The sequence below is a fragment of the Streptococcus infantis genome (genome assembly GCF_047464155.1).
Lineage (GTDB): Bacteria > Bacillota > Bacilli > Lactobacillales > Streptococcaceae > Streptococcus > Streptococcus infantis_U.
Map to the genome: position 1 here is coordinate 57,672 of NZ_JASHCL010000002.1, position 323,101 is coordinate 380,772.

The window sequence follows — 323,101 nt, forward strand, 5'->3', positions numbered from 1 at the left end:
GATATTTGTTGAATTCCTTTATAATCTGATCTTTGACACCGTGAAACAAAAGGAGTAGTGTGGCATTTTGTCCATCAATATAAGCATCGATAGCCTGCTTAATGGTACTTTCTTTTCCAGGATAATATTCTCTAAGAAGATCTAAAAGGCGATAAAACAATGCCTGTTTTGAAACATCCAGACTATTTTGAATCTTTTGAAAGGTGTCGCAACTATAATAAATCTTTGACAACAAAACAATGTCAGGCATTAATACTACAGCAGAGAAAATATTCGCTTCTCGCTCTAGTAGGTTCTCCTGATTATCAATAGATTCTGCAAAATAATTACCTTCATGCTCTAGGATAAAATGTCCTAGCTCATGACACAGCGTAAAATTTTGCTTTACAATTGGATTATCTTTTTCGTAAGAAAAACTAATACCTAATTCATCAATAATGGTTAATCCTTCAATCTTGTGATTTGAGAAGTGATGACTAATTACTTGAATCTGATATTCTTGAATACAATGTCGAAAGAAGTAATTGAAATTATAATTTAGTAATGAAATGTCGTTATCCTTCATGTACTGGTATAACAAATTTTTTGTAGACTTACTTATTCTTGTATACAATTCATCCAAAGAATGACACCTCCTTTATGTATGAATCACAAAACTAAACCAAATTGGTTGACTTGATTATATAAAAAAAGTAGACGATTGTCTACTGAAAATTCTAAAATATATCCTCACACTTAGCCAAAGCTATCTCTGATTTTCTAGCAAGAATATTTTCCTTAATTAAGGCTATTAATTCATTTGGAGATTTATTTGCTAGAGAATCATACATTATAAAAATCAAAAATTCATCTGATATCAAACCATCTGAAAAATCAAATTTATTATATTCATCATAATTCGTTTGAAATTCCTTACGTAGGAATTCTTCTGAAATTAAACCTTCTGGTATATCACTCCTGGCAAATTCATCAACTAACTTTAAAATATTATTTCTAACATTAATATTATAAACCTGGTCTAGGTCATATAATTTTTCAAACCAATACTTTAATCTTTGATATTGATTCTCATCTTGTATTTCAGATTCATCAAAAGATATTAAATGAACATTTACTACTATATCCCCCCTAGAGGCATATATATAACATTTTATATACTTTGCTAAAGAAACTTCATGAAAATACGCATTAAAAACACCTGTCGATTCATCCTTGCCATATCCATCATGTTTTCGCTTATTACAAGTATCGCAAGTTGTAACAAGATTATGGGGAGTTATAGCAAATTGAGGAAATTTAGACTTTGGTAGAACATGATCTAAATTTTTATCATTAAATCCCCACCGTTTATCACAAATAGGACATCTATCTGGAGCCAGAGAATATAGTCTATCCTTATAAGTACGACTACCCGTCATGCAGTATGTGAAAATACCCTTCATTTGCTCAATTGTTATTCCATATGCATCGTCCATCTCTTCCATAGTATACAATTGATTTCTATTGTCAAGATAATTTATCTCATAATGCTCTAGTTGTGCTTTCCACCCTGCCGGATCTACTTGTGTGAAAACATCCTTGATGTGCTTATCTTCTTTATTTGGAGCATCAGTGATTACAGTATCACATACATCAGAAACTTTAAAATCCGGTTCGTCAATCTTCTTCATTTGTTTTTAATTCCCTCGATAGCTGTAATATAATTCTTGCTTCACTACCCAAAACTGCTTCAAAACTATCTGAAATTTGTTCTTCGCCTATTTTATCTTGTAATACTTTGTAGAACCCTGTATTTCTTAAGTCAGTACCAAAAATAGTATCATTAATGAAGCTAATACTCTCTCCATAAGTTTTACTTGATAGTTTCACTATACTACCCATATGGCTTTCAAAATCATATTTTAACTTCCTAATATTTGTATTAGGTACTTCCTGAAGTACGATTGCAGAGTGAGTTGCTAATAAACAAACACCATTTCCTTCCTCAACAATTTCTTCTACTCCTCTAATATATGCTTTTAAAAGTGGTGGATGTAAGAATAACTCAGGCTCATCAATAATTACAAGTGTTTTTTCAAAGACCTTGATAATCAAATTCAATAGACTAAGTAAAACTATTTTTTGACCAGAACTTAGTTCATTAATTATATCTTCCGATAATTCTCTTTCTTCGACTAACGGAAGAATCCGCATAAACAAAGGATCAAATGAAAATTTGTCTATAATTTTTTTAGTTCTATTCTTATTTTTGGGAGTCGCCGCCTCCTTAAAAAGAGTTTTTATTTCTTCAGTAATATAATCTTCTAAATTAGTTGTCTGATTGAAATCAATACCAATAAATTTATAATTTTCTCTATCTTTTTTTATGATTCCTGTATCAAAAGGACTATATGAAATTAATACAATTGACTCGAATTGATTAATATTGGAAGTACTATTTTTAAATAAATCACTATTTTTCTCAATATAAAGATCAATCAAGTTTTTTATGAAATATGTTTTTCCTGCTCCATTATTTCCTACAATTGCATATAGAGTATCCGGAAAATACTCTATTGAATGTGGATCCTTTCTAAACTCTAAAACATTGTTTCCATTTTTATCAATAATACTAATTTGATATTCATCAACGTAGTTCCCACCCATACTTAATCTATGAAACTGATTTCTGATTTCGCTTAAAGTAACACTGCGTAAAAAAGAATTCTTCAATAAATAATAGTCTTCAACAGGATAATAAATCGAATCATTCTCAATTGCCTCATCTAGCCTATCTAAGTCGTAGGCAATATCACCCATTTTTTTGAAATACTCATCTTTTTCAGCTGAGGTTAGAAACTTATTTAAAAACTCGTAATACTCTTTATCTCCAAATGAAATCAGATTATATTTTTCCTCTTTATCAAGAATCGATTGTAGGTCAATTTCCTCATTATGCCTATAAGGAATAAATGATAATTTAAGACTACCAAAATCGTATATTTCACCTTCAATTTTTGCCGTCAATGCATATAATGTTCTATAGCCATAATCGTTCCAATGATCAAAAGCATAATAAATACCATCATCTAGAGAACTATAGTCTTTATCAGATAGCGGAAAATTCCTCTTCCATATCTTACGTCTAAAAGGATATTTTTTAAAAAAATTTATCATATCTTCAACCCCACAACCTGTCAAAAGTTCTCTTAAAGTAAACCACCCTTTTTAAAGGCTTTCTTCCGTTCTTCCATAAATTCAATCAACTCTTTTTTAAATATTTCTTTTTCTTCATTAGTTAAACCTTTTGAGTTCATACGGAAAAGTAACTCAACATTATCTAGTTCCTCATCATTCCCTGCAAGGTAGTCCATCGTAACTCCAAAGAAATTCGCAAATTTCTCTAAAGTTTTAGACGATGGCTTTCTTTTTCCACTTTCCCATTGCTGATAATTAGGTTGTTTGATCCCAAATTTTTCCGCAATTTCCTTTTGTGTTAATCCTTTTTTTAATCGGAGTTCTTTTAATCGTTCTGGAAATCCCATTGCTAATTCCTCAATAAATTTTAAAATATTTTTCAATAACCTCTTGACAATATACTCAGATGAGTATATAATATAAATATATTCGAGAGAGTATATTCCTTCTAAAAATAATAACCTTATTTTAGAAGGTTTTGATCATTGACAATTAAATAAAAAGTGCGTCTGACAACCAGAGGACTGATCATCAGAACAACACATAAACTTCGTACCTTTATTGTAAATGTTTTGATAAGAAAAGTCAAGTCCGTTTTATGGTTGAAGTGGAGATATAAAACATTTTTGTGGGCTTCCACGCATTTCGGACTTTCGCACTTTTCCGAATAGTAAAGTGAACTGGCTTCGCCAAAGGGCGTAAGAGAATCTTAAGGGTATGATGATGACTACCTAAAGAGATTGGCTGGGAAAGCGATGGTAATTGACGCAAAGCACCTTGCTAAACGTTGCCACCGTGGAAAGAGGGATCTTTCCAACCAAATAACTTTTCTTTACTGCTGTCTATCTAATTAGATAGACCTACTCTCAAGCTACTAAGTTCTTTCCTTTTTTCACTTAGTAGCTTTTTTACTATTATAATAAAGGGGAATGATATGACAAACTTTTTTCGCACTACAATGTAAGCGACTCTACGAAAACTATCTCTTTACTTATGAGATGTTTGATAGTTCAGAAAATCTACTAGCTAAACTATATAGCCAAGCTCTGGTAGATATCGATCAGTTAGTCTCTAAGGCAAAAGAAACAGGATTTGCTTATGGGGATATTGATCTCTATAGTCGCATGTATAAACGCAAAATTTTTAATCACTATTACTCAAGAGTGAAGCAACTAGCTTAACTCTTTTTATTTTACACTCAGAAAGGAAAATCTTATGATCTCAGAAACATTGAAAATGAAACCAGAATTTATTGGCCCTGCTTACTATGAACGTTTGGGAAATGCTCCTAAATTTATTTTTGGAAAAGAAGGCAAATACCAACGGCATATTTTAAACAGTGAAATACATGGTTCCTTCCATGTTATCACACCTGCTTCTACCACTGTCTTCCCAGAAGATGCTCTAGTAGAAGCGGTTAACCCAATCTTTTTCCCAGATACTGCTTTAAATGGCATCACTGTTGCACCTTATCTCAATGTCTTTGCGGAAAAATTGGTACTTAAAAAATAAGAAATAAAAAGGAGAAAATCACATGGCTAAAATTGGATTAAACTACGGAGAAAAACTACAAATTGCTGACAAGACTTATCGTGTCATTACAGACGGGCTAGATGTCCCAGCTGTCCTTGGAAAACTGACTTTTCGAGGTATTGAAGGTCCTGATATCATCTTTGAAGTGGATCGCTCACAACGGAATCCTGATGGATCATTTGTACAAGTCAATACGGGTGAGATCCGTGGGATTGTCGTAGGGATTCACTCTTCTGTCCAGCATGAAACTCTCTTTTTCACTATCGCAGATATGTCTGAGTCTGAAATTGAAGACCTGGGTATTAAATACCGAGAAGAAATTGAACTAGAAGATATTGTTATCACGCATACCCACGTCAATCGTAATGATATCTATAAGCTCTTTGCTTCTAAAATCAAGAAAAAAGCTGGAGGCGCACCGTCTAAAGAAAACAAACCGGTAGAAAATAAGAAAGAAAACTAGGAGGTGATGCAGGATGAAACTCTTTACCTATCGTGGAAAAAGAGTTCGAGTTTTTCATCGTAAACTAAAGGGAATCACATGGTTTATCTGGTGGTTTCCTTTTTTGTTGGCTATTAGTTACTACAGCTACATACATATAGAAGAATTAAAAGTCCATCCTTTACCCCAAGGATATTTTCTAGGAGCTGGGCTTCTCTTTTCTTTGCTTCTCTCTTGGTTTATTAATCGGGTTTGCTACAGGAAGATACTCTTTTTTCAGAAGCTCAATAGTCTTCGAATCCTTTCACGCTTTTTGCTTGAGAATAACCTCTATCTAGTTAAAAAGGTTAAGCGTGAAAACAAGATCATTGAAAAAATTACCTTGCCTCAAGTGTATATCAAGCAGTCTCGCTACAAGATTAAAGTGAGTCTCATCTTAGAAGGTAATAAATTTCAAGATCGCTTTTTAAACCTTGGGGCCACGCTTGAAGTCATGTTTAACGGGGATTTTCGTAATAAAACCTTTGATAACCGCTTTATCAAGTATGAAATTGCTATTAACCGGATTGATAGCAGAATCACCATTGATGAAGTAAAAGTCAAGGGATCAAAACTCCAGCTCATGAAAGATGTATCTTGGGATTATATCGAAGAGCCTCATCTTCTTATAGGTGGTGGAACTGGTGGAGGAAAAACCGTTGTTCTCATGACCATTATCTACGCTCTAGCTAAAATTGGCTTTGTTGATATCTGCGATCCAAAGAATTCAGATTTAGCTGGATTAAAGAAAATTCCAGTCTTTCATGGCCGTGTTTATACTAGTAAGGAAGATATCATCAACTGTTTTAAAGAGAATGTAGAGTTCATGGAAAAACGCTATGAGCGGATGTCCACTTCGCCAAGATTCCAAGCTGGAAAGAACTTTACTCACTATGACATGAAACCAAAATTCATCCTGGTAGACGAGTGGGCAGCCCTCATGGCAAAGATTGATCGTGACTATAGCCAACAGTCAGAACTCATGGAATACCTCTCCCAGTTAGTTCTAGAAGGTCGTCAAGCTGGAGTCTTTATCATCTTTGCTATGCAACGGCCCGATGGAGAATTTATCAAAACGGCTCTTCGGGATAACTTTATGAAGCGTCTCTCCGTCGGTCATTTAGAATCAACAGGATATGACATGATGTTTGGAGATGCCAATAAAACCAAAGAGTTCAAAAAGCTAGATGAAATTAATGGTGTCAAAGTCAAAGGACGGGGCTATATCGCAAACAACGGTGAGCTGGCTGGGGAATTTTTCTCTCCTTATGTACCGCTTGATCAAGGTTTTTCCTTCTATGATGCCTACTCTAACATTCCGATCATGGAGTTTGAAGGAGAAGAATTCTCAGTATTTGAAGAATATAAACCACCGGTTGAAACAATTGATCCTATAGAGGAAGAGGAGACTATAGAAAACGAACCAAACAAACGACCACTCAAGGAATTTGCAGACGAACAAAATCTTAAAATGCCAACCTTACGCAAGATTATCTATCTTTTAACAGAACAAGGGATCATCTTTGAACGGACTGTATCCGCTATTCTAGTGGATCCTTTTCAAGAAAAACTTCTTCTTGAAATCCTCGCTCAATTTGAAGAGGGAGGACGCAGGTCTTATCCAAAAGCAGTTGAAGCGACGATTGTTCATCATGGGCTAGGACAAGGGCAAGGGCAAGCCTGACCGCAGGTCAGGCGCAGACCGTAGCCCGAAGTTTCTAGGCCATGATGAAACTTCAACCCCCGTTTTCTAACAGGGGGGTTACATTTGGCAAAAATGCCATATCCACCCCTCTTCATTCCTTATGGGAGTTGAGTTTACAGATTTCAAGAAGTGTGTAACTTTCGTCAAAAAAGTGTGTCACTCTAAAAAAGGAGGTATACTCATGAATGGATAAAATCAGCCCATTCAATCTTAAAAAATTTCGTCAAGAAACTGGGATGAGTCAAAAACAATTTGCAGAAGCTATTGATCTTCCAACTAGAACCTACCGTTCATATGAATCCGGAGAACGAGGTTTAACTATCGAAAAGTTCCGAAATCTTAAAGAGAAATTGGGATTTCATAAAGATTATGAAGAAAATAGACTGCGTGCTAGAATTGACTATGTAAGAATTTCATTCCCATCCCTACGAGATCTAGAAAGCTTTTGCAAAAACTTTCTCTATTGCCATCTCACTGAATTCACAGAACAAGAAACACGGCTCATGAATTACACTCATCTCTGGCAACGAGGAAATATTTGGATCTTTGATTTCTTTGATAAAACCGAAACAAAGGATTTTCAAGCTTGCCTTCAATTATCTGGTCAAGGTTGCCGTGAGATGGAAGTTCTTTTAGAACATAAAGGAGTAACCTGGCAGACATTCTTTCAAAATCTTCTTTATACTTATGAGGATTGCCGGATTAAACGACTAGATATCGCTCTAGACGAACTCTACAAGGGGTTCGGTAGAGAGGATGAACAAATACATCTCCCTGAATTAATAGAACGCTTATACGCAAAAGAAATCATCCTAAAGTCACTTAAAAAATGGAATGTGACTGGTGGAGGTTCTTTTACAAATAACGAAGACATGGAAGCAAATCACGGGCTATCTATTTATTTTGGATCCCGTCAAAGTCAACTCTACTTCAACTTCTATGAAAAACGCTACGAACTTGCTCAACAGGAAAACATCTCCTTGGAAGAATCCTTGGAGATTTTTGGTATCTGGAATCGTTATGAAATTCGCTTTTCCGACCAAAAAGCACAAGGTACAATTGAGGAATATGTCAATGGTGTGGATCTTGGAGAAATTGCCCGTGGTGTCGTTAATAAAGAAATTCAAGTATATAATGGCACTAATCAATTCGGAGCTTATAAACCAGACGAAAAATGGCAAACACTTTTTGGAGGTGTTGAACCTTTAAAACTATCAACAAGTCCACAACCTTACAGTTTTGAGCGTACTATTCGCTGGCTAACCCATCAGGTATCGAACTCCTTAGCGCTCGTGAATGAAGCGGATAAAATCATGCAGACGGAATACATGAAAATGATTCAAAACAGCGGAGAAATCACAGACCGAGGGAATGCTATGCTAAATCTTATTAAAGCAAATAAACAATACGAAACATAGAAAGGAATTATCCATGGAATATAAAGTAGAATTAAGCTCACTTGAAGGCTTTAAAGCATGGTCTGGTGCCCTAAATACATTAAACACCGTTCGAGAGCGAGGAGGAATAGATGACTTAACCACTATATGTGAAGAAGTTTTCTGCGGAGACATCCCAACCGAAGTACAAATTAATGACTGGCTTTGGTTTGACTCTGACTTTATCTACCAAGCATTAGGTTACGAAGACCTATTGGAAAACTAATGTTAAAGAAAATATATAGAGAAGATTTTTTTCTATTACCTGATCAAGAATTTTGGACATTCTACATCCTTTTACGAAAAGGAAAAGAGTTTTACTATGAATGTGCTGCAAAATCTAGAGAAGAATCTCCTAACTCAAAAGGATTTTATACATACGACCATGCACTATTCACAATAGATGGTGAGTTAATCAATTTCAACTTAAACATGCGTCCTTCTCTCATAACCTATATTCAAAAAACAATTAAAGTCAATCAAGAAATATTTAGAAAGGAAATAATTATGGCTACAAAAACACAATTTAAAAAGAAAGTCTGTCAACTTTCCTATGAATTTGGGGAATTGCTCAAGAAAAAGGACCACAATCAGGCTTGGACAAAAGCTGGTGAGTTAAATGCTCTCCTCAAAAAAGAAGAAGTTAAAGAACTAAAACAAGATCTAGTAGAGCAGCTACAAAATGAATTGCGAGGATACTACTTCATCAACGGGGAGATTGAAAAAGCCAATAAACGGCTTTATGCAAAAGGTTCAAAATTTATTGAATTAGCTAATATTTAAAAGGAGTGTCTATGAATAAATCAAAGAACTACCTACTAAAAATTAGAGATTATCTCTCAAATTTTGAAAAGAAAGAGAAGAAAGGAAAACCACCAAAATTAAAAATTGTAAATAAAAAGACTGTAAACATAGCTATGATCGGAGGAATTTTTTTCCTCCTTTTTATTGGTCTAATGGGTTCTTTCCGAGCTATTACTCTTTCAAATCAAGTCACTTCTCTACAAGAAAGTATTAAAAACATAGACATCACTTCAAATCAAACTAAAATGGAGCCCGATCAATACAACTATCAACTTCAATACTATCTGAATGACTATGTTTATGCTTATTTTACTCTCTCCCAAGATACCGATAAGCAACAAGAGCAAGTTAAACGATTAGAAAACTTCTACAACTTTGTTCCTGATATCAAATCACAAGGTCAAATTCGAAATCCAAGTGAACTTGTCTCATCTCAATTACTGACTGTAGAGGATAATATTGCCAGATATAAGATTAAATACAAAGAAAAGATCAATAATGAGAATCCCAAAGAATACCAGATAGGTTTCAACATACCTTTTGGAAGAAAAAATGGAAAATTCTTTATATCCGGACTACCCTGGTTCTCTGCTTTAACATCTTATCAAGCTGGACAGTTTAACGAAGAAGAAAAACTAAAATTATCTGCGACAGATCAATTCTCTGACTCAGAACATAAGAAAGTAGAGAAATTTCTTACGATTTTCTTTACAAATTATACTAGCAATCAAGATAATTTAAATTTAATTGCACCAGATATCACTGTTGTGTCTAATACAAAATTTAAAACTATCGACTATATTTATCTTAAAAATGAAGGAGACTCCCTCATTGCTTATGTGCAAGCTACTTTTGAAGTTGGAGGAAGTATTCACTCAGAAAACTTTACTTTTACCCTCTCAGAAAAAGAACAGACGTACTATGTCACAAAATTAGAACACACCATTCCATTAAATTATGCAAACGATAAAGAATAGGAGAAACATATGAATACTGGAAATCTACGAACATTTCTTCAAGGTGATGCCGTTTGGATCTTAGGAGCTATTGCTGTTCTATTAGCCATTAAAGCCTGGCGCAATAGTTCTTGGATTCAACTCCTTTCCGTACTAGGATTTTATGCCGTCATCGTCTCACTTACCAAAGGACAAGATATCTTGAAAGCTTTTGGTTGGTTCCTTAGACTTTTCGGAATTGAAACAGGTCTTTAATCATGAATGAAGAAAAACTATATGACTACAGCAAGGGGCTCAACGCCCCTTATTGGATTCAAGAGATAAAAACGAAGCAAGGTACACGAATTTGGTATTTCGCAACACCAATGCAGTTATCTTTTTTTATTGTCTTCATCTTCATTTTTGTGATGATGTTGCTTTTTGGAGGATTTATTTTGATTCCAATCGCACAATTCACACACTCTATTTCACTACTACTCTATTGGTATATTCCTTATAAATTAGCTAAATTTTATACCGAATATGAACCTCACGGTAAGAAAATGCATGTCTTCATTGGAGACTATATCATTTATCTTTTTGATTTTAAATTAAACAAAAACGCAATCTACCACGAAGATCGAATAAACCCAATAGACGAAATAGTTTTTGAAAAAACAAATTTATAGAAAAGGAGGATTTATGAGTATTATCTTAACTTACCCAATTAAAGCAACCAACAAAAATTTAGCACTCAAAAAAGATCAATCAGTTGTTGCTTACTATCGCATTCCTAACACACCCATCACCATTACGGATGAATATAAAAAAGAGAAACACAAGATAACAGTTTCTCAAATCATGAAGAAACTAAAGAAAAATAAGCACTTTGAGATTTCACTAATCCCAAAAGATTACCTCTTAGAAGAGAAATTGCGAGACTTTTCTGAAGCTCTAGCGAATGATAGTCGGAAACTTGGAGAAGAACTTCTTCTCTATACCGTTGATAGACTAACTGATGAGATGGAAATTCCCTATCAGTACGATTGGGTTGTAGGAATCAAGTTACGTAAACAAAACAATGGTGCAACCCTAAAAGAACTAGCTCTTGAGGGCTTCACTGAATTCTCTGAGAAAATTGCTAATGGATTTGGATATGAATTCAAAACAGATCTGAATTGGTATGACGATTATAAAAGCGATGAAGAAACTGTCTTTCAAGCTTTATCTACTCTTCGTGCTAATCGTCTTACTGATGAAGAACTCTTTTATTATCAACGCATGCAATACCTTCGCTATATCCCGCACTATAAGAAAGAGGTTCTTGCTAACCGTTCTCAATTCAATATTACAGACACTCTAATCAAAGTTCTTAAAGGTGGATTCCTCAAACTCGAAAGTCCTTATGGTTCGTCCTTTGTTACTATCCTTCCAATTGGAAAATATCCTGTGCAATTCAATGGTTTTCATCTAGGGGAGTTTGTCCAACGATTGAACTTCCCTGTAGAACTTCGAATAAAGGCAGAATTCATTGATTCCAACAAAATAAAAGGGAAAATGGGCCGCTCTAACACTCGCTTTAGAAACATCATGGAAGAGGCAGAAAACACTGATACTGTTCAACAAGACGAAATTATTATGGGTTCCATCTCCCTAAAGGATCTCATGAAAAAAGTGGGAAATAAGGAAGAAATCATTGAATACGGAGCTTACCTTGTTGTATCAGCCTCAAGTGTAAATCAACTTCGTCAAAGAAGACAAGTTATTCTAAATTACTTCGATGATATGGGTGTTGAAATTAGCGAAGCTTCACAGGATGCGCCTTATCTCTTTCAAGCACTACTTTATGGAGAATCTCTCCAGAAAAAAACTCGGACATGGACACACATGGTCACATGTAGAGGTTTCTCTGAACTTATGCCCTTTACAAGTACTTCCTCAGGAAATCGTATTGGCTGGTATATTGGTCGTGTAGATAACTGGATTGGACGCTGGGATAATATCGAAAAGGCTATCGATTCTTCAAAGAATATCGTCCTCTATAATGCCACTGTCGGAAATAAAGAAGATATCGCTGGTAAGATCACTAAAAACCCACACATCATCATTACAGGGGCAACAGGACAAGGGAAATCTTTCCTGGCTCAGATTATCTTTTTGAGTGTTGCTCTACAAAATGTCAAAACACTCTATATCGATCCAAAACGTGAACTTAGAAATCATTACCATGAAGTAATTAATTCTCCTCATTTTTCCGAACTATACCCGGAACGTAAGAAACAGATAGAAAACTTCAATTTTGTGACTCTAGACAGCTCTCTCCCATCTAATCATGGAGTGTTAGATCCAATTATAGTTCTTGAGAAAGAACAATCCGTAGAAGTTTCTAAAAATATGCTCGAGTTTCTTTTACAAGCTGTTGATGATGTCTCAATGGATCAGAAGACAGCAATCACAGAAGCAATCAATGCAATCGTAGAACGTAGAGCAGCAGGTGAAAAAGTAGGATTCAAACATGTTTTAGAATCTCTAAGAAACTCCTCTTCTTCTGAAATTGCTTCGGTAGGAAGATACCTAACGTCAATAGTAACAAATTCTATTTTAGAATTAGCTTTTTCTGACGGAACAACCCAAGGCCTTGACTATGAGTCACGAGTGACTATTTTAGAAGTCAACAATCTCAAACTCCCTAAAGACGACTCCACAAAAATCTCCGACCACGAGCGTAACTCCATAGCTCTCATGTTTGCGCTTGGTGCTTTCTGTACTCATTTTGGAGAACGCAATGAAAATGAAGATACAATTGAGTTCTTCGATGAAGCTTGGATTCTAATGAAATCCGCAGAAGGAAAAGCTGTAATTAAAAACATGCGCCGTATTGGACGCTCTAAAAATAATACTTTAGCACTGATTACACAATCTGTTCATGATGCAGAAAACGATGATGATACAACTGGTTTCGGTACAATCTTTGCATTCTATGAAAAATCAGAGCGAGAGGATATTCTAAAACATGTAAATCTAGAAGTTACTGAAAACAATCTAGAGTGGATTGATAATATGATTTCTGGTCAATGTCTTTATTATGATGTCTACGGCAATCTTAATATGATTTCAATTCACAATCTATTTGAAGATATCGATATGCTTTTGAAACCAATGAAAGCCACTGTATCTTCAAGCCTCGAAAATAAATATGCTAGTTAGGAGGTAAATCTATGCAAGAGGCTTTTGACAAGCTCAAGGGAGTGGATATTTTCTCTCTTAAATCCTACATGGAACCAACAGGCTATGCTTCTTTTAATGGAGCTTGGGTTCTCATCAATGAACTTTTTGTCAATCTCTTCTTTTTCATCCTCAATGCTGTTGTTGGCTTTTTCTCTTTGTTCATCCGAATCCTTGAAAGTATTGATCTTTACAGCGCATATAAAACTTATGTTTTTAACGGCGCAAAAAGTCTATGGAATGGATTTACTGGTTCAACAAAAGGGAATGTTACTGACCAATCATTAGTTGCATTACTTCTTTTGGTACTCGGTTTTTATCTCTTCTACCAGTATTTCTTTTCTAAAGGCTCATTTGCTAAAACTCTTCTTCATGTTTGTCTAGTCATTCTACTAGGATTTGGTTACTTTGGTACAATTGCTAGAACTTCCGGCGGACTTTATCTTCTTGATACCATCAACAATGTCTCGAAAGATGTCAAACAAAAAATTGTAAGTATTAAGGTGGACTATGCAAAAGACAAATCTGTAAAAGTTGGTGAGTCTATGTCCGATAGCTATATAGCTGAAACTTCATATAAAGCCTATCTTTTTGTAAATACTGGCCAAGAGAACGGCAAATACAAAAACAGTCAAAATGGAAAAGAAGAAGATTTCGATGATAGCAAGGTCCTTGGAACTAGTGATAGTAAAGGACATTTCACTGCGGTAAAAACAAAAGAACGTTCTCAATATTTGGACGAACTAGGGAATGGTGCTAATGAGGATGGTGAAAAGAATCGTTGGGTTTCTGCAATGCCAGATTTTATCTTTATACGCACATTCTATGTCATCTTTAAGGTATTAGAAGCATTTGTCTTAGCACTACCAATCATTGTTATTCAATTATTAAATATAATCGCACAAATTATAGTGTTAACAATGATTCTCATATTCCCAATCGTTCTTCTTATTTCTTTTATTCCTCGAATGCAAGAATTAATTTTTGGGGTTCTTAAAGTTATGTTGGGAGGTTTAGCCTTTCCAATAATCTCTAGTTTATTAATCTTGTTAATTTTCTACATTGAAAAAATTGTAGAAAATATGATTATCACTAGTTTTGATACTATTTTGAAGAATCTGCCATCCTTAGTTCTACTCGGTCTAGTCTTTAAGTTATTAGTTTCGGTAGTTGCTAAAGGTGTCATCTACTTCCTGATCTGGAAGTACAAAGCTGAATTAATTCAATTTATCCTTGGTTCTAAAGCTAGATTAGTAACATCTGATATTGGTAATAAGATTGAGAGTGGCGTCATAAAAACAAAAGAAATTACATCTCAAATTCCAACTCAAAGCTTGAAGACAGCTCAACATCTTGGAAACTTTACTCTAGCAGGTGCTGGATTTGCTAGTGGTATGGTGATGAATAGCAAGAGCCACTTCCAAAATATCGGCTCCTATTTTACACAAAAAGACACAACTTCACCTATAGAGAATTCGCAGTCTAAACCAACTGAAAATCCAATTTCTCCAAACCCTTCTGAAATAACTGATCCTCAAATAGAAATCATTCATAAAAACACTCAAAAACCAGCGGTTCATTCCACTAACCAACAAACAGCTACTCCGACATCCAATGATGAATTTCAAACTCTGAAGGAAGAAAGAATTTCACCTTTCAAGCAGCATAGGATCAATAATATTGAACAACAATTAGAAAAATATAAAGATACTCAGTCAATGTATAAAGCACAAGGTTCAAATGCTTTCACTCGTGCTTATCGTAAAACAATGACACGAGATAACAAATTGAAAGCAAATATCGAACGACGAAATAGACTGACTCAACGACTAAATCAACTGAGAGGAGAATTAAATGAACATTAAAATACACTCAAGAACTGCCTTCCCAAAAATTCTTGAAGAAGCACTTTACCAAGCTTATAGAGAAGGAAAACGATCTGTCGATTTCCTTCTTTTATTTCCTGTTTTAGAGGAAGAGCAAGAACAAATTATTGACCAAGTTATATCTCATGCTGTCGTTTTGGATGCTAAATGGAGATTTGGAACTGTCTTATTTACTGCTTATATTAAACACTAAAATTAGAAAGGAGATTCTATGAAAAAACTAAAATGGTATCTATTGTCCTTCCTCATTCCATTAATAATTCCAGTCTTTGTAATTATAATCTTCATGGGAGTAATTGGAGGAAGTGCAAATAGTTCTTCCACAACATCAAAAGATTTCAAATATGCTGAACACTGGTCAGATGGAGATCCATATACACATAATCTCCTTGTTCATCGTTATGGTATCAAGGCTGAACAATTAGACGGCTTTTTAGATACATTAGGAATCTCCTTTGACCGAAACCGTATTAACGGGAGAAAACTTTTAGAATGGGAAGCTAAGTCTAACTTAGATGTTCGTGGAATTGTAGCAATCGCATTAAATGAAAGTTCACTAGGAACGGCTGGTGTAGCACGAAATCCTGGCGCTAATATGTTTGGCTTTGGTGCATTTGACTCCAATCCAGACAACGCGAAGAACTTTAATGATGATATAGCAGTTGTTAGTTTAACTAAGCAAACAATTATTGGAAACAAAAACGAAACCTTTAAAATACAGGACGATAAAGCTCTCAAGTATGCGAATGGAACTCTTAATAGTTCTATAGATGGTGGAGTATATTTTACAGACACTAGCGGTTCCGGAAAACGGAGAGCAGAAACCATGCAAAAACTCGACCAGTATATAGATGAACATGGAGGAACTCCAACAGCTCCGAAGGAAACAAATGATACTGGAACCAGAGTCAGCTCAAGTGAAATTCCATCAGGATATAGCATCACACAAACCATTGATACGACTAATTACATAGCTAGTAGCTATCCCTGGGGCCAGTGTACCTGGTTTGTTTATAATAGGGCAAAACAACTTGGAATTACATTCGATCCCTACATGGGGAACGGTAATCAATGGATGGAAAAATCTGGGTATTCAACCACTAAAACACCTACAGAACACTCTGCACTATCATTCTCATCAAGTCAAGCTGGAGCAGATCCAGTATACGGGCATGTAGCGTTTGTAGAGCAAGTTAAATCTGATGGTTCTATACTTATTTCCGAATCGAATTTTAAGGGACTCGGAATAGTCAGCTATCGAACATTCGATGCAGAATCAGCTAAACAATTTACATATGTCTTGGGACATTAGAAAGGAGAAAATATGTTAGTACAATTACCTGATGAACAAACTCAAGAAATTCAACAAATGATTGCAACTCTCTTGAAAAATGAAATCCATCACTTTAAAGAAGATATCGGGGCAGACAGTCCTTTTCTTAATAAAAAGCAAACTTGTAATTATCTGGGTGTATCTAATAATACTTTAGATATCTGGATTGCTATGGGACTCCCTTATATTAGAATTGGAAAATCAATTCGTTTTAACAAAGAAAGTATCAATCAGTGGATGACTCGATTAGAGATAAGCGCATAAGGAGGCAAAAATGGGCATTTCAAAAACAAAAAATGGATCCTATAGGCTTAGGGTATATATACCCGACGACGTCCAAGGAAAGCTGGGGATTGGAAAACGATTTGAAAAAAGATTCAAAACTCGCAGAGAAGCAAAGGAAGCAGAAATAAAGTTAGCGGTTGACATTGAAAATGCACGTTTAGGAAGGTCATCTACTTTATCTCAAAGAAAAGGAGACATCCTATTCAAAGATTTTTACAAAGATATTTGGCTTGAACCCTATAAAGCAGGGCAAGCCACTGCTACTATTAAACCACCTACAGCAGTAACTGTCTGTCAGACAGAAAATCTCTTCCGTTTGCAAATTCTTCCAGTCCTAGGTAATTATTCTATTGATCATCTCAATGAAAATAAACAACTAGTTTTGTCACTTCTTACTCCACTATCGAATTCTTATGCCAATTTTAAATCCATTAGAGGGTACGTCAATTCTGTCTTGGACTGGGCAGAAGAGCTTGAATATATTCAAGTCAATAAGGTAAAAAAGACAATCAGTAGAATTAAAGCTAATAAAAAATTAGCCCTCAAAGAAAGTAAAAAGTTTGAAGACCTAGCATTAAATGAGGAAGAACTTAAACAATGGCTACAAGCATTTGATGACGATCTAAAAAATGATCGAATGGAATTAAAAGATTATGCTTTGTTCTATACGACATTCTTTTTATCAGATAGAAAATCAGAAACCTACGCTCTCCAATGGAAACATATCAATTTTGAAAAAAATGAAATTCTCATTGAACAAGCATTAGACAAATTCGGGAATGTTAAATCAACCAAAGGAAATAAAAAAACTCTATTTAAAGCACCTAAAGAACTAATGAATATCCTGACCGATTGGAAAATAGAACAAAAAAAGCAACTAAAGCTGTTTGGAATCAGACAGAATGAAAAGCAATTCGTTTTCACATACAATAATAGAACAAACGGTATTAACGTTCCACTTCATATTGATTATCTTAATCATCGAATGAATTCTATTCGAAGAAGACATCCGGAACTTCCTCCAGCATCTCCTCACAAATTAAGACACACCGGAGCAACTCTGGCAAGACAGGCTGGAACATCATTAAATGCTATTTCAGAAGCACTTACTCATAGTGACATCCAAATAACGAAGACTTATGTCAATACTACTGAAACAGTAAATCAAACAGCAGGAGAAATAGCCTTTAGAAGTCTCAAAAAGTAATAGTGTGAACTTGGGGTGAATTTTGGGGTGAACTTTAGTTTTTTGAACAAAAAAAGACATCCAAGAAATAATTCTTGAATGTCTGTAAACGTTGATATAATCGTGTTGATTAACGTTTTGAGAACTGGCTAGCTTTACGAGCCTTTTTCAAGCCTGTTTTCTAGTATTTTTATATCTACTGGCAGATTACCCGACTTATCCCCATCAACATCTGACTCTAACTCAACCTCTGAAGAAATCCTAATATTGCGTACTTTGATATATTCGATATTATTGTTACCTACTAGATCCCCTTTTTAATAAATCTGGGATAGCCGATAATTTAGAAATGATGGATGAATCCTTTAAAATCAAGATATTTCCATATTCATCTGTATTTTCATCAAATAGTTTTTTGTCTGCATAGTAATTAGATAGAAGAACTAAGACCTGAGTAGCTTCACCTTCATAATTGCCATTTTCGCTTTCAAAAGGTAATAATTGCTTATTCATAGCTTGGCGAATCAGTTGCACCAGCCAAATTAATTGTCTTGACCGACAAATAAAGCGACTTCTTTCAAGGATTCGACCATAAGGAAACAGTTGGCAGATTCTATAAAAGCGTCGATGTGATTCGGCACGCTCATCAGACTCGCTACACAGAGCTGGTACATAATATCTGCTATAATTTTCTGGAAGATTTGGTCAAGCGGTCTTTTAGCCGTGTGACAGGCATACAGGAAAAACACTATTTATTTACTTTTTGCACGGGAGGCTTTAAGAATCTGATGGACATCTTTCTTGATAGTCACTCAGAGTCTCCAGAGTGTCTGGGCTGGGATATGGCAAAGATATACCGCTGCCTGAAACTGTTCTTTAACGCTGATAAACGCGACATATCAATTAAAATGTCGCACTAAAATGATTGAAAAATGATTGAAACTGTATTATAATGAATGTGTATATTTAGAAAAGAGGTACTAACTATGGAAAACCTAGTAGTTTCAGTCTTTAACACTGAAAGCGAAGCTTATCAGTCCTTTGCGGATTTGAAGGCTTTCCGCCAAACTCAGACGACCAAGGTTGCTCAAATCGCCTTGGTCAAAAATGAAAACGGTCACATCGTTGAAAAAGAACGCTATGACTTTGAAGATTCAACGACGGATGCAACCCTAGAAGGTGGCTTGCTCGGTGCAGTTATCGGGCTTTTGGGTGGTCCTATCGGCGTCTTGTTTGGTTATGGTATTGGCAGCCTCTATGGTTTGGCTGCTGGTGATACCGTTGATACGGCAGAAGCTGGCTTGATTGACGTTGTGTCTCAAAAATTGATCGACGGCGAAACAGCCGTTGTCGCCTTGGTGCAAGAAAACAACGAAGCAGTCATCGATGCTTACTTCACCAAGTACGACACCCAAATCGTGCGTTGGGATGTAGCAACCGTCGTAGCTGAAGTTGAAGCAGCCCTGCAAGTCCAAGAAGACCTCTACAACCAAGCGCGTGCGCAAATGAAGGCTGAACGTAAAGCAGATCGCAAGGCCAAACTTGAAGAGTTCAAGGCAAACATCAAATCAAAATTTGATAAATTGAAATCCTAACGTCTAAGCGTCTCATAAATTTAAATGTGACTGAGACACCATTTAAAATTTATGTGCGTCGGATTCTCACAGTTAAATAATTGCGTTGACAAATCCGTTACAGCCGTTCTTCCATTCTTTGAAAAGAGTGTTTAATAGACAAGAAATCTGGACTAGTATTGGTCTGGATTTTTTTGTGAATATAGAGGTCATAGCTTTTTGACTATGCTTTGTTATAATTAGAAAGATTTTAAGTTTTATCAAGATGAAATCAGTCAGACGCAGGCACCCTGAACTAGCACCAGCTTCCCCACACAACTAAGACATACTGGTGCGACACTCGCAAAACAAGCTGGGGTTTCTCTTGAAGCCTTCTCAGAAGCTCTTACTCATAGTGATAAAGAGATTACAAAAACTTACGTTAATATCAAAGATAAAGTCAATCAGACTGTAGGTGATATTGCTTTTCGTAGTTTAAAAAATTGATGGGGTGAATATGGGGTGAATTTTGGGGTGAACTTTGATTTTTTGAAACAAAAAAGACATCCAAGAAATAATTCTTGAATGTCTGTAAACGTTGATATAATCGTATTGATTAACGTTTTGAGAATTGTGATGCTTTACGAGCTTTCTTAAGACCTGGTTTCTTACGCTCAACTTTACGTGAGTCACGTGTAAGAAGTCCTGCGCGTTTCAATGAATCGCGGAAGTCTGGGTCTACTTGAAGAAGGGCACGAGCGATACCGTGACGGATAGCTCCTGCTTGACCAGCGTATCCACCACCTACAACGTTAACGAAAACGTCGTATGAACCTGCAGTTGAAGTAACTGCGAATGGTTGGTTGATTACAAGACGAAGGTCAGCGTGTGGGATGTACTCTTCAACATCTTTTTTATTAACAGTGATTTTACCAGTTCCTGGAACAAGGCGAACGCGTGCAACAGCGTTTTTACGACGTCCAGTACCTGCATATTGTGCTTGTGACATACTTTATTGTTCCTTTCCTTAGATAAGTCCTGAAATATCAAGAACTTCTGGTTGTTGTGCAGCGTGAGTGTGCTCAGCTCCAACGAATACTTTCAATTTCATACCTTGAGCGCGGCCAAGAGTATTGTGTGGAAGCATACCTTTAACTGATTTCTCGATCAAACGTACTGCATTTTTAGAACGAAGTTCACCAGCAGAGATTGATTTCAATCCACCTGGGTGGTTTGAGTGAGTGTAGTAAATCTTATCAGTTGCTTTTTTACCAGTCAATTTAACTTTTTCAGCATTGATAACGATTACGAAGTCACCTGTATCAGTGTGTGGTGTGAATGTTGGTTTGTTTTTTCCGCGAAGTACGCTAGCAACAACTGCTGAAAGGCGTCCAAGAGGTACATCAGTTGCGTCAACAACGTACCATTTGCGTTCTACTTGGCCTGGTTTAGCCATGAATGTAGTTTTGTTCATGATTTCTCCTATATGAATGTCGTTTTTGTTTACAGGGCGGATGTTCCGGTCCGCAAGTTATTTGAAAGGTTCCGGGGCCTTACAAATGGGGTAAACAATACCGCCTACTATTGTATCAAAAATCTCAGATAAAAGTCAAGCGGTTGGGAAAATATTTTTTATTTCTGCCAGATTCGTAGTCTTCTTTCCCCCTTCTCCTCAAGCATGGTCTGAAAAGCTTTAGAGACTATGTAAATGGCGAAAGTCAAGAATAGCGTAACGACTAGATAATTGATCAAAGGACCGTGGTCTCCAACCAATGGTGGTTTTGTCAAAAAGCCATAATCTCCACCCGTCATTAGATTAACCACAAAGATCAGCGCATTAAGCGAAGATGTGATGGTTAGGATTCGTTTGAAGTCCAATAAGCTAGCATCGTAGTCCTTCAAAAGATAAATCAAGGAATTTCCAAAGAGGGCTAGGTGTCCGAATATAAAGGACAGGATAGCGATGTGGGGGAAGGGATAGGGATCTGGCACTGGATAAACAAAGGCCGCCAAAGTCCCAAAGGTTCCCAGCACAGCAAAGTACTGTTTGACTCTAGAGACACCAGGAATCAAAAGCACTACAAACATTGCTAAACGGCAATGATAAAAGGGCAGACTTTCTGTTAGAGGCATCTGGTTGACCAAATACCAACCGTAGAGCAGGATTAACTGCAGAGCCTGTAAAATCTGGAAAAATCGTTGGCAAACTTTTTTATCACCATAACGATAGGCAAGAAATACAGTCAATGCCAATAAACTAAATAGACTTCCATACCAAAGAAGATCAAATCGGGGTGGCTCCGTCGGCTGCGTGCTAAATAAAGCATCCCAAACATTCATGTAACTTTCCTCATTTTCATATAAGCAGGCCTCTTACTCATCTCTATAGAGCCTAGCTTACATTTATTTCTTATAATTTTGTGTAAAAGAAACTGTCGATCTTAATATAAAGCAAAGCTTCTAATCGACATATTGTTCCCGCTCACCCTGATAGACCTGCCATAGAATTTCCATTTGTTCTTTGGTTATTCGTTTTTCAGATAGGGGTGGGAGATTCTTGATATCAAAAAATTCAAGTTCTGCAATTTCTTGATTTTCTTGAAATTGTCCATCCAATAACTGACAGTCAAAAACGAACTTGGCATACTGTTTGTTCTGAAGTTGAAAGCGGTTGGTATCAAAAACCGCCAATAAAGAACCTACTTCTGCCGAAAATACTGTTTCTTCCTGAACTTCTTTTCGGATATTTTCCTTGGGAGAATATCCTACCTCGCCAAAGCCACCAGGTAATGCCCAAGTATCCTCTCCTTGTCCTCTAACCAGGCAAATCTTCTGATTTTGAACAATCCATGCCCGCACATCCATCAAGGGAGTTGCATAGCTACCTGTTGGTTTTAAAATTGCAGTCAATTCCTCTTGATCGAGCTCCGTTTGATCCTGCAAGACACTCCATAAAATCTGACGTAAATCCTCATAACGTTCACGGTCATAAGGATCCTTTGAATAGGTCAACCCAGTATCAGTGATAGCTAACATTCTCTGAATAGCTTTAGCGAAATTAGTTGTGCTCATTTTCTAGGCTTTCTACTAGCTTGGCTAGATTCATAGAGTTCGAACCTTTAAGCAGAATTTGGTCATGTGCACCAAGACTTTCCTTGACCTGCTTAACCATGGCTTCAAACTGGTCTTCCTCAGCTGTTTTCTTGAAGTAATAGACATGACCAATTGGAAACATTTGACTGGCTAATTGAGCCAAGTCAGCAATGTCTTCACCGTAGAAAATTACAGTATCAAGGACATCTGGTGAAAGGCTCAAAATCATCTGATTGTGGAGTTGAACAGACTGGTCTCCAAGTTCTTTCATATCTGCCAGAACTGCGAGTTTCTTGCCACCTTCATTGGCTGGAATGGCAGAGAAAGTTTCTAAAATCAACTTCATAGCTGTTGGGTTAGCATTGTAGACATCTGACAAGATATCTGCTCCATTGGCAGCTTTTTTCCACTCGGTACGATTGCGGGTCAATTCAAGATTTTGGAAGGCTTGACCAATTTGCTCCTCAGTCACTCCTTCTTGCAAAGCAACATAAGAGGCAATCATGGCATTGGTCGCATTGTACTTACCTGTTACTGGCAAGTCGAGAGCCTGCTCCAAGAAATTAGCCTTGAAGGTTAAACTATCCTTACGCTCAATCAATTCTGTAATTTCGAGTTCTGCACCTGGACCAAAACGAACCACTTTTTGATCAGCAGGTAGATAATCTTCTACAATAGGATCAGCTGGTGCTAAAAGCAAGGCACCCTTTTCCATCCCATCAGCGATTTGCAATTTCCCTTTGGCAATTTCAGAACGGTCTTTAAAGAAGGCTAAATGAGCTTCTCCTATCAAGGTCACAATAGCTGTCTTTGGATGAGCCAGTTCAGATAAAAGATGGATATCTCCTAGGTGATCCTGCCCCATTTCTAAGACCAGCTTTTCAGTATTATCTGGCATATGGAGAACCGTATAAGGGAGGCCAATCTCGTTATTGTAATTTCCTTGCGTTTTGTAGGTTTTGTAGCTTGTAGAAAGCAAATGAGCCAACATATCCTTGGTCGTTGTCTTCCCATTTGAACCTGTAACAGCAAAGACATCTACTCCTGTCTTTTGAAGGTAATAAGCTGCAAGAGCTTGAAAGGCTGTCAAAACATCCTCTACTAAAATGTAAGGATGACCTGCTACTGCCTTCTCTGACAGGGTTACAGCAGCACCGTTTTCAAAAGCCGTCTCAATAAAGTCATGACCATCACGCGCCCCCTTGAGTGGCACAAATAGATCCCCAGCTCCAATCAAGCGACTATCAAACTCTGCCTTGACTAACGGGTTATCCGCATAGCTTGTCACATCATTTTTTGCATCAACAACACGCGCAACTTCGTGAATCGTAAGTTTCATATTTACTCCTTTAAAAAGGGGCAAGGAGTCCTTCCCCGCCCTTATGTCTGTCTTTACAATAGGTGCGCTTCACGCTTGTCAAAACTTTCTTTAGCAAGGTCAACCAACCTCTCAATTAGTTCTGGATAGCTAATCCCCATATTGTCCCAGAGCAAGGGATACATAGACCATTGGGTGAATCCTGGCATGGTGTTGAGCTCGTTTAGGAAAACTTCTCCCTTATCTGTGTAGAAGAAGTCACAACGTGATAGACCAAGTCCACCAATAGCACGGAAGGCAGCTTCTGCATTTTTACGCATGACTGCTACTACATCATCACTAATCTTAGCTGGGATATCCATAGTAATCTTGTTATCGATGTATTTGGCATCATAATCATAGAAGGCTACATCTTTGACAACTTCACCAGGAAGCGTGCTCTTGACATCGTAGTTTCCTAAGAGACCAACTTCGATTTCACGTGCATTAACTCCTTGTTCTACCAAGACACGGCTATCGTACTTGAAGGCAAGCTCGAGAGCTTGATGGAGTTCCTCTTTATTTTCAGACTTAGAAATACCGACACTAGAACCCATATTGGATGGTTTGGTAAAGACTGGGTAGGTTAATTTATCCTCAACTTCTGCAATCTTAGAAGTCAAGTCATCCCCTTCAACAATCGCTACGTAAGGGACTTGGGCAATCCCAGCAGATTCCAAGACACGCTTAGTTGTGATTTTATCCATGGCAAGGCTTGAAGATAGGATGTTACAACCGACATAAGGCATTTTCAAGACTTCTAAGAAACCTTGAACAGAACCATCTTCCCCCATAGGTCCATGAAGAACTGGAAAAACAACCGCTCCTTCTTCGTAGATAGCACTTGGAGCAATTTTCTTGTCCCAATCAATCGTTTCATTGGTCATGAGACGTTCATCTTGTCCAGGAGTTTGGGTAAATTCTTGTGTTTTGATGAAATCACCGGACTGGCTGATAAAGAAGGTTTTGACTGCGAAACGATCATAGTTGACCGCACGCATGACACTCTCAGCTGACAATACAGACACTTCACGTTCTGCACTGCGTCCACCATATAATAAAATAATTGTTTGTTTCATATGATTGTCCTATTTCTACTAGAATACTTGCTCTTTAGTATATCACATTTGTCTCTTTTTTTAAACTTGAATAGCAAAAAAGAGACTGGATTAAAAATAAATCCAGTCTCTTGATTTCTTGAAATCTTATCTGCTAACTAATTGCCTGCTCTATATACTTACAGACTAAAGTTCTGTACGATTTTCGATTGCTCTTAAGAGCGTTACTTCATCTGCATATTCGATATCCGCTCCGACTGCTAGGCCTCGTGCTAGGCGAGTAACCTTGATTCCTGCGGGTTTGAGAAGTCGTGAGATATACATGGAAGTCGCCTCACCATCAGCAGTCGCATTGGTCGCTACGATGACCTCAGAAACTTCGCTATCCATGAGACGTGTCATGAGACTCTTGAGATTGATGTCATCTGGGCTAATCCCATTCATAGGTGAAATTAAGCCGTGTAAGACATGGTAAAGTCCGTGGTATTCCTGAATATTTTCCATAGCAGCTACATCTCGACTATCCTCTAGGACGAGGATAGTTGTTTGGTCCCGGCTTGGATCTGTGCAGATAGAACAGGGATCTTCATCGGTTAAACGTCCACAGATAGAACAATAGGTCAACTCTCTTTTAGCTGAAAGGAGATTTTTAGCAAATTCGTTGACGTCATCATCCGGCATTCCAATAGTATAAAAGGCTAGACGGGTTGCTGTCTTAATCCCAATACCAGGAAGTTTAGAATAACTGTCAATCAACTTAGCAATAGGTGTTGGATAAAGCATGGCTTCCTTTCTAATTCATTGGATGGTGTTGGTTGTATAGATTGATAATGTCGCGAGCAATTGCTGGCCCAACATTTTTGGTTAAATTGGTATTATGAGGAAAGACTACTGCAACTGCAATTTGAGGATTTTCTGTTGGAGCATAGGCCACAGCATTGGTATTATTAGCTTCTTGACCACCAGCTACATAGCTTTCAGCTGTACCGGTCTTACCACTTATAGAAACAGTGGCGCCATCTAAAAACGCCCGTCCTGTCGTAAGGGGACTAGTTCCATGCGATACTTGGTAAAATCCTTGGTGCAAGATTGCCATATCTGATTCAGAAATATTGACCTTGTTGATTTCCTTGGTATCTATTGCTTGGATTAATTCTCCAAGACCACCCTTATCATTGTTGTCGTATATTCCCTCGACAATATGTGGAGCTAGACGAACGCCATTGTTAGCAATCGTTGCAACGTACTGGGCTAATTGCATCGGTGTGTAGTTATCAAACTGGCCAAAAGCATTAGTTAAATAATTAGCCAAGTCAAATTTTTGGGGGATAAATCCTGTTGATTCCTCGGGCAAGTCAATACCTGTAGAAGCACCCAAACCATACTCACTAAAAGTCGCGCGTAGTTTTCCCATGGCAGACTCAAGTTGGTTGGTTTTGACTGTCATATTTGGTTGATAGGTCTGACCCATCATTCCTAGCGCAGTTTGAACCATGTAGGCATTTGATGAATATTCTAGAGCCTCAACGGCTGTAACCGGGAAGGAACCGTAATAAGGGGTATACCAGGAATTGATAGGGGCAGAACCTTGGAAGACGATTGGTTGGTCTGTCAAGGTTTGGTTGCCTGACAAGACCCCATTTTCCCAACCAGAACTGATGGTTGCCGCCTTAACGACAGACCCTGGTACAAAAACATTGGTCACTGTTCCTAGTGAGTCTGGTGTCAAGTCTCCTGTTTCTAGATTGTGTTTAATTCCTGACATTGCCAATACAGCACCTGTCTTAGGATTAAGGGCTACCGCATAAACGCCTTCTGAGTATTTAGCACCACCATTTGCAAGTTCAGAATTAAAATAACTCTTCAAGAGGCTGTCTACGCTATCTTGGAAGGCCAAATCAATGGTTAATTTGATGTTTTTTCCCTTGCTACCTTCTTCTATATTCTCTACGCTCTCCATGTCTCCATGCTTGTCCAAATGGATTTCCTTGACGGTCCGTTTCCCTTGCAAGACTTCTTCGTATTGTTTTTCAAGATAGGAAGTCCCGACGCGATCATTGAGCGAATAACCTTTTTTCAAATAAGCGTCTACTTCTTCTGCTGGAAGACCTGATTTTTCACTAGAAACAGTTCCGACAATAGATGAAAGAGAAGTTTCTAAGACCTTTCGATCCCATGAGGTAGAGATAGAAATACCTGGCAATTCCTTTGAAGCAGAAGCAATTACAGCTACCTGTGTATCACTCAAAGGATCTGTTTGAATATTTCCTGTAGCAAAATTTCCAACTGAATTGAGCTGGCTAAAGAGATAGATGGCCTTCTTTTCATCCTCGGAATAGTCCATCTGATTAGCTGCAATACTATTAGCAGCGTTGTTATAGAGTTCAGATTCAGAAAGTTGATTGCCATCTGAATCATACCGTTTATCTTTTGGAAGAGCTTCAACTGTTTTCTTATAAGTTTCGGCATCCGCCAAGTAGTAGTCTGCCATTTGTCGATCCGTCAACTCTGGAGAAGTGACTGTGACATAAGTCAACAATTTTTTAGAAATATCCTTCAAATCAGCCGCAGTCATCTTGTTGCTTCGTGTAAAGGAAACAACTTGTTTAACGGTGTTTTGGACTAAAGGTTTTCCTGCTGCATCATAAATTTCTCCACGAGCGGAACCCATGGTTACTCGAGTTTGGCTAGCAGAAGCTAGTTTATTTTCATAAAAATCCTTATGAAGAACTTGCATATAAAGCAAACGGCCAATAATTGTTAAAAAAAGCAAAATGACGATTGCAAATAACAAATTAAGCCGTATCGGTATCGAGTGGCTATTGAATTTTCTCATACACATCAATCTCATTTCTAATCAAAATCACACTCTTCATTGTACCATAATTTAGGTAGAAAATTATGGAAAAAGAAAAGACTTTCCCTTTTTGGTCCAAAAATTATTTTCTATGATATAATGGAAGTGAGCGATATTTTATTTGTTAGATTTATCAAATAAGTTCTGGCAAATAGCTATCAAAGGAGTCCCATGAATAAGCAAGATATTTCTACAATCATTGAGCTTCACTTTGAAGAAATGACCGATTTAGAGCAAGAAATTGCTCGCTATTTTCTGCAGGCAGATACCATAAATGATGACTTATCCTCTCAGCAAGTTACTCAAAAACTTCATATTTCCCAGGCAGCGCTCACTCGTTTTGCCAAGAAATGTGGTTTTAAGGGCTATCGAGAGTTCATCTTCAAATACCAACAACAAAAAGACACTCTTTCTGCTCCTCAACAGGATATGAATCCTTTGACTCAGAGAGTCCTTAGAAGTTATGCAAACCTGCGAGAAATTTCTCAAGGATTGATTGACGATGAGCAACTGGAACGTGTGGCTCAGATGATTGACCAATCCGAACGCGTGTATTTTTTCGGAACTGGGAGTTCTGGTCTGGTCGCACGTGAGATGAAGCTACGTTTTATGAGATTGGGTATCGTCTGTGAAGCCTTAACAGATCCAGACGGTTTTGCCTGGACGACTAGCATTATTGATGAAAAATGTTTGGTCTTTGGTTTTTCTCTCTCAGGAACAACACCATCTATCATCGATAGCCTATTAGATGCCCAGGATATGGGAGCTAAGACAGTTCTATTTACTAGTGCACCGAATAAGGATACCCAAGCATTTACAGAAACAGTATTAGTCGCAAGTCAAAGCCAGGCCTCTTATATCCAACGAATCTCTGCTCAGCTTCCAATGCTGATTATCATTGATTTACTCTATGCTTATTTCCTAGAAATTGATCGCGAAAGTAAAGAAAAAATCTTTAATAGCTACTGGGAAAATAATCGATTGAATGGTTATCGCAGAAACACAAGAAATAGAAAACCCTGAAATTGGAGACCATTCAGGGTTTTCTGTTTAAAATATTTTTCCCCACAAAAAGGAGCCCACAATGGGACTCCTTTTTTAGTGGTTCAAGATACTTCCTTTGACGTTCTCTATTCTAGTCCTTCATATCTTTTTTGAAGAAGAATAGCATCATTCCTGAAACAAGAGTGAGGGCAGGCAAGAGAGCTGAACTTACTTCTTCTCCTGTTGCTGGTAACTGTTTGCTTGTAGAGTCTGCTACAGTACCCTTAGCCTCTGCTAAAGGCTTATCTTCTCCCATAGGTTGTGGAGCAGGAGTTTCTACATTTGCTGGTTCACTTGGTTGAGCTGCCTCCTTGTAGACTACCGCATAGACACCTAGGTGTGGAGCTACAAATTCAAGTGCTGAACCTTTCTGTTCAAACTTCACTTCCTGCAATTCTTGATTTGCATTCATAGCATAGACATTGGCTACATCAGACGCCACAGCAACTTGAACAAGGGCTGCACCTTTCAATTGAACAAGTTCTCCTTTCTCATTCTTCAATTGAATTTGATAAGCATCGAAACGGCGACCTTCCAAGACCTGGTTAGCAACCTTATCGACCTCTAGAACAGAACCACCATTGAGGTCCCCTTCTCGAGCAATCAGTTTCAAGTTTGTTGATGAATCTTTCAAGACCTTCAATGTGCTATCAGTTGATGGACTTTCTTCCTTGGTTCCAACTTCGACGATGCGGTCTTGGGCTTCCTCACGTTCAACCTTAAGAACCTTACGGTTGTCACCATCGACTTCTACATAAGTCGTTACTTGTCCGTCTTTTCCTTCAGAAACAACTTGTTCCTTACCTTTAGCTAAATCAGCATTCTCACGGCGAACAGTCTTGAAGGCGATTGGTTCTTTCTCTACTTTTAGATTTGGTAGATTAAAGTCCAAATTCATAACGCCTTCTGTCGGCATAGCAGTTCCTTCTTGAGTACCGACTTCAACGATGCGGTCTTGAGCTTCCTCACGTTCAACCTTAACAACTTTACGAACGCTGCCGTCAACTTCTACATAGGTCGTTACTTGTCCGTCTTTTCCTTCAGAAACGACTTTTTCCTTACCTTTAGGTAGAAGAGAATTTTCACGACGAATAGTGTTGAAGGCAATCGGCTCTGTCGTTACTTCAAGGCTTGGTTGAGTTACACTCAATTCTTTAACACCTTCAGCTGGAAGATTTGAATGTTTCACTTCCTCTTCTGGCTTACTTGGGTCCTCTGGTCTTGCGGGCTCTTCTGGTTTACTTGGCTCTTCTGGAGCTGGTTCCTCTTTTGGTGTCGCCTGAAGATTGTTGATAGATGTCAGAGCGTCTTTCAAGGCCTTATCTACTGCATCCTGAGTTTTGGCTTCTTCAATAGCAGCTAAGGCTTGTTCTGCTAGTTCAACTAATTTCTTCTTAGCTTCCTTGTCATCACCCAACTCAGCTGTTTTACTTTTAATGGCTTCGGACAAGCTTGCCATAGCTTTATCGTAGTCAATCTTAGACTCTTCTGGTTTGCTTGGCTCCTCTGGTCTTGCAGGCTCTTCTGGTTTACTTGGCTCTTCTGGAGCTGGTTCCTCTTTTGGTGTCGCCTGAAGATTGTTGATAGATGTCAAAGCTGCTTGCAAGGCCTTATCTACTGCATCCTGAGTTTTGGCTTCTTCAATAGCAGCTAAGGCTTGTTCTGCTAGTTCAACTAGTTTCTTCTTAGCTTCCTTGTCATCACCCAACTCAGCTGTTTTACTTTTAATGGCTTCGGACAAGCTTGCCATAGCTTTATCGTAGTCAAGCTTAGGCTCTACTGGTTTGCTTGGTACCTCTGGCTGTGTTGGTTCTTCTGGTTTTGCCGGCTCCTCTGGTTGTGTTGGTTCTTCTGGAGCTGGCTCCTCTTTTGGAGTTGCTTGAAGCTTATTGATGGATACCAAAGCGTCTTGCAAGGCCTTTTCAACAGCATCTTGGGTCTTCGCTTCTTGGATAGTTGCAAGAGCTTGTTCTCCTAGTTCAACGAGTTTTTCCTGAGCAGCCACATCATCGGCAAGTTCTGTTGCTTTTTTCTCGATAGCTTCAGTCAAATCTGCAATTGCCTTATGGTAGTCAACTTTAGACTCTTCTGGCTTACTTGGCTCCTCCGGCTGTTTTGGCTCTTCTGGAGCTGGTTCCTCTTTCGGAGTCGCTTGAAGCTCATTGATAGATGCCAAAGCAACTTGCAAGGCCTTATCTACTGCATCCTGAGTCTTGGCTTCTTGGATGGCTGCCAAGGCTTGCTCTGTTAGTGCGACTAGCTTCTTCTTAGCTTGCTTGTCATCACCGAGTTCAGCTGTTTTTCTTTCAATCGCTTCGGTCAGACTTGCCATAGCCTTGTCATAGTTTGGTTCTTCTGGCTGTTTTGGTTCTTCTGGAGCCGGCTCCTCTTTCGGAGTCGCCTGAAGACTGTTGATAGATGCCAAAGCTGCTTGCAAGGCCTTATCTACCGCATCCTGAGTCTTAGCTTCTTGGATGGCTGCCAAGGCTTGCTCTGTTAGTGCAACTAGCTTCTTCTTAGCTTCCTTGTCATCACCGAGCTCAGCTGTTTTTCTTTCAATCGCTTCGGTCAGACTTGCCATAGCCTTGTCATAGTTTGGTTCTTCTGGCTGATCTGGTGTTGGCGTATCATCTGTGCCATAATTTTCTTCCTTATCAAGGATTGTTTGTAAAGCTGCTGCTGTCTTCAGAACTTCTTGTGCATTGGCTTCACTTGCTGAAAGTTGCTCAGATAATTTATCCAAGTTTGACTTGAAGGCTTGACGCGCCTCTGGAGTGTTCTTCAAACTTGTTTGGTCAAATTTAGCCAATTCATCCTTCCAGCTCTTCATGGCTTGAATTAACTCTGCTTTGGTATAAAGAGCACTATCTTCACCATGAGTGATGAACTGGTCAACTTGGATACCAATATTTCTCGTAGTATCATTACGTTTTGGATCCAATTGCAAGGTCACAGCATGCCAACCTTCTTCGAGTCCAGTCAAACGAACGAGAGTCTGATTGCCTTGACGTGTAGCTGCTGTACCACTGAAGTACTTCTTGCCATTTACATCAGTGGCATTTCCTTGACCATCTTGATACTCAAGTTCTTTACCATCTAGAGTAACCTTGTAGATACCATGTCCAGGATCAACAAAACCTTTGATTTCAAGACCTGTTCCGTAGAAGTAGGCTGTTACACTAGCATTTTTCTTTTGCTCGTCATTCAATCGACCGAATGATGCCCAAGACTCAGTGTTTTGGTATTTACCTGATGAATTGGTTTCACGGTGCCAACCTGGGCTATAGTCAAGCTGAGTTGCTTGATCGTCATAGCTTGTCTGGTCTTTTTGGAGTAGTTCTGCCTTCATCACTTGAATCGTAGCTTCTGAAGCAAAACCAAGGAGGGCATTATCAGAAACGCTAGTCATTTTCACTTTGAAGTCAAAGATTGAATCAGCTTGCTCTGTAAAGTCAATCGTTGGAATCGTGATTGTTTTCTCAGTTTCACCATCTTGGAAAGTCAAGTCAGCTGTTGTGTCCTTGTACACTTTACCATGAACCCCTGTTCCTGGTTCTGTTACAACATGGACTGTTGCTGTTCCTTTGCTACCACCAACACGCTTAATGGTTACAGTAACCGGTTGACCTTTTTGAACTTCATAAGTTGTTTCTTTCATCTCAAACATACCTTTGCCGGCATTGTTAAGAGTGTAGATACCTTCAGTCGCAATAGGTTTACCAGTCTTGTTAACAAGTTTGATGGTATGTTCACCTGGAGCCAAATCACCTGTTTCATAAACCATCTGGCTACGTTTACGAGCTGCATTATTGGTTTGCACGTCTGCAACCTTCTGACCATCTACGTAAACTGACATTTCACCGTGGTTTGGATCCACTGTAGATACGACATAAGCCTTAGTTCCGTTGAAACGGTAGGTTACACTTGCATCTTTTTGGTTTGTCCACATAGATGTTCCGCGAATACCTTCAGATTCGTCATACCAAGTTGTATTTTCTTTATCAGCTGTTGTATTTGAATGGTAATCCAATCCTAGAGGGTAGCCGTCTGTTTTCTCAATACTGCTTGGTGTCTTATAAACAGAGAAGTTTGTCAAAATAGGTGTCGCTTGTGCACCAGTAATGGTCACGCGAATTTTTTGTGCTTCTACTGGTTGACCTTGGATAAGGCGACGATAACCAACAGTTGATCCTTCACCGTATGGTACCCAACGACCGTTGAGTTCAACTTCAACCTTGAACCCAGAGATTCGTTGACCTTTAGCAATATCTTCTTTGAGTTCGACTACGTCAAAGCGTCTCTTTTGACCGAGATCAACAGTGAATTCACCTGTCTTAGCATCATTTGCTAGTGCCCAGCTGGTATCATCCTTACCATCTGTTAGGTGGCTTGCTTGATACAAGTGATTCTTACGAGTAGAGCTTGCAGTAACTGTTGCACCCTTAGCGAAGTCAGTCGCATACATTTGATCCAAGGTTGCTCGGAATTCTTTTAAGCGGGCGACATCTGCATCTGCGAATCTACCTTCTTTATTTGGTGGAATATTGAGTAGAAGTGGCGTTCCACGACCAACAGACTTGAAGTAAATATCCATCAAATCTTTGATTGATTTTGGTTGTTGATTGTCATGGTAGAACCAACCTGAACGGATAGAAACGTCTGCTTCACCAACTGAGTACATATCTCCTTCTGGATCTCCATGATTGAGATAATCATTCTTCACATCGTCGGTGATTTTAGCTTTCTTGACTTTATGCCAAACTGGATCTCCAGCGATCCCACGTTCATTACCAATCCAACGTACGCTTGTCGGTTGAGCAGAGAAGATAGCGATATCCCCTTCAGCTTTCTTGATGTACTCGAACCACTTGTCAAAGGTATAGGTTACTTTTTGAGCTCCACTACCACGCGCACCGTCCATCCATACTTCGATGAATTTACCATTATTCCCGTATTTAGGATTGCCAAGGATTTCCTTGAGTTGGTTAAGGTAGTATTCGTTGTACTCTTTTTCAGTATTCACGTGATAGTTTGGATTATTTGCATCCCATGGTGATAGGTACACACCCATATTCATGTCATACTTAGTTGCTGATTTTGAGATTTCTTCAAGAAGGTCACCCTTACCATTTTTCCATGGACTAGCAGCTACGGTATGTTTTGTATATTGAGAAGGATAGATTACAAATCCATCATGGTGTTTAACAACCATAATTGTTCGTTTGAATCCAGCGTCCTTCAATGTCTTAATCCACTGGTCTGTATCAAGGTTAGTCGGGTTAAAGTTTTGAGGATTTTCTCTACCGTTCCCCCACTCAGAGTTAGTATAGGTATTCATACCATAGTGGATGAAGGCAGCCAATTCTTCTTTATGGTAGTCCAATTGAGCCTTGCTTGGAAGTGGACCGTAAGCAGCAATTTCTGTTTCTTCATCTTTTGGATCAACCACTGGAGTTACAGGAGTTGCTGGTTTTGGATCTTCAATCTTTTCGTATTCAAAAATAACGTCATTCACCCCTTTATGCTGTATAGTTGCTTCTTGACTTGCATTGACTGCACGATAACCTGCAATTTCTTTAGCTTGGAATCTATGAACAAAGGAAACATCGTACTCCTTGCCTTCGTTATTGTCCACATCTGCAGTTATTAACTCTTTATTAGAGTCTTTCAAGCGATAGTGAACCTCAAAGGAACCTTTGTTAACTTTATAGACTACTTTAATGACACGAGTTCCTGCGGGAGCCTTGCTCACAACACTATGATCCTCATCCCAAGCGTCTTTCAATTGTTTATTGACTGGAGAATCACCAATTGAAACAATCTCATATTTTTCTTTATTCTTCTTGTAGAAATCTGTTTTTTCAATTTCCGATTTGTAGTTATAATTGAATTGTGCTCCAACTTCTGCCCTGTCTACAAAAGTATCGTTTTCTTTGACTGGGTTATCATTTTGGTCCACATGTTCGATAACTACACGGCCGTAGTCAACGCCTTCAACTAGGGTAGCAAGACCGCTATTGTCAAAGGCATACTTGTTCCCACCAATGACAGCTGTGGTATTTCTGAGTAATTGTCCTTTTGAATCAAAGTAATAGCGATTATCGTTATCGCCTTGATACCAGCCTTCTTTGACTCCGTATTTTTCAATGATGCCTTTAGCCCAAGCTAGTTGTTCTGGAGACAAGACCAAACCTCCTCCGAAACGATCTTTTTCAGCAATGTTCATATTGTCAACAGTACCACGTTGGTGAATTCCGATGACTTTGCCATCACCGTTGATAATACCGCCACCAGAAAGGCCTGATACAGAAGTCAATCGATAGGTAACACCTACTGTTCCCTTATCATCATATTTTTCAGTACCTTTAACAACACCGTCAGCCTTATACAACTGTCCTGGAATAATCGGCTCCTTCAATTCTGGTGAGCTTGAATCTGTAGGATAACCAATGGTACTAACAGGTTCTCCAGCTTTGTATTCCCGATGCTCTGCCAGAGGAGTGAAGGTTGCGGCCTTATTTGGACTAGCGATCTGAAGTGGAACAGGTGCTACGACCAAGGCTAGGTCATTCTTGTAACCTTCACCAAACTTATCTTTATTCCAAAAATGGATATCCTTTTCCTTGAAAATAACCGTCTTTCCTGAGTTTGGCAAAGATCTTACCTTGGGACTATTTGAACCAACATTGTAGTAGAATTTAGCAGTATCACCACCACGGATAGATCCCGCATTGGTATCCGCATCCTTGACTAAGAAGTTGTGTGCTACTGTCAAGATAATATTTGGTGCAACAAAGATACCAGAGCCAGAATTGAGATAATCCTGCTTTCCACCATTTGCAAGTGGAGAGCTAAAAATGCTATAAACCATAGTCGCAGATGTAGCTGGTTGTCCTTCATAGTCAATATGTTTGAGATCCTGACCACCATTGATAATGGCTCTATTTTCTTTCTCTCCTCCAGTTGCACTTGCTTCTTCAGCTTTTAGAATACTCTTAGTTTCTACTTTCGGGCTATCCTTTTCTGATACAATAGTTGAAGTATCAATTTTTTTCACTGGCGTATCAGGATAAGCACGGTCAGGAATTTCTTCTGGAAGTAAATCTCCAGCCTCTTCAGTAGTTTTAGCCTCTTCTGTTACTTTTTCTATAGCAGGAGCTGCTTGTTTAGCAACTTCTTCATTAACAGGACTCACTACTTCTTTAGTTTCCTTAACTGCTTCCGCTTTTTCTTTATCAACATCGATTACTTCTTTTGCTTGACCTTCTACTTCCAGTTTTGGCTCTGTCACAACTTCGTTAGCGGCAACATTTCCAGATGCAAAAAAAGCCAGTCCAACTGCCACAGAGGCTACACCAACCGTTAGTTTACGAATACTAAATATACGACTTCTTTCAAAAAAATACTGTTTCATCAAATTCTCCTAATGAACAAAAGCAGTCAGCTACTGCAAGAGCCCAGTTTCTCTGGCGACAATCTTATTTCTCAGTACCTACTTTAAAACTCTTCTTCCTCCCACTCTTATCTTCTGTTTAAATTCATTTTAGAAATCGCTTACATTTTTTCTGAATAAAAAAATGACTTGATTTTACAAACGCTTTTTCGAGATTTCTCAGTATAATAAATATACTATATTATTCCAAGAAATGCAAGGGCTTCCAAAGTTTTATTAAAGTTTTACCTAACTTTTTTCCTGCCAAAAAAACCTAAATTGGCAAAGCCAATTTAGGACTGTTTGGTTCTGAAATGATAATATGCTCCGAGCATACCAGCAGTATTCTGATGGTGGGCAAATTCAAGTCGAGTCTTGTCTGCCAAACTTGGAACAAGCGAATCTTTCAAAGCCTTACGGATTTTTGGTTTCAAAATTGCTTCTTGCCCCATAATGCCACCACCAAGGATGACAACTTCTGGATTGGCAACATAACAAATATTTGCGAGACCCTTACCAAGGTAATCTACCATACGGTCAATCCCCTCCATGCAGAGTTTATTGCCTTCGGTAGCTTCTTTGAAAATTCTGCGACCGTTCCACTGTTCCATTTCATCTCCATGTGCGTCTGCTACATACTTAACAAGAGCTGTCGTAGACGCTAAATCCTGGAAAGCTCCATCTTGCATGTGCAGATAACCAACCTCACAGGCAGAATTACTAAAGCCATGGAAAACTTGTCCATCAATGATTAAGCAACCACCGATACCAGTCCCAATTGTCAAGCAAAGAGTAATACTTGCACCTTTTCCTGAACCAGAGACAGCTTCAGCAAGCCCTGCACAGTTGACATCATTTTCAATTTCACAAGGAATATTAAAGCTAGCTTCAATTTCCTTTTTAAATTGGGTTCCGGCATAATTTGGAATCTGTGGACCAGCATAGAAAATTTCACCCTTATCAGGATCAACCATTCCCGCTGAGGAAATGGCTACACCTGACACTTGTCCTTTTTCTAGATAGCTAGCTACGATATCTTTTGTTTTCTGTAAGATGTGTGGGCCACCCTTATGAGCCTCAGTCGCTACTTCGTTAGACTCTACAAGTTGTCCATCTTGGTCAATTAAACCGTATTTGATATTAGTTCCACCAATATCAATTGCAACGTAATTAGTCATAAAGCCTCCTATTGATTAGAGGAAACGCTCCTTAGTTTCACGAATCAATTGAGCAGCTGCTTCTACAACTGGACGATCTTCTTCGGTCACTGGTGTAAGTGGAGAACGAACTGATCCGATATTAAGCCCTTCATTGATTTTCAAGACTTCTTTGATAACACCGTACATGTTTCCATGTGCAGCAGTCAATTTACCAATGATAGCGTTGATTGCATATTGCAATTCACGCGCTGTTTCTAGGTCTTTATCTGCAATCAATTGGTTGAGTTTCAAGAAGAGTTCTGGCATAGCACCATAAGTACCACCAATACCAGCTTTAGCACCCATAAGACGACCACCGAGGAATTGTTCATCTGGACCATTAAAGACGATATGATCTTCGCCACCAAGACTAACAAAAGTTTGAATATCTTGAACTGGCATTGAAGAATTTTTAACACCAATCACACGTGGGTTCTTCAACATTTCTGTGTAAAGACTTGGAGTCAAAGCAACTCCTGCCAATTGAGGAATGTTATAGATAACATAGTCTGTATTTGGTGCTGCTGCACTGATGTCGTTCCAGTATTTTGCTACTGAGTACTCAGGCAAACGGAAGTAAATTGGAGGGATTGTTGCGATAGCATCTACTCCCAAGCTTTCTGCATGACGAGCAAGTTCGATACTGTCTTTCGTATTATTGCAAGCCACGTGAGCAATAATTGTCAATTTACCTTTAGCAACTGCCATGACTTCTTCCAAGATCAATTTACGGTCTTCTACACTTTGGTAGATACATTCACCTGAAGAACCGTTGACATAAAGTCCTTGAACACCTTTATCAATAAAGTATTGCACCAAAGCACGAGTACGTTCTGGGCTTACTTCGCCCGCATCATCATAACATGCGTAAAAGGCAGGAATGACGCCTTCATATTTTTTTAAATCTGACATAGATTTCTCCTAAGATTTCTTATTATCTGCTCTGGGCAGATGATTTTTTACTATTTTAGTATACACCTTGTAAAAAGCGCTTTCAATACATCCAAGCCACTTAGATTTTAATTTCTATTCATATCCCGTAGCTTTTCTTGTTTGAAAGTAGTTTCATATCGTTTTCAATCTGCTTGATATTTAGCAAACAATTTTTCCATTAATCCAGCTTGGCAAAAGGCAAGTAGACCAAAGCCAAAGAGTAGAAATGCTGAACCACCAAGCACTAGAGTAAAGCCTGATAGATAGAGAAGCATAATGATTAACAAAATAATCGCAAGCATCAAGAAGAACCAAACGAAGTTAAAACTTACCAAAAGTAAGCCCTTTTGGAGCACTTCTTTCCAAGTTAATTCATAGCGTGCAGCAATTGGATAGCTAGCCAACATAACTAGTGTTAAAAATATAAGAATTCCCAAACAAATAGCTTTAATGAGTTGAAAGGCAACACCAGTTTGACTCCAAAATAGTGATAAGTCAACCACGCTAATCAGAAAAATTCCTAGTTCCAACAAACCTAACTGGAGGCCTAATTTCAAATTTTGCTTAAAAGCTCTCATATACGTTTTAAAAACAGGAACTCGACGACTACCCTTAACTTCGAAGATTGTCTGATAGAGACTGATTTTTGCTACTCCGATTGTCACAATAGGCAAACAAGACACAACAAAGAGTAGGTTCACCGTCACAATATCTAAAACCTTCTCGCAAAAACGCATCAGAAAGTTATCCGTATCGAATGCCGCTTTTATCAATCCAGATCCTTTATGTGCCATTGTTTGCTCCTCCTAACTGACTAATCGATTAAAATTTTAAATAAATATTTGCGAACTGTATCTTCCATACCTGCATAACCGTTAGGCTGATGAGGTTCACCTGGGAAAAAGACTGCAAAATTGTGATAACCCAATAAAAGTGGGTATTGTTCATGACAATGAACAAAGCCGATATCGCTAGCTTCGTCAAAGGCTACAGCCTCGTCTTTTACACGAGAACCGTAACTAGAATATTCATGTCCTTCAACTAACAAATGCAAGTCTGCATAGTTTTTATGGTGCTCAAAGCGATCATTTTCTTCTTTGTTGAGAACATTTTCCTGTACAACTAAGAAGACCTTATCTCCATCAATATCGTATTTACCTAATTCAAAAGTATCTTTACGATGCTCATAGAGATAGTCAATAGCCTTGTCCAGATTTGGGTGAATTCCCTTGTAAAAGCTAATGTTTTTTAAATCATCAAAAATCATAGTAATTTCCTTTACCTGATTGTTACCTTCAGACATAAGATGTCTAGCCAGTAAGTTTATAAGTGTCTAACAAAACTTCGTGAAGCAACCAACTCTCCTCCATTTTGTAGACACTTATATTTCCTGTATTCTCTTAGTCTATCAATTATACTTCTGCATACTGATAAACAGATTGTACTATATTCAATTTTCGCAGAGTATTATCCTTTGACAGCTCCCATAGTAATCCCTTGAGTGAAGGATTTTTGGAAGACAAGGAAGACTGTTACGATTGGCACAGCTGCAAGAGCAGCCCCTGCCATAATTAAACCATAGTTAGTTGCCATCTCGGCCTGCATAGTCGCAACCCCGAGTGAGATAGTCAAGTTTTGACGTGAAGTCAACATTACCAATTGCATGAAGTAGTCATTCCATGTATTGATGAAGGTGAAGATTGCAAGAGCTGCAAATCCTGGTTTCACAATAGGGAAGGCTACGCTCCAGAAAGTACGAATCTCACCACATCCATCGATTTTAGCAGATTCGAGCAATTCTGTTGGAATATTTTCACTGAACTGTTTCATGAGGAAAACCCCAAATGGCCATCCGATCAAAGGCAAGATAACCGCCCAAAGAGTGTCATGGATTCCCATGAAGTTGACGATACGTACCAATGGTACAAGGACAACTTGTTTTGGAAGAGCCATGGCAGCGATAAAGATAGCGAAGAGAATGCGTTGTCCATAGAAACGTTTCTTAGCCAATACATAACCTGCTAGTGAAGAGGTTGCACAAACCAAGAACATTGTTACCAATGAAATGAAGACTGAGTTCCACATCCATTGCAAGGCTGGGTTTTGAACCATCAATTGTTGGAAGTTCTCCATTGTTGGAGCTTTAGGGAACCATTGTGGTGGAATCATAATGGTATCTGGTTGTGATTTGAATGCACCTGTCAAAATCCAGTAGAATGGAAAGATAAACAGTACAGTCAATAAAAGCAAGAAGATAGTTGAAATAACAGTGAAGGCTGTTAAAGGTTTCTTTTGTGTAGATTGCATAGCTGTCTCCTTTCTATTAATATTCTACGTCGTTTCCAAGTACTTTAAATTGAACAAAGCTGACGATAGCGATCATAACTGCCAAGAATACACCAATAGTATTGGCATAACCATACTCAGTCAATTGGAAGGCTTTCTCATATAGGTAGTACATAAGTGTACTTGTTGAGTAGTTTGGACCACCGGAAGTCAAAAGCTGAATCAAAGCGAAACACTGGAATGAGTTGATTGTTGTAATGATTGCGATATAAAGAGTTGTTGGAAGGAGGCTTGGCCATTTAATCTTCCAGAAAACTTGTAACTCAGTAGCTCCGTCGACACGCGCCGCTTCTACAAGTGAGTTATCAATATTACCCATTGCAGCGATGTAAAGGATGATTGGCTGACCAACTGAGGTTGTCAAAAGAATAATCATAATCGCCATCAAAGCCCAGTTTTTATCTCCTAACCAAGAAATGTTTTGGCTAATGATATGGCTTGACTTAAGCACGAAATTCAAAATACCTGATAGAGGATCATAAATCCATTTCCATACAACCGTTACGGCAACACTACCTGTTACAACAGGAAGGAAGAATACGAAACGATAGAAGGATCTAGCAACTGCATTTTGTTGGTAAGTTTGTGATGCCACAAATAGTGAGAAGAGTACAACGACTGGTACAGATCCGATAACTAAGATTACGGTATTAATCAAAGATTTTGTAAAGACAGGGTCTTTAAACATGCGGATGTAGTTGTCAAGTCCCACAAACTCAAAGCTAGTCATCGAGTAGTTAAAGAAACTAGTGATGAATCCCATGATCATTGGAGCTAGGACAAAGACGGTAAAGAAGATTAATACTGGTGCTAAGAAGGCATAAGAAACAATTGTTTCTCTCATGCGAATTTTATTGACTTTCACAGTCGGCACCTCACTTTCAAATAGTTTTTGTTTTTTTGATTGTTGTCTGACATTGATGTAAAATCAAAATGAAATTTTTTCCAAGAAAAGCCTATGTAAGAACTTCATTTTAATTTTGACCTGTCAGTTCCTTACATTTTTCAAACAAAACTCCCCCTTTTCGTACACAGATGTGCACAGGGAAAAGGGGGGATTTTACTTTTTATTTAGGGCTTATTATTTAGCTGCTTTTTTGATTGTTTCATTCGCTTTTTCAGTGAATGTTTTCAAAGCTGCAGCAGGTTCTTCGTCACCATTAGATACTGATTGAAGCATTGGGAACCATAGAGTTCTCATTTCAGCAAATCCGTCGATTGTGTTGTAGTATGGAGAGTAGTATTGAGTCCAACCACTGATAGTTTCCATACGTTTATCGTCGTAAAGTTTACCAAATGAAGTACGAACTGGGAAGGCACCTGTACGAACTACGTCTTTAGGACCCCACTCTTTATCATCAGCGATGAATTGGATGAATTTCTTAGCAGCAGCAACTTTCTTTTCATCTTTGTTGTTAAATACTGCAAATCCGTTTACAAGGTATTCAAGAGCTGGTTTGCCAGAATCAGATGGGAATGGAACTTCTACCACTTCAACTTTACTTGCTTCCAACAATTTAGCTTGGATACCGTTTTGAGCTGGTGCCCAAAGGATTGTGTATGATGTTTGACCGTTTGCAAAGTTTTGGATGTCTGCTCCACCGTCAAATTGTGAACCGTTGTTCAACAAACCATCTTTAATCCAGCTAGTTGCTTTTTCAAGACCTTTGACGAACTTAGGATCGTCAGTTGTGTATTTAGTAACTTCTTTGTCTGTTACAGAACCGCCGTAAAGGTTAGCGATGAAGGCACGTGTTCCTTGGTCTCCCCCTTGACCAGAACTGAACAATGAACCTGGAGTGTATCCTTTGTCTTTAAGTGCTTTCAAGACTTTTTCAAAATCATCAGTTGTCCAACCTTCTTTAACAAGGTTAGCTACACCAGCATCTTCCAACATTTTCTTGTTCATAGCCATGTAGAATGGTGCAGAACTGATTGGATACATGTATGCTTTATCACCAGCCTTACTTGCTTGAATGATGTTTTCATTGTTAACATCTTTAACAAATTCATCTGTAAAGAGGTCATTCAATTCAGCTAATTTACCATTTTTACCGTAATTAATGATACGACCTGGTGCATCGAAAAGTACATCTGGAGCAGTTCCAGCTTCAATAGCTGTCGTAATTTTTTCTGGACCAGATTTGAAGTCGATTGTTTCTAGTTTAACTTTGATATCTGGGTTTGCTTTTTCGAAAGCTTCGATGATAGATTTTTCATAAGTTCCTACACCGTCACCAGATTTTTCTTGAGTGAAGACTGGGAAAGCCCACCAAGTGATTTCAGTTTGTCCTGCATCACTTGCAGCGTCTTTTTTAGCGTCTGATTTGCCACAAGCAGCAAGAGATAGGACAGCAGCACCCGCAAGTACTGTACAAGCTAGTTTTCTAAATTTCATTAGTATTCTCCTAAATGATGATAAGCGTATCCGAAACGGATAATGAGTATTGACAACTTTGTATACGTTTACATTTTGTTTTACTAATCAACCACTCTCCTCGTGTTTTAATTGTCTTATTTGAGACCCGCAACAAATCGTTCCGTTATCTCTTTTGGTCTAGTAATAGCGCCACCAACTACAATGCCTCGCACTCCGTAACCTAGGATTTGCTTAGCCTGTTCTGGTGTGTGAATCTTACCTTCTGCGATGACGTCTACTCCTGCATCACAAAGTTTCTTAATCAATTCAAAGTCTGGACCATCCAATTTCGGGCTATAAGATGTGTAGCCTGACAAGGTTGTTCCAACAAAGTCAATTCCTGCTTCAACTGCTGTAAGCCCTTCTTCAAAGGTACTTGTGTCAGCCATCAAGAGTTGATTTGGGTATTTTTCTTTGATTTGACGGATGAATTCTTGAATTCCCAAGCCATCATGGCGTTCTCTCTTGGTACAATCAAGAGCAATCACCTCAATATCTAGAGCCGCTAGTTCATCAACTTCTTTCATAGTAGCAGTGATGAATGGTTCCTGTGGTGGATAATCACGTTTGATAATTCCGATAATCGGAAGATTTGTGACCTCTTTGATTTCCTTAATATCTCGAACACTATTTGCTCGGATACCGACTGCTCCACCCTGCTCAGCCGCTTTGACTAGCAAGGGCATTACACCTCCCGCTTCTGTATAAAGCGGTTCATGAGGAAGTGCCTGACAAGAAACGATGATTCCATCTTTAATCTGCTCAATCAAAGCTTCTTTACTGATCTGTGGCATCTACTTTCCTCCTTTTCTTTTTTCTTATGAGCCTATTATATATCATTTTAAAAGCGCTTTCAAGAACTTGTACTAGAATAGATTGAAGTTTCAAAACAATTTTATGAAACAGAATCTCCTGAAAGTAGTTTCAGGGAGAACTGCCCGAGTTAAATTCTCCTTTCATCCGCTTATTTCTACTAGAATCTTCGCTTTCTGCAAACAAAAGAGCCTGTAACGAATGAGCGTTACAGACCCTTCTAATATAAGTCTAAACCTTTTTTATAGAGACTTTTTAGATTCAATGTTGCCATTAATCTTCTTTTTTCTTAGCCATTCCAAACAAGCCGAGGAGCATTCCAACCATTCCTACAGATACTAGAGGAGTAGAAACCTCACTTCCTGTTGCAGGGAGGGTTGATTGCTGTGGTTGAGCTGCTGGAGCTTGATATGTCTTGTCTTGCTGTGCTACTAAAGTGACAAGCGGTTTTTCTTCACCCTTATATTCTGGAGCTTCATTGACTGCTGCTTCGACTGCATTTACTCCGCCTGTGAATTCTGGAAGTTCATGCTTAAGGGTTTGAACTGCATTTGCTCCACCTGCAAATTCTGGAAGCTCATTTTTGAGCGCTTCAACTGCGTTTACTCCGCCTGTGAATTCTGGAAGCTCATGAACTGCCGCTTCTACTGCATTGACACCACCTTCGAATTCTGGGATTTCCACCGTTGGCGCTGCTTCGTCACCTACTGTTGCACTAGGTTCAGTGTACTCAGGGAGCTCTGTTACAGCCGCTTCCTCACCATTCACGCCACCTTCGAATTCTGGGACTTCTACAGTTGGTGCTGTTTCCTCACCTGCTGTTCCAATAGCTTCTGTATACTCAGGTGCCTCTGTTACAGCTGCTTCTTCGCCATTTACGCCACCTGTGGATTCCGGAACTTCTACTGTTGGTGCTGGCTCGTCGCCCACTGTTCCAATAGCTTCTGTATACTCAGGTGCCTCTGTTACAGCTGCTTCTTCGCCATTTACGCCACCTTCGAATTCCGGAACTTCTACTGTTGGTGCTGGCTCGTCGCCCACTGTTCCAATAGCTTCTGTATACTCAGGTGCCTCTGTTACAGCTGCTTCTTCGCCATTTACGCCACCTTCGAATTCTGGAACTTCATGAACTGCCGGTTCCCCTTTTGAGGTCTCCACTGGATTATATTCTGGAACTTCATGTACTGCCACTTCGTCACCATTGACGCCTCCAGTGAACTCTGGAACTTCATGAATGGCAGGTTCTTTACCATTAATTCCACCAGGGATTCCTGCATCTTCAAGGCTAACTGGTAAATTATGCATACTTTCAATTGCACCACCAGCTAATTCTGTAACTTCTTGGCCAATATCTTCTTTTTTGACAACAAATAGTAGAGTTTTTGTATCGTACTGAGTTAAGAAGGTTGCTAGGTTTCCATTCGCTAATTTAAGAACAGGAGCTTGGTTTACCAAGACTTCTGAATCAAATTCTAGTGCAACAATATTGTTACCCATATCTACTGCACTTTTTACTTTTGCTTTAGTTGGTGCAACCATATCTTTGCTCAAGAAATCCCAGTTGAATTTCTTATAAGACAAAGTATATTCATTTTGATTGGCATCTGCATGTTCATAAAGTAAGCCAAATTCACCATTCCCAAGATCTTGCAATGAGTTATAGGCAAATTTACCACTTTGAATTGGATTATGTTTAAGCCAAGTTAATTCTCCGTTAGCTTCCACACGTGCCAAGTGTACCAAACCGTTGTAACGTCCTGGTCCACCTGCGTTACTGAGGACGATATATTCCTTACCATTTTGTACAGTATGAATAGCAGACATTTGAACGTATACGTCCTTAACATCCGCATAACGTTTTACATCTTTTTCCCAAGTTGCTCCACCGTCCTTACTTGTTGCAACCTGCAAATCTCCTGTTAATCCACGCATGAAGAGTTTGAGGTCTCCGTTGTTCAACTGAACAACAGTTGACTCAGTATTTTGAGCACCTGGATTATTCATTGTTGAAGAGTGAATTGTTTGGTTACCTACTGGACGGTTATCATTGACTGCTTCACCTGCTTGCCAAGTTTCACCATGGTCATCTGAGTAAATAACACGTGAAGACTGAGAACCACTCAAGTAAGATACGTTATTTGTAGTATAGACTGGGATAACGAGACGACCTTTGTGAGGTCCTGAGTGCAAGGCAATCCCTGTACCAGGTCCAGTACCTAAGAAGTGCATCCAGTCCTTGCGAATACCGTATGTAATATCTTTAGGTGCAGACCATGTTTTCCCATCATCATCACTATAAGACATCCAGAGATAGTTGGTATTTGAAACTCTAAAGATATTCTTGTCACTGTATTCGAAATAGACATTACCAATCAGTTCTTCACCCTTGTATAGATCACCCTTATCGCTATAAGCTGGTTTTTTAGGATCAACTACAACACGGTATTCTGTTTTTCTATTTTCAGGGTCAAAAACTTCACCATTTTCACGGATAGTATAACGTCCCGCATCACCTTGTTTGTACAAGACTTGATAAACCTTATCTCCAATTTGCTCATAGGCTTGTGGAGCTTTCCCAGGAAGAGAGAACACTGCTTTCCCTTCAAGGAACATATCATAAATTGAGAAAATTCTCTTGGTTTTCGGATCTTGGACTAAAGCCATGTCAATATTAACCGGAGATGGCCATTCTGGATTTTTAGCTTTTTCATTGTCACGAGGATTAGAGATGGTAATTCTATCTCCCCATGTCTTCCCATTGTCATCACTACGACGAACAACCATACCAATATCACCCCAGTCAGAGTGATGCAAGCGTCTTTCATCCGTTCCGGCAATCAAGGTACCTTTATCTGTCTTTAGAAGTGCAGGTATACGGTAACTTGCAATACCATCTTTATTTGGCTTGCGGTTCACACCACCTTCAAAAACGTCCAGTTTATCCGTAACTTTTGCTCCTTCAGGAAGTTTCTTCTCCAACTCTCCTCTTTCAAAAAGTTGGCTACGTTTTTTAACTTCTTCTGGAGAAAGGGCACGATCATAAACAGTTAGATTACGGACTTTAAGATTAGCGCCCCAGAAGTTTTTTCCTGTACGTTTTGTTGTACCAATTTGTACGTGGTTGACATCTGGCATGTCTTGGATGAAGCGACCAGACTGAGGACTTGTGCGCGACAAGACACCATTTACATAGACGCGAACCTGACCATTTGGTTGGTCAGCATTTGGTCTTTCAACTGTAAAGGTTACAGAGTTCCACTCACCTGGCTTAATTTTCAAAGGAGCAGTTTTATAATCACCATAGAATTGGTTTCCATTTGCATCACGACCTTCAACGATAGCTGTGTTATCAAGGATGGCCATGGTGAAGTACTCATTTACTTTGGTATCACTAGAAACTGAGAAGAGGTTGTAAAAACGTGGAGCAGATGCATCTGGCTTAAACTCCATATGAACGGTAGCATTCTGAAGTTTTTTCAGTTTATCAAGTTCATCATTCAAATCAACTCGTTGACCATTTGTTGAGTTGGTCTCTACATCTTCTTTTTCAACAACAGCATTAGCATTTTCTAATTCTCTTGCGTAGAAGTCACGTGGGACGCCACCAACTTCCTCATTCTCAGTTTCAGCTGCTGGAGTCTCTGCTGGAGTTTCAGTTTCTGTCGGTTTTTCAGAACCTGGGTTTGCTTTCAGCTCTTCACGGTTTACTTCAGTTCCTTTATCCGTCGCTTTTGCCAACTTATCAGCAAGTTCCTTATCAAGGTTAGCTAGATTTCCTGATTCTACTTCTTTTGGCAATTCTGGCAAAGCTTGTCCAGCTGTTTCACCACTGGTTGCTGGAGCTTCTTGAGCTAAAACTGGTGAAGCACCAAAAACAACTGCCCCAATGACTACTGATGCAGCTCCTACTGTAAATTTTCTAATCCCAAAACGTTGTTTCCGTTCAAAATCTCTCTGTGTCATATATTTCCTTCCATTTTCCACAAAAATAAAGCGCTTTCTTTTTTGCTTAAAAATTTTTGCCCCTAGGGCTTTGAGCAAGAAAGAAACTGTATTGTTGATGGGTTTTTCCCATTCTTTTCATCTGAATTTCTGTTGCATTTTTCTACTTTATATCTTAAAGCAAGCAACAATTTTACTCCTTTCAAATTGATACTACACTTATTATATAATAAATATTCCAAGTTTTAGCCTTAGTAATCTATAATAGAATTTACTTTCAGATATATTTCTATGTTTCAAACTTTTTGAAACTACTTTCTTTACTCCTCAACAAAGAAAGCCCTGTTTTAGCAGGGCTCTTTTTCATTTTTTTAATGACCTACATAAGTAAAGGGAATCTCACTACCACATAACCAGTTGTAAACCTGGTCATTGACATGGACATTCATAGCTTCGTGGGCATATTCTGGCATGAGACGATAGCTCTTTTCACAAGTCAAACGATTGTAAATGGCAAACTGGGTAATTGGATAGCAGACATCGTCATCAAGCCCCGTAATCATTCTCACCTCGCCTTTTATTCGATGGGCAAGGTTTTTCACATCAATATAACCAAGCGTCTCCATGATCTGTTCTTCTGTTTCATGGAATGGATCATGAAACTTAAAATAACGGAAGAGTTCATCATAGGCTTCACTGGTATTCCCAATTTCTAATACTCGTCTAAAGTCTGACAAGAATGGATAGATTGCAACTGTTCGCTTGATACGTGGATTGAGCCCTGCAGCCACTAAAGCCAGCGCTCCTCCTTGCGAAGCTCCATAACTAGCCAACTGCTCTTCATCTACTTGCGGGAGACTAGCTACAATCTCAATCAATTGATAAATATCAAGATAAACATCCTTATAGAAGAGTTGCTCTTTTCCTTCTACTGCACCACGGATGATTTGCCCCTTAACTGTATTTCCGAGAGGCGAACGCAAGCCATCTTGTGAGTAACCAGATTGCCCACGAACATCCATCGATACAACCCCATAACCAGCGACGGTAAAGGCTAGCATATCTGTCCAATCCCAACAACGTCCCATATAGCCATGGAAGTGGAAAATAACTGGTACTTTCTTATCTGATTTTGGTAAGACCACACGCGCATAGACAAGGCCATCACGTGTACCTTTAAAGGTTAACTCATAGCACTTAACATTTGGAATATGAAAATCACGTTCCTCTAGTTGGTAATCTGGCAAGACCAAAACCTTGTCAATCTCACCATCCCAAAAAGCATCAAAATCCTGTGGAACTTCATCTCTTCCTTTATATGTTTTCATTTCTTCTACTAATGCTGGATTTCTCATAAAACCCTCCTTTACTTTGTAACCGTTATCATAACTGTAGCACATATGGGAAAGCAATGCAAGAAAGAAAGGGAAACGGAAAGTGGATTTAATGTCTGACCCCTGCAAGAATCCCTCTGAAAGTAGTTTTAAAAAAATAAAAAAGAGCGATTTCGCTCTTTTCTTAGTATTTAGGAGAAGGTTGAATTTCCTTTTGAAATGTCTTTTGGTAATTTACTTCAATTGTCATGAGAGAGTCCTCGTTTCTTTTTGATGACTCTAGTATAGATACTCACCCTAAAAGCAAACTTAATATTATCTTAGAAAATGCTTAATCCAGATATTCTTTCTTTTCTAGATGTAAGGCAATCATGTGCCACTCTGGATCCTCTCGCCAGTTAGGGAGAGAACTGATATAGCTTGCTACCTTTCTAGCTTCCTCAAGGATTGGGAAGTCTTCGATGATATCAGCTACATGAAACTCTGGTAGACCCGACTGTTTGGTCCCAAAGATTTCTCCAGAGCCTCGCATTTTCAAATCTTCCTCCGCAAGGACAAAACCGTTGGTCGTTTCTGTCATGATACGCATGCGGTCTTTCCCAGAATCAGTTTTTGGATTGGCCACTAGAACTGCGTAGGACTGCTTGTCCCCACGACCGACACGACCTCTGAGCTGGTGAAGTTGACTAAGTCCGAAACGGTCAGCATCCATGATAATCATGACTGTCGCATTGGGAACATTGACCCCGACCTCGATAACCGTTGTAGAGACCAGGATATCTGTCTTTCTCTCTTTGAAATCCTGCATAATCTGGTCTTTTTCATCACTCTTCATCTTCCCATGCAAGAGCGCAACTTTTGCTTTCCCAGCAAAATGAGTTGTTAACTCCTCTGACAAAGCAATAGCGTTTTTCAGATCAAGAGCTTCAGACTCCTCAATCAATGGAGAGATAACATAGGCTTGAGAACCTTTCTGAATTTCTCCCTCGAGCCAAGTCAAAACCTGTGGCAGTTGCTCATGCTTAATCCAACGTGTCACAATCGGTTTACGTCCAGCTGGCATCTGGTCAATAATGGAAACATCCATATCTCCAAAGGCTGTGATGGCTAAGGTTCGTGGAATGGGAGTTGCCGTCATCATGAGGACATCTGGATTTTCTCCTTTTTCACGTAAAATACGTCTTTGCCCCACACCAAAACGGTGCTGCTCATCGATGATAATCAAGCCGAGTCGGGCATAGTCCACTCCGTCTTGTATAAGGGCATGGGTACCGATGATTACATCAACCTCGCCCTTAGCAATAGTTTCCAAAACCGTGCGCTTTTCAGCAGCTTTCAGCGAGCCTGTTAGAAGAGCTAGTTTCAACTCAGGAAAGAGACTCTCTAGACTTTCAAAATGTTGCTCTGCAAGGATCTCGGTCGGAACCATGAGGGCAGCCTGATACCCTGCCGTTACGGCTGCGTACATCGCTAGACCTGCAACCACTGTTTTCCCACTACCAACGTCCCCTTGTAAGAGTCGATTCATGTGATGGTCCGACTTCATATCTGTTAGGATCTCTTGCAGGCTCTTTTCTTGGGCTTGGGTCAGAGCAAAGGGCAACTTTTCTTTTACCGTCCTTAGTTTTTCTTGCGACCAATTCAAGACTAGACCACTTCCATGAACCTTATTTTCAGACTTGAGGGTCTGTAATTGCATTTGGAAATAAAAGAGTTCCTCAAACTTGATTCGACGGAGGGCCTGTTTGTATTCTGCCAAATCCTTAGGGAAGTGCATGGCACGCACAGCCTGACTTCGGGGCATGAGTTTATATTTGTCTAGCAAGGACTGAGGGAGATTTTCCTCTATCAAGAGATCCAGTCCTTGATCAAAGGCGGTCTTGATGACCTTAACAAGTCCTGCTTGACTGATACCTTGTGCGAGACGATAAACAGGTTGGAGGTCGTCCTCTACTTGGGCTAAGACCTTCATCCCTGTGAGACTAGCCTTGGCACGATCCCACTTGCCAAAGACAGCTAGAGTCGCTCCTAGCTCAATCTTGTCTGCCAGGTAGGGTTGGTTAAAGAAGTTAACGGCAAACACAACCTCTCCTTGCTTGAGGCTAAAGCGTAGGCGATTGCGCTTAAAACCATAATACTGAACACTAGCTGGCGTCACCACCTGACCAGATAGGACTGCCTTCTCACCGTCTTCTAGCTCTAGCACCTCCTTGGTCTTAAAATCTTCATAACGGAAAGGAAAGTAGAGCAAGAGGTCTTGCAGGTTTTCAATTCCTAGTTTGGTATATTTCTCTGCAGATTTTTGTCCCACGCCAGGCAAGACATGCAAGGGTTGATGTAAATTCATGCTCCTCTCCTTTCCTTCTGTTTCTTAATAATATTCTCTTGGAACTCGATCACTGAGGAGACAAACTACCTCATAATTAATCGTTCCTCGGTAGACTGCTACATCTGTTGCAGTAATCTCCTTGTCACCGTTTGAGCCAATCAAAGTTACCTTGGTCCCCAATGGATACAGCTTAGGCAAACGAACCGTGATTTGGTCCATGGATACACGCCCTACAATGGGACACAATTGGCCATCCACCAGAACTGAGAAATTCTGCATGTCTCGCGTCCAACCATCTGCATAACCGATTGGCAAAGTAGCAATGACTTGTTCACTGTCTGCCTGATAGGTCGCTCCATAGCCCATACAAGCCCCAGCTGGGACTGTTTTAACATGAACAATAGCAGTTTCTAAGGTCAAGGCTGGTTTTAGTTCATAAGGCAACTCCAAAACTTGTCCGCTTGGATTGAGACCATACATAGAATCTCCCATACGAACTGCATTAAAAATCGTTTCCGCATGCCATAGAGTAGTCGCAGAGTTACTCGCATGAACCAATTCTGGTACTTCTTGCAAGCCTGCGATTATTTCCTTGAAACATTCCAACTGTTGGTTAAAGTAGCTATCCGACTCTTCATCAGCAGTTGCAAAATGGGTAAAGATCCCTTCAACATTAGCCCCATGTTCCTTGAGCAAAGTTTGAGCCTGTTCTGCCTCGCTTGCACTTCTAAAACCAATTCTCCCCATACCTGAATCAATTTTAAGATGAACGGTTAAACCTGATAAGTCTGGCTCTGTAGCTATGAGTTTCTGGATCCATTCCAATCCTGCCACTGTTAAGGTAATGGCATACTCCTTAGCCAGTGAAAGAGATTCAACCTCAGATACTCCTAAAATAAGAATCTTCTTAGAAATTCCTGCCTGACGAAGTTCGAGGGCTTCATCGATATTAGAAACGCAAAAGCCGTTAACATCATCCTGGATAGCCGTCGCAACAGCTACTGCTCCGTGTCCGTAGGCATTGGCTTTTACAACTGCCCATTTGAGGGTATCTTTGAGAATGTGCGCTCCCATTTGTTGGATATTGTAGCGGATAGCACCCAGATCGATGAGGGCTTTGGTTGGTCTATGTGGACTAGTTTTCATGATTCTCCTCCAAAATAACACTAGCTGTCACAAACTGATCTGTATGGCTGATCGATAGCCAAACTTTTCCTGAAAACGGGGATTTGCTGAAGTAGGGAGCTCCTCTTTCATTGTTCAAGATTTCCAAGTCTTGAAAGCCCAACTTACCAATTCCCGTTCCCATAGCCTTTGAGAAAGCCTCTTTAGCTGACCAACGGCCAGCCAAATACTCGACCTGTCTGCGACCTTTGAGACTGGAAAAGCGCTCCATTTCCTTGTCTGTCAAAACACGTCGAGCAAAACCTTCTCTTTTTTCAACTGCATTTTGTATGGAAGCTAATTCTTCGATATCGATTCCGTGTCCAACTATCATTTTCATCAAAAGGAGTTGAGATACCCCCAACTCCATCCTTTTCACTTATTTTGTTAAGGTAGTATAGATTTCTTCTACCAGGGCTACTGTGTTTTCCCATCCTAGACACGGGTCTGTAATGGAACGTCCAAAGATTTCTGGCTGGTTTTGGCGACCATCTGCTAAGTAGGATTCAATCATGAAGCCTCGAGCTACCTTTTTAATCTTCTCATTCCAGTCACGGTTGAGAAGAGTTTGGCGAACAATTCGAACTTGCTCCATATACTGTTTCCCTGAATTATCATGGTTAGTATCAATCATGATAAAGGGATTTTCAAGACCCATAGACTCGTAACGTCCGATAGCATCTAAGAGAGTTTCATAGTAGAAGTTTGGTTCATTTTTCCCATATTCATTCACAGCTCCACGTAAGATAACGTGAGCCAAGGGATTCCCTGAAGTTTCAACTTCTTGGCCATGGAAGAGAAAGGTTTGTTTGTTTTGTGCTGCATAGATGGCATTAAACATAACTGATAGATTTCCAGAGGTTGGATTCTTCATTCCCACTGGTGCATCGATTCCTGAAGCAACAAAACGGTGTTCTTGGTCTTCTACTGAACGCGCACCCACTGCATGATAGCTCACCAAGTCATCAACTAAGACTAGATTGGATGGATACAGCATTTCATCCGCTGTGGTCAATCCAGTTTCTGTAATCACTCAATAATGAAGTTGACGAACCGCTTGCAAACCATTAATCAAACTTGGGGCTTTAGAAGTATCTGGCTGATGAACCAAGCCCTTGTACCCATCTCCATTAGTACGTGGCTTAGCTGTGTAAACACGCATGACCATGAAAATCTTATCGGCCACTTTTTTCTGCAAGTCTGCCAAACGACGAGCATACTCAAGTACTGCTTCTTCATTGTCAGACGAACAAGGCCCAATGACCAAAAGGATACGGTCATCCTTACCTGAAAGGATATCTGCCAATTCTTGGTCACGATTTTCCTTATGTTGCAAGGCTTCTGCAGATAGCTGTGTTTCCGCCTTAATCGCTTCAATATCGATTTCTTGACCTTTCTCGATAAATGCCATATTAGTCTCCTAGTCTTTGGTAGATTTCGCGAACAAGAGCTTCAGTATTTTCCCATCCTAGACATGGATCGGTGATAGATTTTCCAAAGACTTCTGGTTCATTTTGACGACCGTCTTCTAGATAAGACTCAACCATGAAACCACGGACATATTTTTTAATCTTTTCATTCCAGTCGCGGTTAATCAGAGTCTGACGAACGATACGAATCTGATCCATATACTGTTTACCTGAGTTATCATGGTTGGTATCAATAATAATGAATGGATTTTCAAGTCCCATCTTTTCATACAGAGCAATAGTATCCATCAAATTATCGTAGTAGTAGTTAGGAATGTTTTTCCCGTACTCGTTAAGAGCTCCACGGAGAATAGCATGCGATAAAGGATTTCCAGTAGTTTCGACTTCTTTCCCTAAGAAAAGGAAACTCTGCTTGTTTTGAGCCGCATAAATACCGTTGAACATAACATTGAGATTCCCAGAGGTTGGATTTTTAAAACCTGTTGCAAAATCTGCTCCACTAGCTACAAAACGGTGTTGTTGGTCTTCAACCGAACGGGCTCCAACTGCCATGTAAGAAATCAAATCATCTACCAAGGGAAGGTTCTCTGGGTACAACATCTCATCTGCTGTTGTCATTCCTGTTTCAGAAATAACACGGTAGTGCAAATGACGAACTGCCTTGATTCCATTGATGAGGCTAGGTGCTTCTTTGGCATTTGGTTGGTGAATCAAGCCCTTATATCCATCACCATTAGTACGTGGTTTAGCAGTATAGACGCGCATGACCATAAAGACGCGGTCTTTGACTTCTTCCTGAAGTTTTGACAAACGCTTAGCGTACTCTAGGACTGCTCCTTCATTGTCAGACGAGCAAGGACCAATCACTAACAAGATGCGTTGGTCTTCCCCACGAATAATTGCTTCAAGCTCTTGATCACGTTGGAGTTTATTGGCCAGCGCTTGTCCTTCTAATTTAGACAAACTACGAACTTCATCAATATTAATTTTAGGGCTTTTTGCTGTAAATACCATTATTCATCTCCTTATAAAGCAAACGGACGCCAAGCGAAAATTCACTTTTCACTAGGCATCCGCCTGAAAACTAGTCGTTCTTAACGTCGTTTACCGTGACAGTTTTTAAATTTCTTACCAGATCCACATGGGCACAAGTCATTACGTTTTACTTGGCTGAGGTCCAAATCAGCTGGAAGATTTTTCTGTTGAGCAGCAATATTTCGAGTTGCTGTCGTACTAATATGATGTTCGGTTTGTGGTCGTTCTTGTTCATGAATTTGTGCTTTCATCATCAAGCGAGTCACATCAAACTCAATCGAACCAATCATATCGTTAAACATACGGAAGCCTTCCGCTTGATATTCCACGACAGGGTTATTTTGGGCATAACCACGAAGACCAACAGCATTTCTCAACTGATCAAGGGCATCGATATGGTCTGTCCACTTATTATCTACAACACGTAGAATCAAGACTTTCTGGAATTCTTTCACTGCTTCTTCGTCACGAAGCTTGGCAACTTGACTATCGTAGACTTTCAATGCACGTTGGTATAGTTCATCTTTGATAGCTTGATCAGACAAACCTTCTAGGTCTGAAAGTGAAATCGAATCTTCTGGGAGCAAGTTGTACTTGGCAAAGTTCAAGATTGCTTCAAGTTTTTCATCTTGTTTAGAACGAGCATGCCCATCGACAATTCGTCCAATCGTACGGCGAATCATGGCGTGAATTTCAGGAGCCAAGTCACGTTCTGCAGTGATAACATCATAGCGTTGTGCGTAGATGATCTCACGTTGTTCACGCATAACGTCATCATATTGGAGGACTTGTTTACGAGTATCGTAGTTATTTCCTTCAACACGTTTTTGCGCTGCTTCGACCTGACGTGTCAACATACGAGATTCGATGGCTTCGTCAGACATATTCAGACGTTCAAAGACACCTTTCAAACGTTCTGAACCGAAACGCTTCATCAAATCATCTTCGAGTGACAAGTAGAACTGTGACTCACCTGGGTCACCTTGACGACCTGAACGTCCACGAAGCTGGTTATCGATACGACGGCTCTCATGACGCTCTGTACCGATAACACAAAGTCCACCAAGCTCACGAACACCTTCACCAAGCTTAATATCGGTACCACGACCGGCCATGTTTGTTGCGATAGTGATCGCACCACGTTGACCAGCATTCATGATGATTTGCGCTTCTCTGTAGTGGTTCTTAGCATTCAATACTTCGTGAGGTACGCCTGCTTCAACCAATTTTTTAGAAAGAAAATCACTGGTTTCAACGGCAACAGTACCTACCAAGACTGGTTGACCTTTTTGGTAACGAGCCTTAACATCTTCAACGACAGCCTTGAATTTTGCATCGAGGCTAGCGTAAAGAAGGTCTGAATGGTCGATACGTTGGATTGGACGGTTAGTAGGAATTGGAATAACACGAATGTTGTAGATTTCGCGGAATTCTTCTTCTTCTGTTTTACCAGTACCAGTCATACCTGCCAATTTTTTATACATACGGAAAAGGTTTTGGTAGGTAATCGATGCTGATGTCTTAGTTTCATCTTGGATTGGCACACCTTCTTTAGCTTCAATCGCTTGGTGCAAACCATCAGAGTAACGACGACCTTCCATGGTACGACCTGTAAATTGGTCGACAATCAAGATTTCTTGTTCTTCGCTGACCACATAGTCAATATCAAGAATCATGATGTAGTTGGCACGAAGGGCGTTGTCGATAAAGTGAGTCAAAGCCACATTTTCGATATCATAAAGGTTTTCTAGTTTAAAGTAGCTTTCAGCCTTGTCAATACCTGAGTCAGACAAACCGATTGTCTTAGACTGAATATCAATGATGTAGTCATCTTTATCCAAAGACTTCACAAAGTGGTCAGCCATGTGGTAGAGTTGACTTGTTTCAACTGCATTAGCTCCTGAAACGATCAATGGTGTACGAGCTTCGTCGATCAAGATAGAGTCAACCTCATCGACCAAGGCATAGTTAAGTGGGCGTTGAACCATGTTCTCCGCACGAACAACCATGTTGTCACGAAGATAGTCGAAACCAATTTCTGAGTTTGTTGAATACGTAATGTCACAGAGATAAGCTTCTTTTTTCTCCATTGGAGATTTCGCAGCTAAGTTGATCCCCACTGACAAACCAAGCCATGAGTACAACTCACCCATCTCAGTCGCGTCACGTTCTGTAAGGTATTCGTTGACGGTAACTACGTGTACACCTTTTCCTGAAAGGGCATTAAGGTATACCGGCATTGTCGCTGTCAAGGTTTTCCCTTCACCTGTACGCATTTCTGGAACGTCACCGTGGTGAAGAACGATACCACCCATAACCTGAACCTTGTATGGGAAAAGTCCAAGAACACGCTTAGCTCCCTCACGTACAACCGCAAAGGCTTCGTACAAGAGTTGATCAAGCGTTTCACCATTTTGATAACGTTGCTTAAATTCTTCTGTCTTAGCTTGCAACTGCTCATCTGTCAAAGCAGCCATTTCATCTTCGTATTTGAGGACTTTATCAGCCATCTTTTCTAAGCGGCGGAGTTCCCCTTTATCATTTTCGATGATTGTTTTTAATAAATTTGCCATTTTTTTCCTTACTTTAAATTCTGAATATTTTAGAATGTTCTTTTTATTGTAGCATATTTGCCCAGCTTTTTCAAGAAAGAATCCGTGTTTATACAAGCTAAAAAAGGCTCATTTAGAGCCTTTTTTTGTAAATGTTCAAACTATTGCTAATCATTGATTTTCTTTTAGAAATTTCAAGCCTATTCTTTAGTTGTAGAAGTGCTAAAATCAACCTTTGGAGCTGTCTTGGCTTCTTCGCTTTCTTTAAAGGTTTCTGCCTCTTTAAAGTTCATCATATTAGCAAAAAGAACTGTTGGGAAGCTTCTTAATTTTTGATTGTATTCCGTTGCCACTTTGTTGTAATCCTTGCGGGCTACAAAGATACGATTTTCACTTCCAGCCAGTTCTGTCATGAGTTGTTCCACATTTTGATTGCTCTTGAGTTCTGGATAATTTTCTGTTAGCGATATCAAACGTGAAATAGCTGAACTCAACTCTCCTTGAGCCTCTTGATTTTCTTTTGAAGTTACGGAGCCATTCCCAATTTTAGCACGAGCTTCCGCAATTTGGGTAAAGACTTCTGTCTCATGGTTCATCTGGCCTTTTACAGACTCTACCAAATTTCCAATCAAATCAGAACGACGTTGAAGAGCTGTCGCTACATCTGCTTGCGCTTGCTCGACCTTGGTTTGTTCGGAGACAAGTCCGTTATAAGTGCCTACTACTGAGCAACCGCCAAGTAAGATAATAGCCAGCAAAATGCCCAACACATAAATAATTCCTTTATTTTTCATATCTAAACCTACTTATTTCCTTAATTTATACACGAACATTACCAATCATCGGATGAGCCTCCGCCATCGAAGCCTCCGCCGTCCCAGCTACTAGAGGAGTCTGATCCTGAGTCGGACCAAGATGAACCTGAGTCGGAAGAGTCACTAAACCACCATCCTCCATCAGAGGAATCTCCTCCTCGGCCACCTCCACCTCCTCTAATAATGGCTATAAATACGATAATGAAATAAATGATTATCCCGACTCCGAACACATTGTCCATAGGGTCACTGTTCTTACGACGACTGGACGAGCTACTATTGCGACTCGATTTTTTCCCACTGATGCTATCAGAATAACGTTTGATTTCAGAGGATTCATCAGATGGAAATGTTCCACTTTCTCTATAAAACTGATTGTCTAAGCCTTTGGCAATCGCTAGAATTCCTTTACTATAGTCCCCAGTTTTAAAATCTGTACGACTAGCAGCCAATATCTGCTTGGTTTGATAGTCCGTTATTCTAATGGCGGTATTATTACTGGTTTCAATCCTTGATTTACGTTCTTGAACGGCTACTACAATAAGACTTCCAAAATTATCGCCTGAATAGCCAATCTTCCAGGCTCTAGCTGTCTCATTCGCCACCGTTTCAATGTTTTCTCCTTCCAGACTATCTACGATATAGACACCTATTTGAAGCTTTTCTGCCTTTTGACTATTGGCTTCATTCAAATCACGAATTTGAGTAACTACTTCCTCTGTCAAATAATGATTTGGGTCATAAATACCGTAGTCTGGTTTTTCAGGTGCAGTGAATGCTGATAGGAAGAAAAATGCCATCAGCAATCCAAGTAGACGCACCAAGAATGGATTCTTTAACAATCTATCTTTTTTCATAATAACCTCCTTATGCAAGGAAAATTGTTTAGAGCATTATAGCATTTTGAATCTTACAAAGAAAGTACGTTTCCATTACAAAACCGTGACAAGGACCAGGAAAACATGTTAATTTGATGACAAATTTAGTCTTACGTTCTTGGTATCCTCTACAAAAAAGAAGGCCTGAGAACCTTCTTCTTTTTATCATTTTATTTCCGTTTTCTTGCAATCAGATGGATTGGTGTTCCTTCAAAGACAAAGGCCTTGCGGATTTGATTTTCCAAGAAACGCAAGTAAGAGAAGTGCATTAATTCTTCTTCGTTTACAAAGATAACAAAGGTCGGTGGTTTGGTTGCCACTTGAGTCGCATAAAAAATCTTAAGGCGTTTCCCTTTGTCTGTCGGTGTTGGATTGATGGCAATAGCATCCATAATCACATCATTCAAGACTGCTGATGGGATACGGGTATTTTGGCTCTCGCTGATTTGCTTAATCATCTCTGGGAGTTTGTGAAGACGTTGCTTGGTCAAAGCCGAAACAAAGATAATCGGTGCGTAAGGCAGGTATTGGAACTGCTCACGGATATCCTCTTCCCAGTTTTTCATAGTATGATTATCTTTTTCAAGTGTATCCCACTTGTTAACTACGATGATCATCCCTTTACCAGCTTCGTGGGCAAATCCTGCGATACGCTTATCGTACTCACGGATGCCTTCTTCGGCATTGAGCACCATCAAAACTACATCTGAACGGTCAATAGCACGCATAGCACGCATAACTGAGTATTTCTCTGTATTTTCATAGACTTTACCAGACTTACGCATACCAGCTGTATCAATCATGGTAAACTCTTGACCGTCAGCATCTGTAAAATGCGTATCAATGGCATCACGAGTTGTACCAGCTACAGGACTGGCAATGACGCGATCTTCTCCCAAAATGGCATTAATCAAGCTAGATTTTCCGACATTTGGGCGACCAATCAAGCTGAATTTAATGACATCTGGATTTTCATCTTCGACTTCGTGTGGGAGATTTTCGACGATAGCATCCAATACATCCCCTGTACCAATCCCGTGTACAGATGAAATTGGCAGTGGTTCACCCAATCCAAGAGCATAGAAATCATAGATATCATTTCGCATTTCGGGATTGTCCACCTTGTTGACTGCAAGGATGACCGGTTTATGGGTTTTATAGAGTTTACGAGCTACGTATTCGTCTGCATCTGTGATTCCTTCTTTTCCAGAAACGACAAAGACGATGACATCAGCTTCTTCCATGGCAATCTCTGCCTGGTGCTTGATTTGTTCCATAAACGGAGCATCAACATCATCAATCCCTCCAGTATCAATCATACTGAAAGAACGGTTAAGCCATTCACCAGTAGCATAGATACGGTCCCGTGTCACTCCTTCGACATCTTCTACGATTGAGATGCGTTCCCCTGCAATACGGTTAAACAGAGTTGATTTCCCAACATTGGGACGTCCTACGATGGCAACAGTTGGTAAGGCCATGTTTTCTCACTTTCTATAATAAGTTCTTTTGTTCAAGATTTTCTCTAGTTGAGCTTGGTTCAGGCTGACCGAATTGCTCTGCAAGACGTTGACTCCAAGTGGTAGTCGCACGAGCTCCTGCATATTCGGTCTGCACACGGTCATAGGCTTCAATAGCCTCAGCTGTTTGTTCTTGGTATTCTTCCTCAAAAACAACATTCTCTAGTGGCAATCTTGGTTTTACATCATGTTTTTGGTTCGGCACACCAAGTGCAATCCCAAAAACTGGGTAGGTATAGTCAGGAAGTTTGAACAATTCTGCCAATTCAACAGATTTGTAACGCACCAAACCGATGATTACTCCACCATAGCCAAGGCTTTCTGCCGCAAGCAAGGTATTCTGTCCAGCCAAGGCTGCATCTACTGAAGTAATGAGGAGTCCTTCCACCCCTTGAGGTTGGAAAGTATCGGTATGGAGACGAGCCCCTTTTTCTGCACGGTTTAAATCTCCTACAAAGAGGAGGAAGGCGGCAGACTGACGAATCGCTTCCTGAGGAACCAGCTCAAAAAGAGCATCTTTCTTTTCTTGACTTCTGACTAGAATCACAGAATAAGATTGGAAATTTTTCCAAGAAGAAGCCATTTGGGCAGCTGTTAAAATCTCATTCAAGTCCTCTTGTGGAATCTCTTCTTCCTTAAATCTGCGCACTGATGAGTGGCTTTGCATTAATTTAATCGTTTCTGTCATCGACGATTTTCTCCTTCTAATCTTGTTTCCTCTGCTAAATAACGAATACGCTCCATGACACGTCTGGCTTCCCAAGTTTCATCGTTTCCGTTCTTGCCTTTTGCAAAATGTTTTTCCAAATCTTCAAAATTGAAGTTGGAAGTAAAAAAGGTTGGTAAATCTTCTTGCATACGATACTGAAGAATGACTTGCAAGACTTCATCACGGACCCAAGGCGTTGATTGCTCCGCACCAATATCATCCAAAATCAAGACTTCAGCTTGCTTGATTTCATCCACCAAATTCTTGACATTCCCATCTCCGATAGCATTTTTGACATCAATGACAAAACTAGGATAGTGAAGAAGGGTTGATGAAACTCCACGTTTTTCTGACAAATCATGGGCTAGGGCAGCTACCATAAAGCTCTTCCCAACACCAAAGTCTCCATAGAGATAGAGACCTTTACGGTTGTCTGGATAATCATTAACAAATTTAATCATTCTATTTAGAACAGTTAAACGCGCAACATCATCACGATAAACATCTAAAAAGCTGACATTTTTCAAACTAGATGGCAAATTGATTAAGTTTAGACGTTTCTTAATAGCCGCTTCCTTCTCAGCTGCGATTAGTTCCGGAGTTTCCTCATAAGATACATCTGCGTAACCATGATTCATAACCAAGATAGGCTTATAACCACGCGCAACATAGTCGGTATCTCCGCGAAGGAACTTATCACGTTCGGTGATGTATTGATTAAACTTAGAGATACTACGATTTAATTCCTCTTGACTGAGAGATTCCTTCTGGATAAAAGCCGCAATATCTGGATCTTTTACAATCTGCTGGACCAAGTCCTGGTATTGAAAACGACTAGGATGACCTTTAAGTACATCTCCTACACTTTCCATCTATTCCCCTCCATTATCTAATTTTGCTAACAATTCTAGAGTTTGGCGTTCCATTTCTTCCAACTCCTCAGCTGATGACGTATTTTTATATTCTGGATTACTCCATTTTGGGACATTACTTTTAGTTTGGCTTGTTTTCGCTGATTTTTGTTCTTGCCCCTTTTGATTCTTCTCTCTGATTCGAAGTACAGCTTCTTCAGCAGTTCTGATCTTGTTATAAGAGTAATCATTAGCCACTTTCATGGCATATTTTTCATTGAGGTTGGCAGAATCAACCTTGTTGAAGGTCAAGAGGATAACAACATTGATAACTTCATCAAGCAAGCCCAAGTCTGCCATCTGTTTTAACAAATCGCGTTCAGCTTGGATAATTCCTGCATTTCGTGTTTGTTTGATTCCCGCTAAAAACTGCAGGGCAGTTTTGCTTTTAGCTTCCCTGATAATAGTCGCTTCTTGGGGACTGAAGTCCGACGAAACAGATTTTTGCGCTGATTTTTCACGCATACGCTTAACAGAGATAACTTGAGAAACAGCTGTTGATTTGGCCAATTGATAAGTCTCAAACCAAGTCCATTTTTTCTCGTCAGCAATTTTAAATAGCTCCAAGACATCAGACTGTTCATCTTGGAAACGGAGATTATCTCTCGCCATGAGCTGACGAAAATGCTCCAAATCAAAATCATTTTTAAAATCAGCTTTTACTGGTGTCTCATCATGACTAGCCAATTCTTCTATCTCTGGAAAGGCCTGACTCAAAGGAACGGCCAAAGGCTCTCCATCTGCCTGCTCTTGGCGCAAATCAGAAACTGCTGGTTCACCGATTTTTTTCTCCAATAAGGTACGATAAACCGTATGACGCAAGAAATCTGAGCCAGAAAGCGTTGGATGAATAGCAAGTTCATAGACGTCACCCTTTTGATAGAGGGTAATCAGGTTGAAGGCTGATAAGATTTTAAAGGCTTTTAAAAGCCTGTCCATCCCAAAATTGAGATGGTTGAGAATAGCTGCAAACAGGTGTTCTTTTTGTCCATCATCCCAAAAAGCTAAGGTATAAAGGTAAAGACTCAGCGCATCCTGACCGATAATCGGGAGGTAGCACTGCACCAAAGTTGTGGGATCTTGCGACACCCGATTATTCTTTAGAAAAGAAAAACGATCATTAGGCTTCATTTATTTTTCCTTTTTCTTCTTTGAAGATTGCGTAATTTGTTTGAGAAGATTTTCGAGCTCACTCACGTCCTTAAAGCTACGATAGACACTAGCGAAACGAACATATGTGATTTCGTCGAGTTCAGCTAACTCTTCCATGACGAGCGAACCAATATCTTCGCTCTGAATTTCATTATCATTGCGACTGAGGAGTTTTTGTTCGATACGATTGACTACCATGCCAATCTCATCACTAGACACCGGACGTTTTTGAGCCGAACGAATAATCCCGTTAAAGATTTTATCTCTGGAGAACTGCTCCCGTGTACCATCCTTCTTGACCACAACCAGCGTTCTCTCTTCTACACGTTCATAGGTCGTAAAACGATGCTGACATTCTTCACACTCACGTCTTCTTCTAATCGTATTTCCTTCTTCAGCCTGACGGCTATCGATAACACTTGATTTAGTAGCGCCACATTTTGGACAACGCATGCCTTCCCCTCCTTGTCGTTTTCTTTTCATTATATCATTTTTTAAGCAATTCCCAAAATAATTCTCCTTTTAGCTTGACAAGTTTTTTGTTTAGTTGTATTATTTAAGTGATACAAAAAGAAATTGTAGAAAGGAGACTGTGATGTCCTGGACATTTGATAACAACAAACCCATTTATTTGCAGATAATGGATAAGATCAAACTGCAAATCGTTTCCCATAAACTAGAACCCAACCAACAACTGCCAACTGTCAGAGAACTGGCTAGCGAGGCTGGCGTCAATCCTAATACCATCCAACGTGCCCTATCAGATCTAGAAAGAGAAGGCTTCGTATACACCAAGCGGACTGCAGGTCGTTTTGTCACCGAGGACTTGGACCTAATCCTCCAATCCCGTAAGCAACTATCTGAAGAACAACTGCAGCAATTTGTAACAGGCATGGTAGAATTTGGCTATGAAAAAGAAGAACTACCAACTGTTTTGAGAGATTATATTGAAGGAGTTTAGACTATGACCTTGTTAACATTTGAAAATGTTTCAAAATTCTATGGAGCAAGCCCTGCTCTTCAAAATGTTTCCCTTGAAATCCCAGCCGGAAAGATTGTTGGACTCCTTGGCCCAAACGGTTCTGGAAAGACAACCTTGATTAAACTAATCAATGGCTTGTTACAACCTGATGGTGGGCGCATTCTTATCAACGATATGGAACCAAGCCCAGCAACTAAGGCTATCGTTTCTTATCTACCTGATACGACCTATCTCAACGAACAGATGAAAGTCAAAGAAGCTCTTACCTTTTTCAAGACCTTCTATAAAGATTTCAATCTCGAACGTGCTCAAGGTCTTCTTCGTGACCTTGGTATCGATGAGAATAGCCGTTTCAAGAAACTCTCAAAAGGGAATAAAGAAAAAGTTCAGTTAATCCTTGTCATGAGTCGTGATGCTCGTCTATACGTCCTTGACGAACCAATCGGTGGTGTCGATCCTGCAGCTCGTGACTACATCTTGAACACCATCATCAACAACTACTCTCCAACTTCGACTGTCTTGATTTCAACTCACTTGATTTCAGACATCGAACCAATCTTGGATGAGATTGTCTTCCTCAAGGATGGAAAAGTTGTCCGTCAAGGAAATGTGGATGATATTCGCTACGAATCAGGAGAGTCTATCGACCAGCTCTTCCGTCACGAATTCAAAGCCTAGTTAAAGGAGATTCTTATGTTTTGGAATTTAGTTCGTTATGAATTTAAAAATGTCAATAAATGGTTTTTAGCCCTCTATGCTGCTGTACTATCCCTATCTGTCATCATAGGAATTCAGGGCAGCACCCTCACTAGTACCTATTATCAAGACAAGGGTGTTGTCATGTTAGTATTTCTATCTCTGGTTTTTGGGGGTCTGCTTATTACTTTGAGTATCTCAACCTTGATTTTGATTATTCAACGATTTAAGGGAAGCGTTTACGATCGTCGTGGCTATTTAACTCTCACCCTGCCAGTATCTGAACACCAGATCCTCTCCGCTAAACTTCTTGGAGCCTTTGTTTGGTCTTTGGCAAGTACAGTGGTTTTCCTTTTTAGTCTTTACATCATCATGTCCATGATTCAACCAGACGTCTTAATATCCAACGTTGCCGATTTTATTCTCAAAAATTATCAAGATGATTTCTGGTTAGCCTTGATTTCCTATATCGTTAACACTCTTGCAAGTATCCTTTGTATCTACTTTTCTATCTCTATCGGTCAACTCTTTAATGAATACCGTACAGCTCTTGCGGTTGTCGCCTACATCGCTATCCAAATAGTCCTTGGTTTTATCACCCTAAATCTTCGCATCGATTTCGACTACAATTGGGTATTATCCTTTGAAATTTTCAAGGACTTAATCCTTAGCGTCGGCTTCTATCTCGGCACCTACTATATCTTAAAGAATAAAGTTAACCTTCAATAATCAATAACCCCCTAGCAAAAAAATTTGCTGGGGGTGTTTTATTCTTAATTAAACAGATAAAAGGCCAAGAAATACTTGACCTTTAACTCAATATTAAACCAGCTACGATGGGACTGATAAAGACATACAGCAGACCTGTGACACCGATTGCCAAACCAGCCATGGCACCAGCGACTGATCCGTAACGGAAGGCTGTCCCAGTTCCAACCGCATGACCTGTTCCTCCCAGGGCCAGTCCAACAGCTACTGGGTCGTCTATTTTTAGCCATTTCAAAAGTGTTGGTCCAATAACGCTAGTCAGAATGCCAGTTGCTACCACAACTACCAAAGTGATCGTCGCTATCCCTTGTAGCTTATCCGTAATTCCAACTGCCATGGCCGTCGTTACAGACTTTGGGAAAAGTGAAATCGCCAAGAAGAAATCCATACCGAAAAATTTTGCAACTAAAGCTGTAAAAATGGTATTCACAATGACTGCTAAAAAACTCCCAAGTAAAATACTTCTAACATGGTGTTTCATGAGGTGAAAACTCTTATAAAGAGGAATTCCTAAAGCTACTGTTGAGGGAACAATCAAGTTATTGAGGTAGACCCCACCTTGATAATAGGCAGCGTAAGAAATACCCGTAAATTTCAGAAATGCTATGATAAACAAGGTTGCTAGCAGTAAAGGAGTTGTCAGAGGATGAGGGTAGCGTCTAAAGATAATCATCCCTCCTAGATAAGCTAGGATTGACAAGGCTATCCCAAAAAGTGGATTGGATACAAATTCGCTCATTTGGCACCTCTTTCTTCGTAATCACCTTCATAACGCTTTTTGATAAACTGAACGACCAGCGCAATCAAGATAATATTGATGACTGCCGCAAAAAAGACAATCAAGACAATGGGCAATAAATAGGGAGCAATCACATCAAATTTCTCCATAATCCCAACTGCAGGAGGCAAAAATAGAATAGTCATATTAGCCAGGAGAAAATTCCCAACCATGTTGACATGACGTACCCGCAACCACTTGAACTGCAGGGCTAAAAATAAAATAATCAAACCAATGATGCTTCCAGGGATAGGCAAATGGAAAAGAACGGAAATTCCCTCACCAATCAGCGAAATGACAAAGAGAATCATTAACTGAACATATAACTTCATCGTATACTCCACAAATAGACTTTCTGCATACCAGTTTACTCTTTTTTCAGAAAATTTCAAGGAAATACACAAGAAACATCCTTCTTGCTATCTCATGGAAAAAGTTGTATACTAATTGCGTGCGCAAGCATCTTAGATGTATAAAGCTATTTACAACTATTATATAGGAAAGGAGATTGACGTGACTTACTTAGATAAATGGTTTGACTTCAACCGCCGACAAGTAGAATTAGAAGCTATTTTAGAGCAAACGATCGCTGAGCAAAGCGAACAAAATCTAACGCTCAAAGAATTCTACCTCTTGCACTTTTTAAATCAGGCTCAAGAAAAATCTTTGAGACAGATTGACTTGCCAGATAAACTTCATCTGAGCCCTAGCGCTGTATCACGGATGGTGGCACGCCTAGAAGCCAAAAACTGTGCTTTACTTAGTCGGAGATGTTGTGACCAGGACAAGCGAGCTAGTTTTATCTGCCTCACTAGTGAGGGCCAGACGACTCTTGCTTATCTACAAAAAGCAGTCGAAGAAAGTCTTGAAACAAAAGCAGACTGGTTGTTCTAAATTTTTCAAAAAAACTTGCGTGCGCAATCAATTTTCTTGACATTCCTTTTTCCAAGGAGTAAAATGAAGACATGATTTAGCAAAGGAGAATCCTATGATTGAAATCACTTATCTGGATGCCAGCAAGCAAGAGAGAACCATGACCTTTGAGTCATACGAAGAATTTGAACGTTCTCAACACGCCTGCCTGATTGGTGTCGCCGACTATTACCCTGTCCAAAAACTAACCTACAATGGTCATGTTCTGGACTACCATGGGACTTATGGGGATGTTTTCTTCTATCTCATGAAACAAGATTTAAGCCAATATAACTAAAAAGGAGAAATACTATGGCAAAAGCAATTACAGATGCAACATTTGAACAAGAAACAAAAGACGGATTGGTCTTGGTAGACTTCTGGGCAACTTGGTGTGGTCCATGTCGTATGCAAGGTCCAATCTTGGACAAATTATCTGAAGAACTTTCAGAAGATGTCTTGAAAATCGTTAAAATGGACGTTGATGAAAACCCAAATACAGCTCGTTCATTTGGTATCATGTCTATCCCTACTCTACTCTTCAAGAAAGATGGCCAAGTTGTCAAACAAGTTGCAGGTGTCCACACTGCAGAACAAATCAAAGCAATCGTTGCTGAATTGAGTTAATTATAAAATCCCCCACCTCTTATCGTGGGGGATTTTAATATATAAAAAAACCTACTCTTCAATGTGAAGAGTAGGTTTTTAGAGTTTCAATTATTCTTCAGTTCCAAGGAAGTTTTTAGCAACAAGGGCTGCAAGAACTCCACCAACGATTGGGGCAAGGATGAAAATCCAAACTTGTTGAAGGGCTGCGCCACCTACCAATACAGCAGGAGCCAAGCTACGAGCTGGGTTTACTGAAAGTCCAGTGATGTTCAATCCAACAAGAATCAAAGCAGTCAATGACAAACCGATCACCAAACCAGCGATTGCGCCATTTCCTTTGCTTGCTGAAGTCACAGTCATGATAACCAAAACAAACAAGAATGTTGCAATTGTTTCAAACAAGAAACCACCAAAGACAGTTACTCCGTTTGCCAAGGCATTTTCACCAAGACTTGCAGTTGACATACCTGAATTCGCTAAGAGGAAGAATACAGAAGCAGATGCAAGGAAAGCACCAACTACTTGACCAAGGATGTAGTTTACAAGCTCTGAAGATGACAAACGTTTGTTCACAAACATAGCGATAGAAACAGCTGGGTTCAAGTGAGCACCTGAAACAGTTCCGATTGAGAAGGCTGCGACTACGATTGCTAAACCAAAAGCAAGAGCAATTCCAAGGTGTCCAAGTCCTTCAACACCATTTCCAAAAACAACCGCTCCTGTTCCGATGAACACAAGCATAAAAGTACCGATTAATTCAGCAACAAATTTTTTCATGATAAGTCTCCTTTTTTCAAACTATGTATTAGTCTATCAGAAGAAGGAAAGGGTTTCAAGAAATGTGCTTGGAAATACAGGGGAAAGTTTTTCTTATAAACACTTTTAAAAGAGAGCGCAATTCATCTGATACAGTTTCCCCAAATTATGTACTTTTATTTTTTTATTATAAAAACTTATGGAGTCATTTGAAAATCTACACCTCTTAAATAGTCAAACAATATTAGACAGAATGATAGTGTTTTAACTCCATTCTTCAAATAGTCAAGAATTCCCTATCTAATCCACTCGCCATTGTAATTAACTCGATATCCATCAGGTGTGGTTGTACTGATTGCTAAGGCACCTGAACCATATGCATAGTACCATTTCCCTGAGACAGTAAACCAACCTGTTTGCATTGCTCCCGAAGAATTGAGGTAATACCATGATCCACCTGTTTTTACCCAGCCTGTTTGCATCCATCCTGAACTGTCAAAATAATACCATGTACTGTCGATTAGTTCCCAACCATTAGTTGTATAAGAACCATTGTTGTGTCTGTACCACCAACGGCCGGAGGATTGAACCCAACTTCCTTTCGAAGCCGCTTTTTGTTTTAACAATAAATACTGTTTATATGCTTCAGATACTTTCGTATATTCTTTCTTCGCAGCATCTTTTTTAGCTTTTGCATTTTTTAGTTTAACATTTGCATTTTCAAGTACTTTTTTAGATTCAGCAACCTTTTGTTTAGCTCTAATCAATTGTTTTTTAGCATCGTCGAGTTTTCTTGGAGCATTTTTGAGGTCAATGACATCTTGTTGCACCTTTGACAAATCCTTCTTAGCAGTCACTAATGACTGTTCCGCATTCTTACTAGCATGAGATTTATTATTTTTGATTGCTTTCAATCGATTTAGTTCAGTCTCTTGTTTCAAAAACTCAGTTTTAGCAGCATTCAGTAATTTTTGTTGTTTACTCAATTCTGCTTGTGCTGATTTCAAAACGTTTAACTTAGCTTCATTTTGTTTTGTCAAATCCACAAGACGTTTTTTAGATTTGTCTAGTTCTTTTTTATCTTTATCTAAAGTCGTTTTAGCAATGGTAAGGTTATTGTTTAGAGACGATAGTTTTTCATTTGCCACAGTCTCTTCATTTCTTTGTTTTCGATTAAAATTATCTAAAGCTTCTTTCGCTTTAGTATAGGCTGGATTTTTAGGATGTGTGATTTCATTCCAAACATAACGGAAGGTTATTTTCGGTAAGAATTTTACTCGTTTCCCATTAAAGTAAAATTCGCTATAATCTGGATTACTATCTTTATTTTCTGCTTCTGCTAAAAAATAACTACTATACCCTTTAGCTCCAGAAGGAAGTATTCCATAAACACTTTTATCTTCACTTATAAATGTTAACACTCCATAATTTCCATAGCTTGTTTTTTCGCTAGAGGATGCTCCTATAGCCATTCCTGTCCCAGAAGCTGCTAGCAATGGAATTCTATGACCATAGTTAAATGTATTTGCTTCTTTAGGATCTGACGAGCCATATGCTGAGGCATTGTTGTAGTCATTAAAGTAGCTTAAAACCTCTTTATAAGCAAGTTCTTTTTCACTTAACAGGCTCTTTTCTGGAACGGAACCAGCTGTAGCGTTTTCTGTTGCGTCCTTAAAACCAAAATCTTGATTTTTTAATTTTGTATCGTGTGATAGTTTATCATTTGCCACCATTTCATCGGCCCTAGCTTTTCCATATCTCAAAGCCTTGTCAGTCACAGGTGGCACTGGAATATCAATGCCGTTGATTCTACGTAACTCGATTAAGTAGTTACGAACATATTCAGAAACTTTCTTATAATCAACTACATGAGGGGTGTGGATATAATCCTTAGATTTTACTACAATTGTTTCAGTTCTTTCACCACTAAAATTAACATCTTCGTTCGCAGCAACATAAAGGGTCTTTCCATCTCTTCCTACAAAAGTTTTTTCCTCAAGTGGAGGAGTCTTGGAATCACTCTCGCTAACAGAATTTGATTGAATCTCGTGAGGGACCGTAACTGTTAAAAACTCATTCCCAGCTGATTTTAAATTCTTTTCAAGAGTAGAACGGTTCTTATTTCCTCTTTCTACAAGTGCTTTTCTTTCTTGTTGTGCTTTTGAGAACTCACTAGTTAAAGAACTCACTTTAGCCTGGTCAGCTTTCACCTTCGCATCCAATTTCCCAGCAGTTTGTTGGACCTCACGTAATGTATTCCAATCAAAAGAATTCTCTGCTACCCTTACTTTGTCTTGTGCCTTTTTTACGTCTACTGCTCTTTGATCAACCTGAGTTTTTGCCTTATTAACAACTGTTTGTTGGTTCTCGACACTTGTCTGAGCTTGTTTCTCACCTTGTTTTGCTCCAGCCAAATTTTCTTCGGCTTTCTTGACAGTTACTTGTTTTGCGGCAAGATCCTTTTCTGCATTTTTAATTTTCTCAGGTGTAGCTTGCTTAGCAAATTCTTGAGCTTGTTTCAAAGCGTCATCTGCTTTGTTCTTATTTGTTACAGCAGATGCATACTCTTGTTGCGTTTTATCAACAATCTTCTGAGCATTCTTTTCTTCTTCAATTGTTTGATTCAGTTTTACTTCTACATTTTTTACATCTGATTCTGAAACTTCAACATCCTTTTTGGTCTCTGATTGACTGACGGTAGTTTTAGTCGATTGTTTATTTGTAACCTCATCTGCTTGGACATGACCATTAAAAGCAGTTACTATTGCAGTTGCAACTCCCAAACCAATCAGCACTTGTTCCTTTTTCATAAAATTAACCTTTCTTTAAAAACGTTTACATTATTAATTTTAACATATTTACTTATATTTCAAAATAAAATGAGTAACTCTTCATCTGTACTCTCTACATCACTCCTTCTCAGGAGAATATTTAAGAGTAGAGACTTCAGCTATTTTTAGGGCAATCTTATTATATAGTATAAATAAAAGTATAGAGAATACCAATACTATTCCTGCTTCAATATTTTTTTAATCACCACCAAAAATAAATGTCATTCTAAAATCTAAACAATATTGCTATATTGTTGCACTTTTATGATTTTACTCCCCCAACTCCGCACTGTAGGTGATAATTTGATCAACTGTATCAGACAAGAACTGAATGGTATCACGGAGTGGTTTATCTGTTGAAATATCTGCTCCGATAATCATTGCTGACTCAAGTGGTGTCTTACTGCCACCTGACTTGAGGAGATTGAGCCAATCTTCAGCTCCAGTTTCTGAATTTTTCAGATGAAGGTAACCTGCAGTCGAGATTACAAGTCCAGCTGAGTAAGTATAGCTATACAAGCCCATGTAGTAGTGAGCTTGGCGCATCCAAGTCAAAGCCGCATCATCATCGATTTCAATAGCATCCCCCCAGAAGTCTGTCAAGACTCCCTTCATAATGCTGTTGAGTTTACTTGCTCCAAAGGTCTCTCCTTCTTCAATCAACGTATATACCTTACGTTGAAAAGCTGCTTCCAAGAGATGGGTAATAAAGTTATGGAAGTAGGTGTCTGTCAAGCGATGAGCCAGAGCGAAGCGTTTTTGACGTGGGTCATTAGACTGGTGCTCCAAGTAATTACTAAGAAGCAATTCATTGAAGGTTGACGGCGCTTCGACATAGTAAGTAGACATGTGAGCATTGAAGTAGCTTTGGTGATTATCCGAAAAGATGAATTGACCAGAATGCCCGATTTCATGAATCAAGGTATAAACATCGCTCAAACGACCTGTCCAGCTCATGAGAACATAAGGATGCACGCGATATGGATCCGCCGCATAGCCACCAGAATCCTTACCGCTATTGGCAGCAAAGTCCACCCAGCGTTCTTCTTGATAGCGAGCAACTTCCTGACAATATTCTTGTCCCAAAGGTTCTACCGACTTCATGACCAAATCATAGGCATCATCAATGGTCACTTCAGGATTAAGGGCGCTGTCCAAGTCCAATTTCCAGTCTGCAAAGGTCATCTTTTGAAGACCATTCACTTTGGCAACATGCTTGAGATATCGCTGAGCAACTGGCGCAAAGTCCTTCATGATGAGGTCAATCTGGCGGTCAAACATGGCACGGTCTACTTCTTGCTCAGCCAAAAGATAGTCGAATACTGAATCATAACCTTTCATATCTGCCAACAATTTCTCAGATTTAACCTGAGCAAGATAGGCTGCCGCAGCTGTATTTTGGTGCTTACGAAGTCCTTCTGAGAAAGAACGGAAGGATTTCTCACGAACCTCAGCATCCTCGTGGTTTTGGTAGAAATTTTCATAGGTCACAAAACTGTTTTTGTAGGTTTTTCCATGGGCTTCAAAATCAGCCATTTCAAAGTCCCCAGCTCGCATTTTAGTATAAATATCCTGTGGACTGTAAAAAACTTCGCCCAGATTGGTCAAGGCCTTCTCTACATCAGCCCCAAGATAGTGGGCTTTTTTAACTTTTGCCTGACGAATGGCTGCAGTCAAATGTGGCAAGTCACCCAAACGGTCCAAGACTTCTTCATCTGCTGCCACCAAGGCATCGTCAAAGAAGGTTAAGGCGACACTGGCATCTGTCTCGAAGTCCATCCCAGCTTGGGCGATATTGGCAAAATCCTCGTTACTGTAGTCCGTCGTCTGAGGCATAAAGGCGTAGTTGCCAATATGACTCATCTGAATGTAGATTTGTTCCAATTCTGCAAAAGCCTTTTCAAAATCTTCAAAAGTGTGAAGATTATCCTTGTAGTCACGGCTAAATTTATTGATGTCTTCACGCGCCTTTTCAATCGCACGCAAGAAGTCCTCACGGTCTTGATATAAGGCTGTCAAGTCCCAAAGTTCCTTTTCAGGAAATTCTGAACGGTGTTTTTGTTCCATCTTTTTCCTCTTATTTCTCTAATTCTAATAAAACACTAAGGGCTGATAAAGCATAAAGTGGTGCTGTTTCTGCTCGCAAAATACGAGGACCAAGTCCTGCCAGGACTGCTCCCTTTTCTTCAAAACTTTCAATTTCTGCAGGAGATAGACCACCTTCTGGTCCAAAGATAAAGAGCAGTTTAGATCCTTTTTCTAACCCCGCAACAGCTTGGATAAGCGCTGCTGATTCACCTTCTTTGGCTGACTCTTCATAGGCTACCACGATAGAGTCAAACTGGTCCAGCTGAGATAGAAAATCTGCTTTTTTTTCAAAAAGGGTGACACTTGGGACCAGATTGCGTTTGCTTTGCTCGGCTGCTCCAAGGGCAATTTTTTCTAACTTATCAACCTTTTTGCCCAATTTCTTGCCATCCCACTTGGCAACGGACCAGTCCGCGGGGAAGCCCCAAATCTGACTAGCACCCAGCTCCGTCACTTTTTGAGTGATGAACTCTAGCTTATCTCCCTTGGGAAAGCCAGAGGCAATGGTCACTTGGACTGGTAGTTCTACATTATCAGCTAATTCCTCAACCAGCTCCAATTGACGCGCCTCTACATTTACCACGCGCGCCAATCGCTTGATCCCATCATCAAAGACTAGAGTCACCTCATCATCTTCTTTCAATCGCATAACCTGAAACATGTGCTTGCTGGTTTCCTTATCCTCGATGGTGACAGGAGAGATTGCACTGCCTTTAACAAAATACTGCTGCATGCTAGCCTCCAATCACACCGGAGACATCCTTGGTCTTCTTGAAGACGCAGGCATTCCATTCCCCTTGGATCATGTGGGTTTCAAGGAAAAATCCAGCTGACTCAGCCGACTCACGCACCATGTCCCACTTGTCCTTGATAATGCCACTCATGATGAGATAGCCTTCGTCCTTGACCAAACGATAAGCATCATCTGTCAGATGGATAAGGATATCTGCTAGGATGTTGGCCACGATGACGTCCGCCTCAATTTCTACGCCCTTAAGCAAATCACCTGGGGCTACATGGATGTTCTCCATACCAGGATTGAGCTCAATATTTTCCTGAGCCACCCGAACCGCCACATCATCCAAGTCATAGGCAAAGATTTCCTTGACACCTAGGAGAGAGCTAGCAATAGAAAGAACGCCTGAACCAGTCCCTACATCTAGCACTGTTTCACCACCACGAAGGACTTGCTCCAAGGCAAAGAGACTCATCTTAGTTGTTGGGTGCGTTCCCGTTCCAAAGGCCATGCCAGGGTCCAGCTTGATAATTTTTTCTCCCGCTGTTGCCTCATAGTCTGTCCATGACGGTACGATGGTCAGGTCATGGGTGATGCGAGCTGGTTCATAGTATTTCTTCCAATTATCTGCCCAATCTTCCTCAGCCAAGGCAGTGGTGCCAATCTTGACTTCACCCAGATCCATAAAATCTGTCAAGTCTGCTAAGCGATCCTGCAAATCTGCCTCAACAACGGCTACATCAATCGTTTCAGGATAGTAGGCTGTCACCACGATTTCTTCTTGCTGCTCGACATCAGGGAAAATCTCACCAAAGCGATCCACATTTCCCACATAGTCCATACTGTCCTCAATCGCAACACCCTGGGCGCCTAACTCGATCAAGAGATTAGAGACCAACTCCTCTCCCTCACGCTTGACTGTAACCTTTAATTCTTGCCATGTTTCCATTTTGTATTTTCCTTATTCTTCTTAAATTCTTCAATCACATCTGTATAGTGTTCTTTCATTGCGCTATGAATCTGCTGTTTAAAAATACCAAACATAAGATAATAAACAAATAGAACAATTCCTGCAAGCAGTAGCAGTAATAAAAAATGTACTGAAAGGGGCAGTACGAGACCTTCACCACTCATTAAGGGTAAAACAAGCATTAATCCCCAAATAACAGCCATAGAGATCCCAGCTACTTTCGTACCACTTTCTCTCTGCTTCTTTAACTTTAAATATTCCATATAAATAAATGTAGCTTCTTCTCTAGAGTATTGTCCAGTTTCTAGATTACGCTTAACTTCCTTATTCAACGTGGTTGTTGCAATCGCAAAAATCATTTTTCTTCCTCCAAATAATCCCTCAATCTCCCCTGGAGCTGAGGTACAGCCTGTTTAGAATTCAAAAATTCCTCAATGCTCATCAGTTTGTATGTCTGTCCTTCATCTCCAAAGGTGATATTATCAAACTGATCCTGACTTAGCTGACCGACCATAAAGACAGACTGCCGACCTTCAAAGAGCATGCTGGGATAAACCTTACTCCAGAGCATACAATCCTCATTTAAATGAATTCCCAGTTCCTCATAAACTTCACGCGCTGCGCACTCGAAAGGACTTTCGTTCCCTTCACGGCCCCCACCTGGTAACTCCCACATATTGGGCCAAGGGATATTGTCCTTGTCATCACGCAAGATGGTCAGTAGCTTATCTCCACAAAAGAGGGCAATTTTGCAGCCTGTGAAATCTGAAATGTCTATATCCACTACAAGCTCCTAGTATCTCGGATAAGGATAAAATTCTCCTTCTTCCAAGCCAACTTTTCCTTCTTCAAAGACTTCTTGGTTCCATTCCATGACGAATTCTTCTGCTTCTGGGTCTTCCAAAAAGTCCATGAGGGCATCTAGTCCAACCTCTGCAGTATCTTTAAGGAATAGCGCAAAATAAGCTAAAAATTCACGAGAAAAACCTTTCTTCGGCAGGTAAGGGATGACCGTGAGATAGTCTTCTTCATTAACTGTTGACTTGGCAGGGTTGTAAAAAAGTACCGCTTCTTCAAAAAGGATATCATCTGACGAAACCTCTCCGTCTTCATCTAACATCTCCACCCCTGCAGCATTTTGTGCCTCTAATAGAAAACTCACTTCAACCGCATGATTACGCTTGTCCCAACTAATCTCATAATCAAAAGGAAAGTTCTTGTCCAACTCTTCTTGTAAAACATCTAAAAATCCATATGTTGCCATTTTGTCCTCTTTCTATACGACTCTTTAATCGCCCCGAATACTCGGAAATATGCTAAAATAGATACTACCATATTACCACATTAGTATCAGAAAATCCATGTTAGAAAGGACTGCTATGCCAGACAATCTCGCGCTTCGTATGCGCCCCAAAACCATCGACCAGGTCATTGGTCAGGAGCATCTAGTTGGACCAGGCAAGATTATCCGCCGTATGGTGGAAGCCAATCGCCTATCCTCTATGATCCTCTACGGACCTCCAGGCATCGGAAAAACCAGTATCGCTTCAGCCATCGCTGGAACAACCAAGTATGCCTTTCGGACCTTCAATGCCACAGTTGATAGTAAAAAACGCCTCCAAGAAATCGCTGAGGAAGCTAAATTCTCAGGTGGCCTTGTACTGCTACTAGACGAGATTCATCGTCTTGACAAGACGAAACAAGACTTCCTCCTTCCTCTCTTAGAAAGTGGTCTAGTCATCATGATCGGGGCGACAACTGAAAATCCTTTCTTTTCTGTCACTCCAGCCATCCGAAGTCGTGTTCAGATTTTTGAGTTGGAACCCTTGTCTAACCAAGATGTCAAAGAGGCCATTCAAATCGCCCTGACTGACCCTGAACGAGGCTTTGATTTCCCTGTCGAGTTAGATGATGATGCCCTTGATTTTATCGCAACATCTACCAACGGAGACCTCCGTTCTGCCTTTAACTCACTGGACTTGGCAGTTCTCTCCACTCCAGAAAATAATGACGGTATCCGTCATATCACGCTGAATATCATGGAAAATAGTCTCCAGAGAAGCTATATCACTATGGACAAGGATGGAGATGGACACTATGATGTTCTATCTGCCCTTCAAAAGTCCATCCGTGGCTCGGATGTGGATGCCAGTCTTCACTATGCTGCTCGCTTGATAGAGGCCGGTGACCTTCCTAGCCTAGCTCGTCGTTTGACTGTGATTGCTTATGAAGATATTGGCTTAGCCAATCCTGAAGCCCAGATTCATACTGTAACTGCTTTGGATGCAGCACAGAGGATTGGATTCCCCGAAGCCCGCATCCTCATTGCCAATGTTGTGATTGATTTGGCCCTTTCTCCAAAATCCAACTCAGCCTATGTGGCTATGGATAAGGCTCTGGCTGATCTTAAATCATCCGGTCACCTACCAATCCCACGTCACTTGCGTGATGGTCACTATAGTGGTAGCAAGGAACTAGGCAATGCCCAAAACTACCTCTATCCACACAACTACCCAGGTCACTGGGTCAAACAAGAGTACTTGCCAGAAAAAATCCGCAACCATAGCTACTTCTCACCAGAAGATAGTGGAAAATACGAACGGGCTCTGGCTCAACGCAAGGAAACCATTGATAAATTACGAAACTTATGAAATCCTTTTCAAAATTTTTAATTTTCCCTTGATTTTTTTTGAAAAAGTGGTATCATATAATCATAGAAACGCTGTGGTGTACGACTTTACATTTAAGTGTTGACCGACTATTTTTTGTATTATTAGGGAAACAAAAGTCTTCTAACAGCATGTAGGCCGTCTCACACGGAAACAGCTTCAGTTAGAGCGAGTTGCCCACCTGCTTAATTGCGCGGGTTCAATACAAACCGTGAAGTTTCGGCACCAATACAGCTTTTTATTTGCCTCCTTAGCTCAGTTGGTAGAGCAGTAGACTCTTAATCTATGGGTCACAGGTTCGAGCCCTGTAGGGGGCATCTAAATCAACAGGAAAAAGCCTTGATTTCAAGGCTTTTTTGATGTCAAATAACTTTTTGTAGCAAATCATTATAAAGGTTTTCCAACCTTATCAAACTTATCATTTATTCTCAATCAATTGCTAGCAATATTTGATAAGACTAACTGTTTTTTACAGTACAGAGCTAGTCTATAATTAACTAAACTATACTAATTTGTGCCCATATTACATGGCCAATCCGCATAGAGATTAAAATGGGCTATTATGAATTCATAAATTTTCGCAACAGAACAAGAGCAAGTCATTTAGAAATAAAAGAGAAGAGAATCTTTCACTCTCTTCTTAGTATATCTTATTAAATTCAGTCTTTCTCAATCTACCTGATTTTCCTTTGCAACGACAAATTCTTTAACCAGTCGATAGATAACAGCAAATACGGGGGTAAAGAATATCATCCCAAGTAAGCCAAAGAGATTGCCTCCAATACTAGCTGCTGCAAGTGTGAAGAGAGCTGGTAAGCCGATAGATTGACCTACAACTTTTGGATAAATAAGGTTTCCTTCAATCAGCTGTATAACTTGATATAGAAGAAGAGAAAGTAAGGCTTGAGTAGGACTCACTGTGAAGATAAAAATCGCTCCCACAACACAAGCAATCATAGGCCCTACATAAGGAATGAACGATAGCACTCCTGCAAATATACCTGTCATTACTCCATAGGGTATCCCAAACAGGCTGTAACCAACCGCTATCATAACTCCTATGATAACTGCTTCAATCAGCTGACTCATCAAAAATTGGTCATAAGTCTCTAGTGCTACTTGTCCAATGTAAGTCAACTTTATCACCACCTTCTCTGGAAGAAAAACTTTTAGAAGTCGACTCGTCATCGCTGCCAAATGTTCCTTACTGGATAAAAATAAAAAGGTGAAGACTATAATCAAAAAGGCATTCATCAAACTTGAAAAAATATTGCCGATATTACTAGTCAGACCTGATAAAAAACCTATCAAAGCTTGGCTAATAGAACTAGATTGTCCCTGTATGCCTGATACGATAGTTGACAACATGTCTTTGGTTACAAATTCCGAGCTGCCTAGCAATTTCCCAAGTTGAGTAAGGACTGTTGAAAGGACTGTTCCCAGCTGACTAATAGTCTGAGCTAGGGTTGGCAGCACCAAAACCAAAAGAGCAATCACGATTAAGATAAGAGCTAGGAAAACAAGTACCATGGCAATCGGACGACGCAACTCTGCCTTTACCTTCAATTTAACTAAGTACTGTTCAATTTTTTTCATGGGAACATTGAGCACAAAAGCAATAACAGCACCATAAATCAAGGTTGATGTTACATCAAAGAGAGAGATTGCTCCTGATATAAAGCTCGATGCATTCAGAATTACAAGAGCAACCAGCCCTATAAAAAGGATTAACGGGGTATATTTTTTAACTAAGTTCATAAATTCTCCTTAATAAACATGTTTAGATACGACTATACTATTTGGTTTTTCAAACTCTCGATCAAGGTAGGCTTGGTAAGTTCCTGGAGCGATAAATCCTTTTGGTGAGAGGATATCTGTTCCAGCTTGACCGACTATGGTATCAGCCAAGAGCACACAGTTTGTGGACAAGACAAAGTAGGATTTAAACTTAGATTTGATAAATTTATAAAGTTCCCCATCCGTCTCATGTCTGATTTTATAAGCGTAGGTGTAGTCTTCCTTACCATCTTCCGTTTTAATTTTATCTGCGCTTGGCTCCCATGGAATCGTCAGTTGTTTCAATTCAGCTAATTTTTCCTGAACCGCTTCTTCCATTTCCGGTGTCAAATCTATTCCGTAACCAAATAGCGTTTTTTGACTCTCCCGTTTACATAAGTCAATGTACTTATCACGGTCACAGAAATATAAGACACCATCTCCTACCATACCAAATAAGGTCTCAGATGACGGATCATAGTTGCCATAAGAAATAACACGGCCCTGATAGCAGATATCCACATGACCAATAGCTGAAAACAGGGAGGTCTCAGCTGTATGAACAAAAATTTCTAGCTCTGCTGTCTTACCAGACTTCACCATTCCAAGATAGATTTCCTCTTCCTTATCAGCATTTTCCTGCATGAATTTATTGATTTTTGCTAAAGTACTTGCAGGGATGAGAGCGGCTAGGGCAATAGGTAAGCTCATTCTGACACGACGTTTGAGATGGTTTTTCCCAATTTCCTTTTCAAATAAGAAACCGTCACGGATATTGGACACACCATAAAGGCAAAAATAAGCCCCTAAAACAAAGAGTTGAAAGACAGAATTTCCCGTAGAGGACAAAAGACTAGTCCCACCAAGAAAAACTAGTACGAGACCATCTAGTAAGAAACGAAAACGAGGTCGAATTTTGTTTTTGCGGTAGAGAACATAGGTGACAAGGTTGATACTAGCATGAAAAATCTGAGAAATTCCAATCACAAGAGCCAAAATATAAATTGGCACATCAGTAGCAAGATTCGAGCCTAGCAAATATCCCATCACTAACAATTTAACCAGTGCAACTCCCAAGGTGTCCGTTGACTGACTTTTTTTGAAAATACGTAATACTAAATCTAAGACCGTTGCTATCCAAGCTAAAAACAGAACCAGTCGAATAACCGTCACTGGCAACCAAGTTCCCGTGACCATCAAGATAAGACCTAGCAGAACAAACAAGAAACCCTGAACAAGTAATTTCTTACCTGTCAGACCTAAAGAAAGAATTTTTTCCATAAAAGACCTTTCAAAAATAATAATTAAGCCCTTTGATCAAATTGACTGGTAAATAGCCAACGGCACAAACAGTCTGTACCAGCAAGACATAGCGATTAGCGATGACTGTAGTAAGGTCACCATCTTGTCTTATGCACTTCTAAAATTTGTTTTATTGATTCGAAAACAGAGCTTATAAAAACTAGCTAAACTTGAGAGATAAGTACAATTGAGACGAAAAAATGTCTAACCAATACTACTTGTAAAGGTAAGAAAATATTATTTCTATTCTATTAATGATTTATATACTATCTATTGTGACACAAAACTCACTATAGTTCAACATTTTACTAATTAAAAATCATAAAAGAAGTTTCAAGTCCTCATAACGCTTTGAAAAGAACAAAAAAACGGAATGAAATAACATATAATTAGATTATTAAACAAAGTTTACTAGGCACAAACTAAGATATGTTTGATCAAGCAGAGAGGGGAGATGCTGTTTCTTTAAAACAAGTTTATCTCACTATTTTTTATGAACTGCCTTTCCAGACATCTCTAATCTGATGACACTCTTCAAAAATATTTTAAAAATTTAAAACAAAAGTCTTGCTTTTCATTTTATTTGTGATATACTTGTTCTCGTATTAGATACAAGTTATCCAAAGGAGTTTATATGGATACAAAATTTTCAGTAGCCTTACATATCCTAACCATGATTAGCGAGAGCAAGGATACCTTAAGTTCACAAGCTCTGGCTGAGAGCGTCGGAACCAACGCTAGTTATATTCGTAAGGTGATTGCCTTATTGAAAAACGCTGGCTTAATTACTTCCCATCAAGGAAAAACAGGCTATCAACTCAGTAAGTCCCCAAAGGAAGTGACCTTACTTGAGATTTATTTTTCCACACAAGAAGTCAACCACATCAGCTTATTTCCCGTTCACCAAAATAGCAATCCGGATTGCCCAGTAGGGAAACATATTCAAGCTGCCATTTCGCCACTATTTGCTAGCGCTGAAGCTCAACTTGATAAGGAACTAGCCCAGCAAACCTTAGAAGATGTCATTAACAATCTTTATAAAGATGCCAAACAAAAACGAAACTGATTTGCATGCAGATCAGTTTTAAAAAGACTATGCTTGTATCTCTATCGGATACAACAAAAAATAGAAAAGGGTAGACAATGAAAGTCGCACAACATACTACTTATAACAAAAACAATATCACACTAAACATCACAGAAATCGCAAAACCAAGCATCACAGACAAAGAAGTTTTGGTCAAAGTCACCGCAGCTGGTGTTAATCCTCTGGATAACATGATTTCCCGTGGTGAAGTAAAGGTGATCGTCCCTTACAAACTTCCACAAACTGCTGGAAATGAAGTGGTCGGTATCATTGAAGAGACAGGTAGACAAGTCAAAAATCTCAAAGTCGGAGACCGAGTTTTTGGGCGTTTACCACTTAATCATATTGGTGCCTTTGCAGAATACGTAGCTGTCGATAGTCAGGCTCTAGCCAAGGTTCCAGACTATCTGTCTGACGAGGAAGCCGCTGCTGTTCCTTTGACTGCCTTAACCATTATGCAAGCCTTAGAACTCATGGGGGCTCAAGCTGGCAAAACCATCTTTATCTCTGGTGGTACAGGCGGTGTCGGCGGTATGGCCATTCCGATTGCTAAGGCTAAAGGTTTGAAGGTCATTACCAATGGGGCTGGAGATAGCGCTGAGCGTGTATTGAACCTAGGAGCAGACCGCTTTATCGATTATAAAACAGAGGATTATACAAAAACTGTTAGCCAGGTTGATTATGTCCTCGATACCCTTGGTGGCGCTGAGACTGAAAAACAAATGTCTATCATGAAAAAAGGTGGTCAGCTTGTTTCCCTCCGTGCTATGCCAAATGGTGACTTTGCCAAACGCATGAACCTGCCAAAATGGAAACAGATGATTCTTGGCTTAGCTGGTCGCAAATTTGATAAGATGGCTGACAAATACGGCGTTCACTACCATTTTATCTTTGTGGAAAGCAATGGTGCTCAATTACAAGAGGTAGCTGACCTCTTTAGCAAATTAGAAATCAAGCCATCTATCGATACAGTCTATCCATTTGAAGAAGTGAATAGCGCCTTAGACAAGGTCGCTAATGGTCGCTCACGTGGAAAAACTGTCCTCAGCTTTAAGAAATAAAAAGGAAAAGACAATGTCATATCTTACAACTAAAAATCAATACATCACTGTTGAAGGGAACAAAATTGCCTATCGCGAACTCAGCAAAGGCAAATCAAAACTACCTCTTCTGATGCTGGTCCACTTGGCAGCAACCCTCGACAACTGGGATCCAAAACTTTTGGACTTGATTGCTGAAAAGCACCATGTGATTGTGGTCGACCTTCCTGGTGTGGGAGCCAGTCAAGGAAAAGTGGCCCCAACCATTTCTGGAATGGCTGAGCAGACGATTGCCTTTATTCAATCCCTTGGTTACGATAAAATCAATCTCCTAGGTCTTTCTATGGGAGGGATGATTGCCCAAGAAATGGTCCGAATCAAGCCTGATTTGGTCAATCGTCTCATTATAGCAGGAACAGGACCTCGAGGTGGAAAAGAGATTGATAAGGTCACAGGGAAAACATTTAACTATATGTTTAAAGCTGGACTCGAGCGCATCGATCCTAAACGCTATATCTTCTATAACCATGATGAACAAGGAAAAATCGAAGCTTTGAAAGTTCTCGGACGAATGGGAATGCGAACCAAGGAATTTGCGGACAAAGACATGAGTGTGCCTGGTTTCTTGACTCAACTCAAAGCCATTAAACGTTGGGGGAAAGATTCTCAAGACGACCTAAGATTTATCACCCAACCAACCTTAATCGTCAACGGGGACAAGGATATGCAGGTTCCAACAGAAAATTCTTATGATATGCATGAGAAAATAAAAGATAGTAAGCTGATCATCTATCCAAATGCTGGTCACGGTTCGATCTTCCAATATGCAGAGGAGTTTTCAAAAGAACTCATTGCTTTCTTGGAGGACTAATATGGTCAAAACGATTCTGATTACAGGTGCTACTGACGGTATCGGTAAACATTTGGCAAAGAAATTAGCCAGTGAAGGCCATCAGGTCATCCTCCATGGTCGCAATCCTCAAAAACTTGAGCTGGCGCTTCAAGAGGTTCGGGCCGTTTCCTTGAGAGGCAGAGTTTCGAGCTACTTGGCAGATTTTTCAAAATTAGACGATGTTTATCGATTTGTAGGGGAAATCAAGCGAGACTTTCAAAGGATCGATGTCTTGTTTAACAATGCAGGCCTGTATGCAGGAAAAGAACGAAAAGCGAGTGCTAAAAATGTCGAGTTGACTTTTATGTTATTCGTTCTCGTTCCCTATCTGTTAACAACTGAGCTAAGCCCCTTGTTAGAAAAATCGGCTGACAGCCGTGTCATTAATACTTCTTCCTATATGCATCATTTTGCCAAGGTCAAGGATTTGGACTTTGGATTTGAGAAAGAATACAATCCAGGATTGGCCTACAATAATTCAAAACTTTACACTATTTGGATGACACGCTATCTGGCAAGAGACTTCTTTTTAAGAGGTTCAAACATCACCATCAATGCCTATCATCCTGGTCTTATCTCGACTAACTTAGGGAATAATTCTAGTGATGAAAAGACAAAAAAGTCTCTCTTCGGACGCCTGATGAAGTCTCTCTCGAAAGATCTAGATCAGGGAATCGAAACAGGCTATTATCTCACCTTATCAGAGGAAGTCAGGGGCTTGACTGGCTACTATTTTGATGAAAAGAAAGTCAAGTCTGTATCTGAAAAAGGCTACACATTTGAAAAAGCACAAGATTTAATCAATTACTGCAATGATAAAATTGAGTTGTTTAAACAGAAATATGCTCTGCTTAATTAGAAAAAAATTCTCTTTCCATTTTGCTAGAAAGAGAACTACCAATTCAGGGATAAAGGAATTCGTGTCACGAGCGCCTGCAGTATTGAGCAAGACACTCTTTGGAGCAGCTAAAGCCTCTCCTGTCTTTTGGTCATAATAAACAGCCTGTCCATTGCATTCGCCGATAAAGACACGACGGCGTCATAGAAAAAACACCTTTACCTCTTTCTATTTCCTTTGTTATATTTTAAATTGGTTAGAAAGCAAGGGCGTTTCTACACCCTTACTTCTTACTAGTATTCTTATTTACGGTAAAAATGACTATCTTTGTCACTTGGTGATTGGCCGATGGACAAGACTTCTTGGCTACCATCTGTACCTGTCAATTCATTTTGGACTCCCGCTGGAGTGTAGATAAGGCGAGCACCTTCTCCACCATCAACAAGTTGGATTCCTGCTGAGTAATAACCATTTTTTTCCTCTACTTGACCCATCTCGTATTTAAAGGTTCCATTTGAACTTTGGATTGTTACAATTCCATCTGCTGTGACTGTTGCAGTTGTTCCTGCGTAATTTTCCCAAGTTCCTACAAATTTAGCGTAAGTCTCTAATGATTTTTGCTTATCTTCCGTTTGTTCTGCTTGAGTGGTTGCAGCTTCTGTCGCACTATTTGTTTCTGACTTCTGCTCCGCTTTTTGGCTTGCTTCAGTTTTACTTGCGGACTCTGTAGTCACCTTGCTTGTTGTTTCCTTTTGGTTTGTAGCTGAAGTGTTCTTGTCAGTCTTTCCACCACAGGCAACCAAGGTCAAGGCAGCCAATAAGGTCAGGATTGATAGGCTCGTATAGCGCATTGTTTTGTTTTTCATAAAAATCTCCTTTGAAATAGATACAGATAAAAGTAGCTCGTCAGATTTTGCATATATTTGACGGCTGTCTCGTAGTCTTCGGTGTATCATTTATTTGCTTTTAATTCAACAGCTATCTGATATCAAAAAAAGGCTAATCCAATCAGGAATTAGCCCTTCTATTCTTAATAGATAAACATGGCATCGCCAAAGCTAAAGAAACGGTATTTCTGATCGATAGCATGCTGGTAGGCTTCGAGGACCAATTCACGGCCTGCAAAAGCTGAGACAAGCATGACTAAGGTAGATTTCGGCAAATGGAAATTAGTAGAAAAAGCATCCACAACCTTCCAGTCATAGCCAGGCTTGATAAAGATATTGGTCCAGCCAGAGTCGGCCTGGATTTGACCATCAAACTTGCTTCCGATGGTTTCGAGCGTACGGATAGAGGTTGTCCCCACAGCAATCACGCGGCCACCATTTCCCTTGACCTGACGCAAGGTCGCAGCAGCTTCCTCAGACAATTGGTAAAACTCTGAGTGCATCTCGTGCTCATCTAGATTATCGACGGAAACAGGTCTAAAGGTTCCAAGACCAACGTGCAAGGTCAAGTAGACTAGGTGAACTCCTTTTTGCTGGATCTCTTCTAGTAGTTCTTTGGTAAAATGCAGACCAGCAGTCGGGGCAGCAGCTGAGCCACTCTCCTTAGCATAGACGGTCTGGTAACGTTCGCGATCATCCAACTTTTCATGGATATAAGGAGGCAAAGGCATTTCTCCAAGGCTTTCAAGCACTTCTAGGAAAATTCCCTCATACTCAAAGCGAACAATACGGCCACCATGGGTTAATTCCTCGGTCACGACTGCGCTTAGGCGACCATCCCCAAAGACAACTCGGGTACCAACCTTGAGACGTTTGGCTGGCTTCGCCAAGACTTCCCATTCGTCTCCTGCGGTATTTTTCAAGAGCAAGAGTTCAACGTGGCCCCCTGTTTCTTCTTTTTGACCATGAAGTCGCGCTGGTAGTACGCGGGTGTCATTCATAACCAGGGCATCACCTGGCTCTAGCATTTCAATAATTGAGTGAAAATGGCGATCTTGAAATTCCCCTGTTTTGCGATTGACCATCAAGAGTTTAGAGGCATCGCGCTTTTCCAGAGGCGTCTGTGCAATCAGTTCCTCTGGCAAGTGGAAATCAAAATCATTTGTATTTAATGTCGTCATTCTTCTTTTCTCTTCTCATTTATTCAAATTACTTATCAAAGCGAACTTCTTCAAGTAGGTACTCAATGAAGCGTTCACCCATCTTAGACAAGCTAGTTTTCTCATGCTGGATATAAACCAGTTCAATGGGATCATCAATATCAAGTGGAATCGAGACGATATTATCTCCATTAAGATTACTATTGAGGATACCCGTCGCGATGGTATAGCCGTCCAAACCAATCAAGAGATTGAACAAGGTCGCACGGTCACTAACCACGATGGATTTCTTGTGGTGTTCCTGTGACAAAATCTCTTCTGAGAAATAGAAGGAATTATGGGTTCCTTGGTCATAGCTCAAGTATGGGAAGTCTTCTAGATCTGATAACTGCACCTTGTCTCTCTTAGCAAGTGGGTTGGACTTGCTGACAAAGATATGGGGTTGGGCTGTAAAGAGATGGTGGGCAACTAGATGGTTATCATCCAACATCTTAGAAAGGACATCACGGTTATAGCTATTTAAAAAGAGGACTCCGACTTCACTACGGAAGTTCTTGACGTCGTCGATGATTTCCCAAGTTCTGGTTTCACGCAAAAAAAGCTCATACTTTTCCATATCGCTTTTCTTGAGCAAGGAAACAAAGGCGTTGACCACGAAGGCATAGTGCTGCGAAGACACACTAAAAAGCTCGCGATGAGCGATGGGATTTTTATAGCGTTCTTCTAGAAGTTGGGTTTGCTCGACAACCTGACGGGCATAGGACAAAAACTCCATCCCATCACGTGTGAGGGTAATTCCCTTGGGATTTCGGATAAAAATCTCAATTCCCATCTCATTTTCTAGGTCACGAACTGCATTTGATAGACTCGGTTGTGTAATAAAGAGTTGCTTGGCAGCCTCATTCATGGAACCAGTCTCTACAATTTTGATAATATAGTGTAATTGTTGAATTCTCATGCTTTTATTGTACCATACTTGACGCAATATAAAAAGAACCAGTAACTGCATCTCCTATTATCCTCTGTGAATCTTAAAAGAGGTCGGAACTATACCAACCTCTTTTAATCTTTATTATTATACAAGCTCTTTAATCGAAACTTAGCTTCCTCTTTCCCAAAAGATGGCTAACAAAATCATGGCACCGAGAACTGATGGGATAATGGCTGTACCGTTTAGGCTTGGCCCCCAAGCACCAAAGAGTAATTGTCCTAAAAAGGCACCAATCCAGCCGAGAAACATTTTCCCGAAGCATCCCATACGTTCTCCACGATTGGTGATGGCTCCTGCTAATAGTCCGATCAAAAGACCGACAAACATACTTCCAATCATAGTTTCTCCTTAAATTGCCCAATCTCCATTGCGGAAGAGTGGTACGCGTGTTCCATCCTCACGGATACCGTCAATATCCATTTGGTTAGAACCAATCATAAAGTCAACGTGAACGTCTGAACGGTTGAGCCCTGCAGCTTCAAGCTTTTCTTCGCTCATCTCTGCTCCACCAACAACGCTCGTTGCATAGGCTGCACCGATAGCTAAGTGGTTAGAAGCATTTTCATCGAAAAGAGTATTAAAGAAGGTAATACCTGACTGAGAAATTGGGCTTGGATCTGGTACCAAGGCACATTCACCCAAGGCACGCGCACCAGCATTCTTAAAGACGAGATCCTTCATTACTTGATCACCCTTTTCAGCTGTGATATCAACGATTTGACCATTTTCAAAGGTCACCTTGATGCCTTCGATGATATTTCCATTGTAGCTAAGAGGTTTTGTAGAAGTGACATAACCATCTGCACGACGGAAATCAGGGGCTGTAAAGACTTCTTCTGTTGGCATATTTGGCAAGAAACCTTCACCTTGAGCATTGATAGCTCCAGCTGATTCCCAAACGTGGTTCTTAGGCAAGCCAAGTGTCAAATCAGTTCCAGGGGCAGTGTAGTGAAGAGCTGAGAATTGCTCTTTGTTGAGCATTTCGGCCTTGCTCTTCAAGATTGCTGCATGTTCTTCCCAAGCCTTAACTGGATCTTCTTCGTAGATACGGCAAGTTTTGAAGATTTGGTCCCAAAGGAGGTCCACTGCTTCTTCGTCGCTTGCAGCATTTGGAAAGACTTTCTTAGCCCACTCTAGTCCAGCAGCAGCTGCTACAGTCCAGCTAACCTTGTTAGATTGAGTTGCGATACGCATTGGCTTCATAGCAATTCCCATAGCTTTAGCAGAAGCTGAAAGTTTTTCTGCATCTACTCCGTTCAAGGCACCTGGGTCAGAAGAACGGACACCGAGACGACTCGCTTTGTTTTCAAGAAGGTAGTTCATCTCAGCAATCTTGTATTCTGGTACATTGTCCAAACGCTCCATCGGCGCGTGAAGGAATTTCTCACGGTTTACAAAGTCATCTGCCCATTGAACGATAACTTCGTGTGCTCCAAGTGCATAAGCTTCTTTGACGATTAAGTGAGCCAACTCACGTTGCTCCACATCGATCGAGAGAGCCAAAGTGTGACCAGGTTGCACGTTCACTCCGTTTGCAACCAAGAGCTTAGCATATTTTTCTAGATTTTCTTTAAAATTTGGTAAAACCATGTTGTTTTCTCTTTTCTATATGTTTTAGTTTTTATGTAAAGCAGAGAGTAGCCCTGCTAGTGCAATAGCACCTGACAAGAGTGCAGTCGACAAAAGAATTGTCTGATCAGCAAGGTCTAATTGATACTCAAACACCTTCTCAGCCGGCTTGTCTTCCGCAAAAATTCTTAGTTTCATGAAATGTCCTCCATTACTAGTATATCACATATGATATAAATTTAAAAACAAGCCTAATTAAGCTTGCTTTTAATTAACTATCACAAAAGTCGTGTACATATCTTTCCACTTCTTTTTCCATAGATTGAATCTCACCAATATCCCATCTATTTTTTTTAGAAGTTATTTCTGCCATCATCTGTAATTTTAGACTCTGACGATCAAAAATTCCTTCCCACTGTTTATATTTTGCACTCGGAACTAAATTTCCAAACTTCGAATTTTGACTATCTGTAATGATACAGAGATTTCCAAAAGAGTGTAAGATTTGATCATCTATTCTCTCAACTCTCTCATCACTATTTGGATGTTGTGGAAACCAATGCTCTATGGAGCGACGATAAGCAAATTTAAAATCTTCAAATTTAACATCGTATGCTTTCTTCAATTCTTCACGATTTTTCCATAAAACATAGTCTACAAAGTTAAATGCATAAACAGGAATTGCACCATATTTCTTAATTCTTCTATCCTCAGTAAACAATCTTTCTTCTGCATACGTCACTGCCATTTTTTCAAGAAATTCTTTAAAATAATCACCAAATTTTTGATCATTTAGTTCTTCAATATGTCTGTAGAGAAATTGTAAAATTTCATATAACCAACGACTATCACGATTTGCAGTGAAAGTCACAGCAAACATCGATTGCAAAAGAATGATGTTTTTGTTAATTTCCGAATCTGAAAATGTATTTTTAGTAAAGCGTTCCTCAACTATGTAATGCTCTTTTGCTTTTCCATTTGGTTGGTATTCATAATAAGTCCCCTTCTGCAAAAACCATTCATCCTTATTTCTGCTTGAAGAATCCATATTTGAATTTCTAACGATGTAATTATCAAAAATATGTTTTATTTTAAGAAGAAATTCACTGAATTCAATAATCCAAGTCTTATTTTTATTTTTTATATCAAATAAAGTTAAAAGTTTCTTATCGTCTAACTGAACCTCACTGGTATCCTTACCTTCCCAAATTGCCAATACATGGAGTAGGAAGGTTGGAAAATCGATAACTTGGGTATAATCACCAAAATCTTTTTCTACTTCTATATTTTTTTCATTTATCTTTTTTCCTAATATATCTGATAACTTTCTTCTTTCATTTTGATAAAAATCAATATCATCATAAATATTATGAAATGAGTAATTTGAAAAGTGCCATCCAAAAATACGTTCGCGTTCTTGAAAATCATCTGCTCTCTTCCGTCTCATCTTAAATTGACTTGATACTGGTTTATCAAACTCTGCACAGGCATCCCAGATTTTCGCAAATTTTTGCGCCATTTCTTGATCTTCACCGAACTTAGCCATCATTTGTGCCTTAAGAATCTCATGGGCCTCCAGTTGCTCTCCTCGAGAGTTGAAACGTTCGAAATATAAATTCAAATCTAAATCATTGGGAAGAATACTACGAAAAATAATGACATTATCAAATAGATAATTAAAGAAATATTCAGATTCAAATTGCCGCTCCTCTAGTACTTTTTTCAATGCATCTTTAGCATATCCGTAGCCTCTAGTCAGCTCATTTTCATCGTCCTCTGAAATTTTTTTCTTGGCAAATAAATCTTGAATATTCTTATTTGATTTCTTCCTAGCTGGGAAGGTAAGATTGACAGCTTTCAATCTATCAAAACCAAACTCATGCTTCAAAGCTAAGGCAATCAAATTAAGGGCTGTTGTCCGTTGTTGCCCATCTATAATTTTGAAAATGTCATTCTCTTTATTAACGACTAATGTTCCAATATAGTAATTGTCTCTATTTTCATTGTCTCTATTTTCTTGAAAAGCATCTGCTACATCGTTCAATAACTGTTCAATTTCATCATAAGTCCAGGCAAAATTTCTCTGATAAAGAGGAATGGCATAGGTATCTTCATTTAACAAACGATTAACTGATAAGCTTATATGTGTTTCTACCATTTATCTTTTTCCTCTTCTATAATCTTGTCCACAGTATAATTTTCAAATAGCTCTCTATCTATCTTAATCATGAAATCATTCGGAGTGACAGCATGAGATAAAAGTTGAAATAGCTTTTGAGCCTCTTTTTGTCTAAACCTTCCACCAGCGGCGTATTTCCCTACCGTTGCATCATATATAGCTTTAGACTTAACTCGAGGGTAATAAGACCAAATAAACAAGGTCTCTATTATCTCCTTTGATAGCTCATCTTTTCCAAATCTCTCTGCAAAAAGAGAGCAAATATTTAGAAACAGATTGTAGCATTTGAGATAGCGTCCCTTTGAGCTATTGTAAATGTTCAACATGCCTTCTGGGTAAGCTACATTTTTTTCTCCCTCTTCAGGCTCATCAGAAAATCCTAACCTTTCATTTAAGAAATCTTTATGATCTTTAATAGTTTCATGAGCAGATTCAATATACTCAAAAAATTTACTTCCGTCAATGATTGGCATAGTAATTGACATAGGGAAGTTTTCAATATGACGATATAATTCTAGGTATGGAAAATTCTGATTCAAATCAACGCCTTTAAAGTCGTCAATATAATCCTCTGTAAATCGTAGATAAGAGCCATAACGCTTGTTTGTTAATCCTGTTTCTCCCCTAGACCACCGTCTCATACGGAAAAGATGTTTATCAAATAACTCTTTGAGGCTTAAATCCTTATCTTCTACAAATTGCTCCCACTTTTCAACAATCTTTTCATCTTCTGAATCTTGCTTGCGAAGATGATAGGCTTTGAGCAAATCATGAGGTTCTAAAGATTTACCACGATTATTCTGAGAATCAAATAGCTGAAAGGCCTCTGATAATCGTTCTTGGGGCATAGTAATCACAGAGACAGCACAATTCTCTAATAAAAAGTTGCAAATATCTTTTGCCTCATTTTCGCCAACTAATTGAGTTAAATTTTTCCACTCATTATAATTTTCACTCGCATGATAGCAAGATATCTCTCCAAATTCAGCACTCAACAGTTGATTAGCACCCATATAATTCTCTAAATCATCTAATAAATGAAGAAATAAAGAAATAGAAATTAGCCGTTGCTGTCCATCGACAATATCTAAGTGTTCTTCATTTTCATGTTCATTTTCATGCAGGATAACGGATCCTATCTGATATTCCTTTTTCCCCATAGCATCTCGTAGATCATAAAAAAGATTACGGATATGCTTTCTGTTCCATTTATAAGGTCTTTGATAAGAAGGAATCCGTAAATTCTCTTCTTTCAATAGTTCTCCAACTTTTTTAGAAGTAAATTGAATACTCATTTTATCCGCCTTTATAGTATTTTAAAAAAACTACAAATTCATATGAATCTGTAGTTAAGAGTGGCTAATTCTTTTGAATAACACTTGTATTAGGAATATTTTTTGAATACTGTTCTGCTGCTTCCTTTGTCCAAAATCCTTGTGCAATCATGTTGCCAAACTGATCAATAACAATCCATTCAGTCATATCTCCATCACCTTTCTACTTCTTTATTAATTATATATTAATCATTAGAGGTAGTATAGCATATAAAAATTGTAAAATCAATATTGTCTATGTAGAACATAATATTATTTTTCTCAATTTAAGACCAACTACAATAAATTTTCTATATTTGAGAATACCAGTATATAATTACAGGAGTAAAATAGTACGATTTTTAGCAAATTTCGTTCTGTCCTACTCCTGAAAAGATAGTGTAACATTCTTCCGAACTTAGAAAATGAACAATTAAATCAATCAGTTACTGCATCTTGTAATTATGACTTTTGTTCATTTTAGATTGATAACGTTTGAATAAAAATCATTTATCCATAGTTCTCCAACTTTTTTAGAAGTAAATTGAATACTCATTTTATCCTCATCTATATTTATCTATCATTTCTTGAACGGTCCGCTTCATATCCTCTACTAAAATCCGAGGAGACAAAACAGTAACTGCTTCCCCTTGTCCCAGCAACCAGCGTTTAAGACCCGGTGTATGCTGACTTTCAAACTTAAAATGAGTCCAGCTACCATTTTTCCCAACTATTTTTGCATTTGGAAATTGATCCATCACAATAGTAGGATCGTACAAGAACTCAATTTCAATACTGATTTTCTTCCCGATAAAAGCGTCTACTCTCTCGTTACGAATGTCTCCATCTCTAAATTTATCTCGATAAGAAATAGAGGGTTTCTCTATATCACTATGAGACCAGGACTGGATACGGTCTACTCTTAAAGTAATATAAGTCTCATATTTCAACTGGTATACAACCAGATAGAAATAATGACTATCATAATAAAGAGAGACTGGCAAAACAGTCTGCCTCTTAGAAGACTCAGAATACGGGTTTTGATAGATAATATCTAGAACCTGTTCATGCAAAATAGCTTCCGATAAATCCCAAATTTTCTCTACTCTATCTTGCTGATCCGTTAAGGGAGTATAGTTAAGTTTTTCACTGCCAATGATCTGCTCAATTTCTTTCTGGTCATCACGAGGAACTAAGGCAAGTAAATTTTTTAGTAAGCTATCAATTTCTGGTTTATTCAGTGCTCGATTTTCCAATAAAATCTTTGAAATAACGAGAATATCCCTTTTATTAAAAACTGACTTACTTGATAGGCTATACTTATTCGTTTTACGACTATAAAACAATTCTCCACTATAACTGGTGTTACTAGATAAAATATCACGGAGTAGCGAAAAATCTCTCTGTATCGTCTTTTCACTAACTTCAAATTCCTGAGCCAATTGCTTTTTTCCTAACTGAGCCCCAAACTGTAAACGTAAAAAAATCGTTAGCAGCCTCTCTTGATCATTCATTTGCAATTTCCTTCTACATATTATTCAAACAATATTATTTCCAGTACATTATTATCACTTCTATAGTCTAACTAGCACTTTATATTCAAAACGATTAAAGCAAAATAAACTAGCCCTTAGATGATTTCAACTGTACCACTATGCCAGATTCGAAGAACTCAACTACGGATTCTGGCATATTTTTTAAGTCTTCGGGTAAGCAGTCTGAATATACAATGAAGAGTTTGCTTCTTTTCTTATTCTCTTTGAATTGCTGCATCCAGTATTCCTGTACCCTTTGATCAGCCTCTCCTAAAAATTGAACTCCATCCAGAAAAATCAAATCATACTCTGTATACCCCATTTGCAGTTTCATCCATTGACTATGTTTAGAAAAAATCAAATTATCTCTCACTCGATAATATGCAAGTGATGCTATTGGAGTAACAGGTTTTATTTTAGTTAACGTATAATAAAACAAATGCCATCTATCAGTCTCTGAAATACCGCAAATGTAAATACATTGAGAATCTTCTTTTAAGTCTATTTGTGGGAATCCGGTCCAATCATTCCCATCATCTTTCAAGCCTTTTTCAAAATTATAAATTTCCTCTTCAATTGACACATTAGAATTTAAAATTTCTTGATTCATATTATACTCTCTTTTCTATTACTTTTAAGAGAATTATAACAAATCAAGTGGACATATTTTGTCCACTTGATCAAAATAAGCAATTTTTAAAACAATTCATCAAATAAACTCAACTGATTATCCTCTGGCATATTACCGAGAATGCCCATTTCATCCATCTTTTCAACCAAGGTTGATGATAGTCCACCACGCTTGCGAAGTTCTGTTTTAGAGAGGAACTCACCTTCTTGGCGTGCACGGACCAATTGCTTGGCAACGTTCTCTCCTAGGCCATCCATAGCGACAAATGGTGGGATGAGGGTATCTCCGTCGATGATGAATTCGGTCGCATCACTGCGATAGAGGTCCAACTTCCCAAATTTGAAGCCACGTTCCCACATTTCATTGACGATTTCAAGCGTTGTATAGAGGTCAATTTCTACGTTAGAAGCTTCATTGTTCTTGCGCTTTTCAGCAATTTCTTGCATCTTGCGTTTGATAGCATCCAAGCCTGCACCCATGATCTTGATATCAAAGGCCTTGGCACGGATGGAGAAGTAAGCACAGTAATAATAAATCGGATGGTGAACCTTGAAGTAGGCTACACGAAGGGCCATCATAACGTAGGCTGCCGCATGGGCTTTAGGGAACATGTACTTGATTTTCCCACAAGATTCGATGTACCATTCAGGTACATTATTCGCCTTCATGGCTTCGATATAACCGTTGCGCTCTTCTTCTGATATTTTAAGCCACATTCCCTTACGCACACGCTCCATGATGGTAAAAGCCATCTTTGGATCTAGGCCAGCGTGCATCAGGTAAACCATGATGTCATCCCGACATCCGATAACGGTTGACAGGTCCGCAATTCCTGCCTTGATCAAGTCTTGGGCATTCCCCAACCATACGTCGGTACCGTGAGACAAACCAGAAAGCTGAAGCAACTCTGCAAAGGTCGTCGGATGGGTTTCATCCACCATTCCCCGAACGAAGTTGGTCCCAAACTCTGGAATTCCAAGCATACCGGTCGAAGTCCCGATTTGTTCAGGTGTCACTCCCAGGATATCTGTACCCGAAAAGAGAGCCATGACACCAGGATCATCCATAGGAATATCATTTGGATCAATGCCTGATAGGTCCTGAAGTTTCCGAATCATGGTCGGATCATCATGACCAAGAACATCGAGCTTGAGGACGTTCTCATCAATATCGTGGAAGTTAAAGTGAGTAGTCTGCCATTCAGCAGTCACATCATCGGCAGGGTACTGCACTGGAGTAAAGTCATAGACATCCATATAGTTAGGAATAACAACGATTCCCCCTGGGTGCTGACCGGTCGTCCGTTTAACACCAGCAGCTCCTTGGGCTAGGCGCTCTACTTCGGCTTCACGGTAGAACTTGCCATAGTCACGCTCGTAACCCTTGACAAATCCATAGGCTGTCTTAGCAGCCACCGTACCTACCGTTCCTGCACGGAAAGCATATTCTTCCCCAAAGATATCACGTACATCCAAGTGGGCGCTCGGCTGATCCTCACCTGAGAAGTTCAAATCGATATCAGGTACCTTGTCCCCGTCAAAACCAAGGAAGGTCTCGAAAGGAATATCCTGTCCATTCTTGCTGAGCTTATGCCCACAGTTAGGACAGTCTTTATCTGGCATATCAAATCCTGAACCGTAAGAACCATCTGTGATAAACTCACTGTACTGACACTGACCACAGACATAGTGAGGAGAGAGCGGATTGACCTCGGTAATCCCAATCATGGTCGCGACGAAACTGGATCCAACAGACCCACGTGAACCAACCAAGTAGCCTCGTTCGTTTGAACGGTGCACTAGCATTTGCGAAGCCAGATAAATCACGGCGAAACCATTCCCAAGGATAGAAGTCAATTCCTTTTCAATCCGTAGATCAACGATATCAGGCAGTGGATTTCCATAGATTTCAAAGGCTTTTTTATAGGTTAACTCGGCAACTGTTTCTTCAGCTTTGTCAATGAAAGGCGTGTACAAATCACCCTTTACAACCTCAACAGGTTCAAAGATTTCTGCCAGGGCATTGGTATTTTCAATGACAATCTTACGAGCCAAATCTTCTCCTAGAAAGGCAAATTCGTCCAACATTTCATTGGTCGTTCTAAAATGTGCCTTGGGTAGCGGAGCTGGTTGGGCAGCTTCTCCATGACCAATAGTCCGGTTAATCATAGCTCCCTGACCTAGACTTCGGACGATGATTTCTCGATAAATTTCATCCTCAGGTTCGAGATAGTGGACATTTCCTGTCGCAAGAACTGGTTTTCCAAGGCGCTCTCCAACCTCTATCAAGCTCTTGATGATGGTGTGGAGTTCCTCCATATCCTTAACCTGCTCTTTGGCAATCAAAGGTGCATAGATAGCCGGAGGCATCACCTCGATAAAGTCATAGTATTTAGCTACTTCAACTGCCGCATCTACTCCTTGTGACACGACTGCATCAAAGACTTCTCCTTCCGTACAAGCCGATCCCAAGATTAAACCTTCTCGATGGGCATCCAGAACCGTACGTGGAATTCGTGGAACTCCTTCAAAATACTGGGTGTTTGAGAGAGAAACCAGCTTAAAGATATTTTTTAAGCCCACCTGATTTTTCACATAGATGGTCGCATGCTTGACTCGAGCTTTTTTATACGAATCTGGGCTGATTAAATCAAGGTTTAATCGTGCCAAATCTGTCACACCATGTTTTTCTGCCACTTCCTTGATAAAGATAAAGAGCAGACGGCCAGTTGCTTCTGCATCGTAGTTGGCCATGTGGTGGTGTTCTAAAGCAACACCAAAACGTTTAGTCAAAGGTCCTAGACCATGACGTTTGTATTCGGGATAGAGATTTCTAGCGAATTCTAACGTATCAATGACAGGTTGTGTGATTTTTGGCAGTCCATGACGCTCGTAGTTGGCGTTCATAAAGCCAACGTCAAAGGTTGCATTGTGGGCTACAAGAACGGTATCTTTACAGAATTCTTGGAATTCTTTCAGAACTTGAACCAAGGGTTTGGCATTTTTTACATGGTCATCCGTAATTCCTGTCAATTCAGTTGTAAAGGCTGATAAGGGGTGCCCAGGATTGATAAATTCATCAAATTCAGCAATGATATTCCCCTTATACATCTTGGAAGCTGCCACCTGAATCAAGTCATTATAGATAGCTGAAAGTCCTGTGGTTTCTACGTCAAAGACTACATAAGTAGCTTCAGAAAGATCCATCTCCACTTCGTTATAAACGATAGGAACACGGTCTTCAACGATATTGGCTTCCATCCCATAAATGAGCTGAATACCAGCTTTCTTTGCTGCCTTATAACCATGAGGGAAGGATTGAACATTACCGTGGTCTGTGATTGCTACTGCCTTGTGTCCCCATTTGGCTGCTTTCGCAACGAGTTCCTCAACTTCAGGTAGAGCATCCATAGTCGACATATTGGTATGTGCATGGAACTCAACCCGACGTTCTCCCTCTGGCATCAGATCCTTACGCTCATAGTGGACAACTTCCTGCACATCTTGCACATTCATGGTCAAGTCTCGCGTGAAATTATTGACCTCAACATTCCCACGAACACGGAGCCAAGAATTTTTCTTGATCATGTCAAACTTCAGAGCTTCTTCTTCGTTTTTGACCCATTTTTGCATGGAGAAGCTAGAAGTGTAGTCTGTCATCTTGAAGTTAATCAAGACACGACCCGTTCTAGTCACCTTTTGCTCAACATCAAAGACAACACCTTCAAAAACCAGACGGTTTTCCTCAGTATTGACCTCAATCATTGGAGTAATTTCTGCCTTGTCTAGTTTTGGCTTGGCAGCTGCCTTCTTAGCTTGAAAATCAAAGACAGGCTTGTCCTCTACTGGAGGTGGTGGCGCCATCTGTTCCAACTGTTCCATGGACCGAAGTGTTTCTTCATTAGCAGCCTGAACAATCATTTGATTTTCCAAATGGAAAGCTTCTTGCTCTTCCTTGGTCAAATCTTCATTTTTTTCTAAGAGACACGTTAACTTAGGAAAGCCAAAAAGTCCCAGCTGTTTACTGAGATTTGGTAGATGGTTTTTTCTAAAATGTTCTGTATCTGCTGCTTCAGAAGCCTCAATAATCAACTGATCATTTTCAACTCGTACCTGAAACCCCTGATATACGGAACGAAATCCTTGACTAGAACAAGGCCCATCTGAAAAAGCCTCCCGATAGTAGGCCTGTAAAAGCTCTCTTGAAAAATCTTGATCTTTCGTTTTAATCTCGAAAGTCGCTTGATTTCCTGTTTTTGAAAATTCTTCTTTCAATCCCTTCTTCAATGCTAAAAAGAGTTCAAAGGGCAGAATATTTTCAAAGACAAAACGAAACTCCCAAATATTACTTTGTTTGTGTACAATAACTTGTTCAATTTCAGCCTGGGAGAAGGCCTCATGATTTCTTATCTCAGCGGGGATACCCAACTGATTCATTAAAATTTCAAAAGTGGTTGACATCCATTTTCCTCACAATATACTCCTTCTATTTTACCATATTTGAGGCAATTTTAGCTATTTCTACCAAACAGAAAAAGAAGCCACAAAGTGACTTCTTTTAAAGTGACGGTGAATTATTCTTCACCTTTGTTTTTCTTAATGATTTCTTCTTGTACTGACTTAGGTACATCTTCGTAGTGGTCGAATACCATCATGAATGTACCACGTCCTTGAGATGCAGAACGAAGAACTGTTGCGTAACCAAACATTTCAGCAAGTGGAACGTAAGCACGAACGATTTGGCTGTTACCGTGTGCTTCCATACCATCTACACGTCCACGACGAGCAGTTACGTGACCCATAACATCACCAAGGTTTTCTTCTGGAACAGTGATTGTTACAAGCATCATTGGCTCAAGGATAGCTGGTTGTGCAGTCTTAGCAGCTTCTTTAAGTGCAAGAGATGCAGCGATCTTGAAGGCAGTTTCAGATGAGTCGACATCGTGGTATGAACCATCGTAAAGCTTAGCTTTAACGTCAACCATTGGGTAACCAGCAAGAACACCGTTAGCCATAGATTCTACCAAACCTTTTTCAACCGCTGGGATAAATTCACGAGGAACCACACCACCGACGATTGCGTTTTCGAATTCGAATCCTTTACCTTCTTCATTTGGAGTAAATTCAATCCATACATCACCGAATTGACCTTTACCACCAGACTGACGTTTGAAGAATCCACGTGCTTGAGTAGAAGCGCGGAATGTTTCACGGTAAGATACTTGAGGAGCACCTACGTTCGCTTCAACTTTGAACTCACGACGCATACGGTCAACAAGGACGTCAAGGTGAAGCTCACCCATACCAGAGATAACTGTTTCACCAGTTTCAACGTTAGTTTCAACGCGGAATGTTGGATCTTCTTCAGCCAATTTTTGAAGGGCGATACCCATCTTGTCTTGGTCTGCTTTAGATTTTGGCTCAACCATCAATTGGATAACTGGTTCTGGAACGTTGATTGACTCAAGAATGATTTTCGCTTTTTCATCTGTCAATGAGTCACCAGTTGTAGTGTCTTTCAAACCAACGGCAGCAGCGATATCACCTGAGTAAACAGTGTCGATTTCTTGACGGCTGTTAGCGTGCATTTGAAGGATACGTCCGATACGTTCACGTTTACCTTTAGATGTGTTCAATACGTATGAACCTGATTGAAGAACACCTGAGTAAACACGGAAGAATGTCAAACGACCTACGAATGGGTCAGTCATGATCTTGAAGGCAAGAGCTGAAAATGGCTCTTCATCAGATGCTGGACGAGTTTCTTCTTCTTCAGTATCTGGGTTGATACCTTTGATCGCTGGGATATCAAGTGGGCTTGGAAGGTAGTCGATAACCGCATCAAGCATCAATTGAACACCTTTGTTCTTGAAGGCTGAACCACACAATACTGGGAAGAATTCAACGTTGATAGTCGCTTTACGGATACCAGCTTTCAATTCTTCGTTAGTGATTTCTTCACCTTCAAGGTATTTCATCATCAATTCTTCGTCAGTTTCAGCAACTGCTTCAACCAATTTTTCACGGTATTCTTGAGCTTGGTCAAGGTATTCAGCTGGAATATCTTCTTCAAGGATATCTGTACCAAGGTCGTTAGTATAGATTTCAGCCTTCATCTTGATCAAGTCGATAATTCCACGGAAGTCATCTTCAGAACCGATTGGCAATTGAATTGGGTGTGCGTTCGCTTGAAGACGATCGTGAAGTGTGCTTACTGAGTAAAGGAAGTCAGCACCGATTTTGTCCATTTTGTTGGCAAATACGATACGTGGAACTCCGTACTCAGTTGCTTGACGCCAAACTGTTTCAGTTTGAGGCTCAACACCTGATTGTGAGTCAAGAACTGTAACCGCACCGTCCAATACACGAAGAGAACGTTGTACTTCGATTGTGAAGTCCACGTGTCCTGGTGTGTCGATGATGTTTACACGGTGGTTGTTCCATTGAGCTGTTGTCGCAGCAGATGTGATAGTGATACCACGTTCTTGCTCTTGCTCCATCCAGTCCATTTGTGACGCACCTTCGTGAGTTTCACCGATTTTGTGGATTTTACCAGTGTAGTAAAGGATACGCTCAGTTGTAGTTGTTTTACCAGCATCGACGTGAGCCATGATACCGATATTACGAGTTTTTTCAAGTGAAAATTCGCGTGCCATGAGGTTTGTTTCTCCTATTATTTTTTATTTCTATTCTATTATAACACGATTTAATAAAAACGGATAGGCAGGACCTACCCGTTCTCAGTGTTTATCTTGTTTAGTTGGTTTCAACTTGTGAGATGGGAAGTTGAATTGAACTCGGGCTAAAAGCTCAAGTTAACTGATTTGAACCCGAGCGAGGCCCGGTGCAAAAAAGATAAACTGATTTGTGTTCACGGAACACTGCATCAGTTTCCTATTTTTGCCTTGGGCCTTTACCGCTCTTGGTATCATTTTATTACCAACGGAAGTGTGCGAAGGCACGGTTAGCTTCAGCCATACGGTGAGTGTCTTCACGTTTCTTAACTGCTGCACCAGTGTTGTTAGCAGCATCCAAGATTTCTTTTGCAAGACGGTCTTGCATTGTGTGTTCACCACGAAGGCGAGCGATTGTTACCAACCAACGAAGTCCAAGTGTTGTACGACGTTCTGGACGAACTTCAACTGGGACTTGGTAGTTAGATCCACCAACACGACGTGCACGTACTTCAAGTACAGGCATGATGTTTTCCATAGCTGTTTCAAATACTTCAAGTGCATCGTTGCCAGTAGCTTCTTTGATTTGCTCAAAAGCACCGTAAACGATTGAAGCAGCTGTACCACGTTTACCGTCAAGCATAACGCGGTTGATAAGACGAGTAACTAGTTGTGAATTGTAAAGCGGATCTGGCAATACGTCACGTTTTGGAGCTCTATTTTTACGACTCATTTCTCTTTATCCCCTTTCCTTATGCTTTTTTCGGACGTTTAGTACCGTATTTAGAACGGCCTTGTTTACGATCGTTAACACCTGCAGTATCAAGTGCACCACGGACGATATGGTAACGTACCCCTGGAAGGTCTTTTACACGTCCACCGCGAAGAAGCACCACGCTGTGCTCTTGCAAGTTGTGTCCGATACCTGGGATGTAGGCAGTAACTTCGATAAGGTTGCTCAAACGTACACGAGCAAATTTACGAAGGGCAGAGTTAGGTTTTTTAGGTGTCATAGTTCCAACACGAGTTGCTACACCACGTTTTTGTGGTGAAGAAACGTTTGTTTGAACTTTTTTATGACTGTTGTAACCAACGTTCAAAGCTGGTGATTTAGATTTTTCTACTTTTGATTTACGCGGTTTGCGAACCAATTGGTTAATTGTAGGCATCTACATTCTCCTGTGTTTTTTTATTTTTGGTGATGATACACTTGGTGACAGCTATCATCTGTGTGTACTTTTGCAACATTTGTCAGCACGTCCCTGTACACTCTTGAGAGACCAAAAGTAAAAAGTACCGTCTAACATTGTACCACTTTTTTTCTATTTTTGTCAATATATTTCTTCTTATTTTTTGACTTCTTTACTCTAAAATCTCTTTGAAAACGGTCACCTACCAGATAGACTCTTCAACCGACCACATAGACAAAGCTTCTTGTAATTGTCAAAAAAATGGTGTTTAATAGACTTGTAAGTAAGAGATCTCTATTACAACTAGATAAAGGAGAAATTATGAAAGTCAAACTCGACATTGATCAGCAATATGCAGAAGAACAAATCATCATAGAAGCACCAACTTTGTCCCCTAGAGTTCAAAAAGTTCAAGACTTTGTTCAATCGCTAGATCAAAAAGAAACTCTTAAAGGAAAATTTCAAGATCAGGTTTTTCTTATCGAAATTCAAAAGATTCAACGGATTTACATTGAAAACCGTAAATTGATAGCTGAAACAGGTAATCGAACCTATGCACTCGACATTCGTCTCTACCAAGCAGTTGAAATCTTACCTGCTTCCTTTATCCAAATTTCCCAATCTGAAATTGTCAACATTGACGCTATCAGTCATCTTAAACTAACCTCTAACGGCTTGATTGAAATCTATCTCAAAAACGACAGTTTTACCTACTCATCTCGCCGTTACCTCAAAGCTATTAAGGAGAAATTAGAACTATGAAAAAACAAGTATTTCACGATGCTACAACTGGTATCCTCATCGGCCTCATCCTATCTATTATCTTTTCGTTTATCCACTCACCAAGTAACTACGCACCTCTCAGCCCCAACTCTTTGATTGGTCAATTCATGACCCAACATCAGGTGCATGGATCACTCGTCCTGCTATACTGTCTGCTTATCTGGGCAGCGATTGGAGTCCTCTTTAGTTTTGGCAGTCGTCTCTTTGCTCAAGACTGGAGTCTCCTTCGAGCTACTGTCACTCACTTCTTCCTTATGTTGCTAGGTTTTGTCCCTCTAGCAATCCTAGCCGGTTGGTTCCCGCTTCACTGGACTTTCATCCTTCAGCTCATCCCAGAGTTTGCAATCGTCTACCTCATCATCTGGATTGTTCTCTACAAGAGAGAATCTAAAAAGGTTGCACACATCAATCAACTATTGGCTCAAAAACACTAATATACAAGAAACCCACTCACAAAACGGAGTGGGTTTTTGCTTATAATTTTTGCTTCAGCTCTAACAAGAGATTCATGGCTTGCATAGGTGTCATATTGTACACATCTACATGCGCAAGTTCTGTCAGGACTGGATTTTCTTCTTTTTCATCAAAGAGTGACATTTGTTCATTGACAGTATTTTGTTTGGTAGGAATTGGGTTTTCCTGACCCTGGCTTTCTAATTGAGTTAAAATCGCATCTGCCCTTGCTAGCAAGTCTGCTGGCAAACCTGCAATCTTGGCAACGTGAATACCGTATGATTTGTCTGCTGGACCTGGTTCAATCTTATGAAGGAAAGTAACTTGACCATTCTGCTCAAGCGTAGCCACGTGAACATTCACTAGATGTTCAAGACTAGCTTCCAGACTGGTTAATTCATGGTAGTGAGTCGCAAAAAGAGTCTTGGCTCCAATATGCTCGTGTATGTACTCGATGATAGACTGGGCTAAAGCCATCCCGTCATAAGTTGCGGTTCCACGACCAAGCTCATCAAAGAGAATCAATGAATCCTTTGTCGCATGAGAAATGGCATTATTGGCTTCCATCATCTCTACCATAAAGGTAGATTGGCCTGAAACCAAGTCATCTGCCGCCCCGATACGGGTAAAAATTGCATCAAAGATTGGCAAGCGGGCACTTTCTGCCGGAACATAAGAGCCCATCTGTGCCATGACTGCTGTTATCGCCAACTGGCGCATATAGGTTGACTTCCCGCTCATATTAGGTCCTGTGATCAGTTGGATGCTGGTGTCTTCATCCATCTGGATACTATTGGGAATATAGGTCTGAGCTCCCATGACCTTTTCAACGACAGCGTGACGACCTTTTTGGATATCTATGCTAGACTCTTGCCCAAACTCTGGTCGAATCAGGTGTTGTTTTTCTGCAACTACTGCCAAGCCTTGCAAGACATCGACAGTAGCGATTCCTTGAGCCAGAGCCTGTAGGCGTTGGATATACTTACCAACCTCCTCACGAATACGCATAAAGATTTCGTACTCTAGGTTTGCTGATTTCTCACGCGCCTCTAGCATTTCACCTTCGATACGCGCTAACTCCTCTGTCCCAAATCGCTCAGAGTTTTTCAGCGTAGCCTTGCGGAAAAAGTGGGCTGGAACATTACCTAGCTGTGAATTGGTCACATGGAAATAGTAGCCGTCCTTTTTATTGTAATCAATCTTGAGAGTATGGATGCCAGAGTTTTCTCTTTCCTTAGCCTCAATCTCAGCAATCCAGCTGGTCCCTTCTCTCAGTACACGACGGTATTTATCCAAGGTCTCATCAAAGCCCGTTCGAATAATACCACCTTCGGTAATCACGTGAGGAGCCTCAGGAGCAATAGCTGCACTAATCAAACTTTCCAACTCAGGAATAGCATCCAGTTGTTCAATCAGATAAGCTAGAGCTGGTTGCTCCATTCCTTCTAAAATGGCGCGAATCCTTGGAACACTTCCCAAGGTAGTCGCTAGTTGCAAGAGGTCTTTAGGATTGCTTTTCCCAAAAGATACACGACTAGCCAGACGTTCGATATCGTAAACTCCCTTGAGGCTTTCCGTTAGATCGCTACGCTCAAAGAAATAGTCCAGAAAGACTTGCACAACTTCCTGACGTTCTAAGATACGGTCCTTATCAATCAAAGGGCGTTGAATCCAAGAACGCAAGAGTCGCATACCCATTGCAGTTTTAGTCTCATCTAGCAACCAGAAAAGGCTGCCTTGTTTCTTACCTGAGCGAGCATTTTCAACCAAATCCAGACTAGCCTTGGTCGCAAAATCCATCTGCAAAAAATCTTTGATTTCATAACGGATAACAGGTTTTAAGTGATTCAACTCTCTCATCTGCGTCCGATGAACATACTGGAGAAGTTTTCCACTGGCTGCTCCTTCAACAGGAGCCAATCCTGAATCTAATAGATGTAGGTCTTCATAAGTTTCCTGTTCGTAGGAAAGGACTAGATTCATTTGACGACTGAGAATCTGCTCCTCTACTTCAGGCAAGTCATAACCAATCACCACTTCTCTGGCCTTGAGGTTACGGATTTCACCACAGACTAGAGAGAAATCTGATAATCCCGTTACATAGAAATCACCTGTCACTAGGTCCATGTAGGCTAAACCATATTGAGCCCCATCACGATCAATGGCTACCAAAAAGTTGTTTTGACTATCTGGCTTACTACTATCAACAACCGTTCCTGGTGTTATAACCTGAACGACCTCACGTTTGACAACGCCGACAGCTTGTTTGGGATCTTCCATCTGTTCAGCGATGGCAACTTTGTAGCCACGTTCTACTAGAACATCGATATACTGCTGGGCAGAGTGGTAAGGAACACCAGCCATGGGAATAGGATTTTCAGCATTTTTATTACGACTGGTCAGTGAGATTTCTAGTATCTGGGCAGCATTAACTGCATCCTCATAAAACAACTCATAAAAATCACCCATACGAAAAAGCAAAAAAGCATCTGGATATTGCTTTTTGATATCCACATACTGTTGCATACCCGGTGATAATTTTTCAGTAGTCATTCATTCTCTCCTTGTAAAAACAGTCCTGAGAGAAGCTCTCAAGACCTTATCTATCTTCCATTAACTCTAGCAGGCGTTCTTCCATCACTTTAGCAGCATGTTGATCTTTACAGATGACTAACAAGGTATTTGCTCCTGCAACTGTTCCTAAAATCCATTCATCCTTGTTGTCATCAACAACATTGGCTAAAACCGCGGCTTCACCCAATTTAGTGTGCAAAACTAAGGTAAACTCAGCTCTTGCAACACCTTCTAAGTGATGTGAAAGAAATTCGACCAAATCAATCTTTTCTGTCTCATTTGCTAATACATAATAGACAACATCGTTTTTCTTAACTTTGGTTAAGCCAATTTCTCGCAAATCACGAGATAAAGTTGTCTGTGTCACAAAGACATTACAAGCTTCCAATCGATCCTGAATTTCTTTTTGAGTGCCTAATTTTTCTTCTGTAATCATTCGCTTAATAAGCTGATGACGTTCTCTTTTTCTCATATGTTCCTCTCGAGTGCATATTTATAACATTTTACATTTTTTTAGTAAGAACATTATATCAAAAAAACTGGATATTTCAAAAAAATTCTCTTCTTTCCAAAAAAATGTAGTAAATTGTGTTAAAATAGTAGAAAAGCCCTAAAGGAGCCTTAAATGAATACAAAAGAATTGATTGCTAGCGAGTTGGCTAGCGTCATTGATAGCCTGGACCAAGAGGCTATTTTAAATTTACTAGAAACACCTAAAAACTCAGATATGGGAGATATCGCCTTCCCTGCCTTCTCATTGGCAAAGGTTGAACGTAAAGCTCCTCAAATGATTGCTGCTGGCATCGCTGAAAAGATCAATAGCCAAGCTTTTGAAAAGGTTGTAGCAACAGGTCCTTACGTCAACTTCTTCCTTGATAAGGCTGCCATTTCTGGTCAAGTACTGCAAAACGTTATCACTGAAAAAGAGCACTACGCTGACCAAGAGATTGGCAATCAAGAAAATGTCGTTATTGACATGTCTAGCCCTAATATCGCTAAACCATTTTCAATCGGTCACCTTCGTTCAACAGTTATCGGAGACAGCTTGTCACATATCTTCCAAAAAATCGGCTATAAAACTGTCAAGGTCAACCATTTGGGAGACTGGGGTAAACAGTTTGGGATGTTGATTGTTGCCTACAAGAAATGGGGTAACGAGGACGCTGTCAAAGCTCATCCAATCGATGAACTCCTTAAGCTCTATGTCCGCATCAATGCTGAAGCTGAGAATGACCCAAGTTTGGATGAAGAAGCACGCGAATGGTTCCGCAAGCTTGAAAACGGCGATGAGGAAGCTCTCGCTCTTTGGCAATGGTTCCGCGATGAAAGCTTGGTAGAATTTAATCGTCTCTACAATGAGCTACAAGTTGAATTCGACAGCTATAACGGAGAAGCTTTCTACAATGATAAAATGGATGCAGTTGTAGACATCCTTTCTGAAAAAGGACTATTAGTCGAATCAGAAGGTGCCCAAGTTGTGATTCTTGAAAAATATGGAATTGAACACCCAGCTCTTATCAAGAAATCTGACGGCGCAACTCTATACATCACACGTGACTTGGCTGCGGCCCTCTACCGTAAAAACGAATACCAATTTGCCAAATCTATCTATGTCGTTGGTCAAGAACAATCTGCTCACTTCAAACAACTCAAGGCTGTCTTGCAAGAAATGGGTTACGATTGGAGCCAAGACATTGTCCATGTTCCGTTTGGGTTGGTAACAAAAGAAGGAAAGAAACTTTCTACTCGTAAAGGGAATGTTATCTTGCTAGAGCCAACTGTCGCAGAAGCCATCAGCCGTGCAAAAGCTCAGATCGAAGCCAAAAATCCTGAACTTGAAAATAAAGACCAAGTCGCTCATGCTGTTGGGGTTGGAGCTATTAAATTTTATGACCTTAAAACTGACCGTACAAATGGATACGACTTCGACCTTGAAGCTATGGTATCCTTCGAAGGGGAGACTGGCCCTTATGTTCAATATGCCTACGCTCGTATCCAATCAATCTTGCGTAAAGCTGATTTCAAACCTCAAGCAGGTGCCAACTATAGCTTGAACGATGCTGAAAGCTGGGAAATCATCAAGCTCATCCAAGACTTCCCACGTATCATTAAACGTGCAGCTGATAACTATGAACCTTCTATCATCGCTAAATTTGCAATCAGCTTATCTCAAGCCTTTAACAAATACTATGCCCACACTCGTATCTTAGATGACAGCCCAGAACGTGACAGCCGCCTAGCTCTCAGCTATGCAACAGCAGTTGTCCTTAAAGAAGCCCTTCGTCTGTTGGGTGTAGAGGCGCCAGAGAAGATGTGATTCAGTACAAGAGACTGGAACTAAAGTTCCGAGTCTCTTGACGGCAATCGCTATAGGGTTATTTACTTAAACGCTTCACTAATTAATAACAAGTAGCGAGGCGCTTTACAGTATCATCACTCAAAAAGTGAAAAACTTTGCTTTTATCTTACCACCTACTTCTTTATCACTTAGGGAGAATTTTTATGAGCCAGTATGCTTATATTCTAGTTGTTATCAGTCTTCTTTTTCTCTTTCTTGTCAACAAATATGAAAAAGAGAAACTTCAAAGACTGCTTCAGAACCAACTATTGAAAGATCAAGCTTTTCGTGCAACTATCAAAGAGAAAATCCAAACGATAGAAAACATCAATGATGTCATTGACTACATTAACAAAGGTTACCGTTTAGGAATTCCCATTTCAAAAGAAATCGTTGACGAAATTCGCAAATAAGAAAAACTCGAGATACCATTTCTCGAGTCTTTTTATTTATTTCTGACAGCTAAGATTTCTACCAGGATAACAATCCCTAAGGATACCATGGTTCCAAATGGTGCCGCATCTTCATCAAAAATTTTATCAGAAAACATCATCAGACTAATTGCCAAGAGCAACAAAGCACTGCATAGCATAATATCCTTGAAGCTTGGTTTGCGTTTTATATACTTTAAAAATGATCTCTGTAGTTTACTCATTTCGATTGTCCCCTTTGAAGTAAATCCTTTATCCATAGAATAAAACTCTTCCTCAGAAAATCTAGCCTCTTATAAAGCTTCTAATTCATACAAGTCTGCAATAATCCCTGCAACCTTTTTGATATCTCCTAGCATGCCGCGCATCTCAAAGTCAGCCAGGACTGGAAAACCAAAGCGTTGACTGTATTGTTTTGCAGTTAGACAGTATTGGTTGTTGAAGTTACGATTCCCAGATCCTACGACACCAAAACACTTGCTAGCATTGTCACCATAAGCAATAAAGTCACCTACTGGAGTGGTCAAGATTTCCACATCTCCATTGTCAACGCCATTGCCACCTTCTAGGTAAGTCGGTAGAAAAGCCACATATGGATTGGTCATCTCAAAGAAATCTTCTCCTTCCTTGACCAAGTCTTTAATATGAATTTTTTCCACATCAATATTCGCATACTGCTCCAACAAATAAGCTTTCAAACGTGTCACAAAACTCTCCGTGTTCCCGCTCAGACTGATATAAACTAAGGAAATTTTTTTCATCTTTTCCTCCCTCTTTCTCGAATCCAAAAAAATAACTACCAAGATTGTATCTTGATAGTTATCCTTTGTCAACTCTTAGGCGAGTTCTTCCTCTTGAGATTCTGTTAGTTCTTTTTGCTGACGCCATATTTTATAAAAGACGATTCCCAAAAAGATAACATTGATGACGATGAATATGATAGTGGTTACTTTTGACATGACTTCCATTCCTAAACGAAGGGTGTCATCTTTAATCAATTGCATAGCATCTTGTAGATTCATATTGTCATGGACTAGTCCAACAATGGCTAGCAAGGCATATCCAACATAAGTGTAGTTTGCCAACTGCAAGTTCTTACGAATTAAGAAAACAAAGGCTACTACAACTAAGATAACAGATAGAATAATTAGTATCGTGTTAAAAATAGAGTGAGATGACTCAGACACTTGGTGGGCATAGTTAACAGCATCTTCTATTTGTTGAGCACTAAGTGTCCCAACATTTTCTTGGCTAGCACGAAGGGCGTCCTTACTAGGTACTGGAGTGAGTATTCCAACTACTGCCAAAAATGAACTAATCGCTGATAACACCAATAAAACCCATAGATAGATTGGTTTCTTTTTCATAAAAGTAACCTCCTCATATTTTTTAAACTTATTATAGCATATTTTAAAATGGATAACAAAAGTTAGAGGGTGACCTCAATCTGCTTGCGGTAGGCCTTTGGAGACTTTCCACATAGTTTTCGAAAGACCTTGTAGAAATACCCTACATTACTATAACCAACCGTATAGCAAATATCCTCAATACTATCGTTTGTAGACAGCAAGAGTTGCTGAGCTGCTTTAATCCGTTGCTTATTTAGGAGTTCTGCAAAAGTTGAATTGGTTTCCTTCTTGATTAACTGACCTAAGTAAACAGGGTTGATAAAGAGCTCCTTACTGATATCCTTGAGAGACAGCTCTTTTTTATAGTCTCTACCAATGACTTCGAGTACACTGACGACATTTTCATTCATGCGGTATTGACCAAAGAAGGACGTCAAGGTTTCTTTTGTATAAGCCACTAAGTCCTCAAAGTTAGTAATAGCATGAATTCTCTTGACAATATCTGTCATATCATCTGCTTTCAAATGTTCAAAGAGATGGAAGACATCCATAACAAACTGAGTAAAGAGTTGCTTGGTGATGGATACCCTAGGTGTGTTTTCTAGCACAATCTTCTCGAGTAGGTTTAACTCATCGATAATCTGCTGAAGATTTCCCTGGATAATCACCCGATAGATGGGTTCATAATATGAGAAGAGACTTTCAGACTGATCGAGGTTTACAGTTCCATAGAAAAGTGCTTTTTCTACATTAAATTTCCATTTCTCAAAGTTGGCCTGATAAGGTGCCCCAAAAGGCAGAACGAGTAAACCGTCGAATTTCTGGTCCGCAATCACAATTTGCCAGTCCTGACCTAAAACGTAGTAAGGAATAACAAAATCCCCTTGTTTTTCTTTTGAAAGACCAATCCACCAGTTTTCTTTTTGAGAAAGATGCGCATTAAATGCTTCTTCATCTAATTTTTGACTTAACATTTCTGGTTCATGCACTTTCTCACGAAGTTGACCAAGGATTTTCTCAAGTAAATGCTCCAGTTCAACCTTATCAACTGGTTTGACAAGGTAGTCTACAACATTGAGGTTCATGGCTTTCTTGACATAATCAAATTCTTGATAGCCTGAGAGAAGGATATAATATGCATCTGGCAACAATTCCTTCATCTCCCCAATCATTTCAAGACCTGTCTTGTCAGGCATGTTGACATCAGAAATGACGACATCTACAGGATGCTCTCGAACATAGTCCAATGCCTCGTCGGCATGGTTGGCTGTTGCGACAACTTCCATATCCCATTTTTCAAAAGGAATCAAACGCTTAAGTCCTTCTGTAATCATGTACTCATCATCAACTAATAGTACTTTATACATGTTTATCCTTTCTCTTCGTCCTGAATGGTGATTCTATATTGAACACCCTTTTGTTCAGCAGATTCTACGCTAATGTTATAGCGGTCTCCAAAGTAGAGTACAAAGCGTTCGTGGATATTCACAATCCCAATCGACTGTCGTTTCCCACTATAATCTGCTGTATGTTCAAAGGTTCTTTGAGACAGTTTAGCTTGGATTTCTGCTAGTTTTTCAGCAGACATTCCACGGCCATTATCAGTTACCAAGATTTCGACATAGCCATCTTGTTTCAAAGCCTTGATACTGATAACATTATCTGTTCTTTTGTGATCAACTCCATGGGCAAAATAATTTTCCACTAAAGGTTGGAGGGTGAACTTTGGAATACGCATTTCTTCCAATTCAGGATCAATTTTAAATCCATAGGCAATGGATTTTGGATAGCGAACCATACAGAGATAACTGTACTTCCGACAAAACTCCACTTCTTGTTTGAGTGTCGTTTCTCGCTCGTCAGAGATATTATTGCGCAGGAGACTACTGAACTCATAGATGATATCTGCTAATTCATTTTGGTTCTCCATAACTGCATACATCCGCAAAAATTCCAAAGTATTATACATGAAATGCGGATTAATCTGAGCTTGTAGCGCTCGCATGTTGGCATCTTTTTGATTGAGTTCCAGCTGATAAATATCGTGAATGTTACTTTCCAGTCGATCCAACATATCATTTGTCGACTCAGCAATTAGAAGCAACTCCTGATCCTTTTTGTCGGTATTGATCCTCTTGGTCTGCTCTCCCTTAGTAATGGCTTGAATGGAATCCACCAAGTCCACAACCTGACTTTGATAGTCAGAAAAGGTCCTTCTTAAGGTCATATATAAAATGATGATAAAGAGGGCGCTCAAACCTAAAATAAGTGCCGAACTTGCTAAGGTCCCACTCCAAACATAATCATTTGGTACAGCTACTCGAACTTGATAACCATGGGCTGTTGTTCCTACTAACCAAGATTCATTAGTCCCTTTTGTCCCTATATAGAACATATCTGTTTCATATGGTGCAATGACAGTTACTGCTACAGGAATTGTTCCCCTAGTATTGTCAATCGCCTTATAGAGGAATTCTGGTTCTACGGAAATATAAATGACCCCTATAGCTTGGTCCGAGATGGGATCAGACACTGGAACAGCGAAACTATTAGCATCCGGTTTAAAGCTATCAGCTGGAATCTTCTGTCCACCTCGGTTTCCTCTTTTGGAAACAAATACATCTGTTGAATCCTGTAGAACAATCGAAACACCTGTCACAAAATCGTTTCGCACGTATATATCATCAATATTTTCATAAATGGAAACAGAAATATAAGGCGACGCCTTGCGTTCTAACTGCCAATAAAAATAATCCGGCGTGCTGAGACTAAAATATTTGTAAATCCCTTCGATGCGGGCTTGATTCTCGACCAATTCCTGAGCTAGGCGGGTTGATTCTCGATAATAGTATTCAACCTCATCAACTGTTCGAGCGAGAACACGCTGGCCAACACGATTGGCTTCCCTTTCACGCATATCCCAGTCTGCATAAGAAATCAAGAGAGCAAAGCAGGAAATGATGATAATCATTACCAGACTATAAATTCTTAGGAGTGAGTGGAGGCGAAACTGTTTGGTCTTATTTGGTTGCCAATTTTTCATGAATACTTTCATAAACAGGCTCCAATAAATCACTAATAAAGAAATGCCACATCCCAATACCTACAAAAGCGATGAGGGCCGGCATATAGAAACCAATAATGGCTAACAAGACGCTACCAAATAGAACCTTGGCCACTGCTGATAAACTCATAAAAATTCCGATAAAGGCAAGCTTTAGGGTGTTTTTATAGGATAATTCAAAGTAAACCTGCAACTTTAAAGATACCGTATAGGCCAAAAATACCAAGGCTACTAAAAAGATATTTAGAAAGGTTGCTGCCAAGTGGATGATGGTCTGGTTGGGCAATTGAATCATCAGATACAAACCGTAAATCAAGATTAAGTCAATTCCCATAAAGGTATAAAAGCTGAGATTGCTTTTGACAAAATTACTCTTAAACAAAGCCCAGGCTTCCTTAAAACGATAAGTACGATAAGAATAACTGTGTTCTGCATATAAACTCATGAGAGTTGCACTAGCGGGCGCTATACCAAAGACCACTCCTCCTGCTAGTGTCAATAACCAAAAATAAGCTGTCGCAATCATCCCCAAAAAGAAACGATGAAAGACTAGCTCAATGAAATTTCCCACGGTTTGCCTCCTATAAATTAATCTAGTTTTATTATAACATATTTCAAGCGCTCTCAAAAATAGGCGCAGTAAAAAATAAATACATTTATTGGTTTAATAATGATGTTTGTACTATAATAAAGATAGATAGAGATACCGATTAATAATCAAAGAACAAAGACTTTACCAGGGCAGATGGATATGTTTGAAAATTAGATAATTACTATTCAACTTATTTACTGGATTAACAACTAACGAAAGGAGTATGGACCATGACTATTTTTATTTTAAAAACTACTTTGTTTTGGGTTGCGCTTGTATTGAGTCTTTTCTCTGATAAATTGTTCAAACAACAATATGTAAAAATCGTAAAAATAATTTGCACTATAATCATGTTAGTCGTTTCATTATCATATCTGTTCTAAGTTATTTTAGGAGCTGGATTAACAATAATGAAAGGAGTATGGAACATGACTACTCAAACTTTAAGCACTGCGTTGATGTGTGTTGCGCTTGTATTGATTCTTTTCTCTGATAAATTGTTCAAGCAACATGAAAAAATCGGAAAAATAATTTGCACTATAATAGCATTAATTGCGGCATTGTCATTTCTGTTCTAAGTTATTTTAAGAATACAGGAATTTGTTTGTCCTGTATTCTTTTTTTCTGCCAAAATGTACATTGATCAAATAAATGACAAGTTGATAAAATTGATATGTAATTTCAAAACAAGATAAAAACGCTCTAGACAATATGACTAGAGCGTTTTTCTTATGTATTGATTCGTATTGAATGCTTACTTCACTTCTGTAAAAAGATTAAATAATTCCTATTTTAGCTGTTAGAAACGTTGGTACATCAATGTTTTTAGAATGCTACATAATAAAAGGTAGAGTGAATGGTAGAGTAGTAAAAATAGTTGTTATCCTAGTTGATTAAAAAATCTCTGATTTCCTCATCTTTTATAAAATAATATATAATTTTCCCCTCTCTTCTAGTATCCAAGATGTTTTGATTGGCTAGTTTACGAAGATGGTGGGAGGCAGATGCCATACTGAGATTTAGTAAACAGGCTATATCACAGACACAGAGTTCTTCAACAGCAAGAAGATAAAAGATGATATTTATCTGTTTATTATCGGTAAACTTTGATAAAATACGAAGTGATTTTTGGACTTTTTCCTTTTCAAGGTAGTTCGTTGCGGTTGTAACATTTTGTTGATTTATAATATTCACTTGGCATATACTATCTTTTTTCATAATTTTTTCTCCTAGCCGAACACAGTCCTTAGCATGTCAAAGCTGTTGTTTTCAATCAGGATATACATCCCCAATCCTAAATAAACAACGGCAATAAACCATCTGCTATATTTTTCCAAAGCTTCTCCAACAGAAGGGACTTGTGCCAATTTTTGGGCAGAAAAAACCAGGAGATAAATCATGACTAGAAAAGTAAGTAAAGCCACTATCAAATTCGCTAAATTTAAGGTAATAAAATATGGGACAAAAACACCAATATTGTCAGCACCACAACTTGCAAAAGTAATCATAGCGACTAGAAAAATCAGGTTTTTATCATCTTTGCGCAAACCATCTTTTGCAATAGCTTCTCCATCAGAATCTCCTAAAAGCAAAACTTTGAGTCCTAGGAAAATTGGAATCAAACCGAGCAAACCTAAAATCTCTTTACTAGGAATATAATTTAAGACAAATGCAAAAAGTAAACTTATCAATATTAGACTAAATTAGACTAACAGAGCCTAGAAATTGTCCTAAATAGATGTTAATGATGTCTTTTCTGCTTTTTCTTTTGGCAAAAAATAACATTAGGATAATAAGTAAGTCTACGGCTGTCCCAGAATACAGGATTATTGAAGTAACAACATTTTGAACCATAAAACACCTCATTCAAATATATTTTTGAATGTATTTTAACATTAAACTTTGTAGATGTCAACTTCAGCTCCATCAAAATATAGATAAAAAGGTAGTGTAGCAAACATTAAAAAGTCCTTCCATCGAAATGATAGCAGGGCTTAACTTCAATATCCAGATGATATATTTATCTAAAAAAGGTAGAGAAAAAGGTAGAGTTTGGACTGAAATATAGTGAAATGTATTGAAATTGAAAAAAGAAAAAACGCTTGAAATCAGCGTTTTTCTTATGTATTGATTCGTATTGAATGCTTACTTCACTTCTGTAAGGAATACTTAAAATCTATTTTAGTTGTGATAAACCCTATTAAATCAATGTTTATAAGCTATTGATTTGGATAAAACTGTCAGAGGTTGCCAAAAAGGTTGCCATGAATTTTATGAGGTTAGCTCTGCAATTTTATTTAGATAAATATCTACCGCTTGTGTTTGATTTTTAGGGGCAAGCTCGGCATATATGTCCATAGTAGTTTTGATAGACTTATGTCCCATACGAACCTGTAACTCTTTCCAGTTCATACCTGCATTTAACATCATAGAAGCGTGTGTGTGGCGGAATAAGTGAAAACCATAGTCAGGTAGACCAACTTCTTGTAATCGTCTTTTGAGTGTCGCACGTTCATTCCTATCGCACATATAATTTCCGTAAATAGTTGGGAAAATCAACTTACTTTTTGAAAGACCGTTCTTCTTGAAATAAAGATTCATTTCATCATAGAAGTTTTGAAGTTGCTCAATAATTTGGTACGGAACAGCTATTTTTCTATTGCCCGAATCAGATTTAGGAGTATTTTTACAAACAACCTTTCCTTTTAATCCTAACTTAGGTTTCGCATTTTTCCAAACAAGAGTTTTAGTGACTAATATTTCAGAACTTTCAAAATCAAGGTCATAGATAGTCAAAGCTAATAGCTCATTGATTCTCATTCCTGAAGCAAGTAGACTGTCGCAGATAACTTTAAATCGCCGATTAGCCCTAGTATTAGGTAAAGTATCGACGAAATTTAGCCAGATAGTTAAATCTTCATCATGAAGAACCATAATGCGTTTTTGATTGCTTTTTGGTTTTGGAGGAATCTTGATAGATTGAACAGGATTATATTTGAGTTCAAAATGTGTTATTCCAAAATCAAAAATCTCTCTTAATTTGTGAGCGATTGCTCCGAAATCTTTTGCGCTTCCTTTTTTAGCTCGTTTATTACCGGCATCGACAGATTCTTTAGATTTTTGGGCAAGCTCGTTAATCCAATTTTGTATATCGGAAGAAGTGATTTTATCTGGTTGATAGTGTCCGAATTTGGGTAATATATAGGTATCAAGATAATTTCTCACTCGATTGAGAGTATTATCTGAACTAACCCAAGTTTCGTAGTTTGAAAACCAAAGTTCAGCTAATTCTAATAATGTAGAGATACTAAAAGATTCTTGTCTTGTTGAACCGCTTTCTTCAAAATCAAGTTTAGCTTGTGTAATTTTGCGATCTAAGGACCTCAGGGTTTTCGCTGTTATTGTTGTTTTTACAGGTTTTCCTGTTTTTGTATCTAAACCTAGATAAATACTCTTTGCTGAATAACTAATCTCGCCATTGTCCTTTACTTTCTTGAGGACGGTTTTCCCTTTATGGATAATTTTTTCTATATTCATTGCTGCTCTCTTCAATCAATCGAAGAATTGAAAAAAGCTAAAATAGATAGTATCTCACTTTCTTTTTTGATACTCCTATTTTAGCATATTTCACTTCCAGTTGTGACTTAAAAACTCTAAAACGGTATCAATATGATAGTAAACGGTTCTAGTACCCTCAATAGGTGGTTCTAAACGTTTAAGACCTCTATTTTCCCATGACCTCAATGTATTTGGAGATATACTCAGTAAATCTAATAACTCTTTTTGAGTATAAATAATGCCAGTTCTATTTTTTTCACTATTTAAATGTTTTAGTAGGTCAATCACGGTAAGAAGCATGAGTTCGATTTGCTTTAAATCAAAATTATTGCTAGACATACTATTCTCTCTTTCTTTGGTAAATATAATTGAAATATGAGATAATAGCAGTAGGGGTAAGCTACTGCTTATCTCTTGCTAATCCGCAACATCACTTTTAGGCTTCTTGGCGGAATCTTTAGGAGTGATGTTGTTTTTTTGGTAAAAGATTTGAAAGGCATCTTCCAGAAAATCTTTAAAATTTAGTTTTGACAGTTCACCACTGAATTTGTTTAACCATATCCCAACATCTGGATTTGGGATATAGTTGAATTCGTATTCTTGAACTAACCTGATGATGAAGTGATTACGGGCTTGCGTACCCCAAATTTCCTCAATTTTCTTTAGAAGTGGATAAAATCCGCTACCTTTTAACAAATAAGAAATGGTTGCTAATAAATCATTATTTCGAGAGTTTAAGGATTCAAGCTCTGGGAAGATACCAAAACCTTTAAGTAAATCACTAGTGAATGGCAACAGTTGACCAGTCTCTGCATCATGGAAACAATATTTATCAATCATTTTGTTGACAATGAGCTTGCTCAAATCTTGAGAACTATCAATAGCAAGCAACAAGGTTAGAATTTGATTGCTATAAGTACCTTTGTAGGAAGCCTCCATGCGTACCCAAGAATTGCAATACTTAGTTAAGTGCATATAGCGACCTTGATTGTCTAATTGTTCCTGATACTTGTTATAGATACGCAAAAGAGCACTTACATTCTTTTTCCTGCTACCAATATACATAGTTTGAGCTTGACCATTCACTTCTTGAGCGCTAATCTTAGAAACATTTTTACGTCCTTTATGATTGGTGATAATATATTTTTTGATTTTTAACCCTTGGTAAAGGTCATTGACAGCCATTGGATAATTAAAGTAATCAACAGCAAGGTCAATACGAGAAAGGCGCAAATCATAATAGTCAGCGTACAGCAGTTGTGCTATATTGTGAACGTCTATTGCTTCACTATAATAGTCTTGATAGGAAGCTTTATAGTGAGACAAAGCCGATGCAGAAAATTTCAGGATAATTCCCATCGTGAAATTAGTCTGATGCCAAGCAATCGCAAAATAATAGGGGAGATTCTGAAAGGTAAAGCCATCAGTATAGCCTGCTGGTGAGGTTTTCAGTGGAACATAATCTCCAAATAGAAGTGGGAGGGATAGATTTTCTGCTACTGTTTCAGACAGCGATAAAGCAATTCGATGCCAATTATCAGGATATTCTCCTACAGTATCTTCTGTCGGTTGGATGACAAATGTAGCTTCATCGACACTGGTCATAATGACTGGGTTATGGTCGTTATCTTTTTGAAGATACTTTTCAATTTCATTTTTACAAATCATTTTATTTTCTTTCTATCCGCCTAAAGAGTGAAAGTTAACTGGGCGAAAAATATTGATTTAGTTAACTATTTATTGTAATGTACCGAAATTCCTACGCTTTTATTCTCTCACAGTTTCAGGGAGTAATCACCCTAAATAAAAAGTTATAGAATAACGTTGATATAACAGCATTTTAAGGGAATTGAGCATTTTACCCTAAAGTGGAATTTACAAAGCTTTAGAACAAGGCCAAATGGAACGGGGGTCTTTACATGTCCCCCGTATAACAGCCAGCTAAAGCTGGCGAGGCTGTAAGACCATCTGATTCTCTAGAGTGAATCAGGGTCAACAGCCTCAGCAACATTAGCAGACTTTCCTAATATATCAAGAACTCGTCCCTTCAGTAAATTTATATCAGGTACTTGTTTAACCTTAATTTTAATAACATTAGAACCATCATCAAAACGCTGAAGATAGCCAAATCTTTTGGGTAAATTTTTTTGTAGCTCTTGTCCTTCCTTTAGTTCAAAAAGTCCCTTCGTTACTGATGACCTCAGTGAACCCAATGCAATGACTAAAGAAAATTGATTCCGAGCAGACCCCTCCCCTAGTGCAGAAGCAAGCAGATCTTGTGAAACGGCTAATAATTTGACATTAAAGGCCCTCCCAGTATAAAGAATAACTCTAATTTTCTCCTGATATTCTTTCTTAGACTTTCCTGCTAATTCAAATAATGAAGTTAATTCTTCTACTACAAGATAGTAGGGAGTTTTTTCTCTTCCTCTATTCTTTTTTCTTAACTCAATCTCATTAAAAGCTACATCTATAGCTAAAATAGCTCTGTCACCTAAATACACATTGGGTAAATGTTCTGCAAATAAATAATCAGACTGCTTCATCTCAGAGATAATAAATTCACTTGCAGGATTTTGATTGTATAGATAATTGATGATAGCGAACACAGCCGTAGATTTTCCAACACCACTACTCCCCAGCAACAAAAGATGGATGAAATCTATATCTGGCGTTCCGCCCCCAGCTTTTAGAAATGGATTTTTAGAGCTCAATGATTTCATCAAGGTCAAATTCCTCCTGAATTTTAGGTTCTGTTGCTCTAGCATTCTGATTAAAGGTAGCGTCCTCAATAGTTTCTAATTTTAAGAAAATAAACCACCCTCCGTTTACTAACTCAACTTGACTGTAATCAATAGTATAAGAAACTTCGTGGTTTGCAATAATTCCTTTTGCTATATTCTCAATCTCACGCTGTTGTTCTGATGAAATATTGGAACCGAGTTGAATTATTAGATATTCACCACTATCAGAAAGTTTAACTTGCTCTTTAACCTTTAAATGTTCTAGCGTAGGTAACAGAGAATAAATATTCTGTTGGATACTACCTATCTTAGACCACTCTCTAGGAAGAGAATATTTATTGTTTAAGTAGTTAAAGAAAAGTTGGTTTAGGAATATTTTATCAAATTGATATATTCCCCAAATGACAAGAGCCATAATCCCTAACAATAGGATAAATAGTAGTGAAATGGAGTACAGAATAATCATTAATTTTCCTCCTTGCTTTCAGGATCCCTCATTCGATAATTAAAATCTACGTAAGAATCATGAATATCATAAGAAAATTCAAGTATTTCCTTGATATGTTTATAAACCTGATTAACTACAAAGTCTGCTATATCTATGGAAAAATCCTCGGTTACCCAGAATCTGATACGACCGCTGTAGAAATTACCCCTAGGAAGATTTATAGGGTGATTATCGAAAAGGATAGGTTTTTTACTTCTATCAAGGTATGATGATAAATTTAAATCAATCGTTTCATGTAAACTATTTAAAATAAACATAAATTAAACCTCCAATAAATGAGAGGGAGGAAGACCTCCCCTAATAATTTAAACAAGCTCAATAAAAGCAGACTTAGCTTTTACTGATAGCGCAGCACGATTTCCACTGTTATAAGCATTGATAGAAACACCCTCAAGAACAATTTCTACTTTTTCGTCAAATAAAGTTGTAAAATCAGATACATTAACCATATCAACCTTGATATTTGTTTGATTGAATCTGCCGTCTGGAGTTCGTACACCGATGGTTAATTGAGTTTGACCAGTGCTAAGACCAGAAGAAAAATCTTTTACTTCTGATGCACCGATTAAACGACCTTGCATTGTTGTTTGTGTAGCTTCCATAGGCTACCTCTTTTCTAACCGTTTTATTAAATACATCAAAAAATTCACGGCTTTTCAAATTTATTGAAGATATGTATTGTGTGATAGCTACCTCACATCTTAATTCTCCCATAAAAACTGACAAGATTTTACCTAAATTCACTTAAAATATACGTAATAATTTTTCTTGGTTTTTTTGAGATTTTTTTGTTTGTTCAAACCATTGTTTAAAGCTTGCTACATAGCACTTTCAGTGGAATATAATTTATTATCTATCGAGATTATTTGGTTCAAAAAAAAAATAAATTTTTGTAAGATTTTTATTGAAAGCGTTTTACCCTAAATTTTTATAAAACCCATTAATATCTTGACGTTTCAAACGTATTAATGCTAAACTGATACATAAACTTTTTTGTGTAAAGGATGTTTACTATGGAAGAAAAAAAAGAAGAACGCATGCTTGTTGCAGTTACAGTTAATTTGATGCACAATATGGAAGAATTTAAAGAGTTCAAAAAAGAACAAGGGATTAGTGGAGATTATGAAGCTAAAATTGCTTATTTAAGAGAAAATTTTCACATGAGCGACCAGACAGCAGAAAATTTGTTGTCTGGTAAGGTAGTTTCTAAAAATAATTATTTAGCTATTTTTCCTTCCTTTGACAAAGATAATATAAACGAAAAATCTACTGCATTAGAAAGATTTGCAGAGACTATTGTAGATGCAATAGGGAAGGAAGATGAAGATATTATTACAGAAGTATCTAATATAATTACTAATAAATTAGAAAAACTTGATTTAAAAAATAAGGCAAAAGCTGTATTATCAGATGATAAACGAGCGGAATCATTAAAAAACTCCATAATATCAAGCTTAAAAAGTGTAGAGTTCCCAAATAAGAAAACTAAAATTAATGACTACGCTCTAATTGTATGGATTGATCACTTTTATAAGAGTATCTCTGAACAAGATAATCTATTTGAAATTACTAGCAAATTAGATACTATCTCGAAAGCTATTGAATATCTTCCTCTTGTTGAAAAGATATTTGAATCTGAAGAAAACATCGAAATATTTTCTCAAGTAGCTAATCGTCTTGACACATTTAGGATTGCTGATGAGTACGAGGATTGGGATAATATAGAGAGCTTTATCAAAGACGTACGAGAGCGAAATGGATTTGATAACTACTTGAAATAGAATATAAAAAAGCCAAGTTCAAAAACACTTGGCTTAATTTATTTGTTTTAATATATCTCGGAGAGCTTTTATAGTAGGTTCTCTTTTTTCTGTTGGTAGGTTTCTAATATCTTCAATGAGTTGTGAAAATTCTCCGCTTTGATTTTGATTTTCAATATTAAAAAAAGTATTCATATCAACTTCAAGCGCTTGTATGATTTTTTCAATAGTCTCAAGCTTAACGTTTAACTGTTTATTCTCTAATCTATAGATATAGTTGAATCCCAGATCAGCCTTTTCTGCTAGATATTCTTGTGTCATTCCGCTTTTCAGTCTTAGAAGTCTGATTTGTTTTGCAACAAATTCTCTTAAATTTATTTTTTCAGTCATGATAGTACCTCATAACTATCATACAAGTTTATCTCATTGAATAAATCGTTATCAAAAGACTGAAATTTTTGCAATGATAATGTTTAAAAGACTGTAAAATGTGGTATAATATTATTCATAAAACAGTCTTTTAAGACATAAAGGAGTTTACATGCTAGAATCAAGCACAACAGGTCACGGAACCATCAAGAAATTGCGTACTGGTGCAGTTATTTCAACGCTTGCAATCTCGGCTCTAGGGGTATCTACTAGTGTATCTGCTAGTGAGACTGAGGTAGCCGTTAATGAGCCAGCAACTAGGGTAGTTGCTAAGGACGAGGTTGTTCCTAAAGTTCCTACTCAAGCTGATGTTGACAAGGCTAAGGCTGAATCGGATAAGGCTAGTCAGGATGTAGCTAAGCAAAAAGAAGTTGTTGCATCTACTGAAGCAAACATCGCCACTGCTGAAAAGACTATCGCTGACACTACTAAGAAAGTAGAAGAAGCTAAGTCTGTTACACCTGAAAAGGTAGCTGAGGCTAAGGCAGACGCTGACAAGAAAGCCAACGAGCTTGCTAATGCTGAGAAGACTGTAGCTGATGCTGATAAGTCTGTTTCGGCTACTGCTGAAAAGGTTGCTGACAAAACTAAGGTAGTATCTAATGCTGAAAAAACTGCCACTGCTACGGCTAATAAGGTAGCTAATGCTCAGAAGAAAGTAGATTCTCTTTCAACTACTACTGATACTCATGAACTTGAAAAGAATGAGTACACCCTTTCTACAAAAGTTGCTGTTGATGAGAGAGCAGTAGAAAAGGCTCAGAAGAAACTTGACGAAGGCAAAAAAGCTATCGCAGACAAAGAACAGGCTATGAAAGACACTCAGAAGAAAGTAGATTCTGCAGAATCTAAGCTCTCTCAAGCTACCACAGCCCTTGCCAATGCTAAAGCTAACCAAACTGCAAAAGAAGATGCAGTTAATAAAGCTAAATCAGCTCTTGACGTAGCCAAACAGGGTATTACTGAAACTACTACAACTTCTGAAACAATGTACGATGTTCCTAAAGCAACCTATGCTCCAGCTCTTTCACAGGGGTATATCGACGCAATCAAGGCTCTTGCCAACGGTACAGGTACTACAGATGCAGTAGATACTGCAGTATATGAAGTTCCTTACACTGACCCTAAATCTGGTGAATCTGCTGACTCATTGAGTGACTTTAATTCAACGGGTACTCGTTCTGAAAAAGGTAAAGCTATTGCTTATGGTGCAGAAGACACAGATGACACTGAAATTGTTGACTTCCAACACCTAACAAAAGACCAACAAGTTAAGTTGTCTATTTATGCAGCCTCAATTATCAATGAGTTGCGTTCTAAAGTAGGTACTAAACCTGTTACAGTAGGTGATACTTCTCTCCAATTGGCTGAAGCCTTTAACAACAACGCTAACGGTTACACTACAGGTACTGGTGGTGAGTACAATCCTTTGAATACTCAAGACCTTACATTGAATGACAAACTGAACATGGCTAAAGAGTCAACTAATGTAACTGGATCTGCCCTAGCAATCCGTACATCAAGTATTCCTCATTTCCTTGACTTGAATGAGAACCTTACAACTATGGCTCGCATTAAGCAAGTCTTGTACACTGGAATTGTAAACACCTTGATGGGTGGTGAGTCTAACACTGGTAGTTCAGACCGTTTCAGTGGCGCACTTTCTCTTCTTGGTTTGAAAGATGAAGATAAAACAAACCTTGGAGTAGGTTTAGGTGCTATGGTCAGCCAACTTAACAAGGGGTATGAAGCATCATTCACTTTGTCAACTCCTCAATCAACTACTGCAACTACTAAGAAGGTAGACGAAAAAGCAGTTAAAGATGCTGAAACAAACTACATCAACGCTAGCAAAGAGCTTGAAGACGCAAAAAATGAAGTATATCTTGCTAAGACTAAATACAATGACGCTGATTACGAACTATTTTCTGCTCGTAACCACCTATCTGACATCAGAATGAACAAGGTTGACATTCCAGCTCTTGAAAAGGCTCTTGCTGAAGCTAAAGATACGCTAGCACAGGACTCTAAAGCTTGGCAAACTGCTAAAGAGGTACTTGCTCTAGCTAAATCAAACGCTACTGACAAAGCTAAGGCTCTTGCTGAAGCTAAAACAGCTCTTGCTAACGCTAAAGCTGAACAATCAGATGCAGACAAGACTCTTGCCACTGCTAAGGGTGAATTGGAAGTCCTTACTAAGGCTCATGATGTAGCAGTCTTGGCTCGTAAGTCAGCTAGTCAAGACCTTGCTCGTAAACGTGAAGCATCTAAAGATGCTAGCGATACTTATGAAGTCCTTGCTCTTTCCCTTACTGAGCGTGATAAAGTTCTTAAGGCTTTGGAAACAGAGCTTACTGGTGTCAAATCTAAGCTTGGTGTACTCAGTGCTGAGTTGAAAACTGCTAAGGACGAGTTGGCTCGCCTAGAGGGTATCGCTGAAGCTAAGGCTCGTGGGTATGAGAACTTTAAGCAACTCAAAGCCGACCATGACGCATACCTTGCTGAACAACAACGCTTGCAAGCCTTAAAAGATAAAGAAGATGCAATCCGTAAAGCAGGCGGAGAGGTAAAACCTGTCCTTGACGCAACTGGTAAAGTTGTTGATGTTGTGGATGCTAAGGCTAAGGATAAAGCAGTAGTTGCGACAGTAGGAACTAAAGACGATAAAACATATCAAGCTCCTGCACAAGCTACAAATGCAAAAGCAGAACCTAAGAAACAACTTCCAAATACAGGAACTACGGGGTCGATGCTAGGATTATTAGGCTTGGGGTTACTAGCAGGTTTAGGATTAGGGTATACCAAAAAGAACTTAAGAAAGTAAAAATAAAAAATCTTCTTACTTATTGTAGGAAGATTTTTTTGGATTCCTAAAATTTATTGAAAAGACTGCGCTATTCCAACAATTTTTAGGAATGAAAAAAGTCCTAGAAAATTCTTAGGACTTTACATTCTTCGATTGTTGACTTTCTTTTTTATTTCAAAAAAGGTTGCCAAAAAGGTTGCCATAGAACTGATTTCAAATGATTTGTAATGAAATTCAATATTTTAAAAATCGCATGAAATCAATGTTTTTCAGTATGTACTGAAATGTACTGAAACCTTATTTAACTTCTGTAAACACAACGTGTTTGCGAAGTTTTGGTGAGTATTTTTTCAATTGAAGACGGTCTGGAGTGTTACGTTTGTTTTTAGAAGTAAGGTACAAGCGTTCACCAGATTCTTTGTGTTCAAGTGTAATATTTACGCGCATGGTATCTCCCTTCTATTATTCAGCTGATGCAGCTTTAGCGATCTTACGTCCTTTGTAGTATCCTTTAAGTGATACGCGGTGAGAACGTGAGTAATCTCCAGTAGTTTCGTCAAAGTTTACAGATGGAGCTGTTACTTTGTAGTGCGTACGACGTTTGTTTTTCTTCGCTTTTGATGTGCGACGTGCAGGTACTGCCATTTCGTTTTTCTCCTTTTAAGATATAATTCAGTTAGGTTTGATTTTCATCAACTTTAATAGTATATCAAAACTTTTTTGTAAAGTAAAGTTACTTGACAAAAAAAGTTGTATTTTTTTATCGTACACTGTTGAATTGTCTGAAAATTTAAAAATTTTCTTCTGTTATTCATATGAAAATTGTGCTATAATGGAACAAACTGAAATGGGAGGGACTTGAATGACAGAATTAGATAAACGTCACCGAAGCAGCATTTATGACAGTATGGTAAAATCACCAAACCGTGCTATGATGCGTGCGACTGGTATGACAGATAAAGACTTTGAAACACCGATTGTAGGGGTCATTTCAACCTGGGCAGAAAACACACCGTGTAATATTCACTTGCATGACTTTGGTAAGCTTGCAAAAGAAGGTGTCAAATCTGCTGGTGCTTGGCCGGTTCAATTTGGAACCATTACGGTAGCTGATGGGATTGCTATGGGAACGCCTGGTATGCGCTTCTCTTTGACATCTCGTGATATTATTGCGGACTCTATCGAGGCTGCTATGGGTGGTCACAACGTAGATGCCTTTGTAGCTATCGGTGGCTGTGATAAGAACATGCCTGGTTCTATGATTGCCATTGCCAATATGAATATCCCAGCTATTTTCGCCTACGGTGGTACTATCGCCCCTGGAAAACTAGATGGCAAAGACATCGACTTGGTTTCTGTATTTGAAGGAATCGGAAAATGGAACCACGGTGATATGACGGCTGAAGACGTCAAACGCCTCGAGTGTAACGCCTGCCCTGGCCCTGGTGGTTGCGGTGGTATGTATACTGCTAACACCATGGCTACTGCTATCGAAGTTTTGGGTATGAGCTTGCCTGGCTCTTCTTCTCACCCAGCTGAATCTGCTGATAAGAAAGAAGATATCGAAGCAGCTGGACGCGCCGTTGTCAAAATGCTTGAACTCGGTATCAAACCGTCTGATATCTTGACTCGTGAAGCCTTTGAAGATGCTATTACTGTTACTATGGCTCTCGGTGGTTCTACTAACGCCACTCTTCACTTGCTCGCCATTGCCCATGCGGCTAATGTTGACTTGTCACTTGAGGACTTCAATACCATCCAAGAGCGTGTGCCTCACTTGGCCGACCTGAAACCTTCTGGTCAGTATGTCTTCCAAGACCTCTACGAAGTCGGTGGTGTGCCTGCGGTTATGAAGTACTTGTTGGCAAATGGATTCCTTCACGGAGACCGTATCACATGTACTGGTAAGACTGTCGCTGAAAACTTAGCTAACTTTGCAGATCTTACTCCAGGTCAAAAAGTCATCATGCCACTTGAAAATCCTAAACGTGCGGACGGTCCGCTTATCATCTTGAACGGGAATCTTGCCCCTGACGGTGCAGTTGCCAAGGTGTCAGGTGTTAAGGTTCGTCGTCACGTTGGTCCAGCTAAGGTCTTTGACTCTGAAGAAGATGCTATCCAAGCTGTCTTGTCAGATGAAATCGTTGATGGCGACGTAGTCGTTGTTCGTTTCGTTGGACCTAAGGGTGGTCCTGGTATGCCTGAGATGCTCTCACTTTCATCAATGATTGTTGGTAAAGGCCAAGGAGACAAGGTTGCCCTCTTGACAGACGGACGCTTCTCTGGTGGTACTTATGGATTGGTTGTTGGACATATCGCTCCTGAAGCTCAGGATGGCGGACCAATTGCTTACCTTCGTACAGGAGATATCGTCACTGTCGATCAAGATACAAAAGAAATTTCCATGGCCGTTTCCGAAGAAGAGCTCGAGAAACGTAAGGCAGAAACAACCTTGCCACCACTCTATAGCCGTGGTGTCCTTGGTAAGTATGCCCATACCGTATCTTCTGCATCTCGTGGAGCCGTTACAGATTTCTGGAATATGGAACAATCTGGTAAAAAATAAGCAAATTAAAAGCAAGTCACTGTAGACTTGCTTTTTTTGTGTTTTTCAAAATAGGAACAACTATCGTGGAGGAAGTCCTAGAGCTATACGCCCATAACGACTAATACGTGTGATCTTCCAGGCAGGAGACCAGGTCACCTCAACCTTGACATCCTCAATCCCATCAATTTGTTTTAAACCTGCCACAATCTCAATCGGCAGACTTTCTGCACAGTCACAAGCAGTATCGGTGAAGGTCATGACAATCGTACAAAGTCCAGCCTCATCTAAATGAATCTCATAAATCAATCCAAGATTGTATACATCTAGTTCTACATCTGTATCATATACTTTTTCGAGTACTTCAATGATTTGGTCTTCCAAGGTTAGAGCGCGGTCATTAATCTTGATGTCTTCTCTCATTGCATTCCCTCCATTTTTTGACTGCTCTTATTTTCTCATAATTCTGACAATTTGGCAAGTTTTTCTCAATCCTGTTTAAAGCAAAAAAGTAGAGATTCTATCTCTACTTTTTATTGATTATTTTGATTTGACAGGTTTGTCTGCCAGAGCTTTAACGGCATTATTAATAGTTTCTGCATAAAGTTTAGCGCCTTCATCCTGCTTAGTGGTATCACTACCGAAGTGAACTCGGTCTGTCCCTTTCCAAATATCTGGATGATCTTTGGCTACTTGGTTCCAATCTGCAAGTGCAATATATGGATACTTTTGTGCCAATTCACGCGCATAGCTTGCATACTGTTCTACGTAAGGTTGCGTTTCCTGCGTTGTATCACCCTCGTATGGAGTTACAAGGACAAGCTGATGTCCCTTAGGTAGATTTGTTATCAGTAGATCCAAATCAGCCTTATAATCTTCAGGATTATTAACACCAGTCGCGATGACTACAATTTTAGGCAAGGCTTTATTCTGACTGTAATTCAGCATCAATGCATTTGCTTGTTTGGTATTTCGACTGACTTGACCATCAATCTGAGCATCTGGTAAGATTTCTTTCAGTCCATCTGAAGCACGCAAGGTGACAGAATCTCCGATGATGGATACACCGTCAGCTATATTGTAACGACTTGCTTCTGCTTGATCGGCCATAGTTTTTGTTCGAGTAATATTAGTTTGGGCTTGATTGAGACCAGTAACCATCAAATCCGTTTCAAAAGCACCTACTTGTGGAGCTATCAGTATCACGACCAAGGTAATCAAACTAAGAACTCCAACACTACCAGCAAAGATTGGCTTGATGTGAGGAATTTCTTCTGCCATTCGCAAGAGTTTGCTGGACTTCCCTGCAATCAAAGGTTCAATCACATAGAAAGAAAGGGTTGCGAAAAGATAAGTGAAGATAATCGTTAGAATCACTGCTAGTATATTTCCCACCAATTGAGAGAAAATAATATAAAACGGCCAGTGGAAAAGATAGACGGCATAGCTAGTGTCTGCTAAAAAACCGATAATCTTTGGTTCTTCGATTGTCGGAGTTTTCTCATGCAAAAGTCGTGCTGCAACAATCATCAGAAGTGTAGCTAAACTTGCTAACAAGAAGCCAAGTAAATAGGCAAAGAGATAAGTGAATTTCACAAAGAAAGTCAATAAGAGCAAGACTCCTAGACCAGACCCAAAGACTAGCAAAGTCTGCTTCAAATCCAAGCTTCTATTCAAACGTTTAAGAAGTGGCGTTGCATGACGAACCCCAATTACGGTAGCAAGCACACTACCTAAGAAGAACGGAAATACATGAGTCAAAGTTGAGAAGTAGAGTGTTGAGTAGGAACTAACGATAAAGCTACCAATAAACATAGAAAGGAAGCTAATCATAAAGGTTGCTGAGGAAAGCAGGAAAATCATTCCTCGTAGTTGTCCACTTGTTTTTGCTCGTTTGGACAAGAACCAGACTGCTAAGCCCCACAAGATATAGTAATGAACTTCAACAGCTAAGCTCCAGTTGTGAACAAAGAGGTGAGGGATAAACTGAGATTCATAACTTCCTCCTGTCAACATTTCATAGAAGTTAGTCATAAATCCAAGAACGCCGGCAATTTGACCACCGATTCCTGCCACATAATCCTGACGAACCAAGAACGTGAAAGGCATAACGACGAGGACCATCAAAACAACCGGCGGAAAAATTCGATAGAAGCGTCGTCTAAAAAATCCTAGGACATCAATCTTACCTTTTTGTCCAAATTCTTCTAATAATAGTGAAGTAATTAAAAAACCTGAAAATGTGAAGAAGACGTCAACCCCAAAGAAACCTCCTGGGAAAAGCGTCTGAAAGAAATGGTACAAGAGTACCAAAAGCAAACCTGTAATCCTAATTAAGGAAAACCATTTAATACGCATACGAGTTTATTCTCCATTCATTAGATTGGCAAAAAAGCCATCTAATTTTCAATCCATAATACCTTTATTCTATCAAAAAAAACAGAAAAATCCTAAGATAAAACTTAGGATTTTTAGCTGACATTAAGTTAAATTTAGAAATTACGTCCAGACTTGTTATAGCCATATTTTTCAACAAAATGCTCACGGAATTCCAAAAGATTATCATCCATGATAGCCTGACGAACCTGTTTCATGAGATTAAGCAAGAAATAGAGATTATGGTAACTTGTCAAGCGAATACCAAAGGTTTCATCTGCCTTAAGCAAGTGACGAAGATAGGCACGGGTGTAGTTCTTACATGTGTAGCAATCACACTCTGGATCAAGTGGTGTGAAGTCCTCAGCAAACTGGGCATTCTTGACAACCAAACGTCCTTGGCTAGTCATACAAGTACCATTACGAGCGATACGAGTCGGTAAGACACAGTCAAACATATCAACACCACGAATAACACCATCAATCAAGCTATCTGGCGCTCCTACTCCCATCAAGTAACGAGGTTTATTTTCAGGAAGCAGTTGGGTCGTAAAGTCCAAAACTGCATTCATCTCCTCATGGGTTTCTCCAACGGCTAGTCCACCAATAGAGTAGCCTGGGAAGTCCATGCTGACAAGGTCTTGAGCTGACTGACGACGAAGGTCTTCAAATCCTGCCCCTTGTACAATCCCAAATAAACCTTGGTCATGTGGACGACGGTGAGCTTTCAAGCCACGTTCAGCCCAACGACTGGTACGTTCGATTGATTTTTTTACATAATCATAGGGTTGATAAAATTGAGGGCACTCATCAAAGGACATCATGATGTCTGAACCTAAATTATTTTGGATAGAGATGGCCTTTTCTGGTGACAAGAACATCTTAGAACCATTGAGGTGATTCTTGAAGGTAACACCTTCTTCTGTAATATTACGGCTATCTGCTAGAGAATACACTTGGAAACCACCACTATCTGTTAAGATTGGTTGATCCCAGTTCATGAACTTATGCAGCCCCCCAGCACGGGCAATGAGTTCGTCACCTGGTCGAAGCCACAAGTGATAAGTGTTGGACAGGATTATTCCCGACCCCATCTCTTTCAATTCTTCAGGAGACTGAGTCTTAACTGTTGCTTGAGTCCCTACTGGCATAAACATGGGTGTCGGGAAGGTACCATGTGGTGTGATAATCTCACCCAAACGAGCTCCTGTATGTTTTTCTTTCTTAATCAATCGATATTTGATTGGTGAATCTGACATTTTTTACCTCCGAAGCTGGGAAAGACAGTCCCAGTTCTTACTTTGTGCCCAAGGGCATACTGTATGATTCTATCAAAAAAAACAGGAACTGTCACGAACTATGGTATAATGAAAGAATGAAGTACCCAAAAATTAATTTAAAAGAAGTTCGCCAGCAGGCTAGACAATTTCAAGCTGAACACCCACGTCTGCTGCTTGTCTTTTTATTGCCAAGTATTCTCTTGATTCTATCGAGCTTCATCAGACCTTTATCCCTTCTCGACGAGGGCATTCTTGAACAGTCCTTCTTGAGTTTTCTAGGGATCACAATCCAATCTGCTCTCTTTCCGATTGCCGTTGGATTTACAAGCTCCATTATCCTAGCTGGTGCTCTCTTTACTACCATTAATCTTTACAGAATTTCTGATATAGAGCTTTCCTTTAAAGATAGCCTGTCCTTGCTTGACAACCGCTTCTTTACCCAGACATTTCTAACTCTATTGCTCAAGCGTTTCTATCTCTTTTTATGGAGCATTCCTAATCTTTTTGGAGTTTACTTGCTTTTTTATAGCAGTGCAATGGCTCGTAAATTTGTGGAACTTCATCCCGAGTTTCCATCTGTCGACGTGACCAATCCAGATATCGAACACTTCCTGCTTACTTTCGCACTCTACTTCTTTGGTAGTGTCCTTGTAATGATTTTGGGAACCATTCTCTATCTTCCACAATACTATGCCTATTCCCAAGTTGAACTACTTTTATGTGACACCCTTGCAATCGGAATTGCCAAACCGAGCCGCGTGCTACATACCAGCCGCTTTCTCATGAAAGGCTATAAATTCCAACGCTTTGTCCTTGATTTACAGCTACTTCCTTGGTATATCCTTATCTGGATTAGCTTTGGAATCGCAAGTATCTCTATCTTCCCTTATATCTATAGTAGCCAAATCTTCTTCTATCAAAGGCTACTGGAAATCAAACGCAGAAAAGTTTAACAGCAGTTATTAAAAACCAGCACCTTCATAGAAAGTGCTGGTTGTTTTTATTTTAATAAGAGGATACTCAAAAGAGTTATGATCGCTGGACCACCTTGCTTTAGAATGATTTTTTTATCTGCTGTCAAAGCACCATAAGTCGCTGCTCCTATGACAAATAAAACAAAGATTGTTACGATTTCTAAGCTATGCGAGAAATAAATCCCATAGATAAGAAACACCCCAATCAAAGCATTATAAATACCTTGATTTTTAAACAGTGAGGTGACAGAAGGTCGAGTCAACTCTTCCTTTTCCATATTAAAGACTTGGCTGGTTGCATCTGATTGGGTTGCGATACTCTCCAAATAAAAAATATAAAAATGTTCCAAGGCAACAAGTGTTGCTAAAATAGTAGTAATGAGTGACATCGTTTTCTCCTTAAAATTCTATTTTTTCTAGACCTGATACTAGTTTTGTCAGTAAGGTTGTCAGTTCTTTCTGCTCACCAGGCGATAAGATGCTCTCCATCTGTTCCTTCACATTCAAATGATATTTAGGCGGATTGACCAAGAGTTGATTCTTGGCTTCTTGGGTTAATTCAACTAGGACTTCTCGCTGATTGATTGGATTACGCTTACGACTGACATAACCCTCTGACTCTAAAACCTTAAAATGGCGGGTCAAGGCTGCCTGGTCAATCTGTAACTTTTCTTGAACGGCAGTTTGGTTACAGGGTGACTTTTGCAATAAAAACTGCAGAATTTGATAGCGGGTCAAACTAATTCCCAATTGTTTCTCAAAAAGTTGAGTAATCGTCTGATCTACCAAATGGAGCTGGTACAGTAATTCATTGATTTCTGACATTTCTATTCCTTTGTTAAAATTTGATTTGTCAACTATTGACTTATCAAGTATAATACAAGCAGGTTAAAAAACGCAACTATTTTGCTCACTCCGAAAAAATAGCCTCTTGGTTTCAATCCCAAAAGGCTATGTTTTTTATATTCTAAATAAAATCTAGCACTAACCTACCAAATCTGCTCGAAGGATTTCTCCCTCTTTATCAATGACGACTTCAATGGCATGGCCTGCAAAAATTTCCTCGCTATCATCATAGTAGAGAGTCAATTCCCCGTCTTCGTTGATCGATAGTTCACTCAAGGAAAGTGAGTTGGTAAAATACTCTTCTGTTAACTCCACATCATTTTCATCTGAATCTATCCAGTCTTGAGCTGTTTCCCACAGTTCTTTGACAATATAGTCTTTAATCCGAGTATCTTGAACTTGGAAAGTTCCCATAAATTTCTTTAAATCATCAAAAGAACTTGGAGGGAGACTTTCATCTGCACTCGCAGCAAAGAAAGCATGAATCTTACCACCCTCGTAAGTGATAAATCCTTCAAACCAAGAATAAGCTCTGTTTAAGGTGAATTCGCCAATATCGTCTTGAATGATGACCGGTTTTTGATAGGTTTCAATCAAGGTCTCTAACCTAGAGTCTGAGGATTGGTCATCTAGGTATTCCAGCAAATGGTAGCAGTTGTTAGCAACTTCTGACATATAAGGCTCTAACTCCATGAAGGGACGTTTTTGACATTTGATACGGTGAACTTTGTAGGGCTCAAAGCTAAAACCCCAATGCTTTTCTTCAAATTCTTCCTTAGTCAGGAGCCATTCCAAACGTCCTTCAAGTTCAGAGAATTCCTGGGTTGCGACATTGACACTAGCTTTAAAATTTACTGACAGTACCTTGCATCCATCTTTTAAGGAGATTGCTCCACTTACATTTTGGAAGGTAAAAATCAAGAGCTCAACAATTTCTCCGCAAAATTCCTGTTCAAAATCATCTCTTGTTTTCTCAAATGGAGTTTTTAATCGGTTTGTCATCTTTATCATCCTTTCTCTCTGATTTTAATGCCCTAGTATTATTTTGTATCCGCTTACATTTTATCATGTTTTAGATTTTATTTCACTTATAAATACTATTTTTACAAAAAAGAAGTGGAAACTGAATCAGTTCCCAACTTCTCATTATTCTTAGTTCATAGATACGTGAACGTGGTCATAGTGGTTTTCTGTGACGCTACCACGATCTGGCATTGGATTCCAAGTGTAGGCTGGTCCGTATTTGCTATCGTACGGTGCGTAGAAACGTTGTTTCCAGATGATGTAGCTAATGCCACGGCTAGCCATATTTTGGATGGCGTAATCTGCAATTTGATCACCGAGTGCTGAACTTACTGGAACCATGAAGTCAATAGCAAGACCTTTTCCGTGGTCTCCGCTATCTCCTGGACGATAGCCACTAAATGATGTGATTCCGAACAAGTTTGCTACTTCTTCTTTAAAGGCAGCTGTTTGTGGTTGAAGACCTGCATTTTCTGATTTTGAAGCTGCAATACTTGCATAATCAGGTGCCGCTGGTGCTGCATAAGTTGTTGATGCTCCTTGGCTTGGTTCAGCTTGGTAAGTTTCTGGTGCTGACTGTGCTTCTGTTGTTGCTTCAGTAGTGGCTTGTGTTGTTGTTTCAGTAGTTGTAGTCGTTGTTTCTTCCACTACAGGCGCTGCTGTTACAGCTTCAGTTGTTGCTTCTGTTGTTGGCTCAGCTGTCGTTGTAGTTGTTTCCTCAGTGGCAGGTGCTTCTGTTACTGCCTCTGTTATTGCTTCTGAAGATACTGTTGTTTCTGCTACAGCTTCAGTTGTAGCTTCAGTAGTGACTTCGGTTGTTTCTGTTGTTTCTGTTACAACTTCTGTTTCTTCAACTGGTTGTGTCAAATCTTCGACTTGAACAGTTTGCTCATCTACCGTTACTTGATTCGTTGTTAAATCTGCTGTTGCACTTGCTACATCAGAACCTACTTCTTGAGGTGTATAAACCTCAACCTCTGTTACTTCTTCATTTTCGTTAACAATTGTAGTCAGTACAGTTTCTGGGAAAATCAAATCAATATTCGTGATTTTGTTCAAGTTTGCAAGGACATTTAAGTCAATTCCCAAAGCCTCTGCGATTGTGCTTAGGGTATCTCCATACTTAATGGTATAACTTGTTTTATTTTCGCTTTTAGCAACATCGTTTTGAATTTGCTCAACACTACGTGGTGACCATACAATTTCCTCTGCTTGAGTTGCCAAGGTAGGGGCAAGTGATAGAGCTACTGTTGATGCTAAAATAATTCGTTTCTTCATACTATTCAAACTCCTTTTCAAATGTAGTACCTTTCTATCATAACACAAAGGAAAAAGAAAAAAAGCCCTTTGGGGGCTATTTAACAGAACTGTACATTCGTTGTAACAAATCAAATTACTTGAAATAGTTTGTTAGTTTCTTGTCATCAAGCTGACACATTCTTCCTAAAAAACTCTAGAAAGAAAGCGAGCTAATATCTTCTAAATGCTCTATCTGTTGATTACAAGCTGCGGGAGAGGCAAGGAAATTGATACTCTGGATGCCACTGTTTTGAGCAAAATCGATATCCAAAGTTCTATCTCCTATATAATAGGTCTGTTCTGGATCCAAGTGGTATTTATCGATGAGGTAGGTAGCTGCTTCTGGACTTGGTTTACGAGCAAAACCGCTCTGGCTTGTCAAAATTTCTGTAAAATAAGAATCCAATCCTAGATCACGTAAAATGGTAAAGGCATTGTCTCCTTTATGAGTATAGACAAATTGCTGAATTCCTTGCTGATCTGCCCAAGCTAGAACCTCACGTGCACCTGGCATCAAGACGACTTGGGCATTTTTTTCAGCCAAGCTCTGAGCACGAACTTGATTGAGGAGCCCTACATCTAGTCCTCGCTCTTTTGCCACTTGCTCCAATAAATCCTGGACAGAATATTTCAAGATAAAAGCTCGAACTTTTTCCTTGTCAAAAGAAATGGAAAACTGTGCATAGGTCTCCTCAATCCCTGACAAAATAGCTTCATAGGAGTTCAATAAGGTCCCGTCTAAATCCCAAATAAAAGCCGTTTCTTGCATTTTTTATCCTTTCAATGTCATATAAGATTTGTAACGATAGCGTAGGAAAATCCAACGGAAACCATTATCCAAAAGCGTTCCTGCCCAGATACCAGGCAAACCCCATCCAAGAACAATTCCCATCAGGTATCCAGTCCCAATTCGGATGCACCACATTCCAATACTTGTCGCATAAAAGGGAAGTCGGGCATTTCCCAAACCTTGCCAGACAGCTGTATAAATGACCGTTCCCGTTGTCATAGGAGTCCCTAAAAGTGAAAAAAGAGTCACTAAAACACTGGCTTTGATAGCCACAGGATCGCTGGTGTAGAGATAGCTTAGTGGTGTCCCGAGAGCATAGATACTAAGTGTTAAAGGCAACATAAGAAAGAAAGACAACCAAAAAGTTTGTTTACTTAGTCTGTCCACCCTTGCCCAATCATTCTCCCCTACTGCTCGAGCCACCTGCATGACTGTTGCTGTCGCAACACCGAAGGCAGGTATATAGTTGAACTGAGTCAAAACTTCACCGATAGCATTTCCCGCGACTGCCTCCGTCCCAAAGGAAACAACCAAGGCAATTATGACTACATCACCAGCCCTCATCATGAGACGTTCTCCTGCTGCAGGTAGAGCCAAGGTCAGCAGGTCTTTATCCAGCCCAAAGGTCGGTCTCATATATGGAAGTTTTAATTGTGACCACAAAATTACAACCCCGACCAAACGAGACAAAATAGTCCCCCAAGCTACACCAGCTATCCCCATATCAAGGATAAAAATGGCGACACTTGAAAAAACAATATTTAAAGCATTGGATAAAAAACTAACATAAAGCGGAAGTCGAGGATTGTGGGTAGCGCGAATCAAGGCTCCTAGACTAGTCATCAAGCCCAGGAGAACGATTGTCCCACCAACTAAAGATAGGTATAAGCCACCACTTTCAGCCACAGCCTGTTCAGTACCCAAAAGACCAATCATCTCTTGACCTGCAAAGATGGATAAGCCACCTAAAATTAAACTCAATAGCAAGGTTATCTTGAGAGCTTCTGTCACATGGTAGGCTAGTCTAGACTGATCTTTCTGTCCCAAACTTTTTGATATAACGCTAGAAATTGCTGCTCCCAAGGCAATAAAAATAGCCTGATAAATGGTGATTATGTTTCCAGCTACAGACACACCCGAAATGGCTATCAAACCTAGATGGGCCACTAGATAACTATCCACCATCCCCATAAGCATCTGCAAGAAATTTTCACCCATGGCTGGCAGGGCTATGTTGAGAATATCTTTATATTTCTTAAACAATCCTTCCTCCTGATGAAAAGAAACTCAGTTAGTTGCCCAACCGAGTTTACTTCCTCTCTTTTAAAGTCCTAGATAAGATTCTACTGCAGCCTGCATATCTGCTGCTGCAACAATTGTCTTGTGACGAACCGGAGCTGTTTCGAGACCATCAACTGCTGGTGGCACTGCTACTCCTGAGATTTCATGTAATTGAGCCAAGGCCTCAAAGTCACTAAGACCTGATTGTCCAGTCACAGCTTCTACTGCAACGACTGGGAATTTGTATGGACTAGCTGTTGAAGCAATCACAGTCTTAGTCGCATCACCTGTCGCTGCTTGGTATTTTTTATAAACAGCTGAGGCAACCGCTGTATGAGGATCCTCAATATAAGAATCTGATTCGTAAACACGCTTGATTTCTGCAGCTGTTTCTGCTTCTGTCGCATATTCTGCTGCAAAGAGGTCCAAAATCTCTGCATCAAAGTCTGTCAATTCATACTGACCTTGAGTGTTCAAGGCATTCATAAGTTCAGCGGTCTTTTTAGCATCATTTCCCAAAAGGTGGAAAATCAAACGCTCCAAGTTTGAAGAGACCAAGATATCCATAGACGGGCTAGTAGTTACCTTAAACTCACGCTTCTTGTCGTAGACACGAGTTTTAAAGAAGTCTGTCAAAACATTGTTGTCATTTGAAGCGCAGATCAACTTACCAACTGGCAAACCGATTTGCTTAGCGTAAAAGGCAGCTAGGATATTTCCAAAGTTTCCTGTCGGTACAGTGAAGTTAACCTTGTCACCAGCTTTAATCTCACCAGTTTTTACCAACTGAGCGTAGGCATAAACATAATAAACAATCTGGGGCACCAAACGGCCGATATTCATAGAGTTAGCCGATGAAAATTGCAACTTGTTAGCTGCCAATTTTTCACGAAGAGCCACATCGTTGAACATATGCTTCACGTTGGTTTGTGCATCATCAAAGTTTCCATCAATGGCGATGACATGAGTATTATCACCAGTCTGAGTGGTCATTTGCAATTCTTGCACCTTGCTGACACCGTCTTTTGGATAAAAGACGATAATTTCAGTTCCAGGTACATCCGCAAATCCAGCCATGGCAGCTTTTCCAGTGTCTCCAGATGTTGCTGTCAAGATGACAATCTTGTTTTCCAAGCCATGTTTCTTAGCAGCTGTTGTCATAAAGTATGGCAAGATAGACAAGGCCATGTCTTTAAAGGCAATGGTTGATCCATGGAAGAGTTCCAAGTTGTATTGACCATCAAGTTTGACAAGAGGAGCAATAGCTGGAGTATCAAACTTGCTATCGTAGGCATTGTTGATACAGTAGTCCAACTCTTCTGCTGTAAAGTCATCCAAGAAGGCTGACAAGACAAGTTTGGCCACTTCTTGGTAAGAAGCATCTTTTAATGTGTCAAAATCCAAATCTACCTTTGGATAACTAACCGGAGTAAACAAACCTCCATCTGTTGCCAAACCTTGCAAAATCGCTTGGCTGGCTGTTACGGTATTTTTCGCATCACGCGTTGATTGATAAACTAATGTCATAAATCTCTATCCTTTATCTATAGTCTCATCCATTATAACATGATTTTTCAGAAAATTCTCCCTTTATAAGAAAATTATAGAGTCAATTCTTCTTTTAAAGGCTCTAAATAAGTCATTTCTCTCAGACCTCTACTCTCAAGTCCTTGCTCTGCTATAGCCAGCAAGTCTTTGGAGAACTGGACAACACCAGCTTTTTCCTCATCTGTGAGTTGTTTCTTAGAAAACTGTCGTCTCAAAGACTTGTAGTCACGGCCAAAGTTCTCAAAGAAAGGAGCGGTTTCGAGATAAGTTTCAAGCTTGTCTAGATTTACCAACAAACCTAGATGAAAGGCTGCTGAAGCAAAGGTGCGGTCTAGCGGTTGCGTACAAACACTACGGAATTCAATCGTCCCTCGAGTTGTTAAGTCTTGATATTGGTAACTACGGTGCGTCTCGAAATCCTTCTCTTGAGGAACCAGAAGAGTTTCTTTTCCATTTAGAGTATAGGCAGGAATTTCATCAGTAGCTAGGTAATCTCTAGCCCGAATTGGAGAAAAATAGTAGGTTTCCCCATCTCGTTCTGCTGTAAAAATCGCAGAGCGGTCTAGATAATCAAAGAAATCATCCTCATCTTTGAAGAGTTTTGTATTGACACCGACATTCTCTGGATAAATTCCATGCATGGATTCTTCCCAAAAGATATCTCGTGAAATCCGAGTATCCCAGTCTGCTCCCGAAAACTCAGAATTGGCAAATAAGTAAGCTTTTGCTGCTTCAATCTGAGTGAAAGCATTAATGACACGTAAGTAGTTAGCAGTCGATACATCCAACTGAACTTGACTCCCACAGATAAAGGCTCCATATTGTGGGAAGTCATGCAAATTAACTCTCTCTTGGCGACTTCCCATATGTAGGTAATCCATCAGCATCTGGTAGCGTGGATAAGCCACCGGTCGATTGTCATTCTGATCCCAGTTTGGATGAATCCCCCAACCCTGAATAGCATGATCCTTTTCGCTTAGCTTTTCCTGAATGACCTTCATATAAGCTTGAAATCGTCCTTCGACCTCTTGGATTTTCTGGGCTCTACCAAAGGCAAACTCCAAGGTCGTATAAGAAACCTCAAACAAAATCCGATCCTGACTCGCAGGTTCTACAAGTTGAATCGGATTTCCGTCCTCGTCCTCTTTCTCAACTTCCAAGCTGAGAGCATCCACCAAAAAGCGCAGTAAGTCCTTACTGACTTCAATATCTGTGGGTTTCCCTTTCGTGTGTACGATAGGAAACTCCAACTCAATCCCGATGTAGAGTTCTGGATTTTCTTTGATATTTTTTAAATAACGGCTTTTCAATATCTGAATAGAAGGGGACATACTTACCTCTCACTCTAAATTCTCTTACTAGAAACATCAATTGCTTTCTATATTATACCAAAAAACTCTATGAGAACTTGACCGAAAAACGACTTTCTACAAATTAGTGATTACTTTGAAGGTTTATACTAATTTTCCATGCAAGATTTTATGAAGTCTCGAAAAGTATTGATATATCAATATCTTCAAAAACAAACTTTCCCCTTACATTCTTAGGATTTATTATAAGTAGTTGATTTTTTGCTGAAAACGGTTTATACTTAAAGAGTCTTAAAGTTTTCTTAAACTACAAGTCAAACATTTTATAAGGAGGAATGACAATAATGAGTATCGGAATCATTATTGCGAGCCACGGTGAATTTGCCGCGGGTATTCATCAGTCAGGATCTATGATCTTTGGTGAACAAGAAAAGGTTCAAGTTGTAACCTTTATGCCAAACGAAGGTCCAGATGATTTATACGCCAAATTCAACAATGCTGTGGCTGCATTTGACGCAGAAGATGAGGTTCTAGTCTTGGCTGACCTTTGGAGTGGTTCTCCATTTAACCAAGCTAGTCGCGTAATGGGAGAAAATCCTGAGCGTAAATTTGCCATCATCACTGGACTTAACTTGCCGATGTTGATCCAAGCCTACACAGAGCGTCTTATGGACGCGAATGCTGGAGTGGATAAAGTCGCTGCGAACATCATTAAAGAAGCTAAAGATGGCATCAAGGCTCTTCCAGAAGAGCTAAACCCAGCTGCAGCAGTTGCAACTGTTGCAACTGCTGCAGCTGCTCCAGTTGCCCAAGCTGCTATTCCAGAAGGAACTGTTATCGGAGACGGTAAATTGAAAATCAATCTTGCTCGTCTTGACACACGTCTTCTTCACGGACAAGTCGCAACTGCTTGGACACCAGATTCAAAAGCAGACCGTATCATCGTTGCTTCAGATAACGTTGCAAACGACGATCTTCGTAAAGAGTTGATCAAACAAGCTGCTCCTAACGGAGTGAAAGCTAACGTTGTTCCAATCAAAAAATTGATTGAGGTTGCAAAAGATCCTCGTTTTGGTGAAACACACGCCCTTATCTTGTTTGAAACACCTCAAGATGCCCTTCGTGCTATCGAAGGCGGTGTGCCAATCAAGACTCTTAACGTTGGTTCAATGGCTCACTCAACTGGTAAAACAATGGTCAATAACGTATTGTCAATGGACAAAGACGACGTTGCTACATTTGAAAAAATGCGCGACCTTGGTGTTGAATTTGACGTACGTAAAGTACCAAACGACACGAAAAAAGATTTGTTTGACTTGATTAGCAAAGCTAACGTTCAATAATTAACATTAAATAGAAAAGGAATAAAACCATGTCAGATATTTCAATCATTTCTGCTATCTTGGTTGTAGTTGTTGCCTTCTTCGCAGGTCTTGAAGGTATCCTCGACCAATTCCAATTCCATCAACCAATCGTAGCATGTACCCTTATCGGTCTTGTAACTGGTAACCTCGAAGCAGGGGTTATGCTTGGTGGATCACTTCAAATGATCGCCCTTGGTTGGGCTAACATCGGAGCTGCCGTAGCTCCTGACGCGGCTCTTGCTTCTGTTGCTGCTGCAATTATCATGATCAAAGGTGGTAACTTTACTACTGAAGGTATCGCAGTCGCAACTGCAACTGCAATCCCTCTTGCCGTAGCTGGACTTTTCTTGACTATGATCGTTCGTACAATCTCAGTTGGTTTGGTTCACACTGCAGATGCTGCTGCTAAAGAAGGAAACATTGCAGCTGTTGAACGCGCTCACTACTTTGCCCTTGCTCTTCAAGGTCTACGTATTGCTATCCCAGCTGCACTCTTGCTTGCAATGCCAACTGAAGCAGTTCAAGGAGTATTGGAACTTATGCCAGAATGGCTTAAAGGTGGTATGGCTGTCGGTGGTGCCATGGTCGTTGCCGTTGGTTACGCTTTGGTTATCAACATGATGGCTACTCGTGAAGTATGGCCATTCTTCGCTATCGGTTTTGCTCTTGCAGCAATCTCTCAATTGACTTTGATTGCCCTTGGTGTCATCGGTGTTGCCCTTGCCTTCATCTACCTCAACCTTTCTAAACAAGGTGGAAACGGTGGCGGAGGAGCTGCAACTTCTAACGATCCAATCGGTGATATCCTAGAAGACTACTAGAAAGGGGAACAATCATGGCTGAAAAAATTCAATTATCAAAATCAGATCGCCAAAAAGTTTGGTGGCGTTCACAATTCCTTCAAGGTTCATGGAACTACGAACGTATGCAAAACTTGGGTTGGGCTTACTCTTTGATCCCAGCTATCAAGAAACTTTACACTAAAAAAGAAGACCAAGCCGCTGCTCTTGAGCGCCACCTTGAGTTCTTCAACACTCACCCATACGTAGCTGCTCCAATCATGGGGGTTACTCTTGCACTTGAAGAAGAACGCGCAAACGGTACTGACATCGATGATGCTGCTATCCAAGGTGTTAAGATTGGTATGATGGGACCTCTTGCTGGTATCGGTGACCCAGTCTTCTGGTTTACAGTACGTCCTATCCTTGGTGCCCTTGGTGCATCACTTGCAGCAACTGGTAATATCGTTGGACCACTTCTCTTCTTCTTTGGATGGAATGCAATCCGTATGTCTTTCCTTTGGTATACACAAGAGTTTGGTTACAAGGCTGGATCTGAAATCACCAAAGACATGTCAGGTGGTATCTTGAAAGACATCACTAAAGGAGCTTCTATCCTTGGTATGTTCATCCTTGCCGTTCTTGTACAACGTTGGGTATCAATCAACTTCACTATCAACCTTCCAGGTAAACAATTGTCAGAAGGTGCTTACATCGTCTTCCCAGAAGGTCCTGTTACAGGTGGAGAATTGAAGGGAATCCTCGGCCAAGCACTTAGCGGTTTGAGTTTGGATAGCGTTCAACCACAAACGCTTCAAGGTCAGTTGAACTCATTGATCCCAGGATTGATGGGACTTCTCCTTACTTTCCTTTGCATGTGGTTGCTTAAGAAAAAAGTATCTCCAATCACAATCATCCTTGCACTCTTTGCAGTTGGTATCGCAGCTCGTTACTTCGGTATCATGTAATCTCGGTGAGAATATACAAACAAAAAAGAATCAGGTTTATCACCTGATTCTTTTGGCTCTTTGTCAAATAGTGTTGATGAAGAACCTAATGAAAAAAGAATCCAACAAAAATTGGACTACCTGTCTCCGGTTGAATACCGAAGACGGTAGCCCTAGGGTGTTTTTATTAAATTCTCACTTTTTGGGGTCAGTCCCTAAGCCTGATAGTAGTTTCTTGTTCATACTATTCCCCTTTAGTCATTTACTACTTTGAGTCCTAAACTATTGGCAGCCTCTTCTGCCTTTGATCCCTTAGGTGTATGGATTTCTACATTCTTATTTGAATTTTCTGGGAAGTAAAATAAGTCTGTTATTTCAATTACACTTTCAGGTATTGTGATCGATTTGATTGATGGTGTGTCTGAAAATACCAATTGACCAATTGATTTTGTTCCTTCTGGAAATACAACAGACTCTAGAGAACTTGCTCCTAAAAATGCATGATCATCAACAGTTTCTAATGATGTTCCTAAATAAATGTACTTCAATGCTTTATCTTGACCAAAAGATGACTCTCCAACATATCTTACTGTATCTGGTAAGACGATTGCTTCACATTTTTCAACATTTGCCATACCACGCTGTGCAATCGCTATAACAGGTTTACCATTAATGGTTTTTGGTACACGAACAACCTTGTCGTCAGAAGTACAACTATAGATTGCGTATCCTTCTTGCCACTCTTCATATGTGAAGTACTTTTCATCTGTATCCGGGAAGTCTTTGAAGTTCTTCTCTGTTACTTCAGAGTTATTTGTTGTGGTATTTATTGTTTCTATTGTAGAAGTACTTGTTGTGGTATTTTGTTTTGACTCCTTAGGTCCGCATCCTACTAAACCTGATAAGAGTACTGCTGCACATAAGCCTGATAATAGTTTCTTGTTCATTATTTCTCCTCCTAATATTTTATGAATATATTAATACCTATATGTTATAAGATGTAGATATTCTTGCTAATATCAAATATTTCTATTTAATCTTCCTATAAATATACGCATGTTAATATATTAATATCTTTAAGTATTTATAACTATAGTTCCTTAATTTTCCCAGTAAAAAACGAAAGGCACCACAAGTTATTTATATGTTTTCTTTAAACGATTCATGTACTTCTGTCGCAACTTCTCGCCCGTCTTTAATTGCGGTTGCGATAGATTGAGGACCTAAATATGCATCACCTGTTATTATTTATTTCTATGTATTCTGATGTTGACCGAAAGTCAAATTTTTACCTTTCATCTAGAACACTAAAGTCTACTTTTGTTCAATTGCTGCAACGACAAGATCACATGGAATAATATGTTCACTACCTGCCACTTCATGCGTTAATCTTCTTCCACTTTCATCTGATTCACCAAGTTCCATTGTAATAACCTTTACACCAGTTACTTTCCCACTCTCATCACGCAATACTTCTTTAATATTCTCTAAGAAATGGAATGTAACACCTTCATTGTGTGCATCTTTGATTTGTAGTATAGCTTCTAGTATATTGTTCATATGGTCATCATCCTTTTGTTTTAGGTTTAGGCGCTTTTAATATAATGGATGTTGGCCTTTTTGTATACACTAAAATAGGGTTGGTGGAAAATTTCCATCAACCCTAAAAATTATAGAACCACACAAAACCCTGACCAGAGATGGTCAGGGTCTTGTATTTCAAAAATTATTCTGTAAATTCTATAGTTACTTTTACTTCAGAATCCATTGAAGAAAATATTGTTTTATAATAATTGATTGCAGATTCTTTAATTTCACTCTTAAATTTATCTAAATACTCTGCTTGTTTATCACTAGAAAGTTGGTTTGTGACCAATTTCCCAGTATCAACATCTTCTGTAGTCCCACTTAATAACTCTCCATGACTATCATATAAATCATAAGGATCATCTTTTGAAAGTTCAACACCAATTACTTCCAATTTTGGAACAATAACCTTATATTCTTTTTCGCTTATTTGTTCAACCTTTACACTACTTTTAATTCCAAATTTAGCGTTATAATTTAAAATTACTAATGCTGCTTTTTTAGAGAACGGCACATCAAACCCAAAAACTTGAGTTGTTTTTGTTTCAGAAATAATTTCATTAATTCCCGCATTCAAAAATACAACTTCATTCACTTTTTCAATACTTTCGATATTAATTGACGATTTGACTTCTGATTTATGTTCCTTAGGTAAGAAAAATAGCACTCCAATAGCTATAATAGCTATTAATACCAGATTCAATAGAACACTAAACTTATTAAATTTCTTCTTTAATATAGACAAGATAAAAAAACCTCACTTTAAATAATCTATCTAAATTTTACACATTCTAAAGAAAACAGTCAATATTTTTTCGTACTATCTTCTAAAATTAATTGTGCCTATTAAAGATGAAATTAGTTTGTTGCATTTGATTATATTTTTTGAACACCAAATCCATTTAAAATTGAGTGCTATTTTGAGCACTAAAAAAGGGCTCTTTGTCAAATAGTGTTGATGAAGAAATTTAGGAAGGGATTAAGCAACTAATTGTTGCTTAATTCCTTTTTGTTTTGGGCCAAACATTTTTGTTATTAAAATAATCCTATTTCTAAAATAGTAATAGTTTCTAAAGCCGTAGGCATTTCTTTTAAGCACTTTTATTTTATTGTTTATTCCTTCAATAGGGCCATTTGTTCTAGTTGGATACTCACAAGTATTTTGAATATATGGCAAGTAAGTCATAAGAGTCTTTAATACTCTTTTTAAACCAGGAGATAGGTCTAATTGCGTAGCTGCTTCAATCGTTTCCTTGAATTCTATATAATCTCTATCCTGTATACATTCACGAGGTGAATGTACAACCTCATAATCATTTTTTAGAGATGGATTGTTTTCTAAGATATAATCTACGATTCCTTTACTTGTTATGAAGCTTTCAAAAAGCTTATAACGATTATATTTATAGTTCTGAAGTTCATTAGGGTTCTTTAAAATTAACTTCCAATAATGTTTTAACTTTCGATATAATTTAGGATTTTTATAACGATGCTGATTCATGACACGTACCCGAGTTCGATTTAATTCTCTATTTAAGGCTTGTACGATGTGAAAAGGATCAATGATAATTTTAGCGTTAGGAAACATTTCTTTTATTAATTGAATGTACGGTAAGTACATGTCGATTGAGATAGTTTTTACCTTTAATCTTGTCTTAGTCTCAAAACGATGAAAATATTGTTTTAAACTGTAAGATTTTCTATCACGTACAACATCGACCAGCTTGTGTGTAGTGCTATCACAAATAATGAAGCTCATATTACTATCGGAAGCTTTGACGGATTTAAATTCATTAAAACACAAATGTTCAGGGAAATCATGTAATGGTTTAATCGTTAATAATCGTGCTGTATCATCTATGATACGTCTTACAGTATGAACTGAAACATTTGATTCTTTTGAGATATATATTTCAGATACTGTTTCACTTATTTTTGCCTTAATTTCATTTTTTAATCGTTTCGAAATATGACAATGTTTTTCTACAATGCGACTAGCATCTGCGGTAAATGAAGAACTACATTCTCTACAGAGAAATCTTTGCTTGCGTAGATTTAAGTAGGCCGGAAGGCCTGAAACAGAACAGAGAGTGATACGAGAAGTTTTCGTTCCGTTTTTAACGATATTGTTATTTTGGCTAACACACCCACAAACAGTACAAAATTCTGGTTTATGCGTATATGTAGCTGAATAAAATAAAGATTTTCCCTTTTTAAATATCTTCTCTTGAACTTTATCATCCCAAATAATGTTTTTATCTTTGATTTGTAGTGTAGCTTCTAGTATATTGTTCATATGGTCATCATCCTTTTATTTTAGGTTTAGGCGCTTTTAATATAATGGATGTTGGCCTTTTTGTATACACTAAAATAGGGTTGGTGGAAAATTTCCACCAACCCTAAAAATTATAGAAACATTCTTTTTATATCTCATTTATTCTGCCAAGGCACCCATTGGATCCCATGGTGCAAGGACGATTGGTTCTGCTTCGTAAGCAGCTCGTTCTTCTGCTGTTAGTAATTCCTTACGAACAACAATTTGGTAAGTGTATTCGTCCATCCAAGCATCTGAAGCAACAAAGTAACCATCGGTACCAACCTTGTCTCCCCATGAGTTTTCAACTTTCCACTTGACTGATTTACCGTTTTCGTCCAAATCAACACCTGTCAAGACCATAGCGTGGGTCATCAAGCTTTCGCTGTAGTCCAAACGACCTGCTTTGTCCTGAGTGAGTTGAATATCCATGCTTGATTCAAAATCATAAACATCTGTCGCAAGGATTCCGGCTTTACGGTTGCTGAGTTGGCCGACATCTGAACCAAACCAAACAGTTTCTCCTGTCTGCATTTGGGCAATGGCCAATTCTTTCAAACGTTCCATCGGTACGTTGATGTAACGAACCGCACGGCTACCAACGACATTTCCCAACATCTCAACTGTGTAAGATTTACCGTAAGGTTTGTCAGCAGTTGGAGCATTAATCACAGAAACGTAATCTTCTAGTGGAAGGTCAACGTATTTCTTGTAAAATTCTTGTGGGGTGATGGCTTTTTCGCTTTGGTAGTTGTTGTCCTTATCGCGATAAGCAAAGTCAAACTGACGTGGTGGAAGTCCTAGTGACATAGCAAGGAAGTTAAAAATCTCTTGCAAGAGGTCTTCTTTCTTAGCTTGAACAGTCGCTTGGTCTGCGCCTGAAGCCAAGAGGTCACGCAAGATTTGAGCATCTTGACGAAGCAATTTGTTAAGGATTGCATTGAGCTCACGGCTACTGCTAGATGAAACAGACTCTGGATAAACAGACTTAGGAACGACACCGTATTTTTCAAAGAGAGCTACAACCATATCCCATTGTCCACCATCTTGTTGTGGAGTTTGAAGTAGAAAGCTAACCTTGCGACTCGTCAATTCTTGGTCTGCAGTCGCAATCACTTGCTCCAAGAACCAGTTAGATTTTTCATACTTGTCCCAGAAAAATGTGTGGGCTTGTGACAATTCAAAGTTTTCAAGTTTGTATTGAGAGATGAGTTTGTGACGGAAAGTATTAAGGGCCGCAAACATCCAGCAACGACCAGATGCTTTCTGGTTAGTGACCTTGTCCTTTGTCAAATCAAGTGAGAAAACTGGTGTGTTGTCGACATGACTTTGACGACGCTCAAGGGCTGCAAAAATACCGTTATGGCTAGCAGCATTTTCGATAGCTTGGTACTTTACATTTGCTTCATAGTTGGCAAATAATTTATCTGTAAATGATTCTTGAATCGCGTTCATAAAATCCTCCTTTTTTCTTACTGTCTATTATAACTCTTTTCACAAAGGAAGCAACCAAAAACTGAAAAAGGCAAGGATATTTTCCTCGCATTTTCCTAATATTTCATGGTGTTGCTATCACTAGCGGATACTCTCAAGCAAAGCTTCTAGCTCATCCTTGGTTAAACGACGCCATTCTCCACGTTTCAAATCCTCATCCAAGGTCAAAGTTCCCATGGTCAGACGTTGCAAGTCCACCACTTCCTTGCCACAGTAGGCTACCATCCGTTTGACTTGGTGAAATTTTCCTTCTGCGATGGTCACTCGGACCAGACTTTGATTCTTTTCTGTATCCACAGACACAAGCTCCAGCTTGGCAGGTTGACAGGTAAAGTCCTTGAGCGGAATCCCTTGCGCAAATGTCTCAATGTCTTCATCCGTCATGATTCCCTTGACCTGTGCCAGATAAGTCTTATCCACATGGCGTTTAGGGGAAAGAAGAGCATGAGCCAGTTTGCCATCATTGGTCAAGAGTAAGAGGCCATGCGTATCAATATCCAAACGACCGACTGGGAAAACTTCCTTTGAACGAGCCAAGTCATCCAACAAATCCAAAACAGTCTTGTGTTTAGGATCTTCAGTTGCTGAAATAACCCCCTGGGGCTTGTTCATCATATAGTAAACAAACTCCTCGTAGTCTAACTTTTGTCCGTCAAAGTAAATCTCATCTGTATCTTCATTAATTTGCAGCTTGGCAGATTTTTCCTTTTTGCCATTGACCGTCACGCGCCCAGCCTTTAGAAAGTTTTTGACCTCCGTCCGGCTTCCTACCGCACATGCAACTAAAAATTTATCTAATCTCATAGGGCTATTATATCATAAAAAGAGAGCGGTTTTCGCTCTCTTTTTCTCGAATTATCTTTCTCCAATTTACTTTTTAATCATACTTTTTCTCCTATGAATTTTTTACAATCTCATCCTATAACTTTCGCACCTTCCGCAACCAAATCATATGGAAAATACGGAATACTTCCACTAGTTAGTCGTTAACCAAATTAGTTTTTTAATCACTTTATTCCTCCTATGGACATTATTGACCACACAGATGTAGAGAATGAACAAGAGAACAGAATAAATCAGCAATCCTAAAAACTTTGCATAGACCAGGTAAACTATCAAGGAGCCTATCAAACTGACACTACTAATACAACTAAATAAGAAAGCTAGACTTCCATTTTTCTTTGCTATTTCTAAAAACTCTACATACTCAATATCTGTAAATAATGCAGGATATAAGTCCAAGTCTTTGTTAGAATAGTCAACTACAAATTTCCCTATGAGCAAGGAAAGACAGGAACATAGAATGAAGCTAGAATATTTGATAGTAGGGATATCAAAAATGGTTAAACCATTCAGCAATCTAATAACGGGGAGAGACAGCAAAGTGAGTCCAAGAGTATAGTAATGGTGATTCTTAGATGTTCTTTCGAGAATTGAAAAGTAAAGTCTCTTTTCTTTTAAGTCATAATAGACTATTTTGTTTTGATACAATCCTAGATTAACTAGTTTCCTATTGTTTTTCATTCTTTTAGTCATTTTTCAACATCTCTTTCTCAACCACTGGACTTCCATTTACTCTATTCTCAGAAAATCTCTAGCCTTACTTCTTATACTAGAGAAATCTTTGACCTTTGTCAACATTTCTCTGGTGTTTACACTTGATTAGCAACCATTCTCACCTCAAGTTCGCAACAAAAAAAGCCGCCTGATTGGGCGACTTAATTTTTTTATAGGGAGATTATTATGAAAAAGTTTTAGGAGTATAAGTTAAGTTCTTCTTAACTTATGAGATAAGTATACAGCTCCTATCTTAAAGTTTCCTTAAGTATTTTTAAATATGAGATTTTTCCATTTTTCTCGCCAGTTTTTCTTAGATAAACGCTGTTGATAAAGCTTCATCCGGTCGTCATTTTCTAAAAAATGGGGAGTTGGAGAAACCTGAAAATTCAAAATATCCTCTAAACCATAAGGCGCAAAGAGCTCTAAAGTTGCATCAGCATGCAAGCGAAGTCCTATCGCCGTACAACGTTCGGGATATTTACTCATAGCGTCACAGGAATTCACATACGGTTCCGTATGGGGACTATGCTGGTGCATATAGACCTGATTTTTTAATTCCCATTGGTACTGAGGAAAGTCCTCTCTCAGCTTGTTTTCTATTGCCAGCGTTTCTTCGTAACTCACATCTGGGTCAAAGAAAATCACATCCACATCCGTCTCACGGTCAAAGGCTGGTTTATCGGACAAAAGATTCCAGATAAAATTTCGGACCGAACCAGCTGCCAACCAGGAATCCTTCAACTCCAAGTCACGGATGATGGTCAGAATAGCCATCATGTCATGATTTTCTCTAAAAGAATCTAAGATTTCAATCTTATTTTTCAATGTATTCATACCCTAAATGTTCATAGGCCTTAGCAGTCGCGACCCGTCCTGAACGAGTTCGCATGATAAAACCTTTCTGGATCAGGTAAGGTTCATACATATCCTCTACCGTCTCACGCTCTTCAGCAATATTTACCGAAAGTGTTCCTAAACCGACAGGACCGCCACCGTACATTTCAATCATGGTGCGGAGAATTTTCTGGTCTACATAGTCCAAACCTTCATGGTCTACATCCAGCATGGTCAAAGCCTTATCCGTAATCACATCATCAATCAAGCCATCGCCCATAATCTGTGCAAAGTCGCGCACGCGCTTGAGGAGACGATTGGCGATACGAGGAGTTCCACGGCTACGTAAAGCCAACTCCGAAGCTGCCTCATGGGTAATTTCCATTTCAAAGATATCTGCCGTCCGCTCGACAATCTCTGTCAAGTCGTCATGGGTATAGTATTCCATGTGACCAGTGATCCCAAAACGTGCACGAAGTGGATTTGAAAGCATCCCAGCTCGTGTCGTCGCACCAATCAAGGTAAAAGGTGGCAAGTCTAGATGGACACTACGGCTAGCTTCTCCCGCACCAATCATGATGTCAATGTAGAAGTCTTCCATGGCACTATATAGCACCTCTTCTACCGACATGGGCAAGCGATGAATCTCGTCGATAAAGAGCACATCTCCAGGCTCCAAGTCATTCAAAATCGCTACTAAATCACCAGCTTTTTCGATGACAGGACCAGACGTCTGCTTGAGATTGACTCCCAGTTCATTGGCAATGACAAAAGCCATGGTTGTCTTCCCGAGACCTGGAGGACCAAACAAAAGAACATGGTCCAGCGCCTCATCACGCATTTTTGCTGCTTCGATAAAGATTTGAAGCTGATCTTTGACCTTGTCTTGTCCGATATATTCACGTAAATATTGGGGACGGAGGGTACGTTCTACCAACTCCTCATCACCCATGATTTCATTATCTAAAATTCTACTCATGCTCCTATTATAGCAAAAATCCAGCCTACAAACAAAAAAGCCACCGAATTTGGTGACTTCTTTAGGGAGATTATTATGAAAAAGAAAAGTTTAGGATTTCTATTAAATAAAGTTAGGAGGTCTTTACTTAATAACTATATGATATAAGACAATACTTAAAATAAGCTTAAGATTTTAAATCCATTATTAACAATTTTCTTGAACAGCTGTTTGACCTGCAATACGTCCAAAAGTAAAGATATCCGTAAGCGAATTTCCTCCTAGACGGTTACCTGCATGAAGTCCTCCTGCGACTTCTCCGGCAGCATACAAACCAGGGATAATCTGACCTTTTTCATTTAAAACATGTGTTGAAGTATCAATCTTGAGTCCACCCATTGTATGGTGAACAGCAGGTTTTCTTGGTGTTGCGTAGAACGGTGCGACCTCACACTTGAGATCGAAACTACCCTTGTTAAATTCAGGGTCAAATCCTGCATCCACATAAGAATTGTACTTCTTGATTGTATCCGCTAAAACTTGTGGATCCATACCAATCTGAACTGCCAACTCTTCTATCGTATCTGCACGGTAGAGAGTGCCTGCTTTGACTTGGGCATCAATTTTTTCTTGGCTAGTATTGTAGGCTGTTGCCTTGATGCGGTCATCCGCAATCAAGTAGAACAAGCCTCCATTATCAATCGCTGCTTGAGACAGCTTGTCTCGACTACCGTACTCATCTACAAATCGCTTACCTTCAGTATTTACCATAATGAAGTTAGCTGGAGGAACTTGAAGTCCTGAGAAGAGAGCCCCTGTCACTGGATCGGATACTGGCATCATTTGACTAAAGCCCATACCCACTAGATCTGCACCTACACTTTGACCTAAGAGGATTCCATCTCCTGTTACAGCTGGTGTATTAGAGGTGGCAATATCATCCGCGATTTCGGTCCAGTAAGTATTGTATTTTTGTAACATCTTGGTATTAGCACCAAATCCTCCAGAAGCTAGAACAACGGCATCTGCATGAACGATGATGGTTTGACCATTTCGGCCTTCTGCTCTGACACCCTTGACAACCCCTTCTTCTACAAGCAATTCTTTGACTGGAGAGTCCGTCAAGATCTTGCCTCCATTTTCTAGAACATATTTTTGTAGAACCGAGATAAAGGCATAACCCATTGGTTGAACCGGCTTATGGCCGCGACGCCAAAGGGCCCCAACTGGCATTGTTACTTCACTACGAACAAATTCAACACCGATGTCTTCCAACCAGCGAACAGATTCTAGGGCACGTTCAGTCAATACAGAAACCAAATCATATTGGCCATGAATTTCATGTCCTTGTAAATCTTTTCGTTTTCCACCGATATAAGTTTGGATACGGTAAAGTAAGGTAGAATCAAACAAATAGCTTGGATCCTGCAAATACTTCTCAACCTCAACCTTTAAGGCTCTAAAGTCCTCTAAATATTCTGGGTCAATCGTTGATTCATCAGTCGCAATCAACTCTTGAAGCGTATGTGCCTCACCTGGATGAGCTGCGAAGGTCCCTTGCCATGCTGGATCTGGTGCATTCATTGGACCACCTGCACGAACGGTATTTCCTCCAATTGCTGGGAATTTCTCAACAACAATCGGCTTCTTACCAGCTTGCAAGACTGCAGCAGCTGCAGCTAAACCAGCTCCACCACCTCCGACGATGACAACGTCTGCCTGATAGGTTTTATCTTCTTTATCTAGGGCAGATGGTGCTTTTGAACGTTTGCGTAAAACATCTGGATTTGCACCAGCTTGTTTGACCGCACGCGCAACTCCGTCCAAGACACCATTTGAAGTCACAGAAGCTCCTGACACCGCATCAACATTTAAGGTTTGCCCCTCAATGATTTCTGCTGGAATACGGGTAAATACGACATCTGCAATCCCTGAAGATTCTCCAGAAGAATCAATTTCAATTTTTTCAATACGATCTTCAGAAACTGTGACGTCCATCGGTAATTTACCATTGTGACCTTCAGTTGTAACATGATAAGTTCCTGGTTCAAATCGGATTTCTTCAGGAATGTTTAGTTGATTTGCAACAGAGACAAAGCGAAGGAAACGATAGAAACAGCTATCTAAGAAATCAACAGTTCGCTCATTAATCAAATCTCCATTTGCATCAAATGCTCGATGAGCTCGACCAAGTAAAAATTCACTTCCTGGCATAACTGTTGCATTTACCCCAGGTGCATCAAGGATCTGACGAAGATGAAGTTGGGCACGTGAAGAGCCTTGAACATCATAGGAAGCTCCGACAATCATGGTTGGCTTCCCATCTAGTGGATGAATGTTAAAAGACAACCATTCGAGCAAACTATTTAAACTTGATGGGATTGTATGATTGTGTTCAGGTGTCGAGATGATGACACCATCAGCTTCCGAAATCGCTTTGTTAAACTTCTGAATAACAGGTGTATCTGTTTGATCATCGGTTTCATTGAACATCGGTACATCGGTAATTTCTAAAATCTCAATATCGGCTTTTGACGCAAAATGTCTTTGCATAAATTGCAACAAACTGCGGTTATAGGATTGTTTGGCATTGGTACCAACAATAGCTACTAATTTCATGGATTGTTCTCCTTTCTTGAAATACTTATGCTTTCAACCATTCTTCCCAGATGAAAGATTTCTTACGATTTGTATCTTCTGGTTTGACTAAAGCCTTTGTTAGTTCAACAAAATTTTGGAATTCTGCAAAATGTTCTTCCAACTCTGCGACTTTTTCAGGATTGTTCAAATTATAGTCATCGTCCAACACCTGTTCAGAATGACCTAGGAAAAATTCTGTCCCTGGCATGACTCTTGCCTTTAGTTCAGGCGCATCAAGAATCTGACGCAAGTGCGCTTGGGCTCTAGATGTTCCAAGCAATCCAAGAGAAGCTCCGACAATCATCGTTGGTTTGTTGATCAAAGCGCGACTAGTATAGGCAATCCATTCCAAGGCTGAAGCCAAAGGTGCTGGTATCGTATGGTCATATTCAGGTGTTGAGATAATCACACCATCTGCAGCAAGGATTTTTTCTGAAAAAGCTTGAACTTCGGCAGGCGCTAGCTTGTCCTCAGGTTCGTTAAATGCTGGCAAGTGTTTGATTTCCAACACCTCAATGTCGGCTTTATCTGAAAAATGCTTTTGCATAAATTTCAAAAGTTTCCGATTGGTTGAGCGGTCAGAGTTTGTTCCAACGATAGCAACTAATTTCATCTTGCTACCCCCTTTTTTGTTTTATTCACTTTCATTATACTACTTTAAATTATCTTCGACATTCATGACACTAAAACATTGTGTTATTCTATCAGTTTATCTTATCTTAGTATAACTTAGTGAAAAAATTAACAATATTTTCTTAGAAAGTATTGACCCTCATTTTTAACTATGTTATAGTCTTTGTGAAAAATGTATTAAGTTAAAGGAGGGTCTTCTTATGAAAGAGACATTCAATCGTTGGCAAGTTCTAGCTGCGTCAACTGCTATTCTTCTCTGTACAGGTGCTGTCTATTCCTTTTCAGTTTTTGCTGGACCTTTAAGCTCCTCAACAGGTTGGTCTATGTCCGAGATCATGCTCGCATTTGCTATTAACTCAGCTATCGGACCGATTCCGATGATTCTTGGAGGTTACCTGGTAGACAAGGGATATGTGAAATGGACAATTGCACTTGGTGCCCTTCTATTTGCTAGTGGCTTTTTCCTAACTGGTTATGCTAGTTCACCAGCCATGCTCTATCTTACCTATGGTTTGATGGCAGGTCTTGGTCAAGGATTTGCTTATTCAGGAGCCCTCTCAAATTCTCTTCGCCTCTTCCCAGATAAACGTGGTTTAGCTTCTGGGATTCTAACAGGAGGTATGGGATTTGCCGCAGTTATTTCGTCACCAGTTGCAAGTAGTCTCATTCAAAAACAAGATGCCTTCTTTGCTTTTCGAACCATTGGACTTGTCTATATTGTTGTGATTATCGCTGCCATTTTCTTCATCAAGGCAGCCCCAAGTGGCTACCAACCAGCAGGTTGGAAAGCTCCCGTACAAACTAAACAAGGACCTGCCAATAAAAACTGGAAAGAAATGCTACAAAGTCCAATATTTTACATCATTATCAGCATGTTCTTTGTCGGTGCCTTCTCTGGTTTGATGATTGCCTCTCAAGCATCCCCAATTGGTCAATCAATGTTTGGACTCTCTGCTGGTACAGCAGCTCTCTATGTCTCTCTCTATTCAATCGCAAACTCTAGCGGACGCTTTATCTGGGGATCACTTTCTGATAAAATTGGTCGTTCACAGACTTTATTGATTATCTATTCAGTCATCGTATTGGCACTTTTCTCCTTAACAATCGTCCCTGGACAATTTGGCTTTACTCTAGGAATCATCGGTCTTGGCATCTGCTTCGGCGGTGTTATGGGTGTCTTCCCATCTATTGTCATGGAGAACTACGGACCTGCTAATCAGGGAGTCAACTACGGTATCGTCTTCACAGGTTATTCTTTAGCTGCATTTTTTGCACCTAAAGTTGCGGTTCAAATGGCAGCAGCTAACAATGGAAATTACAGTGCCGCATTCTACGTTGCTATCGCTCTCGCAGTTGTTGGGCTTCTTCTCAATCTCCTTTACATGAAGAAGAAAGGTTAGAGAAAAAACTTCTCATCAAATACTCATTACTAATTTAAGGCAGGGTCGGGATTTTTTGCCCCGCCCTTTTTTTGGTATAATAAAACTAGAAATAGCTTATTGGGAGGTTTTATCATGGCTCAGCAGTCAAGACTTTTACGAGATAACCCATCTGATTTTCCCTATGATTTTGAAAAACAAATCTTATCTAAGCAATCTTCTAATACCATCTATCATTGGCATCCTGAACTCGAGATTGTCTATGTCAAAAAAGGAACTGCTACCTTCTATATCAACTCTGAGCGCTTTGAAAGTCATGAAGGTGATATTTTTCTAATTCAGCCAACTTCTCCTCACGCTATCTACCCTATTGAAAATCAAGAACAAATTTCTACAGTTTTTCGTATCCATCTCGATTTCCTAGGTAGAAGTCAAATTGACAGCTTTAGCCAACGCTATATTCAACCTATATACTCTGGGCATTTTTATCTCACTCCTCGGATTTCGTCAGATGATCATGCTTATGAACCGATTCGCGATTGTCTTTTATCTCTTTTTTCTATCCTTGAAGAGCAGAGTATTTATTATGATCTCCTTTTAAAGGCAAAACTCTATGAATTTCTCTATCTTCTCTTTAGGTACAGGTATGTCAATCGACACTATACGGATGATACCTATCAAAAATACCAGAAATTAAAAGAAATGATAGGTTATCTTGAGCAACACTATGCGGAGCCCATTCAAATTGACCAGCTTGCTGCTACGTTTGGATATAGCAAAAATCACTTTATGAATATTTTCAAACAACACACCGGGACAAGTTGTATGGAATATCTCATACGATTGCGCCTGGAAAAAGCTTGCGAAAAGCTCGTTCAGACCAATCAAAGTGTTCAAGAAATAGCAAGCCAGGTCGGCTTTACTAACCTCTCAAATTTTAATCGACAATTCAAACAACACTTCCAGCTAACTCCTAGACAGTATCGAAACCAACAACTTAAAAAAGAATCCTAACTACATGTCTCCTTAGTGACTCACTAGGGAGAATTTTTTTCAAACAAAAAAGCCACCGAATTTGGTGGCTTCATTAGGGAGATTATTATGAAAAAGAAAAGTTTAGGATTTCTATTAAATAAAGTTAGGAGGTCTTTACTTAATAACTATATGATACAAGAGAAGACTTAAATTTAGCTTAACCTATAAATTTTATTTTTTTGCTAGAGATTTTAACTACTACCAGCCAAAGCAGAAAAGTTAGGAGGCAGATACTCAACACTATTAAGTATGTTTCTTCCTTTGTTAAAAGGTTCTGCCAATTAAGCCGGATTCCTAATTTTTCTTGAAACTCTTCTAATAGGCTACTATTCCCCATAAATGTAGTTTCTAATTGCTCCTTCATTAAGACCTGTCTATAGAGAGAAGCAAGATAGGTAGCCGGTGTGCACTTCATGAGAACTTGAGCGAAGTTAGGAAGAATTCCCATTGGTACATAAGTTCCTACTAAAAATCCTGAAGCTGTACCTACAATGGTAGCCAATTTACCTAGACTATCTACTGACTGGAAATGGTAAACCAAGAGTGCATTTACCAATGTTGAAAGGAGACTACTTAGCAGCATGATTAAACTTATTTCAAATAGCTTACTCATAGCTGGAATTTCTTGAAAATAAAGGCTCATAACAATAAGCATAAAGGCTTGCATAACAAAGGAAATGATAAGGCTACTAATAAGATAAGACAGTTGCAAGCCCCAGCTCCCTAAGTCTGTCAAAAAGAGATCCTGATCCACTTGATTTTCACGGTCTTGTACCATCTGGGTCAAGGCTGTAAAACTGGTTGTAATCCCAGTCACAGCCAAGGTTCCACCCATCAACCAGTTATTTAAAAGGCTCTTATTATCAGGAAGTTGGGACCAGGCATCCATCAAATTTTTCTGCAAAAAAATGATATAGAGTAGAAAGGAAATCAAAGCTCCCAGTAATGAGAAAAAGACTCCTGAACGATTACGAAAATATAACAAAAAATCACGTTTTAATAAGGCTAACATTAGCGCACCTCTCTTCCTGTAAGAGCTATGAAGGCATCATCCATAGTTCCTGGACGAAATTCAAAGCCAGCAATCTTCTCACGAACTTGGGTCAAATAATCAATAGCTTCCAATTGGCTCTTAGGATAAAGACTATACTCAAACTCATTTTCCTTTTCCACAGGCATATTTTTAGGTAAGAATTTCTCCACCTGCTTATCTTTAAAACAAATTTTTAAAAGATTGGAAGCGTACTCACTTTTAATCTCAGTAGCAGAACCTTGGGCAATAACCTTTCCATGATCTATAATATAAAGTTGATCTGCCTCATCTGCTTCATCCAGATAATGAGTCGTTAAGATAATAGTCATCCCTTCATCTCTTTGTAGACGATACAATAAATCCCAAATGGATTTGCGGGTCTGAATATCTAGTCCAGTCGTAGGCTCATCTAGAAATAAAATATCGGGATTGGATAGGAGAGCCCGAGCAATATCAACTCGACGTTTCTGTCCTCCTGATAAAGTTCCATAAAGTTGTTTCTGAAAAGCAGTCAACCCTAGTTGATTGATTAAATCTTCCACACGACCACCTTTAATCCCCTTATACTGCTGGGCTCGAATGGTTAGGTTTTCTTTGACTGTCAACTTTTCATCCAATACACTTGCTTGAAAAACAACTCCAATCCTAGTATTGGGCGCATAGATGATTTGACCATTAGTTGCTCGTTTAAGTCCGATTAACATTGAAATCGTTGTCGATTTCCCAGCCCCGTTAGGTCCTAATATTGCATTAAAACTCCCTTTTTTAAACTCTAAATTTATATTTCTAACTGCTATATGGTCTCCATAGTTCTTAGTGAGACCTTTTGCTTGTAAAATCATATTTCTTTCCTCCTTTTCACACTCTCAGTTTAACAAAAAGGAAAAAGAAAAAATATACTTTGGAGCTATGTGGTCGAAATGGATGATTATGTGGTCAATTTTATTTTAAAATTTCTACAGGTGAACATAAAAAAAAGCCACCGAATTTGGTGGCTTCTTTAGGGAGATTATTATGAAAAAGAAAAGTTTAGGATTTCTATTAAATAAAGTTAGGAGGTCTTTACTTAATGATTACATGATACATGAGTAAACTTAAAGTTAACTTAAGATAAAAGAATTATTTTAATTTTTTTCGATCCACCCAAATCATTCCTGTACAATCATAAGTAGATAAGGTTTCAAACCCCAGAGAACGGTAAAACCCCAATGTTTTTTCAGTCTGTTCAGTCGCTAGTTGTACTTGGTAGGCACCCTTATAGTCAGCTAAGACTTCTTTCATCAAGTTACTACCAATTCCTTGACGCTGATAAGTAGGCAAGACAATCAAATCCTGGATAAAAACGGATGAAAAACCGTCTCCAACCAGACGCACTAAACCAACGATTTTCTCACCATCACGGGCAAGATAAGTCGCTAGCGAATGAGACAAGGCCTGGGCCAACATTTGGGGCTGATTGGTATAGTTTGTCCAACCAACTGCCTGATAGAGATGTAAAACGTCATCAATTGAAACAGATCTTTCTTTTGTAATCTTAATCATAACAAACCTTTCTAGCAATCTCTAAGAGATTTCAACTGATGGCCTTCTTCATCAAAATTCTCAGATTTTAACCACGCTTCCAAGCAAGCTTTGACTTGAGGCCAGTCCTTATCAATCATGGACAACCAATCCGTATCTCTGGTGCGACCTTTATAGATAACAGCTTGGCGGAAGGTTCCTTCATAGACAAATCCCAAACGTTCTGCTGCTTTTCTAGATGGAAGATTGAGGGCATCGCACTTCCACTCATAGCGGCGATAGTTAAGCTCTTCAAAGACATAACGGGCTAATAAAAACTGGGCTTCTGTCCCCATTCTTGTGTGCTTGAGAGCCGGAGAAAAGGTCACCGCACCAACTTCAATCACGCGATTAGCTTGGTCAATACGCATGAGAGAAAAAGTCCCCAGCGCCTTTCCAGTCGCTTTATCGATAATCGCATAATAGAAACGATCCTTACGCTCAAGCATCTGCTTCAAAGCTACGATTAATTCTTCGAGATTTTCTACTGGTGGTTGAAAGAGATAGGTCCACATTTCACGAGGGCTATCTGGACCATAGACAGCCAATAAATCCTCCGCATGCTTTTCGACTGATAGAGCTTCAATAATCGTATACTGTCCTTCTATTCGTACAAGTGACGGTAAAACTCCAGGTGTGTCGTCTACAGGTTCACCAATCATCTGACCATATTCATTTACAGGCATAGTTTTCTCCTTGTCTCACTCTTATAAGTTTAAAGATGTGAATAGTATATCACATCTCACAGGGAATCTACAAAAAATCCTCCAGAACTTAGCTCTGAAGGACTTTTAAATTTATTTCGTTACGATATTTACAAGCTTGTTAGGTACACTAATTACTTTCACGATTTCTTTGCCATCAATCTCTGCTTTGACTTTTTCGTCAGCTAGAGCAATTTCTTGCAATTCTTCGCGTGAAAGGTCCTTCGCAACCATGAGTTTAGCACGGACTTTTCCTTTGATTTGAACGACGATTTCGATTTCGTCTTCAACCAATTTGCTTTCGTCCCATGTTGGCCAAGCCACGTAAGAGATAGACTCACCTGTTGCTGCGACTGTTTGCCAGAGTTCTTCTGCCAAGTGAGGCGCAAATGGAGCGATCAATTGGATAAAGCCTTTGGCGTAGTCTACATAAAGTTTATCTTCCTTGTTAGCCGCATTGACAAAGACCATGAGCTGAGCAATGGCTGTGTTGAATTTCATAGACTCGATTTGCTCAGTGACAGCCTTAACAGTTTCGTTGTAAACCTTGTCTAGAGCGCCATTGTTTTCCGCAACGATCTCTTTACTTGTAATCAAACGGTAAACACGGTCGAGGAATTTACGGCTTCCTTCCAAACCTTCTTCTGACCAAGCGATAGAAGCATCTAGTGGTCCCATGAACATTTCATAGACACGAAGGGTATCGGCACCGTATTGTTCCACTACGTCGTCTGGATTGACAACGTTCTTGAGGGATTTAGACATCTTGGCTGGTGCTTGCTCCAATTCTTCCCCTGTTTCTACATGGAAGAAGGAACCGTCACGTTTTTCAACCTTGTCAGTTGCCACAAGAGCACCACGGTGGTCACGGTAGCTTGTTCCCAAGATCATTCCTTGGTTAAAGAGTTTTTGGAATGGCTCCTTAGTTGGAACAACACCGAGGTCATAGAGGAATTTGTGCCAGAAACGAGCATAAAGCAAGTGGAGCACGGCGTGTTCTGCACCACCCACGTAGATATCTACTGGTAGCCATTGTTTGAGGAGGTCCTCATCAGCCAATTTCTCTGTGTTGTGTGGGTCAATATAACGGAGGTAGTACCAGCTTGAACCTGCCCATTGTGGCATGGTATTGGTCTCACGACGACCTTTCACTCCATCCTCACGTGTCACTTCCAGCCAGTCTGTCAGGTTGGCCAATGGGCTTTCCCCAGTACCTGAAGGACGGATATCCTTGGTGACTGGCAAGACAAGTGGCAATTCATTTTCTGGAACAGCAGTTGAAGTTCCATCTTCCCAATGAATAATTGGAATTGGCTCACCCCAGTAACGTTGACGACTAAAGAGCCAGTCGCGGAGACGGTAGGTGACTTTTTCTTGACCATAGCCTTTTTCTTCCAGCCAAGCCACGATTTTAGCAATCGCTTCTTCTTTGTTGAGACCGTTCAAGAAGTCAGAGTTGACGTGAAGGCCATCTTCTGTGTAGGCAGCTTCTTCAACGTTTCCACCTTCCAAGACTTCTACGATTGGAAGGCCGAATTGTTTAGCAAATTCCCAGTCACGTTGGTCGTGGGCAGGTACAGCCATAACAGCACCTGTTCCGTAGCTAGCAAGGACATAGTCGGCAATCCAGATTGGAATTTCTTTGCCGTTTACAGGGTTGATTGCATAAGCACCAGTCCAAACCCCTGTTTTTTCCTTAGCAAGGTCAGTACGAGCCAAGTCAGACTTGAGGCTAGCTTGGTGTTTGTAGTCCGCTACAGCCTCAGCTTGTTCAGGACTTGTGATAGCGTCTACCAAGTCATGCTCAGGAGCTAAGACAGTGAAGGTAGCACCAAAAAGGGTGTCAGGACGAGTGGTAAAGACTGTGAATTCCTTGTCTGTTCCTTTTACTTTGAAAGTGACATTGGCACCAGTTGATTTCCCGATCCAGTTGCGTTGCATGTCCTTGATAGACTCTGGCCAGTCAAGTTCATCTAAGTCGTTGAGCAAACGTTCCGCATAGGCCGTGATTTTAAGCATCCATTGGCGCATCGGTTTGCGGACAACTGGATAGCCACCACGCTCAGATGTTCCATCTGGAAGAACTTCTTCGTTGGCGATAGCTGTTCCTAGTTCCTCAACCCAGTTTACTGGCACTTCAGCTTCATAAGCCAAACCTTTTTCGTAAAGCTTAGTGAAAATCCATTGCGTCCACTTGTAGTAGTTCGGGTCTGTTGTGTTGACTTCACGATCCCAGTCGTAAGAGAATCCAAGTGCATTGATTTGGCGTTTGAAGTTAGCAATGTTTTCCGCTGTGAATTCTGCTGGGTCATTACCAGTATCCATAGCGTATTGCTCAGCAGGCAAACCAAAAGCATCCCATCCCATTGGGTGAAGGACGTTATAACCTTGCGCACGTTTGAAACGACTGAGAATATCTGTCGCTGTATATCCTTCTGGGTGTCCTACGTGAAGACCCGCTCCAGATGGGTAAGGGAACATGTCCAATGCGTAAAACTTAGGTTTTGAGACATCTGTTCCTGTCTTAAAGGTGTGATTGTCAGCCCAGTATTTTTGCCACTTAGGCTCAATTTCCTTATGATTGTAAAAACTCATGCTATTTCTCCAATTTTATGATGTTACTATTATACCATTTTTGGGGGAATTTGAAAGTCGAGAAATGTTCTTTTGGGCTTGGATGGAAAGAAAGACTGAATCGCAAATCCAGCTTATTTAGCAGTATAAAAAATTAGCTAACACTTGAAATTAACTTATATCGATTATTTATCTCTTCCATCTTTTTCCCCCTAACGCCTTTGACTCATATTCATCGTTTTAGATTTCTTTAAGGTTTTTATTATATCCTATAGAACTCTGCAAATTATAAACATTAAGCAAGCTGTAGAGTAAAAACGTTCGTAAAAAAGGAGACTCTTATGAAAAAACTACTATTCTTTCTCTCTTGTGGATGGATATTTCTTACTTTATCAGGATGTTCTTCAACAACAGAAGCGGAAACTAGCTCTGAAAAAGATTCAGATAACACTTTGGTTATCTACTCGCCTAACCCTGAAGACCTTATCGAAGAAACAATCCCTGCCTTCGAAGAAAAATATGGTATTAAGGTTGACTTAGTACAAGCCAGCACTGGTGAATTGTTCAAAAAAGCTGAGGCTGAAAAAGAATCCCCTGTAGCCGATGTCATTTTCGGAGGCTCCTACGCCCTCTTCTCTTCTAACGAAAATCTTTTTGAACCTTATATTTCTCAAGAGAACGACCAGATAATCCCTGAATATCAAAATAAAACTGGATTCTACACGCCTTATACACTTGATGTCAGTGTCATCATTGCCAATTCAGCTCTTACAAAAGATATTAAAATTGAAGGCTACAATGATCTACTCAATCCTAAATTAAAAGGAAAAATCGCAACTGCTGATCCAAGTAATTCTTCTAGCGCCTTTGCTCAATTAACAAACATGCTCGTAGATCAGGGTGGCTATGAAAATGAGCAAGCTTGGACCTATGTGAAAAATCTATTTAGCTTAGTAGACGGTAAAATTGCTTCTAGTTCTTCAAATGTCTACAAATCAGTCGCTGACGGAGAAATGGCTGTCGGACTCACCTATGAAGATCCTGCATTGAAACTCTTAAACGATGGCGTTGATGTAAAAGTCATTTATCCAAAAGAAGGAACCGTCTTTTTGCCTGGTAACGCAGCTATTATCAAAAATGCCAAACACATGGAAAACGCTAAAAAATTTATCGATTTCCTTCTTTCTCAAGACATTCAGGATAAACTAGGAACTGAAACAACCATTAGACCCATTCGAAAAAATGCTAAAACCAATAAAAATATGAAATCAATGACCGAAATCAATATCGCCACTGAAGATTCTGAGTACGTCATCCAAAATAAATCAGCTATTCTTAAAAAGTACAATGATATTTTCACTAATATTCAATCGAAACAGTAAAAGAGGTTCGCTATGAGTGAGATCAAAATTATTAACGCAAAAAAAATCTACCATGACATTCCTGTCATTGAGAATTTAAATGTTACGATCCCAAAAGGAAGTCTTTTCACTATTCTTGGACCTTCAGGTTGTGGAAAAACGACTCTACTTCGAATGATTGCAGGCTTCAACAGTATTGAAGGCGGAGAATTTTACTTCGATGATACTAAAATCAATAACATAGAACCCAGCAAACGCAACATCGGTATGGTTTTCCAAAACTACGCTATTTTCCCACATTTGACTGTTCGAGATAATGTTGCTTTTGGTCTTAAACAAAAAAAGGTTCCAAAAGATGAATTAGTTCAACAAACTAATAAATATCTGGAACTAATGCAAATTGATCAATACGCAGATCGAAAGCCCGATAAGCTCAGTGGTGGACAACAACAACGTGTCGCCTTAGCACGTGCATTAGCTGTTAATCCAAGTGTTCTCCTCATGGACGAGCCACTTAGTAACCTGGATGCGAAACTTCGCTTAGATATGCGCCAAGTTATTCGAGAAATTCAACACGAAGTGGGAATTACAACTGTATATGTGACCCACGACCAAGAAGAAGCCATGGCTATTTCTGACCAAATCGCGGTTATGAAAGATGGTGTTATTCAACAAATTGGTCGTCCAAAAGAGCTATACCACAAACCAGAGAACGAATTTGTCGCAACCTTTATTGGTAGAACAAACATCATCCCTGCCCGTTTAGAAAAGCAAGCTGATGGAGCGTACATCGTCTTTGAAGACGGCTACTCTCTTCGTATGCCAGCTCTTGATCAAGCTAAGGAACAAGCTGTTCTTGTAAGTATCCGTCCCGAAGAGTTTATCAAAGATGAATCTGGAGATATTGAAGGAATCATTTCCGATAGTGTTTATCTTGGACTCACCACTGAATATTTTGTAGAGACTGCATTTTCTTCAAAAATACAGGTCAGCGAAGAATCAACTTTTGAAGAAGATCTTCAAAAAGGGGATCGAATTCGTCTACGAATCAATACTCAAAAGTTAAATGTCTTTTCTGCAGATGGTTCTCAAAATCTTATTACAGGAGTTGGCTATGAAAGGTAAAAAACTAAATATTTGGACAGCCTCCTCATTCTTCATCTTTCTTACCTATCTTATTTTTCTTGTTTATCCAATTATTATTGTACTCAAGCAAGCACTCATACATGAAGGTCAATTCTCACTAGCTAATTTTGAGGATTTCTTTAGTAAATCCTATTACTCTGAGACACTAGTAAACAGTTTTAACGTCTCCATTACTTCTACTGTAACTTCCCTAGTTTTAGGGACCTTATTGGCTTACCTCTTTTCTATATATGACTTCAAAGGAAAGAAATTTTTACAGATATTGATTATCATCGCTTCCATGTCAGCTCCTTTCGTAGGGGCATACTCTTGGATTCTCTTGTTGGGACGAAATGGTGTCATCACTAAATTTTTGACAAATGCCCTTCATCTTCCAGCTATTGATATTTATGGCTTCAAAGGAATTGTACTTGTGTTTACACTCCAGCTATTCCCATTAGTTTTTCTATACGTGGCTGGAGCCATGAAAAGAATTGACCATTCTCTTCTTGAAGCCGCTGAAAGCATGGGGGTATTTGGATTCAAACGTATGATAACAGTTATTTTGCCCCTTTTAGTTCCAACTTTACTTGCCGCTGCCCTACTCGTATTTATGAGAGCATTCTCCGACTTCGGAACTCCTATGTTAATTGGTGAAGGATATCGAACTTTCCCTGTTTTAATTTATAATCAATTCATTAGTGAGGTTGGCGGAAATTCTGCTTTTGCATCTGCTTTAGCAATCATGGCGATTATCATTGCTTTAACAATCTTTCTTATTCAAAAATATATTTCCAATCGCTATAGTTTCAGCATGAATTCTCTCCATCCAATTGAGCCGAAAAAAACTACAAAAGGGAAAATGGCAGCAATTTATGCAACAGTTTACGGAATTGTCTTATTTTCTGTTCTACCTCAATTATTTTTGATTTATACCTCTTTCCTAAAAACATCAGGTATGGTATTTGTCAAAGGCTATTCTCTAAACAGTTACAAGATTGCCTTCAATCGCATGGGAGCTACTATTTTTAATACGATTCGCATTCCTTTGATTGCTTTGATTCTAGTTGTTTTATTTGCATCATTTATCTCCTACCTAGCTGTTAGAAAACGAAATTTGTTTACAAACTTAATTGATAGCCTTAGTATGGTACCTTATATCGTACCAGGAACAGTTCTCGGTATTGCCTTTATCTCTTCATTCAATACAGGTATCTTCGGAAGTGGCTTCCTTATGATTACAGGAACAGCCTTCATCTTGATTATCTCCTTATCTGTAAGAAGACTCCCTTATACAATCCGCTCATCTGTTGCTAGCTTACAACAAATAGCACCTAGTATTGAAGAAGCAGCTGAGAGTTTAGGAAGTAGCCGTCTCAATACTTTCAGTAACATCACTGTTCCAATGATGTTACCCGGTATTATTTCTGGAGCTATTCTATCATGGGTAACAATGATTTCAGAACTATCTACTTCTATCCTGCTATATAATGCCAAAACAAAAACTATGACCGTAGCAATCTATACAGAGGTTCTCAGAGGAAATTATGGTGTGGCAGCTGCTTTGTCAACTATCCTCACTGTCTTGACAGTTACTTCATTATTACTATTTATGAAAATTTCTAAAAACAATAGCATTACCCTCTAGTTTTTCTCCTAAAGACAGCCAAATTACTCATTGGCTGTTTTTTTATTTATACTCTATCATTCAATTAATGCTTCATAAATAATATAGATGCAAGATAGTGCTTTTTATGGTAGAATATAGGAAAGTGCTTTCTCAGAAGGAGGGAAAAATGAACAAACAAACCATCGCTGTTTTAGGGCCTGGTTCTTGGGGTACTGCCTTGTCACAAGTTCTTAATGACAACGGACACGAAGTGCGTATCTGGGGAAATATTCCTGACCAAATTGATGAAATCAATACACAACATACTAACAAACGCTATTTTAAGGATACTGTATTAGACGAAAAAATTGTAGCCTATCATGATTTGGCCGAAGTCTTGAATGGCGTTGACGCTGTCTTGTTCGTAGTCCCAACAAAGGTGACAAGATTGGTAGCTCAACAGGTAGCTGCTGTTTTGGACCATAAGGTAGTGATTATGCATGCTTCAAAAGGTCTTGAGCCCAATAGTCATAAACGTCTTTCAACCATTCTAGAAGAAGAAATCCCTGAAGAGTTACGTAGTGAGATTGTAGTTGTATCTGGTCCTAGCCATGCAGAAGAAACGATTGTACGTGACATTACCTTGATCACGGCTGCATCTAAGGATTTAGAGAAAGCTCAGTATGTTCAGACACTCTTTAGCAACCACTACTTCCGTCTTTATACCAATACAGATGTGATCGGAGTGGAAACAGCTGGTGCTCTTAAAAATATCATCGCTGTTGGTGCAGGTGCCCTCCATGGACTTGGATTTGGAGACAACGCTAAAGCTGCCATTATCACGCGCGGTCTTGCAGAAATCACTCGTCTAGGAGTCAAACTTGGAGCAAATCCACTGACTTATAGCGGACTTTCTGGAGTTGGGGATTTAATCGTTACTGGAACTTCTGTCCACTCACGTAACTGGCGAGCAGGTGATGCTCTTGGACGTGGCGAAGCCTTGGCAGATATCGAAGCCAACATGGGGATGGTGATTGAAGGAATTTCAACAACCAAAGCTGCTTATGAATTGGCGCAAGAACTTGGAGTCTATATGCCTATTACTCAGGCTATCTACCAGGTTATTTATGAAAATGTTAATATTAAGGATGCTGTTTCTGAACTCATGAGTAACGAGTTCAAGGCAGAGAACGAGTGGTCATAATCACCGTTAGAAAGGATGCTCATGAAGCAAAAAGTTAGAAAAGCTGTTATCCCTGCCGCGGGGCTTGGAACTCGTTTCCTTCCAGCAACCAAAGCCTTGGCCAAAGAAATGTTGCCAATCGTGGATAAGCCAACTATTCAATTCATCGTTGAAGAAGCCCTTAAGTCTGGAATTGAGGACATTCTTGTAGTAACAGGGAAATCAAAACGCTCTATCGAAGACCATTTTGATTCAAACTTTGAACTAGAGTACAACCTTAAGGAAAAAGGAAAAACCGACCTTTTGAAACTAGTTGACGAAACAACTGGTATGCGCCTTCACTTCATCCGTCAAACACACCCACGTGGACTCGGAGATGCCGTTTTACAAGCCAAAGCTTTCGTTGGAAATGAACCGTTTGTGGTGATGTTGGGAGATGACCTCATGGATATAACAGATGACAATGCTGTCCCATTGACCAAGCAACTCATGAATGATTACGAGGAAACTCATGCTTCTACTATCGCCGTAATGCCTGTCCCACATGATGAAGTTTCTGCCTACGGTGTTATCGCGCCTCAAGGCGAAGGAAAAGATGGACTTTACAGCGTTGAAACCTTCGTTGAAAAACCAGCTCCTGAGGATGCACCAAGTGATTTAGCAATCATCGGTCGTTACCTCCTCACACCAGAGATTTTTGGTATTCTTGAAAATCAAAAACCTGGTGCCGGAAATGAAATCCAGCTAACAGATGCTATCGATACACTCAACAAAACTCAACGTGTATTCGCCCGTGAATTTAAAGGTTCACGTTATGACGTTGGAGATAAGTTTGGATTTATGAAAACTTCCATCGAATATGCTCTCAAACACCCACAAGTTAAAGACCACTTGAAAGACTACTTGATTGATCTTGGAAAAGAACTTTCAGAAGAAAAATAAATCCTTAAAACCAGGTTGAATTTACCTGGTTTTTTTGTTGCCTAACCCCCTCTAAAGCTCGTCCAAGACTAATTTCTTGCAATCATTGCTTTTATGGTATAATAATAAGGAGTGAGGAAAGAAATGAAGAATAAATTGTTAGAACTTAAAGAAAAAGGACTGGCTTTCCTTCAGTCCCTAAAAACAAAACTAAAAAATATACATCTAGGAAAAAAAGGTCCTAAACATTCTAAAAAGAAAAAGAAAACCAAAACTAGTATTTGGGCTATCTTTGCCAATATCTTACTGGGAATCAAGGCGACCTTTAATACCCTATTCATTATCGCCTTACTTGGTGGACTTTTAGGTACCGGGGTTGTTTTCGGTTATGCTGTATCTCTATTTGACAAGGTGACCGTTCCTCAAACAGAAGATTTGCTCAAGCAAGTGAATGATATTTCATCCATCTCTGAGATTCGCTATGCTGACGGATCCATGATTGGTGCTATCGAAAGTGACCTCCTTCGGACATCTGTCGCATCAGATGCTATTTCAGAAAATCTCAAGCAAGCTATCGTTGCTACCGAGGATGAACATTTTGCCGAACACAATGGGGTCGTTCCTAAAGCAGTTATTCGTGCCAGCCTAGGAAACTTTATCGGTCTTGGTTCTTCTAGTGGAGGATCTACACTAACACAGCAGCTCATCAAGCAGCAAGTGGTTGGGGATGCTCCTACACTAACTCGTAAAGCTACTGAAATCGTGGATGCCTTGGCCTTAGAGAGAGCAATGAGCAAGGATGAAATCTTAACAACCTATCTTAACGTTGCTCCTTTTGGACGTAACAATAAAGGTCAAAACATCGCAGGAGCTCAACAAGCAGCCAAGGGTATTTTCGGGGTTGACGCCAATCAGCTAACGATTCCTCAAGCAGCCTTCATAGCAGGATTGCCACAAAGTCCTATCTCCTACTCACCTTATGAATCTACTGGGGAAATGAAGAGCGAAGAGGATATGGAGCTAGGTATCAAACGTTCAAAAGATGTCCTTTACAATATGTACAGAACTGGAGTGCTCAGCCAAGAAGACTACGAAACCTATAAGGCATATGACATTAAGCAAGACTTCTTGCCAGCAGAAAGTGTAAACGTAACTTCTAGAGGCTATCTCTACTTTACTGCACTTGATGAGGCAACTAATCTCATGTATGATTATTTGGTGCAAAAAGATAATGTTTCTGCTCAAGAACTCAAGAACGAATCTATTCAAAAATCTTATCGTGAATTAGCTGAAAAAGAAATTCAAAATGGTGGTTACCGTATCACTACTACAATCGACAAAACAATCCATACTGCCATGCAAGATGCTGTGGCAAATTATGGCTACCTTCTAAATGATAGTAGTGGTCAACCTGAAGTCGGAAATGTCTTAATGGATAATAAAACAGGAGCCATCATAGGATTTGTAGGAGGACGAGATTACCAAAGCAATCAAAATAATCACGCCTTTGACACAAAACGATCTCCGGCTTCGACTACCAAACCTATCTTAGCCTATGGTATTGCTATTGACCAAGGCTTGATGGGAAGTGCTAGCATCTTATCAAACTATCCAACGAACTTTGCCAACGGAACTCCGATTATGCACGTCAACAGTCCGGGGACAACAATGATAACGCTTAAGGAAGCTCTCAATTATTCCTGGAATATCCCAGCCTACTGGACTTATCGTATGCTTCGAGAAAAAGGAGTCGATGTCCGCTCCTACATGGAAAAAATGGGTTATGAAATCCCAGAATATGGCATTGAAAGTCTTCCTATGGGAGGTGGAATTGAGGTTACTGTAGCTCAACATACAAACGGATACCAAACACTAGCCAATAATGGTATTTACAATAAGAAATATATGATTTCAAAAATTGAAAAAAGTAGTGGCGAAGTGATCTATGAGCATAAAGACGAACCTGTTCAGGTCTACTCAAAAGCTACTGCAACCATTATGCAAAGTCTACTGAGAGATGTACTTTCATCCCGGATAACTACAAGCTTCCAAAGCGACCTTTATAGCATAAATTCCAGTCTAGCAAGTGCTGATTGGATCGGGAAAACTGGTACAACTAACGAGGAAGGTGATATGTGGCTCATGCTTTCAACGCCTCGATTGACTCTTGGTGGTTGGGTTGGTCACGATGATAACAGTCCGTTAGCCAAAGGCGCATATTATCGTAATGCTAAGTATATGGCCCACCTCGTAAACGCGATTCAACAAGCTTCTCCTTCTGCTTGGGGTTCTGAACGCTTTAGCCTTGATTCGAGTGTCACCTCTTCTCAAGTCCTTAAGTCGACTGGACAGAAGCCTGGCAAGGTCACTATCAACGGCAAAGAGATTGACGTTACTGGAGAAATGGTAACAAGTTACTGGGCTAACCAAGCTGGTGCTCCAACTACTACCTATAAATTCGCTATTGGTGGAAGTGACTCTGATTACCAAAATGCTTGGAATACGATTTTGGGAAGTTTACCAAAATCTTCTAATTCAAACAATAATAATTCAAACAACAATAGCAACAATAACAATAATCGAAATAATAATAGCAACAATAACAACAACAATAATAATAACAATAATAATGGTAATAATAACAATAATACTACCAGTGATAGCAACGACTCATCTTCAAATAGACTACAACGTTAACCTTTCTATATGAATCAGTATCAAAAGAATATTTTTAAGGGAACCATCTACTCCCTCCTATCTGGATTAATATGGGGTATTTGTGGCATTTTAGGAGAATTCTTCTTTACGCATTATCCAGTCTCCTCTGGTTGGATCACTTCTATGCGTCTAAGTCTTGCAGGTGGTTTCGTACTCATCTTGTCTAGCTTTAAGTTCCGCTCTCAGCTATTCGATATCTGGAGAAAGCGCAAAAACTACCTGCCTTTTCTGGCTTATGCCATCTTAGGAATCTTCTCTGTTCAGTATTTCTTCTATCTCTGTGTAGAATACTCTAATGCGACAACGGCAACCATCCTACAATTTATCAGTCCTGTCTTCATTCTCATATACAACCGCATCATCTACAAGAAAAAAGCTTCTAAAAAAGCAATCTTCTATGTTTTAACTGCTATGCTTGGAGTATTTTTGATGGCTACCAAAGGCGATCTTTCTAAGTTATCCATCACTCCTATCGCCTTACTAACTGGACTTCTCAGTGCCCTAGGGGTTATGTTTAATGTCATCTTACCCCAACCATTTGCTCGAAAATACGGTTTTGTGCCAACTGTTGGCTGGGGAATGATGCTAGCTGGACTCTTTAGTAATTTTCTCTACCCCGTATATAGAATTAGTTTTCAACTGGATTGGGTGAGCATCTTGATTTGTTTGACCATTGCCTTTCTGGGAACAGCTTTTGCCTTTTTCCTATCTATGAAGGCTGTCTCGCTGGTATCCCCATTGGTGGTGTCAGTGATTAGTGCAAGTGAACCGTTGTCCTCTGCTATTTTAAGCGTTCTATTTCTAGGTCTGGTTTTGGATGGCTACCTACTATTAGCTATGATTTTGATTATTATTCCCATGATCTTCTTGTCCATCGAAGAATCAAAGGATAAACTGAAAGAATCTTCTTTTAACACTTAAGGCTTCAATTTTGAAGCCTTTTTTGGTAGAATAGTAAGCATTACAAAGAGTGAGGAGACATCTATGACTGCTACAAAAATGAATGCACAAGAAATTATCCAATTTATCGCCAATGCTGAGAAAAAGACAAGTGTAAAAGTGACCTTTGAGGGGCAGCTTACTGGATCTATCCCTGCTTCTGTTACCAAGCTTGGAAATGTTCTTTTTGGAGACTGGAAGGATATCTCACCTCTTCTTAAAGGACTAACAGAAAATAAAGACTATGTTGTTGAGCAAGACGCTCGTAATTCAGCTGTACCTCTCCTTGATAAACGCGACATCAATGCTCGTATCGAACCAGGGGCTATCATCCGTGATCAGGTTGAGATTGGCGACAACGCTGTTATCATGATGGGAGCTGTAATCAATATTGGTGCTGAAATCGGTGCTGGTACTATGATTGACATGGGTGCTATTCTAGGTGGACGTGCTATTGTCGGTAAAAATAGTCACGTAGGTGCTGGTGCTGTTCTTGCAGGTGTTATCGAACCAGCTAGTGCAGAGCCTGTCCGTGTCGGTGATAATGTACTCATCGGTGCTAACGCTGTGGTTATCGAAGGTGTTCAAATCGGTAGCGGTTCTGTTGTCGCTGCAGGTGCCATCGTCACTCAAGATGTTCCAGAAAATGTTGTGGTAGCTGGTGTTCCAGCTCGTGTTATCAAAGAAATTGATAGCAAAACCCAACAAAAAACAGCGCTAGAGGATGCACTTCGTACCTTGTAATTAGTAACAGAGGCGGAAACTTTTCCAGCCTCTTTATCGTTTCATATAGAAGGAAATTAGATATGTTAGATTTGATTCAGACTCGACGCGACCTTCACCAAATTCCTGAGATTGGTTTAGAAGAATTCAAGACTCAAGCTTATTTGCTCAATGTCATCGAGAAATTAACAGCTGGTAAGGATTTTGTTCAGATTCGTACTTGGCGAACAGGTATTTTAGTTTATTTACAGGGAAGTCAGCCAGAACGTACCATCGGTTGGCGGACAGATATCGACGGACTCCCAATCGTTGAACAAACAGGTCTTGCCTTTGCCTCTCAGCACCCAGACCGTATGCATGCTTGTGGGCACGACTTTCACATGACCATTGCCCTAGGAAGTCTCGAACGTGCTCTAGAAAACCAACCTAAAAACAATCTCCTCTTTCTCTTCCAGCCTGCCGAGGAAAATGAAGCAGGTGGCATGCTCATGTATGAAGACGGGGCCTTTGGCGACTGGTTGCCTGACCAATTCTATGGGCTTCATGTCCGTCCAGACCTAAAGGTTGGACAGATTGCGACCAATACCCATACACTCTTTGCAGGAACTTGCGAAGTCAAGATTCGTTTCAAGGGTAAAGGTGGTCACGCTGCCTTTCCACATCAAGCAAACGATGCTCTGGTTGCAGCTAGCTATTTTATCACTCAAGTTCAGTCGGTTGTCAGCCGTAATGTCGATCCTATCGAGGGAGCTGTCGTCACTTTCGGTGTCTTTCAAGCTGGAACAACCAATAATGTCATCGCTGATACAGCTTTCTTGCATGGAACCATTCGAGCTCTCACACATAGCATGAGCCTCTTAGTTCAAAAACGTATCAAAGCCATCGCTGAAGGTGTCGCAGCTGCTTTTGATATGGATGTGGAAGTTGAACTCAAGCAGGGAGGTTACCTACCTGTCGAAAACAACCCTGAATTAGCCCAGGAGTTGATGACCTTCTTTGATGAAAAAGATAGAATTGAACTAATCGACATCGAACCTGCCATGACAGGAGAAGACTTTGGTTATCTTCTCTCCAAGGTTCCCGGTGTCATGTTCTGGCTTGGAATTGATAGTCCCTATGCCCTTCATCATCCAAAGATGAGTCCTAATGAAGAAGCTCTGACAATTGGAGTCGAGGCTGTATCAAGCTTTTTAGCAAAGAAAGCTGCGGAGTAAACAATGAAAAAAGCCCTACGCAAGCAGGTCTTGCAAGAACTCAAATCTCTATCAGCCGAAGAAAAGGAAGTCATGGACGCTTGGTTGACTGAGCAACTACTTCTACATCCCTTCTACAAGGAAGCAAAAACCATCGCCACTTACCTGTCTTTTCCTCATGAATTTCAGACAGCTAGACTCATTGAACAAGCTCAAAAAGATGGGAAGACACTCCTCATTCCCAAAACCTATCCACATGGGAAAATGGACTTTGTTCTATATGAACCAGAGAAACTCGAAAGAAATTCTTTTGGACTTCTTGAACCTCAAGGAGACTTCACAATCCTTGAACCCTCTCAGATTGACCTGATTCATGTACCTTGTTTGGCTTTCAATCCTTCAAGATATAGGGTTGGCTACGGTGGTGGCTACTACGACCGCTACTTGGAGCATTTCCCAGGTCATACTATTAGTACGCTTTATCCTTGTCAGATTCAGAACTTCCATCCTGATCTACACGATATTCCCGTTAAGGAGGTAATTATCTATGAAAGAGATTTTTGATCGTCGTTATCCCGTCACGAGCTTCTTTCTTCTCGTGACAACCCTGGTTTTTATCATCATGTTTCTAACCAGTGGTTTCAACTATACCAGCGCAGCCACCTTGTATAAATTCGGAGCTGTGTATCCCCCTGCTATCAAGGCCATGCCTGAACAAATCTGGCGCTTATTATCCGCAACCTTTGTCCACATTGGCTTGGAGCATTTTTTAGTCAACATGCTATCCCTCTACTTTTTGGGGCGTCAGATGGAGGACATCTTTGGTTCCAAGCAGTTTTTCTTTATCTACCTCTTATCAGGTATGATGGGGAATCTCTTTGTCCTAGTTTTTAGCCCTGATGCCATTACCGCAGGTGCTTCAACTGCTCTCTACGGAATGTTCGCATCTATTGTCGTACTTCGGTATGCTTCACGCAATCCCTACCTCCAACAGCTTGGTCAATCCTATCTCTCCCTCTTAGTCATCAATCTAGTAGGTAGTATTTTAATGCCTGGTATTAGCCTTGCTGGGCATGTCGGGGGTGCTGTCGGGGGTGCATTACTGGCTATCGTCTTCCCAGTTCGAGGAGAACGAAAGATTTACAGCCTAGGCCAACGTGCTCTAGCAACCCTAGCCTTTATTGCTTTATCAGCTCTACTACTTTTTATCGGACTATTCTAAGAACAAGAAAAACCATTGGAAACTCTCTCAGAGAGCTTTATTTCCAATGGTTTTTTTGAATCTATTTGAAAAGTAGCTTAAAATCCATTATTGTCACTGAGTTCTTTGAACCAGTGGCCTGATTTTTTCAGGCGTCGTTCTTGCGTTTCAAGGTCAAGCTCGACTAAACCATAACGATTTTTATAGCTGTTGAGCCATGACCAGCAGTCGATAAATGTCCAAATCAAGTAGCCTTTACAGTTAGCACCGTCTTCAATGGCGCGATGAAGTTCACGAAGGTGACCTTTGACAAAGTCAATACGATAATCATCCTGAATCATTCCATTTTCGCGGAATTTATCTTCACCTTCAACACCCATCCCATTCTCTGTCAACATCCACTCGATATTGCCATAGTTTTCCTTGATATTTTGGGCAATGTCATAAATTCCTTGCTCGTAGATTTCCCAACCGCGGTGTGGATTAATCTTGCGACCTGGCATCACGTAAGGTTCATAGAAATGCTCTGGCAAGAGTGGGCTGTCAGGATGCTTAGCAAAACGTGGCGCCATAACACGCAAAGGCTGATAGTAGTTGACTCCTAGGAAGTCAACGGTGTTCTCACGAATCAGCTCCAACTCTTCGGCTGTGTATTCTGGTAACAAGTCATGCTCAGACAAAATCTCCACCAACTCTTCTGGATAAGCTCCTAAAACAGATGGATCTAGGAAAGATTGTGCCTGAAAGAGGTCAGCTATACGAGCAGCTTTCACGTCGGCAGGATGTTGGCTACGTGGATAGGCTGGTGTCAAGTTGAGGACAATCCCAATCTTAGAACCAGGTAAGACCTCATGGCAGGCTTTGACCGCAAGAGTGCTGGCTAGTTGCGTGTGGTAGGCAACCTTAACGGCAGCTTTGGCATCCACCTTATGAGGATAATGGGCATCATAGAAATAGCCAAACTCTACCGGAACGATAGGCTCATTGAAGGTAATCCATTGGTCCACAAGGTCACCGTAGGTCTCAAAACAGAAACGAGCATAGTCTTCATAAGCCTTAATAGTTGCTTTATTTTCCCAACCATCCCCATCTTCTTGAAGGGCGAAAGGCAGGTCAAAGTGATAAAGATTGACTAAAAGACGAATGCCCTTGGCCTTGATGGCTTCAAATACCTGACGATAGAAAGCCACACCTTGAGGATTGACTTCTCCACGACCCTGTGGAAAAATACGAGACCACTGGATAGAAGTTCGAAAGGCTGTGTGGCCAGTTTCTAACAAAAGTTCAATGTCCTTCTCCCAATTTTCATAGAAGGTCGATGTCTTATCTGGGCCAATCCCATTGTAGTAACGGTTTGGCTCTACTTGGTACCAATAATCCCAGAGATTATCTCCCTTGCCGTCACCAGGCACTCGTCCTTCTGTCTGTGGTCCAGAAGTTGAGGAACCCCAGACAAAATCCTTTGGAAATTTTAGCATAGTACTACCTCTTTTTACGCTTTTAATGTTTACTTTCTCTCATTATAAAGAAAAAACAAGGCAAAAACTAGTTACATTTTTGTCTTGTTTTTCTTCTGATTATAGATTTTATTTATTTGTTAAGATTTCAAGGGTTTCAAGCAAGTTATCTGCATGAACTTCGATTGTATCTCCTGTCGCCTTGATCTTGACTTCTACGATACCGTCGGCTGCTTTCTTACCAATAGTGATACGGATTGGAAGACCGATCAAGTCGCTATCGCTAAATTTAACACCGACACGTTCGTTACGGTCATCCGTCAAAACTTCGTAACCTTTGTTTACCAAGGCCTCTTCGATACGGTTGGTTAATTCAAGACTTGCTTCGTCCTTGACATTAACTGGAATCAAGTGCACATCAAATGGCGCCAATTCTTTAGGGAAGTTGATTCCCCAAGCGTAACGGTATTCACCCTTTGGAGTTTTGTTCACAAAGAGGCGAGCATGTTGCTCCATAACTGCTGAAAGGAGACGGCTGACACCGATACCGTAGCATCCCATGATGATTGGCACAGCGCGGCCATTTTCGTCCAAGACATCTGCTCCCATACTTGCTGAGTAACGAGTACCCAGTTTAAAGATGTGACCAATTTCAATACCACGCGCAAAGTTGAGAACACCTTGTCCGTCAGGAGAAATTTCACCTTCACGAACTTCACGGATGTCCACATACTCGGCAGTGAAGTCACGACCTGGATTCACACCAGTCAAGTGGTAACCATCTTCGTTAGCACCTACAACAGCATTGCGACTATCCTGCACCTTGCGGTCTGCGATAATCTTGACATTTTCTGGAAGATTGACTGGGCCAAGTGAACCAAAGTCCGCTCCCAATAATTCTTTCACTTCCGCTTCGGTTGCAGGTTCTAAGAAGTCTGCACCAAGGTAGTTTTTCAATTTGACTTCATTGAGTTGGTCATTGCCAACGAGTAGGGCAACAACTGGCTCCTCGTCTGCGATATAAACCAAGGTCTTGATTGTTTGCTCTTCAGAGACATTCAAGAAAGCAGCAACTTCATCAATCGATTTGACACCTGGTGTTTCCACACGTGCTACTTGGTCTTCAGTCACAACACGGTTGCTTGGTTTGTAGGCGTTTGTTGCCATTTCCAAGTTAGCTGCATAGCTTGATTCACTTGAGTAGGCAATGGTATCTTCACCAGAAACCATCCATTTGAGCAATTCTGCCTTGATTTCTTTCTGTACATCTACAGGAATCTCATCAAATGATGCGACAGACTTGTCTAAAACAACCCAACGGTCAAGGTCTGTACGAACAGGTGTGATGGCCATAAATTCTTGGCTATCCTTACCACCCATAGCTCCACCGTCACCGATGATGGCTTTGAAGTCCAAGCCACTACGAGTAAAGATACGCTCGTAAGCTGCCTTGTACTCATCATAGGTTACATCCAAGCTATCGTAGTTAGCGTGGAAGCTATAGCCGTCTTTCATGATGAACTCACGGGTCCGAAGAAGTCCATTACGTGGACGTTTTTCATCACGGTACTTAGGTTGGATTTGGTACAAGTTCAGTGGTAACTGCTTGTATGACTTGACAGAATCACGGACAATTGCTGTGAAAGTTTCTTCGTGAGTTGGACCCAAGATAAAGTCTGACTTCTCACGATTTTTCAATTTGTACAAGTCTTCACCGTAGGTTTCATAACGGCCAGATTCACGCCAAAGGTCAGCACTGAGAAGGGCTGGAGCCAACATTTCAACAGCACCCATCTTGTCAAACTCTTGACGCATGATGTTCTTGGCTTTTTCGATTACACGGTTGGCAAGTGGCAGATATGAATAAACACCTGCTGATACTTGGCGAACATAACCAGCACGCAACATAAGGGCGTGGCTAATAACTTGAGCATCGCTTGGCATTTCGCGAAGCGTTGGAATAAGCATTTTACTTTGTTTCATATTTTTCCTCTAATTCTTAAAAGAAGGTACGCATGATGTCGTTCCAAGTCACGGCGATCATCAAGACAACCATAATCACAACTCCAACTAGAGTAACATAGGTTTCAATTTCTTGTTTCAGCGGTTTACGGCGAATAGCTTCGATGATGTTGAGCACGATTTTTCCACCGTCTAGTGCCGGGATAGGAATCAAGTTGAAAATCCCGATATTGATGGAAATCATAGCCAAGAAGAACAAAACATTCTCAAGACCATTTTTAGCAGCATCACTACTTGCCTTAAAGATAGCAACAGGTCCACCCAATTTATTCAAGTCAGGCTGGAAAATCAAGCTCTTCAAGGCGTTGAGAATGCGCAAGGCTGAGTCAGCTGCAGAGGTGAATCCACCTACAAACATAGACCAGATATCTGATTTGAGTCTCGGTTGAACACCTAGAATATAACGTCCTTGGTTTTCCTCAGGGGTCACACTGACTTGCTTTTCAGTCCCATTTTCTGAAATAGTCACATCCAATACAGGAGCTGTTTTGTCCTTGGTCTCTGCCTCAACAGCCTGAATCAAATCTTGCCAGTTACTAATTTCGTATGAACCGACTTTAGTGATTTGTGCTGTATTTTCAACACCAGCCTTAGCAATCGCGCTATCAGGGATGATACTAAAGTTATTACTTTGCGTATCTCGAACGCCACCCTGCATGAAAATCAAAATCCAAAAAACGATAACTCCTAGAATAAAGTTATTCATAGGACCTGCAAAGTTGGTAATCAATTTCCCCCAGACAGTCGCATTTTGATACTGAACATCTAGCGGAGCGATACGAACTTCCGTTCCGTCAGCTTCCACGATAGTTGCATCATGGTCTACAGAGAAGGTCTTCTCCTCTTCCAAAACCAGACCTGTGATAAAGAGTTTGTCCTCAAAGTCAAACTGAGTGACTTGCATCGGAAGAGCCGTTTGGTCGACCTTCTTACCAGAAAGATTGATGCGCTTCACCTTGCCATCTTCGGCCAAGGTCAAACTAACAGGAGTTCCTGTCTTAATCTCTGTGGTATCCTCACCCCAACCTGCCATGCGGACATAACCACCAAGCGGTAGGAGACGAATCGTGTAAGCTGTCCCATCTTTCCCGATATGGGCAAAGATTTTTGGACCCATTCCGATGGCAAATTCACGAACCAGAATGCCAGACTTCTTAGCAAAGTAAAAATGGCCGAACTCGTGAACCACCACGATAATTCCAAAAACAAGGATAAAGGTTAATAATCCTAACATTTAATATCTATTCACCTTTCCTTAAAATAAGCCAAAGAGGTGCATAATAGGGAAAACTGCCAACATAGAATCAAAGCGATCCAGTACTCCACCATGGCCTGGGATAAAGAAGCCTGAATCCTTGACTCCAAAATGGCGTTTCATGGCACTCTCAATCAAGTCACCCAATTGACCTGCAATACTAAAGAAAATAGCAAAGAGCATCATTTTGTAAATGCCATAAGGAAGGGCAACCGTACTATCCACTAACATAAAGATAAGAGTGACAAGCATGGCAGCTAAAATTCCACCAAAGGCCCCCTCGATTGATTTGTTCGGAGAGACTCTCGGAGCCAATCTTCTCTTACCGAAATTCATTCCGACCAAGTAAGCACCACTATCAGTTGCCCATACGATACAGAGGGCCAAGAGGGCTTTATCCAAACCTGCGATTCGAGCATCCACTAAAGCATTGAATCCAAAACCAACATAGAAACTCATGGCAATCGGATATACAGCATCTTCAATGGTGTAATTCTTGCTAAAAACAGTGCAACCTAACATGATAAAAATCACAACACCATATGCGACAACATTCCCATCTACAGGTAAAAATGTCAAGTAGTTTTCTAGGGGGATTGTCAGTGCGAAAGTCGCTAATAAGGTCAGCAGCCCCTCAGGGGTCATGGTGTTTAACCCTTTCATCTGAAGCAACTCGTGAACCCCTAGCATGGCTAGAAGTCCCATAGCAATCTGTAACCAAAGCCCACCAATCACCAAGAGCGGGATAAAGATTGCTAATGCCAGAGCGGCAAATATGGTTCTCTTTAATAAATCCTTTTTCATAACTTTTCCTAAACTCCTCCAAATCGACGATTGCGGCGATTATACTCTGCAATAGCTTCTTTCAAAGCTTCCTCATCAAAGTCAGGCCACAAAACATCTGTGAAATAAAGTTCACTATAAGCTGCTTGCCAAGGCAAGAAATTGCTCAAGCGAAGCTCCCCACTCGTTCGAATGATTAAGTCCGGATCACGCAAGACCTTAGGCAAATGCCCTGTAAAGAGATATTCCCCAATCAACTCTTCTGTAATATCGCCTGGATTCACCTTGGCATCCAAAACATCCTGCGCAATCAACTTGACTGCTTGTGTAATTTCAGCTCGTCCACCGTAATTAAGGGCAAAATTGAGAATCAAACCAGTATTCAACTTGGTCAACTCTTCTGCCTTTTTCAAAGCTTCGAAAGTTTGTTTAGGCAAACGATCAGTCTCCCCAATCATTTGAATCTTCATGTTCTTTTGGTGCAACTCAGGAACATACTTATCGTAAAATTCAACCGGGAGGTTCATGATAAACTTAACTTCCTGGTCTGGACGAGTCCAGTTTTCAGTTGAAAAGGCATAAACTGTCATAGCCTTGACACCCATATCACTAGCAGCAATAGCTACTGTTCTCAAAGCATCCATCCCAGCCTTATGACCAAAGACACGTGGCTGCATGCGTTTTTTAGCCCAACGACCATTCCCATCCATGATAACTCCGATGTGGGCTGGCACTACCGCTGGTGTTTCTGTAACTTTATCTTTTTTTAAAAATCCAAACATGATTGTATTCCTATTCAAAAATCTATCGTTTCATTATACCATATTTTTCGCATTTCTTCTAACATCTTTTCTTATTCTAAGGCGGAATTTCCTATATAACTCCTATCTTTCTAAACTAACAAGCCTTGCATTTCCCAAAGAAAGTTGATACAATAAAACATAAAGATTTATCCTTGTTCAGTCACAGGGGTTTTTTATTGAAAGGATCTTATCATGTCAAAAAAACTACAACGTAAAAAACAATTAAGAAACAGTCTTCGTCGCTCAGGCGCACTTTCAAACGCAGTAAACAAGGTTGTCGAAGAAACAAAAAAAGTTGTGAAACACGCTGAAAAAGCTGCAAACAACGCAGGTAAAGCTGTTTCTAAGCAAGTTGAAAAAACTGTAGAAGCAACTAAAGAACAAGCTCAAAAGGTTACAAGCTCTGTAGAGGAATTCGCAGCCAACCTAGGTGGACTTTCAGTCGACCGTGCCAAGACTTTCTACGATGAAGGAATCAAATCTGCAGCTGACTTCAAAAACTGGACAGAAAAAGAACTCCTTGCTTTGAAAGGAATTGGTCCAGCTACTATCAAGAAATTAAAAGAGAACGGCATCAAGTTCAAGTAATCTTTCTTGTTCCTTGCATTTCCGTCAAAAACTTGTTAAAATATAGCCATTAGAGGTGTTTTGAGTCCCACATTTTACAGAAAGTGGCGGTGCTGAGAAGTCCACAAATGTGTCAAAACTAGTTGCTAGTGAGTTGAAATTAAAAATTGAAATATAAATGTCTTTTTGTTTAAAAGACGAGAGATGCGGGCTCTGCCCGAAATTGGGTGGTACCGCGGATAAACACATTCGTCCCTGTCAAATTAATGACAGGGGCGATTTTTTTGTTGCGACCTAGCAAAAGGAAGTTGTCATGAAACAATCTTTTAAAACCAGCAAACTCTACTATGGTTTTCCTATCTTCATCTTAGGATATCAGGACCAGAACTTTGGGCACAATATTACAACTTGCAGTTCCTCCTATAGTCTAGGCGATTGGTTGGTCATCGGGGTTGGTGCTGAGGAAAATGCAGCAGACCAGATTAAGCATTACCAGAAGTTCACTGTAAACATCCCTGACGAAAACCTCATGCTTGAGATGGAGCAGGCTGGTTTTATCAGCCATCGGGAGAAATTGAAACACCTGGGACTTGACTATGAGATTTCTGAACGAACTCAGGCACCGATTTTAGAGGCTTGTCCAGTCGTTTTGGATTGCCAGGTAGATCGAATTATCGAGGAAGATGGCATCTGCCATATCTTTGCCAAGATTCTCGAGCGACTGGCTGATCCAGAGCTCTTAGATGACAAGGGACATTTTAAAAATGACCGCTTTGCGCCGACTTACTTTATGGGAGACGGCCATCAGCGCGTTTACCGTTATCTAGATGACCGAGTCGATCCCATGGGAAGCTTTATGAAGAAAGCGAGGGAGGAAGATGACAAGAGCAGAACTGCCAGAACGAATAGAGACTGACCGACTTGTCTTACGAGTTCGTACAGTAGCTGATGCTGAGGATATTCATGCCTACGCTAGTCTGCCAGAAGTTTCTTACCCAGCAGGCTTTCCACCAGTCAAGACCTTGGAAGATGAGATTTATTACCTAGAGCATATCCTTCCTGAACGCAATCAAAAGGACGATCTCCCAGCTGGCTATGGCATTGTGGTCAAAGGTACTGATAAGATTATCGGATCTGTTGATTTCAACCATCGCCACGAAGACGATGTGCTGGAGATTGGCTATACCTTGCACCCAGACTATTGGGGGCGAGGCTATGTGCCCGAAGCGGCGCGTACCTTGATTGATTTAGCTTTTAAAGAACTGGAGCTTCACAAGATTGAATTGTCTTGCTTTGGTTACAACCTTCAAAGGCAACGAGTCGCAGAGAAACTTGGCTTCACCCTCGAAGCTCGCATCCGAGACCGCAAAGATGCTCAAGGCAACCGTTGTGATGATTTGAGGTACGGATTGCTGAAGAGTGAGTGGGAAGACGGTAATAACTGTTAGTTGAACTGTTCGATAATTTCGAACAGTTGGATAGGTTATCCTTAAAGCGAGGTGTTGAAAAATGGAAGTAGGTCAGATTATTGCACTACTTAGTGGAGCAGGAATAGGTACTATCTTGAGTGCGATTTTAGTATTTCTTAATAATAGCAAAAGAAATCAAATTGATTATATCACTAAGGAGAGAGCTGAATGGCGAAGGCAACTTAAAACAATTTTGGAAGATTTGAAGGATAATCAAAAGAAAGATTCTGCACTTATACAGTTAAAAAGTCAGATTAATCCGTTTGGTAAGAATATGGATATTAAATATTCTAAACCCTATTATATGAAAGATGGTCATATTTGGGATATATTGGACAATAATGTAATAGATTATGACAAGTTGTCTTTGTATATAGCATTGCTCTTGAAATATGACTGGGAACGCTCAAAAACGGAAATAAAATTCAATCCCTCGGACTTATTTAGAAGAATTATTTGGCTGACATTATTTGTTTTGTCTATTTATTCTTCTAGTGTTATGTTTGGTAAAACTGAGAACATGAAAAATAGTGGGTACATGTTTCTGTTTATAGTCTCTGTAGTGTCAATTCTGTTTATATTGTTACAATCGATATCAACAAACGCTGTCAAATCAAATCCTTCTAGACATAAAAGAGAGCAGTTATGGATATTTATTTTTTTCTATGCTTTTCCTTATGTAAATACTAGTCTAACCTTATTATTAAATATCTCATTTTTAGAATCTGGAATCTTTAAAATATTGGCATTTGTAGGTTTATATGTATATGAGTTTTATTATCTATCCATCATTGAGTCAGTAGAAGATGATTACATTCGAGAAGTTGAACGAGTCAGTGTAAAACGAAATCGAGAGACTAAAAAAGTACTTCATATTTATAATTCTATAGATAGTCTAGAGAGAAAACTTTATGGATATCCTTATAACAAAACTAATCTTGAGGCGCTAAGAAAAAAACGCCGGAAATTGCAGAAAAAACTAATAAAAAATTCTAGACCATCATATTTTATATTTCAACCGAATTTATATATTAGATATCGAAAGAAAAAATCTAGGATATCAAAGATTGTCAAATGTTTACTTACAAATACTTAAAGGAGAACACACATGTCTAAAGAACTTTCACCTAAATACAATCCAGCCGAGGTTGAGGCTGGTCGTTACCAAAAATGGCTTGATGCCGATGTTTTCAAGCCTTCAGGAGATCAAAAGGCTAAGCCTTATTCGATCGTGATTCCACCACCAAACGTTACAGGGAAACTTCACCTTGGTCACGCTTGGGATACGACTTTGCAGGATATCATCATCCGTCAAAAACGCATGCAAGGTTTCGACACCCTTTGGCTTCCTGGTATGGACCACGCTGGTATTGCCACTCAGGCTAAGGTTGAGGAGCGCTTGCGTGGTGAGGGCATTACGCGTTATGACCTCGGTCGTGAAAAATTCCTCGATAAGGTTTGGGAATGGAAAGACGAATATGCCACTACCATCAAGGAACAATGGGGCAAGATGGGGCTCTCAGTAGACTACTCTCGTGAGCGTTTCACTCTTGATGAAGGTTTGTCAAAAGCGGTTCGCAAAGTCTTCGTGGACCTATACAAGAAAGGATGGATCTACCGTGGTGAGTTTATCATCAACTGGGACCCAGCAGCTCGCACAGCCCTTTCTGATATAGAGGTTATTCACAAGGATGTCGAAGGTGCCTTCTACCACATGAATTACATGCTGGAAGATGGTTCACGCGCCCTTGAAGTTGCCACAACTCGTCCTGAGACCATGTTTGGGGACGTTGCGGTTGCGGTCAATCCAGAAGATCCACGCTACAAGGACTTGATTGGTAAAAATGTTATCCTTCCAATCGCTAATAAATTGATCCCAATCGTTGGGGACGAACATGCTGATCCTGAGTTTGGGACTGGTGTCGTGAAAATCACACCTGCCCATGATCCAAACGACTTCTTGGTTGGTCAACGTCATAACTTGCCACAAGTCAACGTTATGAACGACGACGGAACTATGAACGACTTGGCCTTCGAATTTGCAGGTATGGATCGTTTTGAAGCTCGTAAGGCAGTCGTTGCTAAGTTGGAAGAAATCGGTGCCCTCGTTAAAATCGAAAAACGTGTCCACAGTGTCGGTCACTCAGAGCGTACAGGTGTTGTGGTTGAGCCACGCTTGTCTACGCAATGGTTCGTTAAGATGGACCAATTGGCCAAGAATGCCATTGCCAACCAAGATACAGATGATAAGGTAGAATTCTACCCACCTCGTTTCAACGATACCTTCCTCCAATGGATGGAAAATGTCCATGACTGGGTAATCTCTCGTCAGCTCTGGTGGGGTCACCAAATCCCTGCTTGGTACAATTCAGAAGGTGAAATGTACGTCGGCGAAGAAGCTCCAGAAGGTGATGGTTGGACTCAGGACGAAGACGTCTTGGACACTTGGTTCAGTTCTGCCCTTTGGCCATTCTCAACTATGGGCTGGCCTGATGTCGATTCAGAAGACTTCAAACGTTACTTCCCAACTTCAACCTTGGTAACAGGTTACGACATCATCTTCTTCTGGGTGTCTCGTATGATTTTCCAATCCTTGGAATTCACAGGCCGTCAGCCGTTCCAAAATGTCCTTATCCACGGTCTCATTCGTGATGAGCAAGGACGTAAGATGTCTAAATCTCTCGGTAACGGGATTGACCCAATGGATGTTATCGAGAAATACGGTGCTGATGCCCTTCGTTGGTTCCTTTCAAACGGTTCTGCACCAGGCCAAGACGTGCGCTTCTCTTACGAGAAAATGGATGCTTCTTGGAACTTCATCAACAAGATCTGGAACATCTCTCGCTACATCCTCATGAACAATGAAGGCTTGACCCTTGAGCAAGCAACTGCTAATGTGGAAAAAGTGGTTAACAAGGAAGCTGGAAATGTTACTGACCGCTGGATTCTCCACAACCTCAATGAAACGATCGGCAAGGTCACTGAAAACTTTGATAAGTTTGAATTTGGTGTGGCTGGTCACATTCTCTACAACTTCATCTGGGATGAGTTTGCGGACTGGTACGTTGAGTTGACCAAGGAAGTCCTTTATAGCGATAACGAAGAAGAGAAAGTCATCACACGTTCTGTTCTCCTTTATACTTTGGACAAAATCCTTCGTCTCCTTCACCCAATCATGCCATTCGTAACAGAGGAAATCTTTGGACAAATCTCAGAAGGTTCTATCGTTACAGCTGCTTACCCAATTGTTAATCCAGCCTTTGAAGACCTTGCTGCCCACACTGGTGTCGAAAGCCTCAAAGACTTGATCCGTGCTGTTCGTAATGCGCGTGCGGAAGTAAACGTTGCTCCAAGCAAGCCAATCACGATTCTTGTTAAGACAAGCGATAGCGACTTGGAAGCCTTCTTTAATAGCAATGTCAATTACATCAAACGCTTCACAAATCCAGAACATTTGGAAATTGCATCAAACATCCCTGCACCTGAACTCGCGATGTCAAGCGTCATCACAGGAGCAGAGATCTACTTGCCTCTCGCAGACCTCCTCAATGTCGAAGAAGAGCTCGCTCGTCTTGACAAGGAACTGGCTAAATGGCAAAAAGAACTGGATATGGTTGGTAAGAAGCTCTCTAACGAACGTTTCGTAGCCAATGCCAAACCAGAAGTCGTCCAAAAAGAACGCGACAAACAAGCCGACTACCAAGCTAAATACGACGCGACCGTCGCACGTATTGATGAGATGAAGAAGTTGGTGAAATAAACACAGAAACACGGTGATGAGCCGTGTTTTTTTGGTATAATGAATATTAAAATAGAGAATTTTAAATTTAGGAAGAATTACAGAATGAAGGAATTAAACCGTTTAACCGTAATAGACTTTTTTTGTGGAGCAGGTGGTTTTTCAGAGGGCTTTCAAAGAGCAGGTTACGATGTAATAATGGGAATCGATAACTGGCAACCTGCAATTACCACACATAATTTTAATCACGGACTAAATGATAATGTAAAAAGTGTACTTGATTTTGAGGATATAGAAGAAATAAATAAGTTGCCCGATACAGATATCATCATTGGTAGTCCACCATGCCAGTTATTTTCTCTTTCTAATCAAGGAGGAAATGCTAATAAAGATTCAGGTATTAATTTAATTAAAACTTTTTATAAAGTAATTGCCGTAAAGAAATTTCAAAAGAATTCCAAGTTAAAAGCATGGTTAATGGAGAATGTCCCAAATTCACAAAACTATGTCCAAGAAGAATACACATTTGAAGACTTAGATTTAGCAGAATGGGCTCTATCTCAAAACTTAAATCCCAAATCTATTGCAATAAGATCCAAGTATAATGGTGGTATATTACATGCAGATGATTATGGTGCTGCTCAATCAAGAAGACGTTTTGTCAGTGGAGAAATAACAAAAACAGGAAACTTCCCTTTCCCTGATAAATTGAAACAAGAAAAAGTAACTCTAAATAAATTATTTAAAAACTTTCCCGACCCCTTAGCTCACTCATCTTGCGATTTTATAGTAGATCCCAATTATCCAATGGAAAAAGTAAGTATTAAAGATTTTAAAGACCATTTTTATGATACAGGCGTCTATCAAGTACAGTGGCAAAAAGCTAGGGATTTAAAGCAAAGACATCCTTATATGGGGAAGATGTCATTTCCAGAAAATATGGATAAGCCAAGCCGGACAATTATGGCTACACAGTCAGCTAGTACTAGAGAGGCTATTCTATATAACTCAAATTGTAATAGAAAAGGTGACGGCGAGTATCGATTGCCAACTATCAGAGAAGCAGCTTGTATTATGGGGTATCCATTAGACTATCAATTCTTCGGTGATGAGCCTACAAAGTGGAGACAAATAGGAAATGCTGTTTGCGTTCAATTATCTTTCGCTTTAGCTGTGAAAATTTTAGAATTAATAAATTCACCACTTTTACCTGCTAAGAATATTGATAAAGATCTAAGTCAATTCAAATATTTGGATAATAAAAAGATTAAAGATTTCAATAATCCTCCCAAGCGAAGTGAAAAAGCATTATTTAGACAATTTCCTATTAAGTCAGGAAATATGACTGTTGACTTAACTAATAAAGTTAATGGAAAAGTTGGGAATTGGGGTGTAATCGCGCATGCTGGAACAGGTAAAGGGTTCAAAAGTATAATTATCTCCCGTTCTAATCAAATGGAAGCAAAAAAACTTCTTCGTAAATTAAAACCTGATTTAATAGAGGAACTGAAAAATAATGAAATTCTTAGAAAATACTCGACCAAACAATTAAATTTAGAAAACAAGAAGTATGGGTACTTTCTGGATGATATTTCACATCCATATTATATCATCAATTATATTGGCAAATTAATATACAACCATATAGAAAATGAAGACATTGAGGTTGATGTCTCTGGAACAGAGTTCACTCAACTTAAGGATAAGATTCCATTGAGCCAGTTAATGTCTATTTACCTAGTCCCGATAATAATTTACGGAAAATAATGAATGGAGAATGAAAATGAATCATGATTTAAATGAATTGATAAAAAATGGAAATATTGAAAAAACAACTTTAACAAAACGTCTGACTATTGGGAGTGAAACAAAAGACTACCCAGTCTATAAATTCCCGTTAGAATATTTATACTATAATGATCAAAATGGTCGTATTAATACAGTTTACCATCAATACATATCAAATCATGGAAAATTAACACCAGAGATTGGAGAGTCAAAATATAATGAAATATTTGAAAAATTTATTTTTGAGTCTAAAAAGCAAGCTTTAAAGGATACTCAAGTTTCTATTTCTGAAAAAGGACAACAAGAACCTGGTGTAATTCTTTCCGACGGAAGAGTTATTGATGGAAATCGTAGATTTACAGCCCTTCGTAGGATTCAAAGAGATACAGATATCAAACAATATTTCGAGGCTGTTATACTTTCATTTGATATCAAAAATAAACTTGATGAAAAGAAAATAAAAGAGTTAGAATTAGATTTACAACTTGGTCGTGAAGAAAGAGTAAGTTATGACCCAATTGATCGTATTTTTGATGTATATAACACAATTAAAGTTCAAAAACTAATGACTCGGGAAGAATACAAAAAAGCCAGTGGTGCTGGTAATACTAAGAGAATTAACAAAGACTTACGTCTTGCTGATTTAATTATCAAGTTCTTATCCATAGTCGCTCCCAACGAAAATCCTATTGATAAATTTTATCTTGCTAGAGAATTGAAGTTAGATGGACCTCTGGAAGACATTGAAAGAACAATTAACAAATTAAAAAAAGATAAAGAGACGATAACTCAAAATGTACTAACTATTTTAGCAGTCCAGATTGCAAAGTCTGAAGTTGGTGATAGAGATATTACTAGAAAAATCCGAGATGTCAAATATAATATTTTAGATAATCCTGAAATGAAAGAACATTTCATAAGTGCTACTGATGAGCATGTAGATAATATTATTGACTTTTTTGAGTCTAATCCAATAGATAAGGCAAGTGATTTAAAAAATAATCTAAATAACAATCTTGAGATAGCAGAAGTATCAAGTAAATTATTACAAACAACTAACAGATTATCAAACAAAGGCCAAATAACAGCAAATCGCAGACAATCTTTGGTAAAATTGCAGGAAATCAGAGATACATTAGAAGATTTATCTTCTGAAGATTTAAAAGAACTGCATGAAGAAGAATTTTTTGAGGCAAAAGAAATTCTTCAAGAAATTAGAGATTTAGCATTTAAATTATCCAAATAGAGAAAAGGGGAAAAGGAATGGTATTTTCTCTAAAACTTAAAAACCTAATACAACCTACATATCAAAGTGAAAATTTAGTTAAAGAATTCTATGAACCGGTATTATCTGAAGCTACTATTTATAGAAGAGTTTCAGCCTATTTTTCTAGTGAGGGACTGGGATTATATTCGAAGGGGTTGGATAAATTATTTGGAAATAATGGATTTGCTCAATTTATCATTTCTACTGATATCTCTGAAGAAGATTTTAAAAAAATTCAAGAAGGATATGCTCTTAAAAATAGTTTAGTAGATTTGCCTGCTCAGTTAAGGAAAACTATTCTAAATGATCAAACAAAAGAATCGTTAGGTAATTTAGCATTCATGATTGCATGTAATCATGCAGAGGTAAAGTTTGCAGTTATCCCAAGTGGACGAGGGATTTTTCATGATAAATTTGGTCTTATTGATTCAGATGATGAAACTGTCTTTTTTAATGGATCTGTTAATGAAACTAGAAATGGTTTAGAATATAATTATGAAAGTATTTCCGTAGATGTTTCTTGGGATTCAAGTAAGAATGTTCAAACGCGAATATTAGCTAACAAGAATAGATTTGACCGATTGTGGAAAAATGAAGAGAAGGATATTCTGACAATTGATGCTACAAAAACTGTTTATGATGAAATAAAAAAATACCAGCAATATTCCACATTAAATAAAGTTAAAGAAAATCAGTCAGAAAATAATATCTATTTTTATTTAAAAAGTGGAAATAGAATTGTACGTCAAGATAACTCTTCTATACAGATCACAAGCTCAGATAGAAAACTAAAGCCTGGATCGGATTTGTCCAATAAATATTTTGAAGATGATAATTCCACTATCAAACCAGAATTTTCTTATATGGATATAAATTACATTATTAAAGAAACAAAGAAAAGATGTGATAGAAAAAATATTATAGTTGAAGTATCAGAGGAAGTACAAGAATACCTAAAGTCAAATCAATACTCGATTGAACAATATCGTAAGTTGGGAATTTATTTAAAATCACCTGAACAATATACAATTCATAGGGAACAAGAAAAGTTTGAAGAGTTTGTTTCTGTTGTTAGTTCAGAGGTTGTACGGCCGTTTAAAAAATTGCAACTTGAGGCAGCCTTCTACGAATACAGGATGGCTAGAGCTGCGAATTTTTCTGTGCCAGGTTCTGGTAAAACTGCTATGATTTTGGCCGTTTTTGCATTTTTGAATTCCTCGAAAGTTGAAAGTGAGCATGTAGATAATTTATTGGTTATTTGTCCTATTAATGCCTTCAACAGTTGGAAAGAAGAATTTAAACAAGTTTTTGGAAACAAGAAACAGTTAGAAGTAATTGATTGTCAAAGTTCCAAAGATTTTGATTACGATTTATCTTTGAACTGGAAAACATCAAATCTTGTATTAGTGAATTATGAATCGCTGACAAAATACAAAGAGAAGTTGCAGGAATTGTTGTCAATTAAGACAATGATTGTCTTTGATGAAGTTCATAGAATAAAAAATCCTTTTGGAGTTCGTGCTCAAGCTGCTTTAGAACTAGTTAAGGATTCAAGATTTAAGTTTGTTTTAACTGGGACACCTATACCTAATTCTTATCAAGATATCTATAATTTCCTCCATCTATTGTATTCAAATGAGTATAATTCCTTTTTTAGATGGAATTTAGATGAATTAAAAAATCCTAGTGTTAGGAAAATTGAAGAAATTAATAAAGCTTTAATTCCATTCTTCTGGCGCTTAAACAAAAACGATTTAGGAGTACCAAAACCAGATCCAGATAAATTTTTGGTTGTGGAACCTAGCAAAGAGCAGAAACAATTAGCACAGTCCATATACTATAACGAATCTTCGAGTTTGGCTAGATTGATTCGTTTAATACAAGCATCCACAAATCCTGAATTACTTAACAAAAAAATTGAATATAAAGATATGTGGTTTGCAGATGATAATGATCAAGATGACACCGTTGAAATATCGGAAGAAATATTTAATAATCGACTACAGAACACTTCTGACTCAGTAATCAAAGAAGCCAAAGGATATGATGAGTTTGACTTTTCTAGTATGATTTCTCCTAAATTTGAGAAAGGTATTGAAAAAATTCAAAAGCTCATATCTGAGGGAAAAAAAGTCATAGTCTGGGCAATATTTGTTGATACCATGAAAAAAATACAAAATAGGTTAGATCAAATTGGAGTGAAAGCTAATTTAGTGTATGGTGGTACGGACGTTTCTGATAGACAGAATCTCATTGATGATTTTCGATTTGGTAATACCATGGTTATGATTTCTAATCCTCAAACTCTAGGTGAATCAGTATCTTTGCATAAAGAAGTTCATGATGCTTTATATTTTGAATACAATTTTAATCTAACTTTTATGCTTCAATCTCGAGATAGGATTCATAGATTAGGATTAGAAGATAACCAATACACACGATATTATTATCTACAAACCAAATGTGAACCAGATGATAGTGGTGATCCAGGTTATATTGACCAACAGATTTATAAGAAACTGGAAACTAAGTCTAACATAATGTACAAAGCTATTGATAGTAATATCCTATCACCAGAATTTTCTCAGAATGAAATTGATGAAGCAATTAGTATTATAGATGAAGAAAGAAAACGTATTTTATCACACCAGAATTAAAATGAACTTTTTTACTCTCGAAATTTTCAAATTTTCTGACTCAGATAGTTTTTTTCTGCCATTAATATACTCTGTGCGTAATAAGAAATAAATAAAAACCTCCTGATTTATTCAGGAGGTTTTTATTTTTTTCCTCACAACCAGCCTTCTTCTTCGGCGGTTTTGGCTGCTTCGGTTCGGTTGCTGGCGCCTAGTTTGGAGAGGATATTGGTCATGTAATTACGGACAGTCCCGTTTGAGAGGTAGAGCTTATCTGCAATTTCTTGGTTGGACAGGCCCTGGGCAACTCCATGTAGAACAGCGACTTCTTGCTCGGTCAAGGGATTGGGATGTGTCATCATGACTTCCATGAGCTCTGGAGAATATTCCTTGCGTCCCTCTAACACCGTATGCAGGGTTTGCATAAGCTCGGAGATGCTTCGCTCTTTCAAGACATAGGCGTCGACTCCTGCTTTGACCGCTCGTTCAAAATAGCCTGGACGTTTAAAGGTCGTAACGATAACCACCTTGGTTTCAGGCACTTCTTGTTTGATCCACTCGAGCGCTTCGAGTCCCGTCTTGACTGGCATTTCGACGTCAAGGATGGCAATGTCTACTGTTTCTTTCCCCAAAACCTCAATAGCCTCGGCTCCATTTTTCGCCTGCAAGACGGTCTCCACATCTGGTTGAAAGCTTAAGAGCTGGCACATGGCATCTCTAAGCATACTTTGGTCTTCTGCGATTAATACTTTCATCTACTTTCTCTCCTTATAAGGCAGATGCACGCGCACCTCTGTGGGATCTTTCAAACTGACCAGCTCTACTTGACCTGAGAAGGCTGCTGCACGGTCACGGACTGTATGAAGTTCATTCCCTTTTACATTTGCAAATCCTTTCCCGTCATCTCTAACTGTCAGGACCAATTCCTGATCTGTACGTTCCAGTTTTAGATAGGCTTTTTTAGCTCTGGCATGCTTGATGATATTGGTTGCAAGTTCTAACAAAATCATAGCAGCCGTCGACTCTACATCCTGGGTCAAACTAGCCTTGTCCAACTGATTGTCAACCTCAACCTCAATCCCAGCAATCTCCAGCATCTTTTTGACAGTTTCAAGTTCTGAAGCTAGGGTCCGTGATTTCAGATTTTCCACGATGGTTCGTACTTCATTCATAGAATCCTTGCTGATCTGGTGAATTTCTTTTAATTCCTTCTCCACCTGTGGATAGGCCTGCATCTGAAATAACTGCAAGGCTAAATCTGTCTTGACACTCAGCATAGCAAAGGTATGCCCCAGACTATCATGCAAATCCTGACCGATACGACTGCGTTCATTTTCAGCAAGCAATAAATTTATCTGAGCATTTTGCTTGGCCTGGGCTTCTTTCAAATCCTCGACAATGCGAATCCGAACCAAACCCAATGTCATCAAATCGACAAAAGTAAGAATCCCAAGCTCAAAGGCTACAGCCTCAGTTTCGACTGACTGAAACATCATGAGTTGTCCAACAACAAGAACTTGAGCAAGGAGAAAAGTCCAGACATGAAGAGAACGTAAGCTACGCACTCTAAAATGATAAATCAAGAGATTGGCAAGGAAAAAGAAGAACCAGACATAGTTGCCATAAATAAAGACGGTATTCCCAGCTACATAGGCTAGCATGATAATCCAAAAGAGCCAGGATAATCGCTGGCTCTTGGTTGTCAAAACGCCTAAGTAAGCCACCACAAATAGAATATCAACTAGTAAATGCCAGCTAGGAATTTCCCCAACTACTGCAGAGAGGATAGGGAAAACCATAAAAATCAAACTGGCCCAAAACATATAGTGTATGCTTTTCAGTCTTTCAAGCATTAAGCATTCTCCTTATGACCTTGAAGGTAAATAGTCAAACCAAATAAAACTGCTGAAAAAACAAGTAGATAAACTGTGGATGATAAATTGATGCCTCCCTCGTTTAAGAAGGTCTTGAGCAATTCCATCAACTGATAGGTTGGTAGACACTTCCCGATTGCTTGCATCCAGTCTGGAAATAAAGTGATGGGCATCCAGAGTCCGCCTAAAACAGCCAAGCCTAGATAGAGAAGATTGCCCACGACAGACATCAGCTGACTAGACGGTAAGAGTGTCAGGATCAAACCAAGCGCTACAAAGGCAACACTTCCTACTATCAGCAAGAGCGCAGCCCCGATCCAGCTTCCTAGAGGCATATCCACACCCCTGACCAAGTGCCCGACTGAGAAAACAACCAGAATTGAAACCAAATAATCAACTATCATACTTGTTATCTTTGATAGATAATATTCTACCATATTTACTGGAGTATGGCGTAATGTTTTCTGCCAGTTGTTGATTTTATCGGTATGTAAAACAGCTGGGAATGAAAACATAGCTGTCGACATCATGGAAAAGGCCGTCATAGAGATAAGGTAGTCGCGCATAAAATTAGCTGGCCCATCTGGTGTATCCTGGTACATGCCTGAAAAGAATAAATAGAAGGCTGTCGGCATCCCTACGGATAATAGATAATAGACTAATTGTCGTTTGGTCAATAGAAATTCTATCTTGTTTAGTGCGATCCATCGTTTCATCTTAGTCATCTCCCTTTTGTGTTTCTTCAAAGATTGTATCTAGCAAGCTACGGTTATTGACTTCAATTTCTTGTATCCTACAGCCTGCTTTCACTAACAGTTGCCAGAAAGCATCTGCTTCACGTGTGACTACTTGCAGGGCATCTTGTTTTTGTGACCAGTTTTCAACCAAGTTAGACTGCTCAACGACTTCCTTGTAAGCCAGAGGTAGGATGAAGTGCTTTTCAATCTCTTCACTACGCATGGCTAGAGGTGTCGTATCACGGATCAACTCTCCCTTATTTAAGACCAAAATCCGGTCTGCTGTATGCTCTACTTCCTCAATATAATGAGACGAATAGAGAATGGTTACCCCCTGCGCTTTTAAGTCTTGGACAATTTCCCAAAAACGTTGACGGGTAGAGGTATCCATGGCAGCGGTTGGTTCATCTAAAAAGACAAGCTTTGGTCGCCCAATCAAGGTCAAGACAAAAGAGAAGAGACGCTTTTGCCCACCTGACAATTTTTCTGCCAATTGTTCTTTTTGTTGCTTGTCAAACTGCAATAGTTGATCAATCTCCTGGTTGCTCAAGGGATTTGGGTAAATGCTTTGAAAGAAAGCAAGCAACTCTTTGACCTTTAATTTCTGAACGATAACATTTTCTTGAGGCAGGTAGCCTCTAATATAGTCTAACTGAGAGCTCGTCACTGGCAAGCCTTGGATGGATACTTGACCGCTGGTGATCAGTTTATCTCCAAGCAAACAATCCAAGAGTGTTGTCTTACCGGCACCATTTGGCCCAATCAAGGCGACACATTCGCCTTCTGCTACCTCAAAGGAAATATCCTTCAAAATAGCCTTGCCCTTGATGTTTTTATTTAGGCTTTCTACCTTAATCATGTTCATGATATTCTCCTTTCAGCCACTCCTTTCCCATCGGAAAGGCGATAAAAATCATAAAGCCTAGACCCCAGGCACCGCGAATGACTTGGTGAAGGAAGGCTTGGTCAAACCAACCTGTAAACATTTCGACCAACCATACTACTAGTGATAGTGCAATAAAAATATAGAGAATCGCTTTTTTCATTTTTCAAACTCCTTTTTCACATCTGAGACCAATTTTAAACCTTCTCGGATCAACCAAGACATCATACCAAATCCTGCAAATAACTCCCAAGGAAAATGATAGAAGCCTTCGTCCAATCCTGAAAACATGAGATAAGTCATGACTCCTGCTGCTACTAAACTCATTGCGATAATTACTTTATGTTTCATTTTTCAAACTCCTTTTTCACATCTGAGACCAATTTCAAACCTTCTCGGATCAACCAAGACATCATGCCAAATCCTGCAAATAGCTCCCAAGGAAAATGATAGAAGCCTTCATCCAATCCTGAAAACATGAGATAAGTCATGACTCCTGCTGCTACTAAACTCATTGCGACAATTACTTTATGTTTCATTTTTTCTTCCTCCATTTGATACATCTATTATAATTCTTTGAAGGTTGTGTCACTAGAAGCTTCTGTCATGAGGAAATATGACAAATGTCACAAAAAAAGAAAGTTGATTTCTCAACTTTCTTTTTTCTATTATTTAATCTTTATTCCACACTGAAAAGATATGGATAAACCGGTTGTTGACCTTGGTGGATTTCTACTTCGACATCTTCGAATTCTTCTGCGATTTCTTGAGCAATTTGGTTAGCCAATTCTTCGCTTCCGTCTTCTCCGACATAGAAGGTTACGATTTCACTGTCTTCATCTAGCATGTGTTTCAAAGTTTCAGTCAAGGTTTGGTGCATGTCAGGGTTTGATACGAGAATCTTACCATCCACCATACCAAGATTGTCATTTTCATGGATTTCCAAACCATCGATAGTTGTATCACGAACGGCTGTTGTTACACTACCACTGATAACATCGCCAAGGGCTGCAGTCATGCGTTCTTGGTTTTCTTCGATTGATTTGCTTGGGTCAAAGGCAAGAAGACTAGTCAATCCTTGAGGAATTGTACGAGCTTCTACCACAACAGCTGGTTGTTCCAATACTTCAGCTGCAGATTGAGCTGCCATGAAGATATTTTTGTTGTTTGGCAAGAAGATGATGTTGCGAGCATTGACTTTCTCAACAGCCTTGACAAAATCTTCTGTAGAAGGGTTCATGGTTTGTCCACCTTCGATGACATAGTCCACACCTTGGGCACGGAAGATGTCTGCCAAGCCTTGTCCAGCTACTACTGCGATAAGAGCATATTCTTTTTCTTCAGCTGGCTTGCTGACTTGAGCTTCTTCTTTTTCTACTTGCGCTTCGTGTTGGTTACGCATGTTATCGACTTTAACCTTGACCAAGCTACCGTATTTTAGACCTTCTTGCAAGACAAGTCCTGGATCTTCTGTATGGACGTGAACTTTAACGATTTCATCGTCATTGACAACAAGTAGAGAATCTCCAAGATCGTTCAAGTAGTTACGGAATTCTTCGTAGTCAAACTCTTTAGCATAAGTCGGACCTTGTTTGAGGGCAACCATGATTTCAGTACAGTAACCAAAGGTAATATCTTCAGTTGCTACATGTCCAGCTACAGATTTGTGGTGTTCTGCATTGATCATCTCACCCATGTTGGCCGGAGTCGCTACAAAGTCTTCAGACGCACTGTATTCACCAGTAAGAGCTGAAAGGAATCCTTCATAGATGAAGACCAAACCTTGACCACCTGAGTCCACAACTCCAACTTCCTTCAATACAGGAAGCATTTCTGGAGTTTTAGCAAGGGCTGCTTTAGCTCCTTCCAAGGCTGCACGCATAACTTCAACTGCATCATCTGTCTGTTCTGCTTTTTTCTTAGCACCGATGGCAGCACCACGTGATACGGTCAAGATAGTTCCTTCAACTGGCTTCATAACAGCCTTGTAGGCTACTTCAACACCTGATTGGAAGGCAAGGGCTAGGTCTTTCCCTGTTAACTCTTCTTTTGTCTTGATGGCTTGTGAGAATCCACGGAAAAGCTGAGAAGTGATAACTCCTGAGTTTCCACGCGCACCCATCAAAAGACCTTTAGCCAAGATACTTGCAGCCTCACCAACAGTTGAAGCTGGTTTGTCTGCGACTTCCTTAGCACCATTTTCAATGGTCATTCCCATGTTTGTTCCTGTATCTCCATCTGGAACTGGGAAGACGTTCAATGAATTGACATATTCGGCTTGCTTGTTCAAACGAGTTGAAGCAGCCTGTACCATTTCTTGAAATAAGCTTGTAGTAATATTTGACACGATTATTCTCCTACAACTTTGATATTTTGAATGTAGACATTCACAGTTTGAGCAGTGATTCCAAGTTGATTTTCCAAACTAAAACGTACACGCTCTTGGATGTTTTTTGAAACTTCACTGATTTTTGTACCGTAGCTCAATACAGTATATACATCAACTGCAATACTACCGTCTTCAGCTGCTTTAACGACTACACCTTTTGAATAATTTTCCTTACCAAGAAGGGCTTGGAAATTATCTTTGAGGGCATTTTTACTAGCCATACCGACTACACCAAAAATTTCAGTTGCTGCTCCGCCTACAACAGTAGCGATCACATCATCTGTCAGTTCGACTTGACCATCTTTTGTATTAATTTTTACAGTCATTTTTTTTACCTCAAATAGTTGATACTCTATTTTATCATATTTCAGCCCAACTGTAAAAGCAGAATGATGTATCATCGGATATTTGCTTGATTTTTCAAATGATTTCAGCTTTCGAGCAAAAGAAAAAGACCCTGTAGGTCTTTTCATGTTTATTAAACGCGTTCTACTTTTCCTGATTTCAAAGCACGAGCTGAAGCCCAAACTTTTTTAGGTTTACCATCGATAAGAACAGTAACTTTTTGAAGGTTTGGTTTTACGGCACGTTTAGTTTGGTTCATCGCGTGTGAACGGTTGTTTCCTGATACAGTCTTACGACCTGTAAAGTAACATACTTTAGCCATTGTGTTTTCCTCCTATTAGATCTAATATAGCGGATGTGCTAGCACCACATACCGTACTATGTTATCACACTTTCTTATTTTTGGCAAGGGAATTGGAAGACTTTTTTTATTTGACGTAGACGACACCAAGTTTCCCGAAAGCTACGTCTCCACGGATAATCAAGGTTTTGCTGGTTGGGGCTACAGGAGCATCTGCCTTGGCTGCACCACAGAAAGTTTCCACCTTAAGATCTACTCTCCAGTGTTGGGGAACATAGACAACTGCATTCCCAAATCCGACTTCTATCTTCAAGGTTGCGCTATCACCTAACATCTCTGCATTGTCATAATAAATCTTGGCATTCCCGAAACCGACTTCAAACTCGTCTTCTACCAAATCTTGGTTCTGCTTGTAAAAAGTTCCGCTACCAAAGGCTACTTCCTTTTCTGTAAGAATGGTCTTTTCACCGTCATACCACCATTTTTTCCCATTCCAAGTCCGGTTAGTATGAGTCAACATACTTACTCCAAGCACGATTAGAACTCCTGCCCAGAACAGTGATTGATTGGGGATTGGTAAAATGTCATAAAAATGATTGGCAATCAATAGGGCCACTAGGGCTGTAAAAGAGGCTGAAGTGAAGTGGCGACGAAGCAAAGCTCCAACTGATTGATAGGCAAAAAATCCAATACCAATCAAGGGCCAAATCTGCCCTCCAAATGAAGGGATTCCAAAATTCCCCTGTAACAATACTAAAGCTGCCAATACTAGCAACACAATACCAAATGCTTTCTTTTTCATCTTCTTACCTCATGTTTCTTAGATTTTCTTTTAGGAGGGATTGGTAATGCCGTGACACGTGCACCTCCTTGTGGGTCTGATAAAAGGAAATAGTTCCTGTACCTGAGAAGGACTTGTCCACCGAGTAGACCTGCCGAAGATTGGCAATGGTCGACTTGGATACCCGACTGAAATAGCGAGGCAGGATGGACTCTAACTCATAAAGCTTGAGTCGAACCTCGTAGGCATCTTTCTGGGTATGGGCGTAAATCTTGCTACCTTCTGTCTCAAAAAAGAGAATTTCTGACAAGTCCAAATAGTACTCACCCGTCCCCTTATAAAAAATCAACCTAGGAGCCTTGGTTTCTTGCAAGAGTCGTTGCAAGTCAGCTATTTCATCTGTCAGGGCTGCAGCCTTGATGACAATCTCTGTCTCAGTTAATTCACTATCAATCTCGATTCGTAACTTCATCCTATCTCCTTTCTGCATCTACTATACCAAAGCCCATAAGACTTTACAAGGGCAAAAAAGCAAGTGGTCATTTTTGACCCGTAAGTGGTTACGAGGCCAAACCCACTTGCTTTGATTTTTACAACATAAAGAAAAGAATTCCCCAGAGGAGTCCACAGGCATAGCCTACTAGAACATCCTTGGGATAATGAACGCCACCCAAGACTCGGACCAGACCGAGAAGAGCTGACAAGACCAACAAAATCAACCCCGCAGACAAATTTGCGTGCAGACAAGCCATGGAAATGATAGCCGCTGAAAAGACATGGCGGCTGGGCATTGAATTGCCAGAACTGTCCTTGTCCAGTAGCGGGATAATTTCCCAAGCTTCATAAGGACGGGGTTGATTGATCCACTTACGAACTAGCGTCAATAGGACAAAGCCAGAAGCTGGCACCAAGATATAGGTGGCAAATTCTTTCCCCAATCCCTTGCTCATAAAACTTGTCCCCAACAGGGTCAAGTATGCCAAGGGCATCAGGACTGTCATCATGCGATTAAAGACTCGCATCAGTTGCAAAAGCTGTGGATGTCTAAGGAGATTTGATTTCCTTTTATCATACCACTCTTGATAGTTTTTCATATATTTTCTCGTTATTTTTAGATTTTACACAAGAAGCCTACTAGCTTCTCCTACTCTAGTATAGTGCAGAAAAAGAAGGCCGTCAAGCCTTCTTTGGTTTTATTCTTCTACTTCATCTTCTGTAAATTGACTATTGTAGAGGTCAGCATAGAAACCACCCTGAGCCATAAGTTCCTCATGATTGCCTTGCTCGATGATATTTCCATCCTTCATAACCAAAATCAAATCGGCATTACGGATAGTTGACAAGCGATGGGCGATGACAAAGGAGGTGCGTCCCTCCATCAAACGGTCCATGGCTTTCTGAATCAACTCCTCTGTACGTGTGTCGACTGAAGATGTCGCTTCATCAAGAATCAAGAGCGGTGCATCTTTGAGAAGGGCACGAGCAATGGTTAAGAGCTGTTTCTGTCCGACTGACAAGGTCACTGTATCATCTAAAACAGTATCGTAGCCATCTGGTAGAGTCATGATAAAGTGGTGGATTCCTACTGCTTTTGCTGCTTCAATCATTCGTTCATCACTAATCCCTGTTTGGTTGTAGATGAGATTATCACGAATGGTTCCTTCAAAGAGCCAAGTATCCTGCAAGACCATTGAAAAGGCATCGTGCACTTCTGAACGTTTCATCTTCTTGGTATCCACACCATCAATGCGAATGCTTCCTTTATCAATCTCATAAAATTTCATCAAAAGATTAACAATAGTCGTCTTCCCAGCTCCGGTTGGTCCAACAATGGCAATCTTTTGCCCTGCATGAGCTGTCGCAGAAAAGTCATGAATGATGGTTCGCTCAGGTGTGTAACCAAAGGAAACTTGATCAAAAACTACTTCACCTTTCGTATCAATCAATTGTGTTTCCTTATGAGATTCATCTTCCATCTCAGCTTCTCCTAGAAACTCAAATACACGAGTCATAGCTGCACTGGCTTGTTGCAAGCTGGTAATCCCTTGGGCAATTTGTGATAAGGGTTGAGAGAAGGTACGAACATAAACCATGAAGGCTACGATGATACCAATACTGATATGTCCTTCAAGAGCTAGGACTGCACCGACGATGATTACCAAAACATAGCTAAAGTTCCCAACAAAGATCATTGCTGGCATCATGATTCCAGAAATAAATTGAGATTTCCAAATACTATCATGTAGGTCTTGATTCAATCCTGCGAATGTTTCTTTAGTAGTATCCACAGCGTTATAGCTGGTCACAACATTGTGGCCTGAGTACATTTCTTCCACATAACCATTGACAGCTGCTAGATTGTTTTGTTGAGCTTTAAAATAACCTTGTGACTTAGCCATAATGACTGAGACAGCAGCAAAACCTACAAGTGTTGAAACAACTGTTACCAATGCCAAAATCCAGTTCATGCCAAACATGGTAATCAAAACAGCAATCAGTAGAAAGCTAGCTGATAGAACTGTTCCCAGACTTTGGTTGAGGGACTGAGCTGCCGTATCGACGTCATTGGTTACACGAGAGAGAGTATCTCCTTGAGAATGACGGTCAAAATAAGCAAGTGGCAGACGGTTAATTTTTTCAGCGATAGCTGTCCGCAAGCGTTTTGAAAAATGTTGGATACTCGTTGAAAAGATATAGGCTTGAGTATAGTTGAGAATGGCACCAAGCACATACAAAACAGCCAAAAAGCTGGCGATGCTAGACACAGCTACCAAATCGATTTCTGTAGCCAAACCATCTGAAATCAAGTTGGTGATTTCCTTAATCTTAGTTGGTCCATAAACAGTGATAATACTTGAACATACAGCAGCCACAACTGCAACTAGTAGAGGAAGTTGGAGACCTGCTAGAAAAGGTTTATATTGTTTCCAAAAGGACATCTTCTTATTTTCCATGTTCCAATTCCTCCTTCGATAGTTGTGAATAGGCAATTTCTTGGTAAACTTCATTAGTAGCAAGAAGTTCTTTGTGGGTGCCTTGCCCCACGACTTTACCCTGATCTAAGACTAAGATCAAGTCAGCATCCATGATGGTTGAAATACGTTGGGCAACGATCAACTTGGTCATAGATTGCGTTTTTTCAGCTAGTTCTTGGCGTAAGATACGGTCAGTCTTGTAGTCCAAGGCCGAGAATGAATCATCAAAAATGAGAATTTCTGGTTTACGAGCCAAGGCACGCGCAATAGCCAAACGTTGTCTTTGACCTCCTGAGAAGTTAGTCCCACCTTGAGCCACTTCTGAAGCTAGACCTGCTTCCTTATCTTCGATAAAGTTTTTAGACTGGGCCAACTCAAGAGCTTGCCACATAGCAGTCTCGCTTAGCGGAGTTTCCGGACTCTTACCAAAGTCTAGATTCCCCTTGACATCTCCTGAGAAGAGAACAGCTTTTTGTGGGATATAGCCGACTTTATTCCGTAAATCTTCCAAGTCATAGTTCTGTACATTGACACCGTCTACTAGGATTTCCCCATCTGATACATCATAAAAACGAGGCAAGAGGTTCACAAGCGTAGATTTACCAGAACCAGTTGAACCGATAAAGGCAATGGTTTGTCCTGCTTCTGCCTTGAAGCTGACATGTTCTACAACTGCTTCTGAGTTTTTAGAATAGCGGAAGGTTACGTCACGATATTCCACTTGACCTTGAATAGATGAATCTGCCGTCTGTGGTTGACTAGGATTTTCAATAGAAGAATACAAGTCTAGCACTTGATTGATACGTCCTGCAGAAACCAAGGTACGAGGAAGGACGATAAAGAGAGCACCCATAAGCAAGAATCCCATCACGACCTGCATGGCATAAGACATGAAGACCACCATATCACTAAAGAGTGGTAGACGGTCTGTCAGGCTAGCATCATTGATGATATAGGCACCAATCCAGTAAATAGCTAGACTCAAGCCACTCGAAATCGCCATCATAATGGGATTCATAATAGCCATCAATCGGTTGACAAAGAGATTGAGACGAGTGACTTCATCGTTGGCTGCTTCGAATTTTTTATCTTGATAATCTTCAGCATTGTAAGCACGAACCACTCGAATCCCTGTCAAGCTTTCACGAGTAATACTATTGAGTTTATCTGTCAATTTCTGGATGACAGATTGTTTTGGAAAGGCCAGAGTCATGAGAACTGTTGTCATCAGAACATTGACGATAACAGCCACCACTACTGCCCAGAGCCAGTATTCAGATTTGCCAAGGATTTTTCCAATGGCCCAGATAGCCATAATAGGCCCACGAGTGACTACCTGGAGCCCCATAGTAAAGAGCATTTGAATCTGCGTGATATCATTAGTCGTCCGAGTCAAGAGACTTGGGATTGAAAAACGTTTAATCTCTGTCTGCGAGAAATCTAGAACACGATGAAAAATATCGCTTCGTAAATGAGTTGTGTAAGACGCTGCAACGCGAGCAGCAAAAAATCCAACAGTAACGGATGACAGAAAAGCAAGTAGAGACAAGCCTATCATCTTAATGGCTGGTGACCAAAGTGCACCCATATCCGTACCTGGAGTTCCAATCAATTCTGTAATTTCTGAAATGTAAGTCGGTACTTCTAACTCTAGATAGACCGAAAAACAGGTAAAGAGGACAGTCAAGAGAATCATTCCCCACTCTTTTCCTGTGATACGCTTAGCGAGTTTTTTCATCTTCCCCTCCTATTTTTTCTACATTGGCTTGTAATTGAGCCATGACTTCCTCAAAAATAGCTAGTTTTTCTTCAGATACTCCATCGAGTAAACTGCGGTCAATTCGTTCAAAGAAAGACTTGACCTGCTTCATTTGAGAGCGAGATTTTTCAGTCAAATGAACAAATTTTGCCCGTTTATCACTTGGACTCGCCTCCAACTCCACCAAACCATTTTGCACCATGCGCTTCACTAAATTGCTGGCAACTGACTTGGTGACATTGAGTTCTTGTTCAATATCCTTGATAAGCGTCAATTCTTGATCCTGCTCACGACGATCTAAAAAACGAAGAACCTGACCTTGCGGTCCACCCATGACTTCAATACCACAACGTTTGGCTTCTTTTTTTACCATCAGGTGAAGTTGATGGCCGAAACGTTTAAAGACCAACATCGGTTTATCCATGATTTCCCCCTTCTAAACAAAATAGTTCCCACGAGAACCAATTGGTTTTCATGAGAACTATTTTATCACTTTCAAATAGGATGTCAAGAAAAAAAGTTCCCAGGAGAACTATTTTATTTAAAATTGACATTAGGGCTTATTTTATCTATAATAAACACTATCTTACACAGATAAGATTCAAGCCTGACTAGAAATGAGAAACTTACAAATGAAACAAAAAGAAGAGAAAATCTTAGGAATCATAGCCATCATCTTGGGGATGCTCGCGCTTCTTGATTCCTGGTTGCCAACCATTAGCGTACTAGCCTTTTTCTTTGCCATTATCGCTATAGTCCTAGGAGTTTTTGGTATCGGCCGTAATCTCAAAAATCGTAAAATATTGGCTATTATCGGAACGAGCCTAGGTATTCTATCTATTTTCCTTGTCTTAATGACGCAAGTATTACCTTCTGGTGTTTTTACTGACTTGGCTAAAAACTTTCGTCACCCCTACAGAAGTCTAACCTCTTTAACAGAAGATGAGGAATTTGGAAAATTGCCAGATTATAGATCAGATGAGGATAATGATCAAGAGGATACGGAAGATACCGATTCCTTCGCTTGGACCCAGGAGCAATTCGATGCTTTGATCGAAGGTGACACCTCGAATCGAGGAAAAGGCGGCTCCAACTACAAAGATATCATCAGCAAGCATGGACAGCCAGATTCTGAAATTGAGTCAACTTCAGGCGACTATGAGATTAAAAAAATCTCCTATGTCTCACTCGGTTCTAATACTAAGACAGTTGTACTGACTTTCGTAAAACAGGAAAACGGACAATTTCTTCTCATCCGTAAATTTGCCCTAGGATTAGACAGAACAGCGCAAACTGATGATGGAGTGAAAGTCTAATATAACTAAAAAGCGAACAGGCTTGATAGCTGTTCGCTTTTCTGTTAGAATCCATCTACATTGGTATAGATCTTTTGTACGTCTTCGTCGTCTTCAAGTACGCTGTATAGTTTTTCGAATGTTTCCAAATCTTCACCTGACAACTCAACTTCTGATTGAGGAATCATCTCAAGTTCTGTCACTTGGAATTCTTCGATACCAGATTCACGCAAAGCCACAATAGCCTTGTGAAGGTCAGTTGGAGCTGTATAAACAGTGATTGTTCCTTCTTCTGCTTCTACATCATCTACATCGACATCTGCTTCAAGCAAGAGTTCAAAGATAGCATCAGCATCATCACCTGCAAAGACGATAACACCTTTGTTGTCAAAGAGGTAAGATACAGAACCTGAAGCCCCCATGTTTCCACCGTTTTTACCAAAAGCAGCACGGACATTGGCAGCTGTACGGTTAACGTTTGAAGTCAAGGTATCCACGATAAGCATAGAACCATTTGGCCCGAACCCTTCGTAACGACCTTCTGTAAAGGTTTCGTCTGTGTTTCCTTTTGCTTTATCGATAGCCTTATCAATCACGTGTTTTGGCACTTGCGCTTGTTTAGCACGATCGATAACAAATTTCAAAGCAGTGTTTAGTTCTGGATCTGGTTCACCTTTTTTAGCTGCCACATAGATTTCTACACCAAATTTTGCATATACTTTAGAGTTAGCTCCATCTTTAGCCGTTTTCTTAGCTACGATATTGGCCCATTTACGTCCCATTTGGAATCTCCTTTTTTCACATTTTAATCTTTCTTATTATAACACAAGTCTATCCGATTTTCACTAGAGGAAATGGATTTTTCTTTTATAAATGAAGCTAGGATTGCCCGCTAACAGCCAATATTTTCTTGCCTTCTTTTATCCAAGGGTGCTGGGAAAGCGAAATATAAAGCTGGGCAGTCATAACAAGCCAAAGTAGCGGTTCACATAGAATCACACCTGTATAACCTGCCCAAGGAATAATCCAAGCGACGAAAACAATTTTCCCGATAAACTCGATAAAGCTTGATACAAGTGGCAAGAATTTTTGACCGAGACCCTGCAAGCTATTTCTATAAATCAATAAAAGACTCAAAAACGGATAGAATACTGAACTGATACGTAGATACAAAGCCCCATTTTCAATCAAGTAAGCGTCTGTCGAACTTGCTAGGAAAGAAACTAGGCTAGGACTTGCAAAAAATAGGAACACACAAGCAAAGGTCGCCCAAGACATACTCAAATAACTCCCTATACGAAGACCTTGAACGATACGTTCGGGACGTTTCGCTCCAAAGTTTTGAGAGATAAAAGTCGTCATCGAAGCCGAAATAGCTGTCATTGGCAATAAGGCAAAGGCCATGATTCTACGCGCTGCCGTTTGGGCGCTGATAATCACTGCTCCAAAGCCATTAACAGAGGATTGCAGGATGACGCTTCCGATAGAGACAATTGACCCCATCAAGCCCATGGCTAGACCTTGTTCCAAGAGATCCACATAAAGATCCTTATTCCATTTGAAATGTTTGAGACCTGGAAGAAGTTCTGGTACACTCTTGCGAATATAGAAATAGCAGAGAATTGCGGACAAACCTTGCGAGATGATGGTTGCGAGACCTGCAGACTGAACCCCTAACTGCAATTGTGTAATAAAATACAAATCCAGGATGACATTAATAATGGCTGAAAAGATAAGAAAAGCAAGCGCCGCAAGACTGTCACCAATCGATCGTAACAATCCTGCAAAGAGATTATAGGCAAAGCTAACTCCCACGCAACTAACAATCATGGAGATGTATTCATAGGATTGGGGGAGGATTTCTGCAGGTGTTTCGAGATATTGTAGGAGTGGATAAAGACCGAAGAATCCCATCAACATGACAAGACCACTCAGGATAGCACCCAAAATCCAAGTTGCCGCTACAGCTTCTTTAATTTTAGCAAAATTACGAGCACCGTAAAGACGGGCAATAACGACTCCCATCCCATTTCCGACTCCGAGGGCAAATCCAATAATCAAATCAAAAATGGCTGTCGTAGCTCCGACTGCCGCCAAGGAATTTTGTCCTAAAAAACGCCCAACAATCAAAATATCAGCTGTATTGTAGAGTTGCTGAAAGATGTTGGACAATAGAATCGGCAAAGCAAAACTAATCAGTGAAGGAAGGATTGGACCATGAATCAAGTCCACCGTTGACTTTTTTTTCATAAGGCTATTATATCAGCTTTCTAGTAGAGGAACAAGGGAGTTTCCTTAAGAAAGCGTTGCCTAGATACAAACAATTTGGTATAATCGTGACAGAAAAGGAGGTTAGGTATGACCTTAACCAGCCAGTTAATTACAGATGCATTTCCAGATCTTGAAAAAGTTGACCAATTAAACAAAGAAGCCTTTCCTGAAGAGGAACGCGTCTCTTTGGAAGAATTTTTAAGTTACCAGGATAGAGATGATGCCCACTTTTTCGCCTTTTATAACGAAGAAGAATTTGTTGGATTTGCTTTTGCTATCGCTAACCAAAAAGCATTCTACATCAGCTTTTTTGCTATTATGCCCCATCTCCGCAGCCATGGCTACGGGAGAGAAATCATTGAAAAACTCATTGATTTTTACCAGCGTACCATGATTCTTGAAGTGGAGCGATTAGACGAAGACTGTGACAATCTCGAACAACGAAAGTCCCGCATGGACTTTTACTTACAAAATGGCTTTAAAACTGCCAACGCCTTCTTGGAATACGAGGGAATGAGTTTTGAAATTCTCTATCGTGGCGACCACTTTGATGAAGAGGCCTATCGGAACATCTTTCAAAAATTGCAAGAAGAGAACTACTTCGACTTTCGTATCGAATACCGACGCTTTAGTGACCACTAGTCATCATGAAACAAAAAGTAGCAGTAAAACTGCTACTTTTCTTTTTATTCTTCAATTTCGATTTCAAGAGCGTCGCCCAAATCAAGTGTTACTTCTTGGTTAGAATCTGCATCAGCTGCTGCACTTGCTTTAGAACCTTCTTCCTCTTCGATCAAACCATATTGAACACGAACTTGGTGGTCAATTTCATCAAAGATTTCTGGGTGATCTGCCAAGTATTTCTTAGCATTTTCAGAACCTTGTCCAATTTTTTCACCCTTGTATGAGTACCAAGCACCTGCTTTTTGGATGATATCCAAATCACTAGCAATCTTCAAGAGTTCACCAGTTCTAGAAATACCTTCTCCGTACATGATTTCAACAAAAGCTTCTTTGAACGGTGGAGCAACCTTGTTTTTCACAACTTTAATCTTCGTTTCTTTGCCGACGTTAGTATCTTTTTGGTCGCCAGTTCCCTTGATTTGTGTGCTTCCACGAACGTCTAAACGAACTGAAGCATAGAATTTAAGGGCACGTCCACCAGGAGTTGTTTCTGGATTACCAAACATAACTCCAACTTTTTCACGCAACTGGTTGATGAAGATCGCAATTGTTTTTGTCTTATTGATAGAAGCTCCGAGTTTACGCATAGCCTGGCTCATCATACGAGCTTGAAGACCAACGTGGCTATCTCCGATATCCCCATCGATTTCTGCACGAGGTACAAGAGCTGCAACAGAGTCGATTACCACAAGGTCAACTGCACCTGAGTCAATCAATTTTCCTGCAATTTCAAGACCTTGCTCCCCTGAGTCTGGTTGTGACAAGAGCAATTCGTCAATGTTCACTCCAAGTGCCGCTGCATAAGCTGGATCAAGAGCATGCTCCGCATCGATAAAGGCGGCAATTCCACCTTCTTTTTGGGCTTGCGCTACAGCATGAAGAGCTACTGTTGTCTTACCTGATGATTCTGGACCGTAGATTTCAATGATACGTCCCTTAGGATAACCACCTGAACCAAGTGCAATATCAAGGGCCAAAGAGCCTGAACTCATCACTTGTACTTTTTGCTCTGCGCGTTCACCCAAGCGCATGATTGAACCCTTACCAAAGTCTTTTTCAATCAATTTAAGCGCATCATTCAAAGCTTTTTCACGGTCAGCTCCAAATTTTTTCCCAATTTCATCTAATTTTTTTGTTGGTTTTTTCGCCATTTTGTTCTCCTATATTTTAATGATTCTAAGAACCTTCTTCTATTATATCAAAAGTCAGTCACTTAATAAAGCTTTGCGAACTAAGTTGAAAGCATGCATAACCGCAATTTTACGAACATCTGCTCGACTCCGTCCTGCAATATTAGCTTGGATAACTTCTGTCCCCGAAGCTTGCGCCAAAGCGATAAAGACTGTACCTGCTGGATGGCCTTCTAAACTATCCGGACCAGCCACTCCTGTCAAGCTAACCCCAAAGTCTGATTGAGTTTTAAGTCGTGCCTGCTCTGCCATTTTTTCCGCCGTAAAGGCTGAAACAACTCCGTGTTTTTCCAACTCTTCTCGAGGAATATCTAACATCTTAGCCTTTTCTTCTAGACTATAAGTGACAAAACCACCTTTAAAGATAGCTGACACTCCCGAAAAGTCTGCCAAAGTTGCTTGGAAAAGCCCAGCTGTCAAACTTTCCGCAGCCGTTATGGTTTTATGCTGTTTTTTCAACTCCTCGACAACTACACTAGCTAGGCTCGCTTCCTCCCCATAGCCATAACAGATATTCTTTAAAGCAATCCCTTCAAAAGTCTGACGGGCAAGGATTTCTTTCTCCAGATTATCCAAAGCTGTTCTAGCCTCGCCCTCACTGCGAGCCTTTGTAGACAAGCGCAGAGTCACTTCTCCTGTTTTTGCATACGGTGCTATGGTTGGATCAGTCTGTTCTTCAATCAAATCTGACAAAATCGTCACTAACTGGCTCTCGCCAATGCCGAAGAAACGCAGCACGCGTGAGTATAGCTTAGCTCCAGTTGTCAATCTTGGAAGCAGTTCATTTAAAACCATGGGTTTTAGTTCACTTGGCGGACCTGGTAGGACAATATAAGTTACGCCAGCTACCTCAATCATTCCACCGACTGCTAGCCCCGTTTCATTGGGTAGTGGGATTGAACCCTGAACAATTTGAGCTTGGCGTTCATTATTTGGAGTTCGAGCATAGTCTGGGCGATGAGCAAAGAAATCATCTAATTTAGCCTGTGCTTGAGCATCAAAAGTCAAATCACGCCCTAGAAATTGTGCCAAGGTTTGTTTGGTCAGGTCATCCTCTGTTGGACCTAGTCCTCCCGTTAGAATAACTAAATCACTCCGTTTCTGAGCAATCTCCAACAAGGATAAGAGACGAGATTCATTATCTCCTACAGCCGTTTGGAAGTAGACATCAACACCGATTTCAGCCAACTTTTCAGACAAAAACTGAGCATTGGTATTGACGATTTGACCTGTTAGAATTTCTGTCCCAACAGCTATTATTTCCGCTTTCATTTTTTCCTCCTACCTATCTATTCGGATTTCTTTGAAAAAATCGCAGGAAAATTCCTACGATTTTAGTATTCATTTCTTATTGTTCTTGTTGTCCTTGTAGTCCTTGTTGTTCCTGAACTGCAACAGAACCATCCGTTTGCGGCAAACGACCATAAATATTTTCATACAAGACTACATTTGTCTCCAATTCGGTAATTTCTGGTTTGTCCAATGAACGGCGTAAAAGATTTTGCATCTCTAACATATGCTCAGATGTCACAATTTGGTATGATATCCCGTCTATCATTGCATCTTCTCCGCGCAATTGCTGAGACTCAATATTCTTAAAGGAATCCTGATAGCCCATCAACTGAGGGATTGTTGTTGTTGTAATCTCAATATTAGTCTGCATATTATCACTAAGAGCCTTCAAAATTTCTTGGTAGTGGCTGACACTATTCAAACTAAGAATTTTTTCAACAATCTTTTGGATAACTTCGCGCTGACGTTTCTGACGGCCGTAGTCTCCCTCTGGATCCTGATAGCGCATGCGCGAATACACCAGTGCCTCTTCACCATTTAATGTTTGCTCTCCAACACCGATAGAAATCGTGTTAAACGGCTCTTGATCTTGAATAGAGATAGGGAAACCTAGAGTGTTGTTTACTGTGATACCACCGACAGCATCAACCATTCTTTGAAGACCATGCATATTGACCATAATATAGCGGTCTATATGGATATTCATCATTTTTTGAATGGTCGAAATGGCAAGCTCTGCTCCACCATCAGCATAGGCGGCATTAAGTTTAGCCTCTCTCACACTACCATCTGCTTGTTGGATTTGTGTCAGAATATCACGTTCCAAACTCATCATCACAACTTTCTTGGTTTTAGGATTCACTGTTACCAAGATCATTGAATCACTATTTCCTGCCCAAGGATCTGTGCGCTCAACATTTCCTGTATCCACTCCCATAAGAAGGATTGTCATTGGTTCAGTCGCCTCGATAACCTTAGTTTCTTCCCCGATTTGTTTATAGGTTTTGGCTAAAGTCTGTGTACTTTGTTGATAAATAGTGAAGGCATATGCTCCAACACCAAGCACTGTCACAAGAACAAAGCCTAAAAACATTCCAATTATTTTTTTTACCATACCTTTATTCGTCTATCAGTCGACCCATTTGGTAAACGTCAAGAAACTCTCCTCCCTCTATACAAGCACCACGTTTCTGTAATCCTTCTATGATAAAGCCCATCTTTTTATATAGATGAACAGCCGCAAGATTGCGTTTTTGAACTGTCAGTTGTAACCGTCGAATACTTCCACTCGACTGGGCCCACTCAATAGCTTCTTCCATCAAGATACTACCGAGACCATTTCCCCAATAGGCTTTCTTGATGCCCAAGAAAACATCACCAATGTGTTGAACTCGCGGACGCTGATCAGCCGTTATATTGACGACTCCTGCCAATTCTTCATCCAAAAAAGCTAATAAAGTGATCTGATTATCCGATTGGGCCTGCTTGTCAATAAAACTCTTCATTTCGGATTCAGTCATTGCAATTCCATTTTCATCCAGACTGGTAAAGCTAGATTCATGACCAATCTGATCCAGAAGTGCAATAAGAGCCGAAGCATCTTGAACTTCTGCTTCACGGATTAAAAGATCATACTCCATCTGTCAACCTCTGCAAAAGTTCTGCTGCTCGTTGACCGTGGGCATGAAAGACAACTTCACGACCATCATCATCTTTAAGGATTTCTAATTCTAGATAGTCAGCTGGAAGAGCCTCACCTAATAGATGCCCCCACTCAATAACTGTCACACCTGATCCAAAAAGAAATTCGTCCAAATCGATAGAATCTGCATCCCCTTCGATACGATAAACATCCAAGTGATACAGGGGTAGACGTCCTTCATATTCTCGAACAATGGTATAAGTAGGACTCTTAATCATTTGATGAATCCCTAGGCCCTTAGCTAGCCCTTTTGTTAGTGTTGTTTTCCCAGCGCCTAATTCACCAGTCAAAATCAATACATCATTTTTCTCTAGCAGAGAGCCTAACTCTTGTCCAAGAGCAATAAGTTCATCTTCATTTTTTGTGTGCATGCTACTATTATACCAAAAAGTTTTCTTTTGTGATATCTCCACTAATAAAAAAAGAGGAGTTCCCTCCATCTTTTTTCAGGTTTAATCATTAGTTAAGAGCCATACTAATGTAGTTCAAGATGAACAAAGCATCCAAAATCCAAATCATGACATGCACTTCTTTGATTTGACCTTTAACAATCTTTGTCAAAGTATAAGTCAAGAAACCAACGGCAATCCCTTGTGTGATTGAGTAGCTGAATCCCATAAAGATAGATGTGAAGAAGGCTGGAACTGCTTCTGACATATCATCCCAAGGAATGTTTTTCAAGTTAGAGAGCATCATAATTCCGACGATAATCAAAATTGGTGCTGTCGCAGCTGAAGGAACAATGGCAAGAAGTGGGCTAAAGAAGCTTGACAAAACAAAACAGATTGCAACAACTAGGGCTGTCAAACCAGTACGTCCACCAGCACCGATACCTGCTGCTGACTCAACATAAGTTGTAACGTTTGAAGTACCTGCAATGGCACCAACTGATGTCGCTACCAAGTCAGAATAAAGAGCCTTATCCAATTTAGCTGACTCATGGTTTTCACCACTTGTCGCAACGATACCAACTTTTTCACCTGTACCGATAAGAGTACCAATTGTATCAAAAATATCAGTCAATGAGAAGGCAAGAATTGCCATCAAGGTTTCTGGTAAACGAGAAGTATTTGAAATCAAAGATCCTAAACCTTCTGAACCAAGAGCAGCACCAAACAAAGTACCTAAGTCGTTAACTGCTGATGAAAGATTGTTGCTAGCGAAGTCAATCCCTGACACATTAACAAGACCAACCGCAATAGCAAGGACTGTCGTTGTTAAGATAGAAAGGATGATACCACCTTTGATACCTTTAACAACAAAGAAGATTGTAATGGCAAGACCTGCAATAGCTACTAATACTGCCGGAGTATTGAAATCTACTAATCCTGGAACAGCTGCTGAATTCGCAGTAATCGCCGCTTGAGCCTTATCTGCTCCTTCACCTGCTACAGTATATGTACCTGGGTCAATTGAGAATTTCAAAAGACCAGCATTTTTAATCCCAACGTAAGCAAGGAAAACACCAATACCAGCTGAAATTGCTGAGCGAAGTGTTGTAGGAATAGATTCAATAATCATTTTACGAACATTGGTCAATGTAATAATCAGTGAAATAACTCCACAGATGAAGACCATCCCAAGAGCTTCTTTCCAAGTATAACCCATCCCAAATACGACGGTAAATGTAAAGAAGGCGTTAAGTCCCATACCTGGGGCTTGTGCATATGGCAAGTTTGCATAGAAAGCCATCATCAAAGTTCCCACAACAGAACCGATGATTGTTGCCAAGAATACACCCTGAACAGGCATTCCTGTTTGTGAAAGCATTTGAGGGTTTACAAAGAGAATATAACTCATTGCAAAGAAAGTTGTTAAACCAGCAAGAACCTCTGTACGGACGTCTGTCCCGTGCTCTTTTAGTTTAAATAATTTGTCCATTTTTAATCTCCTTTGTCATTTTACGAACAATATGACTATTATAACACCAATCATTCATCTTTTCAAGGTATTTTTACTGAATTATAAAAATCTTATCCGATGCTATCCTTCTTCTTTTTACTTATTGTCAGCTTTTCTAGCCACTTTTTGATATAATAGAAAACATCTTATCTGAAACTAGATTCGGGAGGATTTTATGACTAAAAAAATGATTGCCGTCGATTTAGACGGAACTCTACTCAACTCTGAAAGCAAACTTTCTGACTTTACTATTGAAACAATTAAGAAAATCTCTAAAAAAGGCCACCAAGTCGTTATTGCAACTGGTCGCCCATATCGTATGGCAAAAGATTTTTATGACCAACTTGAACTTGAGACTCCTATGATCAACTTCAACGGTTCACTCACTCACCTACCTGGTAAGGTTTGGAAACATGAAAAATGCCTTACAGTGGACAAAAAATACCTCTTGGATATCGTAAAACGAAAAGAGGACATCGAGGCAGACTTTATCGCAGGTGAATACCGTAAAAAGTTTTACATTACAGCCCCGGACAAAGAAATTGCCGATCCTAAATTGTTTGGTGTTGAAAACTTTCGCCCTGAAAATCAATTCAAGTCTGACTTAGTGACTAAGGGGCCAAACTGTATTTTATTACAAACTAGGGCAGACGATAAATATGCACTGGCTGAAGAGATGACCAGCTTTTACAAGCATCAGCTTAATATCAATACTTGGGGTGGTCCCTTGAATATCCTAGAATGTACTCCAAAGGGAGTTCACAAGGCATTTGCTCTTGAATACCTTCTCAATGTCATGAATATAGACAGACAGAATCTGATTGCCTTTGGTGACGAACACAATGACCAAGAAATGCTCTCTTTTGCAGGTAAAGGCTATGCTATGAAAAATGCAAATCCTGCTCTCTTACCTTTTGCAGACGGGCAATTACCATTAACCAATGAAGAAGATGGTGTCGCCCATTTTTTACAAGAGCAGTTCCTTTAATAAAACCTATCCCTCCATACTTTTTTGGTAGAAAATAACTACCTTAATCGTATGGATTTTTTTATGCTAAAAATCGATTAAAGAAAAAAGGACCCGAATCCGTGTTAACGAGATTCAAGTCCTTACAAAAGATATCTATTTTTTTAAAACAATACGATCAGAAACCTCACGGTCCATGTCATCGATGATTATTTGATTCTCCTCAGCTACATAAATCTTGACGTCATCTCCGATGATGACTTTCTGACTGTCTGGTTCAAAAGTTACCTTCTTAATTTCCTGATCACCATCAGGTTCTACTTCCGTCCATGTTCCAGTATTACCAGTAACAACGAGAGTAATACTATCTCCCTCATCTTGCCCCTTATAGGTACCATCTATATCGATGACTGGAGCATTCGTAGCGCTAGTTGTTGTTGACTCAGATACCTGACTTGTTATCACTTCTGAACTTGTGCTTGTTTGTGGTGCCGAAGCTGTTTGTTCTTTTGTTGAACAAGCAACCAAAAGACTAAGACTTGCCCAAGTTGCAAGAGAAAGTGTGAATCTTTTTAATGTCATGATAGCTCCTTTCTTTTGGCGGCTAAAAGTAGCAAAAAACTGCTGAAATATTCCACCTCAACTATAACAAATAAAGATAGGTGGGTCAATCAAATGACTCTGAGGCCATGAAACAAGCTCGAACCTCAGATATAAAGTAGAGAGATCCTGTCACAAATAGCAGGTCTTTCTCTCCTGCAGAAGCTTCAAAAGTATCTATAAATTCTTGATAAGAAGCAATGCTTGTATAATCTCTAAAGTCTTGCTCTTCCAAGGAACCCTGATAGTCAAAACTCGTAACATAGAGATCTGCGTCAGGTAAATGCTCTGTTAAATAAGTAAGCATCCCGCTATAATCTTTCCGCTTTAGGGCACCAAATAGGATTTGAGGCTGGTACCCTTGCTGGATTTTCTCTTGGATAAACTCAACCAAACGCTCTAGAGCTGGTAAATTGTGAGCCCCATCCAAATAGATGTGCTCAGTGACAGCTTCTAGCCTTCCAACCCATTTAGTAGCTTGCAAGGCAGCACGTACTGCTTCTTGATCTACTTTCTCGTCTCTTTGTGCCATAAATAGTAGAAAAGCTTGCAAGGCAAGAGCTGCATTTTCCTCCTGATAGGCACCCTCTAATCCCAATATTAGGTGGTTAAATTCAGCTAGAGAAGAAGAGAAGTTCCCATTTTGGAAAGAAAAATCTTGGTCAGCTTGGTAGAGACTTACACCCAAATCAGTAGCTGTCCTTTGACAAACGAGTTGAGCTTCCTGTGCTAAATTTGCAATCACAGCTGACTTCCCGGACTTAAAAATCCCTGCTTTTTGCTCAGCAATTGCTACCAGACTATCGCCCAAGGTCTCCTGGTGATCGAGGCCAATTGATGTGATGATTGCAATTTCTCCTGTCACTATATTGGTAGTATCAAGAAGTCCACCTATCCCAACTTCCAGTAGGACCAAATCTACTTCTTGCTCTTTAAAATAAAGCAAAGCAATCAGGGTCAGCAACTCAAAAAAAGATAGCTGATCGTGGGTTTCTAAAAGTCTTTGCTCCATTGTCTTGACTTGTTCTGCCAAACTGATAAAATCATCATCCGATATAGGCTCACCATTAATACAAATACGGTCATGGATGCTGACAATGTGGGGCGAAGTAAAGGTTCCAACCTTCTTGCCATGGGAAACAAAAAGTTCCCTCATAAAGGCAATAGTTGATCCTTTCCCATTAGTCCCCGTCACATGGATAATTGGATAGGTTTGCTCAGGATTCCCTAGCAAATCTACTGCTCTTTGCATTCGGCCTAAACCTGATCTAAAATTCAAGCCAATCCGACTATGAAGCCATTTTTCAACTTCAAACATGCTTATCTCCTTAATCCTTAATAAAAAAGCGAAGAATTTCTTCGCTTTTTACTGATTTAGCTATATTTTATTTCGATACGGGCTAAAAACGTCCACTGGACGTTCCAACTCTTTCTAGTTTCTAGGAGTTGGGCTAAAAACGTTCCCCAGACTTACTGACGGTTTTTATTTTTTAGCGTCAGGGTAAAAATGTTCCCCGGATGTTCCTGCTTTTTCTTATTTCTAGAAGCAGGGCTGATACAGTCTCCCAGACTACCTGCGTTTCTATTTTCTAGCGCAGGGCTAAAAACATCCCCCGGATGTTTTTACTCCTCCATAAAGCTGTTGAAGACTTCTTCAATCATGTTCCATTCATCGTCTGAATCTTCAGGGATTGGTTGCAATTCACCTTCAGTTCCATCTTCATTTTCGATGAATGAGTATGCTTGAATTTCAACTTCTCCGTTTTCATCTTCTTCTGCATTAACTGGTACAAGAAGAACATAGTTTTTACCAAATTCTTCTTTTCCGTCAATAGTCAAAAGGATTTCAAATAAAGTTTCGTTTCCTTGCTCATCTACAAGTGTAATAAGTTCACGTTCTTCGTGATCATGGTTGTGATCGTGTGACATAGTTTCTCCTCTGTCTTAAAATTTTCTATCTAAATAATTTTGCAAAATCAATTGAGCCGCTAATTTATCAATAACTTTTTTACGCTTATTGCGACTAACGTCTGCTTGCTCAATCAACATGCGCTCTGCAACAACCGTAGTTAGGCGTTCATCCTGGTACTCCACTGGCAAACCAAAGAGTTCTTCCAGTTTTGCTCCATATGCTTGACTCGCTTCAACCCGCGGTCCGCTGGTATTGTTCATATTTTTAGGCAAACCAACAACAAAGCGCTCCACCTTATAGCTATCAACCAATTCCTTGAGTCTTTCAAAACCGAACTCTCCCTGGTCTTCATTGATTTGGATGATTTCGAGTCCTTGTGCTGTAAACCCTAACGGATCGCTGATCGCTACTCCTACTGTTTTGGAACCAACGTCCAACCCCATAATTCTCATTGGTTATAGATCGACTCCTTGTCCCTTAAGGTAGTAGCGGACCAATTCTTCAACAATCTCATCGCGTTCGTATTTACGGATTTGATTTCTTGCGTTATTGTAACGAGGAACGTAAGCTGGGTCTCCACTGAGAACATAGCCCACAATTTGATTAATAGGGTTATACCCCTTCTCGTTCAATGAAGCATAGACTTCTGTCAATGTTTCACTGATCTCTTTTTTATTGGAATCGTCCAATTTAAAACGTACGGTTTCTTCAGTAAATCCCATTCTAACACCCTCTTTCCTTAGAATAGTACTATTATAGCACATTCACAACCTTTCTACAAATAACACATTCTGAATTTGTTGTTTTTCTGTAACGTCCTTACTGGACAGTCGCGCCACTTGCTACTCTATTTTCAATATATTCTTCTGGTTCGTTTTTTAGTAGATTTTCTAAACCTACATTTTTTAAATATTCGCTTTCGCTTACCTTTTTAACATCTAGGACTTGAAAATCATAACTTGTCTTCGTTTCAATCTCTGTCTCACTTAAAAGATTGGTTTCAAGACTAAAACCAGGAATTTTTCGAGCTGCTTGAACTGACTCATCTTTGTCTTCCTCTTCTTTCAAAGCACTCTTTGCCTGCTCTAATCCATGCTCGGCAATGTAGCTCTTAAGTTCATCTGAAACTTGCCGTTTTTGCTGAATCGTTAGAGTCAAGAACTGTTTACCCTTATAGGTAATAATTTGGGTTTGCTGTACACCATTTTCGTCAACAGGTAGAACAAGAGTCTTGGTTACAACTGTATTGTTATTGGCATTTTCTAAAACAGGTAGAGTTGATTGAAGAGCTTCTGTCGTTGTGTCTTTAGAAGGTTCCGTAGACTCTTTTTTCTGTCCACAACCAGCTAGTAAAAATAGAAGGGCAACTGTACCGATAACTATCTTCTTCATATTATTTTATTTTTCCTTATTTAATCTATCAAATAAGGCCAGGAGTCACTCCCAGCCTTGATGTTTTATAGTGCTGCACGTAAACGTGCTTCTGCATTTTCTACATTGCGGACAGAGCGTGGCAAGAAGGCACGAATGTCGTCTTCTTTATAGCCAACTTGCAAACGTTTCTCGTCGACAAGAATTGGACTTTTTAGGATGCGTGGTGTTTCCATGATTAAATTAAGCACTTCATTGACACTCAAATCTTCGATATCAACTCCAAGAGCTTTAGCGTAGCGATTCTTTGATGATACAATGCTCGCAATTCCATTGTCTGTTTTCGTTAGAATATCTAATAGTTCTTCTCTAGAAATCCCCTCTTTACCGAGGTTTTGTTCTTTATAACTTAACTGGTGGGCATTGAGCCAGGTCTTAGCTTTTTTACAGCTAGTACAACTTGAGACTGTATAAATTTTGATCATGTACCTACCCCTTTCGCTACATGTTACTATCAGTTTATTCTATTATACCATAAAAAACATCCGACTTGCGACCTATTTTTAAAAAAATTTAACTTTTTCCCCAGTTTTTCTCCTTTTTTCTTGACAAAACACGAACTATAACCACTCTTTGTACTTCTTAATGTATAATTTCTTAATAACCGTGACGCTAAACATGTACAAGAAGATAATACCGACCAAAAACAAGAAGTATGGCAGTCCCAATGGAGCTAAACGAAGGATATTTACTAGTGGTCCATAAGGTAAACTAGTTACAAAGAAAGCTGCAACCAAAGTTGTAAAAATCACAAGCCAAGCTGGTCTGCTTTGTACAAAAGGAACTTTTGCTGTACGAAGCATATGGATAACCATAGTTTGAGACCACATAGATTCGATGAACCATCCTGTTTGGAACAAGATAATAAACTGAAGGGCAGATTCAGAACCATGAACATAATGATAGCCTGTCACAAAAGGAACAATGATAAAATAGAGGAAAATAAAGGTCAAAATATCAAAGATAGATGAAATTGGACCCATCCAAACCATAAATCGCGTAATAGATTTTGCTTCCCATGTATGGGGTTGTTTGAGGAAGTCTTGATCCACATTATCAAATGGCAATGCCACACAAGACAAATCATAGACTAGGTTTAAAACAATGAGATGAACAGGAGCCATTGGTAAAAATGGCAAGAAGATACTCGCAACAAGGAGTGAGAAGATATTCCCAAAGTTTGAACTGACGGTCATCTTGATGTACTTTGTCATGTTGGCGTAGACCTTACGACCTTCAACGATACCAGTTTCAAGAACCATGAGATCCTTGTCTAACAAAATAACATCCGCTGTTTCTTTGGCAATGTCTACTGCTGTATCTACAGAAATACCGACATCTGCTACCTTCATAGATGGGGCATCATTAATACCGTCACCCATATAACCAACACCGTGACCATTTCTCTTTAACTGTAGAATGATACGCGCTTTTTGGTCAGGTGACAATTTAGCAAAGACTGTTACTTTTTCAACCACTTCTGCCAATTCTTGGTCTGTCATTTGGTCGATCTCAGCGCCCAAAAGGATGTGTTCAACATCCAAACCAACCTTTTCACAGATGGCTTGGGTTACTTTTTCATTATCCCCAGTTAAAATTTTTGTTTTGACACCATGCTCAAGTAGAGCTTGAATAGCGGGTGCTGCAGATGGTTTTGGTGGGTCCAAAAAGGCAAGGTAACCCGTAAGGATCATGTCACTTTCATCAGTCACAGCATAGGCATAGTCTTCACGTAGACCTGACTTGTAACCAACACCTAAGACACGCAAACCTTGACGGTTTAATTGACCAACTTCTGCCAACACTTCTTGACGAATGTCTTCAGTAAGAGGGATGACTTCTCCACGGTACTCCACATGTGTCGAAATGTTCAACATTTCTTCTAAAGCGCCTTTGGTAACCATACTAACGACATTGCTATCATCTTTGACAATGACACTCATGCGTCTACGTTCAAAATCAAATGGAAGTTCGTCGATTTTTTGGAAGCTAGTATCCAAATTTTGTAGAATAGCATGTTCTTTAGCTTCTTTTTCAGTTCTACTGATAATGGCACGGTCCATCAAGTTTTTCAAACCGGTTTGAAAATGTGAATTTAGATAGGCTCTTCTTAAGACTGCCATATCCAAATCGCCATGGATATCTAATGGGTATTCTAAAACAATCTCATCTTGCGTTAAAGTTCCAGTTTTGTCCGTACATAGGATATCGATTGCTCCTAAGTCCTGGATAGCATTGAGTTTTTTGATGACCACTTTTTCCTTGGCCATGATAATGGAACCTTTGGCCAAGCTGGCTGTAATAATCATTGGTAGCATTTCTGGTGTAAGTCCAACACCAACGCTCAAGGCAAAAACTCCAGCCTCTAGCCAGTCTCCGTCGGTCAAACCATTTGCGAAAAACACAATTGGAACCATGATAAGCATCAAGCGGATCAAGAGCCAAGAAATGCTGTTCATTTCACGTTCAAAAGAAGTTGGTTCATCATAGGTATTGAGGGTTTGCTCAATGGCCCCCATCATGGTGTCATCACCAACTGCTAGAACCATAGCTGTAGCACTGCCTGAGATAACGTTTGTCCCCATGAATGCCAAAGATTCTGCTTCTAGTAGGCTATCTACATTTTGATTGGTGGCTTTATTTAAAGCAAGCTTTTCGACTGCATCACTTTCTCCAGTCAAACCTGACTGTTGAACAAAAAAGTCTCGTGATTCAAATAAGATGACATCTGCTGGAATCATATCTCCAGCGCTCAATTTCACGAGGTCTCCAACAACCAAGTCATCGATGGGTAACTCTTGTTCAAGACCATCGCGAATAACAGTTGCTGTATTGACAATCATTTTTGAAAGATTGGTTGTTGCCTTGTCACTCCGCAATTCTTGGACAAAACGGATGCCTCCTGAAATCAAAACCAAGACAACAATAATGATAGAGGTTGTCGGGTCCTCTTGACCAGGTTTGGCAAGCCAGACGTTTGTAACGAGAGAGATAAAGGCAATCACAAGCAAAATGATTGTGAAAGGATTGATAATGGACTCATAAATCTTTTTAAAGATGGAATCCTCTTGACCCTTTGTGATGGTGTTTTCACCATATAGGTCACGGTTTTCTTCGACTTGTTCTGAATCTAAGCCTTTTAGACTTGTATGGTAAAAAGCTAGACTTTCTTTGAATGGAGTTTGAATAGCTGTTGCTAGTCTTTCTTTTGTAGTTTTCATTGGTTTCTCCTATCTATATGAATAGTGATTTCATACACAGGGACCAATCACTTTATAAGGACAGAACGACACAAATCAGCGATTGGCTGTGTATGTGCGGTTCTGGATGATCGTCAATTTGCATCGTTTGTCTCCTTTCTTTGTTTTAAAACAGCAGAAAGTCCTGCCATAAAATGGCAGGACTAAAAAACTTATTGTCTGTTTTCGTTCAAGCTTTAACTCCATAGGGCGATGTAATGAGCTTAGTCTTGACCTTCGCGACCAGGACTGTTGACCAACGAGTAGTGTCTCCACTGTTTTGCGGTAGTCATCCGTATCCCTATGGTAGCCTCACCTACCGTTTTCGCCTTTCAGTATAAACCTTTAACTAGTAAAAGTCAACGATTTATCTCATTTTTCTTAGATTACGATTAATTCTTTTGGAGCAAGGGTTAATAACTCACAACCTGTATCTGTAATCAAGATATCATCTTCGATACGAACTCCGTATTTCCCTTCAATATAAATACCAGGTTCATCAGTCAAGACCATTCCAGATTTAATAACTTCTTTGGAAGTTTGGCTAAAGTAAGGTTCTTCGTGGATATCAAGTCCAATACCGTGCCCGATACCGTGTGTAAAGTATTCTCCATAGCCTGCTTCCACAATAATATCACGAGGGATTTTATCAAAATCACGGAAACCTAAGCCATCCTTAGCTTGGTCAATCAGAGCTTGGTTAGCCTTCAAAACGGTGTTGTAGATTTCTGCTTGTTCGTCGCTGGCATGACCTAGGTAGATGGTACGTGTCATATCACTGACATAGTGGTCATAAAGGCACCCAAAATCCATAGTGATTGCTTCGCCTAGTTCTACTGGCTTGTGCATTGGGTGAGCATGGGGTTTAGAAGAATTGATACCACTCGCTAGGATGGTATCAAAAGACAAACCAGCAGCGCCTAATTCACGCATACGGAAGTCCAGGAAGTTGGCAATTTCAATTTCTGTCTTACCTGGCTTGATAAAGTCAAGAGCATCGTGGAAAGCTTGGTCTGAGATGGAACAAGCCTTACGAATAGTCGCAATCTCTGTCTCATCCTTAATCATACGAAGGGCTTCAACAAACTGTGTCTGTGGAACTAGTTCTAAACCTTCAAAGGCGGTTTGCATGCGATGATAATAAGAAACTGAAATCTCATCTTCAAATCCGATACGAGAAAGGCCCATATCTTTTGCAATCTTTGCGATAGTTGCCAACTCATCACGTTCTGCAAAAATCTCAAAGCCAGTAACTTCTTGCTTGGCAGCGATAATATAGCGAGCATCTGTCACTAAGACCTGACGGTCACGGCTGATGAAGACCGTTCCATTTGAACCCCAAAATCCTGTCAAATAGTAGACATTTTTAAGATTATTAATAATGATACCATCTAGTTCTTTTTCTTGCATTTTATCTAAAAATGCTTGCACACGTTTATTCATGATGTAACTTTCCTTTCAAATACTGTCCTGTATAGCTAGCTTCATTGGCAGCTACTTCTTCTGGAGTTCCTGTTGCGATAATAGTACCACCGCCAACACCACCTTCTGGTCCTAGGTCGATAATATGGTCTGCTGTTTTGATGACATCCAGATTGTGCTCAATGACGAGAACTGTATTGCCATCATCGACAAAGCGGGACAAAACGGTGAGTAGACGAGCGATGTCCTCAGTATGCAACCCAGTCGTTGGCTCATCTAGAATGTAGAAGGACTTACCGGTCGAACGCTTGTGGAGTTCACTAGCCAGCTTCATACGCTGGGCCTCCCCTCCAGAAAGTGTCGTAGCTGGTTGTCCCAAGGTCACATAACCTAGACCAACATCTTTGATAGTCTGGAGTTTGCGTTGAATTTTCGGAATGTGTTTGAAAAATTCTACTGCGTCATTGACCGTCATATCCAAAACTTGCGAGATATTCTTTTCCTTGTAGTGTACTTCTAGGGTTTCGCTATTGTAGCGAGTCCCATGGCAGACTTCACAAGCTACGTATACATCTGGCAAGAAATGCATCTCAATCTTGATAATCCCGTCACCCGAACAGGCCTCACATCGCCCACCCTTGACATTGAAACTGAAGCGCCCCTTCTTGTAGCCACGAATCTTGGCTTCATTTGTCTGAGCAAAGAGGTCCCGAATGTCATCAAAAACACCTGTATAGGTAGCAGGGTTGGACCTCGGTGTTCGTCCGATTGGACTTTGGTCAATATCTATCAGACGGTCGATATGTTCAATCCCTGTAATGGTTTTAAACTTACCAGGCTTGTCTGAATTGCGATTGAGCTTTTGTGCAATGGCTTTTTTGAGAATACTGTTGATGAGGGTCGACTTCCCTGAACCAGAAACACCTGTTACTGCAATGAATTTTCCGAGTGGGAAGCGAGCAGTGATATTTTGCAAGTTGTTCTCACGCGCACCTGTCACTTCGATAAAGCGACCATTGCCTACACGGCGTTCTGGCGGCACTGGAATCGCGCGTTTTCCTGATAGATACTGTCCTGTAATGGATTTGCTGTTGCGAGCTACCTGCTTAGGCGTTCCTGCAGCAACAATTTCTCCACCAAAGACGCCCGCCCCAGGGCCAACGTCAATCAGATAATCAGCTTCTCGCATAGTATCTTCATCGTGTTCTACCACGATGAGAGTGTTCCCCAAGTCACGCATCTTTTTCAGACTGGCAATTAGGCGGTCGTTGTCCCTTTGGTGAAGACCGATGGACGGCTCATCAAGGATATAAAGAACTCCTGAGAGGTTGGAACCAATCTGAGTCGCCAAGCGAATACGTTGGCTCTCCCCACCTGATAGTGTTCCTGCTGAACGAGAAAGCGTTAGATAGTTAAGCCCGACATTATTGAGGAAAGTCAAGCGGTCCTTGATTTCCTTCAGGATAGGACGAGCGATAATAGCCTCATTTTCAGATAGAGTTAGCTGGTCAATAACTTCCAAATGGTCTGCGATGGAGAGGTCCGAAATTTCTCCGATATGTAGTCTTTTCTCTCCCCCTACACGAACAGATAAGGCTTGGTCATTGAGACGATAACCATGACAAGTGCCACAAGTCAGCTCGTTCATATAGAGACGCATCTGTGTACGAGTGTAGTCGCTATTGGTTTCATGATAGCGACGCTTGATATTGCCAATCACTCCTTCAAATGGAATGTCTATATCACGAACTCCACCGAATTCATTTTCATAATGGAAATGGAATTCCTTGCCATCTGAACCGTAGAAAATGAGATGTTTATCCTCCTCAGATAAGTCCTCAAAAGGCGTATCCATATCCACTCCAAAGGCTGTCATGGCTTGTTCCAGCATATTTGGATAATAGTTAGAAGAGATAGGGTTCCAAGGTGCTAAGGCTCCCTCACGAAGGGTCTTGCTAGCATCTGGCACTACTAGGTCCGTATCAACCTCTAGCTTGATCCCCAAACCATCACACTCACTACAGGAGCCAAAGGGTGCATTGAAGGAGAAGAGACGAGGTTCTAACTCTGGAACTGTAAAACCACAGACTGGACAAGCATAGTGTTCTGAGAAAAGCAACTCTGAATCATCCATAGTATCAATAACGACATAACCTTCAGCGATACGGAGGGCTGCTTCGATGGAATCAAAGAGACGACTACGGATACCATCCTTGATGATGATACGGTCTACCACCACGTCAATGTTGTGTTGTTTATTCTTTTCAAGTTCAGGAACTTCGGTCACATCGTAAACAACTCCATCGACACGAACACGGACGTAACCATCCTTTTGAATCTTTTCGATCAGCGTCTTGTGCTGCCCTTTTTTCTTACGAATAACAGGAGCCAAAATCTGCAGACGTTGGCGCTCTGGCAATTCCAAAACCTTATCCACAATCTGCTCTACAGACGAAGCCTTGATAGCCCCATGTCCATTGATACAGTAGGGTGTCCCTACACGTGCATAGAGAAGACGTAGATAATCGTTGATTTCCGTCGTTGTTCCAACCGTCGAACGAGGATTTTTACTGGTCGTTTTCTGGTCAATGGAAATGGCAGGGCTGAGACCATCGATAGAATCCACATCTGGCTTTTCCATATTGCCCAAAAACTGACGAGCGTAGGCTGATAAGCTCTCTACATAGCGACGTTGCCCCTCTGCATAAAGGGTATCAAAGGCAAGACTGGACTTGCCCGATCCCGACAGCCCCGTCACCACAACTAGCTTGTCACGTGGAATTTCCACGTCAATATTTTTTAAATTATGGGCGCGTGCCCCATGGATGACAATCTTATCTTGCATGTTACTTCTTTCTAGTCCATTGTTGCTTTCCATTATACCAAAAAAAGTGAAATTCTATTACCAAAAAAGCCGATTTTGTAGTATAATAGTACGGTGCTAAAAATCACTTAAACACAGAATAGATTAGGAAAGGATAGGAGATATGAAACAAGTCTTTCTCTCAACAACAACTGAATTTAAAGAGATCGATACGCTCCAGCCGGGCACTTGGATCAATCTCGTTAATCCTACCCAGAGCGAATCGATGGAAATCGCTTCTGCTTTTGATATTGATATCGCTGACCTCCGTGCACCACTCGATGCCGAAGAAATGTCTCGTATCACCATTGAAGATGAATACACTCTGATCATCGTAGACGTTCCCATTACTGAGGAGAGAAATAACCGCACCTACTATGTGACCATTCCCTTGGGGATTATCATCACAGAGGAGGCTATTATTACCACTTGTTTGGAACCTCTACCACTTCTAGATGTCTTTATCAATCGGAGACTTCGAAATTTCTATACCTTTATGCGTTCGCGCTTTATCTTTCAAATCCTCTACCGCAACGCTGAAATTTACCTGACAGCCCTCCGTTCAATTGAACGTAAGAGTGAGCAAATCGAAACCCAACTTCACAAATCTACTCGAAATGAAGAGTTGATTGAACTCATGGAGTTGGAAAAGACCATCGTCTACTTCAAGGCCTCTCTCAAGACAAATGAGCGCGTGATTAAAAAATTGACCAGCGCAACTAGCAATATTAAGAAATACCTTGAAGACGAAGACTTACTTGAAGACACATTGATTGAAACGCAACAGGCCATCGAGATGGCGGATATCTATGGAAACGTCCTTCACTCTATGACAGAGACCTTTGCCTCTATCATTTCAAACAACCAGAACAATATCATGAAAACCTTGGCCCTCGTGACCATCGTTATGTCTATCCCGACTATGATTTTCTCAGCTTACGGAATGAACTTTAAGGATAATGAAATTCCTTTAAACGGAGAACCGCATGCTTTCTGGCTCATCGTCTTTATCGCCTTTGCTATGAGTGTTTCTCTCACTCTTTACCTCATCCATAAAAAATGGTTCTAAACAGGAGTTATTATGTCACAGATTGATTTAAAAGAATTAACAAAGAAAAACCAGGAATTTATCCATATTGCAACTCAACAATTTCTAAAGGATGGAAAAACTGACTCTGAAATCAAGGCTATCCTTGAAGAAGTCATTCCTCATATCCTTGAAGAACAACCAAAGGGAGTGACAGCACGTTCTATCTACGGAGCACCAACTCACTGGGCTCATAGCTTCAGCGAAAAAGAGCAATTCGAAAAAGAACATCCAAAAGAAAACGACGATCCAAAATTGATGATGTTGGATTCAGCCCTTTTCATCACAGGATTATTTGCAGTAGTTAGCGCCTTGATGAGCTTCTTCTCAAACCAACCTGTGGCCTACGGATTGGTAACACTTATCAGTGTAGGGGCCTTTGGTGGAGTTGCCTTTTACCTGCTCTACCACTTTATCTACCGCTACTACGGACCAGATACTGACCGTAGCCAACGCCCACCATTCTGGAAATCACTTTTGGTTATGTTAGCGACTATGTTTGCTTGGGTTCTCATCCTCTTCTTGAGTAACTTCCTTCCACAAGCCATTAACATCAGCCTCCCACCACTTGTTTTATTGGTGATTGGAGGAGCTCTCCTTGCCCTACGTTTCTACCTCAAGAAACGTTTTAACATTAAGAGCGCAAGTGCAGGACCTGCTAGATATTAAGATAAACAATAAAAGTAGTGTGTTTTACAGACAGACTACTTTTATTATGGCTCCAAAGCTTTTTTTTATTCTCCAAAGAAAAGTAGCTACATTTTCTAAAAACGTTCTAATGTAAAGTCTTTCCTTAGAATCCCGAGGTTTTGTCCTTGAATCCAAGTTGTTTTTCTGTTATACTAATAAAGTAATAAGGAGAAATATATATGACTAAACAGAGAATTAATCAAATTGTTGGTTCAATTGGTGCCTTTATCGGAATTATTGTATTTATAGCCTACATCCCTCAAATTTTTGCCAATTTACAAGGAAACAAAGCTCAACCATTTCAACCTTTATCAGCAGCAGTCTCTTGCTTAATCTGGGTCATTTATGGATGGACAAAAGAGCCTAAGAAAGACTGGATTCTAATCATTCCAAACTCAGCCGGGGTTATCCTTGGCGGACTGACTTTCCTTACTGCTCTATAAGAATACAACTACTATAAAAAGCAACCACATCGAGCGGTTGCTTTTTTACTACTTTCTTGATCTAAATGTCTTCTTCTGACTCAAATTCTTGTTGTTTCCCCTCATCTTTTGTGATACAATAGCATCAATTTTTTCTAGGAGGATAATATATGGCTTCTACTATTGGTATTATAAGTTTATCTAGTGGGACTATGGGTGAAGACTTTGTCAAACACGAAGTGGACTTGGGTATTCAACGTCTCAAGGACCTCGGACTCAATCCTATCTTTTTACCTCATTCGCTAAAAGGCTTAGATTTTATCAAAGAACATCCTGAAGCTCGTGCAGAGGATTTGATTCAGGCCTTTTCTGATGATAGCATCGACATGATCCTATGCGCCATTGGTGGAAACGATACCTATCGCTTGCTACCCTACCTCTTTGAAAATGACCAACTACAAAAGGTTATCAAACCAAAGATTTTTCTCGGTTTCTCGGATACGACCATGAACCATCTCATGTTGCATAAACTAGGAATCAAGACTTTTTACGGCCAATCCTTTCTAGCAGACATTTGTGAGTTAGACAAAGAAATGTTGCCATATAGCCTCCACTACTTCAAAGAATTGATTGAGACGGGAAGAATCTCAGAAATTCGACCTAGTGACGTTTGGTATGAGGAACGGACTGATTTTAGTCCCCAAGCCTTGGGAACACCTCGTGTCAGCCATGCAAATACAGGTTTTGACTTGTTACAAGGCAATGCTCAGTTTGAGGGAGAAATCCTCGGTGGTTGTCTTGAGTCTCTATATGATATTTTTGACAACTCTCTACACGCAGATAGCACAGACCTCTGCCAAAGATACAAACTTTTCCCTGACTTGTCCGACTGGGAAGGAAAGATCCTCTTGCTAGAAACAAGCGAAGAAAAGCCTGAGCCAGAAGACTTCAAAAAGATGTTGCGGACTTTAAAGGAAACTGGTATATTCGAGGTCATCAGAGGACTCTTGGTCGGGAAACCTATGGATGATACTTTCTATGACGACTATAAAGAGGCACTATTGGATATCATTGATAGCAATATCCCAATTGTCTATAATCTGAATGTCGGACACGCAACTCCAAGAGCAATTGTCCCCTTCGGAGTCCACGCCCATGTAGATGCAACGGAGCAAGTCATCCACTTTGATTATAACAAAGAAAGCTGAGATAAGACTCTCAGCTTTTTCTATATTCTCTGATGTTCCAGTCATCTAACATCACTTATTTCCACTTTTCCATTCACAATCATTCTCGTGGTCATCAACTAGCCCTGCAGCCTGCAGATAGGACAAGACAGCGACTGGTCCAGTGAACTTAAAACCACGTTTTTTGAGATCCTTGGATATTTTTTCAGACAAAGGCGTTTTGGCTGGTGCTTGACTGTAGTCCGGGATATCGTTAACGATGGTTTTCCCCTCTACAAAAGACCAGAGATAAGCATCAAAAGAGCCATACTCTTTCTGAACTTGTAAAAAGGCCTGGGCGTTTGCTCGGGTGGCAAAAATCTTAGCACGATTGCGGATGATAGCTGGATTGTCCATCAAAGCCTCCAGTTCCTCATCCGTCATCTCCGCGACACTTTGAAGGTGATAGCCATGAAAAGACTCTCGGAAAGCCTGCCGTTTATTAAGCACCGTTTCCCAAGATAGACCGGCCTGATAAGTCTCCATACAAAGCAACTCAAAAAGCGCCTGGTCTTCATGGAGAGGCTGTCCCCATTCCTCATCATGGTAGACTACATAAAGCGGGTTGTTCATTTTAACCCAGCCACAACGTTTTGGCATAGAAATCTCCTATTTCACCAACATCTTAAGGGCCGACTTGATGTAGTTTTCAGCTGTATCAGAAGTTCCTTCAAAGAATTTCTTGATTTTCTTAAGCTCAGCCGCCTTGTAGCCCAAGGCCAACATGGCTTCCATAGCTTCTTCCAATTCTTGGTTGTCGTTGCTAGATGGAGTAGCAGTCTTAGCAGGGAGATCATCACCTGCCACAACCACCTTACCTTCTAAGTCCAAGACCATCTGTTGAGCTGTTTTCTTACCGATTTTAGGGAATTTAGTCAAGTAGGTAATGTTCTTGGTCTCGATGGCTTGAACGAGGCCTGCATTGTCATCTGCTGCAATGATAGCCAAAGCTGATACAGGACCAATGCCCGACACCGAAATCAAGCTGAGAAAGAGTTTTTTCTCGTCTTCTGAACGGAAACCGTAAAGGAGATGAGCGTCTTCGCGAACAACTTGATGCACATAGATTTGCGCTTCTTGATTGACTTGTCCTGAGTAGGCATAAGGGTTAGCCACGTGTAAGATATAGCCGATCCCGTTAGCTTCTAGAACAATATATTTGGCAGTAATTTTGGTAATGATACCTTTTAGATATTCGTACATAATTTCCCCTTCAATTTATACTCAATGAAAATCAAAGAGTAAACTAGTAAGCTAACCGTAGGCATAACTTGAGTTAGGCAAGGTATGGCTGACGCAGTTTAAAGAGATTTTCGAAGAGTATTAGTATTTTCCTAGTTCTCGTAGACTAGTGTGATTTTCCTGAATGCGACGGAACATCTTTTCCATATCTGACTTGGTAAAGTGGACCAAAACAGGACGTCCGTGCGGACAGTTGTATGGGTTGTCACATTGAGAGAGCTGATAGAGAAGTTGTCTAGCAGAGTGGTCATCGATACGATGATTGGCTTTGATAGACCGCTTGCAGGACATCATGATTGCTAGCTCTGCTCGGTATTTCTTGATTGAAACTTCCTTGGTCAAAAGGAGCATATCACACATCTCATAGATACCTGACTCGATTTCCTCTTCTGCCATCCAAATAGGATGTTCCCTTAGGATAAATTGGTTCTCCCCGTACTCTGCTAGAAAGACGCCCACTTCCTCTAAGAGAGGCATTCTTTCCTTGAGACGAAGGGCATCATCCGCTGGAAATTCAAAGATGTAGGGTACAAGGAGTTGCTGTTGGCTCTGGTCAACATTACCAATACTTTCACGGTACTCCTCGTATTTAACCCGCTCCTGGGCTGCGTGTTGGTCTATGATGTAGAGCCCATCTCTACCTTGAGCAAAGAGATAGGTGCCGTGCATCTGTCCGAAAAATTCTAACTCTGGGAAGCTCGAAGATTCTTCTCGCTCCAGCTTATCGTAAGCCTTATCCAAACTAACTAAATCTAACTCTGGATGGTCCAGTTGGTCATAGCTAGCAGGCTTTCTCTCTGCAAAATGCAGTTTGGCTGGTTTGGTTATCTGGTCTAATGTTTCCTTAGCAAAGAGGTTCAAATCCTGCTTTTCTTCTGTCAAGTTTACCTGATGGTCTGCTACCTCAGCTTGCGTCGGTCTTATAGGTTCATTTTTTTCATAGTAGAGCGTATTTTCTCTCAGGGGCAAAGTCGTTTGCTCTACTTTTTCACGATTGCGAACGGTAGATTTGGCAAGATTTTCCAAGGCGTCTGGAATCAAGGTATGCTCTTTGAGACTCTTTGAGATAGCTTCTGAAACTAGCGCCATCAGCTCTCTTTCCTTGGAAATCCGTACTTCTTGCTTGGTTGGATGCACATTGACATCTGCCAGATAAGGATCGATTTGAATGTGAATAACGGCTAGTGGAAAACGCCCCACCATGAGTTTGCTGCCGTAACCATCTAAAATGGCACGATTGAGCAAGAAGTTTTTGATATAACGGCCATTGATAAAGAGGCTGATGTAGTTACGATTAGCCCGCGTCAATTCAGGCAATGAGACAAAACCTGAAATCTCAAAGTCTAGGTCCGAATTCTCAATCTCAACCATCTTTTTGGCACTAGCCAAACCATAAATGCCCGCAATGGCTTGGCGCAGTTGCCCCGTACCAGCTGTTCGTGTCATCTCCTTGCCATCGCTAATCAGGCTAAAGGAAATCTCAGGATGGGCTAAACCTAGACGGTTGACAATATCGATGATATGAGATAACTCTGCCTGTTGGCTCTTCATATATTTGAGACGAGCTGGTGTGTTGAAAAAGAGATCCTCCACACAAACCTTGGTCCCAACAGGACTGGTCGCAGGGATAATTTCTTCAACTTCTCCTCCACGAGCAACTAACTTGGTCCCGTGACTTGCTCCATCCACTGCTGTCAAAAGAGTCAGTACACTAACAGATGCGATAGAAGGCAGAGCTTCACCACGAAAACCGAGGGTCCGAATCCGAAAAAGATCCGCTTGATTCTTAATCTTACTGGTTGCATGACGGCGAAGAGCCAACTCGACTTCATCGTGGGGAATCCCGTGACCATTATCGGTGATTTGGATTTTCTTAAGACCAGCTTCTTCGATCTCAACGATAATCTGACTAGAGCCAGCATCAATGGCATTTTCAATCAGTTCCTTGACTACACTAGCAGGGCGTTCAATAACTTCTCCTGCTGCGATTTGATTGGCCAAGACTTCTGGCAATTCAATAATATGAGACATCTTTCAGCCCCTTTCTTAACTATTTTTATCTATTTCTCTGAAAATATGCTAGTGCTATTATACCATATTTCACTCGTTTCCAAAAAAGTCCAAGCAGCAACTTTCTTCCCGATTTTACTAGGTTATTTGCCAAGTTTGTGGTAAAATAGGTAGAAACAATATTTTAAAAAGGAGAAAAGACACATGCACATTTTTGATGAGCTAAAAGAGCGTGGTTTGATTTTTCAAACGACTGATGAAGAAGCTTTGCGCAAAGCCCTAGAAGAAGGTCAAGTTTCTTATTATACTGGCTACGATCCAACTGCTGACAGCCTTCACCTAGGTCACCTTGTCGCAATCTTGACAAGTCGTCGTTTGCAGTTAGCAGGTCACAAACCTTATGCGCTCGTTGGCGGTGCTACAGGTCTCATCGGAGATCCGTCCTTCAAAGATGCTGAGCGTAGTCTCCAAACAAAAGACACAGTGGATGGCTGGGTCAAGTCTATCCAAGGACAACTTTCTCGCTTTCTTGACTTTGAAAATGGTGAAAATAAAGCTGTCATGGTCAACAACTACGACTGGTTTGGCAGCATCAGCTTCATTGACTTCCTCCGAGATATCGGAAAATACTTCACTGTCAACTACATGATGAGCAAGGAGTCTGTGAAGAAACGTATTGAAACAGGGATTTCTTACACTGAGTTTGCCTACCAAATCATGCAAGGTTATGACTTCTTCGTTCTTAATCAAGAGCACAATGTAACCCTTCAAATCGGTGGTTCTGACCAGTGGGGAAATATGACTGCTGGTACCGAATTGCTTCGCCGTAAGGCTGACAAGACTGGCCACGTTATCACTGTTCCACTCATTACAGACGCAACTGGTAAGAAATTTGGTAAATCTGAAGGGAACGCCGTTTGGCTCAACCCTGAAAAGACTTCTCCATACGAAATGTACCAATTCTGGATGAACGTCATGGATGCTGACGCTGTTCGCTTCTTGAAAATCTTTACTTTCTTGTCACTTGATGAGATTGAAGAGATCCGTAAACAATTTGAAGCGGCTCCACACGAACGCTTGGCTCAAAAAGTCTTAGCTCGTGAAGTCGTAACACTTGTTCACGGAGAAGAAGCCTACAAAGAAGCACTCAATATCACTGAGCAACTCTTTGCCGGAAATATCAAAAACCTTTCTGTCAAAGAACTTAAACAAGGACTTCGTGGTGTGCCAAACTACCAAGTACAAGCAGACGAAAATCACAACATCGTAGAATTGCTCGTATCTTCTGGCGTAGTCAACTCAAAACGCCAAGCCCGCGAAGATGTTCAAAATGGAGCTATCTACGTCAACGGCGAACGTATCCAAGACCTTGACTATGTCTTGAGTGATGCTGATAAGTTAGAGAACGAACTCACTGTTATCCGCCGTGGTAAGAAAAAATACTTCGTTCTAACATACTAAAAAACAAACTGGAGGCATTTGCCATCCAGTTCTTTTTTTGCTAGACTAAAACTATGAATACAAACCTCAAACCTAAACTCCAGCGTTTTGCTTCTGCTAGTGCCTTTTCCTGCCCCATCTGCCAAGAAAATCTGACCTTGGTCGAGAGCAGTCTCAAGTGTAGCAATCGCCATTCTTTTGACCTAGCAAAATTCGGTTATGTCAATCTGGCTCCCCAAATCAAGCAATCCGCCAACTACGACAAGGAAAACTTCCAAAATCGCCAGCAAATCCTAGAAGCTGGATTTTATCAGGCTATCTTAGAAGGTATTTCTGACCTACTAGCGACTAAATCATCTGCAAAAACAGTCTTAGATATCGGTTGTGGCGAAGGATTTTACTCTCGTAGACTACAAGAAAGTCATCCTGACAAGACCTTCTACGCCTTTGATATCTCGAAAGACTCAGTTCAGATCGCTGCCAAAAGCGAACCCAACTGGGCAGTCAACTGGTTCGTTGGCGACCTGGCTCGCCTTCCTATAAAAGACGCTAGCATGGATATCCTGCTTGATATCTTCTCACCTGCCAACTACGGTGAATTTCGCCGTGTCTTATCCAAGGACGGCATCTTAATCAAGGTTATTCCTACTGAAAACCATCTCAAGGAAATCCGCCAAATGGTACAGGAACAACTGACAAAGAAAGATTATTCTAACCAAGATATCAAAGAACATTTCCAAGAACATTTCAGCATCCAATCTAGTCAAATCGCTTCCCTGACCAAGCCCATTACAGCAGAACAACGCCAAGCCTTACTCAGCATGACTCCCCTGCTCTTTCACATTGACCAAAGCAAGATTGACTGGAGTCAATTAACGAAGATTACCATCGAAGCAGAGATTCTGGTTGGGAAAGCACTATAAACTAGTCTAAATACAAAAAAACGCATCTATTTAAGATGCGTTTTTGTTTTATAATCTGTTACAAAGAATCTTAGTTCAAGTGCCAGATATCTTCATTATACTGAGCGATTGTACGGTCAGATGAGAAGAATCCTGCTTTCGCAATGTTGACGATGACTTTATCCAACCATGCATCACGGTCTTCGTAGTCAGAAAGCATTTGCTCTTTAACTTTGATGTAGTCTTCCAAGTCAAGAAGAGTCATGAACCAGTCTTTGTTGATCAATTCGTTGTAAAGACGTTCCAAGCGCTCTTTCTTACCGACTGCAAGAACAGCATCGCTTACGATGAAGTCAACCAATGGTTTGATCGCTTTACGAGCGTAGAATTCGCTTGATTTGTAGGCTGATTTCGCATAAAGGTCGATAACAGTTTCTGAATCTTCACCGAAGATGTAGATGTTTTCATCTCCAACCAATTCAGCGATTTCAACGTTAGCTCCGTCCATAGTACCAAGAGTCAAAGCTCCGTTCAACATGAATTTCATGTTACCAGTACCTGAAGCCTCTTTAGAAGCAAGTGAGATTTGTTCTGAGATGTCACATGCTGGGATCAAGAAGCTTGCTGCAGTCACGTTGTAGTTTTCAACCATGACAACTTGCAAGTGTGGAGCTACTGCTGGGTCGTTTGCAATTACTTCTGACAAGCAAAGGATCAAGTGGATGATATCTTGAGCGATTGTGTAGGCAGGAGCTGCTTTACCACCAAAGAATACTGTGATTGGACGAGCAGGGATGTTACCAGCCTTGATGTCCAAATATTTGTGGATGACATACAAAGCGTTCATTTGTTGACGTTTGTACTCGTGAAGACGTTTGATTTGGATATCAAAGATAGAGTTTGTATTGATTTCCACACCTTGGTGCTCTTTCAAGTGACGAGCCAATTTACGTTTGTTGTGAGCTTTGATGCTTTCCAATTTTTCTTTGACAGCAGCCTTGTCTTCGTATGAAAGAAGGTCTTCCAATTTAGAAGCTTCATGGTGCCATTCGCGTCCAAGAATCTCATCCAAGTAGTGAGACAAGCTTGGGTTAGCATGCATGAGCCAACGACGGAATGTGATACCGTTTGTTTTGTTGTTGAATTTTTCTGGGTAGATGTCGTAGAAAGCTTTCAACTCTGAGTTCTTCAAGATTTCAGTGTGAAGAGCTGCAACCCCGTTTACGCTGTATCCGTAGTGGATATCCATGTGAGCCATATGAACACGTCCGCTCTCATCGATGATTTGAACAGCTGGGTCTTTGTATTCTGCTTTAACACGGCGATCCAATTCTTTGATGATTGGTACCAAGTGAGGAACCACTTCTTCCAAGAATTCAAGAGGCCATTTTTCAAGGGCTTCAGCAAGGATTGTGTGGTTTGTGTAGGCAGTCATGCTACGAACGATAGAGATGGCTTCATCAAGTTCGATACCACGTTCAGTCAAAAGACGAATCAATTCAGGGATTACCATTGATGGGTGAGTATCGTTGATTTGTACAACTGCGTAGTCAGCAAGGTCGTGCAAGTTGCTTCCTTTTTCGATTGCTTCATCAATGATCAATTGTGCACCGTTTGAAACCATGAAGTATTGTTGGAAGATACGGAGCAATTCACCTTGTTTATCACTATCGTCTGGGTAAAGGAAAAGAGTCAAGTTACGAGCGATGTCTGTCTTGTCAAAGTTGATACCATCTTTGATGATTGAAGAATCAACTGAATCCAAGTCAAACAAACGCAAACGGTTTTTCGTAGCTGTTTTGTAACCAGGAACATCGATATCGTAAAGAGTAGATGTCAATGTAAAGTGTGCAAATGGCACTTGGTAGCTACGGCTTGAACGAACCAACCAGTTTTGGTCAGTCAACCAAGCGTTAGGAATCGTTTCTTGTTGGTTGTTTTTAAGAACTTGTTGGAACAAACCGAAGTGGTAGTTCAAACCAACACCGTCACCGTTCAAACCAAGTGTAGCGATTGAGTCGATAAAGCAAGCTGCCAAACGTCCCAAACCACCATTACCAAGTGATGGTTCCAATTCTACTTCTTCGATTTCGATTAACTCTTTACCTGCATCAGCAAGTTCTTTTTTAACTTCGTCATAAAGACCAAGGTTAATCAAGTTGTTTGACAAGAGTTTACCAATCAAGAACTCAGCTGAGATGTAGTAAACTTTTTTCTTACCAGTGTTGACTGGTTTTTGGCTGCTAGCAAGTTTGCTGTAGTTAAGAAGAGCAAGGTAAAGCTCTTCGTTACTACATTCTGCGATAGATTTATTGTAACGATTTTGTACAAATTCTTTTAATGGTAACATTTTTGTGTCTCCTGATATTGTCTTATTTCTTTAATTCTACCAAATTTTCATTAATTCGGCGATAAATTGTAGTCAAGTCAAGCAAAGTTTCTTCGACAGCAGGAGTCAATTGATCCTCTGTCATACGCCATGACCAGTTTCCACCAAGAGTAGATGGGAAATTCATACGAGCTGAACCATCCAACTCTAGCAAGTCTTGCATAGTAGCAATAGCCATAAAGCTTACTGATGAAAAGGCTGTACGAAGCATAGCATGTACTACTGTTTCGTATTCCTTGCGATTTGTATAGCGTGCCATGTACTCACGTGTTGGATCATCAATCTCATCACGGTACCAACCAAGAACAGTGTTGTTATCGTGTGTTCCTGTGTACATAACTGAGTTGGCTGGTGCCAAGTGTGGGCTGTCGATGCTTTCATGCTCTGGGTTGAAGGCAAATTGAAGGACTTTCATTCCTGGGAATCCAGTACGCTCACGAAGCTCGATAACTTCATCAGTCATGAATCCAAGGTCTTCTGCGATGATGTTCAAGTCACCAAGCTCTTCTTTAACAGCTGCAAAGAGTTTGTAGTCAGGTCCTTTCACCCATTTACCAGGTGCCGCTGTTTTAGAACCAGCAGGGATTTCCCAGTAAGACTCAAATCCACGGAAGTGGTCGATACGAACGATATCGTAGATTTTAAAGCTTTCACGCAAGCGTTCAATCCACCATTTGTAGCCATCTTTGTCCATTGCTTCCCAGTCATAGATTGGGTTGCCCCAAAGCTGACCGTCTGCAGAGAACTCATCAGGAGGGCATCCTGCAATGTGTGTTGCTTTTCCGTTTTCATCTGTTTTGAAGAGATGTGGATTTGCCCACATATCGCTTGAGTCCTCAGCCACATAGATAGGCATGTCTCCAACAATTTCAATGTGGTTATCGTTGGCGTATGCTTTCAATTTCAACCATTGTTGGAAGAAAAGGTATTGGGTTACACGGTGGTAAACAAGCTTGTCAGCTAATTTCTCACGGTAACTTTCAAGAGTTGAAGCTTTGCGAGCACGAGCATCAGCATCTGGCCATTCAGTCCAAGCAAGATTGTCAAAATGCTCTTTGATAGCCATATACTCAGCAAAGAGTTCAAGCCATGATTGATTTTCTTGAGCAAATTTTTCGAAGTCTTTGACAGCTCCAACTTCAAGGAAACGTTTGACAGCTTTCTCTAAAAGCGGACGACGTGCATAGTAGATTTTAGCGTAGTCAACTTCAGTTGGGTTGCTACCAAAGTCCACACCTTCAAGATCACTTGCTTCCAACAAACCTTGCTCCACTAAAATATCAAGGTCGATAAAATGAGTGTTTCCAGCAAAGGCTGAGAATGATTGGTAAGGAGAATCTCCATAGCTAGTTGTTCCCAAAGGAAGGATTTGCCAGTAGCGTTGCTTAGTACGAACCAAGAAGTCAACGAAATCATAGGCGCTTTGACCAAATGATCCGATTCCGTATGCTCCTGGAAGTGATGAGATGTGCATCAACACACCGCTTTGACGTTTTTTCATATTAGCACCTCAAGTGTTTATTTTGTTAATTACTTCAATTTTTGCGCAAACGTTTGCGCTAATTAAAGTATAACCCATTTCAAAAAGAAATGCAAGCGTTTTTAGAAAACTTTTTTTGATTTATTTATATTATTAAAAATAAAATTTACTATATCCTATTTTCTTAACTTGATAATTTTTTCAAAAAAATTGCGCAATCGTTTCCATTTGTCCATTTCCGAACATTTTTTTCTTAATTATTTACTTTTTCTTCCTATTATATCGACAGTTTTCGGTTTCTCTTAATTTTAAGCTTTTTAAAATTTTTTCAAAAAAACGCTTGCAACCGTTTTCTGTTTGTGCTATACTAGGGTCATAAGGGAAAACGTTTGCGTTTCCTCGAAATTAAAATTTGTTATTCTTTAGGAGGAATACACTATGTCAACTAAATTCATGAAGAGCGCAGCTGTACTTGGTACTGCTACTCTTGCTAGCTTGCTTTTGGTAGCTTGCGGAAGTAAAACTGCAGATAAAGCTGCTGATTCATCTGCATCAGGAAGTCAAGAAATCACTTTCTACGTTGAAGATCAATATAAAGCCTTCGCTGAATCAGCTGCAAAAGCTTACGAAAAAGAATCTGGTGTAAAAGTTACTATTAAAACTGGTGACCAATTAGGTGGACTTGACAATCTTTCACTTGATAACCAATCAGGTAAAGCTGCTGATGTCATGATGGCGCCATACGACCGTGTAGGTAGCCTTGGTACTGACGGACAACTTTCAGAAGTTACTTTGAGCGATGGTGCTAAAACTGACGACACTACTAAATCTCTTGTAACTGTTGGTGGAAAAGTTTACGGTGCTCCAGCTGTTATCGAGTCACTTGTTATGTACTACAACAAAGACTTGATTAAAGAAGCTCCAAAAACATTTGCTGACTTAGAAAACCTTGCTAAAGATAGCAAATACGCTTTTGCTGGTGAAGAAGGAAAAACAACCGCTTTCCTAGCTGACTGGACTAACTTCTACTACGCATACGGACTTCTTGCAGGTAACGGTGCTTACGTATTTGGTGACAACGGTAAAAATCCTAAAGATATCGGTCTTGCTAATGATGGTGCTATCGCAGGTATTGAATACGCTAAAACTTGGTACGAAAAATGGCCTAAAGGTATGCAAGATACTGAAGGTGCTGGAAACTTGATCCAAACTCAATTCCAAGAAGGTAAAACAGCTGCAATCATCGACGGTCCTTGGAAAGCTCAAGCATTCAAAGACGCTAAAGTAAACTACGGTGTTGCAACTATCCCAACTCTTCCAAACGGCAAAAACTACGCAGCCTTTGGTGGTGGTAAAGCTTGGATTATCCCATCAAGCACTAAGAACCTTGAAGGGGCTCAAAAATTTGTAGACTTCCTTGTTTCAACTGAACAACAAAAAGCATTCTACGATGCAACTAACGAAATCCCAGCTAATACTGAAGCTCGCGCTTACGCTGAAGGTAAAAACGATGAGTTGACTACAGCTGTTATCAAACAGTTCCAAAACGCTCAACCAATGCCAAACATCTCTCAAATGTCAACAGTTTGGGACCCAGCTAAAACAATGCTCTTTGACGCTGTAAGCGGTAAGAAAGATGCTAAAACAGCTGCTAATGATGCTGTAACATTGATCAAAGAAACAATCCAACAAAAATTTGGTAACTAATTGATTGATTCAAGGGAGATAATTTAAACATCTCCCTTGATTTTTAGATACACTGACAATGTTTTCAGTAGTATTACTGATTAGCATCGAGCTCAATGCTCGTATCTTATGAAAGGAGTACTCATGGAACAACAACCAAAAAAAGCAGCCTTGCTTTCATTGATTCCTGGGTTGGGACAAATCTACAACAAACAAAAAGCTAAAGGTTTTATCTTCCTTGCTGTAACAGTGGCTTTTGTCCTCTATTTTATAGTACTTGCAGCACCAGAATTGAGCAACTTGATCACGCTCGGTGAAAAACCTGGCCGTGACAACTCTCTTTTCATGTTGATTCGTGGTGCATTCCACTCTATTTTTGTAATTGTTTATCTAGCATTCTATATTTTCAATATTAAAGACGCTCACACTATTGCAAAACGTATTAATAATGGCATTCCTGTCCCATTGACATTGAAGGATATGATTAAAGGAATCTATGAAAATGGGTTCCCATACTTACTCATCATCCCATCTTATGTTGCCATGACATTTGCGATCATCTTCCCAGTTATTGTAACCTTGATGATTGCCTTTACCAACTATGATTTCCAACATTTACCACCAAATAAATTGTTGGATTGGGTTGGATTGACTAATTTCACAAACATCTGGAGCTTGAGTACCTTCCGTTCAGCCTTCGGTGCTGTCCTTTCTTGGACTATTATCTGGGCTTTATCTGCATCTACTTTGCAAATCGTACTCGGTATCTTTACAGCTATTATTGCTAACCAACCATTCATCAAAGGAAAACGTATCTTTGGTGTTATCTTCCTTCTCCCTTGGGCTGTTCCAGCCTTCATCACTATCTTGACATTCTCAAACATGTTCAACGATAGTGTCGGAGCTATCAATACTCAAGTTATCCCTCTCTTTGCTAAGGTTCTTCCTTTCCTAGATGGAGCACTTATCCCTTGGAAGACAAACCCAACTTGGACTAAGGTTGCCTTGATTATGATGCAAGGTTGGCTTGGATTCCCTTATATCTATGTCTTGACTCTCGGTATCCTACAGTCTATTCCAAACGACTTGTACGAAGCAGCTTATATCGATGGTGCAAACGCTTGGCAAAAATTCCGCAACATTACTTTCCCAATGATTTTGGCTGTTGCGGCACCTACTTTGATCAGCCAATACACCTTCAACTTTAACAACTTCTCTATCATGTACCTCTTCAATGGTGGTGGTCCTGGTAGTGTCGGTGGTGGAGCTGGTTCAACCGATATCTTGATCTCATGGATCTACCGTTTGACAACTGGTACAGCTCCTCAATACTCTATGGCAGCTGCCGTTACCTTGATTATTTCAATCATTGTCATCTCTATTTCTATGATTGCATTCAAGAAACTACACGCATTTGATATGGAGGACGTCTAAGATGAATAACTCAATCAAACTCAAACGTAGACTGACTCAAACCCTCACTTACCTCTACTTGATTGGACTTTCAATCGTTATTATCTATCCTCTTTTAATCACGATTATGTCAGCCTTTAAGGCCGGTAACGTTGTGGCCTTCAAGCTCGACAGCAATGTTAATTTCAGTCTTGATAACTTCAAAGGGCTCTTTACAGAAACCTTGTACGGCACATGGTACCTCAACACTTTGATCATCGCTTTGATCACTATGGTTGTTCAGACAAGTATTATCGTACTTGCTGGTTATGCCTATAGCCGTTACAACTTCTTGGCTCGTAAACAAAGTTTGGTCTTCTTCTTGATTATCCAAATGGTGCCAACAATGGCCGCTTTGACTGCCTTCTTTGTTATGGCCCTCATGTTGAACGCCCTTAACCATAGCTGGTTCCTCATCTTCCTCTACGTCGGTGGTGGTATCCCTATGAATGCTTGGTTGATGAAAGGTTACTTTGATACCGTGCCAATGTCTCTTGATGAGTCTGCAAAACTAGATGGTGCAGGACACTTCCGCCGCTTCTGGCAAATCGTTCTCCCTCTTGTTCGCCCAATGGTTGCTGTACAAGCACTCTGGGCCTTCATGGGACCTTTCGGAGACTATATCCTCTCTAGTTTCTTGCTTCGTGAAAAAGAATACTTTACAGTTGCCGTTGGTCTACAAACCTTCGTCAGCAATGCGAAGAACTTGAAGATCGCCTACTTCTCAGCAGGTGCTATCCTCATCGCTCTTCCAATCTGTACACTTTTCTTCTTCTTGCAAAAGAACTTCGTTTCAGGACTTACAAGCGGTGGCGACAAGGGGTAATATACCCTCGCCACCCTTTTTCATTTTTGAACTTGTACATCGATTGTCTGGTGAGAAACATGAGCTTGCTGAGATTTCCTTGTTAGTTAATGGATGAATCATAACAAACATTCACTTTTACCAAGGATTCTACTATCCCCGCTTGAAATAAAAAACATTTCTCTATATAATACTCGTATAGAAAATGCCTATAGAAAGAGATTTATGTTACCATATCCGTTTTCTTATTTTAATAGTATTTGGGGATTTCGTAAGCCCCTCTCTCATCGTTTTGGTCTAAACTGGTTTCAACTGATTTTTACCAGTATTTTCTTGATTAGCTTATCCATGGTGCCTATTGCTATCCAGAACAGTTCTCAGGAAACCTATCCTTTAGAGACGTTCATCGATGATGTCTATGCTCCATTGACGGACGAAGTCGTTCAGGATCTAGCTAAGAATGCTCAGATTGTAGATGGTAAACTAAGCTATACGGGTTCAACTCCTCATCAAGCTTCTGTTCAAATTGGAGATACTTCTAGTTCAAGTTTCCCTGAGGAATTGCTCCTTAGCTTTGAACCCGAGAATCTCGTCATCAGTAAGCAAGGAAAAGAACTAACCAGCATTCGCTATCACGCTATCACGACTGAAAGTTTTCAAAACAAGGAGAGCTTGACTCAGGCCATTTCTAAAGACTGGTATCAACAGAACCGTGTCTATATCAGCCTCTTCCTGGTCTTAGGTGCTAGTTTCCTCTTTGGACTTAATTTTTTCATTGTAGCTTTAGGTGCGAGCCTTTTGCTCTACTTCACGAAAAAATCTCGTCTCTTCTCATTTAAGACCTATAAAGAGTGCTATCATTTTATTTTGAACTGTTTAGGATTACCAACTTTAATTACCCTGATTCTAGGTCTTTTGGGACAGAATATGGCAACTTTGATTACTGTTCAAAACATTTTATTTGTTCTATACCTGGTCACTATCTTTTATAAGACTCATTATCGTGATCCAGACTACCAAAAGTAGGAGATTATTATGCCTGTTACGATTAAAGACGTGGCCAAGGCTGCAGGAGTTTCACCTTCAACCGTAACCCGTGTTATTCAAAACAAATCAACGATTAGTGACGAAACCAAAAAACGAGTTCGAAAAGCAATGAAAGAACTCAATTATCATCCTAATCTAAATGCTCGAAGTCTCGTTAGCAGTTATACGCAAGTCATTGGCTTGGTTCTTCCGGATGACTCAGACGTTTTCTACCAAAACCCTTTCTTCCCTTCTGTTCTTAGAGGGATTGCACAGGTTGCCTCGGAAAATCACTATGCCATTCAGATTGCGACTGGTAAGGATGAGAAAGAGCGTTTAAACGCCATTTCACAAATGGTCTATGGAAAACGTGTAGATGGGCTTATCTTCTTGTATGCTCAAGAAAATGATCCCTTGGTGCAATTAGTTGTCGATGAGCAATTTCCCTTCCTCATTCTTGGAAAATCACTTTCTCCTTTCATTCCGCTTGTTGATAATGATAACATCCAAGCCGGATTTGATGCGACCGAATATTTCATCAAAAAAGGATGCAGTCGAATTGCCTTTATCGGTGGTACCAAGAAGCTCTTCGTTACCCAGGACCGTCTGACAGGTTACGAGCAAGCACTTCAAGAACACGATCTACCTCTTGATAGTCAACGTACCTTCTTTGCAGACGAGTTTCTAGAAGAAAAGGGCTATAACTTTAGTAAACAACTCTTTAAACACGACCCTCAGACCGATGCTATTATTACAACAGATAGCCTCTTAGCTGAAGGTGTCTGTAACTACCTCAACGAACACCAGCTTGATGTTCCTGTTCTAAGCTTTGATTCGGTGAATCCAAGATTGAATCTAGCTGCCTATGTTGATATCAATAGCCTTGCTCTTGGCCGAACTTCATTTGAAACCATTCTGCAAATCATTAATGATGTCAAAGAGAATCGTCAAATCTGCTATCGTCAGGTGATTGCACACGAAATCGTTGAAAAATAAAAAACCAACTCTCTATTTTGAGTTGGTTTTTTTGTATTCTATTTACCTGAACAACTAGTTTTCAACTTCGACAAATCGTCCAAGAATATGAACATTCTCCGAGACCGATACAAAGGCTGTTGGATCCACTTGCTTCATGATTAGTTTAAAATCATTAAACTCTGCACGAGTGATAACTGTAATCAAAACCGCCTTACGCTCGTGGTTATAAGTCCCTTCAGCATCGTGAATCATGGTCGCTCCACGGTGCAATTTATTGTGAATTTTTTCAATGACTGCATCAGGATTGCTAGTGACGATCATGGCCTGCATACGTTTCTGTTTGGTGAAAACTGCATCTGTCACACGACTTGAGACAAAGATGGTAATCATAGAATAAAGAGCGTATTTCCAACCAAAGGTCAAGCCAGCAATCAGCATGATTGTCCCGTTCACTAGGAAGGAGATACTTCCGACGTTACGCCCCGTCTTCTTACGAATGGTAAGACTGACAATATCCGTTCCACCACTGGAAATATTATGGCGTAAAGCAAAGCCGATACCAAGTCCCATGACTACCCCACCAAAGAGAGCATTGATGATGGGATCCTCTGTCAAGACCACCACTGGCACAAATTGGATAAAGAGCGAGCTCATGGATACCGTGATAAAGGTAAATATCGTGAACTTATGCCCAATTTGGCGCCAAGCTAAAATCATGAGTGGTATATTGATACAATAGAAAGCTACAGAAATTGGAATATGGAAATTAAACCAGTAGTTACTAAGGCTTGAGATAATCTGAGCTAAACCTGTTGCTCCACTTGAATAAACGTGTCCTGGCTGGAAGAAGAAATTGACGGCTACTGCTGATAGAAAACCATATACCAGAGAAGCTGAAATTTTTTCATCGTATTTTTCTCGGGAGATACTTTGCAAAACACGTAAAATCTTCACCCGATAAGCAAAGCGGCGCAGATAATGGTACCACTTTTTAGTTAGTTTCGTTTGTTTCATCTTGTTCTACTTGTAGATTGAGTTCCTCTAATTGTTTAAGAGCTACTGTTGATGGTGCTTGCGTCATTGGGTCAGTTGCCTTGTTGTTCTTAGGAAAGGCAATCACTTCACGGATGTTTTCTTCTCCTGCTAAGAGCATAACAAAACGGTCAAGCCCGATAGCTAAGCCACCGTGTGGTGGGAATCCATAGTCCATAGCTTCCAAAAGGAAACCAAACTGGTCATTTGCTTCCTCCGCTGAGAAACCAAGAGCTTTGAACATACGTTCTTGGAGTTCTTTTTGATTGATACGAAGGCTACCACCACCAAGTTCATAACCATTCAAGACGATATCATAGGCAATGGCACGAACCTTGGCCAAATCTCCTTCAAGTTCATGAGCAGTTTCTGCTTGAGGAAGGGTGAATGGATGATGGGCACTCATGTAACGATCTTCTTCTTCTGACCATTCAAACATTGGCCAGTCAACCACCCAGAGGAAGTTGAATTTATCATTATCGATCAAGCCTAGTTCCTTGGCAATACGTCCACGAAGGGCACCAAGTGTTGCATTGGCTACTTCAAGCGTATCTGCTACAAAGAGAACCAAGTCCTTATCTTCAAGACTAAGTGCTCTTGTCAAATCTTCCTGAATACCAGTCAAGAATTTAGCAACTGGACCGTTTAATTCACCGTCAACAACCTTGACCCAAGCAAGACCTTTAGCCCCATACTGCTTGGCTACTTCTGTCATCTTGTCGATGTCTTTACGTGAGTAGTTATCTGCTGCACCTTTGACGACAATGGCTTTGACGGCAGGTGCTTCTGAGAAGACTTTGAAATCAACACCCTTGACAAGATCTGTCAAGTCTTGAAGCAACATCTCAAAACGAGTGTCAGGTTTGTCAGAACCATAAAGAGCCATGGCATCATCGTACTTCATACGAGGGAATGGCAGTGTCACTTCGATGCCTTTTGTTTCCTTCATCACGCGCGCAATCAAACCTTCTGTGATGTCTTGAATTTCTTGTTCAGTAAGGAAAGAAGTTTCCAAGTCGACCTGAGTAAACTCTGGTTGGCGGTCTCCACGCAAGTCTTCATCACGGAAACATTTGACGATTTGGTAGTAACGGTCAAATCCAGCATTCATCAACAACTGTTTTGTAATCTGCGGACTTTGAGGAAGAGCATAGAAATGCCCTTTATTGACACGAGATGGCACCAAATAGTCACGCGCCCCTTCTGGTGTTGACTTAGAAAGGAATGGTGTTTCTACGTCGATAAATTCCAACTCATCCAAGTAGTTACGGATCGAATGCGTTACTTTGGCACGAAGTTTAAGATTTTCCAACATTTCTGGGCGACGAAGGTCAAGGTAACGGTAACGTAGACGTGTATCATCGTTCGCTTCAATGCCATCCTTAATTTCAAATGGTGTTGTTTTGGCTGTGTTAAGCACAGTAAGAGCTGTTACATTCAGTTCAACTGCTCCAGTCGCCAACTTATCATTGGCTTGCTCACGTGCAGCAACCTGACCAGTCACCTCGATGACAAATTCACTACGAAGGCTTTCAGCTGTTGCCATCACCTCTGCTGATACTTTTTCAGGGTTGATGACCAACTGCATGATTCCTTCACGGTCACGAAGGTCGATAAAGATCAAACCACCTAAGTCACGACGACGGGCAACCCAGCCTTTCAAGGTAATTTCTTGTCCGATGTGCTCCTCACGAACACGACCAGCATACATACTACGTTTCATGTTTTCTCTCCTCTTTTATTCTGTTACTATTTTACCATAAAAGCACAGGCTCTTCATGAAAATCATCAGAAAAGTTGAGAAGAATCCTGCTATAAATGAAAAAAATCCAGCAAAGTTATTCGCTGGATCTTATTTTACTCGGTATTTCTTTATTTTTTACGCTTTTCCGCAATCTCTGTAGCCTTTTTAGGGAGAACAATCTCCGTTGCATAAGCCGTCGCAAATCTCATAATCCCTGCGATTGGTGCGAAGATAACTGCTAGATAGTTATAAAAGAAATCCCCTTTTAAAGCATAGGCAAGCACTCCAATGATAAAGAAGAGAACGACTGCCTGAATCACTGCTAATAATATCACTCGTTTCATGACTTCCTCCTGAGTCTATTATAGCATGACTATCATTAAAAATGCGATTAAATTATTCAAAGCATGTAGGGCTATACTATAAGCTAGACCACCTTTGTTAATATAAGCCAATCCCAAGCTAAAGCCAAGTGAAGCATAAACTAGGAATTGTTGTGGGGTGCCAGGGAAATGAACGAGAGCAAAAATGATACTACTTACAAGAAGAAAGAGAACTGTTTGCTTGATGTTATCCTGTTGAGGGAAGACATAGCGAGCTAGCATACCTCTAAAGGTTAATTCTTCTGTCAGGGGTGCAAAGACAACTACCATAAAGAAAGAAAAGAGAGGTTGATTATGAGTCAATTCTTCTACCAACTGTTGATTGACTGACTGATCATTTGGCAAAAAGAATTGAGCAACAATGACAAGGGCCAATACTAAGGCAGGTAACCAGATGTATTTGTTAAGGGCTGTTTTTTCAATCGTAACAGTTCCTGTCTTATACCACTTGTAGGTAACGAAGGTGAAGATTCCTGCTAATAAGACATAAACAGGGACAAAAACGTAGTCAGGTGCTCCCAACTTCATCGCTGCCACACCTACACCCTGAATGAAAGTATAAATCATAATAAATGATAAGAAAGCAAGGCTATACCAACCAATATTTTTAAGTGTTTTCATAAGATTCTCCTATTTAAAATAACGTTTTGTTTTTCGCAACTGTGCAACATTCGTGTACAAATGGATGACAACTGCTACGAGTAGAGCAACCAACTGTACTTGTCCTAATACTACAGATAGTACTACTAAGACAACATAGATGCCAGGAATGAGGATTTGATTGACCTTGAACAAGATCAAGTAAGCTTCTTCCATCTCAGCCTGTTTTTCTCCCTCATCATAAGTATCGAGGTATTCTAAAACTTCCTTAGGGGTTGCCATAATAGACAGTTTGTAGTTACGGACCTTGCTAGTGATTTTGAGGCAGTAAGCACCCGACCAGATACCTACAACTATCAAAAGTAAGGATGCTGCTGATGCGCCTAAACCTCCCAAATCTAAAAGTAAGCAGGCTAGCATACTAATTTGGCAAACATTCCAAGCTACCGTACCATAATCCAAGAAACGATACATAGCAAGATAGTCTTGTTCGTTTTCTTCGTCCTCTTCTTCTCTTTGGTAGCTCTTATAAGCCTGATGACTTTTTCTAATGAAATAAAAAGTTAGAATCGTCGTAATCAGCCCTAGACCAAGAAAGAGTGATTCCAAGGCAACGACTACTTGCTCTTGACTGATACCTAAAGGATTAACACCAAGGAATCCAGCAAATATTCCTAATAAAATTCCTGCAATAACAATCTTCAGTGCAAAAATGACATGTTTCTTTTCCATCTTTTAACCTCTTTCTAAAACAAGCCAGACAACCATTGACCAAAAGCTTTACCTGATTCAAAAATAGCAGTCAAGCCTTCTGTTCCAAGTGACACCAAAATCAAACAAACAGCAAATAAGAGAATAGCTTGCTTTCTTGCTTTTTTCGCTCCATCTCCCAAGGGTTCATTCCCAAGCCAACCTGCTAGATAAGCATAGAGAGTTACTGTTATAATCCCATTTTCCGTCGAAGAGAGGAACAAGAAGACTGTAACCAAACGAACGATATTGGCTTGAATGTTAAAATAATTTCCTAAACCTGCACAAACACCTGCAAGTGCTTTGTTCTCAGTATCTACTTGAAAACCTGCTAAAAATTCTTTCATAACTTTTCTCCTTTTACGAGCTCTTTAAACTTAATCTTTCTCTCTACCCATCTAAAGACTAATAGTAGCACTATATTATTCCAGAAGAGGTACTTGCCTTCCACGATCGTAAACCAACCAAATAGGCTTCCAATCATAGCTAAAAGATTCACGATAAACACAACGATACATAGATAATAAATCATTTTATACTTGTTCATCACTCATCCTCCTCTAAGCGAAAGACCGACTCGACTGGTTCATGGAAAATTTGAGCAATCTTCAGGGCGATGACGATGGATGGAGTGTACTCATCCCGTTCTAGCAAACTGATGGTTTGCCTGGACACGCCAGCTAGTTTGGCCAGCTCGGTTTGATTCAGGCCATCGCGAGCCCGAAGCTCTTTTAGACGATTTTTTAGCATGTCTTTTTTCTCCTTTGTTCTTAACTTGATTTCATTGTAACATATCTTTTTATTTTTGACAAGCATATTTGTCAAAAAGTTTAAGATTTTTGTCATTTTGCAAAATAAAAAGGTCAGAAATGGTATCCTGACCGTATTTTTTTATAGTTGATAAAAGATTGCTTAGTCAGCTGATGGAGCGTCTTGACTTTCTTTCAGCTGGTTTTTATCATCCTTTTTGTAATCTCTTCTGACAATATAAAGCGTTGTTAGACTGATGAGAGTCAATACAGCACCTGTAACCCTTCCTTTTTGTGAGAAGACAAATTCTACTTTGTGTTGTCCAGAAGTAATCGGGAATGAAATAAAGCTGTTCCATGCTTTTGTCACAGGTACATCCTTACCATCTACTTTCACCTTCCAACCCTCGCTATAAGGGATAGAAGTCATCATATATTTACTGTCGTCAGTAATATTCACTGAACCGACGATATGAGTATTCGAGAATTTCTCAACTTGTAGACCTTGTGCCTTCCTTTTTTCTAAAGCACTTTGAATTTGACTGATTTCTGCTCGATAAACCCCTGCGTTTGAAAGGTCAACCTTATCTGTTTTAAAGCGGAACTCCAGTACAGATTCTTGATTCTCCGCATTATCTGCAATTTGCCAGAGTTGACGTTGCGTATTTCTCTTAGAATGAGTAAACCACTTGCCGTTCAGAAGGACGGAATAATCTTTCTCTGTATTTAGACCTGCAGGTACGAAGAAGTAATAAGTCAAGTCTGTTCGCGGAGTAATTCGGTAGCGAACCACTGCATCCTTAGAAGAGTCCACCCGCTTGTAAACTGCAGTTCCTTTTTCTTTGTCGACATTTTCCTCAGTAAGATTTTCTGTTTCAACATCTCCGTAGGCTAGGGGTTTGAAGTAGTCGAGATAATTCTCTTCGCCTTTTTTCACACCTTCCATAGAGTTGAGAATGATATTTTGATTTTGAATAGCGTTGTTTTTACCGAAGTTGATATTTCTTACTAAATCATTTGTTCCATAGGCTAATGGGAAAGAATTTGGGTTTTCGTACACAATATAACGCTCATCTTCATATACCTTACGCGTGAAATAACGTTGCATATCAAAACGACTTGCAAAACGAGTGAAATACATTCTCTCAGGATGAGCTTCTTTCTCTGTAGGATCCAGATCCTTGACATCCATATAGTAACGAACACCGTATAGGGCATCTGTTAAGAGGGTCCCATTTTCATACTCTGTCGCCGCATTAATCCCTTGATCACCCATGTAGGCGAATTGATCCATGGTCGTACGCTCTAAGCTAGAACTAAAGGTACTTAAACCTGGGTAGGAAACAAGCGATGGCACTGTTTTTGAATAGGCAAAGGTGGAGGCGATTCGATAGAATGGTTGGTCTGCTTGTTTCTGAACATCATCTGTCACTTGTTTTACAGATACCGTTGCATCTACAAACTTATCTACGTCCGCATACCCAAAGGTTACTTGAGATAGATAAGCGTTGTAACCCAACTCAAAGATTGTTAAGGTAGATAAGGCAAGAATGGCTAATCTTGTCATTCTTGAGTGCAGTAAGAAGATAACCGCCAAGTAGACCAGCAAGGTTAATACAACCTGAGATAAGAGATAACCTGTTTGAAGAAGAATGCCTAAAAGAAGGACGACAGCCCCAGCTATCAATAGCACCATTTTTTTCACTTGAGGTGCTTTAAGTGAACGACTCCAATAGAGATAAGAGCATGCTACAGTGATAGCTATCAGTAAAATCCAAAATACAATAACATTCTTTGTTAGAAATTGAGTCAATGCTTCTGGCTGTGTTTTTGGAAGATAGGTGAATTTCTTTGTATAGAGATAAATTGCTGATAAAACTAGTAACACAGCTGAAAGCAACTTCCCTCTGCGAGAAATTTCTACTTGTCCCTTAACTACCTGATAGGCTAAAACGAGCATAAAGAACGAGAATAACCATGAGAAACGGAAGAAGAATCCAGCTGGATTTTGTCCCATATGCCAGATTTTACTTACAAACTCATTGACAAAGGAAAGGAAGAAGACGAAGGTGACTGCTCCTGCAGCCCAACGTTTTTCCTTAGCTATCTGCTTTGATGTAAAGTAGAGGATAAAACCTAGAAATCCTAAAGCACCGATATAGATATTTGGGAGGTTAGGTCCAGTCGACCAGCCTGAGGCAGTATCAAAACCACCGATAGCCAGTTTAGACAGAATATCCACAGGATTGATCTGAAAGGCCAAGGAGAATTTCATGGCATCTCCAACTTGCCCCTTACTCTCAAGGAGATTATAGAAAACTGGCACAATCAATACCGATGCCGTAGCAACCCCAATGACAGAGAAAGCAAATGTTTTTACCAGAGGATTCAAGAAGTGTTTCAACTTCTGTTTCAGAGTTCCCTGGATAGAGAGACGCGGTGAAACATAATAACAAGAGTATAGGACGATAAAAATCGAAATCATATACCCCATATAGAACTGCAGAAAGACTGTTAGTCCTAAAATAAAGGCATAACGATAGGGTCTTCCTCCATCCAAGATCTCTTCCAGATAAACGATAACGAGCGGTAGCATAATCATGGCATCATAGAAAATGACGTTCATCTGGTAAGAAACGAGCATGCCTGAAAGAGCATAGGCTGTTGCAAATAAAGGCACCAACCACACACGTGATTCTGCACCTTTATAGCGCTTAATCAGGAAATGAGAGAAAGAAAGTCCGATTGCGCCGTATCTGAGCCAAATGGTCAGAAAGACTGCCAAACCATAATGTTTGAAGGGAACAATAATATAAAAAATATTAAAGGGACTCATCAAGTAATAGCCTAAAACCCCTATCATATCTCCACCGAGAGATTTGGTAAAGGAATAAGTCAGACTACTCAAATCGCCTGTAAGTACAGCATTTTTAAGCAAGCCAAAAAAGCTGATATACTGCTGACCAAAGTCAACTGCCATCAGACTTTTATTCCCAAAAGGATAGCTACCCATGAAAAACCAAACAACCAGCATAATGGTCATCGGTAGTAAGGCACTCATCGTATAAAGCAAGGCTTTAGGGTGTTTCCCTTTCAATTCTTGCCAACGCATTAACCACTTATCCATGTTTGTTTTCTCCTATACCATTTTAACCAATCTTATCTTTTTCAGCTTGGTCAATATTACTTTTTGCGACGATAAAGTGAGGACGTTGCTTCACCTCGTAATAAATCTTTCCGATATATTCTCCAAGCACACCGATGAAGATCAGCTGAACACTGCTAAACAAGATGATAGCTGCTATTGTAGTGAAATAGCCACTCGTATAGTCGGAAGAAAAGATAAATTTACAAAATTCATAAACAATGTAGAGAAGAGACAGAGCCATACTGACAAATCCAAATTGGATACAAATTCTAAGCGGTCGGTCATTAAATGAGATAATCCCCTGGAAAGCATAGTTCATAGACTTCTTAAAGCCAAATTTACTTTTTCCTGCCTTACGAACTTCATTTTGATAAGGAATAACCTTCTCTTTAAAACCGATCCACTCATAAAGCCCTTTGTTAAATCGATTGTACTCCGGCAGTGAAACAAATACATCCACAGCTCTCTTACTGAGGAGACGTAACTCGGATTTTCCATCTGTCAATTTAACATCCATGGAGTGATTCGAGAATTTATAAAAACTACGAGCAAAGAAGCTTCCTACAAATGACTCCCCTTCTCGAGTTCTCTGACCGCTGACAATGTCATATCCTTCTTTATAAGCTTCTACAAAGAGAGGGATAAGGTAGGGCGGATGTTGCAAATCACCATCCATCACCATAACTGCATCACCAGTCGCATACTTAAAACCAGCAAGAATTCCACTCTCGCGTCCAAAGTTTCTACTAAAGCTGATATACTTGACCCGTGGGTTTTCATTGGCAATAGCATCGATTAATTCTAGTGTGCTATCGCTACTGCCGTCATCCACATAGAGAATTTCGTAGTCAGATAGTTCTTCCGATAAAATCATACTCTCTAACTTCTCAGAGATGGCTTTATGTGTTTGAGCGAGAACTAATTCTTCATTTAAAAGAGTGATAAGAATTGATAGTTTCATCTAAATACTCCATAATATCTACTTTTTTAAAAAAGGGAGAGAGCCATGCTCTCCCCTATCTAAAGAAACTCAACTATTACTTATTAGAATATTTACGTTTCAATACAACTGTGCCTGATAAGATGACGATTCCTGCAAATACCAAGCCAGTTCCTACGGCTTCTCCAGTTTTAGGAAGTTTTGGTTTCTCATCTGTTGTAGTCGTTGATCCTTCTGTTGTTGAAGTGGTTGTTGGCCCTTCTGTTGATGCGGTCGTTGAAGTAGTCGCTGGTTCTTCTGTCGTTGTAGTTGTAGAAGTTGTCGCTGGACCTTCTGTCGTTGTAGTTGTAGAAGTTGTCGTTGGTTCTTCTGTCGTTGTAGTTGTAGAAGTTGTCGTTGGTTCTTCTGTCGTTGTAGTTGTAGAAGTTGTCACTGGACCTTCTGTCGTTGTAGTTGTAGAAGTTGTCGTTGGACCTTCTGTCGTTGTAGTTGTAGAAGTTGTCGCTGGACCTTCTGTCGTTGTAGTTGTAGAAATTGTCGTTGGACCTTCTGTCGTTGTAGTTGTAGAAGTTGTCGTTGGACCTTCTGTCGTTGTAGTTGTAGAAGTTGTCGTTGGACCTTCTGTCGTTGTAGTTGTAGAAGTTGTCGTTGGTTCTTCTGTCGTTGTAGTTGTAGAAGTTGTCGTTGGTTCTTCTGTCGTTGTAGTTGTAGAAGTTGTCGTTGGTTCTTCTGTCGTTGTAGTTGTAGAAGTTGTCGTTGTGGTTGTTGTGGTCGTAGTAGTCTTATCTCCACTACCCTCACCTGAACCTGTTTCTAAACGAGTCAATGCACTGACTGAACGAGATTTTTGGAAGTTACTTGCTGACCATTCCAAAACATTGGCAACTTGAGTACCTTTTGGAAGTTCTGAAGTTAATTCTGTTGTGTACTCAATGTACATTGCCCAGTTCCAGTTGTCACCAAAGTTAATGGTGAACCCTGTGATTTTACCATCCGCATTTCGAGTAAATTCAGCTTTTTTGCTAAAGTTATCAATTGGTTCCAGTTTAAGAAGTGCTGCTTCATTTGGAATCTTCTCTGGTTGCGTTGCATAACGAACTGCACGGAAAGAGCTTTCCACCAAGACTTGTCCACTATCGCTAAAGTCATCTTTAATGACCATGTTGTTCAATTTATCCTGAACAGCGTTCAAAACAACACGCCACTTGATGCGGTTAGGATTTTCTGAATCTTGGTAACCATATTTCATTTCATAGTCACCAGCTTCACCGTCTGTTTTATTGTAATTGAGGGTATATTTTTCTGTCCCGAATTGGAAAGTATAGTTACCTGATTCTGGTAAGTTGGTTACGTTTGGACGAACAGAATATTTCAAAGACATTACCTTATCCTTGTAATTCTTAGAGAAATAATCTGTAAAAGTAATCGTTACTTTTTGAGTGCTTGGATCTGTCACAGCATTCCCAATTACTTCACCACTGCTATGGGTGATTGGAAATTCTAGCTTGGTGATCAAGCCCAATTCTTTAGGAAGGTCAAGTACCAGTACATCGCCTTCCTTAATTTGTTGAGTATCAGGAAAAGAAATGGTATTGGTTGCTTCCAAAACTTTACCTGTTCCGATTTGAGTGTCAGATGTCAATGGTTGACCATCAACAGTGATTGATGTTTTATTGGTATAGTCTGTAACATCAGCTGCAAATACTGTTGTCAGTACCGTCAAAGATAACACGATTATACCCAAAAATGCAAACACGCGCATCGTGTTCTTTTTAAAATAATTCATGGTTGACTCCTCTTAATTAATCAAATATATCATAGCATTTTTTGAATTCGTTTACAAGCTATTTTTAATAATATTCCAGTTTTCCCAACTTTTTATATAAAAATAGTCTTCAATGGTCGGATTTTTTATTAAATAAAAACCAGGAATAAAACCCTGGTTCATTACTTTACTATTAAGAGCCTAATTTTTCAAAGACTTCTGAGAAATTCTTACTAATAGCTTCAAGAGAAACTTCTACTTCTTCTCGAGTTTGGTTGTTCTTGACCGTCACTTGTCCGCTTTCGACTTCACTCTCTCCTAGGGTGATGAGGGTCTTAGCCTCAAAGACGTCAGCTGACTTGAACTGCGCTTTTAGCTTGCGATTGAGGTAATCACGCTCTGCTTTGAAGCCTTGTTGGCGCAATGCTTGTACTAACTCCAAGGCTTTCAGATTTGCTCCTTCACCAAGGACAGCAATATAAACATCTAGGGCGTTTTCGATAGGTAGGGCCACACCTTGCTTTTCAAGAACTAAAAGGAGACGTTCTACACCAAGTCCAAAACCAAATCCAGCAGTTTCAGGACCCCCGAAGTAAGCAATCAAGCCATCGTAGCGACCACCTGCACAGACTGTCAAGTCATTGCCCTCGATTTCTGTGATAAACTCAAAAATCGTGTGGTTGTAGTAGTCCAAACCACGAACCATATTGGTATCGATGATATAGTCTACACCCAGATTTTCCAACATCTGACGGACAACATCAAAGTGGGCTTGGCTTTCTTCATCCAGGTAATCCAAGATAGATGGTGCATTCTCCACTGCTGCCTTGTCTTCTTTTTCCTTAGAGTCCAAGACACGAAGAGGGTTTTCCTCCAAACGACGCTGGCTATCTTTAGACAAGCTATCTTTGAGCGGTGTCAAATAGTCAATCAAGGCCTGACGGTAGGCCGCACGGCTCTCAGGATTTCCAAGGGTGTTGAGATGTAGTTTGACACCTTGAATCCCAATTTCTTTCAGGAAGTGGGCTGCCATAGCGATTGTTTCCACATCCGTAGCTGGATTGCTAGAGCCAAAACACTCCACACCAATCTGGTGGAATTGACGCAAGCGACCTGCTTGTGGACGCTCATAGCGGAACATTGGACCCATGTAGTAGAACTTACTTGGCTTTTGCACTTCTGGTGCGAAGAGTTTATTTTCCACATAAGAACGAACGACTGGAGCAGTTCCTTCTGGACGGAGGGTAATATGACGGTCTCCCTTGTCGTAAAAATCGTACATTTCCTTGGTTACGATATCAGTTGTGTCTCCAACAGAACGACTGATGACTTCGTAGTGCTCAAAAATAGGGGTACGTACTTCTGCGTAGTTGTAGCGTTTGAAGATTTCACGCGCAAAGCCTTCAACGTACTGCCACTTGGCAGACTCAGCAGGTAAGATATCCTGCGTTCCTTTTGGTTTTTGTAATTTCATAGGGAATCCTCTTTCTAACTTAATAGTCCTATTTTACCATAAATGAAAGGATTGGGACAGTGTGAAAAGAAGACGAACACCTAAATTTCGTTTTTAAGATTAAGACTAGCTAGGAGAAGCGCAATCAAGGAAAGTCCAACAAACAGAGCCCATGTTAACTGTATATCCCATACTGCCACCAGTGAAAAACAGGCAGTCCCCACTGGTATAGATAGAGTAAACAACAAACCTAAAAAATTACTGGTACGAGAGAGAACCTCTGGAGCAAGATTTTTCAGCAACATGGAACTAATTTTAGGGGAAATTTTCCCAGAGATATACATGGTAAAAAAGACGAAAATCATCCCGAACAAGACTTGGTTTAACAAATTAGATAGACCAACTAGACTGGCTCCTAATGTGACCCACATCATCAATCTAGGCAAAGATTGCTTCCCAAAATAATCATTTCCAGTAAGGCTACTGATGATAACTGCTAATAAGGTAATCAATTGTAGGATAAACAATGCATCCTTGTAGGAGAAATCCAGTAATGAATGATTTAAAAGGAAGATGTTATAGATACCACCTAAGGCACCACCCAAAGCATTGATAATCAAGATAGCAAAGAGCATAAAACCAAAGTTTTTCTGTCCACTTTTAAGAAAAACGAGACGTAAGTTTCGGTAAATCGTTAAAAACTGATCTTTGATAGAAAGTTTCTCACTTTTCAGTGATTTACTGTCAACAAGTGGAGTTGATAAGCTTATTTCAGCCCTTCCTAAAAAGAGAATGAGAGCTGACACTAGGAAAAATATGGCATTGATTCCTGCTACGAGCGAAAAGTTCTTCGTCGATACCCCTAATAGCCAAACACCGAAAGCTTGGCCGCCAATAGCAGAAATATAGGTAATAAACTGAGAAAAGGAATAGGCCTCCATCAGATCTGACTCTGCTACTTTTTCTTTAACGAGAGGCATTCGCAAGCCCCCAGCAAAATCACTGGCTACATCACTAATGACATTGATGAGACAAAGGGTCGAAAAGGCAAAGAAACTAGCTTGCTGAACAACTAGGGCTGCTAGAAAAAATAAAATTGCCTGAAATAAACCGACATAGGTCATCCATTTTACCTTGTCCCTCGTATAATCTGCCCGAATCCCCACAAAAACTGTAAAAAGAGTTGGAAGCATCATCACAACATTCGCAATGGCAACGGCAACAGAAGCCTCTGGCAAAGTCGAGGCATAGACCACAAATACTAAATTAAAAATGGAAGCTCCAAAAGCATTGAAAAATCGTGATAAGCTCAAAACTCTATATGCTTGATTTCTTAGTAATAGTTTCATATAATTTCCTTTCTTGCTAACATACTACTTTTATGGTAGTTCTAGTATAGCATCAAGAATCCCTCGAGAATATTTTTTTGAATATATGCAACAGGCTAAAGCCCTAACGAAAACGATAGAACTTGCTAATACTAATAAGTATCTTTACAGTCCTATCGTTTCAATTTAATTTATCCAGTTGCAAATACTCAACACTCTATGGCGCTTCTATAATAATCTGCAGATTTGCTACAACCAATCATCTCGAAAATACGGACAGCATCCTCCATTTTTCTCTGCCCATCCTCTACTCTTCCTTGTTTACTATCAAGCAAACCTTCTGCCCATAGGTAGACTATTCGAAAATAGGTTTCATTTTCTTCAAAGAAGTTCTTTTCAATTTGTTTTTTGAAATAGAGGGCATTGGTAAAATCATCAACTTCAATACAGGCCATAAAACCATTGAGGAGCAAGGTGTGCATCATGTTTCGATTTTTTCCAACTCCTTGCAAAAAATCTGACTTCCGCAACATTTCCCGAGTATACTTTGTCAAAAGCTGGACTGATAATAGAGGAGAGCAGAAAGAAAAGAACGAAAGTTCATAGAGTCCCCAAATTTCAACAGAAAATAGATAATCATGTAGGACTCTTTCTTCCTCAGAGGTCAATGTAATCGTCTCATCAATAGCTTTCATATAGGATTTTATCAAAATAGCATTGAGAATATGTTCTTGTTTATCCTTTGAAAAAGGGATTTTTTGGTATTCTCTCTGATAGAGGGTATGCAAAGATGTTAAATCTTTTGGGTTTACGGCTTTAAACAGTTGATTTCTGAATTCAGAATTAGCATCGTGGTGAAAGTCTCTCGCTAAAAATAAGAGTTCTTCTACGTTAGCATGGATATTCTCTAAAGCAGCAAATAACTTTTGAGCAGATATTTCACTCTGACCATTTTCAAAACGCGACAATAAGGATGCTGAAAAGCGTCCACCTGTTGCTTTTCTCAAGGAAATTTTTCTTGATTCTCGTAGCTCTTTAAAAACTTTTCCTAAATTCTTCATCCTCTTACCACTCATCTTTTATTTTTTCCTATTTTACCACATTTCCTAATAAATACTAGTTCCAAACTAGCATTTACAATCTGCCACAGGCATGATACAATGAAAACCATCAGATATACGAAGGAGAACTTATGAAAAAGAATATCTTGACAACTCTTGTGGCTGCCCTTGTCTACTTTCTCTGTATCGGAGTGGGGGTTCTACTAGGAAACCTTATCGACCACACTGGAAATATGTTTTATGCCCCTGCCTTTTCTGCTCTTGTAGGTGGTAGCGTCTATATGATTCTTTTAGAAAAAGTGCCTCGCTTTGGAGCGATTACAACGATTGGGCTCGTTATCTCTCTCTTTTTCCTCGGGAGCAAGCATGGTGCTGGAGCCTTTCTCCCAGGAATCATCTGTGGACTTGCAGCGGATGGCATCGCCCATCTTGGTCATTACAAGGATAAGGTCAAGAACCTTCTTTCCTTCCTAGTATTTGCTTTTGGCACCACCGGTCCCATTCTACTTATGTGGATAACCCCTCAAGCTTATATAGCAACTCTAGTAGCTCGTGGGAAATCTCAGGACTATATTGACCGCATTATGGTCTCACCGAATCTCGGTAATATCCTACTTTTTATCGCAAGTGTCCTCATTGGTGCTTTACTTGGCGCCCTGATTGGACAAGCACTTAGTAAGAAGTTGACACATAAAAGATAAATAAAAAGAGCCGAATGGCTCTTTTTATTTATGACTTAATTTCTTGGTCAAGAAGTCTCCCAAAAACTGAATTGTAAAGATAATCAGGATAATGATGAGCGTCGCAAGGACTGTCACATCATGATTGAAACGGTTAAATCCATAAGCGATAGCTACGTTACCGATACCACCTGCTCCGACCGCTCCCGCCATAGCTGTTTCACCGACTAGTGAGATCAAGGTCACAGTTGTCACACGAATCAAGTCTGGTAGACCTTCTGATAGGTAAACACCTACGATGTCCCAGAAAGTAGCTCCGCTGGCTTGAGCTGCCTCGATGACACCTCCATCAAGCTCTGATAAAACTACTTGAACCTGACGAGCAAAGAAGGCAAAGACTGCAAAAGATAGGGGTACGATAGCTGCATTTGGCCCGATACTTGTCCCTACAATTAAATGAGAGAAGGGTGACAAGACTGCCAAGAGAATGATAAAGGGAACCGCACGGAAGATTGACGTGATCTTGTCTAAAATCCAGAAAACAACTTTATTTTCCAAGACACCACCTGGAGCTGTCAAGACAAGAAAAAGCCCTGCAACCAGCCCTAGGAAACCTCCAATGATGAAGGAAAGAACCGTCATATAAAGGGTCAAGTAGATTGCTGTTCCCCAACCAGCTTGACCAGACCAACCCATCTTGTAGACGTTTGGTAAGTAAGATTTAATTAATTCTGCCATCTCACTGTCCTCCCTTCAATACTTTTAGTTGCACACCAGCCTGACGGATGGCATCTTGAGCACTTGCCAAGGCTTCTTTTTCCCCTGACAAGACAACCACAAGCTCACCCACAGGAGTGCCGTCAAGAATTTCAATGTTTCCATAGAGAATATTGGCTGTTACTTGGTAGTGCTTATACAATTCATTCAGAAGTGGTTCATCTGTAGAAGTGCCTGCATACTTGAGTTGTACCAAAATGCTATTTTCAGATAAGTGCTCCACGATTTCTTGCTTTTCAATCTTGACCATAGCTTCATCGATACCTGTCGCCGTTGAGATAAAGTCCTGGGTCAATGGTTGCTTAGGATCTGAGAAGATTTCAAGAACGCTACCCTCTTCAATCAGACGACCATCCTGCATCACTGCTACACGGTTAGCAATGTCTTTGACAATCTGCATCTCGTGTGTAATCAGGACAATGGTCAAACCTAGTTTACGGTTCAATTCTTGCAAGAGTGACAAGATTTGTTTCGTTGTCTTTGGATCAAGAGCTGAAGTTGACTCGTCTGAAATCAAGATTTTTGGATCATTGGCCAAGGCACGCGCAATAGCCACACGTTGTTTTTGACCTCCAGATAATTGTGAAGGATAGTTTTCGGCACGATCTGCAAGACCAACCAAATCCAATAACTTAGCTACTTTAGCCTTCTTTTCTTCCTTGCTGAGGCCAGAGTGTTTGAGGGCAAAGGCTACGTTTTCCTCTGCTGTTTTCTGGCTCATTAGGTTAAAGTGTTGGAAAATCATCCCGATATCTTGACGTTTATGGCGTAATTGCTCAGCAGTTAAGGTAACCTTGCCATCAAAAATTACATCATTATCTACAGTAATTCGACCTGCAGATGGTTTTTGCAAGAGGTTAATAACACGAACTAGGGTTGATTTCCCTGCTCCAGAATATCCAACGATTCCGTAGATATCCCCTTCTTGGATGTGAATGGTCACATCCTTGACCGCTGTGATGGTTCTTTTCTTTTGGTGAAAAGTCACGTCGATCTGATCTAACTTGATAATATCTCTACTCATAGCTTCTAATCAGCTCCTCTACTAATTCAATATGGGTGTAATAATCGGCGATTCGCACATTTTCATCTCCACCATGGTCTCGGCTATTAGCATTTCCTAGACCAAAGGCAACCATCGGTACTTCTAAGGCATCGAATACCGTATGCATAGGACCTGTCCCTGCAGTTGTCGGTAAGACAGATACGCCCTGTGGATAGAATTTCTTGGCCAGCTCAATAACATTGAGAATAGATGGTGCACTCATATCGCTTCGATAACTCATCTCACCCAAGGTATAGTACAATTCTACCTTATCAAAACCGTTTTTGTCTAGTTGTTTTCGGATTTTCTCCAAAACATCATGGGGTTCAAGCCCTGGAACCAAACGTACTTCTAGCTTGGCTCTAGCCTCTGCTGGCAAAATCGTTTTAACTCCTTGGCCTTGATAACCAGACTGAATTCCTTCTATATTGAGCGCTGGTTCAAAGAAAAAACGTTTTAGAAAGGCTGTACGTTCCTCTTGTAAAAGTGGCAATTCCAAGCCATAAATCTGACTGATTTCCTCTGGATTGCGTTGGGCATAGGTTTCAACCAAGGCCAACTCACGTTCATTAGGCTCCTGCACATGTTCGTACAAGCCTTCAACTAAAATACGCCCATCCACAGCCCTCAAACTGGTCAAGGCTTGAATGAGATACCAAGGCGCTGACTCCACAACACCTCCATAGCTAGAATGGATATCGACGTCTGCACTCTTGACCTTGGCATCAAAGGTTACAATCCCCTTGTTCCCACCAGAAATTTCTAACTGTTCCAAGGCATTCTTGGTACCTTGTTCCCAGACCAATAAATCTGCACCACGAAGTTTGTCCGCATGTTTTTCTAGATATTTGTCCAAATCCATAGAGGCCGATTCCTCTGCCCCTTCCATGATGAAGCTGATATTGACTGGTAGATCATCATGGTCCTGCATGTATTTTCTCAGAGCACTCAAGCGAGCAGTGATATGCCCCTTGTCATCATCAACCCCACGCCCGTACATGATGCCATCACGGACAGAAAGCGTAAATGGATCCTCTGTCCAGATCTGGTCACTATCCGCAGGTACTGTATCATAGTGGTTGTAGAAAATGATAGTCTTGGCATTTGGTCGTGCACTTTTGAAATGTGCCATGACAAAAGGCGCCGTATAGCTCTCGTCAATCTCAACTTCTGCACCAACACGTTTAAAAATCTCACCTAGATAACGAGCCACCTCTTTCAGGCCGACTTGTTGGGCAAAGACTGATTTTTTAGAAATCAAGGTACGCAAAACTTCAAAATAATGTTGCGCTACATGATCCTTTTCAAACTTTTCAATTTGTTCTTCTTGGCTAGGGAAAACCATTTTCTCTCTACCTTTCTACTAGGACTTGTACCTTTAGAATCAATACAAGCTGATTTCATTTGTTTTAGGCTCTATATAAAAGCAAGAGGTGGAAAAATCTCTCCCACCTCCCTGTGTTTATTACCAAACTGGTTGATCCAAGCCGTCTGAAGTTTCTTCGATGACTTTTTTCACTTCGTCAGTGTGGTAAGCTGCGATAATTTTCTTGATTGCATCAGCTTTAGGTGATGATTCCCAATCTTTTTTCGCAACGATGATGTTATACCATTGTTTTGAGTTTTCGTCAGCTTGCTCTTTAAAGAGTGCTTTCTTGTAGTCCAATTTTGCTTCTGTAACAAAAGTGTTGTTGACAACAGCTGCATCAACTGATGTCAATGAACGAGCTGTTTGGCTAGCATCCAACTCAGTAATTTTCAAGTTCTTTGGATTTTCTTTGATGTTTGCGATTGTAGCAAGTTCAGTTCCTGAAACATCCAATTTAATCAAACCTGCTGATTGAAGAAGGTAAAGGGCACGGCTTTCGTTAGTAGCATCGTTTGGAATTGCAATTTCACCGTTATTTGGGATTTCTTCCACTTTAGTATACTTGTTTTCTTCACCGTTTTTACCTGAGTAAAGGCGGATTGGTGAGATATAAGTATCTGCAATCGCTACAAGGTCTTTACCGTTTTCTTTGTTCCAGTTGTTCAAGAAGTTGTAGTGTTGGAAAGCGTTCAAGTCTACTTCACCATCAGCAGTTGCTTTGTTTGGTTGTGAGTAGTCTGTAAACTCTGTGAATTCCAATTTAATTCCGTCTTTTTCAACCAATTCTTGGACTTTATCCCAACGCGCTTCTTCTGAACCGCTACGGTTAACAGTTGCAATTTTAACTGTAGTTGTATTGTCCGCTTTCTTGTCTGAATTTCCGCAAGCTGCAAGTGTAAGGCCTGCTACTGTAGCGATTGCTGCTACGCTTAACCATTTTTTGATTTTCATGATTCTTTCTCCTTTAAAAATAATACCGTAATAGTATCTCATACTTTATTTGATTTAGCAAATTGTTATTAGATAGGCAGACATATAGTTTGAAACTATACATATTAAGCTAATATTAAACTACATTCTCATCTTTACTTCTACATAAAAAAGCCATCTAGCTGATTGCTAGATAGCTTTTAAGATTTATTTACCTTGTCTTCTGCGTCGTGTTACGATGCCAGCCAAGCCGAGACTCGCAAGTAAACCGTAAACTCCAAACAGAGTCGTTTGTTCATCTACACCTGAGTTTGTTCCTGTATTTGGCAATGCTTTAGTAGAAGCTGTTTTGCCGAGTTTATTAGCTTTTGCTCCTTGAGGTTTGTCAGCAAGTTTACGAAGATCAAATTCTGGAAGTTGGTCTTGAATTGGTGCATTTTTTGGTAGTCCAATAATAATTCCGTCTTTTTCACCAACTCTTAGCATATTTTCAGCTTCAAGTACATCTAATAAAGCTTGTAGTTTCGCTTTAGCTTCCGCTAGGGCTGCTTGAGCCAATTTCAATTCAGCCTCTGCTTGATCACTAACTTTCTGTGCATTTGCTTTATCAGTTTCTGCTTGCTTCAAGGTTGCTTCTAAGTCTGAAGCTTGACCTTTCAAGGCTTTTGCTTTATCGCGTTTTTCTTCTGCATTTTTAATGGCTGTAGCCAATTCTGCTACCTTGGCTTGCAAGGCTTTTAGATTTTGACTTGCTTTAGTTGCCTCTTGTGATTTTGTAGCAACTAAGTCAGCTTTTGCTTTCGCATCTGCAGTCAAGGATGCCAAATCAGATTTCGCTTGTTCCAAGTCCTTTTTAACTTGTTCACGAGAACTTACTAAATTATTGGCTTGTTTATTTAATTTATCCAAGGTTGCTAACAAGTCAGCTTTTTTATTTTCAGCAGCTACTTTTTTAGCATCTTTATCAGCTTTTTCTGCTTGCAATGATGCAAGTTCAGCCTTAATGTCAGCAGATTTGTCAATAACTGTTTTTTCAACGTATACAAAGTGATGCTCAGGCAAGAACTTCATACGTTTGCCATAGAAAGTCGGATGCAAAGGATCATCTTCATTAAAGGCATGGAAATTAGAACTGTATTCCTCCACAGTTTCAGGTGAATAGGCATTACTTGTATATGTATAATAAATGTTATTAGGATTTTTTCCTTCAATCGTTCCTTGGGCAACTCCTACTTTCCCTCCAACCGGTGTAAGAAGGGCTCTGCGGTGTCCGTAGTCGATTCCTTTTATATTATTAAAGTCTGCATACCAAGCTAAAAGGGATTCATAAGCAAACTGTTTATAACTCATAATCTTATCGTAATTATAAATCGTTTGACCATTTTTAACTTCCACAAAGTTTGGTCCACCATCGGATCCAGGAATTAGATATTTCATTCCAATATTTTCTACACGAACATCTTCTCCATCTGGGTGTGAGAACTTGGTATCATGGCTTAAAACTCCAGTGGTAGCCATTTCATTTGAACGTTCTTCTGCATGTTTGATGTAGGCTTCATCTAGAGCTAAATCTTGTGTAACACCATTAGCGCGACGGAGTTCATTTGCTACCTCAATGAAAGCTTCAGTCAATTTGCGATTATCCACAACAAACTTAAAGGTTGGTCTAGCTTTATATTTATGGTTGACTTCATCATATGGGTTTGCATTATAATCAGCCAGCGCCTTAGTGAAGCGTTTCATTTCGTCAGTTGCTTCCACTTCAACTTCACGAACACCTTGGAAGGCAACATTTTCCATCAAAGGATTACCTGAGGCGTCTTTAGGACGATATTGTTTGTTATAGTCATAACCATCCTCAGATGCTGGAGCTTTACGGCCTTGTTCTTCTGGATTCAAGGCTTTTTTCAAAACTGTTGGTTTGTAATTGTCAAGTTCCTTTTGTTTATCTGCTATCTTATTCGCTACTTCACTTGCTGCTTTAGTCTGTTCTTGAAGAGACTGCTCTGCCTTTTTAACCTCTTTTTCTGTATTAGAGATTTGATTTTTAAGACTTTCATCAGTCATACCATCTAGTTCAGCTTGTTTAGCTTTTACCTCTGCCGCTTTAGCATCACGCTTTTCATTGGCAGATTGGCTAGCTTCTTTAGCAGCAGTTTCTGCAGATTGAGCTGCTGTTGCTGTAGATTCTGCATTTGCCAAAGCTTTGTCAGCTTCTGTTTTTTCAGCACTCTTCTCAGATGCTACTTTTGATTCTTCTTCGATGATAGCATCAGCATTTTTAGCGATATTGATAGCTTCTTTGGTCTCAGCAACCTTTTTATCAGCCTTTGCTAAGTCCTTTTTAGCCTCCGCTTCTTTTGAAGCTTTTTCATCTACAGACGCTTGAGCTTTCTTAACTTCCTTTTGCGCATCTGTAATCTGTTTTTCAGATGATGATTGTGCGACAGCTTTTTCCTTACCATCTACTGGTTTTTCATTAGCCTGAACCTCATGATTCATTGCACCCGCTGCTAACAAAGCCGCAGCTAATGTAAATGAGGATAAAAACTTTTTGTGTTTCATAACAATCTCCTTTAAATGTATTATTTAATATTATAAACCATTCCGATGGCCTTTGTCAAAGAATATGAGGTATTCCAGCCGCTTTTTTGAATGTGCTTACATAAAAAATACCCCTGTCACTAACAGAGGTAGTTTTTAACTATTTAATGTCAGCTTCTGCTGGGAGGTAAGAACCACCGAAGAATTGTTGAGACAATTTTTCAAGAGTACCGTCTTTGTATAGTTCTTGGATGCGTTTGTCTACAAATGATTTCAATTCATCTTGACCTTTTGCAAGAAGTGGGTATACGTAAGGTTGTTGGTCGCTTGGAAGTTCGATGACTTTCAAGTTATCCAAACCTTGGTTTTTGATAACTGTTTCAACACCGATTTTATCAAAAATCTTGTAGTCGAATTGTCCGTCGCTCAAACGTCCCATAATTTGTTGGAAGTCAGCTTTTGTATAGTTAAGGACAGTTGGGTTATCTGTATGTTGTTTGTTGTATTCTTCCAACTGTTTAGCTGATGTTGTTCCTTGTACGACTTCAGTAGATTTTCCACCGATGTCATCAAGTGATTTGATGCTGTTGTCATCTTTCTTAACTACAAGAACGTTAGGGTTTTTAGCAGTTGGTGCTGCGTAAAGATATTTTTCTGCACGTTCTTTAGTGTAGCTGATGTTGTTAACCGCCATTTGGTATCGATCTGCGTCAAGACCTGCAAAGACACCTGACCATTCTGTCTTTTCAAACTTGACATCATATTTGTCAGAGTCTTTAAAGATAGCACGAACAACTTCGATTTCGTAACCAGTCAACTCACCATTTTCTTCATAGTTAAATGGTTTTGGTGAAGCGTTGGTTGCAACGATAATTTCTTTCTTACCAGATGTTGCTTCACTAGTTGCAGCATCTTTCTTCTCACCACCTGAGCAAGCTGCTAATGCACCCGCGGCAATAAGCCCTAGGGCAGCAAGTGATGAATATTTAACGATTTTTTTCATGATATTTCCTCCAAAATAAAATACAGTCTAATCTTAACAGAAAAATTAGGATTGCGCCATTATATGATTTCTATATTTGTGATAGGTTTTCTTTATGGCTGATTAAAAGACCAAACGTAGGACTGCTATCAAGACCACTCCAAAGAGAACCGTCCCCACCAGATTGCGGTAGCGAAAGGCTACAAAGGCTGTCGGAAAGACTGCTAAAAAGTCCAACCATTTTATCTGTGGGAAACTTTCAACTTTTCCTGTAACTACACTTGAAAGAATCAAGGCGAAGATAATAGAAACCGGGAGAAATTTCAAAAAGCGTTCGACAATAGGCGGCAACCCCTTGTACTTAGCAAGGATGAAAGGAATCATTCTCGGAATCCAAGTCACCAAGCCAGAAAAGACGATTGCCATTAAAATATACTTACTGACCATCCAAAATCACCCCCATGGTACAACCCAACAAGGTCGCAAATAGGACAGCTAGCGACTGAGACACTACTGTCAAGAGCACAAAAAAGGAAACAGCAACAACTCCAAGAATGATGAAGAGATTGCGTAAGGGAATCCGTTTTTGCATAATTTGAAACTGGGAAGTGAAAATCCCGATAAACATTCCCACTAGGGCAAAATCTAGACCAAAAACTTCCGGATTTGGCAAAAGGCCACCTAGAGCAGTTCCGACAACTGTTCCCAAAAACCAAGAAATATAGCTATTGAGATTGTTTCCATGCATCCACATAGGGTTGACATTATCCGTATGAACTAGCTCTCCCATCAAGACCCCGTAAGTCTCATCGGTCAAGAGACTGGACATTCCGATATTATGCCATAAGCTAGTATGACGGAAATAGGTCGACGCATGCAAACTCAGCAAGAAGAGACGCAGATTAATCAAAAAGACCGTCATAGCAATGGCTGCCACAGGGGCTTGAACTGCTATCAAGGCTATCATGGCAAACTGAGCACTCCCCGCATAGACAAAGAGGCTCATCAAGCCCATCTCTACAGGGGTTACATAAGGGGAACCGATAATGCCACAAGCAAGACCAATGCTAACATAGCCCAGAGCCGTTGGCACCGCAGCCTGCACACCATCCCAAAATCCTTTTTCTTTCATAAACCTCCTCACTATTCATTCCTTCATCAACTGCTTTCCAGACAGTCACAGCAAAAATTATTATAACACATTCAAAGAGGAGAAAACAGTCTGGAATTTGAAACTAATAGCAAGTATCAGCCCCTGAACAGTATGGTTCATTATGGATACATGAGAAATTGATCAATTCGAATTCTATACTTATAGCCTTCATTTTTTTCAGTATATTCATCTTCTATCGGGTAGACATCAGCCCAGAGCTCTCTCCTTTGGCCTTGCAATTTGACTTTATAGCGATAGCCATCATCGTATAATCCTACTGTCTCGGTAGTTACGGATTTGAAAGTCGGAAGAGCTTCAATTTCTTTTTTTATAGTCTGGGATAAATTGTAGAGCGCTACTTGTTGCTCCATTTTTGAAGCTACAGGAATATGAACTGTCACTTCTTCCAAGCGATGTGATTTTGAAAATGTGAAATCTGCTCGACCTGTATAACCATTCAATGCAATATTTTCGTAATGATAGAAAAGCCGGCCTGTTTTATAGAAATAAGGATCCCTTGCATGCCAAGTGTCCCGATAGGCGATTTCCGTTTCTTCTATCACTTCATCAGCTTCTCCAAACACTTTTTCAAGAGATTTGAGGGGCATATTGAATGACAGTGACTCAAATAGAATCAATTGTGTCTTTGGAATATGCTGGCAAGCTGACATACAAAGCAATAAAGCTCCAAGAGCAAGCACAACACTCATTGTTTTTTTTAATCTCATATTTCTACTATACTAAAAAACTCGGGCATTTGTCCAAGATAAAAGAGCTAACCCTAGGCTAACTCTTTATTCCATGGTATCAAAAGCCAGGCTAGGTTTGGCATTTAGCTCCAAGCCTGCAAAGTTTTCTTTGTTCCACTCGCTAACGCTAGCGTAGGCAATCATTCCTGCATTGTCTCCGCACAGTCGCAGAGGAGGAATGACAACCTTGACATCTGTGATTTCAGCTGCTAAGCGTTCTCTAAGACCTTTATTGGCCGCCACACCACCAGCCACGACTAGGGTTTTAACAGGATATTTCTCCAAGGCCTTCTTGGTTTTTGCCATGAGAATATCCATGACTGCTGCTTGGAAAGAGGCAGATAGGTCTTCCTTAGATAAACTTTCTCCCTTCTGCTCGGCATTGTGGTGCAAATTGATAAAGGCAGACTTCAAACCTGAAAATGAAAATTCCAGATTATCCTCCTTAATCATGGCACGAGGGAAATCATACACATCCCGACCTTGATGAGCTAACTCATCAATCTCACGACCTGCTGGATAGGTCAAACCCATGACACGGCCGACCTTATCATAGGCCTCACCAACTGCATCATCACGTGTTTCGCCAACAATCTTGTAATCACCAGCCTCAGACACATAGACCAACTCTGTGTGTCCACCACTGACTAAAAGAGCTAACAAGGGGAATTCCAAAGGCTCCACACTTTGAGCTGCCATGAGATGACCAGCCATGTGATTCACAGGAATCAAAGGAAGGCAATGTGCCCAAGCAAAGGCCTTGGCAGCTGACAAACCAACAAGCAAGGCTCCGACCAAGCCTGGTCCGTAGGTAACCGCCACAGCTGTCACATCGTTTTCAGTAATTCCTGCTTCTGCTAACGCCTCCTCGATACAGGCTGTAATGACTTCAACATGGTGGCGGCTAGCCACTTCTGGCACCACGCCACCAAAACGTTTATGACTCTCAATTTGACTAGCAATGACATTGGACAAGAGCTCATCGTCATTTTTCAGGACGGCGACACTGGTCTCATCACAGGATGTCTCAAATGCTAAAATATATCTATCCTTCATCTATTTCTCTCTTCATGATAATGGCGTCCTCAACTGGACTATGGTAATAGGCCTTTCGCTCAGCGATGACTGCCATTTTTTCTTTCTTGTAAAATGCTTGCGCTCTTTGATTTGACTTTCTGACTTCGAGGAAAATCTCCTTGTCCGTCGGTAAAGTTGCAAACAAGTCTGATGCTATCCCCTGTCCTTGATAGGCTTTTTTGACAGCAATTTGCAGGACTTCTGCTTCAAAAAGATTCTCCTGAATTGCTATAAAACCTATCACTTCTTCCCCATCATAAGCTAGAGCATACCAAGTCTGGTCTTGAGACAGGTCTGCTTGGATTTGTTCCAACGTCCAAGGACTGACGGGATAAACATCCGTCATCACTTCGTAGATAGCTTGTGCCACATCAGGCTGCTGTTGGATTCGTTTGATTTCAATCATAGGCGTTTGATGTAAGATTCTCCAGACTCGGTGTGATTCTTGAGCCAGTTTTCCTCAGCTTCTACACGCTTGAGGTAATTTGGCACAAAGTCATGCAAAGAGTCTGCTTCCTTATCCCAAGCCCAAAGAGCTAGATTTGCTGCATTTGGTAAGGTTTCTTGATAGTTAGCCTGTGGTAATTGCTCTTGAATCTGCTCGACAAAGGGACCCACTTCACCGACAAAGGTTACCTGGTCAGCATCCTTGACTTGCTCAAGGACTTCCGCAAAGGACAGATGCGCTTCTGGAAAGACATGTTGAGCATGTTCATAAAATCCTGCGTATACATTGTTACGGCGTGCATCCATCAAAGGAACAACCAGACCTTCCTGTTGATTCGGTACCAGGGCTAAAAGGCTAGACATCCCTACTAACTCAATGTTTAGGGTATGAGCCAGGGTCTTGGCAGTGGCTACTGCGATTCGCAAACCTGTATAACTACCTGGTCCCTCTGCCACGACGATTCGATCCAAATCCTTGGGCGTCAAATCTAGACTGGTCATCAAAAAATCGATGGCCGGCATGAGGGTAATGCTGTGATTTTTCTTGATATTTATCGTAGTCTCGGCAAGAAGCTGCTTATCCTCTAAAATAGCTAGAGAAAGAGCCTTGCTGGACGTATCAAAAGCTAATACTTTCATAACACATTCCTATCTTTTTGTCTGTTTACTATTATACTACAAAAGCCGACACATGGGAATTTTCTTTGTTTCCAAACAAAATTGTCCTGCCAAACAGACAGGACACAAATACTCAAGAATTCAAACCAAAGTAAAACACAAACCAGACCACATAGGTCACAAGAAGAAGGAAAAACGAATACAGAGTCACGAAGCCAATCTTCCAAATGAGTTTGGATTTCTGATACTCTAGCCGAGTATACAAAACATTTCCTCCGTAAACACAGGCAACGAATGCCGCAAAGGCCAGAAGACGAATGATAATAGCTAGTTGAAACATATCGCACCCTCCTTAATAAAGAAAAACCTCTTTTCTATCTTTATTATAGCATTTGAATCTGAGGTCTTCAAATACTTATACAAGGTAAAATGAAACGCATTTCAAGCTCCTTACTTTCATGTTTCCTGCTTTTACTAATTCCCCTTTTTATGTTATAATTGAGATAATTGTAACGAATCAAGGTCAATACAGGCAGAAAATGAAATAGAAACAAACAGCTTCAAGCTGGTAATTTTTTGAATACAGCTGACCTGAAAACAGAAAGGAAACACATGATTTACAAAGTTTTTTATCAAGAAACAAAAGACCGTAGCCCACGTCGTGAAACAACACGCTCACTTTACTTAGACATTGATGCTAACTCAGAACTTGAGGGACGTATCATTGCCCGTGAACTTGTTGAAAAAAACCGTCCAGAATTCAACGTTGAATATATCGAGCTCTTGTCAGACAAATTGCTAGACTACGAAAAAGAAACTGGCGCATTCGAAATTACGGAGTTCTAATATGGCCTATACTCTTAAACCAGAAGAAGTGGGCGTTTTTGCCATTGGTGGTCTAGGAGAAATCGGTAAAAATACATACGGAATCGAATATCAAGACGAAATCATCATCGTTGATGCAGGGATTAAATTCCCCGAGGATGATCTTCTTGGTATCGACTACGTTATCCCTGATTACTCTTACATTGTCGAAAATATCGACCGCGTCAAGGCTCTCTTGATTACCCACGGACACGAGGACCATATTGGTGGGATTCCGTTCTTGCTCAAGCAAGCAAATATCCCTATCTATGCAGGTCCACTAGCCCTCGCTTTGATCCGTGGAAAACTCGAAGAGCATGGTCTTTTGCGCAATGCTACACTTCACGAAATCAACCACAACACTGAGTTGACCTTTAAAAATCTTAAAGCAACTTTCTTTAGAACTACTCACTCTATCCCAGAACCTTTGGGTATCGTCATCCATACACCTCAAGGGAAAATCGTCTGTACGGGTGACTTCAAGTTTGACTTTACACCAGTTGGTGAACCTGCAGACTTGCACCGTATGGCAGCCCTAGGTGAAGACGGAGTGCTTTGCTTACTCTCTGACTCGACAAATGCTGAAGTGCCAACCTTTACAAACTCTGAGAAGGTTGTCGGCCAGTCTATCATGAAGATTATCCAAGGTATCGAAGGACGTATCATCTTTGCATCCTTTGCCTCAAATATCTTCCGTCTCCAGCAAGCAACTGATGCTGCTGTTAAAACAGGTCGTAAGATTGCTGTCTTTGGTCGTTCTATGGAAAAGGCCATTGTCAACGGAATCGAGCTTGGCTACATCAAAGCGCCAAAGGGAACCTTCATCGAACCAAATGAAATCAAAGATTACCCTGCGGGTGAGATTCTTATCCTCTGTACGGGTAGTCAGGGTGAACCTATGGCGGCTCTCTCACGTATCGCTAACGGAACTCACCGTCAGGTGCAACTCCAACCTGGTGATACGGTTATCTTCTCATCTAGCCCAATTCCAGGAAACACCACTAGCGTCAACAAATTGATTAATATCATTTCTGAAGCTGGTGTTGAAGTCATCCATGGTAAGATTAACAACATCCATACATCTGGACACGGTGGTCAGCAAGAGCAAAAACTTATGCTCCGCCTCATCAAACCAAAATACTTCATGCCTGTTCACGGTGAATACCGCATGCAAAAAGTCCACGCTGGACTTGCCGTAGATACTGGAGTTGAGAAGGACAATATCTTTATCATGAGCAACGGTGATGTCCTTGCCCTTACTGCAAACTCTGCTCGTATCGCAGGTCACTTCAATGCCCAAGACATCTACGTCGATGGAAATCGGATCGGTGAAATCGGAGCAGCAGTCCTAAAAGACCGCCGAGACCTATCCGAAGATGGTGTTGTACTTGCTGTCGCAACGGTAGACTTTGAGTCTCAAATGATTATTTCTGGACCAGATATCCTTAGTCGTGGTTTCGTCTACATGCGCGAATCTGGCGACTTGATCCGTCAAAGTCAACGCATCCTTTTCAATGCTATTCGTATCGCTTTGAAAAACAAGGATGCCAGCATCCAATCTGTCAATGGTGCTATTGTAAACGCCATTCGACCATTCCTTTACGAAAACACTGAACGTGAACCAATCATCATTCCGATGATTCTCACACCAGATGAAGAATAATAAAAAATTCTCTGAAATCCTATGACTTCAGAGAATTTTTATTATTTAACAACGATTTCATAACGTGTTTTGCTTGTGAAAGTTTCACCTGCTTTGAGGATCACTTGATCTTTAAAATCACTATGAATAGCATCTGGTAAAGCTTGCGCCTCAAGAGCAATCCCATTATGTTGAATCATTGGTTGACCAGCGATAATGACACTCTCATCCACAAAGTTAGCTGTGTAGACTACAAAGCAAGGTGCTTCTGTCTTGAAGAGCAGGAAACGACCTGATCCTTGGTCATAGAGGAAACCAGCATTATCATGTCCTGCAGGAAGAGCAAATGGATGGTCCAATCCAGATACGAGTTGAATCTGCTCATCTTCGTCTGCAAAGATATCTTTCAACAAGGCACCATTGTAGATATGCTTAACCACGTCACGATTAGCATCTGGAGTTTTAGCTGGCACACCGTCAGGAGCGATTGGGTAAATACCTTCTGTATTCAGTTGGAAAACATGGCGATCAACCGTCTGAGTGAAATCCCCAGACAAGTTAAAGTAACTATGGTTGGTCGGATTGACCAAGGTATCCTGGTCCGTCGTCACCTTATAGCTAACTTCGTAAGCACCATTTTCTTCCAAGCGGTAGCTGATCCAGATTTTAAGATTTCCAGGGAAACCTCCTGTACCGTCTGTTCTTTCTGTGTAAAGAGTCAAACCATGGTCGCTGACTTCAACCAATTCAAACAAGCTAGAATCCCAACCTGTCGAACCGCTGTGGTTACAGTTGCTAGCGTTGTTGACTTCGAGTTCATAGGTTTTCCCATTCAATTCGAATGTCGCACCTGCGATACGACCTGCAACTGGTCCTACACTCGCTCCATGTTTAGGACTGTTACCTACATAGCTGTCAAAATCATCAAAGCCTAGGATAACATTGGCAAAATTACCAGCCTTATCAGGAGTTACATAGCGTAGAATCGTTGCACCATAGGTCATGATTTCTAGTTGGTAGCCTGCTTCTGTTTCAAAGCGATAAGCGACAACATCCTTGTCATCAACTTTCCCAAATACACGTTCTGTGTATGTTTTCATCCTTTTCTCCTTATTTTTTGAATTCGTGAATAATAACACCTTGAACGACGCGGTTTACTGTACCTGTAGGGGATGGTGTATCAGGTCTGTTGCCAACCTTAAGCGAAGTCAAGAGAGCAAATAGTTGACCATAAACAATATAAGGGAATACACGGTAAACGTCATTCAAGACACCGCCACAGCCAAGTGCTACTTCCTTAACGTTTTCAAGACCAAAAGCTTGATCACTCAAGAGAACAACGCGACGAGCGATTTGATCCCCTGCAACTTCACGAACCAAGTCTAAGTCGTACTTACGAGTATATTCAGTTGTAGTACCAAAGACTAAAACTACAGTATCTTCATTGATAAGAGATTTTGGACCGTGACGGAAGCCGACTGGACTTTCATACATTGTCGCAACCTGACCAGCAGTCAATTCCAAAATTTTCAGTTGTGCCTCATGAGCAAGTCCGAAGAATGGACCTGCACCTAAGTAAATCACTCGGTTAAAGTCTAGGTCAACCAACTCTTTCACATCTGCCACATTGTCAAGAACTTTACGAGCAAGACTAGAAAGCACTTCAAAACGTTCAACTTTAACAGCAAATTCTGTTGGATCAAAAACTAAGAGAGCTGTTAGCATCATTGAAGTAAAGCTCGATGTCATAGCAAATCCAGCATCATTAGAAGCTGCCGGTTGCAAGAGCAAGAGGTTGCGATCATCACCATGAGCTTGAAGTGCTAATTTCCCTTCAGCAGCACAAGTGATTGTTACTTGATAAAGCTCGTCAACTAGAGCCTTAGCCAAATCAACGGTTGCTACACTCTCAGGTGAGTTTCCACTACGTGCAAATGATACCAAAACAGTTGCCACATCTTTTTTCAAATAAGTTTGTGGGTTTGCAACGATATCTGTTGTCGCAATAGCATTGAAATTCCATTTACGTTCGTCATAGACTTCCTTGAAGTATGGAACCAAGGTATCACCTACATAAGCCGAAGTTCCAGCACCAGTCAGGATAACCTTGATGTAGTCATGTTTATCTGCAATCCCTTGCAAGAATGCAGCAATTTCATCACGGCGGGCTTGATAGGATTCAAAAGCTTCCTTCCAAACATCTGGTTGTTGGTAAATTTCGCGTGTGGTGATCTCTGCTCCCAACTCAAGCAAATCTTCTTTTGTATAATCTAGCATTGAAAACCTCTAATCTAATATTGTTTCATGATTGAAAACATGGGAATGGGAGTCGCTCCCATTCCCATGTATATTTTTTATAAGATGGTTTGTGACATCTTATTCATCTTCATCGTCATCGAAGCTAGCCAATAAATCATTAACTTTCACAATGCTTTCTGAAGCACGACTCTTATAGTCCGCATCAATGCCTGTTAGGCTTGCATTGATAAATTCAATAACCATTGGAAGGTTCATTCCTGCATAAAGTTCAATGTCACGACCTTCCATAATCAGACGGCTCACCACGTTACATGGTGTTCCACCAAGAAGATCTGCAAAGACTATGAAATCATCCAATCCTTCAATAGCAGCTTCAAATTTAGCAGTAAATTCTTCTGGTCCATCTTCTGGAAGAAGAGCCACCGCATGAATGTTGTCTTGTGGTCCCATAATCATTTCTGTGCTACCTTTAAGTTCTTCACAAAAACGACCGTGACTCACTAAAATCAATGATTTAGTCATAAATTATGCGCCCATTCCAAGTGCAAATTTACCAAGAGCAGAAAGAGCCAAGGCAAGCACGATAATGATACCGATAGCTTTTGTAGAGTTCATGCCTTTCTTACCAAGCAACCAGAAGATGAATGCAGTGAAGATTGCTGGAAGCAAACGTGGGAAGATTGAGTTCAAGATGTCTTGGAAGTCAATCATCTTTTCACCGATTGGCAATTTGTATGAAATTTCAAAGTTGATCATTGTTGCTACAAGAGCACCCATCATGAATACACCAAGTACAGATGCAGCTTCAATCAAAGCTGTCAAAGTACTTTGCATGTTGTTGATAAGGTTAACCCCTTCTTTGTATGCAAATTCCAACTGTTTCCAACGGAAGATGTCATACGCTACTGCAACTGCGATCCAAAGGAAGATACCCCAAGGTTGACCAGCGATAGCCATTGTTGCAGCGATAGATCCCATGATAGCAGGTACAAGTGAACCAAAGATTGTATCTCCAAGAGGAGCGAATGGTCCCATCAAACCTGTCTTGATACCGTTAACCGCGTCTTTTGAGGCAACGCCATCTTTTTCTTCCATGGCAAGGTCAAAACCAGCGATGATTGTGTGGAAGAATGGTGAAGTGTTGAAGAATTGAGTATGAACTTTCATCATTTCTTTCAACTCAGGAGTTCCATCTCCATACATTTTACGCAATTGTGGCAAGATCATGTAAAGGTAACCTGATGCTTGCATACGTTCGTAGTTCCATCCCAATTGGAAAGTGAACAAGCTACGTTTGTTAATTTGATTAAAATCTTCTTTTGTTAATTTGTAATTAGAATTCGTCATCTTCAATTTCCCCACTTTCTGATGGTGTAGAAGGTGCTGCTACAGCAACTTTTTGGCTGTTCTTGAAGTGAACAACTGCAAGGAAGATACCCACGATAGAGATACCGATCATAGACAATCCTTTGAAGTTGTTAACAAAGCCAATTTTTTCAGCAACTTCAGCAGGAAGAGTGCCAATGATTCCAGCAACTGCTCCACCAAGACTTGTTACGTTTGAGTAAAGTACAGTCAACATAGCTGTCAAACCGAATCCCATAGCAAGGTAGTGAAGGTTACGTTTAACTGGAAGGTAACGAAGCAAGATAGCGAATCCAAGACCTGGAAGCATACGACCTGCAAGAGTCAAACCGTCTGCAACCCATTGGTATTCTTTAACAAGGTTTACAACACCTTGTACGAATTCTCCACCGAAAGCAAGAGCGAAGAATACTGGAAGGGCACGAGATAGAGCCCAAGGAACTGCACCAAGAAGATAGTTACGTTCGATTCCTTTATAGTCAAAGCGTTCGATCGCAGCATCAATACGGTGAGCGAAGAATGTTGTAGTCATACGACCAAGTACGTCGAAGTAAGTCAAAAGTGCTGCTACTGGTACAGCGATTGTAGTGATCGCAAGGTCTGTTTCGATTCCTTGTGAAACTGAGAAAGCAGTTGCAAGAACCGCACCAGAAGTTGCGTCGATACGAGAAGCACCACCGAAGGTACCTACCCCAAGTACGAACAACTGCAAGCTACCACCGATAAACAAACCAGTTGTCAAATCTCCCATGACTAAACCGGTAATGAAACCAGCGAATACAGGGGAACCTGCAGAAGAAACGATCGTCAACTCATCACAGATTTGATAAGCTGAGTACAAAGTGAGAAGTAAAATTTGCCACCATTGTATCATAACAATGACCTCCTAAAAATTTTTTCCTATTTTAATAAGCTCAAAAAGTCTGAAACTGGATCATTTGGAACCATTTGAGCAGTAAGTTTAACACCTTTTTCCGCCAATTTGCCGAAATCTTCCACGTCTTTATCAACTACGTTGATAGAACGAGTGATAGCACGTGTTTCTGGTGTTTGCGACATATTGCCGACATTGAGAGTTTCAAGCGGAACACCTGCTTCTACCAAACCAAGAAAACGGTCTGGTTTACGAGCCACGATAAAGAGACGTTGGCTGTCATATTTACCAGCAAGAAGATTCGCTGCCGCTTTTTCAACCGACAAGATACTAAGTTTTACACCTGGTGGTGTAGCAAGTTTCAAACCACTCTTTTCAATATCGTTGTTAACAACTTCGTCGTCTACAACCATAATGCGAGAAACATTTAGCTTCCCAGCCCAAAGATTGGCTACTTGACCGTGGATTAAACGTCCATCGATACGGCATCCTACTATTGTCATAAGTTTTCCCCCTTTATGTGTTTAAATGTAGGTTTACTAGTTAAATGTATGTGCTCTTTGTACTCCCCTTCAGTTTCAAAGATAATGATGCGGTTGGCACCCTCTTTGAGGTAACTATGTGGAATATAAAGAGATAGGGTCGGACCAACGTTCCAGAAGCGTCCTAGATGATGACCATTGACAAAGGCAATCCCTTTACCAAACTCAGAACAATCTAAATAGGTATCCTTTGGAGTCTCAACTTCAAAGTCAAAGGCGTAAAAGGCTGGTTGCCCTTCTGTCCATCCTTTAGAAAAATCAATCTTCTCAGGATTATCTAATAGAAGTGGATAGTGTTCCCAGTTGAGCAAGAAATGCAAATCTTTACACACACCTGTGCGAATCCCTTTTCGCTGTGTATCTGCTAAGAATTTGTGTCCATAGTTGACACGCCCCATATTTTCAATAAGGATGTCAAATCTAGAGAGCGTTTTCTTTTTACCTTGATAAAAGATATCTTCACCGATTTCTGTTTGGTACTGTGTTGCCACCCATTTACCATCGATAAAGAGTTGAGCTCTATCGCGTCCGTCAATGATTCGAATGCGTTCTTCATCCGCATCCCAACTTGCTTCCGTACGATAGAGTAGGTAGCCGTAACCTTGTCCCAGCTCTTCCATTTTCTTAGGGTAGAGACTTTCAATCGGACTTGTCAGGCTATCCAAGGTTTCGAAAAGAGAAACTTTCTCGACCAGTGGAATGTTTTCAACTTCCATACTCTCTTTGTAAAGCGGTTCAGATTGCGGATACTCAGGATAGTAAGTCGCCATCATTTCTTTCACTGCAAAATATTTAGCAGTTGGGTTTCCAGCTTCATCAAGAAGAGCGTCATAATCATAAGATGTTACTTGTGGTAAATCAATGGTTCCTCGAGCTGAACAACCATTCATAAAACCAAAGTTCGTTCCACCGTGGAACATGTAAAGGTTAATAGAGCCTTGCTCTAAAACCTCGTGGACAGCTTCTGCTAATTCCTCAGGTTCACGCTTGATGATTGGTTCTTTCCATCGATTAAACCAGCCATCCCAGAATTCCATACACATGAGTGGCCATTTCTTGCCGTGCTCATCAAAGAATTCTTGCATCTGTGAGAAATTATAAGTAGCCTTGGAACCAAAGTTCCCTGTCACAAAGAGATCATCCTCAATTAAGGTTCCAGCCCTAAGAGTTGCTCGCCATGGTCCATCTGATGTGAAAAGCGGACAAGTAACTGCTCGTTCTTCCATCAAACGTCGAATTCCCCTCAAGTAGGTCTTGTCCTCGCCATAGGATCCGTACTCATTTTCGACTTGCATCATGAGAATGTTCCCACCGTTTTCCAATAATCTCGGAACTAGACGTGGAAGCAACTGATCATAGTAGCGACCAACCATGTCAATGAAAGCCGGGTCAGATGACCGAATTCTCATCTCCTTGGTCAAGAGCCATGCGGGTAAACCACCGAATTCCCACTCTGCACAGATAAATGGAGAAGGACGTACAATTGCATATAAGCCCAAATCTTGTGCAGTTTGAAGAAATCTCTCTAAATCAAGAGCACCTTCAAAATTAAAGTGTCCTTCAACAGGTTCATGCATGTTCCAAGCGACGTAAGTCTCAACTGTATTGAAGCCTAATGCTTTGAGGTTGTACAATGAATGATGCCAATCTTCCGCAGGAACTCTAAAATAGTGAATGGCCCCAGACAAAATCTTGAATGGTTTCCCATCCAGATAGAAATCATCTTTAATTTCAAATCTTGCCATTCTTCCTCCCCTAAAAGCGAAAAGTTTGCGCTTTCATTTATTGTTATATCAACTATAAACCAATCGGGGAATAATGTCAATAGTTTTTGAAATTTTCTTTAAAATTTTTCTATTTTTTTACTGAATCTTTTCTAAAAATCTCCACAAATCCCATAAAATCAGCATTCTGAATAACTAACTAAAACAAGGAGCAAAACACGAATTATTTATTTGTATTCTAATTTCTTATTCCGATAGTTTAATTTTTTTAAGTGCTTTTCTACTATTTTCCCCGATTTTATGTTAAAATCATATGTGGAGAAGGAAAAAATGAGGTGAAAGTATGGCAATTCCAAAGTATCAATACATTAAAGATGAATTAAAAAATAAGATTATTTCTGGTCAATTTGCTAGTGGAGATAAGTTCTACACTGAAGCAGAATTGATTTCCATGTATGATGTTAGTTCAATCACAGTAGTTCGTGCCTTGAATGACCTTGCCAAAGACGGATATATCGTCCGCCAACAAGGTAAAGGAACTTTCGTAGCTCGTGCACGCAAACACAAACTCGTTGAATTTTCTGATGTAGAAATCTTCGAAACCAAAGATGATAAAGTAACTGTTCTTTCTATCGAACGTGGAAACGATCTTAAATATTTAGAAAAACTCGGCCTACGTGGCGATCAATTCTATTATAAGATTGAACGTGTTCGTGAAACAAACGGCGTTACCTATATCTATCACAGTTCATATATTCCTGAACAGTACATCAATGCCAACTATCCAAATCTTGAATACTATAGTTCTATCTATACTCGTTTCAAATTGGACTACCACATTCACATGAATGACGAGCATTTTGAAGAAATTAACGAAATTGTATTTCCGACTCCAAAACATGCCGCTTCTATTTTAGGAATCGACACAAAATTTCCAACTGTCTTCCAAACTAAGACAACTCAGCTTGAAGCAACCGGTCAAGTTTTGGAATACATCGAAACTTATAAACGTTCTGATTTCTACAAAATTAAATTCATCTCTTGTGACCGTGGTCACTAACTTATAAAAAACCTGAGACAACTGCCTCAGGTTTTTTATATACCCATTATAGCATCAGCTCCCTTCCCTGAGAATAGCATTTCAAGTAATTCTATAATTAGTAACCTTTTTACTAAAAAATAGTCAAAATTAGAAAAATATATCTTAATTTATAAATTATTCTATTTTTTATAGTAATTTCCTCAAAAACTTGACTTTATTTTAGTTAGAACATACAATAGAGTCAGCATGTGTAAACGCTATCAAAAACATAAAAGGGGAGGTTTTTTTAATGAAACCAGAAAATAAACAGCGCTTCTCTATTCGTAAATATGCAATCGGAGCAGCTTCTGTATTGATCGGCTTTGCCTTTCAGGCTCAAGCTGTTGCGGCCGACGGAGTTGTGCCTGCTACAACAGATAATCAGCCTGCTGTCCAAACTACTGGAGAAGTCACTCCACCAACGAGTGAAGAAAAACTCGAGACTGCTCCAACAACAGAAAACGCTACTCCAGCTGCTCCAGTAGCAACTACTGAAGCACCAAAAGCTGAAGTTACTCCTGCACCTGTCGTAGCAGAACCAGTCACAGCAGAAGAAACTCCAGCTAAACCAGAAGTTACTGAAGAAGTTAAGAAGACAGAATCTGAAAAAGAAAAAGAAGAAAATAAAGAAGTTGCTAAAGTCGAAGCACCTGCAGTCGCTACAGAGCGAGCAGCTCAAGTAAATGAAAAACTGGCTAAAAAGAAAATCGTTTCTATCGATGCTGGACGTAAATACTTCTCTCCAGACCAACTGAAAGAAATCATCGATAAGGCCAAACACTATGGCTATACTGATCTTCACCTTTTAGTCGGAAATGATGGCTTGCGCTTCATGCTTGATGATATGTCCCTAACTGTAGGAGACAAAACTTACGCAAGTGATGATGTCAAACGTGCTGTTGAAAATGGAACCAATGCCTATTACAACGATCCAAACGGTAATCATTTAACCGAAAGTGAAATGACTGATTTGATTAGTTATGCTAAGGATAAAGGCATTGGACTTATCCCAACAGTCAATAGCCCAGGTCATATGGATGCTATCCTCAACGCCATGAAAGAACTTGGCATTGAAAAACCTAACTTCAACTACTTTGGTAAAGAATCTGCACGTACTGTTGACCTTGATAATGAAAAAGCAGTTGCCTTCACAAAAGCTTTGATTGATAAATACGCTGCTTACTTTGCTGGCAAGTCTGAAATCTTCAACATCGGTTTGGATGAGTATGCTAATGACGCTACTGATGCCAAAGGTTGGAGTGTGCTTCAAGCTTATAAATGGTATCCAGAAGATGGCTTCCCAGATAAGGGTTATGATAAATTCATCGCCTATGCTAATGACCTAGCTCATATCGTCAAATCTCACGGCCTTAAACCAATGGCCTTTAATGATGGTATCTACTATAATAGTGACACTACTTTTGGCACCTTTGACAAAGATATCATCGTGTCTATGTGGACTGGTGGCTGGGGCGGTTACGATGTTGCTTCTTCTAAATTACTAGTTGAAAAAGGACACCAAATCCTCAACACGAATGATGCTTGGTACTATGTTCTCGGCCGTAATGCTGATGGGCAAGGTTGGTATAACCTAGACCAAGGATTGAACGGTATTAAGAGCACACCGATTACTTCAGTTCCAAAAACTGAAGGTGCGGATATTCCTATTATCGGTGGTATGGTAGCTGCTTGGGCTGATACTCCATCTGCACGCTACTCTCCATCTCGCCTCTTCAAGCTCATGCGTCAATTCGCAAACTCTAACGCTGAGTATTTCGCTGCCGACTACGAGTCTGCTGAACAAGCTCTTAAAGAAGTTCCAACAGACCTTAGTCGCTATACAGCCGAAAGCGTAGCAGCTGTTAAAGAAGCTGAAAAAGCCATTCGTTCTCTTGATAGCAACCTAAGCCGTGCTGAACAAGATAGCATTGACCAAGCAATTGCAAAACTCCAAGAAGCCGTTAGCAACTTGACCTTCACTCCAGAAGCTCAAAAAGAAGAAGATGCCAAACGCGAAGTTGAAAAACTAGCTAAAAACAAGGTTATCTCAATCGATGCTGGACGTAAATACTTCACTCTAGATCAACTCAAACGTATCGTAGATAAGGCTAGCGAACTTGGTTACTCTGACATTCATCTCCTCCTTGGAAATGACGGACTTCGCTTCCTTTTGGATGACATGACGATCACCGCAAACGGCAAGACCTATGCAAGCGACGATGTAAAAAATGCCATCATTGAAGGAACAAAAGCTTACTACGATGATCCAAATGGAACAACTCTGAGCCAAGCTGAAATTACTGAACTTATCCAGTATGCTAAAGATAAGGGTATCGGGCTCATCCCTGCTATTAATAGCCCAGGTCACATGGATGCTATGCTTGTCGCTATGGAAAAATTAGGCATTGCAAACCCTCAAGCTAATTTTGATAAAGTTTCAAAAACAACGATGGACCTTGAAAACGAAGAAGCAATGAACTTTACAAAAGCCCTTATTGGCAAATACATGGACTTCTTTGCAGGCAAGACTAAGATCTTTAACTATGGTACAGATGAATATGCCAACGATGCTACTAACGCTCAAGGTTGGTACTACCTCAAGTGGTATGGCCTCTATGGTAAATTTGCTGAGTACTCAAATAGTCTAGCTGCTATGGCAAAAGAAAAAGGTCTACAACCAATGGCCTTTAACGATGGTTTCTACTACGATGATAATGACGATGTTGAGTTTGATAAAGATGTCATCATCTCTTATTGGTCTAAAGGATGGTGGGGTTACAACCTTGCGTCTCCTCAATATCTAGCAAGTAAGGGTTACAAAATCCTTAACACTAACGGAGACTGGTACTATGTTCTAGGCAATCATAAAAATGACGAAGCCTACCCTCTATCAAAAGCAATTGAAAATACTGAAAAAGTACCATTCAAGCAACTAGCTTCAACCAAGTATCCGGAAGTCGATCTTCCAACAACTGGTAGTATGCTAGCCATCTGGGCAGACAAACCTCAAGCTGAGTACAAGGAAGAAGAAATCTTTGAACTGATGACTGCCTTTGCAGACCACAACAAAGACTACTTCCGTGCTGACTACAAGGCTCTACGTGAGGAACTTGCTAAAATCCCTGAAAACTTAGAAGGATATAGCACAGAAAGCCTCGATGCTCTCAAGGCTGCTAAAGATGCTCTGAACTACAATCTCAACCGTAATAAACAAGCTGAATTAGATACGCTTGTAGCCAACCTTAAAGCTGCAAGACTTGGCCTCAAACCAGCTGCAACTCACTCAGGAAGTCTTGACGAAAATGAAGTTGCTGCCAACGTTGAAAACCGACCAGAGCTAATCACAAGAACGGAAGAAATTCCATTTGAGACTATTAAGAAGGAAAATCCTAACCTTCCAGCAGGACAAGAAAAAGTTGTCACTGAAGGTGCCAAAGGCGAACGTACAATCTACGTCTCAGTTACTACTGAAAATGGTAAGGAAACCGAAACAGTTCTTGAAGAAAAAGTCACAAAAGAAGCTGTCAATCAAGTGGTTGAGGTCGGAACTCCAGTCACTCATGTCGGTGACGAAGAAGGAGTTGCTCCTGTTGCAGATGCCAAACCACGTGTTGTCATCGAGGACGAAGAAATTCCGTTTACAACTATTACTCGTGAAACTGATGCCTTACCTAAGGGAGAAACTCGTGTAGTAACCGAAGGCGTTAAGGGACGTCGTAGTCATTTCTATTCTGTGTCTACTGCTGCTGACGGAAGCGAAGTTAAAACATTGGTTACAAGTGTTGTCGCTCAAGAACCAGTTGCTCAAATCATCGAAATCGGAACTCCTGTAACGCATGTGGGAGATGAAAAAGGACTAGCTCCTGTAGCGGAAGAAAAACCAGCACTAGAGATTCCAAATATACCGGCTCCTATTGCAGAAGAAAAACCAAAATTAGAGATTCCAAATGTGCCAGCTCCTGTTGCAGAAGAAAAACCGAAATTAGAAATTCCAAATGTACCAGCTCCAGAAACTGTTCCTGCTAAGGAAAACAAAGCACTTCCTCAAGGACCAGCTCCTGTAGCAAAAGAAAATAAACTTCCTGAGACAGGAAGCCAAGGTTCAGAATGGTTGATTGCTACAGGTCTCATGGCTGCTCTCACAGCTTATGGACTTAGCAAGAAAAAAGATTAAGAATAAATAAAAAGCGAGATACAATCTCGCTTTTTTGTTTTATTGTTAGTCACCCAAACCGATGCGTTCGAAGATGTCATCCACCCGTTTAGTGTAGTAAGTTGGGTTGAAGATTTCGTCGATTTCTTCTTGAGTGAGGCGTGATGTTACTTCTGGATCTGCTTCCAAAAGTGGTTTAAAGTCGACTTGGTTATCCCATGATTGGGCAGTCTTTGGTTGAACAAGGTCATAAGCTTGCTCACGCGTCATACCTTTTTCAATCAAAGCAAGCATGGCACGTTGGCTGAAGATCAAACCAAATGTAGAGTTCATGTTGCGGATCATGTTTTCTGGGAAGACAGTCAAGTTCTTAACGATGTTTCCGAAACGGTTGAGCATGTAGTCAATCAAGATGGTTGTGTCTGGTGCGATGATACGCTCAGCTGATGAATGAGAGATATCACGTTCGTGCCAAAGGGCTACGTTCTCATAAGCTGTAATCATGTGACCACGGATAACACGTGCAAGACCAGTCATATTTTCAGAACCGATAGGGTTACGTTTATGAGGCATTGCTGAAGACCCTTTTTGACCCTTCGCAAAGAACTCTTCCACTTCACGTTGTTCTGATTTTTGAAGACCACGAATTTCAGTTGCCATACGCTCGATAGAAGTTGCGATGCTAGCAAGAACTGCAAAATACTCAGCATGAAGGTCACGAGGAAGGACCTGTGTAGAGATTTCTTGAGCACGGATACCCAATTTGTTGCAGACGTATTTTTCAACGAATGGTGGGATATTGGCAAAGTTACCAACCGCACCAGAAATCTTACCAGCTTCCACACCAGCAGCCGCATGCTCGAAACGTTCGATGTTGCGTTTCATTTCGCTGTACCAAGTTGCCAATTTAAGACCAAAAGTTGTAGGCTCAGCGTGCACACCATGGGTACGCCCCATCATGATAGTGAACTTGTGTTCTTTGGCTTTGTCAGCGATGATGTTGAGGAAGTTTTCAAGGTCCTTGCGGATGATGTCGTTGGCTTGTTTGTAGAGGTAACCATAGGCAGTATCGACCACGTCAGTAGAAGTCAAACCATAGTGGACCCACTTACGTTCTTCACCAAGAGTCTCAGAAACTGCACGCGTGAATGCAACCACATCGTGACGAGTTTGCTGCTCGATTTCCAAAATACGGTCGATGTCAAAGTCCGCTTTTTCACGGATCAAAGCCACATCTTCCTTAGGAATTTCTCCCAATTCAGCCCATGCTTCGTCAGCCAAGATTTCCACCTCAAGCCAAGCACGGTATTTATTTTCTTCAGTCCAAATGTTCGCCATTTCAGGGCGAGAGTAACGTTCGATCATGTTTAATTTTCCTTTCTTTTGATGTTTCTCATCAGTTGGCAACTAGCAATCACTTTACTCAAATTCTTCTTTTCCAATCCACATAGAAGGGTAGTGATCTAATGTATTCAAATCTGTATCCAGCGGGACATCATAGATAGCTAAATAGTTTTCAGGATACTGTGCAACTAGCTCTTCATACTTAGCTTTCACTTTTTCGTGATCGCTACCAGCATACAAAACTTCGACGACTGCTCCTGTCTTGTCCTTCTCAACAAATGCGTTGACAATGAGTTGAATCATAAAAACCTCCTAAAACGAAATCCCCTTCATATTTGCTTCCAGAATGGGCATCTCAACACCTAACTCCTGACCTGTCTGATAGACACTTTGACAACAGTAGAAAATATCCTGTTTATCATTGTGTAAGGTCATGATTTTTCGTGTCAGCTCATTTTTCGCAAACATGATTTTCATGGCTTTTCCTGCAATCCATGAGGGAATTTTGTAAGGTAAGAGTTCAGCTTTATAAAGCTTCAAATTTACACCACGTGCTTCTACAACTTTCAAAGCCTCTCGAATGGCCTTGATGGCCAATGATAATTCCGAAGAACTATTCATCAAGTTCAGAGCTAATTCTTCTGGATTTTCCAGATTCCCTGAACGTGCAGCTGTTGAAGTAACACCCGCATTAATCGCCATGTGAATCCAAATCCACTCGACCATATCATGAGGAACTTCCCACTTCAAATCTGCAGAACTCAGCAAAGTCGTCAAATCAGAATAGTTAGAAATGTGTGCTTTCTGCTCACCTTCGAGCATTAAATGGTCAAACAAGACACCATCCAAATGTTCCTCCTGCATGTGACCACCCGCTGTCGGAAAAGCCAGAATATAGTCGTAATCCCCTGCCCACTCTTGGACCTCTTTTCGAGTATCCCAGAAATTACAGAAGAAAACAAGGGTACCTTTGATATTATTTTTTCGCAAGGTCTCCACAGCTTCTTTGACAAACCCATGACGCACACTAAGAAAAATAAAATCATATTCCGAATCAGCTTTCGCCACATGAACCTCATAGGTATCATGCTTGTTCTCACCTTTGGAATGATAGCGACCATCTAGCAGATCAACTGACAACTCCTTAGATGCATTGTTTTTCTTACTATCTCTCAGTACGTGTTCCACTTGATGACCTGCTTTTTGAAAGGCGTAGGCATAAGTGGTCCCGATGACTCCAAGTCCTAGAATCGCTATTTTCACTTAAAAATCAATCCCTTTCCCAAATTCCTCAACCTTATCCGGCATATCACTAAACAAAGTCACATGTCCCATTTTTCGGTTGTGCTTTGCTTCTAGTTTACCATATAAGTGGAGGTGAGCGCTTGGATTTTCTGTGACATATTTTTCAGTGGCCTCGACGTGCTGGCCGAGGACATTGAGCATGACAGCTGGCGCATGAAGGTTGATTGCTGGGAGTGGCGCTCCTAGAACACCGAGAATATGGGTATCAAACTGTGAGAAGTCACAGGCTTCAATCGAGTAGTGCCCTGAGTTATGTGGACGTGGGGCAATTTCGTTGACAATAATATCATCAGCCGTCGCAAACATTTCTACACAAAGCGTTCCAGACAGCTTGAGTTGTTCAGCGATTCGCACGGCCATTTCTTTTGCTTTTTCAGCCAAACTATCAGAAATGCGAGCAGGCACAATGGTTTTAGACAGGATATTGTTGCGGTGGATATTTTCCTGAACTGGGAAAACCGTCACATCCTTGCCATTTCCTGACACGATGACAGAAATCTCAAGGTCAAAGTTGACAAATTCTTCCAAGACACAGTCTGCTGAATCAGCTAGTGCATAGGCTTCTTCCAAGTCTGCTTCCGAACGAATGACCTTCTGACCATGGCCATCGTAACCACCGGTCGCCGTCTTGAGGACATAGTTTTTCGATAGGTCGATATCTGCCAAGTCTTGACTTGAGGTCACAACCTTGTAAGGTGCAACGGTGACTTTGGCCTTGTTTGAGAGAAAGTCCTTTTCAAAAATGCGATTTTGAGAAATGCGGAGCAAGTCCGTTCCTTGGGGGAGTTGCTCATCATTGATAACAGCATCAAGACCATCGGCGTCCACATTTTCAAATTCATAAGTGAGAACATCACATCGGTCTGCCAACTGACGAAGGGCGTTCACATCGTTATAGGGAGCCACGATGATTTCCGCTACGCGAGAGGCCGGACAATCCGCTACAGGATCCAGCGCGATAACCTTGTGACCCATATAGATAGCAGAAATGGCCATCATCTGACCAAGCTGACCGCCACCAATAATTCCGATTGTTTTAGATGAGCTCATTTGTAGACTCCTCTGCGATTTTTCCTTGCTCTTCTGCGAAATCTGCCAAAGCTGTTGCGATAGCCTGATCCTCTACTGAGAGGAGACGGAGGGCAAAGAGGGCCGCGTTAGTCGCACCTGCTTCACCGATCGCCATGGTTGCGACAGGCACCCCACCTGGCATCTGAACGATAGAGTAGAGAGAATCCACACCGCTAAGGGCACGTGATTTGACAGGTACCCCGATGACTGGAAGTGTAGTCTTGGCTGCTACCATCCCTGGCAAGTGGGCTGCGCCACCCGCACCTGCAATAATGACCTTGATACCGCGACTCCGTGCTTCCTCGGCATGTTTGAACATGAGGTCTGGTGTACGGTGGGCAGAGACAACTTTCTTTTCGTAGGCTACACCGAAGCGGTCTAGGATTTCTGCTGTTTTTTGCATGGTTGCCCAGTCGGATTTTGAGCCCATTATGATGGAAATTACTGGTTTCATTTTTAATCCTTTTTCTTCCTTTTTTGATAATGGTCTTAGGTGGTGGGGACGGAAGCAAACCTTCGGTTTCATTCCTAAACTTTGAGCCTAAGGTCTCAAATTTTCCCTAGACCAGAACAGATACTGTTCTGGTCTTTTCACCACGGCGACCATTGTCGGGTTTGGCGACTGCGTCGCCTTTTCTTATATCTTTATCTAATTGCCTTGCTTCCGATATCTTTTCGGTAAAAGAGGCCTTCTGTGTTTTGTTTGTTGAGTTCATTGTAGATGATGTTTTGGCCATCTTTGACGGTATCGGCTGTGGTGACTAGCATGTAGACACGTCCACCGTTTGAGAGGAGGTCTTGGCCATTTTCAGCGAATTTAGCACCAGCATAATAAGTGATGATGTCGCCTCCTGTCTTGGCAGGAAGTTTGACACCCTTCTCATAAGAGAGGGGGTAGCCGTTTGATGCGACAACCACACCAAGTGTCACACCCTTGTCCATCCAAGTGATGGCTGGCTCTTTGCTATCCAAAATGTCAGTGATATTTTGCGCAAAATCAGAAGTCAATCGAGGCAAGATGATTTGAGTTTCAGGATCTCCAAAACGAGAGTTGAACTCGATGACTTTCGGTCCATCAGCTGTCAAGATTAGCCCCGCGTAAAGGACACCAAGGTACGGACGACCTTCTTTAATCATACCTTCAAGAACTGGCTTGACAATAGTGTCAACCGCTGTGTCAACCACGATCTGTGGCAAGTGAGGAACTGGCGCATAGGCACCCATCCCACCAGTGTTAGGACCCTTGTCACCATCGTAGGCACGTTTGTGGTCCTGAGCTGTTGGCATGATGTAGAACTTGTCCCCATTGACAAAGGCAAAGAGAGAAAACTCTTCCCCGTCAAGGAATTCCTCGATGACCACACGCGCACCTGAATCACCGAATTTATTGTCCAAAAGCATCTCGTGAGCAGCTTCGACAGCTTGTTCAACTGTCTCCGCAACGACGACACCTTTCCCAAGGGCCAAGCCGTCTGCCTTGACGACGATTGGAGCCCCTTTTTCTTCGATGTATGCCTTGGCTTCCTCGAAATCTGAAAATGTGCCATATGCTGCTGTCGGAACGTCGTATTTGACCATGATTTCCTTAGCAAAATCCTTAGACCACTCCAGCTCAGCCGCAGCTTTAGTCGGACCAAAAGCCTTGAGACCAGCTTTATTAAAATCATCCACGATACCGGCCGCAAGGGCATCATCTGGCCCGATAAAGGACCAAGCAATATCGTTGGCTTTTGCAAACTCAATCAGTTCAGAATGTTCGGAAATAGAGATATTCACTAATTCCAGACCATCCAGAGTCATCCCGTCATTCCCAGGAGCTACAAAGACTTTTTCAACGTCTTTTGACTCAAGCAACTTCTTAGCAATGGCATGTTCACGACCACCTGAGCCGACAACTAACAGCTTCATCTTACAACCTCTTTTGCGAATTATTTACCAATATTATACCATAAACGTTCGTTTTAATCTTGTTTCGTTTCGCTTTTTAAGCAAAAAAAGGAAAGAAACTGTTTTCTTCCCTTTTATTTTCTTAATGTCTAAAATGTCTCACGCCTGTGAAGACCATGGTCAAGCCGTATTTATCAGCCGCTTCGATGGATTCTTGGTCACGGACAGAGCCCCCTGGCTGGATGATGGCCTTGATACCTGCTTTGGCGATTTCTTCCACGTTATCCGCAAATGGGAAGAAGGCATCCGAAGCAAGAACAGCACCGTCAAGACGGTCTTTAGCTTGGTCAATAGCGATGCGGACAGATGCCACACGATTGGTTTGACCTGGGCCAACACCAAGTGTCATGTGGTCGTTGGTCACGATGATCCCATTTGATTTGACGTACTTGATAGCTTTCCAAGCAAACTCAAGAGCTGTCGCTTCTGTTTCAGTTGGTTGGCGTTTGGTCACTACTTGCCAGTCAGCTGGACTTTCTTTAACAACGTCTTGGTTTTGAACGAGGAGACCACCAACAACACCAGTGTATTCTGCTTCCACTTCGCTAGCATCTTGAGCATCAAACGGCAACTCAAGGATGCGCAAGTTTTTCTTCTTGGTTGTCAAAATTTCAAGCGCCTCGTCTGTGTAGCTTGGTGCAATGATGATTTCGAGGAAAACGCCGTGCATCTTTTTAGCTGTCGCAGCATCTACTTCACGGTTGAGAACGACAATACCACCAAAGATAGACACTGGATCAGACTCATAAGCGTAGTCCCAAGCAGTTTCGATATCATCAGCTTGACCGATCCCACATGGATTCATGTGTTTGAGAGCCACCACGGTTGGACGATCTTTGAAGTCACGGATGATACGGATAGCGGCATCAGCATCACGGATATTGTTAAAGGACAATTCTTTACCGTTAAGTTGTTTCGCTGATGCAATCGAATAATCCGTTGGTAAAGCTTTTTGGTAGAAGTCAGCGTCTTGTTGAGGGTTTTCACCGTAACGCATTGGTTGCTTAAGGTCGTAAGTCAAAGTAAGTTTTTCAGGTTTTGTTTCACCCACTTGAGCTGTGAAGTATTCTGCAATCAAGGCATCGTATGAAGCTGTGTGACGGTATACTTTCGCTGCCAAACGTTGGCGAGTTTCGTAGCTTGTTTCGCCGTTCGCTGACAATTCGTCAAGAACAACAGCATAGTCAGCAGGGTCTACCACAACTGTTACGCTAGCGTGGTTTTTAGCTGCTGAACGAAGCATAGACGGACCACCAATATCGATATTTTCAACCGCATCAGCGTAAGTCACGTCTGGTTTAAGAATCGTTTCCTTGAATGGGTAAAGGTTTACCACAACAAGGTCGATAAGTTCGATATTATTATCCTTAGCCGCTTGGAGGTGGCTATCGAGGTCACGACGAGCGAGGAGACCACCATGGATATTTGGGTGGAGAGTCTTCACACGACCGTCCATCATTTCTGGGAAACCAGTCACATCGTCGATGGCGATAGTGTCCACACCTGCATTATCAAGGGCAACCTTGGTCCCACCTGTCGAGATGATATCCCAACCAAGTTTTTTGAGTTCTTGGGCAAATTCAACAATGCCCGCTTTGTCTGAAACACTAATTAGTGCGCGTTTAGTCATTTTTCTTCCTTTCCTTGTATCAAGAGGTGCCTTCATATCAGTTAAACTAGAGATTGGCGATGATAGTCTGTCAGTTGATTTCCAAGTTCTTGCAACAATCTCTGGACCTCAAGTTTACTTTTTTCACTTTCGTAAACACTTCGCAATTCGGCATCTGTCGCACCAATCAGGGTCACAAATTCCACTTTTCCATGCAGAGTATCTAGAGGCTTAGCCAAATCATCAGCAGCAGTCAAGAATCCTGTCAAATTAGATTTCTGCTGGGCATCAATCCCTACTGTTTGCTTCGTATAGATGTATTCTTCCGGCAAGACCACTTTACCTGTTTGAAATATATATCTTGCTACATACTGCAGCAAACCACAGCCATTTTTAATTTCTTCTTCGTCGTTAGTTGATTTCTTTAACTTAAAGGTCAATTCAATCCCATAACCACTATATTCAGGATCTTCACATTCTTTTGTATATAGTTCTGACAAACCATAGCTGACAAAATGCCAAAAATCTCCTGCATCGTAAACACTGATGCCATCAAGCGGATCTGGACCACCTAACATATACTTGATAACCGTTCCATAATGGCGAGGATTTGGCTGATCAGGATATAAACGATTAAATTCTTCATCAATCGCATCCCACCCTGGAGCACTGTCATCTTTTTCATCCGATTTAACAACAATCTTATCTTCATCTTCAATCGGCTTCTCTTTGTCAGAAGATTTCTTCTTAAAAAAATCAAATAGCCCCATAAATTCTCCTTAGCTGATGGCCTTTAGTTCTACCGCAAAATCATCTCTGATTTCCTTCTTACCTTCTCTCCACTCCCAAATGTTCCAACACTTCTGGATAGAGCTTGTACTCTGTTTCGTGGATGCGAGTCTCGAAAGTATCAAGGGTATCCCCTTCAAGGCGTGGCACACGGATTTGCTTAATGACCTTACCGGTATCAACGCCAGAATCCACCCAGTGAATGGTCACGCCAGACTGGTCGACACCTGCATTCCAAGCATCTTCAATACCATGAGCGCCTGGAAATTCAGGTAGAAAAGCCGGATGAATATTGATGATACGGCCTTCATAAGCTGCTAGCAAGGTGGGGCCGACGATTTTCATGTAGCCTGCGAGACAAACCAAGTCAATCTGATGTTCATCCAAAAGTTCGACGATGGCTCCTTCATAGTCTGCCTTGTTCTCAAACTCTTTAAGTTCAAAGGCATAAGATAAAACACCAAGCTTTTCTGCACGTTCAAGGACGTAGGCATCCCGATGATCTGAAAAGACAAATTCTACTGGAAATTGTTCCGCAATCACCTGAAAGTTTGAGCCGTTACCAGAGGCAAAAACAGCAATCCTTTTAGTCATTATTTAATCACCACACTTGCGCCATCTTTCTTCACAATACGACCAATTTCATAAACAGGTTCGTCAAGAAGTTCTTTGACACGTTCCACATTCTCTGGTTTAACCGCAAGCATGAGACCAATACCCATGTTGAAGATTTCAAACATTTCTTCGTGTTTGATTTGGCCATATTTTTCAAGGGCTTTGAAAATTGGAAGAACTGGGACTTTGCTTTCGTCAATTTCAGCAGCCAAATCATCTGAGAACATACGTGGTACATTTTCGATGAAACCACCACCCGTGATGTGGGCAATCCCATTCACCAATTCTTCTTTGATGAGTGGCAAAACAGCCTTGACGTAAATACGAGTTGGTTCCAAAAGAACGTCCTTGAGTTTTTTGCCTTCAAGTTCTGGAAGAACTTCTTCACCTGTATAGTCCGCAAAGACACGACGAACAAGTGAGTAACCATTTGAGTGGATACCGCTTGAAGCAAGCCCCAAAATCACATCGCCTGTCGCTACTTTTGAACCGTCAATGATTTGAGTTTTTTCTGCAACACCGACTGCAAAGCCAGCCAAGTCATAGTCGTCTTCGCCATACATACCAGGCATTTCAGCCGTTTCACCACCGATAAGTGCTGCACCAGCTTGTACACAACCTTCAGCCACACCAGCAACAACTTGTTCTAGTTTAGCTGGTTCATTTTTACCAGTTGCGATATAGTCCAAGAAGTAAAGAGGCTCTGCCCCTGCAGCAATGATATCGTTGACACACATGGCCACACAGTCTTGCCCAATAGTATCGTGCTTGTCGTACTTGATGGCCAGCATTAGCTTAGTACCAACACCATCTGTCCCTGAGATCAAAACAGGTTCTTTGACACCTGTTTTTGAAAGGTCAAACATACCACCGAAACCACCAAGAGCTCCCATAACACCTGCACGTTCTGTACGTGCCACGTGTTTTTTGATCCGTTCAACAACTTCATAACCCGCTTCAACGTCCACACCCGATTGAGCGTATGCATTCTTATTTGTCATTTTTTAATCCTTTTCTTTTTTTTGAGAAAGAATGCGACGTATTTTTAGATAAACAATTATTTTATCTAAAAATACTAGTCAGGTCTCTAGCTTTGGTCCCATAGGACAAAGCGTCTACTGACAAATGCTTTAGCTTTTAGTCAGTAGTGAGACGTGGAGCGTATGCATTCTTATTTGTCATTTGTTTATTCCTTTTCCTTCAATGGGGAATTTTATTTGTAAAAACTCGTTTTTTCTTCCAAACTTCTACGATATTCTTCTTCATAGTCATAGAGAGGAGTTGGATATTTTCCATCAAAGTAAGCCACACAGAGACCGCCATTTGGCGCATCTGTTTCAATCCCAATAGAGTCAATCAAGCCATCAATCGAAAGATAAGTCAGGCTATCCGCACCAATGATTTGGCAAGTTTCCTCAACGGTATGATTAGCCGCAATCAACTCCTGACGTGTCTGGATATCAATCCCGTAGAAACATGGATAGGCAAGAGCAGGACTCCCAATGGCAACGTGAACTTCTGATGCCCCCGCTTCTTTCAAGAGTTGGACAATACGACGAGATGTTGTTCCTCGCACAATCGAGTCATCAATCATGACCACACGTTTGCCTTTCACGACACCAGAAACGGCAGAGAGTTTCATTCGAACCCCTTGCTCACGCAATTCTTGAGTTGGTTGGATAAATGTCCGTTGCGTATATTGGTTCTTGATAAGACCCATTTCATTTGGCAACCCTGATTCTTCCGCAAAGCCCATCGCTGCGCTGAGTGAGGAATTTGGCACACCAACTACGATATCGGCTTCATGCTTGAACTCACGTGCCAATTGAGCTCCCATTCTCTTACGAGCCGTATGGACATTGACACCATGGATATTCGAGTCAGGACGGGCAAAGTAGATATACTCCATGGAACAGATTGCCAACTGAGTATCGTTTGTATAGCTGTCATACTGGATGCCATTATCATCAATAATGACAATCTCGCCTGGTTTCACGTCAAGAATCCACTCAGCACCAATGACTTCAAAGGCACAGGTTTCAGAGGAAACGACAACTGCTCCATTCGCCATTTTCCCGATTGACAGAGGACGGAAACCATTTGGATCAAGCGCTGCAATTAACTTATCTTCAAACATCAAGAGATAAGCGAAACCACCTTTGACAAGACTGAGTGCTTCCTTGATTTTGCCCATCAGGTTTGGATTGTGGCTACGACGAATCAAGTGAGCCAAGATTTCTGAATCAGAGGTTGAACTGAAGATTGCCCCTCTTTGTTCCAATTCTTGCTTGAGAGATTCTGCATTGGTCAGATTCCCATTGTGAGCCAAACCAAACTGCATATCGTGAAAACGGAAGAGGAAAGGTTGGATATTGTCTACAGAAGCTTCTCCCGCAGTCGCATAACGCACGTGTCCAATAGCTCCACTTCCTGTCAATTTATCCAAATTAGCAGGATTTTTGAAGACTTCTGATAAAAGCCCCATATCTCGATGACGCTTCAATTGTCCATGATCATTGGAGAGGATCCCTGCCCCCTCCTGACCACGGTGCTGAAGACTATGGAGGCCAAAATAGGTTAATTTGGCAGCATCTGGGTGGCCCCAGATACCAAAAACACCACATTCTTCATTAAGAGATTTTACTTCGTATGTCATTTTTTATACCTTTTATTTTCCAGTAAAGTATTTAACTGCTGATGCAAAGAGGTGCTGGTCTTTATTTCCTGGAATATTTTGGAAAAGACCGTCTTCGAAACGTTCTGAGTGACCCATCTTACCAATAATTTGACCGTTCTTACTTGTGATACCTTCGATCGCATTAACAGAACCATTTGGATTGTATTTAGAATCCATGCTTGGTTTACCATCAAAGTCAACGTATTGGGTAAAGATTTGACCATTGTCACGAAGCTCTGCAAATTCCTCAGCTGTCACGACAAACTTACCTTCACCGTGTGATACTGGGATAGCATGGATGTCACCAACTTCTACTCCCGCAAGCCATGGTGAGTTCGTATTGGCAATACGTGTTTCCACCATCTTAGCCACGTGTTGGTTAGCATCATTGTAGAAGAGGGTTGGACTCGTGCTACTTGCATCTTCAAAGTTACCATATGGAAGAAGACCAGATTTAACAAGGGCTTGGAATCCGTTACAGATACCGATAATCAAACCACCACCTTCGATGAAACTATCAATGGCTGCACGTACTTTTTCATTGAGCAAGATATTCACGATAAATTTAGCTGATCCATCTGGTTCATCTGCTGCTGAGAAACCACCTGCAAAGAAGATAATGTTAGCTTTTTCGATATTGTCAACCATGGTGTCAACAGACTTGACAATAGCCTCTTCGTTCAGTGTTACAAATGGTACCAAGTTGACTTTTGCACCTTCTTTTTCAAAAGCCTTAGCTGAATCGTACTCAGAGTTAGTACCTGGGAATACTGGGATGTAAACCACTGGAGTCTCAACTGTTTCTTTAGCTTTGATCACAGCATCTGATGCCACTGCAGGTACTTCTTCCAACTCAGTTGCTTGTGCAAATTCCGTTGGGTAAACCTCTTCTAATTTACCTTGGAAGGCACTGTCAAGTTTGTGTCCATCAAGCCTTACACCATTGACAGTAAGTGTAAAGTCAGCTACTGTTTGTCCGATCTTGGCAACACCTGCAATTTCTTCAGGCGATGTGAAGACGAATCCACCCAATTGAGCTGTCAAGCTAGTGTCAAAGTCATCTAATTCGACGTTAGCACCGATATGGTTACCAAATGTTGCAAGGGCAAGAGCTTCAACCACACCACCATATTTGACCGCTGATGCAGACGTAACTTTATGGTCAGCTTGGATGGCTTCAAACTTAGCAAAGTTAGACTTGATAAGATCAAAGTCAATTTCTTGTGCCAAAGCTTGACCAGGAATGTAGTAAATATTTTCACCAGAAGCTTTGAATTCTGGAGAAAGAACCTTACAGCTATCTGCAGTTGTTACCCCAAAAGCAACCAAGGTTGGTGGTACTGTCAATTCTTCAAAGGTACCAGACATCGAGTCTTTACCACCGATAGATGGCAAACCAAGTTGAATCTGAGCTTCGATAGAACCTAGGAGAGCAGCTACTGGTTGACCAAAGCGCTCCGCTTGTTTATCCATACGCTCGAAGTATTCTTGATAAGAGAAACGAGCCTTAGACCAGTTGGCACCAGCAGCAACCAAACGAGCTGTTGCTTCGATTACTGCATAGGCAGCGCCATGATATGGAGACCATTCTGCTACATAAGGGTTGAATCCTTGCGCCATAACAGAAGCAGTTGTTGTCACGCCATGTTGGACTGGCAATTTCTGTACAGAAGCTTCCGTTGGTGTGATTTGGTAGCGACCACCGAGTGGATGATTGACTGTTGAACGACCAACTGAACTATCAAAGATGGTTTGTAAACCTTTTTGACTGGCATGGTTAAGGTCAGCCAAGACTTCAAGAGTATCAGCTTCAAGGGTTTCAGCAGATGTTTGACGTTCTTCTGGAAGCTTGACATCCTTGTCAACCACCTTAGCATCTACAACCACACGTACACCGTTTGTATCAAGGAAACGACGTTCCAAATCAACGATGGTTTCACCATTCCAGTGCATGACAAGATTTGGTTTTTCAGTCACTGTCGCAACAACAACAGCATCAATATTTTCTTTGTTACATGCTGCAACGAAGGCATCTACATCTTCTGGACGAACCACTACGGCCATACGTTCTTGAGATTCAGAGATGGCAATTTCTGTACCGTTCAAACCTTGGTATTTCAATGGCACTTTGTCTAGATCAATTTCAAGACCATCAGCCAATTCACCGATAGCCACACAGACACCACCAGCACCAAAGTCATTTGATTTCTTAATCAGACGTGTTACTTCCCCATTACGGAAAAGACGTTGAATCTTACGTTCTTCGATGGCATTCCCTTTTTGAACCTCAGCACCAGCTGTTTCAACAGATTCAACCGTTTGAACTTTAGATGAACCTGTCGCACCACCGACACCATCACGTCCAGTTTTACCACCGAGCAAGATAATCACATCACCTGCTTCAGGTTTTTCACGGACCACATTTTCCTTAGGAGCCGCACCGACAACTGCACCTAGCTCCATACGTTTTGCAACGAAACCTGGGTGGAAGTATTCGCGAACATAAGTTGTTGCAAGACCAATTTGGTTACCGTATGAAGAATAACCGTGAGCCGCTGTTTTAGAAATCACTTGTTGTGGCAATTTACCAGCGCGAGTTTCTGAAATCGGAGCTGTAATATCACCAGCACCTGAGATACGCATAGCTTGGTAAACGTAGGAACGCCCTGACAATGGGTCACGAATGGCACCACCGATACAAGTAGCCGCTCCACCAAATGGTTCAATTTCCGTTGGGTGGTTGTGAGTTTCGTTCTTGAACATGAGAAGCCATGGTTCTTTCACACCATTGACATCCACTTCAATTTCAACTGAGCAGGCATTGATTTCATCAGACACTTCCATGTCATCCAAACGACCATTAGCACGCTCATAACGGCCAAAAATAGTGGCCATATCCATCAAGGTTTGAGGTTTTTCTGTACGTCCCAACTCATCACGCATGGCAATATACTTGTCATAAGTCGCCTGCAATTGTTTTTCAAATTTAGATGCTGAGAAGTCGATGTTTTTCAACTCAGTTTCGAAAGTGGTGTGACGACAATGGTCAGACCAGTAAGTATCCAAGACCTTCAACTCAGTCTCAGTTGGCACCCGCCCAATAGACTTGAAGTAATCTTGAATGAAGAGAAGGTCATCCACTTCCATGGCCAATCCTTGCTCAGCCTTATACTGTGCAAAATCTTCTGCCGTATAAGTTTCAAAGAAATCCAAAGTCGGAATAGTTTTGTCGGACTCAGAGAAATCCTGTTTCGCAATACCAACAGTGATATCTTTAAAACGAGAATCCACTGGGTTCAAGAGATAGTTTTTAACAGCTCCCAACTCATTCGCATCAATATCCTTGTTAACCAAGTACAATTGTGCTGTATTCACTGTTACATCATTTGAACTACCAAGCAAAAGCAAAGCTTCTTGTGAAGATGCCGCACGTTGGTCAAATTGACCAGGCAAACTTTCAATAGCAAAGAAAGCATACTTCTCGAGATCAGCATGAACCGTAGCCTCGTCCAAAACAGTATCAGTCACTTGCTCAGAGAAAATATGTTTCTCCGCACGCGCAAACAAGTCCTCTGCCAAACCAAAGACATCGTAAACTTGAACAATACGAAGATCCTTCAAGGTTTTCAACTGAAGATTATGCTGTAATTCTTTTACTAAAGAGTCCGATTTCACACGAAAATCAGCTTTTTTCTCAACGAAAATACGTTTATCCATTTTATTTCCTTTATTTCTATTCAAACATGCTCTTGAAGACGAAGGTTTTCCGTTTCAAACAAGTTACTTCAATCCTTGCAATTTTTCTAAAACGACCTTGTAAACATCTGTCAAGCTACCAAGATCACGACGGAAGACATCCTTGTCCATATGGTGCCCTTCAGCATCCCAAAGGCGGCAGTTGTCTGGTGAAAATTCATCTGCCAAGATAATCTTGCCATCCTTATCAAAACCAAATTCCAATTTGAAGTCAATCAAACGAAGACCAATTTGTGCAAACCAATCTTTCAACAATTCATTGATACGACGTGTTTCTTCCTTGATATAAGCAATTTGCTCATCATTGGCAATATCCAAGAACTTCACATGCTCATCATTGATAAATGGATCATCCAACTCATCATTTTTGTAGTAAAATTCAACGATTGGAGTTTTCAAGTCCAAACCTTCTTCAACACCGAAACGTTTTGAGAAAGAACCCGCAGTCACGTTACGAAGCACAACCTCCAAAGGAATGATGGTAACTTTCTTGTTAAGTTGTTCGGTATCAGAGATACGTTCGATAAAGTGAGTAGCCACACCCGCAGCATTCAATTTTTCAAAAATAAGAGACGAAATCTGATTATTGAGCACACCTTTGCCTTCGATGGTCTCTTTACGAGCACCATTCAGCATGGTAGCCTGGTCCTTATAAACGGACCTAATCACATGTTCGTCTTCTGTAGTATAGATATCTTTAGCTTTTCCCGTATAAATAAGTTTAATGGACATTTTATTATTCGCCTTTCGTATTACTTGGCCTCATTCTAACACAAAAACAAGCAGAAATCAAATGTTTTACGAACGTAAACGTATTCTTCGTTCTAAAACGTTTAGAAAAAAATCAAATCAGACTATTTAGATAACCAGACCATAATCATTCAAACTCCACACAATCAAAAAAGCAACATGCCTAGCATGTTGCTTTTTCTTATGTTCTATTTTTAATAATTGCTAATACATCTGAGACGCTGTTGAGGTTGTCGATTTCTTCATCACTAATTTCGATTCCAAATTCGTCCTCAATTGTTAGGATAAATTCCATCAAATCCACAGAGTCAGCATCCAGATCATCCTTCAAACTCAAGTTTTCAGTAACGACAAAGTCTTCTCCTTGACGCTCTTGAATGATGGTTACGATACGGTCAAAAATTTGTTGATCTGTCATATTGTTCTCCTTATTCCTCTGAAAATTCACGCGCAGCTTGGGCAACTACATCTGTCTCAAGCATGGTACGAATCTGGCGTATTGTGCTATAGACAGCCTTGGCATCACTTGAGCCATGAGTCTTAACTACTGGTGCCTTAACACCAAACAGAACCGCACCTCCAACATCTGAATAGTTGAGCTGTTTTTTCAAACCTCTGAGGTTATCCTTAAGAAGGAAAGCCCCTAGCTTGGCTCTAAGACCGCCACCTACAATAGCATTTTTAAGCAAGCCCATGATACCCATAGCAGTCCCTTCAATAGCTTTGAGCACAGCGTTTCCCGTGAACCCATCGGTTACGACTACATCTGCAACACCATCCATCAAATCACGCGCTTCCACATTTCCGACGAAATTCAGACTCTCGTCAGCAGCTAATAGGTCATAGGCTTCCTTGCGGAGTGGATCTCCCTTGCTACTCTCTGTCCCGTTATTAAGCAAACCTACACGAGGTTTTTCAATACCACGAACATTTCTAGCATAGAAGGAGCCTAGGACTGCATATTGATGAAGGTGATGGGCGGTATTTTCTGCATTAGCACCAAGGTCAAGCATATCAAAGCCTTTTCCATCTATAGTTGGCAATGTTGACATCAATCCAGGTCGATCAATATTTTTGATACGACCAACGATGAAGAATCCCGCTGCCAACAAGGCACCTGTATTTCCTGCAGAAAGAACTGCATCTGCCTCTCCATCTTTAACAGCCTTAGCAGCCAAGACCATACTAGCATTTTTCTTTTTGCGGATAGCTTTTGTAGGCTCGTCGTCAGAGTCAATTTTCTCATCTGTATGGATAATGCTGACACGTTCTGTAGCTGTTAGATATTGCTTGATTTTACTTTCGTCTCCGTAAAGTTGAATCTCAATATCTGAAAAGTCAGCTAGGGCTTGGTTAACACCTTCAACGATGGCTTGAGGTGCGTAATCACCACCCATTGCATCTACTGCGATTTTTTTCATTTGTTTTCCTCTTTCAGTAGTTGTCCCCAATCTGCTAGGGAATCAATAAATTTCTTTGATTTTAGGTGAATTCCAACATACTCTTCGTAAATCTGGTCCATAAACTTACGCAATTCTTGCTTGATTTCGGCCTTAAGTGAGATAGTCTCCAAAGTCTCAAAATCAATGGCTTGAAATTGATTGAGCAGATAAGGAATATTGGGATTTAAGTGACATCGTTTCTCATCTTCATGGTAATGATCGGGACAAAGACAACCCCCGTATTTAAAGGAGAAGTCAAAGGCTTGCCCCACACGATGACAAAAGGTACACTCATTAAAGTTGAGACTGATTCCAAAACGTGTCAATATTTGAATTTCAAAAATATTGGTCAAAACTTGATAATCCAGACCCTCTTCCATCAGCTCTAAAGTCTTTTGCAAAAAAGCAAATAGGGGAGCATCTTCTTGATTATCCTGCAAACTCGCATCTGCCAAGGCCGCAACGTAGGTCGCATAAGCCATAACAAAGAGGTCACTATTGATTTTCGGAAAAGTCTTCACCTCATGATAATCTTCTATATAACTAAGTCCATCGTCATTGACTTTTAGGAGAAAATGGGCCAAGACTAAAGGCTGAATAACCGGAGCTAGTTTGGATTGACCAGCATGCTTCACAAAAAACATGCGCTTGCCTGCCTGTTCTGTAAAGATTTTAACAAGCTTATCATCCTCTCGAAAGTTTCGGTTGTAAAGTACTAAACCCTGACTCGTAATCGATTGAATCATGCTTCTCTCATGTACTCCTCAAGTCGTTTCATAGCTTCTCTGATGGTTTCCATGCTAGCTGCATAAGATAGGCGAACATAGCCCTCTCCATACTGACCAAAGGCAGCACCAGGGATAAAGGCAACAGCCTTCTTCTGGGCAAAATCCTTCAGAAAAGCAAAGGAGTCTTGATCATAGCCTGCTGGAATCTTAGCAAAGATATAAAAAGCCCCATCTGGTTTGATAATCTCAAAACCAAGATTAGTCATTTTCTCGATAATGTAGTCCCGACGTTGGATATATTCCTTCTTCATGGGTTCTGCATCGTTCTTACCATCTGTCAAAGCTTCTACCGCAGCATGTTGAGCCATAGTATTCGCAGCAGTAACCAAATACTGATGACTCTTTATGAGTTGAGCTGTGAAGTTTGCTGGTGCAAAGATAAAACCTAAACGCCAACCTGTCATGGCATGGGATTTAGAAAGACCGTTAATGATAATTGCCTGATCTCTTAACATAGTTCCCAAAGACACATGATTTTCCCCTGTATAGGTCAATTCTGAGTAGACTTCATCACAGACTACGAAAATCTCATACTTACGTAAAACAGCTGCCAAGGCTTCCAATTGTTCGCGACTATAGGTAATCCCTGTCGGATTAGCTGGATAGTTGAGAATGACTGCCTTGAGTTCGTCACCTTGCTCTAAAATCGCTTTTTCTAGCATTTCAGGAGTCAAGACAAAACCATTTTCAGTCGTATCAATCTCGACAATCTCTGCACCCACTAGATTGACTATTGGCTCGTAACCTGGATAGGCAGGAGCTGGCAAAAGAACCTTGTCTCCTTTCTCCAAAATAGCTGTCAGAGTAGCTGAAAGAGCCTCTGTCGCACCAATTGTGACCAATATTTCATTCTCTGGATTGTAGTCTAGCTGATATTTCTCTTTTACAAATTCACTCGCCGCCTGACGCAATGTCAACAAACCACTCATCCCTGTATAGTAGGATTGATCTTGGTCAATGGCTCGCTTTGCAGCTTCCTTGACATGATCTGGCGTTGTAAAATCTGGTTCTCCCAAGGTCAATCGCAGGACACCAGGAATCTCTGAAATAGCCTGGTCAAATTGACGAATCAAGGAAACTTGTATCTTATCTAATTGTTTATTAAATCGTTTGGTTAAGTCCATATATATCCTCCTTGATCAAAGAACATATATCTATTATACTACAAAAGCTCTCTGACCGCAAAATTCCGTTTATTTGCAACCTTATTCCCACTTTCTATTTTACTTTTCTGACAGACAAGATTATAATAAGAAGTGCTTATTTTCGGAGGTTTTTATGTCATTTCTATCAAAAAATTGGGCAGGACTGTTAGCCTGTCTGATCATCTCAATCATCTCTTGGGTTTTAGGAGGCTTTCTGCCTGTTGTGGGAGCACCTGTTTTCGCCATTTTTATCGGAATGATTCTCCACCCCTTTCTCACGCCCTATAAACAACTGGATGCCGGTTTAACTTATAGCTCAAAAAAACTGCTTCAGTATGCTGTTATCTTGCTTGGGTTTGGACTCAATATCTCTCAAGTTTTCGCAGTAGGAAAATCCTCACTTCCTGTCATCCTATCTACTATTTCTATAGCCTTGATTGTTGCCTATCTCTTCCAGCGCTTTTTTGACCTAGATACAAAGCTAGCTACCTTGATTGGAGTTGGATCTTCTATCTGTGGCGGTTCTGCCATTGCAGCGACTGCTCCTGTTATTCACGCCAAGGAAAAAGAAGTGGCCCAAGCCATTTCTGTTATCTTCTTCTTCAATGTCTTGGCAGCTCTTATCTTCCCAACTCTAGGTTCTTGGCTCCATCTTTCTAACGAAGGTTTTGCTCTCTTTGCGGGTACTGCGGTCAACGATACTTCCTCTGTGACAGCTACTGCTAGTGCCTGGGATAGTCTTTACCATACCAACACTCTTGAATCTGCCACTATTGTCAAACTGACACGCACCCTAGCTATTATCCCTATTACTCTCTTCCTCTCCTATTGGCAAAGCCGTCAACAAGGCAACAACCAAGGAGTGAAGCTTAAAAAAATCTTCCCCGTTTTCATTCTCTACTTCATCCTAGCTTCTCTGCTAACCACCGTCCTTACTTCTTTTGGTGTCAGCAATAACTTCTTTGCTCCTCTCAAGCAACTCTCCAAATTTCTCATCATCATGGCTATGAGTGCTATTGGTCTCAAAACCAATCTCATTGCTATGATCAAATCCAGTGGAAAATCCATTCTTCTTGGAGCCCTTTGCTGGATTGCCATCATCCTGACTAGTCTTGGTATGCAAGCCTTCATTGGTATTTTCTAAGAAAAAAGGTAGCCTAAAGGCTACCTTTTTATTGTTCAAGAATTAAACGTGTATGTTCTCTCTTAATACAACGGTTCATCACGATGTCATCGCATCCCCCAGCACGCAAGATTTCTTCTGCTTCCAAACTTTCAAGTCCTAGTTGTGCCCAGAAAATCTTGGCATCCGCCTTGAGAAAGTCTCGTGCTACATCAGGTAAAAATTCACTGCGACGATATACATTAACGATATCTACAGGGAAAGGAATTTCAGCTAGACTAGCATAAGCCTTTTCTCCCAAAATCTCGTCACCTGCAGCTTTAGGGTTAACTGGAATGATTTTATAGCCACGAGCCTGCATTTCTTTAGTCACTCGATTGCTAGTTGTTTCCTCACGATCGGATAAGCCTACTACAGCTAGAGTTTTACTGGTTGCTAGATACTGACGGACCACACCATCACTTGGATTAATAAATTCTTGAGTCATAAAACCCTCCTTTTCATCAGTATAGCATATTTTGAAAAGGCTTGCAGTTTTTGGCTACAAAAAATTTCCTAGCAAGAGAAAATTAGGCTAGGAAATTCGTTTATTCAAGTGGAAGTTTAGATTTTTTTCTCGATACTAAATAATGGAGAAAGAGGACGTTTTTCATGGATACGTACAATCGCATCTCCTAGGAGATGAGCGATAGAAATTTGTTCAATCTTATCAATCAAACGTTCTTCTGGAAGATAGATAGTATCCAAAACAACTAATGTTTTAATCGCTGATTTCTGGATGTTGTCCATAGCTGGCCCTGAAAGAACTGGGTGCGTACAGCTTGCGTAAACTTCAACAGCTCCTGCCTCAGCAAGGGCATCTGCTGCGTGACAAATAGTTCCAGCTGTATCAATCATATCGTCAATCAAGATACAAGTTTTACCTTCAACCTTACCAATGATATTCATCACTTCGCTAGTATTCATCTTGTCTACGCTACGGCGTTTATCGATAATGGCAATTGGAGTTTTCAAGAACTCTGCTAATTTACGAGCACGAGTGACACCACCGTGGTCTGGACTGACAACGACATAGTCAGAACCAACCATACCACGACGCTCAAAATAGTCCGCAATCAAAGGAGCACCCATCAAGTGATCAACAGGAATATCAAAGAATCCTTGAATCTGCGCAGCGTGCAAATCAATTGTCAACAAACGATCTACTCCAGCTACTTCAAGCATATTTGCAACGAGTTTTGCAGTGATTGGTTCACGCGCTCTAGCTTTTCTATCCTGACGTGCATAACCATAGTAAGGCATCACAACGTTGACAGATTCTGCACTAGCACGTTTCAAAGCATCAACCATAATCAAAATCTCTAGTAGATTGTCATTTACAGGTGAGCTAGTTGATTGTAAGATAAAGACATGTTTCCCACGGATAGATTCTTCAATATTAACTTGGATTTCTCCATCTGAAAATTGACGAACAGTCGATTTTCCCAATTCTATCCCAATTTCTTGCGCCACACGCTCTGCCAATTCTCTATTTGAAGAAAGGGCAAACAGCTTTAAATCAGAAAAAGACATGATTTCCTCCAGTATTTATGTATCACTTGTATTTTTTCACAACATTTTCCATCTACCATTGTAGCGCTTTTTTCTTGATTTTTCAATAAAAAATAAGACAAGTGTAGACTTTTATACCCTTATCTTATACTATTTTATATTAGTGATATTAAAGGTAAAACTTGTCAACCTTCTCATCCTACTTCATGCTACTCCAGAAGCTTTTCAATAGAAAGTTAGTATATCTCTCTCATACTACCTGTATCTACATCATAAACAGCTCCTGAAATTATGACATCATCTGGAATTAATGGACATTCTCGCAACAACTTCATATCCTCTCGGACACTCTCATCGATGTCTTGAAACGGTAAAAAGTCCTGCCCAGATACATCAACTCCCAATTCACATTTTAGGTGCTCTTGAAAATCCTCGTTATTGAAGGTTTGAGCCCCGCAGTCTGTATGATGAAGAACCACAATTTCTCTTGTCCCCATTTGTTGTTGGGAAATTACAAGTGAACGAATCATATCCTCTGTCACTCGACCACCCGCATTCCGTAAAATATGGGCATCTCCCAGAGCTAACCCCAGAGCAGGTGCAACGTGTAGACGCGAATCCATACAAGTTACGATTGCAACCTTGGTCTTGGGTTTAATGGATAAATGCAAATCTCCGTGTAGTTCTACATAAGCTTGATTGGCTTTTAAAAAATTTTCAAAATAGGACATGACAACTCACTTTCTAGTCTGCCAGATAATTTGAACACCAAATTATTTATCCCCTATCATACCATCTTTTCTTTGTCTTGTCAGCTGTCAACTTTCATATAAAAAAACTGGGACAGATACATCCAGCGTCTAGCTTGGGTTTCTGTCCTAGTTTTTTTATTATTATGAACCTTTTTGGATATACTTGTTAAGTGAGCCTGCAAAGCTTTGAAGATTGAGACTTTGTACATAGACCTCACCGCTACCTCGGAAGGTATTCACCACTCCTTCGCCTGTACCAATAGACTGCCAGAAACCATTTTCTAGGTGAATATCATAGTCCAAAGACTGGCTCCAAGCCACCACATGAGCATTATCAATCGTTACTTCTTGGTTTTGTAGTTCAATTTTTTTAATCGAACCAAAAGCATTGGCCAAAAGAGTTCCTTGACCTTGAGTAGTCATCACAAAGAGACCGCCTTGCCCTCCGAACAGAGCTTTCCCAATAGACTGGCGCTCCATTGTATAGAAAGCTGTACCATCAAGAGCTAGAAAGGCTCCATCATTCAATCGATATTGCTTTTCACCTATCTCAAGAGCAATCACTTGACCAGGAGTATCTGGTGCTAAAGCAAGATTCCCGTTGTCAGACTCAGCAACAGCTTGAGTGATAAAGGTACTTTCACCAGAAACCATTGAACGCCCTACAGCTTTGACAAAGCGCCCCAAGCCAGAACCGCTAGCATTGAGCTGGGTATTGAGACTTACATTAGGCGTATGGTAGACCATGCTTCCACGCTGGATAAAGACTGTTTCTCCTTGGTTGAGCGACAACTCTACCAAAGGAAACTGCATGTGACTGTCCATAGAAAATTTCATCAGAAATTCCTCCTTGTTTTAATAATTGTTAGCAATAAAATAATTAGTCATCTAAAACTGACCATAACTATTAAGAGAACACCTTTTTCAAGACTTCCTGAATAGTCGTCACCCCAATCACCTGAATTTCCTTAGGTGGCTTGATTCCAGTTAAAGAATTCTTTGGTACATAGATTTTTGTAAATCCAAGCTTAGCAGCTTCGTTGATTCGTTGTTCGATACGATTCACACGCCGAATCTCTCCAGTCAAGCCCAACTCTCCCACAAAACATTCCTGAGGGTTGGTTGGTTTATCCTTGTAACTCGAAGCAATAGCAACTGCAACTGCCAAGTCAATGGCAGGCTCATCTAACTTGACACCACCAGCTGATTTGAGATAGGCATCCTGATTTTGCAAGAGAAGCCCTGCACGTTTTTCCAAAACAGCCATAATCAGACTAGCACGATTGAAATCAAGCCCTGTTGTCGTGCGCTTGGCATTCCCAAACATAGTCGGTGTAACCAAGGCCTGAACTTCAGCAAGAATAGGCCGCGTCCCTTCCATAGTCACAACGATGGACGAACCAGTCGCTCCATCCAAGCGTTCTTCCAAAAACACTTCACTAGGATTAAGAACTTCAACCAATCCACCTGACTGCATCTCAAAGATTCCAATCTCATTTGTCGAACCAAAACGGTTTTTGACTGCTCTCAAGATACGGAAGGTATGGTGGCGTTCCCCTTCAAAGTAAAGCACGGTATCCACCATATGCTCCAGCATACGAGGACCAGCCAAGGTTCCTTCCTTGGTTACATGACCAACGATAAAGATGGCAATGTTATTAGTCTTGGCCAGCTGCATGAGTTCAGCTGTCACCTCACGTACTTGGGAAACCGAGCCTTGTACCCCTGAAATTTCAGGAGACATAATGGTCTGAATCGAATCGATGATAAGGAAATCCGGCTGGATACGTTCGACTTCTGCACGAACGCTCTGCATATTGGTCTCAGCATAGAGATAAAACTCACTGTCGATATCACCCAAGCGCTCTGCACGGAGTTTAATCTGTTGAGCAGACTCCTCCCCACTAACATAGAGAACTGTTCCTACTTGAGACAACTGGGTTGATACTTGTAAGAGAAGGGTTGATTTTCCAATACCTGGATCCCCACCGATGAGGACGAGACTTCCTGGCACCACACCGCCACCAAGCACTCGGTTAAACTCCTCCATCTCAGTCTTAGTTCGATTGACATTAATAGAAGTTACTTCAGCCAATTTCATAGGCTTGGTTTTCTCACCTGTCAAGGAGACACGCGCATTTTTGACTTCTGCGACCTCAACTTCTTCTACAAAAGAAGACCAGGCTCCACAGTTTGGACAGCGTCCTAAATACTTAGGTGAATTATATTCACAATTTTGACACACAAATGTCGCTTTTTTCTTTGCTATAATTCTAATCCTCTCATTTTAAAATCTCTTATTAATTTTTATATTAATGACTATTTCTTTTCAAAACAGTAAGCCCGCCATCATCAGCATGGATATAATACTGACCATCAGGGCTAAATCCAAAAATATAGGGTAAATAACCTTTATAGATTTGACTTCTATCTTCCTTATCTTTTTCCCAATAAATGGTTAAAATTGGATATTCTTCAGATTGGTCTTTATCCATTGTCACTCTGATGTCTTTGCCATTATCCAGAGGGAGACTTCCACCATATTGACCAGCGATAGGGATAGGAGAATCATAGCCCTCACACATGGCTACTAACTCTACCTCATCGTAATCTCCGTCTATCGGTGTTACTTGCCCATTTTCGCTATCAATGATTGAGATGTAGTCTGAGGAAATACAGAGAATTTTATGATAGGCATCAGGGAGAAATGCTAGGTAAAGAAATCCTCCAATACTGATCTCATACACCTTCTTATACCCTTGACAATTCTCTGCGGTAAAAGCTTGAAAATCCTTATAGCTCATTCATTGCGCTTCTTTCTATATCTCTATCTCACACTCGATCACTTGGCAAAAATCAATCTTCTCGTCTGGTACAAATTGGCGCATGAGCATTCCGTGAGTTACAATGATAATAGTTTTATAATTTTTATATTTTTCCAAAGCTCTTAAAAAACGATGACGCATCTCTAGATCAGTTTCATAGCGATAAGGAGAATCTTCAGATAAACCTCCTTGATGTTTTAGATAATATTCATGAGCTACCAATACACTAGTTAAATCAGAGTTAGTGCCATCTATGTCTGGACGCCACTCATGAAAAAACGGCTCCACAATCAAGTCCAATCCTGTTTCAACTGCTATATAATGTGCTGTTTCTAAGGCCCTCGTCACAGACGATGAAATAATAATCTCTGCCTTTCCAAAACATGCAGTTTTAGCAACTTCTTTTGCTAGACTGAGACCTTTTCCTGTCAATGGTGCTAAATCACGACCAAAACCACTATAGAGTTGCGGATTTTCAAGTTTATCAAGCATACTATAATCTGGCTCCCCATGACGGACAAAGATAATCTTCATATTAAGATCCCCATAAAACTATCCAATCTTGATTCCGCAATCTTGCCACTGCTTCAGTGTTTTAGAGAATTTCTTCTGGTTGGCAACTCCGACAGCAGACAAATCGACAGAAACCTGATAATTCTCCTTAACAGCTGCCAAAATGGAAGCCTTGACACATCCATTGCCATCTACCCCTATAAACTCTATGCTTTTAGCACCGTTTCCCTCTAAAAAATCTTTTAAATCTGGATTAGTAAAGCAAGAAGCCCGACGCTTCTCAAAAATACGAGAAGATACAACCAGCAGGCCGGTCGCAAATTTCTTCTTTCTATCTTTTCTCTCCCAGAAAAAACGATTGAGAATATAGATAACTCGGTCGCTAGGATAGGTAGCAATTTTGTCATTTACAGCTGCAGTCAGTTCTTCATGATATGCTTTTCCTACAGCAACATAATCTGACTGCATGTCTACAACTAATAAATAGTCTGCCATTTTATTCCTCTATTTCCCTGTTGACCCAAATCCACCAGTCCGCACGCCGTCTGCCTCATCCCCATCTGCAATTAAGAAAGGAGCAAAGACAGCCTGAACTATACGTTCGCCAACTTCAAGGACGACTTCCTGATCGGTAATGTTTTTCATCTGAGCAAAAATATGGCCTTCATTTCCTGGATTGCCATAGTAGTCTCCATCAATGACTCCCACAGAGTTGATTAAAACTAGGCCTTTTTTGCGAGGGTTAGAGGAACGGTCATAAAGATAGAGCACTTCAGTCGGTTGCATATAGGCCTTAACACCCGTTGGGACGAGAACAATCTCTCCTGGAGCAATCACAGTACGTTCTGCAACCTTTAAATCATAACCAGCTGCGTGAGCTGTCTCACGCTTGGGCAATAAACTTTCATCTGTAAAACTAGAAACTAATTCAAAACCACGAATTTTCATATTTTCCCTCTTTTTAAATCTTATATTCTAGGCTATTTTATCTTATTTATTCGAAAAAAGCACGAAAAAAGAGCACACAATCCACATCGCTTAGGGCTGCTGGATTCCTCCCCTGACCCGCTTCACGCAGAACTGTTGCTCCACTAGTTATTATACCACATTCCCTTCTGTTTTTAAAGAGAAATTATTTTTTCCGTCGATTTCGGAAAAAGTCTTGCATAATCTCTGCGCACTCATTCTCTAAAACACCTGTTTCAACGTCCACACGGTGATTGAGCCTCTCATCTGTCAAAATATCGTACAAGCTCCCAGCGGCGCCAAATTTCTGGTTTTTAGCCCCGTAGACCACGTTTGGAATCCGTGCGAGACCAATTGCTCCACTACACATAACACAAGGCTCAATGGTCACAAAAAGCGTACAATCCAGCAAGCGCCAACTCTCTTCGCTCAGATTAGCATCCTCTATAGCCATAATTTCTGCATGCATGACTGCTCGTTGCAATTCCTCGCGCGCATTATGGCCTCTCCCGATGATTTTTCCGTCCTTGACAATCACACAACCAATCGGGATTTCATCATGTTCTAAAGCAATCTCTGCCTCTTTTAAGGCCTCTCTCATAAAAGCTTCTTTTTCTTCAAGCGTGTAATTCATCTCTTCTCTCTTCCTAGCTATCAATTCTATCATTATAGCATGTTTTCCTAGACAAAAAAAGAGCTCTATAATATTTGCAGAAACCAACTTTAGATAGTATTCAATCTCTGGTTTGTAGAAATAATGTTATAAAAAGAGTATAATGGTAGCAAAATTTAGAGAAACACTAGGAATCATGAACTGAGAGTAATGGATACAAGTGATACAGAATGTCCAGATCTGTCGGAAGATTTTTAACTATAAGTCTCCAAGAGATGATTATCCTGAGATTTAAATAATAAACAAGATGAAAGGGTAACTAATGCAATTAGAATTTTTACAGGATGAACCAAAACTTACCTTGATGTTTCCATATAAAGATACATTTAATAGAGTAGGGGGACCATCCATGATATCTATATCTGTTATGATTCTCTGGATTCTGAAGCGTCTGATGACTTACAATACTGATTTTGCAGACAAAATTGTTATGGCGGTAGCGCTGATTTATGCTCCCCTCCTTATATGGTTTATGGGGTATTATCTCTTCATAAATGGAGTAAAAATAGAAATTTATAAAAACAATATTGTTCAGTATTATACCTATAGCAGTAGAGGCCACAGCCTATTACATTATCAATTTGGACTTCAAGATATCGAACAAATAACCATTAAAAAGCGTCCTTTTAATTGCGTAAAGTTAAGCATAAAAATTAGAAATCCTATTTTTTTAGAAGGACATGAAAAAAAACTAAATAAGCTAGTCAGTGTCAGTATCATCACAGACAAACTAAAAGCAGATGCTTTTATGCACGAAATGAAGCAATTTCAAAGTGATAAATCAGATAATCAAGTAAGCTGATTCAGAAAAAATTCAAGTTTGTCTAACTTACAAATTCTCAAGAAAATAGTTCACTGAAGAGGCTGGAATCAGAAATTCCAACCTCATTTTTTCTTAGTTATGCGCCTTTGATGTGATGGCAAATTGAACGATTTGTTGGTATTTGAGAATTCAAAAAGTTTTTTTACCAAAACTTCTTTTCTCAATTCACAACTTTAACCAATTTACCCAAATGTTGAAACCTCACAGATCTGGGTGTACCAAATCGAGAGTTGGTCTAAAGATTTCTGTCCCACTGTTTTTTTCTTTGTCTTAAAAGTAAAGAAGCCACCTAAATATGACTTAAAAGCTGACAAAAAAGCCACCGAATGCGGTGACTTTATAGGGAGATTATTATGAAAAAGAAAAGTTTAGGAAATTTGTTACAACAAGTTAGGAGGTCTTCTTGTAACTGTCTATAGTATATCCGACCTGTCTTAAACAAATCTTAAAAAATCTCCTATGACCAAACACTTTCTAAAATATTTGTTTGTTCACGACCAGGACCTACTGAGAATGTTGAAATACGCACACCCACCAATTCGCTAACACGACGTACATAGTTACGTGCATTCTCAGGAAGATCTTCCAAAGTACGTACTCCAGTAATATCTTCATGCCAACCTGGCAATTCTTCATAGATTGGCTTGCAACGTTTCAATTGTTCGAGACTAGCTGGGTAGTAATCAATACGTTGACCATCAAGATCATAAGCTACACAGATTTTTACTGTATCCAAGCCACTCAAAACATCGATAGAGTTCAAAGAGAGATTTGTGATACCAGAAACACGACGGCTATGACGCATAACAACTGAGTCAAACCAGCCCACACGACGTGGACGACCAGTAGTTGTTCCATACTCATGACCTACTTCACGAATGCGTTCTCCCACTTCATCAAACAACTCAGTTGGGAAAGGACCATCTCCTACACGACTTGTATAGGCCTTACAAACACCTACAACCTTGTCAATCTTGCTTGGACCTACTCCAGAACCAATTGTCACACCACCAGCCACAGGGTTTGATGAAGTAACAAATGGATAAGTACCTTGGTCAATATCTAACATGACGCCTTGAGCTCCTTCAAAGAGAACACGTTTGCCATTATCAAGTGCATCATTCAAGATAACAGAAGTATCTGTTACATATTGCTTGATTTGTTGACCATATTCATAATATTCTTCAAAAATATCATCAAATGAAATAGGTTCGCTATCATACAATTTTACAAATTGACGATTTTTCTCAGCAAGATTGCGTTCTAAACGTTCACGGAAAATCTCTTTATCCAAAAGATCTGCGATACGGATTCCAACACGAGCTGCCTTGTCCATATAGGCTGGACCAATTCCCTTAATTGTAGTACCAATCTTATTATCACCCTTAGCTTCTTCTTGCAAGCGATCTAACTCGATATGATAAGGCAAAATAACGTGCGCACGATCAGAAATACGTAAATTATCTGTTGTAACACCTTCCTCATGAAGATAAGACAATTCTTTCACAAGAGATTTAGGGTTTACAACCATTCCGTTTCCAATTACAGAGATTTTCTCTGGGAAGAAAATTCCAGAAGGAATCAAGTGTAACTTAAATTTTTTTCCATCAATAACAATCGTGTGACCTGCATTGTCACCACCTTGGTAACGAGCAATCACTTCCGCATTAGCTGATAGAAAATCTGTAATTTTTCCTTTACCTTCATCACCCCATTGGGTACCTACAACAACAACTGAAGTCATAATAAATTTTCGTCTGAGCCTAAGGGCTCGTCCTTTCTCATATACATGGTGGGAATCTCACCCACAATTATATCTTACAATTCATTATAAGAAAAAAATACTATTTAATCAAGGATAAACACTAGAAAAGATTAGGGTTTTCCATTAATTCTAAATTAAAATTTTAACAATATCTAGTATTTTCTATATATTTTTTATTGTTTGTAAAATAACGTTCGTAATAAATAAAAATTGAATACATTTAATAACAAAAATATAGATTATTTCCAAGTAAATGATTAAGATAAAGACGATAAGCTGCCCGAAAGTGACAGAAAATAAAGTCTTTCTCATCCTTTATTCTGAAACGAACTAAATAATAAAGTAAGAATTTTAAATGAAACGATTCCCAATCATCATTAGACTGAAAAAGTAACGCATATTCCCCTTCAATCTGTTTGAGAAAAATAAAACAATAATCATAATACTTTTGAAGCATATAAAAAACCTTTCTTATTGATAAAACTAGTCTATCAGAAAGGCTAATTAAAAAGGTAATTAATCCTGTATAATAAAAATTTCAAGCTAAACGAACTTCAAATAAACGAAAGAAGTAAGAATAGATGAAAAAAAGGTAAAAAAAAATTCAATAAGTATATTGAAAAAACAAAAAAACGTTCCTTAGAACGTTTAAGAACTCCGCCAGTAGGACTCGAACCTACGACATCATGATTAACAGTCATGCGCTACTACCAACTGAGCTATGGCGGATAAAAGCTAAGCGACTTCCATATCTCACAGGGGGCAACCCCCAACTACTTCCGGCGTTCTAGGGCTTAACTTCTGTGTTCGGCATGGGTACAGGTGTATCTCCTAGGCTATCGTCACTTAACTCTGAGTAA

Annotated in this window: 296 protein-coding genes, 2 tRNA genes, 1 rRNA gene, 1 other RNA gene, 8 pseudogenes and 1 riboswitch (1 of these 309 running past the window's edge); of the genes and pseudogenes, 87 read left to right on the forward strand and 221 right to left on the reverse strand. The window is 40.1% G+C overall.

Annotation, left to right across the window (positions count from 1 at the left end; genetic code table 11):
* From QM810_RS04575 to QM810_RS04590, 4 genes are all read right to left on the reverse strand, one after another.
* A protein-coding gene (locus QM810_RS04575) for an ImmA/IrrE family metallo-endopeptidase (RefSeq protein ID WP_070888892.1) crosses the window boundary here: on the reverse strand, positions 1 to 622 show its 5' portion. It extends 239 nt beyond the left edge of the window; the window shows 622 of its 861 coding nt (coding positions 1-622); its start codon is at positions 620 to 622; the stop codon falls past the left edge of the window.
* Between the two features lie 94 nt (positions 623 to 716).
* Positions 717 to 1,670, reverse strand: a complete 954-nt coding sequence (locus tag QM810_RS04580) for an HNH endonuclease (protein WP_261035780.1) — start codon at positions 1,668 to 1,670, stop codon at positions 717 to 719.
* Complete coding sequence (locus tag QM810_RS04585) at positions 1,657 to 3,180, reverse strand: AAA family ATPase (RefSeq protein ID WP_414254009.1); 1,524 nt, start codon at positions 3,178 to 3,180, stop codon at positions 1,657 to 1,659. The genes QM810_RS04580 and QM810_RS04585 overlap by 14 nt, the downstream gene beginning before the upstream one ends.
* A gap of 8 nt (positions 3,181 to 3,188) precedes the next feature.
* On the reverse strand, positions 3,189 to 3,524 hold the full coding sequence (locus tag QM810_RS04590) for a helix-turn-helix domain-containing protein (RefSeq protein ID WP_070888889.1): 336 nt from the start codon (positions 3,522 to 3,524) through the stop codon (positions 3,189 to 3,191).
* A 651-nt stretch (positions 3,525 to 4,175) separates the two neighbouring features.
* Between QM810_RS04590 and QM810_RS04595 the strand changes: the two genes are divergently transcribed.
* The 16 genes from QM810_RS04595 (at position 4,176) to QM810_RS04670 (ending at position 18,007) form a co-directional block, all read left to right on the forward strand.
* Positions 4,176 to 4,358, forward strand: coding sequence for a hypothetical protein (locus tag QM810_RS04595; protein ID WP_070888888.1), 183 nt, complete (start codon positions 4,176 to 4,178; stop codon positions 4,356 to 4,358).
* A gap of 34 nt (positions 4,359 to 4,392) precedes the next feature.
* On the forward strand, positions 4,393 to 4,689 hold the full coding sequence (locus QM810_RS04600; RefSeq protein WP_070888887.1) for a cytoplasmic protein: 297 nt from the start codon (positions 4,393 to 4,395) through the stop codon (positions 4,687 to 4,689).
* Between the two features lie 22 nt (positions 4,690 to 4,711).
* Positions 4,712 to 5,173, forward strand: a complete 462-nt coding sequence (locus tag QM810_RS04605; RefSeq protein WP_261035778.1) for a conjugal transfer protein — start codon at positions 4,712 to 4,714, stop codon at positions 5,171 to 5,173.
* 13 nt (positions 5,174 to 5,186) lie between these two features.
* A complete protein-coding gene (locus tag QM810_RS04610) occupies positions 5,187 to 6,875 on the forward strand; it encodes an FtsK/SpoIIIE domain-containing protein (RefSeq protein ID WP_261035777.1) in 1,689 nt (562 codons plus the stop codon).
* Between the two features lie 206 nt (positions 6,876 to 7,081).
* Positions 7,082 to 8,314 carry a replication initiation factor domain-containing protein gene (locus tag QM810_RS04615; RefSeq protein ID WP_414254010.1) on the forward strand — a complete coding sequence of 411 codons (1,233 nt, stop codon included), beginning with the start codon at positions 7,082 to 7,084 and terminating at the stop codon, positions 8,312 to 8,314.
* Positions 8,315 to 8,327: 13 nt separating this feature from the next.
* The gene (locus tag QM810_RS04620) at positions 8,328 to 8,558 is read left to right on the forward strand and encodes a hypothetical protein (RefSeq protein ID WP_414254011.1); all 231 of its coding nucleotides are present in this window, start codon (positions 8,328 to 8,330) and stop codon (positions 8,556 to 8,558) included.
* The gene (locus tag QM810_RS04625) at positions 8,558 to 9,115 is read left to right on the forward strand and encodes a conjugal transfer protein (protein ID WP_414254012.1); all 558 of its coding nucleotides are present in this window, start codon (positions 8,558 to 8,560) and stop codon (positions 9,113 to 9,115) included. Before QM810_RS04620 ends, QM810_RS04625 begins: the two co-directional genes overlap by 1 nt.
* 11 nt (positions 9,116 to 9,126) lie before the next feature.
* Entirely contained in the window at positions 9,127 to 10,113 is a 987-nt protein-coding gene (locus QM810_RS04630; RefSeq protein WP_414254013.1) for a conjugal transfer protein, read from the forward strand.
* A 9-nt stretch (positions 10,114 to 10,122) separates the two neighbouring features.
* Positions 10,123 to 10,347, forward strand: coding sequence for a TcpD family membrane protein (locus tag QM810_RS04635; protein ID WP_001091687.1), 225 nt, complete (start codon positions 10,123 to 10,125; stop codon positions 10,345 to 10,347).
* A gap of 2 nt (positions 10,348 to 10,349) precedes the next feature.
* The gene (locus tag QM810_RS04640) at positions 10,350 to 10,760 is read left to right on the forward strand and encodes a conjugal transfer protein (RefSeq protein WP_414254014.1); all 411 of its coding nucleotides are present in this window, start codon (positions 10,350 to 10,352) and stop codon (positions 10,758 to 10,760) included.
* Positions 10,761 to 10,773: 13 nt separating this feature from the next.
* Positions 10,774 to 13,278, forward strand: coding sequence for an ATP-binding protein (locus tag QM810_RS04645; RefSeq protein ID WP_414254015.1), 2,505 nt, complete (start codon positions 10,774 to 10,776; stop codon positions 13,276 to 13,278).
* Between the two features lie 11 nt (positions 13,279 to 13,289).
* On the forward strand, positions 13,290 to 15,161 hold the full coding sequence (locus QM810_RS04650; RefSeq protein ID WP_414254016.1) for a conjugal transfer protein: 1,872 nt from the start codon (positions 13,290 to 13,292) through the stop codon (positions 15,159 to 15,161).
* A complete protein-coding gene (locus tag QM810_RS04655; protein WP_001022027.1) occupies positions 15,151 to 15,375 on the forward strand; it encodes a hypothetical protein in 225 nt (74 codons plus the stop codon). The genes QM810_RS04650 and QM810_RS04655 overlap by 11 nt, the downstream gene beginning before the upstream one ends.
* Before the next feature lie 18 nt (positions 15,376 to 15,393).
* A complete protein-coding gene (locus QM810_RS04660; protein ID WP_000734465.1) occupies positions 15,394 to 16,494 on the forward strand; it encodes a CHAP domain-containing protein in 1,101 nt (366 codons plus the stop codon).
* 12 nt (positions 16,495 to 16,506) lie between these two features.
* Complete coding sequence (locus QM810_RS04665; protein WP_000960973.1) at positions 16,507 to 16,779, forward strand: helix-turn-helix domain-containing protein; 273 nt, start codon at positions 16,507 to 16,509, stop codon at positions 16,777 to 16,779.
* Positions 16,780 to 16,789: 10 nt separating this feature from the next.
* Positions 16,790 to 18,007: a tyrosine-type recombinase/integrase gene (locus QM810_RS04670; protein WP_000512968.1), complete on the forward strand. Its 1,218-nt coding sequence runs from the start codon at positions 16,790 to 16,792 to the stop codon at positions 18,005 to 18,007.
* 134 nt (positions 18,008 to 18,141) lie between these two features.
* Here QM810_RS04670 and QM810_RS04675 read toward each other — a convergent pair.
* A pseudogene (locus tag QM810_RS04675) lies at positions 18,142 to 18,475 on the reverse strand (diacylglycerol kinase family lipid kinase); the annotation flags it as partial.
* Between the two features lie 3 nt (positions 18,476 to 18,478).
* A pseudogene (locus QM810_RS04680) lies at positions 18,479 to 18,622 on the reverse strand (IS982 family transposase); the annotation flags it as partial.
* 350 nt (positions 18,623 to 18,972) lie between these two features.
* Here QM810_RS04680 and QM810_RS04685 point away from each other — a divergent pair.
* Together QM810_RS04685 and QM810_RS04690 are read left to right on the forward strand one after the other, a co-directional pair.
* On the forward strand, positions 18,973 to 19,581 hold the full coding sequence (locus QM810_RS04685; protein WP_414254017.1) for a DUF1269 domain-containing protein: 609 nt from the start codon (positions 18,973 to 18,975) through the stop codon (positions 19,579 to 19,581).
* A 241-nt stretch (positions 19,582 to 19,822) separates the two neighbouring features.
* Positions 19,823 to 20,046: pseudogene (locus tag QM810_RS04690) on the forward strand (tyrosine-type recombinase/integrase); the annotation flags it as partial.
* A 109-nt stretch (positions 20,047 to 20,155) separates the two neighbouring features.
* Here QM810_RS04690 and rpsI read toward each other — a convergent pair.
* From rpsI to pbp2b, 8 genes are all read right to left on the reverse strand, one after another.
* Positions 20,156 to 20,548, reverse strand: coding sequence for a 30S ribosomal protein S9 (gene rpsI / locus QM810_RS04695; RefSeq protein WP_002893764.1), 393 nt, complete (start codon positions 20,546 to 20,548; stop codon positions 20,156 to 20,158).
* 18 nt (positions 20,549 to 20,566) lie between these two features.
* Positions 20,567 to 21,013 (reverse strand): 50S ribosomal protein L13, encoded by a 447-nt coding sequence (gene rplM / locus QM810_RS04700; protein ID WP_002876943.1) that lies wholly within the window; start codon positions 21,011 to 21,013, stop codon positions 20,567 to 20,569.
* A gap of 158 nt (positions 21,014 to 21,171) precedes the next feature.
* Positions 21,172 to 21,879, reverse strand: coding sequence for a TIGR02206 family membrane protein (locus tag QM810_RS04705; protein ID WP_414254018.1), 708 nt, complete (start codon positions 21,877 to 21,879; stop codon positions 21,172 to 21,174).
* Between the two features lie 120 nt (positions 21,880 to 21,999).
* Positions 22,000 to 22,611 (reverse strand): NUDIX hydrolase, encoded by a 612-nt coding sequence (locus QM810_RS04710; protein WP_414254019.1) that lies wholly within the window; start codon positions 22,609 to 22,611, stop codon positions 22,000 to 22,002.
* A complete protein-coding gene (locus QM810_RS04715; protein WP_414254020.1) occupies positions 22,598 to 23,971 on the reverse strand; it encodes a UDP-N-acetylmuramoyl-tripeptide--D-alanyl-D-alanine ligase in 1,374 nt (457 codons plus the stop codon). The genes QM810_RS04710 and QM810_RS04715 overlap by 14 nt, the downstream gene beginning before the upstream one ends.
* 53 nt (positions 23,972 to 24,024) lie before the next feature.
* Positions 24,025 to 25,068, reverse strand: coding sequence for a D-alanine--D-alanine ligase (locus QM810_RS04720; protein WP_414254021.1), 1,044 nt, complete (start codon positions 25,066 to 25,068; stop codon positions 24,025 to 24,027).
* Between the two features lie 165 nt (positions 25,069 to 25,233).
* Complete coding sequence (gene recR / locus QM810_RS04725; protein WP_045613513.1) at positions 25,234 to 25,830, reverse strand: recombination mediator RecR; 597 nt, start codon at positions 25,828 to 25,830, stop codon at positions 25,234 to 25,236.
* A gap of 10 nt (positions 25,831 to 25,840) precedes the next feature.
* Positions 25,841 to 27,883, reverse strand: coding sequence for a penicillin-binding protein PBP2B (gene pbp2b / locus QM810_RS04730; RefSeq protein ID WP_414254022.1), 2,043 nt, complete (start codon positions 27,881 to 27,883; stop codon positions 25,841 to 25,843).
* A 192-nt stretch (positions 27,884 to 28,075) separates the two neighbouring features.
* Between pbp2b and QM810_RS04735 the strand changes: the two genes are divergently transcribed.
* The gene (locus QM810_RS04735) at positions 28,076 to 28,927 is read left to right on the forward strand and encodes a MurR/RpiR family transcriptional regulator (protein WP_414254023.1); all 852 of its coding nucleotides are present in this window, start codon (positions 28,076 to 28,078) and stop codon (positions 28,925 to 28,927) included.
* A gap of 112 nt (positions 28,928 to 29,039) precedes the next feature.
* Here the strand turns inward: QM810_RS04735 and QM810_RS04740 are convergent, their stop codons facing one another.
* The 24 genes and pseudogenes from QM810_RS04740 to nrdR form a co-directional block, all read right to left on the reverse strand.
* Positions 29,040 to 36,362 carry an alpha-L-fucosidase gene (locus QM810_RS04740; RefSeq protein WP_414254024.1) on the reverse strand — a complete coding sequence of 2,441 codons (7,323 nt, stop codon included), beginning with the start codon at positions 36,360 to 36,362 and terminating at the stop codon, positions 29,040 to 29,042.
* A gap of 311 nt (positions 36,363 to 36,673) precedes the next feature.
* Positions 36,674 to 37,558: an ROK family protein gene (locus tag QM810_RS04745; RefSeq protein WP_414254025.1), complete on the reverse strand. Its 885-nt coding sequence runs from the start codon at positions 37,556 to 37,558 to the stop codon at positions 36,674 to 36,676.
* Positions 37,559 to 37,573: 15 nt separating this feature from the next.
* Positions 37,574 to 38,491 (reverse strand): dihydrodipicolinate synthase family protein, encoded by a 918-nt coding sequence (locus QM810_RS04750; RefSeq protein WP_254730137.1) that lies wholly within the window; start codon positions 38,489 to 38,491, stop codon positions 37,574 to 37,576.
* A 164-nt stretch (positions 38,492 to 38,655) separates the two neighbouring features.
* Positions 38,656 to 39,306, reverse strand: a complete 651-nt coding sequence (locus QM810_RS04755; RefSeq protein WP_414254026.1) for a DUF624 domain-containing protein — start codon at positions 39,304 to 39,306, stop codon at positions 38,656 to 38,658.
* Between the two features lie 20 nt (positions 39,307 to 39,326).
* Complete coding sequence (locus QM810_RS04760) at positions 39,327 to 39,779, reverse strand: YhcH/YjgK/YiaL family protein (protein WP_414254027.1); 453 nt, start codon at positions 39,777 to 39,779, stop codon at positions 39,327 to 39,329.
* A 200-nt stretch (positions 39,780 to 39,979) separates the two neighbouring features.
* The gene (locus QM810_RS04765; RefSeq protein ID WP_006153157.1) at positions 39,980 to 40,819 is read right to left on the reverse strand and encodes a carbohydrate ABC transporter permease; all 840 of its coding nucleotides are present in this window, start codon (positions 40,817 to 40,819) and stop codon (positions 39,980 to 39,982) included.
* A gap of 16 nt (positions 40,820 to 40,835) precedes the next feature.
* Positions 40,836 to 41,702 (reverse strand): carbohydrate ABC transporter permease, encoded by an 867-nt coding sequence (locus QM810_RS04770; protein WP_053092415.1) that lies wholly within the window; start codon positions 41,700 to 41,702, stop codon positions 40,836 to 40,838.
* Positions 41,703 to 41,939: 237 nt separating this feature from the next.
* Entirely contained in the window at positions 41,940 to 43,256 is a 1,317-nt protein-coding gene (locus tag QM810_RS04775) for an ABC transporter substrate-binding protein (protein ID WP_414254028.1), read from the reverse strand.
* A gap of 116 nt (positions 43,257 to 43,372) precedes the next feature.
* Positions 43,373 to 44,071, reverse strand: coding sequence for an N-acetylmannosamine-6-phosphate 2-epimerase (locus tag QM810_RS04780; protein ID WP_414254029.1), 699 nt, complete (start codon positions 44,069 to 44,071; stop codon positions 43,373 to 43,375).
* Positions 44,072 to 44,363: 292 nt separating this feature from the next.
* Positions 44,364 to 48,053, reverse strand: coding sequence for an SIALI-17 repeat-containing surface protein (locus QM810_RS04785; protein ID WP_414254030.1), 3,690 nt, complete (start codon positions 48,051 to 48,053; stop codon positions 44,364 to 44,366).
* A 350-nt stretch (positions 48,054 to 48,403) separates the two neighbouring features.
* Entirely contained in the window at positions 48,404 to 49,387 is a 984-nt protein-coding gene (locus QM810_RS04790; protein ID WP_254730123.1) for an acetylxylan esterase, read from the reverse strand.
* A 310-nt stretch (positions 49,388 to 49,697) separates the two neighbouring features.
* Positions 49,698 to 51,713 carry an ATP-dependent DNA helicase RecG gene (gene recG, locus QM810_RS04795; RefSeq protein ID WP_414254031.1) on the reverse strand — a complete coding sequence of 672 codons (2,016 nt, stop codon included), beginning with the start codon at positions 51,711 to 51,713 and terminating at the stop codon, positions 49,698 to 49,700.
* A gap of 24 nt (positions 51,714 to 51,737) precedes the next feature.
* A complete protein-coding gene (alr, locus tag QM810_RS04800) occupies positions 51,738 to 52,841 on the reverse strand; it encodes an alanine racemase (RefSeq protein WP_414254032.1) in 1,104 nt (367 codons plus the stop codon).
* The gene (gene acpS, locus QM810_RS04805; protein WP_235084146.1) at positions 52,831 to 53,193 is read right to left on the reverse strand and encodes a holo-ACP synthase; all 363 of its coding nucleotides are present in this window, start codon (positions 53,191 to 53,193) and stop codon (positions 52,831 to 52,833) included. Before acpS ends, alr begins: the two co-directional genes overlap by 11 nt.
* A 45-nt stretch (positions 53,194 to 53,238) precedes the next feature.
* Positions 53,239 to 54,270, reverse strand: a pseudogene (locus QM810_RS04810) (3-deoxy-7-phosphoheptulonate synthase).
* Position 54,271: 1 nt separating this feature from the next.
* A complete protein-coding gene (locus tag QM810_RS04815) occupies positions 54,272 to 55,303 on the reverse strand; it encodes a 3-deoxy-7-phosphoheptulonate synthase (RefSeq protein WP_414254033.1) in 1,032 nt (343 codons plus the stop codon).
* Between the two features lie 80 nt (positions 55,304 to 55,383).
* Positions 55,384 to 57,897: a preprotein translocase subunit SecA gene (secA, locus tag QM810_RS04820; protein WP_414254034.1), complete on the reverse strand. Its 2,514-nt coding sequence runs from the start codon at positions 57,895 to 57,897 to the stop codon at positions 55,384 to 55,386.
* 179 nt (positions 57,898 to 58,076) lie between these two features.
* A complete protein-coding gene (locus QM810_RS04825) occupies positions 58,077 to 58,670 on the reverse strand; it encodes a LemA family protein (RefSeq protein WP_214262714.1) in 594 nt (197 codons plus the stop codon).
* Between the two features lie 38 nt (positions 58,671 to 58,708).
* Positions 58,709 to 59,548 carry a TPM domain-containing protein gene (locus tag QM810_RS04830; protein ID WP_414254035.1) on the reverse strand — a complete coding sequence of 280 codons (840 nt, stop codon included), beginning with the start codon at positions 59,546 to 59,548 and terminating at the stop codon, positions 58,709 to 58,711.
* A gap of 191 nt (positions 59,549 to 59,739) precedes the next feature.
* A complete protein-coding gene (der, locus tag QM810_RS04835) occupies positions 59,740 to 61,050 on the reverse strand; it encodes a ribosome biogenesis GTPase Der (protein ID WP_004250788.1) in 1,311 nt (436 codons plus the stop codon).
* 13 nt (positions 61,051 to 61,063) lie between these two features.
* Complete coding sequence (locus tag QM810_RS04840; RefSeq protein WP_414254036.1) at positions 61,064 to 61,777, reverse strand: NADPH-dependent oxidoreductase; 714 nt, start codon at positions 61,775 to 61,777, stop codon at positions 61,064 to 61,066.
* A complete protein-coding gene (gene dnaI / locus QM810_RS04845) occupies positions 61,774 to 62,670 on the reverse strand; it encodes a primosomal protein DnaI (RefSeq protein ID WP_414254037.1) in 897 nt (298 codons plus the stop codon). Before dnaI ends, QM810_RS04840 begins: the two co-directional genes overlap by 4 nt.
* Positions 62,671 to 63,840 carry a DNA helicase gene (locus tag QM810_RS04850; protein WP_414254038.1) on the reverse strand — a complete coding sequence of 390 codons (1,170 nt, stop codon included), beginning with the start codon at positions 63,838 to 63,840 and terminating at the stop codon, positions 62,671 to 62,673.
* Positions 63,841 to 64,314 (reverse strand): transcriptional regulator NrdR, encoded by a 474-nt coding sequence (gene nrdR, locus QM810_RS04855; protein ID WP_004250782.1) that lies wholly within the window; start codon positions 64,312 to 64,314, stop codon positions 63,841 to 63,843.
* Positions 64,315 to 64,456: 142 nt separating this feature from the next.
* Here nrdR and QM810_RS04860 point away from each other — a divergent pair, with 142 nt between their 5' ends.
* Genes QM810_RS04860 through QM810_RS04870 form a run of 3 tightly spaced genes read left to right on the forward strand, consistent with a single transcriptional unit; the run spans position 64,457 to position 66,268 of the window.
* Positions 64,457 to 64,822 carry a GntR family transcriptional regulator gene (locus QM810_RS04860; protein ID WP_006149409.1) on the forward strand — a complete coding sequence of 122 codons (366 nt, stop codon included), beginning with the start codon at positions 64,457 to 64,459 and terminating at the stop codon, positions 64,820 to 64,822.
* A gap of 3 nt (positions 64,823 to 64,825) precedes the next feature.
* A complete protein-coding gene (locus QM810_RS04865) occupies positions 64,826 to 65,521 on the forward strand; it encodes an ABC transporter ATP-binding protein (RefSeq protein ID WP_263394366.1) in 696 nt (231 codons plus the stop codon).
* Positions 65,522 to 65,536: 15 nt separating this feature from the next.
* Positions 65,537 to 66,268 carry a hypothetical protein gene (locus QM810_RS04870; RefSeq protein ID WP_414254039.1) on the forward strand — a complete coding sequence of 244 codons (732 nt, stop codon included), beginning with the start codon at positions 65,537 to 65,539 and terminating at the stop codon, positions 66,266 to 66,268.
* Between the two features lie 82 nt (positions 66,269 to 66,350).
* On the opposite strand, the gene QM810_RS04875 is transcribed toward QM810_RS04870, so the two are convergent.
* Entirely contained in the window at positions 66,351 to 67,046 is a 696-nt protein-coding gene (locus tag QM810_RS04875; RefSeq protein ID WP_414254040.1) for an LrgB family protein, read from the reverse strand.
* A complete protein-coding gene (locus tag QM810_RS04880; protein ID WP_235083450.1) occupies positions 67,043 to 67,417 on the reverse strand; it encodes a CidA/LrgA family protein in 375 nt (124 codons plus the stop codon). Before QM810_RS04880 ends, QM810_RS04875 begins: the two co-directional genes overlap by 4 nt.
* Before the next feature lie 181 nt (positions 67,418 to 67,598).
* Here QM810_RS04880 and QM810_RS04885 point away from each other — a divergent pair, with 181 nt between their 5' ends.
* From QM810_RS04885 to trxA, 3 genes are all read left to right on the forward strand, one after another.
* Positions 67,599 to 67,979: a MarR family winged helix-turn-helix transcriptional regulator gene (locus tag QM810_RS04885; RefSeq protein ID WP_414254041.1), complete on the forward strand. Its 381-nt coding sequence runs from the start codon at positions 67,599 to 67,601 to the stop codon at positions 67,977 to 67,979.
* A 94-nt stretch (positions 67,980 to 68,073) separates the two neighbouring features.
* A complete protein-coding gene (locus QM810_RS04890) occupies positions 68,074 to 68,295 on the forward strand; it encodes a DUF4649 family protein (protein ID WP_006150880.1) in 222 nt (73 codons plus the stop codon).
* 14 nt (positions 68,296 to 68,309) lie between these two features.
* Positions 68,310 to 68,624, forward strand: coding sequence for a thioredoxin (gene trxA, locus QM810_RS04895; RefSeq protein WP_001029584.1), 315 nt, complete (start codon positions 68,310 to 68,312; stop codon positions 68,622 to 68,624).
* A gap of 90 nt (positions 68,625 to 68,714) precedes the next feature.
* On the opposite strand, the gene QM810_RS04900 is transcribed toward trxA, so the two are convergent.
* The 8 genes and pseudogenes from QM810_RS04900 to QM810_RS04935 all read right to left on the reverse strand — a co-directional run bounded on the left by QM810_RS04900 (position 68,715) and on the right by QM810_RS04935 (position 77,251).
* Complete coding sequence (locus tag QM810_RS04900; protein WP_254726711.1) at positions 68,715 to 69,383, reverse strand: MIP/aquaporin family protein; 669 nt, start codon at positions 69,381 to 69,383, stop codon at positions 68,715 to 68,717.
* Between the two features lie 275 nt (positions 69,384 to 69,658).
* Positions 69,659 to 69,961, reverse strand: a pseudogene (locus QM810_RS04905) (choline-binding protein C); the annotation flags it as partial.
* Positions 69,962 to 72,463: 2,502 nt separating this feature from the next.
* Positions 72,464 to 74,260: an oligoendopeptidase F gene (gene pepF / locus QM810_RS04910; RefSeq protein WP_414254042.1), complete on the reverse strand. Its 1,797-nt coding sequence runs from the start codon at positions 74,258 to 74,260 to the stop codon at positions 72,464 to 72,466.
* 10 nt (positions 74,261 to 74,270) lie between these two features.
* The gene (locus QM810_RS04915; RefSeq protein WP_414254043.1) at positions 74,271 to 75,014 is read right to left on the reverse strand and encodes a 16S rRNA (uracil(1498)-N(3))-methyltransferase; all 744 of its coding nucleotides are present in this window, start codon (positions 75,012 to 75,014) and stop codon (positions 74,271 to 74,273) included.
* A 1-nt stretch (position 75,015) separates the two neighbouring features.
* Positions 75,016 to 75,966, reverse strand: coding sequence for a 50S ribosomal protein L11 methyltransferase (gene prmA, locus QM810_RS04920; RefSeq protein ID WP_414254044.1), 951 nt, complete (start codon positions 75,964 to 75,966; stop codon positions 75,016 to 75,018).
* Positions 75,945 to 76,346, reverse strand: a complete 402-nt coding sequence (locus QM810_RS04925) for a hypothetical protein (protein WP_414254045.1) — start codon at positions 76,344 to 76,346, stop codon at positions 75,945 to 75,947. Before QM810_RS04925 ends, prmA begins: the two co-directional genes overlap by 22 nt.
* Positions 76,343 to 76,771 carry an NUDIX hydrolase gene (locus QM810_RS04930; protein ID WP_414254046.1) on the reverse strand — a complete coding sequence of 143 codons (429 nt, stop codon included), beginning with the start codon at positions 76,769 to 76,771 and terminating at the stop codon, positions 76,343 to 76,345. Before QM810_RS04930 ends, QM810_RS04925 begins: the two co-directional genes overlap by 4 nt.
* Before the next feature lie 9 nt (positions 76,772 to 76,780).
* Positions 76,781 to 77,251, reverse strand: coding sequence for a DUF3013 family protein (locus tag QM810_RS04935; RefSeq protein ID WP_006149390.1), 471 nt, complete (start codon positions 77,249 to 77,251; stop codon positions 76,781 to 76,783).
* Positions 77,252 to 77,366: 115 nt separating this feature from the next.
* On the opposite strand from QM810_RS04935, the gene QM810_RS04940 reads away from it, so the two are divergent.
* Both QM810_RS04940 and QM810_RS04945 read left to right on the forward strand, forming a co-directional pair.
* On the forward strand, positions 77,367 to 78,638 hold the full coding sequence (locus QM810_RS04940) for a replication-associated recombination protein A (RefSeq protein WP_225750480.1): 1,272 nt from the start codon (positions 77,367 to 77,369) through the stop codon (positions 78,636 to 78,638).
* A 262-nt stretch (positions 78,639 to 78,900) separates the two neighbouring features.
* Positions 78,901 to 78,973: transfer RNA gene (locus QM810_RS04945), tRNA-Lys, on the forward strand.
* A 352-nt stretch (positions 78,974 to 79,325) separates the two neighbouring features.
* On the opposite strand, the gene QM810_RS04950 is transcribed toward QM810_RS04945, so the two are convergent.
* A complete protein-coding gene (locus tag QM810_RS04950; RefSeq protein ID WP_172858952.1) occupies positions 79,326 to 80,414 on the reverse strand; it encodes an AI-2E family transporter in 1,089 nt (362 codons plus the stop codon).
* A 9-nt stretch (positions 80,415 to 80,423) separates the two neighbouring features.
* Positions 80,424 to 81,713, reverse strand: coding sequence for a DUF308 domain-containing protein (locus QM810_RS04955; RefSeq protein ID WP_235083461.1), 1,290 nt, complete (start codon positions 81,711 to 81,713; stop codon positions 80,424 to 80,426).
* A 655-nt stretch (positions 81,714 to 82,368) separates the two neighbouring features.
* Here QM810_RS04955 and QM810_RS04960 point away from each other — a divergent pair.
* From QM810_RS04960 to QM810_RS04975, 4 genes are all read left to right on the forward strand, one after another.
* Positions 82,369 to 82,800 carry an Rrf2 family transcriptional regulator gene (locus tag QM810_RS04960; RefSeq protein WP_060955225.1) on the forward strand — a complete coding sequence of 144 codons (432 nt, stop codon included), beginning with the start codon at positions 82,369 to 82,371 and terminating at the stop codon, positions 82,798 to 82,800.
* A gap of 77 nt (positions 82,801 to 82,877) precedes the next feature.
* Positions 82,878 to 83,882: an NADP-dependent oxidoreductase gene (locus QM810_RS04965; protein ID WP_060955224.1), complete on the forward strand. Its 1,005-nt coding sequence runs from the start codon at positions 82,878 to 82,880 to the stop codon at positions 83,880 to 83,882.
* Positions 83,883 to 83,895: 13 nt separating this feature from the next.
* Positions 83,896 to 84,732: an alpha/beta fold hydrolase gene (locus QM810_RS04970; RefSeq protein ID WP_060955223.1), complete on the forward strand. Its 837-nt coding sequence runs from the start codon at positions 83,896 to 83,898 to the stop codon at positions 84,730 to 84,732.
* Between the two features lies 1 nt (position 84,733).
* Entirely contained in the window at positions 84,734 to 85,612 is an 879-nt protein-coding gene (locus QM810_RS04975; RefSeq protein WP_250307650.1) for an SDR family NAD(P)-dependent oxidoreductase, read from the forward strand.
* A gap of 281 nt (positions 85,613 to 85,893) precedes the next feature.
* Here the strand turns inward: QM810_RS04975 and QM810_RS04980 are convergent, their stop codons facing one another.
* From QM810_RS04980 to rpsL, 15 genes are all read right to left on the reverse strand, one after another.
* Complete coding sequence (locus QM810_RS04980) at positions 85,894 to 86,457, reverse strand: ABC transporter substrate-binding protein (RefSeq protein WP_414254047.1); 564 nt, start codon at positions 86,455 to 86,457, stop codon at positions 85,894 to 85,896.
* A gap of 164 nt (positions 86,458 to 86,621) precedes the next feature.
* Positions 86,622 to 87,659 (reverse strand): tRNA preQ1(34) S-adenosylmethionine ribosyltransferase-isomerase QueA, encoded by a 1,038-nt coding sequence (queA, locus tag QM810_RS04985; protein WP_414254048.1) that lies wholly within the window; start codon positions 87,657 to 87,659, stop codon positions 86,622 to 86,624.
* A 28-nt stretch (positions 87,660 to 87,687) separates the two neighbouring features.
* A complete protein-coding gene (locus QM810_RS04990; RefSeq protein WP_045613425.1) occupies positions 87,688 to 88,596 on the reverse strand; it encodes a LysR family transcriptional regulator in 909 nt (302 codons plus the stop codon).
* 141 nt (positions 88,597 to 88,737) lie between these two features.
* The gene (locus tag QM810_RS04995) at positions 88,738 to 88,968 is read right to left on the reverse strand and encodes a GlsB/YeaQ/YmgE family stress response membrane protein (protein ID WP_061863446.1); all 231 of its coding nucleotides are present in this window, start codon (positions 88,966 to 88,968) and stop codon (positions 88,738 to 88,740) included.
* Positions 88,969 to 88,977: 9 nt separating this feature from the next.
* Complete coding sequence (locus tag QM810_RS05000; RefSeq protein ID WP_414254049.1) at positions 88,978 to 90,219, reverse strand: aminopeptidase; 1,242 nt, start codon at positions 90,217 to 90,219, stop codon at positions 88,978 to 88,980.
* A 24-nt stretch (positions 90,220 to 90,243) separates the two neighbouring features.
* Positions 90,244 to 90,396: a hypothetical protein gene (locus QM810_RS05005; RefSeq protein ID WP_414254050.1), complete on the reverse strand. Its 153-nt coding sequence runs from the start codon at positions 90,394 to 90,396 to the stop codon at positions 90,244 to 90,246.
* Positions 90,397 to 90,469: 73 nt separating this feature from the next.
* The gene (locus QM810_RS05010) at positions 90,470 to 92,356 is read right to left on the reverse strand and encodes a DUF262 domain-containing protein (protein WP_414254051.1); all 1,887 of its coding nucleotides are present in this window, start codon (positions 92,354 to 92,356) and stop codon (positions 90,470 to 90,472) included.
* On the reverse strand, positions 92,350 to 93,672 hold the full coding sequence (locus QM810_RS05015) for a DUF262 domain-containing protein (protein ID WP_414254052.1): 1,323 nt from the start codon (positions 93,670 to 93,672) through the stop codon (positions 92,350 to 92,352). The genes QM810_RS05010 and QM810_RS05015 overlap by 7 nt, the downstream gene beginning before the upstream one ends.
* 64 nt (positions 93,673 to 93,736) lie before the next feature.
* Positions 93,737 to 93,859: a hypothetical protein gene (locus QM810_RS05020; RefSeq protein WP_257375148.1), complete on the reverse strand. Its 123-nt coding sequence runs from the start codon at positions 93,857 to 93,859 to the stop codon at positions 93,737 to 93,739.
* A gap of 394 nt (positions 93,860 to 94,253) precedes the next feature.
* Positions 94,254 to 95,204: a helix-turn-helix transcriptional regulator gene (locus tag QM810_RS05025; protein ID WP_414254053.1), complete on the reverse strand. Its 951-nt coding sequence runs from the start codon at positions 95,202 to 95,204 to the stop codon at positions 94,254 to 94,256.
* Positions 95,205 to 95,313: 109 nt separating this feature from the next.
* On the reverse strand, positions 95,314 to 95,835 hold the full coding sequence (locus tag QM810_RS05030) for a DnaA ATPase domain-containing protein (RefSeq protein WP_414254054.1): 522 nt from the start codon (positions 95,833 to 95,835) through the stop codon (positions 95,314 to 95,316).
* An 86-nt stretch (positions 95,836 to 95,921) separates the two neighbouring features.
* Complete coding sequence (locus QM810_RS05035; protein ID WP_414254055.1) at positions 95,922 to 100,316, reverse strand: PolC-type DNA polymerase III; 4,395 nt, start codon at positions 100,314 to 100,316, stop codon at positions 95,922 to 95,924.
* A gap of 113 nt (positions 100,317 to 100,429) precedes the next feature.
* The gene (gene fusA / locus QM810_RS05040; protein ID WP_414254056.1) at positions 100,430 to 102,511 is read right to left on the reverse strand and encodes an elongation factor G; all 2,082 of its coding nucleotides are present in this window, start codon (positions 102,509 to 102,511) and stop codon (positions 100,430 to 100,432) included.
* A 280-nt stretch (positions 102,512 to 102,791) separates the two neighbouring features.
* A complete protein-coding gene (gene rpsG, locus QM810_RS05045; protein ID WP_000087873.1) occupies positions 102,792 to 103,262 on the reverse strand; it encodes a 30S ribosomal protein S7 in 471 nt (156 codons plus the stop codon).
* Between the two features lie 19 nt (positions 103,263 to 103,281).
* Positions 103,282 to 103,698 (reverse strand): 30S ribosomal protein S12, encoded by a 417-nt coding sequence (rpsL, locus tag QM810_RS05050; RefSeq protein WP_001142333.1) that lies wholly within the window; start codon positions 103,696 to 103,698, stop codon positions 103,282 to 103,284.
* Positions 103,699 to 104,040: 342 nt separating this feature from the next.
* Between rpsL and QM810_RS05055 the strand changes: the two genes are divergently transcribed.
* Both QM810_RS05055 and QM810_RS05060 read left to right on the forward strand, forming a co-directional pair.
* Positions 104,041 to 104,481 carry a LytTR family DNA-binding domain-containing protein gene (locus tag QM810_RS05055; RefSeq protein WP_414254057.1) on the forward strand — a complete coding sequence of 147 codons (441 nt, stop codon included), beginning with the start codon at positions 104,041 to 104,043 and terminating at the stop codon, positions 104,479 to 104,481.
* Positions 104,478 to 104,936: a DUF3021 domain-containing protein gene (locus tag QM810_RS05060; RefSeq protein WP_414254058.1), complete on the forward strand. Its 459-nt coding sequence runs from the start codon at positions 104,478 to 104,480 to the stop codon at positions 104,934 to 104,936. Before QM810_RS05055 ends, QM810_RS05060 begins: the two co-directional genes overlap by 4 nt.
* A gap of 40 nt (positions 104,937 to 104,976) precedes the next feature.
* Here QM810_RS05060 and mutS read toward each other — a convergent pair whose 3' ends face one another.
* On the reverse strand, positions 104,977 to 107,508 hold the full coding sequence (mutS, locus tag QM810_RS05065; protein WP_414254059.1) for a DNA mismatch repair protein MutS: 2,532 nt from the start codon (positions 107,506 to 107,508) through the stop codon (positions 104,977 to 104,979).
* A gap of 46 nt (positions 107,509 to 107,554) precedes the next feature.
* A complete protein-coding gene (argR, locus tag QM810_RS05070; RefSeq protein ID WP_414254060.1) occupies positions 107,555 to 108,001 on the reverse strand; it encodes an arginine repressor in 447 nt (148 codons plus the stop codon).
* 153 nt (positions 108,002 to 108,154) lie between these two features.
* Here argR and argS point away from each other — a divergent pair, with 153 nt between their 5' ends.
* On the forward strand, positions 108,155 to 109,846 hold the full coding sequence (gene argS, locus QM810_RS05075) for an arginine--tRNA ligase (RefSeq protein WP_414254061.1): 1,692 nt from the start codon (positions 108,155 to 108,157) through the stop codon (positions 109,844 to 109,846).
* A gap of 185 nt (positions 109,847 to 110,031) precedes the next feature.
* Positions 110,032 to 110,280 carry a MarR family transcriptional regulator gene (locus QM810_RS05080; protein ID WP_178894531.1) on the forward strand — a complete coding sequence of 83 codons (249 nt, stop codon included), beginning with the start codon at positions 110,032 to 110,034 and terminating at the stop codon, positions 110,278 to 110,280.
* Between the two features lie 32 nt (positions 110,281 to 110,312).
* Here QM810_RS05080 and QM810_RS05085 read toward each other — a convergent pair whose 3' ends face one another.
* The 6 genes from QM810_RS05085 to QM810_RS05110 form a co-directional block, all read right to left on the reverse strand.
* On the reverse strand, positions 110,313 to 110,558 hold the full coding sequence (locus tag QM810_RS05085; protein WP_414254062.1) for a hypothetical protein: 246 nt from the start codon (positions 110,556 to 110,558) through the stop codon (positions 110,313 to 110,315).
* A 33-nt stretch (positions 110,559 to 110,591) separates the two neighbouring features.
* Positions 110,592 to 111,059 (reverse strand): class Ib ribonucleoside-diphosphate reductase assembly flavoprotein NrdI, encoded by a 468-nt coding sequence (gene nrdI / locus QM810_RS05090; RefSeq protein ID WP_006154931.1) that lies wholly within the window; start codon positions 111,057 to 111,059, stop codon positions 110,592 to 110,594.
* Positions 111,060 to 111,134: 75 nt separating this feature from the next.
* Positions 111,135 to 111,665 carry an ABC transporter permease gene (locus QM810_RS05095; protein ID WP_414254063.1) on the reverse strand — a complete coding sequence of 177 codons (531 nt, stop codon included), beginning with the start codon at positions 111,663 to 111,665 and terminating at the stop codon, positions 111,135 to 111,137.
* A 62-nt stretch (positions 111,666 to 111,727) separates the two neighbouring features.
* Complete coding sequence (locus QM810_RS05100; protein ID WP_414254064.1) at positions 111,728 to 113,014, reverse strand: response regulator; 1,287 nt, start codon at positions 113,012 to 113,014, stop codon at positions 111,728 to 111,730.
* Positions 113,015 to 113,016: 2 nt separating this feature from the next.
* Positions 113,017 to 114,690: a sensor histidine kinase gene (locus tag QM810_RS05105; protein WP_414254205.1), complete on the reverse strand. Its 1,674-nt coding sequence runs from the start codon at positions 114,688 to 114,690 to the stop codon at positions 113,017 to 113,019.
* Positions 114,668 to 115,282 carry a YesL family protein gene (locus QM810_RS05110; RefSeq protein WP_414254065.1) on the reverse strand — a complete coding sequence of 205 codons (615 nt, stop codon included), beginning with the start codon at positions 115,280 to 115,282 and terminating at the stop codon, positions 114,668 to 114,670. The genes QM810_RS05105 and QM810_RS05110 overlap by 23 nt, the downstream gene beginning before the upstream one ends.
* Positions 115,283 to 115,731: 449 nt before the next feature.
* Between QM810_RS05110 and QM810_RS05115 the strand changes: the two genes are divergently transcribed.
* Positions 115,732 to 115,881 carry a hypothetical protein gene (locus QM810_RS05115; RefSeq protein WP_414254066.1) on the forward strand — a complete coding sequence of 50 codons (150 nt, stop codon included), beginning with the start codon at positions 115,732 to 115,734 and terminating at the stop codon, positions 115,879 to 115,881.
* A 302-nt stretch (positions 115,882 to 116,183) separates the two neighbouring features.
* Here the strand turns inward: QM810_RS05115 and cadX are convergent.
* Positions 116,184 to 116,521, reverse strand: a pseudogene (gene cadX, locus QM810_RS05120) (Cd(II)/Zn(II)-sensing metalloregulatory transcriptional regulator CadX).
* Between the two features lie 11 nt (positions 116,522 to 116,532).
* Positions 116,533 to 117,157, reverse strand: a pseudogene (locus QM810_RS05125) (CadD family cadmium resistance transporter).
* Between the two features lie 28 nt (positions 117,158 to 117,185).
* On the opposite strand from QM810_RS05125, the pseudogene QM810_RS05130 reads away from it, so the two are divergent.
* Positions 117,186 to 117,371 (forward strand): annotated as a pseudogene (locus QM810_RS05130) (FanG protein).
* Positions 117,372 to 117,574: 203 nt separating this feature from the next.
* On the opposite strand, the gene QM810_RS05135 reads toward QM810_RS05130, so the two are convergent.
* The 7 genes from QM810_RS05135 to QM810_RS05165 all read right to left on the reverse strand — a co-directional run bounded on the left by QM810_RS05135 (position 117,575) and on the right by QM810_RS05165 (position 122,715).
* Entirely contained in the window at positions 117,575 to 118,840 is a 1,266-nt protein-coding gene (locus QM810_RS05135; RefSeq protein WP_414254067.1) for a tyrosine-type recombinase/integrase, read from the reverse strand.
* A 90-nt stretch (positions 118,841 to 118,930) separates the two neighbouring features.
* Complete coding sequence (locus QM810_RS05140) at positions 118,931 to 119,200, reverse strand: MerR family transcriptional regulator (protein WP_414254068.1); 270 nt, start codon at positions 119,198 to 119,200, stop codon at positions 118,931 to 118,933.
* A gap of 78 nt (positions 119,201 to 119,278) precedes the next feature.
* Positions 119,279 to 120,529, reverse strand: a complete 1,251-nt coding sequence (locus QM810_RS05145; RefSeq protein ID WP_414254069.1) for a replication initiation factor domain-containing protein — start codon at positions 120,527 to 120,529, stop codon at positions 119,279 to 119,281.
* A gap of 308 nt (positions 120,530 to 120,837) precedes the next feature.
* Positions 120,838 to 121,584, reverse strand: coding sequence for an ATP-binding protein (locus tag QM810_RS05150; RefSeq protein WP_414254070.1), 747 nt, complete (start codon positions 121,582 to 121,584; stop codon positions 120,838 to 120,840).
* Entirely contained in the window at positions 121,565 to 122,071 is a 507-nt protein-coding gene (locus QM810_RS05155; protein WP_414254071.1) for a hypothetical protein, read from the reverse strand. Before QM810_RS05155 ends, QM810_RS05150 begins: the two co-directional genes overlap by 20 nt.
* Positions 122,071 to 122,370, reverse strand: a complete 300-nt coding sequence (locus tag QM810_RS05160; RefSeq protein WP_414254072.1) for a hypothetical protein — start codon at positions 122,368 to 122,370, stop codon at positions 122,071 to 122,073. Before QM810_RS05160 ends, QM810_RS05155 begins: the two co-directional genes overlap by 1 nt.
* A 48-nt stretch (positions 122,371 to 122,418) precedes the next feature.
* Positions 122,419 to 122,715, reverse strand: a complete 297-nt coding sequence (locus QM810_RS05165) for a hypothetical protein (protein ID WP_261040804.1) — start codon at positions 122,713 to 122,715, stop codon at positions 122,419 to 122,421.
* Positions 122,716 to 123,126: 411 nt separating this feature from the next.
* Here QM810_RS05165 and QM810_RS05170 point away from each other — a divergent pair, with 411 nt between their 5' ends.
* Positions 123,127 to 123,894 (forward strand): hypothetical protein, encoded by a 768-nt coding sequence (locus QM810_RS05170; protein ID WP_414254073.1) that lies wholly within the window; start codon positions 123,127 to 123,129, stop codon positions 123,892 to 123,894.
* Between the two features lie 33 nt (positions 123,895 to 123,927).
* Here the strand turns inward: QM810_RS05170 and QM810_RS05175 are convergent, their stop codons facing one another.
* Positions 123,928 to 124,263, reverse strand: coding sequence for a helix-turn-helix domain-containing protein (locus tag QM810_RS05175; RefSeq protein WP_047206714.1), 336 nt, complete (start codon positions 124,261 to 124,263; stop codon positions 123,928 to 123,930).
* A gap of 151 nt (positions 124,264 to 124,414) precedes the next feature.
* Between QM810_RS05175 and QM810_RS05180 the strand changes: the two genes are divergently transcribed.
* Entirely contained in the window at positions 124,415 to 127,126 is a 2,712-nt protein-coding gene (locus QM810_RS05180) for an SEC10/PgrA surface exclusion domain-containing protein (protein WP_414254074.1), read from the forward strand.
* A 279-nt stretch (positions 127,127 to 127,405) separates the two neighbouring features.
* On the opposite strand, the gene rpmG is transcribed toward QM810_RS05180, so the two are convergent.
* Positions 127,406 to 127,555: a 50S ribosomal protein L33 gene (gene rpmG / locus QM810_RS05185; RefSeq protein WP_001265622.1), complete on the reverse strand. Its 150-nt coding sequence runs from the start codon at positions 127,553 to 127,555 to the stop codon at positions 127,406 to 127,408.
* A gap of 15 nt (positions 127,556 to 127,570) precedes the next feature.
* Positions 127,571 to 127,753: a 50S ribosomal protein L32 gene (gene rpmF / locus QM810_RS05190; protein ID WP_000290417.1), complete on the reverse strand. Its 183-nt coding sequence runs from the start codon at positions 127,751 to 127,753 to the stop codon at positions 127,571 to 127,573.
* Between the two features lie 217 nt (positions 127,754 to 127,970).
* Here rpmF and ilvD point away from each other — a divergent pair, with 217 nt between their 5' ends.
* Positions 127,971 to 129,674: a dihydroxy-acid dehydratase gene (gene ilvD, locus QM810_RS05195; RefSeq protein WP_414254075.1), complete on the forward strand. Its 1,704-nt coding sequence runs from the start codon at positions 127,971 to 127,973 to the stop codon at positions 129,672 to 129,674.
* A gap of 60 nt (positions 129,675 to 129,734) precedes the next feature.
* On the opposite strand, the gene QM810_RS05200 is transcribed toward ilvD, so the two are convergent.
* The 3 genes from QM810_RS05200 to tgt form a co-directional block, all read right to left on the reverse strand.
* Entirely contained in the window at positions 129,735 to 130,076 is a 342-nt protein-coding gene (locus tag QM810_RS05200; protein WP_254730067.1) for a metal-sulfur cluster assembly factor, read from the reverse strand.
* A gap of 117 nt (positions 130,077 to 130,193) precedes the next feature.
* Complete coding sequence (locus QM810_RS05205) at positions 130,194 to 132,011, reverse strand: acyltransferase family protein (RefSeq protein ID WP_414254076.1); 1,818 nt, start codon at positions 132,009 to 132,011, stop codon at positions 130,194 to 130,196.
* A gap of 134 nt (positions 132,012 to 132,145) precedes the next feature.
* Entirely contained in the window at positions 132,146 to 133,288 is a 1,143-nt protein-coding gene (gene tgt, locus QM810_RS05210) for a tRNA guanosine(34) transglycosylase Tgt (protein WP_016466286.1), read from the reverse strand.
* A gap of 116 nt (positions 133,289 to 133,404) precedes the next feature.
* Between tgt and QM810_RS05215 the strand changes: the two genes are divergently transcribed.
* A complete protein-coding gene (locus QM810_RS05215; protein ID WP_414254077.1) occupies positions 133,405 to 134,262 on the forward strand; it encodes a DUF975 family protein in 858 nt (285 codons plus the stop codon).
* Between the two features lie 47 nt (positions 134,263 to 134,309).
* Here QM810_RS05215 and QM810_RS05220 read toward each other — a convergent pair whose 3' ends face one another.
* The 8 genes from QM810_RS05220 to QM810_RS05255 all read right to left on the reverse strand — a co-directional run bounded on the left by QM810_RS05220 (position 134,310) and on the right by QM810_RS05255 (position 142,401).
* Positions 134,310 to 134,672, reverse strand: a complete 363-nt coding sequence (locus QM810_RS05220; protein ID WP_414254078.1) for a DUF1304 domain-containing protein — start codon at positions 134,670 to 134,672, stop codon at positions 134,310 to 134,312.
* Positions 134,673 to 134,682: 10 nt separating this feature from the next.
* Positions 134,683 to 135,108, reverse strand: a complete 426-nt coding sequence (locus QM810_RS05225) for a MarR family winged helix-turn-helix transcriptional regulator (protein ID WP_414254079.1) — start codon at positions 135,106 to 135,108, stop codon at positions 134,683 to 134,685.
* 159 nt (positions 135,109 to 135,267) lie between these two features.
* A complete protein-coding gene (locus QM810_RS05230; RefSeq protein ID WP_414254080.1) occupies positions 135,268 to 136,131 on the reverse strand; it encodes a DUF2262 domain-containing protein in 864 nt (287 codons plus the stop codon).
* 150 nt (positions 136,132 to 136,281) lie between these two features.
* A complete protein-coding gene (locus tag QM810_RS05235; RefSeq protein ID WP_414254081.1) occupies positions 136,282 to 137,430 on the reverse strand; it encodes a LysM peptidoglycan-binding domain-containing protein in 1,149 nt (382 codons plus the stop codon).
* A gap of 175 nt (positions 137,431 to 137,605) precedes the next feature.
* Positions 137,606 to 138,220 (reverse strand): HAD family hydrolase, encoded by a 615-nt coding sequence (locus tag QM810_RS05240; RefSeq protein ID WP_414254082.1) that lies wholly within the window; start codon positions 138,218 to 138,220, stop codon positions 137,606 to 137,608.
* 3 nt (positions 138,221 to 138,223) lie between these two features.
* Positions 138,224 to 139,504, reverse strand: coding sequence for an MATE family efflux transporter (locus QM810_RS05245; RefSeq protein WP_414254083.1), 1,281 nt, complete (start codon positions 139,502 to 139,504; stop codon positions 138,224 to 138,226).
* Between the two features lie 60 nt (positions 139,505 to 139,564).
* Positions 139,565 to 141,049: a threonine synthase gene (gene thrC, locus QM810_RS05250; protein ID WP_006151346.1), complete on the reverse strand. Its 1,485-nt coding sequence runs from the start codon at positions 141,047 to 141,049 to the stop codon at positions 139,565 to 139,567.
* Positions 141,050 to 141,123: 74 nt separating this feature from the next.
* Positions 141,124 to 142,401: a hypothetical protein gene (locus tag QM810_RS05255; protein ID WP_006151314.1), complete on the reverse strand. Its 1,278-nt coding sequence runs from the start codon at positions 142,399 to 142,401 to the stop codon at positions 141,124 to 141,126.
* A gap of 323 nt (positions 142,402 to 142,724) precedes the next feature.
* Here QM810_RS05255 and QM810_RS05260 point away from each other — a divergent pair, with 323 nt between their 5' ends.
* Genes QM810_RS05260 through QM810_RS05275 form a run of 4 tightly spaced genes read left to right on the forward strand, consistent with a single transcriptional unit; the run spans position 142,725 to position 145,641 of the window.
* On the forward strand, positions 142,725 to 143,723 hold the full coding sequence (locus QM810_RS05260; protein WP_006151290.1) for a PTS sugar transporter subunit IIB: 999 nt from the start codon (positions 142,725 to 142,727) through the stop codon (positions 143,721 to 143,723).
* 29 nt (positions 143,724 to 143,752) lie between these two features.
* Positions 143,753 to 144,565: a PTS mannose/fructose/sorbose transporter subunit IIC gene (locus tag QM810_RS05265; RefSeq protein ID WP_006151319.1), complete on the forward strand. Its 813-nt coding sequence runs from the start codon at positions 143,753 to 143,755 to the stop codon at positions 144,563 to 144,565.
* A gap of 14 nt (positions 144,566 to 144,579) precedes the next feature.
* Positions 144,580 to 145,491, forward strand: coding sequence for a PTS system mannose/fructose/sorbose family transporter subunit IID (locus QM810_RS05270; protein WP_006151300.1), 912 nt, complete (start codon positions 144,580 to 144,582; stop codon positions 145,489 to 145,491).
* A 60-nt stretch (positions 145,492 to 145,551) separates the two neighbouring features.
* Entirely contained in the window at positions 145,552 to 145,641 is a 90-nt protein-coding gene (locus tag QM810_RS05275) for an IS3 family transposase (protein ID WP_367400507.1), read from the forward strand.
* Between the two features lie 83 nt (positions 145,642 to 145,724).
* On the opposite strand, the gene QM810_RS05280 is transcribed toward QM810_RS05275, so the two are convergent.
* The 10 genes from QM810_RS05280 to QM810_RS05325 all read right to left on the reverse strand — a co-directional run bounded on the left by QM810_RS05280 (position 145,725) and on the right by QM810_RS05325 (position 157,470).
* On the reverse strand, positions 145,725 to 146,417 hold the full coding sequence (locus QM810_RS05280; RefSeq protein ID WP_006151296.1) for a leucine-rich repeat domain-containing protein: 693 nt from the start codon (positions 146,415 to 146,417) through the stop codon (positions 145,725 to 145,727).
* Between the two features lie 367 nt (positions 146,418 to 146,784).
* Positions 146,785 to 147,030 carry a hypothetical protein gene (locus QM810_RS05285; protein WP_004250643.1) on the reverse strand — a complete coding sequence of 82 codons (246 nt, stop codon included), beginning with the start codon at positions 147,028 to 147,030 and terminating at the stop codon, positions 146,785 to 146,787.
* Positions 147,031 to 147,196: 166 nt separating this feature from the next.
* A complete protein-coding gene (locus tag QM810_RS05290) occupies positions 147,197 to 147,760 on the reverse strand; it encodes a DUF4230 domain-containing protein (RefSeq protein WP_006151309.1) in 564 nt (187 codons plus the stop codon).
* Positions 147,761 to 148,036: 276 nt separating this feature from the next.
* Positions 148,037 to 149,353 (reverse strand): ISL3 family transposase, encoded by a 1,317-nt coding sequence (locus QM810_RS05295; RefSeq protein ID WP_006151344.1) that lies wholly within the window; start codon positions 149,351 to 149,353, stop codon positions 148,037 to 148,039.
* Positions 149,354 to 149,491: 138 nt separating this feature from the next.
* Positions 149,492 to 150,826 carry an aminopeptidase C gene (pepC, locus tag QM810_RS05300; protein ID WP_006151303.1) on the reverse strand — a complete coding sequence of 445 codons (1,335 nt, stop codon included), beginning with the start codon at positions 150,824 to 150,826 and terminating at the stop codon, positions 149,492 to 149,494.
* 120 nt (positions 150,827 to 150,946) lie between these two features.
* On the reverse strand, positions 150,947 to 151,669 hold the full coding sequence (locus QM810_RS05305) for a pseudouridine synthase (protein WP_414254084.1): 723 nt from the start codon (positions 151,667 to 151,669) through the stop codon (positions 150,947 to 150,949).
* Positions 151,670 to 152,686: 1,017 nt separating this feature from the next.
* The gene (locus QM810_RS05310) at positions 152,687 to 153,259 is read right to left on the reverse strand and encodes a nucleotidyltransferase family protein (RefSeq protein ID WP_414254085.1); all 573 of its coding nucleotides are present in this window, start codon (positions 153,257 to 153,259) and stop codon (positions 152,687 to 152,689) included.
* The gene (gene ruvB / locus QM810_RS05315) at positions 153,240 to 154,238 is read right to left on the reverse strand and encodes a Holliday junction branch migration DNA helicase RuvB (RefSeq protein WP_006151318.1); all 999 of its coding nucleotides are present in this window, start codon (positions 154,236 to 154,238) and stop codon (positions 153,240 to 153,242) included. Before ruvB ends, QM810_RS05310 begins: the two co-directional genes overlap by 20 nt.
* 186 nt (positions 154,239 to 154,424) lie before the next feature.
* The gene (locus tag QM810_RS05320; protein WP_414254086.1) at positions 154,425 to 156,836 is read right to left on the reverse strand and encodes a flavocytochrome c; all 2,412 of its coding nucleotides are present in this window, start codon (positions 156,834 to 156,836) and stop codon (positions 154,425 to 154,427) included.
* Between the two features lie 25 nt (positions 156,837 to 156,861).
* On the reverse strand, positions 156,862 to 157,470 hold the full coding sequence (locus QM810_RS05325) for an NADPH-dependent FMN reductase (RefSeq protein WP_254730051.1): 609 nt from the start codon (positions 157,468 to 157,470) through the stop codon (positions 156,862 to 156,864).
* Between the two features lie 220 nt (positions 157,471 to 157,690).
* Between QM810_RS05325 and QM810_RS05330 the strand changes: the two genes are divergently transcribed.
* Both QM810_RS05330 and QM810_RS05335 read left to right on the forward strand, forming a co-directional pair.
* On the forward strand, positions 157,691 to 158,890 hold the full coding sequence (locus QM810_RS05330) for an OFA family MFS transporter (RefSeq protein ID WP_414254087.1): 1,200 nt from the start codon (positions 157,691 to 157,693) through the stop codon (positions 158,888 to 158,890).
* Positions 158,891 to 159,004: 114 nt separating this feature from the next.
* Entirely contained in the window at positions 159,005 to 159,883 is an 879-nt protein-coding gene (locus tag QM810_RS05335) for a helix-turn-helix domain-containing protein (RefSeq protein ID WP_414254088.1), read from the forward strand.
* A gap of 178 nt (positions 159,884 to 160,061) precedes the next feature.
* Here the strand turns inward: QM810_RS05335 and QM810_RS05340 are convergent, their stop codons facing one another.
* The 5 genes from QM810_RS05340 to leuS form a co-directional block, all read right to left on the reverse strand.
* The gene (locus QM810_RS05340; RefSeq protein ID WP_414254089.1) at positions 160,062 to 160,916 is read right to left on the reverse strand and encodes an ABC transporter permease; all 855 of its coding nucleotides are present in this window, start codon (positions 160,914 to 160,916) and stop codon (positions 160,062 to 160,064) included.
* Complete coding sequence (locus QM810_RS05345; RefSeq protein WP_414254090.1) at positions 160,916 to 161,779, reverse strand: ABC transporter ATP-binding protein; 864 nt, start codon at positions 161,777 to 161,779, stop codon at positions 160,916 to 160,918. Before QM810_RS05345 ends, QM810_RS05340 begins: the two co-directional genes overlap by 1 nt.
* Positions 161,780 to 162,056: 277 nt before the next feature.
* Positions 162,057 to 162,479 (reverse strand): GNAT family N-acetyltransferase, encoded by a 423-nt coding sequence (locus QM810_RS05350; protein ID WP_414254091.1) that lies wholly within the window; start codon positions 162,477 to 162,479, stop codon positions 162,057 to 162,059.
* An 11-nt stretch (positions 162,480 to 162,490) separates the two neighbouring features.
* Positions 162,491 to 163,183, reverse strand: a complete 693-nt coding sequence (locus QM810_RS05355) for a GNAT family N-acetyltransferase (RefSeq protein ID WP_178894500.1) — start codon at positions 163,181 to 163,183, stop codon at positions 162,491 to 162,493.
* A gap of 111 nt (positions 163,184 to 163,294) precedes the next feature.
* Complete coding sequence (gene leuS / locus QM810_RS05360; RefSeq protein WP_414254092.1) at positions 163,295 to 165,796, reverse strand: leucine--tRNA ligase; 2,502 nt, start codon at positions 165,794 to 165,796, stop codon at positions 163,295 to 163,297.
* Positions 165,797 to 166,116: 320 nt separating this feature from the next.
* On the opposite strand from leuS, the gene QM810_RS05365 reads away from it, so the two are divergent.
* The 11 genes from QM810_RS05365 (at position 166,117) to QM810_RS05415 (ending at position 178,769) form a co-directional block, all read left to right on the forward strand.
* Positions 166,117 to 167,157, forward strand: a complete 1,041-nt coding sequence (locus tag QM810_RS05365; RefSeq protein ID WP_254730035.1) for an ABC transporter substrate-binding protein — start codon at positions 166,117 to 166,119, stop codon at positions 167,155 to 167,157.
* A gap of 12 nt (positions 167,158 to 167,169) precedes the next feature.
* Positions 167,170 to 168,261 carry an ABC transporter ATP-binding protein gene (locus QM810_RS05370; protein ID WP_178894494.1) on the forward strand — a complete coding sequence of 364 codons (1,092 nt, stop codon included), beginning with the start codon at positions 167,170 to 167,172 and terminating at the stop codon, positions 168,259 to 168,261.
* Entirely contained in the window at positions 168,251 to 169,909 is a 1,659-nt protein-coding gene (locus QM810_RS05375) for an ABC transporter permease (RefSeq protein ID WP_178894493.1), read from the forward strand. The genes QM810_RS05370 and QM810_RS05375 overlap by 11 nt, the downstream gene beginning before the upstream one ends.
* Positions 169,910 to 170,057: 148 nt before the next feature.
* Positions 170,058 to 171,074, forward strand: a complete 1,017-nt coding sequence (locus QM810_RS05380; protein WP_414254093.1) for an NAD(P)H-dependent glycerol-3-phosphate dehydrogenase — start codon at positions 170,058 to 170,060, stop codon at positions 171,072 to 171,074.
* Between the two features lie 21 nt (positions 171,075 to 171,095).
* Positions 171,096 to 171,995 carry a UTP--glucose-1-phosphate uridylyltransferase GalU gene (gene galU, locus QM810_RS05385; protein WP_025168755.1) on the forward strand — a complete coding sequence of 300 codons (900 nt, stop codon included), beginning with the start codon at positions 171,096 to 171,098 and terminating at the stop codon, positions 171,993 to 171,995.
* Positions 171,996 to 172,118: 123 nt separating this feature from the next.
* Positions 172,119 to 174,671 carry a penicillin-binding protein PBP1B gene (pbp1b, locus tag QM810_RS05390; RefSeq protein WP_414254094.1) on the forward strand — a complete coding sequence of 851 codons (2,553 nt, stop codon included), beginning with the start codon at positions 172,119 to 172,121 and terminating at the stop codon, positions 174,669 to 174,671.
* 9 nt (positions 174,672 to 174,680) lie between these two features.
* Positions 174,681 to 175,613, forward strand: a complete 933-nt coding sequence (locus QM810_RS05395) for a DMT family transporter (RefSeq protein ID WP_414254095.1) — start codon at positions 174,681 to 174,683, stop codon at positions 175,611 to 175,613.
* A gap of 63 nt (positions 175,614 to 175,676) precedes the next feature.
* Positions 175,677 to 176,375 (forward strand): 2,3,4,5-tetrahydropyridine-2,6-dicarboxylate N-acetyltransferase, encoded by a 699-nt coding sequence (dapD, locus tag QM810_RS05400; RefSeq protein WP_414254096.1) that lies wholly within the window; start codon positions 175,677 to 175,679, stop codon positions 176,373 to 176,375.
* A gap of 62 nt (positions 176,376 to 176,437) precedes the next feature.
* Positions 176,438 to 177,568: an N-acetyldiaminopimelate deacetylase gene (locus tag QM810_RS05405; protein WP_414254097.1), complete on the forward strand. Its 1,131-nt coding sequence runs from the start codon at positions 176,438 to 176,440 to the stop codon at positions 177,566 to 177,568.
* A 3-nt stretch (positions 177,569 to 177,571) separates the two neighbouring features.
* Positions 177,572 to 178,111 carry a 5-formyltetrahydrofolate cyclo-ligase gene (locus QM810_RS05410; protein ID WP_414254098.1) on the forward strand — a complete coding sequence of 180 codons (540 nt, stop codon included), beginning with the start codon at positions 177,572 to 177,574 and terminating at the stop codon, positions 178,109 to 178,111.
* Complete coding sequence (locus QM810_RS05415; protein WP_414254099.1) at positions 178,095 to 178,769, forward strand: rhomboid family intramembrane serine protease; 675 nt, start codon at positions 178,095 to 178,097, stop codon at positions 178,767 to 178,769. The genes QM810_RS05410 and QM810_RS05415 overlap by 17 nt, the downstream gene beginning before the upstream one ends.
* A gap of 77 nt (positions 178,770 to 178,846) precedes the next feature.
* On the opposite strand, the gene QM810_RS05420 is transcribed toward QM810_RS05415, so the two are convergent.
* From QM810_RS05420 to QM810_RS05440, 5 genes are all read right to left on the reverse strand, one after another.
* A complete protein-coding gene (locus QM810_RS05420) occupies positions 178,847 to 180,226 on the reverse strand; it encodes a glycoside hydrolase family 1 protein (protein ID WP_414254100.1) in 1,380 nt (459 codons plus the stop codon).
* A gap of 108 nt (positions 180,227 to 180,334) precedes the next feature.
* Positions 180,335 to 182,188 (reverse strand): proline--tRNA ligase, encoded by a 1,854-nt coding sequence (locus QM810_RS05425; protein WP_414254101.1) that lies wholly within the window; start codon positions 182,186 to 182,188, stop codon positions 180,335 to 180,337.
* A 16-nt stretch (positions 182,189 to 182,204) separates the two neighbouring features.
* The gene (gene rseP / locus QM810_RS05430; protein WP_414254102.1) at positions 182,205 to 183,461 is read right to left on the reverse strand and encodes an RIP metalloprotease RseP; all 1,257 of its coding nucleotides are present in this window, start codon (positions 183,459 to 183,461) and stop codon (positions 182,205 to 182,207) included.
* A gap of 21 nt (positions 183,462 to 183,482) precedes the next feature.
* The gene (locus QM810_RS05435) at positions 183,483 to 184,286 is read right to left on the reverse strand and encodes a phosphatidate cytidylyltransferase (protein ID WP_195183398.1); all 804 of its coding nucleotides are present in this window, start codon (positions 184,284 to 184,286) and stop codon (positions 183,483 to 183,485) included.
* 8 nt (positions 184,287 to 184,294) lie between these two features.
* Entirely contained in the window at positions 184,295 to 185,047 is a 753-nt protein-coding gene (locus QM810_RS05440) for an isoprenyl transferase (RefSeq protein ID WP_223334059.1), read from the reverse strand.
* 213 nt (positions 185,048 to 185,260) lie between these two features.
* Between QM810_RS05440 and QM810_RS05445 the strand changes: the two genes are divergently transcribed.
* The 8 genes from QM810_RS05445 to QM810_RS05480 all read left to right on the forward strand — a co-directional run bounded on the left by QM810_RS05445 (position 185,261) and on the right by QM810_RS05480 (position 196,555).
* Positions 185,261 to 185,656, forward strand: a complete 396-nt coding sequence (locus QM810_RS05445; RefSeq protein ID WP_006151340.1) for a helix-hairpin-helix domain-containing protein — start codon at positions 185,261 to 185,263, stop codon at positions 185,654 to 185,656.
* A gap of 292 nt (positions 185,657 to 185,948) precedes the next feature.
* The gene (locus tag QM810_RS05450) at positions 185,949 to 186,551 is read left to right on the forward strand and encodes a flavin reductase family protein (RefSeq protein WP_414254103.1); all 603 of its coding nucleotides are present in this window, start codon (positions 185,949 to 185,951) and stop codon (positions 186,549 to 186,551) included.
* The gene (locus tag QM810_RS05455) at positions 186,514 to 187,083 is read left to right on the forward strand and encodes a GNAT family N-acetyltransferase (RefSeq protein ID WP_414254104.1); all 570 of its coding nucleotides are present in this window, start codon (positions 186,514 to 186,516) and stop codon (positions 187,081 to 187,083) included. Before QM810_RS05450 ends, QM810_RS05455 begins: the two co-directional genes overlap by 38 nt.
* A 61-nt stretch (positions 187,084 to 187,144) precedes the next feature.
* The gene (locus QM810_RS05460) at positions 187,145 to 188,200 is read left to right on the forward strand and encodes a hypothetical protein (RefSeq protein WP_414254105.1); all 1,056 of its coding nucleotides are present in this window, start codon (positions 187,145 to 187,147) and stop codon (positions 188,198 to 188,200) included.
* A gap of 12 nt (positions 188,201 to 188,212) precedes the next feature.
* Positions 188,213 to 190,864, forward strand: coding sequence for a valine--tRNA ligase (locus QM810_RS05465; RefSeq protein WP_414254106.1), 2,652 nt, complete (start codon positions 188,213 to 188,215; stop codon positions 190,862 to 190,864).
* A 39-nt stretch (positions 190,865 to 190,903) separates the two neighbouring features.
* Complete coding sequence (locus QM810_RS05470) at positions 190,904 to 192,610, forward strand: DNA cytosine methyltransferase (protein WP_414254107.1); 1,707 nt, start codon at positions 190,904 to 190,906, stop codon at positions 192,608 to 192,610.
* A gap of 16 nt (positions 192,611 to 192,626) precedes the next feature.
* The gene (locus QM810_RS05475) at positions 192,627 to 193,877 is read left to right on the forward strand and encodes a ParB N-terminal domain-containing protein (RefSeq protein ID WP_414254108.1); all 1,251 of its coding nucleotides are present in this window, start codon (positions 192,627 to 192,629) and stop codon (positions 193,875 to 193,877) included.
* A gap of 17 nt (positions 193,878 to 193,894) precedes the next feature.
* Entirely contained in the window at positions 193,895 to 196,555 is a 2,661-nt protein-coding gene (locus QM810_RS05480) for an SNF2-related protein (protein WP_414254109.1), read from the forward strand.
* Positions 196,556 to 196,689: 134 nt separating this feature from the next.
* On the opposite strand, the gene QM810_RS05485 is transcribed toward QM810_RS05480, so the two are convergent.
* The 16 genes from QM810_RS05485 to QM810_RS05560 all read right to left on the reverse strand — a co-directional run bounded on the left by QM810_RS05485 (position 196,690) and on the right by QM810_RS05560 (position 209,002).
* On the reverse strand, positions 196,690 to 197,289 hold the full coding sequence (locus QM810_RS05485; RefSeq protein ID WP_414254110.1) for a response regulator transcription factor: 600 nt from the start codon (positions 197,287 to 197,289) through the stop codon (positions 196,690 to 196,692).
* Entirely contained in the window at positions 197,290 to 198,387 is a 1,098-nt protein-coding gene (locus QM810_RS05490; RefSeq protein WP_414254111.1) for a sensor histidine kinase, read from the reverse strand.
* Positions 198,387 to 199,124 carry an ABC transporter permease gene (locus QM810_RS05495; RefSeq protein WP_414254112.1) on the reverse strand — a complete coding sequence of 246 codons (738 nt, stop codon included), beginning with the start codon at positions 199,122 to 199,124 and terminating at the stop codon, positions 198,387 to 198,389. Before QM810_RS05495 ends, QM810_RS05490 begins: the two co-directional genes overlap by 1 nt.
* A gap of 1 nt (position 199,125) precedes the next feature.
* Positions 199,126 to 200,010 (reverse strand): ABC transporter ATP-binding protein, encoded by an 885-nt coding sequence (locus QM810_RS05500; protein WP_414254113.1) that lies wholly within the window; start codon positions 200,008 to 200,010, stop codon positions 199,126 to 199,128.
* Positions 199,997 to 200,191 carry a hypothetical protein gene (locus tag QM810_RS05505; RefSeq protein ID WP_414254114.1) on the reverse strand — a complete coding sequence of 65 codons (195 nt, stop codon included), beginning with the start codon at positions 200,189 to 200,191 and terminating at the stop codon, positions 199,997 to 199,999. Before QM810_RS05505 ends, QM810_RS05500 begins: the two co-directional genes overlap by 14 nt.
* Positions 200,188 to 200,379 (reverse strand): hypothetical protein, encoded by a 192-nt coding sequence (locus tag QM810_RS05510; protein ID WP_004250552.1) that lies wholly within the window; start codon positions 200,377 to 200,379, stop codon positions 200,188 to 200,190. Before QM810_RS05510 ends, QM810_RS05505 begins: the two co-directional genes overlap by 4 nt.
* Positions 200,376 to 200,582 carry a hypothetical protein gene (locus QM810_RS05515; protein ID WP_025170070.1) on the reverse strand — a complete coding sequence of 69 codons (207 nt, stop codon included), beginning with the start codon at positions 200,580 to 200,582 and terminating at the stop codon, positions 200,376 to 200,378. Before QM810_RS05515 ends, QM810_RS05510 begins: the two co-directional genes overlap by 4 nt.
* A 125-nt stretch (positions 200,583 to 200,707) precedes the next feature.
* Positions 200,708 to 202,375, reverse strand: coding sequence for a DAK2 domain-containing protein (locus QM810_RS05520; RefSeq protein ID WP_414254115.1), 1,668 nt, complete (start codon positions 202,373 to 202,375; stop codon positions 200,708 to 200,710).
* Positions 202,376 to 202,377: 2 nt separating this feature from the next.
* A complete protein-coding gene (locus QM810_RS05525; protein WP_000216443.1) occupies positions 202,378 to 202,743 on the reverse strand; it encodes an Asp23/Gls24 family envelope stress response protein in 366 nt (121 codons plus the stop codon).
* A 152-nt stretch (positions 202,744 to 202,895) separates the two neighbouring features.
* Positions 202,896 to 203,084 (reverse strand): 50S ribosomal protein L28, encoded by a 189-nt coding sequence (rpmB, locus tag QM810_RS05530; RefSeq protein WP_001140948.1) that lies wholly within the window; start codon positions 203,082 to 203,084, stop codon positions 202,896 to 202,898.
* A gap of 106 nt (positions 203,085 to 203,190) precedes the next feature.
* Positions 203,191 to 203,865, reverse strand: a complete 675-nt coding sequence (locus QM810_RS05535; RefSeq protein ID WP_414254116.1) for a LiaF transmembrane domain-containing protein — start codon at positions 203,863 to 203,865, stop codon at positions 203,191 to 203,193.
* Between the two features lie 4 nt (positions 203,866 to 203,869).
* On the reverse strand, positions 203,870 to 204,316 hold the full coding sequence (locus tag QM810_RS05540) for a LytTR family DNA-binding domain-containing protein (protein WP_214262632.1): 447 nt from the start codon (positions 204,314 to 204,316) through the stop codon (positions 203,870 to 203,872).
* Between the two features lie 118 nt (positions 204,317 to 204,434).
* Complete coding sequence (locus QM810_RS05545) at positions 204,435 to 204,938, reverse strand: phosphatase PAP2 family protein (protein WP_414254117.1); 504 nt, start codon at positions 204,936 to 204,938, stop codon at positions 204,435 to 204,437.
* Positions 204,939 to 205,037: 99 nt separating this feature from the next.
* Entirely contained in the window at positions 205,038 to 206,798 is a 1,761-nt protein-coding gene (locus QM810_RS05550; RefSeq protein WP_414254118.1) for an ABC transporter ATP-binding protein, read from the reverse strand.
* Complete coding sequence (locus QM810_RS05555) at positions 206,788 to 208,557, reverse strand: ABC transporter ATP-binding protein (RefSeq protein WP_414254119.1); 1,770 nt, start codon at positions 208,555 to 208,557, stop codon at positions 206,788 to 206,790. Before QM810_RS05555 ends, QM810_RS05550 begins: the two co-directional genes overlap by 11 nt.
* Complete coding sequence (locus QM810_RS05560; protein WP_214262628.1) at positions 208,541 to 209,002, reverse strand: MarR family winged helix-turn-helix transcriptional regulator; 462 nt, start codon at positions 209,000 to 209,002, stop codon at positions 208,541 to 208,543. Before QM810_RS05560 ends, QM810_RS05555 begins: the two co-directional genes overlap by 17 nt.
* Before the next feature lie 208 nt (positions 209,003 to 209,210).
* Between QM810_RS05560 and QM810_RS05565 the strand changes: the two genes are divergently transcribed.
* A complete protein-coding gene (locus QM810_RS05565; protein WP_414254120.1) occupies positions 209,211 to 209,894 on the forward strand; it encodes a hypothetical protein in 684 nt (227 codons plus the stop codon).
* Positions 209,895 to 209,938: 44 nt separating this feature from the next.
* Here the strand turns inward: QM810_RS05565 and QM810_RS05570 are convergent, their stop codons facing one another.
* Together QM810_RS05570 and QM810_RS05575 are read right to left on the reverse strand one after the other, a co-directional pair.
* On the reverse strand, positions 209,939 to 210,655 hold the full coding sequence (locus tag QM810_RS05570) for a YebC/PmpR family DNA-binding transcriptional regulator (RefSeq protein ID WP_006146163.1): 717 nt from the start codon (positions 210,653 to 210,655) through the stop codon (positions 209,939 to 209,941).
* Positions 210,656 to 210,752: 97 nt separating this feature from the next.
* The gene (locus QM810_RS05575; RefSeq protein WP_414254121.1) at positions 210,753 to 212,123 is read right to left on the reverse strand and encodes an MATE family efflux transporter; all 1,371 of its coding nucleotides are present in this window, start codon (positions 212,121 to 212,123) and stop codon (positions 210,753 to 210,755) included.
* 108 nt (positions 212,124 to 212,231) lie between these two features.
* Between QM810_RS05575 and QM810_RS05580 the strand changes: the two genes are divergently transcribed.
* Positions 212,232 to 212,786, forward strand: coding sequence for a GNAT family N-acetyltransferase (locus QM810_RS05580; RefSeq protein ID WP_414254122.1), 555 nt, complete (start codon positions 212,232 to 212,234; stop codon positions 212,784 to 212,786).
* 44 nt (positions 212,787 to 212,830) lie between these two features.
* Here the strand turns inward: QM810_RS05580 and recA are convergent, their stop codons facing one another.
* The 6 genes from recA to QM810_RS05610 all read right to left on the reverse strand — a co-directional run bounded on the left by recA (position 212,831) and on the right by QM810_RS05610 (position 218,894).
* The gene (gene recA, locus QM810_RS05585) at positions 212,831 to 213,979 is read right to left on the reverse strand and encodes a recombinase RecA (RefSeq protein ID WP_414254123.1); all 1,149 of its coding nucleotides are present in this window, start codon (positions 213,977 to 213,979) and stop codon (positions 212,831 to 212,833) included.
* A 54-nt stretch (positions 213,980 to 214,033) separates the two neighbouring features.
* On the reverse strand, positions 214,034 to 215,290 hold the full coding sequence (locus QM810_RS05590; protein WP_414254124.1) for a competence/damage-inducible protein A: 1,257 nt from the start codon (positions 215,288 to 215,290) through the stop codon (positions 214,034 to 214,036).
* A 76-nt stretch (positions 215,291 to 215,366) separates the two neighbouring features.
* Positions 215,367 to 216,425, reverse strand: a complete 1,059-nt coding sequence (gene brpA / locus QM810_RS05595) for a biofilm formation/cell division transcriptional regulator BrpA (protein WP_414254125.1) — start codon at positions 216,423 to 216,425, stop codon at positions 215,367 to 215,369.
* Between the two features lie 4 nt (positions 216,426 to 216,429).
* Positions 216,430 to 216,951, reverse strand: a complete 522-nt coding sequence (locus QM810_RS05600) for an N-acetyltransferase family protein (protein WP_414254126.1) — start codon at positions 216,949 to 216,951, stop codon at positions 216,430 to 216,432.
* The gene (gene tsaE, locus QM810_RS05605; RefSeq protein ID WP_414254127.1) at positions 216,941 to 217,384 is read right to left on the reverse strand and encodes a tRNA (adenosine(37)-N6)-threonylcarbamoyltransferase complex ATPase subunit type 1 TsaE; all 444 of its coding nucleotides are present in this window, start codon (positions 217,382 to 217,384) and stop codon (positions 216,941 to 216,943) included. The genes QM810_RS05600 and tsaE overlap by 11 nt, the downstream gene beginning before the upstream one ends.
* A gap of 88 nt (positions 217,385 to 217,472) precedes the next feature.
* Positions 217,473 to 218,894 (reverse strand): NCS2 family permease, encoded by a 1,422-nt coding sequence (locus QM810_RS05610; RefSeq protein WP_414254128.1) that lies wholly within the window; start codon positions 218,892 to 218,894, stop codon positions 217,473 to 217,475.
* 196 nt (positions 218,895 to 219,090) lie between these two features.
* Between QM810_RS05610 and QM810_RS05615 the strand changes: the two genes are divergently transcribed.
* Complete coding sequence (locus QM810_RS05615) at positions 219,091 to 219,903, forward strand: Cof-type HAD-IIB family hydrolase (protein ID WP_414254129.1); 813 nt, start codon at positions 219,091 to 219,093, stop codon at positions 219,901 to 219,903.
* A 135-nt stretch (positions 219,904 to 220,038) separates the two neighbouring features.
* Here the strand turns inward: QM810_RS05615 and QM810_RS05620 are convergent, their stop codons facing one another.
* The 10 genes from QM810_RS05620 to uvrA form a co-directional block, all read right to left on the reverse strand.
* Positions 220,039 to 220,464 carry an SP_0198 family lipoprotein gene (locus tag QM810_RS05620; RefSeq protein WP_414254130.1) on the reverse strand — a complete coding sequence of 142 codons (426 nt, stop codon included), beginning with the start codon at positions 220,462 to 220,464 and terminating at the stop codon, positions 220,039 to 220,041.
* Between the two features lie 85 nt (positions 220,465 to 220,549).
* Positions 220,550 to 221,800, reverse strand: a complete 1,251-nt coding sequence (locus QM810_RS05625) for a bifunctional folylpolyglutamate synthase/dihydrofolate synthase (RefSeq protein ID WP_414254131.1) — start codon at positions 221,798 to 221,800, stop codon at positions 220,550 to 220,552.
* A 305-nt stretch (positions 221,801 to 222,105) separates the two neighbouring features.
* A complete protein-coding gene (locus QM810_RS05630) occupies positions 222,106 to 222,411 on the reverse strand; it encodes a DUF1292 domain-containing protein (protein ID WP_004250503.1) in 306 nt (101 codons plus the stop codon).
* 15 nt (positions 222,412 to 222,426) lie between these two features.
* Complete coding sequence (ruvX, locus tag QM810_RS05635; protein WP_414254132.1) at positions 222,427 to 222,846, reverse strand: Holliday junction resolvase RuvX; 420 nt, start codon at positions 222,844 to 222,846, stop codon at positions 222,427 to 222,429.
* Between the two features lie 3 nt (positions 222,847 to 222,849).
* Positions 222,850 to 223,116, reverse strand: a complete 267-nt coding sequence (locus QM810_RS05640) for an IreB family regulatory phosphoprotein (protein WP_004250500.1) — start codon at positions 223,114 to 223,116, stop codon at positions 222,850 to 222,852.
* A 97-nt stretch (positions 223,117 to 223,213) separates the two neighbouring features.
* Positions 223,214 to 223,786 (reverse strand): SP0191 family lipoprotein, encoded by a 573-nt coding sequence (locus QM810_RS05645; RefSeq protein ID WP_414254133.1) that lies wholly within the window; start codon positions 223,784 to 223,786, stop codon positions 223,214 to 223,216.
* A gap of 65 nt (positions 223,787 to 223,851) precedes the next feature.
* Complete coding sequence (gene spx, locus QM810_RS05650; protein ID WP_000591164.1) at positions 223,852 to 224,250, reverse strand: transcriptional regulator Spx; 399 nt, start codon at positions 224,248 to 224,250, stop codon at positions 223,852 to 223,854.
* A gap of 135 nt (positions 224,251 to 224,385) precedes the next feature.
* Positions 224,386 to 227,046, reverse strand: coding sequence for a magnesium-translocating P-type ATPase (mgtA, locus tag QM810_RS05655; protein ID WP_414254134.1), 2,661 nt, complete (start codon positions 227,044 to 227,046; stop codon positions 224,386 to 224,388).
* 192 nt (positions 227,047 to 227,238) lie between these two features.
* Positions 227,239 to 227,395: riboswitch (M-box (ykoK) riboswitch) on the reverse strand.
* A gap of 50 nt (positions 227,396 to 227,445) precedes the next feature.
* On the reverse strand, positions 227,446 to 228,507 hold the full coding sequence (locus QM810_RS05660; protein WP_006149592.1) for a M24 family metallopeptidase: 1,062 nt from the start codon (positions 228,505 to 228,507) through the stop codon (positions 227,446 to 227,448).
* Positions 228,500 to 231,331 (reverse strand): excinuclease ABC subunit UvrA, encoded by a 2,832-nt coding sequence (uvrA, locus tag QM810_RS05665; RefSeq protein ID WP_414254206.1) that lies wholly within the window; start codon positions 231,329 to 231,331, stop codon positions 228,500 to 228,502. The genes QM810_RS05660 and uvrA overlap by 8 nt, the downstream gene beginning before the upstream one ends.
* 142 nt (positions 231,332 to 231,473) lie before the next feature.
* Between uvrA and QM810_RS05670 the strand changes: the two genes are divergently transcribed.
* From QM810_RS05670 to QM810_RS05685, 4 genes are all read left to right on the forward strand, one after another.
* Positions 231,474 to 232,418 carry a magnesium transporter CorA family protein gene (locus tag QM810_RS05670; protein WP_004250490.1) on the forward strand — a complete coding sequence of 315 codons (945 nt, stop codon included), beginning with the start codon at positions 231,474 to 231,476 and terminating at the stop codon, positions 232,416 to 232,418.
* Positions 232,419 to 232,430: 12 nt separating this feature from the next.
* Complete coding sequence (locus QM810_RS05675) at positions 232,431 to 233,105, forward strand: DUF1129 domain-containing protein (protein ID WP_414254135.1); 675 nt, start codon at positions 232,431 to 232,433, stop codon at positions 233,103 to 233,105.
* Between the two features lie 200 nt (positions 233,106 to 233,305).
* Positions 233,306 to 233,569, forward strand: a complete 264-nt coding sequence (locus QM810_RS05680) for a SemiSWEET family transporter (protein ID WP_004250486.1) — start codon at positions 233,306 to 233,308, stop codon at positions 233,567 to 233,569.
* Positions 233,570 to 233,718: 149 nt separating this feature from the next.
* Complete coding sequence (locus QM810_RS05685; RefSeq protein ID WP_414254136.1) at positions 233,719 to 234,756, forward strand: S66 family peptidase; 1,038 nt, start codon at positions 233,719 to 233,721, stop codon at positions 234,754 to 234,756.
* Between the two features lie 51 nt (positions 234,757 to 234,807).
* Here the strand turns inward: QM810_RS05685 and QM810_RS05690 are convergent, their stop codons facing one another.
* The 3 genes from QM810_RS05690 to mutL form a co-directional block, all read right to left on the reverse strand.
* Positions 234,808 to 235,374, reverse strand: coding sequence for a DNA-3-methyladenine glycosylase I (locus QM810_RS05690; RefSeq protein WP_414254137.1), 567 nt, complete (start codon positions 235,372 to 235,374; stop codon positions 234,808 to 234,810).
* A gap of 9 nt (positions 235,375 to 235,383) precedes the next feature.
* The gene (gene ruvA / locus QM810_RS05695) at positions 235,384 to 235,977 is read right to left on the reverse strand and encodes a Holliday junction branch migration protein RuvA (protein WP_414254138.1); all 594 of its coding nucleotides are present in this window, start codon (positions 235,975 to 235,977) and stop codon (positions 235,384 to 235,386) included.
* A 120-nt stretch (positions 235,978 to 236,097) separates the two neighbouring features.
* A complete protein-coding gene (gene mutL, locus QM810_RS05700; RefSeq protein ID WP_414254139.1) occupies positions 236,098 to 238,047 on the reverse strand; it encodes a DNA mismatch repair endonuclease MutL in 1,950 nt (649 codons plus the stop codon).
* 183 nt (positions 238,048 to 238,230) lie between these two features.
* Between mutL and tyrS the strand changes: the two genes are divergently transcribed.
* Together tyrS and QM810_RS05710 are read left to right on the forward strand one after the other, a co-directional pair.
* Complete coding sequence (gene tyrS, locus QM810_RS05705; RefSeq protein WP_414254140.1) at positions 238,231 to 239,487, forward strand: tyrosine--tRNA ligase; 1,257 nt, start codon at positions 238,231 to 238,233, stop codon at positions 239,485 to 239,487.
* A gap of 53 nt (positions 239,488 to 239,540) precedes the next feature.
* A complete protein-coding gene (locus QM810_RS05710) occupies positions 239,541 to 240,389 on the forward strand; it encodes a putative RNA methyltransferase (protein WP_414254141.1) in 849 nt (282 codons plus the stop codon).
* A gap of 70 nt (positions 240,390 to 240,459) precedes the next feature.
* Here the strand turns inward: QM810_RS05710 and glgP are convergent, their stop codons facing one another.
* Together glgP and malQ are read right to left on the reverse strand one after the other, a co-directional pair.
* Positions 240,460 to 242,718, reverse strand: coding sequence for a glycogen/starch/alpha-glucan family phosphorylase (glgP, locus tag QM810_RS05715; RefSeq protein ID WP_414254142.1), 2,259 nt, complete (start codon positions 242,716 to 242,718; stop codon positions 240,460 to 240,462).
* 22 nt (positions 242,719 to 242,740) lie between these two features.
* Positions 242,741 to 244,258: a 4-alpha-glucanotransferase gene (malQ, locus tag QM810_RS05720; RefSeq protein ID WP_414254143.1), complete on the reverse strand. Its 1,518-nt coding sequence runs from the start codon at positions 244,256 to 244,258 to the stop codon at positions 242,741 to 242,743.
* Between the two features lie 417 nt (positions 244,259 to 244,675).
* Here malQ and QM810_RS05725 point away from each other — a divergent pair, with 417 nt between their 5' ends.
* From QM810_RS05725 to QM810_RS05745, 5 genes are all read left to right on the forward strand, one after another.
* Positions 244,676 to 245,944, forward strand: coding sequence for an extracellular solute-binding protein (locus QM810_RS05725; RefSeq protein ID WP_414254144.1), 1,269 nt, complete (start codon positions 244,676 to 244,678; stop codon positions 245,942 to 245,944).
* A 123-nt stretch (positions 245,945 to 246,067) separates the two neighbouring features.
* Entirely contained in the window at positions 246,068 to 247,357 is a 1,290-nt protein-coding gene (locus tag QM810_RS05730) for an ABC transporter permease subunit (RefSeq protein ID WP_414254145.1), read from the forward strand.
* 1 nt (position 247,358) lies between these two features.
* Complete coding sequence (locus tag QM810_RS05735) at positions 247,359 to 248,201, forward strand: sugar ABC transporter permease (protein ID WP_006149616.1); 843 nt, start codon at positions 247,359 to 247,361, stop codon at positions 248,199 to 248,201.
* Positions 248,202 to 248,405: 204 nt separating this feature from the next.
* On the forward strand, positions 248,406 to 249,206 hold the full coding sequence (locus QM810_RS05740; RefSeq protein WP_414254146.1) for a DUF1189 domain-containing protein: 801 nt from the start codon (positions 248,406 to 248,408) through the stop codon (positions 249,204 to 249,206).
* 9 nt (positions 249,207 to 249,215) lie between these two features.
* Positions 249,216 to 250,202 carry a LacI family DNA-binding transcriptional regulator gene (locus QM810_RS05745; protein WP_178894440.1) on the forward strand — a complete coding sequence of 329 codons (987 nt, stop codon included), beginning with the start codon at positions 249,216 to 249,218 and terminating at the stop codon, positions 250,200 to 250,202.
* Between the two features lie 54 nt (positions 250,203 to 250,256).
* Here the strand turns inward: QM810_RS05745 and QM810_RS05750 are convergent, their stop codons facing one another.
* From QM810_RS05750 to QM810_RS05815, 14 genes are all read right to left on the reverse strand, one after another.
* A complete protein-coding gene (locus tag QM810_RS05750) occupies positions 250,257 to 251,198 on the reverse strand; it encodes a YitT family protein (RefSeq protein ID WP_414254147.1) in 942 nt (313 codons plus the stop codon).
* Positions 251,176 to 252,939: an aspartate--tRNA ligase gene (aspS, locus tag QM810_RS05755; protein ID WP_414254148.1), complete on the reverse strand. Its 1,764-nt coding sequence runs from the start codon at positions 252,937 to 252,939 to the stop codon at positions 251,176 to 251,178. Before aspS ends, QM810_RS05750 begins: the two co-directional genes overlap by 23 nt.
* A gap of 149 nt (positions 252,940 to 253,088) precedes the next feature.
* Entirely contained in the window at positions 253,089 to 253,304 is a 216-nt protein-coding gene (locus QM810_RS05760) for a hypothetical protein (protein WP_414254149.1), read from the reverse strand.
* Positions 253,305 to 253,322: 18 nt separating this feature from the next.
* The gene (locus QM810_RS05765) at positions 253,323 to 253,964 is read right to left on the reverse strand and encodes a lysostaphin resistance A-like protein (protein WP_414254150.1); all 642 of its coding nucleotides are present in this window, start codon (positions 253,962 to 253,964) and stop codon (positions 253,323 to 253,325) included.
* Positions 253,965 to 253,973: 9 nt separating this feature from the next.
* Positions 253,974 to 254,675 (reverse strand): DUF3169 family protein, encoded by a 702-nt coding sequence (locus tag QM810_RS05770; RefSeq protein WP_414254151.1) that lies wholly within the window; start codon positions 254,673 to 254,675, stop codon positions 253,974 to 253,976.
* Positions 254,676 to 254,689: 14 nt separating this feature from the next.
* Positions 254,690 to 255,040 carry a PspC domain-containing protein gene (locus QM810_RS05775; protein WP_414254152.1) on the reverse strand — a complete coding sequence of 117 codons (351 nt, stop codon included), beginning with the start codon at positions 255,038 to 255,040 and terminating at the stop codon, positions 254,690 to 254,692.
* Positions 255,037 to 255,240: a hypothetical protein gene (locus QM810_RS05780; protein WP_414254153.1), complete on the reverse strand. Its 204-nt coding sequence runs from the start codon at positions 255,238 to 255,240 to the stop codon at positions 255,037 to 255,039. The genes QM810_RS05775 and QM810_RS05780 overlap by 4 nt, the downstream gene beginning before the upstream one ends.
* Positions 255,240 to 255,443 carry a helix-turn-helix transcriptional regulator gene (locus QM810_RS05785; RefSeq protein ID WP_000916944.1) on the reverse strand — a complete coding sequence of 68 codons (204 nt, stop codon included), beginning with the start codon at positions 255,441 to 255,443 and terminating at the stop codon, positions 255,240 to 255,242. The genes QM810_RS05780 and QM810_RS05785 overlap by 1 nt, the downstream gene beginning before the upstream one ends.
* Positions 255,444 to 255,605: 162 nt before the next feature.
* Entirely contained in the window at positions 255,606 to 258,569 is a 2,964-nt protein-coding gene (pgfM1, locus tag QM810_RS05790; protein ID WP_414254154.1) for a glycosyltransferase PgfM1, read from the reverse strand.
* 22 nt (positions 258,570 to 258,591) lie between these two features.
* Entirely contained in the window at positions 258,592 to 259,551 is a 960-nt protein-coding gene (gene pgfS / locus QM810_RS05795; RefSeq protein ID WP_414254155.1) for a glycosyltransferase PgfS, read from the reverse strand.
* 76 nt (positions 259,552 to 259,627) lie between these two features.
* Positions 259,628 to 261,316, reverse strand: a complete 1,689-nt coding sequence (locus tag QM810_RS05800) for an Ig-like domain-containing protein (RefSeq protein ID WP_414254156.1) — start codon at positions 261,314 to 261,316, stop codon at positions 259,628 to 259,630.
* A gap of 172 nt (positions 261,317 to 261,488) precedes the next feature.
* Entirely contained in the window at positions 261,489 to 262,769 is a 1,281-nt protein-coding gene (hisS, locus tag QM810_RS05805) for a histidine--tRNA ligase (protein WP_414254157.1), read from the reverse strand.
* Between the two features lie 80 nt (positions 262,770 to 262,849).
* On the reverse strand, positions 262,850 to 264,097 hold the full coding sequence (locus QM810_RS05810) for a transporter (RefSeq protein WP_414254158.1): 1,248 nt from the start codon (positions 264,095 to 264,097) through the stop codon (positions 262,850 to 262,852).
* A 188-nt stretch (positions 264,098 to 264,285) separates the two neighbouring features.
* Positions 264,286 to 265,137, reverse strand: a complete 852-nt coding sequence (locus QM810_RS05815) for an Rgg/GadR/MutR family transcriptional regulator (protein ID WP_004250435.1) — start codon at positions 265,135 to 265,137, stop codon at positions 264,286 to 264,288.
* A gap of 131 nt (positions 265,138 to 265,268) precedes the next feature.
* On the opposite strand from QM810_RS05815, the gene QM810_RS05820 reads away from it, so the two are divergent.
* Positions 265,269 to 265,838: an MptD family putative ECF transporter S component gene (locus QM810_RS05820; protein WP_178894431.1), complete on the forward strand. Its 570-nt coding sequence runs from the start codon at positions 265,269 to 265,271 to the stop codon at positions 265,836 to 265,838.
* A gap of 24 nt (positions 265,839 to 265,862) precedes the next feature.
* On the opposite strand, the gene QM810_RS05825 is transcribed toward QM810_RS05820, so the two are convergent.
* From QM810_RS05825 to QM810_RS05885, 13 genes are all read right to left on the reverse strand, one after another.
* Positions 265,863 to 266,555: a methionine ABC transporter permease gene (locus tag QM810_RS05825; RefSeq protein ID WP_414254159.1), complete on the reverse strand. Its 693-nt coding sequence runs from the start codon at positions 266,553 to 266,555 to the stop codon at positions 265,863 to 265,865.
* Position 266,556: 1 nt separating this feature from the next.
* Entirely contained in the window at positions 266,557 to 267,618 is a 1,062-nt protein-coding gene (locus QM810_RS05830) for a methionine ABC transporter ATP-binding protein (protein WP_414254160.1), read from the reverse strand.
* Positions 267,611 to 268,984 carry a M20 family metallopeptidase gene (locus QM810_RS05835; RefSeq protein WP_414254161.1) on the reverse strand — a complete coding sequence of 458 codons (1,374 nt, stop codon included), beginning with the start codon at positions 268,982 to 268,984 and terminating at the stop codon, positions 267,611 to 267,613. Before QM810_RS05835 ends, QM810_RS05830 begins: the two co-directional genes overlap by 8 nt.
* 120 nt (positions 268,985 to 269,104) lie before the next feature.
* Positions 269,105 to 269,959 carry a MetQ/NlpA family ABC transporter substrate-binding protein gene (locus QM810_RS05840; protein WP_016466399.1) on the reverse strand — a complete coding sequence of 285 codons (855 nt, stop codon included), beginning with the start codon at positions 269,957 to 269,959 and terminating at the stop codon, positions 269,105 to 269,107.
* A 186-nt stretch (positions 269,960 to 270,145) separates the two neighbouring features.
* Positions 270,146 to 272,503 (reverse strand): hypothetical protein, encoded by a 2,358-nt coding sequence (locus QM810_RS05845; protein WP_414254162.1) that lies wholly within the window; start codon positions 272,501 to 272,503, stop codon positions 270,146 to 270,148.
* Positions 272,504 to 272,642: 139 nt separating this feature from the next.
* Positions 272,643 to 273,485, reverse strand: a complete 843-nt coding sequence (locus tag QM810_RS05850) for an amino acid ABC transporter substrate-binding protein (RefSeq protein WP_373113889.1) — start codon at positions 273,483 to 273,485, stop codon at positions 272,643 to 272,645.
* 102 nt (positions 273,486 to 273,587) lie between these two features.
* Positions 273,588 to 273,911 (reverse strand): AzlD domain-containing protein, encoded by a 324-nt coding sequence (locus QM810_RS05855; protein WP_373113891.1) that lies wholly within the window; start codon positions 273,909 to 273,911, stop codon positions 273,588 to 273,590.
* The gene (locus tag QM810_RS05860; protein ID WP_414254163.1) at positions 273,901 to 274,596 is read right to left on the reverse strand and encodes an AzlC family ABC transporter permease; all 696 of its coding nucleotides are present in this window, start codon (positions 274,594 to 274,596) and stop codon (positions 273,901 to 273,903) included. Before QM810_RS05860 ends, QM810_RS05855 begins: the two co-directional genes overlap by 11 nt.
* A gap of 140 nt (positions 274,597 to 274,736) precedes the next feature.
* Positions 274,737 to 275,345, reverse strand: coding sequence for a hypothetical protein (locus tag QM810_RS05865; protein WP_414254164.1), 609 nt, complete (start codon positions 275,343 to 275,345; stop codon positions 274,737 to 274,739).
* 66 nt (positions 275,346 to 275,411) lie between these two features.
* On the reverse strand, positions 275,412 to 276,422 hold the full coding sequence (gene tsaD / locus QM810_RS05870) for a tRNA (adenosine(37)-N6)-threonylcarbamoyltransferase complex transferase subunit TsaD (protein WP_414254165.1): 1,011 nt from the start codon (positions 276,420 to 276,422) through the stop codon (positions 275,412 to 275,414).
* Complete coding sequence (gene rimI, locus QM810_RS05875; RefSeq protein ID WP_414254166.1) at positions 276,412 to 276,849, reverse strand: ribosomal protein S18-alanine N-acetyltransferase; 438 nt, start codon at positions 276,847 to 276,849, stop codon at positions 276,412 to 276,414. The genes tsaD and rimI overlap by 11 nt, the downstream gene beginning before the upstream one ends.
* Entirely contained in the window at positions 276,846 to 277,529 is a 684-nt protein-coding gene (gene tsaB, locus QM810_RS05880; protein ID WP_414254167.1) for a tRNA (adenosine(37)-N6)-threonylcarbamoyltransferase complex dimerization subunit type 1 TsaB, read from the reverse strand. The genes rimI and tsaB overlap by 4 nt, the downstream gene beginning before the upstream one ends.
* A gap of 112 nt (positions 277,530 to 277,641) precedes the next feature.
* Positions 277,642 to 277,848 carry a hypothetical protein gene (locus tag QM810_RS05885; protein WP_414254168.1) on the reverse strand — a complete coding sequence of 69 codons (207 nt, stop codon included), beginning with the start codon at positions 277,846 to 277,848 and terminating at the stop codon, positions 277,642 to 277,644.
* Between the two features lie 272 nt (positions 277,849 to 278,120).
* On the opposite strand from QM810_RS05885, the gene QM810_RS05890 reads away from it, so the two are divergent.
* Both QM810_RS05890 and rnjA read left to right on the forward strand, forming a co-directional pair.
* Complete coding sequence (locus QM810_RS05890; protein WP_049496700.1) at positions 278,121 to 278,354, forward strand: DNA-dependent RNA polymerase subunit epsilon; 234 nt, start codon at positions 278,121 to 278,123, stop codon at positions 278,352 to 278,354.
* A 1-nt stretch (position 278,355) separates the two neighbouring features.
* Entirely contained in the window at positions 278,356 to 280,035 is a 1,680-nt protein-coding gene (gene rnjA, locus QM810_RS05895) for a ribonuclease J1 (protein ID WP_414254169.1), read from the forward strand.
* A 41-nt stretch (positions 280,036 to 280,076) separates the two neighbouring features.
* On the opposite strand, the gene QM810_RS05900 is transcribed toward rnjA, so the two are convergent.
* From QM810_RS05900 to QM810_RS05930, 7 genes are all read right to left on the reverse strand, one after another.
* Positions 280,077 to 281,114 (reverse strand): aldose epimerase family protein, encoded by a 1,038-nt coding sequence (locus QM810_RS05900; RefSeq protein WP_414254170.1) that lies wholly within the window; start codon positions 281,112 to 281,114, stop codon positions 280,077 to 280,079.
* A 10-nt stretch (positions 281,115 to 281,124) separates the two neighbouring features.
* Entirely contained in the window at positions 281,125 to 282,291 is a 1,167-nt protein-coding gene (locus tag QM810_RS05905; protein WP_414254171.1) for an SIS domain-containing protein, read from the reverse strand.
* Positions 282,292 to 282,390: 99 nt separating this feature from the next.
* Complete coding sequence (locus tag QM810_RS05910) at positions 282,391 to 282,795, reverse strand: PTS sugar transporter subunit IIA (RefSeq protein ID WP_414254172.1); 405 nt, start codon at positions 282,793 to 282,795, stop codon at positions 282,391 to 282,393.
* A 3-nt stretch (positions 282,796 to 282,798) separates the two neighbouring features.
* Positions 282,799 to 283,620 (reverse strand): PTS system mannose/fructose/sorbose family transporter subunit IID, encoded by an 822-nt coding sequence (locus QM810_RS05915; RefSeq protein ID WP_263394237.1) that lies wholly within the window; start codon positions 283,618 to 283,620, stop codon positions 282,799 to 282,801.
* Complete coding sequence (locus tag QM810_RS05920; protein WP_016466413.1) at positions 283,607 to 284,512, reverse strand: PTS mannose/fructose/sorbose/N-acetylgalactosamine transporter subunit IIC; 906 nt, start codon at positions 284,510 to 284,512, stop codon at positions 283,607 to 283,609. The genes QM810_RS05915 and QM810_RS05920 overlap by 14 nt, the downstream gene beginning before the upstream one ends.
* Positions 284,513 to 284,538: 26 nt before the next feature.
* Complete coding sequence (locus tag QM810_RS05925; protein ID WP_414254173.1) at positions 284,539 to 285,015, reverse strand: PTS sugar transporter subunit IIB; 477 nt, start codon at positions 285,013 to 285,015, stop codon at positions 284,539 to 284,541.
* Positions 285,012 to 286,799: a glycoside hydrolase family 35 protein gene (locus tag QM810_RS05930; protein ID WP_414254174.1), complete on the reverse strand. Its 1,788-nt coding sequence runs from the start codon at positions 286,797 to 286,799 to the stop codon at positions 285,012 to 285,014. Before QM810_RS05930 ends, QM810_RS05925 begins: the two co-directional genes overlap by 4 nt.
* Positions 286,800 to 287,121: 322 nt before the next feature.
* On the opposite strand from QM810_RS05930, the gene QM810_RS05935 reads away from it, so the two are divergent.
* The gene (locus tag QM810_RS05935) at positions 287,122 to 287,838 is read left to right on the forward strand and encodes a GntR family transcriptional regulator (protein WP_414254175.1); all 717 of its coding nucleotides are present in this window, start codon (positions 287,122 to 287,124) and stop codon (positions 287,836 to 287,838) included.
* 271 nt (positions 287,839 to 288,109) lie between these two features.
* On the forward strand, positions 288,110 to 292,033 hold the full coding sequence (gene strH, locus QM810_RS05940) for an LPXTG-anchored beta-N-acetylhexosaminidase StrH (protein WP_414254176.1): 3,924 nt from the start codon (positions 288,110 to 288,112) through the stop codon (positions 292,031 to 292,033).
* Between the two features lie 45 nt (positions 292,034 to 292,078).
* Here the strand turns inward: strH and purB are convergent, their stop codons facing one another.
* The 17 genes from purB to QM810_RS06025 all read right to left on the reverse strand — a co-directional run bounded on the left by purB (position 292,079) and on the right by QM810_RS06025 (position 311,229).
* Entirely contained in the window at positions 292,079 to 293,377 is a 1,299-nt protein-coding gene (gene purB / locus QM810_RS05945; protein ID WP_414254177.1) for an adenylosuccinate lyase, read from the reverse strand.
* A 54-nt stretch (positions 293,378 to 293,431) separates the two neighbouring features.
* Positions 293,432 to 293,659 carry a phosphoribosylaminoimidazole carboxylase gene (locus QM810_RS05950; protein WP_414254178.1) on the reverse strand — a complete coding sequence of 76 codons (228 nt, stop codon included), beginning with the start codon at positions 293,657 to 293,659 and terminating at the stop codon, positions 293,432 to 293,434.
* A 9-nt stretch (positions 293,660 to 293,668) separates the two neighbouring features.
* Complete coding sequence (locus tag QM810_RS05955) at positions 293,669 to 294,619, reverse strand: 2-dehydropantoate 2-reductase N-terminal domain-containing protein (RefSeq protein ID WP_414254179.1); 951 nt, start codon at positions 294,617 to 294,619, stop codon at positions 293,669 to 293,671.
* Positions 294,620 to 295,711 carry a 5-(carboxyamino)imidazole ribonucleotide synthase gene (gene purK / locus QM810_RS05960; RefSeq protein WP_414254180.1) on the reverse strand — a complete coding sequence of 364 codons (1,092 nt, stop codon included), beginning with the start codon at positions 295,709 to 295,711 and terminating at the stop codon, positions 294,620 to 294,622.
* Positions 295,698 to 296,186: a 5-(carboxyamino)imidazole ribonucleotide mutase gene (gene purE / locus QM810_RS05965; protein WP_414254181.1), complete on the reverse strand. Its 489-nt coding sequence runs from the start codon at positions 296,184 to 296,186 to the stop codon at positions 295,698 to 295,700. The genes purK and purE overlap by 14 nt, the downstream gene beginning before the upstream one ends.
* A 191-nt stretch (positions 296,187 to 296,377) precedes the next feature.
* Complete coding sequence (purD, locus tag QM810_RS05970) at positions 296,378 to 297,640, reverse strand: phosphoribosylamine--glycine ligase (protein ID WP_414254182.1); 1,263 nt, start codon at positions 297,638 to 297,640, stop codon at positions 296,378 to 296,380.
* A 121-nt stretch (positions 297,641 to 297,761) separates the two neighbouring features.
* On the reverse strand, positions 297,762 to 299,309 hold the full coding sequence (gene purH, locus QM810_RS05975) for a bifunctional phosphoribosylaminoimidazolecarboxamide formyltransferase/IMP cyclohydrolase (protein ID WP_414254183.1): 1,548 nt from the start codon (positions 299,307 to 299,309) through the stop codon (positions 297,762 to 297,764).
* Between the two features lie 41 nt (positions 299,310 to 299,350).
* Positions 299,351 to 300,058 carry a suppressor of fused domain protein gene (locus tag QM810_RS05980; RefSeq protein WP_414254184.1) on the reverse strand — a complete coding sequence of 236 codons (708 nt, stop codon included), beginning with the start codon at positions 300,056 to 300,058 and terminating at the stop codon, positions 299,351 to 299,353.
* Between the two features lie 58 nt (positions 300,059 to 300,116).
* Entirely contained in the window at positions 300,117 to 300,671 is a 555-nt protein-coding gene (gene purN, locus QM810_RS05985; protein ID WP_414254185.1) for a phosphoribosylglycinamide formyltransferase, read from the reverse strand.
* A complete protein-coding gene (gene purM, locus QM810_RS05990; RefSeq protein ID WP_414254186.1) occupies positions 300,671 to 301,693 on the reverse strand; it encodes a phosphoribosylformylglycinamidine cyclo-ligase in 1,023 nt (340 codons plus the stop codon). The genes purN and purM overlap by 1 nt, the downstream gene beginning before the upstream one ends.
* Positions 301,694 to 301,905: 212 nt before the next feature.
* Positions 301,906 to 303,348, reverse strand: coding sequence for an amidophosphoribosyltransferase (gene purF, locus QM810_RS05995; RefSeq protein ID WP_414254187.1), 1,443 nt, complete (start codon positions 303,346 to 303,348; stop codon positions 301,906 to 301,908).
* A gap of 12 nt (positions 303,349 to 303,360) precedes the next feature.
* Entirely contained in the window at positions 303,361 to 307,086 is a 3,726-nt protein-coding gene (locus tag QM810_RS06000) for a phosphoribosylformylglycinamidine synthase (protein ID WP_414254188.1), read from the reverse strand.
* Positions 307,087 to 307,149: 63 nt separating this feature from the next.
* Positions 307,150 to 307,857, reverse strand: a complete 708-nt coding sequence (gene purC / locus QM810_RS06005) for a phosphoribosylaminoimidazolesuccinocarboxamide synthase (protein ID WP_414254189.1) — start codon at positions 307,855 to 307,857, stop codon at positions 307,150 to 307,152.
* A 199-nt stretch (positions 307,858 to 308,056) separates the two neighbouring features.
* On the reverse strand, positions 308,057 to 308,293 hold the full coding sequence (locus QM810_RS06010) for an acyl carrier protein (protein ID WP_414254190.1): 237 nt from the start codon (positions 308,291 to 308,293) through the stop codon (positions 308,057 to 308,059).
* A gap of 10 nt (positions 308,294 to 308,303) precedes the next feature.
* Positions 308,304 to 309,296, reverse strand: a complete 993-nt coding sequence (gene plsX, locus QM810_RS06015) for a phosphate acyltransferase PlsX (protein ID WP_414254191.1) — start codon at positions 309,294 to 309,296, stop codon at positions 308,304 to 308,306.
* Positions 309,293 to 310,063 (reverse strand): DNA repair protein RecO, encoded by a 771-nt coding sequence (gene recO / locus QM810_RS06020; RefSeq protein WP_414254192.1) that lies wholly within the window; start codon positions 310,061 to 310,063, stop codon positions 309,293 to 309,295. Before recO ends, plsX begins: the two co-directional genes overlap by 4 nt.
* Complete coding sequence (locus QM810_RS06025; RefSeq protein WP_414254193.1) at positions 310,060 to 311,229, reverse strand: pyridoxal phosphate-dependent aminotransferase; 1,170 nt, start codon at positions 311,227 to 311,229, stop codon at positions 310,060 to 310,062. The genes recO and QM810_RS06025 overlap by 4 nt, the downstream gene beginning before the upstream one ends.
* A gap of 154 nt (positions 311,230 to 311,383) precedes the next feature.
* Here QM810_RS06025 and QM810_RS06030 point away from each other — a divergent pair, with 154 nt between their 5' ends.
* Positions 311,384 to 312,394 (forward strand): YeiH family protein, encoded by a 1,011-nt coding sequence (locus QM810_RS06030; protein ID WP_414254194.1) that lies wholly within the window; start codon positions 311,384 to 311,386, stop codon positions 312,392 to 312,394.
* Positions 312,395 to 312,422: 28 nt separating this feature from the next.
* Here QM810_RS06030 and QM810_RS06035 read toward each other — a convergent pair whose 3' ends face one another.
* The 11 genes from QM810_RS06035 to tadA all read right to left on the reverse strand — a co-directional run bounded on the left by QM810_RS06035 (position 312,423) and on the right by tadA (position 319,614).
* Positions 312,423 to 312,860, reverse strand: coding sequence for a CoA-binding protein (locus tag QM810_RS06035; RefSeq protein WP_414254195.1), 438 nt, complete (start codon positions 312,858 to 312,860; stop codon positions 312,423 to 312,425).
* 116 nt (positions 312,861 to 312,976) lie between these two features.
* On the reverse strand, positions 312,977 to 313,945 hold the full coding sequence (locus QM810_RS06040) for a ribose-phosphate diphosphokinase (RefSeq protein WP_414254196.1): 969 nt from the start codon (positions 313,943 to 313,945) through the stop codon (positions 312,977 to 312,979).
* Positions 313,946 to 314,160: 215 nt separating this feature from the next.
* Positions 314,161 to 314,655 (reverse strand): beta-class carbonic anhydrase, encoded by a 495-nt coding sequence (locus tag QM810_RS06045; RefSeq protein WP_004250355.1) that lies wholly within the window; start codon positions 314,653 to 314,655, stop codon positions 314,161 to 314,163.
* A gap of 162 nt (positions 314,656 to 314,817) precedes the next feature.
* Positions 314,818 to 315,513 carry a TIGR00266 family protein gene (locus tag QM810_RS06050; RefSeq protein WP_414254197.1) on the reverse strand — a complete coding sequence of 232 codons (696 nt, stop codon included), beginning with the start codon at positions 315,511 to 315,513 and terminating at the stop codon, positions 314,818 to 314,820.
* Positions 315,514 to 315,583: 70 nt separating this feature from the next.
* Positions 315,584 to 316,948 carry a DNA repair protein RadA gene (gene radA, locus QM810_RS06055; protein ID WP_080555149.1) on the reverse strand — a complete coding sequence of 455 codons (1,365 nt, stop codon included), beginning with the start codon at positions 316,946 to 316,948 and terminating at the stop codon, positions 315,584 to 315,586.
* A gap of 40 nt (positions 316,949 to 316,988) precedes the next feature.
* Positions 316,989 to 317,480 (reverse strand): hypothetical protein, encoded by a 492-nt coding sequence (locus tag QM810_RS06060; protein WP_414254198.1) that lies wholly within the window; start codon positions 317,478 to 317,480, stop codon positions 316,989 to 316,991.
* Between the two features lie 15 nt (positions 317,481 to 317,495).
* Complete coding sequence (locus QM810_RS06065) at positions 317,496 to 318,035, reverse strand: histidine phosphatase family protein (protein ID WP_414254199.1); 540 nt, start codon at positions 318,033 to 318,035, stop codon at positions 317,496 to 317,498.
* An 18-nt stretch (positions 318,036 to 318,053) separates the two neighbouring features.
* Entirely contained in the window at positions 318,054 to 318,509 is a 456-nt protein-coding gene (locus QM810_RS06070; RefSeq protein WP_048716617.1) for an isochorismatase family protein, read from the reverse strand.
* 9 nt (positions 318,510 to 318,518) lie between these two features.
* Positions 318,519 to 318,962, reverse strand: coding sequence for a dUTP diphosphatase (locus QM810_RS06075; protein WP_414254200.1), 444 nt, complete (start codon positions 318,960 to 318,962; stop codon positions 318,519 to 318,521).
* Between the two features lie 54 nt (positions 318,963 to 319,016).
* Positions 319,017 to 319,114: signal recognition particle sRNA small type (gene ffs / locus QM810_RS06080), an RNA gene on the reverse strand.
* A 32-nt stretch (positions 319,115 to 319,146) separates the two neighbouring features.
* Positions 319,147 to 319,614: a tRNA adenosine(34) deaminase TadA gene (gene tadA, locus QM810_RS06085; RefSeq protein ID WP_414254201.1), complete on the reverse strand. Its 468-nt coding sequence runs from the start codon at positions 319,612 to 319,614 to the stop codon at positions 319,147 to 319,149.
* A 301-nt stretch (positions 319,615 to 319,915) separates the two neighbouring features.
* Here tadA and QM810_RS06090 point away from each other — a divergent pair, with 301 nt between their 5' ends.
* Positions 319,916 to 320,455 (forward strand): hypothetical protein, encoded by a 540-nt coding sequence (locus tag QM810_RS06090; protein WP_414254202.1) that lies wholly within the window; start codon positions 319,916 to 319,918, stop codon positions 320,453 to 320,455.
* A 478-nt stretch (positions 320,456 to 320,933) separates the two neighbouring features.
* Here QM810_RS06090 and QM810_RS06095 read toward each other — a convergent pair whose 3' ends face one another.
* From QM810_RS06095 to rrf, 4 genes are all read right to left on the reverse strand, one after another.
* Complete coding sequence (locus tag QM810_RS06095; RefSeq protein ID WP_178894388.1) at positions 320,934 to 322,220, reverse strand: adenylosuccinate synthase; 1,287 nt, start codon at positions 322,218 to 322,220, stop codon at positions 320,934 to 320,936.
* A gap of 241 nt (positions 322,221 to 322,461) precedes the next feature.
* A complete protein-coding gene (gene comW, locus QM810_RS06100; RefSeq protein ID WP_414254203.1) occupies positions 322,462 to 322,698 on the reverse strand; it encodes a sigma(X)-activator ComW in 237 nt (78 codons plus the stop codon).
* A gap of 198 nt (positions 322,699 to 322,896) precedes the next feature.
* A tRNA-Asn gene (locus QM810_RS06105) sits at positions 322,897 to 322,970 on the reverse strand.
* 5 nt (positions 322,971 to 322,975) lie between these two features.
* Positions 322,976 to 323,091, reverse strand: a 5S ribosomal RNA gene (gene rrf / locus QM810_RS06110).
* Positions 323,092 to 323,101: the final 10 nt, after the last annotated feature.

Bases quoted from the DNA above. Each gene is read 5' to 3' on its own strand.
- QM810_RS05505 (WP_414254114.1), bottom strand. From the start codon at position 200,191: ATGAAAAAAGCGATTCTCTATATTTTTATTGCACTATCACTAGTAGTA.
- QM810_RS05465 (WP_414254106.1), top strand. From the start codon at position 188,213: ATGTCTAAAGAACTTTCACCTAAATACAATCCAGCCGAGGTTGAGGCT.
- QM810_RS05470 (WP_414254107.1), top strand. From the start codon at position 190,904: ATGAATATTAAAATAGAGAATTTTAAATTTAGGAAGAATTACAGAATG.
- QM810_RS04890 (WP_006150880.1), top strand. From the start codon at position 68,074: ATGATTGAAATCACTTATCTGGATGCCAGCAAGCAAGAGAGAACCATG.
- purH (WP_414254183.1), bottom strand. From the start codon at position 299,309: ATGACTAAACGCGCACTAATTAGTGTTTCAGACAAAGCGGGCATTGTT.
- QM810_RS05285 (WP_004250643.1), bottom strand. From the start codon at position 147,030: ATGAACAATATACTAGAAGCTATACTACAAATCAAAGATGCACACAAT.
- QM810_RS05885 (WP_414254168.1), bottom strand. From the start codon at position 277,848: ATGTTTCAACTAGCTATTATCATTCGTCTTCTGGCCTTTGCGGCATTC.
- QM810_RS05525 (WP_000216443.1), bottom strand. From the start codon at position 202,743: ATGACTGTAAAAATTAATACAAAAGATGGTCAAGTCGAACTGACAGAT.
- malQ (WP_414254143.1), bottom strand. From the start codon at position 244,258: ATGAAAAAACGTCAAAGCGGTGTGTTGATGCACATCTCATCACTTCCA.
- purB (WP_414254177.1), bottom strand. From the start codon at position 293,377: ATGATCGAACGTTACTCTCGCCCTGAAATGGCGAACATTTGGACTGAA.
- QM810_RS04865 (WP_263394366.1), top strand. From the start codon at position 64,826: ATGACCTTGTTAACATTTGAAAATGTTTCAAAATTCTATGGAGCAAGC.
- QM810_RS05550 (WP_414254118.1), bottom strand. From the start codon at position 206,798: ATGGAAAATAAGAAGATGTCCTTTTGGAAACAATATAAACCTTTTCTA.
- leuS (WP_414254092.1), bottom strand. From the start codon at position 165,796: ATGAGTTTTTACAATCATAAGGAAATTGAGCCTAAGTGGCAAAAATAC.
- QM810_RS05590 (WP_414254124.1), bottom strand. From the start codon at position 215,290: ATGAAAGCGGAAATAATAGCTGTTGGGACAGAAATTCTAACAGGTCAA.
- QM810_RS05565 (WP_414254120.1), top strand. From the start codon at position 209,211: ATGAAACAAAAAGAAGAGAAAATCTTAGGAATCATAGCCATCATCTTG.
- QM810_RS05145 (WP_414254069.1), bottom strand. From the start codon at position 120,529: ATGATTTGTAAAAATGAAATTGAAAAGTATCTTCAAAAAGATAACGAC.
- QM810_RS05910 (WP_414254172.1), bottom strand. From the start codon at position 282,795: ATGACTAAATCATTGATTTTAGTGAGTCACGGTCGTTTTTGTGAAGAA.
- QM810_RS05255 (WP_006151314.1), bottom strand. From the start codon at position 142,401: ATGTCCCCTTCTATTCAGATATTGAAAAGCCGTTATTTAAAAAATATC.
- QM810_RS05825 (WP_414254159.1), bottom strand. From the start codon at position 266,555: ATGGCAGAATTAATTAAATCTTACTTACCAAACGTCTACAAGATGGGT.
- QM810_RS05980 (WP_414254184.1), bottom strand. From the start codon at position 300,058: ATGGGGCTATTTGATTTTTTTAAGAAGAAATCTTCTGACAAAGAGAAG.
- tgt (WP_016466286.1), bottom strand. From the start codon at position 133,288: ATGTCAGATTCACCAATCAAATATCGATTGATTAAGAAAGAAAAACAT.
- QM810_RS05270 (WP_006151300.1), top strand. From the start codon at position 144,580: ATGGCTGAAAAAATTCAATTATCAAAATCAGATCGCCAAAAAGTTTGG.
- QM810_RS05480 (WP_414254109.1), top strand. From the start codon at position 193,895: ATGGTATTTTCTCTAAAACTTAAAAACCTAATACAACCTACATATCAA.
- QM810_RS05435 (WP_195183398.1), bottom strand. From the start codon at position 184,286: ATGAAAAAGGATTTATTAAAGAGAACCATATTTGCCGCTCTGGCATTA.
- QM810_RS05305 (WP_414254084.1), bottom strand. From the start codon at position 151,669: ATGAGATTAGATAAATTTTTAGTTGCATGTGCGGTAGGAAGCCGGACG.
- QM810_RS05345 (WP_414254090.1), bottom strand. From the start codon at position 161,779: ATGATTTTACAAGCAAAAGGTCTCACTAAGAACTATGGAGACCATATA.
- QM810_RS05010 (WP_414254051.1), bottom strand. From the start codon at position 92,356: ATGGTAGAAACACATATAAGCTTATCAGTTAATCGTTTGTTAAATGAA.
- rpmG (WP_001265622.1), bottom strand. From the start codon at position 127,555: ATGCGCGTAAATATTACACTTGAACACAAAGAATCTGGTGAACGCTTG.
- purF (WP_414254187.1), bottom strand. From the start codon at position 303,348: ATGACATACGAAGTAAAATCTCTTAATGAAGAATGTGGTGTTTTTGGT.
- QM810_RS05240 (WP_414254082.1), bottom strand. From the start codon at position 138,220: ATGCAAGAAACGGCTTTTATTTGGGATTTAGACGGGACCTTATTGAAC.
- QM810_RS05340 (WP_414254089.1), bottom strand. From the start codon at position 160,916: ATGTTAGCCTTATTAAAACGTGATTTTTTGTTATATTTTCGTAATCGT.
- QM810_RS04715 (WP_414254020.1), bottom strand. From the start codon at position 23,971: ATGAAACTTACGATTCACGAAGTTGCGCGTGTTGTTGATGCAAAAAAT.
- QM810_RS05725 (WP_414254144.1), top strand. From the start codon at position 244,676: ATGTCAACTAAATTCATGAAGAGCGCAGCTGTACTTGGTACTGCTACT.
- QM810_RS04595 (WP_070888888.1), top strand. From the start codon at position 4,176: ATGTTTGATAGTTCAGAAAATCTACTAGCTAAACTATATAGCCAAGCT.
- trxA (WP_001029584.1), top strand. From the start codon at position 68,310: ATGGCAAAAGCAATTACAGATGCAACATTTGAACAAGAAACAAAAGAC.
- pgfM1 (WP_414254154.1), bottom strand. From the start codon at position 258,569: ATGGATAAGTGGTTAATGCGTTGGCAAGAATTGAAAGGGAAACACCCT.
- QM810_RS05845 (WP_414254162.1), bottom strand. From the start codon at position 272,503: ATGAAACACAAAAAGTTTTTATCCTCATTTACATTAGCTGCGGCTTTG.
- QM810_RS04745 (WP_414254025.1), bottom strand. From the start codon at position 37,558: ATGACTAATTACGTTGCAATTGATATTGGTGGAACTAATATCAAATAC.
- QM810_RS05765 (WP_414254150.1), bottom strand. From the start codon at position 253,964: ATGAAAACACTTAAAAATATTGGTTGGTATAGCCTTGCTTTCTTATCA.
- secA (WP_414254034.1), bottom strand. From the start codon at position 57,897: ATGGCAAATTTATTAAAAACAATCATCGAAAATGATAAAGGGGAACTC.
- QM810_RS05620 (WP_414254130.1), bottom strand. From the start codon at position 220,464: ATGACATTAAAAAGATTCACACTTTCTCTTGCAACTTGGGCAAGTCTT.
- QM810_RS04640 (WP_414254014.1), top strand. From the start codon at position 10,350: ATGAATGAAGAAAAACTATATGACTACAGCAAGGGGCTCAACGCCCCT.
- QM810_RS05230 (WP_414254080.1), bottom strand. From the start codon at position 136,131: ATGACAAACCGATTAAAAACTCCATTTGAGAAAACAAGAGATGATTTT.
- QM810_RS05395 (WP_414254095.1), top strand. From the start codon at position 174,681: ATGAATCAGTATCAAAAGAATATTTTTAAGGGAACCATCTACTCCCTC.
- QM810_RS05450 (WP_414254103.1), top strand. From the start codon at position 185,949: ATGAAACAATCTTTTAAAACCAGCAAACTCTACTATGGTTTTCCTATC.
- mgtA (WP_414254134.1), bottom strand. From the start codon at position 227,046: ATGAAAACTACAAAAGAAAGACTAGCAACAGCTATTCAAACTCCATTC.
- QM810_RS05920 (WP_016466413.1), bottom strand. From the start codon at position 284,512: ATGATACAATGGTGGCAAATTTTACTTCTCACTTTGTACTCAGCTTAT.
- QM810_RS05180 (WP_414254074.1), top strand. From the start codon at position 124,415: ATGCTAGAATCAAGCACAACAGGTCACGGAACCATCAAGAAATTGCGT.
- QM810_RS05150 (WP_414254070.1), bottom strand. From the start codon at position 121,584: ATGAAATCATTGAGCTCTAAAAATCCATTTCTAAAAGCTGGGGGCGGA.
- QM810_RS04900 (WP_254726711.1), bottom strand. From the start codon at position 69,383: ATGAAAAAATTTGTTGCTGAATTAATCGGTACTTTTATGCTTGTGTTC.
- QM810_RS05080 (WP_178894531.1), top strand. From the start codon at position 110,032: ATGAGCCAGTATGCTTATATTCTAGTTGTTATCAGTCTTCTTTTTCTC.
- argS (WP_414254061.1), top strand. From the start codon at position 108,155: ATGAATACAAAAGAATTGATTGCTAGCGAGTTGGCTAGCGTCATTGAT.
- QM810_RS05350 (WP_414254091.1), bottom strand. From the start codon at position 162,479: ATGATTAAGATTACAAAAGAAAGATCTGTTTCAATTGATGACGTTTTA.
- argR (WP_414254060.1), bottom strand. From the start codon at position 108,001: ATGAGAAAAAGAGAACGTCATCAGCTTATTAAGCGAATGATTACAGAA.
- QM810_RS05035 (WP_414254055.1), bottom strand. From the start codon at position 100,316: ATGTCAACCACTTTTGAAATTTTAATGAATCAGTTGGGTATCCCCGCT.
- QM810_RS04790 (WP_254730123.1), bottom strand. From the start codon at position 49,387: ATGAGAAATCCAGCATTAGTAGAAGAAATGAAAACATATAAAGGAAGA.
- QM810_RS05830 (WP_414254160.1), bottom strand. From the start codon at position 267,618: ATGAGTAGAGATATTATCAAGTTAGATCAGATCGACGTGACTTTTCAC.
- nrdI (WP_006154931.1), bottom strand. From the start codon at position 111,059: ATGAAAAAAATTTCCTTAGTTTATATCAGTCTGAGCGGGAACACGGAG.
- QM810_RS05445 (WP_006151340.1), top strand. From the start codon at position 185,261: ATGTCAAAAAAACTACAACGTAAAAAACAATTAAGAAACAGTCTTCGT.
- rpmF (WP_000290417.1), bottom strand. From the start codon at position 127,753: ATGGCAGTACCTGCACGTCGCACATCAAAAGCGAAGAAAAACAAACGT.
- QM810_RS05675 (WP_414254135.1), top strand. From the start codon at position 232,431: ATGTCACAGATTGATTTAAAAGAATTAACAAAGAAAAACCAGGAATTT.
- QM810_RS05220 (WP_414254078.1), bottom strand. From the start codon at position 134,672: ATGTCACTCATTACTACTATTTTAGCAACACTTGTTGCCTTGGAACAT.
- QM810_RS05455 (WP_414254104.1), top strand. From the start codon at position 186,514: ATGACAAGAGCAGAACTGCCAGAACGAATAGAGACTGACCGACTTGTC.
- rplM (WP_002876943.1), bottom strand. From the start codon at position 21,013: ATGAACAAAACTACATTCATGGCTAAACCAGGCCAAGTAGAACGCAAA.
- QM810_RS04925 (WP_414254045.1), bottom strand. From the start codon at position 76,346: ATGATTTTTGCGATTGCAACAACCACGTTGAATAAGGAAGTTAAGCGT.
- QM810_RS06000 (WP_414254188.1), bottom strand. From the start codon at position 307,086: ATGGATAAACGTATTTTCGTTGAGAAAAAAGCTGATTTTCGTGTGAAA.
- QM810_RS05115 (WP_414254066.1), top strand. From the start codon at position 115,732: ATGACTACTCAAACTTTAAGCACTGCGTTGATGTGTGTTGCGCTTGTA.
- QM810_RS04660 (WP_000734465.1), top strand. From the start codon at position 15,394: ATGAAAAAACTAAAATGGTATCTATTGTCCTTCCTCATTCCATTAATA.
- QM810_RS04625 (WP_414254012.1), top strand. From the start codon at position 8,558: ATGTTAAAGAAAATATATAGAGAAGATTTTTTTCTATTACCTGATCAA.
- spx (WP_000591164.1), bottom strand. From the start codon at position 224,250: ATGATCAAAATTTATACAGTCTCAAGTTGTACTAGCTGTAAAAAAGCT.
- QM810_RS04580 (WP_261035780.1), bottom strand. From the start codon at position 1,670: ATGAAGAAGATTGACGAACCGGATTTTAAAGTTTCTGATGTATGTGAT.
- prmA (WP_414254044.1), bottom strand. From the start codon at position 75,966: ATGGAAACATGGCAAGAATTAAAGGTTACAGTCAAGCGTGAGGGAGAG.
- QM810_RS04955 (WP_235083461.1), bottom strand. From the start codon at position 81,713: ATGGAAAAAATTCTTTCTTTAGGTCTGACAGGTAAGAAATTACTTGTT.
- QM810_RS04840 (WP_414254036.1), bottom strand. From the start codon at position 61,777: ATGACAGAAACGATTAAATTAATGCAAAGCCACTCATCAGTGCGCAGA.
- QM810_RS05100 (WP_414254064.1), bottom strand. From the start codon at position 113,014: ATGTATAAAGTACTATTAGTTGATGATGAGTACATGATTACAGAAGGA.
- QM810_RS04770 (WP_053092415.1), bottom strand. From the start codon at position 41,702: ATGAGAGAAACAATTGTTTCTTATGCCTTCTTAGCACCAGTATTAATC.
- der (WP_004250788.1), bottom strand. From the start codon at position 61,050: ATGGCCTTACCAACTGTTGCCATCGTAGGACGTCCCAATGTTGGGAAA.
- QM810_RS04960 (WP_060955225.1), top strand. From the start codon at position 82,369: ATGGATACAAAATTTTCAGTAGCCTTACATATCCTAACCATGATTAGC.
- QM810_RS04875 (WP_414254040.1), bottom strand. From the start codon at position 67,046: ATGAGCGAATTTGTATCCAATCCACTTTTTGGGATAGCCTTGTCAATC.
- QM810_RS05060 (WP_414254058.1), top strand. From the start codon at position 104,478: ATGAAAAAACAAGTATTTCACGATGCTACAACTGGTATCCTCATCGGC.
- QM810_RS05370 (WP_178894494.1), top strand. From the start codon at position 167,170: ATGAGTGAGATCAAAATTATTAACGCAAAAAAAATCTACCATGACATT.
- fusA (WP_414254056.1), bottom strand. From the start codon at position 102,511: ATGGCACGCGAATTTTCACTTGAAAAAACTCGTAATATCGGTATCATG.
- comW (WP_414254203.1), bottom strand. From the start codon at position 322,698: ATGCTTCAAAAGTATTATGATTATTGTTTTATTTTTCTCAAACAGATT.
- QM810_RS06040 (WP_414254196.1), bottom strand. From the start codon at position 313,945: ATGTCTTTTTCTGATTTAAAGCTGTTTGCCCTTTCTTCAAATAGAGAA.
- QM810_RS05560 (WP_214262628.1), bottom strand. From the start codon at position 209,002: ATGGATAAACCGATGTTGGTCTTTAAACGTTTCGGCCATCAACTTCAC.
- QM810_RS05200 (WP_254730067.1), bottom strand. From the start codon at position 130,076: ATGAGAGAAGACATCAAGATTAATGACCGCGCTCTAACCTTGGAAGAC.
- QM810_RS06030 (WP_414254194.1), top strand. From the start codon at position 311,384: ATGTCATTTCTATCAAAAAATTGGGCAGGACTGTTAGCCTGTCTGATC.
- QM810_RS04720 (WP_414254021.1), bottom strand. From the start codon at position 25,068: ATGAAACAAACAATTATTTTATTATATGGTGGACGCAGTGCAGAACGT.
- rnjA (WP_414254169.1), top strand. From the start codon at position 278,356: ATGGCCTATACTCTTAAACCAGAAGAAGTGGGCGTTTTTGCCATTGGT.
- QM810_RS06025 (WP_414254193.1), bottom strand. From the start codon at position 311,229: ATGGACTTAACCAAACGATTTAATAAACAATTAGATAAGATACAAGTT.
- QM810_RS04750 (WP_254730137.1), bottom strand. From the start codon at position 38,491: ATGTCAGATTTAAAAAAATATGAAGGCGTCATTCCTGCCTTTTACGCA.
- QM810_RS05930 (WP_414254174.1), bottom strand. From the start codon at position 286,799: ATGGCAAGATTTGAAATTAAAGATGATTTCTATCTGGATGGGAAACCA.
- QM810_RS05155 (WP_414254071.1), bottom strand. From the start codon at position 122,071: ATGATTATTCTGTACTCCATTTCACTACTATTTATCCTATTGTTAGGG.
- purN (WP_414254185.1), bottom strand. From the start codon at position 300,671: ATGACTAAAAGGATTGCTGTTTTTGCCTCTGGTAACGGCTCAAACTTT.
- QM810_RS04740 (WP_414254024.1), bottom strand. From the start codon at position 36,362: ATGAAACAGTATTTTTTTGAAAGAAGTCGTATATTTAGTATTCGTAAA.
- dnaI (WP_414254037.1), bottom strand. From the start codon at position 62,670: ATGGAAAGTGTAGGAGATGTACTTAAAGGTCATCCTAGTCGTTTTCAA.
- QM810_RS05890 (WP_049496700.1), top strand. From the start codon at position 278,121: ATGATTTACAAAGTTTTTTATCAAGAAACAAAAGACCGTAGCCCACGT.
- QM810_RS05615 (WP_414254129.1), top strand. From the start codon at position 219,091: ATGACTAAAAAAATGATTGCCGTCGATTTAGACGGAACTCTACTCAAC.
- QM810_RS05175 (WP_047206714.1), bottom strand. From the start codon at position 124,263: ATGACTGAAAAAATAAATTTAAGAGAATTTGTTGCAAAACAAATCAGA.
- tadA (WP_414254201.1), bottom strand. From the start codon at position 319,614: ATGAATTACACGCTTGAAGAAAAAGAAGCTTTTATGAGAGAGGCCTTA.
- QM810_RS04780 (WP_414254029.1), bottom strand. From the start codon at position 44,071: ATGCCACAGATCAGTAAAGAAGCTTTGATTGAGCAGATTAAAGATGGA.
- QM810_RS04815 (WP_414254033.1), bottom strand. From the start codon at position 55,303: ATGGTATTTACAGCAAAAAGCCCTAAAATTAATATTGATGAAGTTCGT.
- tyrS (WP_414254140.1), top strand. From the start codon at position 238,231: ATGCACATTTTTGATGAGCTAAAAGAGCGTGGTTTGATTTTTCAAACG.
- QM810_RS05485 (WP_414254110.1), bottom strand. From the start codon at position 197,289: ATGAAAGTATTAATCGCAGAAGACCAAAGTATGCTTAGAGATGCCATG.
- QM810_RS04785 (WP_414254030.1), bottom strand. From the start codon at position 48,053: ATGACACAGAGAGATTTTGAACGGAAACAACGTTTTGGGATTAGAAAA.
- aspS (WP_414254148.1), bottom strand. From the start codon at position 252,939: ATGAAACGTAGTATGTATGCTGGTCGTGTTCGTGAGGAGCACATCGGA.
- QM810_RS05265 (WP_006151319.1), top strand. From the start codon at position 143,753: ATGTCAGATATTTCAATCATTTCTGCTATCTTGGTTGTAGTTGTTGCC.
- QM810_RS04590 (WP_070888889.1), bottom strand. From the start codon at position 3,524: ATGGGATTTCCAGAACGATTAAAAGAACTCCGATTAAAAAAAGGATTA.
- QM810_RS05165 (WP_261040804.1), bottom strand. From the start codon at position 122,715: ATGGAAGCTACACAAACAACAATGCAAGGTCGTTTAATCGGTGCATCA.
- QM810_RS04940 (WP_225750480.1), top strand. From the start codon at position 77,367: ATGCCAGACAATCTCGCGCTTCGTATGCGCCCCAAAACCATCGACCAG.
- QM810_RS06070 (WP_048716617.1), bottom strand. From the start codon at position 318,509: ATGGCAGACTATTTATTAGTTGTAGACATGCAGTCAGATTATGTTGCT.
- pepF (WP_414254042.1), bottom strand. From the start codon at position 74,260: ATGGAACAAAAACACCGTTCAGAATTTCCTGAAAAGGAACTTTGGGAC.
- QM810_RS05820 (WP_178894431.1), top strand. From the start codon at position 265,269: ATGAAAAAGAATATCTTGACAACTCTTGTGGCTGCCCTTGTCTACTTT.
- QM810_RS04765 (WP_006153157.1), bottom strand. From the start codon at position 40,819: ATGCAATCTACACAAAAGAAACCTTTAACAGCCTTCACTGTTATTTCA.
- QM810_RS06060 (WP_414254198.1), bottom strand. From the start codon at position 317,480: ATGAGCTATAAGGATTTTCAAGCTTTTACCGCAGAGAATTGTCAAGGG.
- QM810_RS06050 (WP_414254197.1), bottom strand. From the start codon at position 315,513: ATGAAATTTTCTATGGACAGTCACATGCAGTTTCCTTTGGTAGAGTTG.
- QM810_RS05670 (WP_004250490.1), top strand. From the start codon at position 231,474: ATGAAACAAGTCTTTCTCTCAACAACAACTGAATTTAAAGAGATCGAT.
- QM810_RS04860 (WP_006149409.1), top strand. From the start codon at position 64,457: ATGTCCTGGACATTTGATAACAACAAACCCATTTATTTGCAGATAATG.
- QM810_RS05225 (WP_414254079.1), bottom strand. From the start codon at position 135,108: ATGTCAGAAATCAATGAATTACTGTACCAGCTCCATTTGGTAGATCAG.
- QM810_RS04610 (WP_261035777.1), top strand. From the start codon at position 5,187: ATGAAACTCTTTACCTATCGTGGAAAAAGAGTTCGAGTTTTTCATCGT.
- QM810_RS05140 (WP_414254068.1), bottom strand. From the start codon at position 119,200: ATGTCTAGCAATAATTTTGATTTAAAGCAAATCGAACTCATGCTTCTT.
- QM810_RS04635 (WP_001091687.1), top strand. From the start codon at position 10,123: ATGAATACTGGAAATCTACGAACATTTCTTCAAGGTGATGCCGTTTGG.
- QM810_RS04615 (WP_414254010.1), top strand. From the start codon at position 7,082: ATGGATAAAATCAGCCCATTCAATCTTAAAAAATTTCGTCAAGAAACT.
- galU (WP_025168755.1), top strand. From the start codon at position 171,096: ATGAAGCAAAAAGTTAGAAAAGCTGTTATCCCTGCCGCGGGGCTTGGA.
- QM810_RS05325 (WP_254730051.1), bottom strand. From the start codon at position 157,470: ATGAAATTAGTTGCTATCGTTGGAACAAACTCTGACCGCTCAACCAAT.
- strH (WP_414254176.1), top strand. From the start codon at position 288,110: ATGAAACCAGAAAATAAACAGCGCTTCTCTATTCGTAAATATGCAATC.
- QM810_RS05580 (WP_414254122.1), top strand. From the start codon at position 212,232: ATGACCTTAACCAGCCAGTTAATTACAGATGCATTTCCAGATCTTGAA.
- hisS (WP_414254157.1), bottom strand. From the start codon at position 262,769: ATGAAATTACAAAAACCAAAAGGAACGCAGGATATCTTACCTGCTGAG.
- QM810_RS05540 (WP_214262632.1), bottom strand. From the start codon at position 204,316: ATGAAGTTACGAATCGAGATTGATAGTGAATTAACTGAGACAGAGATT.
- QM810_RS06010 (WP_414254190.1), bottom strand. From the start codon at position 308,293: ATGACAGATCAACAAATTTTTGACCGTATCGTAACCATCATTCAAGAG.
- rpsL (WP_001142333.1), bottom strand. From the start codon at position 103,698: ATGCCTACAATTAACCAATTGGTTCGCAAACCGCGTAAATCAAAAGTA.
- QM810_RS05645 (WP_414254133.1), bottom strand. From the start codon at position 223,786: ATGAAGAAGATAGTTATCGGTACAGTTGCCCTTCTATTTTTACTAGCT.
- QM810_RS04760 (WP_414254027.1), bottom strand. From the start codon at position 39,779: ATGATTTTTGATGATTTAAAAAACATTAGCTTTTACAAGGGAATTCAC.
- QM810_RS06095 (WP_178894388.1), bottom strand. From the start codon at position 322,220: ATGACTTCAGTTGTTGTTGTAGGTACCCAATGGGGTGATGAAGGTAAA.
- rimI (WP_414254166.1), bottom strand. From the start codon at position 276,849: ATGATTGAAATCAAACGAATCCAACAGCAGCCTGATGTGGCACAAGCT.
- QM810_RS05375 (WP_178894493.1), top strand. From the start codon at position 168,251: ATGAAAGGTAAAAAACTAAATATTTGGACAGCCTCCTCATTCTTCATC.
- QM810_RS05495 (WP_414254112.1), bottom strand. From the start codon at position 199,124: ATGAAACGATGGATCGCACTAAACAAGATAGAATTTCTATTGACCAAA.
- QM810_RS04645 (WP_414254015.1), top strand. From the start codon at position 10,774: ATGAGTATTATCTTAACTTACCCAATTAAAGCAACCAACAAAAATTTA.
- QM810_RS05745 (WP_178894440.1), top strand. From the start codon at position 249,216: ATGCCTGTTACGATTAAAGACGTGGCCAAGGCTGCAGGAGTTTCACCT.
- QM810_RS04655 (WP_001022027.1), top strand. From the start codon at position 15,151: ATGAACATTAAAATACACTCAAGAACTGCCTTCCCAAAAATTCTTGAA.
- QM810_RS06090 (WP_414254202.1), top strand. From the start codon at position 319,916: ATGCAATTAGAATTTTTACAGGATGAACCAAAACTTACCTTGATGTTT.
- QM810_RS05005 (WP_414254050.1), bottom strand. From the start codon at position 90,396: ATGAAACTAAGAATTTTTGCGGAAGACAAGCCGGCTGAGAAGGTGTTT.
- QM810_RS05600 (WP_414254126.1), bottom strand. From the start codon at position 216,951: ATGGAGTATGATCTTTTAATCCGTGAAGCAGAAGTTCAAGATGCTTCG.
- QM810_RS05865 (WP_414254164.1), bottom strand. From the start codon at position 275,345: ATGAGATTAAAAAAAACAATGAGTGTTGTGCTTGCTCTTGGAGCTTTA.
- QM810_RS04850 (WP_414254038.1), bottom strand. From the start codon at position 63,840: ATGAAGCCTAATGATCGTTTTTCTTTTCTAAAGAATAATCGGGTGTCG.
- QM810_RS06075 (WP_414254200.1), bottom strand. From the start codon at position 318,962: ATGAAAATTCGTGGTTTTGAATTAGTTTCTAGTTTTACAGATGAAAGT.
- QM810_RS05135 (WP_414254067.1), bottom strand. From the start codon at position 118,840: ATGAATATAGAAAAAATTATCCATAAAGGGAAAACCGTCCTCAAGAAA.
- QM810_RS05055 (WP_414254057.1), top strand. From the start codon at position 104,041: ATGAAAGTCAAACTCGACATTGATCAGCAATATGCAGAAGAACAAATC.
- QM810_RS05310 (WP_414254085.1), bottom strand. From the start codon at position 153,259: ATGAATACATTGAAAAATAAGATTGAAATCTTAGATTCTTTTAGAGAA.
- recA (WP_414254123.1), bottom strand. From the start codon at position 213,979: ATGGCGAAAAAACCAACAAAAAAATTAGATGAAATTGGGAAAAAATTT.
- QM810_RS05510 (WP_004250552.1), bottom strand. From the start codon at position 200,379: ATGAAACATAAAGTAATTATCGCAATGAGTTTAGTAGCAGCAGGAGTC.
- QM810_RS04830 (WP_414254035.1), bottom strand. From the start codon at position 59,548: ATGAAAAAAGATAGATTGTTAAAGAATCCATTCTTGGTGCGTCTACTT.
- QM810_RS04980 (WP_414254047.1), bottom strand. From the start codon at position 86,457: ATGAAAAACAAAACAATGCGCTATACGAGCCTATCAATCCTGACCTTA.
- QM810_RS05685 (WP_414254136.1), top strand. From the start codon at position 233,719: ATGGCTTCTACTATTGGTATTATAAGTTTATCTAGTGGGACTATGGGT.
- QM810_RS05320 (WP_414254086.1), bottom strand. From the start codon at position 156,836: ATGAAATTAGTAGCTATTGTTGGTACCAATGCCAAACAATCCTATAAC.
- QM810_RS05950 (WP_414254178.1), bottom strand. From the start codon at position 293,659: ATGATTCAACTCATTGTCAACGCATTTGTTGAGAAGGACAAGACAGGA.
- QM810_RS04775 (WP_414254028.1), bottom strand. From the start codon at position 43,256: ATGAAATTTAGAAAACTAGCTTGTACAGTACTTGCGGGTGCTGCTGTC.
- QM810_RS04710 (WP_414254019.1), bottom strand. From the start codon at position 22,611: ATGAGCACAACTAATTTCGCTAAAGCTATTCAGAGAATGTTAGCTATC.
- QM810_RS04685 (WP_414254017.1), top strand. From the start codon at position 18,973: ATGGAAAACCTAGTAGTTTCAGTCTTTAACACTGAAAGCGAAGCTTAT.
- QM810_RS05770 (WP_414254151.1), bottom strand. From the start codon at position 254,675: ATGGAAAAGAAACATGTCATTTTTGCACTGAAGATTGTTATTGCAGGA.
- rpsI (WP_002893764.1), bottom strand. From the start codon at position 20,548: ATGTCACAAGCACAATATGCAGGTACTGGACGTCGTAAAAACGCTGTT.
- QM810_RS05690 (WP_414254137.1), bottom strand. From the start codon at position 235,374: ATGCCAAAACGTTGTGGCTGGGTTAAAATGAACAACCCGCTTTATGTA.
- QM810_RS05915 (WP_263394237.1), bottom strand. From the start codon at position 283,620: ATGACGAATTCTAATTACAAATTAACAAAAGAAGATTTTAATCAAATT.
- QM810_RS05800 (WP_414254156.1), bottom strand. From the start codon at position 261,316: ATGAATTATTTTAAAAAGAACACGATGCGCGTGTTTGCATTTTTGGGT.
- QM810_RS05760 (WP_414254149.1), bottom strand. From the start codon at position 253,304: ATGAAACGAGTGATATTATTAGCAGTGATTCAGGCAGTCGTTCTCTTC.
- rpsG (WP_000087873.1), bottom strand. From the start codon at position 103,262: ATGAGTCGTAAAAATAGAGCTCCAAAACGTGACGTATTGCCAGATCCG.
- QM810_RS04665 (WP_000960973.1), top strand. From the start codon at position 16,507: ATGTTAGTACAATTACCTGATGAACAAACTCAAGAAATTCAACAAATG.
- QM810_RS05515 (WP_025170070.1), bottom strand. From the start codon at position 200,582: ATGGAGGAAGAAAAAATGAAACATAAAGTAATTGTCGCAATGAGTTTA.
- QM810_RS04735 (WP_414254023.1), top strand. From the start codon at position 28,076: ATGAATAAGCAAGATATTTCTACAATCATTGAGCTTCACTTTGAAGAA.
- purE (WP_414254181.1), bottom strand. From the start codon at position 296,186: ATGAAACCAGTAATTTCCATCATAATGGGCTCAAAATCCGACTGGGCA.
- purD (WP_414254182.1), bottom strand. From the start codon at position 297,640: ATGAAGCTGTTAGTTGTCGGCTCAGGTGGTCGTGAACATGCCATTGCT.
- QM810_RS04605 (WP_261035778.1), top strand. From the start codon at position 4,712: ATGGCTAAAATTGGATTAAACTACGGAGAAAAACTACAAATTGCTGAC.
- QM810_RS04970 (WP_060955223.1), top strand. From the start codon at position 83,896: ATGTCATATCTTACAACTAAAAATCAATACATCACTGTTGAAGGGAAC.
- QM810_RS04705 (WP_414254018.1), bottom strand. From the start codon at position 21,879: ATGAATGTTTGGGATGCTTTATTTAGCACGCAGCCGACGGAGCCACCC.
- QM810_RS04825 (WP_214262714.1), bottom strand. From the start codon at position 58,670: ATGAAAAATAAAGGAATTATTTATGTGTTGGGCATTTTGCTGGCTATT.
- QM810_RS05935 (WP_414254175.1), top strand. From the start codon at position 287,122: ATGGCAATTCCAAAGTATCAATACATTAAAGATGAATTAAAAAATAAG.
- QM810_RS05160 (WP_414254072.1), bottom strand. From the start codon at position 122,370: ATGTTTATTTTAAATAGTTTACATGAAACGATTGATTTAAATTTATCA.
- QM810_RS05840 (WP_016466399.1), bottom strand. From the start codon at position 269,959: ATGAAAATCAAAAAATGGTTAAGCGTAGCAGCAATCGCTACAGTAGCA.
- alr (WP_414254032.1), bottom strand. From the start codon at position 52,841: ATGAAAACTAGTCCACATAGACCAACCAAAGCCCTCATCGATCTGGGT.
- QM810_RS05085 (WP_414254062.1), bottom strand. From the start codon at position 110,558: ATGGATAAAGGATTTACTTCAAAGGGGACAATCGAAATGAGTAAACTA.
- dapD (WP_414254096.1), top strand. From the start codon at position 175,677: ATGACTGCTACAAAAATGAATGCACAAGAAATTATCCAATTTATCGCC.
- QM810_RS05570 (WP_006146163.1), bottom strand. From the start codon at position 210,655: ATGGGACGTAAATGGGCCAATATCGTAGCTAAGAAAACGGCTAAAGAT.
- QM810_RS05660 (WP_006149592.1), bottom strand. From the start codon at position 228,507: ATGAATAAACGTGTGCAAGCATTTTTAGATAAAATGCAAGAAAAAGAA.
- QM810_RS05235 (WP_414254081.1), bottom strand. From the start codon at position 137,430: ATGAAGAAACGAATTATTTTAGCATCAACAGTAGCTCTATCACTTGCC.
- purK (WP_414254180.1), bottom strand. From the start codon at position 295,711: ATGAGCTCATCTAAAACAATCGGAATTATTGGTGGCGGTCAGCTTGGT.
- QM810_RS05355 (WP_178894500.1), bottom strand. From the start codon at position 163,183: ATGCCTGTAAATGAATATGGTCAGATGATTGGTGAACCTGTAGACGAC.
- mutL (WP_414254139.1), bottom strand. From the start codon at position 238,047: ATGTCTCATATTATTGAATTGCCAGAAGTCTTGGCCAATCAAATCGCA.
- QM810_RS05415 (WP_414254099.1), top strand. From the start codon at position 178,095: ATGAAAGAGATTTTTGATCGTCGTTATCCCGTCACGAGCTTCTTTCTT.
- QM810_RS05000 (WP_414254049.1), bottom strand. From the start codon at position 90,219: ATGGTTTTACCAAATTTTAAAGAAAATCTAGAAAAATATGCTAAGCTC.
- QM810_RS05015 (WP_414254052.1), bottom strand. From the start codon at position 93,672: ATGAGTATTCAATTTACTTCTAAAAAAGTTGGAGAACTATTGAAAGAA.
- QM810_RS05785 (WP_000916944.1), bottom strand. From the start codon at position 255,443: ATGCTAAAAAATCGTCTAAAAGAGCTTCGGGCTCGCGATGGCCTGAAT.
- tsaB (WP_414254167.1), bottom strand. From the start codon at position 277,529: ATGAAAGTATTAGCTTTTGATACGTCCAGCAAGGCTCTTTCTCTAGCT.
- QM810_RS05730 (WP_414254145.1), top strand. From the start codon at position 246,068: ATGGAACAACAACCAAAAAAAGCAGCCTTGCTTTCATTGATTCCTGGG.
- QM810_RS05105 (WP_414254205.1), bottom strand. From the start codon at position 114,690: ATGAAAAATTGGCAACCAAATAAGACCAAACAGTTTCGCCTCCACTCA.
- QM810_RS05835 (WP_414254161.1), bottom strand. From the start codon at position 268,984: ATGGTTTTCCCTAGCCAAGAAGAACAAATTGAAAAGTTTGAAAAGGAT.
- QM810_RS04670 (WP_000512968.1), top strand. From the start codon at position 16,790: ATGGGCATTTCAAAAACAAAAAATGGATCCTATAGGCTTAGGGTATAT.
- QM810_RS05575 (WP_414254121.1), bottom strand. From the start codon at position 212,123: ATGAAAAAAAAGTCAACGGTGGACTTGATTCATGGTCCAATCCTTCCT.
- recG (WP_414254031.1), bottom strand. From the start codon at position 51,713: ATGAATTTACATCAACCCTTGCATGTCTTGCCTGGCGTGGGACAAAAA.
- purC (WP_414254189.1), bottom strand. From the start codon at position 307,857: ATGTCCATTAAACTTATTTATACGGGAAAAGCTAAAGATATCTATACT.
- QM810_RS05610 (WP_414254128.1), bottom strand. From the start codon at position 218,894: ATGGACAAATTATTTAAACTAAAAGAGCACGGGACAGACGTCCGTACA.
- ilvD (WP_414254075.1), top strand. From the start codon at position 127,971: ATGACAGAATTAGATAAACGTCACCGAAGCAGCATTTATGACAGTATG.
- QM810_RS04950 (WP_172858952.1), bottom strand. From the start codon at position 80,414: ATGAACTTAGTTAAAAAATATACCCCGTTAATCCTTTTTATAGGGCTG.
- QM810_RS05640 (WP_004250500.1), bottom strand. From the start codon at position 223,116: ATGGGATTTACTGAAGAAACCGTACGTTTTAAATTGGACGATTCCAAT.
- QM810_RS04600 (WP_070888887.1), top strand. From the start codon at position 4,393: ATGATCTCAGAAACATTGAAAATGAAACCAGAATTTATTGGCCCTGCT.
- QM810_RS04620 (WP_414254011.1), top strand. From the start codon at position 8,328: ATGGAATATAAAGTAGAATTAAGCTCACTTGAAGGCTTTAAAGCATGG.
- QM810_RS05280 (WP_006151296.1), bottom strand. From the start codon at position 146,417: ATGAACAAGAAACTATTATCAGGCTTATGTGCAGCAGTACTCTTATCA.
- QM810_RS04880 (WP_235083450.1), bottom strand. From the start codon at position 67,417: ATGAAGTTATATGTTCAGTTAATGATTCTCTTTGTCATTTCGCTGATT.
- QM810_RS05630 (WP_004250503.1), bottom strand. From the start codon at position 222,411: ATGTCACACGATCACAACCATGATCACGAAGAACGTGAACTTATTACA.
- QM810_RS04630 (WP_414254013.1), top strand. From the start codon at position 9,127: ATGAATAAATCAAAGAACTACCTACTAAAAATTAGAGATTATCTCTCA.
- uvrA (WP_414254206.1), bottom strand. From the start codon at position 231,331: ATGCAAGATAAGATTGTCATCCATGGGGCACGCGCCCATAATTTAAAA.
- QM810_RS05410 (WP_414254098.1), top strand. From the start codon at position 177,572: ATGAAAAAAGCCCTACGCAAGCAGGTCTTGCAAGAACTCAAATCTCTA.
- brpA (WP_414254125.1), bottom strand. From the start codon at position 216,425: ATGGTAAAAAAAATAATTGGAATGTTTTTAGGCTTTGTTCTTGTGACA.
- plsX (WP_414254191.1), bottom strand. From the start codon at position 309,296: ATGAAAAAAATCGCAGTAGATGCAATGGGTGGTGATTACGCACCTCAA.
- QM810_RS04965 (WP_060955224.1), top strand. From the start codon at position 82,878: ATGAAAGTCGCACAACATACTACTTATAACAAAAACAATATCACACTA.
- QM810_RS05860 (WP_414254163.1), bottom strand. From the start codon at position 274,596: ATGAAAGAAAAAGGATTTTGGGATGGTGTGCAGGCTGCGGTGCCAACG.
- QM810_RS05335 (WP_414254088.1), top strand. From the start codon at position 159,005: ATGGCTCAGCAGTCAAGACTTTTACGAGATAACCCATCTGATTTTCCC.
- QM810_RS06045 (WP_004250355.1), bottom strand. From the start codon at position 314,655: ATGTCCTATTTTGAAAATTTTTTAAAAGCCAATCAAGCTTATGTAGAA.
- QM810_RS05905 (WP_414254171.1), bottom strand. From the start codon at position 282,291: ATGCTAGATTATACAAAAGAAGATTTGCTTGAGTTGGGAGCAGAGATC.
- QM810_RS04975 (WP_250307650.1), top strand. From the start codon at position 84,734: ATGGTCAAAACGATTCTGATTACAGGTGCTACTGACGGTATCGGTAAA.
- QM810_RS05260 (WP_006151290.1), top strand. From the start codon at position 142,725: ATGAGTATCGGAATCATTATTGCGAGCCACGGTGAATTTGCCGCGGGT.
- QM810_RS05020 (WP_257375148.1), bottom strand. From the start codon at position 93,859: ATGACTGAATGGATTGTTATTGATCAGTTTGGCAACATGATTGCACAA.
- QM810_RS05030 (WP_414254054.1), bottom strand. From the start codon at position 95,835: ATGAATCAAGAAATTTTAAATTCTAATGTGTCAATTGAAGAGGAAATT.
- QM810_RS05330 (WP_414254087.1), top strand. From the start codon at position 157,691: ATGAAAGAGACATTCAATCGTTGGCAAGTTCTAGCTGCGTCAACTGCT.
- QM810_RS06065 (WP_414254199.1), bottom strand. From the start codon at position 318,035: ATGAAGATTATCTTTGTCCGTCATGGGGAGCCAGATTATAGTATGCTT.
- QM810_RS05900 (WP_414254170.1), bottom strand. From the start codon at position 281,114: ATGAAAACATACACAGAACGTGTATTTGGGAAAGTTGATGACAAGGAT.
- pbp1b (WP_414254094.1), top strand. From the start codon at position 172,119: ATGAAGAATAAATTGTTAGAACTTAAAGAAAAAGGACTGGCTTTCCTT.
- QM810_RS05545 (WP_414254117.1), bottom strand. From the start codon at position 204,938: ATGAAAAACTATCAAGAGTGGTATGATAAAAGGAAATCAAATCTCCTT.
- QM810_RS05815 (WP_004250435.1), bottom strand. From the start codon at position 265,137: ATGAAGAATTTAGGAAAAGTTTTTAAAGAGCTACGAGAATCAAGAAAA.
- QM810_RS05475 (WP_414254108.1), top strand. From the start codon at position 192,627: ATGAATCATGATTTAAATGAATTGATAAAAAATGGAAATATTGAAAAA.
- QM810_RS04990 (WP_045613425.1), bottom strand. From the start codon at position 88,596: ATGAGAATTCAACAATTACACTATATTATCAAAATTGTAGAGACTGGT.
- QM810_RS05810 (WP_414254158.1), bottom strand. From the start codon at position 264,097: ATGAAACTATTACTAAGAAATCAAGCATATAGAGTTTTGAGCTTATCA.
- QM810_RS05215 (WP_414254077.1), top strand. From the start codon at position 133,405: ATGAAGTACCCAAAAATTAATTTAAAAGAAGTTCGCCAGCAGGCTAGA.
- ruvB (WP_006151318.1), bottom strand. From the start codon at position 154,238: ATGAGTAGAATTTTAGATAATGAAATCATGGGTGATGAGGAGTTGGTA.
- QM810_RS05625 (WP_414254131.1), bottom strand. From the start codon at position 221,800: ATGTTTGAAGTTGAAAAATGGCTTCATAGTCGGATTGGCTTGAATTTT.
- QM810_RS05460 (WP_414254105.1), top strand. From the start codon at position 187,145: ATGGAAGTAGGTCAGATTATTGCACTACTTAGTGGAGCAGGAATAGGT.
- QM810_RS05535 (WP_414254116.1), bottom strand. From the start codon at position 203,865: ATGAAAAAGAAAGCATTTGGTATTGTGTTGCTAGTATTGGCAGCTTTA.
- QM810_RS05855 (WP_373113891.1), bottom strand. From the start codon at position 273,911: ATGGTCAGTAAGTATATTTTAATGGCAATCGTCTTTTCTGGCTTGGTG.
- QM810_RS05740 (WP_414254146.1), top strand. From the start codon at position 248,406: ATGTTACCATATCCGTTTTCTTATTTTAATAGTATTTGGGGATTTCGT.
- tsaD (WP_414254165.1), bottom strand. From the start codon at position 276,422: ATGAAGGATAGATATATTTTAGCATTTGAGACATCCTGTGATGAGACC.
- acpS (WP_235084146.1), bottom strand. From the start codon at position 53,193: ATGATAGTTGGACACGGAATCGATATCGAAGAATTAGCTTCCATACAA.
- QM810_RS05680 (WP_004250486.1), top strand. From the start codon at position 233,306: ATGACTAAACAGAGAATTAATCAAATTGTTGGTTCAATTGGTGCCTTT.
- QM810_RS04915 (WP_414254043.1), bottom strand. From the start codon at position 75,014: ATGCAGCAGTATTTTGTTAAAGGCAGTGCAATCTCTCCTGTCACCATC.
- QM810_RS04650 (WP_414254016.1), top strand. From the start codon at position 13,290: ATGCAAGAGGCTTTTGACAAGCTCAAGGGAGTGGATATTTTCTCTCTT.
- QM810_RS05775 (WP_414254152.1), bottom strand. From the start codon at position 255,040: ATGAAAGAATTTTTAGCAGGTTTTCAAGTAGATACTGAGAACAAAGCA.
- QM810_RS05425 (WP_414254101.1), bottom strand. From the start codon at position 182,188: ATGAAACAAAGTAAAATGCTTATTCCAACGCTTCGCGAAATGCCAAGC.
- QM810_RS05365 (WP_254730035.1), top strand. From the start codon at position 166,117: ATGAAAAAACTACTATTCTTTCTCTCTTGTGGATGGATATTTCTTACT.
- pgfS (WP_414254155.1), bottom strand. From the start codon at position 259,551: ATGAAACTATCAATTCTTATCACTCTTTTAAATGAAGAATTAGTTCTC.
- glgP (WP_414254142.1), bottom strand. From the start codon at position 242,718: ATGTTACCATTAAAAGAATTTGTACAAAATCGTTACAATAAATCTATC.
- QM810_RS05925 (WP_414254173.1), bottom strand. From the start codon at position 285,015: ATGACAATAGTAGGATGCCGTATCGATGGACGTTTAATCCACGGTCAA.
- ruvA (WP_414254138.1), bottom strand. From the start codon at position 235,977: ATGTACGAATATCTAAAAGGTATCATTACCAAAATTACTGCCAAATAT.
- pepC (WP_006151303.1), bottom strand. From the start codon at position 150,826: ATGAACGCGATTCAAGAATCATTTACAGATAAATTATTTGCCAACTAT.
- QM810_RS05095 (WP_414254063.1), bottom strand. From the start codon at position 111,665: ATGAAAAAGAAACCAATCTATCTATGGGTTTTATTGGTGTTATCAGCG.
- QM810_RS05780 (WP_414254153.1), bottom strand. From the start codon at position 255,240: ATGAACAAGTATAAAATGATTTATTATCTATGTATCGTTGTGTTTATC.
- QM810_RS05850 (WP_373113889.1), bottom strand. From the start codon at position 273,485: ATGAAAAAAATCGTTAAATATTCATCACTTGCTGCCCTAGGGCTTATT.
- QM810_RS05500 (WP_414254113.1), bottom strand. From the start codon at position 200,010: ATGAACATGATTAAGGTAGAAAGCCTAAATAAAAACATCAAGGGCAAG.
- QM810_RS05440 (WP_223334059.1), bottom strand. From the start codon at position 185,047: ATGTTTGGATTTTTAAAAAAAGATAAAGTTACAGAAACACCAGCGGTA.
- queA (WP_414254048.1), bottom strand. From the start codon at position 87,659: ATGACGACATTAAATACAAATGATTTTGATTTCCACTTGCCAGAGGAA.
- QM810_RS05170 (WP_414254073.1), top strand. From the start codon at position 123,127: ATGGAAGAAAAAAAAGAAGAACGCATGCTTGTTGCAGTTACAGTTAAT.
- QM810_RS05295 (WP_006151344.1), bottom strand. From the start codon at position 149,353: ATGAACAATATACTAGAAGCTACACTACAAATCAAAGATAAAAACATT.
- pbp2b (WP_414254022.1), bottom strand. From the start codon at position 27,883: ATGAGAAAATTCAATAGCCACTCGATACCGATACGGCTTAATTTGTTA.
- recO (WP_414254192.1), bottom strand. From the start codon at position 310,063: ATGATTCAATCGATTACGAGTCAGGGTTTAGTACTTTACAACCGAAAC.
- ruvX (WP_414254132.1), bottom strand. From the start codon at position 222,846: ATGAGAATTATGGGGTTGGACGTTGGTTCCAAAACAGTAGGAGTAGCG.
- QM810_RS05750 (WP_414254147.1), bottom strand. From the start codon at position 251,198: ATGAAACAAACGAAACTAACTAAAAAGTGGTACCATTATCTGCGCCGC.
- QM810_RS05405 (WP_414254097.1), top strand. From the start codon at position 176,438: ATGTTAGATTTGATTCAGACTCGACGCGACCTTCACCAAATTCCTGAG.
- tsaE (WP_414254127.1), bottom strand. From the start codon at position 217,384: ATGCACACAAAAAATGAAGATGAACTTATTGCTCTTGGACAAGAGTTA.
- purM (WP_414254186.1), bottom strand. From the start codon at position 301,693: ATGACAAATAAGAATGCATACGCTCAATCGGGTGTGGACGTTGAAGCG.
- QM810_RS04755 (WP_414254026.1), bottom strand. From the start codon at position 39,306: ATGGCACATAAAGGATCTGGATTGATAAAAGCGGCATTCGATACGGAT.
- rpmB (WP_001140948.1), bottom strand. From the start codon at position 203,084: ATGGCTAAAGTATGTTACTTTACAGGTCGTAAGACTGTATCAGGAAAC.
- QM810_RS05380 (WP_414254093.1), top strand. From the start codon at position 170,058: ATGAACAAACAAACCATCGCTGTTTTAGGGCCTGGTTCTTGGGGTACT.
- QM810_RS04870 (WP_414254039.1), top strand. From the start codon at position 65,537: ATGTTTTGGAATTTAGTTCGTTATGAATTTAAAAATGTCAATAAATGG.
- nrdR (WP_004250782.1), bottom strand. From the start codon at position 64,314: ATGCGTTGTCCAAAATGTGGCGCTACTAAATCAAGTGTTATCGATAGC.
- rseP (WP_414254102.1), bottom strand. From the start codon at position 183,461: ATGTTAGGATTATTAACCTTTATCCTTGTTTTTGGAATTATCGTGGTG.
- thrC (WP_006151346.1), bottom strand. From the start codon at position 141,049: ATGACATTAGTTTATCAATCAACGCGTGATGCGAAAAATACCGTAACA.
- QM810_RS05420 (WP_414254100.1), bottom strand. From the start codon at position 180,226: ATGCTAAAATTTCCAAAGGATTTTGTCTGGGGTTCCTCAACTTCTGGA.
- recR (WP_045613513.1), bottom strand. From the start codon at position 25,830: ATGCTTTATCCAACACCTATTGCTAAGTTGATTGACAGTTATTCTAAA.
- QM810_RS04935 (WP_006149390.1), bottom strand. From the start codon at position 77,251: ATGGCAACATATGGATTTTTAGATGTTTTACAAGAAGAGTTGGACAAG.
- QM810_RS06035 (WP_414254195.1), bottom strand. From the start codon at position 312,860: ATGACTCAAGAATTTATTAATCCAAGTGATGGTGTGGTCCGTCAGTAT.
- QM810_RS05205 (WP_414254076.1), bottom strand. From the start codon at position 132,011: ATGCGTATTAAATGGTTTTCCTTAATTAGGATTACAGGTTTGCTTTTG.
- QM810_RS05710 (WP_414254141.1), top strand. From the start codon at position 239,541: ATGAATACAAACCTCAAACCTAAACTCCAGCGTTTTGCTTCTGCTAGT.
- QM810_RS05490 (WP_414254111.1), bottom strand. From the start codon at position 198,387: ATGCTTGAAAGACTGAAAAGCATACACTATATGTTTTGGGCCAGTTTG.
- mutS (WP_414254059.1), bottom strand. From the start codon at position 107,508: ATGACTACTGAAAAATTATCACCGGGTATGCAACAGTATGTGGATATC.
- QM810_RS05025 (WP_414254053.1), bottom strand. From the start codon at position 95,204: ATGAATGATCAAGAGAGGCTGCTAACGATTTTTTTACGTTTACAGTTT.
- QM810_RS05735 (WP_006149616.1), top strand. From the start codon at position 247,359: ATGAATAACTCAATCAAACTCAAACGTAGACTGACTCAAACCCTCACT.
- QM810_RS04995 (WP_061863446.1), bottom strand. From the start codon at position 88,968: ATGATTGGAAGTATGTTTGTCGGTCTTTTGATCGGACTATTAGCAGGA.
- QM810_RS05555 (WP_414254119.1), bottom strand. From the start codon at position 208,557: ATGAAAAAACTCGCTAAGCGTATCACAGGAAAAGAGTGGGGAATGATT.